Source organism: Pasteurella oralis (genome assembly GCF_042681465.1).
In the GTDB taxonomy this organism is placed as follows: Bacteria; Pseudomonadota; Gammaproteobacteria; order Enterobacterales; family Pasteurellaceae; genus Pasteurella; species Pasteurella oralis.
In genome coordinates, this window is record NZ_JBHUFP010000005.1 from 1 (window position 1) to 400,104 (window position 400,104).

General features: G+C 36.4%; 355 protein-coding genes, 6 tRNA genes, 3 other RNA genes, 2 pseudogenes and 2 riboswitches. Of the genes and pseudogenes, 166 read left to right on the forward strand and 200 right to left on the reverse strand.

What is annotated here, in order from left to right; translation table 11 throughout:
- On the forward strand, positions 1-360 hold a 360-nt coding region (locus tag ACFSAV_RS04045; protein WP_379096480.1), incomplete at its 5' end, for a hypothetical protein.
- A 138-nt stretch (positions 361-498) separates the two neighbouring features.
- Here the strand turns inward: ACFSAV_RS04045 and ssrA are convergent.
- The 32 genes from ssrA to ACFSAV_RS04205 form a co-directional block, all read right to left on the reverse strand.
- Positions 499-865, reverse strand: a transfer-messenger RNA (tmRNA) gene (gene ssrA / locus ACFSAV_RS04050).
- A 412-nt stretch (positions 866-1,277) separates the two neighbouring features.
- Positions 1,278-1,886, reverse strand: a complete 609-nt coding sequence (locus tag ACFSAV_RS04055) for a hypothetical protein (RefSeq protein ID WP_379096483.1) — start codon at positions 1,884-1,886, stop codon at positions 1,278-1,280.
- Between the two features lie 3 nt (positions 1,887-1,889).
- Positions 1,890-3,521 carry a phage tail protein gene (locus ACFSAV_RS04060; protein WP_379096486.1) on the reverse strand — a complete coding sequence of 544 codons (1,632 nt, stop codon included), beginning with the start codon at positions 3,519-3,521 and terminating at the stop codon, positions 1,890-1,892.
- A 33-nt stretch (positions 3,522-3,554) separates the two neighbouring features.
- Positions 3,555-4,124, reverse strand: a complete 570-nt coding sequence (locus ACFSAV_RS04065) for a phage tail protein (protein ID WP_379096489.1) — start codon at positions 4,122-4,124, stop codon at positions 3,555-3,557.
- Entirely contained in the window at positions 4,117-5,223 is a 1,107-nt protein-coding gene (locus ACFSAV_RS04070) for a baseplate assembly protein (protein ID WP_379097305.1), read from the reverse strand. Before ACFSAV_RS04070 ends, ACFSAV_RS04065 begins: the two co-directional genes overlap by 8 nt.
- Positions 5,223-5,588 carry a GPW/gp25 family protein gene (locus tag ACFSAV_RS04075; protein WP_379096492.1) on the reverse strand — a complete coding sequence of 122 codons (366 nt, stop codon included), beginning with the start codon at positions 5,586-5,588 and terminating at the stop codon, positions 5,223-5,225. The genes ACFSAV_RS04070 and ACFSAV_RS04075 overlap by 1 nt, the downstream gene beginning before the upstream one ends.
- A gap of 54 nt (positions 5,589-5,642) precedes the next feature.
- Positions 5,643-6,254, reverse strand: a complete 612-nt coding sequence (locus ACFSAV_RS04080) for a phage baseplate assembly protein V (protein ID WP_379096494.1) — start codon at positions 6,252-6,254, stop codon at positions 5,643-5,645.
- Positions 6,241-7,302 (reverse strand): phage late control D family protein, encoded by a 1,062-nt coding sequence (locus tag ACFSAV_RS04085; RefSeq protein WP_379096497.1) that lies wholly within the window; start codon positions 7,300-7,302, stop codon positions 6,241-6,243. The genes ACFSAV_RS04080 and ACFSAV_RS04085 overlap by 14 nt, the downstream gene beginning before the upstream one ends.
- On the reverse strand, positions 7,295-7,525 hold the full coding sequence (locus tag ACFSAV_RS04090; RefSeq protein WP_379096499.1) for a tail protein X: 231 nt from the start codon (positions 7,523-7,525) through the stop codon (positions 7,295-7,297). Before ACFSAV_RS04090 ends, ACFSAV_RS04085 begins: the two co-directional genes overlap by 8 nt.
- Complete coding sequence (locus tag ACFSAV_RS04095) at positions 7,506-8,450, reverse strand: phage tail protein (RefSeq protein ID WP_379096502.1); 945 nt, start codon at positions 8,448-8,450, stop codon at positions 7,506-7,508. Before ACFSAV_RS04095 ends, ACFSAV_RS04090 begins: the two co-directional genes overlap by 20 nt.
- Positions 8,450-10,858 (reverse strand): phage tail tape measure protein, encoded by a 2,409-nt coding sequence (locus ACFSAV_RS04100; protein ID WP_379096504.1) that lies wholly within the window; start codon positions 10,856-10,858, stop codon positions 8,450-8,452. Before ACFSAV_RS04100 ends, ACFSAV_RS04095 begins: the two co-directional genes overlap by 1 nt.
- A gap of 258 nt (positions 10,859-11,116) precedes the next feature.
- Positions 11,117-11,239, reverse strand: a complete 123-nt coding sequence (locus ACFSAV_RS04105; RefSeq protein WP_379096507.1) for a GpE family phage tail protein — start codon at positions 11,237-11,239, stop codon at positions 11,117-11,119.
- A 32-nt stretch (positions 11,240-11,271) separates the two neighbouring features.
- Positions 11,272-11,544: a phage tail assembly protein gene (locus tag ACFSAV_RS04110; protein WP_379096510.1), complete on the reverse strand. Its 273-nt coding sequence runs from the start codon at positions 11,542-11,544 to the stop codon at positions 11,272-11,274.
- An 88-nt stretch (positions 11,545-11,632) separates the two neighbouring features.
- Complete coding sequence (locus ACFSAV_RS04115) at positions 11,633-12,151, reverse strand: phage major tail tube protein (RefSeq protein ID WP_379096512.1); 519 nt, start codon at positions 12,149-12,151, stop codon at positions 11,633-11,635.
- A gap of 12 nt (positions 12,152-12,163) precedes the next feature.
- On the reverse strand, positions 12,164-13,549 hold the full coding sequence (locus ACFSAV_RS04120; protein ID WP_379096515.1) for a phage tail sheath family protein: 1,386 nt from the start codon (positions 13,547-13,549) through the stop codon (positions 12,164-12,166).
- Positions 13,550-13,558: 9 nt separating this feature from the next.
- Positions 13,559-14,065: a Gp37 family protein gene (locus tag ACFSAV_RS04125; RefSeq protein ID WP_379096518.1), complete on the reverse strand. Its 507-nt coding sequence runs from the start codon at positions 14,063-14,065 to the stop codon at positions 13,559-13,561.
- A 272-nt stretch (positions 14,066-14,337) separates the two neighbouring features.
- Positions 14,338-14,544 (reverse strand): hypothetical protein, encoded by a 207-nt coding sequence (locus ACFSAV_RS04130; protein WP_379096522.1) that lies wholly within the window; start codon positions 14,542-14,544, stop codon positions 14,338-14,340.
- 58 nt (positions 14,545-14,602) lie between these two features.
- Complete coding sequence (locus tag ACFSAV_RS04135; RefSeq protein ID WP_379096525.1) at positions 14,603-14,905, reverse strand: hypothetical protein; 303 nt, start codon at positions 14,903-14,905, stop codon at positions 14,603-14,605.
- Positions 14,902-15,210, reverse strand: coding sequence for a hypothetical protein (locus ACFSAV_RS04140; protein WP_379096528.1), 309 nt, complete (start codon positions 15,208-15,210; stop codon positions 14,902-14,904). The genes ACFSAV_RS04135 and ACFSAV_RS04140 overlap by 4 nt, the downstream gene beginning before the upstream one ends.
- Positions 15,207-15,338 carry a hypothetical protein gene (locus tag ACFSAV_RS04145; protein ID WP_379096531.1) on the reverse strand — a complete coding sequence of 44 codons (132 nt, stop codon included), beginning with the start codon at positions 15,336-15,338 and terminating at the stop codon, positions 15,207-15,209. Before ACFSAV_RS04145 ends, ACFSAV_RS04140 begins: the two co-directional genes overlap by 4 nt.
- Positions 15,328-15,588, reverse strand: a complete 261-nt coding sequence (locus tag ACFSAV_RS04150; protein WP_379096534.1) for a DUF2681 domain-containing protein — start codon at positions 15,586-15,588, stop codon at positions 15,328-15,330. The genes ACFSAV_RS04145 and ACFSAV_RS04150 overlap by 11 nt, the downstream gene beginning before the upstream one ends.
- Entirely contained in the window at positions 15,585-15,806 is a 222-nt protein-coding gene (locus tag ACFSAV_RS04155; protein WP_379096537.1) for a DUF2644 domain-containing protein, read from the reverse strand. Before ACFSAV_RS04155 ends, ACFSAV_RS04150 begins: the two co-directional genes overlap by 4 nt.
- Positions 15,807-15,841: 35 nt before the next feature.
- Positions 15,842-16,384 carry an N-acetylmuramoyl-L-alanine amidase gene (locus tag ACFSAV_RS04160; protein WP_379096540.1) on the reverse strand — a complete coding sequence of 181 codons (543 nt, stop codon included), beginning with the start codon at positions 16,382-16,384 and terminating at the stop codon, positions 15,842-15,844.
- A gap of 210 nt (positions 16,385-16,594) precedes the next feature.
- Positions 16,595-16,957, reverse strand: a complete 363-nt coding sequence (locus ACFSAV_RS04165; RefSeq protein WP_379096543.1) for a Mor transcription activator family protein — start codon at positions 16,955-16,957, stop codon at positions 16,595-16,597.
- Between the two features lie 126 nt (positions 16,958-17,083).
- Positions 17,084-17,617, reverse strand: a complete 534-nt coding sequence (locus ACFSAV_RS04170; RefSeq protein WP_379096546.1) for a gp16 family protein — start codon at positions 17,615-17,617, stop codon at positions 17,084-17,086.
- An 11-nt stretch (positions 17,618-17,628) separates the two neighbouring features.
- Complete coding sequence (locus tag ACFSAV_RS04175) at positions 17,629-17,853, reverse strand: hypothetical protein (protein ID WP_379096549.1); 225 nt, start codon at positions 17,851-17,853, stop codon at positions 17,629-17,631.
- The gene (locus tag ACFSAV_RS04180) at positions 17,850-18,053 is read right to left on the reverse strand and encodes an ANR family transcriptional regulator (RefSeq protein WP_379096552.1); all 204 of its coding nucleotides are present in this window, start codon (positions 18,051-18,053) and stop codon (positions 17,850-17,852) included. Before ACFSAV_RS04180 ends, ACFSAV_RS04175 begins: the two co-directional genes overlap by 4 nt.
- 60 nt (positions 18,054-18,113) lie before the next feature.
- Positions 18,114-18,734 (reverse strand): DUF3164 family protein, encoded by a 621-nt coding sequence (locus tag ACFSAV_RS04185; RefSeq protein WP_379096555.1) that lies wholly within the window; start codon positions 18,732-18,734, stop codon positions 18,114-18,116.
- Positions 18,715-18,957 carry a membrane lipoprotein lipid attachment site-containing protein gene (locus ACFSAV_RS04190; protein WP_379096558.1) on the reverse strand — a complete coding sequence of 81 codons (243 nt, stop codon included), beginning with the start codon at positions 18,955-18,957 and terminating at the stop codon, positions 18,715-18,717. The genes ACFSAV_RS04185 and ACFSAV_RS04190 overlap by 20 nt, the downstream gene beginning before the upstream one ends.
- A gap of 97 nt (positions 18,958-19,054) precedes the next feature.
- Entirely contained in the window at positions 19,055-19,975 is a 921-nt protein-coding gene (locus tag ACFSAV_RS04195) for an AAA family ATPase (RefSeq protein ID WP_379096561.1), read from the reverse strand.
- Positions 19,976-19,991: 16 nt separating this feature from the next.
- The gene (locus ACFSAV_RS04200; RefSeq protein WP_379096564.1) at positions 19,992-21,980 is read right to left on the reverse strand and encodes a transposase domain-containing protein; all 1,989 of its coding nucleotides are present in this window, start codon (positions 21,978-21,980) and stop codon (positions 19,992-19,994) included.
- A 43-nt stretch (positions 21,981-22,023) separates the two neighbouring features.
- The gene (locus ACFSAV_RS04205) at positions 22,024-22,293 is read right to left on the reverse strand and encodes a helix-turn-helix domain-containing protein (protein WP_379096567.1); all 270 of its coding nucleotides are present in this window, start codon (positions 22,291-22,293) and stop codon (positions 22,024-22,026) included.
- Positions 22,294-22,468: 175 nt separating this feature from the next.
- On the opposite strand from ACFSAV_RS04205, the pseudogene ACFSAV_RS04210 reads away from it, so the two are divergent.
- Positions 22,469-22,687: pseudogene (locus ACFSAV_RS04210) on the forward strand (helix-turn-helix domain-containing protein); the annotation flags it as partial.
- 899 nt (positions 22,688-23,586) lie between these two features.
- Here ACFSAV_RS04210 and ACFSAV_RS04215 read toward each other — a convergent pair.
- Complete coding sequence (locus ACFSAV_RS04215; RefSeq protein WP_379096570.1) at positions 23,587-24,495, reverse strand: LysO family transporter; 909 nt, start codon at positions 24,493-24,495, stop codon at positions 23,587-23,589.
- Positions 24,496-24,565: 70 nt separating this feature from the next.
- On the opposite strand from ACFSAV_RS04215, the gene ACFSAV_RS04220 reads away from it, so the two are divergent.
- The 9 genes from ACFSAV_RS04220 (at position 24,566) to ACFSAV_RS04260 (ending at position 34,852) form a co-directional block, all read left to right on the forward strand.
- Positions 24,566-26,128 carry a DUF2813 domain-containing protein gene (locus tag ACFSAV_RS04220; RefSeq protein WP_379096573.1) on the forward strand — a complete coding sequence of 521 codons (1,563 nt, stop codon included), beginning with the start codon at positions 24,566-24,568 and terminating at the stop codon, positions 26,126-26,128.
- Positions 26,129-26,208: 80 nt separating this feature from the next.
- Positions 26,209-27,285 carry a DNA polymerase IV gene (gene dinB, locus ACFSAV_RS04225; protein ID WP_379097308.1) on the forward strand — a complete coding sequence of 359 codons (1,077 nt, stop codon included), beginning with the start codon at positions 26,209-26,211 and terminating at the stop codon, positions 27,283-27,285.
- 87 nt (positions 27,286-27,372) lie between these two features.
- Positions 27,373-28,233 (forward strand): protease HtpX, encoded by an 861-nt coding sequence (gene htpX / locus ACFSAV_RS04230; protein WP_379096576.1) that lies wholly within the window; start codon positions 27,373-27,375, stop codon positions 28,231-28,233.
- 105 nt (positions 28,234-28,338) lie between these two features.
- Positions 28,339-28,875: an elongation factor P hydroxylase gene (locus ACFSAV_RS04235; protein WP_101775152.1), complete on the forward strand. Its 537-nt coding sequence runs from the start codon at positions 28,339-28,341 to the stop codon at positions 28,873-28,875.
- A 17-nt stretch (positions 28,876-28,892) separates the two neighbouring features.
- On the forward strand, positions 28,893-29,825 hold the full coding sequence (locus ACFSAV_RS04240; RefSeq protein WP_379096579.1) for an ABC transporter ATP-binding protein: 933 nt from the start codon (positions 28,893-28,895) through the stop codon (positions 29,823-29,825).
- Entirely contained in the window at positions 29,825-30,592 is a 768-nt protein-coding gene (locus ACFSAV_RS04245) for an ABC transporter permease (protein WP_167383027.1), read from the forward strand. The genes ACFSAV_RS04240 and ACFSAV_RS04245 overlap by 1 nt, the downstream gene beginning before the upstream one ends.
- Positions 30,593-30,765: 173 nt before the next feature.
- On the forward strand, positions 30,766-31,725 hold the full coding sequence (locus tag ACFSAV_RS04250) for a TAXI family TRAP transporter solute-binding subunit (protein WP_379096583.1): 960 nt from the start codon (positions 30,766-30,768) through the stop codon (positions 31,723-31,725).
- A 64-nt stretch (positions 31,726-31,789) separates the two neighbouring features.
- The gene (locus tag ACFSAV_RS04255; RefSeq protein ID WP_379096586.1) at positions 31,790-34,420 is read left to right on the forward strand and encodes a TRAP transporter permease; all 2,631 of its coding nucleotides are present in this window, start codon (positions 31,790-31,792) and stop codon (positions 34,418-34,420) included.
- A gap of 9 nt (positions 34,421-34,429) precedes the next feature.
- Positions 34,430-34,852, forward strand: a complete 423-nt coding sequence (locus ACFSAV_RS04260; RefSeq protein WP_101775147.1) for a universal stress protein — start codon at positions 34,430-34,432, stop codon at positions 34,850-34,852.
- Between the two features lie 67 nt (positions 34,853-34,919).
- On the opposite strand, the gene ppnN is transcribed toward ACFSAV_RS04260, so the two are convergent.
- The 3 genes from ppnN to ACFSAV_RS04275 all read right to left on the reverse strand — a co-directional run bounded on the left by ppnN (position 34,920) and on the right by ACFSAV_RS04275 (position 38,348).
- Positions 34,920-36,287, reverse strand: a complete 1,368-nt coding sequence (ppnN, locus tag ACFSAV_RS04265; protein ID WP_379096590.1) for a nucleotide 5'-monophosphate nucleosidase PpnN — start codon at positions 36,285-36,287, stop codon at positions 34,920-34,922.
- Between the two features lie 8 nt (positions 36,288-36,295).
- Positions 36,296-37,135: an NADPH-dependent 7-cyano-7-deazaguanine reductase QueF gene (queF, locus tag ACFSAV_RS04270; RefSeq protein WP_379096593.1), complete on the reverse strand. Its 840-nt coding sequence runs from the start codon at positions 37,133-37,135 to the stop codon at positions 36,296-36,298.
- A gap of 433 nt (positions 37,136-37,568) precedes the next feature.
- On the reverse strand, positions 37,569-38,348 hold the full coding sequence (locus ACFSAV_RS04275; RefSeq protein WP_379096596.1) for a Zn-ribbon-containing protein: 780 nt from the start codon (positions 38,346-38,348) through the stop codon (positions 37,569-37,571).
- 135 nt (positions 38,349-38,483) lie between these two features.
- Here ACFSAV_RS04275 and ACFSAV_RS04280 point away from each other — a divergent pair, with 135 nt between their 5' ends.
- The 4 genes from ACFSAV_RS04280 to cspD all read left to right on the forward strand — a co-directional run bounded on the left by ACFSAV_RS04280 (position 38,484) and on the right by cspD (position 40,148).
- On the forward strand, positions 38,484-38,795 hold the full coding sequence (locus ACFSAV_RS04280; RefSeq protein WP_379096599.1) for a YqcC family protein: 312 nt from the start codon (positions 38,484-38,486) through the stop codon (positions 38,793-38,795).
- Positions 38,796-38,798: 3 nt separating this feature from the next.
- Positions 38,799-39,530: a tRNA pseudouridine(65) synthase TruC gene (gene truC / locus ACFSAV_RS04285; protein ID WP_379096602.1), complete on the forward strand. Its 732-nt coding sequence runs from the start codon at positions 38,799-38,801 to the stop codon at positions 39,528-39,530.
- A gap of 41 nt (positions 39,531-39,571) precedes the next feature.
- A complete protein-coding gene (locus tag ACFSAV_RS04290; RefSeq protein WP_101775142.1) occupies positions 39,572-39,721 on the forward strand; it encodes a YoaH family protein in 150 nt (49 codons plus the stop codon).
- Between the two features lie 217 nt (positions 39,722-39,938).
- Positions 39,939-40,148 (forward strand): cold shock domain-containing protein CspD, encoded by a 210-nt coding sequence (gene cspD, locus ACFSAV_RS04295; protein ID WP_049214536.1) that lies wholly within the window; start codon positions 39,939-39,941, stop codon positions 40,146-40,148.
- Between the two features lie 77 nt (positions 40,149-40,225).
- Here cspD and matP read toward each other — a convergent pair whose 3' ends face one another.
- Positions 40,226-40,672 carry a macrodomain Ter protein MatP gene (gene matP / locus ACFSAV_RS04300; protein ID WP_379096606.1) on the reverse strand — a complete coding sequence of 149 codons (447 nt, stop codon included), beginning with the start codon at positions 40,670-40,672 and terminating at the stop codon, positions 40,226-40,228.
- A gap of 154 nt (positions 40,673-40,826) precedes the next feature.
- Between matP and ACFSAV_RS04305 the strand changes: the two genes are divergently transcribed.
- Both ACFSAV_RS04305 and fabA read left to right on the forward strand, forming a co-directional pair.
- Entirely contained in the window at positions 40,827-42,617 is a 1,791-nt protein-coding gene (locus tag ACFSAV_RS04305; RefSeq protein WP_379096609.1) for an AAA family ATPase, read from the forward strand.
- A gap of 117 nt (positions 42,618-42,734) precedes the next feature.
- A complete protein-coding gene (fabA, locus tag ACFSAV_RS04310; RefSeq protein WP_101775139.1) occupies positions 42,735-43,265 on the forward strand; it encodes a bifunctional 3-hydroxydecanoyl-ACP dehydratase/trans-2-decenoyl-ACP isomerase in 531 nt (176 codons plus the stop codon).
- Between the two features lie 70 nt (positions 43,266-43,335).
- Here fabA and ybaK read toward each other — a convergent pair whose 3' ends face one another.
- The gene (gene ybaK / locus ACFSAV_RS04315) at positions 43,336-43,812 is read right to left on the reverse strand and encodes a Cys-tRNA(Pro) deacylase (RefSeq protein WP_101775138.1); all 477 of its coding nucleotides are present in this window, start codon (positions 43,810-43,812) and stop codon (positions 43,336-43,338) included.
- A 56-nt stretch (positions 43,813-43,868) separates the two neighbouring features.
- Here ybaK and ACFSAV_RS04320 point away from each other — a divergent pair, with 56 nt between their 5' ends.
- Entirely contained in the window at positions 43,869-44,840 is a 972-nt protein-coding gene (locus ACFSAV_RS04320) for an oxidoreductase (protein WP_379096613.1), read from the forward strand.
- Between the two features lie 263 nt (positions 44,841-45,103).
- A complete protein-coding gene (gene pepT / locus ACFSAV_RS04325) occupies positions 45,104-46,339 on the forward strand; it encodes a peptidase T (RefSeq protein WP_379096616.1) in 1,236 nt (411 codons plus the stop codon).
- Between the two features lie 129 nt (positions 46,340-46,468).
- Here pepT and ACFSAV_RS04330 read toward each other — a convergent pair whose 3' ends face one another.
- Positions 46,469-47,218, reverse strand: coding sequence for a YdcF family protein (locus ACFSAV_RS04330; protein WP_379096619.1), 750 nt, complete (start codon positions 47,216-47,218; stop codon positions 46,469-46,471).
- A 117-nt stretch (positions 47,219-47,335) separates the two neighbouring features.
- On the opposite strand from ACFSAV_RS04330, the gene ACFSAV_RS04335 reads away from it, so the two are divergent.
- The 17 genes from ACFSAV_RS04335 to ACFSAV_RS04415 all read left to right on the forward strand — a co-directional run bounded on the left by ACFSAV_RS04335 (position 47,336) and on the right by ACFSAV_RS04415 (position 65,491).
- Positions 47,336-48,541 (forward strand): flippase, encoded by a 1,206-nt coding sequence (locus ACFSAV_RS04335; protein WP_379096621.1) that lies wholly within the window; start codon positions 47,336-47,338, stop codon positions 48,539-48,541.
- Positions 48,538-49,464 carry a CMP-N-acetylneuraminate:beta-galactoside alpha-2,3-sialyltransferase gene (gene lst / locus ACFSAV_RS04340; protein WP_379096624.1) on the forward strand — a complete coding sequence of 309 codons (927 nt, stop codon included), beginning with the start codon at positions 48,538-48,540 and terminating at the stop codon, positions 49,462-49,464. Before ACFSAV_RS04335 ends, lst begins: the two co-directional genes overlap by 4 nt.
- 1 nt (position 49,465) lies before the next feature.
- The gene (locus tag ACFSAV_RS04345) at positions 49,466-50,239 is read left to right on the forward strand and encodes a glycosyltransferase family 25 protein (RefSeq protein ID WP_379096627.1); all 774 of its coding nucleotides are present in this window, start codon (positions 49,466-49,468) and stop codon (positions 50,237-50,239) included.
- 19 nt (positions 50,240-50,258) lie between these two features.
- Positions 50,259-51,443, forward strand: a complete 1,185-nt coding sequence (locus ACFSAV_RS04350) for a hypothetical protein (RefSeq protein WP_379096630.1) — start codon at positions 50,259-50,261, stop codon at positions 51,441-51,443.
- A complete protein-coding gene (locus tag ACFSAV_RS04355) occupies positions 51,443-52,330 on the forward strand; it encodes a glycosyltransferase family 2 protein (RefSeq protein WP_379096633.1) in 888 nt (295 codons plus the stop codon). The genes ACFSAV_RS04350 and ACFSAV_RS04355 overlap by 1 nt, the downstream gene beginning before the upstream one ends.
- Positions 52,327-53,127: a glycosyltransferase family 2 protein gene (locus tag ACFSAV_RS04360; RefSeq protein ID WP_379096636.1), complete on the forward strand. Its 801-nt coding sequence runs from the start codon at positions 52,327-52,329 to the stop codon at positions 53,125-53,127. Before ACFSAV_RS04355 ends, ACFSAV_RS04360 begins: the two co-directional genes overlap by 4 nt.
- 10 nt (positions 53,128-53,137) lie before the next feature.
- Complete coding sequence (locus tag ACFSAV_RS04365; RefSeq protein ID WP_379096639.1) at positions 53,138-54,232, forward strand: lytic murein transglycosylase; 1,095 nt, start codon at positions 53,138-53,140, stop codon at positions 54,230-54,232.
- Positions 54,233-54,544: 312 nt separating this feature from the next.
- The gene (locus ACFSAV_RS04370; RefSeq protein WP_379096642.1) at positions 54,545-55,855 is read left to right on the forward strand and encodes an NCS2 family permease; all 1,311 of its coding nucleotides are present in this window, start codon (positions 54,545-54,547) and stop codon (positions 55,853-55,855) included.
- Position 55,856: 1 nt separating this feature from the next.
- Positions 55,857-56,213, forward strand: coding sequence for a DsrE/DsrF/TusD sulfur relay family protein (locus tag ACFSAV_RS04375; RefSeq protein WP_101775126.1), 357 nt, complete (start codon positions 55,857-55,859; stop codon positions 56,211-56,213).
- A gap of 66 nt (positions 56,214-56,279) precedes the next feature.
- Positions 56,280-59,951: an exodeoxyribonuclease V subunit beta gene (gene recB, locus ACFSAV_RS04380; RefSeq protein ID WP_379096646.1), complete on the forward strand. Its 3,672-nt coding sequence runs from the start codon at positions 56,280-56,282 to the stop codon at positions 59,949-59,951.
- Positions 59,951-61,927, forward strand: coding sequence for an exodeoxyribonuclease V subunit alpha (recD, locus tag ACFSAV_RS04385; RefSeq protein WP_379096649.1), 1,977 nt, complete (start codon positions 59,951-59,953; stop codon positions 61,925-61,927). The genes recB and recD overlap by 1 nt, the downstream gene beginning before the upstream one ends.
- Positions 61,928-61,963: 36 nt before the next feature.
- Entirely contained in the window at positions 61,964-62,611 is a 648-nt protein-coding gene (locus ACFSAV_RS04390; RefSeq protein WP_379096652.1) for a GrxB family glutaredoxin, read from the forward strand.
- Between the two features lie 89 nt (positions 62,612-62,700).
- Positions 62,701-63,045: a YegP family protein gene (locus ACFSAV_RS04395; RefSeq protein ID WP_101775122.1), complete on the forward strand. Its 345-nt coding sequence runs from the start codon at positions 62,701-62,703 to the stop codon at positions 63,043-63,045.
- A 281-nt stretch (positions 63,046-63,326) separates the two neighbouring features.
- Positions 63,327-63,755 carry a 50S ribosomal protein L13 gene (gene rplM, locus ACFSAV_RS04400; protein ID WP_379096655.1) on the forward strand — a complete coding sequence of 143 codons (429 nt, stop codon included), beginning with the start codon at positions 63,327-63,329 and terminating at the stop codon, positions 63,753-63,755.
- A 16-nt stretch (positions 63,756-63,771) separates the two neighbouring features.
- The gene (rpsI, locus tag ACFSAV_RS04405; RefSeq protein ID WP_101775121.1) at positions 63,772-64,164 is read left to right on the forward strand and encodes a 30S ribosomal protein S9; all 393 of its coding nucleotides are present in this window, start codon (positions 63,772-63,774) and stop codon (positions 64,162-64,164) included.
- Between the two features lie 202 nt (positions 64,165-64,366).
- Positions 64,367-65,005 (forward strand): stringent starvation protein SspA, encoded by a 639-nt coding sequence (gene sspA, locus ACFSAV_RS04410; RefSeq protein WP_101775120.1) that lies wholly within the window; start codon positions 64,367-64,369, stop codon positions 65,003-65,005.
- A gap of 6 nt (positions 65,006-65,011) precedes the next feature.
- Positions 65,012-65,491 carry a ClpXP protease specificity-enhancing factor gene (locus tag ACFSAV_RS04415; protein WP_379096658.1) on the forward strand — a complete coding sequence of 160 codons (480 nt, stop codon included), beginning with the start codon at positions 65,012-65,014 and terminating at the stop codon, positions 65,489-65,491.
- Between the two features lie 82 nt (positions 65,492-65,573).
- Here the strand turns inward: ACFSAV_RS04415 and ACFSAV_RS04420 are convergent, their stop codons facing one another.
- Entirely contained in the window at positions 65,574-66,119 is a 546-nt protein-coding gene (locus ACFSAV_RS04420) for a KdsC family phosphatase (RefSeq protein WP_379096661.1), read from the reverse strand.
- Entirely contained in the window at positions 66,119-67,054 is a 936-nt protein-coding gene (locus ACFSAV_RS04425) for a KpsF/GutQ family sugar-phosphate isomerase (protein WP_379096664.1), read from the reverse strand. Before ACFSAV_RS04425 ends, ACFSAV_RS04420 begins: the two co-directional genes overlap by 1 nt.
- Positions 67,055-67,197: 143 nt before the next feature.
- On the opposite strand from ACFSAV_RS04425, the gene rnpB reads away from it, so the two are divergent.
- Positions 67,198-67,577, forward strand: an RNA gene (gene rnpB / locus ACFSAV_RS04430) — RNase P RNA component class A.
- Positions 67,578-67,580: 3 nt separating this feature from the next.
- On the opposite strand, the gene ACFSAV_RS04435 is transcribed toward rnpB, so the two are convergent.
- From ACFSAV_RS04435 to ACFSAV_RS04450, 4 genes are all read right to left on the reverse strand, one after another.
- Positions 67,581-68,306, reverse strand: coding sequence for a copper homeostasis protein CutC (locus tag ACFSAV_RS04435; RefSeq protein ID WP_379096667.1), 726 nt, complete (start codon positions 68,304-68,306; stop codon positions 67,581-67,583).
- Positions 68,307-68,353: 47 nt separating this feature from the next.
- On the reverse strand, positions 68,354-69,721 hold the full coding sequence (gene tdeA / locus ACFSAV_RS04440) for a toxin/drug exporter TdeA (protein WP_379096670.1): 1,368 nt from the start codon (positions 69,719-69,721) through the stop codon (positions 68,354-68,356).
- Between the two features lie 73 nt (positions 69,722-69,794).
- A complete protein-coding gene (locus ACFSAV_RS04445) occupies positions 69,795-71,726 on the reverse strand; it encodes a MacB family efflux pump subunit (protein WP_379096673.1) in 1,932 nt (643 codons plus the stop codon).
- Positions 71,727-71,742: 16 nt separating this feature from the next.
- On the reverse strand, positions 71,743-72,906 hold the full coding sequence (locus ACFSAV_RS04450) for an efflux RND transporter periplasmic adaptor subunit (RefSeq protein WP_379096676.1): 1,164 nt from the start codon (positions 72,904-72,906) through the stop codon (positions 71,743-71,745).
- A gap of 227 nt (positions 72,907-73,133) precedes the next feature.
- Here ACFSAV_RS04450 and glnS point away from each other — a divergent pair, with 227 nt between their 5' ends.
- The 5 genes from glnS (at position 73,134) to ACFSAV_RS04475 (ending at position 78,663) form a co-directional block, all read left to right on the forward strand.
- Complete coding sequence (gene glnS / locus ACFSAV_RS04455; RefSeq protein WP_379096679.1) at positions 73,134-74,813, forward strand: glutamine--tRNA ligase; 1,680 nt, start codon at positions 73,134-73,136, stop codon at positions 74,811-74,813.
- 233 nt (positions 74,814-75,046) lie between these two features.
- The gene (locus ACFSAV_RS04460) at positions 75,047-76,492 is read left to right on the forward strand and encodes an alanine/glycine:cation symporter family protein (protein WP_379096682.1); all 1,446 of its coding nucleotides are present in this window, start codon (positions 75,047-75,049) and stop codon (positions 76,490-76,492) included.
- 106 nt (positions 76,493-76,598) lie between these two features.
- The gene (locus ACFSAV_RS04465) at positions 76,599-77,762 is read left to right on the forward strand and encodes a PstS family phosphate ABC transporter substrate-binding protein (protein WP_379096685.1); all 1,164 of its coding nucleotides are present in this window, start codon (positions 76,599-76,601) and stop codon (positions 77,760-77,762) included.
- 19 nt (positions 77,763-77,781) lie between these two features.
- Positions 77,782-78,096 (forward strand): hypothetical protein, encoded by a 315-nt coding sequence (locus tag ACFSAV_RS04470; RefSeq protein ID WP_379096688.1) that lies wholly within the window; start codon positions 77,782-77,784, stop codon positions 78,094-78,096.
- A gap of 27 nt (positions 78,097-78,123) precedes the next feature.
- A complete protein-coding gene (locus ACFSAV_RS04475; RefSeq protein ID WP_379096691.1) occupies positions 78,124-78,663 on the forward strand; it encodes an ATP-binding protein in 540 nt (179 codons plus the stop codon).
- Positions 78,664-78,770: 107 nt separating this feature from the next.
- Here the strand turns inward: ACFSAV_RS04475 and dxs are convergent, their stop codons facing one another.
- The 5 genes from dxs to ACFSAV_RS04500 form a co-directional block, all read right to left on the reverse strand.
- Positions 78,771-80,615: a 1-deoxy-D-xylulose-5-phosphate synthase gene (gene dxs, locus ACFSAV_RS04480; RefSeq protein ID WP_379096694.1), complete on the reverse strand. Its 1,845-nt coding sequence runs from the start codon at positions 80,613-80,615 to the stop codon at positions 78,771-78,773.
- Between the two features lie 64 nt (positions 80,616-80,679).
- Positions 80,680-81,567: a (2E,6E)-farnesyl diphosphate synthase gene (ispA, locus tag ACFSAV_RS04485; protein ID WP_379096697.1), complete on the reverse strand. Its 888-nt coding sequence runs from the start codon at positions 81,565-81,567 to the stop codon at positions 80,680-80,682.
- 16 nt (positions 81,568-81,583) lie between these two features.
- Positions 81,584-81,829, reverse strand: a complete 246-nt coding sequence (gene xseB, locus ACFSAV_RS04490; protein WP_379096700.1) for an exodeoxyribonuclease VII small subunit — start codon at positions 81,827-81,829, stop codon at positions 81,584-81,586.
- Positions 81,830-82,048: 219 nt separating this feature from the next.
- Positions 82,049-84,535: a trimethylamine-N-oxide reductase TorA gene (torA, locus tag ACFSAV_RS04495; protein ID WP_379096703.1), complete on the reverse strand. Its 2,487-nt coding sequence runs from the start codon at positions 84,533-84,535 to the stop codon at positions 82,049-82,051.
- Between the two features lie 21 nt (positions 84,536-84,556).
- A riboswitch (molybdenum cofactor riboswitch) is annotated at positions 84,557-84,693 on the reverse strand.
- Positions 84,693-85,808, reverse strand: a complete 1,116-nt coding sequence (locus ACFSAV_RS04500; RefSeq protein WP_379096706.1) for a NapC/NirT family cytochrome c — start codon at positions 85,806-85,808, stop codon at positions 84,693-84,695. It overlaps the preceding riboswitch by 1 nt.
- 307 nt (positions 85,809-86,115) lie before the next feature.
- Here ACFSAV_RS04500 and thiI point away from each other — a divergent pair, with 307 nt between their 5' ends.
- A complete protein-coding gene (thiI, locus tag ACFSAV_RS04505) occupies positions 86,116-87,561 on the forward strand; it encodes a tRNA uracil 4-sulfurtransferase ThiI (protein ID WP_379096709.1) in 1,446 nt (481 codons plus the stop codon).
- Positions 87,562-87,603: 42 nt separating this feature from the next.
- On the opposite strand, the gene ACFSAV_RS04510 is transcribed toward thiI, so the two are convergent.
- Positions 87,604-87,924, reverse strand: a complete 321-nt coding sequence (locus ACFSAV_RS04510) for an HI1450 family dsDNA-mimic protein (protein ID WP_379096712.1) — start codon at positions 87,922-87,924, stop codon at positions 87,604-87,606.
- Between the two features lie 222 nt (positions 87,925-88,146).
- Between ACFSAV_RS04510 and msrP the strand changes: the two genes are divergently transcribed.
- The 12 genes from msrP (at position 88,147) to ACFSAV_RS04565 (ending at position 104,506) form a co-directional block, all read left to right on the forward strand.
- Positions 88,147-89,103, forward strand: a complete 957-nt coding sequence (gene msrP, locus ACFSAV_RS04515) for a protein-methionine-sulfoxide reductase catalytic subunit MsrP (RefSeq protein ID WP_379096715.1) — start codon at positions 88,147-88,149, stop codon at positions 89,101-89,103.
- Positions 89,103-89,696 carry a protein-methionine-sulfoxide reductase heme-binding subunit MsrQ gene (locus ACFSAV_RS04520; protein WP_379096718.1) on the forward strand — a complete coding sequence of 198 codons (594 nt, stop codon included), beginning with the start codon at positions 89,103-89,105 and terminating at the stop codon, positions 89,694-89,696. Before msrP ends, ACFSAV_RS04520 begins: the two co-directional genes overlap by 1 nt.
- Before the next feature lie 91 nt (positions 89,697-89,787).
- The gene (locus ACFSAV_RS04525) at positions 89,788-90,240 is read left to right on the forward strand and encodes a YcgN family cysteine cluster protein (RefSeq protein ID WP_379096721.1); all 453 of its coding nucleotides are present in this window, start codon (positions 89,788-89,790) and stop codon (positions 90,238-90,240) included.
- Between the two features lie 224 nt (positions 90,241-90,464).
- The gene (locus ACFSAV_RS04530; protein WP_379096724.1) at positions 90,465-90,812 is read left to right on the forward strand and encodes a TM2 domain-containing protein; all 348 of its coding nucleotides are present in this window, start codon (positions 90,465-90,467) and stop codon (positions 90,810-90,812) included.
- A gap of 320 nt (positions 90,813-91,132) precedes the next feature.
- Positions 91,133-91,597, forward strand: a complete 465-nt coding sequence (locus ACFSAV_RS11760; RefSeq protein WP_465263144.1) for a type I restriction endonuclease — start codon at positions 91,133-91,135, stop codon at positions 91,595-91,597.
- 30 nt (positions 91,598-91,627) lie between these two features.
- On the forward strand, positions 91,628-92,281 hold the full coding sequence (locus ACFSAV_RS11765; RefSeq protein WP_465263145.1) for a hypothetical protein: 654 nt from the start codon (positions 91,628-91,630) through the stop codon (positions 92,279-92,281).
- Positions 92,282-92,598: 317 nt separating this feature from the next.
- Positions 92,599-94,689, forward strand: a complete 2,091-nt coding sequence (gene malQ, locus ACFSAV_RS04540; protein ID WP_379096726.1) for a 4-alpha-glucanotransferase — start codon at positions 92,599-92,601, stop codon at positions 94,687-94,689.
- A 29-nt stretch (positions 94,690-94,718) separates the two neighbouring features.
- Positions 94,719-96,911, forward strand: a complete 2,193-nt coding sequence (gene glgB, locus ACFSAV_RS04545; protein ID WP_101775094.1) for a 1,4-alpha-glucan branching protein GlgB — start codon at positions 94,719-94,721, stop codon at positions 96,909-96,911.
- A 33-nt stretch (positions 96,912-96,944) separates the two neighbouring features.
- Positions 96,945-98,936, forward strand: coding sequence for a glycogen debranching protein GlgX (gene glgX / locus ACFSAV_RS04550; RefSeq protein ID WP_379096730.1), 1,992 nt, complete (start codon positions 96,945-96,947; stop codon positions 98,934-98,936).
- 83 nt (positions 98,937-99,019) lie between these two features.
- Positions 99,020-100,327: a glucose-1-phosphate adenylyltransferase gene (glgC, locus tag ACFSAV_RS04555; RefSeq protein WP_379096733.1), complete on the forward strand. Its 1,308-nt coding sequence runs from the start codon at positions 99,020-99,022 to the stop codon at positions 100,325-100,327.
- Positions 100,328-100,479: 152 nt separating this feature from the next.
- Entirely contained in the window at positions 100,480-101,922 is a 1,443-nt protein-coding gene (gene glgA / locus ACFSAV_RS04560) for a glycogen synthase GlgA (protein WP_379096736.1), read from the forward strand.
- 127 nt (positions 101,923-102,049) lie between these two features.
- Entirely contained in the window at positions 102,050-104,506 is a 2,457-nt protein-coding gene (locus tag ACFSAV_RS04565) for a glycogen/starch/alpha-glucan phosphorylase (protein WP_379096739.1), read from the forward strand.
- 118 nt (positions 104,507-104,624) lie between these two features.
- On the opposite strand, the gene ACFSAV_RS04570 is transcribed toward ACFSAV_RS04565, so the two are convergent.
- From ACFSAV_RS04570 to argR, 5 genes are all read right to left on the reverse strand, one after another.
- Positions 104,625-105,656: an ABC transporter substrate-binding protein gene (locus ACFSAV_RS04570; RefSeq protein ID WP_379096742.1), complete on the reverse strand. Its 1,032-nt coding sequence runs from the start codon at positions 105,654-105,656 to the stop codon at positions 104,625-104,627.
- 218 nt (positions 105,657-105,874) lie between these two features.
- Positions 105,875-108,514 carry a phosphoenolpyruvate carboxylase gene (gene ppc / locus ACFSAV_RS04575; RefSeq protein WP_379096745.1) on the reverse strand — a complete coding sequence of 880 codons (2,640 nt, stop codon included), beginning with the start codon at positions 108,512-108,514 and terminating at the stop codon, positions 105,875-105,877.
- Positions 108,515-108,753: 239 nt separating this feature from the next.
- The gene (purR, locus tag ACFSAV_RS04580) at positions 108,754-109,758 is read right to left on the reverse strand and encodes an HTH-type transcriptional repressor PurR (RefSeq protein ID WP_379096748.1); all 1,005 of its coding nucleotides are present in this window, start codon (positions 109,756-109,758) and stop codon (positions 108,754-108,756) included.
- A 329-nt stretch (positions 109,759-110,087) separates the two neighbouring features.
- Positions 110,088-110,975, reverse strand: a complete 888-nt coding sequence (locus ACFSAV_RS04585) for a TIGR01777 family oxidoreductase (protein ID WP_379096751.1) — start codon at positions 110,973-110,975, stop codon at positions 110,088-110,090.
- Between the two features lie 28 nt (positions 110,976-111,003).
- Positions 111,004-111,471: a transcriptional regulator ArgR gene (gene argR, locus ACFSAV_RS04590; protein WP_379096754.1), complete on the reverse strand. Its 468-nt coding sequence runs from the start codon at positions 111,469-111,471 to the stop codon at positions 111,004-111,006.
- Positions 111,472-111,689: 218 nt separating this feature from the next.
- On the opposite strand from argR, the gene mdh reads away from it, so the two are divergent.
- The gene (mdh, locus tag ACFSAV_RS04595) at positions 111,690-112,625 is read left to right on the forward strand and encodes a malate dehydrogenase (protein ID WP_379096756.1); all 936 of its coding nucleotides are present in this window, start codon (positions 111,690-111,692) and stop codon (positions 112,623-112,625) included.
- A gap of 321 nt (positions 112,626-112,946) precedes the next feature.
- On the opposite strand, the gene argS is transcribed toward mdh, so the two are convergent.
- Positions 112,947-114,680 carry an arginine--tRNA ligase gene (gene argS / locus ACFSAV_RS04600; protein WP_379096759.1) on the reverse strand — a complete coding sequence of 578 codons (1,734 nt, stop codon included), beginning with the start codon at positions 114,678-114,680 and terminating at the stop codon, positions 112,947-112,949.
- A gap of 88 nt (positions 114,681-114,768) precedes the next feature.
- Between argS and ACFSAV_RS04605 the strand changes: the two genes are divergently transcribed.
- From ACFSAV_RS04605 to aroG, 13 genes are all read left to right on the forward strand, one after another.
- Positions 114,769-115,356 (forward strand): VOC family protein, encoded by a 588-nt coding sequence (locus ACFSAV_RS04605; protein ID WP_379096762.1) that lies wholly within the window; start codon positions 114,769-114,771, stop codon positions 115,354-115,356.
- A 5-nt stretch (positions 115,357-115,361) separates the two neighbouring features.
- Positions 115,362-115,673: a hypothetical protein gene (locus ACFSAV_RS04610; protein WP_101775082.1), complete on the forward strand. Its 312-nt coding sequence runs from the start codon at positions 115,362-115,364 to the stop codon at positions 115,671-115,673.
- A 23-nt stretch (positions 115,674-115,696) separates the two neighbouring features.
- Positions 115,697-116,161 (forward strand): outer membrane lipoprotein, encoded by a 465-nt coding sequence (locus tag ACFSAV_RS04615; RefSeq protein WP_101775081.1) that lies wholly within the window; start codon positions 115,697-115,699, stop codon positions 116,159-116,161.
- A gap of 167 nt (positions 116,162-116,328) precedes the next feature.
- Positions 116,329-117,411, forward strand: a complete 1,083-nt coding sequence (gene prfA / locus ACFSAV_RS04620; protein ID WP_379096766.1) for a peptide chain release factor 1 — start codon at positions 116,329-116,331, stop codon at positions 117,409-117,411.
- 67 nt (positions 117,412-117,478) lie between these two features.
- Positions 117,479-118,765, forward strand: coding sequence for a peptide chain release factor N(5)-glutamine methyltransferase (gene prmC, locus ACFSAV_RS04625; RefSeq protein ID WP_379097311.1), 1,287 nt, complete (start codon positions 117,479-117,481; stop codon positions 118,763-118,765).
- 3 nt (positions 118,766-118,768) lie between these two features.
- Positions 118,769-119,560 carry a SirB1 family protein gene (locus ACFSAV_RS04630; RefSeq protein ID WP_101775079.1) on the forward strand — a complete coding sequence of 264 codons (792 nt, stop codon included), beginning with the start codon at positions 118,769-118,771 and terminating at the stop codon, positions 119,558-119,560.
- A 13-nt stretch (positions 119,561-119,573) separates the two neighbouring features.
- On the forward strand, positions 119,574-120,428 hold the full coding sequence (gene kdsA, locus ACFSAV_RS04635; protein WP_379096769.1) for a 3-deoxy-8-phosphooctulonate synthase: 855 nt from the start codon (positions 119,574-119,576) through the stop codon (positions 120,426-120,428).
- A gap of 24 nt (positions 120,429-120,452) precedes the next feature.
- A complete protein-coding gene (locus ACFSAV_RS04640) occupies positions 120,453-121,493 on the forward strand; it encodes a tetratricopeptide repeat protein (RefSeq protein WP_379096772.1) in 1,041 nt (346 codons plus the stop codon).
- A 227-nt stretch (positions 121,494-121,720) separates the two neighbouring features.
- Positions 121,721-122,671, forward strand: coding sequence for a 2-hydroxyacid dehydrogenase (locus ACFSAV_RS04645; RefSeq protein WP_379096775.1), 951 nt, complete (start codon positions 121,721-121,723; stop codon positions 122,669-122,671).
- Between the two features lie 78 nt (positions 122,672-122,749).
- On the forward strand, positions 122,750-123,940 hold the full coding sequence (locus tag ACFSAV_RS04650; protein WP_379096777.1) for a lipoprotein-releasing ABC transporter permease subunit: 1,191 nt from the start codon (positions 122,750-122,752) through the stop codon (positions 123,938-123,940).
- Between the two features lie 16 nt (positions 123,941-123,956).
- Entirely contained in the window at positions 123,957-124,640 is a 684-nt protein-coding gene (lolD, locus tag ACFSAV_RS04655; protein WP_379097314.1) for a lipoprotein-releasing ABC transporter ATP-binding protein LolD, read from the forward strand.
- Positions 124,641-125,894, forward strand: coding sequence for a lipoprotein-releasing ABC transporter permease subunit LolE (gene lolE / locus ACFSAV_RS04660; RefSeq protein ID WP_379096780.1), 1,254 nt, complete (start codon positions 124,641-124,643; stop codon positions 125,892-125,894). It begins immediately after the preceding gene.
- A 109-nt stretch (positions 125,895-126,003) separates the two neighbouring features.
- The gene (gene aroG, locus ACFSAV_RS04665) at positions 126,004-127,089 is read left to right on the forward strand and encodes a 3-deoxy-7-phosphoheptulonate synthase AroG (protein WP_379096783.1); all 1,086 of its coding nucleotides are present in this window, start codon (positions 126,004-126,006) and stop codon (positions 127,087-127,089) included.
- A gap of 35 nt (positions 127,090-127,124) precedes the next feature.
- Here the strand turns inward: aroG and ACFSAV_RS04670 are convergent, their stop codons facing one another.
- On the reverse strand, positions 127,125-127,937 hold the full coding sequence (locus ACFSAV_RS04670) for a DNA ligase (protein WP_379096786.1): 813 nt from the start codon (positions 127,935-127,937) through the stop codon (positions 127,125-127,127).
- Positions 127,938-128,155: 218 nt separating this feature from the next.
- On the opposite strand from ACFSAV_RS04670, the gene codB reads away from it, so the two are divergent.
- The 5 genes from codB to folC all read left to right on the forward strand — a co-directional run bounded on the left by codB (position 128,156) and on the right by folC (position 133,908).
- Positions 128,156-129,382, forward strand: coding sequence for a cytosine permease (codB, locus tag ACFSAV_RS04675; RefSeq protein ID WP_101775072.1), 1,227 nt, complete (start codon positions 128,156-128,158; stop codon positions 129,380-129,382).
- Between the two features lie 9 nt (positions 129,383-129,391).
- Entirely contained in the window at positions 129,392-130,654 is a 1,263-nt protein-coding gene (locus ACFSAV_RS04680) for a cytosine deaminase (protein ID WP_379096789.1), read from the forward strand.
- Between the two features lie 139 nt (positions 130,655-130,793).
- The gene (truA, locus tag ACFSAV_RS04685) at positions 130,794-131,588 is read left to right on the forward strand and encodes a tRNA pseudouridine(38-40) synthase TruA (protein ID WP_379097317.1); all 795 of its coding nucleotides are present in this window, start codon (positions 130,794-130,796) and stop codon (positions 131,586-131,588) included.
- Positions 131,589-131,672: 84 nt separating this feature from the next.
- Entirely contained in the window at positions 131,673-132,587 is a 915-nt protein-coding gene (accD, locus tag ACFSAV_RS04690) for an acetyl-CoA carboxylase, carboxyltransferase subunit beta (protein WP_101775069.1), read from the forward strand.
- Positions 132,580-133,908, forward strand: coding sequence for a bifunctional tetrahydrofolate synthase/dihydrofolate synthase (gene folC, locus ACFSAV_RS04695; RefSeq protein WP_379096792.1), 1,329 nt, complete (start codon positions 132,580-132,582; stop codon positions 133,906-133,908). Before accD ends, folC begins: the two co-directional genes overlap by 8 nt.
- Before the next feature lie 46 nt (positions 133,909-133,954).
- Here the strand turns inward: folC and ACFSAV_RS04700 are convergent, their stop codons facing one another.
- Positions 133,955-134,599, reverse strand: coding sequence for a histidine phosphatase family protein (locus ACFSAV_RS04700; protein WP_379096795.1), 645 nt, complete (start codon positions 134,597-134,599; stop codon positions 133,955-133,957).
- Positions 134,600-134,701: 102 nt separating this feature from the next.
- Between ACFSAV_RS04700 and ACFSAV_RS04705 the strand changes: the two genes are divergently transcribed.
- The 6 genes from ACFSAV_RS04705 to ACFSAV_RS04730 all read left to right on the forward strand — a co-directional run bounded on the left by ACFSAV_RS04705 (position 134,702) and on the right by ACFSAV_RS04730 (position 140,525).
- Positions 134,702-135,364: a TIGR01621 family pseudouridine synthase gene (locus ACFSAV_RS04705; protein ID WP_379096798.1), complete on the forward strand. Its 663-nt coding sequence runs from the start codon at positions 134,702-134,704 to the stop codon at positions 135,362-135,364.
- Between the two features lie 36 nt (positions 135,365-135,400).
- Complete coding sequence (locus ACFSAV_RS04710; RefSeq protein WP_379096801.1) at positions 135,401-135,919, forward strand: ClbS/DfsB family four-helix bundle protein; 519 nt, start codon at positions 135,401-135,403, stop codon at positions 135,917-135,919.
- Between the two features lie 257 nt (positions 135,920-136,176).
- Complete coding sequence (gene pheS, locus ACFSAV_RS04715; RefSeq protein ID WP_379096803.1) at positions 136,177-137,160, forward strand: phenylalanine--tRNA ligase subunit alpha; 984 nt, start codon at positions 136,177-136,179, stop codon at positions 137,158-137,160.
- A gap of 112 nt (positions 137,161-137,272) precedes the next feature.
- Entirely contained in the window at positions 137,273-139,660 is a 2,388-nt protein-coding gene (gene pheT / locus ACFSAV_RS04720) for a phenylalanine--tRNA ligase subunit beta (RefSeq protein WP_379096806.1), read from the forward strand.
- Positions 139,661-139,663: 3 nt separating this feature from the next.
- Complete coding sequence (locus ACFSAV_RS04725) at positions 139,664-139,960, forward strand: integration host factor subunit alpha (RefSeq protein WP_101775062.1); 297 nt, start codon at positions 139,664-139,666, stop codon at positions 139,958-139,960.
- Between the two features lie 76 nt (positions 139,961-140,036).
- A complete protein-coding gene (locus ACFSAV_RS04730) occupies positions 140,037-140,525 on the forward strand; it encodes a C40 family peptidase (protein ID WP_101775061.1) in 489 nt (162 codons plus the stop codon).
- Positions 140,526-140,581: 56 nt separating this feature from the next.
- Here the strand turns inward: ACFSAV_RS04730 and ACFSAV_RS04735 are convergent, their stop codons facing one another.
- A complete protein-coding gene (locus tag ACFSAV_RS04735) occupies positions 140,582-141,514 on the reverse strand; it encodes a gluconeogenesis factor YvcK family protein (protein ID WP_379096810.1) in 933 nt (310 codons plus the stop codon).
- A 212-nt stretch (positions 141,515-141,726) separates the two neighbouring features.
- Positions 141,727-141,876: riboswitch (molybdenum cofactor riboswitch) on the forward strand.
- Here ACFSAV_RS04735 and moaA point away from each other — a divergent pair.
- Positions 141,865-142,878 carry a GTP 3',8-cyclase MoaA gene (moaA, locus tag ACFSAV_RS04740; RefSeq protein WP_379096813.1) on the forward strand — a complete coding sequence of 338 codons (1,014 nt, stop codon included), beginning with the start codon at positions 141,865-141,867 and terminating at the stop codon, positions 142,876-142,878. Its footprint overlaps the riboswitch before it by 12 nt.
- A gap of 109 nt (positions 142,879-142,987) precedes the next feature.
- Here the strand turns inward: moaA and ACFSAV_RS04745 are convergent, their stop codons facing one another.
- From ACFSAV_RS04745 to ACFSAV_RS04775, 7 genes are all read right to left on the reverse strand, one after another.
- Positions 142,988-143,767: a DeoR/GlpR family DNA-binding transcription regulator gene (locus ACFSAV_RS04745; protein ID WP_379096816.1), complete on the reverse strand. Its 780-nt coding sequence runs from the start codon at positions 143,765-143,767 to the stop codon at positions 142,988-142,990.
- 63 nt (positions 143,768-143,830) lie between these two features.
- Entirely contained in the window at positions 143,831-144,874 is a 1,044-nt protein-coding gene (gene gatD / locus ACFSAV_RS04750) for a galactitol-1-phosphate 5-dehydrogenase (RefSeq protein ID WP_379097320.1), read from the reverse strand.
- Between the two features lie 11 nt (positions 144,875-144,885).
- Positions 144,886-146,250 carry a PTS galactitol transporter subunit IIC gene (locus ACFSAV_RS04755; RefSeq protein ID WP_379096819.1) on the reverse strand — a complete coding sequence of 455 codons (1,365 nt, stop codon included), beginning with the start codon at positions 146,248-146,250 and terminating at the stop codon, positions 144,886-144,888.
- Between the two features lie 39 nt (positions 146,251-146,289).
- The gene (gene gatB, locus ACFSAV_RS04760) at positions 146,290-146,574 is read right to left on the reverse strand and encodes a PTS galactitol transporter subunit IIB (RefSeq protein WP_101775055.1); all 285 of its coding nucleotides are present in this window, start codon (positions 146,572-146,574) and stop codon (positions 146,290-146,292) included.
- Positions 146,575-146,587: 13 nt separating this feature from the next.
- Positions 146,588-147,034 (reverse strand): PTS galactitol transporter subunit IIA, encoded by a 447-nt coding sequence (gatA, locus tag ACFSAV_RS04765; protein ID WP_101775054.1) that lies wholly within the window; start codon positions 147,032-147,034, stop codon positions 146,588-146,590.
- A complete protein-coding gene (gene gatZ, locus ACFSAV_RS04770; RefSeq protein ID WP_101775053.1) occupies positions 147,031-148,302 on the reverse strand; it encodes a tagatose-bisphosphate aldolase subunit GatZ in 1,272 nt (423 codons plus the stop codon). Before gatZ ends, gatA begins: the two co-directional genes overlap by 4 nt.
- Positions 148,303-148,313: 11 nt before the next feature.
- Positions 148,314-149,261, reverse strand: a complete 948-nt coding sequence (locus ACFSAV_RS04775; RefSeq protein WP_379096823.1) for a tagatose 1,6-diphosphate aldolase — start codon at positions 149,259-149,261, stop codon at positions 148,314-148,316.
- Between the two features lie 319 nt (positions 149,262-149,580).
- Between ACFSAV_RS04775 and moaC the strand changes: the two genes are divergently transcribed.
- Genes moaC through moaE form a run of 3 tightly spaced genes read left to right on the forward strand, consistent with a single transcriptional unit; the run spans position 149,581 to position 150,769 of the window.
- Positions 149,581-150,057, forward strand: coding sequence for a cyclic pyranopterin monophosphate synthase MoaC (gene moaC, locus ACFSAV_RS04780; protein WP_379096826.1), 477 nt, complete (start codon positions 149,581-149,583; stop codon positions 150,055-150,057).
- Positions 150,058-150,070: 13 nt separating this feature from the next.
- A complete protein-coding gene (gene moaD / locus ACFSAV_RS04785; RefSeq protein ID WP_101775050.1) occupies positions 150,071-150,316 on the forward strand; it encodes a molybdopterin synthase sulfur carrier subunit in 246 nt (81 codons plus the stop codon).
- Positions 150,317-150,769, forward strand: coding sequence for a molybdopterin synthase catalytic subunit MoaE (gene moaE, locus ACFSAV_RS04790; RefSeq protein WP_379096829.1), 453 nt, complete (start codon positions 150,317-150,319; stop codon positions 150,767-150,769). It abuts the gene before it with no gap.
- Positions 150,770-150,832: 63 nt separating this feature from the next.
- Here the strand turns inward: moaE and ACFSAV_RS04795 are convergent, their stop codons facing one another.
- The 3 genes from ACFSAV_RS04795 to purE form a co-directional block, all read right to left on the reverse strand.
- Positions 150,833-152,023, reverse strand: a complete 1,191-nt coding sequence (locus ACFSAV_RS04795) for an amino acid aminotransferase (protein WP_379096832.1) — start codon at positions 152,021-152,023, stop codon at positions 150,833-150,835.
- Positions 152,024-152,165: 142 nt separating this feature from the next.
- A complete protein-coding gene (gene purK, locus ACFSAV_RS04800; RefSeq protein ID WP_379096835.1) occupies positions 152,166-153,254 on the reverse strand; it encodes a 5-(carboxyamino)imidazole ribonucleotide synthase in 1,089 nt (362 codons plus the stop codon).
- A gap of 67 nt (positions 153,255-153,321) precedes the next feature.
- Positions 153,322-153,822, reverse strand: a complete 501-nt coding sequence (purE, locus tag ACFSAV_RS04805) for a 5-(carboxyamino)imidazole ribonucleotide mutase (RefSeq protein WP_379096839.1) — start codon at positions 153,820-153,822, stop codon at positions 153,322-153,324.
- A gap of 157 nt (positions 153,823-153,979) precedes the next feature.
- Here purE and pepN point away from each other — a divergent pair, with 157 nt between their 5' ends.
- From pepN to rnm, 3 genes are all read left to right on the forward strand, one after another.
- Entirely contained in the window at positions 153,980-156,589 is a 2,610-nt protein-coding gene (gene pepN, locus ACFSAV_RS04810; protein WP_379096846.1) for an aminopeptidase N, read from the forward strand.
- A 184-nt stretch (positions 156,590-156,773) separates the two neighbouring features.
- Complete coding sequence (pyrD, locus tag ACFSAV_RS04815) at positions 156,774-157,793, forward strand: quinone-dependent dihydroorotate dehydrogenase (RefSeq protein ID WP_379096851.1); 1,020 nt, start codon at positions 156,774-156,776, stop codon at positions 157,791-157,793.
- Between the two features lie 83 nt (positions 157,794-157,876).
- Positions 157,877-158,701: an RNase RNM gene (rnm, locus tag ACFSAV_RS04820; RefSeq protein ID WP_379096854.1), complete on the forward strand. Its 825-nt coding sequence runs from the start codon at positions 157,877-157,879 to the stop codon at positions 158,699-158,701.
- Between the two features lie 132 nt (positions 158,702-158,833).
- Here the strand turns inward: rnm and ACFSAV_RS04825 are convergent, their stop codons facing one another.
- Positions 158,834-159,727 (reverse strand): LysR family transcriptional regulator, encoded by an 894-nt coding sequence (locus ACFSAV_RS04825; RefSeq protein ID WP_101775043.1) that lies wholly within the window; start codon positions 159,725-159,727, stop codon positions 158,834-158,836.
- Positions 159,728-159,822: 95 nt separating this feature from the next.
- On the opposite strand from ACFSAV_RS04825, the gene topA reads away from it, so the two are divergent.
- Entirely contained in the window at positions 159,823-162,429 is a 2,607-nt protein-coding gene (gene topA / locus ACFSAV_RS04830; protein ID WP_379096858.1) for a type I DNA topoisomerase, read from the forward strand.
- Positions 162,430-163,438: 1,009 nt separating this feature from the next.
- Here topA and sbcB read toward each other — a convergent pair.
- Together sbcB and ACFSAV_RS04840 are read right to left on the reverse strand one after the other, a co-directional pair.
- Positions 163,439-164,866, reverse strand: a complete 1,428-nt coding sequence (gene sbcB / locus ACFSAV_RS04835) for an exodeoxyribonuclease I (protein WP_379096861.1) — start codon at positions 164,864-164,866, stop codon at positions 163,439-163,441.
- 100 nt (positions 164,867-164,966) lie between these two features.
- On the reverse strand, positions 164,967-165,836 hold the full coding sequence (locus tag ACFSAV_RS04840) for an EamA/RhaT family transporter (protein ID WP_379096864.1): 870 nt from the start codon (positions 165,834-165,836) through the stop codon (positions 164,967-164,969).
- Between the two features lie 208 nt (positions 165,837-166,044).
- Between ACFSAV_RS04840 and ACFSAV_RS04845 the strand changes: the two genes are divergently transcribed.
- Positions 166,045-166,497, forward strand: a complete 453-nt coding sequence (locus tag ACFSAV_RS04845) for a DUF302 domain-containing protein (protein ID WP_379096867.1) — start codon at positions 166,045-166,047, stop codon at positions 166,495-166,497.
- Between the two features lie 75 nt (positions 166,498-166,572).
- Here the strand turns inward: ACFSAV_RS04845 and mukB are convergent, their stop codons facing one another.
- The 3 genes from mukB to mukF all read right to left on the reverse strand — a co-directional run bounded on the left by mukB (position 166,573) and on the right by mukF (position 173,275).
- On the reverse strand, positions 166,573-171,060 hold the full coding sequence (gene mukB, locus ACFSAV_RS04850; protein ID WP_379096870.1) for a chromosome partition protein MukB: 4,488 nt from the start codon (positions 171,058-171,060) through the stop codon (positions 166,573-166,575).
- Positions 171,060-171,785, reverse strand: coding sequence for a chromosome partition protein MukE (mukE, locus tag ACFSAV_RS04855; protein WP_379096873.1), 726 nt, complete (start codon positions 171,783-171,785; stop codon positions 171,060-171,062). The genes mukB and mukE overlap by 1 nt, the downstream gene beginning before the upstream one ends.
- 164 nt (positions 171,786-171,949) lie before the next feature.
- Positions 171,950-173,275 carry a chromosome partition protein MukF gene (gene mukF, locus ACFSAV_RS04860; protein WP_379096876.1) on the reverse strand — a complete coding sequence of 442 codons (1,326 nt, stop codon included), beginning with the start codon at positions 173,273-173,275 and terminating at the stop codon, positions 171,950-171,952.
- 317 nt (positions 173,276-173,592) lie between these two features.
- Between mukF and ttcA the strand changes: the two genes are divergently transcribed.
- The 4 genes from ttcA to uspE all read left to right on the forward strand — a co-directional run bounded on the left by ttcA (position 173,593) and on the right by uspE (position 177,226).
- Entirely contained in the window at positions 173,593-174,531 is a 939-nt protein-coding gene (gene ttcA, locus ACFSAV_RS04865; RefSeq protein ID WP_101775035.1) for a tRNA 2-thiocytidine(32) synthetase TtcA, read from the forward strand.
- A gap of 79 nt (positions 174,532-174,610) precedes the next feature.
- The gene (msrA, locus tag ACFSAV_RS04870) at positions 174,611-175,135 is read left to right on the forward strand and encodes a peptide-methionine (S)-S-oxide reductase MsrA (RefSeq protein WP_101775034.1); all 525 of its coding nucleotides are present in this window, start codon (positions 174,611-174,613) and stop codon (positions 175,133-175,135) included.
- 280 nt (positions 175,136-175,415) lie between these two features.
- Positions 175,416-176,174 (forward strand): FNR family transcription factor, encoded by a 759-nt coding sequence (locus ACFSAV_RS04875; RefSeq protein WP_101775033.1) that lies wholly within the window; start codon positions 175,416-175,418, stop codon positions 176,172-176,174.
- Positions 176,175-176,287: 113 nt separating this feature from the next.
- On the forward strand, positions 176,288-177,226 hold the full coding sequence (gene uspE / locus ACFSAV_RS04880) for a universal stress protein UspE (protein WP_379096881.1): 939 nt from the start codon (positions 176,288-176,290) through the stop codon (positions 177,224-177,226).
- Between the two features lie 81 nt (positions 177,227-177,307).
- Here the strand turns inward: uspE and ACFSAV_RS04885 are convergent, their stop codons facing one another.
- Together ACFSAV_RS04885 and sppA are read right to left on the reverse strand one after the other, a co-directional pair.
- A complete protein-coding gene (locus ACFSAV_RS04885; protein ID WP_379096884.1) occupies positions 177,308-177,682 on the reverse strand; it encodes a cytochrome b562 in 375 nt (124 codons plus the stop codon).
- Positions 177,683-177,764: 82 nt separating this feature from the next.
- Positions 177,765-179,642, reverse strand: coding sequence for a signal peptide peptidase SppA (sppA, locus tag ACFSAV_RS04890; RefSeq protein WP_379096887.1), 1,878 nt, complete (start codon positions 179,640-179,642; stop codon positions 177,765-177,767).
- Between the two features lie 122 nt (positions 179,643-179,764).
- Here sppA and ACFSAV_RS04895 point away from each other — a divergent pair, with 122 nt between their 5' ends.
- Positions 179,765-180,319 carry an NAD(P)H nitroreductase gene (locus tag ACFSAV_RS04895; protein ID WP_379096890.1) on the forward strand — a complete coding sequence of 185 codons (555 nt, stop codon included), beginning with the start codon at positions 179,765-179,767 and terminating at the stop codon, positions 180,317-180,319.
- A gap of 111 nt (positions 180,320-180,430) precedes the next feature.
- Here the strand turns inward: ACFSAV_RS04895 and thrS are convergent, their stop codons facing one another.
- Entirely contained in the window at positions 180,431-182,362 is a 1,932-nt protein-coding gene (gene thrS / locus ACFSAV_RS04900; RefSeq protein WP_379096893.1) for a threonine--tRNA ligase, read from the reverse strand.
- 348 nt (positions 182,363-182,710) lie between these two features.
- Here thrS and ACFSAV_RS04905 point away from each other — a divergent pair, with 348 nt between their 5' ends.
- On the forward strand, positions 182,711-184,306 hold the full coding sequence (locus tag ACFSAV_RS04905) for an ABC transporter substrate-binding protein (protein ID WP_379096896.1): 1,596 nt from the start codon (positions 182,711-182,713) through the stop codon (positions 184,304-184,306).
- 193 nt (positions 184,307-184,499) lie between these two features.
- Here the strand turns inward: ACFSAV_RS04905 and ACFSAV_RS04910 are convergent, their stop codons facing one another.
- Together ACFSAV_RS04910 and ACFSAV_RS04915 are read right to left on the reverse strand one after the other, a co-directional pair.
- On the reverse strand, positions 184,500-184,880 hold the full coding sequence (locus tag ACFSAV_RS04910) for a hypothetical protein (RefSeq protein WP_379096899.1): 381 nt from the start codon (positions 184,878-184,880) through the stop codon (positions 184,500-184,502).
- An 85-nt stretch (positions 184,881-184,965) separates the two neighbouring features.
- Positions 184,966-186,102 (reverse strand): hypothetical protein, encoded by a 1,137-nt coding sequence (locus tag ACFSAV_RS04915; RefSeq protein WP_379096902.1) that lies wholly within the window; start codon positions 186,100-186,102, stop codon positions 184,966-184,968.
- Between the two features lie 261 nt (positions 186,103-186,363).
- On the opposite strand from ACFSAV_RS04915, the gene ACFSAV_RS04920 reads away from it, so the two are divergent.
- Positions 186,364-187,230 carry a fructosamine kinase family protein gene (locus tag ACFSAV_RS04920; protein WP_379096905.1) on the forward strand — a complete coding sequence of 289 codons (867 nt, stop codon included), beginning with the start codon at positions 186,364-186,366 and terminating at the stop codon, positions 187,228-187,230.
- A 61-nt stretch (positions 187,231-187,291) separates the two neighbouring features.
- On the opposite strand, the gene ACFSAV_RS04925 is transcribed toward ACFSAV_RS04920, so the two are convergent.
- Positions 187,292-188,110, reverse strand: coding sequence for an OmpA family protein (locus ACFSAV_RS04925; protein WP_101775023.1), 819 nt, complete (start codon positions 188,108-188,110; stop codon positions 187,292-187,294).
- 246 nt (positions 188,111-188,356) lie between these two features.
- Entirely contained in the window at positions 188,357-189,415 is a 1,059-nt protein-coding gene (gene sohB / locus ACFSAV_RS04930) for a protease SohB (RefSeq protein ID WP_101775022.1), read from the reverse strand.
- Positions 189,416-189,598: 183 nt separating this feature from the next.
- Between sohB and ACFSAV_RS04935 the strand changes: the two genes are divergently transcribed.
- From ACFSAV_RS04935 to trpA, 9 genes are all read left to right on the forward strand, one after another.
- Positions 189,599-190,189 (forward strand): NAD(P)H-dependent oxidoreductase, encoded by a 591-nt coding sequence (locus tag ACFSAV_RS04935; RefSeq protein ID WP_379096909.1) that lies wholly within the window; start codon positions 189,599-189,601, stop codon positions 190,187-190,189.
- Positions 190,190-190,517: 328 nt separating this feature from the next.
- The gene (gene trpE / locus ACFSAV_RS04940) at positions 190,518-192,059 is read left to right on the forward strand and encodes an anthranilate synthase component I (RefSeq protein ID WP_379096912.1); all 1,542 of its coding nucleotides are present in this window, start codon (positions 190,518-190,520) and stop codon (positions 192,057-192,059) included.
- Positions 192,060-192,077: 18 nt separating this feature from the next.
- Positions 192,078-192,659 carry an aminodeoxychorismate/anthranilate synthase component II gene (locus ACFSAV_RS04945; RefSeq protein WP_379096915.1) on the forward strand — a complete coding sequence of 194 codons (582 nt, stop codon included), beginning with the start codon at positions 192,078-192,080 and terminating at the stop codon, positions 192,657-192,659.
- 392 nt (positions 192,660-193,051) lie between these two features.
- On the forward strand, positions 193,052-194,053 hold the full coding sequence (gene trpD / locus ACFSAV_RS04950; RefSeq protein WP_379096918.1) for an anthranilate phosphoribosyltransferase: 1,002 nt from the start codon (positions 193,052-193,054) through the stop codon (positions 194,051-194,053).
- Positions 194,054-194,092: 39 nt separating this feature from the next.
- Positions 194,093-194,701: a glutathione S-transferase gene (locus ACFSAV_RS04955; protein WP_379096921.1), complete on the forward strand. Its 609-nt coding sequence runs from the start codon at positions 194,093-194,095 to the stop codon at positions 194,699-194,701.
- 31 nt (positions 194,702-194,732) lie between these two features.
- Positions 194,733-196,154 (forward strand): bifunctional indole-3-glycerol-phosphate synthase TrpC/phosphoribosylanthranilate isomerase TrpF, encoded by a 1,422-nt coding sequence (trpCF, locus tag ACFSAV_RS04960; RefSeq protein ID WP_379096924.1) that lies wholly within the window; start codon positions 194,733-194,735, stop codon positions 196,152-196,154.
- Positions 196,155-196,213: 59 nt separating this feature from the next.
- A complete protein-coding gene (locus ACFSAV_RS04965) occupies positions 196,214-196,972 on the forward strand; it encodes an SDR family oxidoreductase (RefSeq protein ID WP_379096926.1) in 759 nt (252 codons plus the stop codon).
- 451 nt (positions 196,973-197,423) lie between these two features.
- Entirely contained in the window at positions 197,424-198,623 is a 1,200-nt protein-coding gene (gene trpB, locus ACFSAV_RS04970) for a tryptophan synthase subunit beta (protein WP_379096929.1), read from the forward strand.
- The gene (gene trpA, locus ACFSAV_RS04975) at positions 198,620-199,429 is read left to right on the forward strand and encodes a tryptophan synthase subunit alpha (RefSeq protein ID WP_379096932.1); all 810 of its coding nucleotides are present in this window, start codon (positions 198,620-198,622) and stop codon (positions 199,427-199,429) included. The genes trpB and trpA overlap by 4 nt, the downstream gene beginning before the upstream one ends.
- Before the next feature lie 44 nt (positions 199,430-199,473).
- On the opposite strand, the gene ACFSAV_RS04980 is transcribed toward trpA, so the two are convergent.
- Positions 199,474-201,699 carry a TonB-dependent hemoglobin/transferrin/lactoferrin family receptor gene (locus tag ACFSAV_RS04980; RefSeq protein ID WP_379096935.1) on the reverse strand — a complete coding sequence of 742 codons (2,226 nt, stop codon included), beginning with the start codon at positions 201,697-201,699 and terminating at the stop codon, positions 199,474-199,476.
- Positions 201,700-201,876: 177 nt separating this feature from the next.
- Between ACFSAV_RS04980 and can the strand changes: the two genes are divergently transcribed.
- Complete coding sequence (can, locus tag ACFSAV_RS04985) at positions 201,877-202,563, forward strand: carbonate dehydratase (protein WP_101775011.1); 687 nt, start codon at positions 201,877-201,879, stop codon at positions 202,561-202,563.
- A 55-nt stretch (positions 202,564-202,618) separates the two neighbouring features.
- Here the strand turns inward: can and ACFSAV_RS04990 are convergent, their stop codons facing one another.
- On the reverse strand, positions 202,619-204,766 hold the full coding sequence (locus tag ACFSAV_RS04990) for a fused MFS/spermidine synthase (RefSeq protein ID WP_379096938.1): 2,148 nt from the start codon (positions 204,764-204,766) through the stop codon (positions 202,619-202,621).
- A complete protein-coding gene (locus ACFSAV_RS04995; RefSeq protein WP_379096941.1) occupies positions 204,766-206,382 on the reverse strand; it encodes a phosphoethanolamine transferase in 1,617 nt (538 codons plus the stop codon). The genes ACFSAV_RS04990 and ACFSAV_RS04995 overlap by 1 nt, the downstream gene beginning before the upstream one ends.
- A 159-nt stretch (positions 206,383-206,541) precedes the next feature.
- Here ACFSAV_RS04995 and ACFSAV_RS05000 point away from each other — a divergent pair, with 159 nt between their 5' ends.
- From ACFSAV_RS05000 to cydC, 4 genes are all read left to right on the forward strand, one after another.
- Positions 206,542-207,399: a co-chaperone YbbN gene (locus ACFSAV_RS05000; RefSeq protein ID WP_101775008.1), complete on the forward strand. Its 858-nt coding sequence runs from the start codon at positions 206,542-206,544 to the stop codon at positions 207,397-207,399.
- Between the two features lie 85 nt (positions 207,400-207,484).
- Entirely contained in the window at positions 207,485-208,441 is a 957-nt protein-coding gene (trxB, locus tag ACFSAV_RS05005) for a thioredoxin-disulfide reductase (RefSeq protein ID WP_379096944.1), read from the forward strand.
- 589 nt (positions 208,442-209,030) lie between these two features.
- Positions 209,031-210,794 carry a heme ABC transporter permease/ATP-binding protein CydD gene (gene cydD, locus ACFSAV_RS05010; protein WP_101775006.1) on the forward strand — a complete coding sequence of 588 codons (1,764 nt, stop codon included), beginning with the start codon at positions 209,031-209,033 and terminating at the stop codon, positions 210,792-210,794.
- Entirely contained in the window at positions 210,794-212,533 is a 1,740-nt protein-coding gene (gene cydC / locus ACFSAV_RS05015) for a heme ABC transporter ATP-binding protein/permease CydC (RefSeq protein WP_379096947.1), read from the forward strand. The genes cydD and cydC overlap by 1 nt, the downstream gene beginning before the upstream one ends.
- Before the next feature lie 31 nt (positions 212,534-212,564).
- On the opposite strand, the gene ffs is transcribed toward cydC, so the two are convergent.
- Positions 212,565-212,663, reverse strand: an RNA gene (gene ffs, locus ACFSAV_RS05020) — signal recognition particle sRNA small type.
- Between the two features lie 285 nt (positions 212,664-212,948).
- Here ffs and tesB point away from each other — a divergent pair.
- On the forward strand, positions 212,949-213,821 hold the full coding sequence (gene tesB / locus ACFSAV_RS05025) for an acyl-CoA thioesterase II (protein ID WP_101775004.1): 873 nt from the start codon (positions 212,949-212,951) through the stop codon (positions 213,819-213,821).
- Between the two features lie 8 nt (positions 213,822-213,829).
- The gene (locus ACFSAV_RS05030) at positions 213,830-214,690 is read left to right on the forward strand and encodes a ferritin-like domain-containing protein (RefSeq protein WP_379096951.1); all 861 of its coding nucleotides are present in this window, start codon (positions 213,830-213,832) and stop codon (positions 214,688-214,690) included.
- A 99-nt stretch (positions 214,691-214,789) separates the two neighbouring features.
- Here the strand turns inward: ACFSAV_RS05030 and rlmM are convergent, their stop codons facing one another.
- The gene (rlmM, locus tag ACFSAV_RS05035; protein ID WP_379096954.1) at positions 214,790-215,887 is read right to left on the reverse strand and encodes a 23S rRNA (cytidine(2498)-2'-O)-methyltransferase RlmM; all 1,098 of its coding nucleotides are present in this window, start codon (positions 215,885-215,887) and stop codon (positions 214,790-214,792) included.
- On the reverse strand, positions 215,887-216,768 hold the full coding sequence (locus tag ACFSAV_RS05040; protein ID WP_101775002.1) for a transcriptional regulator GcvA: 882 nt from the start codon (positions 216,766-216,768) through the stop codon (positions 215,887-215,889). The genes rlmM and ACFSAV_RS05040 overlap by 1 nt, the downstream gene beginning before the upstream one ends.
- 465 nt (positions 216,769-217,233) lie before the next feature.
- On the opposite strand from ACFSAV_RS05040, the pseudogene ACFSAV_RS05045 reads away from it, so the two are divergent.
- The 3 genes and pseudogenes from ACFSAV_RS05045 to ACFSAV_RS05055 all read left to right on the forward strand — a co-directional run.
- Positions 217,234-218,265, forward strand: a pseudogene (locus ACFSAV_RS05045) (branched-chain amino acid aminotransferase); the annotation flags it as partial.
- Positions 218,266-218,438: 173 nt separating this feature from the next.
- Complete coding sequence (locus ACFSAV_RS05050) at positions 218,439-219,281, forward strand: patatin-like phospholipase family protein (RefSeq protein WP_379096957.1); 843 nt, start codon at positions 218,439-218,441, stop codon at positions 219,279-219,281.
- Between the two features lie 341 nt (positions 219,282-219,622).
- The gene (locus ACFSAV_RS05055) at positions 219,623-220,330 is read left to right on the forward strand and encodes an XRE family transcriptional regulator (RefSeq protein WP_379096960.1); all 708 of its coding nucleotides are present in this window, start codon (positions 219,623-219,625) and stop codon (positions 220,328-220,330) included.
- Positions 220,331-221,658: 1,328 nt separating this feature from the next.
- Here ACFSAV_RS05055 and rplY read toward each other — a convergent pair.
- Positions 221,659-221,943, reverse strand: coding sequence for a 50S ribosomal protein L25 (gene rplY / locus ACFSAV_RS05060; RefSeq protein WP_101775000.1), 285 nt, complete (start codon positions 221,941-221,943; stop codon positions 221,659-221,661).
- Between the two features lie 233 nt (positions 221,944-222,176).
- On the opposite strand from rplY, the gene ACFSAV_RS05065 reads away from it, so the two are divergent.
- Positions 222,177-222,788, forward strand: a complete 612-nt coding sequence (locus tag ACFSAV_RS05065; protein WP_379096965.1) for a DedA family protein — start codon at positions 222,177-222,179, stop codon at positions 222,786-222,788.
- 79 nt (positions 222,789-222,867) lie between these two features.
- Here the strand turns inward: ACFSAV_RS05065 and bioD are convergent, their stop codons facing one another.
- Together bioD and ACFSAV_RS05075 are read right to left on the reverse strand one after the other, a co-directional pair.
- Positions 222,868-223,602 carry a dethiobiotin synthase gene (bioD, locus tag ACFSAV_RS05070; RefSeq protein WP_379096968.1) on the reverse strand — a complete coding sequence of 245 codons (735 nt, stop codon included), beginning with the start codon at positions 223,600-223,602 and terminating at the stop codon, positions 222,868-222,870.
- A gap of 172 nt (positions 223,603-223,774) precedes the next feature.
- Positions 223,775-224,992: an ROK family protein gene (locus ACFSAV_RS05075; protein ID WP_379096971.1), complete on the reverse strand. Its 1,218-nt coding sequence runs from the start codon at positions 224,990-224,992 to the stop codon at positions 223,775-223,777.
- Positions 224,993-225,286: 294 nt separating this feature from the next.
- On the opposite strand from ACFSAV_RS05075, the gene asnS reads away from it, so the two are divergent.
- Both asnS and pbpC read left to right on the forward strand, forming a co-directional pair.
- A complete protein-coding gene (asnS, locus tag ACFSAV_RS05080; RefSeq protein ID WP_379096974.1) occupies positions 225,287-226,690 on the forward strand; it encodes an asparagine--tRNA ligase in 1,404 nt (467 codons plus the stop codon).
- Positions 226,691-226,757: 67 nt separating this feature from the next.
- Complete coding sequence (pbpC, locus tag ACFSAV_RS05085) at positions 226,758-229,106, forward strand: penicillin-binding protein 1C (protein ID WP_379096977.1); 2,349 nt, start codon at positions 226,758-226,760, stop codon at positions 229,104-229,106.
- Positions 229,107-229,161: 55 nt separating this feature from the next.
- Here the strand turns inward: pbpC and ACFSAV_RS05090 are convergent, their stop codons facing one another.
- From ACFSAV_RS05090 to rsmI, 3 genes are all read right to left on the reverse strand, one after another.
- A complete protein-coding gene (locus tag ACFSAV_RS05090) occupies positions 229,162-232,947 on the reverse strand; it encodes an nSTAND1 domain-containing NTPase (protein WP_379096980.1) in 3,786 nt (1,261 codons plus the stop codon).
- Positions 232,948-233,052: 105 nt separating this feature from the next.
- The gene (locus ACFSAV_RS05095) at positions 233,053-234,891 is read right to left on the reverse strand and encodes a hypothetical protein (protein ID WP_379096983.1); all 1,839 of its coding nucleotides are present in this window, start codon (positions 234,889-234,891) and stop codon (positions 233,053-233,055) included.
- A gap of 221 nt (positions 234,892-235,112) precedes the next feature.
- Positions 235,113-235,958 carry a 16S rRNA (cytidine(1402)-2'-O)-methyltransferase gene (gene rsmI / locus ACFSAV_RS05100; RefSeq protein ID WP_379096986.1) on the reverse strand — a complete coding sequence of 282 codons (846 nt, stop codon included), beginning with the start codon at positions 235,956-235,958 and terminating at the stop codon, positions 235,113-235,115.
- A 76-nt stretch (positions 235,959-236,034) separates the two neighbouring features.
- Between rsmI and ACFSAV_RS05105 the strand changes: the two genes are divergently transcribed.
- The 4 genes from ACFSAV_RS05105 (at position 236,035) to dolP (ending at position 239,355) form a co-directional block, all read left to right on the forward strand.
- Positions 236,035-237,753: a penicillin-binding protein activator gene (locus tag ACFSAV_RS05105; protein ID WP_379096988.1), complete on the forward strand. Its 1,719-nt coding sequence runs from the start codon at positions 236,035-236,037 to the stop codon at positions 237,751-237,753.
- A gap of 1 nt (position 237,754) precedes the next feature.
- Complete coding sequence (locus tag ACFSAV_RS05110; RefSeq protein ID WP_379096991.1) at positions 237,755-238,114, forward strand: YraN family protein; 360 nt, start codon at positions 237,755-237,757, stop codon at positions 238,112-238,114.
- Between the two features lie 5 nt (positions 238,115-238,119).
- Complete coding sequence (locus ACFSAV_RS05115) at positions 238,120-238,707, forward strand: D-sedoheptulose-7-phosphate isomerase (protein ID WP_379096994.1); 588 nt, start codon at positions 238,120-238,122, stop codon at positions 238,705-238,707.
- A 63-nt stretch (positions 238,708-238,770) separates the two neighbouring features.
- On the forward strand, positions 238,771-239,355 hold the full coding sequence (gene dolP / locus ACFSAV_RS05120) for a division/outer membrane stress-associated lipid-binding lipoprotein (RefSeq protein WP_379096997.1): 585 nt from the start codon (positions 238,771-238,773) through the stop codon (positions 239,353-239,355).
- A gap of 92 nt (positions 239,356-239,447) precedes the next feature.
- Here the strand turns inward: dolP and ACFSAV_RS05125 are convergent, their stop codons facing one another.
- Positions 239,448-240,065: a riboflavin synthase subunit alpha gene (locus ACFSAV_RS05125; RefSeq protein WP_101774987.1), complete on the reverse strand. Its 618-nt coding sequence runs from the start codon at positions 240,063-240,065 to the stop codon at positions 239,448-239,450.
- Positions 240,066-240,120: 55 nt separating this feature from the next.
- Between ACFSAV_RS05125 and ACFSAV_RS05130 the strand changes: the two genes are divergently transcribed.
- Together ACFSAV_RS05130 and ACFSAV_RS05135 are read left to right on the forward strand one after the other, a co-directional pair.
- Entirely contained in the window at positions 240,121-241,515 is a 1,395-nt protein-coding gene (locus tag ACFSAV_RS05130) for an MATE family efflux transporter (protein WP_101774986.1), read from the forward strand.
- Positions 241,515-242,564, forward strand: a complete 1,050-nt coding sequence (locus ACFSAV_RS05135) for a Gfo/Idh/MocA family oxidoreductase (protein ID WP_379097323.1) — start codon at positions 241,515-241,517, stop codon at positions 242,562-242,564. Before ACFSAV_RS05130 ends, ACFSAV_RS05135 begins: the two co-directional genes overlap by 1 nt.
- A gap of 139 nt (positions 242,565-242,703) precedes the next feature.
- Here the strand turns inward: ACFSAV_RS05135 and pyk are convergent, their stop codons facing one another.
- The gene (gene pyk, locus ACFSAV_RS05140; protein WP_379097002.1) at positions 242,704-244,143 is read right to left on the reverse strand and encodes a pyruvate kinase; all 1,440 of its coding nucleotides are present in this window, start codon (positions 244,141-244,143) and stop codon (positions 242,704-242,706) included.
- Between the two features lie 247 nt (positions 244,144-244,390).
- Here pyk and ACFSAV_RS05145 point away from each other — a divergent pair.
- Positions 244,391-244,467, forward strand: a tRNA-Val gene (locus tag ACFSAV_RS05145).
- 190 nt (positions 244,468-244,657) lie between these two features.
- A complete protein-coding gene (locus tag ACFSAV_RS05150; RefSeq protein ID WP_379097005.1) occupies positions 244,658-245,869 on the forward strand; it encodes a tyrosine-type recombinase/integrase in 1,212 nt (403 codons plus the stop codon).
- A gap of 174 nt (positions 245,870-246,043) precedes the next feature.
- Here the strand turns inward: ACFSAV_RS05150 and ACFSAV_RS05155 are convergent, their stop codons facing one another.
- From ACFSAV_RS05155 to ACFSAV_RS05250, 20 genes are all read right to left on the reverse strand, one after another.
- Positions 246,044-247,816, reverse strand: coding sequence for a DNA primase family protein (locus tag ACFSAV_RS05155; RefSeq protein WP_379097008.1), 1,773 nt, complete (start codon positions 247,814-247,816; stop codon positions 246,044-246,046).
- Positions 247,800-248,225: a hypothetical protein gene (locus tag ACFSAV_RS05160; protein WP_324007129.1), complete on the reverse strand. Its 426-nt coding sequence runs from the start codon at positions 248,223-248,225 to the stop codon at positions 247,800-247,802. The genes ACFSAV_RS05155 and ACFSAV_RS05160 overlap by 17 nt, the downstream gene beginning before the upstream one ends.
- Positions 248,226-248,230: 5 nt before the next feature.
- A complete protein-coding gene (locus ACFSAV_RS05165) occupies positions 248,231-248,551 on the reverse strand; it encodes a hypothetical protein (RefSeq protein WP_250037555.1) in 321 nt (106 codons plus the stop codon).
- A complete protein-coding gene (locus ACFSAV_RS05170; RefSeq protein WP_250037570.1) occupies positions 248,544-248,759 on the reverse strand; it encodes a hypothetical protein in 216 nt (71 codons plus the stop codon). Before ACFSAV_RS05170 ends, ACFSAV_RS05165 begins: the two co-directional genes overlap by 8 nt.
- On the reverse strand, positions 248,752-248,982 hold the full coding sequence (locus ACFSAV_RS05175; RefSeq protein ID WP_250037578.1) for a hypothetical protein: 231 nt from the start codon (positions 248,980-248,982) through the stop codon (positions 248,752-248,754). Before ACFSAV_RS05175 ends, ACFSAV_RS05170 begins: the two co-directional genes overlap by 8 nt.
- Entirely contained in the window at positions 248,975-249,964 is a 990-nt protein-coding gene (locus ACFSAV_RS05180) for a host cell division inhibitor Icd-like protein (protein ID WP_379097013.1), read from the reverse strand. Before ACFSAV_RS05180 ends, ACFSAV_RS05175 begins: the two co-directional genes overlap by 8 nt.
- 82 nt (positions 249,965-250,046) lie before the next feature.
- On the reverse strand, positions 250,047-250,370 hold the full coding sequence (locus ACFSAV_RS05185; protein ID WP_046333230.1) for a hypothetical protein: 324 nt from the start codon (positions 250,368-250,370) through the stop codon (positions 250,047-250,049).
- Positions 250,367-250,714 (reverse strand): hypothetical protein, encoded by a 348-nt coding sequence (locus ACFSAV_RS05190; RefSeq protein ID WP_324007127.1) that lies wholly within the window; start codon positions 250,712-250,714, stop codon positions 250,367-250,369. Before ACFSAV_RS05190 ends, ACFSAV_RS05185 begins: the two co-directional genes overlap by 4 nt.
- Entirely contained in the window at positions 250,714-250,920 is a 207-nt protein-coding gene (locus tag ACFSAV_RS05195; protein WP_324007126.1) for a helix-turn-helix transcriptional regulator, read from the reverse strand. Before ACFSAV_RS05195 ends, ACFSAV_RS05190 begins: the two co-directional genes overlap by 1 nt.
- A 178-nt stretch (positions 250,921-251,098) precedes the next feature.
- Positions 251,099-251,731, reverse strand: a complete 633-nt coding sequence (locus ACFSAV_RS05200) for a hypothetical protein (RefSeq protein WP_324007125.1) — start codon at positions 251,729-251,731, stop codon at positions 251,099-251,101.
- A gap of 3 nt (positions 251,732-251,734) precedes the next feature.
- Positions 251,735-252,583, reverse strand: coding sequence for an exonuclease domain-containing protein (locus ACFSAV_RS05205; RefSeq protein ID WP_324007124.1), 849 nt, complete (start codon positions 252,581-252,583; stop codon positions 251,735-251,737).
- A gap of 325 nt (positions 252,584-252,908) precedes the next feature.
- Complete coding sequence (locus ACFSAV_RS05210; RefSeq protein WP_231116299.1) at positions 252,909-253,367, reverse strand: HK97-gp10 family putative phage morphogenesis protein; 459 nt, start codon at positions 253,365-253,367, stop codon at positions 252,909-252,911.
- Positions 253,364-255,031 (reverse strand): terminase large subunit, encoded by a 1,668-nt coding sequence (locus ACFSAV_RS05215; RefSeq protein ID WP_076090651.1) that lies wholly within the window; start codon positions 255,029-255,031, stop codon positions 253,364-253,366. The genes ACFSAV_RS05210 and ACFSAV_RS05215 overlap by 4 nt, the downstream gene beginning before the upstream one ends.
- Entirely contained in the window at positions 255,031-255,399 is a 369-nt protein-coding gene (locus tag ACFSAV_RS05220) for a phage terminase small subunit P27 family (RefSeq protein ID WP_005737917.1), read from the reverse strand. Before ACFSAV_RS05220 ends, ACFSAV_RS05215 begins: the two co-directional genes overlap by 1 nt.
- A 127-nt stretch (positions 255,400-255,526) precedes the next feature.
- On the reverse strand, positions 255,527-255,883 hold the full coding sequence (locus ACFSAV_RS05225) for an HNH endonuclease (protein WP_250023477.1): 357 nt from the start codon (positions 255,881-255,883) through the stop codon (positions 255,527-255,529).
- Positions 255,884-255,891: 8 nt separating this feature from the next.
- Positions 255,892-256,218: a head-tail connector protein gene (locus ACFSAV_RS05230; RefSeq protein ID WP_099868491.1), complete on the reverse strand. Its 327-nt coding sequence runs from the start codon at positions 256,216-256,218 to the stop codon at positions 255,892-255,894.
- Positions 256,205-256,561 carry a phage head closure protein gene (locus ACFSAV_RS05235; protein ID WP_250023475.1) on the reverse strand — a complete coding sequence of 119 codons (357 nt, stop codon included), beginning with the start codon at positions 256,559-256,561 and terminating at the stop codon, positions 256,205-256,207. The genes ACFSAV_RS05230 and ACFSAV_RS05235 overlap by 14 nt, the downstream gene beginning before the upstream one ends.
- Positions 256,545-257,756, reverse strand: a complete 1,212-nt coding sequence (locus ACFSAV_RS05240; protein WP_250023473.1) for a phage portal protein — start codon at positions 257,754-257,756, stop codon at positions 256,545-256,547. Before ACFSAV_RS05240 ends, ACFSAV_RS05235 begins: the two co-directional genes overlap by 17 nt.
- Position 257,757: 1 nt before the next feature.
- Complete coding sequence (locus tag ACFSAV_RS05245; protein WP_250023471.1) at positions 257,758-258,318, reverse strand: HK97 family phage prohead protease; 561 nt, start codon at positions 258,316-258,318, stop codon at positions 257,758-257,760.
- Between the two features lie 51 nt (positions 258,319-258,369).
- Complete coding sequence (locus ACFSAV_RS05250) at positions 258,370-259,569, reverse strand: phage major capsid protein (protein WP_250023468.1); 1,200 nt, start codon at positions 259,567-259,569, stop codon at positions 258,370-258,372.
- 1,304 nt (positions 259,570-260,873) lie between these two features.
- On the opposite strand from ACFSAV_RS05250, the gene ACFSAV_RS05255 reads away from it, so the two are divergent.
- From ACFSAV_RS05255 to ACFSAV_RS05265, 3 genes are all read left to right on the forward strand, one after another.
- Positions 260,874-261,548 (forward strand): outer membrane beta-barrel protein, encoded by a 675-nt coding sequence (locus tag ACFSAV_RS05255; protein WP_379097024.1) that lies wholly within the window; start codon positions 260,874-260,876, stop codon positions 261,546-261,548.
- 71 nt (positions 261,549-261,619) lie between these two features.
- Positions 261,620-261,742: a hypothetical protein gene (locus tag ACFSAV_RS05260; protein ID WP_379097027.1), complete on the forward strand. Its 123-nt coding sequence runs from the start codon at positions 261,620-261,622 to the stop codon at positions 261,740-261,742.
- 940 nt (positions 261,743-262,682) lie between these two features.
- Positions 262,683-263,414: a hypothetical protein gene (locus ACFSAV_RS05265; protein ID WP_379097029.1), complete on the forward strand. Its 732-nt coding sequence runs from the start codon at positions 262,683-262,685 to the stop codon at positions 263,412-263,414.
- Between the two features lie 96 nt (positions 263,415-263,510).
- Here ACFSAV_RS05265 and ACFSAV_RS05270 read toward each other — a convergent pair whose 3' ends face one another.
- Positions 263,511-263,849, reverse strand: coding sequence for a carboxymuconolactone decarboxylase family protein (locus ACFSAV_RS05270; protein WP_101774925.1), 339 nt, complete (start codon positions 263,847-263,849; stop codon positions 263,511-263,513).
- Positions 263,850-264,139: 290 nt separating this feature from the next.
- On the opposite strand from ACFSAV_RS05270, the gene ACFSAV_RS05275 reads away from it, so the two are divergent.
- Complete coding sequence (locus tag ACFSAV_RS05275; protein WP_379097032.1) at positions 264,140-264,832, forward strand: DUF7424 family protein; 693 nt, start codon at positions 264,140-264,142, stop codon at positions 264,830-264,832.
- A gap of 68 nt (positions 264,833-264,900) precedes the next feature.
- Here ACFSAV_RS05275 and cspE read toward each other — a convergent pair whose 3' ends face one another.
- On the reverse strand, positions 264,901-265,110 hold the full coding sequence (gene cspE, locus ACFSAV_RS05280; protein ID WP_379097035.1) for a transcription antiterminator/RNA stability regulator CspE: 210 nt from the start codon (positions 265,108-265,110) through the stop codon (positions 264,901-264,903).
- Between the two features lie 359 nt (positions 265,111-265,469).
- Here cspE and tehB point away from each other — a divergent pair, with 359 nt between their 5' ends.
- Positions 265,470-266,330, forward strand: a complete 861-nt coding sequence (gene tehB, locus ACFSAV_RS05285) for an SAM-dependent methyltransferase TehB (protein ID WP_379097038.1) — start codon at positions 265,470-265,472, stop codon at positions 266,328-266,330.
- Between the two features lie 37 nt (positions 266,331-266,367).
- Here tehB and ACFSAV_RS05290 read toward each other — a convergent pair whose 3' ends face one another.
- Positions 266,368-267,450 (reverse strand): DUF7821 domain-containing protein, encoded by a 1,083-nt coding sequence (locus tag ACFSAV_RS05290; protein ID WP_379097041.1) that lies wholly within the window; start codon positions 267,448-267,450, stop codon positions 266,368-266,370.
- A gap of 158 nt (positions 267,451-267,608) precedes the next feature.
- A complete protein-coding gene (gene dapD, locus ACFSAV_RS05295) occupies positions 267,609-268,433 on the reverse strand; it encodes a 2,3,4,5-tetrahydropyridine-2,6-dicarboxylate N-succinyltransferase (protein ID WP_379097044.1) in 825 nt (274 codons plus the stop codon).
- 180 nt (positions 268,434-268,613) lie between these two features.
- On the opposite strand from dapD, the gene ACFSAV_RS05300 reads away from it, so the two are divergent.
- Positions 268,614-274,340 (forward strand): alpha-2-macroglobulin, encoded by a 5,727-nt coding sequence (locus tag ACFSAV_RS05300; protein ID WP_379097048.1) that lies wholly within the window; start codon positions 268,614-268,616, stop codon positions 274,338-274,340.
- Between the two features lie 115 nt (positions 274,341-274,455).
- Here ACFSAV_RS05300 and cysB read toward each other — a convergent pair whose 3' ends face one another.
- The 6 genes from cysB to ACFSAV_RS05330 all read right to left on the reverse strand — a co-directional run bounded on the left by cysB (position 274,456) and on the right by ACFSAV_RS05330 (position 282,363).
- A complete protein-coding gene (gene cysB / locus ACFSAV_RS05305) occupies positions 274,456-275,427 on the reverse strand; it encodes an HTH-type transcriptional regulator CysB (protein WP_379097051.1) in 972 nt (323 codons plus the stop codon).
- Between the two features lie 37 nt (positions 275,428-275,464).
- On the reverse strand, positions 275,465-276,499 hold the full coding sequence (gene rluB, locus ACFSAV_RS05310) for a 23S rRNA pseudouridine(2605) synthase RluB (protein ID WP_379097054.1): 1,035 nt from the start codon (positions 276,497-276,499) through the stop codon (positions 275,465-275,467).
- Between the two features lie 52 nt (positions 276,500-276,551).
- Positions 276,552-277,175 (reverse strand): L-threonylcarbamoyladenylate synthase, encoded by a 624-nt coding sequence (locus tag ACFSAV_RS05315; RefSeq protein WP_101774916.1) that lies wholly within the window; start codon positions 277,173-277,175, stop codon positions 276,552-276,554.
- Positions 277,176-277,427: 252 nt separating this feature from the next.
- Positions 277,428-279,824, reverse strand: coding sequence for a sialidase family protein (locus ACFSAV_RS05320; RefSeq protein ID WP_379097058.1), 2,397 nt, complete (start codon positions 279,822-279,824; stop codon positions 277,428-277,430).
- 347 nt (positions 279,825-280,171) lie between these two features.
- Entirely contained in the window at positions 280,172-281,296 is a 1,125-nt protein-coding gene (tyrA, locus tag ACFSAV_RS05325; protein ID WP_379097061.1) for a bifunctional chorismate mutase/prephenate dehydrogenase, read from the reverse strand.
- Positions 281,284-282,363: a 3-deoxy-7-phosphoheptulonate synthase gene (locus tag ACFSAV_RS05330; RefSeq protein ID WP_379097064.1), complete on the reverse strand. Its 1,080-nt coding sequence runs from the start codon at positions 282,361-282,363 to the stop codon at positions 281,284-281,286. The genes tyrA and ACFSAV_RS05330 overlap by 13 nt, the downstream gene beginning before the upstream one ends.
- Before the next feature lie 388 nt (positions 282,364-282,751).
- Between ACFSAV_RS05330 and ftnA (ACFSAV_RS05335) the strand changes: the two genes are divergently transcribed.
- On the forward strand, positions 282,752-283,237 hold the full coding sequence (gene ftnA / locus ACFSAV_RS05335; protein ID WP_101774912.1) for a non-heme ferritin: 486 nt from the start codon (positions 282,752-282,754) through the stop codon (positions 283,235-283,237).
- Between the two features lie 14 nt (positions 283,238-283,251).
- Complete coding sequence (gene ftnA / locus ACFSAV_RS05340) at positions 283,252-283,752, forward strand: non-heme ferritin (RefSeq protein WP_101774911.1); 501 nt, start codon at positions 283,252-283,254, stop codon at positions 283,750-283,752.
- A 562-nt stretch (positions 283,753-284,314) separates the two neighbouring features.
- Here ftnA (ACFSAV_RS05340) and ACFSAV_RS05345 read toward each other — a convergent pair.
- The 9 genes from ACFSAV_RS05345 to ACFSAV_RS05385 form a co-directional block, all read right to left on the reverse strand.
- A complete protein-coding gene (locus ACFSAV_RS05345; protein ID WP_379097068.1) occupies positions 284,315-285,115 on the reverse strand; it encodes a YadA C-terminal domain-containing protein in 801 nt (266 codons plus the stop codon).
- An 853-nt stretch (positions 285,116-285,968) separates the two neighbouring features.
- The gene (gene rplT, locus ACFSAV_RS05350; RefSeq protein ID WP_005722169.1) at positions 285,969-286,322 is read right to left on the reverse strand and encodes a 50S ribosomal protein L20; all 354 of its coding nucleotides are present in this window, start codon (positions 286,320-286,322) and stop codon (positions 285,969-285,971) included.
- An 84-nt stretch (positions 286,323-286,406) separates the two neighbouring features.
- Positions 286,407-286,604, reverse strand: a complete 198-nt coding sequence (rpmI, locus tag ACFSAV_RS05355) for a 50S ribosomal protein L35 (RefSeq protein ID WP_005596065.1) — start codon at positions 286,602-286,604, stop codon at positions 286,407-286,409.
- A 218-nt stretch (positions 286,605-286,822) separates the two neighbouring features.
- Positions 286,823-287,365, reverse strand: coding sequence for a translation initiation factor IF-3 (gene infC / locus ACFSAV_RS05360; protein ID WP_101774910.1), 543 nt, complete (start codon positions 287,363-287,365; stop codon positions 286,823-286,825).
- Positions 287,366-287,490: 125 nt separating this feature from the next.
- Positions 287,491-288,309 carry a D-hexose-6-phosphate mutarotase gene (locus tag ACFSAV_RS05365; RefSeq protein WP_379097071.1) on the reverse strand — a complete coding sequence of 273 codons (819 nt, stop codon included), beginning with the start codon at positions 288,307-288,309 and terminating at the stop codon, positions 287,491-287,493.
- A 15-nt stretch (positions 288,310-288,324) separates the two neighbouring features.
- Entirely contained in the window at positions 288,325-289,461 is a 1,137-nt protein-coding gene (locus ACFSAV_RS05370; RefSeq protein WP_379097073.1) for an anaerobic sulfatase maturase, read from the reverse strand.
- Between the two features lie 20 nt (positions 289,462-289,481).
- Positions 289,482-290,078 (reverse strand): Crp/Fnr family transcriptional regulator, encoded by a 597-nt coding sequence (locus ACFSAV_RS05375; RefSeq protein ID WP_379097076.1) that lies wholly within the window; start codon positions 290,076-290,078, stop codon positions 289,482-289,484.
- Between the two features lie 179 nt (positions 290,079-290,257).
- Entirely contained in the window at positions 290,258-291,703 is a 1,446-nt protein-coding gene (locus tag ACFSAV_RS05380) for a sulfatase-like hydrolase/transferase (protein ID WP_379097079.1), read from the reverse strand.
- Positions 291,703-293,382 carry a solute:sodium symporter family transporter gene (locus tag ACFSAV_RS05385; protein ID WP_379097082.1) on the reverse strand — a complete coding sequence of 560 codons (1,680 nt, stop codon included), beginning with the start codon at positions 293,380-293,382 and terminating at the stop codon, positions 291,703-291,705. Before ACFSAV_RS05385 ends, ACFSAV_RS05380 begins: the two co-directional genes overlap by 1 nt.
- A 226-nt stretch (positions 293,383-293,608) precedes the next feature.
- Between ACFSAV_RS05385 and ACFSAV_RS05390 the strand changes: the two genes are divergently transcribed.
- On the forward strand, positions 293,609-294,409 hold the full coding sequence (locus ACFSAV_RS05390) for a sulfite exporter TauE/SafE family protein (RefSeq protein ID WP_379097085.1): 801 nt from the start codon (positions 293,609-293,611) through the stop codon (positions 294,407-294,409).
- A gap of 232 nt (positions 294,410-294,641) precedes the next feature.
- On the opposite strand, the gene ACFSAV_RS05395 is transcribed toward ACFSAV_RS05390, so the two are convergent.
- The 8 genes from ACFSAV_RS05395 to folE all read right to left on the reverse strand — a co-directional run bounded on the left by ACFSAV_RS05395 (position 294,642) and on the right by folE (position 301,259).
- Entirely contained in the window at positions 294,642-295,442 is an 801-nt protein-coding gene (locus ACFSAV_RS05395; protein WP_379097088.1) for a LicD family protein, read from the reverse strand.
- A gap of 5 nt (positions 295,443-295,447) precedes the next feature.
- The gene (locus ACFSAV_RS05400; RefSeq protein ID WP_379097091.1) at positions 295,448-296,254 is read right to left on the reverse strand and encodes a LicD family protein; all 807 of its coding nucleotides are present in this window, start codon (positions 296,252-296,254) and stop codon (positions 295,448-295,450) included.
- Position 296,255: 1 nt separating this feature from the next.
- Entirely contained in the window at positions 296,256-296,951 is a 696-nt protein-coding gene (locus ACFSAV_RS05405; RefSeq protein ID WP_379097094.1) for an NTP transferase domain-containing protein, read from the reverse strand.
- Positions 296,948-297,862: a DMT family transporter gene (locus ACFSAV_RS05410; protein WP_379097097.1), complete on the reverse strand. Its 915-nt coding sequence runs from the start codon at positions 297,860-297,862 to the stop codon at positions 296,948-296,950. The genes ACFSAV_RS05405 and ACFSAV_RS05410 overlap by 4 nt, the downstream gene beginning before the upstream one ends.
- 3 nt (positions 297,863-297,865) lie before the next feature.
- A complete protein-coding gene (locus ACFSAV_RS05415) occupies positions 297,866-298,756 on the reverse strand; it encodes a phosphotransferase (protein ID WP_379097100.1) in 891 nt (296 codons plus the stop codon).
- Positions 298,757-298,768: 12 nt separating this feature from the next.
- Positions 298,769-299,539 carry a TIGR01619 family protein gene (locus ACFSAV_RS05420; protein WP_379097103.1) on the reverse strand — a complete coding sequence of 257 codons (771 nt, stop codon included), beginning with the start codon at positions 299,537-299,539 and terminating at the stop codon, positions 298,769-298,771.
- A 9-nt stretch (positions 299,540-299,548) separates the two neighbouring features.
- Positions 299,549-300,352: an exodeoxyribonuclease III gene (gene xthA / locus ACFSAV_RS05425; protein WP_379097106.1), complete on the reverse strand. Its 804-nt coding sequence runs from the start codon at positions 300,350-300,352 to the stop codon at positions 299,549-299,551.
- 250 nt (positions 300,353-300,602) lie between these two features.
- On the reverse strand, positions 300,603-301,259 hold the full coding sequence (gene folE, locus ACFSAV_RS05430; RefSeq protein ID WP_101774897.1) for a GTP cyclohydrolase I FolE: 657 nt from the start codon (positions 301,257-301,259) through the stop codon (positions 300,603-300,605).
- Between the two features lie 137 nt (positions 301,260-301,396).
- Between folE and moeA the strand changes: the two genes are divergently transcribed.
- Both moeA and moeB read left to right on the forward strand, forming a co-directional pair.
- Positions 301,397-302,620: a molybdopterin molybdotransferase MoeA gene (moeA, locus tag ACFSAV_RS05435; RefSeq protein WP_379097109.1), complete on the forward strand. Its 1,224-nt coding sequence runs from the start codon at positions 301,397-301,399 to the stop codon at positions 302,618-302,620.
- A 1-nt stretch (position 302,621) separates the two neighbouring features.
- A complete protein-coding gene (moeB, locus tag ACFSAV_RS05440; protein WP_101774895.1) occupies positions 302,622-303,344 on the forward strand; it encodes a molybdopterin-synthase adenylyltransferase MoeB in 723 nt (240 codons plus the stop codon).
- Positions 303,345-303,356: 12 nt separating this feature from the next.
- Here moeB and ACFSAV_RS05445 read toward each other — a convergent pair whose 3' ends face one another.
- The 4 genes from ACFSAV_RS05445 to yfbV form a co-directional block, all read right to left on the reverse strand.
- Positions 303,357-303,947: a UbiX family flavin prenyltransferase gene (locus ACFSAV_RS05445; RefSeq protein ID WP_379097112.1), complete on the reverse strand. Its 591-nt coding sequence runs from the start codon at positions 303,945-303,947 to the stop codon at positions 303,357-303,359.
- Between the two features lie 548 nt (positions 303,948-304,495).
- Entirely contained in the window at positions 304,496-306,010 is a 1,515-nt protein-coding gene (gene purF / locus ACFSAV_RS05450) for an amidophosphoribosyltransferase (protein ID WP_379097115.1), read from the reverse strand.
- Between the two features lie 13 nt (positions 306,011-306,023).
- Positions 306,024-306,515, reverse strand: a complete 492-nt coding sequence (locus tag ACFSAV_RS05455) for a CvpA family protein (RefSeq protein ID WP_379097118.1) — start codon at positions 306,513-306,515, stop codon at positions 306,024-306,026.
- Between the two features lie 138 nt (positions 306,516-306,653).
- Positions 306,654-307,097, reverse strand: a complete 444-nt coding sequence (gene yfbV, locus ACFSAV_RS05460) for a terminus macrodomain insulation protein YfbV (protein ID WP_379097121.1) — start codon at positions 307,095-307,097, stop codon at positions 306,654-306,656.
- 285 nt (positions 307,098-307,382) lie between these two features.
- Here yfbV and ACFSAV_RS05465 point away from each other — a divergent pair, with 285 nt between their 5' ends.
- On the forward strand, positions 307,383-308,585 hold the full coding sequence (locus tag ACFSAV_RS05465; RefSeq protein ID WP_379097124.1) for an acetate kinase: 1,203 nt from the start codon (positions 307,383-307,385) through the stop codon (positions 308,583-308,585).
- Between the two features lie 73 nt (positions 308,586-308,658).
- Positions 308,659-310,797: a phosphate acetyltransferase gene (gene pta / locus ACFSAV_RS05470; protein WP_379097127.1), complete on the forward strand. Its 2,139-nt coding sequence runs from the start codon at positions 308,659-308,661 to the stop codon at positions 310,795-310,797.
- Between the two features lie 71 nt (positions 310,798-310,868).
- Here the strand turns inward: pta and rnd are convergent, their stop codons facing one another.
- From rnd to ACFSAV_RS05495, 5 genes are all read right to left on the reverse strand, one after another.
- Positions 310,869-312,023 carry a ribonuclease D gene (gene rnd, locus ACFSAV_RS05475; protein ID WP_379097130.1) on the reverse strand — a complete coding sequence of 385 codons (1,155 nt, stop codon included), beginning with the start codon at positions 312,021-312,023 and terminating at the stop codon, positions 310,869-310,871.
- Positions 312,024-312,079: 56 nt separating this feature from the next.
- Positions 312,080-313,768 (reverse strand): long-chain-fatty-acid--CoA ligase FadD, encoded by a 1,689-nt coding sequence (gene fadD / locus ACFSAV_RS05480; RefSeq protein ID WP_379097133.1) that lies wholly within the window; start codon positions 313,766-313,768, stop codon positions 312,080-312,082.
- A 129-nt stretch (positions 313,769-313,897) separates the two neighbouring features.
- Positions 313,898-314,440 (reverse strand): Slp family lipoprotein, encoded by a 543-nt coding sequence (locus ACFSAV_RS05485; protein WP_379097136.1) that lies wholly within the window; start codon positions 314,438-314,440, stop codon positions 313,898-313,900.
- A gap of 34 nt (positions 314,441-314,474) precedes the next feature.
- Positions 314,475-315,194 carry a tRNA (adenosine(37)-N6)-threonylcarbamoyltransferase complex dimerization subunit type 1 TsaB gene (gene tsaB / locus ACFSAV_RS05490; protein WP_379097139.1) on the reverse strand — a complete coding sequence of 240 codons (720 nt, stop codon included), beginning with the start codon at positions 315,192-315,194 and terminating at the stop codon, positions 314,475-314,477.
- A 5-nt stretch (positions 315,195-315,199) separates the two neighbouring features.
- Positions 315,200-317,128, reverse strand: coding sequence for an ATP-dependent DNA helicase (locus ACFSAV_RS05495; RefSeq protein WP_379097142.1), 1,929 nt, complete (start codon positions 317,126-317,128; stop codon positions 315,200-315,202).
- 98 nt (positions 317,129-317,226) lie between these two features.
- Here ACFSAV_RS05495 and ACFSAV_RS05500 point away from each other — a divergent pair, with 98 nt between their 5' ends.
- A complete protein-coding gene (locus ACFSAV_RS05500) occupies positions 317,227-318,057 on the forward strand; it encodes a D-hexose-6-phosphate mutarotase (protein ID WP_379097145.1) in 831 nt (276 codons plus the stop codon).
- Positions 318,058-318,145: 88 nt separating this feature from the next.
- Here ACFSAV_RS05500 and ACFSAV_RS05505 read toward each other — a convergent pair whose 3' ends face one another.
- On the reverse strand, positions 318,146-319,105 hold the full coding sequence (locus ACFSAV_RS05505) for an AEC family transporter (protein WP_379097148.1): 960 nt from the start codon (positions 319,103-319,105) through the stop codon (positions 318,146-318,148).
- A 135-nt stretch (positions 319,106-319,240) separates the two neighbouring features.
- Between ACFSAV_RS05505 and yhbY the strand changes: the two genes are divergently transcribed.
- Positions 319,241-319,543 (forward strand): ribosome assembly RNA-binding protein YhbY, encoded by a 303-nt coding sequence (yhbY, locus tag ACFSAV_RS05510; protein ID WP_379097151.1) that lies wholly within the window; start codon positions 319,241-319,243, stop codon positions 319,541-319,543.
- 110 nt (positions 319,544-319,653) lie between these two features.
- Here yhbY and ACFSAV_RS05515 read toward each other — a convergent pair whose 3' ends face one another.
- Both ACFSAV_RS05515 and greA read right to left on the reverse strand, forming a co-directional pair.
- Complete coding sequence (locus ACFSAV_RS05515; RefSeq protein WP_379097154.1) at positions 319,654-327,930, reverse strand: YadA-like family protein; 8,277 nt, start codon at positions 327,928-327,930, stop codon at positions 319,654-319,656.
- Between the two features lie 411 nt (positions 327,931-328,341).
- Entirely contained in the window at positions 328,342-328,818 is a 477-nt protein-coding gene (greA, locus tag ACFSAV_RS05520) for a transcription elongation factor GreA (protein WP_101774879.1), read from the reverse strand.
- Positions 328,819-328,983: 165 nt separating this feature from the next.
- On the opposite strand from greA, the gene dacB reads away from it, so the two are divergent.
- From dacB to yfaE, 8 genes are all read left to right on the forward strand, one after another.
- A complete protein-coding gene (dacB, locus tag ACFSAV_RS05525) occupies positions 328,984-330,447 on the forward strand; it encodes a serine-type D-Ala-D-Ala carboxypeptidase (protein ID WP_101774878.1) in 1,464 nt (487 codons plus the stop codon).
- 1 nt (position 330,448) lies between these two features.
- Positions 330,449-331,237, forward strand: a complete 789-nt coding sequence (locus ACFSAV_RS05530; protein WP_379097158.1) for an MOSC domain-containing protein — start codon at positions 330,449-330,451, stop codon at positions 331,235-331,237.
- 454 nt (positions 331,238-331,691) lie between these two features.
- Entirely contained in the window at positions 331,692-333,962 is a 2,271-nt protein-coding gene (gene nrdA / locus ACFSAV_RS05535; RefSeq protein WP_101774876.1) for a class 1a ribonucleoside-diphosphate reductase subunit alpha, read from the forward strand.
- Between the two features lie 320 nt (positions 333,963-334,282).
- Entirely contained in the window at positions 334,283-335,791 is a 1,509-nt protein-coding gene (locus ACFSAV_RS05540; protein WP_379097161.1) for a sodium-dependent transporter, read from the forward strand.
- Positions 335,791-335,883, forward strand: a complete 93-nt coding sequence (locus ACFSAV_RS05545) for a methionine/alanine import family NSS transporter small subunit (protein ID WP_379097164.1) — start codon at positions 335,791-335,793, stop codon at positions 335,881-335,883. The genes ACFSAV_RS05540 and ACFSAV_RS05545 overlap by 1 nt, the downstream gene beginning before the upstream one ends.
- A gap of 281 nt (positions 335,884-336,164) precedes the next feature.
- A complete protein-coding gene (gene nrdB, locus ACFSAV_RS05550; RefSeq protein WP_101774873.1) occupies positions 336,165-337,295 on the forward strand; it encodes a class Ia ribonucleoside-diphosphate reductase subunit beta in 1,131 nt (376 codons plus the stop codon).
- A gap of 73 nt (positions 337,296-337,368) precedes the next feature.
- A complete protein-coding gene (locus tag ACFSAV_RS05555) occupies positions 337,369-337,941 on the forward strand; it encodes an RBBP9/YdeN family alpha/beta hydrolase (protein ID WP_379097167.1) in 573 nt (190 codons plus the stop codon).
- On the forward strand, positions 337,938-338,186 hold the full coding sequence (yfaE, locus tag ACFSAV_RS05560; RefSeq protein ID WP_101774871.1) for a class I ribonucleotide reductase maintenance protein YfaE: 249 nt from the start codon (positions 337,938-337,940) through the stop codon (positions 338,184-338,186). The genes ACFSAV_RS05555 and yfaE overlap by 4 nt, the downstream gene beginning before the upstream one ends.
- A gap of 214 nt (positions 338,187-338,400) precedes the next feature.
- Here the strand turns inward: yfaE and ACFSAV_RS05565 are convergent, their stop codons facing one another.
- The 3 genes from ACFSAV_RS05565 to ttrB are packed head-to-tail and all read right to left on the reverse strand — an operon-like array spanning position 338,401 to position 343,266.
- Positions 338,401-341,490 (reverse strand): tetrathionate reductase subunit A, encoded by a 3,090-nt coding sequence (locus ACFSAV_RS05565; protein ID WP_379097170.1) that lies wholly within the window; start codon positions 341,488-341,490, stop codon positions 338,401-338,403.
- The gene (nrfD, locus tag ACFSAV_RS05570; protein ID WP_379097173.1) at positions 341,483-342,532 is read right to left on the reverse strand and encodes an NrfD/PsrC family molybdoenzyme membrane anchor subunit; all 1,050 of its coding nucleotides are present in this window, start codon (positions 342,530-342,532) and stop codon (positions 341,483-341,485) included. The genes ACFSAV_RS05565 and nrfD overlap by 8 nt, the downstream gene beginning before the upstream one ends.
- The gene (ttrB, locus tag ACFSAV_RS05575) at positions 342,529-343,266 is read right to left on the reverse strand and encodes a tetrathionate reductase subunit TtrB (protein WP_379097176.1); all 738 of its coding nucleotides are present in this window, start codon (positions 343,264-343,266) and stop codon (positions 342,529-342,531) included. The genes nrfD and ttrB overlap by 4 nt, the downstream gene beginning before the upstream one ends.
- Positions 343,267-343,414: 148 nt before the next feature.
- Between ttrB and ACFSAV_RS05580 the strand changes: the two genes are divergently transcribed.
- Together ACFSAV_RS05580 and ACFSAV_RS05585 are read left to right on the forward strand one after the other, a co-directional pair.
- A complete protein-coding gene (locus tag ACFSAV_RS05580) occupies positions 343,415-345,133 on the forward strand; it encodes a sensor histidine kinase (RefSeq protein WP_379097178.1) in 1,719 nt (572 codons plus the stop codon).
- Positions 345,127-345,717 carry a response regulator gene (locus tag ACFSAV_RS05585; RefSeq protein WP_379097181.1) on the forward strand — a complete coding sequence of 197 codons (591 nt, stop codon included), beginning with the start codon at positions 345,127-345,129 and terminating at the stop codon, positions 345,715-345,717. The genes ACFSAV_RS05580 and ACFSAV_RS05585 overlap by 7 nt, the downstream gene beginning before the upstream one ends.
- A gap of 38 nt (positions 345,718-345,755) precedes the next feature.
- On the opposite strand, the gene dapB is transcribed toward ACFSAV_RS05585, so the two are convergent.
- From dapB to ribH, 6 genes are all read right to left on the reverse strand, one after another.
- On the reverse strand, positions 345,756-346,568 hold the full coding sequence (gene dapB / locus ACFSAV_RS05590) for a 4-hydroxy-tetrahydrodipicolinate reductase (protein ID WP_379097184.1): 813 nt from the start codon (positions 346,566-346,568) through the stop codon (positions 345,756-345,758).
- Between the two features lie 167 nt (positions 346,569-346,735).
- The gene (locus ACFSAV_RS05595) at positions 346,736-347,374 is read right to left on the reverse strand and encodes a homoserine/threonine efflux transporter (protein ID WP_379097187.1); all 639 of its coding nucleotides are present in this window, start codon (positions 347,372-347,374) and stop codon (positions 346,736-346,738) included.
- Between the two features lie 8 nt (positions 347,375-347,382).
- On the reverse strand, positions 347,383-347,865 hold the full coding sequence (locus ACFSAV_RS05600) for a phosphatidylglycerophosphatase A family protein (protein ID WP_379097190.1): 483 nt from the start codon (positions 347,863-347,865) through the stop codon (positions 347,383-347,385).
- 2 nt (positions 347,866-347,867) lie between these two features.
- On the reverse strand, positions 347,868-348,872 hold the full coding sequence (gene thiL, locus ACFSAV_RS05605; protein WP_379097193.1) for a thiamine-phosphate kinase: 1,005 nt from the start codon (positions 348,870-348,872) through the stop codon (positions 347,868-347,870).
- 19 nt (positions 348,873-348,891) lie between these two features.
- Entirely contained in the window at positions 348,892-349,326 is a 435-nt protein-coding gene (gene nusB, locus ACFSAV_RS05610; protein ID WP_379097196.1) for a transcription antitermination factor NusB, read from the reverse strand.
- A gap of 5 nt (positions 349,327-349,331) precedes the next feature.
- On the reverse strand, positions 349,332-349,805 hold the full coding sequence (gene ribH, locus ACFSAV_RS05615; protein ID WP_379097199.1) for a 6,7-dimethyl-8-ribityllumazine synthase: 474 nt from the start codon (positions 349,803-349,805) through the stop codon (positions 349,332-349,334).
- Between the two features lie 208 nt (positions 349,806-350,013).
- On the opposite strand from ribH, the gene ACFSAV_RS05620 reads away from it, so the two are divergent.
- Entirely contained in the window at positions 350,014-351,225 is a 1,212-nt protein-coding gene (locus tag ACFSAV_RS05620; RefSeq protein WP_379097201.1) for an aromatic amino acid transport family protein, read from the forward strand.
- A 254-nt stretch (positions 351,226-351,479) separates the two neighbouring features.
- Here ACFSAV_RS05620 and ACFSAV_RS05625 read toward each other — a convergent pair whose 3' ends face one another.
- Positions 351,480-352,163 (reverse strand): YidX family protein, encoded by a 684-nt coding sequence (locus tag ACFSAV_RS05625; protein ID WP_379097204.1) that lies wholly within the window; start codon positions 352,161-352,163, stop codon positions 351,480-351,482.
- Between the two features lie 633 nt (positions 352,164-352,796).
- Here ACFSAV_RS05625 and ACFSAV_RS05630 point away from each other — a divergent pair.
- On the forward strand, positions 352,797-354,176 hold the full coding sequence (locus tag ACFSAV_RS05630; protein WP_379097207.1) for a Do family serine endopeptidase: 1,380 nt from the start codon (positions 352,797-352,799) through the stop codon (positions 354,174-354,176).
- Between the two features lie 81 nt (positions 354,177-354,257).
- Here the strand turns inward: ACFSAV_RS05630 and ACFSAV_RS05635 are convergent, their stop codons facing one another.
- On the reverse strand, positions 354,258-355,688 hold the full coding sequence (locus tag ACFSAV_RS05635; RefSeq protein ID WP_379097210.1) for a YdgA family protein: 1,431 nt from the start codon (positions 355,686-355,688) through the stop codon (positions 354,258-354,260).
- Between the two features lie 324 nt (positions 355,689-356,012).
- Here ACFSAV_RS05635 and dnaK point away from each other — a divergent pair, with 324 nt between their 5' ends.
- The 4 genes from dnaK to dnaJ all read left to right on the forward strand — a co-directional run bounded on the left by dnaK (position 356,013) and on the right by dnaJ (position 361,081).
- A complete protein-coding gene (gene dnaK, locus ACFSAV_RS05640; RefSeq protein WP_379097213.1) occupies positions 356,013-357,917 on the forward strand; it encodes a molecular chaperone DnaK in 1,905 nt (634 codons plus the stop codon).
- A 123-nt stretch (positions 357,918-358,040) separates the two neighbouring features.
- Entirely contained in the window at positions 358,041-358,439 is a 399-nt protein-coding gene (locus tag ACFSAV_RS05645) for an effector binding domain-containing protein (RefSeq protein ID WP_379097216.1), read from the forward strand.
- A gap of 84 nt (positions 358,440-358,523) precedes the next feature.
- Positions 358,524-359,792 (forward strand): O-acetylhomoserine aminocarboxypropyltransferase/cysteine synthase family protein, encoded by a 1,269-nt coding sequence (locus ACFSAV_RS05650; protein WP_379097219.1) that lies wholly within the window; start codon positions 358,524-358,526, stop codon positions 359,790-359,792.
- A gap of 170 nt (positions 359,793-359,962) precedes the next feature.
- Entirely contained in the window at positions 359,963-361,081 is a 1,119-nt protein-coding gene (gene dnaJ, locus ACFSAV_RS05655; protein WP_379097222.1) for a molecular chaperone DnaJ, read from the forward strand.
- Between the two features lie 168 nt (positions 361,082-361,249).
- On the opposite strand, the gene modC is transcribed toward dnaJ, so the two are convergent.
- From modC to modA, 3 genes are all read right to left on the reverse strand, one after another.
- Positions 361,250-362,305: a molybdenum ABC transporter ATP-binding protein ModC gene (gene modC / locus ACFSAV_RS05660; protein WP_101774851.1), complete on the reverse strand. Its 1,056-nt coding sequence runs from the start codon at positions 362,303-362,305 to the stop codon at positions 361,250-361,252.
- Positions 362,292-362,981 (reverse strand): molybdate ABC transporter permease subunit, encoded by a 690-nt coding sequence (gene modB, locus ACFSAV_RS05665; protein ID WP_379097326.1) that lies wholly within the window; start codon positions 362,979-362,981, stop codon positions 362,292-362,294. Before modB ends, modC begins: the two co-directional genes overlap by 14 nt.
- Before the next feature lie 152 nt (positions 362,982-363,133).
- Positions 363,134-363,898: a molybdate ABC transporter substrate-binding protein gene (modA, locus tag ACFSAV_RS05670; RefSeq protein ID WP_379097224.1), complete on the reverse strand. Its 765-nt coding sequence runs from the start codon at positions 363,896-363,898 to the stop codon at positions 363,134-363,136.
- A 140-nt stretch (positions 363,899-364,038) separates the two neighbouring features.
- Between modA and ACFSAV_RS05675 the strand changes: the two genes are divergently transcribed.
- Positions 364,039-364,821 (forward strand): TOBE domain-containing protein, encoded by a 783-nt coding sequence (locus tag ACFSAV_RS05675; protein ID WP_379097227.1) that lies wholly within the window; start codon positions 364,039-364,041, stop codon positions 364,819-364,821.
- A gap of 37 nt (positions 364,822-364,858) precedes the next feature.
- Here the strand turns inward: ACFSAV_RS05675 and yfbR are convergent, their stop codons facing one another.
- The 8 genes from yfbR to pntA all read right to left on the reverse strand — a co-directional run bounded on the left by yfbR (position 364,859) and on the right by pntA (position 372,427).
- A complete protein-coding gene (gene yfbR / locus ACFSAV_RS05680) occupies positions 364,859-365,461 on the reverse strand; it encodes a 5'-deoxynucleotidase (RefSeq protein ID WP_101774848.1) in 603 nt (200 codons plus the stop codon).
- A 2-nt stretch (positions 365,462-365,463) separates the two neighbouring features.
- The gene (gene degS, locus ACFSAV_RS05685) at positions 365,464-366,492 is read right to left on the reverse strand and encodes an outer membrane-stress sensor serine endopeptidase DegS (protein ID WP_379097230.1); all 1,029 of its coding nucleotides are present in this window, start codon (positions 366,490-366,492) and stop codon (positions 365,464-365,466) included.
- The gene (ribD, locus tag ACFSAV_RS05690; protein WP_379097233.1) at positions 366,486-367,619 is read right to left on the reverse strand and encodes a bifunctional diaminohydroxyphosphoribosylaminopyrimidine deaminase/5-amino-6-(5-phosphoribosylamino)uracil reductase RibD; all 1,134 of its coding nucleotides are present in this window, start codon (positions 367,617-367,619) and stop codon (positions 366,486-366,488) included. Before ribD ends, degS begins: the two co-directional genes overlap by 7 nt.
- Positions 367,620-367,621: 2 nt before the next feature.
- A complete protein-coding gene (gene nrdR / locus ACFSAV_RS05695) occupies positions 367,622-368,071 on the reverse strand; it encodes a transcriptional regulator NrdR (RefSeq protein ID WP_379097236.1) in 450 nt (149 codons plus the stop codon).
- A 77-nt stretch (positions 368,072-368,148) separates the two neighbouring features.
- Positions 368,149-368,745 carry a DNA glycosylase gene (locus ACFSAV_RS05700; protein WP_379097239.1) on the reverse strand — a complete coding sequence of 199 codons (597 nt, stop codon included), beginning with the start codon at positions 368,743-368,745 and terminating at the stop codon, positions 368,149-368,151.
- The gene (locus ACFSAV_RS05705; protein WP_379097242.1) at positions 368,729-369,349 is read right to left on the reverse strand and encodes a hypothetical protein; all 621 of its coding nucleotides are present in this window, start codon (positions 369,347-369,349) and stop codon (positions 368,729-368,731) included. The genes ACFSAV_RS05700 and ACFSAV_RS05705 overlap by 17 nt, the downstream gene beginning before the upstream one ends.
- Positions 369,350-369,462: 113 nt before the next feature.
- Positions 369,463-370,887: a Re/Si-specific NAD(P)(+) transhydrogenase subunit beta gene (pntB, locus tag ACFSAV_RS05710; RefSeq protein WP_379097245.1), complete on the reverse strand. Its 1,425-nt coding sequence runs from the start codon at positions 370,885-370,887 to the stop codon at positions 369,463-369,465.
- 10 nt (positions 370,888-370,897) lie between these two features.
- Positions 370,898-372,427: a Re/Si-specific NAD(P)(+) transhydrogenase subunit alpha gene (gene pntA, locus ACFSAV_RS05715; RefSeq protein ID WP_379097248.1), complete on the reverse strand. Its 1,530-nt coding sequence runs from the start codon at positions 372,425-372,427 to the stop codon at positions 370,898-370,900.
- 383 nt (positions 372,428-372,810) lie between these two features.
- On the opposite strand from pntA, the gene sfsA reads away from it, so the two are divergent.
- Together sfsA and tyrS are read left to right on the forward strand one after the other, a co-directional pair.
- A complete protein-coding gene (gene sfsA / locus ACFSAV_RS05720) occupies positions 372,811-373,536 on the forward strand; it encodes a DNA/RNA nuclease SfsA (protein ID WP_379097251.1) in 726 nt (241 codons plus the stop codon).
- 249 nt (positions 373,537-373,785) lie between these two features.
- Positions 373,786-374,973 (forward strand): tyrosine--tRNA ligase, encoded by a 1,188-nt coding sequence (gene tyrS / locus ACFSAV_RS05725; RefSeq protein ID WP_379097254.1) that lies wholly within the window; start codon positions 373,786-373,788, stop codon positions 374,971-374,973.
- 181 nt (positions 374,974-375,154) lie between these two features.
- On the opposite strand, the gene truB is transcribed toward tyrS, so the two are convergent.
- Positions 375,155-376,075: a tRNA pseudouridine(55) synthase TruB gene (gene truB, locus ACFSAV_RS05730; RefSeq protein WP_379097257.1), complete on the reverse strand. Its 921-nt coding sequence runs from the start codon at positions 376,073-376,075 to the stop codon at positions 375,155-375,157.
- Positions 376,075-376,476 carry a 30S ribosome-binding factor RbfA gene (gene rbfA / locus ACFSAV_RS05735; RefSeq protein WP_101774837.1) on the reverse strand — a complete coding sequence of 134 codons (402 nt, stop codon included), beginning with the start codon at positions 376,474-376,476 and terminating at the stop codon, positions 376,075-376,077. The genes truB and rbfA overlap by 1 nt, the downstream gene beginning before the upstream one ends.
- Positions 376,477-376,665: 189 nt before the next feature.
- Here rbfA and ACFSAV_RS05740 point away from each other — a divergent pair, with 189 nt between their 5' ends.
- Positions 376,666-377,436 carry a hypothetical protein gene (locus ACFSAV_RS05740; protein WP_379097260.1) on the forward strand — a complete coding sequence of 257 codons (771 nt, stop codon included), beginning with the start codon at positions 376,666-376,668 and terminating at the stop codon, positions 377,434-377,436.
- Between the two features lie 161 nt (positions 377,437-377,597).
- Here ACFSAV_RS05740 and infB read toward each other — a convergent pair whose 3' ends face one another.
- From infB to ACFSAV_RS05785, 9 genes are all read right to left on the reverse strand, one after another.
- On the reverse strand, positions 377,598-380,093 hold the full coding sequence (gene infB, locus ACFSAV_RS05745; protein WP_379097263.1) for a translation initiation factor IF-2: 2,496 nt from the start codon (positions 380,091-380,093) through the stop codon (positions 377,598-377,600).
- A gap of 16 nt (positions 380,094-380,109) precedes the next feature.
- Positions 380,110-381,594, reverse strand: coding sequence for a transcription termination factor NusA (gene nusA, locus ACFSAV_RS05750; RefSeq protein ID WP_379097266.1), 1,485 nt, complete (start codon positions 381,592-381,594; stop codon positions 380,110-380,112).
- A 17-nt stretch (positions 381,595-381,611) separates the two neighbouring features.
- The gene (rimP, locus tag ACFSAV_RS05755; protein WP_101775160.1) at positions 381,612-382,067 is read right to left on the reverse strand and encodes a ribosome maturation factor RimP; all 456 of its coding nucleotides are present in this window, start codon (positions 382,065-382,067) and stop codon (positions 381,612-381,614) included.
- Positions 382,068-382,252: 185 nt separating this feature from the next.
- Positions 382,253-382,329: transfer RNA gene (locus ACFSAV_RS05760), tRNA-Met, on the reverse strand.
- A gap of 107 nt (positions 382,330-382,436) precedes the next feature.
- Positions 382,437-382,571 (reverse strand): hypothetical protein, encoded by a 135-nt coding sequence (locus ACFSAV_RS05765; RefSeq protein WP_379097329.1) that lies wholly within the window; start codon positions 382,569-382,571, stop codon positions 382,437-382,439.
- 1 nt (position 382,572) lies between these two features.
- Positions 382,573-383,316, reverse strand: coding sequence for a BUD32 family EKC/KEOPS complex subunit (locus ACFSAV_RS05770; protein ID WP_379097270.1), 744 nt, complete (start codon positions 383,314-383,316; stop codon positions 382,573-382,575).
- A gap of 72 nt (positions 383,317-383,388) precedes the next feature.
- On the reverse strand, positions 383,389-384,081 hold the full coding sequence (locus ACFSAV_RS05775) for a hypothetical protein (protein ID WP_101774832.1): 693 nt from the start codon (positions 384,079-384,081) through the stop codon (positions 383,389-383,391).
- Between the two features lie 159 nt (positions 384,082-384,240).
- The gene (gene nagK, locus ACFSAV_RS05780; RefSeq protein ID WP_379097273.1) at positions 384,241-385,158 is read right to left on the reverse strand and encodes an N-acetylglucosamine kinase; all 918 of its coding nucleotides are present in this window, start codon (positions 385,156-385,158) and stop codon (positions 384,241-384,243) included.
- 49 nt (positions 385,159-385,207) lie between these two features.
- Entirely contained in the window at positions 385,208-385,945 is a 738-nt protein-coding gene (locus ACFSAV_RS05785) for a phosphatase PAP2 family protein (RefSeq protein ID WP_379097276.1), read from the reverse strand.
- A gap of 63 nt (positions 385,946-386,008) precedes the next feature.
- Between ACFSAV_RS05785 and ribA the strand changes: the two genes are divergently transcribed.
- Positions 386,009-386,668 (forward strand): GTP cyclohydrolase II, encoded by a 660-nt coding sequence (ribA, locus tag ACFSAV_RS05790; RefSeq protein ID WP_101774829.1) that lies wholly within the window; start codon positions 386,009-386,011, stop codon positions 386,666-386,668.
- Positions 386,669-386,732: 64 nt separating this feature from the next.
- Here the strand turns inward: ribA and ACFSAV_RS05795 are convergent, their stop codons facing one another.
- Together ACFSAV_RS05795 and ACFSAV_RS05800 are read right to left on the reverse strand one after the other, a co-directional pair.
- Positions 386,733-388,313 (reverse strand): peptide ABC transporter substrate-binding protein, encoded by a 1,581-nt coding sequence (locus tag ACFSAV_RS05795; protein WP_379097280.1) that lies wholly within the window; start codon positions 388,311-388,313, stop codon positions 386,733-386,735.
- 57 nt (positions 388,314-388,370) lie between these two features.
- Positions 388,371-388,733 (reverse strand): YbaN family protein, encoded by a 363-nt coding sequence (locus ACFSAV_RS05800; RefSeq protein ID WP_101774827.1) that lies wholly within the window; start codon positions 388,731-388,733, stop codon positions 388,371-388,373.
- A gap of 119 nt (positions 388,734-388,852) precedes the next feature.
- Here ACFSAV_RS05800 and prlC point away from each other — a divergent pair, with 119 nt between their 5' ends.
- On the forward strand, positions 388,853-390,892 hold the full coding sequence (gene prlC / locus ACFSAV_RS05805; RefSeq protein ID WP_379097284.1) for an oligopeptidase A: 2,040 nt from the start codon (positions 388,853-388,855) through the stop codon (positions 390,890-390,892).
- 78 nt (positions 390,893-390,970) lie between these two features.
- On the opposite strand, the gene ACFSAV_RS05810 is transcribed toward prlC, so the two are convergent.
- From ACFSAV_RS05810 to gloB, 8 genes are all read right to left on the reverse strand, one after another.
- Positions 390,971-392,242 (reverse strand): NRAMP family divalent metal transporter, encoded by a 1,272-nt coding sequence (locus ACFSAV_RS05810; protein WP_101774825.1) that lies wholly within the window; start codon positions 392,240-392,242, stop codon positions 390,971-390,973.
- A 297-nt stretch (positions 392,243-392,539) separates the two neighbouring features.
- A tRNA-Gln gene (locus ACFSAV_RS05815) sits at positions 392,540-392,614 on the reverse strand.
- A 47-nt stretch (positions 392,615-392,661) separates the two neighbouring features.
- A tRNA-Gln gene (locus tag ACFSAV_RS05820) sits at positions 392,662-392,736 on the reverse strand.
- A gap of 30 nt (positions 392,737-392,766) precedes the next feature.
- A tRNA-Leu gene (locus ACFSAV_RS05825) sits at positions 392,767-392,851 on the reverse strand.
- A 5-nt stretch (positions 392,852-392,856) separates the two neighbouring features.
- Positions 392,857-392,933, reverse strand: a tRNA-Met gene (locus ACFSAV_RS05830).
- Positions 392,934-393,081: 148 nt separating this feature from the next.
- On the reverse strand, positions 393,082-394,305 hold the full coding sequence (locus tag ACFSAV_RS05835; RefSeq protein WP_379097287.1) for an ROK family protein: 1,224 nt from the start codon (positions 394,303-394,305) through the stop codon (positions 393,082-393,084).
- Between the two features lie 77 nt (positions 394,306-394,382).
- Positions 394,383-395,687: a glutamyl-tRNA reductase gene (gene hemA, locus ACFSAV_RS05840; protein WP_379097290.1), complete on the reverse strand. Its 1,305-nt coding sequence runs from the start codon at positions 395,685-395,687 to the stop codon at positions 394,383-394,385.
- A 149-nt stretch (positions 395,688-395,836) separates the two neighbouring features.
- Positions 395,837-396,538: a hydroxyacylglutathione hydrolase gene (gloB, locus tag ACFSAV_RS05845; RefSeq protein WP_379097293.1), complete on the reverse strand. Its 702-nt coding sequence runs from the start codon at positions 396,536-396,538 to the stop codon at positions 395,837-395,839.
- A 23-nt stretch (positions 396,539-396,561) separates the two neighbouring features.
- On the opposite strand from gloB, the gene ACFSAV_RS05850 reads away from it, so the two are divergent.
- From ACFSAV_RS05850 to ACFSAV_RS05860, 3 genes are all read left to right on the forward strand, one after another.
- Positions 396,562-397,278 carry a class I SAM-dependent methyltransferase gene (locus tag ACFSAV_RS05850; RefSeq protein ID WP_379097296.1) on the forward strand — a complete coding sequence of 239 codons (717 nt, stop codon included), beginning with the start codon at positions 396,562-396,564 and terminating at the stop codon, positions 397,276-397,278.
- Between the two features lie 79 nt (positions 397,279-397,357).
- Positions 397,358-399,118: a 30S ribosomal protein S12 methylthiotransferase accessory factor YcaO gene (gene ycaO, locus ACFSAV_RS05855; RefSeq protein ID WP_379097299.1), complete on the forward strand. Its 1,761-nt coding sequence runs from the start codon at positions 397,358-397,360 to the stop codon at positions 399,116-399,118.
- A gap of 122 nt (positions 399,119-399,240) precedes the next feature.
- A complete protein-coding gene (locus ACFSAV_RS05860) occupies positions 399,241-399,663 on the forward strand; it encodes a Z-ring associated ZapG family protein (protein WP_101774819.1) in 423 nt (140 codons plus the stop codon).
- A 32-nt stretch (positions 399,664-399,695) separates the two neighbouring features.
- On the opposite strand, the gene ACFSAV_RS05865 is transcribed toward ACFSAV_RS05860, so the two are convergent.
- Positions 399,696-399,845: an IS3 family transposase gene (locus ACFSAV_RS05865; protein WP_379097302.1), complete on the reverse strand. Its 150-nt coding sequence runs from the start codon at positions 399,843-399,845 to the stop codon at positions 399,696-399,698.
- Between the last annotated feature and the right edge of the window lie 259 nt (positions 399,846-400,104).

Below are 400,104 nucleotides of genomic sequence, written 5' to 3' on the forward strand. Positions count from 1 at the left end.
AGAGTACTTGTTGAGAGTGTGAATGTTGATAGAGATTTATTTATTATAGATGCACTATCTTCGGTATCTGGTCGATTATATGAATCGACAGAAACTCGTCATGGGGGTGGTAGTGATAGCGATCAACTTATATCAATAACTACATATAAACCTGGAACACGGAATATTCAAGCAAGAATAGTGACTGGGGAAGGGGTAATTGATACTTATCAACAATCGATTTCGATTCCAAAAAATGTAGAGTGTTCAATTGAAATTACGTATGAAACATTATCTGATACATCGACCGACTCTGATTCATTTACATTTATCTCTGTTGTTAAATCTAATGCCTCAAAATCAATTAAACAAGTAATATAAAAGGGCGTTTAGCCCTTTTTACTTTTCGCGGATCATATACGGATCATTTTTTGTTATATTTTAGTTGTACAGAGATATGATGTAAATTTATAACTTATTGATTTTAAATCTATAGTTATATCTCTGTTATATCTTTTTTGGTGGAGCTGGCGGGAGTTGAACCCGCGTCCGAAATTACTCTACCTTCAGTACTACACGTTTAGTCTAATCTTTAATTTCATTTACCCACTGCGGATAGACACGCGATAGATAAACTAGCTTGATTCAATTTAGCGTTTCGATCCTCAGGCGGCGGCATCCACGCGATCTCGTTTGGGTTTGACTCCTCTTGATCCCCGTCTTACGAGCGGAAGCTAGGGAGAGAAGGCGATGAGCAGGTTATTAAGCTGCTAAAGCGTATTGTTCGTCGTTTGCGACTATTTTTTTGCGGTTTATTTACGAGGCCTACCGCACCTCGACGTGCACCTTGGGCTTCGCTAATCCCGTCGAATCCAGAATCAGCCCCAAAAACTTGGCATAGTCTATCAAAGATGCCTTAGAAATAAAAGCATTTTTAAAAACCACTATGTTGTTGTACACCTGATGCAGCTAATTAAAATTAAGAAATAAAATCATTAGAATTGTGAAAGATGGGGAATAGGTGGTTTCGTAGTTTTAGTGATTAATTGGGATATGATTGCCTTTAAGTTTAAGTGTGTATAGTAAGTTAGTAAATAAAAAGTGGGGAAGTAACTCTTTATAGTTGGAATAAGATGTTGGGTATAAGGAATTTATCTTTTTATTTGCGACGATTAATGTGTTATTGAAAAATGAATGCCTGAGGAAGATTCAGGCATTAATGGATATTTACGATTTTTAACAGTGAGTTATGTGATGTGAATACCACTACACAATATTTTTGCTAAATTGTTTGTGTATTAAGCTGCTGCTAGTGAGTGCATCTTTGCAATAATATCATCATGAATTTGGTGTAATTCCTGTTCTGAGCATGCTTCATTTTTTAGTTCATATTTGCGCATACGTTGTACTGCAAGTTGTTCTTGTAAGGCGTGTAGGTTCTCCGCTTGCTTTAAAATTAACAGTGCAGCTGATTTATTATCAAGCCCAGCAACGGTTGCAAAGCTTGAGATATAAATACTCACATCACCAGTAAAGCCTGCTTCTTTAAAAGCAATGGCAGCAGATTCACGCTCTTTATACTCTTCTGAGAAGCGAGTCCATTTTGAGCTAATATTCGCAGCAGTATCATCAACATTATCAACAAGTGATAGAATAAATTCTCTTTTACGTTGAGCCTGTTTTTCTGCAGAAAGCACCCATTTACCGTTAACCAATTCATGATAAACAGAAGGTTGTGTGTCAATTAAAATCGGGTATCCTTGTTCGTCACTCGTTATCTGTTTGCCATTTGACTGCCCATCAATTAATTTCTCATAATATTCTTGTGTAATTTTATTCATATCATCTGTAATGACATGAAGCTCTTTTATATAAAAACCGTTTGTTTTTTTATCGTAAAAATACATTTCCTATCTCCCAATAGCGCGCCAAAATACAGTGATATTTCGGTCAGTATATTGGCGAATTGTCATTGAAGTATTTGTTAAAGTAGTTAAAACTGGGTCTTGAGTTAAACGCTTATCAGTCATGATTGCATATGACATAACAACATTTAATACCTTGTTTGGGAAAGCTATTGGGAAGTTAACTGGGGTATCTGTACTGCCCCCGCTTCCAGCATTAAGTAGAGCTTTTCCCCACTGCTCAATAAATCCATCAGGGCTTTTACGCCAGCCGTTTTCTTGCAACGCATGCTGATACGCATTTGCTACACCACTTTTAAAGTCTGTAATGTCAGTATGAGAATGCGTGTGAGTAACATCTGCTTTCTCTATTCTAACCTGTTGAATATCTTGTGCTAATTTACTAGCGTCTAGACTTCCAGCATTTTCTACAACCCCATAAGCTTTAATCCAGAATTGAACATCGTCGAAACTGTTTCTTGCTTTAATGCACAACTTTAATACGATAGATTTTGGTCTGTTCTCATCAGCTGTTGGGACGACTTGAGAAGCGTCAAATTTAAAACCTCGAGGCGTTTCTGCACCCCCATTTTGGTCTGTTGTCCAATATGTCCATTTTGCTTTGTTTGGTAGGATTGCACCTTTAAAGATTTCGTGATTTCTTGATGATTCGAATTCTAAAAACTGGTTACCGCTTCCTAGTGGACTTAAATCAATTTCACCAGTGATATTACGGATTGCGTCACTTTGAATTTGACCAACGCTCAAACCATTCCAAGCATTACGAATGAATCTGTCCTCAGCTAATGGCACATTTGAGATAGAACCGTATTTTAAAACCAGATGATCGTAAAGCTCAGGATAGCTTTGTTGTGTGACGACATTACGGATGCTATTAAAGGCAATCCAACCGTCTGGGATTTCGTCAAATGGAAAATAAACCGTCATACCTACATCTGAGTGATTCAGGTTCGGTAAGATGTCGCTATTACCATTAGCAACATATAAATCAGGATATGTGGCTTGATTAAATTTTCCACCGTTCGCTCTTAAAAAACCTCTTGGAGTAACATTTTTGGGAAATGCGACAACTGTACCCAGAGGGACACCTTTACCAGCTAATTCTTTGTTTAATTCATTAAGTGCGAACTCCGTTGCTGCTTTTGTTTTATCTGTGCCATTTGTTTTATGCGACAGTACTGTTTGCCCAGCAGTTACATCTGTTGCCCTTGTGGTCGCAATGTCGCGCACTTTTTTAATTGCATAACTCGTTGCAACAGTGTCAGAGCTTGTACTGTTATCGTTATTTGATTTTTTACTATTTGGGATATAGTTATTCAATGCACCTCTCACCTCTGTCACCAATGCTTTAATAATATTAATTGCTTTCGGCGTTGCTGCTTTATTTTCAGCATTTGAATCAGTGCTTGAGTCAAGTTGCACTAAGCCTCTTTGTGTTGTGCTTGCATCTTGCGCAAGGTAGCGTTTTTCAACTTCACTTTTAAGATATTGAGTACGATTAGCAAGTTGTTTTATCGGCTTATTGCTAATACCTTCTTCGCCACCATGAACGGGGTCATTTTCTTCAATACGATAAATTTCGCTTTCCCACTTTGTTGTTTCTTTTAAACCTGCCATTATTTAAACCCTCTTTAAATGTCTTTTAAATATTTATGCGGAACCATGATTGTATTGCCCATTGTAACGAGCTTGATTGTTGTAAAGTATGGGCGCAGCTTTATAGTCAAGTACGCCCAGAAGACAGCGTGCAGGCGTAAAATTACGTAAAATTTTATGGATTTCCAACGCTTGTTCGTTTGTTACCGGTTTGCTTAATTGAATGCCATAGTATGCCCATCTCTCATCTTGTGGAATTTGATTAACGAAAGTATTTGCGCTGTAATCACGATTTTTTAATCCTTCATCAATTTCCACTTCACCAAAGCCGAGTTGGCGAATGACTTCGCGTACTGACCAAGCTGTACCTTTGTGCCGATGTAGTTCGACGGATTTTTTGATCAATCCTTTTTTGGATTCTTGTGTGTGGGCTAAAAATAAACCATCATAGCCTGTTGCACTCCATTTTTCTGCTAACACTTCAATGAAACGATCATCGAGTAATTCCACTAGTGTGGTCATGATTGGTGACAACTTAAAGTGCGGTAGCTTTTTACCGAGTTCTGCCAGTGCTTTATACTTAGCATCTTTTTCGATGATATCTGGATACTGTAACTTAGCCATGTGTGCGCTCCGAATCGACTTCGACGTGAATCGCGGTACAATTTGCCCATTGGTTATCAGCGACAATAATTTTTTGTGGTGAATTGAGCGTGACATCATAAACCCCTTCAACACGTAATGCACTGATCAAGGCGGATGGTACAACATCTAGTCCTAGTTTTTTGGTTTTGTCAGAAAGATAAACTTTCAGTGCATCACGTGCTTTGCTTTTAATGATATCTTCACGATACCCCTCTAATAATTTAAGCGTAGCACTAATTTGATAATCATGTTGAATTGGTGCTTGTACTTCAACGGTGTCACATAACGGGCGGCGTTTTTCCGCGCTAACATATTGTTTAATATCATTGAGCAGGCGGCTATCAGGCATGCCTTCTTTCGTGAGTACAGTAATTCGTACTAAGCCACCTTTAGGCGTTGTCACATTGACATCCGCAATAGTTTGTGAAACAGCGCGGACATGGTAATCATAAGCAGCAATTGAGCCACAGGTTGAGAATGCTTCTGGGGCGGCTAAAATGCGCTTGCGATAATCATCATCACTTTCTTGTACTAAGCCGCCACTAGGTATATCAATATTACTCACAGTGACTTCAAGTGATGTTGCCAATGGGCTTTTTAAGGTTTTTACTCGCCCGATTTCCCAGTCGTTGCCGATAGTGCCAGTCAAATTAGCTTGAGCTTCAATTTCCACATAACTAATCAGCGAAGTAATGACGTCATCATTGAGTGTGATGAATTCGAGCTTGTCATCAACAGCTACTCTTGTTCCTTTAGGGATTAAAGTGGCTTCATGTGGGGCGGAAATAGTAAAACGTAAAATACAGCGTGCAGGTTTATCTTGTAAGCGATAGCAGCCCATCGGCTCACCGCATAAGTCTAGTGCTAAGCCTCGTGCAAACTGAGGAAAAGTATTTAGAAAGGCTTCATTAATTCCTTTACGTACTAATAATTCTCGGTAGGCGTAAGATTGAATAATTGAGCGCTCAATATGCGCAGGTTGCAGGGTTTTACCTGTGCGTTTTTCATAATCAGCAATAGTTTCTGCGAGAATCTGTTTGATATCTTCAGAAACAATTTTTACATCATTACGTTGCATCATGGGCGTATTTCCGTTGAATAGATTTCACGATAGACATCTTCTTTTAAAGACCAAAAAATAGTGAAGGAAAAGTGCGGTGCATTTCCGCTGACTTTTATCTCGTCCACATTAATGCGTTTTTCCCAGCGAGAAAGGGCAAAGGTAATTTCTCGCACAAAGTGAGGTACCGCGATATCTTCGGGTTGGTCAATATAATAAAAGTGATTAGAACCAAATTCTGGGCGTAAAATATCGCTCCCTTTGAGTGTGGATAGTATGTTAACTATACAAAGGTGAATATCGTCAATCCCCTGTGTGACGGCTTGATTATCCCGTGCAGGAGAGAGTTGCCAGTGGGTCGTTAAAAGTGTTTGTGTGTTCATGCCCTTGAGGATACAAGGGCAGAGGTGGTTTTGATTTTAAACTACTTTAAAGAATTATTTCGCTGTGCTGGTTTCTTTGCCATCGCCTTGTTCAATATGTTTGTGATGCTTCAGACTGATGTGATCGGCTTTAATATCACCTCCTTGCGTTTCAAGTGAACCATTAATTAGTGCGGTAGCACCATTGCCGCCGCCATAACCAGTCATACCTTGCATATAAGTTAATGCACCTTGAACCATAAGATTTCCTGTGGTTTCTGTTGTTGGACAATCTATGGTAACTTTTGATGGCGATTTTATCAGAATGTCACCAACGGCAGATACTTCAACATGACCAGAATTACGGTCATGTTTAATCACTGTGCCGTTACTGAATTTTTTCATCCAAATTGCAGGATTGCTTACTGGTGTTGGATCTTGCATATTGTAAATCGTTCCTAGTACACAACCACCTTCACCACGAGCATCAAGCAGAATAGCGACCAGTTCACCAACATCAGGTAGACAATAAAATTGATTGCCCCCCGCATTCGGTGTTAAATAGGAGAGCCAAGCCGTTTCTAAATTTTCAAGTGCAGGAAGGATACAGCGTACTTTGTGTAATTTGCCATCGACTTGGCTGACAATACCTTCTTGATAAGTTGCCATGAAATTATGGGTTTGCATATGTATTCTCCATTGCTTGAGTAACTAGATCATCTGCAATAAAGGCTAATAATCTCACTTCAATATTAGTCGTATAGCCTTGTTTACTAAGGGTGTGACGTGAAGACTTAATTAAATATTTACCAGAAAAAACGCCTAAATTACGTAACAAAATACTGTTGCCTGCGACTAATTTTGGATTACCAATGAGTGTAATATCACCAACTTGCTGATCTTCATTTTGTTGCGCTAATGCAGCCTCACCTCGTGCATTAATTTGTTCTTGGCTTTCGCCTCGCGTCACAATTTGTAAACTGTCTTCACTGGTTTTGGCAGATTGTGTAATGTCTTCTCGTTTGGCTTTTGCCTTTTGAGTTTGTTTCAGCACTCGCTTAGATTCACTATTGTAGCCACTGATATTGACTTCTTTCGCCGTATCTTTCAACTTATCGCGTAGACTCAGTGAGATGACATCTTGTTCTTCAATTGTCAGAATGGGAGGAGTCTGACTTAGCGTAGTCTTGGCCGTAAAAACCAGTTGTTCTCCAACCACTTTAAAGCTGTGGTGATATTCCTTACTAAGTTGTAGGAGGAACTGTAAATCACTTTCTTGATATTGCGTGATTCTTTTAATTGGAATTGCTTTAATTTCACCAACTACTTTGAGCTTAAGCCGATTCGCAACAGTTTCAACAATTTGTGCTAACGTGGTATTTTCGTAGGCATGGGGTTTGAGTGTACGTTGATTTGTTGACATTCCAGCACTTAAGGCTCGCAGCGTAATCGTGGCAGGCTGATATTGGTATTCCACTTCATCAATTTCAAATGCACCAATATCCACTAGTTGTGCTGCTTTATAACCAATGGCAGCATATAATTTATCGCCTTGGGTAGGGAACCACTGTCTAATCCATTTGCCATGAATATCTTCAAATCGCACAGTTAATTCATCACTTTGCCCTTCCAAATGATCGGTATAAGACATTTCAATTAAATGCGGTTCAATTTCAGCCGTAATATTGGTTTTTTCGTAAAATAACGAAAAATCAGGTTGTGGTACATTAGCCATTATTTCCCCTTAACCATGGTGGCATATCTTCATTGGTTGTTGGTTTGACTTGTAATACTGGGATAAAAACGGTAGCGCCAGTAGGGAGTGCTTCACAAAAGCTTATCTGTGGATTAGCATCGATAATTCGTGAATATTCTAAGGCATCACCATAATAGTAATAGGCAAGATTATCCCAACGCTCGCCTTGTTTTACCGTATGTTTAAGCAGGGTCTGTGTCATGTTCTTCTTCCTTACGGGTTAGTTCTTCATCTGCACGCAGGACAATCCAAGCAGTCATTTCCGCAACTCTTGGCGCAAGCATATCGATGGTTTCTGTCACATTTGTCATTGCGCTATTGACTGAAGGAAACCAATCTTGCCAATTTGTCCCTTCTGTACCTTGCTGGAAGCTAGTTTGCATGTCCGCTAAATTGGTTTGAATTTCCATAATGCCTTGACTAAATTCATTAACCACAGGAAGTACGGCGCTGATTTGAGCCAATAATTCACGCATTCCAGCCAGTTGATTAAATGGACCTAGCGCATGATTAACTTGGGCTAATGCTTGTGGTAAGTCAGCTAAAGCAGAGGTGCCATGTGCAAATTGTTTTATCACAGCTACGGTGTTTTGTACTTCATCAATAAGGCGTTTACCCTGGTTATAAAGATGAATCCCTTTATTCAAGATATCTTTGCTCTTGTTGATCCCCTCGAAGATCGTAGGCGGAAAAATGGAGCCAAGTAAGGCGTTGCTCCCTAAGTTGAGTGCTGCACCCAATTTTTCATCTTTCAGTTCACCTGCAAATTCTTTTAAACTCACATCTAACTCACGACAAAGTACATTGCCATATTTATCGGTGAACTTAGTGGTAGCATTAATATTAGTAATAACAAAGTTGCCTTTAAATTTACCTTGTCCCCAAATTAATGCTAAAGCTTGTTGTTTTGCTTTTGCATCTAATAACGCTTGATAGCGGCTTTCGACACCACCTATTTTATGATGGAGGCGTACGGCTAAGCTGAGATCAATTAGATTTTCTCCTGTTGCTTGTAAACGTGGTTTACCTTTTACCACTGTATGTTCAGCAAAATTTGCAGGTTGGCTTTCAGAAAAATCAGTGATATCAATTGGTTCAAGGGCAATAGTGCCTAACATTAAATACATTAGTATGCTCTCCGTGTTCGTTGTTCCATAACGCGTTCTAACATTTTTTCAAATTCGGTTAAGCTCATTTTTAATCCGTCTTTAATGTCATTTAATGCTTGGCTACTTGGGCTGACATTAATAATTGGATTAAAATGAATAGCCATCGTGTTGTTTTGCGCAAGTTCTGCTTGTTTTTGAGCGAAACTTGAACGTAGCGATTGATATTGTTTTTCTGGTGAAATACTGACCGCACTTGCCAGTTCATCACTCGCTCTCTCAACAAGATGCGTTGATTTATCAATACCAATGACCAGCCCTTGTACTGTATTTTCACCAAAGCCCATAAATACCCGACTTGGCGAGTTAATACTTAGTTTTTCAGCAAACCAGTTTTTGACACTTGTACCAAGCTCACTTACCGTTTCCTTTGCGCTATTCCAAGCATTGCTAATACCATTGACCAATCCATCAATAATATTTTTTCCTAAATTGGTAAACTCTGTAGGCAAATCAATACCAAAGTAATTTAAGACAGATTCAAAGATGGATTTGAATAATGACAACGGGCTAAAGGCGAGAATAGTATTACCAAGTTCTGAAAAATTACCATCAAATAAACCTTGAAGGCTTTCCCAAAAGCCGTTAAACCAGCTACTTATACCATCCCAAACTGCAGACCAAATCTCTTGTACGCTATTCCAAAGAGTTGAAACAAATTGGCAAGCACTTGCAAAAATGCCTTTAATACCTTCCCATAATTGTAAGAAAAAGCCTTTGATCGGTTCCCAATAGCGATAAATGAGATAAGCCGCAACGGCGATACCTGTAATTAATAGACCAATTGGATTGGTTAATAAGGCACGTCCAAGGAACAGGAAAGCGCGCATTGCAATGGCGGCTGCTTTGACAAGTTGACCAGAGAGTATGCCAGCTAAGGCTCGTATCCCCCTGCCAACTTTAAACATGTTGCGGATGAAACTTGCTGAAAATTGTTTGGCTAAAATTGTGCTTTTAGTAAAGGCACGTATAAAGCCTTGTGTCAGTTTACCGCCAATGAAATGAGTAAATTTCCCCAGTTTTTGTAATAGTGTAACGACTTTTTGACCAGCAGACCAAAATGACAGCAGTAGCATACTACTGGTTGCAATCACCGTTTTTAATACCAAGAAAGTTTCGACTACACCGACTAAAACGAAGCCTATTTGTAGAATTTGATCAATTACTTGAGGATTGGCGTTGACCCAATCAGTCATGCTATGAATGACAGGTATGAGCTTATCAATAAAGAGATTAATAGAAGGTAATAATCGAGTACCAATGGCAGTTCCCAACTCATCAAAGCTTTTTTGTAAAGTATGAATGTTGTTTTCTGTTGTATCAGTGGTCGCTGCAAATTCGCGTTGAATTGAGCCGATATAATGTAAATGACCATTGCCATCCACTTTTTCTAACAAGGCTAATTGATTTGCGTATTGTTCGCTATTTTTACTTAGTAACATCATGTTACTGGCTTGTTGGCTGCCAAATATATTGGTAAGAATCTCAAATTGTTCTGCGTCAGGTAATTGTCCGATTTTGTTGATGAAACCAGAGATTGCTTCTTGTGCATTATTATTCATTGCTTGTGCGAAAGATTCAGCACTCAATCCTAACTTTTGTAACGCTTGTGCATGCTCTCCCGCTTTTAATCGGCTAAAACCAACACTCATTTGCTTAATAATTTGCGAGGTATCTGTCGAGCTTTTACCTAGCGTTAAAAGCGTTGAACTAAGTGAAGCGATTTGGTTTTCCGTCAAACCAAGCAATTTTGCTTCCATGCTGATTTGGGTGAGCACATCGACGATATCGCTAGCATCTGAAGTTGTTTGATCAGCAAGGTAATTAATTGCATCACCTAATTGCCCGATTTCAGTGATTGGCTTACCTAAGACATTTGACAGTGTGATCATCGCTTTGCCTACTTCATTGGCATTTTTCTTAAAAGCAACCCCTAATTTGACCACACTTTCGGCATAATTTAATAGTTGTTCACGCGCAATGCCATCACCGCCACCTTGCGCAACAAGTGAAGCTATTTCTTTTTGGGTGACAGGCAGAATACGTGTCAGTTTAAGGAGATCTTGTTCCATTTCCTTAAACTGTTTTGGTGAATCAAACTGCACAACACGTTTTATTTCTGCCATTGCACTTTCAAATGCGATTGCAGGTTTAGCAAGGGCTGCGATTAAATTTGTTGTTTGAGTGGTGACTACTTTTAATGCATTAGCTGAAATTTCTGCATTTTTTCCTAATTTAATGAATTTTTCTGAGGCACTGGTGGTTTGGTCACGAAGTATGCTTAGATTACTTTGTAAATTTTTAATATTGCTAATGGCATCACTGACAGATGCATCAACAATTAAAGATATGGTGACACTCTTTGACATGGCTTATATTCCGCTTATGTATGTTAGTTAGAAGCAGGAATGTGATTAGACATTGGACGAGATAAACGGGTGTACCGCGTTATGTCTGATGTCTTGCTGTTAAATAATTCACATTGTCTGCCTTTCTTTTAGTTTTTTGTTTATTCAGATTGGTTGAATTTCGCTGTTGCTATGTTTGTATTATGTGTACATTCTGTTTAGTTTGATGTTGGCTAGTAGATAATAGATGGTTTGTTATAAAAAGTAGTAAAGCCACGTTTATAGCGTGGCTTTATTGTATCCTGCTTTGATTTGGCGGTTTGCCTGTTCTAACCAATTTGATAGTTCTTCAAGTGTCATTTGATCAATTTCACTGATGTTCCAACCATACCACCATGCCACATCCGCAATCATTGTATTAAGCTGTTCAATGCTTACTTTCCCTTTTGCATATCCATTAATGCATTTTGAATTTTGGCATAATCAACAATATCCATTGCATCAAAGTCTTCCGGGACTAAATCCGTTAATAATGAAAGCATGTAAATTTCTTTTTCTGCATCTGAACCATTGTAGTTACCCATTTGTTTGACATCTGATACTTTGGCGCGGCGGATTTTTAAGTCTTTGATCTCTTTTCCTTCACCATTTTTAATTGGGAAAGCAAGAGAAATGGTGCGGTAACTTTGTAGCTCTAATTTAGCCATAAAAAAACTCCTTAGTAGATTATTGTTGATTTCTACTCAGGAGTTTATTACTGCGAGATGTTAATTGATTTTAAACTGCTTTAAAGAATTATTGTCCTGTGTTTGTGCGGTATTTATTCAATACATCTTGTCCACTAACGCGTAAAATATTTGCAAAGGCATCATAAAATAAAATTTCTTTTCCGCCGACAGTTTGTTTAATGGAATGCACTTGGAAAGTATCTGCATGCTCAGTTGCTTCTTTGTTTTTCAAGCTACCACCTGTGGTTTTACTGAAGCTGACGTTCATGATCGTCACCATAGGTTCTTCAGCCATCAAGCCGCGTGCATCAAAAACTTGTAAGTTAGAACGTGCCATTAATTGGACATTTTTCATTGGGTTATAAGCTTTCGCACGTACTTCAGGGTAGAAACTATCCCAAGTCACTTCGCCTTCTAATGCCGCGATACCCGCTGGTAATTTAATGGTACCGACTAAGCCTAATGCTTTATGCTCAATTTGTTCAAATTCAATGTCTGGTAATTTGAATTCTTTGGCTTTGCCAAGTAATGAATTACCATCCATATAGACATTGGCATTTACAATTTGATTAATTGCCACACTCATTTATTGCTCCTTTTATTTCTGTGAAACTAAATTTGCCAAGTATTTACGGGTCATTACGCTGGTATTAGTAATGCGTTCTGCTGGTAGTTTTGGCGTGTAATCATAAGTTAATGGTACTTGACCTTTACTGAACGCATCGACTAAATCATAGTCATAATCTAGACTGACGCTGTAACCTACAATTGATGGTAATGCACGTAAATACGTGTCGACGGTTTCAGTTAAGCTATCAATTAATGCATCATCAATTGGGCGATCAATATATTGTAATTCTACACGGCGGATAGATTCATCGATTAAATCACCTGTGCGAAGTGCGGTTTCAAAATTAATGATATGTGTCACCGTTGGGTAATTGGATGAGCGATTGCCCCAAAGGCGGAAACCTGTACCAAAGCTATTGAAAATCGTGGTGATACCGACTGCATTTAAGCGATTGGTTTCGCTTTGAATATCATCAACACGTGCAGTTAATGGTAATTCCATACCGATGACACCGAGTAATTGATGGTTTGAAGTACTGTGCCAATAACCTTTCTCTACGTCCACTTTCATGCGAACGCCAGCGGCATGTACTGCTAAACTTTCTAATTCATTGTTTGATCCCATTGCGTAAGGGAAGAAATGACGTACGCGCTCACTTGACGCACTTGCATTGATTGTGCCATTTGGACCTCGTCCTTGAATTGCTTGCGCTAAACTGGTGCCTTTGGGTAATTGCACATAAGCGACTGCTTTTAATTGCTCCGCTAACGTACCTAAGGCTGCTGCGCAGCTGTCAGTTTTGTCAAATTCAGGACAAATTAAGATTTTGGCATCAGCACCATAAAGGTTGAAGCCGTCACGTAACAATTCAAAACCTTTACGTTTACCTGTTACATTATCAAAGCCACCTTTGATATCGTCTTCAGTCACTTTGCTTGGGTCTGCATAAGTGTAAGTAGCAGTTAAGTTCTCTTTTGATTTGGTTAAACGAATCTCACCTGTTTGCATATTAACTGTGTAGTCTTTATCAAGTTCTAGTACTGTACTATCAGATTTTAAAGTTAAACTTAACAAACCTTGTTTTTGTGTACGACCCATTAAGGTTGTTTGATCAAGAGTGATTGACTCGTCAGTGACATCAGTTTTATGTTTGGATACATCTAATACATTGACTACATATACTTGGCCTGCTGCGTAGCGGGCGAGGACATCAAATGCATCAGGCAGGGTAAAACCTTGATTTAAGATCGTGCCGAATTTGGCAAAATCTTTTTTGGTTTGACATAATGTGAGTTCATTTAATGCACCCATTGGGGCAGTGCCGACAATGCCGATAATTGCACCGTCAACAGTTTCTACTGCAACTGAGCCACCTGTGACTCGTTTTGTTTCAGTACCGTGATGGAAGGTCATTTTTTTCTCCTATATTTCGGTTGGTTTCGGTTTTAAATTTGGGTTTAGGGGGTGGTGTGGTTGGCGATAATGCACACTGGTTAACCGGGTTAAGTCTTTGCTTTGTTGCTGTTCGACTTGTAAGGTTTCTGTTTTAATTTGTAATTGATAGCGCCAAAGTGCATTTTCTTTTGCGATAAAAGTTTCGTTGATTATTGAACAAGCAAAACAATGCGTTGGACGAAATCCCACAATAGCAAGTCTGACTTTATCTAGCATGGCTAAAGCACCATCGTCATGGTATTGATGACGAGCAATCACTGTGAGATTGATGCTGAGAGTACGACGCTGTTGAAGCAGATCTGTTTTGTTGCTATCTTCAAATTCAGAGCCGACATATTGGATTAAAATAGCACCCGGCTCATCTTGTAACACATAATCCTCAACACTATCGGGGAAAAGCACGACTGCAAACGACTTAACTTGCGTTAAGAGATGCGTTTGAATGCTGTCTAAAATCGGTTGTGTTGCGCTCATTTTTTTACCAAAATTAAATGTTGTTTTAAGCTGATTTGCTGTGTTGAATAAGCGTAGAGTAGAAAAGTGAAAGGTAAAAAGATTTTAAAGTACTTTAAAGATTACAACAGGATTTAGGTAAGCGGTAAACGAAAGATAACATCGATAAGCACATTGGCTTTAAATGGCGTTTAAATCGCTCGCTGTACGTTTAAAATGTTGTGAATAATAGGATTGGCTGTTTTAGCACGCAGACGCGCTGACAGAATATCAGACGCGTTTTGCTTATTTTGTTAGCCTAGCTTTTGTTCCATTTCTTCCTCTAAAAGTGCGGTCACTTTTTGCAAAATTTTGTCATCAGTTACTGGGTTGCTGATAGCAATACCATTGTGGTGCAATCGATGCCTAAGAGCGCCATAGAGTGATTCGGGTTGTTGCAATTGAGTGACGATTTTGTTGATAGTCAGTGTTGCTTGCTTATCATTAAGTAGGATTTTCATCAAGTTACCTCTTTGTCATGTTTGCATGGCAAATGTAGGGCAAAGAATAGGTTATGTATTAAGCCCAATATTTTTCAGGACGTGCAATACCCGCTTGACAATCAATTGTGTATTCCACTATGTCTACGCCTAGACGATTAATATCTGCAAACCAAATACCATGTGGTTGTTTATCCAGATCGATTAATTTACGATCTTGTAAATATTCAAGTTGTTGACGTAACTCAAGCGCACTGACATCAGGATAAATACCATGCAGTACATCTAATAAAAATTGTTCGCTAGTCGCATAAGGCGCCGCCTTATGTAAAATGTTCAGTAATTGCCAGCGCATGCCTTCACGTCTTGCTTTTTGCATCATTTCATCACTCTTTTTTGATAAATATTGTCAATCTTTTCATATAACGCATCTAACTTTGCCTCTAAAATGGTTTGCCCACGAATGTAATCTTCACGCAACACATAATTATGCGGCAAGGCGACTTTCAGTTGGTTTAATTCTTTTTCCAGATCTTCTACTTTTTCATTCACACGTTGTTGATTATTATGTCTTTCACGTAATGAACTTTGAAATTGTGCCACTAGAATTTTGGCAAAACCAAAGCAACAGCCGAGAAAGGAAAGTAATAAGCCGACTAAATGCCAAAAATCTACATTAATTGTCATTCGTGCGTTTCCTCGTAGCAAATATGGCGATAAGTTTGATTATGGACTAGAATTTGACGTAAGGTTTCAGTGCTGTCTTGCATGCTAGCTTGGATAAGCGCAAAGCCAGCACAGCTACTATTCGTCACGTAGGTCGCCTTCGGTGTGCAAGCGCTTAATAAGGTGATCACGGTGAGTACGACGTGCATTTTCTTCATGTTGTTTTCTCGTTTGATGATGTTTAATTTGAGTTTCTACGACGGTTTTTTGAGTATGCAACTGTTCATTTTCTTTTAACAATGTTTCAATTCTGCGCTTGGCTTGTGTAAGGCGGAGCACTACATAGGCACAAAGTGCTAAGAAAAAGGTGATGCAAACGAGTACAATTTGTAAATTCATTCTTGCCCCCGACGATGTAATGCATTGGCAAATCCTTTTGTTGCAATTCCACCTCCACAAAAAATCGCGAAAATAGCAAATAAATCAGGTACATAACTACGGTCTAGATAGACACAAATAATTAGAATAATCGCCATTAATAGTGCGCCACCAAATTGGATTGTGCCTGTCGTTGATAGGCGTCCATTGTCATTTGTAATTAATTCCTTGAAGTGCATGAATACCTCACTAAACTGTGTATGTTAAATTATTGTTAGTGATCAAATAAGTGATCCACATTGATAATTTGTTCACTGTCCAACCAAGACCAAACATCAAAGCAAGGGCATTGTTTGAGCCATTCGTGTTGACTGATTACTCCATCACCATTATGGTCTGGGCTTAAATCGCGATGACCATAAATGTTGGCATCTGGATATTGTTGAGTCAGTTGTTGTAATACCTGATACAACGCGTGCCATTGTGCTGCGGTAAAACGACCATAATATTGTTCATCTCCTGAACCTATTCCGCCGACTAAACAGATTCCAATGCTGTGTTTGTTATGCCCACGCACATGTGCGCCTATTTCACCAATTTTGCGTCCAGTTTCAATCGAACCGTCACAATCAATAATAAAGTGGTAGCCAATGTGTTTAAGGTGGGGATTGAATGTTCGCGCTTGGAAACCGCGCTGATAGCCTTGTTTTTTATGCCAATGATCAATAATCATGGCAGCAGTTTGCTTGTCATTATGCAGTGCTTTGCCATTTTGTGTTGCAGAGCAATGAATAACAATTTTTTGAATTGGAAACATGACACACTCCTTTATTCACATGTTGTCTATAAAGGAGTTTAATAAAGTTATTTAAAGGTTGATTTTAAACTGGTTTAAAGAACCACAGGCAAGAGAGAAGTCGTTTTGTTGAGAAAAGAACAGTCACGACCACATGATATACTTTGACAATCTACCAATTTAGATGACACAGTTAGTAAATTATGTCGTGTTACATCTGAAATAAGCGCATTAGCCAAATAATTTAATTTGCCGTTTTGCCACTTCTTCTTTTGATACTCTTTTAACAATTTGATAGACCCATTGCATTGAAACATTGTATTTCTTTGCCAGATCGCGATGATTTGAGCCAGTAAATTCATTAAAAATTTTTCTATCACGCTCATTTAAGGTAAAGAGTAAATTGCGCGGAATATAAATGACTTCACCACCCCAGTTTTTTGCCATAGCTTGCGCAATTTCAATCCCTGTTTGTTTTGCTTTATCTTGTTCAATATCAATTTTTTTTAGTAGCTCGACTTCAATATGGCGCGCAAGATCGTTGAGAATTTCTGGCGCTTTTTGTTCAAAGCTTTCAATTAGTGTTTTATCCATAATGTTCCCCTAAACGCATGTTGACAGAAATTATATGTGTTAAATTTGGCAAAAGGTGAAAAATTTTTGTGCAGCTTTTAGCTAAGAAAGGATAATTGATTGAAAAACATGCTAAAAATGTACTTTTTATGGGTGAAAAATAGTTTGTTGATAACAACTGAGCACGGCATCATAAACCATATTTTTATCCAATAAACGCCCATGTTGCGCCAATTTTTCCAGCATGACCCGTTTATGCCAATTTTTTAAACTTTCTAATAAATGGCTTGCATGGGCATTATCTAAAGCATAAACCGTCATAAACCAGAGCGGATAGCTTTTTTTATTCAAAATTCGATGAACATAGCGATTCAGAGCTTGAATGCTGCCATCACGTAAGAAACCTTGCTGATACATGGTATGCCAGATCGCATAAATTTTTAAGCTGATTGTACTTTTTGCCCTTGTCTGGTTTAATCGAGTATTTTGTAAGTAGGCACTGGTATAAATCTTAGCGCCTTTGCGTTGTAATTCATAAATTACGCGATGCAGCTCAGGAACAGAGCAGAGTGTTGCACTTTTTTTATTGGTCAAACGTTTGAGCATGGCACGATAATCTTCATCTTGCATAGCAAGTTGTTTTTGTCCAATTTTAACTAATTGAATTAAGTGTTTTTTCATACAGAGCCTCTTTATCTTTCAATATCGCACGCGTTAGCAGGTATGCCAGTACAACAAGTGGATAAATTGAGCAAATTAAAGCGGTAGTTGAGCCGTTTTGCCTGTACCAAACTGTGTTTATAGCATTGGCTTGCTGTGTTTAAATTGCCTTCTATAATATATTCTTGCACTATCTCTAAATTCGCAAGCAATGCAGCCATTTCTTGAGCGAGCTGATCTTGGGTTGGTGTCATCATTTGGTATTCCCGACAAAAGGTTTAGTTAGCATGCGTTGACAAAATTCTGCGCGCTTGATGCACCAGTCTTGATTAAAAGGTTGTTTGGCGGAAATTGCGGCAACTTCCCAATGGCTGCGTGCTAATTCATACTTACCTGCCCGTTCAGCTTTTGCCGCGCGAGAACTGTAGTGTTGGAATCGGTTAAAATGAGTATTCATAGTTTTCCCTCTGCTTATTGAAAATGGAATATGATGTGTTTTTTTAGGTTTCACATGAGTTCAAACGCCTGCAATATCTAAAGTAATGGGCTCATATTGATCCGTATCACCTTGTCGTTCATAAATGCGCACATAGGCTTTAGAACTGACAACCTGTACGCTTTCACTAATCGCTTGCATCGCGTTTTGCCAACGTGGATCTTGGATATTGACTCGACGTAAGCTCAGAATGCGTGAAATGCTTAAATTTCCTTCTTTATCCACATTAAATGCTTGTTCAATCAGAGTTTTTAACTCTGGGCGAGAACCAATTGACCATTCATTCAAGCACTCATCAATCAAAACCTTCGCCGCTTGGATACGCTCATCAAATTGTAAATGTTCATTAATGGCACGTTGAATTTTATATTTACCATCATAGCTAAATAAGGTGATATTGCCCTTATTGCCTCCTAATTTGGCATTATACTTTTCTGCTGATAACTCAACGAAGGCTTGAATATCAGCGAAAATATGGGTTTTAAAGGCATTAATTGCCTTATTTAAGGTTTTCGCTTTGTCAATCCATTCCAAAACTAACGCGTCGCGTGCTTTATCGATGTCTTTGATCAATTCTTCTGGGGTTAAGGTGCCTTTGGCATTTTCCCAATAGGTTTTGTCTTCAATCACAAGTTTTGTCATTGTTTCTCTCCTTTTTCTGATTGGATAGGTTGGGGCATGGCATAACGCAGGTATAGGGTAAATAATCCGCATTGACTTTAGGCGTAATGCCTCTTTGTTCGCCATCTTGATACACTAAATACACCACACCATCGATACAAGTTTGTTCAATTGTAGTTTCAATATTTTGTTCACAACTACTCAGAGCGAAAAGTGCGGTCAGAATGAATAAAATTTTCTGCATGTCATTTCCTTAAGTTAATGGGAAAAGGCGAGTAGTCTTCAACTTGAACCCATTTTCTACAAATCTGTTATTGCATAACAGTGCTACTGTTTGTAATTTATTCATGTTTGCCCAGTAATTCCGTTCTAGCTTGGAGCAACAATTCAGCGCTAATCAATTTATTCGCACCTTTTGCCACCATGCCCGCTAAACGTAACGTTTGACTCAGTAAACGTAAACCACCGCTCGTTTCTGTCATGGCATACATGACTTTTAACACCTCTTCGTCATGATCCAACTGCCAAGCTTTAGCAACTGCTAGCGTATCGGCTTTTTTGGTTTTCTGAATCGAAGTATTTTTAGCAACCCGTGACCATAATCTGGCGTATTCATGGCTCGCTGCTATACCACCTTTCATACGGGTATAAACTTTGTCATTACCGACCAACACTAAACCAATATTGGCTTCCTCTTGAAGAATACGTAACTCTTCTAATGCTTCATAAGGTAAGTGATCTGCTTCATCAATGATTAACAAACCAGTGGTGCCTTTGATTTTTTTGCAAATCAGCCGCGCCAGTTTGCCTTTACGCTGCGGGGTATCATGCATACCCAACTCAAGAGCAATTTCATACAAGATTTCACTTAAACTCGCTCGTGCAGGACTAGCAGTGACTAGCCAACAATTTGCACGTTGCTGTGAAAACTGCTGAATTGCTTTGGTTTTACCTACACCCGAAGCGCCGTAAACTGTCGCTAAACAGTTAGCTATTTGCGCAAATTCTAAAGTTTTAAAAATTTGCTTGGCGGTGGTAGTCTCAATAAAACTAGGTGCCATGACAAATTCACGTGCTTGCGTGGCTTTTTTATGAAAAAATGCATTCAATTTACTTTCAATTTCACTTGTCACGCCTTTATATTTGCCATGGATATACGCACTCAATGCACCGGAATTGATGCCTGCTTCTTTGGCAATTTGGGCTTGGCTGACACCAGTGGTTACGCGATAGGTTTTTATTTTTTCGATTAGGCTTTCCATGTTTACCTCGTTTAAATCAATATTTCTGCTGTTTTAACTGTTCAACACCTTGATAAAAGTTTTTCTCAAATTCACTGACTTCTTCGTCTTCTTGTGTGATCACTTGGACTTTTCTGACCGCACTTTTTTCAGTGACTAACATTTCAATCACACTGGATGTTAGTTTTTGTTCTTCACGTACTTCAGGTTGAAATTGCGTGATTTCATTGATTTCCATCAATGCCATGTCTTGCGCAAGACGCTTAGTATTTTTGCTTATTCTGGTGCGCAGCCGCTTTTGTTCACGTGCGGCTTGAGTATCGTTAAAGGATTTCGCTTCACGACAAATAGCCTCTGCTAAAAAGGCACCATCTAAGCTGTAGACATAGACCTTTTGGTGCAATTGAGCAGGATCAAAACGCACGACGACATGCGAGTGTTGACAGCCGATTAATGACTCTGCCCAATATTGGTTTTTTTGACCAAAGAGTGAACCACCAGCATCCAAATAAAATTCCCCATTGCGTTTAATTTTGACTTTTTCACTAGTCAACATCAGCATTCTGAGTTGTTCAGGTGTGGCTTTACGAATGACTGCTTGTGCATAATCGCGAGCAAATACTTGCTCAAAGCTAAAAATTCCACGACATATTTCTGTATTTCGTCCTTCCTTTTGATTAAAGATTTCTACACCACGTGCCAATGCTTGTAAAAACACCTCATAATCTACGCCTGCTTTACCGCCGTTATAATTATCAGGTTTATCATAGATATTGGCTCCAGCATAAAAACCAGCTAACGCAGGATCTTTATCGACGAGTTCACCAACGCCGCCATGTGAAAACGCTCGTTCAATCGGCTTTGCTTGACCATGTCCTTTACCCGCAATCACACTGGTCCAGTGAAGCTCAATGCCCAATAATGGAATTAATCCTTTAGGATCGTCTTGTTTGACTTTAAAACGGTAGCGATTAGGTACACCACCTGTCATCCATTTATTGGCTGCTGCTCGCGTGTTATCAATCGTAATATGGCGTGGGATACCATACTTATAAATAACATCCAGTAAGGCATAACGAATACTGTCAGTGTTTTCACTTATATCACATCTGAAACCAAGAATTTTACGAGTACGAACATCTTGCCAAAACCATGTTTTAGGACGAACGATTTCACCATTTTTCCACTTAACAAAGACATTATGTTGATAACCATCTCCATTAAGCCACTCCATCACTTGAATATCCGATACTGAACGCTGTAGAGCAGGTACTAATTTACTTAATGCATGTTCACCTTCACGTTTCAGTACAATCACTTCATAAGGTACTTCTCGGTCAATTTTGCGTTGTACACTTTGACGACTTGGAATAATCCAACCTGCTTTTTTAGCGGCTCGCTTTAATCTTTCATAACAGGCTGCAATAGAAGGTTTTTCTGGGCGCAGATAATCAGTCAGGAAACTTTCCCAAGCTACTGAATCAAACGATGCTTTCTTTTTTTCGGTTTTTCCTGTGCGCTTTAATAATAGTGCGAGCCAATCAGAAGACGCAAATCCACGCACTTTGTAATACCAATTTTTCAATGAACCGAGTGAAATTTGCTGTGCAGCAGCCACAATATGCAATGCTTCCATTAATGGCACACCTGCATCAAGAAATTGCTGGAGTGTGCTTACCGCCAAATATTTTTGTTCTGCTTTGGCTTTTTGTATTTGACTGGCCTGATCAAACGGCTGCCAAAGACGGCTTGATAAATCTTGTTGCGTTTTGACTTTCGCTTCAGGTAACGTTTCATTTGTGGTAAGTGATTGTGCTAAACGAAAACGAATTTCTTTTTGGATCGCGACAGGAAGCGCAGTAAATACATATTCAACACCGCCACCACGACCTTCTCTTTTACGATAAGGCCAATTTTCACGTTTTGCTTTCTGTTGGACATTTTTATGAGCATGAGGCGCGGAGTTTAACTTAAACGATGCGATTTCGGCAGCTGAATAATGCGTTTTTATAATTATGTTATTCATAGACATTCTTTTCTCTTTTATTTAACTTAAAAGTTGTTTATCATCAGAAACGATCGCTTAAAGTTGGACGAAAATTTCGTCGTGCAAATCGACCAGCCCAAATAACCTCTGGTGCGACACCGATGGCATTGGCAATAATTCTCTCCATTTTAGGATAGGGTTTATCTAGCGCAGATTTGAGCGTGCTATAACTTAAATCGCATTCAAGCGCTAAAGATCTTAATGACCAGCCTCGTTTTTTGAGAGCTGCAATAATATCCGCACGATGCCAGTCAGTTGCTGCGGTTTTTTTATTTACGTTTAATACACCCATTTTTTATATCTCATCGATTGCCTTGATAGCTGTATTAAAACGTAAAACTTAAATATTTGCAAGCGTAAAAGTTAATTTTTTACTTAAATTTTTCTTTTAAGTTATTTTTAACAGCAAAATCAACATGTTTGGTTTTAGTTTTACGCAAAATTTGTGTAAAGGAAAATAGTAAAACATGAGCAAAGCAAAGATTTACGATCCTCATTTCTCTGACAGAATGAAATTGATTGCTGAAACAAAATTTGGCAATAATCACAGTGAATTTGCTAGGGCAGTAGGTGTTGCTATTACATCATTAAACCGATGGATAGCAGGTGAAGCCGATCCTTCTCGAAGTAATTTAATCAAAATAGCGGAAGTGAGTAATGTCAGCTTAGAATGGCTTGCAACGGGTAAATCTTTAAGTCAAGCACAAACACCAGATTTCAGTTCACGTCCATTAATAAATCATGACAAATTAATTCAAGTGATAGATGTATTAGAAAGCATATTACAAGAACAGGGTAGTGAACGAAGCACAACTCAACAACATAAAACAAAATTTACTCAAGAGGAAATCGCGCTTATTCAGTATTTCCGTCAATGCAGTCAAGAGCGAAAAAACACATTAAACTTACTGGCAGAAACATTAGCTAATCAGACTTTATTAGAACAAAAAGAGAACTCGCAGCCACTTGAGGATTATCAAGTAGCTTAAGCATTTTTTAAGGAAACCACATTTAGACAAATTTATCATTAAAATTTGTCTAACATATTGATAATATTTAAAATTTAAATTTATTAATACAAATTAAATTGCTTAAACACGATAATACTTAAATTGGCTAAATTATGTCAATGTCATAAATCCTATTTTGTGATACGCTCCTCAAAATTGATTTAAATATTACTCAAAACTTCAAATTTTAAATAACTTTAAAGACCACATCACATATTCATTTTTTTAAATGCTATCAAAATACTGTTAAAATAAAGTCCACTTCATTGAGTTATAAATAGAATATATTTTATTGCACTTTAAATAAAATTTAAGTCATTGAGTTATAAATAAAATCTATTTTATTATACTTTTGATAACATTATGTATTAGCTCATTGGACTTTGATATCCCAAGTTTTATTTATCTATATTTCTTATTTTTGCTGAGTCATTTCTATTTTTTAATTGCTCATTTCTTACTTTTATTTCTCAGGCTATGATGATCAACTTTTCCTATATCCCCATATAAATTCCCTTTTCATCACAGTTTTCTTCTATGACAATTAATTTCTTAATTTTTGTGGTTTTTTACACCTATAATGGGATAGAAGAAAAAAATACTAATAAAATAGGAGGAAGGATATTAGTGATAAATCCAAAGCTTATTGCGAGTGGGACAACTTCAATGCCACCTGATTTTTGAATTATAGGTAGAGTACAGTCTAATGCAGTTGCACCAGAGATACCCACTGCAGAAGAACGGTGATTGTGCATGAGAAATGGAATAGCAAATAAGCTGATAATTTCACGAGAAAGATCATTAAAAAAGGCGATACTACCAAAGATTGGTCCCCATGCATCATTGATAACAACGCTAGATAATGAATACCAACCAAAACCAGAAGCAATAGCCAATCCCTGTGTGATTGGTAATTGTAAAATGAGCGCTGCAATGGTCCCACCAAGCAATGATGTGAGAATAAAGATAATCCCTGTGATTAGTCCTCGTTCATTAAAAATGACTTCACGTAGTGAGATGCCATTGTTTCTTAATTGAATGCCTACAAAAAAGATCAGTAAAACGAGTACGTAAGTGCTAGCATCTTTCGGTAGTGTGATAAGTAAAGCCGTGTAATAGCCCACAATAAAGCCAATGAGTACCATTGAGCATAGTTTGCCAGAGTCCAATAATAATCTCCAACGCGAGGGTATTTCTTGTTTTAATATTTTTAATGGCTTTGGAAATAGACGATCATAAGTAATCAAACCAATTAAATTTAATGATTGGATAATTAGTGCAAATGTTGCAGCAGAAATAGCAATAATAGGTAATTTTTGTGCTAAGTTATCTAATTGACCAAGTGAAAAGCCCATAATGAATAAAATGATATAAAGTAGTATCATTACGATGCTATTGATTGATTTTAAGACAATAGTGTTATTGGTTTTTATTATATACCCAATAAAAAGCGGGCATAGCACAATGAGAAGTCCTTCATACATATTATGTCTTCCTTAAATAAAGTGAGCTTTTCCATTCTAGATTGGGTAAGAAAAAAAACAAGAGGTGTTTATGTATTTGCGGCAATTAGAGGTTGTTGGCTTTCGTGGAATTAATCGGTTATCTATGTATTTTCGACCTGATATGGTACTCATTGGTGAGAATATGTGGGGGAAATCAAGTTTACTTTCAGCGTTAAGTTTGATTTTTAATGCGGAGCAAGATTTGTATCAATTCACTTTAAATGATTTTCATATCCCTGTTGGACAATCACAATCTGTACGCCATTTGACTTTATTATTCACTTTTTGTGAAAGTGATAAAAATGAAGATAGTGCCGAATATAATCGACCTTATGTACAACATAATTTGTTTATTAATCATGCTGATGGTTATCAACGTCTATATTTACGTGTTGAGGGAGAAATAGACTCACAACAAAACGTACATACTGAATACTCATTTTTAGATGAAAATGGGAATACAGTTTGTGTTGAAAAGATTGAACAGTTAGTTTTCTCTTTAATTGCGCGCCATCCAGTTTATCGTTTCCGCGATGCTCGTTTAAATCGCTCTCATCATGCTTTCAATTTGGCAACATTAAAAGTTAAAAATGATCTACAAGATGAAATTCAGGCAGTTATGGCTTTATTGTGCTACTACTTCTTAAGTAATAAGAATGTGAGCGAGGTAATGCAAGATACAACGCTTCTTTGGCATAAAGCAAAGGCGCTCTGTTTAAAATTAAAGCAGGATGAAACACAGCGTTTGCGTAAAAAATTATTTTTTTCTTTAGCTTCATTATTTATTGAAAATAAACATATTCGTTTTGGTCGTTTTACTCGTCCAATTATTTTATTTGAAGATCCTGATGCAAGGCTACATCCACGTATGGTTGCGATTATGTGGGAGCTAGTGAGTTATTTGCCAGTGCAACGTATTACGACGACGAATTCGGTTGAGTTGATTTCGCAAGTCCAACTCAGTTCAATTTGTCGTTTAGTGCGTACATCAGAAAGAACGAAGAGTTTTCAACTTAGTCGTCGAGATTTAGGGAAAGAAGATTTTCGGCGTTTAAGTTTCCATATTCATCATAATCGTAGTTTAGCGCTTTTTTCTACGATGTGGGTGTTAGTAGAAGGAGAAACAGAAGTTTGGATTTTATCAGAGCTTGCTAAATTATTAGAGCTGAATTTGGATATGGAAGGTATTCGCATTGTTGAATTTGCACAAAGTGGATTAAAGCCATTGATTAAATATGCACGAGCGATGGGTATTGAGTGGTACGTATTAGTGGATGGTGATGATGCAGGTAGAAACTATCTTGATGTAGTAAAAAATATATTAGATGAAGAAACACCACTTGCAGAGAGAATAACAATGTTACCTAAACGTGATATTGAACATTTCTTTTATGTGAATGGGTTTGCTGATGTTTTCATTCGTCTTGCGCAATGGGAAACAACATCAAATTATTATCCTATGACAAAAGTAATTCAACGTGCAATTCAACGTACTTCTAAGCCTGATTTGGCTATTGCTTTGTCTAATGAGATCACAAAGCGTGGTAGTCAGTCTATCCCGTTAGTCTTTAAACGTTTATTTTCTAAAGTGCTAAGTTTGGCTCGTACATAACTGTTTATTTATACAGTTTTCTATGCTAAAGTGCGGTCAGATTTTCAAAAATTTTGACCGCACTTTTTCTTGCTACCATGATGCCAGTGACTCGTAAAATTATTCATATTGATATGGACTGCTTTTATGCGTCGATTGAGATACGTAATAATCCTAGTTTGATAGGAAAGCCTGTTGCTGTTGGTGGTTCTGTCGAAAATCGAGGTGTTTTAGCCACTTGTAGCTATGCTGCGCGCAAGTTTGGTTTACATAGCGCAATGCCAACGGCACAAGCTTTGAAACTATGTCCAAATTTAGTGCTTTTACCCGTGAATATGCCGCTATATAAACAGGTCTCTAAACAAATTCGACAAATTTTTCAGCGCTATACTGATCTCATTGAACCTCTTTCTTTAGATGAGGCTTATTTAGATGTGACAGATTGTGGCAAATGCTCAGGGTCTGCGACTTGGATTGCAACAGACATTCGGCAAGCAATTTTTACTGAACTCGGTTTAACGGCTTCTGCTGGTATCGCACCTTTGAAGTTTTTGGCTAAAATTGCTTCGGAGCAAAATAAGCCGAATGGTCAGTTTGTGATTAACCCTACAGAGGTGAATGAGTTTGTTGCAAATTTGTCATTAAACAAAATTCCCGGTGTCGGTAAAGTAACTTCTCAGCGTTTGTTAGAAATGGGATTGCAGACTTGTGCAGATATTCGCAAAATAGATAAGGTATTGTTATTGAACCAGTTCGGTAAAATGGGACAGCGTATTTGGGCATTTAGTCATGCGATAGATGAACGTAAAGTGGAACCTCATCGAATACTAAAATCAGTTAGTGTAGAAACAACCTTGCAACATAATATTAGCAATTTACCACAAGCTATTGCTGTACTAGAACAACTTTTTCCATCCTTGCTTCAGCGTATTAAACAGGTTTGCCCTGCTTTATCTTTAGTTGCTTTACATAAAATTGGGGTAAAACTGAAGTTTGCTGATTTTCAAGTGACTACGCTAGAAAAAACGGGGTTGGCATTGACTCAAATAAATTTTGAATCGCTATTAAAGCAAATTTGGCAGCGTACAGCAGGGAGAGAAATTCGTTTGATTGGTTTACACTTAAGCTTACCGAACGAAAAGAGAAACTCACAGGTAGAACAAATGAGTTTATGGTAAAATTTTAATACCCTCTCTTGCATTTAACAATTTTGCTACTATATTACAACACAGGCTATTTAACCTTAACGATAAGGATTTTTTATTATGATGCGAATTTTACTCTTTTTAGCGACAAACATGGCGGTTTTAGTCGTATTTAATATTATTTTGAGTTTAACGGGGATTCAAGCACAAGATGCCAGTGGTTTATTAATCATGGCTGCATTATTTGGTTTTTCAGGTTCTTTAATTTCGCTCTTTTTATCTAAAACCATGGCATTACGTTCAGTCGGTGCAGAGGTAATTAAAGAACCGCGTAATGAGGCTGAACGTTGGTTGGTCAATACTGTACGTTCACAGGCAGAACGTGCAAATTTACCTATGCCAGATGTCGCAATTTATCATTCAGAGGATGTCAATGCTTTTGCAACGGGAGCAAGTAAAAATAACGCTTTGGTTGCGGTGAGTACAGGGTTATTACGAGCAATGACTCGTGATGAAGCAGAAGCTGTCTTGGCACATGAAGTTGCCCATATCAAAAATGGTGATATGGTGACAATGACGTTGTTACAAGGTGTACTTAATACATTTGTGATTTTTGTTTCTCGTATGATTGCAAAAGCGGTATCGAGTAACCGCGATGGTGAAAGTAGCTCAGGTATTTATTTCTTAGTTGCGATGGTATTAGAAATTGTCTTTGGCTTTTTGGCAAGTATCATTGCAATGTGGTTCTCTCGTTACCGTGAATTCCGTGCAGATGCAGGATCAGCGGAATTAGTGGGTAAACAAAAAATGATCGCTGCATTACAACGCTTACAGCGTTTGCATGAGCCACAAGAATTAGAAGGACAACTCGCGGCATTTGCAATTAATGGCAAGCGTAGTAGTTTAGCGGCTTTGTTCATGAGCCATCCGCCATTAGAAAAGCGCATTGCGGCGTTACAACAATTAGATAGCTTGAAATAACGCTAGCAATTTTAAGCAGAAAGAGGCATTATGCCTCTTTTTTCATTTTCTCTTTTCTACCTAAGTGCGGTCAAATTTTACCGAGTTTTGGCTTTTGGAGTTTTAATGGAACATCAAATCAGCGATTTAATTCAGATTTTTAATCAGTGCTTTGAACAAGAATATAATACAAAATTAGTCAAAGGAGGCGATGAACCTCTTTATGTTCCCGCTAATGAGAATTGTCCTTATCATGCAATTTATTTTGCACATGGTTTTTATAGTAGTGGATTACATGAGATTGCACATTGGCTTGTCGCGGGTAAAGCGCGTCGCCAACTTGAAGATTTTGGTTATTGGTATGAACCGGATGGGCGTACAGCGCAGCAACAACGTTTGTTTGAACAAGTCGAAGTTAAGCCGCAAGCGATTGAATGGATTTTATCTATTGCGGCAGGATTTCGTTATTTTGCGAGTGTTGATAATTTGAATGGTGATCCTGGTGATACTTTACCTTTTAAGCAAGCAGTGTATGAACAAGTGAAAGTTTATGCAGAACAAGGGTTACCAAAACGGGCAGAAATTTTACGGAAAGCATTGGCGGCATTTTATGGCACTTCAGATAGTATTGACTTAAGTCTATTTGATATGACTCGAATTTAAATGATTAAGTAGGATGCATGTTAGCATTAGAAATTAAACAGTTAACTAAACAATATAAAAATGGAGTTACCGCCTTACATGGTATTGATTTAAAGGTCCAAGAAGGGGATTTTTATGCATTATTAGGGCATAACGGAGCAGGAAAATCGACGACTATTGGTATTATCAGCTCATTAGTTAATAAAACTAGCGGGCAAGTTAATGTCTTTGGTTATGATTTGGACCAACAGTTAAGTGAATTAAAGCAATGCATTGGCCTCGTTCCTCAAGAATTTAATTTTCATCAATTTGAACGTGTGATTGATATTTTAGTCAATCAAGCAGGTTACTACGGAATTGCTCGTTCAGAAGCCTTAAAGCGAGCAGAAATTTGGTTGAAAAAGCTCGATCTTTGGGAAAAACGTGCGCAGCAAGCTATTCGTTTATCAGGGGGGATGAAACGCCGTTTGATGATCGCACGGGCATTAATGCATAAGCCAAAATTATTGATTTTAGATGAACCAACTGCTGGTGTGGATATTGAATTACGTCGTGCTATGTGGACATTTTTACATGAGTTAAATCAACAAGGTACAACGATTATTTTAACGACCCATTATTTAGAAGAAGCTGAAATGTTATGTCGTAATATTGGTATTATTCAGCACGGTCGGTTGGTTGTTGATATGCCGATGAAAGCGTTGCTCGCGAAATTAGAAGCAGAAACTTTTGTTTTTGATTTAGCTGCCTATACTAAACTCCCTGTGATTGATGGATATCAAATTATTGATTTAAATGAAAATAATCTTGAAGTCGAAGTAAAACGAGAGCAAGGGCTAAATGAGTTATTTGCACAATTGTCTGCACAGAATATCAAAGTGTTAAGTATGCGAAATAAAGCGAATCGTTTAGAAGAATTATTTGTTTCAATGGCATTAAATAATCAGTTGGATAAAAAAGGTGGTGCATAATGACATTAGCTTGGGTTGCGTTTCAGACTATTGTCACGAAAGAAATTCGACGTTTTACACGTATTTGGGTGCAAACTTTAGTTCCGCCAGTGATTACCATGACCTTGTATTTTGTGATTTTTGGGCAACTAATTGGGAGTCGAATTGGTGACATGAATGGGTTTAGTTATATGCAGTTTATTGTGCCTGGCTTAATTATGATGTCTGCGTTAACGAATTCATTTGCCAATGTTGCTTCATCTTTTTACAGTACAAAATTTGCAAAAAATGTCGAGGAATTACTGATCTCGCCGACTTCGCCACATATTATCATTTTAGGCTATGTTGCAGGGGGTGTCGCACGTGGACTTTGTGTCGGTGTGCTTGTGACTATTGTGGCATCATTTTTTGTAACATTTGAAGTATATTCTTGGTTGATTGTGGCGATCATTTTGTTCATGACGACAGCAACCTTTGCGCTTGGTGGCTTAATTAACGCTGTTTTTGCCCGCTCTTTTGATGATATTAGTATTATTCCTACTTTTGTCTTAACGCCATTAACTTATCTGGGAGGTGTATTTTATTCAATCTCATTATTGCCTGAATTTTGGCAAAGTGTATCAAAATTGAATCCTATTGTTTATATGATTAATGGTTTTCGTTATGGCTTTTTAGGCACATCAGATATCAATATTGCTTATGCTTTCTTTGTCCTAATCGTCTTTATTATGAGTTTATATAGTATAGCTTATTATTTAATTAGTCGTGGTATTGGTTTGAGAAGTTAAAAAATTTGTTAAAAATCGACCGCACTTTCTCTATTTTCAGTGTAATGCTTAGCACAGATTTAGGCGAGCAAAAAATAAATTGTTGCAAAAACGTAAAATCTTTGCTATTTGTAAATCCGCTAATTGAAGTGCTCTTTTAAGCAAACCAACAACAAAATAAGGAAAATGACTCTATGAAAAAGTATCTAAAGCTTTCAATGACAGCAGCATTAATGCTTTCTTCAAGTGCAGTATTTGCTGCCGATAAAATTGTAACCATTGGTACTGGTGGTCAAACAGGTGTTTACTACGTCGTAGGACAGTCTGTCTGTCAATTAGTCAATCGTGATTCTGCGAAAACAGGGGTGAAATGTAATGCGCCTTCAACTGGTGGTTCTGTTGCTAACCTCAATTCAATTGCAAGTAATCAAATGGAATTAGGTATTGCACAGTCAGATTGGCAATATCATGCCTATAATGGTTCAAGCTCTTTTGAAGGCAAAAAAAATGATAAGTTAAGAGCTGTATTTTCTATTCATCCAGAGCCATTTACGTTAATGGCGCGTACTGATGCAAATATCAAAGGGTTTGATGACTTGAAAGGTAAGCGTGTTAATGTGGGTGATCCGGGTTCTGGTACACGTGCAACCATGAATGTTATTCTTGGTGCAAAAGGTTGGGATGCGTCAACTTTCAAAGTTGCCTCTGAACTAAAACCAGCAGAAATGGCATCTGTGATGTGCGATAACAACTTAGATGCTATTACCTATAACGTAGGTCACCCAAATGGTGCCTTAAAAGAAGCGGCTGCTTCTTGTGATGCACATTTAGTTTCAATTACAGGCCCTGAAATTGATAAACTTGTAGCAGATCACCCATATTATGCTAAAGCAACAATTCCAGGTGGTTTGTATAAAGGTAGTGAGAACCCAACAGATACTTTCGGTGTGTATGCGACTTTAGTCACTTCTTCTGATGTAGATGCTGATAGTGTTTATGCGATTGTTAAAGCGGTATTTGATAACTTTGAACGCTTCAAGCGTTTACACCCAGCGTTCTCAAACTTAAAAGAAGAGGAAATGATCAAAAATGCACTATCAGCGCCATTACATGATGGGGCAGTGCGTTACTATAAAGAAAGAGGTTGGTTGTAATTTTCTTATCTTAATATTGTTAAGGCAGGCAAGGTTCCTGCCTTTTTCCGTTTTTATTTTTTAGATGACGAGGAGTTTTAGCGTGTCAACAAAAAATATCGATTATGATGATTTACAAGATATTGTGGCATCAAGCGACACTGGAGGGCGTGATCCTGATGGATTTCCTAAAAAACTAATCGCTGGTGTTGCTATTTTGTGGTCATTATTTCAACTTTATTATGCCTCTCCTGCACCATTTTGGTTACAAGAGTTTTTACGTAATATTGGCTTAAATATCAATGTCGTATTTGATGATACCAAAGCCCGCTCAATTCATCTCGCATTTGCTTTATTTTTGGCTTATTTGTCTTATCCCGCTTTTAAATTTTCGCCTAAACATCGTATTCCGTTGGCAGATTGGGTATTTGCAACAATGGGCGCTTTTTTAGGCTCGTATTATTTGTTTTTCTATGATGGGTTAGTAACTCGTTTTGGAGCCCCGAACTTACAAGATATTATTGCTGGTTGCATAGGGATTGTTTTACTCCTTGAGGCTACTCGTCGTAGTTTAGGTTTACCCTTAGTGGTGATAGCTGTTGTTTTTTTAATTTATAACTATTTTGGGCAGTTTTTACCAAGTGATTGGATTATTAGTCACCGCACAGGCACGCTTTCTCATATTATTAATCAACAATGGATTACTACAGAAGGGGTGTTTGGTGTTGCATTAGGGGTATCAACAAAGTATGTGTTCTTATTTGTCTTATTTGGTGCACTGTTAGACAAAGCTGGTGCGGGTAACTATTTTATTAAAAGTGCTTTTGCGTATTTAGGACATTTACGTGGTGGACCTGCCAAAGCCGCTGTTGTTGCATCAGGTTTAACAGGGCTGATTTCAGGTTCTTCTATTGCAAATGTGGTCACAACAGGCACATTTACTATCCCAATGATGAAGCGAGTAGGATTTTCTGCTGAAAAAGCAGGGGCAGTTGAGGTAGCATCTTCGGTAAATGGGCAGATAATGCCTCCTGTCATGGGGGCAGCAGCATTCTTAATGATTGAATATGTCAATATGCCGTATAGTCAATTGATTACCCATGCTTTCTTACCTGCAGTTATTTCCTATATTGCGCTTGTTTATATTGTCCATTTAGAAGCTTGTAAAATGAATTTACAAGGTTTGCCAAGAACTGATGCGGCAAAACCATTTTTGACTACTTTAATTAGTGCGTTAAGAGCCTTTATTTCTCTATGCGTACTTTATTTCGTTGTCGAGTTGAGTTTAGGTTGGTTAAAAGCGGTTACACCAAATTATGCTTTCAGTATTGTCGTTACACTGTTAGCCGTAATCTATTTATTGCTATTACGTCGTGTAGCGCAGTTTCCTGATCTCGAAATTGATGATCCACATTCTCCAGTGGTGAAATTACCGTCGGTCAGACCAACAATCAATGCGGGCTTACACTTCTTATTACCTGTAGTGATTTTAATTTGGTGTTTGATGGTAGAGCGTTTATCTCCGGGATTATCGGCATTTTGGGGGGCATTATCCTTGATTGTCATTTTACTCACACAACGTCCATTACTTGCCTATTACAGAAAACAAACCACTTTTAAGCAAGAATTTAAGCTTGGTTGGAAAGATCTTATTGATGGCTTAGAAGCGGGTGCAAGAAATATGATCGGTATTGGTATTGCTACAGCAACAGCTGGGATTATCGTGGGAGTGGTATCATTAACTGGCTTTGGTGTTCAATTAGCAACGATCATTGAAACGCTTTCAATGGGTAATATTTTCTTAATGTTGCTTTTAGTTGCGGGCTTTAGCTTAATTCTTGGTATGGGATTACCTACTACAGCGAACTATATTGTAGTTTCTTCATTAATGGCAGTTGTGATTATTGAAGTAGGTCGTCAAAATGGCTTTATCGTACCGCTCATTGCTGTACATTTATTTGTTTTCTATTTCGGTATTATGGCAGATGTAACACCGCCAGTTGGACTGGCATCTTTTGCGGCTTCTGCTGTGTCGGGTGGCGATCCTATTAAGACAGGTTTAACTGCATTCTCATATAGTTTGCGTACAGCAATTTTGCCATTTTTATTCATCTTTAATACCGATTTATTATTAATTGATGTCGGCTGGGCAAAAGGGATTTTAGTCTTTATTACCGCAACAATTGGTATTCTCGCCTTTACTGCAGGCGCGATTGGTTATTTCTTCCGCCGTAATAAAGTATGGGAAAGTCTTGCATTGTTTATTTTAGCCTTTGCTTTATTTCGCCCAGGTTTCTTTATGGAACATATTTCGCCAACACAGCGTGCTTTTGAGCCAACACAATTAGTACAAGAAGTACAAAAAGCGACAGTAGGGGATAATTTGACTATTAAAGTTTCGGGTTTAAACCCTTATGGCAAAGAAATTGAATTTTATGCTCAATTACCAATATCAGAAGGGCAAACGGGTGAAGAACGTTTACAAAAGATGGGCTTAACCTTGTTTGAACAAGATAAACCTGAAGGTAAACAAGTGATTATTGATGCAGTAGAGATTGATTCTAGTGCAGCAAAAGCGGGTTTAAACTGGGATCAAGTGGTATTAGAAGGTACTGTTCCAGTGAAAGATGCATTAGCAAAAGAATGGTTATTTATTCCAACTTTACTATTATTATTGATGTTAGCGATGAATCAACGTCGTCGCCAACAAGCCTAAGGAAACATCATGTTTAAAAAAATCTTAATTACGGCAGATTTAGGGCATTTAGAGGATGCAGAGAAGGCAGTGAAAACGGCCTTAGAAATGACGAAACATAATCCAGATACTGTGTATCGGGTGATGAGCGTTGTACCGCCATTAGGTAGTAGTTTTGTTTCTTCCTTTTTACCTAAGAATTTCGATCAGGATGTGTTGACTGAAGCAAACAAAGCACTGCATGCTTTTACTAAAAAACATTTTCCAGAAGGGGCGAAAGTACAACATATTTTGGCACATGGTCCTGTGTATGAGGAAATTAACCGTATTGCAAAAGAGAAAAACATTGATTTGATTATTATGATGGCGGTACGTGATAACAAAGAAGGTTTAAGCTCAAATACAGTTAAAGTTGCGCGTTATAGCGATAAACCAATTTTGATTTTACGTTAAGCCGCAAGAAAAATAGCTTGTTAAAAAACAAGCTATTTTTTATATAAAGTGCGGTCTGTTTTTTTGATTATTTGACTAATTCGTAGCAAGGTTCGTAAGCATTACCATCAGGGAGTTTCATGCGATGTTGCACGATGAAATCTTGTAATACTTGATCAATTTTCTCTAACAGTTCTGGATCACCATGTAACTTGAAACGCCCTAATTCTTCAATTCGATCTTGTGTTTCTGGCTTAATGTTGCCCGCGACAATACCTGAAAATGCACGACGTAAATTGGCAATAAGATCCATTGTTGACTGATTACGATGTAAATCTAACGCCGCCATGTTTTCATGTGTTGGAATAAAGGGTTGTTGGAAATCAGTTGGAATTTTTAAAGACCAATTAAAGCCATAAGCATCACAAGTTTCATAGCGTTGCATTTTTACAGCGTGCATCGCTTGACTCATTTTACGTGCTACCATGACCGGATCATCAATAATAATTTCGTATAGCGCTTGCGCTTTTTCACCTAAGGTTTCACCAATAAAACGATCAATAGTCGCAAAATAGTCTGCACTTTCTTTTGGACCTGTCAAAATAAGTGGTAATGGCTGATTTTGATTTTCTTCAGCAAGCTTGATACCTAGAATATACAATAACTCTTCAAATGTGCCCGGTCCGCCAGGGAAAATCACAATACCATGCCCCATACGTACGAATGCTTCTAGGCGTTTCTCAATATCTGGCATGATGATTAATTCATTCACGATTGGATTTGGTGGCTCAGAAGCAATGATAGAAGGTTCAGTGATGCCGATAAAACGGCTGTTTTTATAACGTTGATTAGCATGACCAATCGCTGCTCCCTTCATTGGTGCTTCCATGACGCCAGGTCCACAACCTGTGATAATATTCAGTTCACGATAACCAAGTTCTGTGCCTACTGCACGGCAATATTGGTATTCAATTTGATTGATCGAATGCCCACCCCAGCACACGACGAGATTCGGGTGCTCACCAACAGGTAACGCTTTGGCATTACGCAGAATAGAAAAAACAAGATTTGTGATATGTTTACTGTCTTGAATATTATCTGGGTTTAAACGTTGACTCATTACATTCACAAATAAAATATCGCGTAATACGGCGAATAAATGATATTGAATGTTACGGATCATGCGTTCATCAACAAAAGCATCTTGCGGTGGGTTATGTAATTCAAGTGACACACCGCGTTCTCTTGCGACAAGTTGGATATCAAAATCAGGATATTTATTTAATAAAGCGCGGCTATCATCAGTCACGGCACCAGAATTTAATACAGCAAGTGAACAATTGCGATAAAGGCTATAAAGCGGGCTTTTGGCTTTTTTAGTCAGTAATTCAACTTCTAAGTGAGAAAGTTGATCCATACTACCGCGTGGGTTGACGTAATAGACATTTTTGCTCATAACATCTCCTATTGGCGAGCTAAACGTTGGTTTATTGGCACTGTTTCAAAGTTTGAACGGAATGGATTAATATCTAAACCACCTCGTCGAGTATAGCGTGCATATACTGTTAATTTTTCTGGTTGTGCAAACTGCATTAAGTCACAGAAAATACGCTCTACACATTGCTCATGAAATTCGTTGTGCTGGCGGAAAGAGATAATGTAACGTAATAGTTTTTCGCGATCAATTTGTTTACCTACATAGTGAATTTGTAAACTCCCCCAATCAGGCTGGTTAGTGATTAAACAATTTGATTTTAATAAATGGCTAACTAAGGTTTCTTCAACTATAACGTCATTGCAACAGTTTTCTAATACTGCTGCATCAAAGTCATAGTGAGTAATGGTAATATCTAATTCATCAATACATTCGCCACTGAATTGCGCGATATGCTCTTGATCATATTTCGCCAGTGGATGAAGCTGTACTTTCGCTGTTCCTTTCGCACAGTCTGTTAAATCTTGTTCTAAAGTACGTTGCACCACGAAAAATGAGTCAAAGGGAGTTTGATTAAAGCTGTTTAAATACAGCTTAAAGCTTTTAGATTCGATTAAGTTTTCACTTTGAAAATCAATTTCTATATCTGCAATTGCGACTTGCGGTACCCCTTTAGGGTTTAACCATGAAATTTCATAAGCAGTCCAAATATCCGCACCGTGAGTAAATGGTTGTATTTGGGTAATGCCTAAACTATCTCGATTTAATTGACGAGGTACTGCTTGCAGTAAAGTGCGGTCATAATTGCTGGAATATTGAGTTTGTTGTCCAAGTGTGAGTTTGTTTAGGCTATTGTGTTGATAGTGCATGTTGTTTTTTCCTTTTCAAATTTGAACTTACTTTTCTTTGCTTATGCAAAGAAAAGTAAGCAAAAGCAACACCCCTCGACTAAGTCTTTTTTCTCTCTTCATTAAAATTTTTTTCACGGTTAATTTTGTAACTTGCTTGCTATGCAAACTCAAACACTCAAAATTAATCTAAAAATTTTAACTATGTTTGGCGGCTTAAACGGGGCAATTTTTTATGCGTAATAATTTATTGTTGTGCGAAATTCATTAGAAATTGAGTAACTTTTAAGTTTTTTATTTTAATCTTCCCGTATAAAGTGCTTTATAGGAGCATGATATTTAGGAAAATCATACTAGCGTTGTACGAGTTGTAAAAACAGCTGCTTTTCGTAAAGAAAATACAAATAGTCACTTAACTAGCGATATTGTTTTATTTTGTACAAGCAAAAATAGCTTAATAATGCCATGATAAGTTAGATACTAAACGGCAATCATCACATTTAAAATAAAATAAGTCAAAAAGCAGGTTGTCTAGACGCCATGCTTTGTGGCAACTAGGGCAGCAGCGTTGTTGTTCTGTTTCTAAGTTTTCACCACCAATACGATATAAATAGTAATAAGTTGGGATGCCTGTGTGTTGTTCGATATCTTGGGCTAAATAGCGTCCATGTTTGGCTAATGTGCTCTTTATATCTGAGATTTCCATCAATGCTTGTTGTTCTAATACTGAGCCATTCATTTGTAATTGATCGCAAGCTTGCCAATTTTCTTGCCACTTAATCAGATCCATACTTAAGTGCGGTATGTTTTTGAGCTGTCTATACAAAGGGATAGGGCAGAGATCATCGCCGCTATGTAGTGGTGAACAGGATTGTAGATAGGTCGTATATAATACCTGCCAACTAGGTGTAGTTTGTGTACAAGTTTGATCAGAGTTAAGATCATCAGCGATGACATGAAAACTATCAAAAAACAGACCGCACTTTTGTGCCTTTTCAAGAGCTTTTTCTACTTCAAAATTATTAAATTCAGGTAATAAGCTGTGCTGTTCAGGGCAAATAACGCGTATTGCAAATCCTTGCTGTTGTTCTTGTTCTGCGACATAAACAGGGATTTCACGTCCAATAATTTGTCCATTGTAGCGCCATTGATCAATGATTTGATTAAGTAAATAAGTCGGGTTTTGTTCCGCTTCTGTTGCAACATAGTGAAAAAAAGTTTCGATGAGGTACATAGTCATTAAATGCTTTATCAGTTTTGTATACTATTTTAATTAATTTTACTTAAACTAGCTGCTCTTTTCTCTAGCAGTAGTGTAAATGGATAAAATCCCCTAAAATACTGCCTTATTTTTAGTAAGGGAACAACTATGCATCAACAAACTCAAATTTATTTACAACAATTGCAAGCAGTTATGCAGGAATTGGCATTGTGGCAAGCGACTCCTCCAGAGGAGAATGCTTTTTTGAGTGAGCAGCCTTTTGCATTAGATACGATGTCACCAACTGAATGGTTGCAATGGATTTTTATTCCAAGAATGCATGCATTGATAGAGCGTGGTGAAATGCTGCCAAGTAAAATTTCGATTACGCCTTATCTGGAAGAAGCGCTAAAAGACATGGCAGATTTAGATAAATTATTGCACCCGATCAGCGAAATTGAAACATTGTTACAAAAATAAAACATGCAATTAATCATTTTATATCAAGATGAATATATCGTCGTAGTAAATAAGCCAGCAGGTATGTTGGTTCATCGAAGTTGGTTAGATAGCTATGAAACGCAGTTTGTCATGCAGACATTGCGCGATCAAATAGGGCAGCATGTATATCCTATTCATCGTTTAGATCGTCCTACATCTGGTGTATTGTTATTTGCATTAAATAGTACAGTGGCTAATTTGCTTTGTTTACAATTTGAAAATAAGCAAGTTGAAAAGCGTTATTTAGCGATTGTACGGGGCTATTTAACTGGACAGGCACAGATTGACTATCCATTGAAAGTACAATTGGATAAAGTGGCGGATAAGTTTGCTCAAGCAGATAAAGCTGCACAACAGGCAGTGACTGATTATTTTGGACTATGTACAGTTGAAATGCCTTATGCGGTTAAAAAATATAATACTACACGTTATTCTTTAGTGCGTTTGGTCCCTCATACTGGACGGAAACATCAATTACGTCGTCACATGAAGCATATTTTTCATCCTATTTTAGGTGATACACAGTATGGTGATTTACATCAAAATCGAGCATTAACTGAACATACTGGCGTTCAGCGTTTGATGTTGCATGCAGAACGTTTGATTTTTACTCACCCAATCACCCAACAGCGACTTGATGTTCGTGCAAATTTAGATCAACAATGGCTCGATTTGATTAAAATTTTTGGTTGGAATTTAAATGCACTAAATTAAGTGCGGTCAATTTTTTGATAATTTTTTTATAGGTAAAAAGAATGTTAGATAATATTCTACTTAATTTAACTCATGAGCAACAACAAGTTGCAGTAGAAAAAATTCAAGCGCTGATGGCACAAGGAGTGAGTGCTGGTGAAGCAATTGCACTTGTTGCCCAAGAGTTGCGCGAAACATATTCAGCCGAATAAGGCAACGACTTAACTCATTATGATGACCTCGCTGAATTGAGTAAGCGCTTCCAAAAAGTAAAAATTTTGTGATCTCGGTTTGATTTTAAACTATTTTTAATTGCCAAAAAGAGAAAATTCGCCGAATATTTAGCTAAATCAAATTTGGGTGGTAAGACAAATTTGTCTTATTAAAATAAAAGTAGTTAAGGTCGTTCGACCATTAGAGGTTTTAATTATGGAAGTTGGTGTTGTTAAATGGTTCAATAATGCAAAAGGGTTTGGATTCATTTCTGCGGAAGGAACAGATGCAGACATTTTTGCACATTATTCAGTGATTGAGATGGATGGTTATCGCTCTTTAAAAGCGGGGCAAAAAGTCCAATTTGAAGTTGTTCATGGTGATAAAGGGTCACACGCAACGAAAATTATTCCAATTGTTGAATAATATATAATCTTCTTATTTACATTTAGTCAAAACATAAAAGACAAGGATTGCAGCCTTGTCTTTTCGTTTGTCTAAAATTATTTTAATAAATCTTTTAACCCTGCTTTCATGGCAGACATTTGACTTTCAAATTGCGCCTTGCTTTCACGTTCATCAATCATGTAAGTAATAGTTTCAGATAGGGTCATTTTCATTTTGCGTGAATAACGAGAAAGGCGCAACCAAACCGCATATTCTAAATCGATAGATTTTTTCTTAGTAGATTGTTTTTCACCATTAAAAAAACGTTTACGGCGCGCACGAATGGCTTGGTCTAACTTGATAATCAGCTGAGGTGATAAATGTTGAACAATCCATTCTTCGATTTGTTGTGGTTTATTTTGGTAGGAAATGAGTTGTTGGATTTTATCTTCACGTAAACTTTTCTCTTCATAGGCAGTAATGTTTTCACCTTCACGGTGTTTCTTGATTAAATACAACCATTTCCAATGTGCTTCTTGGTTTTCCAGTTTTTGATATTTCATTGTATTCTCTCATTTAAACGGATTAGTGACGTGGTAACTGTTGTCAATATACGCTGTTTCTGCCTTTTTTTCTAGCAGATTTTCACTATTTTAGGAAATATGCGATAATGCCAAATTCTGAAAAATAATGACTCAACATAACGAGAGAATACCTGTGAATCCATCCTTTTTAGCTGAAAAAGCGCTCTCATGGCAAGATTTACGCCCAACACTTCAATTAACTGAATTACCACATTCAACAACAGATTTTTTTGCGCTACAGCCTCGAGCAAGCGCGGCAATAACACAGTTCTTACGCAACCCTCAGCGCAATTTGTTAGTGCTGAAAGGGGATGAACAAGGAGAGTATCTCAGTTTATTAGAACAAGCAATTCAAGCGCAGCAAAGTGACGATACCCAGATTCGAGGCGTGCAATATTTAATACAACAAGGGGATTCTTTTTCGTTCCCTACTGTGGCAGTTGAAGCGGCACAATCTATTGTAGATAATTTTGCTGCGAAAAAATCAGTAGCTAGTGCATTATATGTTGATCAATTTCAACTCTTTGGTTCTTTACGTATACATCCTTCATCACGAGAAATTCAGCTCAATGCGGGGTTAGTACATCAAGTTAATGGTGGTGTGTTAGTTCTTGCGCTGGCGTCGTTAATCACACAATTTGATTTATGGTTACGTTTAAAACAAATTTTACTCACTCAACATTTTGATTGGTATTCAGCACATCCATTTAAAGATTTGCCATGTGATATACCGGGTTATCCTTTGAATTTAAAAGTGATTTTAGTTGGTAATCGAGAAGAACTAGCCACGTTAGCCTCCTTAGATGCTGATTTATATGATTTAGCCGATTATTCTGAAATTGAAAGTTATTACGCTGTTGAAAAAGCAGAAAATCGCTTGAAATGGGCAGAATATATACAATCCTTTGCTAACCAGCATCAATTACCACCGTTAAGTTTAGAGGGATTGAATAAGCTATATCAATTGTTAGTACGTGACAGCGAAGATCGCTGTTTCGTTTCTATTTCGCCTTTGAAATTAAAAGAAATTCTCACTAGCACTGCAATTTTAAGTCAAAAGCAAAACAATTCGTTATTAAATGCACAGGATTTTGAACACTTTTTTCAGCAAAAAGCATTACAACAAGGTTTCTTGCAAGAACAAACTTATGCAGATATTTTGCACGAGCAAGTCTATGTGGCAACAGAAGGGGAAATAGTTGGTCAAATTAATGGATTATCAGTCATTGAATATCCTGGCACGCCAATGGTGTTTGGTGAGCCATCTCGAATTAGTTGTATTGTGCAGTTTGGTGATGGCGAAGTTGTAGATGTTGAACGTAAAAGTGAACTTGCAGGTAATATTCATGGTAAAAGTATTATGATTGCAGAAGCCTGTTTAGCGCATGTTTTGCAATTGCCTTCCCAATTGCCATTTTCTGCGTCTTTAGTATTTGAACAGTCTTATGGGGAAATTGATGGTGATAGTGCCTCATTAGCCAGCTTTTGTGTATTAGCTAGTGCGTTATCAGATCAACCTTTACCTCAATCTATTGCTATCACTGGCGCCATTGATCAATTTGGCTTAGTGCATTCCGTTGGTGGAGTAAATGCCAAAATTGAAGGTTTTTTCTCAATTTGCGCTAGCCGTGGCTTAACTGGTGAGCAAGGGGTGATGGTACCCAGCGCGGTCATTCATCAGCTTAGTTTAAGTGAAGATGTCGTAAATGCAGTCAAAGATGGACAATTTTTTATTTATCCAGTAGAAGATGTGTATCAAGCCTGTGAAATTTTGTTTCAGCGCGATTTAGTGGAAGAAGAAAATCAACTTTATACTGAGCAAACATTGCCAATATCACGCTTAATTGCATGTCGTATAGAACAGCGAGTGGAACACCAGTGGCAAAAGAGTAGCATATTTGAATGGTTTTTCCGTCGGCGATAACTGATCCGATAAGTTAAGCGTACAAGTGTTAGCTATTTTTATTTAAGCCTAACTCTGTTAGAATGCATCCAAGCAGACTTTGCTTAGATATCCTAAAATTGAGGAGGATTAAAAATAATGAACAGTTGTACACCAAATAAAAAGAGTAGTTACAGCTACGAAGATTTACTTGCATCAGGACGTGGCGAATTATTTGGCGAAGACGGACCTCAACTTCCAGCTCCATCTATGTTAATGATGGATCGCGTAGTGGAAATGAAAGAGACTGGTGGTACTTTTGATAAAGGTTATATTGAAGCCGAGCTAGATATCAAACCAGATTTACCGTTTTTTGGCTGTCATTTTATTGGTGATCCTGTTATGCCGGGATGTTTGGGCTTAGATGCTATGTGGCAACTCGTCGGCTTCTATTTAGGTTGGATCGGTGGTAAAGGTAAAGGGCGTGCTTTAGGCGTTGGTGAAGTCAAATTTACGGGTCAAATTTTACCTACTGCTAAAAAAGTAATCTATCGTATCAATATGAAGCGCGTGATCAATCGCAAACTTGTCATGGGCATGGCTGACGGTGAAGTTGAGGTTGATGGTCGTATTATTTACACCGCAACTGACCTGAAAGTTGGATTGTTCCAAGATACTACCGCTTTTTAAGCAAAATTCAGATAAAACAGACCGCACTTTTTACATTACCAGCCTTTGTGCTGGTAATGTCATATTAAGACTAGTCATCGACAATATCTAAAAATTGAGCATTTAACAGTTGTGCCAAATCCTGTGGTGCTAATTCGACACTCAAGCCGCGCTTGCCGCCAGAAACAAAAATATGATCAAATTGTAAAGCGGATTTTGCAACGACAGTTTTTAGTCTTTTCTTTTGACCCAGTGGGCTAATGCCGCCGATCAAATAACCCGTACTTTTCTGAGCAAAATCTTTGTTTGCCATTTCTACTTTCTTAACATTAATTGCTTTGGCTGCTTTTTTTAAATTCAGCATATTAGCAGTAGGTAATACAAAACAAGCAAGCTTTTTCTGATCACCATTTTCTGCGACTAATAATGTTTTAAAGGACTGGTTTGGATCAATCCCGAGCTTCTCGGCAGCTTCATCGCCAAAATGTGTATTGTGAGGATCATGATCGTAACTATGTAACTTAAATGGGATCTTATGTTTTTTCAGTAAATCAATTGCCGGTGTCATTGTCTTTTCTTATTGTTCCAGTAAAATGAGCCAACTATTTTACAGCGGAGAGAAAAATGAGCGCAACTTTAAATATCGCGATTGCGGCTGAATTTGAATTAAGTGAAAAATTAGCGGAAGCTTTAGAACAAAGCCAGTTAGAGATTACACAATTATCTATCGTGGAAATTTATCCTTTTAGTGAAGAACAGGGCATTCGTTTTAACAATAAAAGTGTGGCGCAAGTTAAGCCTGAAGAAGTTGAATGGTCAGAATGGAATTACTTGTTCTTTGCAGGTGAGATTAGTCAAGTATCACATATTGCTAAGGCGGCGGAAACAGGTTGTATTGTCATTGATATGAAAGGCGTTTGTGCTGCGTTACAAGATGTACCAGTTGTTGTGCCAACGGTTAATGAGCAAAAATTAACTGAATTACGTCAATGTAATATTGTTGCTTTACCTGATCCGCAAGTCACACAACTTGCACTTGCAATAGCACAATTAGCGGCAAATAATCCGTTAAAACAAGTCATGGTAACTTCATTGTTGCCCGCATCTTATACAAATGCAGATAAAGTGAGTCAATTAGCAGGACAAACAGCACGTTTGTTAAATGGGATTCCCCTTGATGAAACAGAACAGCGTTTGGCTTTTGATGCTTTCCCTGTACTAACCTCAACTCTGGTTAATCAGACACGAAAAGTTTTTCCTCAGCTTGAAAATGTTGTTTTTCATACTATCCAAGTTCCCGTATTTTATGGCACAGGACAAATAGTTAGCGTGTTATCAGATTATCAATTAGATACGCAAGCTCAATTAGCATCTTGGTCACAACATGAACTGTTTGTATATCATGCAGAAAAAACCATGACCCCAGTGACAAACGGTGAAATGGAAGCGAGTGAAGCGCAAGTCAAGCTTCATCTTAGTACAGTAAATGAATTAGAAAATGGTATTCAATTTTGGTCTGTGGCAGATGAACAACGCTTCAATTTAGCATTGATGAGTGTGAAATTAGCTGAATTAGTCTATCAGCAGGGGTATTAAGAGAGCATGAACAGTGCGTTACATAAAAAGCTGTTGTTATAAGCCATAATAATTCATGTAATGACATAAAATGAACTGTTACTTTTCTTGGTTATATTCGCGTCTTTGTTATTGTCAACTAAAAACCACTTTCATTTTATAGAAAGTGGTTTTTTTACTTGAAAGTATGTCAGTCATTTATTAATGAAGTTGTTGCATGAATTATCGCAGGTGCGTTATTGTGTTGATGTGTTTATTTATAAGACTATAAAAGGAGAATAAGAATGGCAATGCAACAATTATTGATTGAAAATTTTTTTCGTTATCTTGCTATCAGTAGCCAAAGTTTAGCGAGTGCAACAACTGTACCAAGCTCGGATGGGCAGTGGAAATTGGCTAATTTATTAGCAAAAGAATTAAGCGCATTGGGACTATCAGACGTTGCGATTGATGAGCATGCGAATGTTACAGCCGTATTGAAAGGACGAGTCGCGAATGCTACACCGATTGGCTTTGTCGCGCATTTGGATACGGTAGATGTTTCTTTATCACCAGAAATTAAACCACAGATTTTAACCTTTAAAGGTGATAATTTATTGTTAAATCAGGAGAAGGATATTTGGTTCAATGTCGTTGAACATCCAGAAATATTGCCATATCTTAATCAAGATATTATTTTTAGTGATGGAACCAGCGTATTAGGCGCTGATAATAAAGCGGCGATTGCTAATCTGATGACCGCATTGGCATTGATTAAAACACAGGCTATCCCAACGGGTGATATTTATATTGCGTTTGTACCTGATGAAGAGATCGGTTTACGCGGCGCAAAATTATTAGATTTAAATAGATTTAAACCTGATTTTGCGTATACGATAGATTGTTGTGAATTAGGTGAAGTCGTTTATGAAAACTTCAATGCCGCTGCTGCTAAGATTATGATTCAAGGCGTGAGCGCGCATCCTATGTCTGCAAAAGGGGTATTAGTGAATCCAATTTTGGTAGCTCAAGATTTTATCAGTTTATTTGATCGTCAGCAGACACCAGAATGTACAGAAAATAAAGAGGGATATTGGTGGTTTAATGGTTTTTCTGCAAATCAACGTGCTGCCACATTAAATATTGCAATTCGAGATTTTGATAAAGCCCATTTTGAACAGCGTAAGCAGTTTATTGAAGAAGCAATCACAAAAATTCAGCAGCAATATCCACGTGCGCAGATACAATGTGAAATTAACGATATTTACGGAAATATTGCCAATACATTGACTGAGGATAGACGTTCTATTGATTTATTATTTGCAGGAATGCAGGAAATAAACATTGAGCCTAAAATTACACCAATGCGCGGAGGAACCGATGGCGCAGCGCTATCAGTAAAAGGGATTACCACACCAAATTATTTTACAGGGGCACATAATTTCCATTCAAACTTTGAATTTTTACCTCTTTCTAGTTTTGTAAAATCTTGTGAATTAACATTACAGATTATGCAAAAGGCGGCAATGTTATTAAAATAATTTAAATAAAAGTACGGCGTAACATAAGGTTTACGCCGTATTTTTAGGTCATCTTTAAAGTCTCATGATGTTATCTAGGATTCACAACAAAAGATAAGTTTCTTTTTGCTTAAAACAAAGAGACTGAATTTAATGTGCTTTTTCCTTCCAATAGCCAATCCATTCTTTTAATAACAGCATATTTTTATTGAGTGCTCCTGCTTGTGGGATAAAGTGCATAAAATTCAAACCGTAATTTGTGGGTGAAATGCCATGACCAACACTTGCGGGTAAAACATGAAAGCCTTGCTGTTCAAATAAGAGTTTCGCACGTTGCATATGCCATTGGTTTGTTACCAAAATAATATTATTTACATTCTCTGGTGCTAAAATTTGGCGGCTGAATTGTGAATTTTCTTTAGTGGTTTTTGCTTTATGCTCAAGCCATTTTGTTGGTACATGAAAGAATTCACTGAGTTCTCTAGCCATTACTTGCGCTTCAGATGTACCATTAGGGGCACTGCCTGTCACTAATAAAGGCAATTGAGTTTGTTTTTGTAAATAAGCAGCATAGCGTACGCGTTCTAATGGGATTGCACTGACAGTTAACTGATTAAATAGTTCTGCACTATCACGTAATCCACCACCTAATAATACGATTGCTTGTGCTTGTTGGTAATCATTTAAGGTTAAGTTATCTTCTACAACTAAATTATCTTCAAGTTTATGTGAAGTATAAGGCAAGCTAAAAATATACAAAATTGCTATGCCAAATAACGCGGATAAGCGGCTTAATGTTTTGTAATGAAAAAGTGAAAAGAAGAGTGATAATAACCATAAAATCAGTACATTAAATGGTGGAAGAATCATGGCTGTGATCAGCTTTGTCAGTTCAAACATATTAAGTAAAGATAAGTAAAAGGTGCTGTATTATTGATGATCTACACAGAGATGTCTATTGTTTAAAATTTGTTTATTGCTAAAATGGCGCCTTAATCCAGTCAACTTGAGTAAAGAATGAAAGCAATTAAAGACAGTGCGATTTACTTATTTGGTGAACTCATTTCAAAATCTGTCCCCTTTCTATTATTACCTTATTTATCACGTAAGCTAGGCGTTGAAGGCTTTGGTGAGCTTTCTTATTATCAAACTTATCTTACTTTATTCTTAATTATTGTTGGTTTAAGCCAAGAAGGTGCAATTGCACGTTTTTTCTATTTTTATGGAGGTAGATCGTTAAATTTAGTTTTAACAACAGGTTATGTTTACACCTTGTTTTCTGGCGGGATTATTTTACTCGGTTGTTTAATATGGCAGTCTGAAATTATGGCTTATCTTGCGATTTCTGCCATTTTTCAATCGTTTCTTTCCGTTCAATTAAGTGTGCGTCAATGTCAAAAACAAGCAGTAGCTTATTCAGTGATTCAATTGTTATTAGCCTTGATATCAGGATTAGTTACTGTGATTTTGTTGGAAGTATATGATCACGATTTAGTTGGAAAACGGATTTTAGCTATTTTATTGAGCCATCTTTTAGTTTTTGTTGTGGCGTATTTTTTCTATCAAAAAACAACAATACATAAAAAATTTAACTTTTCTCAACATAAAACCGCATTATTTTATTTACTTGGCTTTGGTGCACCATTGATTTTTCACAATGTGAGTTTGTTTTTGCGTGGACAATTAGATCGTATTTTTATTTATCACCAATTTAGTGAAGCGGAACTTGGTTTGTATGCGATGGGCGCGCAGATCGCGGCGGTTTTAATGATTGTTATTCAGGCAATTAATAAAGCTACGGTGCCTTATTTATTTGAAGGATTAAAGCAGCAGCGTATCAATGTGAAACACATTCACAAATGGGCAACTTATACTTTATTATTGGTGCCGATACCTGCATTAGTCATGTGGTTTATTCCAGAACAGTTTGTCGTTTGGTTATTAGGGGAGCAATTTGTTGGGACAAAGTATTACATCATTTTATTTTTAGTGTCGACAACATTGATCATCCCTTATCTCATTTTAGTGAATTACCTGTTCTATTACGCTAAAAATAAACTCATTTCGATTTGCTCTGTCTTAACAACAATAGTTTATGTGGTTAGTTTAGTCTGTCTGACGATGACGGAGATTCAATTTGTACCTTTTGCAAGTATTATTGGGGCGGTTACCATTCTACCTGTATTGTATGTAATGACCGCGAGAGTAGGAAAAGTGGGATGAATTTGATTATTTGTTGTACGCCGTTACAAGTATTGATTGCAGAAAAAATTATCGCTCAATTTCCCGAAACTGAGTTTTATGGCGTGATGCTTGCTACAGTCAGCAATAAAAAGTTTGATTTTTATCGTCAACGCTTAGCACAAAAGTGCGGTCCGTTTTTTACGATGATTCAACATAATGATCGCTTTAATTTATTAAAAGAGATTGTTTATTTAAAAAGTAAATTCTGTGGTAAAAAGTTCGATCAGGTTTTTGTCGCAAATATTAATGATTTACAGATTCGCTTTTTACTCAGTGCAATTAAGTTTAATCAATTGAATACGTTTGATGATGGCACGATTAATATTGTGAAAAACAGCATGTTTTATCAAGATGATCCCCCAACACTCAAACGAAAGTGTATAAATGTGTTGTTTGGTAATAAATATGGTATTCAGCAACTGAGAGCCTTATCACAACGTCATTACACTATTTATCATGGCTTTAAAAATATTGTTGATAATGTGGAGAATCTTAATTTAGTTGAACATTGTGATGTGCAGACAGTCGATACTGACTATATTAATGTGTTGTTAGGGCAACCCATTTTTTTAGATGATCAACGTAACATTGCGTTAGCTGAACAAGTGATTAAGCGTTTCAATATTCATTATTATTTACCTCATCCTCGTGAAAAATATCATTTAGAAAATGTGGAATATATTGAGACAGAATTGATTTTTGAGGATTACATTATTCAACAATGTAAAACTAAAAAGTATCGAATCTATACTTATTTTAGTAGCGCGATTATTAACATCATGAATAAAAGTGCCAATATTGATGTGGTGGCATTAAAAATTGCGACTGGAAATCCAGCTTATGATGCTTGTTATGATTTGTTTGATGAATTAGGTATCAATGTCATTGACATAAGAGAATAACATGAAAAAGTATTTAATTTCATTAGAGAAAGATCAACACCGTCGAGATCGCTTTTTTGCGCAATCAGATACACAGGATTTTGAGCTATTCTCAGCTATCAATACGATGAATGAAACTTGGCAGAAATTGACCGCACTTTTTGATGTCGAACGCTTTAAATTGCATTATGGGCGAGCGGTAACTAAAGGTGAAGTAGGTTGTACGTTAAGCCATCTTGGCGTTTATCAACAAATTGTGACAGATACACATATTACAGAAGAAGAATATTGTTTAATCTGTGAAGATGATGCGTTGCTGAATGCCGATTTTCGGCAAAATCTGACCGCACTTTTAGCACAAAAACCAACTTCACATATAATTTTAGTCGGGCAATCAAAGATCGCACAGTTTGATGATCTTGAACTTGAAATTAATTATCCAACCACCTTTTCATTCTGGCGTAAACGGATTGCCAATACCGATTTTTGTTATGCTTATCCTTATAAAAATTATTTTGCAGGTACTGTTGCTTATTTAATTAAGAAATCAGCGGCTAAAGCTTTGGTAGACCAAGTGCAACAACAGAAAGTGCCATTTTGGTTGGCGGATGATTTTATTTTATTTGGCACCGTCTTTCAGTTTGATATTGTGGTTATCCGTCCATTATTAGCGATTGAAAATCCTGAATTAGTCAGTAATTTGGAAACAGTACGGGGTTCTTTGTCGAATAACTTAGTGAAAAAAATGTTGAAATATCCATTGAAGAAGTTATTGGCTGTTTTGCGTAATTTTTAATCTCGGTTTAGGAAATTTTATGTCTACATTATTCAGTTTGTTTTACCTTTATGATCCTTGGTTATTTCATTTCTTGCGTATGGCATTTTGTGTTGGTGGAATAGCGTTAGTTTGGCTTGCTTATCGTTTATATCGTGAGCAATTCACACAGGGGATTGTAGTGCCTGTAGACAGCATTTTAGTGATTGTTGCATTAATTTTATTGAGCATCGTGCCTATCTTGATTAATGGCACCACAGAGCTTGGTGTAATTAAAATGTATATCAAAACCCTGATATTATTTGTTTTTGGTATCGGGATTTATAATTTGTTTTATTGCCATGCTGCAGGGAAAGCACAATTAATAAGTGACTTAAAAATCGGTATTGTTGTTCAAGCGGTAATCGGAATAGTGGCATTAATGGGCGTTTCGATTGCCGTTGATTTTGCGCTCTCAACCCATACGATTATGCCAAGATTCTATCATTCAGAACAGGAATATCGTTTATATAATTTTACTTCATCAGCATTCTTTCAGCTCAGTATTTTTTATTTAATGCTGTTGCATTTTTTACTGGCATATAATGCGAAAACCAATCAAATGCCTGCGCTTTTTTTGTTTTTGTTGTTATTTATTGGCTTAATTTCAGGCAGAACATTTTTTATGTTATCCGTGATTAGTATCGTGCTTTATTTTAAATGGCGTTATTTACCTGCTTTAATTGCTTTTGCTGGAATTGTGCTCTTTTTGGCTTTGAATTTTGCCGAGCATAAATATGTCGCTCATGCGTTAGAACCTGTGATCAATCTACTTTCACATCAAGATGTAAGCAAAATCAGTTCGTCAAGTGAAAATCTGATTAAAAATCATCTGTTCATTCCCACTCTCAAACAGTTTTTAATCGGTGATGGTCATTATTACACGGCGGAAAGTAAATATTATGGCGCGACAGACTCGGGTTTCCTGCGCCAAGTACTATATGGCGGTATAGTTTATTTAACCGCTTGTTTTGCATTTACAGCCTATTTTGTTAAGCGTGTTGCAGAGCATTGGTTTGAAGGAAGTTGGAAATTTATTTTATCCACATTATTTATTTTTAGTGTACTTCATATCAAAGCGGATACTTATGCTTTTCCTGGTATTATGTTGGTATTTGTAATGTTTTTATCGTTATTTGGTACAAAAGGGAAAACGGTTTGCTTGTTTAAGGTAAGGAGAGGGTAATGTTTAGTATTATTGTGCCTTCTTATAATCGTCAAGCAGAAATTCCGACGTTATTAGCGAGTTTAACTACACAGACTGTACATAATTTTGAAGTGATTATTATTGATGATCATTCAAGAGAGCCTATTGAAATAGAGAATCGCTATCCTTTTATCTGTAAAGTGATTCGTAATACACAAAATGTAGGTGCAGCAGAAAGCCGCAATATTGGAGCAAAGCAGGCGAGTTATGATTGGCTATTGTTTTTAGATGACGACGATCGTTTTATGGCTGAAAAATGTGCACTATTAGCAGAAACGATAGCTAAGAATCCTGCTGTTAATTTTATTTATCATCCTGCTAAATGTGTCATGGTCAATGAAGGGTTTTCTTATTTGACTCATCCTTACCGTGATATCACAATGCTCACTCTCGATAATATTTTATTAGCCAATAAAATTGGTGGTATGCCAATGATTGCGATCAAAAAGGATCTTTTTTTACAAGTAGGTGGTTTATCGGGTTATTTACGTTCACTAGAGGATTATGAGTTTTTATTAAAATTATTGTGTGAACCTACATTTACCCCTTGTTATGTTGAACAGGCTTTAACGATTTGTACTTTCCATACTCGGCGTTCAAGTGTGTCAACTAACATAAAATATACTGAACAAGCAATTGATGAAATTAGAGCACGTTATGTTAAAACAGATAGACATGCACGTCACTTTGAATTGAATGCACAGTATATGTTGGCATATCCCTATATAATGAATTTATCCCGCGTAGCAGCTAAATATTATTTCGCGATTTTTAAGAAAACATGCAATATTAAATATCTGATTATGGCTGGATTCACTTTGGTTTCGCCATCATTCGCAATCAATATGAAAAGGTTTGTATCATGAAATTTTCGGTTTTGATGTCTTTGTATGTGAAAGAAAATCCACAATATTTGCGAGAATGTTTTGTCAGTTTGCAGACTCAAACTTTACCTGCTACTGAAGTAGTGTTGGTGTTTGATGGACCAGTAACGACTGAATTAGACAATGTGGTGCAAGAATTTTTGACGTTGTTGCCCATTAAGTTAGTCAAATTACCCCAAAATCTTGGATTAGGTAAAGCCCTTAATGAGGGGCTATTACATTGTTCATATGATTGGGTTTTTCGTATGGATACAGATGATATTTGTGTGCCAACACGTTTTGAGCAGCAAATGGCGTATATTCAAACTCACTCTGATACGATTATTGTTGGCGGACAAATTGCTGAATTTGGACAAAGCATAAAAGACATTGTGAGTTATCGCCGCGTTCCAACTACACATGATGATATTGTAAAGTTTACTCAGCAACGTTGTCCATTTAATCATATGACAGTGGCTTATCAGAAAGAAGCAGTGTTAGCTTGTGGTGGTTATCAAGATTTACAAGAGGATTATTATCTGTGGATTAAAATGGTTGCCACAGGGAAAAAAGTTGCAAATTTAGCCGAAGTGTTAGTTTATGCTCGTGTGGGTAACGGAATGGTGGGACGGCGTCGAGGTCTTGCGCAAGCACAAGCAGAATGGCGTTTGTTTCAGTTAAAGCACCGTTTAAAACTGCAAAGCTTTATTTCTGGCTTGTTTACCTTTATATTACGTGCGTTACCACGTTTACTGCCAACTTCGTTGTTGCAGATTGTTTATCAATTTTTAAGAAAGTAGGAAAGCGATTGTGTTATTAAAATCTACATGTAAAGCCAGTATCTTACTGGCTTGTCTTATCTTTGCAGGCTGTTCAAGCAAACCAACCATACAACCTTTAACCCCAAGTGCACAATATGATAAAGCAAGAACGCTCAATAATTTTGATGATTATGTGGGCTTTTTGAAAAGTAAGGCTCGTGGTGAAGGCATCTCTGAACATACTTTAGCTCAACATAATGACATTCGTTATATTGAAAAAGCGATTGATTTAGATCGCCAACAGGCAGGACGTGTTAAAAAACGTGATCCAAATGAACCTGTACGCTTAAATCCACATGGTACTACTCACTATTTAAATCGTGTTTTAACCCAGCGTAAAGTGGATGTTGCAGTGACGCGTTATTGGCAGCAACAAGCACAATTAGAAAAAGCCAGTCAGCGCTTTGGAGTACAAAAAGAATATTTAATGTCTTTGTGGGGAATGGAAAGTAGTTTTGGTTATTACCAAGGTAATTATGATGTACTTTCTGTATTAGCTACTTTGGCATTTGAAGGACGACGTGAACATTTGTTTAGCCGTGAATTTATCGCAGCAATGAAAATGTTAGAACGCAACGATATTTCACGCCAAAAGATGCTAGGTTCATGGGCAGGAGCGATGGGACAAACTCAGTTTATGCCAAGTTCTTATTTACGTTATGCCGCAGATGGTAATCATGATGGTGAAAAAGATATTTGGCAAAATCATGATGATGTCTTTGCATCTATTGCTCGTTATTTAAGTACGGTAGGTTGGGATAAGCAATTGCCTTGGGGCATTGAAGTGAATTTAACACAACCATTATCTCTCGAACTTGCTGGTATTGAAGCATATAAGAAACGCTCATTACAAGATTGGCAAAAGTTAGGTGTGATGCTGAAATCATATTCAGTACAAAATCAAGAAAAATTGACCGCACTTTCTAACACAGATCTTTGGTTAGTGCGACCAGATCGTGAAGTGGGACGTGCTTTTTTAGTGTCTAACAATTATCGTACTTTGTTAGATTGGAATCGTTCAAACTATTTTGCGGTAAGTATTGGTATGTTTGCGGATCGCATTAAACAACAAATCGGTTTGTAATCCATTGTTTCACTGTCATTTTATGTTTAAGTGATTAAATATTGGTACAAGTGGCTAAGCTTGTACCTATTTTTTGGTTGTGATTGGTATTGGTTTAACTATCGCGTTTATAATTAGCGTCATGTTTGTTCGATGACCTTAATTTGAGTAAACGATTGCGTTTGTTGTTATATCTGGATTTTATCGCATTTTTTCACTTAAAAACGGTGCATCATAGGCATTCTTCTGTTAAAATCCACTGGAAAAACACCTCTCAAATTTTATACCTGTTTTTCATCATTTCTTATTTTTACTATAACCTTAGGAATAACAATGGAAAATCAATCTTTTCTACATCGTTTTTTTAAATTAACCGAGAAAAAAACCACACCTAAAACAGAAATTATCGCAGGTATTACTACTTTCTTTACTATGGTTTATATCGTGTTTGTTAATCCTTCGATTCTGGGGGATGCTGGTATGGATAAGCAAGTGGTGTTTGTAACAACTTGTTTAATTGCTGGCTTAGGTACTATTGCGATGGGATTATTCAGTAATTTACCTATCGCACTTGCGCCTGCGATGGGATTAAATGCGTTTTTTGCGTATGTCGTAGTGAGTAAATTAGGCTACTCTTGGCAGATTGGCATGGGGACGATCTTCTGGGGATCAGTCGGTTTACTTATTTTAACTATCTTTCAAATTCGCTACTGGCTCATGGCATCGATTCCGTTGGGCTTACGTGTAGGCATTGGGGCGGGCATCGGTTTATTTATTGCTTTAATTGGCTTTAAAAATATGGGGCTGGTCGTTGCAAATCCAGCAACGTTAGTCGCATTAGGCGAATTACATGATCCAAAAGTATTACTTGGCGTACTAGGCTTTTTTATTATCGTAGTATTAGCCGCACGTAATATTTATTCTGGCGTATTAGTTTCTATAGCTGTGGTTACTGCGCTGGCATTTTTTATTGATCCGAGCGTGGCATTTCATGGTGTCATTTCTATGCCACCAAGCTTAACCCCCGTTGTGGGTCAAGTAGATATTGCAGGTGCATTAGATACAGCATTATTAGGGATCATTTTTTCATTTTTACTAGTCAATTTATTTGATTCATCTGGCACATTATTAGGGGTAACAGATAAAGCGGGCATTAGCGATGAAAAAGGGCGCTTTCCCAAAATGAAACAAGCGCTTTATGTTGATAGTGTGAGCGCTGTTGCGGGTTCTTATATGGGGACCTCTGCAATCAGTACTTATATTGAAAGTGGGGCAGGGGTTTCTGTAGGAGGACGTACAGGTTTAACTGCCGTGACTGTTGGTATTTTATTCTTGTTAACGATTTTCTTTTCGCCATTAGCTAGTGTTGTACCAGCTTATGCAACAGCGGGTGCATTGGTTTATGTTGGAATTTTAATGGCATCCAGTTTAATTCGTGTCAAATGGGAAGATTTAACAGAAGCAACACCTGCCTTTATTACTGCCGCAATGATGCCATTTACTTATTCTATTACGGAAGGTATTGCTTTTGGTTTCATTAGCTATTGTATTATGAAGACTTGTACTGGTCGTATGAAAGAAGTTAATGCGCCAGTTTGGGTGGTTTCTTTCCTATTTATCGCAAAATTTGTTTGGGTAGGCTAATATGCAAAAAATTCTGTTTATTATTCATGCCGCACCCTATGGCAACGAAGCCTTTTTTAGTGCGTTACGTTTGGCATTACAATTACAAGATCAATATAAAAGTGCGGTCGATTTAAAGTTATTTTTGATGTCCGATGCTGTGACTGGTGGATTAGCTAAACAAAATCCAACAGAAGGTTATCACTTACAACAGGCGTTAGAAATTCTCACTGCACAGGGTGCACAGATAAAACTTTGTAAGACTTGCACACTTGCGCGTGGAATAACAGAATTGCCGTTAGCTGAGGGAGTCGAAATTGGCACATTGTCTGAATTGGCTGATTGGACCTTCGAGGCTGATAAAGTATTAAACTTTTAAGAGTAAAAGTGCGGTAAAATAGACCGCACTTTTTGTTAGATGCGAATACAGAGAAAAGATAAGACAATGGATACAGCTGTTCTTCTCAATCCGATCACAACACCACTTAATCAAGTTTGTCTCATTGAAGCGTCCGCAGGTACAGGTAAAACCTATACTATTGGTTCACTTTATTTACGTTTATTACTGCAAGCTGGAGAAGACTGTTTTTCTCGCCCATTAAGCGTACAAGAAATTTTAGTGGTTACTTTTACAGAGGCAGCGACAGAAGAATTAAAAGGACGTATTCGTGAACGTATTCATCAAGCAAAACAGGCGTTTATAGCTTATAAAACTGAGGGAGTGAGAGCGTTAGCACATGATCATTTTTTAGTGGAATTAATGCGTTCTATCCAAGATATTGATGCAGCGATACAACGTTTAAAGATGGCTGAACAAACGATGGATCTGGCCGCGATTTATACAATTCATGGTTTCTGCCGCCGTATGTTAATGCAATATGCTTTTAACTCAGGGATTCATTTTAATTTAGAATTAGTTAAAGACGAAAGTGAGTTATTAGAACGCTTATTCAACGATTTTTGGCGTGAACATTTTTACTTACAGCCTTTGGATATCGCCAATTATATTCACCAAGTACTCGTTTCACCTCAAGCTGTTTTAAAAAAGTTACGTAGCCATATATCACATCAGTTAGAGTTAGATATTAGTCAAAAAGCATGGTTGACAATGCCATTAGTAGATTTTTTACAACATCGTGTCTTACCTAAACAGCAGTTAGTACAACAATTAAAGCAGCAATGGTTAGATAATGAAACCGAATTACGCTCATTGATTTTGCATGAATTAGATAAAAATTATAAAAAAGGCGAAAAAAAATCTTTAAAACGCACTAATTTTAAAAAGAATTATGTGCCTAAATGGTTTGATAACATTCAGGCATGGGCAAACTCAGCATTGAGCACGCGGTTACCTGAAACGTTAACTAAATATTTTAGTCAGCAAGCTTTGCTGCATTATGCAGAAGAAGGCGCTGAACCCATTTCTCATCCCGTTTTTCAATTAGTTGATGAAGTGATCGCACATACTACAGAACAGGTAGTTGATCAGCAAGTAGTGCTATATCATTATTTATGTGGTGTGCAGCAAAAGTTGCTTGAGCATAAACTTAACCATGCTCAGAAAAATTTTGATGATTTATTACGCTTGTTGAAACAAGCACTTTATTCTGTTCAAGGTGAGGAGCTTGCGCAATTTATTCGCCTACAATATCCCTTTGCCATGATTGATGAATTTCAAGATACGGATGCTCAACAATATCAAATTTTCGCTAAGATCTATATTCACTCAATGCCTGTTGAAAATGGCTTTATTATGATTGGTGATCCTAAGCAAGCCATTTATAAATTTCGTGGTGCAGATATTTTTACTTACTTCAAAGCTGCGCAGCAAGCCGATGCTCATTTTACTTTAGGCACAAACTGGCGTTCTGAACAAAGCTTAGTAAAGAGTGTTAATACGTTGTTTCATTTTCAATCTGGTTTGCCTTTTGTATATCCACAAATTCAATTTCAACCTGTTTCTGCGCGTAATGATCAAGCTAAATTTATATTAAACGGTCAAATTGAACCTGCGTTACGTTGCTATATTGGTGATTTGGGGGAAAGTAAAAATACGCGGTTCAGTACGGCTCAAAAGCAGAAGCTCGCACAGATTTGTGCTATTTCAATTCAATATTGGTTGCAATATGCGCAAGAAAATAATGCAATTTTTGCTTCTGAACAAGCAACACAACCTTTAATGGCTGAGCGAATAGCCGTACTTGTGCGTAATTGGAGTGAAGCTGAGTTAGTGGCACAAGCACTACAACAATTAGGAATTGCTTCAGTCTATCTTTCCGATCGCAGTAACGTATTCGATTGTGATGAAGCTAAACAATTAGCTTTAATTTTAACCGCTTGTTTAAACCCATTTAGCGAGCGCCATATTTTAAATGCGATTGCGACTCGTATTTTTGCCTTAACAGCACGTGAAATGAGTGCGATTAAACAAGATGAACAACGTTGGAGCGAGCTAGTAGAACGTTTTGTTAATTATCAACATATTTGGCAAAAACAAGGGATTTTAGTCATGCTCCATCGACTTTTCTTAGATGAAAAGATCACAGAAAAGTTGCTTGCAAGTTTGGGAGGAGAACGTCAAGCGACAGATCTATTACATCTAGCGGAATTATTACAAGAGGCTAGTCGTTTAAATGAAAGTGCAGCAAGCTTGTTACGTTGGTTTGAAAAACAAATTCAAGGCGAAGATCGCCAAGATGGACAACAAATTCGCTTAGAGAGTGAGCGGCAGTTGGTTAAAATTGTGACTATTCATAAATCTAAAGGATTGGAATATGATCTCGTGTGGTTGCCATTTATTGCCGATTCATTAAAAGAGAATAAGCAGTTAATTCAAACGTATTATGACAGTATTGCGCAGCGTGTACTATGGGATGTTGAGCAGCAACATCAGGTAGAGATTGAGCAGGAACAACGCGCAGAAGAAATGCGTCTATTGTATGTGGCATTCACTCGAGCTAAGTACCAAATTGCATTAGCATTGCCAGAGTCTTTTTTACCGAGTTGGAATTGTCTGCAATACCTCTTTACGCAAGGTCAGATGGACCGTCGCGAAGAAGTGCGGTCAGTTTTGACCGAATTTCAGCAATGTATGATGAAGCAACAGGTGAATGTTGCTATTGATGATTTCACTACATTACAACCTGATGTTACATCACAAGTTATTTCACCTACAGAAACCTTGCATTGTGCTGAGTTTAATGGACAGATTGAGCAAAATTGGCAAGTGACCAGTTTTACTGCCATTAGCGCTCAACATGAGAGAACAAAACAATTTTATCTTGCTCAACAACAGGATGAAAAGGCATTGGCAATCACGTTGCTTTCTGAATTAAAAGATTATAGCTTAGAGCAAAACTATTCGCAGGATAGTTATTTGCAGAAAGCAATAGTAGAAGGATATGCAGCAGGCTATACCCCTTTTGATTTACCGGCGGGTGCTCAAATAGGTCAAGTGCTTCATCAATATTTTGAGCAAAATGCCTTCAATAAACCAATTGAATTAACAATGGTACATCAGCTCTGCCAGCAGTTACAGCTTGATCAGAAATGGTTTGTTCCATTACAAACATGGTTAACTCATATTTTAACAACGCCGTTGCTTGCAAACGAAAATCTTAAGCTTGCTGATTTAGCGCCACAGGATTGTTTAAAAGAAATGGAGTTTTATTTGCAATTAGCGCAACAATTTCAATCCAATAAATTTAATCAGCTATTACAAAAATATCAGGTGGTTTCTACACCACTGCAATTACAGGATTTGAAACAAAGTATTACAGGTATGCTACGTGGTTTTATTGACCTTGTTTTTCGCTATCAAGGGAAATATTACTTGTTAGATTATAAATCGAATAAATTAGGTAACACTTTGGCTGATTATGCACCAGAGCAGCTCAACAAAGTGATGGTAGAGCAACATTATGACTGGCAGTATTTATTTTATACCGTGGCACTCCATCGTTATTTAACCCAACGCGATCCTCATTATCGTTATCAGACACATTTTGGCGGCGTAATTTATACTTTTTTGCGAGGCATGAACGGAAAGGATAATCATGGCGTATATTTTAACAAGCCTCATGTAGGTCTTATCGAAGAATTAGAGGAGTTATTGTAATGCTTGCTATCTTAAACAAGTTAAAGCAGCAGCAATTGATTAGTGCTGGAGATTATTATTTCGCAAAATTGATTGCAGATAAACAACCTCAAGATTATGCTACTGAAGTTCAGAATTTAGCTATCTTATTGGCTGCCTTATGTAGTTACAACTATCAACAAGGGAATACTTGTTTATTTTTAGATCACCATCTTGAACAGAATTATTTTAATTTAGCTTACCGTACATCTGACTGTCATTATTTAGCAGAAATACAAGCAAAAATAGGTTTTATGCCTGTTGAACAGTGGCAGTCAGAACTTAAAAATCATATTGCATTTAGTACTAATCCGTTGGAACAGGTAGCTCCTTTAGTTTTTCAATTTAATGCGTTGTATTTTTATCGGATTTGGCAAGATGAATATCGGGTCGCAAACTACTTAAAGCGTGCAGTAAAACATCAAGCAGGTTCAGATCAAAGTGATTTGGTGCAAATTAAACAGACATTGGCAAAATATTTTCCTAGCACACAACAATGTAGTGAAATTAACTGGCAGAAAGTCGCAGTAGCGACGGCATTACGCCAAAATTTTTGCTTAATTACAGGCGGACCAGGCACAGGGAAAACGACAACAGTAGCGCGTTTATTACTTGTTCTACAAGAGTTACATTGTCACAAATTAAAGATTAAACTTGTTGCGCCAACAGGAAAGGCTGCTGCACGTTTAACTGAATCTATGCATAGTGCACTCGAAAATTTACAAACTCGAGAGAAAATTGTGATTACACCTGAATTGATGGCATCAATTCCAACAGCAGCACAAACACTGCATCGTTTATTAGGCATACGTTTTTTTGAAGAAACGCCACAATTTAATTTAAAAAATCCATTATACCTTGATGTCTTAGTTGTAGATGAAGCTTCAATGATTGATTTACCGTTGCTGACAAAATTATTACAAGCACTCAAAGTACAGACAAAATTGATTTTATTAGGGGATGAGAATCAACTTTCACCAGTAGAAGCAGGTGAAACCTTAGGAGAGCTAGGTCAATTTGCGCAAACGCCTTATAGTGCTGCATTAACGGATTATTTACAAGAAGTCGCGGATATTCAACTTGCGCATACTACACGATATCATCCTATTCGTGATCATCTGTGTCGTTTACATCACAGCCATCGTTTTTCAAGTCATTCTGGTATTGGACAGCTTGCACAAGCGATTAATCAAGGGGAAATTGAGTTAAGCTGGCAGTATTTAACTCAATTTGATGATGTTGAATTAATCGATTTTACTACTTTAACATCGTTAAAAGCGACTAATCCAATTGCTTATACACAAGCTTGTGTCGCTTTAGTCGTAAAAAGTGCGGTAGAAAAATATACTGATTATTTACTGGCAGTAAAACAAATGCAGCAGAGTAATTTAAAATTTACGGAACAGCAAGTAAGCCATATTTTTGCTTTGTTTAATGCTGTGCGTTTTTTGACGGCACTTCGTGTGGGCGAATTTGGTGTGGAGCAATTAAATCGAAAGATTGCACAACGTTTACAACAAAAAGGCTTATTGCATTTTAAATATGAGCGTGATTGGTATCTTGGCAAGCCTATTATGATTACACAAAATGACAGTCACATTGGGTTATATAATGGTGATATTGGCTTATTTTTAGGGGAAGGAAAAGTATGGTTTGAGCAAGGTAAAAATCACTATAAAACCGTATTAGCTAGCCGTGTGCCAAGTTATGAAACCGCTTTTGTGATGACAATACATAAATCACAAGGATCTGAATTTGCCCATACTTGTTTAGTCTTACCAACAGAACCTAATCCTATTTTATCGCGTGAATTAATTTATACCGGTATGACTAGAGCAAAACAAAAGCTCAGTATTTTTACGACCCAAGAAATTTGGAGAAATGCACTGAAAAATCCCGTAAAGCGACAAAGTGGATTAAGTAAATTGCTAGTTGAATTGTTTAAAAAATCCCATTAAAGTGCTTAAATTTGAATTTATCAATAGGAGAAAAATATGCAACTTTATGTTTATGATCATTGCCCTTATTGTGTTCGCGCTATGATGATTTTCGGCTTAAAAGAACTCGCTGTCAAAATTAACGTGTTATTAAATGATGATGAAGAAACGCCGATAGGCTTAGTAGGTAAAAAAGTGGTTCCTATTCTGATTAAAGAAGATGGCAGTGCGATGCCAGAAAGTTTAGACATTGTAAAATATGTTGATACGCATTATGGCGAACCTATTTTACAAGAAAACATTCGTCCCGAAATTGAGTCGGTTTTGAAAGAAATCACCAGCTATTCAAACTATTTATTAATGCCACGTTTTATTCAATTGAATGTACCAGAATTTGCCACACAAAGTGCCATTGAGTATTTCACTAAGAAGAAAACAGAATATGTAGGTGATTTCGCGCAACATTTGAGCAAGACAACAGAATATTTGACAAGATTACAACATGATTTGGATAAGTTGGACGCATTAGTCGTAGGTAAAGCTTCATTGAATCAATCTTTATCATTAGAAGATATTTTAGTATTCCCAATATTACGTAATTTAACTTGTGTAAAAGGTGTTAAATTCCCTGAAAAATTAGCGAATTATGTAAATCAAATGTCTAATTTAAGTAAAGTGAGTCTTTACACTAAACAAGCGCTTTAATTGGTTAAAATAGTTGCAATTTTTTACAAAAAAACTATGCTTGTGACTGAGCATTTTGTCTCAAAAAACATTAATCTAAGGAGAAAATTATGGCATTAGGTTGGTACGAACTTAAATTAGCAAAAGATGGTCAATTCATGTTCAATTTGAAAGCGGCAAATAGCCAAGTGATCTTAACTAGTGAGCTTTATCGTTCGCGTGCTGCTGCTGAAAATGGAATTGCATCTGTACAAAAAAATGGGTCAGACGAAAAGAATTTTGAAGTACGTGTTGCTAAAAACGATAAGCCATATTTCGTCTTAAAGGCAAAAAATCATCAAGAAATTGGTCGTAGCCAATATTATGCCTCTAACGTATCTGCGAAAAAAGGTATTGGTTCAGTGATGAAAAATGCAGCTACAACTGTTATTAAAGATCTCACGGTAGAAGCCTAATTTAGCGAGTGAAAAAATTTGCGAGTGTATTCACATTCGCAAATTTTTTGTCCGTTTTTTGTTCCATTATTTTTTTATTTTTTCTTTCCACTTCGTTTTATAAAAAATAGTCGCTTTTTCGTTCTTTCTTTTGTATAATCTCGCGACCCTGTGAATGTGTTGGATTTCCCACCACACATTATTTTATCGAGATCGCACTCGAAGGGGTGTCTGATTAAGATTCATGGTTGTGTTTAGTGATAAACACTGGGTATTAATAATATTATTTTGGTAATTAATTAATGAAAACTTTTGTAGCAAAACCAGAAACGGTTAAACGCGACTGGTATGTAGTAGATGCGACAGGTAAAACTTTAGGTCGTTTAGCGACTGAATTAGCAAGTCGCCTTCGTGGTAAACATAAAGCTGAATATACTCCACACGTTGATACAGGTGATTACATCATCGTTATTAATGCGGATAAAGTCGCTGTAACAGGTAACAAAGAAAGCGATAAAATTTACTACTGGCACACTGGCTATGTAGGCGGCATTAAACAAGCGACTTTCAAAGAAATGATCGCACGCCGTCCTGAAGCAGTGATTGAAATTGCGGTTAAAGGTATGTTGCCAAAAGGTCCATTAGGCCGCGCAATGTATCGTAAATTAAAAGTGTATGCAGGTTCAGAACATAACCATGCTGCACAACAACCACAAGTTTTAGATATTTAATCACGAGGTTTAGGATATGGCAGAGAATCAAAACTACGGCACAGGTCGCCGCAAAAGCTCTTCAGCTCGTGTATTCATCAAACCGGGCAGTGGTAAAATCACTATCAACCAACGTGAGTTAGACGTTTATTTCGGTCGCGAAACAGCGCGTATGATTGTTCGTCAACCTCTAGAATTGGTTGAAATGACTGAGAAATTAGACCTATATGTCACTGTTAAAGGTGGCGGTATTTCAGGTCAAGCGGGTGCAATCCGTCACGGTATCACTCGTGCATTAATCGAATATGATGAGAGCTTACGTTCTGTATTACGCGCAGCAGGTTTTGTTACCCGCGATGCACGTCAAGTTGAGCGTAAAAAAGTGGGTCTACGCAAAGCACGTCGTCGTCCACAATTCTCAAAACGTTAATTTTATATTTTACGTTTTATATTCAAATTGCAAGTCCTTTGGGGCTTGCAATTTTTTTGTCTAAAGAAAAATTTACGATAATCTTTGGAAATCATTATGTGATTTATGGTAGAATAAACGCCCATTTTTTATATGATATTATGCCGAAAATACGGCACAGTTTAATCGATTTTAATTCATTTTAGAGCTGTCGGAGGAATAGATGACAAGCGCTGCAAATAAACGTTCAATAATGACACTTTTTTCAGATAAAACAGATATTTATTGCCATCAAGTACGTATTGTATTAGCAGAAAAAGGTGTTGCTTATGAAACGGAAGTTGTAGATCCTCAAGTTGTATCAGAAGATTTAATGGAATTAAATCCGTATGGCACGTTGCCGACATTAGTTGATCGTGATTTAGTCTTATTTAATTCACGCATTATCATGGAATATCTTGATGAGCGTTTTCCACACCCACCATTAATGCCAGTTTATCCTGTGGCGCGTGGTAAAAGTCGTTTATTAATGTTACGTATTGAGCAAGATTGGTATCCTGCATTAGCAAAAGCAGAAAAAGGCACTGATACAGAGCGTGCAACTGCATTAAAACAGTTAAAAGAAGAAATTTTAGCGATTGCACCTATTTTTACTCAAATGCCTTATTTTATGAGTGAAGAATTTAGTTTAGTGGACTGTTATGTTGCGCCGTTATTATGGCGTATGCAGGAATTAGGTGTAGAGTTTAGTGGTGCTGGTAGTAAAGCAATTAAAGCTTATATGTCTCGTGTGTTTGAACGTGATTCATTTATGCAATCTTTAGGCGCTTCTGCACCCAAAAATTTAATGGATGAGAAATAATTTAACATGGAATACAAAGTATCCCCAAAACGCCCTTATTTATTACGTGCCTATTATGATTGGTTAGTCGACAATAATTTCACGCCTTATTTAGTGGTCGATGCTACTTATCGTGGTGTTAAAGTGCCTGTTGAATATGTGAAAGATGGCCAAATTGTGTTAAATTTATCTGTGAATGCAACAGGTAATTTACATTTAACGAATGATTTTATTCAGTTTAGCGCACGTTTTCGTGGTATGCCAGAGGATATTTATATTCCAATGGGTGCGGCTCTGGCTATTTATGCTCGTGAGAATGGCGATGGTGTGATGTTTGAGCCTGAAGCAATTTATGATGAGCTGGATAGGGTGAGTGTAGAACAACCCTTAAGTTTTGTTGAAGCTGTGGATAAAGCAACGATAGAAAGTAAAGCACATAAAAATGAGCATGAAGTAGAGAAGAAAACAGATAAAAAAGCGGCTTCTCATTTGAGAATTATAAAATGATTTGCTTTTAAGCATGGTTTAAAAGATAAAAAAGCACTATCTCATTTAGGAATAGTGCTTTTTTAGTATAAATAACAGTAAATTATTGTGTCATTTTTGCAACATTTTTGAGGAACCCTTGCGCACTGGTGTAAATTTCGCTTTTATTTTGTGCTGCAAGAATCATATCTGACATTTCTCTAAACGCGCCTTTTCCTCCAGCAAGATGTAATACATGATCTGCTTGCTGTTTCACGTAAATGGGCGCATCATTTACTGCGAAAGTTAAGCCACAAACAGCAAAGGCTGGTAAATCAACGCTATCATCACCAATATAGGCAGTTTGTGACGCTGAAACATTGGCTTGCCGCATTAATTCAACACAAGCACTTTCTTTTTCAAGTTTGCCTAAGAAGGATAATTTAATTCCTAAATCTGCAATACGTTTACGTAGAATTGGGGAATCTCGACCTGATAACACGGCCACTTGAATGCCTGATTCTATTAACATTTTAATGCCCAGTCCATCACGAACATGAAAGGTTTTAATTGCTTCACCATTCGCATCATAATGTAATGAGCCATCTGTTAGTACGCCATCAATATCAGTAATAACAAATTTAATTTGTTTTAATTTTTCCGTTAACATTAGCTTGAGAACTCCACTAAACCTACTACGTTATTTTCGTCATTAACAACGACTAAAGAATGGATTTTTTGTGCCTTCATAAAGTTTTCTGCATCTGATAAATAAGTATCTTGATGGGCTGTTTTGGGTTTCGATGTCATCAGATCTTGAGCATTTTTCTTTAATGTTTTCTCTCCGTTAGCGCTCAGCGCACGGCGAATATCCCCATCAGTGATGATACCTTTTAATTCACCTTGTTCCATGACAAGGGCAACCCCCATTCTGCCTTCATTCATAATTGTTAAACAATCAGCAAAAGAGGTTTGCATTGTAGTGATTGGAAGACGAGTTTGCATTTGATCTTTAACACGGCAGAGTAAGCGACGTCCTAAGCTACCACCAGGATGGAATTTAGCAAAATCAGCAGGTTGGAAATCTCTTGCTTTAATTAGTGAAACTGCGAGCGCATCACCTAATGCCATTGTCACTAGCACCGAAGTTGTTGGTGCGAGATTGTTAGGGCAAACTTCGCGTTCAACACTGATATCTAGTACATAATCAGCGTGTCTAGCAAGAGTAGAATGCAGATTTCCTGTTAATGCAATGATTTTATTGCCAAAGTTTTTTAGGCTTGGGATCAATTTGTTGACATCGTCTGTCTCGCCACTATAAGAAATCAACATGACAATATCAATTGGCTTAAGCATGCCTAAATCGCCATGAAATGCCTCAGTTGGATGTAAAAAGAAACTTGGTGTGCCTGTTGAAGCGAAGGTCGCAACCATTTTTTTACCGACTAAGCCTGATTTACCAATTCCACCGATCACCAAACGCCCTTCACAATGTAACAACAACTCTACGACATCAGTGAATTGTTTATCAAGTCGTTGGCTTAACCGAGCAAGTGCTTGTTCCTCTACAGCAAGCGTTTCTTGGGCAATTTTTAAGTAATCCATTTCGATTCCTTCAGTGACACGAAAAGTTGGTTAATTATAACATAAAGTCTGTTTTAAGTCGTAAAGTGAATAAAGTGCGGTCTATTTTTAGTAAATTTAATAATGCTGTATTTCTGTATGAAATTCCGTTATACTGCGCCACTTGAGTTGGTCAGGCAATCGCTGGTTTATTGAAGCCCTTAACCGTCTTATGACGACCTAGTGGGACAAGTAAACGAGAGGAAAGTCCGAGCTACATAGGGCAGAGTGCCAGATAACGTCTGGGAGGCGTGAGCCTACGACAAGTGCAACAGAGAGCAGACCGCCAGTTTTTAACTGGTAAGGGTGAAAGGGTGCGGTAAGAGCGCACCGCATGACTGGTAACAGTACATGGCAGGGTAAACTCCACTCGTAGCAAGACCAAATAGGAATCCAATGAGTGGCCCGTTCAGGATTCGGGTAGGTTGCTTGAGCGTGCGTGTGAACGTACGCCTAGAGGAATGATTGTCCACGACAGAACTCGGCTTATCGACCAACTCAACTTTTTTTAAAATAGTGCTTTGACTGCTTTAATTTTATTGAAGTCACTAATCCAAATTTTTTGATCATCTTCTGCATTTGCGCCCATTACTGCATCTGACTGCCATTTCATTTGGCTTAAGCGATAGCTTTTACCTGATAAATGTAATTCTTGTATCCCTGTGTTTTTAACTAACGTTTGCGCATTTTCTGCATTAACTCCTGCGCCAGCCATGATACTAATTCGATTATCGGCTTGTTCAACAAGCTGTTTAAGTAAGCCTTCTCCTTGCGGTGCAGTGTTTTTTTGACCAGAAGTAAGAACACGTTCACAACCCAGTGCAATAAGCTGTTCTAAACTGTCGAAAGGGTGATGGCACAAGTCAAAAGCACGATGAAAAGTAACACCTAAACCCTCTGCCGCATTTATCAGTGTTTCACAAATTTTTACATCAATTTCAGCTTGTGCTGTCAATGCGCCAATCACTACGCCTTTTGCACCAAGTGCTTTGACAATTTGAATATCTTCTACCATCATTTGTACTTCATAGCGGTTGAAAAGAAAATCACCTGCGCGAGGTCGAATCATGACATAACATGGAATTTTGCTAAAATTGACCGCACTTTTGATCAGTGAATATTGTGGTGTGACACCACCAATCGCCAAACAGCTGCATAATTCTAAACGATCAGCGCCAGCTTGTTCTGCACTGAGTGCTGATTCAATATTATCAATACAGACTTCAACTTTCATGATGTCTCCTTTTATATAATAAAAAAGAGGCACAATCGCCTCTTTCTTTATTTGGTTGAGTAATAACCTGCCATTGCACTATAAACCGCATTCTCTTGCTGAATTAATTGATATTTCGCATTTAAAATCGCAATTTGAGAATCGTTTTCTGTGTTTGCTGCACTTAACCAATCTCGCAATTGTGACACGCCAGCATCGTAACGATTTTTATAATATTGTGTAATGCGTTTATTATAAGTATAGGCTTTTTGTAAGTTAGCAAAATTAGCTTGTGACTGTTGATAAGCAAAATAGTTGGTATCAATTTCATTGAGTGCTGTAGTGATACTTTGCTCATAGTGTAACTTTGCTGTTTCATAGTTCGCTTCAGAAATTTTAACGTTCCATTTCACGGTATTCCAATTTAAGAAAGGCAAATTAATGCTGATTAGACCTGCGCCAATAGGCGTATGTAATGCATTATCCACTTTATTACCTACAGAGGATAAACTTGCACCTAAAGTAATTGTTGGGAACCAGCTTTTTTGCATTGCTTTAGCATCTTTAAAAGCACTGTTTAAACGATATTGCGCGCTTTTAATATCAGGGCGATTAGCAATGGTTGATACTGGAACATTGGTATTAATACTGATAGCTTTAACATTGAGAATACGTGGGAATGCCAGATTAAGCGTATCAGTTGGCTTTAAGTTAAGTAGATCGCGTAAAGTTTGTTCAGCAACTTTTCGTTGAGTTTGATAAGTTAATAATTGATTACGTGCTCTTAATACCGATTGTTGTGCCTGATCTGCACTGGCGCTATCAGTTACACCTAATTTAAAGCGGTTTTGCATGATTTGGCTAATCTGGTTGTAATATTTAATGCTACCTTCAGTTGCTTGAATAGCATCATTTAAAAAGGCAATTTGATAGTAAGTTATAATCACTGAATTAATTAATGCAAGTCGTGTTGCTTCGAGATCTTCAGCGGTGGCTTTGTATGCCCATTCGCCAGCAGAAGCCGCATCCGCTAGACGGCGCCATAAATCTAATGTGTAGCTGACATTTAATGATCCACTGTGAGTGATTCTCGAATTTTCACTATGTTCAATATTACGGCTAGCACTCGATTCAGTTTTTCCACTGAAAGTAGGGACTAGATTTGCGCCCAATAAATTAGCAGAATAGAGAGCTTTATTTACATTAATTGCAGCTTTAGCAAGATTTTTGTTATTTTCTAATGCTTGTTCGATCACTTTATTGAGTTGAGGATCGTTATATAGTCCCCACCAATTTTCTTGTACATTATATTGTTTAGTCAGTTGTTCATATTGTTGGAAATCTTGCTGTGCGGCTTGATAAGAATTGTCAATATTGACACAACCTACAAGGGTAGTTGAAAGTAGGATAAACGTCAGTTGATTTAGTTTTAACATTATTGTTGCCCTTTAAGTGAAAAAGTGCGGTCTGTTTTTACGCACTTTAGATTGAGTAAATTATAACAACTTTCTATTCTCTTGCTAAAGCATTAATTGGATTTAAACGAGCAGCATTTCGTGCTGGCATATAACCAAAAATAATGCCAATTAAACTAGCACATAGAACCGCTGTAATAATCGAAAATGTCGAAAAAATCATGCTAAAATTTGTTGTGAATTGGTTAAACACAAATCCAAATGCAAGGGAGAATCCAATACCAGTGATGCCGCCAATCAGGCAAATCAATACTGCCTCGATGAGAAATTGCTGCAAAATACTTGACTGCCTTGCACCAATCGCCATACGGACGCCAATTTCTTTAGTTCGTTCAGTGACGGAAACTAACATGATATTCATTACACCGATTCCGCCCACTACTAATGAAATCAATGCAATTGAAGAAATTAATAATTTCATGGTATTGGTTGTACTTTCAATGGTTTGTTTTATCGTATCGCTATTTATCACGAAGAAATCTTTTTTACCATGACGTACTGTTAATAGCTGAGTAAGATCTTTTTCAGCGACTTGAGTATTGATTTCATCTTTGATTTTTACTGTAATGGAATCAATTTTGGCATTACCTGAAATTTTATACATTGCTGTAGTATAAGGAAGCCAGATCGTTAAACTGCTATTATTACTACTCATTCCTGCTGGATTCGCTACACCAATAATGCGTAGTGGCTTTTTATTAATCATAATGATTTTGCCTAAAGGTGAGTGATTGTTAAAGACTTGACGTAGTGTATTTGAGTCAATGACTGCCACTTGTGTATTTTGTGCCACATCGTAAGACGTAAATAATTGACCTTGTAGTAAGTTGATGCCTTTGACATCAAAAAATTGTTCATTAACACCTTTTACCTGCGCAGTAAAATTTTGGTTACCATAAGTTAGACTGCCACTGACTGCGCTGTTTGGAGTCACACTTTCAGTATAACTTTGTTTGGCGAGTAGGTTAGCATCACTCACAGTTAAATTTTGCATACGTTCTGCTCGTCTGTCACCAAATCCGGTTCCGTTATAAATATCCATAGTATTCGTGCCAAGTGAACTAATATTTGATAGGATTTTTTGCTGTGAACCATTACCTAATGCGACTACTGAAACAACAGAAGTGATGCCAATAATAATGCCTAACATAGTGAGTAATGAACGTAATTTATGTGCCACAATTGCATTAACTGACATTTTAAATGATTCAATAAATTGATCTTTAATCAAAGTAAAGCGTGTTTTTTGTACTGTTGGCGTTGTTAATTTTTCAGCAACCCAATTGGATTTTTGTTGGTCTTGAATAATAACACCATCTTTAATTTCAATAATGCGATTGGCAAATTGAGCAATCTGTTGATCATGAGTGACCAGAATAATCGTATGGCCTTCATGATGTAGTTGTTGCAGAATTTCCATTACCCTTGTACCACTTTTTGAGTCTAATGCACCAGTGGGTTCATCGGCGAGGATAATTTCCCCACCATTCATTAAAGCGCGGGCAATACTGACTCGCTGTTGCTGCCCGCCAGATAATTGGTTAGGTTTATTGACTAACTTATCCTGTAAACCTAACTTTTCTAATAAATCTTTAGCACGTGTAAGGCGTGTCTTTTGGTCAATGCCAGCATAAATTGCAGGCAAGGCAACATTTTCTAAAGCAGTTAAAGTAGAAAGTAAATTATAACGCTGAAAAATAAAGCCAAATTTCTTTTGTCGTAAATCAGAGAGTGCATCTTTATCAAGGTAGCTGACTTCCTCATTTGCAATTTTATATGAACCAGAGCTGGCACTATCTAGACAGCCAATGATATTCATCAGAGTTGATTTACCAGAACCAGAGGCACCGATGATAGCAATGAAATCTCCTTTTTTAATCTCTAAATTGATATTTTTAAGCACTTGGGTACGATAGTCACCTTCACCAAAAAATTTATTGAGATCTTTGATTTGAATAATTTGCATAAAGTCGACCGCACTTTTAGAACATTCTTGCACGACGAATCGTGTTGCCTACTTGTTCGTCACTGGTGAGTTGCGAAGAAATTACTTTTTCACCTTCCTGTAATCCTGACAAAATTTGAGTATTGAGATCATCATTAAGACCAATAATGACCTCACGTTTTTCTACTTGATTGTCTTTGAGTACCTGAACAAATACTTTGTTACTTTCTGGTTTTAAAGTTGAGGTTGGGATAAACAGAGTGTCTTTTACCTCAGCAACTAAAATTTGAGTTTGTGCAGTCATACCAATACGCAGCTTATTATCTGGATTATCAACAAGTGCATTGGCATAAAAATAGACGGCTTTTGTATTAGCAACTGATTCTGAGTATTCATTATCAGTTAATGTTGTCATTGCAGGATCAATTGCATTGATGACTGTCATGTATTGAATTGTTGGCTCAGCTAACGTTGAAAAAATAATCGGCATACCAACGCTGACTTTCGTAATGTCACCTTCTGAAATTTCGGGTTTGATTTGCATTTTACTCACATCTGCCACTTGGATAATAGTTGGTGTCGTTTGGTTTGCATTAACTGTTTGTCCTTCAGAAACAGGGATAGAAATCACTGTACCAGTAATCGGTGATAGGATTTTGGTGTAGCCTAAATTGGTTATTGCTGTATTCACTTCAATTTCAGCTTGCTTAATTGCCGCTGTAATTTCTTGGATAGCAGCTTGTGCGACAGCAAAAGTATGCTTGGCATTATCCAATTCTGTCAGGCTAATTGCTTTTTGGCTATACAATTTTTTGCTGCGTTCGTAACTGGATTTAGCTATGTCATAAGCCACATTTTTCGCATTAAGTTGAGCTTGATAAGAGGTTAACTTGGCTTGTGCAGTATCTAAATGGTTATGTTGTGTTTGTGAGTCAATTTCTGCAATGAGATCGCCTTGTTTAATTTGTTGCCCAAGTTTGACATGTATTTTTTCTATTTTCCCAGATGCTTGTGCACCGACCTCAACACGTTGATAAGCTCTCAACGTACCAGTTGCAATAACGGATTTTTGTAGATCACCGCGTTTCACTGTTTCTGTAAGATAAGTGATTTGATTGTTTTGATTCGCATTAAATAAATAAAATCCGCCAATAAGAATCGTAATAATGATGGCGCCGCTAATCAGATACTTTTTATTCATTGTTGTTTCTCTAGAGTAGGGTAAGTTCCTTAAAAGATACAAATATTAGCTTAAGAAAATATGAAGCCATTACACTGAATGAACGTTCGTTCATTTTATCATTAAAACAAAAAATAGGAAGTACGAAATAAGAAGAAAACAGACCGCACTTTTGTATTCTGTAGGTAAACAAGGTAGAATAAACAACATTTTTCATAGCAAAATATTTATTGAAATTTGAGGTCAGAATGAGTAACCCAATTGAACGTGTAGAAATCACTGAAAACGCAGAAAAACGCCCCACTAATTTTATTCGTCAAATCATTGATGAAGATCTAGCTTCAGGTAAGCACCATAGCGTTCAAACACGTTTTCCGCCTGAGCCAAATGGTTATTTACACATTGGTCATGCCAAATCGATTTGTTTAAATTTTGGTATCGCTGAGGACTATCAGGGATTATGTAATTTACGTTTTGATGATACTAATCCTGTAAAAGAAGACGTGGAATATGTGGATTCAATTAAGCAGGATGTTGAGTGGTTAGGTTTTAAATGGGAAGGACAACCGCACTATGCGTCAGATTATTTTGACCAATTATATGGTTATGCTCTTGAGCTGATCAAAAAAGGTTTAGCCTATGTTGATGAGCTTTCGCCAGAAGAAATGCGTGAATACCGTGGCACATTAACTGAGCCAGGGAAAAATAGCCCATATCGCGATCGTTCAGTGGAAGAAAACTTAGCGCTGTTTGAAAAAATGAAAAATGGCGAAATTGAGGAAGGTAAAGCCAGTTTACGTGCCAAAATTGACATGGCATCACCGTTTATGGTTATGCGCGATCCTGTGTTATACCGTATTAAATTTGCAAGCCATCATCAAACGGGTGATAAATGGTGTATTTATCCAATGTATGATTTTACTCATTGTATTTCTGATGCAATTGAACGTATTACGCATTCTCTTTGCACGTTAGAATTCCAAGACAACCGTCGTTTATATGATTGGGTGTTAGACAATATTTCAATTGAACGCCCATTACCACATCAGTATGAGTTTTCACGTTTAAACTTGGAAGCAACCTTAACGTCTAAGCGTAAATTATTACAATTAGTAAATGAGGGGATTGTAGATGGCTGGAATGATCCACGCATGCCAACAATTTCAGGTTTACGTCGTCGTGGTTATACACCCGCTTCAATTCGTGAGTTTTGCCGTCGTATTGGCGTGACAAAACAGGAAAATACAGTTGAGCTGAGCGCATTAGAAGCTTGTATTCGTGAAGATTTGAACGAAAATGCACCACGAGCAATGGCAGTGATTAACCCGTTAAAAGTAGTCATTGAAAACTTTGGTGACAAAGAAATATTACAAGCTCCAAATCATCCTAATCGTGAGGAACTTGGGCAGCGCGAATTGCCATTTACTCGTGAAATTTATATTGATCAAGCCGATTTTCGTGAAGAAGCAAATAAGCAATATAAACGTCTTGTTTTAGGCAAAGAAGTACGTTTACGTAATGCTTATGTCATTAAAGCAGAACGTGTAGAAAAAGATGCTGATGGTAATATTGCTATAGTGTACTGTAGCTATGATCCTGATACGCTAGGTAAAAATCCTGCGGATGGACGTAAAGTCAAGGGCGTTATTCAGTGGGTATCCGCAGAAGATTATTTGCCTGCTGAATTCCGCCAATATAATCGTTTATTTACTGTCACAAATCCGGGAGCTGTGGAAGATATTCATGAAGTACTTAATCCAGATTCATTAGTGGTAAAACAGGGTGTTGTAGAGAAAAGCCTAATTAATGCGCAGCCAGAGCAAGCTTATCAATTTGAACGCGAAGGTTATTATTGTGCAGACAGTAAAGATAGTCGTCCTGAACATTTGGTCTTCAATTTAACTGTGAGTTTAAAAGAAGGATTTTAATTTTTCTTCTACTTAGCTTGATAAAGAGCGCAAAAATGCGCTCTTTTTTGTTTACTAAATAAGAGTAACTTTGGTGCTTAAAATAGATAATTTTTATTTAAACTTTCTATTTTTAGTTTTAATTTAATTAAATTGAGATTTTTTAGTTAGAAATAAAAAAATGCTCTATTCCATTTAATAAAGCGATTACAATAATCGACTTTGTGAAATTGCGTTGAATAAGGAAAAGATAAATGGAACTATTTTCTAGTTTTGTTGATTTCGTTGAACAGGCATTAGTATGGTTTGTAGAAAAGGTAGATGGACCATTATGGGATATTACCATTGTCACTTTATTGGGCGTAGGTTTATTTTTTACGATTACCACAGGTTTAGTACAACTTCGTTTATTGCCACGTAGCCTACGTGAAATGTGGTCTGGACGCAGCGCAGAAGGCAATTCATTAACACCGTTTCAAGCGTTTACTACTGGTTTAGCGAGTCGTGTTGGTGTTGGTAACATTGGTGGTGTGGCAACTGCAATTGCTATTGGTGGTGAAGGTGCCGTCTTTTGGATGTGGGTAACTGCCTTAATTGGCATGAGTAGTGCTTTTGCGGAATCTTCACTTGCGCAATTATTCAAAGTGAAAGAGCCTTGCGGATTATATCGTGGTGGACCTGCTTATTATATTACCAAAGGATTAAAAGCACCTTGGTTAGGTGTACTATTTGCAATAAGCTTAATTTTTACGTTTGGTTTTGCTTTTAATGCGGTACAAGCAAACGCTATTGTTGAAGCAACCCGTAATGCATGGCATTGGAAGTCAGAATATGTCGGGCTGCTATTAGTAGCAATTACTGCATTAATTATTTTTGGCGGCGTCAAACGCATTGGCGTAGTCAGTGCGAAATTAGTGCCTATGATGGCATTATTTTATTTAGTTATTGCACTTATCATTCTGACGATGAATATGACTGCAATACCGATGATCATTTCACGTATTGTTTCAAGCGCCTTTGATTTTAGTGCTATGGCAGGGGGCATGTTTGGTGCAATTTTCTCTAAAGCCATGTTAATGGGCGTAAAACGAGGTTTGTTTTCTAATGAAGCAGGGATGGGATCAGCACCAAACTCAGCAGCAACTGCGGATGTTAAACATCCAGCAAGCCAAGGGTTAATCCAAATGTTAGGCGTTTTTGTCGATACCATTATTGTATGTAGCTGTACTGCAATTATTATTTTATTATCCGATAACTACGGCAGTGAGTCTTTAAAAGGGATTTCATTAACTCAAAATGCGTTGCAATATCATGTAGGTGATTTTGGTCTGCATTTCTTAGCTTTTATCTTATTCTTATTTGCATATTCATCAATTATTGGTAACTACGCTTATGCAGAAAGCAATATTCGTTTCATTCGTAATAGACCTCTATTTGTTTTAATTTTCCGTTTAATTGTTTTGTTCTTCGTTTATTTCGGTGCAGTAAATCACGCGAATATTGTGTGGAATTTTGCTGATACCGTGATGGCGATTATGGCAATGATTAACCTCGTGGCTATTATTTTATTAGCACCAGTTGTTTGGCTAATTTTGAAAGATTACCAACGTCAAGTGAAGGTAGGACAAGAGCCTGTATTTAAAATTGAGGATCATCCTGAGCTATTAAAACGAGGTATTGATAAAGATATTTGGTCATAATCAATTATCACTAAAATAGCTTTAAATTTGACCGCACTTTTGGGAAGATTATATTATCTTAAAAGTGCGGTCTTTTTTTTAGTAATAATTGGGAGAGAAAACTATTATGGCTATTATTCTATGGTTAGGTGCTTTCTTTTTGATATTCGTTTTATTTATTATTTATTTTATCTTTGACTTTGCAGGTTATCGAACAAGTACTATTTTGCCTTCAATTATTGCTTTTTATGTGAGTTACGTGTGGCTTGTATTAACAGTGACACGCAAGCATTATAAAAAAAGATATCCTTTAATGATTATGTTTACTTCGATAGTTGCTTTTGTTGGTTACGTTCTCTATACACAAAATACGCGAGAGATTTTAGCCACAACTCCGAGAGTTTCGGTTAAAGTTGATCTATATAAATATCAGCCATTTAAACAAGGAAATCAACTGGTTACTTTAGATGCACCAAGCCAATTGAAGCTCAAACAGAATTTACCGCGATTAGATGGTGCAACGGCACTCTATCCAATCTATGCGGCTTTTGCACAGGCAGTTTATCCTGAACCTAAAACCGATGAGATGGCATTTCATTGCGAGAGTACGCAGGCGTTAGTTAAATGCAGTAAAACGAAAAATGCTTATCAAAATCTGATCGAAGGTAAAGTAGATATGATTTTTGCAGCAGGACCTTCTAAAGAGCAAGTGGAAATGGCGAAAGAAAAAGGTATTGAGTTTAAGTTAACCCCGATTGGTAAAGAAGCATTTGTATTTTTTGTTAATAGCCAAAATAAAGTAGACAATCTAAGCAAAGCACAACTTGTTGATATCTATTCAGGAAAAATTAAAAATTGGCGTGAGGTGGGCGGTGAAAACATGAAAATTCGTGCTTTTCAGCGACCTAAAAATTCTGGTAGCCAAACTACGCTTGAGAAGATCATGGGGGATGTGCCTCTGATGGCGCCTCCGACAAATGATGTTGCTGCTGGAATGGGAGGCATGATTGAAGTTGTCACTGAATATCGAAATTTTGATAATGGACTCGGTTATTCTTTCTTGTTTTTTGCCACTAAAATGGTTGAGGCAAAAGCAATTAAATTACTGACTATTGATGGCATTGCACCAAATAGACAAACGATTCTTTCAGGCGAATATCCCTATGCAAAAGAATTTTATGTTGTAACCACAGGTAATGAAAGCCCTGAAACGTTAGCTTTTTTAGCATGGATTCAATCAGAACAGGGCAAAGCAATTATTACGCAAACAGGTTATGTCGCCTTAGATTAAAAAATAGGAATGATATGCTATGAATGAAGAAAAGAAAGCGTTTATTCGTACATCCATTGTGGTATTTCTTTGGTTAGTTGCTTTGTTATTTATCTTTATTTCTCCTATAGTTATTGTGATCTTCTCATATCATATAGGTGACCCTAATATAGGATTATTCAGTTTTATCCTTTTCTATATTGCTTATGTCTGTTTTTTTGATGCCTTTATGAATAAGAAATCGGTAAAAGTACCCTTAGCAATATTAGCGGTTATCTTAATTGTTTATGGAAAATCTTTTGTTTCTTTGATTGTTATCTTTTATGAGATTTTGATAGAGTTCATAAACTCATAGCAGGGTAAATTAAGTATTTTTATAAAAATGCAAAAATTAATTATTATTCGAGGGCATTCGGGTTCAGGCAAAACAACCTTTGCATTAGAAAAAATCACTGAATTTCAACAGAGCTATCCAATGGGAATTGTGTTTCATATTGAGAATGATCACTTTTTGACAATAAATGGTATTTATCGATGGACAGTTGAGTGCTTTCAAATAGCAAAACAACAAGCACAGCTGAAATTGAATCAAGCGTTTGAGTTTTGCCAGCAACATAAAACACAAGATGTATTGATTGTTATCAGTAATGTAGGCGGCAATCTCAAAGAGATTGAACACATCATTGAAATAGCAGAGCAATATTATCTGCAAGTCAGTATTTATCGTTTACAAAATTTCTTTATCAATACACATCAAGTTGATCAACAGACGGTTTATGAAATGTATATTCATTTGTGTGAGAGTCCTATTGAGAATGAAATTTTACTTGAACCAATACAACCTATGACAGTAAAAGTACGGTCAGAAATTGAAAAATTATGGGACTTAAAAAGAAAAAACCGCTACACCAAGAAGATGTAGCGGGAGGTCTTAATATAAGAAAGTTAAAAAGACGACTGCATTTTGCAGTGCACTAGCATTATCTAAGACTGGCTATTTTTAAAATAGTTCATAAAAAGTTTTATTTTTTATAAAAAATTTTTTATTTGTCTTTCAATGCCATTTTCATCTAATTGTAAGTCAGCTAAAACCTCTTGTTGTGTGCCTTGTGGAATAAAGAAATCAGGTAAACCGAGTTGTAATAATTTTACGTGATATTGTTGTAAATTAAGCACTTCTGCAACGGCACTACCAGCACCACCTTGAATTGCATTTTCTTCTAAAGTAACTATCACATCATGAGTTTGTGCAATTTGCTTGATACGTTGTACATCAATTGGCTTAACAAAGCGCATATCAACCACAGTCGCATTCAGTTTTTCTGCCACATTTAAAGCTGTTGGTAATAATGTGCCGAAATTCAAAATAGCGACTTTTTCACCCTCACGAATTAATTTAGATTGTCCCAGTACTAATACTTGCAGCGGTTGTAGTTCGACACCAATAGCATTACCACGTGGATAGCGTACTGCGGCAGGTTGATTGAGTTTGTAGCCTGTATAAAGCATTTGACGACATTCATTTTCATCACTTGGTGTCATAATCACCATATTAGGAATGCAACGCATAAAGCTAATATCAAACGCACCTTGATGGGTTTGACCATCAGCTCCGACAACGCCTGCACGATCAATAGCAAATAATACAGGTAAGTTTTGGATTGCTACATCATGGATCACTTGATCATAAGCACGTTGTAAGAAAGTCGAGTAAATCGCGACAACGGGTTTATAACCACCAATTGCTAAACCCGCAGCAAAAGTAACCGCGTGTTGTTCAGCAATTGCAACGTCAAAATATTGTTCTGGAAAACGATTAGAAAATTCTACCATGCCTGAACCTTCACGCATTGCGGGAGTAATCCCAATTAATTTGGGATCTTGTGCAGCTATTTCACAGAGCCAATCACCAAAAATTTGCGAATAAGTCGGCTTAGTATTGGATTTAGGCAGTTGACCGCTTAAATGATCAAACTTTGGTACACCATGAAAGCCAATAGGATCTTTTTCTGCAGGTGCATAGCCTTTACCCTTTTTAGTCATAATATGTAAGAACTGAGGTCCTTTTAAAGAGCGCATATTCTTTAATGTGCTAATTAATTCTTCAATATTATGTCCGTCAATTGGTCCAATATAATTAAAGCCTAACTGTTCAAACATGGTACCAACTGGTGAAACAAAGCCTTTTACATGTTCTTCCGTTTTCTTAACAAACTCTTTAATTGGTGGCATGCCGGATAGGATTTTTTTACCGCCTTCACGGATGGAGGAATAAAATGAGCCTGTTAATAAGCGCGCCAAATGGTTGTTTAATGCACCGACATTTTCTGAAATAGACATTTCGTTGTCATTTAAAATGACTAACATATCAGCATGTGATGCCCCCGCATGATTCATTGCTTCAAATGCCATTCCAGCGGTGATCGCACCATCGCCTATGACACAGACCGTTTTTCGTCCCGCATTTTCGCGTTGTGCGGCAATAGCGATACCAAGCCCTGCGCTGATTGAAGTAGAAGAATGACCTACACTTAACACATCAAATTCACTTTCTTCACGCCATGGAAAAGGATGAATCCCATTTTTTTGACGGATAGTCGACATTTTTTCACGACGACCCGTTAAAATTTTATGTGGATAGGCTTGATGACCTACGTCCCAAATGAGTTGATCAAAGGGCGTTTTATAAACGTAGTGCAGGGCAACTGTTAGCTCTACTGTACCTAAGCCAGATGCTAAGTGTCCGCTACTTTGACTAACAGACTCTAATAAATATGCACGTAATTCCTGACAAACTTGAGGTAATTGCTCTTTGCTCAATAAGCGCAAATCTTCAGGCGAATTAATTAATGATAAAAGAGGATAATTTTGCATAATCGTTAGTCAATTCCAAAATAATGTAAAAACAGACCGCACTTTTGTTAGTTTATTGTGCGATTTAACTTTTTCTATTTACGACAAATTCCGCAATCGCACGCAGTGCCGCGGTATCAAAAGGTAAATTTTCTAGCTCACTAATAGCTGTTTGATAAAGTTGTTGTGCTTTTTGTTTTGCCCCAACCAAACCGAGTAATTTAGGATAAGTACTTTTATCCGCCATTAAATCTGACCCTATTGTCTTACCCGTAATTTCACTCTCGCCTTCAATATCTAAAATATCATCTTGTACTTGAAAAGCTAATCCAATTGCTTCTGCATAACGCTGTAATTGTTGTTCAAGTGCTTGATTAGCAAAATGTGATGAGCAAATTAACCCCATTTTTAATGCCGCAGAAAGTAATGCACCCGTTTTATTACGATGAATATATTCTAGTTCATCCAATGTAATTTGTTTCTGCTCAGAAATTAAATCTAAGCTTTGCCCTAAACACATACCTTGCATGCCAGCGGCTCGACTCAAGGTTTTTACTAAAGCGAGTTTTTGTTCAGCAGATAATAGTGGTGCTTGAGTTAAAATTTCAAAAGCAAAAGCTTGTAGTGCATCGCCTGCTAAAATAGCGCTTGCTTCATCAAAGGCAATATGACAAGTTGGTTGTCCCCGTCTTAAAGTATCATTATCCATCGCAGGTAAGTCATCATGCATTAATGAGTAAGCATGGATAGCTTCAAGTCCTGCGGCAGCATAATCTAATTGGTTAAGATCCGCACCTAACATGCGACCTGTGGTATAAACTAAAAATGGGCGAATACGTTTGCCACCTAACAAAACACCATAGCGCATGGCTTCTGCAAGAGGTGAAGGATGGGTATCTAAATTGAGTTGTTGGGTCAAAAAAGTATTAATACGTTGTTGTAATTGTGATAAGTCTTGTGAAAATTGATACATAACAGGCTCGTTTTATTTATTGTTCTGCTTGGTAATCCGTTAATTCTGCGTTTTCACTTTTTTGCAATAAAATTTGAATCCGTTGTTCCGCTTGCTGTAAACGCTCTTGTCCTAAATTGGCTAATTTGATGCCATTTTCAAACTCTTTGAGCGCTTCTTCTAATGGAAGTTCACCACTCTCTAAACGCGTTACAATGGTTTCCAACTGCTGTAAAGTTGTTTCAAAATCCAGTTCTGTTTTTACTGTCGGTTTTCTTGCCATTGTTGGTCCTTTGTCGTCGAAAGATTTAGGGCAGTTATTGTACTGTATTTTTTGATATATGTTAAAATTATTTAGTCTCTTTTCCGTGAATTTAGTTTCGATTTTTCCATGAGTATTTAGCTATTTTATACATAAAAAATATGTTAACAGTATGCTTTATAAGCACAAAAAGTGCGGTCGATTTGACCGCACTTTTTAGTTTCATTAGCTTAGGCTAATTTAAGCTTTTGCATGTTTAGGTTGTTTGAATACGGTGACTTCAGGTGCTTCGCCTGTAAATTTTTCTACTTGGATAATACACGTATTCGGTGAATTACCTTGAGCAAGTTTTGATGTGCCAATATCCATTGTTAGGACATTTGGACATCCATTTTTGCACAGTGGTTTTTCGCTCATACCTAAGTCTAATGGGTCATACCAAGCCCCTTCGCATAAACCAACAGTACCTTTGATGATATGATCTGTGACAACTGCGCCAGCAAGTACTTGACCACGCTGATTGAAAATACGAATAATATCGCCATCAGCAATACCACGAGCTTTAGCGTCTTCCGTGTGAATTAAGGCTGGCTCGCGATCTTGTACCACATATTTTTGACGTAATGAGGTATGGGCTAGTTGACTGTGTAGGCGATAATAAGGGTGTGGTGTGACCAATGCTAATGGATGTTCTGTTGTCACATTGCCTGCAAATTCTTCAGGTTCAAACCATGAAGGATAACCCCGACAGTCATCGTAATTCATCTTCGCAATGGTATCAGAGTAAATTTCAATTTTACCTGACGGTGTACCAAGCGGATTTAATAATGGATCTTCGCGGAATTCACCGTAACGTACCCATTTTTTTGCTTTTTCACTGGCATTAAAGGTAATTAGTTTGTTTTCTTCCCAGAACTTTTCAAATTTAGGCATTAAAACGCGATTTTTACGTGCAGCATCGAAAGCAGATTGATAGAAGTATTTTAACCAATCCATTTCACTTTTACCTTCAGTGAATTTATCTTCTACACCAGCACGTTTAGCAAGTTCAGCGAAGACATCATAATCATTGCGTGCTTCAAATTGTGGTTCAACCACTTGTTTCATTGGGAGAATATGCATCATGGAATAATCACCCGTCATCGTTAAGTCATTACGCTCATAACTGGTTGTGATTGGAAGCACAATATCTGCCATACGCGCAGTCGGCGTCCAGTTTATCTCATTGACAATGATGGTTTCTGGTTTTTGCCAAGCTTTAACGAGTGTATTGGTGTCTTGGTGGTGAACAAATGGATTACCACCTGCCCAGTAGATTAATTTAATATCTGGATAAGTGATTTCTGTACCATTATATTGGATTGTCTTGCCTGGATTGAGTAAAACGTCGGCAATACGCGCAAGTGGGAAACTCATTTTGGCGGATTTTGATAACCAAGACTGCCCCGTATTTGAGGTATCGTTATCTAATGTTGCTGACATTGAACCAATAACACCGCCTGTTGTGGTTGGAACGCCACCATTTGAATAATGATAACTAAAGCCAAAACCGCCACCCGGTAAACCAATTTGACCTAGCATGGAAGCCAAAGTCACCATCATCCAGTGTGTTTGTTCGCCATGACGTTGGCGTTGCATACCCCAACCACCCATTAACATCGTGCGTTTAGTAGAAAAATCATGAGCAAGCTGCTTAATTACATCAACCGGTACCCCACAAATTTTGCTTGCCCATTCAGCATCTTTTGCTTGTCCATCTACTTTGCCGAGTAAGTATTCTTCAAATTTCGCATAACCTGTTGTGTATTTTTTCAAGAAGGCTTTATCGTGTTTATCTTGAGTTACTAAAGTATGTGCAATCCCTAACATTAATGGCACATCAGTTGCGGTATTGGTTGGAATCCATTCCGCATTCAACATTTTACAGGTTTCGCTTTTGATTGGATCGATACAAATGATACGTTTGCCTGTTGCTTGATATTTTTTGAAATATTCAATTCCTTTTTGGTCAGTGGCTGTCCATGCGATACGCATTGTTGTGAGTGGGTTTGCTGACCAAAGCACAATAATATCAGTGCTTTCTAAGATAGTTTCCCAGCTGGTTTGCTGTTCATAGACTTCGATGGTACCCAGTACATGTGGCATGATGACTTGCGCCGCACCAGTAGAGTAGTCACCTTTGTGTCCAACAAATCCGCCTGTCGCATTTAAATAACGATGTAAAAGAGTGCGGCTTGAATGGAGTGAGCCTGAACTTTTCCAGCCATAAGAACCACCGAAGATATTTTCAAAGCCACCTTCACGACGGATGCGTTTGAACTCTTTGTCAATTAAATCTAATGCTTGATCCCAAGAGACGCGGACCCATTCATCGCAGCCGCGCATGGTTGTATCGCTTTTTCCAGGGTTAGCTAAATAACCTTTACGCACCATTGGATATTTAATGCGTGTTTCGCTATAAAGCTGATCTGGCACTACAGATTGCAATTCATTTTCGATAACAGGTGGAATGGCAGGACCCGATTTTACCGCTTTACCATTTTCAACGACGACACCTAAGGGACCCCAATGTGCCGCAGTGACGATGGTTTTACTTTCCGCAGCCATAGCATTTGGTGCAACAAGTGAACCAACTACACCACCGCTTAACGATGCACCAGCAATACCAAGAGAAGAATTCTTTAAAAATTCTCTACGTTTTACATTGACGTTGTTCTCTTTTTTCATATAAAGCCTCGCTTACTTCTATTAGTTAATGTTTTGACACCTTTCTAAAGATGAGTGGACAAGCAATTTCTCGGTTATCCATGGCATAAGCGAACTTATTGCTGGCTTGTTACCATATCTTTCGACTTAGGATCACAAGCTCGGAGTCAGGAATAAATTAATGTGCTGCACTAAGCATATCTTTACTATTACGTTGTAAGTAAATTGTGAGTGCTCTTACTTCTTCAGCCGTTAATGCAGTGCGATCTTTCATTGAATTAACGACACCAATCCATTGATTGGCTGTGAAGTGATCTGCTTCAATCACTGCATGACAGCCGCTACAATGAGTTTGATTCAGTTTATTGCCGATTTGATTAAGTGCGGTCAAGTTTGCAGTTAATTTGTCTTGTGGAATTGTGATACTAACAATCACTTCTTTCCATTCTGATTCAGTGATTTCATCTTGTATTGTGTTCAAAATAGTGACTTGTTGTTTTGCTTCCTCTTCTAATAACGCCAAAATGATTCGTTTGCCAAGCGCCATATAAATGATTGATTCAGCGCCTGCTTGTTGCCAACCTTGTAATTGAGCTGTTACTTTCTGCCCATCATTTTGCCAATCTATTAATGTGGCATAAGGCATAAGACGAACTTCGCCGCCATTCTCCGTTTGTGCAGTTGCAATAGATTGCACATAAAGTGGTTGGCTATTATTGTTAGTTAAGGTTGACTCAGTTTGATTGATTGGAGTGGTCTTGGTTTCTTCGGGGATTTCTGGTAGGAAATGGGCGATACCTTTGTGGCAATCAATACAAGTTTGCCCGTCTGATTTTGCTAATTCATGCATAGTTTGCGCTGATTTAGATTGTGCTGCAATTTCCATTGCCTCAAGGCTGTGACAACTATGACAGGTTTCTGAATGAGTCGCTTTCATCTCATCCCAAACTTTTTTTGCCATTTCATAGCGATGTTTTTCATACGCTTCTCGATCGGGAATTTTGCCTGTCACTTCGTACCATACGTCTTTTAATGCGAATACTTTTGCTTTGACATAATGCAGTCCACCTGGAGGAACATGACAATCAGCACAATTAGCCCGAATTCCTTTTTGATTTGAGAAATGCACACTGGTTTCCCATTCTTCTTGTGGAAAGCTCATCGAATGACAACTCACACAAAATTCAGGTGAGCTTGTTTTATGCATTACATATTGTGTTCCCAATAGGACACCGGCCCCAATTGCCATAAAAGCAATAGCGGTGAATGCTGCACGTTTTTTTGCTGTTGACATAAGTCACCCCAAATATAGTTATATAACTATCTATATAACAAAATAATATAAATACAATTAAATACTCACAAATAGTTAACTTATTTTAGGTGTGTTTCAGCATTTCTTTTTGATTGAAATCAAGAATGAGCTAAAAAATTAAGATCTGAGATAAAGTCGTTGAATTATTGGACGTTATTTATAACCTATTGCTATATAACTATTTTTATAGTGGATTTATTCTCTCTGATGAGTAGAAAGATTTTTATTCCTGAATTGATCTGCTAGAATGCACGACTTATAACTTAATGTGGACAATAAAGAGACTATGAAATTTATCATCAAACTTTTCCCTGAGATCATGATTAAAAGTGATTCTGTGCGTAAGCGCTTTATCAAAATTTTAACTGGGAATATTCGCAATGTATTAAATAAATATGATGACAGTGTAGCAGTCGTGAAACATTGGGACTACATCGAAGTACGTTCAAAAAATACTGAAAATCGACCGCACTTAATTGAATTATTAGAACGTATTCCAGGTATTCATCATTTTTTAGAAGTCGATGAAAAACCTTTTACAACAATTCACGATATTTTTGAGCAAACTTTACAAGATGTTGGTCCTAGCTTAGTGAATAAAACCTTTTGTGTGCGTGTTAAGCGTAAAGGTAAACATGAGTTTAGTTCATTGGATGTAGAACGTTATGTCGGTGGAGGCTTAAATCAACATATTGAAAGTGCCAAAGTGCAATTAAGTAAACCAGATGTGACGGTGCGAATCGACATTGAAAATGACAAAATGATGTTAATCAAAGCTCGCCATGATGGAATTGGCGGTTATCCAATTGGCACCCAAGAAGATGTATTATCGCTGATTTCTGGTGGTTTTGATTCAGGCGTATCAAGCTATATGCTGATTCGACGTGGTTGTCGAGTACATTACTGCTTCTTCAATTTAGGTGGCGCAGCACATGAAATTGGTGTAAAGCAAATGGCATATCATATTTGGCAACGCTATAGTGGCTCACATAAAGTGCGTTTTGTTGTGATTAATTTTGAAAATGTAGTCGGTGAAATCCTCGAAAAAGTAGATAACGGTCAAATGGGTGTTGTGTTAAAACGCATGATGGTGCGCGCAGCAAGTAAAGTGGCGGAGCGTTTTGGTATCCAAGCTATTGTAACAGGTGAAGCATTAGGGCAGGTTTCGAGCCAAACATTAACCAATTTGCGTCTGATTGACGAAGCAGCAAGTGCGTTAGTATTACGTCCATTAATAACACATGATAAAGAACAAATTATTGCAATGGCAAAAGAAATTGGTACAGATGATATTGCTAAATCAATGCCTGAATTTTGTGGAGTGATTTCAAAAAATCCAACAGTAAAAGCAATTAAAGCGAAGATTGAAGCAGAAGAAAGTCATTTTGATTTTGCGATATTAGAAAATGCGGTACAACATGCGCAATATTTAGATATTCGCCAAATTGCTGAACAAGCGGAGAAAGAAGTTGGAGAAGTTAATACTGTTTCAGTGTTAAATGCACAAGATATTATTTTAGATATCCGTAGTCCAGAAGAAGCGGATGAAAATCCGTTACAGTTGGCTAATGTCTTATTATTGCCATTCTATAAACTTTCTTCTCAATTTGCGCAATTAGATCAAAGTAAACATTATGCGTTATATTGTGAACGAGGGGTAATGAGCAAGCTACAAGCGTTATATTTAAAAGAACAAGGCTTTAGCAATGTCAAAGTTTTTAAAAAATCATAATAAAGAAGAGGAGCATTTAGCTCCTCTTTGTTTTTTCATCGATTATTTCTTCCAGATAACATGGAATTCCCGATTATCTTCACGGTGAGAGATTAGGAATTTAGCAAAAACATCGTCCATTTCATCCTGTTCATTAACTAAACCAATCCAGACCTCAGCATAAGCGTTCGGATCAATAAGCACACCAATTTCCATTTCCCAATCTTCTGCAGTTTCAACAAATTCCACTGCACCACGTTCTTCAAATTGGAGGTTAAATAGCATGATATCTGCGGGATCGAGATTTTCTGCTGCCATTTCAAGAAAAATATCATAAGCAATATCAATTGCTGCATCAGGTTCAAGTTTTGTTAGCTCGGTCATTTAAGGGTTTCCTATAACCTATATATCGTCAATATGGCGCTAATCATAGCATAACTCGCCTAAAACTCATGGAAAATTGACCGCACTTTTTCATCTTTCTTGCTATTTAATGCAAATTGATTGTAAGAAGTTGTAAAACTCTTCGTCTAAGTTAGTAGAATTTAATTTCAGTGCGAATACAAATAAAAATTATTCTTCATAATATCCATCGGAGGCAATATAATGCAAAAATTTACTGAAAATGATGTAACGCCTGAGCATATTTTTTTCCAACGTAGAAAAATTATTCAAGCGATGGGCGTGATGGGTGCCGCTTCATTACTGCCAAATATGGCTTCTGCTGCTGAAGAGGATTTACGTAAAACCTTAACTTTTACAAAAGATGACAATCCGCAATCGCTCGCATTAACACCTGAAAATAAAGTGATCGGGTATAACAATTTTTATGAGTTTGGAGTACCAAAAGAATCGCCAGCAAAATATGCTTCAGCGATGAAAACCGAGCCTTGGACTTTACGTATCGAAGGCGAAGTTGAAAAACCAATGACTTTCGATGTACATCAATTAATGAGCCAACTGCCTTTAGAAGAGCGTATTTATCGTTTTCGTTGTGTTGAAGCTTGGTCAATGGTGGTTCCATGGATTGGTTTTGAATTAAATAAGTTACTTGCTTTAGTTCAACCGACCAGCAATGCTAAGTATGTTGAATTTGAAACTTTATATGATCCTGAAAGTATGCCAGGACAGAAAAACAGCTTCTTTGGTGGGGGATTAATCTATCCTTATGTAGAAGGCTTAACAATTGAGGAAGCTATGAATCCGCTAACTTTATTATCAGTTGGGCTGTACGGTAAGACATTAGCTCCACAAAATGGTGCGCCAATTCGTTTAGTTGTGCCATGGAAATATGGATTTAAAAATATTAAGTCCATTGTCAAAATTACACTAAAATCTAAACAACCAAGAACAACATGGAATCATGCAGCGCCGCAAGAATATGGTTTTTATGCCAATGTAAATCCAAATGTTGATCATCCTCGTTGGTCTCAAGCAAGCGAACGTGTAATTGGTTCAGGCGGGTTATTTAGTGTGAAACGTCAACCTACATTGATGTTTAATGGTTATGAAGAGCAAGTTGCTCATTTATATAAAGATCTTGATTTAAGGAAGAATTTTTAATGCTTAAATTGCTCAGAGTTGTTATTCATTTATCTTGTGCAATCCCTTTTATTTGGTTGCACATTATTTTATTGACAGGAAATGAATCACAATTAGGCGCCGATCCCGTCAAAGAAATGCAACATTTCTTGGGTTTTACTGCGATAACTATTTTACTCGTGCTTTTTGTGTTAGGAATTGTATTCCGTTTATTAAAGCAGCCTCAGTTGCAGATACTACGACGCGCCTTAGGGCTATGGGCATGGTTTTATGTTGTTTTACATATTTATGCTTATTTTTCTTTAGAGTTGGGTAATGATGTTCATTTATTTTTACAAGAATTAATTCGCCGAGGTTATTTAATTGTAGGCGGCTTCTCTTTCTTGATCTTGACGTTGATGTCAGTAAGCTCGTTATCTTACCTTAAGAATAAGATGGGAAAGTGGTGGTTTTATTTGCATAAATTAGGCTACTATGCGTTACTATTAGGTGCAATTCATTATTATTGGTCAGTTAAAAATTTGACTTTTAGTTCAATGCTGTACTTAATTTTGTCAATACTCATTGTATTTTGGGAACTTTATGTGCTTTTTAAAGCAAAAAAGGTAAGTTAAAGTTTGGTTGACTAAAAGTCATTGATCTAGAAAATAAGTGCGGTAGAATACCGCACTTACTTTTTTTATGGCTTATTGAGTAAATTGTAGCATGTCAATTGACACACCAATTGAACCTGAATTTTGGAAACATAAAACTTTACTTGAAATGACTGAAGCAGAGTGGGAAGCGCTCTGTGATGGTTGTGGTAAATGTTGTTATCGTAAATTTATTGAAGGGCGAGGTAAGCGGAAAAAGTTATATTATACTCGTATTGCTTGTAATCTATTAGATTTAGAAACGGGTAAATGCTCTAATTATTTTCAACGTTTCAAACATGAGCCAGACTGTACAAAATTAACTAAAAAAAATCTTCCTGATTTTCATTGGCTTCCTACAACTTGTGCCTATCGATTGTTAAATGAAAATAAACCCTTATTTGATTGGCATCCATTGCTCTCTGGTGATCCTAATTCCGTCAAAAAAGCACAAATTCTGATTGAAAAAGGGATTCATGAAAAGGATGTGATTGATTGGTTTGAATTTGTAATTGCCCCAAATTAACGCGTTAAAAAAATAGTTTTTATTAATTATAAAAAGTATGAATTCGTACTCAAATTACCTATTTTATTTGTCTTCCCTAAACTCTATTTAATTTACTTTTGTTATTATTTGTTCATTATTTTTACATAATGTGATCTGTGACACAGACTAGGAACTGTATAATATTTAGAATAAATACTTCTAATTATATTATTAACAGCTATAAACAATAAGGATAATGACTTATGGAATCGAAACAATTTGCTGAATCTTATGTAATGACAAATGCAAGTAATTTCCCAAATGATAAAATCTTTCTTGTGAAAGAAAAATTGTCTACCTTACCTGAATCAAGACAAAGTTCTATTCAAGCCGTTGATTTAAAAAATCCGATGGTTGTCCTTTTGCTATCAATTTTTTTAGGTGGATTAAGTATCGATCGCTTTTATCTTGGTGATATAGGGCTTGGTATTTTAAAAATTATTACGGTTTTATTTTTTGGTGTAGGTTTAATTTGGGTATTGTTTGATATCTATTTTTGTTACAAAAAAGCTAAAGAACTTAACTTTAATAAAATTATGCTAATTTCATAGCATGCTTTGCTAAAAAACGTTTTTAGAATTTTGTCTATGATTTTAAGCCCTAAGACATCTCTCTTAGGGTTTTCTTTTTGAAAACATACAATAATAAGAGAATAAATCTTAATGTTAACTCAATGCTTTTCATTCTTAGATCTATCTAGGGTAAAGTCATTTTGCAAGAACAGAATAAATAAATTTGAGTCAGTAGATTCAGCATAGTCAGTAATAAATTTCAAAAGATAAAATAATAAAAAGAAATAATGTGATCTTGACCACAGACAAAAAAGAAAATGAAGCTTAAAATTTAATCTCTTTCAAAAAGGAGATTAATAATGGCTGATAGTATTTTTAGAGATAAGATTGAATCTCACTCACAACATATAATTAAAGTTGGGCAATATTGCACGACGGAAGAAACAACAAAACAAGCGCTGATTTTACCTCTCTTAGATATTTTAGGTTTTAGCCCTTATGATCCTACTAAAGTAAAAGCGGAGTATGGTGCTGATTTTAACGGTATTAAAAGTGGAGAGAGAGTCGATTATGCTTTATTTTGTCATGATGTACCTGTTATGTTTATTGAAGCTAAGTCTTGGGCTGAGAATTTAACTAATCACTCACCTCAACTATCTCGTTATTTCAATGCAACACCAGAAGTCGCTGTAGCTGCTGTAACTAATGGGCGGGAATGGCGCTTTTTCACTGATCTGGATGAAAAAAACATTATGGATAATACGCCATTTTTAAAGATAGATTTTGAAAATTTGGATTTATCTAAAATTGAACAATTAGCTTGATTTTGTCATGATTGCTTTCAACCAGAAGCATTGCGCACATTAGCAGAAGAAAGCGTTTATTTATCTGCATTTACTAGAACAATTAGTTCTAGTTTAAAAGAAATAGATCTTGAGTTTGTGCGTTATGTTGCAAGTAGATCAAATATTGGACGTCAATTGAATCAACGTTTTCTGGAGAGTATTAGTCCAATTGTTAAACAAGCCGTAGAAAAAGCAGTAAGTGCCATGGTTGTATATGGTTTATCCAGTAAGACTGAACCTGAAGAAAAATCTACTGAATTAGAAAAAGTCATTGATGAAACAGCTCCAATAGTTGATCCTGAAAATAGTAAAATCGTTACAACATATACTGAAAGATTATTACATGATTATGTGAGAATGATTTTAGGTGATGATGTTGATTTAATTGCTAAAGACACAGAAAGTTATTTTAGCCTTTTATTCCAAGGTAAAAGCAATAGATGGATATTACGTTATTATGACAATAAGCAGCATCCATCTATTTCAATACCAATAGAATTAACTGATGATCATAAAAAAGAAATTTCTCGTGTTGGATTAGTACTTTCTGGAACTCAGATTGTGATCGATAGACCAGAAAATATTTTACGATTAAGTGGAATTATTCGAGATTCACTAGAATTTTGTGCTAATGATGAGAATTTTAGTCGTAAAAAATCATGATTAGTATAAACCCCGTATGACAACGGGGTTTATTATTGAATGATAATTACATCGATATATTAATTTCGAACCCTGTCACATTTTATTTTTCGAACCAAATGATGATCCTTCAATAAAAATGAGATACATTGATTTTAACAAGAAAATCCGTACTCATTTTATGCTTTTTTCGAGATAGAAAAACGTAATCAAACCTTGTAAATACTGAAAATAAATTATTCTTGACCAAGATCACTAATTTAAACAAAAGTCGTTGCCTTTGTATGCGGCTTGGATAGAATAACTACTAATTATTAGTCTAGTTTAGGTAGTTGATAATGGATATGGCGTACTTAAGGCGGGAGGCAGAGAAGCAAGGTATTGCAAGCTCTCACTACGATATCGATGGCAATTTAATTTATGCTAGCTCAGAAACACTGGCGTATTTTACGGAACTATTAACTCGACCAACTAAACTAAATAAATCCGTAACTTATTATGATGATGTTGCTGTGTTTTTTGAACATGAATCTATTCAATATGATTTAACGCCTTTAAATTTATCCCAACAATCTTTAACCTATCAATTATCGAATGATTCTGGGCAAATTTTGCTTGAGCAATCTTTATTTTGTTCTCTGTTTATTGAATTGCCTACTTTAGAATATGGCTATTATCAATTAATTATCTCTAGCGCAGAAAAAAATTATCTTATTCGTTTACTTGTTTCGCCAAAAACTGTCTATCAGCCTCCTGTATTAGAACAAAAGAAAGTTTGGGGACTTAATGTACAACTTTATAGTTTACGTTCTCAACAAAACTGGGGGATTGGAGATTTTTCGGATTTGGCGTATTTGATCAAGCAAGTTAGTCAATATGGTGTTGATTTTATTGGGATCAATCCATTGCATTTAATGTATCCAGCGGTACCAGAGTGGGCGAGTCCATATAGTTCTTCCTCTAGACGCTGGCTAAATTCTATTTATTTAGCTGTCCATACATTACCTGAATTTAAATTATGTAAAACTGTACAAAATTGGTTTGTTTCTGAGGAAGTGCAAAGTGAGATTGAACAATTACGTTATGCAGAATTGGTTGATTATACTGCAGTAACAAATTTAAAACTCACTGCGCTTGAACAATTATTTGCTTTTTCAAAGCGAAGCAAATCAACGCATATTATGCAGCGTCGTCAAACATTCCAACAATTTATGAAGCAACAAGGCGAACCTTTATTGTTGCAGGGGTTGTTTAATGTACTTGATAGTCAATTTCATCAACATACGCCAACAGAACAGACCATCGGCTGGTTAGGTTGGTATCAGGAATGGCAGCAATTGAGCGTAACAAAACGCAAAGCTTTATTAAAACAACATCAAGATCAAGTTGAGTTTTATGCATGGTTACAATGGTTAACCACAGTGCAATTAAATGAAATTCAAGGCTTATGTCAAAGCCTTGGAATGGCACTTGGTATTTATGGTGATTTAGCAGTAAATAGCTCTCGTGGTAGTGTTGATGTCTGGTCTGATCCTGAACTTTATTTTGTTAATGCTTCAGTTGGAGCACCACCAGATCCTTTAGGTCCTATTGGGCAAAATTGGAATTTGCCACCTTATAATCCTGCTGTACTCAAAGCACGAGGGTTCCAGCCCTTTATTGATATGCTGCGTAGTAATATGCAGCACTTTGGTATTTTACGTATTGACCATGTGATGGGATTATTCCGTTTATGGCTAATTCCTGAAGGTAAAACTGCTGCTGATGGCGCTTATGTGCATTATCCATTTGATCAACTCATGGCTATTTTAGCGATTGAGAGCCAACGTAATCAATGCCTTATAGTTGGTGAAGATTTGGGGACAGTACCTGATGAAGTGCGGTCGAAATTAAATGAATTTCAGATTTTTTCTTATTTTGTATTGTATTTTGAACAACGAAATCGGGAATACCCTGCAGCAAATGCTTTTCCATTAAAAGCCTTTTCTACTATTGGTACACATGATGTGCCTTCTTTATCGAGCTTTTGGCATTGTGTGGACTTACAGTTATTTAATCAACTAGGGGTTTTAGAGGGTGAAGTTTTACAACAAAAATACGAACAACGAGTAGTTGATAAACAAGCGTTATTAGATACTTTACGTCGTGATAGCTATTTGCCCGCACATTATGAGGGTGATGCGCTTTCTATGGCCATGCATGCACATTTAAATTATGTGTTACATCAATATTTAGCCAATAGCTGTAGCCAACTTATTGGTGTGCAATTAGAAAATTTACTGAGTCAAGAAGTTTCATTTAATTTACCGGGAACGGATACAGAATATCCAAATTGGCGCAAAAAGCTAGCTTGTACATTAGAATCTATGTTTAATGATAATAATATCACGGCATTTTTAGCATCAGTTAACCAAGCACGTAAAGTATAAATCTATTAGAGTCGAATTGAGGATTTGTTATGGTTCAATTAGTTTCGCATTCAGTAATTAATCAATTTTTTGAAGGAACGCATGCCGATCCATTTTCTGTGCTAGGAATGCATGAGACAGAAAATGGTATTGAGATTCGAGCGTTATTACCCGATGCTCAACGTGTTATTGTGATTGATAACGAAACTCATAAAGAAGTATGTGAATTAGATTGTATAGATGAACGCGGCTTTTTTACGGGTATCGTACCGAAAACGAGAACTTTTTTTGCTTATCAATTACAAGTATTTTGGGGCGCAGAATCGCAAATTATTGAGGATCCTTATCGTTTCCATCCAATGTTGACTGACTTAGATAATTGGTTGCTTAGTGAAGGTTCGCATTTACGTCCTTATGAAGTATTAGGTGCACATTTTATGGAGTGTGATGGTGTATCAGGTGTGAATTTCCGTTTATGGGCACCAAATGCTAGACGAGTTTCTATCGTTGGCGATTTCAATTATTGGGATGGGCGTCGTCATCCAATGCGCTTTCATCAGAAGAGTGGTGTGTGGGAATTATTTTTACCAAAAGCTTCTTTGGGTCAGTTATATAAATACGAATTAATTGACTGCCACGGTCAGCTACGCTTAAAAGCCGATCCATACGCATTTAGTTCACAACTACGTCCTGATACTGCATCACAAATTAGTGCGTTGCCTGAGATGGTTGAGATGACTGAAAAACGCCGTAAAGCCAATCAGTTTGATCAACCGATTTCGATTTATGAAGTGCATTTAGGTTCATGGCGCCGCAATTTAGCAAATAATTTTTGGTTGGATTATGACCAGATTGCAGATGAACTAATTCCTTATGTAAAAGAAATGGGCTTTACTCATATTGAGTTTTTGCCGTTATCTGAATTTCCATTTGATGGTTCATGGGGCTATCAGCCTTTAGGCTTATATTCACCAACAAGTCGATTTGGTACAGCAGAAGGGTTTAAACGTTTAGTGGATAAAGCGCATGATGCTGGAATTAATGTCATTTTAGACTGGGTCCCAGGGCATTTTCCTAGTGATACACATGGCTTGGCTGCCTTTGATGGAACCGCTTTGTATGAACATGCTGACCCCAAAGAAGGTTATCATCAAGATTGGAATACTTTAATTTATAACTATGGTCGTAATGAAGTTCGTAACTTCTTATCAAGTAATGCGCTTTATTGGTTAGAACGTTTTGGTTTAGATGGTATTCGTGTAGATGCGGTGGCATCAATGATTTATCGTGATTATAGCCGTGCTGATGGTGAGTGGATTCCAAATCAATATGGTGGGCGTGAAAATTTAGAAGCGATTGAGTTTTTAAAACACACTAATTGGAAAATTGATTCGGAAGTGAATGGTGCAATTTCAATTGCTGAAGAGTCTACTTCTTTTGCTGGTGTGACTAAACCGAGTAAAGAGGGAGGGCTAGGATTCCATTTTAAATGGAATATGGGCTGGATGAACGACACATTATCCTACATGCAAAAAGATCCTGTTTATCGTCAATATCATCATGATCAAATGACATTTGGTATGGTGTATCAATACAGCGAAAATTTTGTGTTGCCTCTTTCTCATGATGAAGTAGTGCATGGTAAATCCTCGTTATTAGGCAAAATGCCGGGAGATGCATGGCAAAAATTTGCAAATTTACGTGCTTATTATGGCTATATGTGGGGCTATCCGGGTAAAAAATTATTGTTCATGGGAAATGAGTTTGCACAGGGGCGTGAATGGAACTATGAGCAAAGTTTAGATTGGTTTTTATTAGATAAAAATATTGGCGGTAGCTGGCATCAAGGTGTGCATCTTTTAGTTAAAGATTTGAACCATATTTATCAACAAAACGCAGCATTATTTGAATTGGATTACGATCCAGAAGGGTTTGATTGGTTAGTGGTTGATGATCGTCAAAACTCTATTTTTGCTTTCGAACGTCGTAGCAAGAATGGTGAACGTATTATTGTGGTGAGTAATTTCACACCTGTACCACGCCATGATTATCGCATCGGTGTAAATCTTGCGGGGCAATATGTGGAGATTTTGAATACCGACTCCGAATTTTATGAAGGCTCTAATGTAGGTAATTTTGGTACAGTGAGCAGTGAAGATGTAGCAAGTCATGAAAGAGCGCAATCTATTCGTATTTCTGTGCCACCATTGGCAACAATTTATTTGAAATATGAAGGTGAATAATCAGAAAGAACAATAAAGTAGTAACTAGTCGTAATGAATACAAAAAGAATTAAAACAGGAAAACCTTATCCTTTAGGATGTACAGCTCAAATAGAAGATGGTGTTAGTGGTCATAATTTTTCACTATTTTCGAGTGAGGCGAGTGCGGTAGAGCTATGTTTGTTTGATCAAGAAGGCAACGAAAGCAAATTTCAACTTACTCAAAAAACGGGGGATGTTTGGCATATTTGGTTAAGTGATGTGCCTTTAGGTACAGAATATGGTTATCGAATTTCGGGGAAAACAGACCGCACTTTAGCGAATCCAAATAAGTTAATGTTGGATCCTTATGCTAAAGTCGTTGTGGGTAAACCTGATTTAAGCAGTGCAGAGAAACGCGCTTGGTTTGATTTATCTGATTCACGCGATAATGCACATGTTGCACCTAAGGCGGTGATAATTGAAGACGATTTTGATTGGGAAAACGATCAATTATTACAAACTCCTTGGGCTAAGACAGTAATTTATGAATTGAATGTGAAAGGATTTACGCAGTTAAGAGAGGATTTGCCTGCACAGATTCGTGGTAGCTATGCTGCACTAGCACACCCAAATATGATTGCCTATTTGCAAGAATTAGGGGTCACTGCAATAGAATTGTTGCCAGTGAATTATCAGCTTGACGAAGTCCATTTGCAGGAAAAAGGATTGCATAATTATTGGGGATATAGCCCATTAGCAATGTTTGCGGTAGAGCCTAAATATTGGTCAAAACAAGCGGGTTCAAGCCCACTAACAGAGTTTAAGGCGATGGTGAAAGTGTTACACCAAGCAGGCATTGAGGTGATTTTAGATGTGGTTTTTAATCATAGCGTAGAATCAGAGCAGCATTTTCCGACTTTTAGTCAACGTGGTATTGATGATAAAGCTTACCATTGGCACGATGAGCAAGGGTATTATTGCAACTGGACGGGGTGTGGCAATACGATGAATTTATCCCATCCAATGACACGTCGCTGGGTGGTTGATTGTTTGCGCTATTGGGTAGAAGAGTGCCATGTTGATGGTTTTCGCTTTGATTTAGGCGCGGTATTAGGACGTGAAAATCAAGGTGGTTTCAATCCGCAAGCACAATTATTTGCCGATATTATTGCTGTACCCAGTTTACAACAATGTAAATTGATTTCAGAGCCTTGGGATATTGGTGATTTTGGTTATCAAGTTGGTAATTTCCCTGATTATTTTGCTGAATGGAATGATCGTTTTCGTGATGATATGACGCGTTTTTGGTTGTGGAAAAGTGGTGAAAATGGTGCCTTTGCTGAACGGTTGGCTGGATCGAGTGATATTTTTAAACGTGGTGAACGTAAACCCCATTGCTCGGTGAATTATATTACTGCACATGATGGTTTCACGTTACGTGATTTAGTGAGTTATAACCAAAAGCATAATTGGGCAAATGGCGAAGAAAACCGTGATGGTCGGAATGAAAATTATAGCTATAACCATGGTGTTGAAGGCATAGAAAATGTGCCAAGTGCAGTAGAAAATGCACGTATGTTAAGTACTATAAGTTTGTTGATGAGCCTTCTGTTATCAAATGGTACACCTATGTTATTAGCAGGAGATGAATTTGGTAATTCGCAATTTGGCAATAACAATGCTTATTGTCAAGACAATGAAATAACATGGCTAAAATGGCAATCTTTTAACCAGAGATTATTTGATTTAACTAAGCAAACGATTGCAATTCGAAAGCAAATTGCGAGTTTATACAATGATCTATGGTGGAGTCCAGATAATGTGCAATGGCTTAATGTAATGGGTAAACCAAAAAGCATTGATGATTGGCATAATCGAGAAATTAAAGCATTACAAGTGTTATTGGATAATCGTTGGTTATTCTTGATTAATAGTAAAGCAGAATTACAAACTTTTTTATTACCAGAAGGTGATTGGGAAGTTGTATATCATGCAGCAGGCACAACCATGCAGGATAATTTGGTTGAGGTGGGGGATATCGCTTTTTGTGTGTTGCAAAAATAAGTCGTCAGTAGAAATTGAAACAATAAATAAGGGTGGTTGATATTAGGTTGTGCAACATTGCCCATATAATAATGGAGGTCATTATGAATAGTAGTATTGCTAAATTACCTAATAAATATGAGCTAGTGAAAGAAACGCTCGTATTAATTCTTGCGGGCGGTCGTGGTTCACGCCTTTATGAATTAACTGACAAACGAGCGAAACCCGCACTATATTTTGGCGGAAATCGCCGAATTATTGATTTTGCTTTATCAAACTGCTTAAACTCGGGTCTAAACCGCATTGGAGTAGTGACACAATATGCGGCGCATTCTTTATTACGTCACTTACAAAATGGTTGGTCATTCTTACCTGCAGAACGTGGGGAATTTATTGATATGTTACCTGCTCGCCAGCAGATTGATGATTCGACTTGGTATCGTGGAACTGCAGATGCGGTTTATCAAAACATGGCGATTATTCGTGATCATTATTGTCCTAAATATGTGTTAATTTTGGCTGGTGATCATATTTATAAACAAGATTATAGCCAAATGCTATTAGATCATATTAATAGTGGTGCTAAATGTACGGTTGGTTGTATTGAAGTTGAACGTGAAAAAGCAACGGAATTTGGGGTGATGGCAGTGAATGAAAACCTCAAAGTGAAATCCTTCGTTGAAAAACCAAAAGATCCACCTGCTATGGTTGGTAAGACAAATACCTCGCTTGCTTCAATGGGAATTTATGTGTTTGATGCGGATTATTTATATGATGTGTTAGAACGTGAAGTGACCTCACCTTATACCTCACATGACTTTGGTAAAGATATTTTACCGAAAGCGTTAGAAGAAGGGGTCTTGTATGCACATCCATTTAGCCGTTCTTGTATGGGACGTAACACGGAAGGTGAAATTTACTGGCGTGATGTTGGAACATTAGATAGTTTTTGGCAATCGAATATTGATTTGGTGTGTGAAAATCCGCAGTTGGATATTTATGATCAAACTTGGCCAATTCGCGGTAATCCCGTGCAAACTTATCCCTCAAAATTCTTCTATAAGAAAGAAAATGCACGTCCAGTGGATAATTCATTAATTTCAGGTGGTTGTGTAATCACTGATGCGTCTATTAGTTATTCTGTTCTTTTTGATCGCATTAAAATTAATGAAGGTTCAGAAATCGATCATTGTGTTGTTTTACCACAAGTAACAATTGGTAAAAATTGTAAGTTAAAACGTTGTATTATTGACCGTCATTCAGTAATTCCTGATGGCATGGAAATCGGGGTTAATCTTGACTTAGATCGTCAACGTTTTAGAGTCAGTTCAGGCGGTGTGGTGCTGGTAACACCATCGATGCTTAAAAAGTTAAATGGTGAAAAAGTCGTTTCAGAGGCTCACTTAGATTAAAGTGCGGTCCGTTTTTTGAACGTTTTAGCCATTCAAACTGTAAGTTGAATGAAACGTAGGGCGAGCCTATGTGTTCGCCCTTTTATATTGAGATAAATCATTCAACTTAACTAGCAATATTTATACATATTTGACACTTTAAGGGTAACAAAATGAAAGTACTACATGCTTGCTCGGAATTATATCCTTTGCTGAAAACGGGTGGGTTAGCTGATGTGATGGGAGCATTGCCTTTTGCACAAAAAGAGATTGGTATTGATGCACGTATTGTCTTACCAGCTTATCCTGCGATTATGGCAGGAATTCCTTATACTGTCGTCGTCAGTGAATTTGATAACTTTGCTGGCCATATCGTTTTGCGTTATGGTGAATATAAAGGTGTTGGTGTCTATTTAATTGATGCACCACATTTATATCAGCGTGAAGGTAATCCATATCATGACCAATGGTATAACGATTATGCTGATAATTATAAACGTTTTGCCTTATTAGGTTGGGTTGCTGCCGAGTTGGCAACAGGGCTAGACAATTGGTGGCGTGCTGAAGTTGTACATGCTCATGATTGGCATGCGGGTTTAAGTAGCGCGTATTTATTTAATAAAGGACGTCCAGCTAAATCTGTTTTTACAATTCATAACCTCGCTTATCAAGGGCAGTTTGCTTATCATCATTTGTTTGAAATTGGTTTGCCTGCCAGCATGTTCCATGTAGAAGGGCTTGAGTTGTATGGGCAAATTTCTTATTTAAAAGCAGGATTATATTATTCTGATGCCGTTACCGCCGTAAGTCCAACCTATGCGCAAGAAATTACTACACCTGAATTCTCCTATGGCTTACAAGGTTTATTAAATACCTTAGCTCAACAAGGTCGTTTAGTGGGGATTTTAAATGGTGTTGATGAACAAATTTGGCACCCAAATAACGATAGTTATATTGAGCATCACTATAAATTAAAAGCCATGATGGGCAAACGTAAAAATAAAGAAGCATTACAAGCTTATTTCAATTTGCCACAAAATCCAGACGCTTTATTATTTGTGATGGTGACGCGTTTAACTGAGCAAAAGGGCGTGGACTTATTAATTGAAAGTGCTGATGAGATTGTCAAACAAGGCGGTCAATTAGCATTACTTGGTTCGGGTTCACCACACTTAGAAGCGGGTATTAAGTCTTTAGCTGAACGCTATCCGCAACATATTGCGGTTAAAATTGGTTACGATGAAGCATTATCACATTTAATGGTTGCTGGTGGTGATGTGATTTTAGTACCAAGCCGTTTTGAACCTTGTGGTTTAACTCAATTATATGGCTTGAAATATGGGACATTACCGTTAGTTCGTGCAACTGGTGGATTGGCGGATACAGTAGTCAATAGCTCAGCCGAAAATATTAAAGCACGTCTTGCAACTGGCTTTGTATTTGAACAAGCAAGTGGCGATGCATTACGTCAGGCATTAGCCAATGCCTTTGTATTATGGCAGAAACAGCGTTTGTGGTTTAGCGTGAGAACTGTAGCGATGGAACAAGACTTTAGCTGGCAAATTTCAGCTTCAGGGTATAAAAATTTATATGAGCGTATTTTATCCGCTTATTAAGAATAAATTTGTTTTACCTGAGATTTTTATTTATTGATGTTTTTTTATTAAAAAAATTGTTGCATTTTTGTTCAAAAGTGACTAAATTGCACCGTTTTTTAAAATAATTTAGGAGTATAACACAACTATGATCATGGATAACTTCGACTCGCCATTTTTATATAATCGTCCTGAGATTACCGTAGAGTCTTTGAAAAAAACCATTGTATCGAAACTTATCTTTTTAATCGGTCGTTCACCAAAAGAAGCCAGTCAACGTGATTGGTTGAACGCAACTTTATATGCGGTGCGTGATTTTGTGACTGAAGGGTGGATTACAACTGCACGCCAAGCGAGAAGTGAAGAAACGCGCCGAGTTTATTATTTATCAATGGAATTCTTAATTGGTCGTACCTTGTCTAATGCCATGCTGGCAGAAGGCGTGTACGATATTGCGAAACAAGCATTATCTGAACTCAATGTGAACCTTGAGGATGTATTAGAGAAAGAAGTCGATCCGGGGTTGGGTAATGGTGGATTAGGGCGTTTAGCTGCCTGTTTTATGGATTCTATCGCCACATTAGCGTTACCAGGTGTCGGTTATGGAATTCGTTATGAATATGGTATGTTCAAACAAGAAATCGAAGATGGTCATCAAGTGGAAAAACCAGATGCTTGGTTGGATAAGGGCGCGCCATGGGAATTTATTCGTCCTTCAAAACGCCATACGATTCGTTTCGGTGGTGGTATCCACTTTGAAGGTAAAAAATGTATTTGGACCAGCAAAGAAGAAGTTGTGGCGTTAGCTTATGACCAAATGATCCCAGGTTATGCGAATGACTCGGCAGCAACATTGCGTTTATGGGGCGCTTATGCAGGAGATCGTTTTGATTTAGCGGATTTTAACAAAGGTGACTATTTTGCGGCGGTACAAGATCGTACGTTAAGTAAAAATATTACTCGTGTTCTGTATCCAGATGATTCTACTTGGAGTGGTCGTGAATTACGTTTGCGTCAAGAATATTTCCTCGTTTCTGCATCATTACAAGATATTATTTATCGTCATAAACGTATCCATAATACGATGGAAAATTTTGCTGATAAAGTGGCTATCCACTTAAATGATACTCACCCTGCATTAGCTATTCCTGAGCTAATGGTGATTTTAATTGATGAAGAAGGGTATGAATGGAAGAAAGCATGGGATATCACGCGCCGAGTATTCTCTTATACCTGCCATACCTTAATGTCAGAAGCGCTAGAAACATGGCCTGTAGAAATGATGGCGCACATTTTACCGCGTCATTTACAAATGATTTTTGAAATTAACGATTACTTCCTTGAATACGTGCGTACCTATGTAACAACTGATGCTGATTTCATTCGTCGTGTGTCATTGATTGAAGAAGGGGATCATCGTAAAGTCCGTATGGGTTGGTTATCTGTGGTTGGTTCAAACAAGGTCAATGGTGTAGCAGCTATTCACTCTGATTTGATGGTCACTTCAACTTTTGCCGATTTTGCTCGCATTTATCCAGAACGCTTTACTAATGTAACAAATGGTATCACGCCTCGCCGTTGGATTGGTGTCGCGAATCCAGAATTGTCAGTATTGTTTGATAAATATATTGGTAAAGCGTGGCGTCGTGATCTTAGCCAATTAACTTTGTTAAAAGAGAAAATACAAGATCCTGAATTGAAAAAATCAGTCGCGCAAATTAAGTACAATAACAAAGTAAAATTAGCAAATTACATTAAAAATGAATTAGGCATTGAGGTCAGTGCAGATGCATTATTTGATGTTCAAGTAAAACGTATTCACGAATATAAACGTCAAATTTTAAATGTACTGCATATCATTGCACGTTATAACGCAATGATTGCTAACCCAGAAAAAGATTGGGTACCACGTGTGTTTATTCTTGCTGGTAAAGCCGCATCAGCTTATTACGCTGCCAAACAAACGATTAATTTGATTAATGATGTAGCGAATGTGATTAACAATGATGAACGCTTAAAAGGTCGTTTAAAAGTTGTTTTTATCCCTAATTATAGCGTGAGTTTAGCTGAGTTGATTATTCCAGCTGCGGATATTTCAGAACAAATTTCATTAGCGGGTACAGAAGCTTCAGGCACGAGTAACATGAAGTTTGCTCTTAATGGCGCGTTAACAATAGGTACCTTAGACGGTGCCAATGTTGAGATCTTAGATAATGTTGGTGCAGAACATATCTTTATCTTTGGTAATACAGTTGAACAAGTGGAAGCGTTACGTCGTCAAGGTTATCGCCCATTTGATTATTATCAGCGTGATGAAGAACTACGTCATGTTGTTGATCAAATTATTGCAGGTCATTTTTCACTAACAGATTCAAGCCGCTATCATCAATTACTACAGTCATTGCAGTATCATGATTATTATCAAGCATTTGCTGATTTCCGTAGTTATGTTGATATGCAACAACAAGTTGATGTGAAATATCAAGATCAAAATGCATGGATTGACAGTACATTACAAAATATTGTCAACATGAGTTACTTCTCTTCTGACCGTACTATTCTAGAATACGCAGAGAAAATCTGGAAAATTGAACCTATCAAATAAAGTTTAGTTTTTCCTCATTCAAATCAAAGTGCGGTTGAAATTTTTAAAATTTTGACCGCACTTTTTATTAGTAAAGCAGTGTTAAATGTGATATGAGTACAATCTGAACGCACTCATTCTATTGTGATAGACGTACTTCTTTTAGCCAACGTTCAATAATCCGTTTTGCTTCTTGACTAGAACCAAAGCGTTCAAAATCCAGATCAAATAAATTAAGCGTTGATAGTAAAATAGTATTTGCTGGTAATTCAGCATGTTTGTTGGCTGGAATTTGATAAGGAGCTTGCTGTATCCAATTTACCTCCTGTCCTTCTTTACTTAATACCCAATCGACGAATAATTTTGCGTTATCCAAGTTTCTGGCGCCTTTTATGATACTTAAACCACCTAAAGCATAGCTATCACCCTCGCAAACAGGTATTGTTTTGATTGGAGCTCCTTTCGCTTTTTCTTGTTCAAAGGTATGTAAAAAACCAATACTGACTGCTGTATCACCACGTGACAGATTTTGTGTTACGAGTCCAGTTTTGACATATTGTGAAATATTTTTATCTAATTTTTTTAAGAATTGAAAGGCGTTTTCTTCACCCCATAATTGAATTAAAGTCGCAATAAAACTATAAGCGGTGCCTGAACTTTGTGGGTCAGGTAGTTGTACTTCATCTTTAAGACGAGGATCGAGTAAATCTTGCCAGCATTTAGGTTCTTCGATACCTAATTTGTGCAGCTTTTCAGTATTAATGCCTAATCCTAAAATTAACATATAGCCAAAAGAAGTATAATCACCATATTTTTCAATGATATGTTGAAATTGTGGGCGTATTTCTGCTTGTTTAGGAGAACGGTAAGCTTCGAGTAAACCAAGAGTTCGAGCTTGTAAATGAGGCTCTAAAGTACCACCATACCATACATCTGCCTGAGGGTTATCTTTTTCGGCTTTAATTTTACCCAATGTGACTCCTGTACTGCTACGAACAAATTTTGTGTTAATTTGGTATTTGTCTGAAAAGCGTTTTACCATTTCTTCACAAGCACTATTCTGTAATGTACAGTAGAGCGTTAGATTACCTTTGGCATGTAAATAGGGAAGGGATAAAAATAGAGAAGTAAAGCAAATTGCTTTGCTGATCAAGGGACTACATTTTTTCATCATCTATTCCATTAGTTGTAAAACTGAACTATGTTTTGAACCTTACTTTTTTCAAAAAGCAAGGCATAATAACAAATTATCCTCCCAGATTCGACGAAAAATCGTCAGAATTTTACAAAGAATAGTAAGTATGGCTGTGAATTAGCATAAGCTAACAACAAATAAAAAGAGCAGTTTTTAGCTGCTCTTTATTGTTTTACTGCATATTAGGCGAAGTATTAACCTGTATTACGCATACCTGCAGCCACTCCCGTAATTGTGATCATTAATGCTTGTTCAACATCTGGGTTTGAATCATCAGGGCTAGCGCGTAAACGACGTAATAGCTCTACTTGTAATAGATTTAATGGATCAGTATAGACATTACGTAAGGCAATAGATTCAGCAATCCAAGGTAAATCAGACATTAGTTGATCTTCATGTGATAATGAAAGGACTGTTTGAATGTCTTGAACGAGTTGTTGACGTAATGCTTCACCAAGATACCAAAGCTCTGGTTTGACAAGATGCTGATCATAGTGTTCGGAAAGCCAAGTATCAGTTTTACTAAATACCATTTCTAACATACCTATCCGAGTCGAGAAAAATGGCCATGTTTTGCACATTTCTTCGATTAAATCACCATTCCCATTTTCAATTGCTTGGCGTAGTGCCGCACCTGCGCCTAACCAGGCTGGTAGCATTAAGCGATTTTGCATCCAAGCAAAAATCCATGGAATAGCACGTAGGCTTTCTACACCGCCATTAGGGTTGCGTTTTGCAGGACGAGAACCTAGTGGCAATTTAGACAGTTCTTGCTCTGGTGTTGCAGCACGGAAATAAGGAACAAAATCTTTTTCGCCTCGAACAATATTACGATAAATTTGGCATGATGAAACAGATAATTCATCCATTAACGCCCGCCATTGTCCCTTAGGTTCAGGTGGCGGTAGTAAGTTGGCCTCCAAAATTGCACTAGCATATAAATCAAGACTACCGATTGCGACAGCTGGTAGACCTAATTTGAAGCGGATCATTTCGCCTTGTTCAGTTACACGTAAGCCATTTTTGAGTGAACGCGGTGGTTGAGACAAAAGTGCGGCATGCGCAGGCGCACCGCCACGTCCGATTGTACCACCACGTCCATGGAATAATGTCAGCTCAATATTAAGATTTTCACAAAGATTCACTAAGGCTTCTTGCGAACGATATTGCGCCCAAGATGCAGCCATCATTCCTGCATCTTTCGCTGAATCAGAATAACCAATCATTACCATTTGTTTGTTATTAATGACACCGCGATACCAACCAATATTAAAGAGTTCTCTCATCACTTGTTCAGAGGCATCTAAATCCGCTAATGTTTCAAACAATGGTACAACAGGTAAATGGTAACGGACACCTGATTCTTTCAACAATAAATGGACAGCTAATACATCGGAAGCTGTTTTTGCCATTGAAATAATGTAACAAGAAATTACGCCTTTGGGTTGTTCTGCAATAACTTTACAGGTATCCAAAATTTCCTGTGTTTCTACTGAAGGTTGCCAATCACGTGGTAATAATGGACGGCGAGAACTTAATTCACGAATAAGAAAAGCCTGCTTGTCACTTTCACTCCATTGCGAATAATCACCTAAACCAATGTAACGTGTTATTTCAGCGACGGCATCAGTATGGCGCGTACTTTCTTGGCGAATATCTAATCGTGACAATGTCACACCAAAGCAGCGAATACGGCGTAGGCAATCAAGTAATAAGCCATTAGCGATAATACGCATACCACAAGCTTGTAAAGATTGGTAGCAATCATATAGCGGTTCCCATAATTGTGTGTCGTGCGTGATAATTTCATTTGCTGATGCGCGGGGCGGGCGACTGGCTAATAAATCATCATAATAAGCAAGTGTCATAGTTAATTTAGAACGTAACTCTTTTACAACGGTACGATAAGGTTCTAAATGATTACCATATTTAATTCGAAATTCATCGGTACATTTAACGACAGAAAGTTCATCTGCTAACGCTTGAATATCAGTAAGAAATAGGCTTGCTGCTTTCCAACGCGCTAATTGTAATACTTGGCGTGTTACAGCTGCTGTAACAAATGGATTACCATCGCGATCACCTCCCATCCATGAAGAGAAACGAATAGGATTCAACTCTACTGGAATGTTAAATCCAAAAAATTCGACCGCACTTGTGTTGAGTTGACGTAAAAACTCAGGAACTGCCTGCCACAAACTGTTTTCAATAACCGCAAACCCCCATTTGGCTTCTTCAAATGGGGTAGGGCGCTGCGTACGAATTTCATTGGTATGCCATGCTTGAGCGATAAGTTGCAATAGGCGGCGTTCAATGGTTTTACGTTCTTCTTCTGTTAAATCACTATGCTCCAATTTACTTAAACACTTATTAATTTCTACATGCTTATGCACTAATGAGCGGCGTGTAACTTCAGTTGGATGTGCAGTTAATACCAACTCAATTAAGAGTTTTTCAACCGTTGCCATGATTTTTTCTTGTGATATATTTTGCGCTTTTAAACGTTTGAAAAGTGCAGCAATAGAGCGATCTGATGCAACTTGATCATGGTGTTGACGTGAAACAGTTTGATATTGTTCAGCAATATTGGTGAGATTAAGAAATTGGCTAAAAGCACGTGCAACGGGAATGATATTATCATTTGAAATAGTTGCTAATGTTGCGAGTAATTCTTGGCGAGCTTTATCGTTTCCATTACGTGAATTACGTGATAAAACACGAATATTTTCAATTAGCTCAAGAATATCACTTCCTTGTGCGTCGCTGATTGTTTCACCAAGAAAACGTCCAAGCATACTGATATTATTACGCATAGTGGAGTACTGCTGAATCATAAATGACCTCTTTGAATAATTTTAAATGTCAATAAATGAAAAAAGACCTTAACTGGAGTAGATATAAACAAAAATGTGTTAAAAGATCAATGATAATTAATTCATAAAATGAAAAAATTAGGATTCGGCAAATAAGATTGGATTTATTTAATTTAATTGCTTTTTTATTAAATAATATTTAATAAATAGAGGAAATAATTAAAATCCTCACTTGTGGGCTAAATGAGGATTATTCAATTTTAGAGTAGTGATTTTACGGATTTACGTATGACTAATTCTGGATGCATTTCAATGATTTCACGCTGTTCTGATTTCTCATTAATTCGCTCAAATAATAAAGTCACTGCTCTTGCACCTAAACGTGATTTTGATTGGTGAATTGTAGTTAGAGGAGGAGAATAAAAACGCGAAGCGTGGATATTATCATAACCAATAATTGAAATATCTTCAGGTACAGCTAAGCCTTTTTCACCAATCGCCGAAATTGCGCCAAGTGCCATCACATCATTACAACAAAAGACGGCAGTAGGTAATTGAGGTTGCGCTAGAATTTTATTCATGCATTCATACCCATCTTCAGGTTCAAAGAAGCCTTCCATCACCCAATCTGGATTGATGGTTAAATTGGCTTCTGTCATTGCTTTAATAAAACCCTCATAGCGAGTTTTAGCGGTTGTTTTGGTCAGCTCCCCAGCAATAATCCCAATTTTGCTATGCCCTTGTTCAATCAGATGTTTTGTCGCGATATAACCACCTTCAAAGCTATGATCTTGAATAATATCAGTATGTTCATTATTCGGACCCCAATCCATCACAACCATAGGTAAAGAAGTGAAATTCGCCAATAAATCAAGTGAGTCTTGCGTATATTCTGCACACATCACTAAAATGCCATCGACACGTTTTTTGATCAGCATTTCAAGATGGTTTTTGATTTTTTCGACATTATTTTGTGTATTACATAAGAAGAGGGAATAACTTTGGCGGTAGCAATGTTCTTCTACAGCGTGGATAATTTCAGCAAAATAAGGCGCTTCGCTGCTAGTGACAATCATCCCAATAGATTTAGTAGTATTGACTTTTAGGCTGCGTGCAACGGCACTTGGTGAGTAATTTAATTTTTGAATAGCTTGTAAAACTAGTTTTTCCGTTTCTGCTGCAACAAAGCGAGTTTTATTGATAACATGCGAGACTGTTGTTGTTGAAACGCCAGCCATTTTTGCGACATCTTTAATTGTTGCCATAATTCTATTTCTCCATACAAATTCTATTTATTATAAGGATTGAAACTGAATTGGTTAAGCACTTGATTGAAAATATTTGTAAACGGTCACATTTTTAATTTTTAATCGCTGATTAGACTTCTATTTTAAGTACGTTTATTGTTAGAATAGCACCCAATTTGATGGATAGTGTAATTAATAAGTCGAGGTTAAAATGGGTGAGTTTGGTTATGCAATGATGACAGTTGCTTTATCGTTGGGAATGATCGTTGTGCTTGCAACATCAATTTTCTAAATAATATTGGATAAATTTCAAAAAAGCTGAGAATGATAAAATCATCTCAGCTTTTTTATTTTAGGATATCCTGTAATGCCTCTTTCAGTTTGGGATATTGAAAAATAAACCCTTCAGCTTGCAGCTTTGCAGGGACAACTTTTTGGCTATCAAGCAATAATTGTGCGCGTTCGCCAAGGAGGACATTAAGTATAAATGCAGGTACAGTGGCAAAATGAGGACGTGTAAGCAGTTTGCCCAAAGTACTATTGAATTCGCTATTGCGTATAGGGTGAGGCGCAACTAAATTAAAAGCACCAGCACATGTCATATTGTTAAGTAGAAAAGTAATACCCGCTATCATATCTTTTAGTGCAATCCAGCCCCAATATTGTTTGCCATTTCCTAATCGTCCGCCTAATCCTAGACGATAAATGGGTAACATTTTAGCTAAAGCTCCGCCTGTTTGTGCTAGTACAATCCCTGTGCGCAATAAACAGACACGCGTTTTGGCTTTTAATGCTTCTGCCTCCCATTGTTGGCAAAGGTAGCTTGGAAATCGTGTAGATGGCTCTGTTTGTTCGGTAATGATATGCTCTGCTTTATCGCCGTAATAACCTGTCGCAGAACCTGAAATAAAAGTATGGGGTGGTGCTGTACTGTTATTAATTAAAGTCACTAATTGACGTGTTAAATGGACGCGACTTTCTAATAAACGGCATTTTTGCTCAATTGTCCAACGGCGTGTAAAAATAGGTTCTCCTGCTAAATTAATTACCGCATCAAATTGATTTAAATCGCTATATTGTGTTAGTGAGGAAATAAGTTGTACTGTTGAGGGTAATTGGTCACGTGCCTTGTCTGGTGAACGAACTAATGCCGCAATTTGATGATGTTGTGCTAATAAATGAGAAACTAATGTTGAGCCAATTAATCCAGTTGCGCCAGTGATTAAAATTTGCATATTAATTTCCCATGTCAGTTTGTTTTCATCAAATGGATGTTTCAAATAATGCGCGAATGTTACCTATAAGATTGTCAATATTCGCAGCTAATGTTGGCGTGACAAAAATTGTGTCATCTCCTGCAATCGTACCAAGAATACCATCTGCTTTGCCAATTGAATCTAATAGACGTGCAATAAGTTGTGCAGCGCCAGGAGTGGTTTTGATGACGACAACAAAGTGATTGTGATCGATATCTAGTACCAGATTTTTCAGAGGGCTTTTGGTATTTGGCACGCTCAATTCGTTTGGTAAACAATACACCATTTCCATTCGAGTATTTCGTGTACGAACGGCACCGAATTTAGTCAACATTCGTGACACTTTAGATTGATTAATTTGGGTAAAACCAAGATCTTGTAATGCTTGCACGATTTCACTTTGGGAACCAAAGCGTTCTTGTGCTAACAAATCTTTAAAAGCATTTAATAAGTTATCTTGCTTTTCGTTATTCATGATCACTTTCCTTTTTCAATTCAATGCACTGATCTTGCATAAGTTTGCATAAATATGCAAATGAATTCCATGATATTGCCTTGTTTTTAGACAAAGTGCGGTCGGTTTTTACTGAAAATTTGAGTTAGATCGCACTATTGAATTTATCTGTTTGAATTTATATTAGGTTCATTCTAAAATCTTACGCATTTAGTTTATTAACCCATAAGGAGTAGCAAATGAAAGTTGCAGTTCTAGGTGCCGCAGGCGGTATTGGTCAGGCGTTAGCATTATTATTGAAATTACAATTACCAGCTGGTTCAGAGTTATCATTATATGATATTGCACCAGTTACACCTGGTGTTGCTGCGGATGTAAGCCACATTCCAACCGCAGTTAAAGTGCAAGGGTTTGCTGGTGAAGATCCAACTCCTGCATTGCAAGGCGCTAACATTGTTTTGATTTCTGCAGGGGTTGCGCGTAAACCAGGTATGGATCGTTCAGATTTATTTAATATCAACGCGGGTATCGTACGTAACTTAATTGAAAAGGTTGCTGCAGTTTGTCCAAAAGCTTGTGTTGGTATTATTACTAACCCAGTTAATACTACAGTTGCAATCGCAGCAGAAGTGTTGAAAAAAGCGGGTGTCTATGACAAACGTAAATTATTTGGCGTTACTACATTAGATATTATTCGTTCTGAAACCTTTGTTTCTGAATTAAAAAATTTAGAGCCAACTCGTACAACTGTCCCTGTAATTGGGGGGCACTCAGGCGTGACAATTCTACCATTATTGTCGCAAGTGCAATATGCTGAATGGAAAGAAGAGGAAATTGCACCATTAACAAAACGTATCCAAAATGCAGGTACGGAAGTCGTAGAAGCAAAAGCTGGCGGTGGTTCAGCAACATTATCGATGGCACAAGCAGCAGCACGTTTTGCGCTTTCTTTAGTAAAAGGCTTACAAGGTGAAAATGTTGTTGAATGTACATATGTAGAAGGTTGTGGAAAATATGCACGTTTCTTTGCTCAGCCAGTGCGTCTAGGTAAAGAAGGTGTTGAAGAAATTCTTCCAATTGGTCCATTAAGTGCGTTTGAGCAGCAAGCGCTTGATGCAATGTTAGAAACACTACGTGCGGATATCGAATTAGGTGAAAAATTCGTTAATCAATAAACCTTTCTAGCTTAATTGATAATTTAAGAGCATCAATATCCTTTGATGCTCTTTCTTTTTGTATGAAAGAGCGGTCAAAAAAATAAAAATTACAATAAAAAGCGTGAGTTAGTTCACATTATTTAAAATAACCATTTGTGGAATAAGGTTTATTTTTGTATTCTTAGCACAACTAAAAACAAGTGCTATAATAAATAGCCGACATATTTTGCTTTCCGAGTAGTGCCTTAAAACGAGGCACTTTTTTTTACCCTAGTGATAAGTAAGAAAAAAGCTGATGAAAACACCAGCTTTTAATTCAAATCCTGCTATTTTAGTAAATTACATTTTTTCAACAGTTTTAATTCCTAGTAAATCTAGACCTTGTTTTAAGGTTTTCTCTGTCAGCAATGCTAATTTTAAGCGGCTTAGTTTTACTTGCTCATTTTCATTATTCAAGATAGGGCAATGCTCATAGAAGGAAGAGAAGATACCCGCTAATTCATACAAATAAGTACATAAAATATGTGGTGTACCTTCTTTTGCAACGATTTGAACGGCTTCTTCAAACTGTAATAATTTAACGACTAATGCGCGCTCTTTTTCATCATTAATCATGACATTAGCTTGATGAAGATCTTGTTCAGTTAAATGACTACGATTAAAAATGGAACGAATACGCGTATAGGCATATTGCATATAAGGTGCAGTATTTCCTTCAAAGCTGAGCATATTATCCCAGTCGAATACATAATCTGTTGTTCGATTTTTCGATAAGTCTGCATATTTTACTGAACCAATTGCGACAGCTTCAATCACAGCTGCTTTTTCTGTTTCAGAGAGTGTATTATTTTTTTCATTAATTAATTGGCTAGCTCGTTCTACAGCTTCATCTAATAAATCTGCTAATTTTACGGTACCACCAGTACGTGTTTTAAATGGTTTACCATCTTTACCTAACATCATACCGAAGTTTTTATGTTCAAGTTGGAAGTGCTCTGGCACGTAGCCTGCTTTACGTGTGATTAGCCAAGCTTGTTGCATGTGTTGGCTTTGGCGAGTATCTGAGAATACTAAAGCGCGATCGGCTTTTAATATTTCATAACGGTATTTGGCTGCTGCAATATCTGTCGTTGTATAGAGAAAACCGCCGTCTTTTTTTTGTACGATAACCCCCATTGGCTCGCCATCTTTATTTTTGAACTCATCAAGATATACAACTAAAGCACCTTCATCTTCAACAGCTAAGCCTTGTTTTTGTAAATCTGCAACAATACTTGGTAGCATTGGATTGTATAAACTTTCACCCATGACATCTTTTTCGGTGAGTGTAACATTTAAGCGATTGTAGTTATGTTGATTTTGTTGCATTGTGATATCAACAAGCTTTTTCCACATACTATTACAATATTGATCACCACTTTGTAATTTAACGACATAACTACGTGCTTTTTCAGCAAATGTAGGGTCGTTATCATAATGTTCCTTTGCTGCGCGATAAAATGCTTCTAAATCGCTTAATTCCATTTCTGCCGCATTTTCATTTTCTATTTTTTCAAGATAGGCAATTAACATGCCAAATTGCGTTCCCCAATCACCAACGTGATTAGCACGAATAACCTTATTACCTAAAAACTCAAGTGTACGCACTACAGCGTCGCCAATGATGGTTGAACGTAAATGTCCAACATGCATTTCTTTTGCGACATTTGGGGATGAATAATCTGCAACAACAGTCTGTATTTCATCAGATTTGATTCCTAATTTTTCATCATTTAGTGCATGTTCTACGTTGGCAGCTAACCAATTTTTATCTAAGAAAATATTAATGAAACCAGGACCTGCAATTTCTACTTTGTCTGCAATATGTGCTAAGTCGAGTTGTGTAATGACTTTTTGAGCAAAATCACGTGGGTTTGTCCCCACTTTTTTGGCTGCTGCCATAATGCCATTGGCTTGATAGTCACCAAATTGTGCTTTGCTAGATTGACGGACAAGGGCATCACATTGTGTATCAGCACCAGCCAAAATCATCGCTTGCTTAATTTTGTGAGATAAAATAGATTGGATATTCACTGTATTTTTATACCTAAATTATGAATTAATAGAATAATCGGCTATGATACCGTTCTTTAGGCATTCAGAAAAGATACCGTGAGAAAAAATGACAACTTTTGAGCAAATACATCCCCTTTTCATCGAAGTTAATGACTTAACCAAGAGTTTTCCTTGCTTTGCACAACGAATTCAAGATTTAGCTCAGCTCATGAATTTAGCTTTAGAAGAATATGAAATTGATCACATTGCACTACGAGTAAACACAGATGAGAAAGCAAAATATTGGCTGACACACTTACTAAAGTACGGTACAATTTTGAATCATAATATTGTCAATGGACGTGTTATTTATTTGATTAAATTAGCGCGGCCCCTACGTTTAGCAGGACAGTTTATTGATATTATTGAATTACCATTTCCTAAAAATAAAATTTATCCTATTGAAGGCTGGGAACATATCGAAGTTGTTATGCCGTTTTTGCAGAATGAAACGACAGAAGAATGGATAAAACGTGTTAGTCTTTTATTTTTATGGAACCAACTGGATAATTTAAAAGTCAAAGTGAGTGAACCTAAAGTGGAAGGAGAACAACTACCAAATCCATCTATTGCAGTAAGTTTTGTGGATAATGCACAAAATCATACTTGCATTAAGGTTCATCCTTATAATATTAAAAAAATTATTGAGGTTTAGCAAAGATGAAAAAAACAACAGTTTTAGCATTGGCAACGGTATTAAGTTTGGGATTGGTTGCTTGTACGAAAAATCATAATGATCATTATTATGGTAATGGCTATCGTGCTGAAATTCTTTTCAGTGAATACAATGGTGAAAACTTATTGTTAACAGTTCGTAAAAATGACTGTGAAAATAAAGATGGTCCAGTTGAAACAATGCAGCTTTCTCATCAATATGATTCAACCCTTGTTGTAGGTGCTTGTGTACGTGTACTCGATAATAATGAAGGTTTGAAAAATATTTCCACTTTTAGTCCAAGATCGCCTATATAATGTTATTTCAAGGTAGGAGTTTTATGAAAAAAGTAACAGTCGCATTCGCTATTTTAATGAGCTTTGGTTTAGTTGGTTGCGCCAATACTGATATTTATAGCGGTAATGTATATGAAGGTAACCAAGCAAAAGAAACACGCTCAATTAGTTATGGCACTATCGTTTCTAGTCGTCCAGTAAAAATTCAAGCAGACAATCAGGGTGTGATTGGTACTGTTGGTGGTGGTGTACTTGGTGGTGTTGCAGGTTCTGGCATCGGTGGTGGTACAGGGCAAATGATTGCAACAACTGTTGGAGCAATTGCGGGTGCCGTTATTGGCAGTAAAGTTGAAGAAAAGGTCACACAAGTAGATTCTTTAGAACTAGTTATCAGAAAAGATAACGGGCAAGAAATAGTTGTTGTGCAAAAGTATGATGCAAGCTTAATGCCTGGTGCACGAGTGCGTATTGTTGGTGGTTCTCGAGTGAATGTATCTGTTATCAGATAAGAAGTTCTAATGTATTTTAAGAAAAAGGCTTTCAGTCGTTAACTGAAAGCCTTTTTGTTTGTGATTATCAGCGATTGATAAGAAGATTATTTATAGTTTCTTTTAAATACATGTTAGAATTGTCCGATTTTTTATTTCATTTTGTTAATTTATTATAAGGTTAATCAATGAAACCAACAATTATCAGTAAATTAGAAAGTTTGAAAGAACGTCATGAAGAACTTGAAGCATTATTAGGTGATGCCTCTGTTATCAGTGATCAAGAGAAATTTCGTGCTTATTCAAAAGAATATGCACAACTAGAAGATGTAGTGAAATGCTTTGCACGCTGGAATCAATTACATAGCAATATAGAAGAAGCACAATTATTGCTTGATGATCCAAGTATGAAAGAGATGGCACAAGAAGAGATTGAAGAATGCAACGCGGAAATTGAGCAAGTTGAGCAACATTTACAAATTCTTTTATTACCTAAAGATCCAAATGACGAATATAACTGTTATTTAGAAATTCGTGCGGGTACTGGGGGGGATGAGGCTGGTATTTTTGCTGGTGATTTATTCCGTATGTATAGCCGTTATGCGGAGAGTAAGCGTTGGCGTGTTGAAGTGTTAAGCGCAAATGAAAGTGAACAGGGTGGTTATAAAGAAGTTATTGTGAAAGTAAGCGGCGAAGGTGTTTATGGTCAGCTTAAATTTGAATCTGGTGGTCATCGTGTACAGCGTGTACCAAAAACAGAGTCGCAAGGGCGAATTCATACTTCAGCATGTACAGTAGCAGTAATGCCAGAGTTACCTGAATCAGAATTACCAGAAATTAATCCATCAGATTTACGTATTGATACTTATCGCTCATCGGGGGCAGGTGGTCAGCATGTTAATACTACTGATTCAGCTGTACGTATTACTCATATTCCAACGGGGATCGTTGTTGAATGCCAAGATGAACGTTCTCAGCATAAGAATAAAGCCAAAGCTTTGTCTGTACTAGCCTCACGCATTGTGCAAGCTGAAAAAGAACGCCAAGAGCAAGTACAGGCAGATACACGTCGTAATTTATTAGGTTCTGGTGACCGATCAGATAAAATTCGTACCTATAATTATCCTCAGGGACGTGTGACTGATCACCGTATTAACTTGACGGTGTACCGTTTAGATGAAGTGATGAACGGCAAAATTGATGAATTAATTCAACCAATTATTACTGAATATCAAGCCGATCAGTTGGCTGCATTATCTGAGCAAGCATGATGATATCCTCATGATTTTGATGTGAAAGATGGAACATAATCTAACTAAAAAATGGGCATTTGCTGTGATGCCCAATTATTTAGCTTGTCTAGTGATTGCTGGAAATAAAACAGCAACTTGTTCTGGTCATATTTTTTATACATTTTATGGACAAGAATTACCTCAATTAAACGATGAAGCGATCATTTTAGATCACAATAATAATCCTCTTGTTACGATTACAATAACTTCAGTTGAGCAATGCTCATTTGGACAAGTATCTGAAGCTTTTGCATTAGCAGAAGGAGAAGGGGATTATACACATTGGTATCAAAGTCACGAGCAGTTTTTTAATACACAACTTTTTACTCTAGACCAAGCATTATTAGCAGATTGTATTGGTGTGAAAGAAAAAAAAGTGACATCTGATTTCAAGGTAATTTGCGAACGATTTACTGTTGTTGACGTACAAGCAAAAAGTTATGCTGAGTGGTTAGCTTTTGCAGAGCAAGTGTTATTAGAAGCATTAGATTCTGATCCTTATTTAAATGTAAAATCTGATATTAATATTTTATTATCTTTTGTGACAGGGCGTAGTAAAGCAAGTATTATGGCTTTTTCAGAAACGTTTCTCACGCCAGATGAACTTATTCAGCTTGCAAAATTACTTGTCCGCCGCGCACAAGGTGAGCCAATTGCCTATATTCTTGGTGAAAAAGAATTTTGGTCATTACCATTGAAAGTGTCACGAGATACGTTAATTCCTCGTCCAGATACAGAAATTTTAGTAGAAAAAGCCCTTGAGCTGGCAAAATTACGCTTAAACCTACCGCACTTTACTGGTGAGCTTGCGATTTTAGATTTAGGTACAGGTACTGGTGCAATTGCGTTAGCATTAGCTTTCGAGTTAGCCCCTTTAGCACAAAAGTGCGGTGCAAATTTAAAAATTTTTGGTGTAGATCGTATTGCACAAGCGGTTGAATTAGCGAAACAAAATGCAGCGTTGAATCATTTGGACGTCACCTTTTTACAAAGTTCATGGTTTGCTGCACTCGATTTGCAGATGAAATTTGATGTGATTGTGAGTAATCCGCCTTATATTGATGAAAAGGACCCTCATTTGATGCAAGGCGATGTTCGTTTTGAGCCTTTATCTGCACTTGTTGCCGAAGAGCAAGGGTATGCAGATTTACGACATATTGTGACCCATGCCTCATGCTTTTTAAAGGCAGGAGGTTATTTATTATTAGAACATGGTTGGCAACAAGGACAAAAAGTGCAGTCAATTTTTAAAGAGAATCAGTGGCAAGATATAACAACTGTGCAAGATTATGCTGGTAATGATAGAGTGACTTTAGCTCGCTGGAGAGGTTAGAAAATGAAATATGTAAAAAAAGCACTTTATGATGAAATGCTGACCTTTTACCATACTACACTCAGAGATAGTGATAGCGTATTACGTGTTCGTGGACAAATTGGGCATTTAGTACGTGCTGCACGTAAGCAAATTCCGCCTGAAATGGAAACAAAAGCAAAAATTCACCTACTTTTACAATTATTCTATGGTGAATGGGGATTTCATTGTGATCCAAATTCTTATTTTCTTTCATCGAATTTATATTTAAATGATGTATTAGAAACTCGAACAGGTATGCCAGTTAGTCTGGGCGCAATTTTACTTTATATTGCAGATCGCCTAAATTTACCGCTATATCCGGTTAATTTCCCAACCCAATTAGTGCTGCGTGCTGAAGTGGATGGCGAAGTTGCATTTATTAACCCTTGGGATGGGCAATATATTCCGCTTGCACTATTACATAAATGGTATGAAGGAGCGATGGGATTTGGTCTAGAGCTTACACCAGCCGAATTAGCTATTGCAAATGTCGGGGATTTATTAGGGCGTTTTAGACAACTTGCCAAAAATGCATTAATTCGTGAGGAACGAAATGATGAGGCGTTATGCTATATTTCACATTTAATGCATTATTATCCTGATGATCCTTATGAAATACGTGACCGCGGTTTAGTGTTGGCACAAATGGGTTGTTATCATGTCGCCACAGAAGATTTTGAGTATTTTATTGATCAATGTCCTCAAGACCCGACTGCAGCATTACTTAAAAATCAGCTAGAAGAATTGAAACAAGATTCTTATCCTATTCATTAAGAAGGAAAACCAGATGCAAAATAAAATTGTTCGCTTAGATAATATTGAAATCGCTAATGACAAACCATTTGTTTTATTTGGTGGTATGAATGTTTTAGAAAGTCGAGATATGGCAATGCAAGTCTGTGAAGCTTATGTCAACGTGACAGAAAAGTTAGGTGTGCCTTATGTATTTAAAGCGTCCTTTGATAAAGCAAACCGTTCCTCAATTCATTCTTATCGTGGACCTGGGATGGAGCAAGGATTAAAAATTTTCCAAGAGTTGAAAGACACTTTTGGAGTCAAAGTGATCACAGATGTACATGAAATTTATCAATGCCAGCCTGTTGCAGAAGTAGTTGATATTATTCAATTGCCAGCTTTTTTAGCACGTCAAACGGATCTTGTTGCGGCAATGGCAAAAACTGGTGCAATAATTAATGTGAAAAAACCACAATTTTTAAGTCCGGGACAAATGGGCAATATTGTTGAGAAAATCGCAGAATGCGGTAATGATAAAGTGATTTTATGTGATCGTGGTTCAAATTTTGGTTATGACAACCTTGTGGTTGATATGCTGGGTTTTACTGTAATGAAAAAAGTATCGAAGGGCTGTCCTGTCATTTTTGATGTGACTCATTCTTTACAATGTCGTGATCCTTTTGGTGCCGCGTCAGGTGGTCGTCGTGATCAAGTAACTGAATTGGCACGTGCGGGAATGGCTATTGGTTTAGCAGGACTATTTTTAGAAGCACATCCAAATCCAAATCAAGCAAAATGCGATGGACCCTCTGCATTACCGCTTTCTGCGCTTGAAGGTTTTGTCGCGCAAATGAAAGCAATTGATGATTTAGTGAAAAGTTTCCCAGAGTTAGATACGTTAAATTAGTATTGGAATAAGAGGGGGATTGTAATGAAGGTATTGTATTTTTTAGTTTTCACAGGCGCAGTAACGCTTTTAATTTCTCCTATTGCTTATAGCGTTGATACAACAAAAACAGCACAACAGGTACAAACAACTGTACAGATTGAGCAAGGTGAGGCGCTTTATCAGCAAGGATTACAATATATCTATGGTTTAGGTAATGAATCAATCGATTTAGCAAAAGCAGCAACTTTTTTTGAACAAGCAAGAAAAGTGGGTAATGCAGATGCCATTGCAAGACTAGCAGATATGCAGTTAGAAAAGGATAATAAAACGGCTTATTTTCTTAGCTTAGAGGCAGAGGAAAAAGGAAGTGGCTTAGGTGCGCTTGTTTTAGGTGAAATGTATCATCACGGCTGGTATGTACCACAAGATGAAAGCTTAGCGGAACAGTATTTCAAGAAAGCGTTTGCAATTCTGCAAGCAGAAGTAAATGCGGGAAAGCACTATCATTTGAACGCGTTAGCTTATATGTATGATTTGGGGTATGGTGTAGCAGAAAATATTGATAAAGCAAAAGTACTGTATCGACAAGCTGCAAACTCAGGTAATGCAGTTTCAAAACGTAATTTAGCTGAACTTTATAAAATAGAGGTATTGACTGAAAAAAAACGTAAAGAAATGTTTCAGTTATTTTTGCAAGCTGCAGAAAAAAATGAAGTCGATTCTCAATATGAAGTGGGTGAATATTATGTAGAAAGTGGAGAGTTTGAAAAAGGTGTTTTTTGGTTAAAAAAAGCAGCTGAACAAGGGTTAGATAAGGCAAGATTATTGGTTGCGAATTTATCTCTAGCTGGATTAGGTACCGCAGTTGATGTGGATTTTGCACTCAGTGAATTTGAAGCATTAGAAGATTATTACACATTGGGTTATCTTTATGAGTTAGGTACAGGCGTGCCACAAGATTTAGCAAAAGCATTACATTACTACGAGCTTTTTTATGCTAAAAAACAAGATGATGATGAGTCGCGACAAGAAGAAGTATTAGAAAAAATAGCACAATTAAAAGAGCAGTTAGGTAAGAAGTAAATTGCTTATCGTAATTAGAGCCTCTCCAATGTGAGAGGTTTTTATGTGCGGAAAGAAAGTGCGGTCGATTTTGTAAAAATTTTGTTTTTCCATTTTATATATTCAAAGATGGGTCTTGTGAAGAGAACGAATTGAGTTAAAAATAATTTTATTCGGGCAATTTATAGTTTGCTATCTCAAATTAAATTGGACAAAATAGAAAACCATTGCAACAAAAGGAGTTACCAATGTTAAAAATAGTTTTTCTTGATAGTACAGCGATTCCTAAACATATTCCAATTCCTCGTCCAACTTTTGAACATCAATGGATTGAATATGAACATACTGCTGCTAACGAAGTGATTGAGCGTATGCAAGACGCTGAAATTGCAGTAACGAGTAAGGTCGTATTTAGCCGTCAGGTCATGCAACAATTACCAAAATTAAAGTTAATTGCAATTACTGCAACGGGGATAAATAACGTTGATTTAGTTGCTGCCAAAGAACTTGGTATTACGGTAAAAAATGTCACTGGTTATTCTGCAACAACCGTACCAGAGCATGTATTAGGGCTAATTTATGCATTAAAGCATAGTATTATGAGTTGGTATCGTGATCAGTTGTCAGCAAAATGGGCAGAGAGTAAACAATTTTGTTATTTTGATTATCCAATTACAGATGTCAAAGGTTCAACGTTAGGCATAGTTGGTAAAGGTTGTTTAGGGACAGAAGTAGGACACTTAGCCAGCGCAGTTGGGATGAAAGTACTTTATGCTGAACATAAAGATGCGGCGTCTTGTCGAGTGGGTTATACCCCTTTTGTAGAAGTTTTGAAACAGGCGGATATTGTTACTTTACATTGCCCTTTGACGGAAACAACCCAAAATTTAATTAATAAAGAAACGTTGGCTTTAATGAAAAAAGGCGCGTTCCTTATTAATACAGGGCGTGGCCCATTAGTTGATGAAAAAGCACTCGTTGAAGCGTTAGAAAACGGTCATTTAGGTGGCGCAGCATTGGATGTTCTAGTGAAAGAACCGCCTGAAAAAGAGAATCCGATTGTTCAAGCTGCAACCAAGTTGCCTAATTTAATCGTTACTCCACATATTGCTTGGGCATCAGACAGCGCAGTAACGACTTTGGTCAGCAAAGTAACACAGAATATTGAAGACTTTGTGAAGAATCAATTAAATACTTAATGAATAAATATCGTGGTGTTGTTGTATAGTGTTTATGCAATAATAGCACGATATTTTTATTGCTAATTTTTGGTAAACATGAAATTTTCTGTTCCTTTATTTATTGCCCTACGTTATTGGCGTGCTAAAAGTGCGGATCGTTTTGGGCGACTGGTGACTAATCTAGCTAGTATCGGCATTGTATTGGGGGTCATGGCATTAATCATTGTGTTATCTGTCATGAACGGGTTAGAGCGCCATCAAAAGCAGCAAGTACTTGCTGATATTCCACATGCCATTATCATGCCTGAAAACCAACGAATAAACTTAGAAGATAAGATGATCGCCTTACCTGATTTTGTGCAAAAAGCGGTTGCGATTAATCAAACTAATGTCATTTTACAAACAGCAAAAGGCGTAAGTGCAGGACAAGTGATTGGTGTTCAACAACTTTCTGATGATCCTTTATTGTCAGGATTGTTCAATGATGATTTTGAACAAGTGCTAGCACCCAATGAATTTAATTTAGTGATTGGCGCTCAATTAGCACAAAAGCTCCAATTGCATGTCGGTGATAAAGTGCGTTTAATGATTACTGAAAACAGCCAATATACACCTTTGGGGCGTGTTCCTGTTCAACGCTTATTTACAGTGAGTGATATTTATTATACGAGTGGAGAAGCATCTAATTATCAAGTTTTTGCTAATTTGACAGATATTGGACGCTTAATGCGTATTCAGCCAAAGCAGGCACAAGGTTATCGCTTGTTTTTGCAAGATCCATTCCAAATTGTTGAATTACCGCATTACTTTACGGAAAAACAGTGGAAAATTAATGATTGGCGGAATCAAAAAGGCGAGTTTTTCCAAGCAGTGCGCATGGAAAAAAATATGATGGGTTTATTGATTAGTTTAATTATTGTGGTTGCTGTTTCTAATATTATTACTTCATTAAGTTTAATGGTGGTAGACAAGCAAGGAGAAATCGCTATTTTACAAACACAGGGATTAAATAAACGTCAAGTGCGGTCAATTTTTATCTATCAAGGGTGCTTAGTGGGCTTTATAGGAACATTGATTGGAACGCTATTAGGCATATTAGTCACATTAAATTTAGATCGTATTGTTAATTTGATTAATCCTCAAGGTATTTATTTACCCACTGCATTAGAACCTGTGCAAATTGTAGTAATCATTGCTTTTGCATTATTGTTATCGTTACTATCCACTATTTATCCAGCCTATCGTGCAGCAAAAATTGAACCTGCAGAAGCATTACGTTATGAATAAAAGAGCGGCAAGCAAGATGAAACAACATTTATTACATTGTCAAAATATCGGTAAATTTTATCAAGAAGGTACAGTACAAACACAAGTATTAAAAGGGGTATCTTTTGCGATGGAGGCAGGAGAGCTTGTTGCTATTGTAGGAAGTTCGGGATCAGGTAAAAGTACGTTATTGCACACCTTAGGTGGTTTAGATCAACCAAGCAGTGGTGAAGTATTTATTAAAGGACAATCTTTACAGCGTGCTAATGCTAATCAATTGGCTCAGTTACGTAATCAATATCTTGGTTTTGTTTACCAATTTCATCATTTAATGGCAGATTTTACTGCATTAGAAAATGTCATGATGCCAATGTTAATCGGGCAACAAAATAAAACAGAAGCGAAAGATCGTGCAGAAAAAATGCTGAGTGCAGTTGGGTTAGCACATCGTATTTCACACCGTCCTTCAGCCTTGTCTGGTGGGGAACGGCAACGAGTAGCGATTGCTCGCTCTTTAGTTAATAACCCCGCTTTAGTATTGGCTGATGAGCCGACGGGAAATTTAGATCGTAAAACAACAGAAAGTATCTTTGACTTAATTCAACAGCTTAATAATGAAGAAAATATTGCTTTTTTGCTAGTAACTCATGATCTTAGCTTAGCAGAAAAACTAGCGCGTCGTTTAGTTATGCAAGATGGTGTATTAAGAGAGGCGTTATAAATGAATACTCCTTTTTTTATTAGTTGGCGCTATCAACGCAGTAAGCAGAAAAATCGGCTTGTTTCTTTGATTTCTACGTTTTCTAGTGTTGGTATTGCATTAGGTGTAGCTGTGTTAATTTTAGGCTTAAGCGCAATGAACGGTTTTGAGCGTGAGTTAAATAATCGTATTCTTGCGGTAGTACCTCATGCGGAAATTATAATTTATCCAAGTGAAAATGAGCCACAAGCAATTAATCAATGGTCATCTCTTGTGCAACGACTGGCGCAACATGAAGAAATTCTAGGTATTGCACCCTATATTAGTTTCACAGCATTAGTTGAAAATGGGACTAAGTTAAAAGTTGTACAAGTAAAAGGTGTTGATAAGATAGCACAAGATCAAGTCAGCGCATTAGGTAATTTTGTGTTAGATAATGCATGGCATGATTTTAGTCAGCAAAGTGGTTTAATTTTAGGGTATGGCATTGCGCGCGATCTTGAGGTTCAAATGGGGGATTGGGTGACCTTATTGATTTCGCAGCAAAGTAAAAATAACCAATTATCTCAACCTATTCGCCATCGTGTACAAGTCAGTGGCATTTTGCGTTTAGATGGTCAACTTGATCATAGCTACGCTTTGCTGCCTTTAGCGCAAGCACAAGCATTAATAGGTCTAACCCAAGAGCAAATTCACGGCGTTGAATTGAAAGTCAAACAACCATTTGAAGTTCAAGCGTTACAATATCCAATGTTGCAAGATTATCCTCAGACATTATATGCGCAATATTGGATCAGTAAATTTGGCTATATGTATCGTGATATTCAACTTATTCGTAGCGTGATGTATATTGCAATGGTATTAGTGATTAGTGTGGCTTGCTTTAATATTATTTCGACGTTGATTATGGCAGTGAAAGATAAGCAAGGCGATATTGCAATTATGCGCACTTTAGGTGCTAATAATCGTTTTATTAAACAAATTTTTGTGTGGTATGGCTTGCAAGCCGGCATGAAAGGGTGTTTAATTGGTATTTTTTTAGGCATAGTCCTCGCGTTAAATTTAACTCAACTTATTCAATGGATTGAATTTTTACTTGGCAGAAAATTATTATCTGATGGTATTTATTTTGTTGATTTTTTACCAAGTGAATTGCACTGGCAAGATGTGTTATTAGTATTAGTTTCTGCACTAATATTAAGTTTGATAGCAAGTCTTTATCCTGCCAATCGAGCAGCAAAATTACAGCCTGCTCAAGTTCTGAGTAGCCACTAGACTTGAAAAATATAAAAAAAGTGACCGCACTTTTAAGTGTATTTATTGTTTAAAATTTAGTTCTAACTGATTGAATCTATTTTATTTATAAGAAGTAAGCGAGAGCAAAATGACAGAATATAAGAACGAAATTCAGATTGAAAATGATGACACTCGTATTGATAAAATTGAACAAGTTTTACCCCCCGTTGCGTTATTAGAAAAATTCCCAGCAAGTAGAACTGCTGCACAAGTTGTAAAAGAAACTCGTAAAAAAGCACATGATATTATTCATCAAAAAGATGATCGTTTATTAGTTGTAATTGGTCCTTGCTCTATTCACGATCCTCGTTCTGCGCTTGAATATGCAAATCGTATTAAGGCAGTGCGTGAAAAATATAAAGATACTTTAGAAATAGTTATGCGAGTTTATTTTGAAAAACCACGTACTACAGTTGGTTGGAAAGGATTAATTAATGACCCACATTTAAATGGCACTTTTGCTTTAAATGACGGGTTGCGTATGGCGCGTAAATTATTATCTGATGTGAATGATTTGGGCGTGCCTGCAGCCGGTGAGTTTTTAGATATGATTACACCACAATATCTCGCTGATTTTATGAGTTGGGGAGCAATTGGGGCGAGAACAACTGAATCACAAGTACATCGCGAATTAGCTTCTGGCTTGTCATGTGCTGTTGGTTTTAAAAATGGAACGAATGGAGGAGTTAGAATTGCATTAGATGCTATTGGCGCCGCTGAAGCACCACATTATTTCCTATCAGTAACAAAATTTGGTCATTCTGCTATTGTTTCTACTCGCGGTAATGAAGATTGCCATATTATTTTACGTGGTGGGGATAAAGGTCCAAATTATAGTGCTGAAGATATTGCTGTCGTTTGTTCTGATATTGCAAAAAATGGACGTATTCCGCATGTCATGGTGGATTTTAGTCATGCGAATAGTAATAAACAGTTTAAAAAGCAGTTAGATGTTTGTCAGAGTGTTTGTGAACAGATTGCTAATGGTTCAACGCAAATTTTTGGTGTTATGATTGAAAGCCATCTTGTTGAAGGGCGTCAAGATCTTGTAGATGGTAAAGCATTAACTTATGGACAGAGTATTACTGATGCATGTATTGGTTGGGAAGATAGTGAGCATGCACTTGAGGCATTATCAAGTGCGGTCGCTTCTCGCCGACATTTGAAGCTGTAATTAAATAAAAACCACCTTCGATGAAGGTGGTTTTTTTACTCTTTGACTTGTTGACAATAAGTCGCGAATTTTGGTTTGCCATTTTTAGTTAAGCCACGATATTTGTAACGAATAAGAGAATTAATTGGTGGTGGATTAAGGCGATCATCTAAGCTAAAACCAGAACCAATTTTAAATTGTCCACGCTGGTTTTCACAGGTTAATGCACCAAAGTAATTAGCAAATTGTCCTTTGCCTTGGTGATGAGCAATCACTTTACATTCTTCTTGCTGTACGATCTTTAGCTTTAAAATTTGACTACTGTATTTTCGTCCATAAAGTGCAAGTGGATTGCGCAATACTATGCCTTCTCCCTGCCGCTGTTCAACTTGTTTTAGAAAAGTTTGAATGTGCTGGGTATTTTGGATTGGGATTTGAGTAATAATTTCAATATAAGGAGAAGGATGTTGATTGAGATATTGTCTTAATACCGCTAATCGTTCAAATAAGTTGCCTTGTGCGTTTGGGACATCAAAAACATATAGCTTTAATTTATGCCAACCGTTATCTTGCTGTGAGCGTACAATAGAAGAAATATGCTCGAATTGATTGCGTTGACTAAAGAGTTCACCATCAATAGCAAAAGGCGGAAAATGTTGTATGAAGTAATCTGGGACAGATAATATTATTCCTTGGCGTGTATAAAGTTGTTGCCCATCCCAATAACCGCGTATGCCATCTAATTTTTCACTCATTACCCATCCATTAACATTCTGATTTTTATATTCATTGACTAACATTAATTCTGGTGCTTTAGCATTTAAACTCAATGAAAACCATAATAGAGAACCAGATAACCAATAGCGCATATTTACTCCTTTATTATTTGATTTGAGAAGAATGAAAAGTGTAATGAGATTGGAGCTAGGAAAACCGATATCTTACTTATTTTTGTGATTCGGATCGTAGACATCAAAAAAAATTTATAAATAAAAAATCTTTTCATTTTTATGACGCAAACGTTTGCTTTTTTAGCGAGGCGGATTATAATGCAGCGATTTTTTTATTTTTTAGTAGGGAATGAATAATGAGCTTGGATAATTATAGTTTAAAGCCAGTGCCACAAAATGAACGTAAAGGAGGAATTGCACTAACATTTGTAATGCTTGGACTCACTTTCTTTTCTGCCAGTATGTGGACAGGGGGGACACTTGGCACATCATTAACTTATGATGATTTTTGGATGGCAATTTTAATTGGTAACTTAATGCTGGGTGTTTACACTTCTTGTTTAGGTTACATCGGTGCAAAGACAGGCTTAACTACCCATATTTTAGCGCGTTATTCGTTTGGAGTGAAAGGTTCTTGGTTACCTTCATTACTACTCGGTGGAACACAAGTTGGTTGGTTTGGTGTGGGTGTTGCGATGTTTGCTATCCCAGTAAATAAAGTCACTGGCATTGATGTAAATACACTCATCATTGTTTCTGGGGCATTAATGACAGTAACCGTTTATTTTGGTATTTCAGCATTAACTATTTTATCAGCAGTAGCGGTTCCTGCAATTGCAGTACTTGGTTCTTATTCTGTGTATTTGGCAGTGACTGATGCTGGTGGATTAGAGGTATTGAGAGCTATTGTACCAAAAGAAAGTATGTCATTACCAATGGCGATTACGTTAGTTATCGGATCATTTATTAGTGCGGGCAGTCTAACTGCAGATTTTGTTCGCTTTGGACGTGTACCGAAACAAGCGATTATTATCAGCATGATAGCTTTCTTTTTAGGTAATTCCTTAATGTTTATTTTTGGTGCAGCAGGAGCTTCAGTAAAAGGTATGGCTGATATTTCAGATGTAATGGTCGCGCAAGGGTTAATTTTGCCTGCGATTATTGTATTAGGTTTAAATATTTGGACAACGAATGATAATGCACTTTATGCCTCAGGTTTGGGTTTTGCCAATATTACAGGATTAAGCAGCCGTATTTTATCAATGGCAAATGGTGTGATAGGAACACTTGCAGCACTTTGGTTATATAACAATTTTGTAGGCTGGCTCACTTTCCTTTCTTCTGCAATTCCGCCAGTTGGTGGTGTCATTATTGCGGATTATGTTTTACGCCACAAAGCATATCAAAATTTCGATCAGGCAAAATTTGTTAATATTAATTGGATTGCAATTGCTGCTGTTGCAATTGGTGTTGCTTGTGGTAAATATTTACCTGGTATTATTCCTGTCAATGCTGTATTGGGTGGTGCTATCTCGTATTTAATACTTAATCCATTGTTTGCAAAAATGTTAGCAACAAAATAGGAGTCAGTTATGTTAATTAAAAATGTACATTTAGCAAATAAAGAAGGGCTTTGGCAAATTCTCATTGAACATGGCAAAATTATGCGTACTTGTTCTAATGATGAAATCGTAGCCTATGATGGTGATATTTTAGATGCAGAGCAAGGCATTGCTTATCCTCCTTTTGTTGAACCACATATCCATCTTGATGCAACACAAACTGCTGGTCAGCCAAATTGGAATCAGTCTGGTACCTTATTTGAAGGGATTGAACGTTGGGCTGAGCGTAAATCTATGTTAAGTCATGAAGATGTGAAAGCCCGTGCATGGAAAACGTTAAAATGGCAAATCGCAAATGGCGTACAATATGTGCGTACCCATGTGGATGTTTCCGATCCCACATTGACTGCACTTAAAGCTATGTTAGAAGTGAAACAAGAAGTTGCACCTTGGATTGATTTACAAATTGTGGCATTTCCACAAGAGGGCATTTTATCTTATCCAAATGGTGAAGCTTTACTTGATCAAGCAATGGCAATGGGCGCTGATGTGGTAGGCGGCATTCCACATTTTGAATTTACGCGTGAATATGGTGTGGAATCAATGCATATTGCATTTAATATTGCGCGTAAGTATGGCAAACAAATAGATATTCATTGTGATGAAATTGATGATGAGCAATCACGTTTTGTGGAAACTGTTGCGGCATTGGCACTGAAATATGAAATGGGCGATAAAGTCACTGCTAGCCATACTACTGCGATGCACTCTTATAATGGTGCTTATGCGTCACGTTTATTCCGGTTGTTAAAATTATCAGGCATTCATTTTGTGGCTAATCCACTCGTTAATATTCATTTGCAAGGACGCTTTGATACATACCCAAAACGTCGAGGGATTACTCGTGTAAAAGAAATGCTGAAAAACAATATCAATGTTTGTTTTGGACATGATGATGTATTCGATCCTTGGTATCCATTAGGTACCGCTAATATGCTACAAGTGCTCCACATGGGATTACATGTATGTCAATTAATGGGCTATGGGCAAATTAATGATGGTTTAAAGTTGGTCACGGATAATAGTGCAAAAGCACTCGGATTAACAGATTATGGCATTGAAGAAGGACATTCTGCTAACCTGATTATTTTACCTGCGCAAAATGGTTTTGACGCAGTAAGAAGACAGGTACCAACGCGTTATTCAATTCGTCAAGGTCAGATTATTGCAGAAACTAAACTTGCAGAAACTCAGATTTATTTGGATAACGCAGAGATAGTTACTTACGGTTAAATAAAATGTATTCGGTGTACTTAGACAAAAGCAAATTATTAAAAAAATGCTAAGTCAGTATTTTGTTATTTTATTGCTAGATGAATCTCATCTATAATACGCTATATAAAAATACATGAGTAGCAATAAAATAAACATGATGAAAGTCGCATTAGGTATTCAATATAACGGAAAAAATTATTTTGGTTGGCAACGACAGGAAAATGTCGCCAGTGTTCAACAAGAATTAGAAAAAGCGATTTCTTTTGTAGCAAATGAAAACTGTCATATTTTTTGTGCAGGAAGAACGGATTCTGGGGTTCATGCGACAGGACAAGTAGTTCATTTTGAAACAAATGCTAATCGTCCTGAAAAAGCATGGACTTTTGGTGTTAATGCGAATTTGCCTGATGATATTTCAGTGAGTTGGGCAAAAGTTGTTGATAATAGCTTTCATGCACGTTTTAGCGCGACAGCTCGCCGTTATCGCTATATTTTATATTGCCATAAATTACGTTCAGCAATTTTGTCTGAAGGTGTAGCACATTGTCATTTAGCACTTGATCATCAACTTATGCATGAAGCTGGTCAAGCGTTATTGGGTGAGAATGACTTTTCCTCTTTCCGAGCAGCACAATGCCAATCTCATACACCATTTCGTCATGTACAGCATTTACAGGTGATTCGTCGAGGGCATTATATTATTGTGGATATTCAAGCTAATGCCTTTGTCCATCATATGGTGCGTAATATTGTGGGGAGTCTAATAGAAGTCGGTGCTGGTCATCAGCCCGTAGAGTGGATAAGTTGGTTATTAGCACAAAAAGATCGTACTTTAGCCGCACCTACAGCAAAATCAGAAGGACTTTACTTGGTTAATGTAAGTTATCCTGAGCAGTTTAATTTACCACAAAATACATTAGGTCCGCTGTTTTTAGAAAATGAATTATGGTAGCCAGATCAGACCTTTATTTCTGGAATCTTAGCTTAAATTGTGGTGTAATACGTCGAATTTTCTCGTTAAATAAAAAGGGTTAAAATGAGCTGGATTGATCGAATTTTTAGCAAAAATACTTCTTCAACAGGTTCTCGTAAGTCCAATGTACCAGAAGGTGTTTGGACAAAATGTAGTGCTTGTGAACAAGTTTTATATCGTGATGAGTTAAAACGTCATTTAGAAGTGTGTCCAAAATGTGGTCATCATATGCGGATTGATGCAAGAGAACGTCTTTTGGCTTTGTTGGATAAAGATAGTGTACAAGAATTCGCAGCAGATTTAGAACCAAAAGACATTCTTAAGTTTAAAGATTTAAAGAAATATAAAGATCGTCTTTCTGCCGCACAAAAAGAAACGGGTGAAAAAGATGCATTAATTGTAATGCAGGGGACATTATACGGTATGCCTGTAGTAGCTGCTGCATCAAATTTTAGTTTTATGGGCGGCTCCATGGGGTCTGTCGTTGGTGCTAAATTTGTACAAGCAGCAGAAAAAGCTATTGAGCAAAATTGTCCGTTTGTGTGTTTTTCTGCTAGTGGTGGCGCACGTATGCAAGAAGCTTTGTTTTCATTAATGCAAATGGCAAAAACCAGTGCAGTATTAGCTCAAATGCGTGAACAGGGAGTCCCTTTTATTTCAGTGTTAACCGATCCAACTTTAGGTGGTGTATCTGCCAGTTTTGCTATGCTTGGTGATGTTAATATTGCCGAGCCAAAAGCATTAATTGGTTTTGCAGGCCCTCGTGTTATTGAGCAAACTGTACGCGAAAAATTGCCTGAAGGATTCCAGCGTAGTGAATTTTTATTAGAAAAAGGGGCGATTGATATGATCGTTAAGCGTGGTGAAATGCGCCAAACCTTAGCGAGTTTATTAAGTAAATTGATGAATAAGCCATCACCTTTTGTTGAACCTGAATTGATTGAAGAAATCGAAGAAAGTAAAACTGATAATGAATAATCCAATTTCATCATTAACAGCCACTTCGCCTCTAGCGGAGTGGCTTTATTATTTAGAAAATAGCCATTTTAAAGCAATTGATTTGGGACTTGAACGCGTTAAGTCTGTTGCAGCGCATTTAAATTTGTTAACACCTGCCCCTTTTGTGATTACAGTCGGTGGTACTAATGGTAAAGGGACAACTTGTCGTTTACTTGAAATGATGTTAATGAATGCAGGCTATAAAGTAGGCGTGTATTCTTCACCGCATTTAATTCGTTACAATGAACGAGTGCGTATTCAAAATCAAGAATTAGCCGATAATATACATACTCAATCCTTTGCGTTTATTGAGCAAAATAAGACGCAGTCTTTAACTTATTTTGAATTTAGTACGTTATCTGCATTGCATTTATTTAAACAAGCAAAATTAGATATTGTCATTTTAGAAGTGGGGTTAGGCGGGCGCTTAGATGCCACTAATATGGTTGATAGTCATATCGCTGTGATTACTAGTATTGATATTGATCATGTAGATTTCTTAGGTTCAGATCGAGAGCAAATTGGTTTTGAGAAAGCAGGTATTTTTCGTGCTAACAAAGCTGCTATTATTGGTGAATCTAACATTCCCCAAAAAGTGTTGAATCATGCTAACTCACTGGCGTGTCAGACTTCTTGTCGCGATATTGACTGGTTTTTTACTGCAGATTCTCACTGTTGGAATTGGACTGGACAAAAAATGCAGTTTGAAAATTTGCCCATTTGTCAAATTCCATTAGCTAATGCTGCGACAGCATTAGCGACAATTGAACAATTACCTTTTACAATTTCAGAAGCCGTAATTCGTCAATCTTTACAAGATGTAGAATTAACTGGACGTTTCCAAACAGTCAAACATATTGATTTGCAACAACTGGCGAAACACATTAATAAAGCTGTAGAAGTATTACCACGAGTGATTATTGATGTAGGGCATAATCCACATGCAGCTAATTATTTGGCAGAAAAATTGACTACACTTAAACAACAAGGCTGCGGTAAGATTTTTGCGGTGTGTGGTATATTAAAAGATAAAGATACACAAGGTATATTTAACCCGTTGTTAACTCTTATTGATCATTGGTATTGTGTCACTTTAACAGGTTACCGTGGTCAACGTGGCGAAGAACTTTTTGTGACGTTGCAACAAATCGCACAAGCCCAAGCAATGGCATTGTCAGCAGAGAGTCAGCCTTCAGTTGAGCATGGTGTAACACACGCATTACAGCAGGCGAGCCAGAAAGATACTGTACTGGTATTCGGTTCGTTCTATACTGTCGGTGAGTTTTTACAATTGCTGTAAAATCTCTTATTACTTTAAATAACACCCTTGATATTTTAAGGGTGTTTTATTTATTTAAATGTGTTACATCATTGTGGCTTTCAATCACAAATCTTCCTTGTTCATCACTATACTGCTGATAACTCACAATACTAATTGATGTATTCAATAATGCTGGGCTTTTACCAGCTTCGCGATGGTTTTGCCAAGTAGCACCATTAAACAAGCCTAATAATATGCGTAGCGTATGTCCATGGGATACAATCAAAATGTTTCCTTTAGAATGCACTTTAATAATGTCCCGTATCGCATTAAATGCCCGAATAGCGAGTTGTTGATATGTTTCACCGCCATTAGTTTGTGCTTTGTAATTAGCTGGGTCTTCACGCATTTGGTGATATTCTGTACAATCTTTTAATTGTGTAATAGATTGCCCTTCCCATAGACCAAAAGATTGTTCATTTAAGCCTTGATGCTGAAAAAGTGGCACGTTTCGATTGGCTAGGATATAAGTTGCCGTATCAATAGTGCGTTGTAAAGTGCTGGAATATGCAGCAATAAAAGGTGTATCAAATAATGCCTCTCCAGTTAATTTTGCGCCTTGAATACCACTATCAGTTAAAGGCGAATTGCCACTACCTTGAAATAAACCTTGCTCGTTCCATAATGTTTTGCCATGTCGGACTAAATAAAATCGGAGTGTTTTCATCAATATTCCTCTTTGCTAACAAGAAATTATAGCTAAAAATGAGATTCGCTCCATAAAATATTTGCTTATGCTATAATTTTATGATTTTCACTTGTGAGAGAAATTATGCCGTCTATTACGATTATTTATCAACATGCTGATTTTGTGGTTATTGATAAACCTTGTGGTATAAGTGTGCATAAAGATCAAGCAGAAATAGGTCTGACTACTCTTATTGCCCATCAGTTAAATGTACCTCAAGTTTGGTTAGTACATCGTTTAGACAAGGTCACTTCAGGATTATTAATTTTGGCACTAAATGCTCAAGCAGCACAAACATTATCACAATTATTTGCTCAACAGAGTATTCAGAAAACGTATTTAGCTTTATCCGTGGACAAGCCAAAGAAAAAACAAGGATTGATCATAGGAGATATGCAAAAAGCGCGTCGTGGTGCGTGGAAATTGTGTTCTACTAAAGAAAATCCTGCGATTACTCGATTTCATTCAATCAGTTGTGAGCCAAATTTACGTTTATTTATTTTACAACCTAAAACAGGCAAAACTCATCAATTACGTGTTGCAATGAAAAGTTTAGGTAGTCCGATTTTAGGTGATCAACTCTATGGTAAAAATTCACCAGAAATTGACCGCACTTACTTGCATGCTTATCGCTTACAATTTTGTTATCAAGGGCAACATATTGACATCCAATGTTTACCTATTTATGGTCAGATGTTTCAGAGAATTAATTTGATTCAATTAATCACAGAATTGAATATTAAATAACTCATGTTTTGAAATCAAATGATATAGGGGTTTATTATGCGCCATTATGCTAATAAAACAGAGCTAAAAAATGAAATCCAAAAAACTTATGAAAAATACATTTTAGCGTTTGAGGGAATTCCCGAAAATTTAAAAGATAAAGCATGTGAAAATGTTGATAGAACGCCTGCACAGAATTTAGCATATCAAGTGGGATGGACGACGTTATTATTAAAGTGGGAGAGCAATGAACGAGAAGGGTTAGATGTCAAGACTCCATCTGATGATTTTAAATGGAATCAACTTGGTGAACTTTATCAATGGTTTAATAGACAATATGCGTATTTATCGTTAGCAGAATTGAAATTGATGTTAGCTAACAATATTCAAGAATTGTACTTGATGATTGACACAATGGCTGATACTGCACTTTTTTTACCTCATCAAAGAAAATGGACCATTCAAGCTACAAAAACAGCTACATGGGCAGTATATCAATTTATTCATATCAATACAGTAGCCCCTTTTACGACGTTCAGAAGTAAAATAATAAAATGGAAAAAATGCTGTTTATAAATATGCAATACGATTAAGAACAGTTGCATTGAGTCACATTTCGTCTCTCTTATACTGCCTTCTCATTCATCATGTTATCTTTGCTAATCAAGCGTTTTATTTAAAATCTTATGGTTTTTTATTTAATACATAAAAAATTATCAAAAAAGATATTGCTTAAAACACAAAAAACACCAATAAATGCGTGATTTTTTAATCAGTTAATATTATCATTAATAGTATTTTTCACCGCATAATTGAATTTTTAGAGGACAGGTATGCAAAACCTAGAACAAATTACCGCGCAAGCATTGGATGCGATTGCTCGTGCGGAAGATGGCAAAGTATTAGATGCTATTCGTGTTGAATATTTTGGTAAAAAAGGACCATTTACTGCCTTAATGCAAGGGCTGAGAGATATTTCACCAGAAGAACGTCCAGCGGTAGGGCAAAAAATTAATGACGCCAAGCAAGTTGCACAAAATGCACTTAATGAAAAAAAAGCACAGCTTGAAGCCGCAGAGCTAAATGCCCAGTTAATAAAAGAAAAAATTGATGTAAGCTTGCCAGGGCGTAAAGTCGAAACAGGTGGACTACACCCTGTCACTATTACAATCGATCGTGTGACAAAATTCTTTTCTGAGTTGGGCTTTTCTGTCGAAAGCGGACCTGAAATTGAAAGTGACTATTACAATTTCGATGCATTAAATATTCCTAAACACCACCCAGCTCGTGCTGATCATGATACTTTCTGGTTTAACCCTGAATTATTGTTACGTACCCAAACTTCTGGAGTACAAATTCGTACCATGGAAAAAATGCAACCGCCAATTCGTATTATGGCGCCAGGACGTGTTTATCGTAACGACTATGATCAAACCCATACGCCAATGTTTCACCAGATTGAATTACTTTATGTTGATAAAAAAGCTAACTTTACAGAGTTAAAAGGCTTATTACATGATTTCTTACGCGCATTTTTTGAAGAAGATTTACAAGTTCGCTTCCGCCCATCATATTTTCCATTTACAGAACCTTCTGCGGAAGTGGATGTGATGGGAAAAAATGGTAAATGGTTAGAAGTCTTAGGCTGCGGCATGGTTCATCCAAATGTACTACGTAATGTAGGTATTGATCCAAATGAATATTCTGGTTTTGCGGTAGGCATGGGAGTGGAGCGTTTAACCATGCTTCGTTACAATGTCACAGATTTACGTTCATTCTTTGAAAACGACTTACGTTTCTTGAAGCAATTTAAATAAACTAGTTAGATGAAACCGCAGGGCAGACTCATCCGTTTGCCAATTAGAATTAACAGCAATTTTTAGGGCTTAATCAATAAAGCGCTTATAAAAAATAAAAAAGGTTAATAGCATGAAATTCAGTGAATTATGGGTGCGTGAGTGGGTTAATCCAGCAATTAGCACCGAACAGTTATGTGATCAAATCACGATGCTTGGTTTAGAAGTCGATGGCGTGGAAAAGGTAGCAGGTGATTTTACTGGTGTTGTAGTCGGTGAAGTTGTGGAATGTAGCCAACACCCTGATGCCGATAAATTACGTGTAACGAAAGTGAATGTGGGTGGGGAGCGTTTATTAGATATTGTTTGTGGTGCACCAAATTGTCGTCAGGGGTTAAAAGTGGCTTGTGCTACTGATGGTGCAATACTGCCAGGTGATTTCAAAATAAAGAAAACCAAATTACGTGGTCAACCTTCTGAAGGGATGTTGTGTTCATTTAGTGAATTAGGCATTGATGTTGATGCAAGTGGCATCATTGAATTACCACAAGATGCGCCAATTGGTATAAATTTACGGGAATACTTACAACTAGATGATAACAGTATTGAAATTAGCTTAACGCCAAACCGTGCAGATTGTTTAAGCATGGTAGGTATTGCCCGTGAAGTAGGAGTCATCAATAAACTTGCACTAAATGTACCGCACTTTACACCAATCCAACCGACTATTATGGATAAAGTGGCAATTGAGGTTTCAGCACCAGAAGCCTGTCCTCGTTATTTATTACGTGCAGTGAAAAATATCAATGTGAAAGCCCAATCACCAATATGGATGCAGGAAAAATTACGTCGTTGTGGTATTCGTTCAATTGATCCTGTGGTTGATATTACTAACTATATTTTGTTAGAACTTGGACAGCCAATGCACGCATTTGATGCAACTAAAGTCGCACAACCAGTACAAGTACGTATGGCAAAAGTAGGTGAAGAATTAGTATTGTTAGATGGCTCAACTGCAAAATTAAAAGATAATACGTTATTAATTGCAGATCAAAATGGTCCATTAGCAATGGCAGGTATTTTTGGTGGTGCAGTAAGTGGTGTTAATAGTGAAACAAAAGATATAATTTTAGAAGCGGCTTTCTTTGCGCCATTGGCAATTGCTGGTCGTGCAAGGCAATATGGATTACATACTGATTCTTCTCATCGTTTTGAGCGAGGTGTTGATTTTGAATTACCGCGTAAAGCAATGGAGAGAGCAACTGCGCTTCTAATAGAAATTTGTGGTGGTGAGGCTGGTGAAATTTGTGAAGTAACAAATCCTGCATATCTGCCAAAACTGAATCAAGTGAAATTACATCGTGAAAAATTAGATTCTTTATTAGGGCATTATATTGAAACTGAAATTGTTACAGACATTTTTGAACGTTTAGGCTTACAGGTCAGTTATGCCAATGATGTTTGGACTGTTACTTCTGCAAGTTGGCGTTTTGATATTGAAATTGAAGAAGATTTAATTGAAGAAGTAGCACGTATCTATGGCTATAACAGTATTCCAAATAATGCGCCATTAGCTCATTTACGTATGCGCGAACATAAAGAAGCTGATTTAGATTTAACTCGAATTAAAACCGCACTGGTTGACGCAGATTATCAAGAAGCGATTACTTATAGTTTCGTTGATCCAAAGATACAAGGCTTGTTACACCCTCAGCAAGACGCGTTTGTATTACCAAATCCAATTTCAGTGGAAATGTCAGCAATGCGCTTGTCCTTATTAAGTGGCTTATTAGGGGCGGTACAATATAACCAAAATCGTCAGCAAACTCGTGTACGTTTATTTGAAACGGGTTTACGTTTTATGCCAGATAGTAAAGCTGAATTCGGTATTCGCCAAGAATTTGTATTATCTGCAGTAATTACGGGAGCAAAAAAGGTAGAGCATTGGACTGGAAAATCAGAAAATGTCGATTTCTTTGATCTCAAGGGGGACTTAGAGAGCATTTTATCGCTTACTGGCACTAGTAATTTGGTTAAATTTATAGCAAAATCATATCCAGCATTACATCCTGGTCAATCAGCTGCGATTATGTTGAATGGTGAAGAGATTGGTTTTATTGGTACTCTTCATCCAAATGTAGCAAAACAGCTCGGTTTGAATGGTAAAGTAGTGGCGTTTGAAATTCTTTGGAGCGCAATTGCCACTCGTCATGTTGTTCAGGCAAAAGAAATTTCTCGTTTCCCTGCTAACCGACGTGATTTAGCGGTTGTTGTTGCCGATGATATTGCGGCAAGTGATATTCTAGATGCTTGTCGAACTGTTGCTGGTGAAAAATTAACACAAGTAAATTTATTTGATGTTTACCAAGGTAGTGGTGTTGCTGAAGGACATAAAAGTTTAGCGATTAGCTTGATTATCCAAGACAATGAAAAGACCCTTGAGGAAGATGATATCAACGCGGTGGTTTCTGTTGTATTATCTGAGTTAAAACAACGTTTTAATGCTTATTTGAGAGATTAAATTATGACACTGACCAAAGTAGAACTCGCAGACAACTTAATTGAGAAATTTAACTTAAATAAACGCGATGCAAAAGAATTAGTTGAACATTTTTTTGAAGAAATTCGCATTGCTTTAGAGGCTGGCGAAGATGTGAAGCTCTCTGGTTTTGGTAATTTTGAACTACGTGATAAAGCTTCTCGTCCAGGTAGAAATCCCAAAACAGGCGAAAGTGTACCCGTTTCTGCTCGCCGAGTTGTAGCTTTCAAACCTGGTCAGAAACTACGGGCTAGAGTAGAAAAGACGAAGCCTAAAAGCTAAAATTTTCTCAATTAAATGATATCCTAAGCTATCCATGGGAAACCTCGGATAGCTTTGGTTTTTATTAGGACATGAAATGAAAAATTGCTTAACCTCATTGATATTGCTCACTTTTGTGTGTGTATTGTCAGCTTGTAGTAGTTCAAATAAAACCACTGATAATATTCGTTATAAAGGTCAGTTAAATGATCCTATTATGGTCATTGCATTGTTGAGTGAACAGCAGAGGGAATGGGCTGGCACTCCTTACCGTTTGGGTGGACAAAGTCGAAAGGGAATTGATTGTTCTGGCTTTGTACAAAAGACATTTCTAGATCGTTTTAATATTGCGTTACCACGTATGACATCACAACAAGCTAAATATGGTAAATTAATTGCTAAGAGTGATATTCAAACAGGCGACTTGGTTTTTTTCAAAACAGGTCGAGGACCCAATGGCTATCATGTTGGTATTTATGTTAAAGATGATTTATTTTTACACGCTTCAACCAAAGGTGGCGTAATTTATTCTTCATTAAATAGCCCCTATTGGTCGAAGAAGTACTGGCAAGCAAGACGTATTTAAGCAACATTACGGTTCCTTAATTATTACACAAATGGGTATAGTGATTTAGGGTAGTCTTAAACAGATAATTCACCAATCAAATCATCAATGGCTTTTGATAATAAGGTGCGATCATGTCGATAACAGATATCATTAGCATGTAATGGACGAGCCATAACCTTGATGTTCAAATTTTCGCAAAAATCGACCGCACTTGTTGATACAATTACGCCATCAATAATTGCTTGACCTACTGTATGATGAATCCATTGTATGCGATCAGAAAGAGTGAGGTTTGCAGCAGGGCTGTGTTCTATGCCCAAATTATCAATGAAAATCTTTTTAGCACGACTTTGTTGTAAGGTGTCAATCACTTCAGGCAAAAGAATAGGTGGTAAAATACTTGTTAAAAAGCTACCCGGTCCAAATAATATAACTTCTGCTTGTTTTAGAGCTGCAATTGCTTCAGGGGTGGCTGGAACTAATGGTACAAGGAAAATCGATTTAGGCAATTCTGTTAGGTTATCTATACTCACTTCTCCAACAATACTAGCACCTGATTGTAATATAGCTGCAAGGTGAACTGAGCTTTCTGACATCGGGATAATATGTGATTTGACATGCAATAAATCGCGTACTAAATTAACTGCCTCAATTGGGCGAATATGCATATTTTCGAGTGCTTTAAGCATTAAGTTGCCTAAATTGTGACCTGCAAGCTCGCCGCTACCAGAAAAACGATATTCAAATAGTGCAGAAGCAGTACTTGGCTCTGTAATAATTTGATTTAAGCAATTACGCAAATCTCCCCAAGCAATACCGCCATGATTTAAACGAATACGACCTGTTGAGCCGCCATTATCAGTTGTTGTCACAATACCAGTTAAGCGCTCCTTCATAAAACTGAGTGCTGACATTAAACGTCCTAAACCATGGCCACCGCCAATAGCAACAATATGTTTAACGTGGTCTAAATTTTCATATTGAGTATAGCGAGTAAATTCTGGCATAGTGTTTTCCTTGAATTATTTTTGTAATAAAGACATTTATTTCCTAGTAAAGTTCTTTTTGTACACAGAATGGGGTAGGAAAAATAACGCTATGTATTTATTTATATAATTGATTTTAAAGAATTTTCTTATTTTATGCGTTAGATCATATTATTTGTTTGCAATCGCTTGAATATATCTCTTACAATACAAATTAAAAATTTAATGACTTAATTATCGCATAACTCCGAGCTTACTTAACCTACGTTTTAATAAAAAAATATGGTGGTAATGCCAATAGTATAAAAAATTATACTATTCAGGGATACGCTGGAAACGGTTTATCCTCTCATGTTTTAGAAAGGTGTGAAATGCAATCTATTCCAATTAAACACATCGGGCATGATCGTTTAGTCGATGCCTTTCAGCGACAATACTACTATTTACGCTTATCAATTACTGATATGTGTAATTTTCGTTGTAATTATTGCTTACCAAATGGCTACCAACCAGAGCCGAATAAACCAAGTTTTTTAACTCTTGATGAGATTCGTCGTGTCGTTAACAGTTTTGCTGCAATGGGAACGGAAAAAGTACGTATTACTGGTGGTGAACCGACGTTACGTAAAGATTTTCTCCCTATTGTTGAAACTATTGCGCGAATAGAAAGTATCAAACAAATTGCATTAACGACCAATGGATTTCGCATGGCAAAAGACGTTGAAAAATGGCGTGATGTAGGTGTGACTTCAATTAATGTCAGTGTTGATAGCCTTGATCCACGTATGTTTCATCGTATTACTGGTGTGAACAAGTTTGATGATGTGATTCGTGGGATTGAGCGAGCTTTTGATGTGGGTTATGCAAAAATTAAAGTCAATTCAGTGTTAATGAAGCAGCTTAATGACACAGAATTTACACAATTTTTGGCATGGATTAAAGATAAACCAATTCAAATGCGTTTTATTGAGTTAATGCAAACTGGCGAAATGGATCGCTTTTTCCATCAATATCATTTATCTGGACAGGTTTTAGCAGATAAATTATTGCAAACAGGTTGGGTGTTACAAACAAAAGGTATACTTGACGGTCCTGCAAAAGTATTTAAACATCCGGATTATCGAGGTGAAATTGGTTTAATCATGCCTTACGAAAAGCACTTCTGTGCAAGCTGTAACCGACTTAGAGTTTCTGCTAAAGGTAAACTCCATCTTTGCTTATTTGGTGAAGAAGGGGTAGACTTGCGAGATTTATTACAATCTGACGAACAACAGAGCCAGTTACAAGCGCGGCTTTATTCTGCATTACAAGGCAAACGTGAGCATCATTTCTTACACAGTGGTGATAGCGGAGTCCGTGCTAATTTAGCCAGTATTGGTGGCTAATTTCAAAATTTTCTAAATTTTGACCGCACTTTTTGTTCTTCTATACTATTTACGTGCCAAAATAAAAAAGTGCGAAAAATTAACCGCACTTTATCCATCAAGAATAAAATCAAGCAACATTTACTATAATATTTTGCTTCTCTAATTCCCGCTGAGTTTCTTCAGAGATTTGATCATCAGTAATTAATAAATCCACTTTATTAATTGGTAAAACAAGATTAAAACCACTACGATTAAATTTTGTAGAATCGACCACACAAACGACTTTTGTCGAAATATTTGCCATGATAGCACTGATTCCATAGCCTTCATTAAACGTTGTTAATCCAATATGAGGGTCAACACCATCAGCACCAACAAACATAATATCTGCTCGAATTCCTTTTAACGTATTTTCAGCAATACTACCGTGCATGGATCTTGTTTTGTGTCTTACATAGCCTCCACAAACGACCAACGTTATTTCTGGTGAATCAGAAAGTAGTGCGGCGGCAGGAAGATTATTTGTAATAACAGTAATATTCTTGATTCTAAGTAATTCTATCGCAATCATCATTGTCGTACTGCCACTATCAAGAATGATAGTATCTCCTTCCTTGATGAGGCTTACTGCGAGCTTTGCAATATGGGATTTTGGATCAGACGAAAGAGAATAACGATCATCTAGTTTAGTTTCTTCTTGTTCTGAGAATACTTGCTCTGTATGGAATTGTAGTAGACCTGCGCCACCATGGAAACGAACTAAACGTTTTTGTTCTTCTAAAATACGTAAATCGGCTCGAATGGATACTTCTGAAATATTAAAACGTTTTGCTAAATCAGTAACTACAACACTACCTTGTTCATGTAATAGTTCAAGTATTTCTTTTCTCCTTTCAAAAGTGTTCATAATTATTCCTTATAATAAATAAAAGCGTATGAAAGTTTCACACGCTTTTTATTATCTTCTCTTTTAATCGAATTTCAACATAATTTTTCCATTCATTGCGTTACCATCTAAACGCTTTACTTCTTCAATGAAATCTTCTAAATGGTTTATTGAGGCAATAAGTGGTTCAAATTGAATTTTTCCTTGTTGCACTAAGTTAACGGCTTGATTCCACTCTTCACCAGGCCATGGCTTAGAGTAATTCATCCAAGAACCTAAAATACAAAGTTCTCTACGCAAAATAAGCCCAAATACTTTTTGATTTAGGTTTAAATCATTGTGCAATGTGCCAATGAGCGCAACCTGTGCCTTAGGCCCCGAAATTTGAATAGCTAATTCAACAGTTTGTGGAACTCCTGCTGTTTCAAGAAGCAGTTGATCAAAACGATATGGCTCGAATTGTTGATAAATCTGTTCAGCATCTAATTCTGCTGAATTAAACACAAAATCAACACCTAATTCCTTAGCCAAATTGAGTTTATCTGGATTAATATCAATAATAGATACTGTTTTAGCGCCTAAAGCTTTTGCAGCTTGTGCAGCTAATAACCCGATTGTTCCTGCTCCGATGATAATAACATTTTTATTTTCACAGCCTTCTGCAAGGTGGATTGCATGAAGCCCTACAGTGATTGGTTCGATAAAGGTATTATGTAATGCAACCGAATCAGGCGAAACTTTTACTGCGTTAGCTTTGTTCATTTTAACGTATTCGGCATTTGCACCATTACAGCGCGAACCGATAAAACTGTAATTTTTACAAAGCGAGTAGAATCCTTTTTCACATTCAGGGCAATGGAAGCACGGAAGCAGAGGAGCGCAGACTACATAGTCTCCTTTATTTATTTCCGTCACGTTTTCACCAAAATCTTCTACTATTCCACAAAATTCATGACCTAATACAATAGGATAAAAATGAGTGCCATGATGAAATACACGTGGAATATCTGAGCCACATACTCCAGAATATTTAACTTTAACTAAGACATCATCAGGATGAGTTATGCTTGGTTTATCAATATCAGCAAGAATCAATTTGCGATTTTCTTGTACAACAGCGGCTTTCATCATAAAACTCCTTATTTTTCAACCGCACTTTGTGCTGCTCGGTCTGCTTGTTCACCAGCTTTTGCTCTGCGCCATGTCAAGAAGACACCAAGAGAATAAATGATTCCGATAACAACTAAACCAGCAATATTTTCCCAAGTTAATAATTGGATTAATAAATAGGTTACTGGTGAGCCACCTTGGTCCATAGAGGCTACTTGTTCGCCTGCTTTTAATGTACCCGCATTTGCAGCTAATTGTGTATTGAGCGCAATAGTTTGCGTGGCGATCCATAAAGTGATTGACATGATTATGGTACCTGAAATAAGTGTTCTAAATAGATTTCCTTGGTGTACTGCAACTGCCATTGCAACGAAGAAACCGATAGTAGCCAAATCACCGAATGGTAAAACTTGGTTTGTTGGTAACAGTACAGCAATTAAAATAGTCAGTGGAATAAAGATAAGGCTTGCAGATACAACTGATGTATGACCAAGTAGTAATGCAGGATCTAAACCAATTAGGAATTCTTCACCGCCAAATTTAGCTTGTAATTTCTTACGAGAGTGTCTAGCAATTGGTGTTAAACCATCCATAATCGGCTTAATTACTCGTGGCATTAGTAACATGATAGCGGCAGTTTTAATGGCAAGTTGTAATGTATCTTTAACAGAATAGCCTGCTAATACACCAATAACAATCCCCATAATAAAGCCTACGGTAACTGGTTCACCTAATGTTCCAAAACGTTTTTGTAAATCATCTGCGGAGAAATGAATTTTGTTTAAACCTGGGATTTTTTCAATTATAGTATCCACTAATACTGCGATTGGTCCTAAATAAGCAGAAGTACCATGTGGAATAGCAATTCCTTCTAATTCAAAGTAATTTCTTGTATCACGGCTAAACCAATCACCTAGTTTATAAGCAAATGCGGCATGAATAATCACACCTAAAATACCTAACCAATATGATCCTGTTGCAATATGTACCAATGCCCCAGTGAATGTCATATGCCAAATATTCCAAATATCCACATTAACGACACGGGTCATTTTTAATACAAGCATGATGATATTCGTAACAATAGCAATTGGAATTGCGATCAACGCAATTTGTGATGCCCATGTGATAGGTGAGGCACCAGGCCAACCAAGATCAATAACATTAAGTTTAATATCAAAAGTATGTGCCATTGCTTTAGCAGCAGGACCAATGCTATCTAACATTAAACCAATGACTAACCCAATTCCAACAAAACCAATACCGATTTGCAAACCAGCTTTGAAAGACTCTCCAAATTTCATCCCTAAAATTAATGAAAATAATATAATCAATACTGGTAGCATAACAGCAGGACCAAGATCTAAAATATATTGCATAACTTCAGTAAACATAGCTTACTCCTTATGAGTTGTTATACTACTAAGTGAAAATTAGTCTTTTAAAATATTGGTGATTTTTTCTTTTAATTCATCAATACCTACACCGGAAACAAATGGCATGCCATGAACTAATGGAATATCACCAAAATCTTGGGTGACTTTAGAAGTCGTACAAATTAAATCTACGCCATCAATATAACTGGCAATTTCGTTAATGCGGCATTGAACAAGTTCCAGTTCAATATCATTTTCTGCACATAGCTCTTTAATTTCTTCAGCAGCTAAAGTTGAAGTTGCAACAGCACCACCACAAGCAACAATGACTTTCTTTTTCATGTTCATCTCCTAATTAAAGCAAAAAGTTTTCTTTAATAATGCTTAATAAATCTTGCTTCGAAGATTTAATAAGCGTTTCAATAAATTCAGCATGTTGTAATTTGCCAAATAAATTACGTAGTAATGTAAGTTGTTCTCTAGGATCAGTTACAACCAATGCAATAATTAATTCAGCATCAACAGTACCATCTTCATCAGGACGGTTAAATTTCACCGTTTTTACTGGACGAATAAAATAGATTGCTGGTTGTAGTGCGTGTTCTGCATCACAATGGGGAATTGCAACAGCATGTTGTTCTAATGCAATACCTGTTGGAAATTCTAATTCGCGTTCAAAGATTGCTTTACGGTAACTTTCTTTCACTATTCCTTGGGCAATAAAAGTATCTGCAAGGTGATTAAGAGCATCATCGGTACCCATAAATTCAATATTCGTATTAATGAATAGTTTAGTGGTCATTCTACGCCTCCATAACAACCATAAGCATAATCTGTTAGGACTTGTTGAATTTTGTCTAAAATAAGTGCGGTAGGGGTTGCTTCAATTTTTTGCTGTACGACCTTACGATATTGTTCAGGTAAATATTGACTTAATAAACCTAAAGGAATTTTCTCTTTTAATAAATTATCAATGAGTTTTTCAACTGCTGAATTAATACGTTCATTTGGCCAATAATAACGAATTCGATCTGATAAACTAAAATAGAGATCAATCATGGCTTTTGAATGTTGTTCAGAATAGTATTTACTCCAATACTTGGGGTTATCCTGCATAACTTGATCAACAATATCAAGTAGATAACTTTTCTTCTCTGGTGAAATTAATCTATCTTCAATTTTAGCTAAAGCAAATAATGCTTCACGTAAAGCAAAAGTAAGAGCTGGCCCTACTTTTAAGATAGCGAAATGATCTTTGACTAAATTTCGATAAACCGCTGGCGTTTGATAATCTGTAGAATGGGCTTCGAAAATATAAGGAGTTTGTTCAATAAAATTTGATAGTTCTTTCGCAAACTCTGGTCGGTATAAAATGACATTAGAATGATCAAACTCCACTCCAGGTTGAACGACTAAACCAATAATGCGCTTAAAAGCATCTTGTAATCCGCGTTTTTCAAAGGCTATACGATGCGTTTCAATAGTCTCTTTTGCACTTTCCACAGTCGTAACTTCAACAGTTGAAATTGTATGAGATTCTCCTCCTGGAACTGGCACTTCTGTGCCAATAATATAAGTGATGTTAGTATATTGCTGTTGAGGAAGTGAAGTTTCAATGGCTAAACATAATTCAGCCGCTCGTTCTGCGATAGCCTCTGCTGTAAGAGGAGTCGGGTCATCAAAACAGGACATTGAAGCATCTAAATGGATTTTGCTAAAACCAGCTTTAGCATATTCAACAACTAACTCTTTTGCTTTTTCCATTGCAACTGCTGCGGGTTCATTTTGCCAACAATTTGGACCCAAATGATCTCCGCCTAAGATAATGCGCTGTTTAGGAAAACCTATTTTTTCAGCAATACTGTATACAAAATTTTTGAAATCAATTGGGCGCATGCCTGTATAGCCACCAAATTGATTAACTTGGTTGGATGTTGCTTCAATGAGAACATCATTTTGCGTATTTAAATCAAAATGTAAAGCGGCCTCAATTACTAAAGGATGAGCAGAACAAATAGATGTGATACCAACTAATTCATTGGCTTTATGTCTTTTCAACAATTTTTCCATTTTTATTCCCTCTATACTTTTACTGCGCTTGCTGTTTGACTTAATACTTGATTTAGCTCATTAATATTTTTAACGCCCTCTTGTTGCAACCATTTTTCTGCATCAGCTGAACCTGTTTGTTTAAATATATCAGCCGCACCTGCCCAAGTCGCTCGTCCACATAAGACGCCATTAAAAGTTGAATTAGCTTGTTTAGCAAACTCTAATGTTTCTTGGAATAGTTTTGGCGAAACGCCAGCACTTAAAAAAATAAATGGTAGGTGAGTTGCTTTACTTTGTTGTTGAAAATATTCTTTTGCTTCAAGCTGGCTATACACATATTCTTCCCCAAATCCTTGAACAAAATTCATGTCAACTGGGACTTCTACTTTTAATACATCAACATTGAAACGGGGAGCAGAAAATATTTTCATTGCTTCATTGACTTTTCTAGGTTTCAATTTCGAAAATTCTTTTTTATCCGAAACATTAGTATCATAAGTCAGAATTTCTAGAAAGAAAGGAATTTCCTCAGCAACACATTCTGAACCAACCCGTTCTACAAAAGTCTTTTTGATATTATTGATTTCATTACTTTCATCAACATCAAAATATAAAAGCAATTTAACAGCATCTGCACCTTTGTCTTTGAGGCTTTTCACTGATACATCATCAATTAAATCAGGTAAACGCCCAACTTTATTTTTATCATATCCAGTTTTCTCATAGGCCATGATTAGGCCACAATTTGAGTCTTTTAAATCCGCAGCTTGCCATCCATATTCAGGGTCTAGTAGAATTGCTGAGGCATAAGCAGTTAGGTTTTTTGAAACTAGCCCTTTGAAAGCTTGTAATTGCTCATTTGTGGCATGTTTACCCAACATCTTTTTTAGTGCACCACGTTGATCAATTGCTAGTGCACGGAATATTCTTTCTGTCCCATATAGCTTACTAAGTCTTTGCTGTTTCATATTTACCATTGTTTTCTCCTATATGATCACCTTTCGAAATATTTCGAAATAACAATAATGCTACTTTTCTTTTTGAAAAAGAACAAAAGTTTAAATTTGAGATATTGATCACAAAATATCGAAATAATTCAAAAGAATTCGAAATTTTTAGTTATAGGCAAAAGTATAGAAATAGCAATTGAGTGTTTGAATGAGTTTTTTGATATCCTTTTGTATGTTAGAATAGCTCCAATTTTATCTGTGTGGTTTGTACTTCTTTGCCTCCATTCTGGAGCAGATTTTCATAAGGATTTCTATATGCATCCAAATAATCATGTGATGGGTAACTATGACAACATTTACACATATTAATAGTCACGGCGAAGCCAACATGGTAGATGTGTCGACCAAACAAGAAACGATTCGTGAAGCACGAGCAGAAGCTTTAGTGACGATGTCACAAGAAACATTGACTATGATTATGTCTGGTCAACATCATAAAGGTGATGTGTTTGCTACAGCACGTATTGCTGGTATTCAAGCAGCAAAGCGGACTTGGGAGTTAATTCCGCTTTGCCACCCATTATTACTGTCAAAAGTCGAAGTCACACTCACACCATTAATGGATACCCATCAAGTTCGTATTGAAAGTCTTTGTAAACTGACTGGGAAAACTGGGGTTGAAATGGAAGCATTAACAGCAGCAAGTGTTGCAGCGTTGACGATTTATGATATGTGTAAAGCTGTACAAAAAGATATTGTGATTGAACAGGTGCGTTTATTAGAAAAACGTGGTGGTAAATCAGGGCACTTTATTGCGGAATAACAGGGAAAACCGAATGTTAAAAATATTGTTTTTTGCTCAGACTAGAGAACTAATTGGCATTGATGAAATTGAGTTACCTTCAACCTTTACTACAGCAGAAGAAGTGCGGGCATATTTATCTGAAAAAGGTGAACGTTGGGCATTAGCATTGGAAAAAGAGAAATTATTAGTGGCGATTAATCAAACTTTGATGTCATTAGACAGTCAAGTTCAATCTGGTGATGAAATTGCGTTTTTCCCACCTGTCACGGGAGGTTAAATGTGTGAGATTCAAATAGCAGTGCAAGAGCAAGAGTTTGACCAAAATGCGGCTTATCACTGGTTATCTGAGCAAAGCTCGGTAGGTGCAACAGTTATTTTTGTTGGAAAAGTGCGTGATTTAAATTTAGGTGATTCTGTTTCCAGTTTATATCTTGAACATTATCCAGCCATGACTGAAAAAGCGTTAAGCGAAATTGTAGAACAGGCTAAAGCTCGTTGGGATATTCAACGCATATCTGTGATCCATCGTGTTGGACAATTACATACTGGCGATGAAATTGTATTAGTTGGGGTCAGTTCTGCACATCGAGGCGATGCGTATCAAGCCAATGAGTTCATCATGGATTTTCTGAAAAGTAGAGCGCCTTTTTGGAAAAAAGAGCAGACCGATAAAGGGGAGCGTTGGATTGAAAGTCGTGACTCTGATCAAAAAGCATTAGCACGTTGGTAACAAAATTTTGAAAAAAGAACCGCACTTTTATTGTGCGGTTCTTTATTTTATAGTCTGCAATGTTTATAGAACTTTACCAATACTTTCACAGAGATAACGAATGTTATCTTCGGTAATTCCCGCCACATTGATACGGCCAGAACGCACTGCATAAATCGCAAATTCGTCTTTTAAACGATCCATTTGTTCTGGATTCAAACCACAGAATGAGAACATACCATTTTGATCAATAATGAAGCTAAAATCACGTTGTGCACCAAATTCTTTCAATAATTCCACAAATTGACTACGCATTTGTTTAATACGATCGCGCATTTCTGCTAATTCATCAGCCCATTCTGCACGTAACTTGTCATCATTCAACACGATAGACACTGTTGCTGCACCATGAGAGGCTGGGTTAGAGTAGAGAGTACGAATAATCGTTTTCACTTGTGTTAATGCCGTTGCAGCAATAGCTTCATTTTCCGCAACTAGCGTAAATGCACCAACACGTTCGCTATATAAACCAAAGTTTTTTGAATAAGAACTGGCGACTAATAGTTCTTTATGATTTTTAGCAAAGGTACGTAAACCAAAAGCATCTTCTTCTAAACCATTAGCAAAGCCTTGGTAAGCAAAGTCAAATAATGGTAACCAACCTTTCTCCGCTGACATCTCAGCAAGTTGTTGCCATTGTGCTGGTGTTGGATCAATTCCTGTTGGGTTATGACAACAGCCATGGAATAATACGACGTCACCTTCACCTGCGTTATTTAAATCAGCAATTAAATTATCCCAATCAAGACATTTATTTTCAGCATCATAATAACGATATTCACGAATTGTCATACCAACTGCATTAAAAATGGCGTTATGATTTGGCCAAGTTGGAGTACTAATCCAAACGTTTTGTGATTTCGTTTGGCGTTTAATAAACTCTGCCGCAATACGTAATGCGCCAGTCCCCCCTAAACTTTGCACCGTTTTAGCACGACCTTGCTTAACGACATCTGAATCAGTGCCAAATAACAATTCTTTCGTACGAGCATTGAATTCTGCGACACCATCAATAGCTAAATAATTTTTGGTCATTTCAAGATCAAATAAGCGTTTTTCAGCTTCTTTGACTGCACGCATAATTGGTGTATTGCCGTGCGCATCTTTATAAACACCAATACCAAGATTGATTTTATTATCGCGCGTTTCGGCTTTAAATGATTCACCTAAGCCTAAAATAGGATCAGCAGGTGCTGCGCTAATATTTTCAAACATAATTACATCCTTAATGTTGTGTTTAGTGATCAGTGAGCTAGTTATACTGTAGGAAATCAACATTAGCAAGCTCAGTTTAAAAAGATTCAATTTTTAATTCTATTTTTTAGAAAATATATTAAAAATTAAGTTATTAATTTAATTATTTTAGTTTTTTGAGTATCCAATTTAAACCAGAATTATAATCTGTAGGAAGTTCATTACCAAGTTTTTCTAAACTCATCAGCAATACATTTTTATCGGTATGAGCTAGATTAATATGACCAACTTTACGCCCCAGACGAACTTCTTTGCCATACCAGTGCAATTGAGCAAATGGTATATTTAACCAAGCTTGATTATGTTCAGTCCCAATTAAATTTACCATGACACTTGGCGCTAGCAGGCTAAGTTCAGGCGTTGGTAAATCAAGTAAAGCTCTTAAATGTAATTCAAATTGACTTATAGTGCAGCCTAATTGCGTCCAGTGTCCGCTGTTATGAACACGAGGCGCTAGCTCATTAATCAATAGTTGATCACCAACCACAAAGCATTCCATCGCCATTACACCAATATAATCAAGTTTATGCATAATTTTACTCAACATACTTTCTGCTTGAAGCTGCTGTTGTGATTGTTGTAGGGACTGTGTATCAACGATGCTATAACGTAAAATGCCATTTTGTTGTAAATTATGCGTAACAGGGTAGAAGCGCGTTTCTCCATTTCTAAATCTCGCCCCAACAAGAGAGATTTCGTAATCAAAAGGAATAAATTTCTCAACGATCGTTTCGTCATATAACTCATCGCTAATTATCGCTTGGTTTTCATGAGTAATTATCCATTGTCCGCGTCCGTCATACCCTCCCATGCGGCGCTTTACCACAACTTTTTCACCAATATCATTAAATACGTGTTGCCATTGTGTTGGTTGTACCAATAAACACCAAGGCGAGGTAGGCAAATTCAATTCATCAAGTAATGATTTTTGCAATAAACGATCAGCTAAACGTCCAAATACACTTTGATTTACAAATTTATCATGATGACCTAACATTTCTGTTAGCGGTGTTTTTTCCCAACGTTCAATTTCTGCTGTGATGATACTGTCCTGCGGCAAATCAAATATAGGCGCATCAAAAGCAAGTGGTTGTACATCAATATCTAAAGGCGCGCCAGCATAACGTAACATTCGACCTAATTGACCATTGCCTAAAACATAAACTGTTGGATATAAAGCACTTTTTTGCATATCAAAAAACCATTTTGGAAAGAAATTAAAAATAGACAGGGCGAACATTTGTCCGCCCTCAAATTATTTATGAAATACGGGGATCTGGATTATCTAATACCATATTGGTTTGATTTTCTCTAAATTGAGTCAAACGCGCTAAAAGTGCAGAATCAAATGCAGCTAAAATTTGAGCTGCAAGTAATCCCGCATTTGCTGCACCTGCAGGACCAATGGCAAGTGTACCAACAGGAATTCCCTTAGGCATTTGCACAATTGAATATAAGCTATCTACACCACTTAACATCGAACTTTTTACTGGTACACCAAGTACGGGAACTAATGTTTTAGCTGCAATCATACCTGGTAAATGGGCAGCCCCTCCAGCACCAGCAATAATCACTTTATAGCCTTTTTCTACGGCAGTTTCTGCAAAGCTAAATAATTTATCGGGAGTTCGATGTGCAGAAACGACTTCTACATGATAAGAGACTTGTAATTCATCAAGAATCATTGTGGCTTCTTGCATGGTTGACCAATCACTTTTTGACCCCATGACAATGGCTATTTGCGCAGTGCTATTTGACATTTTATTCCTTCATTTTATTCAATAATAAAAGCGTGCGTAGAATAGCATACAATAATGAATAAGCAAACGATTGCGAAAGTTTTTATTGATTGCAACTTCCTTTAGAAAATCATATCCTAAACACATTTTTGAGTCTTAAATAAGAATAGGTTGTTATATGCAAGCCAAAGCAAAATATAGAAAAGATTATCGTAAGCCCGATTTTACTGTAACCGACATTTTTCTTGACTTCCAACTTGATCCTAAAAAAACAATTGTCACCGCAATTAGTCAATATCAACGTCTGAATCCTGAAGCAACTAAATTACGTTTAGATGGGAATAGTTTTCAATTTTCTACGCTGAAATTAAATGGTAAAGATTTTAAACAATTTGAACAAGATGGTGAAAGTTTAACTCTGGATTTAAGCCAGTTAAATACTACAGATTTTGAAGTTGAAATTGTGACAATTTTAAATCCAGAAAAAAATACATCGCTACAAGGTTTATATCAATCAGGTGATGGAATTTGTACTCAGTGTGAAGCCGAAGGGTTTCGCCAAATCACTTATATGTTAGATCGTCCAGATGTGCTTGCACGTTATACAACGAAAATTACTGCAGAGAAAAGTAAATATCCCTATTTATTATCTAATGGTAATCGTATTGCAAGTGGCGATTTAGATGATGGACGCCATTGGGTAGAGTGGAATGATCCCTTTCCAAAACCAAGTTATTTATTCGCCTTAGTAGCAGGGGATTTTGATGTATTAACAGACAGTTTTATCACCAAAAGTGGGCGTAAAGTCGCATTAGAATTGTTCGTTGATCGTGGTAATTTAGATCGTGCTGATTGGGCAATGCAAAGTCTGAAGCGCTCAATGAAATGGGACGAAGAACGCTTTGGTTTAGAGTATGATTTAGACATTTATATGATCGTCGCAGTTGATTTCTTTAATATGGGTGCAATGGAAAATAAAGGTTTAAATATTTTTAACTCTAAATTTGTATTAGCTAATCCACAAACTGCAACAGATGAGGATTATTTAGCCATTGAAAGCGTTATTGCCCATGAATATTTTCACAATTGGACTGGCAATCGTATTACTTGCCGTGATTGGTTTCAGCTCAGTTTAAAAGAAGGTTTAACAGTATTTCGTGATCAAGAATTCACTTCAGATTTATGGTCACGTTCAGGCAAACGTATTGAAGATGTGCGTTTATTACGGACTGCTCAATTTGCAGAAGATGCCAGCCCAATGGCTCATCCAATTCGCCCAGATAAAGTGATTGAAATGAACAACTTTTATACAGTCACAGTATATGAAAAAGGCGCAGAGGTCATTCGTATGCTGCATACTTTATTAGGCGAACAGTTGTTCCAAAAAGGTATGCAGCTTTATGTGGCTGAAAATGATGGTAAAGCAGCAACCTGTGAAGATTTTGTTTCTGCAATGGAACGTGCCTCAGCACTTGACTTAACCCAATTTCGCCGTTGGTATAGTCAATCAGGTACGCCAGAATTGACGATTTCCGATAATTACGATGAACAAAGTGCGGTCTATTCTTTACATGTTTCACAAACAACACCACCTACTGCAGATCAAATGGAAAAAGTAGATTTACATATTCCGCTAAAAATCGCGTTGTATGATAAAGTAGGCAAGCCATTGGTATTAAAACACCATGATAACCTAGTCAATTCTGTGCTCAATGTGACACAAAGTGAACAAACTTTTGAGTTTACAGATATTCATACTAAACCTGTGCCTGCACTGTTGGGTGATTTTTCTGCCCCCGTCAAATTGCATTATGATTATAATGCTGCACAGTTAAGCACATTATTACGTCATGCTGAAAATCATTTTGTGCGTTGGGATGTTGCACAAATGCTTTATGCGGCTGAATTACGTCGTAATTTAACTCGCCATCAACAAGGTAAACCACTTGAATTTTCGGCAGACATTCTTGCTGAGTTATATCAAATATTAGAAAGCTATCAACAGAATGTTGAATTAACGACTTTAATTTTAACTCTGCCAAAAGTAACAGAGTTTGCAGAACTTTTTAAAACAATTGATCCTGAAGGAATCACTCTTGTTCGTGATTTCATGGTTCGCACTATAGCGGACAACTTGAAGCAATCATTCTTAAAAGTGTATAACGAAATTCGTTTAGATACTTATCGTGTAACTGCGGGCGATATTGCATTACGTGGTTTGCGTAACCTTTGTGTCAGTTATTTGGCTTATACTACTGTTGGCAATAGTGTAGTGAATAAACATTATACTTACGCTAATAATATGACAGATACGTTAGCTGCATTAAGTGCCGCAACGAAAGCACAGTTACCTTGTCGTGATAGCCTGCTAGTAGATTTTGAAAATCGATGGCAGCATGATGGTCTTGTAATGGACAAATGGTTTATGCTGCAAGCCACTCGCCCAGATGAAGATGTATTATTAAAAGTTATGCAACTAATGGATCATCCAAGTTTTAACTTTAATAATCCAAATCGCGTGCGTTCACTGGTTGGGAGTTTTGCGAACCAGAACGTAAAAGCATTCCATGCTATTGATGGTTCCGGCTATCGTTTTTTAACAGATATTTTAATTCGTTTAAATGAGAGCAATCCACAAGTTGCTTCTCGTTTAATTGAACCCTTGATTCGTTTTTCCCGCTATGATGGTCAACGTCAAACCTTAATGAAACGTGCATTAGAGCGTTTAAGTGAGGTTGAGAACCTGTCGCGTGATCTTTATGAGAAAATTGAAAAAGCATTACAGTAATTGAAAAAAGTGCGGTTAAAATTTTTAAAATTTCGACCGCACTTTTTTTATTCAAAACCTATTCTGACAATTCATTTCTCTCTTATTTGACTAAAATAACCAAATTTTCCATTACTTTTTTCCGTGTAAAAGCGTATAATTTTACACATTTTCACAGTTAAACTATCCAGAGAGATAAACGAGTATGTATTCATTAGTCCGCAAGGCACTTTTTTCCCTTGATGCTGAAAAAGCACATGATCTTACTATCCAAACACTAAAAGTCATTAGTAAATCACCATTACAGCCTATTTTAAAAAAATTGTTTGCTTGCCCAACGGGTACACCCAAAACAGTCATGGGGCTTCAATTTAACAATCCAATTGGATTAGCAGCTGGTGCTGATAAAAATGGTGATGCTATTGATGGGTTTGCGGCAATGGGATTTGGCTTTATAGAAGTCGGTACAGTAACGCCACTAGCACAAGAAGGTAATCCTAAACCACGACAGTTTCGTTTAATTGAAGCGCAAGGCATTATTAATCGTAATGGATTTAATAATTATGGTATCGATTATTTAATTGAGAATGTAAAACGTGCAAAGTATGAGGGTATTTTAGGGATTAATATTGGTAAAAATTCTTTTACTTCCGTCGAAAATAGCAAAGCAGATTACTTGTTTTGTTTAAACAAAGCTTATAACTATGCTGATTACATTACTATTAATATTTCTTCACCAAACTCGCCTGGGCTGCGCCAATTACAATATGGCGATGCACTCGATGATTTATTACAAGGTATCAAATTACGCCAGAATATCTTAGCAGAGCAATATAATAAATATGTCCCTATTGCAGTAAAAATTGCACCAGATTTAACGGAAGCGGAATTAATCCAAATTGCAGATACTCTACAACGTCACCAAATGGATGCCATAATTGCAACGAATACTACAATTTCAAGAGAATATGTGAGTGGACTTAAATACGCAGAACAACAAGGTGGGTTAAGTGGTAAGCCATTACAGTATAAAAGCACGCAAATCATTGCGCGATTACAGCAAGAACTAAAAGGAAATATCCCGATTATAGGTAGTGGCGGTATTGATAGCGTGCAAACTGCTCAACGAAAAATAAGTGCAGGTGCACAATTATTACAGCTTTATTCAGGATTAATTTATCATGGACCTAATTTAATAAAGCAATTAGTGCAGCATATTCAATAATGCGTTATTGCGTGAGAAAAAATAGGTGCAATACGTTGTACTGCACCTATTCTTTTTAAACTAATCTCCAATTCGGAAACAAAATGACTAAAATTTATGATCTTCATTGTCATAGTATTGCATCAGACGGCATATTATCACCTTCACAGCTTATACAGCGTGCAGCAGAAAAAGGCGTGAATGTATTGGCATTAACCGATCATGATACGCTTGCTGGTTTAATAGAAGCCAGACAACTTGCAACTCAGTTCGATATTGAATTAATTAGTGGAGTTGAAATATCAACTTTATGGGAAAATCGTACAATTCATATTGTTGGGTTAAATTTCACAGAAAATTCAACAGAAATGACCGCTCTTTTAACTCAACAAGCTGTTATCCGCTATCAAAGAGCCATCGAAATTGGAGAAAAATTAGCAAAAATTGGTGTTGAAAATGCATTTGAAGAAGCAAGGAAACTTGCAGCAGGGGAAGTTACGCGTGCTCATTATGCGCGTCTTTTAGTCCAAACAGGTAAAGTATCTAATGAAAATCAAGCATTTAAAAAATATCTTTCACAAGGTAAATCTTGTTATGTTAAAGCACAATGGTGTGATATTCCCACTGCAATTAAAGTAATTCACCAAACTGGTGGATTAGCTGTTCTAGCACATCCATTACGTTATACTATGACAACAAAATGGTTAAAAAAATTGATTGCTGATTTTAAACAATGGGGTGGTGATGCACTTGAAGTTGCAGGTTGTGGGCAAACCAAAGATCAACGTTTACTCTTAGCACGCTGGGCAAAAGAAAATACATTGTTGTGTTCTGTTGGTTCAGATTTCCACTTTCCTTGTGGCTGGATTGAATTGGGGAAATCATTACAACTCCCTGAAGATTGTATGCCAATTTGGCACTACTTCTAAAGTGCAGTCTCCTTTCTTATGCTAGACATATCTATAAATAAGCTTGAGTAAGTGAATAAATGATGTGGAATGCCTTTAAGTAACCAAAAGAATAATACAGATTAATTTTTAAAAGGCTCATATGAGCCTTTATTATTTTGCAGAACAGAGATGCAAAGCTTGAATAAATTCAATAAATGCTTTGGTTTTGGCGGGGAGATGGCGACGATGTGGATAAACAAGATGAATATCTAATTTTTGCTGTTGATATTCAGCCAAAATCTCAACTAATTCTCCTGTACGTAATTCATTTTCAACGAAAAAGTGGGGGGTATTAATAATACCTAAACCAGATTTAGCTAATTCAGTTAGAGTCAGTCCATTATTACACACCAATTTTGAGCGCATTTTTAAACGTTGTACTTGTTTACCATTATTAAATTCCCAATAAATTTGATTACCAACGGCTTTATATAAAAGGCAATCATGGCGCTGTAAATCTTCCGGTACTTTAGGTGTACCGTATTTTGCTAAATATTTTGGCGAAGCGACAAACAATGTAGATACTGAAGCAACTCGTTTAGCGACTAATGAGCTGTCTTGTAAGTAGCCAATCCGTAATGCGACATCATAGCTTTCTGCCACTAAATCTACCATGCGATCATTAAATTCAATATCAACATGTAAATTAGGATTGTCTTTAACAAACTTAGCCAAATTGGGAGTAATAAAAAGTAATCCAAAATCACGTGGAACAGAGATACTTAAGTTACCTTGTAAAGAAGTAGATAAATTACTAATACTAGATTCTGCATCCTCCAATTCAACCAAGATAGGTTGGCAATGTTGATAATAGATAAGTCCAGCTTCAGTCGGTGAAATTTTTCGTGTTGTACGTTGTAGTAAGCGTGTTTTAAGTTGTTCTTCCAGTTGTGCGACAAGTTTACTAGCCATTGCGACAGACATATTTTGTTGTGCGGCAGCCTGTGTAAAGCTTTGTGTTTCAACGACTTTACAGAAGATAGAAATCGCATTGAGTTTATCCATTTATATACCTTTTTTAAAAAAAGAGTTGACCTGACAGCAGATAGTTAGCAATATAGCGACTATTTTATATAAGTTTGAGTAAATTAGGTAATAGAATGAGTAAATCCTTGGTTATTGTGGAGTCGCCTGCAAAAGCAAAGACTATAAATAAATATCTTGGTAGTGATTATATTGTGAAATCAAGTGTGGGTCATATTCGTGACTTACCTACTATAGGTTCAAGCAATGGTGAAAAAGCAAAACCAATTTCCACCAAAGGATTAAGTGTAGAACAAAAATTAGCTATTAAACAAGAAAAAGATCGTAATGCATTAGTCAAGCGTATGGGAATTGACCCATATCACAACTGGCAAGCAAATTATCAAATTCTTCCTGGTAAAGAAAAAGTGGTTGCTGAACTGAAATCATTGGCTAAAAAAGCAGATCATATCTATCTTGCGACTGATTTGGATAGAGAAGGAGAGGCAATTGCATGGCATCTACGCGAAGTTATTGGCGGAGATGATAAACGTTTTAGCCGTGTTGTATTTAATGAAATTACTAAAAATGCAATTAAGCAAGCGTTTGAAAAACCAGAACAACTCAATTTAGATCGTGTTAACGCACAGCAAACTCGTCGTTTTTTAGATCGTGTAGTTGGCTTTATGGTATCACCACTACTTTGGAAAAAAGTAGCCCGCGGTTTATCTGCAGGTCGAGTACAATCGGTTGCAGTAAAACTTTTAGTTGAACGTGAGCGTGAAATCAAAGCATTCCAACCCGAAGAATATTGGGAAGTTTCTGCGATTACCAATACACAAGCCAATGAACAATTACAGTTAGATGTCGTTCAATTTAAAGGTAAAAAATTTGCACCTAAAAATGCAGAGCAAGCACAAAGTGCGGTCGATTTTTTACAAAAATCAGAATATATCGTTTCTGAATTAGAAACAAAACCAACTCAATCAAAAGCCAAAGCGCCTTTTATTACCTCAACACTACAACAAACTGCAAGTACACGTTTGGGCTTTGGTGTGAAAAAAACCATGATGTTAGCTCAACGTTTATATGAAGCAGGCTATATTACGTATATGCGTACTGATTCAACTAATTTAAGCCAAGATGCATTAAATATGGTACGTAATTATATTCAAAGCAATTACGGTGAATCTTATTTACCTGCTCAACCTAATTTCTATTCTAGCAAAGATAATGCACAAGAAGCTCATGAGGCAATTCGCCCTTCTGATATCAAAATATTCGCAGATGGGTTAGTGGGAATGGAAAAAGATGCTATACGTTTATACGACTTAATTTGGCGCCAATTTGTAGCTTGTCAGATGCCAGCAGCACAATATGACAGTACAACATTAACTGTGACAGCTGGAGATTACGAATTAAAAGCGAAAGGACGTATTCTTCGTTTTGATGGGTGGACAAAAGTGTTACCAGCTATAAATAAGAGTGCAGAAGATCAAGTATTGCCAAATGTTGCGTTGAATGCAAAATTAAGTTTAGATTCTGTAATGCCAACTCAACATTTTACGAAGCCGCCTGCACGTTTTAGCGAAGCTGCTTTAGTTAAAGAATTAGAAAAACGTGGTATTGGGCGTCCATCAACTTATGCGGCAATTATTTCAACAATTCAAGAACGAGGTTATGTACGTGTAGAAAATCGTCGTTTTTATGCAGAAAAAATGGGCGAAATTGTCACAGATCGTTTAAATCAATCATTTGCTGATTTAATGAACTATGATTTTACTGCTAATATGGAAGATGTATTAGACTTGATTGCAAATGGGCAGAAGAATTGGAAAACCGAATTAAATCAATTTTTTAAGGATTTTTCTGAGACATTAACTCAAGCTGAGTTAGATGAATTAGAAGGTGGAATGAAACCGAACAGTTTAGTACCAACAGATATTGATTGCCCAACTTGTGGTCGAAAAATGGCAATTCGTACGGCAAGTACAGGAGTATTTTTAGGTTGTACAGGGTATTCATTACCAGCGAAAGAGCGTTGTAAAACGACAATAAATCTTATTCCTGAAGCTGAACTATTGAATGTGTTAGATGAAGCCTCTGAAACTAAAGCTTTAATGGAACGTCAACGTTGCCCTAAATGTGGAACAGCAATGGACAGTTACGTCATTGATCCACAACGTAAAATTCATATTTGTGGTAACAATCCAAATTGTGATGGTTATTTATTAGAGCAAGGTAGTTTTAAAATTAAAGGCTATGATGGCCCAATTATTGAGTGTGATAAATGCGGTGCTGATATGCACTTAAAACTTGGTCGCTTTGGAAAATATATGGGATGTACTAATTGTGATAATACAAGAAAAATTTTGAAAAATGGGGAAGTTGCACCACCAAAAGAAGAACCAACACATTTTCCAGAGTTAAAATGTGACAAATCAGATGCTTATTTTGTATTGCGTGATGGTGCGAGTGGTGTATTTATGTCTGCACATAATTTCCCAAAATCACGTGAAACACGTGCGCCTAAAGTCGCAGAATTGGCTCAATATCGTGATCGACTGCCTGAAAAGTTACGTTATTTAGCTGATGCACCAAAACAGGATCCAGAAGGAAATGAAGCAATTATTCGTTTTAGCCGTAAAGAAAAGCGTCAATATGTAACATCAGAAAAAAATGGCAAAGCGACTAAATGGATAGTGGATTATTTAGATGGTCATTGGATTGAACGGAAAAAATAATTGAAAATAGAAAACACTTTTAAGTTAAATTAAAGGTGTTTTTCTTTTATATGGCTAAAAAAATGAAAATTAATTTTTATTTTACCAGCAGTAAATAAGAACCTTCCTTTATGGAGAATTTTAGTAAGAGGAACTAATCATTCATTTTAATTCACCACATTTCATTAAAAAGATACCAATTCCAAACCATTTTCTATGACATGAAGATGGTTTTCTTATTCATTATTTTGGGACAGTGTCACAGATATCCAAAACATATTTAAATTTTGAAATCTAGAAGATTTTATCTAATTAATTTTTTATATTTCACGTAGCGTTATCGAATATCATCAGTTCTTTGCCAAATCCTTTCATTTTTAACAATAAACAAATGGCTTATTTATTATATTTAATAAAAGAGTAATAACAAAATACCAAAATTTTTGAGAATTTAATCCTGTTTATAAATTTCATGAAACTAATTTGCTACTAATATTAGTTAAACATATTAATAGGATAGTTTTACGTTAGAGGTTACTTGTCACAATGGCATTTAATTTAACATAATATACATTATGCGAAATTAGTGACAAAGTAAGTGGAAACTACGAGTTAATAAAATCACAGACTTATGCACAAGTCACAAATACTACTTAAGCGAGATAAAATCATAATAGAAAGCACGCTGTCACAGCAAAATTAAGCTGTTATGCACTTGTAATTATGATTTGTAAAAGAAATTTAAATATGCGCTGAATTGAAAGAAATGAAAATGAAATAGAAAATTTAACTAATTAGGTGATCTGTTTTTACTTGGCTTAAGCTTATTAAGACAACTTGGCAACGCTACGTAAAAAATAGTATGCTTTCAGTTAGAATAATGTGCAGAAATGAAGAAATATAATTTATCGACTCTTTATAAATTATATCGTCTATTTTCTTTCAGTAAGAAGTGCTATGGATATTTTTTAATTTTATGTTTTTTTTAAAATTATGTCTTCTACATTAAGCTAGTGACAATGTCACTAGCTTATCTAAATAATTTTACACTATATTCATATACTTTTTGTAATAATGCCAATTTATGTGGATTTTCATGATGTTCTTCAACTAAACGTTGTAAACTTTGTTCAAACTGTATCGCATTTTTTTCAAGTTTCTTATGGCGATATTTTTGCCATTTAAGCTGCTCTGCTCGATTTAATGTACTAAAATAATGACGTGCACGATAATGAAATAATAATTCTGGAATACGTTTATCTTTAAAGCTTAAACCATGTTCAGCAAGTTTTTCTGGCGATAATGTACGTAAAATAGCCATATTATTTTTATCGTTGTAGTCAAAAAATCCATTATATAGTTCAGTTTCAACATTATCGCTTGGATCAAATTCGCGTTCTTGATTAAAAATATCGACTACTTTGTCACGAATCAGGCTATTTGATTTTAATTTCTGTAAATTTGCTAAACAAAATGCTCTATCTATACCTAAACGCTCAGCATTTTCTGGTAATAGAACCTTAGCTGGCGCTAAAATTGGACATTTATTGATATGAACTAATTTTAATGGCACAGGCAAGATTTCTTTTTCCAAAAGTTCTGCTTTTGGTGTATATAAATTTTGGCGTAATTCAACCGCATTTTTTGTTAATAAATCATCAATATTGACTGATAAGTCGCAAACAATAACTGCATTTTGATTAGTCGGATGCCAAGCAATTGGGATAACCCAAGTCGTATTACCTCGATAATTACCCAACATACCTGACACATGTACAAGTGGCGTCATATTGGCAACATCAATCAATGCTTCAATTTCTTTTTTACCACGATTTTCAAAGAAAAATTGAAATAATTTAGGTTGTTTTTGTTTGATTAATTTTGCCATTGCAATGGTCGCATACACATCTGCCATAGCATCATGCGCATTGCTATGTTCTATGCCATTCACCTTGGTTAATTTTTCTAAACGAAACGATGGCATTCCTTCATCATCATAAGCCCAATTAATGCCATCTGGACGCAATGCATAGCAAGCACGAACTAAATCGAGTAAATCCCAACGTGAATTACCGTTTTTCCAACTATATTCATAAGGATCAATAAAATTACGATAAAAAGTATAACGTGTCATTTCATCATCATAACGAATATTGTTATACCCCATTACGCACGTATTTGGACGGCTAAATTCCTGTAGAATTTGCTGTGCAAATTCAGGTTCAGCAATCCCCTTTTCATTACATTCTTGTGGCGTAATACCAGTGACTAACACTGCTTCAGGTGCAGGTAAATAATCATTGGTTTGTTTACAATACAGCATCACTGGTTTACCAATGATATTGAAATCTATATCAGTACGAATACCAGCAAACTGTGCGGGACGATCTAAAGCTGGATTGATGCCAAAACTTTCATAATCGTAAATAAAAAAGCTGAAATCACTTGTTGTGGACATAGCAAAGCTCAATTAAAAAATAAGATTTATTTTAACATAATCGAGAAAATTGCGAAAAAAGAAACCGCACTTTTGTGCGGCGTCTTTAGGAAGTCTAATTCTAATTAATAAACTGATCTAAGTAAAATAAACAGAAAATAGCACTAATGCCAATAACTATCCCTACTCCATTGATTTTACTTATTTTTTCTTTAAATACTAATGCTCCCGTAATTGTACCCAAACAAATCACACCGATATTCATACCTGCAAAAACTAATGTTGGATTATCACTAAAACTTTGGTGTGCTTTAATATAGAAAAGGATATTCATAAAGTTTAAACCACCAAGAATAATCCCGCCAATAAAACTCGGCACAGTAAACACTTCACGTTTAATTAATAAATAACCAAACATCACACAGGCAGCCAGCACAAAGGAAATAAATAAAGTCGCTGGAAATGCGCCACCACTTTTAGCCACTTGTTTGAACAGAATATCTATAATACCGTAGCCAAACCACACTAAAATAAGCCCTATCATGCCTCTAAGGTTACTTTCTGTATCTGTTGGTTTATTTAATAAACAGAATAATGCGATAAATGCCAAAATAATCCCAAGTAAGCGAGCTTGACTTAATTGTTCACCAAAAATGAAAAAGGCAGCTACAATTGGTAAAAATAAAGATAAACGTTGTGCTGCATCAGAACGAACAATACCAGCAAATTCAACAGCTTTTGACATAATGATAAAGACTGTCGGCAATAAAATCCCCAATGCAAAAAATACTGGCGCATTTTCACTTTGTACGACAAACTCGGTGAAACCCAATCCTTTAAAATCTGGTTTTAATAAAGAATAACTTAATCCAAGTGCTACAATGTAGTTAAAGGCAATAGCCTGTTGAATTACAATATTTTGCTTACGTGCTACTTTAAGTAACACCGAAACAGCCACACTGCAAAGTACAGCGATAATCAAATTATGCATTTTTGCTTTCCTTTAAAATTGTTGAGAGGTCAGATTATAATCTTTTTACTGAATAGAGCGAAATGATTAATAAAATGTATAGATAGATTATTGCAATTCTTGTTTTAATCTACTTTTCATATTTTTATATGAGAATAATTATCAGTTGAAATATGAATTTAAAATATTTTAGAATTGACGTCGATTTTAATCAATAACTGGAGAAAATATGAAATTCAAAACATTATTCTTAGCATTACCCTTAATGGCAGCTACATTTGTTGCTCAGGCAGACAATCCAGCAATAAAAACAGTAAAAAGTGAATATAGTGCAATCGAAACTGTCGAAAAAATTAAAAGTGCAGTAACTGAAAAAGGCATGAAAATCTTTACTGTCATTGATCATCAAGCTGCAGCAAAAGAAGCAGGATTAACTATGCCATTTGCAAGTGTCGTTGTCTTTGGTATGCCTAAAGTTGGTACTCCAATTATGTTAGCCACACCGACTATGGCAATTGATCTACCAATTAAAGCTTTAGTTTGGGAAGATAAACAAGGTGATGTTTTTGTCACGTTAAATGATACAGAGACCGTAGGCAAAAAACATGGTCTAAGCGAAGAAGTGTATAGCAAATTAAAAGGAGCTGAAAAACTCATTCCAAGCGTTGTAACTAAAAAGTAATTAATTTTTCTTACCATTGAAACAAAAGTGCGGTCAAAATTTTGAAAGTTTTGACCGCACTTTCTCTATGTTTTACTACTCTGTCGCGCCAAAACTACGTAAACCGACTACATGAACATGTTCTTGGCTACCTGCAATTTTGCGCACTAGTTTATAGGTAGTCCCCTTTTCAGGACTAATATTTTCAGGCGCTGCAATTAGAAGTTGCATATCTAGACGTTCGCACAATTCAAACAAGGTTGAAATAGATTTCGCATCTAAACGCGCAGCCTCGTCTAAGAATAATAGGCGACAAGGGATAATATCTTTACCACGAATACGGCACGATTCTTCTTCCCAGCTTTGTACAACCATTAATAGGATAGACATACCTGTACCTATGGCTTCACCCGTGGATAACGCGCCACTTTCTGCGCGTAACCAACCATCAGCACCGCGATACACTTCGACTTCAAGATCAAGATAATTACGATAATCAAGTAATTCTTCACCAATAGTTTGTGCAGTACGTTGCCCCATATCAATATGTGGATTTAAGCGTTGGTACAGTTTGGCAATGGCTTCTGAGAAGGTCATACGATTATCAGTAAACAGATCTTGATATTCATCTTGGCTACCAGATAACGCATCTAACAACATAGCGTGGGTATCACGGATATTGACCACTAAACGTACAGATTTCACCTGACCAAAAGCAATATTCTGTAAGCCTTGATTTAACATACGAATTCGATTTTGCTCACGCTGAATCGTCTTACGCATAATGTTTGCCACACTTTCAGAACTAATGGCTAATTTTTGTTCTCGACGTGTCAGCTCATCAGTTAAACGAGAAAGCTCAATTTCCATTTGTTCAATCGCATCAATTGGGTCATCTGTTTTAATAATGTCTTGACGAATACGCTCACGTAAATGTTGATACACTGCGATAAAGAAGCGCACTTTATTCTCAGGTTTGCGATTATCTTCTGACAAACGCAAGCTATCACGTAAATATTCATTATCTGCAACCGCAGTACGCAATGCGCCCAAAGCTTTATCTGACATTGAGCGCAATTCATCCGCAGATAAATACGCAAACTCACGACGAGTTAAGCGTTTTTCTACATCGCTACCACGTGATAAACGCATCACCACACACCAACTGACTTTTGCCGCCACCACTAATTCACGTTGTGTTTTGTAATCTCGTTCTGCTTTACGAATACGTGCACTCAAACTATTTGCTTCACTTTCAATAAGAGTGAGTTGTTTTTCGACTTGTGCGCGACGTGTACGATTAGTTGATAGTAATTGATGCAATTCATCACGACGCTGCCTTGCTCGCTCTTCTGCGCCATCATCAGCTCGAACACCGAGCTCACCCACTTCTTGGAGCAATTCTTGCAACATTTGGTTTTTATTATTAAACGATGTTTGTAGCTCAATATACACACGGTTGTAATTGCTAAACTGCGCTTGTTTTTGACGGAGCTGCTCACGTTGGAGATCACGTTGCTGCTGCATTTCTTCTAGTCTTGCACGTAATTGTTCATTTAATTCAGAGGTTTCTGACTGAACACGTTCCTCATAAGCAAAATGTGCTTTACGTTGAACTACATCAGCTAAAGCAAATAAACGCTGTTGCACCTGCTTTTGTTGAGAAATTGCTTGCTCATAATCCGTTTTTAAGCGCTCGTAATTTTCTGGATCACTTTGTAGAGTATTTGCAACAGGCTCCAAGTGTGACAATGTCACGCCATACTGACGAATAAATAACTCATCTTGCTCTGCAATGTCTAACTGCTCACGGCATTCTTCAATACGATCAAGTAAACTTTCATCTGCTAAAAGCGCTAATTGTGGCAGAATTTTATTCAACAATTGGACTTTTTCTTTTGCATTATCTAATTGAATCCGAAGTTGTTGCTCTGTTGTCGCAAAACCATTTAGCTCACGTTCAATATCATTACGCTGTTGGCTGATCTCAGCCATAAGTACTTCAGGATTTGGTTGGAATGCAAGCGCTAAGTGTAAACCGACAAATTGACTGAAATGTTCATGTAAACGTTGACATTTTTGCACATCAAATGCACGCTGCGCATACTGCTCTGCGATTTCATCACGTTGAACTTGTAATTCTTCTAAATATTTTTCACGTGCTGCGCGTCCAAATAATGGAATGTCAGGGAATTTTGAGTAACGTAATTCACGCTCTGACACTTGCACGACGACACCATGTGCCAATTCTTGTGCGGAAAGTACACTATCATCAAAAGCAGCAGGATCACCTTCAATTAAATATAAATCATCAGGACAATCTTCAAGCTGTTCTAACTGGCTTTTAACAATCGCTAAATCACGTACGACAATTGCGTGGCGTGCAGGTCCATACAATGCAGAGAAATAAGGCGCATCTTCAATAGGCACATCATCGTAAAGTTCTGACAGTAATACCCCACCAAAACGTTCTGCTAATACATTTAAGCGTGCATCTTCTGAGCCATCAGGTTGATTTAGACGTGAAATTTGTGTTTCTAACTGCTGACGCTTTTGTTCTAGCTGATCACGTTCAATCGTAAATTCACGCTCTTTCACTAATTGTGCTTGCATGAAGTTCATGACATCTTGGCTATCTACAAAATGTTGCCCACTTTGTTCCCGTAAACGTTCTAAAGCAGATTGTGCAGTTAACCAAGCTGGCGCTTTTTGTGCGTTTTCATTATAAAGTGCGGTCAATTGCTCACGTTTTTGACGGAGTGTTGAACGTTGCTCTACTTGTTCGGATAACTCAACACTGACATCGTCAAGTAAAGCTTCTTGTTCCGCATAATATTCTTCTAATTCTTCCGCACTTTCTAAGTTCAGCGCCGCTCGTTGATTAAAATCTTTTAATAAACGCACCGCACTTTGTTGTTGGGCATAACGTTGTTCAAGTTCATGTAATTTCGCTCGCAATTGAGGTGTTTGTTGAGCTTGTACCTTTTGGCGTGGATATTCACGCAATAATTCTTTGGCTTGCTCAAACGCAGCAGAACGTGGAATATCGCCAACCACTTTACATACTAATTGATAGGCTTTATCAAATTGAGTTTTAGCCGCCTCAGAAATTGACATTTTCTGTTCTAATTCAAGCACTTTTTCAGTCAAACTTTCGGCATGAGCGTCAAATTCATCATGATAAGCCTCAATATTTTTTACACTTAACTCTGCTAAGCCACACAATGTTTTCGCTTTTTCTAACGCTTGAATTGCTTGTTGGTACTGTAAGGCGCGAGTTTGTTGAGCATCTAGTGCTTGTTGATAATCTGCAAGTTGTGCACGCAGTTGATCCACTTCATGTTCTGTTTGCTCAACTTGTGCTTGCGTTTCTTCAAGTTGTTCTGTTGCTGTTTCAACTACTATTTTTTGTTCTTCTAAACGTTCTGTAATTTCCGCAACGTCTTCTTGATAACGTGAAATTTTTTCTTGATGACGTAACGCATTTAATACTAAATTCAAGTGGTCAACTGCACTTTGATGATCAATTTCCAGTGTTCTTTCACTTTCTAGTAAATCAGCTGATTCTCGACTTAATTCAATTAAACGTTGTTGTGAAAGATGTTGTTCTGCTTTCGCACGATACCAATCTTGACGAAAACCTACCGCACTTTCAATGTTCCCACGGCGTTCATTGGCATTGCGCATATAATCTGATGCCACATAATTCGTAGTTTCTGTAATCAAATGTTTGAATAAATCACGATCAGATTGAGTGACTTTAATTGCTTCTAAAGTCATACGGTTTTCACGTAACGCGCTTTCCATATCCTGAAATGCTTTACGTACACCTAAGTTTTCAGGCAATAAATAATCACGTAAAGAACGCGTAATTGCACTTGAGATTCCCCCATAGAGTGAAGCCTCAATCAATTTATAAAACTTGCTACGATCAGAAGAAGAACGAAGGCGTTTTGGGATAATGCCCAAATCAAACATCATGCCATGATAATCGGTAATAGAATGATATTGTTTGAACTGTGCGCCAGCTTGTTCAATTTTCTCTTTTAATTCATTTAATGAAAGCACACGCGCTTGGCGCTCACCAACAATTTCAGTAAAAACAGCGGTTGGATTTTGTGCTAGTGATAAACCTTGAATTGAGAAAGTTTTAATATCAACTTTCTTATCACGACCAGCCACTTGTTGTAGTCTGGCACCAACAATGATACGTTGATTACGTGAGTTAATGGTGTCTAATGCAGCGTAACACACCCCTGGACGCAATTTACCATGTAAACCTTTATCACGCGATCCACTAGTTGCTCCCGCTTCTGTGGTATTACGAAAATGTAAAAGCGTTAAATCAGGAATAAGTGCAGTAACAAATCCTGCCATTGTAGTTGATTTACCCGCACCATTCCCTCCTGAAAGCGTAGTCACGAGTTCATCTAAGTCAAATGTGCGTGCGAAAAAGCCATTCCAGTTAATCAAAGTTAATGAGCGGAATTTACCACGCGGTACATTATGTGGTTGGAGAGAGAGAGTTTGAGGGACAATAGTTTCCGCTTGTTCAATGTTTTCAAGTGCTAATTCTTCAGACATTATGCTTGTTCCTCATCATCTAATTCATCTTCAATTTCATCATTTTCCAATCCTGCATTAGCCTGTTTTTCTAGCACTAGTGATTCAGGTGTTGCGGCTTCTCCATCACGGATTAAACGTAACTGTGCTTCACGAGGATCATCACCAGAACGTACTTCCGCGCCAAAACGAAATACCGACTCAGAAATCGTGAATTTGCCACTATTTTGCTCACCTATAATATGAATCATACCTAAACGACGTAAACGATTAAGTGCAGCACGTACTTTCTCAGCTAATTTTTGTTTATCTAAATCAGAACCTGATGAACGTTGATTAACTGCTTTTAGTAGCTTATTTTCATCTGCCAAATTAAGTAATTCATCATATACTTCTTGCATAGAGAAAATGCCTTGCTGTGCTAAACGCTCAGGACTTAAATAGAGATAACACAGGACTTTTCCCACTAACATTTCCAGTTCTGTTAATACTGAACGTGCAATTAAGGTTGTTGCTTTAGGACGTAAATAGAAAAAACCTTCTGGTGCACGAATTAACTCGACATTATAACGGCGATAGAAATTATCAAGCTCACCTTGAAAATCCATGAGAAATGCATGGTTATCTAATTGATCAAGACTAATATGTCTACCAGCACGCAACTGACTATCCACAGCAGGAAATAATGGATTTGCAATCGCCGCAGCGAGTTTAGTTGAAATGAGATCTTGAAGATTGTCTGTCATTGTTTGTTCTCTATTTTGACTCTATCTAAATGAATAATTAGCAAGCGCTTTTTGATTTCCTTAATCGTAAGCAAACTGCTTTTAAATTCGGTTTTTTATCTATTTGAGGATAATTTCCAGTATTTTTTAATTCCTTCTATTTGGCAAATAAATGTATTTTTTCATCATTTATATTCATCTATTGGATGTGCCTGTACTTCTGCACCACGTTGGTTAATCGGCTCCCAATGTGGATAGATACCGCTTAAATCTTCTTTTGCTAACCCTAAACGCACTGCTTGGTCAACAATAATACGTGCCACATCAAAATGTTTTGTGACAGGGTAATTTTCTAACTGCTCTTTTAATACTAAACTTAAATTAATGGGGCGATTATGTTCACGGTAATCAATTAACAAGCCTTGCATATGTTCTACAATTTGATCATGCAAATCAGCTAAAGACTCATATTGCAATTCTTCTGGCAATTCACCTAATGCATCTTCTTCTCTTAATGTTAATTCTTCATCGCGCAAATCAATTAAACGTTCTGCTTGTGCCGTCCATAAAAACCAAGGATATTCAAAGTAATGATGAATTGAGTTACGTAAACGTTGAGAAAATACACGATTTTTATCCATATCAATCGCAGTACGAATAAACTTGTGCACATGGCGGTCATAGCCAATCCATAAATCAATCGCTTGTTGCCCCCAACTGATTATTCGATCCAATTTTGATTGTAAATCAGTAATTAATTGCTCTACGAAATATAAATTTTCCTGACCGATCACACAATCTTGAATACGTAATAATTGTGCTTGTAATTTATCACCTGCCGCATTAAGCGTATCTTGTAACTCACGTAAATTGCCTGAAGTTTCATCTAACAAATGTTCACAACTAGCAATAGCTGCTTGCCAATCTTTTGTTAAAAGCTCTGCGATTTCTTCTTTGATACTTTGTTGATTTTCATCCATAACTCGTTGGGATAAATCAATGCTATCAAAAATTTCTGCGACAGAATATTTTAGCGGAGCAAATACATTACGTCGCCAATGATGTTCATCTCCACCTTCTTCTGCCGCTTCGGAGGCACGTTGAATTTCATCTGCTACAATAGATAACTGCACAGAAAGGCGTAAAGCCGAAAACTCTCGTTGACGAATATAATAATCAGAAACACCAACACCTAGAGGTGTTAAGCGATAGATAGAAAGATCTTCAGTAAACTCACTACTAAAACGATTTAAAAAACGTTGTTTTACTAACTCATTAATTGCGTTATTAGCACGAGTCGCGACAGTTTCAGAAGATTGTTCAAATGCGTGAGAAATATGGCGAAAAATGTCGACTAAATCAGTTTCTAACATTTCGCCATCTAAACGTTCATTATTATAAATAGCAATGGCCAACAAAAACGCTAAACGTTCTGTAGATAAATTAAGGGAAAACTCACGTTCTCTTGCCCAAGAAACTAATTCAGGAATAGTTTGAGATGTTTCAAGCATTAAAAGGTCTCACAACTGGATAAATTTAAGCAAAAAATTGTTCTCAATTGTAGCAAAATTTTAATGAATTTTCAGTGAAGAAACGTATTTTTAAATAAAAAAAACTGTGACTAAAGCATTAGCCTGCTTTCAGGAGTGGATCTAAGCGATATAAAAGGCTTATGTAGGTTATCAAATTGATCACTTGTTTTCTTCTTATTATTCAACGAAACATATCAGAAATCTTACTTAAGCAATTAGGAAAAAATAATTTCTAATGGAAAAAATGCTGATTAAGCCTTACTATACGCAGATTTTAATCGTAAACAGAAAAAATGATGAACAATATAATGCAACAAGATAAAAAACAAACTTATAATTTCAATAAGTTACAGAAACGCTTACGCCGTAATGTAGGCAATGCCATTGCAGATTTTAATATGATTGAAGATGGTGATAAAGTGATGGTTTGTCTTTCTGGTGGCAAAGATAGCTATACATTACTTGATATTTTATTAAATCTTCGCCTTAATGCTCCAATTCATTTTGATATCGTTGCTGTCAATTTAGATCAAAAACAACCTGGTTTTCCAGAGCATATCCTACCAGAATATTTAACTAGTATTGGTGTAGAATATAAAATTGTCGAAGAAAATACTTATGGTATCGTGAAAGAGAAAATCCCTGAAGGAAAAACCACTTGCTCGCTTTGTTCACGTCTTAGACGCGGTATTTTATATCGCACTGCAACGGAATTAGGTGCAACAAAAATCGCATTAGGTCATCACCGTGATGATATGTTAGAAACGTTATTTTTAAATATGTTCTATGGTGGGAAATTAAAAAGTATGCCGCCGAAACTTATTAGTGATGATGGTAAACAAATTGTCATCCGCCCACTCGCTTACTGTAGAGAAAAAGACATTGAAAAATATGCAACAATAAAACAGTTTCCAATTATTCCTTGTAACCTATGTGGTTCTCAACCAAATTTACAGCGTCAAGTCGTCAAAGAAATGCTACAAAAATGGGATCGTCAATACCCAGGACGTATTGAAACCATGTTTAGTGCCATGCAAAATATCGTACCTTCTCACTTATGTGATGCGAGTCTCTTTGATTTTAGAAATATTAAGCGTGGTCAAATCTTAGAATACGTTGAAGGTGATATTGCTTTTGATAAACCTGATTTCTCTACTACTCCTATTATTCAAGCAGATGAAGAACAAGCGGATTTTGCAGAAAATGGTATGATTAGTTTTAGAGAAGTCCAATGAATTTAGCATTTTTGTGTAAGAATTATTCGTTCAACACGACAAAATAATAAATCAAAGAACATAAATTTAAGGAGGGATTATGCTTCAACAAGCAATTTTTGCAGGTGGGTGTTTTTGGTGTGTAGAAGCTGTGTTTAACCAAATTAAAGGGGTTGAAACAGCCACTTCAGGCTATATCAATGGCACAACGTTAAATCCAACTTACAAAGAGGTTTGCACTGGAGAAACAGGGCATGCGGAAGCAGTTAAAGTGGATTTTGACCCAGCAATAATTAATTATGAAAAGTTATTAGAGATTTTCTTTTCTATCCATAACCCAACCGAATTAAACCGTCAGGGAGCAGATATTGGTACACAATACCGTAGTGGTATTTATTATTTAGATGCTCAACAAAAAGCATTAGCAGAGAAAAAAGTGATTGAATTACAACCGCACTTTGCTGACAAAATTATAACTGAAATTATGCCTGCACAAACATTCTACGCAGCAGAAGATTATCATCAAGGTTATTTGTTGCAAAATCCACAAAATACTTATTGCAATTTAGTCGCGACACCAAAATTTTTAAAAGCGAAAGTCAAGTTTGCGGAAATTTGGAAATAAGCGATTAAGGAGAAAAGGCACATAAATGTGCCTTTTTATTATTAAACATTCTCAAAACTGAGCATACTTTTATATATATAAATAGGTTCGATAGAAAAATAAAAACAACAAAATTCCTAGCATAATCAATATTTGAATTAGACGTTTTTTGGTTAACTTTTCTGCTGCCATTTTTCTCTCTCTTGATGATATTTAGTACTTCTTAATTTTAACATTTGATGATATTATTTGAGATAGATCAATTTTATACTATTTTACTGTATTAATTAAGGTTTTATCTATGGACACTAAAATTGGGCGCAAAGTGCAATCTGGTGGATGTGCGATTCATTGTCAAGATTGTAGCATTAGTCAGCTCTGTATTCCTTTTACATTAAACGAACAAGAGCTTGATCAGCTTGATAATATCATTGAACGTAAAAAACCAATACAGAAATCTCAGGTTTTATTTAAAGCAGGAGATCAACTTACCTCTCTTTATGCAATTCGTTCTGGCACGATTAAAACTTATACAATTAGCGAAACGGGAGAAGAACAAATTACGTCTTTCCAATTACCCGGTGATTTAGTCGGTTTCGATGCAATTATGAACATGGAGCATCCAAGTTTTGCTCAAGCACTTGAAACTTCAATGGTATGTGAAATTCCTTTTGATATTTTAGATGATTTATCAGGCAAAATGCCTAAATTGCGCCAGCAAATTATGCGTCTAATGAGTAATGAAATTAAAAATGATCAAGAAATGATTTTATTATTATCAAAAATGAACGCCGAAGAGCGTTTAGCGGCTTTTATTTATAACTTATCCAGACGCTACTCTGCTCGCGGTTTTTCTGCACGTGAATTTCGTTTAACCATGACACGTGGTGATATCGGTAATTATCTAGGATTAACTGTTGAAACGATTAGCCGTTTATTAGGTCGGTTACAAAAAATGGGTATTCTATCTGTGCAAGGCAAATATATTACAATTAATGATATGGTGGCCTTAATTGAATTGTCAGGTACAACAAAAACCAATATCCGTATGGGCATCTAAAAAATCTAGTGCAATGAATAATTGCACTAGATCACCTTTTTCAATATCTTACCTTGTTATTTATTTAAATCTTTTCTATCCTATAGACAACCCAATCAGCAATGGAGGTTGTTATGAAGTTCAATAATATACTTGTCGTTTTAAATCCTGAAAATGAGAAACAGTATGCACTAGCACGTGCAGTTCGTTTAGCAAAGGAGCAAAAAAGCAGCCAAAAAGTGCATATTACCGTCTTCTTATCTGTTTATGATCTCTCTTATGAAATGTCAGCATTGCTTTCTTCTGAAGAACGAGAAGAAATGCATCAAGGCGTTATTGCACAAAGAACCCTCGCTATTCAACCTTATTTAGATAAATATGCTGATCCTAACATTGAATTTAAAGCTATTGTGGTATGGCACAGCAATGAAGCAGAAGCTATTACCCATGAAGTTGAACAAAATCAATATGATTTAGTAGTGAAATACACTAAAGAAGAAGAAAGTATTGCTTCGCTTATTTTCACGCCGATGGATTGGCAACTTTTACGTAAATGCCCTAAACCGTTATTAATGGTGAGAGATGGTGATTGGAAACACCAACGTCGTATTTTAATTGCTGTTAACGTTGCTGATGATGAAGAAAAAAATCATAAAGTGTTTAATGAACAACTCGTTTCTCTAGGTATTGATTTAGCAGATAATCTTGAGCGTGGTAATGTGCATTTAGTCACAGCTTATCCGCCGACGCCTGTTAATATGGCTATTGATTTACCCGAATTTAATAGCGGTGAATATGAGAAAAATATACGTGGTCAACATCTACTCAACATGAAGACATTACGCCAACAATTTGGTATTGATGATGATCATACCCACGTACGAGAAGGCTTTCCTGAAGAAGTGATTCCACAAGTTGCACAAGAATTAGAAGCAGAGTTAGTGGTTTTAGGTACTATCGGACGTACAGGTTTATCGGCTGCATTCTTAGGCAATACGGCGGAGCATGTCATTAATAAGCTCAGCTGTAACCTACTTGCAATTAAGCCTAACAAAACAGATTTAGATGACTAAAAGTGCGGTCAGTTTTGAGAGAATTTTATAAAAAACAGCCTGTTATTTAACAGGCTGTTGTATTACTTTTTAGTGAAAAACTTACTTATATTTTTTGTGATACTCATTACGAATATCAAAAAGTCTTTTCGCAGTTGTTTTTGCTGCGTCTAAATTGCCTTCTTGTGCAAGTTTATCTGCTTCATCAATCACAGCAATGAATTCTTTCATCCCTTCTTGATAGCCTTTAAAATCAGCATCATTATCAATACTTGATGGCTTCTTTTCAGCGGATTGAACAGCTAAATCACGTAATTCTTTTGCTGCTTTTTGAAATGTTGCTACATCATTTGCATTAGTCAATGCTGATGCTACGCCTTTCATTTGATTCATTTCAGCGCGCACATTCGCATTCGATACCGTTGCAACAGCTAAACCAATAATTGCAACGGAAAGTAATTGCTTTAATTTATTCATCTTATTTTCTCCCACAAATTGAAATAAAAAAATAACCAAACCATCAAAAGAATTTTCAATGGTTCGGCTATTCTAACTAATCTTATTTTATTGCGCTACAAGTTAAACAATATAAGTACTGTCCTTTAGGATCATTCATTTTGTTTAATAAACCTAATTGTTGTCGTACTTTATAATATTCATTTGGTACACCAACACTTTCTGATAAAGTCTGTTTTACAAACAATTGCATATTATGTTTCAAATCACGTAACAAACTACCAAACAAACTATCATCAGTTTCAACCATCCATTCCAGCGCAAATTTTTCAGGTTTTTCACTTTCTTCTAAAGCTTGATTAGCCAGTTCAGTTGCTTTTGCAACAGCAACATCAAAACTTCCTAACTCATCAACAAGTTTATGTTTTAATGCTTCTTCACCTAGCCAAATTCTGCCCTGCGCAAGGCTATCTACTTGTTCTTTAGATAATCCACGGCCTTGGCTAACCAATGATAAAAATTGATCATAACCATGCTCAATTTCAAGTTGGAATACATCATTAATTTCTGAAGATAATGCGCTAAAACTAGAAAGATTACTTAATGGAGAAGTAGATACACCATCAGCAGAAATTCCAACTTTTTTAATTGTTTTCTCAAACGTTGGAAACATTGCAAAAATACCAATTGAACCTGTAATTGTGTTTTTATCTGCCACAATATAATCTGCGGTACTTGAAATCCAATATCCACCAGAAGCCGCCACTGATCCCATTGATACGACTACTGGTTTGCCGGCTTGTTGTAAGTTATCCACTTCTTGGCGAATGATTTCAGAAGCAAAAGCACTACCACCAGGACTATTAACACGTAAAATAACAGCTTTTACTTCATCATCATAAAAAGCTTGACGTAATAAACGGGCAATACTGTCACCGCCAACTTCATGTTCATAGCTTTCCCCATCAATAATTGCACCTTCTACATTAACTACTGCAATTTTATGTTTTCCTTTTTCAAACATACGATCAGGTAAAGCCGATAAATAGTCGTCCAACTCAATTAACTTAGCATTCCCCTCCTCATCTTCACCAAATAGTTCGACTAATTTATCGTCTATTTCTAAGCGGCTCGCTAACCCAGTGACAAGTTTGCGTTGCTGAGTATAGGCTGTATTATTTCCTTTTAAAGCACGTAATTCCTTTACATAAGTTTTTGCATCAGGTAGTACTAAATTACGCTCAATTTGACGATTTTCGGCAACGACTTGTTTATAGTTATCCCACATTTTACTAAGCCATTGTGATAAATCTGCTTTAGCTTCAGGTGACATATCATCACGTAAAAATGGTTCTACTGCTGATTTATAAGTACCAACACGAAATACATTGGCAGTCGCATCTAACATATCCAGCATAGATTTGAAATATAAGTTTTCTTGACGTAATCCGGTAATTTCAACAGAACCAATTGGATTAATGAGAATATCATCAGCATAACTCGCTAATAGATATTGAGATTGACTAAAACGATCGGCAAAAGCAACAACTGGCTTATTTGTTGTTTTAAAAGTTTTAATTGCCTGCCCAACATATTCAATTGCTGGCAGATCGGCACCTTCAAAGAAATTTAAATCTAAAACTAGTCCTCGAATACGCTCATCTTTTGCTGCATTTTCAATGGCATATACTACATCAAAAGTTGAAATTTGACGAGGGACATGTTGATTATCAAGTTCTTTTAAGGCATTTTGCCAAGAAGTGTTATCTTCTCGATTATCCGCTAAATAGCCATCTAAATTGAGTAACAACGCCCCTTGATCACCATTTAGTATCGTATTTTGCGTTTTTGTTGTATTAGCAAAAATACCAACTAATGCCGCAAGTAATAAAACAAAACATAAGAAAACAATATTCATGACTAAATCACGAATAAAATTTAAAATACGCCAACAAAATGTCAGCACACGTAAAATTTGCATAAAACCTCATCAGTAGGAAGAGAAAAAATAGGTTGGGCTAACATACCACAAACTCGACTTGCAATAAACGTTCCAGCAAAAATATGCTAAAATCGACCGCACTTTGATATAAGGAGAATCTCATGGATGCGTTACAATTACTTATTAATCGTCGTTCAGAAAAAAAACTCACTGCACCTGCACCAAATAAAACTCAATTACAACTCATTTTTCAAGCTGCACTGAATGTACCAGATCATGGACGTTTACATCCTTATCGCTTTGTTGTTATCGAAGGAGACGCATTAAAAAAATTTGGTACGCTATTGAAAGAAACAGTATATGAATTTGAGCTTGGCAGTGAGAAATTTAAAAAAGCTGAAAATTTGGCACAAAGAGCACCGATGGTTATCGCCGTAATTGCAAAAATAAATAAGGAAACAAAAGTGCCAGCGTGGGAACAAATGCTTAGTGCCGCTTGTTCAACTTATGCGATTCAATTAGCTGCAAATGCACAAGGTTTTGCCAATGTTTGGATTACTGGAAAATGGGTGGATGGTAGCGCTTTGCGTAAAGCATTTCATTGCCAAAAAAATGATAAAGTGATTGCTTTATTAATGATAGGAACAGCAGAAGAAAAATTAGAAAGAGAGAAAAAAGTACAAGATATTAATGAATTTATTCACTACTTAGCATAGTAAACTTATTTTGCCTATCAACATTTTTATCTGATATGAATATGTTACACTTATAAAAAAATGCGGTTATTTCGACCGCACTTTCTGTATTTGACAAGCTCGAATAAATCATTATTCTTCGCCAAGTAATTTCAATTCACGTGATCTTACTTGTTTTTTCAGAATCTCTAAAAATTCCTCAATAGTGAATGTGCCTAAATCAGCACCTTTACGTGTACGTACAGCGACTTTACCCGCTTCAATTTCTTTATCACCACAAACCAGCATATAGGGTACGCGACGTAAAGTATGTTCACGAATTTTGAAACCAATTTTTTCGTTACGTAAATCAGATTTCACACGTAAACCCGCGTCAGATAAAGTTTTCACTACTTTTTGGACATATTCAGATTGTGAATCCGTAATGTTCATCACAACAGCTTGCGTTGGCGCTAGCCAAGCTGGGAAGAACCCCGCATACTCTTCTGTAATAATCCCAATAAAGCGCTCGATAGAACCTAAAATTGCACGGTGAATCATTACTGGTATACGACGATCATTATCTTCTGCTACATAAGACGCATTTAAACGCCCTGGTAATGCGAAGTCTAACTGAACTGTACCACATTGCCATTCACGATCTAAACAATCGCGCAGTGCAAATTCGATTTTCGGACCATAAAATGCGCCTTCTCCCTCTTGAATTTCATATTCCAGTCCATTGTGGGCTAATGCGGCGGCAAGACCTGCTTCTGCGCGATCCCACATTTCATCTGCACCAATTCGTTTTTCAGGGCGAGTTGATAATTTCACCTGAATATTTTGGAAACCAAAAGTGCCATAAATGTCATAAACCATCTTGATACAAGCAGTCACTTCACTTTCAATCTGATCTTCAGTACAGAAAATATGCGCATCATCTTGTGTGAAACCACGTACACGCATTAAACCATGTAATGAACCTGATGGTTCGTTACGGTGGCACGACCCAAATTCTGCCATACGAATTGGTAAATCACGGTAAGATTTTAATCCTTGATTAAAAATCTGTACGTGACCAGGACAGTTCATTGGCTTAATTGCATATTCACGGTTTTCTGATTGCGTGGTGAACATTAAATCACCATAATTTTGCCAATGACCTGTTTTTTCCCAAAGTACACGATCCATCATAAATGGACCTTTTACTTCTTGATAATCATATTGTTTTAATTTGGTACGGACGAAGGTTTCAAGTTCACGGAAAATTGTCCAACCATCATTATGCCAGAACACCATACCTGGTGCTTCTTCTTGCATATGATATAAATCTAACGCTTTACCAATTTTACGATGGTCACGTTTTGCCGCCTCTTCTAAACGTGTTAAATATTCACTTAATTGTTTTTTATCTGCCCATGCGGTACCGTAAATGCGTTGTAACATTTTATTTTTACTATCACCACGCCAGTATGCACCTGCAACTTTCATTAATTTAAAATGGTGGCAAAAGCGCATATTAGGCACATGTGGACCGCGACACATATCAATATATTCTTGGTGATGATAAAGTGCAGGTGTATCACAACGATCGATATTTTCATCTAAAATAGCCATTTTGTATGGCTCGCCACGAGCTTCAAAGGTGTCACGTGCTTCTTGCCAGCTGACCACTTTTTTCACCACATCATAATTGGTTTTCGCCAGCTCGAGCATACGTTTTTCTAACGCATCTAAATCTTCTTGGGTTAAAGAGCGGTCTAAATCCACATCGTAATAAAATCCATTATCAATAGTTGGACCAATTGCCATTTTGACATTTGGGAAAAGCTGCTTAATTGCATGCCCTAATAAATGTGCACAAGAGTGACGAATAATTTCTAATCCATCTTCCTCTTTTGCAGTAATGATCTCTAATTTGCTATCAGTTGTGATAACGTCACAAGCATCTTTACGCTCGCCATTTACGCGTCCAGCAATACAGGCTTTAGCAAGACCAGCACCAATGCTCGCCGCAACTTCCATCACAGAAACAGGTTGTTCAAATTGACGCTGTGAACCGTCAGGTAAAGTAATAATAGGCATAATGTTTCCTTTACAGTGGTAACCCATACGAGAGGTTACTTGTTTCTTGTTTTTACTCAAATTTGTTAAAAAATAAACCGCACTTTAGGCTCATTCCTACTCTGAATAAGACAAAAGCGCGGTCGAAAATTTTAGCATATTTAATTTTAGTTGGCGATTTAGATTTCAACAACACACATAAATTATCGATGAGTACAGATTGTTACTCATGCTATGACAGCTAAATGTTCACATTTATAGCAACAAGTTATAAATTAAAACCTGAAGTTCTTTTGTTAATCTGAGCAATTTATTTTAGTATAGTGATGTTACAAAATAAGATTTTAATTTTCACGACGAGGAGACGCCATGAAATTAACTACTACGCTTTCTTTAATTGCAGCTGGTTTGTTGGTGATTAACACGACACAGGCTGCAAACAAAACTTTTATCAACTGTGTTAGTCGTGCACCAAGTAGCTTTAGTCCAGCTTTAGTTATGGAAGGAATTTCTTATAATGCCAGTTCACAACAAGTCTATAACCGTCTAGTTGAGTTTAAACGTGGTTCCACAGATATTGAGCCTGCCCTCGCTGAAAGCTGGCAAGTTAGTGATGACGGCTTAACTTATACTTTTAATTTACGTAAAGGCATAAAATTTCATAGCACGAAAGACTATAAACCCACACGTGAATTTAATGCTGACGATGTCATTTTTTCTTTCCTGCGTCAATTAGATAAAGAGCATCCTTATCATGCAGTATCAAAAGGAACTTATCCTTATTTTAATGCAATGAAATTTCCTAAATTGCTAAAAGCAGTAGAAAAACTTGATGATTACACAATAAAAATTACCTTAAACAAACCTGACGCAACTTTCTTAGCTAGTTTAGGCATGGATTTCATTTCTATTTATTCTGCAGAATATGCAGATAAAATGATGAAAGCAGGTACACCTGAAAAAGTGGATACTACACCTATTGGAACAGGTCCTTTCATCTTTGCGGGATATCAACTAGAACAAAAAATTCGTTTCTTAGCTAACCCAAATTATTGGAAACCAAAGGCAGATATTGATCGCTTAATTTTTGATATTGTGCCTGATGCAGGAACACGTTATGCCAAATTACAATCTGGTGCTTGCGATATGATTGACTTCCCAAATATTGCAGATTTAGCCAAAATGAAAGCGGATCCTAAAATTCAGTTGATGTCAAAAGAAGGGTTAAACATTGCTTATATCGCATTTAATACTGAAAAAGCACCTTTTGATAATGTCAAAGTCCGTCAAGCATTGAACTATGCCACGGATAAACAAGCCATTATTGATGTGGTCTATCAAGGTGCCGGCGTCATCGCGAAAAATATTCTGCCGCCAACTATTTGGAGCTATAACGATGACGTACAGGACTACCCTTTTGATATTGAAAAGGCAAAACAGCTATTAGCTGAAGCAGGTTATCCAGATGGATTTGAAACCGAAATTTGGGTGCAACCAGTGGTGCGTGCCTCAAACCCGAACCCTCGTCGTATGGCAGAAGTCATTCAAAATGACTGGGCAAAAGCAGGTGTAAAAGCGAAATTAGTCAGTTATGAATGGGGAGATTATATTAAACGTACTAAAGCAGGCGAATTGACAGCTGGTACTTATGGTTGGTCGGGCGATAACGGTGACCCTGATAATTTTCTATCGCCATTATTGGGCAGTGAAAATATCGGTAATAGTAATTATGCACGTTGGAGTAATCCTGAGTTTGATGCGTTGTTAAGCCAAGCAATTAGCTTATCAAGCCAAGATGCACGCGCAGCGCTTTACAAACAAGCACAAATGATTGCCAAAGAACAAGCGCCTTGGATTACTATCGCCCACTCAATCACTAACACCGCCTTAAGCCCAAGAGTAAAAGATTATAAACAAAGCCCATTTGGTTATAGTTATTTTTATGGCACCAAATTAGCGGACTAGTCAAAACTTTTGGAAAAATGACCGCACTTTACTCTCATAAAGTGCGGTCTGTTTTTTAAGGAGGTTATTTGATTTTGAATGTCTGTTTAGCCGAGTATTTGGGTTTATTCCTTTGTACAACTTTTTGTTTTAATCAGTCATAATCGTGCATACAGAATATCAACTGAAAAAATAGCCTTAGTTGAGATATTTTTTATTCAGAATTTTGTTGTTCTTGTTCTGGTTTAGGTAGTATGAAATAAGCACTCACTAAAATAATAATGATGGCTGGTATGCCATGCATAATACCCAAAACGAAGAACCAAGCAGAAAAGAATACTTCTTCTATAGAAAATAAATATGCTAAGCTGATATACATAAAAATAAAATATAACAAAATAATTATTGTTTTATCTCGTTGAGTATATTTACGCCAACAACAAATTACACCTGTACATAAAGCGGGGATAATTTGGAAAATAAAATCTGTTGTACCTAAGTTACTTCCCGCGCCTAGCATATTTAAATATATCAATATAACAATGACTGCAATAACAGGAAAACCTAGTATTACTTTTTCATAAGGATATTTCATTTCTCTTCTCTCAGTAATTAATATGAATAATTAGTTTATCACAGTATCGATTTCCTCTTTTTAACATCTTTAACAACTTGATATCTTATTTTTCTTCATTGCGTATCACTGGCGATACAATATTAAACTGTAGCTTTTCTACTTCTTCTGGCAGTTGAAAAAGAACTTGAGACACATCACCAGTATAATAGCGCGTTATTTGCATATAACGTGTTTCCTCATCAACCTCTGGTGGGAAAGGTTGACGAGTTTGAAAAAATTTTCTGATTTCTTCTTCAGTTTTAATCTTATCCATATTAACTAAACGATAGACTTCTTTAAAAAGATTGGCTAATTGACGGTGATATGATCTTTCATCGTCCGTTAGTAAAGGATGAGAATTGGAACCAATGCTCATTAATGCTCGCCCATCTTGATAGACCCCATGCATGATAACTGAATCAACTATATTTTTAGGAAGACGGTATGTCACAGCATTACCCAGAATTTGAATCAGTTGAATCTCACCAAATTGAGTCATGATTTTATAGGGAATTTGTTGAACAGTATGCGACTGATATTGTTGTAAAGGCAAATCAATCGTAAAGGACACTTGTTTTAACGGTTGGTCGCTTTCAATCACAATTTGTTCATAAAAGCTGTCTTTTGTCGCATAAACAGATTGTTCAAGCTCGGACAAATGATGTTGTGACAACTCACCTTCCATATTTTTCTCGGCAAAAATTTTTTGTGGCGACAAATAATCAAAATTTGTTTCACGAGTACCATCCATCAATTCAATGTCAGTCGGTGTAAAAATGGGATGTAATTGAGTATTACGAGAAAAATAGTCAGGTTCGAGTCCAAGTAATTCAGCTAGCTTGTAGCTTTCTTTTGGAATATTAAAAAAATAATAGGGATATTTGTACCAAATATCGATCTGTCGTTGAGCAAAAAATTGGTCTAATTGACTATGCTCTATTTTGCTTTGAGTAGGAAGTTCAATAAAATTATGCTTATCTTTGGGATCAAACTTTTTTATTAGCTTTATGGGTTTAATTTCTATTGGTGTGAGTGAATCACTATTTGAAATTTGTTCCATATACTCGAAAGATGATTGCAGTTCCGCCAGTAAACGTTGCTTCTCAGCAATTTTTGCTTCAACGGATATAGACAGACATAATGATAAACACAAGACATAGCTCAATTTTCTAAAAACACGCATAACTTCTCCCCAAAACATAAAGTTCATTGCTTATATATACAACAAAAATGTCACTATAACACTCATTTATTGTGTCTATTTTAATTAATCTTCTTTTACTTTGATATCAATTGACACTAACAAAACCATCTTTTCTTTTTTTAGAAGAAAAAATACCTTTTTGACAACAAAAACACACTAAACTTACTATTAAAAGTAAAGAACTTTGATATCTATCACAGTAATTTTTTATTAATCTTTTACACTATAAATTGAATGTTCTCAATATCGGAGGGTGTTATGTGGAAACATGTTTCTCAAGTATTGGCAGATCAATTCGGTGCCTACTATTCAATTAAACATAAACAAAAAATTCATACTGGTGAAATGCATGAAGCTTGGATTATTGATGATGAAATCCAGCCTGTTTTTGTCAAAGTGAATGACAAAACCTTTCGTTCTATGTTCCGTGCTGAAGCCGATCAACTCACTCTCCTTGCCAAAACAGATACAATAAAAGTGCCTAATGTTTATACTGTAGGCTGTTCACATACGCATAGTTTCTTATTATTAGAAGCGCTGAATTTGAATAAAAATAATTCTGTACAAGCCATGGCTAAATTTGGTGAACAGCTTGCTAGATTACATCTCATTAGAGGCTCAGAAAATTACGGTTTAGATTTTGATACTTGGCTTGGTCCTGAATATCAACCAAATGAATGGAAAGATAATTGGGCAAAATTTTTTAGTGAGCAACGTATTGGCTGGCAGTTACAATTATGTCGTGAAAAACGATTAGATTTTGGTGATATTGATGTCATTGTTAATAAAGTTGCTGAATTACTCACAAAACACAAACCTGTACCCTCACTCCTGCATGGTAATTTATGGATTGAAAATTGTGCTAGTGTAAATGATGAAATTGTGACTTATGATCCTGCTTGTTATTGGGGAGATAGAGAATGTGACTTAGCATTTAGCGAGCTTTTTGAGCCTTTCCCAACGCAATTTTATCAAAATTATGACCGCACTTATCCGATTGAAGAGGGGTACAACGAACGTAAACTAATTTACCAACTCTATTATTTGCTCAATTTTAGCCATCGGTTTCACCAACATTATGTTGAGCTAACCAAAAAATTTATTCATGATTTATTAGCGAATTAGTTTGTTGCGCAAAAATAAAAGGCTCTTTATATGAAGAGCCTTGTATTGATTAATGAATTGATTATTTTCTATAAAGCGGCGCTGGACCTGTTGTGCCCGCTTCCATACCGTGTGCACTTTGTTTTAAAGTCGTACCTGAAGCTGTAATTTCTACGCGACGGTTAGGACGTAAACAATCTCTTAATTCTGCACCTTGTACACCATCACAAGCTTTCACTTGTTGTGCTTTACCATAACCGACTGCATGAATATTAGCATCAACACCTTGTTCAATTAAACGCGCTTTAACGCGATCTGCGCGACGTTGAGAAAGCTTTAAGTTATAAGCTTCTGAACCTAAACGATCAGTAAAACCAGCGACTTTTACTTCTTTAGCGGCAGAAGATTTTAATTGCGCAGCAACACTATCAACAACTTCTTTACCTTTTACCGTTAAAACATCTTTATTGAAATCAAATAAGAAATCACCACTTAAACTGAATGCAGAATTTCCATTACAACCATTTGGATACCAGAAGAAGCTTTGTGCATTCATGTTTTTATCAAATAATACTTTGTACTGGCAAACTTTATGTACGCCATTTTCACGATAATTAAATACGTAATCCCATTCACGAACACCATAAAGTCCTTCAGCAAAGTGTGGACGACCAATTAAATTATAAAGTTCATCTTTATTCATACCACGTTCAATCATACGAACATTATCCCAGTTTGGCCAAGAACCAAATTGGCTACCATCATGATTGAATACTGACTCATCAATTTTTGGCCAGACTAAATTATCTGATGTTCCTTCGTCAGTCACTTTACTTAAGTTACCACAAGCAACTAACGTTGTCGCAGCAACAGCGGTTAATAAAAAACGTGATAATTTCATATGTTTTACCTTAGTTCCTTTCATTGTTGAAAATTGTCATCTCATTAATCACAGCAATACTTTAGAGACTGACTCTCAATAAAAAAACAATTCTTGTATCTTTATTTTTAGCTAAACAATTTATGATATGAAAAATTGTTCAAAATTTGGCTTAATATAGTAAGTGGTATTCTTAGCAAAGTAAACCAATAAATACTTCATATTTCATAACATTTAGTCAAGTAATGTAAAGATGATTCAGTTCAGCTAAAGTAATGTACTGTTATTTCTTTTTAACCAACGTAATAACAAATTATCTGTGCTTTCTTCCGCTTGTTTTCCTATTTTTTGCAATAATGATTTTTTCACTGAATATTTGACTGAAAGTACTGTCTTTTCTTGCATAGCTTGCAAAATTAAATCATCACTTGTCGCAATTTCATCAACTAAATGTAGCAATAATGCCTGCTGTCCAAACCAATGTTCACCTGTCGCAATTTCATTAATCTCTAACTGCGGTCGATTTTGCGCCACAAATTGTTTAAACAATTGATGAGTTTCATCCAATTCTTGTTGGAATTTTTGTTTACCTTTTGCAGTATTTTCACCCAATACTGTCATTGTCCGTTTATATTCTCCTGCGGTCATAACATCCACATCCACATCGTGCTTTTTCAAAAAGCGGTGAATATTCGGAATTTGTGCTACTACGCCAACAGAGCCAATAATCGCAAAGGGTGCAGATACAATTTTATCGGCTACACAAGCCATCATATAACCACCACTTGCAGCTACTTTATCTACTGCTACCGTGAGCTTAATACCATGTTGTTTTAAACGCGTTAATTGTGAAGCAGCTAAGCCATAACCATGTACAACACCGCCAGGGCTTTCTAAACGTAAAAGTACTTCATCTTCTGGCTTTGCAACACCAATAATCGCACTAATTTCTTCACGTAATGCATTGGTATCTGATGCCATAATATCGCCATGAAAAGTTAAAACATAAAGGTGAGGCTTACGTTCCGCATCAATATCCTCCCCTTTTTTGCGTTTTTCTTTTTCTGCTTTCGCTTTTTCTTTATCCGCTTTTTTCTGCGCTTTTTCCACTTGTTTAAGTGCATCTTCACTTAAATGAAAATCGCGTAATTTCTTCGTATTTTCACTATAATCTTTTGATAAATCAGTGATAATTAATTCACCTTGCAGTTTAGATTTATGCTGTTTTAAGACAAAAATCATAACCCCAATACCCGCAATAACTAATAAAATTGTTAAAATTTCTAATATAAACACTGCATAACCTGCTGCAATTTCAGACCACATGTTTTTCTCCTTAAAATAAATGCTTAGTTATCATAACCAATTTAACTAAAAGTGCAATTCTGACTCAGATTTTTAACTTATCGTTGATAATCTTTTTCTTAAAATACCATTTATTTCATTCAGACAAGGCTTATAATAAAATGCTATTTTCAGCACTGTTTATTCAAAAGGAAGTATAATAAAATGAAAAAAGTTTTAGTTTTAAAATCAAGTATTTTGGCAGAAAATTCTCAAACTAATCAATTATCCGATTACTTTGTTTCTAAGTTAGCTCATGCTGAGGTTACGCAGCGTGATCTAGCACAACAACCACTCCCACATTTTGATAGTATCGCCGCAAATGCATTACGTGGACAACCTACTACACAACAAGAATTGGCATTATTATCCTTATCCGATCAATTAGTCAATGAACTTAAAGATACTGACATTGTAGTAATTAATGCACCAATGTATAACTTTAATATTCCAACACAGCTAAAAAGTTATTTTGATTTTATTGCACGCCCTCGTGTTACTTTCCAATATGGTTCAAATGGTCCTGAAGGACTAATAAAAGGAAAAAAAGCAATTGTGTTAGTCGCATTTGGTGGTTTACATCAAAATCGAACAACCGATTTAGTGACAGCTTATGTGAAAACAATGCTTGCTTTCGTTGGTATTACTGATGTGCAATTTATTTATGCAGAAGGCATTGGTTCAGGCGCACCAGCAATTGAAAAAGCACAAACTTTAGCCAAACAACAAATTGATCAAGTATTATCCTCTCTCTAATACAGGTTACGCTAAGATTGAGCATTTGAGGCAGACTTATTCGTCTGCCCTAGCAATCGTGTATCTCATTTGATTCTTAAACCATTTTCACCTCATTTCAATAAACAAAATCACTCAACATACACAAGCTCGTAATTAAAGTTTAATACAACAGATAAACATAATAGATTTCTCAATAAGCCTATTTTTTCCTTTAATCAGATTAAGAACATTTCCCTTTTGTCTATTTTTCAACCTATCCATTCATCAAACTACTCACTTAACTTGACAATTTAATTATGTACTAGTTTAATAGTTAAAAAATCAAAAAGCTGGAAGTTTATTTATTATGTCGTTATCCTTTATTCACACATTCACTAAGCAAATACCTTACTACAGTGATCCTACTTTGATATTTCATGCATTATGTCATGATAAAAAGAATACATTACTGCTAGAATCTGCTGAAATTACCAGCAAAAATAGCTTGAAAAGCTTACTGTTTATTGAACCAGCAGTGAAAATGACTTGTCATGGATTACAAGTTACATATCGTGCTAAAACGGCAAATGGAAAGGCAGTTTTAGCACAACTTAAAAATAAGTTACAGGGATTGGTTCAATGTTTAAGTAGCGCAGAAAATCAACTTATTATTGAATTTGCGCCATTAGATAAAAATCTTGATGAAGACAGTAAATTACAAGCAACTACTCTGTTTGATGGCTTGCGCACTATTACATCGCTTTATCAGCATAGCGACAATCCTATTTTACTAGCTGGTTTATTTGCTTATGATTTAGTTGCGAATTTTATCCCGATGGATAATATTCAATTAAAAGAAGATGGATTAAGTTGTCCGGATTATTGTTTCTATCTCGCAGAACAAGTATTAGTGCTCGATCATCAATTACAACAAGCTGAATTACATTCGTTCTGTTTTGATCCACAATACTTACCTCAATTGCAACAAAGTACGCTTGAAATTACACAAAAATTACGTGAAATTGAACCGCACTTAATACGTCATTCTGCCTCAACAGAAGTACAAACCAACTTAGATGATGAACAATTTAAAGTCATCATTCATGCATTGAAACAGCATATTTATCAAGGTGATGTGTTTCAAATTGTCCCGTCACGTCGTTTTTCATTAGCTTGTCCAAATACACTCGCAAGTTATCAGCAATTAAAGAAAAATAATCCCAGTCCCTATATGTTCTTTATGCAAGATGATGATTTTACTTTATTCGGAGCTTCACCAGAAAGTGCGCTGAAATACAATGCACATAATCGTCAATTGGAAATTTACCCAATTGCAGGATCACGTCCTCGTGGTTTTAATTCAGAGGGGCAAATTGATTTGGAGCTAGATGCACGTTTAGAACTTGAATTACGTTTAGATCAAAAAGAAGTAGCTGAACATTTAATGTTAGTCGATTTGGCTCGCAATGATGTGGCAAGAGTTTGTGAAAGTGGCTCACGTCAAGTCGCAGATTTAATGCAAGTGGATCGTTATTCACACATTATGCATTTAGTATCACGTGTTATCGGTAAATTACGACCAGAACTTGATGCATTACATGCCTATCAGGCTTGTATGAATATGGGAACATTAACTGGCGCACCCAAAATTAAAGCGATGCAGCTAATTTACCAATTTGAACAACAAAAACGTCATAGTTACGGTGGTGCGGTGGGTTATTTATCTTCACATGGTGATTTTGATACTTGTATTGTAATCCGTTCTGCTTTTGTGCAACAAGGGATTGCTTATATTCAAGCAGGTTGCGGCGAAGTTTTGGATTCTGATCCACAATTAGAAGCAGATGAAACCAGACATAAAGCCAAAGCTGTTATTAATGCTATTATTCAAACCAACACGCTAGCCTAATATCAATAAGGAAAACGCATGGCGACTATTTTATTTTTAGATAACTTTGATTCATTTACCTATAACTTAGTGGATCAATTTCGTCGTTTAGGCCATCACGTCCGCATTTACCGTAATGACTGTGACATTGATATCTTGGAACAAGCTGCATTGAGCCAACCTAATACTATTTTAGCGCTTTCGCCTGGTCCAGGTACGCCACGGCAAGCAGGCAATATGTTACCAGTCATTGAACGTGTCAAAAATAAAATACCTATTCTGGGAATTTGCTTAGGTCATCAAGCACTAATTGAAGCATTTGGCGGTAAAGTGATTCATGCGGGTGAGGTATTGCACGGTAAGGTGTCAAAAATTCAGCATGATGAACAAGCCATGTTTACTCTGCTGCCAAATCCAATGCCTGTTGCACGTTATCATTCCTTAATGGGGAGTCAGTTACCGACAGAATTGGTAATCAATGCGGATTACCATGGTATTGTGATGGCAATTCGTCACCGTAACTTGCCTATTTGTGGTTTTCAATTTCATCCTGAAAGCATTTTGACTGTACAAGGTAGTCAACTTTTAGCTCAAACAATTACTTGGTTATTAACGTATTAAATTCCGTCAAAATGGACCGCACTTCATTCTAAAGTGAGCGTTGATAATATCTCTGTTCGCTGGGACGGAGCTTGTATTTATGGTTAATGTAAATAAGTCACCCTGTCACATAAATTGAAATTGATTCATGGGGAAACACGCTACCCAAACCGATTAGTCAATAAACTCGTGGTAGCAAAATAAAAAGAGACATTTTTTCCTTACAATACAAATAGGATAACCTTTCCCAACTTTCTGAACTATCTCAATGATTAACTTTACGATAGCAACTTAACATATATTCAATATTCTCATTACACAAATAAAATTTTAAAAGCTTGACTTTATTCAATTGCACTAGTTTAATAGTTCAATGTGCGTTCTATAAGGAAGAAATCATGAAGGGAAAAATAATGCAAACAGAACTATTACTCCAACAACTTTTTGATAAAAAAACATTAAATCAGCCACAAACTGAAATGCTATTTACTGCAATTGTGCGCGGTCAATTAAGTAATGAACAACTGACAGCAGTATTAATTACATTCAAACTGCGTGGTGAAACTGTCGAGGAAATTAGTGGTGCAGTATCGGCACTACAAGCAAATGCACAACCTTTCCCAACCCCCGACTACCCGTTTGCAGATATTGTTGGCACTGGTGGTGATGGCACCAATACCATCAATATTTCTACTGCTTCAGCAATTGTAGCAGCCGCTTGTGGGCTTAAAGTGGCAAAACATGGTAACCGTAGTGTATCTAGCCAAACTGGTTCGAGTGACTTACTTACAGAGCTTGGTATTAATCTCACAATGAGTGCGAAACAAGCTCGTCAAGCCTTAGATGATATTGGGCTTTGTTTTCTCTTTGCCCCGCAATATCATTTGGGGTTCAAACATGCAATCCCCGTGCGCCAAGCATTAAAAACACGGACGATCTTTAATATTTTAGGTCCATTAATTAATCCCGCTAAACCGAAACGTCAGCTACTCGGTGTATATTCGCCTGATTTGATTCAACCTTATGCAGAAACAGTTGCCCGTTTGGAACATGAACATACGCTGATTGTACATGGAGAAGGGGTCGATGAAATTGCTTTACATGGCAGAACAGAAGTGGCAGAAGTACGGAATGGGAAAATTGAACGCTATTATTTGACACCACAAGATTTTGGTTTTCAGCCACAATCACTAGAAAAATTACGAGGCGGTAGTCCGCAGGAAAATGCACAAATAATTAGCGCACTTTTACAAGGCAAAGGTGAAGTAGCACATCGTCATGCTGTCGCGATGAATACAGCGATGCTAATGAAGCTTTTTGGTTATGCAGATTTAAAACAAAGTGCTGAACAGGTATTAGCTGTACTTGCTAGTGGAAAAGCATTTGAAATACTCACAAAATTAACGCAATATTGATACTTCATCTAACATTTCATTAACTATAGGACCACATTTATGTATCAATTATATGTTAATCCACCTTGTTCTTCTTGGTCACTACGCCCATGGATTTTATTAAAAACATTACATATTCCATTTGAGCAAAAAACAGTACGTTATTTAGATGATTTGAGTGAACAACGCCAACAATTTTTGGCGTTTTCACCAACATCTAAAATTCCAGTTCTGCATTATCAAGGACAGATTATTTGGGATAGTCTAGCTATTATCGAGTTTATTGCTGAGGATTATCCACAAGTATGGGCAGAAGATCGTACTGCACGTGCATGGTCACGTTCAGCTTGTGCAGAAATGCATTCTGGCTTTGAGCACTTACGTTCAATTTGCCATTATGATCCGATGAACCGAATCACATTAGCTGAAATTCCTCTCGCGCTACAGACAGAACTTAAACGAATTAATCAGTTATGGGAAGAAGGTCTAGATCGTTTTGGTGGAGACTATTTAGCGGGTAAACAATTTACGGCAGTAGATGCATTCTTTGTCCCAGTGGCAGGACGTATTGAAACCTATGGTTTACACCATTACTTTAGCGAAAGTGCATTAAATTATCAGAAACGCTTATTAGCTTTACCTAGCTTACAACAATGGCTGAATAGTTAGCTTCTAGAATTAATCATGAAAATAAATCACTATGCAAAACACACCAACAATTTTACAAAAAATAGTACAAGATAAAAGACAATGGGTAGCGGATAAACAAGCGCTGCTGCCATTATCTCAATTGCAACAAAACTTGACAAAAACTGACCGCTCTTTTTATCACGCAATACAACAAGGTAGCAAACAATCGCCTGCTTATATCTTAGAATGTAAAAAGGCTTCTCCTTCTAAAGGGTTAATTCGCGCTGATTTTAATTTGGCAGCAATCGCCGATGTGTATAAGCAATATGCTTCTGTGATTTCAGTATTGACAGATGAAAAATACTTTCAGGGTAATTTTACGCATTTGCAACAAGTACGTGCACGTGTAAGGCAGCCTGTGCTGTGTAAAGATTTCATCATATCGACCTATCAAGTTTATCTTGCCCGTTATCATCAAGCTGATGCGATTTTATTAATGTTATCTGTTATTGATGATGACACTTATCGTACTCTTGCAGATTTAGCCCATCAGTTAGGCATGGGTATATTAACGGAAACCAGCAATGAAGCCGAATTTGAACGTGCATTGACACTGAATGCTAAAGTCATCGGTGTAAATAATCGTAATTTGCATGATTTAAGTATTGATCTAAATCGGGTTGTCACACTGAGCTTAAAATATGCTGATAAAATTCCAACCGACTGCAAAATTATCAGTGAATCGGGCATCTATAACCATCAACAAATCTGTCAATTAAGTCATGTTGCGGATGGTTTTTTAATTGGTAGTAGCTTAATGAGCGAAACCGATTTAAACAATGCCGTACGTGCTATTCTTTTTGGTGAGAATAAAGTATGTGGATTAACACGTTCACAAGATGTCATCGAAGCTTATCAACAAGGGGCATTATATGGTGGATTGATTTTTGCTGAACAATCGAAACGCAGTGTCAGTCTACGCCAAGCGCAAGAACTGGTCACACAAGTACCATTACGTTTTGTTGGTGTTTTTCAGAATCAAGCTGTTGATTTTATCTGTAAAATGGCGAGCCAACTCACTTTATACGCCGTTCAGTTACACGGTAACGAAACGACTGAATTTATCACGACACTGCGCCAGCAACTCTCACCATCTTGTCAAATCTGGCAAGCCATCTCAGTGGATGTGACAACCCAAAGTGCGGTACAAATTGAAGAAAATTTGCATGTTGATCGTTATGTGTTTGATAGCAAAACTGCTCAACAACAAGGAGGAACTGGGATGTCATTTGATTGGACACGGCTACCCACACATTTGAAAGCTAAAATTATGCTAGCAGGCGGGATTAATCCGAATAATATCAAACAGGCTCTAGCACAAGGTTGTTTAGGTATTGATTTAAACTCCGGAATAGAACACACAGCAGGAATGAAATCAGCAGAAAAAATGAGCGCAGTTTTTTCACAAATTCGTCAATTTTGTTATGATTGAATATCTTATTATACTTGAAACAAAATTAATCTTATTTAACAAGTTACGCGAGGTGAAAAATGAAAAAAATTGCATTAGTCACAGGAGCCACAGCAGGTTTTGGTCGTGCTATTTGCCGTACACTTTTACAACACGGTTATCAAGTCATTGGTACAGGTAGGCGTGCTGCACGTTTACAAACATTACAACAAGAATTTGGTGATGATTTTTTACCACTTGCCTTTGACTTAAGTGATCGCAATGCCACTGAAACGGCAATACAAAGCTTACCTTTTCCATGGCAATCTATTGATCTATTGGTTAATAATGCGGGACTTGCCTTAGGTTTAGAAAGTGCAGATAAAGCGAATTTAGATGACTGGGCACAAATGATTAATACCAATACAATGGGATTAGTCACGATGACACGTTTAGTATTACCACAAATGGTGGCTCGTAATACTGGTCATATTATTAATTTAGGCTCAATTGCAGGGACTTATCCTTACCCAGGTGGTAATGTGTATGGTGCAACAAAAGCATTTGTTAAGCAATTTAGTTTAAATTTACGCGCTGATTTAGCAGGTACTGCGATTCGTGTGACGAATATTGAACCTGGTCTTTGTGGTGGCACAGAATTTTCTAATGTGCGCTTTAAAGGAGATGATGAACGTGCAGCAAAATTGTATGAAAACGTACAATTCGTTACAGCAGAAGATATTGCTAACATTGTATTATGGGCTAATCAACAGCCTGAACATGTCAATATTAATCGTATTGAAGTCATGCCAACCGCACAAAGTAGTGCCGCATTAAATGTTGCTAGAACAAGTAAATAACTATACTAAAACACACGACAATATTAACTAGGGCAAGCTAATTACAACTAAGCTGCCCTTTTTCATTTACGCAATTGCCCCTCTCTAAGCCTCGCTATTTTCTTACTTCTTTTAAAATGAACAGTGTAAAAAAACACATATTAACTTTACCTAAAATAAACACATAAAAAGTAATCAAGCAATTCATTAATGACATCAAATATAAGTGCATAGCACTACTAATGAGATGATAACCGTAAAATTCAACATACATAGATCATCACACTATGGCTTATTATTATCCCTTTTATATTCCTATAAGTAAGATAAAAAATGCTCATGTAAGGTTTTTCATAAAAACACTTGCTTTTTAAGCAATATACTAGTTTAATAGTTCATATTAAATTAATAAACTAAGCAAATATCACATATAAAAAATGAATAAATATTCTCTGATTTTAAAGGAATGATGATGTCTGAAACGTTACTTAACCCCTATTTTGGTGAATTTGGTGGAATGTATGTTCCCGAAATTTTAGTTCCAGTACTTAAATCGCTAGAACAAGCTTTTGTTGAAGCACAACAAGATCCCGTTTTTCAACAAGAATTTCATGATTTACTAAAAAATTATGCAGGGCGTCCTACTGCACTCACTTTATGTCGCAATTTGACAAAAGGCAGTAAAACTAAATTGTATTTAAAACGCGAAGATTTATTACATGGTGGAGCACATAAAACTAATCAAGTATTAGGGCAAATCTTGCTAGCTAAGCGGATGGGTAAAACACGCATTATTGCTGAAACGGGTGCTGGGCAACATGGTGTGGCAACGGCTCTGGCTTGTGCGATGCTAAATATCCCCTGTCAAATCTACATGGGTGCGAAAGATGTAGAACGTCAATCACCAAATGTTTTTCGCATGCGCTTAATGGGCGCGACAGTAACTGCAGTAACTAAAGGCTCTGCTTCATTGAAAGATGCTTGTTGTGAAGCAATGCGCGATTGGGCTGAAAATTATAGTAACACTCACTATTTACTTGGTACTGCGGCAGGACCACATCCATTTCCAACTATTGTACGTGAATTCCAAAAAATAATTGGTGAAGAAACGAAACAACAAATTTTAGCACGAGAAGGGCGTCTGCCTGATGCCGTCATTGCTGCCGTTGGTGGCGGTTCTAATGCAATTGGAATGTTTGCTGATTTTATTACTGAAAAAAATGTCCGTTTAATTGGGATTGAGCCTGCTGGTAAAGGTATTCATACAGGTAAGCATGGAGCACCATTACGCCATGGCACGACGGGAATTTATTTTGGAATGAAGGCACCTCTCATGCAAACAACAGATGGGCAAATTGAAGAATCCTATTCTATTTCAGCAGGATTAGATTTTCCTTCTGTTGGTCCCCAACATGCCCATTTACATGCAATAGGTCGTGCTGAGTATGAATCAATTACCGATGATGAAGCGTTATTTGCTTTTCAAGCTTTAGCTCGCTATGAAGGTATTATCCCTGCCTTAGAAAGCGCACATGCACTTGCTTACGCATTAAAACTTATCCAACAATATCCTAACAAACCACAATTGCTAGTTGTTAATCTATCAGGGCGTGGTGATAAAGATATTTTTACTGTAGACAAAATTTTAGCTGAAAAAGGAGCTTTCGTATGAGTCGTTTTAATAAGCTATTTCATCAACTAAAAACGCAAAACCAAGGCGCTTTCGTTCCTTTTGTCACCTTATGTGATCCTAACTTAGAACGTTCTTTTGAAATTATTTGCACATTAGTAGAAAACGGCGCAGATGCATTAGAATTAGGACTTCCTTTTTCTGATCCATTATTAGATGGTCCTGTTATTCAAGCAGCTAACAACCGTGCATTAACAGCGGGTTATAGTACAGAAGCAAGTTTTCAGCTTTTAGCACAAATACGCTCGAAATACCCTGAGATTCCGATGAGCTTATTGTTATGTGCTAACTTAGTTTATGCACAAACAATTGATGGTTTTTATCAACGTTGTGCCAATGTAGGTATTGATGCAGTACTTATCGCCGATCTTCCCTTGTTAGCTTGTGAAGAATTTATGCCATTTGCGAAAAAACATGGTATCCAACAAGTTTTTATTTGCCCACCAAATGCAGATCAAGAAACAATCCAACGAGTTGCTCAATCTTCACAAGGCTATACCTATCTCGTTTCTCGTGCTGGTATCACTAGCGCAGAAAATCAACAGGCTTCAACAAATTTGACTCATCTTGTCACTAGCCTTAAAAGCCATAATGCCCCACCTATCTTACAAGGTTTTGGTATTGCCCAGCCACAGCAAATTAAAGAGGCACTAGCAATGGGTGTTGATGGCGCAATATCGGGTTCTGCTATTGTAAAAATTATTGAGCAATATCTTGACGATCCAACAACCTGTTTAATCGCGCTAGCCAAATTTGTAAAAATAATGAAAAAAGCAACCGCACTTTGAGTTATATAAAAAGAAACCCCGATCAGAATAGATCGGGATTTCTATTAAAATTGTTGTGTAACACTAAATTTGACATTTCGTCCTAGACCAGAAGCAAGTTCACCTAAATATGGGTAATAGGCTTGATTAAATAAATTATCAACAGTTATTTTAAAATTTAACCCCTTAAGTCTTGAAGGACTCCAAGAAGCAAACACACCATGTAAACTGTATCCTTTTGAAGGCGGTAATGACCAGTATACTGCTTTAGGATCACCAGAAATTGGCGATCTATCTTGTCTTCTAACAAATTCAGCTCGCCACCCTGCAGTCAAGTGATAATTAGGTATATTAAAGCCTAACGTTGCAGTCGCTTTTCTTGGAGGGATTTCAGCAATCCATGTTTGTGTTTTACCCCATGGATTTCTTGGTGATGTATCACGTCTTCCTTTTACATAAGAATAAGTCAAGCTACCAAATAAATAGTCTGATTGATAATATGCCTCTAACTCCGCACCTTGAATAGTATAACCAGGTAAATTGCGGTAATTGCCAATAATCTTAGGACAAACACTATTATCAATATCTAACGCATTTTGTGCACAATTTACACCTCTCGTTTTGAAAATCTCATTTTTACCTCGGTTATAAAAATAAGTTGCTCGGAATTGTAATGAATCCTCTTTTAAAAGTGCATCTTCAACACTAAAAACGCCACCTACTCTTGTTTGGTTTATTGTTTCTTTATCTAGGTTTAACGAAGTTGCAGTGACCGCAGCTGTCGCATATTGTGTTTCATATTGTTCATCAACTACAGGCGCTCGCCAAGTATGACTAAAATGAGTAAATAAACTTAAATAAGTTGTCACATCGTAATTTAGTCCTAAATAATACGACCAATCACTATAGTTTTTCTGGCTATAATCATGTCCAGCTGACTTATCATTATAGAGAGGAGCAAGATTTTTTTGACCAATATTATTAATATGATCGTAACGTAACCCTGCGGTAAATAGAATATCGCGCCATTTCATTTGCTCTTGTAAATATAATGCTTGAGTGTACTGTCTACCAGAAGGCATATAAGAAGGCTGAAAATAACCATAATTATATTTAGGATTCTTTGCACCAGCTTTATGATATATCAATGTGTCTCTTTTACTTTTTACCCATTGCAAGCCAATTAATAACTCATGTTCTATATTATTCGTGGTAAAAGTACTCGTATTATTGACATCTATGTTTAAATCTGAATACGTAATCCAACTTTTATTACCTAGCGTTCCTAAAAAAGAAGAAGCCGCTTTCTTATGACGGGTGTCATTTTGTGTTGTCTTACTATAGCTCAATTGAGATGCCAAATTAATCCATGAATTATGTTCAGGAAAATAGCGGTACTGAACAGTATAACTTTCATCTTTTTGATCTCGATAAACAAGCTTTCTTTTCCACGCAATATCTAATCCATGTTTTTTTATTTCCTCCACAGTTGGTTTCGAAGAAATATCTCTTTTAGCTGCCCAAGGTTCCCAACCAGAATGAGAGCCATAAACACCAGAAAAAGTGAATAAATGAGCAGGCGAAATTGCCCAATTTGCTTTTATCAAAACACTTTTTTGATTGTTTTTAGAAAAAAGAATCTTACTTCTGTCTGGTCTGGTATAATTACCTGCGTTTCTTAATGAACCAAATAACAACAAATCAAAATTTCTTTGCTCATTTTGCAAAAATAATCCGCTACTATAGGTCTTCTGATTATTGTTGCTATTATTTCCATATTTAAATAAACCACCTATCTTCTGATCTTCCTTTAAAAAATCAGTCGCATTTTTAGTTTCAAATTTTACTGTACCTGCAAATCCACCATTACCATATCGCGGAGAATAGTTTCCTTTATCGACAGTAACTTTACTTAATAATTCTGGTTCAATAAAAACAGAGCCTTGTTGGTATTTCTCAAAACTTTTCGTAGCACCATCTAATTGAACTCGCACATCTTCGGCATCCCCCATTCCATTAATATTTAATGTTTGCCCTCCTGGACGAAATCCGCCAGCCATGTTAACACCAGGTAAAATATTAATTAAATCAGCTGCATTATCCGATTGTTGTTGATCAATATTTTTCTGCTTCAATACTGATCGACCAGCTGTTTTATTTACTTCATCAGATGCCACAATGATGGGTAATAATTGCTCTGTGGAAGAGTCTACATTTGCCAAAGCCACTTTGATGTAATTAATTGATAGAATCAATAAGATCAGATTTCCTTTTCTTAATTTCTTTCCCATTTTTTATCCCTTAATTGATAATGATAATTAATTTTATTTTAATAAGAGAGTGAATTTTAAAGAGATTGGAACAAAAGGCAAGATTTTTATTAACAATTTGTTTATCTTGAACATTTACCTCTTTTCAATTTGTAAGCTATACTAACGCCCTATTTTTGCTGTACAGGAAACATTTTAATGAAAAAAATTGAACAACTTTTTGCCAACAACTATAGCTGGGCTCTACGCATGAAAGAGGAAAATTCCTCTTATTTTAAAGAATTAGCAGATCATCAGACGCCTAGTTATCTTTGGATTGGCTGCTCGGATAGTCGTGTTCCTGCAGAAAAATTAACGAATTTAGGGCCTGGTGAATTATTTGTTCATCGTAATGTTGCAAATCAAGTTATTCACACAGATTTGAATTGTTTATCTGTGGTGCAATATGCAGTGGATGTATTAAATATTGAACATATTATTATTTGTGGACACACGAATTGTGGTGGCATCAAAGCAGCAATGGCAGACCAAGATTTGGGTTTAATTAATAATTGGTTACTGCATATCCGTGATATTTGGTATAAACACAGTCACCTACTTGGTAACCTTTCGCCAGAAAAACGTGCCGATATGCTGACACGTATTAATGTTGCAGAACAAGTCTATAACTTAGGTCGTTCTTCTATTATTAAATCTGCATGGAAAAATGGTAAAAAACTGTCTTTACATGGCTGGGTTTATGACGTAAATGATGGATTTTTAATTGATCAAGGTGTTATGGCAACGAGCCGAGAAACTTTAGAAATCTCCTATCGCAATGCAATTGCACGTTTATTAAAACTGAATGAAGATGAGATCTTACGAAAAGAGCATGAAGAAGCATGATAAAAAATTGCACCTGAAAACAGGTGCAATTTTTCATAAAATCACATTAAAAGAATTAATGAGTTAAAGATAAAATACCATACTTATATTCCGTAATCATATTTCTATCTGTGATCACTTCTAATGGTCTCTTAATTGATGAAAAATCAATATTTTCATAAGGAATTATTTGATCATTCAAAATAATTTTCGTCCCTAACTCAATTTGCCCAAGCGTAGAAAACACCTTTTTACCATCTTGCCAAGCAAGCCGCATCAGTGCATTAGAAACTTGTTGTTCCGTTAAATTAGTAATTGGTTTTAACGCACCTAATGCCATATTGGAGTACTTATAGGTATAAGGGTAAACTTGCTGAGTAGTAAATAATGTATCTGACGAGCCAGTCGTATTGAAATAAACAAAACCATCTTCATTTAAATGCCTTTTTGTTAATTCTAGAAAATCTTGGCTTAACAAATTTGTTGTATAGCTTCGCCAATGAAATGTTGTATTCATTAAGATAAAGTCAAATTTCGCGTCTTTGTTCTTCGTTAACCATCTGCGTCCATCGTCTGTCACAATATTTATTCTTTTATCTTTCAGAATTTTTGACATTTCAATGTAAGAATTAGCTAACTCAATGTATGCTGGATTTAACTCAACAACAGTGATTGATTCTAAATGAGACATTGCGGCTAGCACACTGACCCAAGAACCAGTACTTAATCCAATAACAAGTACATTTTTTGCTTGTGGTGCAATAGCAGATAATAGATAAGCACGATGAATTCCATTACTATTATGGTCAATATCAATATTTAGCATGCCATCATAGACATTACTACCAAAAACCAAGTGCTCGTTTTCTGTATTAGCATAAACTTGTATAAATCCATGCTTATTCTCAATAATATTTTCAATTAACAAATCTTCTTTTTGTGATAAGGCATAGATCATTTTTTCTGGTAAAAAAGTAAGTAAAATTGCGACAAAAGCAATAATCAAAGAAAATATTTTGAGCACACTTTGTTTAACACAAAAGTATGCAATTACAAAGGTGATTAAAATCACAATAAAATAAGTTTGCTGAGTACTAAAGACATCTAATAAATAAAAACCAATGAAAATCGGAGCTAAAGTACAGCCTAATACATTGGCAAAATAAACATTAGAAACTGCTGCACCTGTTTTTTTACCTTCAGAACCTAAGTGATGAACGATAGGAAAAATAATTCCACGTAGTAATGCCATTACGATAACAGCAACAATAAAAGCGATCGCCGTTGGAGTATAAATAATAGCGGCAATAGCAATAAAATCAAAACCTGCTGCTAGCATAAGTATTCTACCAATGTAATCAATACTTGCCTTACCTGACTGGCACACTTTTTTACCAATAAGAGAACCAAAGGCAATACCTAATAAAAATAAAGCAAGAATAATTGAAAAAGCTTGTGGAATAGAAGCTGAGTAAAAAGAAAATAATCTTATCCAAATAACTTCTAAACTTAAGCTCAAAAAGCCACCTACAAAAGATAAAACTATCGCTTTTCGAATAATATTATGATAAGAGTTACTTAATACTTCTTGTTTATCATTCTTATTAATCTCTAAACTCACATCATTGCCAGCATTACGATAAAGAAGAAAAACAGTGAACGCAATAAAGCAATTAGTTATGCCTGCAATATAAATAACTTGTTCTAACTCAAAATAACTAAATAAGAAAAAACCCGTCATAATACAGGCGCTGGAAGCACCTAACGTGTTTACAAAATATAACCAGCCAATATTATTTCCTATATTATCGATATAACGATTTAAATGCTGAGTTAATAAAGGCAGTGTGCTACCCATTAAAAACGTTGGAAACAATAACAATAAGAAATTGGCAAATGCAATAGTAGAAATATTTGAATATAAAAATAGACTCTTAATTAATTCAATTAATGTCGGACTAGTAAAACCAAATATACCAATGCCTAATTCAACTAAAGCAAAAATGAGCACTATTTTCTGTGGATATTTATCTGCAATTCGCCCTCCACAATATGCGCCGATACCGAGACCAGCCATAAACACGGCAATGATGATCGTAATCGACTCTAAATCAACTCCAAATGCAGTAAACAATAAACGCTGCCAAGCAATCTGATAAATCAATGCAGCAAATCCAGAAAGAAAAAAGATTGTTCTGATAATATTCAATTTCCTATTTTCCATTATTGTATCTCCTTAACTTCACTAATAAAATCATCTTCTAGCTCACTAAAGCTAATATTTTTTTCAAAATTAAAGACTTTAATCTCTTTATCATCTTCAGCAGAAAAGAAATCATAATTCTTATTCAATTCTTGTGTTGTAATATTTAACCATTGGCTAAAACCATACATAAAATTGAACGCACTTCGCTTTGTGTTGACCATTTTTCTCACTAAATCATCACTTGAAATTTTAACAAATGGCACTTCATAATTAGATTTAAACTTAGAATCATAATCTAAATTAAAATTTTCTTTACTTTCTTTTTCAATATGATTTAGGCCGTGATCCGAGAAGTAAATCAATGAATAGCTTTCATTTCTACTTTTTAATAACTCAATAGTATCACTAATTAATTTGTCTGTTTTTAAAATACTATTTACATAACACGACATTTTTTTATTAACAAATTCCAGTTTTTTCTCTTCTTCAGTAATACGTTGACAAAAATCTTGGTGTGAACCCATTAAATGTAAAACAAATAATCTTACTTTAGATGGAGAGTTATTTGCTTCTAACCGTTCACTCAATTTTTCAAGCAATTTAAAATCATCTTCATCTGCCGTATTGAATCCACCTTTCTTAGTAAAATAGAAGAAATCTGCACTTGCGCCAATTCGACTTGCAATCGTGTCATATTTACCAATACTGCCTTGATTAGATAGCCAGTTTGTTTCAATACCCGCTGCTTTTGCTAACGTAATAATGTTATAGCTATAATCTATTTTCTTATCTTTCTTAAAATAAAGTGACTTTAATAATGAATGATAGGTGGCTGGTGCTGCGGAAATATAACCACTATTAATATAACCTTTTGTTTGATCCAAAAATGGTGTTGTTGGCAATTGGAAACCATAGGTTGACAAATAGTCCCGACGAGCACTTTCTCCAATAATTAAAACATAATTCTGATATTCTGGAGATGCCATCAATACTTGCCAAGGCGGCATAACATAAGCCGCTGATTCTAATTCAGCCTTTTCAGTATAGTAATCTCGAATACTTTCATAAATGTTGACATAAAAAGAAATAATATTAATTGGGCTATTAGATAATGTCCATTTCACATCATCCTCTTCTTCAGAGGCTTTTTCTAAATAAAATTTGGTAGGTACAAATAGAAGTGAAAAACAAAACACACCAAATAATAGAATATACATTACTCTTTTTTTACTATCAAATGGAGAGCGGAGGTTATACTTTTTTAACCTTATTAAAATGACTGCAGATAACATATAAAAGACAGGAAACAACATCTGTGAAAAACTTATTTTCTGCATAAACTCGAGAGATTCCCCGGCATTAGTTTCCAAAAAAGCAGCAACAATGCCAGAATTCAAGGAACCATAATATTGAGATACTGGATAATACAATGATAGCGTAATAGTGATGAATAACACGACAAAAGAAAATAATCTCTCATTGTACGCATAAAGTAAGTAATAAAAGATGAAGACACCTAATACCGCATAATGTAAGCTTGGTTCTGGTGAAATAAGGATTGAAGCAATAGAAAATAATAATAACCAAATATAAAATAATCGTTTTTTTAAATAAAAAATAAACTTTTGAAACATGTTAATACAGCTAAAAAACCTAAAAGGACACATATTATACAACGAACAACCTTCATTGATAATATGAAAACAAAAAATTTTGTAAAAACGCATGCTACTCTACCAGCGATACCTTTGTTAGAATAGCGTTACCTCATATAGATAATTCAGGAAAAATAGATGATCAATTCTCAATATCTAATCGAAGTTACAGAGCAAAACTTAACCGAAACATTACAGCTTTCACAACAATCACCATTGGTTATGACGTTTTATGCTCCTAATCACCAAACTTCGTTAGAATTTACCGCACTTTTACAACGCTATGCAGAACAATATCAAGGTCAATTTGTATTAGCAAAAGTCAATTGTGAGAAAGAACAAATGATTGCTGCACAATTTCGTATTCAAGCCTTGCCAACAACTTATTTATTCAAAGCAGGTCAAGCATTAGATGCCTTCCAAGGAAATCTAGATGAACAAACCTTACAACAAAGACTGGCAGCGATCTTACCTAAGGAAGAAGAACTCAAATTTATGCAAGCTTTAGAGTTACTGGAGGCTGAAAATTATCAAGATGCGCTTCCTTTATTAAAAGAGGCATGGGAAATTTCGAATAAACGAAACAGTGATATTGCTTTATTGTATGCTGAAACATATATCGCAATAAAAAAAGTTGAACCAGCTCAAGAAATTTTGAACCAAATCCCATTACAAGATCGTGATAACCGCTGGCAAGGACTGCAAGCTCAAATTAATTTATTAATTCAAGCAGCAGATACACCTGAAATTCAACAATTACAGGCTGATTTTGCACAATCCCCCTCTGCTACACTTGCCTTAAAATTAGCAGTACAACTCCATCAAGCCAATCGTAATGAAGATGCGTTATCTTTACTATTTGGATTACTAAAACATGATCTCAATACAGAGAATGGTGAAGTGAAGCAACAATTTTTATCGATCTTATCTGCTCTTGGACAAAACGATCCTATTACAACGAAATACCGCCGTTTATTGTATTCCCTATTATATTAACAGGGAAATTATTAGTAATAGATTGAACATGGGAAACGTCTATAATAAAGTACAAAGTATTTTGAATATGTAAGGAGAGAAATACATGGATTCAATTAAACATAGTAAACTACTTATTTTAGGTTCAGGTCCAGCAGGCTATACTGCTGCTATTTATGCCGCTCGTGCAAATTTAAATCCAGTTTTAGTTACTGGTTTACAGCAAGGTGGTCAATTAACGACAACTACGGAAATTGAAAATTGGCCCGGTGATTTTGGTGATACAACAGGCCCAGAACTCATGCAACGTATGTTGCAACATGCGGAGAAATTTGAAACTGAAGTTGTTTTTGACCATATCAATAAAGTTGATCTGTCTTCTCGTCCATTTAAATTATACGGCGATGTACAGACTTTCAGTTGTGATGCGTTAATTATTGCAACAGGTGCTTCAGCTCGCTATCTTGGATTGCCATCCGAAGAAGCTTATAAAGGGCGTGGTGTTTCTGCTTGTGCAACTTGCGATGGTTTTTTCTACCGTAATAAACCCGTTGCTGTTATTGGTGGTGGTAATACTGCCGTGGAAGAAGCGCTATATTTGGCGAATATCGCCTCTGAAGTACACTTAATTCATCGCCGTGATAGTTTTCGTAGTGAAAAAATCCTTATCGATCGTTTAATGAAAAAAGTCGAAGAAGGCAAAATTATCCTCCATACTAACCGCACTTTAGATGAAGTATTAGGCGATAACATGGGAGTAACAGGTATCCGTCTAAAAGATACTCAATCTGACAAAACAGAAGATTTAATGTTGGAGGGTTTATTTATCGCTATTGGTCATGCGCCAAATACAGAAATTTTCGCTGGACAACTTGAACTCAATAATGGCTACATTGTAGTAAAATCTGGATTAGATGGTAATGCCACAGCTACTTCTGTTGAAGGTGTCTTCGCTGCTGGTGATGTCATGGATCATAATTATCGTCAAGCCATTACGTCTGCGGGAACAGGTTGTATGGCAGCACTTGATGCAGAACGATATTTAGATGCATTAGAGGCCTAAAAATGTTCATTTTGCGATACTACTCGCAAAATGAATATTACATTCCACGCTAGTACATAATATTTTTTATCGTGATGCTTTTGAACAAATTATGATAAACTACAGGTATCGCTGGTGTGGAATGTTTTTAAGTATCCAATAAAATAGAGAAAGTTTAGACTCAAGGGCAAAGAATCTAGATGATAGAGTGAAGATGCAATTTGTGCCTTACCAGTTGTAATATATGGCGAAAATAATATTAAATTTAAAGTTGGGAATTGTATTTTACTTTTAGTACTTGCCTATTGCATCTTTATTGTAACCCAGTTAATTCGGCAGCATAACTCTATATTATCAAAGGAGAAATAATATAGAATTGATGATTCTCTTATTATTCTTAAATGCATTAGCATTATTAATGCTTTTTGCAATTAGACGTATAATAACTAAAAATGAAGAATCTAATAAGTAAGGAGCCTCTTTGTTAAGAATCATTGAAATAGGATGTTCTACGTATATAAAAATAAAAATTTAAAACGAAATATAGGGACGCTAAAAGCGTCCTTCTCAGTTTACAATATGACTAATCAAGAACTTAACTTGTTATATTATGCAAAAAACACGTCAAAAATATTTACAAAAATGGCTTTGGTCACAACAAAAACCAATTAAAAAATTGCTAAATTTGAACATTCTGCTTGCTTCTATTTCATCCGTGATCTTAGTCATCAATACTTATTTTTTAGCGAGTTTATTACACCATTTGATTATGTTAGGTACTGAGCGTAGTACTCTGTCATTTTATTTCGTTGGTCTCATCATTGGCTTTATGCTTCGAGCTGTCATACTGTGGGTACGTGAGCAAATTGGCTTTAAGTGCGGTCGAATTTTACGTAATTCTATTCGCCAGCAAATCTTAGATAAAATTCATCAAGTTGGACCAGCCACAATCAATCAAAAGCCTGCTGGGAGTTGGGCAACAATTATGTTAGAACAAGTGGAAAACTTACATAATTATTACGCTCGCTATTTGCCACAACAGGCACTATCGGCAATTGTTCCTGTCGTGATTTTAATTGCAATATTCCCGCTTAATTGGGCAGCAGGTCTTGTTTTAATGATTACTGCACCACTTATTCCTATTTTTATGATTTTAGTAGGTATTGCCGCTGCAGACAGCAGTCAGAAAAATATGGCGACCCTAGCAAAATTAAGCGGTCAATTTTTAGATCGTCTACGCGGTCTAGAAACATTACGTTTATTTAATCGCACTGAACAGCAAACGAGACACATTGAAGAAAATACCGATGCATTTCGTGAAACAACAATGGATGTGCTAAAAATGGCATTCCTTTCCTCTGCAGTATTAGAGTTTTTCACTTCAATTTCTATTGCACTAATGGCTGTCTATTTTGGTTTTAGTTATTTAGGCGAGTTAAATTTTGGTACATATAATGCACCTTTAACCTTATTTGTCGGCTTTTTCTGTCTTATTTTGGCTCCTGAATTTTACCAACCACTGCGTGATCTCGGTACTTATTATCATGATCGTGCTGCCGGTATTGGCGCTGCTGATGTTATTGTGGAATTTTTAGAGGCAGAACACACAACGGCACAATCAGTTCACCAACAACCCTCAGAACTACAAAGTGCTGTTGATATTACCGCACAAAACTTAGTTGTACTTTCACCACAAGGTAAACCTTTAACTAAACCGTTAAACTTCTCTTTACCAGCTCAAAGCCATACGGCACTAGTCGGTCAAAGTGGTGCAGGAAAAAGCTCTTTAATCAATGCCATTCTGGGATTTTTAGCCTATGAAGGGAGCTTAAAGATCAATGGGATTGAGCTAAAACAAATGAATTTATCACAGTGGCGTAAACAAATTGCGTGGGTAGGGCAAAATCCATTGTTATTACAAGGCACCATCAAAGAAAATTTATTGTTAGGCGACATTGAAGCAAGTGAACATCAAATTGAACAAGCTTTAACACTCGCTCAAGCAAAAGAATTTACTGATACATTAGGTTTAAATAGTGAAATTAGAGATGGTGGCTTAGGTATTTCAGTCGGGCAAGCACAACGTCTCGCTATTGCGCGGGCCCTACTTCGTCAAGGTCATTTATTATTATTAGATGAACCTACTGCAAGTTTAGACGCACAATCCGAAAACTTAGTTTTACAAGCATTACAAAAAATGAGTCAACAGCAAACTACCTTGATGATTACTCACCGCGTTGAAGATCTCAAACAATGCGATGTTATCCTTGTTATGCAACAAGGAGAAATTATCCAGCAAGGTCATTTCGAACAATTAAAACATACAGGCTTCTTTGCTGAATTACTTACTCAACGAAAACAGGATGTAAACTAATGCGCGCGTTATTCCCTTTTTTACGTTTATTCAAACATGCTAAATTTACTCTGATTTTAGGGGTGATTTTAATGATTACAGGTTTAGCTGCGAGTATTGGCTTGCTAACGCTTTCAGGTTGGTTTTTAGCTGCAACAGCAATTGCAGGTATCGGTACATTATTTAACTTTTTCTACCCATCTTCAGGCGTGCGTGGTTTAGCGATTGGTCGAACAGTTGCCCGTTATTTCGAAAAAATTGTCACTCATGATGCCACTTTTCGTGTGCTAGCTAAATTACGTGTTCAAGTATTCAGTCGAATTATTCCATTAAGCCCCGCTGTTTTAAATCGCTACCGTAATAGTGATTTATTAAATCGTTTAGTCGCTGATGTTGATACGCTCGATAGTTTATACTTACGTTTAATTGCGCCTTTCATTAGTGCAATTATTGTTATAGCCATTATTACACTTGGTTTAAGTTTTATTCATATCTCACTCGCCTTATTTATGGGTACGACTTTGTTAGCATTTTTATTAATTATCCCAACCATTTTCTATCGCTTAGGCAGCAAATTTGGTAATAAATTGGTACAATCACGTGCTATTTATCGCACTCAATTTGTAGAGTTTATTCAAGCGCAGGCAGAATTATTACTCTTTAATGCAGAAAAAAAATTAAAAGAGAAGCTCAATCAAACAGAGCAAGATTGGCAACAGTACCAACAAAAAGAAGCTAACTTAGCAGGACTTTCCAGTGCAATTTTACTATTTGTTAATGGATTCATTCTTGCTGCAACACTCTGGATTGCTGCTGAAGCAGACTTAGGCACAGGCATGTATAAAGCTGCATTGATTGCTTTGTTTGCTTTTTCAGCCCTTGCTGCATTTGAAATATTAATGCCAATTGGTGCAGCCTTTTTACATATTGGTCAAGTGATTGCCTCTGCTAAACGCGTTAGTGAAATTATCGAACAATCTCCTTTAGTCAAGTTCGAAGGGATTGCTCAATTTAATGACTTTAATATAAAGACACAACCACTTATTCAAGCCAATGCGTTATTTTTCACCTATCCAGAGCGTGAAAACCCAGCATTAAATAACGTCAGCCTTACTATTGAACAGGGTAAAAAAGTAGCCATCCTCGGAAAAACAGGGAGTGGAAAATCTACATTATTACAATTATTAGTTCGTAACTATGATACTAATAAAGGATTATTATTACTCTCTGGTAGACCAATTGATCAGTATTCAGAACAAGCACTACGCCAACAAATATGTTTTTTAACTCAACGAGTTCATGTATTTAGCGATAGCTTACGCAACAATTTACAGATTGCAAATGCAATCAAAATTACTGATCAGAAAATGATTAATGTGTTACAACAAGTGGGTTTAAACAAATTACTTGAGCAAGAAGATGGATTAGATTTATGGCTTGGCGATGGCGGGCGCCCATTATCAGGTGGTGAGCAACGTCGTTTAGGGCTTGCTCGTGTATTGCTTAATGACGCGCCAATTTTATTGCTTGATGAACCAACAGAAGGGCTAGATCGAGAAACAGAACGAAAAATACTGCATTTAATCTTCACTCATGTGAAAAATAAGACGCTATTAATGGTTACTCATCGCCTTACTTTTATTGAACAATTCGATCAACTCTACATTATTGATGAAGCAAAATTGATTGAACAAGGTACTTATAATGAATTAATCCAACAAGAAAATAGTTATTTCCAAAAATTAGCAACTAGAATTTAGCACATATAATGAAGGGGACAATGAGGTGGAAATCTTCCCAGCTTGATCTCGGCACACAGTGATGCTGACTTTGGCTGCTTTCTTCCGAACCTGACCAGGTAAACCAGATACCATTGCGAGGAACCGAGAAGATTTCCATTGGATAACCACCAAATAATGCTTATCTGATGATTAGGTGGCGTATTATGCAATAAGATGCCTGATATTGCAAACGTTGATTTTTATTTCTATTTGATTGATTATTTTTTAAGTAAAATAACTTTCATTCTTGTTAAAAACAATTTTTGATTCCATAGTAATGCGCAAAGCAATAAATTTTTAAGCTAATTTATACTAACAATTTGTCTGAATTAATCTTAATTGATTTTACTATACCAAAACTATCAATCAAACTCACTCTTAATAAGGATGAGCCATGTCAAAGGTACTTAATAACTTAATTGAATTACTTAAACTAGAACGATTAGATGATTTTTTATTTCGAGGTAGCAGCGAAGATTTAGGATTACGCCAAGTTTTCGGTGGTCAAGTTGTCGCACAAGCATTATCAGCTGCTATTCAAGTTGCCCGCCAAGATCGTATTTTACATTCTTGTCACGCTTATTTTTTAGCACCTGGCGATAGCCAACATCCGATTATTTACGATGTAGAAACTTTACGCGAAGGACGCAATTTTACCGCATTACGTGTCAAAGCAATTCAACATAATGAACCAATCTGCCATATTACCGCTTCATTTCAAAATGAAGAAAAAGGTTTTGATCACCAAAGCCAAATGCCTGAAGTTGCACAGCCTGATGAGTTTATTGCAGAAAGTACTGTCATCCAAAAACTTGCACCTTATATTCCAGAACCGATTCGTGAAAAATTTACGGCAGAACGTCCTTTTGATATTCGTGCAAAATATATCAATAATCCATTTAGTGGCACAAAATTGCCACCAGAACAATTTGCTTGGGTAAAAGCGAATGGAAATGCACCATTAGATCAAAAAATACAACAATGTTTGCTCGCCTACTTCTCCGACTTTCATTGTTTATTAACTGCCCTCCATCCACATGAAAAAGGCTTTTTACAACCGGGTATGAAAGTCGCAACAATTGATCATTCAATTTGGTTTCATCGCACTTTTAATTTAAATGATTGGTTACTGTATGCAATTGAAAGTAACAACGCCTTTGCCGCCCGAGGCTTAGCGCGAGGACAAATTTTTGATCGCCAAGGCCGCCTAATTGCAACAACACAACAAGAAGGCTTAATTCGTTATACATTAGAAAAGAAAAAATAAGGAAAAAAATGACCGCACTTTGGCAAGCTATCACTACGGCATTGATCGAAACTGTACCAGAGAAAAAATGCGAGCTTGTTAACCAGCTCTATGATGATCTGTTACCCACTGTCAATTTAACTGAATTAGACGATTTTCCTATTGTCACACCGACGCAAGACATAGCAGGATTTCCGCATAAACCCGCGCTAGTTGCACCTAAAGATGTACCTAAACGTTCTTTTGCTACTAAAGAAGGTTACGCTGCAACACTACATGCCATCGCACATATTGAATTTAATGCGATTAATTTAGGCTTAGACGCTGCCTGGCGTTTTGGACGCTGTGCTCAACAGGAATTGGGAGCAGGAATGACATTCGTAAAAGATTGGTTACGAGTGGCACGCGAAGAAAGTACGCATTTTACCCTTCTTAACCAACATTTAAAATCTTTGGGTTACCAATATGGGGACTTTGAAGCACACGCAGGTCTATGGGAAATGTCACAAGCCACAGCTCATGACATTTGGGAACGTATGGCATTAGTGCCTCGCGTACTTGAAGCAAGAGGGTTAGATGCGACGCCTGTTCTACAGGACAAAATTCGTCAACGTAAAGATTTTGATGCTGTTGCAATTCTCGATGTGATTTTACATGATGAAATTGGTCATGTTTCAATTGGTAACCATTGGTATCATACACTTTCTACTAAACGTGGATTAGATGCTATGCAATGTTTTGGTGAACTGTTACGTAAATATCGTATTGTCATATTCAAAGGCGTGATTAATACCGATGCACGCCTACAAGCCGGTTTTACTCAATATGAACTTGATTGGATATATGAAATTGAACAAACACTAAAAAGCTATATTAAAGCAGAAAAATGATGCCAAGATAATGAAGGCAGATCAAATGTCTGCCTTTAATTATTGACGCTATTCGAACAGAAAACAGTTAAAACTTTGCCAAAATCGACCGCACTTTAATTAATGCGATCTTTTCACTGCAATATGTACTGTCACTTCTTCTCGATCATGATAAAGATGTTTCGCTTGAATTTGATAGCTCATACCTTGCTTCATTAGTTCATCCTCAAGGTATTGCAAACATTTCTGAACCTCAAGATAACGCTTTTTCATAGGTAATTTAAGATTAAAAATCGTTTCATGACACCAACCATTCACGAGCCATTTGGTAATCAAATTAGCAATACGGATTGGCTGCTCTACCATATCACAAACTAACCAATCTATTTTGCGACGTTTTGGCGGTTGGAATTTAAATCCATCCTCAGAGCAATGCTCAATACGCCCTGTTTCATGTAAACTTGTTGCCATTTTTCCGTGATCTACGGCATAAACAAATAAGCCTCGTTTAACTAGCTGATAAGTCCAACCGCCTGGACAGGCGCCTAAATCGACAGCATACATTGTTTCTTGTAATCGTACTGCTTCCTGCTTTTTAGGAATAAAAGTGAGAATTGCTTCCTCTAACTTTAACGTCGAACGACTTGGTGCATCTGCAGGAAATTTCAAACGCGGAATACCCATAAAATAAGCGGAGTGATTATGGTTATAAGAATAGCCAACATAACAACTTGTAGTATTAATAAAGAGGACATGTAAAGTCACACTAGCTGATTTACCAACATGAGCCACTAACCAGCCTTGTTTTTTCAGTGCTTGGCGTAGTGGTACAGTAAACTTGCGACAAAAGACAGAGAGTGCTTTTGCTTCATTAGTATCCGCTGTTTCAACAAAAATTTCATTACTTTGCTTTAAATTAATTTGAGCTGCGATCTGTTGATATTGTGCCACAATAGGCGAAATCCGATCTTGTGACGATAAATCAGTTAAAAGCTCGGAAACAACTAACATTTGACGCGCAAAAATCAATTGGTGGAAAGGTATCTCTCGTGCTAGGCGATCTGCATCGCCTGTCTGATAACATTCAAAAATTACATAACCACTATTTTCGACAACACGCGCAAAGCCAAAAACACCAAGTGCGGTCGCTTTTTCACTAATTTCAGCAGCGACTTCTTTTTCAAAACCAAGACGACAATAAAGGGCTAATTTATTCATTATTTTTGTTTCATTGTTTCAATGATCCAAGCTCGAAAAGCTTGAATACGTTCATCATTTACATCAAAGTGATTCACAACATAGAACGATTTTGGATCATGCAAATTTGTTGGTAAGACAATTTGTAAATGTCCATTATCAATTTCCTGCTGTGCTAAAATACGGTTCGCAAGTACTAAACCCTGCCCATGTATAGCCGCTTGTAATGCCATAAAAGTATGGCTAAATAGCGAGCCTTGCTGAATATTTAAATCATCCAGTTGCAAAGAACTTGCCATATTTTTCCAATTATCACGAGTATGAATATGAATTAAAGTGTGATTTTTTAAATCGTCTTTACTCTGTACGGGAATTTGGGCAAGTAATTTTGGTGAAGCGAGAATAAGGAGATTCTCTTCAACTAACTTTTCAACCTGCAAATTATCCCAGTTTCCTAGCCCATAATAAATAGCAATATCAATATCTTTGCTAAGTAATCCTTCATCCTGATCAACACCTTTTAAACGCACTTCAATATCAGGATAATGCTGGTTAAAATCGCTTAGATGCGGTACTAACCACTGAATACCAAATGTTTGTGGCACACTAATGGTCAGATGTTTATCATGTTTTTTTGCTAATAATTTATCAGTAGCTTCAGCAAGTCGATGTAGAATTTTTGTCACATCAGTAAAATAAGCCTGACCTAATTCTGTTAATTCCAGTGAACGATTCTTACGTTTAAACAATTCAATGCCTAAAAAATCTTCTAACAGTTTTATCTGGTGACTTACTGCAGCTTGTGTTACAAACAATTCTTCTGCTGCTTTTGTGAAGCTTAAATGCTTTGCAGCAGATTCAAATGCTTTCAATGAATTCAAGGGAGGCAAACGTTTACACATACGCTCTTCTCAATGTTAAATTTTTGATCTATAATATAAAAAATATCTTTCGCATTAATTTTTCTAATGCGTCATATAAAAAAATATTCGTTGTTCACTCTCAGGCTTCCTCTTACAATGCAACCATACTTAATGATTGGTAATTCCTTACTGGTTAAGAGTTTCGGACTTAAGTATGATGTTGTGTTTGCATATTGTTTGGGAAACCAAACAGAGTAACTTTTGAAGTTACTTATTTTCACTTCCTGTATATTTATTTTTAAACCCTTTTGGTTAGACACCGCTCAGTCGAGCGGTGTTTTTTTATCTGCTGATTTTAGCACAACCACCTGCTTATTGCTTGTTTTACTTCAAAATATTTTATCTTTCAGATTTTCTGTTTCAATCACTAAATTTTTTTCTCGCAAACATTTGCAAGCTATGAAGAATGGTGTAGATTAAAACTCATTCTCCAGACACAACAAAAAGGATATAACAATGACAAAAAATATTGATTGGCAAAATTTAGGCTTTGGCTATATCAAAACAGACTATCGCTACATTGCATATTGGAAAAATGGTAAATGGTCAAAAGGTGAGTTAACACAAGATAATACATTACACATCAGCGAAGGTTCAACCGCATTGCATTATGGTCAGCAATGCTTTGAAGGATTAAAAGCCTATCGCTGTAAAGATGGCTCAATTAACCTTTTCCGCCCAGATCAAAATGCACTGCGTATGCAACGCAGCTGTCAGCGTTTATTAATGCCTGAAGTACCGACTGAGATGTTTATTGATGCATGTAAACAAGTAGTCAAAGCAAATCAAGAATGGTTAGCACCTTATGGCACAGGCGCTACATTATATTTGCGTCCATTTATGATTGGTGTAGGCGATAACGTCGGTGTAAATCCTGCACCAGAATATATTTTCTCTATTTTCTGTTGCCCTGTGGGTGCTTACTTTAAAGGTGGTTTAAAACCAACTAATTTTTTAGTCTCAAATTATGACCGAGCAGCACCACAAGGGACAGGTGCAGCCAAAGTTGGAGGCAACTATGCCGCAAGCTTATACCCAGGTAAAGAGGCAAAAGCACATGGCTTTGGTGATTGTATTTATTTAGATCCAACTACACATACTAAAATTGAAGAAGTCGGTTCAGCAAATTTCTTTGGTATTACTCAGGACAATACATTTATTACTCCACTTTCCCCTTCTATTTTACCTAGCATTACTAAATACTCTCTTCTCTACCTAGCAAAAGAGCGTTTAGGTTTAGAAACCAAAGAAGGGGATGTCTATATTGATCAATTAGATCAATTTAAAGAAGCTGGAGCTTGTGGTACAGCAGCAGTAATCACACCTATTGGTGGTATTCAATATGGTGACAATTTCCATGTTTTCTATTCTGAAACTGAGGTGGGCGAAGTCACAACAAAACTCTATAACGAGCTTGTCGGTATTCAATTTGGTGATGTTGAAGCGCCCGAAGGCTGGATTGTGAAAGTTGACTAAGCAAACTTTTTTATTTTAAGTCACTTTAATTAACATGTTATAGTCACCTTAAGCTCAGATGCAACAATCTGAGCTTTATATTTCTAAACGTTTGATAGGACTTAACTCACTTTTAAAAACACAACAAAGTGCGGTCAATTTTTAGTAAATTTTACTTATAACAGGAAGAAAAAATGAGAATAGGTTTAGTTTTAGAAGGCGGTGCCATGCGCGGTATGTTTACTGCTGGTGTACTTGATGTATTTCTTGATGAAAAGATTCATATTGATGGTATTGTTGGCGTTTCCGCAGGTGTGTTATTTGGGGTTAATTTTCCATCAAAACAACGTGGACGAGCAATTCGATATAATAAAAAATATTTAAATGATAAACGTTATATGGGATTACATAGCCTATTATGTACTGGCAATATTGTAAATAAAGATTTTGCTTTTTATGAACTTCCTTTCAAATTAGATCCCTTTGACATTGAAATGTTCCTTGCTTCAAACATCGATTTTTATGCGACTCTCACTAATGTTGAAACAGGAGAAGCTGAATACATGAAGCTAGGTAATGTATTCGCAGAAATGGAGATATTAAGAGCCACATCGGCTATGCCTTTTGTTTCAAAAATGGTTGAAATTAATGGAAAGAAATATTTAGATGGTGGCATTGCAGACAGTATTCCATTAAAAAAATGCCAAGCATTAGGTTACGATAAAATTATCGTTATCCTTACTCGCCCGTTAGATTATCGTAAAAAACCAATGCCTTCTTGGATTTTTAAAGCTTTTTATAGCAAGTACCCTAATTTAGTGAAAAAACTGGCAAATCGCTATCAAGATTACAATGAACGTGTAGAAGAAATTATTCGTTTAAGTGAACACAATGACATTTTCGTCATCCGACCATCACAAACTTTACCAATAAATCGCATCGAAAAAGATCCTGCTAAAATTCAAGCAATGTATAATCTAGGTATTCAAGACGCTAAAAAAGAGATAGTAGCGCTCAAAGATTTTTTAATTAAATAAATTATTTATAAATTCTGTAATGACTACTTATTTTCATCTATAAATAAATTTAACATTACAGAATTACTCTTTATTATCAATAATTATATTTTCTAATATTACTACTCATTATGCATAGGCTACTCTTTTTAATACAGCTTATTTTACTAATAAAAAATAATATCACTATAAATCTAAATTTTGATAAATATTACTCATAATGTGTATTTCTTTTGCAATACAATCAGCTATAATGATTATAGCTAAGGCTATTGATAAGTGAATAAGCTTTATAGATTTAGTTGTTTGGAGTTTTAAAACTAACGTTTTACAATGGCATCTGTATAAATTTAGGAGAGCTTATGAATACATTAGCAAGCAGGTTGCAATCATCTAGAAAGAACGCTGGGTTTACACAAGTACAGCTAGCGAAGCTTGCAGGTGTATCACAAAATGCAATACAGAAAATTGAATCAGGGCAGACAAAAGAACCTAAAAATATTCTTGCCCTCGCAAAAGCGCTTGGAATAGAACCTGAGTGGCTACAATATGGAACAGGTAAACAAGCAAAAAGTGAAACTAGCAAAATTGAATCTAACGTGAAAGAAATAGGCTCATTTGAATTATGGGACTGTCATACCCCACTAAATGACGATGAAGTCGAAGTACCATTTTTAAAAGATATTCGTTTGGCAACAAGTAATGGATTTACGGACGATATAATGGATTACAATAATTTCAAATTACGATTTTCTAAAGCAATACTAAGACGACAAGGTGTTCAATTCGAAAATGCTGTATGTATTACAGCTGATGGTGATTCAATGGATCCCGTCATACCAGATGGTTCAACTGTAGGCATTGATATAGGAAATACCATCATTCGTGATGGCAAAATTTATGCAATTAATCATGGTGGTTTACTACGCATAAAAATCTTATATAAAATGCCAAATGAACAAGTTCGCATTAGAAGTTATAATATTGAATCGACACCAGAAGAAGTTGTTGATTTATCAGAAATTACTGTACTCGGTAAAGTATTTTGGTGGTCTGTATTATGTGATTAAACTTATGGCTATTTATTAGTAAAAATCCATCTTCAACGAAGGTGGATTTTATTAAGATCCTATAGATTTTAATATATTAATAGAAAAGATATCGATATTTCAGATAAGTCTGATAAGCAAAATAAAAAGCATGCTCTACTAGATTACCCAAAACAAAGCTTGAAAGTGCCTTTTACTTCTATGAATAACTCCTCAAGTTTAAGTCACTCGATTTTGAAAGAACGATTTATGGATTAAAAGCTCTCTCTATATCAATTTGAGATATACGAATAAGTCATACATAAAGTAAAAAGAGCAAAAAATTTGCTTCTGCTTTGTTTCCTAAACGGGTAAACCAAAACAAAGTTATTCATTTTCTTTAGTAAGCTAATACCTCACTTTTGAATAAAATAAGAGATAAATCTTTGCTACAATATGTAACGACTTGCAATGCATTTTTGCCCAAAAACAAAATTTAATACATGATATACTTTTTATCTAAAGCGAATTAAAAATAGTTGATCAAAACAATAAATTAGAAATAGCAACTACTCTATCGCGCAATGAAGAATGATAAGCAGTCTCTTTTTTGTGATACAGCTCACAAATCCACCAATCAACTCAAAATTTTTCAATTTTTTTTTGATTTAAAAACAACCATTTATAGCTCTAAAGAGGATTAATTTAAGATAAAATACAACTATAGCTATTTACAAAATAAAACTTTAGCTATATAATGTGCATGATGAAAAGAAATAAATACAATTATGTTGCCAAATAATAATATATTAAATACTACTCTTTTCATAAAAATTAGAAAAAATTAAACTAATTAAAACAACTTATTACATAAATAAGTTGTAATTTATGTATTTGTAAGAAAGTATTACTATATACAGTTGAACATTGAGCTACTATTTATACACAAATGAATTTAATTAACAGTAGATAATGGATTGTAATACTTGATTATTTCCGAATAAATGGAGTAAACAACTAGCAAGGAGGCTACTAAGTCTCCTTCAAAATCGATGGGGACTTTAGCTTAAACTTATTGGGTTAGATGATCATGTTGTTCAGCTCAAATAAGATATATTAGAGCTGAAACATCAATAAATATCTCACACAAAAAATAATGCATAAATCATTATGCAGCATATCAAATAAATAGAATACTTAAAATGAAAGTACCTAGAATCCGAATGATTTATCTATATAAAAAGCTCTTTTACTTAAAAAAATAAAAGAGCTTTTAGCATACACTAGATGGTCTGAACTTTTTATAACTTAGTTTATGTATATACATATAAAGTTACAAAGATTTCAGATCACCCTTTTAAATCAAAAAATTATACACGTTTAAAGTCAATGTGAACTAATTTTGGTTTAAATGGGTGGCGTTGCATTGCTTGTACTTTCACCGCAACTTCTTTACCATCAATAACTAAAGTGATCACTTCAGAATAAAATGAATCGTGAACTTGTGCATTGTTTAAATCATCATGATTTAAGATGATTGATACTGGTGCTTCACTGCCACCATAAACAATAGCAGGGATTTGACCATTATGACGCAGGCGGCGGCTCGCACCCTTACCTTGCGACTGACGAACTTCAGCGTTAAATTTAAACATTTGTACTATTCTCATTATTAGAATTAAAAGATAAAACCGCAGGCGACCCAACGATTTTCCATAAACTCGCTCAAAGGCTTGCTTTGAGAGGCAGGGATTATATTTGATTTGGGTGTACAAATCAAATATTAATCAGAGATTCTATTGAGTTTTTTAGCGACTTTATAAAAAAAACAAGGTAGAATAACAAACTGTTTTATGTAAGCTATCATAATTAATTGAGTGGTATATAAATGGATCTTCTAATCTCGTTTTTTTCTGACTATGGTTACTTTGCTGTATTATTCGTTCTAATTTTGTGCGGATTTGGTTTACCCATCCCTGAAGATATCACTCTCGTTTCTGGTGGCGTTATCGCAGGCTTATATCCAGATGATATCAATGTACATATCATGTTAGTAATCAGTATGTTTGGTGTATTAGCGGGCGACTCTTGTATGTATTGGTTAGGGCGTATCTATGGAGCCAAAATCCTTCGCTTTAGATTAATGCGTAAATTAATTACATTGAAAAGACTACGCTTAGTTCGCGATAAATTTGAAAAATATGGCAACCGTGTACTATTCACTGCTCGATTTTTACCTGGATTACGTGCTGTAATTTATATGGTTTCAGGCATTACACGTCGTGTTAGTTATACTCGTTTTGTACTAATTGATTTCTTTGCTGCAATTATTTCTGTTCCTGTTTGGGTATATTTAGGTTATTTCGGTGCCCAAAATCTAGATAAGTTACATCACCAAATTCAGCAAGGACAATTTTTTATTTATATCATTATCGCTGTTCTTGCTATTTTCTTATTGTGGAAATGGAAAAAAAGTAAAAACGCTAAAGTTGAACAATAATCATTATAAAGTGCGGTCAAAAATGAAAGTGTTTTGTTAATCATATAACAAGGCGCTTTTTTCTATCAGCAATAACATCTTAATCTACTAATATCGTCTCCATATAAGTCAAACGTTCAAGATTAGTAATATAGTGACCAAGCTCTTGTTCTTCTGGTTTGTATAAATAAGGAATTTGTCCTAAAAGCGGTGCATCAATTTTTTCACTTAATAGTTCAATAATCTCAGCATAATGCCCTAAACAAGGATTAATACGATTAGCAATCCAACCTAACAAAGGTAACCCTTTCTGCTGTATTGACTCCATCGTTAATAAAGCATGATTGATACAACCTTCTTTAATTCCCACAACAAGCACAACTGGCATTTTTTGTTCTTGTACCCAATCAGCAAAACGATAATGCTTATTTATTGGTGTCAGCCACCCATATGCACCTTCCACCAATACTGATTGATACTTTTTATTTAAATGTGACAAATCAGAATTCATTTTTTCCACATGAATACTTTTTCCTTCACGAGAAAAAATAGGCATACTATGCCTAAATGTATAGCTGTTCACCTCTTGATAATTAACCAACTCTTTTGTTGAATTGATTAAAGTTAGTACATCTGCATTATCTTCAAAACCATAATCACTTTCAGGCTCATTTTGATATTCTGTATCAGTATAGATATTATCTTCACGGCTAAATGCAACGGGCTTATAACCCACTATTTGAATACCTTTACTTTGCAACGCCTGTATTATTGCTCGACTTGCCACAGTTTTTCCTACATTAGTATCTGTGCCTGTCACAAAAAAACTGCTCATTGCCTATCCCCTTCTCCGATCTTTTATCTGTAAGATCTTAAAGGAATTCTTTTTTACAAATGTTGAGATAACACAACTTTTTATTAAATTGATGTCATTAATCCAAAGAATATGCACAAAAAAAGCACTGCCTTGATTTATATCAATAACAGCACTTAATCTTAAAAGAAATTTAATCTTTAATGAAATGCCCTAACAAACTGCCATCATAAATGCTTTGTTTAATTGCCGAAGCAGCTACAACAGGAGTATTCCATTCATATTTTCCCGTGATAACTTCTACTTTTGAATCAGCAATGGCTAAATTTGCTTTTAATATTCGATTGACTCGATTTAAGAAAATATCTTTTGAGAGTAAAAAGCTGGAACTTAACATGATTTTTTCTGAGGCAAATATACTGACTAAATTCATTAAGATATAAGCCAAACTATCTGCAATATGGAATAAAATTTGCTCTGCTTTTTTATCGCCTTTATTTGCCATTTCACATAAAAATGCTATTTTCTCGGAGCAATTAGATAATCCATTCTCGGGAAAATACTTATCGATAAGAGGATAAATCGCTTTATGTGTAATCTGGTTTTGCAATTGATAGCGTTCAACCTCATTTAAATGTGTGCTGATATCTTGTTGTAAACCACTTAATTTTGGCACGATCATTTTATTAATATGGCTTCGCGTTTGGCTCTTATGTAATAACAACTCACCTTTAGAAAGCACGCTAAAATTAATCACGTCGTCTAATTGTAAAAATAGTACATTGTCACAATTAATTACGCTGCCTAAAGTTGATTCTGCTAGTAACCAAGTTTGAAAATATTCAGTAATTAATACTGGTATTTTAAAATAAGGGGTGAAAAGTGTTTTTAAATTGATATCAAGCTTGGTCTCACCAAGCTTGATTAATCTATTTTTATGATCAAGTTCACCACCAACAGCGACAGAAAAAGTAATTAAATGGTTCAGTTCATCCTGCGTTTCAGTAAGAAACTGTTGTAAATAATCCACTAGCACTTGTTCTAGATTTTTTAAATCTTCTTGTTTTAAAGGATACACACTGTGTTTAATCGTGCCACCGTCAAGTTCACTTAAAATAATTTCAAACCGATTTTCAACCAGTGTTGCACACAAAGATTGCCAATAAAATGGTGATACACATAAGCCAATAGCTGGACGACCACGGCTTTCAGTATTTTGTACCGCTCGCTCAACAATCAGTTTTTCTTTAATAAGCTCACGTGTTAATGCCGTAATTGTTGCAGGCGCTAAGCGCGATAATTTTGATAAGTCAATACGAGAAATTTCTTCAAATTGTTCGACTAAACGGTAAATACGTCCAAGTTGTTTTAAACGTAGTGGCAATTTATCTTCTTTTCTAATTTTTGGCATAATTAATACTCAATTCCATAAGTGAATAAGGATAGGATTGCTATTGCAGTATGTCTAAGCAATACCTATTTTTACATTCTGTTGCATGTTAATGCGGAGGATTCTAATAAAAATAAGAAATAATAAATTGTTTACTTATACCAGTTATGGTAATAAAAACAAGCGGTTTAAATCAATAATGAGGCTTATTTCACAAAAACAAAACTTTTAATAGATTTTGGCAATTTGCATAAGTTAAGGTAAACTATATCGGTTTATTTCTTTACAAAACTTGTTGAAAACAGAGGTTTTTATATGACTAAAATTGCATCTATTGTTGATGTGTTACAAGGTAAAATTGCGATTGGCGAACAAGTGACTATCCGCGGTTGGATTCGTACTCGCCGTGATTCAAAAGCAGGGCTTTCTTTCTTATCCATTTACGACGGTTCTTGCTTCGATCCAATCCAAGCTATTGTTAATAATGATATTGAAAATTATACCTCTGAAGTCTTACGACTGACTACAGGTTGCTCTGTTATCGTCACTGGAACTGTAGTCGAATCGCCTGCTGAAGGTCAAGCAGTTGAGTTACAAGCAAGTAAAGTTGAAATTTCAGGTTGGGTCGAAGATCCTGAAACTTATCCAATGGCAGCTAAACGCCATTCTATTGAATATTTACGCGAAGTTGCCCATTTACGCCCACGTACAAATATTATTGGTGCAATTGCGCGCATTCGTCACTGTTTAGCGCAGGCTATTCATCGCTTCTTCCACGAACAAGGTTTCTATTGGGTTGCGACACCATTAATTACTGCGTCAGACACCGAAGGGGCAGGAGAAATGTTTCGCGTTTCTACTTTAGATTTAGAAAATTTACCGCGTAATGAGCAAGGTGCGGTCGATTTTTCGCAAGATTTCTTTGGTAAAGAATCATTCTTAACCGTTTCTGGTCAACTAAACGGTGAAACTTATGCTTGCGCATTAAGCAAAATCTATACCTTTGGTCCAACATTCCGCGCAGAAAACTCAAATACTACGCGCCATTTAGCTGAATTTTGGATGGTTGAGCCTGAAATTGCCTTTGCCACTTTAGCAGATAATGCAAAATTAGCCGAAGATATGTTGAAATATGTTTTCCGAGCTGTATTAGAAGAACGAAAAGATGACTTAAAATTCTTTGAAAAACATGTTGATAAAGATGTTATTAGCCGTTTAGAAAATTTCGTCAGCTCTGACTTTGCGCAAATTGATTATACTGATGCAATTGATGTGTTATTACAATCAGGTAAGAAATTTGAATTTCCAGTTTCTTGGGGGATCGATTTATCTTCTGAACATGAACGTTACCTTGCTGAAGAATATTTCAAATCCCCAGTGGTTGTGAAAAACTATCCAAAAGACATCAAAGCGTTTTATATGCGTTTAAATGATGATGGTAAAACTGTTGCAGCTATGGACGTTTTAGCCCCAGGAATTGGTGAAATTATTGGTGGTTCACAACGTGAAGAGCGTTTAGCTGTATTAGATCAACGTATGGTTGAAATGGGTCTAAATCCTGAAGATTACTGGTGGTATCGTGACTTACGTCGTTATGGTACAGTTCCACATTCAGGTTTTGGTTTAGGTTTTGAACGTTTAATTGTATATGTAACTGGTGTGCAAAATATTCGTGATGTGATTCCATTCCCACGCGCACCACGTAATGCAAACTTCTAATGAATTAATATCATTGAAATTATTTTCCCCTTATTGCAAGATAAGGGGAATTTTTTAGGTAAGTAAAATGAACGCTCTGAGTAAAAAAAGCATTTTTGTGTTATTTTCAACTGTACTTTTGCTGGGCTGCTTTATCGCTATCATTCGTTCCCTTCCCTACTCATCTCTGAAAGATCATTTTCCTTACTCTACTGCAGTATATGATGAGCACAACAATTTACTGCGTCTAACTACTGCCAAAGATGAACGTTATCGTTTATGGATCCCCCTTGAGCAAATTTCCCCCAAATTAGTCGATGCAGTTTTATTTCAAGAAGACGAATGGTTCTATTGGCATTTTGGTGTGAATCCCTACGGCTTAATACGTGGAGCATGGCAAACTTATGTTTTGCGCAATTCACCACAAGGCGGTTCTACGATAACTATGCAACTTGCTCGTGTTTTATGGCAGATTGATAGCCGTACATTATGGGGGAAAACTGAGCAAATATTGCGCGCTATTCAACTGGAAATTCGCTATTCTAAAAAAGAAATTCTCGAGGCTTACTTTAATTTTGCACCTTATGGTCGCAATATTGAAGGCGCAGGTACGGCAAGTCTGATTTATTTTAATAAAGCAAATAGTCAAATTAACTTAGCAGAAGCGATGACATTAGCTATTCTGCCCAAAAATCCGAATGCTTATATTCGCCAAAATAATGCTCAACTCAATCCCGCTTTATTCAAAGCACGTAATCAGCTTTATCAACGCTGGCTAGTAACCCATCCTGAAGATAAAAAATGGCAAACTGATTTCCAGCTCAATTATGCTTTACGCCCTTTAGAAAAATTGCCATTTTTTGCACCGCACTTTGTCGATCAATTGTTACAACAATATCCTGATAAATCTGAGCTTATTAGTACCTTAAACAGTCATCAACAACGCTTAGTTGAACGTATTACTCATCGTTATTTATCACAGCAACATCGACATGGTATTAATAATGCTTCAGTGTTATTAGTCGATAATGACACGATGGAAATTAAAGCGTTAGTTGGTTCAGGTAATTATTTCGAACAAGCTATTTCAGGTCAAATCAATGGCACTCTAGCTCGGCGTTCTTATGGGTCGACATTAAAACCATTCATTTATGCGCTCGCCTTTGATCAAGGGCTGGCCCATAGCCGAACTATTTTAAAAGATTTACCGACTACGTTTGCTGAGTATCAACCTGAAAATTACGAAGGCAATTTTTTAGGTCCTATTAGCGTGACGCAAGCATTGCTACAAAGTCGAAATATTCCAGCTATTGAGATGGCTAGTCGACTTTCACCTGATTTATATGATTTTTTACAGCAAGCAAATATCACATTAGCTAAAAACAAGTCACATTATGGTTTATCTTTAGTTTTAGGCGGAGCAGAGCTGAATGCTCAGCAATTAGCAAGTCTATATGCGATGTTGGCAAATCAAGGCGTATGGTCGCCGTTAAAATCACTTAAAGCAGAAAAATTACCGCTCAGCAAGCAATTATTAAGTAAAGAAAGTGCGGTAATGATTCATGATATTTTACGCCAAAATGTCCGTACAGATGTACAAAATAAATCAATTAAATCAAATTTGCCTCTTTATTGGAAAACAGGCACATCTAATGGTTTACGCGATGCATGGACGGCTGGCTACTTTGGACGATATACTTTGATTGTATGGCTTGGAAACTTCAATAATAAAAGTAATCCACATTTAGTTGGACGTAGTTTAGCTACACCTCTCTTTTTACAACTTGCAGATAGTATTATTGCTAATGAACCACAAATGCGTGACATTGTCACAGAGGGAACAAGTTTAAAAGAAGTGCTAGTCTGTCAAGCCGATGGTAATCTACCTAATCAATATTGCCAGCAACAAGTAAAGACCCTTTTTATTCCAGGTAAATCACCTATTACCGTTAGCCAACTTTACCAACCATTTACCGTATTAAAAAATACCGACATGTTGGCTTGCCAACCTTATTCAGGATCGGAAACAGAACAAAAAATCTATGAAATGTGGTCAAGTGATTTTCAACAATTATTTGCACAAGCAGGCGTTATGAAACGCAGCCCAATCATTAATCCCGCCTGCCCTTATGAACAGCAAAATCAAGCCTTACAATATTTATATCAAAATAATCCTCAAATCATTTCGCCTTTAGCAAATCGTGATTACTACGTTTCACACAATGAGCAAGAGGAACCATTAACACTTTCCGCTACAGTTACGGCTAATGTTGATAGCATATTTTGGTTTGTAGACAATGTCTTTATTAGCGAAGCCGCACCAAATCAGCCCGTCTTCTGGCAGCCTCAGTCAACTGGCAGCTATACTATTTCTGCCATCGACGATCAAGGCCGAGTTGGCTCAGTACAAATTAAAGTAAAAATCAAAACTTTTTAAAAACAGACCGCACTTCAGCAACTACTAGTATATGTTACATAGTAGTACGTATTACTCATTTCTTTTTTGTTACTGACTTCATTTCCCATATACCTTTTAGCATGCTATGTTGCATATTATGGAATGCACTCTGTTTTAGATCACCAAAATAATGTGAAATTTCTCCCAATTTTTGGTGTACTCTTGCCGTTCTATGAAACAAGCGATAATTCTCTGGCTGTGTTGTTAATAACACTTGTTCAAGTTCTAACGCTTGCTGGTAGTAATAACGGCTTTGTGTATAATTCTGCTGCAAATGTGCAAGGTCACCTAATTTCTCATAACCTCGCGCTAAATCGGCTTGTATACAAAGGTTGTTAGGAGAATTTAAATAAAGTTTATGCATAATTATAAAGCCTGCTTGGTAATGCTGAACTGCCTGAGCAAAATCACCTTCTGCTTGCGCAACCTCACCCAATTTATAATACAAAATGGCTAAAATACGCTGTATTTGCTGATTATTTGGTCTTTCTTCTGACAGCTGTTCAAAAATACCAAATGCTTGCTGATAGTAATCAGAAGCTTGCTCTATTCTATCCTGGCTAAGAGCAACACTACCTAACTTAGCATAAGACATACCTAAATGTCGTCGATTTTGGCGATGATTTGGATATTTATTACCTAACTTTTGAAAAATTATAAACGCTTCTTTGTAATGCAAAAGTGCTTGCTCAAATTGTTTCTGCGAACGAAAAATATTACCTATTTTTTCATATGAAGATGCTAAACTATGTTGAATTTGTAAATTATCAGGATCTTGAACAATCTGTTTTTTATCAATATTTAACACTCTTTGATAATACGATAATGCTTCTTTTTGTTTATTTTCAGCTAATTTAATATCTCCTAAATGCTTATAGGTCAAACTTAAATCTTGTAAAACTTGCTGGTTAGTTGGATCGCGTTCAACTAATTTTTCAATGATAGCAAGCTCTTGTTGGTAATAATTAAATGCTTGAATATATTGATGTTGGGTTTGCATTAAATTACCCAAATTATGATAAGAAAGGCTCAATTCCCTTTGTGTATCATAATTATTAGGCGTCTTTCGATAAATATCCTGATCGATACTAAAAGCATCTAGATAATAAGCTAAAGATTGCTCAAATTGATTCTTCAGCCGACTAATGTCACCTAATTTTTTATATATATTACTTAAACCACGTTGCACATCAAAACCTGATGGATTCTTTTTTGCCAATTTCTGCCTGATTTCAAAAGTAATTTGGTAATTTGCTTCCGCTTTATTTAAATCTTGTTGAATTTCAGCAAGATAGCCTAAGTTTTCATAAGCAATACCTAAATCATACTGAGCGTTTACATCATTTGGTGTTTTATTTACTAAATACTGAAATTCGTCAAATGCACGTTGATAATAAAAGCTTGCTTTATCAACATCCCCCAATTCTAGTGCGTGATTTCCCTGATTAACGTAAGCCATAGCAATTTGTCTTAACTCTTTATAATAAGAGTTCTGTTCTAAATTTTGGATAAGTTTTTCAATCTGTTGATAAACAACAGCTTGCTTTGTAGCAGGTACATATTGCTCTAGTACATTACGTACATCAAAGTTGAGAAAACGTACTGCAGTACCAATCTCACTTAATAACGTTTCTGATCTTTTTAACTCCATTTGATATTTCAAGGTTTGTTGCTCTGCTTCTTGTTTTTTCTCAAATGCAAAGCAGCCAACACCAATAGATAACACTAACAAGAGAGAAGAAATACCTAAACTCATTTTTACCCGTTTTAAAGCAAGTGATCTTGCCGTAATAAGTGCTCTGGCTTTTTTTAATTCATTGACTTGTTGCAACTGTTCTTGTTCACGACAACAATCTAAATATTCTCGTTGTACTGGTGTAATATAAGCTTTAAATTTTCCTTTCTCTAAGCGATCCATTTCTTGCAAACGACAACCGTTTAAACGTAACCATTCAGTATGTTTTTGAGTACGCAGCCAAACGACAGTTTCAGCCTGTAACATTTCTAACAAAAATAAATCTGCAATATCTTCTTTTAGCCAGTCCGAAAGTAAACGCCATTGACGCAAAATACTTTCATGAGCAAACTCAACTGTAATCCCCCGCTCAGTATTGTGTTTACGCTTATTATCTAAAAATTGCACATTATAATCTTTTGTCAATAAACGACTTTCAACTAAGCAATCAATAATTGGGCGTACATCTTCTGGAAAATCAGCATAATGAGCGACTTTACGGTGCGGTTGGTGTGTTTTTACATCAATACTGGCAAGATAAGGAATCACGGCTCGACGTAACAGCATAATACGCTCGTTATGGTTTTTAGGTAAACGAGGATCTTGCTGCGCTTTTGTTAATGCTTCATCAATAGCAATCGAAACAGCCCCTTGCAGTCCACCTAATCCTGAATGCTGTTGTGTATTTTCATCTTGAAAAGTCAAATATTCTTTTAGCTCTAGCTTTCCATCATGACCATAATCTAAATATAAACGTTCTAAAGTAAAGGCTAATAAAGGTAAAGCATCTTTACCTCCATCTTGTTCTAAATCTTTTAACAATCTGTCAGTTAATAGGGGATCAATCCAAAGTGGTTTTTGTGTTTTTTCTAAAAGCTTTGCTGGTCCTTCAATAATTTGCTGATAAGCACCTTTTGCAATAGGTGGTAAAGAAAACGGATATTGATCAATTCCTTCTAATTTTTCTGCAACCTGTAAAGAAGCGTACGCATCAGTACGAATAGTAGATAACACCATCACATCCAGTTCGTCACAATGAATTAGCTCTGCGATCAATTGTAAAAATTGATTTGTTTCTTCATTATAAGAAGTAAATAACTCTTCTGCCTGATCAACTGAAATAATTAAAGTAGGTAATTCTGAATTTTGCTGGAACTCTAATGAACCTCTTGCTTTTCTCAGAATACAAAGTAAAAACTCTTTTAAAGCAATACGTAATGTTGGTGTCATAACCATTGCTACAATCGATTGCTTAGTACGCCGAATATCAAGCATTTTACAAAGTTGAAACAATGCTTCAATTAGCCCTTTTTCACCACTTAATACTAATTGATTTGGACGAATAAGTGGCAAAACTAAAAATTGCTGTTGTAAACGTGCTAGTCGAGGCAAAATACCTGCACGTAAAAAAGAAGATTTTCCTGAACCAGAAGCTCCTTGTATTGCAACAAAACGTGTTTTCGTTGTTTTACGTAAACGTTGTAATTCCAACAGTAATGCTTTAATTGCGCCATCTCGCCCAAATAAAAGCCCAGCGTCTTCAAATTCAAGTGGCTTTAATCCTTTATACGGACTAGGCGGATTGTTATAACGTGATAAAGGTGGCCATTGGAAGAAATCTGGATGTAATCCCGCATAAGTTAAGCCCCGTTTTAAACTATTCAAGCCAATTTGACTAAAAGAGACCATGCTTGATTGACCAGATGGTAACAACACTGGAATATGTACTCTTGGATGACCTATCTCAAGATTTCCGATATTCCATTTATCTAAAATAGTATGTGGAATACGATGTTTAGGCGATTTAATGATTAAAGGAAAAATAGGTTTACTTAATGCCACAGCCATCTGATATTCAGAGAAACAATGTGAAGAGACAAGCCAATTATCAGAAATAAGTAATATCATACCTTCACATTCACTGATCGAATTACCCAGCTTTTTACGCCATTCTTCTCCAACTTGAATACCATTATTTGGATCTAAATCTAAAAATAAAGACCAACCTAGTTCACCTAGCCAATTATATAAAGCAATAGATTCAGCATTATCTACACTAGAATGGCTAATAAACAATTGAGTCATTGTTAAATTTCCTTATACAAAATGTAATATCCTATTAAATAGCACAAACAGTTATTTCGTTTTAAAGCTATATTATGAAATTAAATATATGAGCTAATATTAATATTAGCTAGCTTGTTTAAGCTTTTTGAGTTGATAGTGTTGCCGCACCATTGGTTGCGCCAAAATAAAAGGAATTAAACGCAACATACATTCATCTTTATGTTTTTCTAACTCAGAAATCTGCTCAAATGGAACTAAACTACAGTTCAGCTGTTGCCTTTCATCATTCTGTTTAGCATAAAGCCAGCCATCAGTTAAACGTTCTTGGTAAAAACGTTGATGTTCTAATCGTAGCAATGAGGTAAGATGTTGCTGAATTGCATAATGCAACTCTGCAATCAATAAATCTTGCGAACCACACTCTTTCTGGTGTACTAATTCAAAACCAAGTTCTCTTAATTTGATAAATAAATGATCAGCGGCACAGCGATTTGAATGGCGAAATCCTTCCTGTAAAGACTCACGCCAATCTTTGTTTGCTGAATCAATATGTTCTAAAAATGCACTAGCAAATTGAGGTCCAAATTCTACAGATTTTATTGAAGGAAAAGCACGGCTATGAACGGCTTGATAGGCCGTATGAATGATTAATGACAATACATCATGTGCTTCTTCATAAGGATAATTAATACTACTTTGAATCATCGAAAAGTAATAAATATCCTGATTTTCTACTTTATTAGCTTGAGCTACCAAATTTAACTTTTCTACATAAGCCAAATCTTTTTCAAATAAACAAGCTGTAAGATAAGCTGGTACTTGAAGTGCGGTCAAACTTTGACGAATTTTGTAACAAGCTTCCAATACCATGTAATCTATATCGTCTGTCACATAAATGTGATTAAATTCACCATATTTCGCTATTACATCAGTAAGTAAAGCTGGAGAAATATGTGTCTCACGACATACATAGTGATTTGCTTCTAATGGAAACCCACCGCCACCATAAATTTGTTTACGCTGATTTTCTTTCAATAGAAGCGGATTTTCCTGTAAAAACTGTTCATAAGCTTCAGGATGTTGACTAAAAATACTTAAATAAATCTGATGAATATTTAAATAGACGCAATTACGCATGATGTTCAAAATTAATTGACCGGTAAGCCGTGTAAAACCGACAATACCGATATGTAGTATACCATTAGTCGATAATGAACTTTCACGTAATGGGGGGCGTTTTTGTAAGAGTAAACGCGCCGCACTATGAATAGCATTCCCCCATACAATTTCCCCCTTCTCGCTACGATACTGTTCAAAAATGTGTTCTTGATTAGCAATACGTGATATCAATCGATTCGCTACATTAATCAACAAACGTGGTTTACTGTTAGTACGATTTAATAGTGGAATGATAGATTGTGCTAATGCAATATTTGTTTCATCCTGTAGGGCAACTAAATAAATCGTTTCTGCTGATTTTAAATTTAAACTATTTAGTTGCTCAAAAGATAACTCAGGTAAATGTAATAATTTATAATTCCGATCAGGTAACTCACCATAATAAGCTATCCCTTCTTTGGAAATATCAACAAACAGCTTTTTACCTGGACGATTGGCCAAAATACTTGAAACGAAAGCGAGTTTCGTTGTACTAAATACAACCATGTGTGGAGGAAACAGCTTTAAACTAAGAAATGTTATTTTTTGTCCAATCACTTGCACAAATAATTTGACTACAGCCCCAATTGTGAATAACGGCAAAGCAAAACGTGCTAATTCTATTTGCCAATTTGGTGCATGTTCTTCCCCATTAATAACAATCAATTTAATATTGCTATACAACGCATCTATAAATGAGAGATGCTGTTCACTATAACCCCATAAACCGAGACAGAAAAAAATACTCAAGAGGAAATAAATAGTATAGCCTTTATTTTGAGCTCTACGATGTAATTGATTCATCATATCCGTTTATTTTAAATTACTTTATATTGGAAATGAAAACTAGTGACTAATGAACTAAATGAGCACTAAGAAATACCCATATAAAAACTAGGGACGCGATTATAATCAAAAATAAGAATAAAAGACAAACAATTTATTAGTAGAAATAGATTTATTTAGTTAAATAAAAAAATGATCATATTCAATAACTAAATATGACCACTTTTATAGTTTAAAAACTAATCAAAATGGTTTAGTCCATATTCATATAAAAAATTCTTTTTACAATTATATAATTCTGCAACAATAGCTGCTGCTTTCTTTAATGGTAATTCTTGGCTAATTAATTTAAGGGCTTTAATCGCTTGAGGATTTATCTCCTCCACTGCCGTTTTTAATTTGCCTTCAATAACTAATACTATTTCACCTTTTATCCTATTCAAATCTTCTTGTAGCCATTGACGCAAATTAACAACATTATCACCAACAATAGTTTCCCAAGTTTTTGTTATTTCACGCGCCAACACTACATAACGCCCTGCACCAAAGACTTTTTCCATATCGGCTAACGTGTCTAAAATACGATGAGTAGATTCATAAAAAATCAAAGTGCGTTCTTCTTCGACTAAATTTTGCAATTTATCACATCTTGCTTTCGTTTTAGCGGGTAAAAAACCTTCAAAGCAAAATCGATCTGAAGCAATACCTGATGCACAAAGTGCAGTAATTGCGGCACAAGCACCAGGAAGCGGTACAACTTTAATTCCAGCTTGGCGGCATTGACGCACTAAGTGAAACCCTGGATCACTAATCAAAGGTGTACCCGCATCAGAAACCAATGCAATATGGCATCCTTGTTGCAACTTCTCTACTAAAAGATGCGCTTTTTGTTGTTCATTATGATCATGTAACGCAAAGAAAGGTTTTTTAATTCCATAATGACTCAACAACAAACCACTATGCCGAGTATCTTCAGCAGCAATTAAATCTACTTGAGAAAAGACGTCTAACGCTCGCTGTGTAATATCTTGTAAATTACCAATCGGCGTGGCGACAATATATAAAATTCCTGTTAAATTATTCATTTGAGACTTCTTTTATTTGCTTTTAATGAGTGAGATAAGTAAGATCGTTCTATTGTTGTTAACAAACGGAGTAATCATGACTATTCTATTACAACACATTAATTTAAAAAATCGATTAATGCCTTTTTTCTTTACTCTTTTTCTTGCCAGCTGTACCACATTATTTAATACTGGCTTAACAAGTGCCTTAAAAGGTGATGCCAATGCAAGCTCTGACTTTTATATGAATAAAATGTATCAGGCACAAAACGTTGAAGAACAACAAACCTATAAACTCTTAGCTGCACGTGTATTAATTACAGAAAATAAATTACCACAAGCACAAGCACTGCTCGCTGAATTAAAAGATTTAACTGATGAGCAATTATTAGATAAATCCATCATCGATGCGCATATTTCAGCCGTTAAACAACAAAATACAGTAGCTGAAAATCAATTGAAACTGATCAATGTAACAAAATTAAGTAGTTCACAAATGACGCGCTATTATGAGATTACCGCACGAATTGCAGAAAATCGTTATGATGCTATAGAAGCTGTTAAAGCCCGAATTAAAATAGATCAATATTTATCTGACATAGCACGCAAACAAGCAAATATTGACCGCACTTGGGCTTTATTACGTAATGCCAATCGTGGTGTCATTAACAATGCTTCTGCAGATGGTGATGTAGCATTAGGTGGTTGGCTAGCATTAACACGTGCATACAATGACAACCTAAATAGTCCAGCTCAGTTAAGTTATGCAATTCAACAATGGAAAACCGCATACCCAACTCATTCTGCTGCTTATTTATTCCCAACTGAATTACAAAGTTTATTTAACTTCCAACAAACGAATTTTTCACAAGTTGCCTTATTACTCCCGCTTAGCGGCAATGGTCAACTCATTGGAAATACGATTAAAGCTGGATTTGATGCCTCTAAAGATAATGCAGGCGCACAAGTGCAAATATTTGATACAATGACAATGCCTATTGAACAAATCCTTGATCAAGTAAAGCAAGCAGGTATTAAAACCGTTGTTGGTCCGTTATTAAAGCAAAATGTCGATACAATTTTAAATAACCCAAGCTTAGTACAAGGGCTAGATGTGCTTACTTTAAACTCAACTTCAAATGAACGTACTATTGGTCAATTATGTTATTACGGATTATCGCCTGAAGATGAAGCAGAATCCGCCGCAAATAAAATGTGGAAAGATGGTATTCGCATGCCATTAGTCTTTGTACCACAAAGCGATCTTGGTCGCCGTACTGCATCAGCATTTAATGTACGCTGGCAACAGCTCGCCGCAACTGATGCTAATATTAAATTCTATGCTCAAGCTGCAGATATCACTTATAGCCTAGAAAATGCGAATCAAAGCGCACAAGGAATCTACATTGTTGCTATGAGTGATCAACTAGCAGAAATTAAAACCAACATTGATAACAGCGGTAGCCAAACTAAATTATATGCTAGCTCACGTAGCAACTCTGCTAACAATGGTCCTGAATATCGCTTATTAATGGAAGGGTTACAATTTAGTGACATTCCATTCTTTAAAGATGTCACATCAGTACAATACAAAAAAATTGAAAAACTCACTAAAGGTGATTTTTCACTCATGCGTCTTTATGCAATGGGCGCTGATGCATGGTTGCTCATTAATCACTTTAATGAGCTACGCCAAGTACCAGGCTATAATATTGATGGTTTAACAGGTAAGTTAAGTGCTGGCTCAAACTGTAATATTGAACGTGACATGACTTGGTTCCAATACCAAAGCGGCGGCATCATCCCATTAAACTAAAATGTTCTCATTAAAGCGTCAACAAGGGGCGAGATTTGAATACCAAGCTCGCCTCTTTTTAGAATCTCAAGGTCTGCAATTTATTGCAGCTAATCAATCTTTCAAATGTGGCGAACTTGATTTAATTATGTTAGATCAACAAACTATTGTTTTTATTGAAGTCCGTCAACGCCAAAATTGCTGTTTTGGTTCCGCAATTGAAAGTGTTGATTGGCAGAAACAACAAAAATGGCTGAATGCAGCCAATTTATGGCTTGCTCAGCAAGATCGTAGTTTAGAAGATACTGATTGTCGTTTTGACCTTATTGCTTTCGGTAAAACTACACAAGATATTGAATGGATTATAAATTTTCTTGATTAAGCATTATGTTAGAAAAACTTAAAGATTTATACACTGAAAGTATTCAAACGCACATTTCGGCTTCTAGCTTATTACCCAATAATATTGCTCAGGCAACTCAACACATTGTAGATTGTCTCCTTCGAGGTAATAAAATTATTGCTTGTGCTAATGGTCGTTCTTATATTAACGCTCAATTGCTCGTTGCAAATTTACTTAATCGTTATGAATTAGCTCGTCCGAGCTTTCCTTCTACCTTATTGAGTCTTGATAATGCAATTAATGCAGCAATGATGCTGGACAATAATACTGATACTGCTTTTCAGCGCCAATTCAATGCCATCGCGCAAACAGGTGATATTCTTGTTGCCTTTTCTCCTTTAGCTCACAATGAGGATTTAATTACTAACGTGATTAATAGCGCAGTAAACAAAGGAATTATTGTTATTGTACTCACAGGCTCAGGTAATGATCATATTCAAGGCTTTTTAACTGAAAATGATCTTGAAATTTCTGTTCCTGCGGTAAAAGAAAGTCGAATTATTGAAAGCCATTGCTTCATTGTTAATCTTATTTGTGAGCTTATTGACCACACGTTATTTTCTCACTCATAGCTTGACAATAACGCTAATTTCAAGAACACTAAATGCAACTATGAATAATAAAGGAGAACTATCATGCACATGAAAACATTAAAAAAACTCTCTTTAATTTTAGGCGCAACTCTCTTGCTACAAGGTTGTGTTGCCGCAACAATTGCGGGTACAGCCGCAGTAGCAACTAAAGTAGCGACAGATCCAAGAACAGTTGGAACCCAAGTTGATGATGAAACTTTAGAAGAAAAAGTACGTATCGCAATTTATAAAGATGCACAAGTAAAATCTGAAGCCCGTATTAACATCGTTTCCTATAGTGGTCGTATCTTGTTAATCGGTCAAGCACCAAATGACAATGTAGCAGAAGTTGCAACTAGCTTGGCTAAAGGCGTTGAAGGTGTAAATGACGTCTATAATCAAATTCGCATTCAACCACAAATTACATTCGGACAAATTGCTAAAGATGGTTTCACGACAACAGAAATTAAATCCAAAATGTTAGTAGACTCACGTGTAAAATCAACTGATATCAAAGTAATCACCGAAAATGGCGAAGTATTCCTGATGGGAAATGTTACACAAGCTCAAGCAGATGCAGCAACTGATGTTGCTCGTAATGTTTCAGGTGTGAAAAAAGTAGTCAAAGTATTCAATTACTTAAATTAATCTATTCTTGCTTATATTAGGCTAACAGTTCAACAAAAAGTGCGGTCCAAATTTTGAAAATTTTGACCGCACTTTATTTTTACTGAAATCATCTATGACATGGTTTTAGAGCTTAAATAACGCTCTACGGTATCAACGATAGCTTGAGTCTGTGGATCTATCTCAATATTTACTTTATCCCCTAACTCACGTTGTCCGATTAAAGTACGCGTTAAAGTTTCTGGGATAAGATTAACACAGAACTGCTGCGCTTTTACTTTACCAATAGTTAAACTGATACCATCAATCGCAATAAATCCTTTGGTAAGAATATACTTCATCACCTCTACATTAGGCAACTCAAACCAAACTTGGTAATTATTTTCTGAAGCGATGATGTCTTTTACTTCCGCAGTGCAATACACATGTCCCGATAAAATATGCCCACCAATTTCAGCTCCCATTTGTATAGCTCGTTCAATATTAACAAAATCACCAACAACTAATTCGCCTAAATTTGTAATACGTAATGTTTCTGCCATTAAATCAAAACTTACCAGATCATGCTTAATTTCTGTCACAGTTAAACAAACGCCATTATTAGCAACTGAAGCACCTATTTCTAATCCTTTTAGCATTTCTTGTGGCATTTTCACAGTCTGTGTTCTAAAATTAGCCTTGTCTTGAATAGAAACAATTTTTGCAGTTCCCTGTACAATACCTGTAAACATAGTCATCTCTCTTTTAAACAAAATATCTAATTATTATAACAAACTCGGAATTTTTATGAAATTTATAGATTTTAATGCGTATCAAGTTGAAGCAAAAAAACTAATTTTAATTGCATTACCTATTCTTATGGCACAAGTTGCACAAAATTCAATGGGATTAGTTGATACAATTATGTCTGGACGTGTCAGCTCTGCTGATATGGCTGCAATCTCAGTTGGGGCTTCTATTTGGTTTCCTTTAGTCCTTTTTGGACATGGTTTATTGCTCGCCCTACCCCCTACTATTTCTTATCTCAATGGTTCAGGAAAACGTGATCAAATCGCTCATCAAGTTCGCCAAGGTATCTGGATCATTTTATTTAGTTGCTTACCTTTAGGTTTATTGATTTATTACAGCAACTTAGTATTTGACTACATGCAAGTTGAAGAACATCTAAAAAGTATCACGATCGGTTATTTACACGCGATGATATGGGGATTGCCTGCTTATTTACTGATGATAAATTTTCGTTGCTTAAATGATGGAATTGCTAAAACTAAACCCGCTATGGTCATTACGTTTCTTGGCTTAGGATTAAATATTCCTCTCAATTATATTTTTATTTATGGAAAGTTAGGTATTCCTGCATTCGGTGCCGTTGGTTGCGGTATTGCTACAGCTATCGTAAATTGGTTTATGTGTATTTTGATGATCCTCTATTGTAAAAATGCACGTAATCAACGTGATTTAAAAGTATTTGACAAGATTTTTGAAAAACCTGATTTCACTACTTTAAAAAAATTACTCAATTTAGGCTTCCCTATTGCTGTTGCACTTTTTTGTGAAGTCGCGTTATTTGCTTTAACTGCGTTATTACTCTCCCCACTAGGTACTGATATTGTTGCAAGTCACCAAATTGCATTAAATACCAGTTCATTTTTATTTATGTTACCAATGTCGTTAGGCATGGCTGCCACAATTCTAGTTGGTCAACGTCTAGGAGAAGGTTCAGCGGATAAAGCTAAAAAAGTATGTTATTCTGCATTAATTGTAGGTTTATTAATTGCAATGATCACAGCGACTATAACGGTAATTTTCCGTGTCGAAATAGCTAAAATCTTCGTCAAAGATGCTCAAGTTATAGCAATGGCGGGAACCTTATTACTACTTGCCGCGCTCTATCAATTCTCAGATACAGTACAAGTTGTTGCTGGTGGCGCATTACGTGGTTATAAAGATACCAAAGCGATTTTATATATTACATTATTTTGCTATTGGGTAGTTGGCATGCCTATTGGCTACACATTAGCACGTACTGATATTTTAATGCCTGCATTAGGCGCAGAAGGCTTTTGGATTGGTTTCGTTGTGAGCTTAACTATTGCTGCGGTTCTATTAATGCTTAGAATGTACAAAATTCACACTCAACCCGATAATCTTTTATTTACTCATTTAGAGAAGTTGAAATGATGGAAAAAATAATCAATGTCGCCATTGCAGGCTTTGGTATGTCTGCTAAAACATTTCATACACCATTTTTAGATCTCGATCCTCGCTTTCAAATAAAAAAAATATTTGAACGGACTAGTGAACTTGCAAAAATTGATTATCCTTATGTAGAAGTTGTGCATGATTTTGAATCATTATTAACGCCTGACATTGATCTTGTCATTATTACAACACCAAATCAAACACATTATCAGTTAGCCCAAAAAGCAATTCTAGCAAGTAAACATGTCATCGTTGAAAAACCACTGGCGATTACTGCACAAGAAGCAAAAGTACTAAATGAATTGGCTCACAAGCAAAATGTCATATTATCTGTTTATCAAAATCGTCGCTGGGATAATGGTGCATTAACGGTGAAAAAACTTATCGCAGATCATTTATTAGGTGATATTGTTGAGTATGAAATTCGATATGAACGTTTTAGCCCATATAAAAATAAGAAAGCATGGAAGGAAACAGGCGAATTAGGAACAGGATTAGTATATGATCTTGGTGTTCATCTTATTGATCACGTCATCGATTTATTTGGAATTCCGACCGCACTTTATGCCGATATTACGAAACAAAATTCTGAAAGTGGTAGTGACGATAGTTTTAGAATTACATTCTATTACTCAGATAAAAAAGTGACGATGTCTTCAACTAAATTTGCAAGAGAACAAGCGCCACACATCATCTTGCAAGGAAAATTAGGATCATATATAAAACCCAAGCTAGATAATCAAGAAGCACTTTTAATTGCAGGCATAAAACCTAAAGGAAATTGGAATCAAGAGATAGAACAAGATTGGGGAATTTTACACACAGAAATAAATGGTTCTGTGATACGTAAAAAAATTGAATCTGAACGAGGCAATTATCAAGCTTACTACGATAACATCTATGTCGCACTAACAAACTCTGCACAACTGATAGTAACAGCACAGCAAGCATACCAAGTATTATTGTTGATTGAAAAAGCCTACGAAAGTGCTCAAAAAGGTCAGAGAATAGCAATAAACTTAAATTAAAGTAGTAAAAGCGACCCTTGCAAAAATAAGGTTTTTAACACTAACAGCGAAAATCCGCTTTCAAAAAAGTAGATTTTAGTTGACAATAAAAAAACGGTGAGACAATTTTATCTGCACCGTTTTTTATAACACAATTTAATTACTCAACAACTAATGTACGGCAAGTATTTGTACCACTTGCTAATAATTCATCACCCTGTGTTAATAATACTAAATCACCAGCAACTAAAAAGCCTTTCTCTTTTAATAACTGGATCGCAGCGGCTGCACCTTTTGAATTACGACTCACTTCATCAAAATAAACTGGTGTGACACCACGATATAGCGCACAGAGATTTAATGCATCCTGATTACGTGATAGTGCAAAAATTGGTAAACCTGAACTAATACGTGACATAAGAAGCGCTGTACGACCAGTATGTGTCATTGCAATAATTGCCGCAACGCCTTTCATATGGTTTGCAGCATACATTGCAGATAACGCGACAGATTCTTCAATGGAATCAAATTGAACATTCATACGATGGCGAGATACATTAATACTTGGCATTTTTTCAGCACCTAAGCAAACTTTTGCCATTGTTGCAACCGTTTCTGCAGGATACTGCCCTGCTGCTGTTTCTGCTGAAAGCATTACTGCGTCTGTACCATCTAATACTGCATTAGCTACATCCATCACTTCTGCACGAGTTGGCATTGGGTTGCTAATCATTGATTCCATCATCTGTGTTGCAGTAATCACTACACGGTTTAATTGACGAGCACGACGAATTAATTTTTTCTGTACGCCAACAAGCTCAGGATCACCAATCTCAACACCTAAGTCACCACGAGCAACCATGATAACATCTGACGCAAGAATAATATCGTCCATTGCTTCAGTATCTACAACTGTTTCAGCTCGTTCTACTTTAGCAACAATTTTTGCATTTAATCCCGCTGCATTTGCTAACTCACGAGCATAATTTAAATCTGCACTTGAACGAGGGAAAGAAACTGCTAAATAATCGACACCGATTTTAGCCGCTAATAAAATATCGTTTTTATCTTTTTCAGTTAACGCATCAGCAGATAAACCACCACCTAACTTATTGATTCCTTTATTATTTGATAATGGACCACCAACAGTTACCTCAGTAAATACTTTTGCACCTTCAGTAGATAATACTTTTAACTGAACACGACCATCATCTAATAATAAAATATCACCCGGTACAACATCTTGTGGTAAAGTTTTATAATCTAAACCAACGCCTTCTTGCGTGCCCTCACCTTTAGGTAAGTCAGCATCAAGAACAAATTTATCACCAATATTTAAGAAAATTTTACCATCCTTGAAGGTAGAAACACGGATTTTAGGACCTTGTAAGTCACCTAAAATAGCAACTGTTTTACCCAGTTTCTTTGCAATCTCACGCACTTTTTCAGCTCGACCAATATGGTCCTCTGGTGTGCCATGAGAAAAGTTCATACGAACAACGTTAGCGCCAGCCATGATAATTTTTTCTAAGTTATTACCACGCTCTGTTGACGGTCCCATTGTACATACAATCTTCGTTCTTCTTAGTCTTCTAAACATTACCTACTCCGTAAATGATATAAGTTATAAAATATTGATCTTAGCTTTCTTTACATAAATCAAGATTGCAAGAAAAAACTGAGCAATATTATACGCTGAAAATAAAATTAGATCGAGATCGCAAATTGGAAATTCCCCGTTTTAGTTAAAGAGGAGATGATTATTTTTTTACCACTCAAAAAGCAAAATAGAAAAAATTCTTGTTTTATGTTTTAAAAGCTTATATGATAACCCCGATTTTCACGATGCGACTATAGCTCAGTTGGTTAGAGCACCACCTTGACATGGTGGGGGTCACTGGTTCGAGTCCAGCTAGTCGCACCATTTCCCCCTATCGCACTCCCTCATAACTCATCAAAAAGACTTATAAACACTAGATAAAACAGCATTTTTCTTATATTCTACCCCTCACAACTAAACGCCTTAAAACGTATTTAATCAGCTATTTTAGTAACTATCTTAGTAACTACGGCAAAAATACTATCTTTTCATAGTTACTATAAAGGGAATATTTATGGCCAGAACAACTAAACCGCTCACCAATACAGAAGTTGATAAAGCAAAAGCAAGAGATAAGCCTTATACCTTAACTGATGGTAACGGCTTATTCTTATTGATTATGCCTAGTGGAGTTAAAACTTGGCAATTTAACTACTATAGACCCATAACCAAAAAGAGAGCTAAATTTAGCTTAGGTGCTTATCCTAATTTAACCATTGCTCAAGCTCGTGCTAAACGTGAGGAATATAGAGCACTACTCGCACAAGGCATTGACCCACAGATTCACAAACAAGAACAAGAATTAAAACAACAAGCAGAAAACACCAATACGGTTTTAAACATTGCTCACCGCTGGAAAGAAAAAAGAGCCAAAGAAGTCGAACCTTTAACAATGGAGAAAAATTGGAAACGACTAGAAAACCATTTATTCCCAATTCTAGGGCATTATCCTATTGATCAAATTACCTCACCTATTTTAATTGATGCAGTAAAACCACTTAATGAACAAGGGTTCAACGATACACTTCATAGAATAATCAACCTTACCAATCAGATTTTAAATTACGCTGTCACTATTGGGATTTTGCCCTTTAATAGCTGTGTAAAAGCCTCTGATGCTTATCACAAAGAAGAACAAACAAACCATCCGGCTATCTCCTACAAAGAGTTAGCAACGCTACTAAAAGATTTTCAGGAATCAAATAGGGATTACTTAACAAAAGTATTATTCCGCTGGCAATTACTATCTATGGTAAGACCAGCGGAAGCAGTAAGTGTAGAATGGTCTGAAATTGATTTTGATAAAAAGTTATGGGTTATTCCAGCTATAAAAATGAAGAAAACGAGACAAGGACAATTTGATCACACTGTACCACTTTCTAGCCAAATGATAGCTATTCTCCAGGAATTAAAACCAATAACCGGAGAGTGTAAATATGTTTTCCCTCATTATAGCTTGCCTAATCGTTCTATGAGTAAGGAAACTATTACTAAAGCGTTGCGTGATATTGGTTACCAAGGTAAACAAGATTCGCATGGTTTGCGTTCTATCGGTAGAACCTATTTAGAAGATCAGAACGTGGATTTTAGATTAGCTGAAACTTGTTTAGCACATCGAGTAGGAGATAAAACGAGTCGAGCATATAACAGGGCTAAGTATATAGAATTAAGACGACCAGTGATGCAACTTTGGGGCGACTATGTAGAAAAATGCTCCCCTAAATAACAAATAAAGTATGCTGTGCGTAAAAATTTATAAAAATAGTGCTCACCTCTTCATAATCATCATTTTTATTTATAAATCAATTAATTATAGTGTGAATACATATTTTAAGTGGTCATAACAAGTGATCGCTTAAACAAGAAAAGGAGCTATCTAGCCCCTTTGTTTTCGGATTTTCTATCTCTTTATTACATCAGTGAAGAAATCATTAAAATTTCTAAAATGAATATTTGTTCTAACTCCCTCGCTATTTCTACGCTTTCTAAATGGATGCTCATTACTATGTTGTTTTATTGCCTGTTCAATACCTGCAACAAAACTATTTAAACCAAGTTCTTTTAAATTGTATGCTGCGGCATAAGCTAAATAAGCGGGGTAAAGGTGAGTTTGTATCCTATTATCTCCCATTGCTCGAGAACCAATATAAAGCCCGTCTAATGTTCTACTTGTAAAAAAGTAATTGAAGAATGCCGTTAAAACATCAGATTCCATTTTTACCGCTAATGCTTCTTTACTATTCATTTGATCATTAAGGGCTCTCTTCGCCTCTTCGGGTTGAGTAAAAGCATTTAACACTTTACGGATAATTCCACCCGCCTCTAACGTTACTTTATTGATAAAGTCTGGATCTTTCTTTTCATCAGGTACCACCCTTTGAAAATCAAAAATAACCCTTCTTCTATCAACACCTCCAGCACGTTCAGTAAACCGACAAGGCTCATTATTGATCAGCATAATTAAAGCTGTGATCTTGGTGAAAAATGGTTTTTTATGCTTTGGATTAACCCGCAATAAATCACCTCCACTAATTGCTTTTAGTCCACCACCCTCACCCGCATATTTTGATTGTTCAGGACAAAGAATGAGTGTTTTATTCTCAAAGCCTTCTAAGTCTTTCGCATTGTCAAAATCTTCTAGCTTGGCGGATATGGTATTTTGCTCACCCGCTAATAATGTCGCAATATGAGCAAAAACAGATTTACCGCTACCACCTTTCCCCGTTAACTCAAAGAAAAGTTGCCAGTTATAGCGATTGGTTAAGATCGCATAAAGTGCAGCTAAAATATTACGCTGTTTCTTTTCACAACCATTCGCCACAAAAGATAACCAATCATCAAAATGCGGGGTATTTTGGGCGTGTTCATCATAATCATGAGGAATATAAGACGTTAACCAGTGATTGCGGTTATGTGGCTCAAACGCTAGCGTATTGCGGTTTAATACACCATTGTTAAAGGCAATAAACTCATTAGCTTGATCGCCCATTCTTGGTAACTGTGCTTTTAATGTATTTAATAAACTATTGATAGTGCGATCACTATAACCTAGTTCATTTTTATCAAAAAAATGTACCGCTTTTTCTTCGATATCCTCTAGCTCTAGTTTATGCCAAGCCTGATTATCATAGTGGTAAATCTCACGACTACCACGCTGTAAAGCAAGATCTAGCCCTAACCACTGGGTAAAGGCTCTCGCTTTCTCATTGGTGCGATCGTTCTCCTTAATTTTTGGTGTGCTTTCTGTTGCTTTGCTAATGATTTCTGCCGTAGCACTATCATTTCTTAAACGTTCAATATATTGGCTTAAGTTTTCGACTGTCTGTCCAAGCATATCGCATAGCAAAACTATTTTCGCCTTGGTATTTTTGGCGATGTTTAAGCAAAGTGCGGTAATTTCGGCTTGAGAAAGCTCACCAAATTGAATGAATTTTATTGATTGTTGATCAATTGGGGCAATACGTACCTGATTGATTTCTTTAAGTTGTGTTTCCCCTAAAATCACTGGCTTTTGCTTTGAGTCATGTTGTAATGCTTGGCAAAGTAAAAGCCACTCGGTGCCCTTGCCTTTATTCCAAGCGTTCCAAGCACTTTCACCAACTAGAACAATCAAATCATTCATAAAATCTTTTGGTTGCTCTTTTAAGTGTGGTGCATTAATTAATTTGCTCATTCACTCCCTCCGTAGAAATGCCATTTTCTAATTCAGCAATGCGCATGGATATATTCTCTTGAAAATATAAAAAAGTATTAACAAGTGAATTGATCACACCATGTTTTAGTAAGCCATCTATAATTTCATCATGAGTAAGCACTTTTACCATTTCTTCGGGATCTAATGAGGGCGGTTTTGGTGCCATTTTGAGTAAATGTTTATTAATGGTGCCTAACTCATCATGGAGGATTTTTAACCCATTAAGTGATTCTAAAGGAAATTTGCTAAACTCTTCGGCTAATACATTAAGTGCCTCACCAAAATAAGGGTACTCTAAGCCTAGTTTTTGAGAAGCAATAGAAATAGCTTTGATTTCTATCGGATTACATTTTGAATAATCCATTGGTTTATCTAAATCTTTATTCATTGTTCTTACTCCCCTAGTCCATCTAAATTACTGATTCTGATTTCAGAATAAAGGTTTGTGCTTTTTAAATAGTCTGATACTTCACAAGCTTGAGCATAGGTAGGATATTCACCAGTAAAGGCAATTTCGCCTTGTTTATTAAAAACAGTGATTTCATAAGGGGAATGCTCTACTCTCAATGTTGAACCATAGACAAGCGGATCGTTATCCATTGCCTCACGTGCGATTTTTACGGCCTCTTGGTGTGTTTTCCCTGTGGCGATAATGAATGGTTGACCTTCTATGGTTTCATCTTCTCGATAAGTGATTACGCTGTATTTACGCATGTTCGCCCCCTTTGTTTTCTTTTAATCCTTTTGTGACTTCTTTCTTAATTGCTTTTAGTGCATCTGCAGTGCCTTTGAAATAACCATTGCGGATATAATCTTTCGCAAAACTTAAATAAAACTCTGTTTTCTCTACTGCTTTTGCTAACTGCTCAAAAGTAGGTTGGTATTCAGGTTTAAAAGGTTTAACGGTTTTTGCTTTACGCATGTTCGCCCCCTTTACTTAACATAAAGTCAATGCGTGATTGAATTTCATTTTGGCTTTTTTGTAGCAAGGTTTCCGTCGCATGTAGTAGCTGTTCTAGCTCGCTGTAATCTAGTTTTTCTAGCGCAGTGTAATTGCGTAGGACGTTGAGTAACACAATCGGCTGATTTAGGCGTTCTACTGCGTTTTGTAGTAAATCAAATTGGAAGGGTAAATCATTACGCATAAGTCACCTCCATAGCAGGAGTAAAAACAATAGGTGTGCGTGAACGAACCGCTAAAAGTGCGGTAGATTTTTGACTGGTTTTCATTGTGGGATTTCTCTTTTGTTTAGTTAGTAAAAGATTTCTGCCCTTAGTAGGGTGTGAAATGGTCTCAACTACCGCAAAAGATCGGCTCGCCTTATTCGTCCAATTGCTCGGCTTATTTCGGCGTATCAACCATTCCACAAATTCAGCTTTTTGAAAGGTGTGGGGATATGCCCCATTTCCTTTTGAAAGGTAAATTTGAGGTAAAAAAATACCGCTTGAATAACGGCTGCGGCTGCCGTCTTTTGTTGTAGTACCTTGAATACTACAACGATTCCCAACGATTGACAAGCCCTCCTCTGTCTTAACTGGGATTTTTCCAGCAAACACTAAAACATAATCACGGGCTAATTTTTTGCGTGCCTGTAATTCGCTTTCGGCTGGAATGCGGAGTTTATGAAGTTGATTAGATAGATCTGTGCGGAGAATACCTATAAAAATATAGGTAAACCCTGTATAATTAAGGTTAGCCATAGTCTTATCCTTAGTAAGATTGTTGGTTAGAGGCTTATTAGTGGTAACGACACTTCTAAGCCTCGTTGCTTTTTGATGTCTATTGCAATACAATTGGTTGACACTTGATAAACTATAACGAGGTGATGACCCCATGTCAACCACTTTTAAAACAAAAGGCAATAAACAAATAGCATTGAGAGTAGATCCACAACTTGAGAAGGCAATAAATAATGCTGTTTCCCAAGATGGTGATGCCTCGGTTTCAGCTTGGATAAAAAGAATAATCCGCAAAGAATTAGCATCGAGAGGCATAGAGCCTAAAGGTTGATTAATTGCTTTGTATTGATGGATAAATGATGTGATGTCATTGATATTATTTAGTAAGTTGATAAAATATATTTGATTTAATTTCATATTAAATCTGGCGATTTTACATTTAGGCATATTTGTAGAATCCTTTTAAATCTTTGTATTGAATATCAGCAAGTGATAAGGCTCGACCGCATATCGAGCCTTTTTTTATGACTTACTGCAATGTTATATTTGAGTCATCTAAATTAATGATTGGATTTTTTATTTCTAATGAATAAATAAGATCTAAATCTTGCTTTGTTACTAATAATGGAACATCGCAAGTGCTTTGCTTAAACGCCAAAATAGTAAGTAAAAGATCTAAGCAATCAATGCCATATTCATCACAGAAAAGTTTGTTTTTATCTAAGTTAAACTTTAAATAAAACACATCACTTTCTTCATCATAGGACATCTCAAAATTTGGATAGACTAATTTTTGTGTAATAATTAAAGGATGTTGGTTTACTTCCTCTATTAATCTTTCTTCTATAATCACTTGGTTTCTCCTAATAGGTTGATGGCTCTTTGAATATCATCATCACTAAATAATGGTTCATCTAAATAACGTTTATATTTCTCCTGTTGGAATTTCAGTTTTAAGTTATAAAGCCCAGCAAGTTTGCGGATTTGGTCGGCATCTTTCGGTAAGTAGCGGGTATAATGGCGACCCGCTGCGCTTTCCTCACGCACTCTCTCTAACTTCATATCCAAAGTACGTTCTAACTCGCTAACTTCATTGCGGGCATTAAGGAAATGAACTTCAAAATAAGATTCTTTTTCACTAATACCTAAATGAGGGTTACGCACTAATGCGAACAACACGGCCATTAAACGAGTCATTAAGCACCTCGCATTGCTTTTTGTTGTTCAATCCACGCATTTACTTCCTCTAAATCCCAGCGGATAAAGTTGTCTGAAAAACGGATTGGTTGAGGGAATTTACCAGCCTTAACCAGTAAATTAAGTTTGGTGCGACCAAAGCCAACAATTTTGGTGACTTCTTTGCCAGCGATGAGTTTTTGGGATAAGGTTTGAGCCTCGCTCATAAAAAATACTCCTCGTAAGTCATGAAATGTTTAGTTCTGTAACGTTACGAGGGGTATTTAAAGGGAATTTTGAAAGGTTGTAAAACGCATAAGTTGCTTATAAAAATACATAAGTTGCTTATAAAAGCACAAAAGCAACTTTTCATAGTTAATAAGTTGCTTTTGATCATAGCTTTAGCTATTTAGGTGGTTGGTGTGGTTTAATCCAACGGATTATTGTTTGTATAGTTTGCGTTAAATCTAACTTATCTTTAATTTGGTAAGCCATATTCTCTTGGGTAATTTCTGGGGCTTTTGCCCATAGTACTTTTGCTAACTCTTCAGCATCTAATTGCTTTGCTTTTTTTGATTTTTGTGATTTACCTTTTAGCTTGCGATCAATAGTAGGAGATACATCAGAAAGAATGCGAAGTTCTTTTATCTTTTGCTCAATCATAGTAGAGGTCATTTGAAAAATTTTAAGAAAAAAAATAGCTCGTTTCTTTCTAAGGGCTAATTCCTCTCTCATTAATTTGGAATCATCAAAAAGAATAAACTTTAAATCATTCTCCATTTTTTCTAATTGTTCATCTAGTATAACTTTAAATATTGTTTCTTGAAATTTTAAATAATTAAACAAGGTCATCTGATGGCTTGTATTATCAATTTCCCCATCAATAGCTGCACTTATAATATCTTCAGGGGAAAAATCTATTTTTTTTAAAGCTTCTATTGTTTTATTTGTAGCATCTTCAAAAATAGCAGAATCCTTTATCTCATCATCTAAAACCTCCATTATCTTTATCAATTTATTTAGAAGATCTATTTTCATAATTTACTCCTTTATTAACCTGATAAAATCATTTTCTGAAAGTAATTGAATAGGGTATCCTTTTTCTATTAGTTCCCTAGCCTTGATTTCTTTGCTACTAAGCTCTTTTCCATTGAGTTTTGTTAAATCTTGCTCACCAATAACAAGCAATGTTACTTTCTTACTTACGCCTGTTGCAACATTACAACCAGCTTGAGCCGCTAATTCTGCCGCTTTAGCTCTTGGTATCGATAATTCACCAGTGAATACTATCGTTTCACCGTATAACTCACCTTCAGGGTTTCCTTCTAATTTGCTGTGGGCTTTTTGGTAATTATCGAGATCAATCGGTTTTCTTACTCTTTCTAACCAAAAATCTAAATCTTGCTGACTATCTGTTAATGCTTTCTTTAGGATTTCACCAGCCACTAGCACATCATCTAACGCATCGTGGTGATTGCTTTGTTTAATTTTTAATGCACTTGCCATACTCGCCAATCCATAACCGTATTTAGCAAATTCTTGATTCCAAGAACGACGGACTACTCGCACAATATCCAGCCATTGATTTGATAATTCGGGGAAAATTCGAGTAAGCGAACTGCGATCAAATGCACCATAAGAACAAATTATATTATCCGCAAATTTTGCTTTGATTGTATCTGCCACATCTGAAAGTGTCGGGGCGTTCTTTACTGTTCTTTCATCTATACCGTGGATTGCCACATTCATATAGTGAAAATAGGTTTTAGGATTGATTAAGGTATGCCATTGGTCTGTGATTTGCCCATTTTTGTAGGTAACGAGTGCTATTTGGCAAATGCTAGTAATATTCGGATTTGCTGTTTCAATATCAACAATTACGTATTTCATAAATGCCCCTTTCGCATTTTCCCTTATGATAAGACCGCACCAACAAGATAAGGTTTCTTGCTTTCGGGAGCTACCCTAGGTGCGTTTGTTTTATTCTAACACTGAATAAAAACACAGTAAAATATTAAAAGGTATAGAAAATAGGTGATTATTTTTGTATAATTTTAATGCTACGATGTTTTGTAGTAGGGGAATAGCTAGACATTGCTTTACGTCAACTTCAGTAGATGATGTACCTGAATCGCTCCATGATTTAGCTATGTTGAGAACTCCTCTAAACGTTTTGAATTAAAGGCGGTATATACCGCCTTTTTCATTTCTGTATTTAGAGTTTTTTTAACTCTTGTATAAATCTTTCTTCTACAACTCTTGTTGCTTTTTCTATCCCTTTATTGCCACCTTTTTCCATATAATGGCGACCTGTCATTTTCTTTGTACCAAATTCGACCATCCACCAGTAAAACGGATCTCGTTTATCTCGGGTATTTTCCCCAATCCTTGCCATTCGTTGACCTTTAGGGCGCATGACTCCCACCACCGTATAACCACTTTTAGCGTTCTTTGCTATTCTTGTTTTAGAACGGATATTATTTTTTACTGTGCCTTTTTGTCTAAAATTAGTACTTACATTCATTACGGGAACAAGAGGCTTTATTGTTTCTTTTAAAGATTTTGCCCCCGCATTTAATGCGATTCTCATCGGTTTTTTAAGCTGTTTAGTAAACTTTTTCTCTAGGTTATCCATATCCTTTAAGACTTTATCTAACCCTAACATTTTTATCATAATTCCACTCCATTAAATTCTTCTAATACTCTCTGATGTTCTTCGGATAGCTCAAAAATCAGATCGCCATATTCAAGCTGATAAGTGCCAAATGACATTAAAAAGGCTATTGCTGGGTCAATCTTATTAGCTGCCTTTTTCTTGTTTGGCTTAATGTTGGCGTTGGCATCGGTTTCCATTACCACGTTGGATAATGCCCACGCTAAAATAGGATCGCCATTGTGTTCTATCACTTGGCGATTAATTAGCACTTCTGCGGATTTTGCCACAGGGCTAAAACGTTGATAAGTTTGCGGGAATGGCTCAACGTCTAAGCCCGCACTTTGTAACTGTGTTCTAAGGTGTGTGGCATTCCAAACATCAAAACCAATCATTTTGATATTAAAGCACTCGGCATCTTTTAAAATATCATCTCTGATTTTGTCATAATCAATACAATCGCCCTCGGTAATATGTAACCAACCTTGTTGCATCCATTGACGGTAAATCGCTCGGTTTTTGTTGGCCACATTATTAAGCTGATATTCAGGTAAGTAATGACGAGTAACTAACCGCACTTTTTGACCTTGCGGGAAAGTGTAACAAATACTAGTAAGGTCATTGGTTGAAGATAAATCTAAGCCCATATAACAATCCTGATGTAATAGGCTGCTTTCCTCATAATCCCGTTTACATAACGCCCAACTGCCTTCACTTAGCCAAGGGGTTGTACCTTGGCACCAAACATTAAAGCGTTTCGTTAACATTTCCACCCATTCGGACGGTATGCCACGAGCTTTTTTAATCGTATTCTCAAAATCAATTTGGGGAATAGATTGATTAATATTCGGGTTAGCCTTGATCCAAGTATCAGGATTATCTATTTCACTTTCATCGTCTAGCTCAAAAATCAAAATAAAAATGCTGTCGTTTTTCTCGTTACCTTCAAGAATTTGTGAGCAATAGTCATAATGCTGTTTACAAGCTGAAATGGTGTTACTTCCTGCGGTGGTAATCGCAAATAGAAGCCCTTCTGGTCTTGCCCCTTGTCCTAATTCTAATGCACTGTAAACGCTGTTATCTGCGTGTAAATGATATTCGTCCACTATCGCAAGACTTGGGTTTGTACCTTCAATCGTGGAAGATTTGGCGGCTAACGGTCGCATAAGGCTATTATTTTGCGGGTAAATGAGTTTATGCTGTTGAATTTGTACTCGTTTTCTTAAAGGTGGTGAAAGCAAACACATTTGGCGGGCATCATCAAACACAATACGAGCTTGATCACGGCTTACCGCTGCGGTGTAAATATCTTGCTGACCTTTTTCCATCACTAAAAACCAATTAGCCAAGACGGCAGCAACGGTAGATTTGGCGTTTTTTCTTGCCACTTGAATATAGGCGGAGCGGTATTTTCTAAGCCCTGTATCTGTATGCTTAAAACCTAGAATATTCGCAAATAAAAAGACTTGCCAATTACTCAAGATAATTGGTTTACCGCGTAAATGCCCCTTGACGTGCGGACATAATCGAGAGAAAGCTAAAAATTGATTAACGATTTTTTCATCAAAATAATAATCAGGATTGATTAAATCTTGAAAATATCGCTCAACGGCTAATTTCACCTTTTTACAAGCAATAATCTCACCGCTTTTTACTTTCTCTGCGTAGTCGTGCCAAATACTCATTACAATGTTAAAAGCTCATCTATGGCATCCACGCCCTCAATAGTGACGGGGTTCTTTTTACGGCTCACAGGATCGAACCCAAGCAACGTGGACATTTTAATCATCACTTTTTCGGCATCGGCTTTAGCTGAAAGGGCGGGATTGCGCGATTGTGTACCTTGGCTGTTGATAATAACAAAGCCATTTTTCGCTAAATCTGCTACAGAATGGCGCCAAATTGCGTAATTTTCGCAATAAATCTCAAGATTAGTGAGATCTTCGGGCATAATATCGCCACGCTCTGAAAGCTGTTTAATGCGGGCTTTCCATTGGCTTTTAGCAATATCATCCAAGAAATCAGGCGTTTTATAAGTTTTCTTTCTCGTCATTTGCTTTCCTTATTTTCTAAAAAATTGCCTTGCGTAAAAATTTGATTGGGGGGGCGGTTCTGACGGCTTGCGCATTTCTTTTCAAAATTCCCCCCCACCTCGTATGTTCCCCAAAATTGGGGAGCGTTCATTTCTTCACACCATAACCACGTTTATCTATCACTCTCGTTTTATAACTGTGGCAATCTCGGCATAAAGCTTGGTGATTGCTTTCAATCCAAAACAACGGATCGGCTTGTCCATTCTCAACGGGTTTAATATGGTCAATTACTGTGGCTGGCGTATATTTCCCTTGTGCTAAACACATCACACACAAAGGATGTTGTTTTAAATATTGGAACCTATACTTACTCCAGTTATGATCATAACCACGCTTGGATGCACTTACTCGGTTATCCTTTGGTTTATGCTCTTCACATCGTCCAGATTTCACCTTGTTTCTACAACCTGGAAAGGTACAACGCTTTAAGGGTTGATAGGGCATAACATTCCTTAGTAAACACAAGGCTCACGGTACACATCCCATAATGATTTAATGGTCATAGGTGCTGGATTTAAGTTAGCAACATCTGTTACCGCTTCTCGATTTGCGTAGAGGTAGGCGATATACATCAAGCATCCAACCTTAATTGATTGGTTGAAGGGAATAGTTTTATCTGTTACCTCATCGCTAAAGGTTTTACCAATATGGCGTTGTGCCACTTCTAAAGCGGTTTCCGCATAAGCTCTTAATAAGTCATCATCTAAATCAAACTCATCCGCTAGATTTAAATGCGCTTTGATTTCCTGTAACTTAATTAAGTTATTAATATCCACCATACGCCTCACCGTCTTTACACATAAGTTGTAGTTCTCTGTGTTCTTCTTTGCTGTCAATCACTGAATAAATATCGAAATATTTATCACCATATTTAATCCGCATTTTTCTCGTTACTTCAGGCATATAACGGATACGAATCCGTGTAATATTTTCACCTAACTGAAAAGGACCACTAAAATATTCTCTCCCTTGTAAAGGTTCGATACTGGCTCGCACCGTGGCAACATCTTCCCAATAAGGAGTACGATGCCCGTAGGTGTTGCTTTCTCTTTCTTTTTCATAATTACGCTTTTGTAAGGTAATTACTTTGTTATATCGCCCAGCTCTAATCATTCTCGCCATGTCCACCACCTTTTTTCACTTCTACGGTTTGTTTCCATGCTTGGCTAAATTCATCACCACCCACATAAGGCGCAAGCCCTTCACGTCTGCGGACTTCGTTAGGATTCATGATCCCCGCTTTGATCGCGGTATCGTAACTATTAAAGCGATCGTTTTGGCTTGTGCGTAACAAGTCGCTTGTATCAAACTCAATTAAATAGCGTTGTTTACTTTGACGGGTCACATCCACCATCAATGCATCTTTTAATTGCTGTTCAAAGTTAGTGAGCCACGGTCTTAAAGTTTGTGATAAAAACGCACGGCTTGCCTCGCTAAAATTCGAGTAAGTCGAGTTGGAGTAATCTTGTAAAAAGATTGGGCTAATGTTGTAGATACGGGCAATATCAGAAATGGTAAAGGTTCGACTGGCTAACCATTCGGCATCTTGGTTAGTCATGCCTAATTGCTTATATTCCATTGAGCCTTCAAGTACAGGCGTTTTACCCGCATTTTTTGCCCCTTTGTAACGCTCTAACGCTTTAATGGCTTTTTGTGCTTTTGCCTCGTCTAACCATTCGGAGGTTGTAATAAGTCCACTCGCCATCAAGCCATTTTTCATCACGGATGCACCGTGCTTTTGTTGGGCAATACCTAAGCCCACCGTTTCACGACAAATGGCAATCGGAGAGCGACCCATAAAGCCATCAAGTGATGAATGGCGTAAGTGTAAGATTTCATCCTGAAGGTAGTTTTTTACTTTGCTATTCAGATCGGTGATTTGATAAATGTAGTCACCTTTTGGATTTCTTAAAATATTCACCGCACTAGGTTGATAAGGAGTAAGGCTAATAGGTTGCCCCGTTTTATCCCATTCAATCACGGCATACGCATTACCCGTTAATAAACAATGGCGCATCATCGTATATTTAAACTGGTAAGGGGTTTGACTGCGGTTTGGCATTTCATTTAACAGAAAATCCACAGGATGATCAAAAACACGCTCCCGCCCATCTTGTTTTAACTGATATAAATAACAAGGCATAGCGGCAACCGCCTCAGCAATCACCGTAACGGCATTCATCACTGCGGGTAAACTTTCTGCGGTAGTCGGAGTAACAAACTCCCCCGCGCCTGTGTTTGCCACGCCCATATAAGAGAGTAACTCCTCAATGGTTAAGCTATTGCGCTGTTCTGTTTTCTTTTTAAATGGCCACATATTACAACTCCGCTAATTCAGTCCAACGATTTAAAAGTGCGGTCGTTTTTGGCTGTAATTTTGCTTTTGCCTGTGCCATTGAACGCTGGGCAATCTGTACGTTACTTTCAGGATATGCGGGAATACTGGTTACAGTAATTTCCACCAGCTCCGCATTAGTGACAATACGTTGACAAGGGGTAACATCAAAGTTCCAACTTTCAGCCTTCGCACGAAAACCAAAGGACATCCCTGTAATATCACCACGTTTTACACTGACTAATAAATCTTTGCCTAAACTGGTTTCAGGAGGGGTAAGTTCAAAGCGTAAGCCTATGCTATCCTCTTCAAGTTTTAAGGTGTTGGCTTGAGTTCGTCCCAATAACTTGGTGTAGTCATGCTCAAATAGCGCACGCACATCTGCACCGCTAGATAAAGTTTCACTAAATGCCCCTTGGGCAAATTGCTCAACAAACTCGCCCCACATTAATTCACTTGGGCTATTCCATTTCACCACATAACCAATAAGCTTTTCATTCTCTGCGCTAAGTTCTGATGAGCGGATTTCAAAATCTTTATTCATAGTGTACCTCTAACAAAAAAGGGCTAAATTAGCCCCCTTTTGTGTGTTTCATTAAGCTAGGGTTTCGATAAACTTAATCGCATTGCTATCGACTACACCACCACCTAAATATTTATCGGTGTGGACTTTATAAAAGCCTGGTTCAGTAAGATTATCTGGTCGAGTTCTTACGCCTGTTTCATGATCCACAATGAAGTAACCACGTTTAAAATCACCAAAGGCAATCACGGCTTTATTTGCCCCACTTGCTGGCATCGTTTCTAAGAAATACACAGGACGACCTAAAAGCGTAGAAGGGGCATCTACCGTTAACCCATCACGCCAAATAAAATCACCATTTTTGTTTTTCAGTTTTTGAAGTGCTGCGGCAATGGTTGAAGACATCACCCAAACGGCATTTTTACGGTATTTACTGTGTAAGGTATAGAAAAGATCGATAAGGGTATCGGCTATGATTTTATCCGCACTCGCAACTTCCATTTTTTGAAGTTCACCAAAAGTACGGGTTTTATCCGCTGTGGTTGAGCGGGTATATTGCAACAAGCCTTTTGCTTTTTTGCTACCATCACCAGAGGTTAAATCCGCCTCTTCGGTTTCGGTAAAGCTTTCACTAATTTCATCCGTTAACCAGCCTAGAATATCAATGGATGAAAAGTCCAAGATTTCTTGCGTAGTTTTTGGATAAGCATAAATTGGGTTTAACGCAATACTGACTTCATGTAACTTAGGTGCATTGGTCGCATTACGGGCTTGACCTTCATCACCATGAGCCACCACCGCACCACCAGCGGAAACAAGTTTTTTATACTCTTTCGCCCCTACAGGTAAGCGAACCACATTACAGATTTGACGCATCACGCTATCATCTGTTAAACGTTTCATCACTTCCTTATCAAGTTGAGGGATAACAGAATAACCGCCATCATCTTTTGCGGTAGTAGAAAGGGTATTTGTACGCAATTCACCTGTTTTAATGTAATGACGTAACTCATCATTACTTAATTGTGCCTTGCCACCTGTTTCCACTGGTTTCCCACCTTGTAAACCTAAACTGCGTTCTTCATCGGCTACAGTTTCGTAACGTTCGATTTCCTCGGACATTTGTTTTACCGAGTCTTTTAACTTGTCAAACTTACCGCTTTCCTCTTCAGTCAAAGAGCGGTTTTCTTTTTCAGCGTTTTCTAATAACGCACGCATTTCGGCAGCATGTTCTGCTTTTTTCTGGCGTAACTCTAATAATTTTTTAAACATGTAAAAATTCCTCTGATTTCATCTTAATTAAGACGGCTTATAATAAGCCCATATCACAATATAATCAGAAAAAAGAGTAAGTAAATATGCTAAAAATCAATAGTTTAGATACGTTTAGAAACGTTGAGTAAATAATTTTTGATTGATTATTTTTTAATCAGAAAAGAGAAGAAATAGAGATAAAATTAGACTTTGTGAATACTAATGAATACTTGTGAATACTTAAAAAAGAAGTATTCACTATATAAGATATTAATATATATAATATTTTTTATATTTGTGAATACTGTGAATACTTAAATATAAAATTAAAACTATAATTAAAAATATATTTCTTTTGATATGGTAAAAGCATTTAGTAACTATGATAGTAACTACGGCAATTTGTTTATTTAATAACATATTGATAATTAATTAGTTAATTCTAAAATTCGGGTTCAGCTAGTGCACCATTTCACTTTCCAAACTTATCCAAAACTCCCAATAAAATCAATAAGAAACTAATAAATCACAAAGTAATCTTTCCAAGATATCCCCCCCCCAGCCAACAATTTTGGTATTACTTTCTCTAAAAAATGAGCTTTTGAAATGTAATACTAAAATACGAAGGAAAGTATAGCAATAAAAGTTAAGAGTCGCTTACATATACATATCAAAACAAGGCAAATAGTTTTAAAACTCTATATATCACAAGTTAATCAAAAACAACCTACTTGAATAGAATAGAGAACGAATTAAAGGGGCTTATATTCAGTAGCAAAAAACTCTTGTGGATTATCGCCAAAACTAGCTGAATCTGTTTACTATGCAATTTATTTTATTAATTAATAATTATAAGTAGAAATAATATCTGAGGAATCAATACTATCATCCGTATTTTTTTGTAACTCGTAGGATAATATATTAACAAATTCAGCAACTTCCCTTGCCATTGTTGAGGTCAATATTTCTTTAATATTGAGAGCTAGCTTTCAAAATACCTCGAGCCATAACTAAAGTTATTTTTTATGTATTGCGGTGAATAAGCCTTGTAGATTGAGCAAAAGAAAAGAAACTAAGCCACGGTAATTAAGATCAAGTAAATAGAAGACACTAGGCAATTTCAAGTTGCTGAATATGTCAAGCCCCACTCTGACTACTATAATAAAACACATTTACAGGGAGCTAAGAGAAGTTAGCCTTAAGAAAAATGTTAGACAAGTGAGTTTTATTGATAATATACTCTTATCTCCTTGATAACTATAATCAAGGAACATGGATTCATCTGTGAAATTGTTATTATTACTATGCATGGAAGGTTTACTATGAAAATTAAATCATTAATATTAATCACATCTTCACTAATTCCTGCAATTACGGTTGCACAAACAAGTCAAACTAATTTCTATGTTAAAGCGGGTATTGATTTAACCTCTCGTTTTGAGACATTGAAAATACATAGCGGATTTGACGAGTCTTATCATCATTTTGCTAGAGGTTCAAAGAAAAATACGTTTTCACCAAGTATTTTTCTAGAAACAACATATAACATTCTTCCGCAAACAGAAGTTGGTTTAGGGGTAGGTTATATCAAGCGTAAAGGTTTTAATTATTATCATGAATATAATCTATTCAAAGAGGAATACAAAATAAACCGCTATTCTTCTATTCCTATCTACTTAACTTTTAAGCAAAACTTCTCGCTTAACCAAGATACAAAAATTTATTTTAAAAGCGACTTAGGTTATTCATTTAATAAAACACGTAAAACTTTATATAAAGCTAATAGCCCTCCATATAGAAATACTATTCATTTTAAAACTAAAGATGGTCTCTATTTAGGGTTGGGAGTAGGGATAGAATATAAATCTTTCTTAACTGAAATAGGCTATTATCATACCAATTCAGCGGTTACTTATGTTTCTAGGCATTATAAAACTAATGCTCATAGCTCATACAACAATGATGCATTACGTCTATCTATCGGCTTTAAATTCTAACAAGTAGTCCATTTACATAATCTAAAGCCGTTTAATAACGGCTTTTTTGTGCCTAAATTTGGAGAAACGCAATGAATTTACCTGATGAATTATTTCTTAGATATGATGAAATGCCTGTTTATCTTGAAAATCAAGCTAAAACAAAGATTAAAGAAATACAAAAACCAAGCAACAGTAACCAAAAAAGCTTATGAATTACTAAATCGATAGGTTCAATCACTTTATATTAATTAATAGTTCAAATACTATGTATCCAATAATTATTGTTTTTTATTTTTTGGACAGTTTTAGCATTTATACTTACTCATTATAGATTATTAAGCAAAAAAGACATTAAACCTTCAACAATGGGAAAAATTAGCAATGCCTAGAAAACCATTTATTTCCAATTCTAGGATATTATCTTATTGAAAATGACTTCCCCACCTTAATTGGAATTGTAAAACTACTCAATAAAGTATAAATAATGTACTCCGTAGAATCATAATCCTTGCTAATCAAATAGTAAGTTTGGTTTAAAAGTTTCTAACCTCAAATTAATCGTTCTGCTAATTTATATTTAGATTTTCTCTCTACTTTTTCACATTACTAGAAAGATATTAAAATCCTAAAAATAGCTATTTATTCTGACTTTCTCTCTCATTCTATTCCTTCGGAATGAATGTTAATTTTCATTTTATAGCACTTCTAATAGTAGTAAAGCTATTTAATCCAAATTCCTAAGCTACATGACTTCATATAAGCAAGGTAAAATGTGTTCTTATGCTATTTTACGATATTTCTAGTTTCAATATAAATCCCATCTAAAGTTCTATCGACAAAGAAATCATCAAAAAATTCTGTTTAAATATCAGGTTCCACCTTTATTGCTCATTCTTTGGGCTATTCATTTAATTCTTTAAATTGTTTTGTGTATCTTTAGACTGATGAAAAGTATTCAACACTTTATAGATACTACTGAGAATATGAAAATTGTATAAAAAATAAAAAAACAGCTTAATTAATGAATCAAAAAAGTGCATTTTGTCAACAATAAGATTTACTCTTAACCATTTAATAATTACAATGTGGAATAGTAGGCTTGTCTACTAACTTATTATTTTTATTTTTTATTACTACACATGGAACGTTATTATGAAAAATCAATCATTACTTGTAACAATATTGTCACTCATTCCAGTTTTTGCAACTGCTCAAACTGGTCAGTTTAATTTCTATGGTAAAGCTGGTATTGACCTGACATCTCGTTTTGATGCAATTGAAATAGCAGCCTTCGCTCAGGATAATAATAATGAACTTTTTACAAGTTCCCCTTCAAAGAAAAATACTTTTTCGGCTAGCATTTTCTTAGAAACAACATATAATCTTTTATCACAAACAGAACTTGGCTTTGGTATAGGTTATATCAAACGTAACGGTTTTAATTATCAACGAATCATTAAAGATAGGGAAAACGTTAAAATCAGAGAAACATACAAAGTAAATCGTTACTCTTCTATTCCTCTTTATTTAACGCTTAAACAAAACCATTCCCTCAATCAAGACACTAAATTTTATTTTAAAAGCGACTTAGGCTATTCATTAAATAAAACACCTAGTACAGTACATAATGAGTATAGGCTTGATAAAGGTATTAACGATCATCCTTATACAATTAATTTTAAAACTAAAAACGGTCTTTATTTGGGATTAGGCGTCGGAATTGAATATAAGTCTTTCTTAGCTGAGCTTGGATATTATCATACTAATTCAGCAGTTACTTATAATAATTACAAAAAAGTAGGTGTTAACAATCCTATAATGGAAGATGTACATCGTTCATATAATAATAACGCGCTACGCTTCTCTATTGGCTTGAAATTCTAAATAGAATAGATAGTTATACAATAAAAGCCTGTATATATTACAGGCTTTTATTTTTCATTACTAACTAAAAACCACTTTTTATGAAAGTGTTTTTTACTATTGCTGATCATTAAACGCTTCTAATGCACGCAATGAATAAGTGTATGCAGCTCCAGCATTCATCGCAATTGCGGTTGCAAGTGCCGCAGCAACTTCTTCTTCCGTTGCGCCTGCCTTCACTGCTTCGGCAGCATGTATACCAATACAGCTTTCGCAACGTGTCGTTACTGCAACAGCTAATGCAATTAATTCTCTTGTCTTTGCATCTAGCACGTTATTTTCTACAGCTGCAGTATTCAATGCCGCATAAGCCTGTAGCATTTTAGGATATTTTTGACCTAAAGCGCTAAAAGATTTTCTTACATGTGAAACATCATTTTTCCAATCTGCAAACATAAAAACTCCTTATAACTAAAATGAATTGCAATGGTATAGTATTTTCTCATTAAGGCTTTAGACCATAAATTTCATAAATATATCCCAATTCTCATTCAATTACTTTAGTTTTAATCTTATATTAATTTCCAATGATAAATTTTAGCCCACTAATTACTATTCTTTTTTGTTTGTTTTACATACAATTAGTGATTTCTACTATGTATAGTGCAGAATATATCTATTAAGCTATCAACACTAACAAGACATAAATAGATTAATTTTATATTACAACCCACTGGAGGAAATCTATGAAGAAGCTATTTTTATTAATCTGTTTAGTACTGAGTTTAACTGCCTGTAAGACAGAAATTGAAAAAGAAGTATCACTTAAATCTATTTTGAATGAACCTATAAACACGGAAATAGCAGTCTTAAATGTACAAATTGCCTCCTGTCACAGCCATGAAGATTCAAGAAAACCTTCAAAGGATTTAATGAAGACTCAACAAAAGATTCCTACTGTATTTACAAAAGCAAAATATAAAGAGTGTTTTTCGAAACAATTTGATTCTTTTGCCAGTTTTGAAATTCCTATTGATATAGGCAGACTCAAAAATGAATCTGACTTTCAAAATGATGTCAGTATATACAGTTATAAGAATCGCCAATTGAATGTAAGAACAAGCCCTCAATTGGCACAAAATATTCGTCGTTTTGTTAAAAATGAGTTTATCAATAATTTAGATTTTAATATGTTGATTACATTAAAAAATGATACGAAAGAAAGTCATTCATTTAATGTATATTCTGCTTATATAGATGATGAGCCTATCGCAATTGATCAGTTGACCTTAGATCCTAATACTGAAATTAAAATTAGACTTTCTAATACTTCGGCAGATAGTCTATGGGTATATGAAGATGGTGGAAAAACAACCGTATTAAGCTCTGCATTTGAGCTAGATAAGATACTAGATAAGCTTGATAATGCTTCAAAATAAGCAGGAATGGTATAAAAAATCCCCCAATTTTCATTGAGGGATTTTTTTATATTCTAAACAAGTATCAATTAAATAACTCGTACATCAATTGCTGATGGACCGCGTTGTGAATCTTGTACACTATACTCTACGCGATCACCTTCGTTTAGCGTTCTGTAATTAGAACCGATAATGCCTGAAAAATGAACAAATAAATCTTTACCACCATCTGCTGGCGTGATGAAGCCGAAACCTTTATCAGAATTGAACCATTTTACTGTGCCATTGAATTTAGACATATTGTCTTCCTCTTAATAAATTGAAATTAAAATTTAATGCTTGAAACAAGCGTAGTGCTAATAACTGCTACTTAAATAAAGATGAGTAAGAGTGCTTTTCAAGTAACAAATTTAACGCTTGTAAACGAGGAAGAACTGTACTAACTAACTTATATAAAGACGGGTCTAGCGAAATGCATTAGAACACGTTAATCTTATTAAAGCAAACAATATTTTAAATTATTTTTCCAATCTGATTTATCTCTCATATTGTGACTCTACCTATAAAGTCGCATTTTCCCTTGCTAGCATTGCATTCCTTAAACTTTTTTATTATCCTACTATTTGAGTCAACTATTAAAATAAATTAAGGGTAAATTATGAAAAACGAATTAATCTGTTATAAAAGAATGCCAGTTTGGACTGCAACCTCACTACCACAAATGTTTCAAGAAAAACATAACACTAAAGTTGGAACCTGGGGGAAATTAACAGTTCTAAAAGGTCAACTTAAATTTTATGTATTGTCGGAAGCAGGTGAAGTGATAAGTGAACATATCTTTACACCAACAAGTGAAATTCCGCTTGTTGAACCACAGCTTTGGCATAAAGTTGAACCACTTTCTGATGACTTAGAGTGCTATCTTGAATTTCACTGTAAAAAAGAAGATTACTTCAACAAAAAATACAACATGACAGCAACCCATTCTGAAGTGAAACATGCAGTAGAAATACTATCACCATGCAAAGTTTTAGATCTAGGTTGTGGTCAAGGTCGAAATTCCCTCTTTTTAAGCCTATTGGGTTACAATGTCACATCCTGGGATCACAATGAAAATAGTCTTAAATTTTTAGCAGACACCGCAGAAAAAGAAAATCTCCTAATTCAAACCGCACTGTATGATATTAACTCAGCCAATATTCAAGAAAATTATGATTTCATTCTTTCTACTGTCGTTTTTATGTTCTTAAACCCTGAACACATCCCACAAATTATTGAAAATATGCAAAATCATACGAATACTGGCGGTTATAATCTAATTGTTGCAGCAATGTCTACTGATGATGTGCCTTGCCCAATGCCTTTCTCTTTTACTTTCAAAGAAGGGGAATTAAAACAATATTATCAAGATTGGGAATTGGTTAAATACAATGAGGAAATGGGAGAATTACATAAAACCGATGAAAATGGTAATCGAATTAAAATGAAATTTGTCACCATGCTTGCTAAGAAAAAATAATACAACAACGCCCTGTTGTCAGGGCGTTTTACTTGCTTTAATCACCTAATTTACTGATTGGAAAATCTAAAATTTCTGCTAAGCTCAGTATGCTTTCTACATCTGTCTTTAGACAAGGTAAAAAGCAATAACTCTCCAAACGCGTTTCAATATCTAATAAACTATAATTTGATTCAGCTTCAAACTTTCTAGCAATATCATTAGGCTGTAAGCCATCTTCTTCCTCAAGTTCAAAAGGTTGTTCTAGATATTTAGCAAGATAATCAAACAACATATCATAATCCATTTGCCAATGATCTTCATAAGTAGAAGTTAAAAATTCACACAAAAGAAAACGGTAATTTAAGAAAGCGGGTTTAACTGTGCCATAAAAACCCTCATCTTTCACTTGTTGGATTAATTGTTTTTGTTGCTGTTGTATTTCTAACCAACGTGCTTTAAAACCGTCTATATCCTGAATTTGTGTTAATTGGCAGAACTGCTCTAAATACAGTGAATATGCTTCTAATGTTTTTTGTTGGTAAGTCGTATTCGATAAAGCGAAACCAGTCACTTCAATAGACAGCGTTTGGCATATCTGCCCAATAGCGCGTTCTAATAGTGACCAATACGTTTTATCTAATTGTGCTTCACTCTCTATGTCTAAGATACGTGCACACTTCATTTCTTTAAAAATGTCACCAAATGTATTTGGCACCACTAAAATTTTAAAGCGCTGCTTCCCTTCCCTATCAGTGTAAGGTGTGCAAAAGAAAGTGACTTGCTCATATTTAGCCTTTTTCGCTTTCAAATGTTCCTGAACTGGTGCAATACCAAAACTTATCATGATAAAACAATAACTATTCCCATCGACTAATTCTTCTTTTGGAATAGGTTCAATATTGGCTTTCCATAATAATTCTGCCAATGCGTCATAATGATCTGTATAACCTGCATCCGCTAAGGTAGCTGTAATCAGCTCTTTTTCGTCATCATCAACATCGACAAAATGCCCTGGATAATAATAGTAATCAACTAAAATATCTGTTTTAAATAGATTATTTGGTATCTCGACACTATAGCTTTCATTGTCTAAATATTCTTCAATTTTGACTAAAGCATTTAAGATATGCTCATACATAATTTACTCTCATCTAAAAAAATTACATTTATCAACGTAGCACAATTTATCAACATGTTAATCATGGATAAACGAACAAAAAACTGACCGCACTTTATTTCTTTCAAGATAAAGTGCGGGCAATTTTAATCAAGTTTTAAAAAAGTGAGCTAACAACACTATTCATCAATTGTGCGCAATAATTCGTTAATACCGACTTTCCCACGTGTTTTCTCATCCACTTTTTTCACGATTACAGCACAATATAAGCTATATTTGCCACATTTAGATGGAAGGCTACCTGACACCACGACAGACCCTGCTGGAACACGACCATAAGTAATTTCACCCGTTTCACGATCATAAATTTTCGTTGACTGACCAATGAATACGCCCATAGAAATCACAGAACCTTCTTCAACAATCACCCCTTCGACAATTTCAGAACGTGCACCGATAAAACAATTGTCTTCAATAATGGTTGGATTTGCTTGTAATGGTTCTAACACACCACCAATGCCTACACCACCTGACAAATGAACATTTTTACCAATTTGTGCACAAGACCCTACTGTTGCCCAAGTATCAACCATCGTGCCTTCATCAACGCGTGCGCCAATATTCACATAAGATGGCATTAATACTGTATTTTTTGCAATATAAGCGCCTTTGCGCACTGCGGCTGGCGGCACAACACGAAAACCTTCTTGTTGAAAACGTACCGCATCATAATCAGCAAATTTCATTGGCACTTTATCGTAATAATTAGTTTCTGCACCAGTAACTAATTCATTGTCATTAATACGGAATGATAATAAAACTGCTTTTTTTAACCATTGATGAGTGATCCATTCCCCATCAATTTTTTCTGCAACACGATATTTTCCACTATCTAAACCTTCAATAGCTTCTTCAATTGCAGCACGAGTTTGTGCATCAACTGTTTTAGGGGCAATTTCAGCACGTTTTTCAAAAGCCGCTTCAATGATATGTTGTAATGACATGTTATGTTCCTCAATGGATTAAAACTAAGGGTGATAGTTTTATCATATTTCGACTTAAAACTCACCTGTTAATTTACAAGGAAATGGTCGGTTCTTTATAAAAAACAATGATCAAAGATTGCTCAACGAAATACATTTCAGGTAGAATCAAATCATTTATATATTGCTAAGGATCTCTTTATGAATAAACGATATTTCTTTTCCCTATTCAGCCTATTAGCCATGATTTTTATGCTGACAAGCTGTGAAGACAATAAAAATGATGAAGCTAATCGCATTAACTTTGAAATCAGCCCAATAGAATTAACAAATTATTATGAGAACCCTAAAGAAGTATATCCACTAGTCATTTCTTTTTCTGGTCCTGCCGCTCCAATTACCGCTGTTAACAAAGAAGTGACTGAAGGAATCAGCATTGAACCTGCAATAAAAGGAAAATGGTTTTGGCATACTGATTCGATGCTCTCATTTAAACCTGAAAACGATTGGCCAGCTGAGCAAGAATACAAAATCAAAATTGATGAAAAAATTTTAAATCCAAAACAAACTTATGTAAAAGAACTAAAACAACCATTCACCGTTACTACCCCAAGTTTTTATGCGAGAATCGCACAACAACATTTTTATCAAGATCCAAATCAAGCACATATTCGCCATGCCATTGTTGGTGTTGCATTTTCACATCCCGTTGATCGACAAAAATTTGAAAAGGCTGTTCAAGTTACGCTAATCCGTGATAATAAGGATGATACACGACATGTTATTTCACCGTTGAAATTCAAAGTACGTTATGCCGAAAACGATCTTGTTGCTTGGATTAGTTCTGATAATGTGAGTTTAGCACAAACGAATAACCAATATATTGAGACTAAAATTGCACAAAATCTAACCGCACTTGTAGGTGGTAACCAGCTTGACGGAACACTATTCGCTAATGTAGAAGTCCCGACTAAATTTAGCCTTGATTATTCCTCCAACATTATCATTGCACAAAATGAAAAAAATGAAGCGGAACAAATCTTACGTTTAAACTTCAACCAACTTGTCAAAGGTAGCGATATTGCGCAAAATATTGCTGCCTTCCTTTTACCTGAAAAAACACCTGACAATAATACACACTGGCGTTATAACCAAATTAACCAAGACTTGCTAAATCAAGCACCAAAAGTTGCTTTAAAATTATTGCCAACACAAACTACTTATACCAATACACAGAGCTTCCAACTCGATATTCCAGAAAAGCGTTGTGTTTATCTGCAAGTTAACAATCATTTCAGTGCATTAGGCGGCTATCAATTTAAGAAACCACTAGGCGAATTTATCTGTGCACCAGAATATCCAAAACATGTTGGTTTTGTTGGCACAGGCGCAATACTCTCTTCAGCAGGAGAACAAAAACTCACCATAGGTTCACGTAATTTCAATGAAATCACTTTACAAGTTGGTCGTATTCAAGAGGAACAATTACGCCATCTAGTTTCACTCAATCAGGGAGATTTCCAAAATCCAGATTTAGGGCAATTAAAAATTGATCATATTGCGGATTTCATCACAAAAGTTTACAAAGTAAATAATAAGAAACCGCAACAAACCAACTATATTGGCGTTGATTTAGCAAACTTAATCAAAACAGATATACAATCCGCTGGGATATATTGGTTAAAAGTGAGTGGTGAGGATAAAAATTCCTCAACCCCATTCCGCGATACATCACAACGCTATGATTGGCGTAATGATGCAGATAATCAATTCACTGATTATCGTTTAATTGTGCTTACTGATTTAGGCATTATCGCTAAGAAAGCTGTTGATGGTTCACAAATGGTCTTTGTGCAATCTATCAGTACAGGGGAAGCAATTGAAGGAGCGTCTGTTTCTGTTATCAGCCGTAATGGTTCAATTATTAAAACGAGTTTCTCTGATGAAAATGGGGTTGTGCATTTCGCCTCATTAGATCATTTTAAACAAGAGCTGGCTCCAGTAATGTATTTAGTTTCGACAGAAAACCAGTTGTCTTTCTTGCCAATTGATAAGCATGATCGAAGTCTTGATTATTCTCGTTTTGATGTTGGTGGTATTTATACTGAACAAGATATGGCAAGTTTAAAAGCTTACTTATTTAATGATCGTGGCATCTATCGTCCAAATGAAACTATCCATACAGGAATTATCACGAAACCGCAAGATTGGCGAACAGAATTGAATAATGTGCCATTACAATTTCAGATTATCTCGCCAAGCGGTAGAACAATGTTTAAACAGACAGTTCGTTTAGATAAGAGCGGTCTAAATTCTGTCAATTTTGAACTACCCGACGTAGCTGAGACTGGCGAATGGTTTGCACAATTGCTGATTGGCGAACAACACAAGCAAAAAGAAATTGGTTCTATGACATTCCAAGTACAAGAGTTTCAGCCAGATAGCCTAAAAATTGCAACAACATTTAATCAAGTTGCAGCTGAAGGTTGGATCGGTCCTCGTGATCTCGTCGCAACTGTAAAACTGACTAATCTCTTTGGTACACCAGCTCAACAGCGTCGTGTCAACGCAGAGCTAACCTTGCATCCAGTATTACCTAAATTCAGTCAATATGAGGATTATCAATTCTTTGATAATCAACGTAACAAGTCAGCTATCTTGTATGAGACTACATTAGATGAACAGGCAACAGATAAAGATGGTAAAGCGATTTTCCCAATTGATTTAAGCCAATATGCTGAAAATACAGCACAAATGTTGTATTTCACTGCAGATGGTTTTGAGAATAATAGTGGGCGCGCTGTCTCTAGCGTAAAATCCGTTATGGTGTCAGCACAACCTTGGCTAATTGGATATAAAAGCCATGTGGATTTAGCTTATTTGAAACAAAACACTCCGCAACAAGTTCACTTAATCGCAGTTAACCCTGCATTAGAAAAAATTGCACTTGAAGGCTTGAAAGCCACTTTATTTGAGCGTCAATACCTTTCAGTGCTGACACAACAGCCTTCTGGTGCCTATAAATATGAGTCTAAATTAGTTGAAAACGAGGTTGAACAAACTTCAATTCAATTTGCTTCAACTGGTTTAGATTTTAGTCTAAATACGAAAAAAAGCGGTGATTTTGTTCTTGTATTAACCAATGAACATGAACAAGAAGTCAATCGTATTCACTATACGGTGATCGGGAATCAAAACCTGACTGTAGCAATGGATAAAAACACAGAATTGAAGCTACGCTTGAATAAAAAGCAATTCAAACCAAATGAGGAAATTGAAATTGCTATTCAGGCGCCTTACGCGGGCAGTGGCTTAATTACAATTGAACGTGATCGTGTTTATGCACATAAATGGTTTAAGGCTACCACGAATAGTTCTGTACAACGAATCAAGTTGCCAGCGAATTTCGAAGGTAATGGCTATATTAATGTACAGTTCTCGCGTGATATCCATTCTCATGATATTTTCACCAGCCCACTGAGTTACGGTGTTGTCCCTTTTACTGTCAATGTGGATAATCGTCGCTTAAAACTCGAATTAACAACACCAAAACATGTGAAATCAGGCGATACCGTTGAGTTTACATTAACTAGTAATAAGCCAAGCAAAGCGGTGATTTATGCAGTGAACGAAGGTATTTTACAAGTCGCAAACTATAAGTTTACTGACCCACTAAAATACTTCTTCCCGAAAAATGCATTACAAGTCCAAACTTCACAAATTCTGGATTTAATCCTGCCAGAGTTCAGTAAAGTCATGCAATTTGCACAAACTGGTGGGGATGCTGAAATTGATATGGAACTCGCCATGAAAAAAGCAATGGCGAATACCAACCCATTTAAACGTAAAGCAGATAAACCCGTCACCTATTGGTCTGGTATTGTCGATATTAATGGTGAAAAAACCGTGACTTATCAAGTACCGGAAGAATTTAATGGTAACTTAAAAGTAATGGCAATTGCAGTAAGCGATGAGGGCAATCAACTTGGTCATGTTGAAACTGCAACAGCCGTACGCAACGATTTAATCCTCTCGCCAACCGTACCATTGATCTTAACACCAGACGATCAAGCACAAGTCAGTGTCAATATTGCTAACAACACGACTCAGACTCAACAAGTGAAGGTAAAAGTTGATGCTGAACCACAAATCAATATTATTGATGAAGCAGAAAAAACTGTTGAAATTGCTCCTATGTCAGAAAGTACGGTCGATTTTATGATTAAAGCGACACAACAATTAGGCGCAAGTAATATTCGTTTTAGTGCCACTTATCAAAATGCACAACAGCAAACTATTGATGTAGTACGTAACATCAATCTTTCTGTACGTCCAATTATGCCAAAACAATTTGTCACACAACTTGGTAAAGTGGAAGCTGGAAAGCGAGTTAATAGTACACTGCCTGTTACTCTCTTCCCACAATATCGTGAGCAATCAGCCCTATTTTCACCAATTCCATTGGTGTTAACACAAGGTGTTTCAGCTTACTTAAATCAATATGATAATTATTGTACAGAGCAAATTATCAGTTCAGCAATACCAACTCTCTTGTTCACGCAAAATAAAGCTTATCAGCCATTATTAAATACATTGTCACTGGTCAGCCATCAACATTTACCACAAGCAAGCGAACAAGATATTCGTCAATCATTACAAAAAGTCTTCAAACTTTTACCAACTCGCCAAACGCAAGATGGTAGTTATGGTGTGTGGAATAATGTCAATCATGGCGAAATATTCCTTACAGCTTATGTTGCACATTTCTTAATTGAAGCGCAAGAACGTAATATCAAGCTACCACAAGCTTGGTTTGGTCAAAACGGCTTATTTAATAACACTGTCAGTGCATTAGAATATCAAAGTATTCCACAAGAAGAAGACGAGTTAGTTGATTTGCGCCAACGTGCCTATTCTGCCTATTTATTAACACGTTTAGGTCAAGTCCCCTCAAATGCACTCATGTCAATTCGTACTGAACTTGAACAAAATTTTAATAATAAAGACTGGCAAAGTGACATGTTAGCAGCATGGTTAGCCGCAGCTTATCAGATGCTAAAACAAGAAACAGAAGCTAATCAGCTCATTGAATCAGTTATAAAACAACTAACCAATGAACGTAACGAAAAATGGTTGTACCGCAGTTATAGTGATCCATTGATTCAAGATAGTTCAATGTTGTATGTTATTGCACGTCATTTCCCAATGCATTTGGCTAAAGTATCAGATAAAGTCTTAACGCGTATCGCGCAAGATCTTAATCAACAGCGTTATAACACATTGTCTTCTGCGATGGTGCTATTAGCGCTAGATGCTTATACACAACAGAACCAAACGGATATAACAGCATTACACATTCAACAAAATGAACAAGATATCAGTCAAAGTAATCCTCTTTTCCGTTTTGCTGATTTAATGGAAACACAAATGAATTTAGCTTTTGTGAATAATAGCACCCAGCCAGCATGGTTTGCTTTAACTCAGGTTGGTTATCCACAAAAAGCAGATGATAAAGCACTGGCTGATGGCTTAGAAATTTACCGTACTTATACTGATGAAAAAGGTCAACCACTAAACTCAGTCAGAATTGGTGATACCATTTATGCCACAATTAAAGTGCGGTCAATTTCTGACTATTTAACAGATGTGATTATTACGGATCTCTACCCTGCTGGCTTTGAAGTTATTTGGCAATCTGGCGTAGAAGAAGCTTCTGCTGATGGTTGGTATCCACAACATTCTGAAGTGCGTGAAGATCGTATTCTCAGTTATGGTGATGTAGAAGGTGAAATGAAAACCTTAAAATACCAACTTAAAGCGGTAAATATTGGCACCTTCCAAATTCCACCTGTTTATGCTGAAAGCATGTATGATCGCTCAATCAAAGCTTACTCTGCAAGTGAAGGGAAAATCCAAGTGATTAAATAATAACATTCAAGACAAAATGCCCACAGCGATCAATCTGTGGGCATTTTTTATCTATAATATCCAAAAAGAAATGGAGTTAATCCCTTTCTCTATTTTTTTGAAAATTGACGCCTACTTAACGAAAGGCTAATTCAATCCCTTCAAATAGCTTTTTCACAGCATCCTTATCACGTAGTCGTTCTGCTTTCTCAACCACATCACGCGTCAAATGAGGTGCAAAATACTGCATGAAATCATACATATATGTACGTAAAAAGGTACTGTGTTTAAATGCGATTTGCACCGCACTTGGCGCAAACAGATGATCACCTTTTAATGCCAATAAATCCGTATCGACTTCGGTATGTGCCATTGAGGCCATAATACCCACACCAAGCCCTAATCGAACATAGGTCTTTATAACATCAGCATCCGTCGCAGTAAAAACGATATTAGGTAAAATCCCAGCGCTATTAAAAGCATAATCTAAATCAGACACGCCAGTAAAACCAAAAGTGTAAGTGACTAAAGGATATTTTCCGACTTCTTCAATAGTTAAATTTTTACATTGTGCAAGTGGGTGATCATGTTTCACGATGACTGAACGATTCCACATGTAACAAGGCAATAAAACTACATCATCAAATAAATATTGCGCTTCTGTTGTAATGGCAATATCTACATCTCCAGATAAAAGTGCATCATAAATTTGGCTTGGTGAACCTTGATGAATATGTAAACTCACATCAGGATATTTTTTAGAAAAACGTTCAACCACAGGGGGTAAAACATATCGTGCTTGAGTATTGGTTGTGGCAATACGTAAAACCCCATGATTAGGCTGAGTATATTCATTAGCAACAGCTTTGATACTTTGCGTTTTAACTAATAATTCACGCGCGATTGTAACAATTTTTTGCCCTGCGGGCGTGAGTGATTTAATGTGCTTCCCATTACGTTCAAAGATTTCTAAACCAAGTTCATCTTCTAACAAACGAACTTGTTTACTAATACCAGGTTGTGAAGTAAACAGCGCATTCGCAGCTTCTGTCACATTCAAATTTTGATTAACAATTTCAACAATATAACGTAGTTGTTGTATTTTCATGCATTTGTCCTCTCACAGCACTTGCTCAGAAGAAAAATTATTTTTTATAACGCTTACTTAACTCTGTATAACGCTTCACAGCCTTGCGAATTTGTCCTGTTTTCGCTCGGCGACGAGGTTTTGTGACGTCAAGTTTCGTTTCCACCTCAGGTGGTAACCCAACTAACTCCCTTAGATAATTTACATTGATTAAGTCCATTTCTTCCCAACCGCCTCGAGGCAATGACTTCATTAATGAAATATTGCCATATCGAGTACGAATTAAACGGCTGACCTGTACACCTTGTGACTCCCATAAACGACGGACTTCACGATTACGTCCTTCCATAAGTGTCACATCAAACCATTGATTAATCCCTACACCACCAGCAAATTTGATTTCTTTAAAGTTTGCTGGACCATCTTCTAATTGCACGCCTTTTTTCAAGCGGTGCAACATAGCATCATCAACCTGTCCAAACACACGTACAGAATACTCTCGTTCAACTTCTCGACTTGGGTGCATTAAACGATTGGCTAGTTCACCATCAGTCGTAAATAACAATAAGCCTGACGTATTAATATCCAAACGCCCAACTGCGATCCAACGCGCTCCTGTTAAACGAGGTAAACGGTCAAAGACAGTAGCGCGTCCTTCTGGATCATGGCGAGTACAAAGTTCACCTTCTGGTTTGTAATACATCAATACACGACAGACTTCTTTTTGTGCTTGTTTTAAATTCACAATATGCCCATCAATACGCACCTTTACGCCAGAATGAACATTAATACGATCACCCAATGTGGCGATTTTACCGTCAACACTAACACGCTTCTCAACAATCATCGCTTCAATTTCACGACGCGATCCTTGACCTGCTCGTGCTAATACTTTCTGTAATTTCTCACCTTCTACATTCGCTTTTGAAACAAGGGACTTTGGTGTAGATTTTACTGCACTAACAGGTTTATCCTGCATACTAGCCGCTGGCTTGATGACATTAGAAACCACTTTTGGATTTGATGTATTTCTTTGTCCTTTTTTATCAAAGTGCGGTCGATTTTGACGAGAATTTGTTTTAGTAGATTTCATATTTCCTCTAAATTGTCGCTTTCACAAGCGTCTATACTTATAACTATATGCATTAAATAAAGGGGGTGATTGACCCACTGCCTTCACGCATAATGATTGGTGTATCTGTTGTTAAATCAACAACTGTTGTTGGCTCTTGTCCGAGGTACCCACCATGAATAATTAAATCCACCTGACGCTCTAAACGATCTCTAATTTCCTCTGGATCCGACTGTGTCATATATTCCTCACCAGGTAACATAAGCGAACAAGATAAAATTGGCTCACCTAATGCTTTTAGTAAATCTAACGCAATTTGATTGTCAGGCACTCGAATACCAATTGTCTTACGTTTGGAAGTCATCAAACGTCTTGGTAATTCTTTCGTTGCCGTTAGAATAAAAGTATAACGTCCTGGTGTATTATTTTTAATTAAACGATAAGCACTGTTATTCACCAGAGAGTAAGTGGATAGCTCAGATAAATCGCTACATACGAGTGTAAAATTATGCCCTTCTGGTAGCTGGCGAATTTTTACAATACGATCCATTGCATGTTTATCTCCAATCATACAACCAAGTGCATAACCAGAATCCGTCGGATAGACAATCACTCCACCATCACGCAAAATCTCAACAGCTTGATTGATCAATCTCACTTGTGGATTTTCTGGATGAATATAAAAAAATTGACTCATAACTCAAATATTTTTATCAAAAAATAATTCTTATTATACACTTTGTTGCATAAATCTTATAACGGTTTGATTGAAAAATAACAAAAAACCAAAAGAAATCAGCTTGATCAAAAGCACAACTCAATGCTAACTCTTGACTATTTAGCCAATAAAAATAAACCCACTTTAAATAAGTGGGTTTATTGGTACTATTAAGGACATTAAAGTCTACAATTTCTTAATCTGTAAAAACTGAAGCCATTAATTTTTTTATCACCAGTTATAACCCAAATTAATGCCTAAACTGACCTCAGAAGATTGTGAACCATATTTTTGTAACTTTAATTTAGTGCCAAGTGAAATACTATTTGCAAATTGTTTTTCAAGTCCTACATTGACACCATAAACAACACTGCTTGATTTAATTCTATGTTGGTTATCTTTGTAATTAGCTTGCGATAATGTAGCGCCATCTTTAACTAAAGCAACATTTGGTCTAATAGTCACTTTAATATCTGCTAAGTTATACGCGATATTTAGTCCCACATCACCAGCCATAACGAGGCGCTTATTCAATGCGACATCTTCATCAATTAATGTTTTAGATGATAAAGAAGCATAAGCACCAACTGACGGTGCTAACGTAAGATGATTATCAACTTTGAATTCGTGAGCATAGTTAATATAAAGATCCACATTATTGTTTCTTTCTATGAAGCCATCATGTTTAACTGTTCTATAGCGTAAGAACGCGGACAGTACATTCTCATCTTTGCGATATTTTGTTCTTACCCCCACTGCATTAGTTTTTCCGTCTTTTTTGTCATGTTCAAAAAATACACCTGCTTGTGTATTTCCACCTAAACTTGTGTTAACACCAATTGCTAACGACGGACTGTGCTTACTATTTTTGTTTACTGAATCATATTCAACAAAAACATTATTATAAGAACTATAGAGAATGTCCGTATCATAGGAATTCAATTTTTCAACATGTTTGACATAGTTAGAAAAATCCAATTTAGTATTTAGGGCTAAAAACGAATGACGCAACATACGCATCAAATCTTGTATACTTAAATAGTTCAGATAAGTTTCACTAGTATCACTAGTCAAGCTTCTCACTTCATTCACATCTCGATTAAATTGCTTGATTTTTGAAGGCAAGGCTCTAGTCATTGCGGCAGACTGTTTAGTCAATTCAGTAGCTTCATCTTTTAATCCTTTCATTTCACGGTTTAATACTACAGATTCAGAAACCGCATTATCATTTGCCCTTTGCATTTTGGCACTAAGCGTATCTTTTTGTCCTTTATTTAAATGTTCTAATGCCTTTATTTGCGCTACTTCAGTAGCAATTTCATCAGTCAATCCCCATTCGGTCGCTTTATCTTCAATAGTCTTCATATGCTCAGTTAAGTTTTTAACTGTAATATCACCATCATCCTCAAACGCAATAAATAAGTTGCCTTCTTTATAAGCTAAAGAAGAATAGCCCGCGCCAGCAGCATTACCAGACCCAGGTCTAATAATTGCAACTTCATATTTATGATCTGGATTCTTCGCATCTAACATCCATAAGGCTAAATTACCACGTGCATATCTATCATTCCCATTGCCATTCGGTTTCGAAACTAACAACACACGTTTCCCACTTGGTAATGTCACATAAATTGATGAACCTTGTGATGGCGCCGCTGTTGTTGTACTAAAACCATTAACAGGACTATATTCATGCCAAGTTTTACCTAAATCTTCTGTATAATAAGCCCATCTGGTTTTTTTCGTATTGTCTTCACGACCAGTCATGACTAATTTATCACCAATCTCAAATACCATGTTTTCTAACGAACTTTGGTTTGGCGCTAATGCATTCTCAATAGCAGGCATATCCCAAGTCTTGCCATTATCTTTTGAGTACATAATTGTAGTCGCAATCCCATTAATATGAGCTGTTTGAATTGGAAAAACTAAGGTACCATCTCGCATTACAATCCCAGAACCAACGCCACCTAGAAAACCAATTGTTGGATTATTTGGATCTTTTTTAACTTTTGAAAAAACATCTGCGTTTATAGTTTTGCTAAATTCACTGTTTTTTTGCCAAGTATAACCACCATCTGTTGATTTGTAGATCGTTGCCGCCCAAACATTATCATTAAAATACGATATTCTATCCTGATACCAATTTCTCGTTCCTGTTGCCCAAGTACCATGCATCACATATAAACTACCATCAATATTATTATGAAGTAATGTTGGATCCATCGCTCTACGCAAAGGGAATTTTGACTCATTAAAACTCCAAGCTGTTCTTTTTTGCCATGTATGCCCACCATCTTCTGAAATCACTACACCTGGATCGATACGATTTTGATCACTTGCCGTTTTCCATCTCAAGTCAAACATCACAACCATTTTGTTATCGTCAGTAATTGTCATTGCTGGAATTCGGCTATAAGGTAAATTAACAGTACCGCCTGCTTCCCCGTTTGGTCCAACACCAGGCCACGGTTGCCCTGGTTTATTTATAGTAAAGCCATCTCGTCCAGCTACTTTCGTCACATTCGTGAGATTTTCATGTAAGTCAGCTTTCCAAAAAGTGTTGGCTTGCACAGCAATAGAGGTAGAAACCGTTAATAGCGATAACAAGAATACACGGCTTTTCATTTCATTCTCCTTAGGTTAATTTTAATGATTGAAAGGTCAAAAAATGATTGATTTCAAGTATATAAATTGTGAACAAAAAAACAATTACAGGAAAATACTGCTTTTGAAGGGTATTATTCAATTATTGCCAGAGAAAAATGGAGTGAAATCATCATTTTAATAATAAAAATGGAGGTTTTTATATAAAAAAATATCTATTTAATAACCAATATTTTTTTCTTAATTGTGAACTAGATCAACTTTTGTACAACTTTGATATTGCTGAAGTCAGCCTAGAATTCATTTTATGGATAAAATACATACAAAAAAAGGCGGTTAATTTCCGCCTTTTTCACTTTGCTTTATATCTAAATTTGCCTGTAATCATTAGCTTGCTGTAACAACTGGCGGCTTTCTTTCAGAAATTGCTCAGAATAATCACCAAACCATTGTTTGACTTGATTAAAACTTTCAATAAACCCTTGTTTATCTCCATTAGCAAAAAAAGCTAAACTTTCTTCATAGCTTTGCTTTAAACTTTCAATAACAGTTAAATTTTCAGGTTTATCTAGGATAATATCAGCATAAAGAGCTGCATCTTGCGCGAATAAACGCCCTATCATCGCGAGCTCTAAACGGTAAATGGGCGAAGACAAAGCAAGTAAACTGGCTAATTGCACAGGTTGCTTAGATAAATGCAATCCATTAGCAAAAGTAGAAAAATGACGCAACGCCTGAACGTAAGTCATACTATGATCATGTTCAACTGCATCTACAGGATAAAATTTGGCGCCCCAAATTTGCATTTGTTCAATTAACCACTGATAGCGTTGCTCAAAACGCCCATCACAACGTACAATCACTTGTTTTGCCATGCTTGCAATATCAGGACCAAACATTGGATGTAAACCTAATACTGGACCTTTATGATAATCTAACATCGCAGCCAATGGTGCTCGTTTGACCGAAGTAAGATCAGCTAATAACATATTCTCTGTTAAAAATGGTGCTAAACGCTTGATAGTTTCTACTGTATTAGCAATAGGAACAGACACGATGACTACATTAGAATTTTTTAAAATATCGACCGCACTTTGCCAATCTTCCCGTTCTAAAACTTCAACAGAGTAACCCGATAAAGTAAAGTAATGTGCAAATAAGCTGCCTAATTTTCCCCTTCCTCCAACGATCACAATTTTTCTGATTGCAGGATTCACTTTCTTAAAGCCGAATTGATTTTCACTTGTATAAGACTCGCGCATTACACGTCGTAGGATATCTTCAATCAAGTCAGCAGAAATACCTAATGCTTCTGCCTCTAAGCGCCGAGCATGTAACATATCAGCTTCACGTTCTGGCACATAAATTGGTAATCCATGCTTATGCTTAACTTCACCAACTTGCTTCACCAAAGCTAACCGTTGTGCTAAAAGTTGTAGCAACCCACGATCGACTTGATCTATTTGTGTTCTTAATTCTTTTAAAGCATCCACTTATCCCGCCCTTTTATTTTTTTACTTAATGCTAAAGCCATATCGCGTAATAACGCTTCTGAGGTTTCCCAATCAATACAAGCATCCGTAATTGAAACACCATATTGCATTTCGCTAACAGGTTGTTCTGCACTTTGATTACCCGCATGCAAGTGACTTTCTAACATCAAGCCAATAATCGAACGATTACCCTCTACAATTTGCTGCACTGCATTTCGTGCAACTTTCGGTTGTAAGCGATAATCTTTATTCGAGTTACCATGGCTACAATCAATCATAATCGCTTGTTCTAACCCAGCTTGCTCTAATGCTTGTTCACATTGTGCGATAAATTCAGCTTCATAATTAGGCGTTTTACCACCACGTAAAATCACATGCCCATCTGGGTTACCCGCAGTATGTAATAAATTCACTTGACCTTGCTGATTAATACCAATAAAACTATGCCCCATTGAGGCGGCTTTCATTGCATTAATGGCTGTTGCCAAACTACCGTCTGTACCATTTTTAAAGCCGACTGCCATAGATAGACCTGAAGACATTTCACGATGAGTTTGTGATTCTGTCGTTCTTGCCCCAATCGCAGACCAACTAAATAGATCTGCCATATACTGAGGTGTAATGGGGTCAAGTGCTTCTGTAGCTAAAGGCAATCCCATTTCAGCAAGTTCTAACAGTAATTCTCGAGCAATATGTAAACCATGTTCTACATCAAAAGAACCATCAATTTTAGGATCATTAATTAATCCTTTCCAACCTACAGTGGTTCTTGGCTTTTCAAAATACACTCGCATAACAATATAGAGTTGATCTTTTAATTCATCGGAAAGTGCTTTTAGACGTGCGGCATACTCTAAAGCAGCGATTGGATCATGAATAGAACAAGGTCCAATCACCACTAATAAACGAGGATCTCTTTTATGGATGATATTGGCAATATCATGGCGTGATTGCTCTATCTGTGTACGAAGTGGCGCTAACAAAGGCAACTTTTCTTTTAGTTCACGAGGAGTAATGAGTACTTTTTCTCCAACAATATTCACGTTATGGATGCTATCTTTATTCATTTTTATTATCCTTGAAACATTAATTATGAAACAGACCAAATGATGTAAACTTTTTTATACATAAAATGTAACAAATAAATTACACTAAAATATCTTCAGATTCAATCATTAAATAGTGTTTTAATGAAAAATGCATATCTATCCTAACTAATTGTTTTGCAATTGTTAATATTTCCTACTATGACAATTGATAATCTCTTTCATTTACATATTCCAAATGAGAATGGTTTTTGTTAAATTTTCATTATAAATTAATAAGTTACAAAAAATTTCAGATAAAAATAACTTGCTTATTCTCAATAACGTCTATACAATGCCTGTATCATATAGATTAAATAATAATCTATTATTCATTATTTTTTAACATAGCAACGGAAAGGGGTTAGTTATGCTAAGCAAAGCAATTGCAGAAAAGCTAAACGAACAAATCAATTTGGAATTTTATTCTTCTAATGTTTATTTACAAATGAGCGCATGGTGCGCGCATAATGGTTATGAAGGTGCTGCGGCATTTCTTTTACGTCATGCTGACGAAGAAATGGAACATATGCAAAAATTGTTCAATTATGTCAGTGAAACAAGTGGGATGCCATTGTTAGGCAAAATTGAAGCACCTAAAAATGATTACAAAACATTAAAAGAAATTTTTGAGATCACCTTAGAGCATGAAAAATTTGTCACCTCAAAAATTAACGAACTTGTTGAAGTGACATTTGCAGATAAAGATTATTCTACTTTTAACTTCTTACAATGGTATGTCGCAGAACAACACGAAGAAGAAATGTTATTCAATAGTATTATTGATAAGTTCAACTTATTAGGCGAAGATGGTCGTTCGCTTTATTTTATTGATCGTGATTTAGCAACATTATAATTTAGGAGAAAAATATGTTATCGCAAAATGTTATTAATTTATTGAATGAACAAATGAACCTTGAGTTCTATTCTTCTAATTTATATTTACAAATGAGTGCTTGGTGTGAACAAAATGGTTTTGATGGCACAGCAAAATTCCTTGCTGCCCACGCAGCAGAAGAAATGCAACACATGCGTAAACTCTTTACTTATTTAAATGAAACTGGTGCATTAGCGATTATTGGCGAAATTGCAGCTCCAGCACACCAATATTCTTGCCTTAAAGAAGTACTTGAAATCACTTACAAACATGAAAAATTAATTACTGAAAAAATTAATGAATTAGTAGGTAAAACATTTGAAGAGAAAGACTATTCAGCGTTTAACTTCTTACAATGGTATGTGGCAGAACAACATGAAGAAGAAAAGCTCTTTAGCGGTATTTTGGATAAACTTAATTTACTTGGTGAAGATGGTAAAGGCTTATTCTTAATTGATAAAGATTTAGGTAATTTAGTTGCTAATACTCAGTAATTTTTACTATATGAGAGTGTTATAGCAGTAAGTTTCATTAGATAAAATGAAATAAATGTTAAAATGTTCAACAGGTTGGAATTTAGGTTCCAACCTTTTTTATAAACAAATCACTCATTCTTCCTCTGCTACTCATTAAATCCATCTTTGAAAAAGGATTTTCGTCATGTATAAATATTCATCTGAATTCATAAAAAATCATCTTTATTAATTAAAAATCTAAAGTAAGTTACCGTTTTTAGATTTTCCTTTCAGAATATTCGCATTATTTTTTATTCATTTTATCTTATTAAGAGGGGAAATAATTATTTTGTTAAAAAAAGATATATCGAAATGCATCTTGGAATATGATTAATATTTAATCATACAAAGGAAATAATAGCTCTCCAATAATATATAAAAAACCCACGTTAAAGTGGGTTTTCTTACAAAATATTCAATTAATAATTTACTACAAAGTTATAAATTAATCCATTAATTCTATAATAAATTACTCAAAGAATATTTTTTCTTCATTCAATCACGGATTCATAAGAAATTAATTTAAGTCATTTAAATATCATTAAAATTCGTAATTCACACCCACACTATAAGATAATGCTGAACCACCAACACTTTTTGAAAGTCCTGCTTTTGCTGCGATATTTTCATTAAAACGATAACCAGTACCGATTGCAATCGCGCTATTTGATTGATATCCACCGACAGCTGCAGTTAAACTGACTTTACCAACATTATAAGGCTGGAATAACCCATTTAATGCTGATTGTGTCGCAAGACCACGGCGCAAATTTTGATTTAAGCTATCTATACGAGCGTTTAATCTTTCATTTACAGCTTGAATTGCTTCACGATTAAGTGTAATTTTAGATTTATTATCTGCAATTGCTGTTTTGTTTGTTTCAATTGTAACCTTATTTTCTACAATTGCCATTTTATTTGATTCAATTGAAATTTTATTAGCTAAAATATTAGCTGAATTTTTTTCTACAGTGTCAATATTTGCTTTTTCAACCCATAATTTATTCGCAAAACGATAATTATTTTCTACAGTTTCAATGACTTCAGAAATATCCCTTGTATTTTTATTAATTTCATCATTTATCATATCAAATAAATAATATAGCCTTTTATTGCCATAATTATTGTATTTTACATGATATAAATCTTCAAAAAGCTTTGTATGTTCTATAGCTTTTTTGCGTAATTCTTCATTCTTTTCTCCTCCAGCTTTCCATTCATCCACAATAGATAAAGTTCTATCGTATACTTTTCCTGTTAGGCTTTTACTTTCGGACAACGCACTATTACTAATTAAACAAAGTGATACCGCTACTCCAACGGCAATTTTCGATAAATTCATTAAGTTTTTCTCCTTGATTTACTTATACTACTTTTATTTATCCAATGATTATTCCATTAGTCTATTTAATGAATCAGTATCCTACTGTTTCATTAAATACGGGACGAGATTCTATATAATTTCATCTTTAGTACAAGTATTTTTTCTATTTTTTATTTCATATGCATAAATATAAATCAGTGTAAAAATAAATCTATTTAGAGTTAATATAACAATTATTAAACAATAAAAAATCTTATTACAAAATAAAAAACAAACTTAATTTAAATACATTTTGATCTATTTTAGAATCAATAATAACCACTGCATTATTACTTATTAAATCAATATCATTATGACATAGAATTAATTTTAAACATTAAATATGTTTAACTTCGTATAAATATAAAACAATATATTGATATAATATATTCAACTTACATGTTCAATATCACAGTAAACTTTTTATAATCATTTAATAACTCATCATTATGAATATAGTCATAGGTATAAAAAAAACAAAAAACAACTATGGCTAGTTGATTATTAGTTGATCAAAGAAATATGCTGAAGGTTTACTCAAATAGATTTTGAATTACTGCTATCATCTCATTTTCCTTGTCGCTTTCATAAACAACAGAGAAGTCAGTATGGATAATTTTCGTATCACCGAAGGAAGATAGTATATAAATAGGCTAATCAATTTAGGAGGAATAGATCGAAAACTTTAGTGCGGTGGCACACTATAAGTGAATAAAAGTAACTTAGTCTTTTTCAAACAGATGACTCAAAATAGCCTCTTATATAAGTTACAATTGAGTGAAGCATAAAAAAGGACGCTATATAGCGTCCTAATTGATCTTCACTTTAAAAATTAAAGTGCAGATTTTGCTTTTTCTACTAATGCAGTAAAGGCCACCTTATCAAATACCGCAATATCAGCAAGGATCTTACGATCGATTTCAACTGAAGCTTTTTTCAAGCCATTGATAAATTTGCTGTAAGATAAACCATTTTGACGCGCCGCAGCATTGATACGAGCAATCCATAATTGACGGAATTGACGTTTACGTTGACGACGGTCACGATATGCATATTGACCAGCTTTAATTACTGCTTGGAACGCAACACGATAAACACGTGAACGAGCACCATAATAACCTTTAGCAGCCTTAAGAACTTTCTTATGGCGTGCTCTTGCAATAACACCACGTTTTACACGAGCCATTATTTAATCTCCTATTGTCTATTTATCTTTGGACATAAAATGTTATGTCCTTACTAAAAATTTACTATTCGTACGCTCAACGGTTTATGCGTATGGTAAGCACGCTACTACTAAAACTTGGTCAGCTTTCGCAACCATTGATTTATGACGTAAATGGCGTTTACGCTTAGTGGTCTTTTTAGTCAAAATATGACGTAAGTGAGATTGTTTACGTTTGAAACCGCCTGAAGCTGTTTTTTTGAAACGCTTCGCAGCACCACGTACTGTTTTAATTTTAGGCATAAGTTTTTATAACTCCGCATTGTTTAAATACTAATGGTATCTTCATCTTTTTACTTCCACTCAGCCAAGCCTCTTCAACTATGCAATTCGCACTTTCTCGTCAGCTCTCTTTGCGTCAGCCTCAAATCTGAAGACGCTACGTTAATAATTAGGCGAATTAAAGTGCGGTCAAAATTTTAGAAATTTCGACCGCACTTAATTACTTGAGCTTGCACTAATTATTTCTTTTTCGGGGCAAGTACCATGACTGCTTGACGACCTTCAAGTTTTCCCGGTGCAGATTCTACAACCGAGATGTCTGCTAGATCGTTTTTAACACGCTCTAACACCTCTAAGCCGATATCTTGGTGAGCCATTTCACGTCCGCGGAAACGAACAGTGATTTTAGCTTTGTCCCCATCTTCTAAAAAGCGAATCAGGCTGCGTAGTTTTACCTGATAGTCGCCTTCGTCTGTACCAGGACGGAATTTAATTTCCTTCACTTGTACAACTTTCTGTTTCTTCTTCTGCTCTTTTGCCGCTTTACCTTTTTCATAAAGGAACTTACCGTAATTCATAATGCGACACACTGGCGGCTCTGCATTTGGACTAATTTCAACGAGATCTAATTCGGCTTGTTCTGCCATTTCTAGTGCTTGTTGAATTGATACAATACCTGCTTGTTCGCCATCTTGGTCAATCAAACGAACTTCTTTCACTCGAATTTCATCATTAATGCGATTCGGACGATTAGCAACTGGTGCTTTTTTTACGGTCTTAATAGTCTTATTCCTCTATTAGTTTATACTACTTTCATCTGCTTGGCAGAAGAAGATTATTTGCTGTTCAAAAATGAACAAAAACGGACCGAATTCTACTGGATTTTAAAGATTTATGCAATAAAAACTCAGTGATTTTTGCTGGATAACACAACACTAAGACTTTCACCAAAACTCAAGGGTTGATAAATTCGTGCACTTTCTAAACAAATCATTTGTTGATAATCTTCAGCTTGCATTGCACTCATTTGATTTTGCCATGGATTCCATAACACGATTTCGCTGGCATGTTGATGTTCAATTTTAATTCGGCGTTCAAATTGCTCATCAACAATGTAATTTACATCCTCCTCTACACTATAAATACAATCAACATCTTGAGTAATCCGACGGGTAGAAGGTAAATCTTCTTGTTGCTGCGTAATCGCATTAAAACCATTCCGAGGTAAATTTTGAATTGTCACTTGCGCGATATTGCTCAATTTAAAATAGCTATGCAGTGCAGCTTGAGCGGGGTGTTGTGCATAATGTATTAACGTAATTTCACATTTATCGGTAAAGGACATGGTCGCTTTTGCTTCAAGTATATTCTGCGTATCAAATAATGCAAACTCTAACTTAACTTGCTTTGATGTGATGTCGTGATGGCTTAACTGCCATAAACGTAAACGTGCAGTACCATGAATGGGCTGCTTCGCCGCACCAAACCAAGGATAACAAATCGGCACACCACCGCGAATCGGGTTTTCTAAGATAAAAGGTTCAATATCACTTAACCAGAGAATATCTTGACTTTCGTTTTGTGGTCGCCAGCTTAATAATTGTGCACCTTGTAAAGCAATTTTGGCCTCTCCCACACGATGGCTTAATTCTAATACGGGAATTTCGTTGTAACGATATAAAGTCAATTCTGGGGTAAATTGTTTCATTTTGGTTATATTAATCATTTGTCACTCCTCCAATTATTGTCCCCTTGCAAACCGAATTTGATGACACATTTGTTGCATATCTTCAGCTGTTTGATGGAAAAAATAGCGGTAAGAGGCACATAAATAATTGTGCTTAAAAGATTCGCCCACTAACGACACAATGCGATGTTTAGGACAACCACCTTGACATAAAACTCTAAATTCACACTGCCGACAAATTTGGGTCAATTGAGTTTGCTTTGCCAAACCAAACTGGCGTTGTTGCGGTCGTTGTACTAATTCAGCTAAAGAAGTGTGATTTAAATTACCAATATGATATTCAGGGTAAACAAAGTGATCACAAGAGTACACATCACCATTCGCCTCTACGATTAATGATTTTCCACAAGTCGGTTGATGTATACAGCTAGTTGATGGATAACCTAACCATTGTCCAAGTAAATTATCAAATTCTAAAACAAAAATTCGCCCCACATCTTCTTTTTTCCATTCTCTAAAAACATCTACTAAAAAATGCCCATATCCCTCTGCAGGTACAGAAAAAGTTTGTATTTGTTGGACATCTTGTTCCACAATTGGAATAAATTGCATAAAAGTTGAACCAAGTTCTTTCAAAGCAAGATACGTTTCTTTTCCTTTATGCCAATTTTGATCGTTAATCACTGTTAATGTATTGAAATCAACTTGATATTGTTTCAGTAGCGCTAACGTCTGCACAACACGTTCAAAAGTTGGTTGTCCGTTACTAGTAATGCGGTAACGATTATGCACAGCACTTAGTCCATCTATAGATAATCCAATCAGAAATTGGTGTTGTTTGAAAAACTCAACCCATTGCCGATTTAATGCAATACCATTGGTTTGAAATGCATTAGTAATCGTTTTTCCATTCGCAAATTCTTGCTGAAAACGCACCGCACTTTTGAAAAAATCTAAGCCAAGTAAAGTAGGTTCCCCTCCTTGCCATGCAAACTCCACTCGATTACTAGCATGAGACTCAATATAATTTTTAATGTAATTTTTTAGTGTTTGCTGCGACATGAACGCAGTTTGTTTACCAAAGGTCTGTTCTTTGTCGAGGTAGAAACAATACTCACACTGAATATTACAATGAAAGCTACTTGGCTTTGCCATTAAATGAAAATTTGCTTTCCGCGAAAAGACTGACATCTGTTTTGTCCTTATACTCCTTATTTTCCTTTATGATTTGGCAAAAGATCAGTGAACAAGCCATTTTGTTTTAATGCTTTAGCAATACGAATTGCGGTTTCTGTTTCACAACCAGCATATTCTGCAATTTCACGATATGTCCAATTGTAATAAGGAAAATTAGTCGTTAAGAAACACAGGCTATCAATAACACGATCTAAAGTACGTAAATAAGCACTTTTTGCCAAACGTTGTTCTGCATCTCGTAATTCATTCGCTAAGGTTTGTAAAAGTAATTTACTCAGCTCAGCATTATGTAAAAAGAATTGATCAATATTTTCTGGCTTAATGCGGATAATCTCAGCTTCAATTAAGACTTTAGCATTACAATGATAGCGGCTATCTCCTAAACCAAATAGCGTACGAAAACCAAAATAATCACCTTGCCGATATAATCGCACTAAACTTTCTTTACCATTATCAAGGGTATGATATAAACCAACAAGTCCTTGTTTAACAAAATAAAACTCTTGTGCGATCTCACCTTGTTGATAAACCGTCATGCCTTTAGCTAACTGATGCAAATAAGTTAATTGGCAATGTTGTAACGCTGTGGGCAAAATTGGGGAATTATCCATACTTTTCCTTCTTATATTTATTGACTAAAAGTGCGGTAACTTTTTTTATTATTTTATGATGCGGTGTTTTTAAAATGATAAGTGAATAATAAATACAGAAAAGAGATTTAATATTCACTCTAACAACTTAGTTAAGCGAGTACAAAGTAGAAAGGCGAGCTAATTTCGCCTTTCTTATCTTAGATTTCATCAATGATACGATACACCCAGTTTTCTAATGGATCGCCTAATCGCTTCATTTCGACTCGCATTTCTTCGAGCATTTCTTTTTTGACGTTATGATAACGTTCATCATAGAATAAATTATGCATTTCCTCAGGATCATTGCGTACATCATACAACTCACAAATATCCGTTGCGTTAAATACTAATTTATAATCTTTGCGACGCCACATACGTTGCTCAAAATAAACAAAATGCCCTGCTAACTGTGCCAGAATACCTTTACGATCATTTTGTTGATGAGCACGTGTAATAGGTAATAAAGTTTCCCCCTCAAATTCACTTGGAATATCTTGCTGTGCAATATCATACACTGTTGAGGTTAAATCATGCAGATAGACTAAATTGTCATCAACTTGATTCACTCGATCAGATTTTGGATCTTTGACAATCATCGGGATATTATAGGTCGTATCAAACATGAACTCCCCTTTTTCTATCATACGATGAGCGCCCATTGCATCACCATGGTCCGCCGTTGCGACGAGGAAAGTACTCTCATATAAATTATGTTGCTCTAAGAAAGTAAATAATTCCCCAATGGCATCATCAATCAAGGTAATGTATCCCCAGAATTTCGTGATTACTTCTTTCCAATGATCTTCACTTGCTTCCCACATTCCCCACATTTTAGAAATTGTGCGGAAGTGACCCGGTTTTCCTTCAAGCGGTTTAAAAAAGCTTTCATCTAACACCACATCATCTTTACTGTACATCGAATAATAAGGTTCAGGGACAATACAAGGTGTATGTGGTCCCCAAAAGTTAATCCAAGTAAAGAATGGTTTCTTTTCATCTAACGATTCCTGAATATACTTCTTGGCTTCATCAATGATGAAATAAGGAATTGTTTGCTCTTTTGAACCAGATAAAAAACCACAAAGCTCTTGTACACGTAGATGAGGATTATCACCAAAATAAGCGTGGCTCACTTCTGGGATCTCAAAGCCTTTTTCTTCTAACCACACTTTATAACGATTAGAATGTGTTGGTGGTTGATTAAATACAAGATTTTTATAAACACCGCTGCCTGGATAACCGTAACCATCAAAGTTATGACCTTTAATACCATAATCTTCTGGCACTGATTTTGTTCCTACATGCCATTTCCCTACTACATAAGTATTATAGCCTGCTAATTTAGCGATATTTGGGGCTTGCTGGCTAATTTCACCAGTACCGCCTTTTTCACCATTTTTAATAATGCCATGTGAAGATGGCATCAAGCCAGTAAATAATGACGTACGTGCAGGTCCACAAACAGAAGCTGGCGTAAATGCATTATTAAAGCGAATACCATCTTGTGCTAAACGATCAATATTCGGTGTTTTAACAACTTGGTGCCCATAAGCACCAAGCATGTCCTTTCTCACTTGATCTAATAAAATGTAAATAATATTCATTATTTAGCCTCTTTTTTACGCATCACGAATAAGATGATTAATTGTAACACCGCATAAATGCCTAATACCAACAATGGTTGACCTGCTGGTGAAGCTAAGCCTAATGGTGATAATAAAGTATATAATGTGATTAAACCAAGAACTAAAGAGGCAACCGTAACAGGGGCATATTCCCAATTAGTTAAATCCACACCTTCTTTGTTTTCTTTGCTTTCTTCGTATGGTTCACGTTTGAAAAATTTACCTAACACAAGCATCACAATAACATCAAACACAAATAATGCGGCCATAACATAAACAAAGTTCACTTTAACTTTGAATACCCAGACGATTGAGAAATATAAAACAACGTGTAAAAGTAAGGCAATACGTGCAGCTAAACCTGAAACTGTTTTATTAAATAAGCCAACAGCAAATAATGCAACGATAGGAATATTGACAAAACCAGCAAAACGCTTAGTTAACAAGAAGATACCATCAGTACCAAACATAAGTAATGGACCAATGATCATTGTTAAAATCGCCATTACGGCAGATACTTTTTTCGCATGTAAAATCAGATCTTTATCTGACCAAGTTTTACTGCTGATTGATGGCAATAAATCTTTACAGTAAATTGTTGCAGCAGAGTTTAGGAAAGAGTTAAATGTACTTAAAATTGCACCAAATAATGCCGCGATGAAGAACCCTTGTAAGAACGTAGGTAATACTTTATTGACTAATGCCGGATAAGATGTATCAATTGGGTTTAAACCATCACCAAGAATATGGAAACTTAATAATCCTGGTAAATTCAGGATAACAGGCAAAGTTAATAGGAATAATGCAGCAATTAAGATACCTTTTTGACCTGATTTTAAATCTCTTGCACCTAATGCACGTTGTACAATTGCTTGGTTAGTCGTCCAGTAGAAGAAATTAACAATTAAAATACCTGTAAACATAGCTGGCCATGGTACAGCGTCTGTCGCACTACCAATTGCATTAAATTTCTCGACATGTGTCGTTGTAATAGTTTTAAAGCCTTCAGAAATACTACCATCACCTAAATGTGCTAAGGCAAAAATAGGAACTAATAGTGCACCAATCACTAAAATAACTGCATTTAGCGTATCAGATACTGCAACCGCTTTTAATCCACCAAAGATCGCATAAATCGCCCCAACAATACCAATTGCAATCACGGTATAAACAATTGATTGACCATAGGTAATACCAAATACGGTTTCTAAATTAAAAATTTTATTAAATGCAATCGCACCAGTATAAAGCGCAGTAGGAATAACAATGAATAGATAGAAGACTAAGAATAACGTTGACATGATTAAACGCGTTTGACGGTCAAAACGATTCTCAAAAAATTCTGGGATTGTGGTGTAACCATTTTTAATATATTTCGGTAACAAATAAAGTGCTAAGAAACACAATGGAATCACAGACTGTACTGTCCAAGCAATAATTGAAAAGTTACCTTTATAAGATACGGCATTAACACCAATTAATTGCTCTGTAGAAAGTGATGTCAATACCATTGAACAGCCAATCACTAGACCACTTAATCCTCGTCCAGCTAAGAAATATCCCTTAGATGTACTCAAATCATCATCTTTTGTCTTTTTCCATGAAATAAATGCCACAATACCTGTGACTATAAGAAAGCTGATTATTGTGATGAACATATTATTATCCCCTATATATTTAATCTAAACGAAAAAGCATCTAAATCAGATACATATTTAGCATAATACACAGGGAGACAAAAAATTATGATGATCATCATATAGTTGCCGTGAGATGGATCACAGATTAAATAAGAAATAAGAATTTTTTAAAAATATGAGCATGATCATAATGTACTGAATCAATCTTAGGACATAATACACAAAAATTACGAGGTTTTTTGTTATGGATTTACAACTGATCATCATCTTGATATTTTGTGGTATGCTCACAAACCTTATGTCTGCTATCTTTGGTATTGGCGGTGGCGTGCTAATGGTACCAATTCTCTACACTCTCTTTCCAGACTTTCCATTACAAATGGTTGCAGCTACATCACTCACTATTGTTATTGGTTCTGCATTAATTAATTTAACTTATTTTTATAAACAAAAAATTCAAATCAATATTAAATCAATGTTGTTATGGTCTTTAGGTATGATTATCGGTGTACAACTGGGTTTTGAAGCCAGTTTTTATCTACATGATAATATTATTATTGCTGTTTTTGTGACCACTCTCAGTCTACTCGCATTACGTACCATTTTGCATAAAGCTGTTGTTGATAATACGACTGTAACCAGCAATGATGGCTTAAAAGGCACAATTTTATGCTTATTTGGCGGTAGCGTTGCAGGTATGACAGGTATTGGTGGTGGTTCAATCATGGCACCATTAATTGGACAACTTCGTAGCGTAAAACCTTATCAAATCGCACCTTACACTAATTACATGATGGTTATTGGTGGCTTAGGCAGCCTTTATGGTTATTTATCTAAAACTCCACCATTTCATCTCGATTACGGCTGGCAAATAGGTTATGTTAATTTTTCAGTTGTTACGCTCGTTGTATTAAGTTCTTTTGCAACTAGCTTTTTATCAATGAAAATTCGCGGTATTCTCAAGCCTGATTTAGCGAGAAAACTACTTGGCTTTATTTTGCTAGTTATCGCTGCTTATATGTTAATCGTCCATTTGGGTAAATAACATCCAAAAATATCCCTAAAGTGCGGTCTCAATTTTTAAAATTTTACTTATATTGTGTACACTTTTACAGTGTAAATACAACTAAATATAAACAACAAATACCTCATACCTGAAGTAATATGCGATTTATCCAACTCATCAATCTATCAAACGTTTTAGAAAAATTAAGCTCTGTATAATACAGAGCTCAATATCTTTATTGTATCTATTGTAAAATCAGGTATACAAAATACTAATTCAAACGATAAGCTTCAAAAGTATGGTGAGGTTTTTGCTCATGCAACGGAGGAAGTTGCATATAATCACCATAATACATTGTTAAATGTTCATGATAACCATTCATCACAGGAAGTTTTTCTCCCTCAAAATCCAAATAGACTACATCAGAAAAATATTCTTTTAGCATGTATGATTTTTGCCATCCACCATAATCCGATAAAAATAATCCTATATAATCTGATTTATGAATAGGGTATTTTTCTCGAAATTGCTTTAAGTGTGCCATCATCTTGTTAAAAAAATAATGAGATAATTTAGAAAAAATGGCTCTCATAAAAGTATTTTCCCTCGCGTGATACCATCTTTTACGGCAAGAAGAAAACCTGAGTTTAAGACGGCGATGTCTTTTCATCGCGTTATAAATAATATATGAATCATTTGGTACACCATCCCAAATAAAAATATCAATAAAAATGCCTGTAGTTCTGCCTTTCGTATCAATCAAACGAGTTTCTTTATCAAAAATTTTTGTCATTTCTCCAGGTATCATACCATCAATACGCTCCGCAAGAGACAAATCATATTTAGCATGTTGTTGCTGTTCCCATGCTTGAACAAATCTCTCATATTCATCTCGACACATATACACATCAATGTCATCATCCCATGGAATAAACCCTTGATGACGTACAGCACCAATTAGCGTCCCTCCTCCCAAAGAGTACTTGATACCATGTGATAAGCAAATTTGATTAAAGTATTTTAAAATGTCTAACGCGATTAATTGATGTTCACGTAAAGTAATCTTTTGCATAAAACCTATATGTCTTCTAATAAATATACTTCTTTAATATGGTGCGGTATTCTTTGTTCTATTGGTGGAAGCTGCATATAATCACCATAGTACACAGTTAAATGTTGATGATAGCCTTTCATAACAGGATATTTATCGCCTTCAAAATCTAAATATATGACATCATTGAAATATTCTTTAGGCATATAGGCTTTTTTCCAATTATTATAATCAAATAATACCATTGCTATAGTATTTGCTTGTTTAATAGGATATCTTTTTTGAAATGAATAGATATGCTCCATCATCTTATTAAAAAAATAAGATTTAAGAACATCAATAATATGGCTAAATATTTTTGAGTTTTGATATTTTTTCTCTCTTTTTTCGATAGAAAAATAATGCGCTTTCAATCTTTTATGTTTCTTCATTATTGAAAAAATCGCTTTAGGATCATCAGGTACACCGTCCCAAACAAAAATATCAATAAAAATACCATAAACATCATCATTTGTTTCAACCAAATGTGTTTTTAAATCATAAATTTTTGTGGTTTCACCAACAGATACACCATCAATTCTCTCAGCTAATGACAATCTATATCTTTCATGATTTAAACTTTCCCAAGCTTGAATAAATTTTTCATATTCATCTCGACACATATATACATCAATATCGTCATCCCATGGAATAAAGCCTTGATGGCGTACTGCACCAATTAATGTACCACCACCTAATGAATATTTAATATTATGTTTAATACAAATTTTATTAAAGTATTTTAAAATATCTAAAGTGATCAATTGGTGTTCACGAAGTGTTATTGTTCTCATATTATTTACCAACTAAATTATTTAAAATGAAATTATATTGGATTAAGTTATCCATTTCATAGCCATCGGATATTGACAATTCAACTGTATTCACATCTAATTCAGATATTATTTCCATTGGAATATTATCCCAATATAATGCACTTTGGCTTAAAATATTAGGATGAAGATATTCCTTTAATTTTATTTTAATTTTATCGCTGTCACTTTTTGCCCAATATGAGATGCCTAATAAGCTCGGCAACGGCTCATTAGTCACATCTATTCTGATAATTTTTCCTTTACTATCTAAAATAGGGATCCATTCTTTGTCTTGACTTTCTGGTCTTTTTACAACAAAGTAGCAACTCATTTCAGGCTTATCCAAAAATATATTTCTAAATAAGACCACATCAGAATCAATAACATAGCTATCAGAAAATGCATTCTGTGCAGTAAAAAAAGAATAAATACTATTATAATCTTTATATTTTTCATTATATAAAAGACAACAGCCATATTTATCATGTAAATAGTCAAACTGGTCAGATAAATGCCCTGTCACAATATAAATATCATTTATATTAGCTTGTTTTAAATATTTAATCGTTCTTTCTATATTTGGGATTCCATCAATAGGCAATAATGCCTTGTGCGTATTTTTTGTAATATCTTTAAAACGGCTCCCCAAGCCTGCCGCTAATATAATTGCATTCATACATTTTCCCTTTTATCTTTTAATGTTAGTCCTGCACCTAACACAACACCGACAACAAGAAAAACCGTCGTCAGATCAATACTCGTATTATTTAATATAAAACCAATAAGGATAATCCAAAAACCATAAGTAATATTCAACATCATAGCTCTTATTGGTTTAATTAAATAAATTGCCTTATAATACAAGAAATAAGATGTCATTGAAGAAACAATAATTAAAAGGATAATAAGTGAGAATTGTTTATCTTTAAAAAATTCAATAAGACCAAAAAACTTCACATCAAAAGAACAAAGCAAAATAAAATAGCCAATACTGGAGCCAAGTTGTCTAAAAAAATAAGCAATAGAAGAGTTAATAGATTGCATGACATAAGATGAAATAACAATTTCGCCTCCCCAGCTTAAGGCGCAAACGATTGCCAAAAAAATACCTAAAAGTGAAAACTGAGACGTATTGGCATCTAATCCTAGTAAAATGGTGCAACCTATAGCCAAACATAATCCTAGTATGCCTAATTTAGTCATAGTGTCTTTTAAAAATAAAAATGCCAGAATTGCACCAAAAACAGGATAGGCCGAAGATATCGGTGCAGCATACCCGACACCAATATATTGAATAGCTTGTAAATAGCATAACATGCCAATAGGTCCACCAATAACGCCAGCGACAATACCTAAAAATACACGTTTATTCTTAAAATCATATTCCTTAAATAAATTCAATTTATAATGTGAAACAAAACAAAAAATAAATGCTGAGAACTCTATAACAAATAACAAAGATAATATGATTGTCAGAGAAGTCGTAAAAGGATAAGTTGTATTTAACATCTCATATAAAATACCTGCAATCCCCCATAATAACCCAGATAAAATGCCCCAAAGATAACCAGAATATTTCGTCGTCATTATTTACACCTCTTGGGCTTTCCAAGTTTTCATAAAAGCAATTGCTCTTTCAATACGATTCTTGCCGTAACCTTCAAAGAACTCTCCATTTTCTTCTTTCACGAGTGTCCAAACAAACCACAAAACATCCTGAGTAAATTGATAAAAAGCAATCTTTATTAATGCTTCTTCAATATCTTCTTGTTTCTTGAAATAACATTGTAAAAAGAAATCTTGTTCTGCTTTATTCAATCTCGCTTCTAAAAAGAACGCAGCAAGGTCAAACATAGGATCATTCATACCTGAATACTCCCAATCAATAAAATACACCTTTTCTCCTTTTAAAAGGATGTTTTCTGGGACTAAATCGTTATGGCAAGCAACAAGAGACGTTCTATTTTGAGCAAAATAGGTTTTAATCATTTGGAAAAAAGCCAATAATTCTGGCATGTTTTCACTATATTGATAAAAAGCATCTTTATTTTTAAGTAAATTGACATATTTATCAAATTCCTCAAAAACATTAAATCGATTAGCCAATTTAATTGGGGATTGATGAAGTAAATATAATTTTTCTGCAATAAGTTTCAAATTAGAAAATGTTTTAACGTTTTGATGATCTAGTGTACAACTTTCTGACAAATATTGAGTAATTTTAATGCCTGACTTTGCATCAAAAAAACAAGTTTCAACATTAAACCCAGCTTTAGACATTGCAATACTATTTACAGCCTCATTATCTCGGATAATTAAACTTTCAGTCATCGCCCCCGGAATTCTTACAACATAGCTGTCTTGTTGCGTACTGACAATATAATTTTTATTGGTCATCCCACCTAAAAAAGACACTTGTAATATCGATGAGATAGGCAGATCTAGTTTTTCCTTAATAATATTCTTTATTTTTTCCATCATAGATTATCGTATTTAATTTAACTGTTCTTTATTATGTAATGAATCACATTCCCAACCCACATACTCGCCATTAAATTGGGAAGCTATATTTTCAAATTCCTCAACATACTTAAAGATATCCGCGCTATCTAAACTGAGTTCTTGCTCTAACTTCACCACATAAAATGGTATTTCATCATCAATAATGACAGGTGTATTACTGTATTGCATTGAAATGAAATCCATATTTTGTAGGTTTACATGTTCCATAAAACGAAACATATTATTTTCATCTTCAAAATGAAAACCATGTTCAATCAAATAAGTATCAGCAAGATCGCGTCCATTTTGAACAAGTAAATCTAATACTTCTTCTGTTGCATTAATTTTCATTTCTAATGGAGATGGTAATAAAAAATCAAAATAAATATCCCAATTAGGATCATCTTGAATATTGATCTTCTCAATATTGTCAAACTGTTGTAGTACATCTAAAAAAGGCTCAACATACTCACAATAAAAATATAGCTGTGCTTTTCCTACCGAAAAAACATGTCCTGCATATAAAGTATTTGGTAAAGCGCACAACTGAGTCCATACTTTAAATACTTGCTCCATTAAATCCTGATAGGCTTCTGGAGCAGGCAATTGATTTTCATCAGCTTGATATGAAAACTGAAATTGTATGACTTTATGACTTGTTTCTGAGGGAAATTTTTTTAAAATTTCAAGATTAATTGAAAAGATGGCCAATTTATCATTTACCATTGAGCGATAATTTTGCCAACTTTGTTCTAATGTCATCATCTTACCTTATTTAAATACAGCCCACACAGGTGCATGGTCAGAAGGTTTATCCATTGCTCGAATATCTAATGCAATCCCCGTCTCAACACAGCGTGTAGCTAAAGCATGATTCGCAATAATATGATCAATACGCAGTCCGCGGTTATCATCAAATCCTTTAGAGCGGTAATCAAACCACGAAAACTTATCATTCACTTCTGGATTTAAATGACGGAAAGTATCAACTAAACCACAAGCGTATAAACGATTCATCCACTCTCTTTCTTCTGGTAAAAAAGAGCATTTTCCTGTACGTAGCCAACGCTTACGACTCTCTTCACCAATACCAATATCTAAATCTGTTGGGCTGATATTCATATCGCCCATAATAATAATCGGATTCTCTGCTGGGTGTTCTTTTTCTAAATATTGCTGTAAATCTGCATAAAATTTTTCTTTTGCAGGAAACTTAGTTTCATGATGGCGACTTTCACCTTGTGGGAAATAACCGTTTACTACGGTTAATAAACCAAAACCAGTTTCTAAATCGGCCATAATAATGCGCTTTTGAGCATCATCACCGTCAGTTGAGAAGCCCTTGCGTACTGCCCTTGGTTTTTCTTTTGTTAGCAATGCCACACCATAATGTCCTTTTTGCCCATGATGAAAAACGTGATAACCCAAATGTTCCACTAATTCATAAGGAAATGCTTCGTCAGCCACTTTGATCTCTTGTAATCCCAATACATCTGGCTGATGCTGTTCAATAACTGCCTCTAACTGGTGTGGTCTTGCTCTCAACCCATTGATATTAAAAGAGATAAATTTCATTGATATATTTCCTACTAATTGATGTATAAACATCACATTATACTTGTATCTAGAAGATTGCTAAAGCAGAAAAAAGTTCTTCTGCTACTTATCTCACATTTTTAACTAGATAAAATCCAATAAAGCTCTTTCTACTCTAGACATGACTAGAAATACTTTCATTTATCACTCGTGCTTGTAGCTCATACAACAAAGCCCCTTGCGATTAACTCAAGGGGCTTTAAGTGCGGTCTGTTTTAATAAAATTTTATTATTTATTAATGAGTGTTAAAAATTCTTTACGTGTTTCACGATCATCTAAGAATACGCCACCAAACGCCGACGTGACTGTGTAGCTATTCGTATCTTTAATGCCACGACATTTAACACAAAAATGCGTTGCTTTTACATATACAGCGACATCTTCCGTTTCTAAAATGGTTTGAAACGCTAATAAAATTTGCTCAGTTAAACGCTCTTGTACTTGCGGGCGTTGAGCAAAAAAAGACACAATGCGATTAATTTTCGATAAGCCTATCACCCATTTTTTAGGATAGTAGGCAACAGAGACTATTCCATCAATAGTGACAAAATGGTGTTCACAAGTACTGGTTAGCGTAATATCATTAACCAAGACCATTTCACTGACTTTCATTCGATTTTCAATGTTAGTAATTTTCGGGAAGTTAGCATAATCCATTCCACTAAAAATCTCATCAATAAACATTTTGGCTAAACGTACCGGCGTTTCTTCTAAACTATCATCGCATAAATCTAAACCAATTAATTTCATCACTTCACGCATGTGATTTTCAATCCCAACTCGACGTTCATCTTTATGTTGGACTGGCACTATCATTGGGGTTTCTATCCCTTTACTTAATAATGCATTACGGACTTTTTCTGCTTCTGGCGAAATCTTATTCATTTAACACTCCCGATAAATAATCCGCACATTCTAACAAACTCTTGCTTAATAATAAAATGAGAATAATCGCTATATGGTATGAAAAGTTTTTAGTATAAAATACATGACATCTCGAAATGCATTAAAGGATTCAAATTATGTTACCTCTTGAACAAGCGCTTGCTCAAATGTTAGAAATATTACCAGAGCCAACGCTGCAGAATGTTGAATTATGTTCATTAACGCAGGCTGCAAATCGTATTTGCGCTGAAGATATTATTTCTCCAATTAATGTCCCCTCATTTGATAATTCAGCAATGGATGGCTATGCCGTACGTCTAGCCGATTTAGCAAAATCACCAACTTTAGTAGTTGTGGGCAAATCATTTGCAGGTAATCCATTTAAACAAGCGTGGCCAGCATTAAGTGCGGTGCGTATCATGACGGGAGCAATGCTACCAGAAGGTGCAGATGCAGTTGTCATGCAAGAAGAAACTGTATTGAATGAGGACGGTACAGTGACCTTTATTGCAGAACGTATTAAACTTGGTCAGAATATTCGTAAAATTGGCGAAGATGTCAAGCAAGGAGATGTTGTACTCGCAAAAGGAGCTTTGTTAAATGCGATTTCTCTTCCTTTACTCGCTTCCCTAGGCATTTCACAAGTCAAAACCTTTCCTATATTAAAAGTGGCAATCTTATCGACGGGTGATGAGTTAGTACCTGTTGGTCAACCTTTACATGAAGGGCAAATTTATGATACCAATCGTTTTGCTGTTAAATTAATGCTTGAGAAGCTAAATTGTGAAGTATTAGATTTTGGTATTTTGCCTGATAATGAGCAAGAATTTGAACAAGCTTTTATTAAAGCACAACAACAAGCCGATTTAGTGATTACAAGTGGTGGGGTTTCTGTTGGGGAAGCCGATTTTACTAAAACCGTACTAGAAAAAGTGGGTCAAATCAATTTCTGGAAAATTGCAATGAAACCCGGTAAACCTTTCGCGTTTGGTAAATTAGAAAATGCGTGGTTCTGTGGTTTGCCGGGTAATCCTGTATCTGCACTTGCGACTTTTTATCAATTAGTCCAGCCTGTAATTGCAAAGCTCAATGGTCATAGCCAATGGCAAGCGCCACAACGTTTTTCCGCTATTGCAGCCACAAAAATAAAAAAAGTCCCAGGACGCTTAGATTTTCAACGTGGCTTTTATCAAGTCAATGAAAAAGGTGTAATTGAAGTACAACCTATTGGCTTTCAAGGTTCCCATTTATTCAGTTCATTTGTGAAAAGCAATTGCTTTATTGTGTTAGAACGCGAACGTGCGAATGTAGAAGCGGGCGAAACTGTGACCATTGAACCCTTTAACCATTTAATGAGCTAATATGACTGAACTTTCCTATCAAGAAGAGCTACGTTATAACCGTCAAATTATCTTAAAAGCCGTCGATTTTGATGGTCAAGAAAAGTTAAAACAAAGCAGAATGCTGATCGTGGGCTTAGGTGGTTTAGGTTGTGCTGCAAGCCAATACCTTGCGACCGCAGGTATTGGTCATTTAACACTTTTGGATTTTGATACAGTGTCACTTTCTAATTTACAGCGCCAAGTTTTACATGATGATAGCCGTTTAAATATGCCAAAAGTAGAATCAGCCAAACAGTCCTTACAACGTTTAAATCCACATATTCAAATTGACACAATTAATGCAAAGCTGACCTCTGTAGAACTGGCTGAAATCATACCGCACTTTGACGTAGTGCTAGATTGCACAGACAATGTAGAGATTCGCAACCAACTCGATACTTGTTGTCAACAAGCTAAAGTACCTTTAATTTCAGGTGCTGCCATTCGTATGGAAGGACAAGTTAGCGTATTTACTTATGAAGAAAATACACCAACTTATCGCCAATTAAGTCAGCTATTTGGTGAAAATGTATTAAGTTGTGTTGAAGCTGGTGTACTCGCACCAATTGTCGGTATTGTCGGTACCATTCAAGCGCTAGAAGCAATCAAAGTGCGGTTAAAAATTGGGAAAAATCTCTGTGGTCGATTATTAATGATTGATGGCTTAACTATGTCTATTCGTGAAATAAAACTGCCTGTTTAATACAGGCAATGCTTATCTCTTCTCTTTACTGCACCAACGTTGAAATAAATCTTGTTCTAATTCAATGCCAAATTGATCACATAAACGGTTCACACTTTGATCAACAATATCTTGTACTGTTTTTGGATGATGATAGAAAGCTGGCATTAATGGAGTAATTTGGGCGCCAATTTCTGCTGCCTGTGTCATTAAACGCAAATGCCCTAAATGTAATGGCGTCTCTCTCACACAAAGTACTAATGGCTTACGTTCTTTTAAACACACATCTGCTGCTCTGGTTATGAGATCATCTGTATAACTGTGTGCAATACCAGATAAGGTCTTAATTGAACAAGGCACAATAATCATGCCTAAAGTGCGGTAAGATCCTGAAGAAATCGCTGCTGCGATATCTCGAATATCATAATTCACATCTGCAAGTGCTTTAATCTGTTGAATACTGTAAGCAGTTTCCGCTGCAATTGTCTGTTTTGCTGCATTGCTAATGATCAAATGTGTTTCTATATGCACAAGAGGTTTTAATACCTCCAATAGGCGGATCGCGTAAATTGCACCAGAAGCGCCGGAAATAGCAATAATTAGCCGTTGTTTGTCATTTTTCATGATAACTAAGAGGGAACATATTGTAATATCAACGCAAGATTTTAGCATACTTCATATTTGATTACGTATTATTTCTACTCGTAGTATTTAAAAAATGAAAGATCTAATTTAACAACAACACGTAAAAAAGCTTATTTAAAACAAGTTAAATTGACTAAAATATCAAAAGAAAAAATAATAGATTAGACTTAGGTTATTTAAATTTAAATTTAAAATTAAAATTAAAAAATATACTCATGACACAAATAAATAGATGCACCAAAATCAATTAATGTTCATGATAGGCTGACTATTTATTTAACCACATGTATTACACCTCATTTTAAGCTAAATTTTAATCATGTAGGCGGTATAATAGAATTTAGTCATAAATAATATTGATCTAGATGGCAATATACTTTGCCATAAAATATTAGAAAAAATGAGCCACAAGCTTTTGTCTAGCGTAGACAGCTTTAAAACAAACTCATTAGTCCATTGAGAGATGTCATATCAAGAAGATGTGATAAAAATGAGGAGAGAGTTCTCCTCTATCAATCCAAAATTACTTATTTTTCATTATGCATTTCAAGATTAGCCGCGTCTTTTTCACGCATTTTCTTTGCTATATCATTACGTTGTTGTGCAATATTATCTAAATATTCAGGTGTAATATCACCTGTGACATAATACCCTGTAAATACTGAACAATCGAATTCTTCAATCGCCGGATTTTCTTGTTGCACAGAACTCGTTAATGCCTCTAAATCTTGGAAAATCAATTTATCCACACCAATTAATCTTGCAATTTCATCCACATCACGACCATAAGCAATCAGCTCATGTTTAGTTGGCATATCAATCCCATACACATTTGGATAGCGAATCTCAGGTGCTGCTGAAGCAAAATAAATTTTCTTCGCACCAGCAGCTTTTGCCATTTCGATGATTTGCTCAGAAGTTGTCCCTCTTACAATAGAATCATCTACTAATAAGACATTTTTATCTTTAAATTCAGAAGCAATAGTATTCAATTTACGGCGTACTGAACTCACACGTTGTGCCTGTCCTGGCATAATGAAAGTACGTCCAACATAACGATTTTTCACAAAACCTTGCCGATATGGTTTGTTCAATACACGAGCGATACGTAATGCAATATCATTAGAGGTTTCTGGTACGGGAATAACAACATCAATATCATCAACATCTTGCCATTCTCGCGCAATCTTTTCCCCTAAACGTTGTCCCATATGTACACGAGCAGCATAAACGGATACACCATCGATACAAGAATCTGGGCGCGCAAAATAAACATACTCAAAAATACAAGGCGTTAACTTCGGATTTTCAGCACATTGTGCCGAATGGATATCCCCATTAAACGTCACATAAACCGCTTCACCAGGCTGAATATCCCGCACAAATTCAAAGCCGACCGCATCTAATGCAATACTTTCCGAAGCAAACATATAATCTGTTTTACTCTTTTCTTCACGTTTGCCTAAGACTAGAGGACGAATACCGTTTGGATCACGAAATGCGACCATACCATGTCCAATGATCATTGCCACACAAGCATAAGCACCACGAATATCTTTGTGTGTCCGCTTAATTGCAGTAAAAATATCATCTGCATCTAATTGGTATTTTTCAAATTTATCAAGATGATTTGCTAAGATATTAAGCAATAATTCTGAATCAGAATTGGTATTCACATGACGACGTGCTAAATGAAATAATTTTTCTTTTAACTCGGCAGAATTGGTCAAATTACCATTGTGAACTAAAGTTAGACCATAAGGTGAATTGACATAGAAAGGTTGTGCTTCTGAAACACTAGAACTTCCAGCAGTAGGATAACGAACATGTCCAATGCCAGCATTACCTTGTAAACGCAACATATGTACTTGCTCAAATACATCGCTGACTAGACCATTAGCTTTACGTAAACGAAAGCGATTTTCATCATCTACCGTTACGATACCCGCGGCATCTTGTCCTCGATGTTGTAATAATGTTAACGCATCATAAATCAGTTGGTTAACAGGATTTTGGCTAACAATACCGACAATACCACACATTCGTGCTTATCCTCTATTTATTTAAAGTTGAGTTTATAAAACTAGAACCAGCTTGTAATTGTTGAAAAAACCATTCAACAATAAAACCAAAGTGCGGTATTAATTTTGACTCTTTCCACCAATCACTTTGGCTGAAATTCGTAAATGTATCCATAAAGAATAACAATGCCGCCACAATTAATACGCCTCGAAGTAATCCAAAACATGCACCAAGAACACGATCTGTACTTGTTAATCCCGTTTTATCCACTAACTCACCTAAAACATAATTCACAATCCCACCTACAATTAAGGTAGCAACGAATAGAATCGCAATTGCACTTCCATTACGTATATAAAGTGACTCGATTTGAGTTAAATAATTAGCGAGATAAGGATAAAAATGACTTGCTACAAGAAATGCAACAACCCAACTCACAAGTGACATGACCTCTCGGATAAATCCACGTAACAGACTGATAATAATCGAAAATGCAATAATAGCGATGATAATATAATCAATCATTGGCATATCTCTAAAAAACTCTCGAATTTTCGCCAGCGCTATTCTACAAAAAAAGAAAACGTTTGCGTAGTGAAAATTTCAAGAAAATTGAACATAAGTGAAAAAAGAAAAAGGCTTAAATAAAACGAGCAAGATAACTTATAATTCTTGCCAAAAAGCTTTATCTAGTTTTCGCTGCGCTTTTTTTAGCACATCAGCTAAATTCTGGTAGTTTGGTTGCTCTTTTACGATAGGCAAGACCTCGTTTGCTTGCTTTAATCGCTCACAAATTTCATAAAACCAGACCGCACTTTGTGGGGATAAAGGCGTAATAGAACGTTTACCTAACCAATACAAACCTTGCAATGGAATCAGCAATGCGAAAATTGCTGTTAACACGGCAATTGCTAATGCACTCATATCGGATTTCGCGTAAACTTGTTGCCATGTGACTGCAAACACGGCTAAAAATGGCATAAACTTTTGCGCAAAAGCCGTTGCTTTAATCACTCGATTTTCGGGAAAAATCATTCCTAGCTTACTTTCCAATGGCCAACTCTTTAAATAATGCTGACCTTTTTTAAAAAAAATAAAAAAACTCATTGTGCTATTGCATAGTACCTTTGTAATACGATAACAACATAAACATAACATAATTTAGTCAAATATTCAGCTCAATTTAACATCAACTTTTCTTTATTTTTGAACAATTGCAAAAAATGTTTAAGTTTTGATAATTTTTTTGATAAATGTCTAATTTTTATCTGTTATTGAATTTATTTTATTGTATGAAAGGTGTATTCTATAGCCATCAGATTTTCATCTGCCTATTCGCTCAATTATTGAGCGAATAATTTTTTTAACTTAAAATCAAATAATAGGTCTCTTATGTCTCAAAAATTAGTCCTAATCTTAAACTGTGGTAGTTCTTCATTAAAATTCTCAATTTTAGATCCACAAACTGGTGATGAAAAATTATCGGGATTAGCTGAAGCATTCCATTTAGACGATGCACGTATTAAATGGAAATTACACGGTGAAAAAGGTAACGCTGATTTAGGTGCAGGAGCTGCACACAGTGAAGCACTCAACTTTATTGTAAATAATATTTTCCCATTAGATCCATCATTGAAAGATGATATCGTTGCGATTGGTCACCGTATTGTTCACGGCGGTGAAAAATTCACTTCTTCTGTAGTGATTACAGATGAAGTTGTCCAAGGTATTAAAGACGCCGTCCAATTTGCCCCATTACATAACCCAGCACATCTCATTGGTATTGAAGAAGCATTCAAAATGTTCCCACATTTAAAAGATAAAAATGTGGCGGTATTTGATACTGCATTCCATCAAACAATGCCTGAGCAAGCTTATTTATACGCACTTCCATATTCTTTATATAAAGAACATGGTGTTCGCCGCTATGGTGCACATGGTACAAGCCATTTCTTTGTTAGCCAAGAAGCAGCAAACCGTTTAAATGTTCCAGCTGATCAAATCAATGTGATTACTTGCCATCTAGGTAATGGTGCTTCAATTGCAGCGATCCGTCATGGTAAATGTATTGACACGTCAATGGGTCTAACGCCATTAGAGGGCTTAGTCATGGGAACACGTTCTGGTGATCTTGATCCTGCAATTCTTTTCTATCTTCATGACAATCTTGGTTTATCTGTTAATGAAATTAATACATTATTAACGAAAAAATCAGGCTTATTAGGCTTAACAGAAGTCACTAGCGACTGCCGTTATGCCGAAGATAACTATGACAAAGAAGCAGCAGCAAAACGCGCATTAGACGTATTCTGTTACCGTTTAGCTAAATACATTGGTTCTTACATGGCAGTTATTGGTGAGCGTTTAGATGCAATCGTATTTACTGGTGGTATTGGTGAAAACTCATCTTTAGTACGTGAGTTGACATTAAATCACTTGAAACTCTTTGGATACCAAGTTGATGCAGAGAAGAACAAAGCCGCTCGCTTTGGTAACGAAGGTGTGATTACAGCAGACAATACACCTATTGCTATCGTTATTCCAACTAACGAAGAACTTGTTATTGCACAGGATACAGCTCGTCTTTGTATCTAAAATAGATCAATGAACTGCCGATTTATCGGCAGTTTCTTTTTGTTATAAACAATCCACAAATTTAAGGTTTATTATGTCACGTACAATTATCCTTATCCCAATTAGCGCTGGCGTTGGTTTAACAAGTGTGAGCTTAGGTTTAACTCACGCTTTAGAGCAAAAAGGGGCAAAAGTTGGTTTCATGAAACCAATTTCTCAACCAAACTCAGGCGAAGATACCATTGATCGTACTACATCAATTATCCGCACCAGTACAACAATTGAAACTGCCGAACCATTTATGTTAAGTGTGGCGGAATCACTAATTGGTCAAAACCAATCGGATGTTGTGTTAGAAAAAATCGTTGAAAACCATCAACAACTTGCCAAAAACAATGAAATTATTGTAGTAGAAGGTTTAATCCCAACACGTAAACATTCTTATGCCAATAGCATTAACTATGAAATTGCACAGGCACTTGATGCAGAAATTATCTTAGTTGCCGCACCAGCAACAGAAACCCCTGCAGAATTAAAAGAGCGTATTAAAGCGGCAGCTTCCCTCTTTGGTAGCAAAAATAATCCAAATTTATTAGGTGTAGTGATTAATAAATTTAACGCGCCAATTGATGAGTCTGGTCGTACTCGTCCTGATTTAGCTGAAATTTTTGATTCATTCCAACACACACAAAATCAAGTTTCTGAAATTTATCAACTCTTTGAAAAAAGTCCAATCAAGATTCTAGCTTGTATCCCTTGGAGTGCCGATCTCATCGCAACACGTGCCATTGATTTGGCTAAGCATTTAGGTGCTGCAATTATTCATGAAGGTGCAATTAGTGAGCGTCGTATCCGTGGCATTACTTTCTGTGCACGTAATTTAACCAATATGGTAGAACACTTCCGTGTAGGTAGTCTGTTAGTAACTTCTGCTGATCGCCCTGATGTGATTGTGGCAGCAGCATTAGCAGCAAGCAATGGCGTAGAAATTGCGGGTGTCCTTTTAACTGGTGGCTACAAAATTGATAGTCAAATTAAAAAATTGTGTCAACATGCAATTGAAAGTACAGGATTACCAATTTTCCGCGTTGAAGGTAACACATGGCAAACTGCGCTTGCCTTACAAAGTTTTAACTTAGAAGTGCCAGTTGATGATAAAGAGCGTATTGAAAAAATTAAAAACTATATCAGTGAACTCATTGATAGTGAATTTGTGGATTCACTTGCAGCAGTCTCATCTCGTTTACGCCGCCTATCACCACCTGCATTCCGTTTCCAATTAACTGAACTCGCACGCCAGGCGCAAAAACGTATTGTCCTGCCAGAAGGTGATGAACCTCGTACAGTAAAAGCAGCATCACTTTGTGCTGAACGTGGCATTGCAGAATGTGTATTATTAGCAAACCCAGAATCCGTGATGCGCGTGGCTGAAGCACAAGGTGTTCAATTAAGCAAAGGGATTACCATCATTGATCCAGCAACTGTACGGGAAAACTATGTTGCTCGCCTAGTTGAGCTACGTAAAAACAAAGGGATGACTGAAGATTCGGCACGTGAACAACTAGAAGATAACGTTGTACTTGGGACAATGATGTTAGAAGCCAATGAAGTGGATGGTCTGGTTTCTGGCGCAGTTCATACTACTGCAAATACCATTCGTCCACCAATGCAGATTATTAAAACGGCACCGGGCAATTCAATTGTCTCTTCTATCTTCTTCATGTTATTACCAGATCAAGTATTGGTTTATGGGGACTGTGCAGTCAACCCAGATCCAACTGCAGAACAATTAGCTGAAATTGCGATTCAATCTGCGGATTCAGCGAAAGCCTTTGGTATCGATCCAAAGGTGGCAATGATTTCTTACTCTACGGGTACCTCTGGTAGTGGGGCTGATGTTGAAAAAGTGAAAGAAGCAACACGCCTTGCGCAAGAAAAGCGTCCAGATTTAGTCATTGATGGTCCGTTACAATATGATGCGGCGGTTATGGAAGATGTTGCGCGTTCCAAAGCGCCTAACTCACCTGTTGCAGGTAAAGCAACTGTATTTATCTTCCCTGACTTGAATACAGGTAACACAACCTATAAAGCGGTACAACGTTCTGCAGACTTAGTGTCTATTGGACCGATGTTACAAGGCATGCGTAAACCAGTGAATGATTTATCACGTGGCGCATTAGTTGATGATATTGTGTATACTATTGCATTAACCGCAATCCAAGCCACACAATAATCTTCAAAATTTGCTAAAACAAACCGCACTTTGATTGCTCAAAGTGCGGTTACTTTTACCGTATTTTAAACCTATTCGTAATTTTTTAATGTTGCTAATAATGCTAAGCCAAACTCTCTACGCCAACCAATCAATAAATCTGGTAAGTTTTCTGTCGATTCATTCTCTAACCAACACCACTTAATTAAGCTTTCTAAACTGCGTTTACTTGCAATCACTTCTACAGCTAAACCTGGAGGGGGTAAAGATTTTAATTTCTCTTGTAATGCTTTCAATACCTTTTTATAACGCGGATCATCGACAATACGAATTATTTTTTCAGGATATTCTGTCGGATCAATTCGTTTCACTTGTGTCAGAATATGCAATAATTTCTTACCATGAATCCGTACTTCTTGTGTTGTTAAACCTAACTCTAATAATTCGGAAGTATGCTTTGGATTATGTTTTGCTAGTTGCCATAAATGCTCAGATCTCACAACAAAATTCAAAGCGAGATCTCTTTTCATCGCTTCTTCTTGCCGCCATTTTGCTAAGAGTTTAAGACGCATTAATTGTAATGCATCCAAGCGCCATCCATTTGGAATTGCTAAGTAAGCCAATTCAGGATCTTTACTTTTCTCTCTTTTCGCTAATAGTAGATCGCAGTCATTTTCTACTGCTTTTTGCCAAATAGTGTTAGCCAAATCTTGTTGCATACGTTGGTACAATGGTAACAAATACCAAACATCAGCTGCTGCATAGACTAATTGTTTATCAGAAAGCGGGCGAACAAGCCAATTTGTACGAGAAACACCCTTATCAATTTCTAAATGGAAATAATGCTGAATTAAGGTTGCTAAGCCAATAGAGTTAGCAAAGTTTAAAAAACTTGCCATGATTTGTGTATCTCGCATGGGTACTGGTAACTGATTAAAATAATGCAAGAAAACCTCTAAATCCTCACTACAAGCATGTAAAACTTTTAATACCCCTTTATTCGCTAATAACGCAACAAAAGGTGAAAAATCTTGAATCGCCATAGGATCGATTAAGCTAATTTGTTCACCATCATAAAGCTGAATTAAACCTAATTGGGGGTATAAAGTTCGGATACGAACAAACTCAGTATCTAATGCGATAACTGCTTTTTGTTGTGCAATATGGCAAACCTCTGTTAACGCGAGATCTGTAGTAATCACTTTAAAGTGCGGTTTATTTTTAATTTCTTTTATTTGACTGTTCATCTTAATACGACAAATTAGGGGCTTATCCTGCCCCCAATAAATTAAATGAATGAGAATTACTCAGCTGGGCGTTTTGCCAGCTCCTCATCACGTAACACTCGGCGTAAAATTTTACCAACATTACTTTTTGGTAACTCATCACGGAATTCGATATCTTTTGGAATCTTATAGCCTGTCAGATGTTGGCGGCAATGTTTACGTAGTTCGTCACGTGTTAAACTTTCATCTTTCTTCACCACAAAGATTTTAATCGTTTCGCCCGAAACTTCATTTGGCACACCTATCGCGACGACTTCTGATACTTTATAATTTAACATAACAACATCTTCAATTTCATTTGGATACACATTAAAACCTGAAACTAAAATCATGTCTTTTTTGCGATCAACGATACGCAAGTAATAGTCATTATCCATCACAACAATATCACCCGTAGCTAACCAACCATCTTGCAGCACTTCAGCTGTTGCTTCTGGGTGTTGCCAATAACCTTGCATCACTTGATCACCTTTCACCCATAATTCACCAGCTTCACCAAGCTCAGCTTCATGCCCATCTTCTTTAATGATGCGTACATCCGTATTAGGTACTGGCACACCGATACTACCATTATGCTTCACCATATTAATTGGACAAGCCGCAATCAGTGGCGAACATTCCGTCATTCCATAACCTTCAATAATGTTACAGCCCGTTGTATCATGCCAACGCGTTGCCACAGATTGTTGGATTGACATCCCTCCCCCTACAGAAAGTTTCAAAGAAGAGAAATTAATCTCTTTAAAATTTTCATTATTCAGTAAGGCATTAAATAAAGTATTCACCCCTGTAATTGCAACAAAACGATGTTTTTTTAATTCTTTAATAAAACCATCAATATCACGCGGATTAGTAATCAGTACTCCAGTAATACCAAGTTCAATAAACAATAAACAATTCACTGTCAATGCAAAAACATGATACAACGGCAGTGCAATAATGGCTTTACGCTCTTTTATACGATCACCTACAAAAGGCTCTGCAATCCAATTCGCTTGGAATAAATTCACGATAATATTCCCATGTGAAAGCATTGCGCCTTTTGCAACACCTGTCGTACCTCCCGTATATTGCAAGAAAGCTAAATCTTTGCGCTCAACTTGTGGGCGTACATACTGACGATATTTTCCCACACTGAGGACTTCACGAAATGTCACTGCATTTGGTAGCTTATATTTTGGTACTAGCTTCTTAATATACTTAACAACAAAATTGACTAAAGTCCGTTTACCAAATGAAAGTTGATCGCCCATACGAGTTAAAATCACATGTTTGACATCAGTATTAAATACAACTTTTTCTAATGTTGAAGCAAAATTTGATACGACAACAATCGCAGTGGCACCACTGTCTTTTAATTGATGTTCTAATTCGCGTGGCGTATAAAGAGGGTTTACATTGACAACAACCATGCCTGCACGTAATACACCAAATAATGCAATAGGATACTGCAATAAGTTTGGCATCATCAATGCAACACGATCACCACGTTTAAGTTTCAATTCATTTTGTAAATAAGCGGCAAAAGCTCGACTACGTTCTTCTAATTTACGAAAAGTTAATACTTGTCCCATATTGATATAAGCTGCACGGTCTGGATGTTGGCGAACAGCATTATCAAACATATCAAGGAGTGAATCATATTTCGACGTGTCTAACTCTCTTGGTGAACCTTCTGGATAATTTTTAAACCAAGGTTTTTCCATTTTATATCCTTATTTTTTAACAAAAATTGCTTGAAATTATAACTTAATCGTCACGGTGATGCTAAGTAAGAAATTTTATGACTGGTCTTACCAATAACACTCGTTCCGCTTACTCTCAATATATTTATTTTAATATAAACCATAACGCACTCGTGGTTCAGGTCGCCAAAATGGATATCCCCAACCACGACGGCGGCTTTCTCGCCAATCTGCCATTTCATCTGGGTCATAGTAATATTCTGGTACTAATTTCCATAGTTTGTAATGATTTGCCATAACAACAGGATAGGTATAATCTACTTGATCAATTTTACCAACTTCTTGTTTTTGTAATCGACCTTTTACTGTAATAAATTGCTCCTTCAAACTAGCAGGATCAATAAAACCATCAAGATAAGTAATAAAACGTCCATTAGTTTGTGCTGATAAATGTGGTTTAGCAGAAAGTGAAATGATCGGTAGACTTAAAATTTCTAATCTCATTTGTCCTTTTAATGCTGTTGCCGACAAAATTTTTCCACCTAAACGTACCTGTTTACATCGACAAGCATAATCTTGCTCAGTGATTGCCTCTAACTGTTGTATCGTGAATTGATCACGCTCAAGCCCTTTCGGCGCCATGATACAGCCTGTTAACAACACAGACATGAAAAGTGCGGTCAGTTTTTGCATAATTTACCTCCGTTACACTTACTCAATTCAAAATTTATTCACGTCCCGGTAATTTTTTCCAAGTCACTTCATTGCGTAAATAAATCGGTTCAATTTCTAATGCACTCATTGTTTGTTTTTGCTGCCACTTCAATAGGGCTAGAGATAACATATATTGTGCAGAAGGTAACACAATATCTGTTTCTCGCCCAACTACAATAGTGGCAAGTTGAGGATAGGCAGCCCATCCTGTTCCCACCGTTTTCCATTCCCCAGTCAATAGATCTAATTGTGCGGCAATACTCTCAGGACTTAGTACTTGTTCTGCACTGACAACTTGCCAATCTAAAAACTCGCCAAAATCTGACCGCACTTTTTGTGCTTTCAACTGTGAAAAATAAACTTCGTTCATACGTGCATCAATTGCACTCAACACCTGTTCTACACCAAGCTTCTCATATGCTGCTTGTGCCATTGCGGTCAAATTAGAAATCGGAATAACAGGTAAATCTGCACCTAAAGCCAAGCCTTGAGCAATACCTGCACCAACACGTACACCAGTAAAACTACCCGGTCCACGTCCAAAAACTAAGCCATCGACTTGTTTTAAACTAATGCCAGATTGCGCTAATAATGTATCTACCATAGGTAAAATACGTTGCGTATGAGTACGCTGCGCTAATTCATCTAAGCTTGTTTTTTCACCCTTATAAAGTAATGCAACTGAACAGGCTTCAGTTGAGGTATCTAATGCTAATAGCGTTAAATTATTCATTCTTATTATCCATCTTGAATTTTCATCAGAAATTGTACCACTTTGTTTAAATCACGGGTACGCGTTAAGTTAGGTAAGCTTTTTAAGAAGGTGGCACCATAAGCACGCATAACTAAACGGCTATCACAAATAATTACTGCACCACGATCAGTCACATCACGAATCAAACGTCCAACACCTTGTTTTAAACTAATCACCGCTTCAGGAATTTGAATATCATTAAAAGGATCGCCACCTTGTAAACGGCAGTCTTCAATTCGTGCTTTTAATAAAGGTTCATCTGGCGCTGTAAAAGGTAATTTATCAATAATCACTAAAGAAAGTGCATCACCACGGACATCAATGCCTTCCCAAAAACTGGAAGTTGCCACTAACACAGCATGTTGTTCAGAAACAAATTGGTCTAGTAATTGGGTTTTAGAGGTTTCGCCTTGTAGCAAAATCAACAAACTACTCTGTTCGCGAAAATACGCCGCTAAACCACGCATCATCATATAAGAAGTACAAAGTACAAAACAACGTCCTTTATTCGCTTCAATCACTGGTAATAGCATTTCACTCAGTTGCTTTAAAGTATGTGATTGATTCGTATTAGGTAAATAACGAGGCACACAAAGTAAAGATTGTTCTGGATAATTAAATGGGCTAGGTAAAATTTTCTGCTCAGCATGGCTAATTCCTAAACGCTGACAAAAATGCTCAAAAGTGCCACCAACTTCTAAAGTCGCAGAAGTGAAAATCCATGCACTTTCACGCTTTTGCATTTCTTCACCAAATTTATCTGCCACTGTTAACGGTGTAATGTGCAAGCCAAATTGACGACCGATTGTTTCATACCAATAACAATAACCAGTAATAGCCGTATCGGCTAAACGCTTTAGTTGGATTTTGACTGCTTCCAAGCGCTCGAAAATACTGTCCAACGTTTGTGAACGTCCTAAGGCTAACTTCACGACTTGTGATACAAAATCAATTTTTTCTTGCAGATGCTCAAAGCTATTTTTAACTGTGGGCTGTGCTAATAATTCACGCCAATTACCACGTAAATTACCTTCACCAAGCACTAAACGAAAATCTTGCACGGTTTTTAATAAATGATCAGAAGCTGTACCGAGCTGTGCCATATCTTTAATCTCAGTGCGATAAACCATATTGATATCTTTGCACAAATCAAATAATTGACGAGAGCTTATAGACTGACCAAAATATTGGCTAGCAATATCTGGTAATTGATGAGCTTCATCAAAAATAATTACTTCCGCTTGTGGAATTAACTCCCCAAAACCCGTTTCTTTTACCGCGAGATCAGCAAAAAAGAGATGATGATTCACTACTACTAAATCCGCATTTAACGCGCGCTTACGTGCAGACGCGACATAGCAATCACCATAATTGGGACAGTCAGTACCTAAACAGCTATCTGCCGTACTAGTGAGTTGTGACAAAATAGGACTGTCTTCCGCAAGTTCAATACATTCCGTCAGATCGCCTGTTTTAGTTGCATTATTCCACTGTCTTACTTTGGCTAAATCGGCTAATACTGTACGATCCCCTAATACCCCTTGCGCAATGACTTGATCTAAACGTTCTAGACACAAATAATTGGCACGTCCTTTTAATAAGGCGATTTTTCCTGTGTAATTCAGTGCGTTTTTAATGGCAGGTAGATCCCGTTTAAACAATTGATCTTGCAGATTTTTTGAACCAGTTGAAATAATGGTTTTTTTATTTGCCAATAATGCAGGTGCCAGATAAGCAAAGGTTTTGCCTGTACCAGTTCCAGCTTCCACAACTAATGCTTTCTTATTTTTAATTGCTTTTGCGACAGCACTTGCCATTTCCAATTGCTCTGCACGAGGACGAAAGCCTTGGATGCTTTGATCTAACGCCCCCTGTTCGGAAAAGACCTTGATTATTTGTTCAATATTCGCCATTATTTTTCAGATTTATATCAAAATTGTGGCATAGTGTAGCAGATTTTCCCCTATCACTAAATAACACACTGAATAAAAAAACAGTATTAAGAGGCTTTATGCAAAATCCAGTCCAACCCCAATTCATCAAACAAATTACGCCTGAACTTAGCCTGTACCAATATAATCAAATTCCAGTGATTAGCTTACAGCATCAAGTCGGTTCAGCACATATTTCATTACAAGGTGCCCATCTATTTAGCTGGAAACCTGCTGGCATTGAACAAGATGTCATCTGGCTAAGTGAAATTGAATCTTTTCAACAAGGTAATGCTATTCGTGGCGGTATTCCTATTTGCTATCCTTGGTTTGGACCCGTAAAATCACCTTCTCACGGTACTGCCCGTATTCGCTTATGGCAGCTCACTGATTATCAAATTGCTACCCAACAAGTGCGGTTAGAATTCGGTTTATTTAGTGAAGATCATCTTGTTGAAGCTAAAATGACGATGATTTTCAGCCAACAATGTGAAGTGATTTTCACACATTACGGTCAAGAAGCTGCACAAGTGGCACTACATAGCTATTTCAATATTGGTGATATTCACCAAGTTGAAGTACAAGGTTTACCAACCACAGCAGTCAGTAATATGACTAAACAACAAGAGACCGTTCCTTCTCCTCGCAAAATCAATGAAAATGTGGATTGCACATATCATATTCAAAATGCACAAACTACAATTGTAGATAATGCATTACAACGCACAATTGCAATTGCACATCATAATGCCTCCGATGTTGTGTTGTGGAATCCATGGCATAAAGCTACAAGTGGTATGAGTGAAACTGGCTATCAAACGATGGTTTGTGTGGAAACAGGACGTATTAGCCAGTGGTTAAAACAAGGAGAACAAGTATCTGCCATCTTAAAAGTGCGGTCTGTTTTATAAAAGTTTTAGAGGCTGACAATTCAGCCTCTTTTTAAATAGCCTGTTAGGCATTATTTCAAACTATCGTATCACAACAATATTGGTTACTTTAAACCCAGCCTAATTGCGACAAAATTAACAATCCAAATGAAGAGGTAACGATAGCACCTAAGGTTGTTAACGCAATGATATTTGCCGCACTGGTACCACTACCGCCCATACCACGTACCATCGCATAAGCAATTGTTGCCATAGGAGTAGCTGCCATTAAAAATAAAATCCCCATATTCATCCCTGATAAACCAAACAGTTTGCCAATGCAAACCATAAAAATTGGTGCAATGATCACACGACCAATGCTCCCCCAAATAACAGTACGAGAGCTACTGGCAATCCCTTTAAATTTAACACTGGCGCCAGCACAAATTAACGCTAATGGCAAAGTCATACTCGCAAGGTAATTACCTGTGGTTTGTAATGTTTTTGGAAATTGTAATTCAATTCCATTCACTATGTACCCGAGTACAATAGCTATAATCAACGGGTTTTTAACCACATTTTTAACAATCTCCCAAAAGCTGACTCGACCATCAGCAAAAGAACGACTTAATGTGATCACACCTAATACATTGAATAAAAAGATGGTTGCAGCCGCATAAATCGAAGCTGGTGCTAATCCTGCATCACCGTAAGCATTAATACATAACGCTAAACCTAAAATACCATTATTGCCACGATAGACACCTTGTACAAAAGTACCACGTTCTTGTTTTTCGGCAATAAACTTCGCTGCAATGAATTCTGCGATAAGAAAGAGTAACAATGTTCCTGTAAAACTCGCTGCTATTGGCAATAATTGCGAACGAAAATCTACTGGATTGCCAGTAATGTTCAAGAACAATAAAATGGGTAAAGTAATATTAAAAATAATTTTCGTCGCTTGTCCGGTAAATTTATCATCGACTATGCGTCGTCTTTGCAACACGATACCAAGCAATAACATCAATACTGTTGGCAGCGTGACGCTCATTGAAAACAAGAAAGAGGAAAGAAAATCGGTGTGATGCATATTGATATTACCTGTATTAGATCAAATCACTTTCTCTAAACGCTATTTACGGTTAGAATTGCGCAATCAAAATTTTGGTCATTATGCAAAATTTTGCCAAAAATGACCGCACTTTTTCTCTGATTAGGATAAATTATGTCGATTACATTATCTACTAAACAAAAGCAATTTTTAAAAGGTCTTGCCCATCACTTAAATCCAGTCGTCATGATCGGTAATAATGGTTTAACTGAAGGTGTATTAGCCGAAATTGATAACGCTTTAACGTATCATGAACTCATTAAAGTGAAAATTGCAGGCGCTGATCGTGAACTGAAACAATTGATTATTGATGCTATTGTACGTGAAACTAAGGCTTGTGCAGTACAAACTATTGGACACATTTTAGTGCTATATCGTCCAAGCCAAGAACCACAAATTCAGCTGCCACGTAAATAAGCAGAATAAATAACAGAAATAAAATGGCACTGATTGCCGTTTTATTTTGAAGCAAAAGAAAGGGGATTGAAAATTCAATCCCCTTTTTACTTTATTGCGTCAATGAGAAACTACCATTGATAGCCGATACTACCACCAAGGTTAACATCGCCGCGGCTATTGACACCACCACCCAATTTAATTGAGATCTTATTGTTGTCAGAGTTTCTTGCATAACCTACTGCAACCGCTGATTCGCTCTTATAATGTCCCACACCTAATGAAACAAGGCTCTTACCAGCTTCATTTGGACGTTGTAAGAAAGCAACTGCCGTTGCACCTGCAACCCCCGCACGAAGATCTTTATCTACTTTATTGATGTGATCACCGAGTTTATTAATAGCATTTGCATTATTTGTCACTTGCTGTTGAACTTTATGCAATTGGCTACCATTCACTGCTTGTTTGCTGGTTGCACTTACTTCACCATCAGCCACACCGTTAATCACGTTGTTACCCATGTTGATTGTTGCTCCTGTTTCTACAGTGAATTTTTCTCTAACTGTTACACCTTTCACATCAATATTGTCTTTCAGTTTGACACGAATCGTATCACCTGCCACTTCAGTTTCGATGTTTTTATCGTCACCTTTCACTTTCACCGTTGTGCCAAGCTTCGCTTTGTGTTCAGTACCGCTATCTGCCGCAAAGACTAAACCATCATTCATGGTCGCGACTTGCTCTTCTGTACCATCTGGTTTGGTATAAACGATACGTGTTTTGCTATTACCGTCTTTACCATCATTGCCATCTAAACCTTTCACGCTATCTTTCACGCCAATGATCGCATGCGCATTCTTACCATCCGCACCAGCAGGGCCAGTTAGACCAATCTTACCAACGCCATCTTTACCACTGATCGACACGGCATCATTGCCATCTTTGCCCACGATACTAATACCATCTTTACCATTCGCACCGTCTTTCGCATTGATGACTACAGCACCTTCACTCGGTTTACCATCCGCTCCTTTTGGACCAACAACCACGGAATCTTTCACATTAATGTTATCAGCAAGACCAAATGTGACATTATGCTTATCTGTAGTATTTGTTTTCGTGATCACAATATTGCCATCAGTATTGTTAAGATCCACTGTATTTCTTGGTTTTACATTCGATGAGTCATTACCATTTGCAGTTAAATGCCAGCCAGCTTCTGCTGTTTCTTTCACTGCATGTAACTGACTACCATTAACCGCATCTTTGCTGGTTGGAGAGATATCACCATCAGCAACGCCAGTCACTTTCTTATTACCAGCGTTAATGCCATTTGTTGTAAGACTAACATCGCCCGCAGTTAAACCAGTATTCGTTAATGCAACGTTATCACCTACTTTCACACCATCATTGTTCATGACAGTATTACCAGTTGTGACTGTTGTAAAACTTACATCGTCTTTTGTTGCCACAGTATAAGTCGTACTGCCATCAGGATTTGTTTTTGGAGTCACCTCCATATTTTTGCCCGCTTCAACTTTCGTGGTTGCTTTGGCAATACCTTTTTCTAACTGACTTACATTAACTGCATCAGTTGGAGCTGTACCTGCTGTTACATTAGTAATACGCCCATCATTTTCAAAAGTCACACCATCAGTTCCATCTTGCTTTTTAATAGTTAAACCTGTGGTATTACCATCTGCATCTTGTTTCGCAGCGATAGACATACCTTGTTTGCCCTCTTTTGCAAACTTAATCGCGGCATCTTGACCATCTTTGCCATTTACAACAAGACCAGAAAACTCAGGGCGTTCTTTCATCACAATCTCTAAGCCCGTACCATCTGCGTTGGTTTTCACACCTAAATTACTAGAAGAGACTTTAGTTGTGTCTGCTAAAGTAGTAGCGTCTACACCACCTTTAATGCTTAAGGTTTCATTCAGTTTACGGGTGACTTCTTTACCATCGTTACCGACAAACTTCATGCCATCATTTAAGGTTGCGACTTCTTCAGTGACAGGCTGACCATTTTTATCTTTAGTTTCATAAACAATACGTGTCTTAGTATCACCATCTTTACCATCAACACCTGGCTTACCTTCTTTCACGCTAATAGTCGCAGATTTGCCATCAGTACCGTCTTTACCACGTGGTCCAGTTAACCCAATAGAACCATCTTTACCGTTTAAGACAACACTTGCGCCATCTTTGCCGTTAACACCAAGAGAACCATCAACACCATTTGCACCATTTTTACCGTCTTTACCTAAAGTAATATCATTAGCTAAACTGATTTCTAATGCTTTATCATTACTATTAGGTACATCAATCACTTTTGTATTGATATTGCTATCGCCAGTAATCTGTGCTGTAGTACCTAGATCTTGCTTGAATTCATTACCTGCTTTATCTTTCAAGCCAAAACCACCATTGGTTGCGGAGGTTACATCATTAATTGCATTTTTCAGGTCACCAACGTTTACGCCATTAGTTAAAACATCACCAGTAGCATCTTTCAATTTAACATTAGCACCATTTTTATCTTTCAACCCACTATCAACATTAACAATTTGGTTACCGCCATTATCTAAACCTTTTTCAGTTAAGCTAACTGACTTATCGCCATTCGTAATAGTGACACCATCTTTATTAATTACAGTAGCATCTTTATTAGTTGGATTACCAAATGTCGCACTATCTAACCCAGCCAATGCTTTCGCTAAAGCGACAGTAATAGTATTACCTTGAATCTGAGTCATAATATTCTGACCCGCATCAAAGTTCGCCCAAGTGGTATTCGTTTCAGCCCCTTTCACATCAACACGAGTATTGAGTTTGGCGTTATGTACTGCTCCATCATTTGCACCAAATTTTAAGCCATCGTTTAATGTTGCTAACTCTTCAACTGTTGGTTGTCCACCCTGTGCCGCAGGAATTTCATAAGTAATACGAGTTTTATTCTTGGCTGGTGCGGTTGAATCATTTGGGCTACCAGCTAAATCAGCATTTCCCATACCAACCTTGATTTTCGCTGCTGGAGCTGTTCCACCTGCTTGATCTGGTTGACCCGTTAATGAAATAGTACCTTCACTACCATCAACCACAACTCGATCTGTGCCTTTATCATCTTTTAAAGTGACTTTACCCGCTTCGCCTTTTGCATTAGGCATATTAACATCAGGCGCTTTACCTAAAGTCAATTGATTCGCTAAGCTGACTTCAAGCGCTTTGGTACCATTTTGACCATCAATTACTTTGGTATTCACATTTGAATCACCCGTAATTTGTGCAGTTTCACCTAGATTTTGCTTAAAGATATTGCCATCTTTATCTTTTAAACCAAAACCGCCTAACGGGTTATTACCGCCATTCGGATTATTACCAGCAGTAATATTATCAATTGCCGTTTTTAAGTCACCAACATTCACACCATTGGTTTTAACTGCTTCAGCTAAAGATGTTGTTACACTACCATCAGTTTTGGTCAAACCACTCGCAACATTCTTGATTTGGTTATTACCATTATCTAAACCACTATCAGTTAAACTAACATCTGGCTTACCATTATTTTTGATAGTAATACCATCTTTATTAATGACAACTCCATCTTTATTTGTACTAGTTGGATCACCAAATTCAGCACTAGTTAAACCAGATAATGCTTTTGCTAGCGCAATAGTAATCGTATTGTTCTCAACTTTAGTCATGATATTTTTACCAAGATCAAATTGAGCCCAATCCGTATTCGCAACCGCACCTTTCACATCTACTTGCGTATTTAACTTCGCATTGTGAACTGTGCCAGCATTTGCACCAAATTTTAAACCATCGTTTAAAGTAGCAACTTCTTCATTACCATAAGTAATACGTGGTTTAGTTGTATTGGCAGTGCCATCTACAGCAGGAGATCCATTTTTAACGGTAATCGTTGCTGTCGCACCATCAGCGCCCGTTAAACCCACTGAACCGTTTGCACCATCAAGGACAACTTTATCTGTACCAGCTTGATTTTTCAGTGTTAATTTACCATCGGCTGCTGGGTTACCATTTTTAGCAGCTCCGCCAAGAGCAACTTGATTTTCTAAAGCGATCTCTAACTTCTTAGTACCACTTTCTGTCACGACTTTAGTTTTGACATTATCATCACCAGTGACTTTAATCGCTGTACCTAATTCTTGTTGAACAGTCTGACCATCTTCACCTGTTAAACCAAAACCAGCTGCTTTAAGATCTTTTAGCTGTTTTACATTCACAGCATCAGTATCAGCCTCACCCGCTTTTACATTGGTGATTTTATTATTACCATTGCTTAAACCAGTATCAGTGAGACTCACATTATCTTTACCATTATTAACAATGGTTACACCGTCTTTGTTAATAGTAGTTTTATCATTTCCAGTACCAAAGGTTGCTTCAGTTAAATTAGATAACGTTTTTGCTAATCTGATTTCCATTGAGTTACTATCAGTAACGATAACACCAATATTTTTATCCGTCTTAGCAGTCAATTTATTAGTATCTGTTTCTCCACCAGTAATATCAATAGCTTGGTTAGAACTACGAGATACAACATTAGCATCACCGTTTGGCTTGCCATCTTGGTTGGTTAAAGTGGAGTTATCGCCTGCAAAACGTAATGGGCGCGTTAAAGCAAATAACTGGCTACCATTAATCGCATCAGTACTCGCTTCTGTTACTAAACCTGCTGCCACATTTTGCACGCGGCGTTCTTTACCAACTGCACCTACAGTGACCACACCAACTGGTGTACCGCCTGCAAAACTATGACCTGATTTATTTAACCCATTTGCCATATCATTGTAAGCATTCATACCTGAGGTAGAATTACCTGCTACAACATAAGCAGATTCTGAACCTAGATAAACTGAGTTTTCTAGAGTTGCTGTTACTTTATTACCTAATACAAAATAATTTTCACCTTTTGTATTTAAAATATTATTTGCACCAATGACAGATGAATTAGTTAATGTAAATTCTTCTTGCGAATCAGGATCTGGTAACTGAGCAATACTGTTTCCATGACCATAAACAAATAATCCACTTAAATCTTTAGCCAATTTTTTATCACTGCTGATTTTGTTGTTATAACCTGTGACATAAATGTCTTTCAGATCATTAACTGGTGCTGCTGGCGGAGTACCTGGTACATGTGGCTTTTCTTCAATTGCACCAATAGTATTCTTATTCCCCACAATACGCGTATTTTCTTTCGCTTTGATTTCATTGCTATTACCGAAAATACCACTTTCTGCGGCAGTAATAGTGCCATTAGTATTACCTAACGAGTAAGTGCCTGAACCACTGACAATAGTTTTAACTTTTTTCGCTTCAGGAGTATCATCTTCTGAACCAGCATAACCAATACTACCTGAATTTTCGCCAGTTACTGTCTGATTAGTACCAAACGCAATAGAATTTAAGCCTTTTGCATGTGATTTTGTACCAAGTGCATAAGCATTTATACCTTCAGCTTTCGATTCAGTACCAATTGCTGTTGCAGATTCATTGCCTGATAAGGCTTGGCTACCAAACGCATTACCTTTTGCTGAGTTAGCGACCGCACGATCACCAATTGCATTTGCTTTTTCTGCTGAAGAGACCGCGTTATAACCAATCGCAATAGCACGATCCACATTCGCGCCCGGATCCTTGTCGGATGTTGCTGCTAAACTACCAATCGCAATGGAGTTATTACCATCAGTGGTTGTTCCCGCACCAATTGCAATACCATATTTCACATTTTTTGTTGGTTTGGTAACCGTAGTTTCGCTCTCTCTTGCAACGCCATCATCTAAGTCAGCACTACCTTTATAATAGGTTCCTAAACCAATAGAACCTTCACCATTCACTGTCGTATAGTTACCAATCGCGACACTACGCTCTGCTTTCGCTGCTGCATTTTGTCCAATTGCCATTGATAATTTCGCAGTTGCACCATCATTATCTCGGTTACCTGGGACTGGAGCGACACCTGCATCGTTCACGCTAAAATAATGCGCTTTATTTTTAGTGACAATTTGGTTTACTTGACCTAAGTTCACAGCATCAGTATCAAGCTCTGCTGGTGCCACATTAGAAATACGTGTTTTGTCTTTTAACGTAATTTTATTTTCCGCACCACTCGCTGGATTTGGTTTTAATGTATCATATTTAATTTCAGACGCTGTTGGAGCATGATTTAATGCATTAAATTGTGCTTGCAAATCACTTGTTACTTTTTCAGTGACTTTTTTCAGCTGTGCCACAGTGGCTGCATCTTGCTCATCCACACCATCTGCTACATTGACAAGACGGCGTAAAATATGCTGATCAGTAGCCCCATCTTGATGTCCTACAGAAACGACTAATGAAGATTTCTTGCCAGTTAAATATCCAGAACCATCTTTTGCTACAGCTTTCGACGTTGCACCTAATGCCACATTATTTGAATCCGCTGTAGAATTCGCACCAATCGCAACTGATTTATTACCTTCTGCTTTTGAAGTAATACCAATAGCAACAGCATCTAATCCCAAAGCTGTTGCTTCAGCACCTAATGCAGTAGAACGAGAAGCGGCTTTAGTTTGTGCCCCCACTACAGTTGATTTTTGTACAGCAGTCAATTGATCATATTTATTGGCTTCATGACCGATAGAAACGTTAGCCCCTGAAGTTTCCTCTGAATTCGTCAAATTTGTACCAGCATAAGTACCCAATGCAATGTTATGTTTACCAACAACATTTTTCCCTGAGTGCGCACCAATACCAATATTTAATTGCCCAATAACACCTTCGCCTGAATTTTCACCAATATTAATTTGCGAATGCTTAGTCCCTGTTGCATCAGCTTCTTGCCCTTTACCTGCATTTAAACCAATAGAAATGGTTCTATCTGGTAAAGCAGATGCTGATGAACCTAAAGCGATAGTATTACTTTGTAATGTTTTACTGTTACTACCAATTGCTACTGAATTTCCACCATCAGCTTTTGAGGTATTCCCCATTGCAATAGAAGATGCCCCCTTAGCTTCTGAAACTTTACCTAAAGCAAGTGCAGCTTCAGCAAGTGCTTTAGAAGTTGTTCCTACGGCTAAAGAATGTGCTGCTTTAGTTTCTGCGCCATCACCAATTGCAATTGATGAATCAGAATCTTTATTTGTTCTTGCCGCATTACCTAAGGCAATAGAATTATCACTGGCGATAGCTTGTGCGTTTGTACCTAATGCAATATTATTTTTAGCAATTTGTGTTTTGGCATCTTTATTTGACGTTATCGCATTTTTACCAATCGCAATACTACTTTCACCACGGCTTACCGCATTATCCCCAATTGCAACTGAACTTTCACCATCTTTAGGACCTAACACATATGATGATGCGCCATCATAAACCACATCACCATCTTGTTTAGAACCAACACGCGCATATTCACCAATCGCAATACCCTTATTTGCGGTTTTTACTGCATAAGATTTGTGACCAATAGCAATAGATTCTTTTGCATTAGCCGTGCTATCATGACCTGCTGCTACAGCACTTTGCCCTTCAGCCTTAGCTTTTGGTCCAATAGCGATAGAATCCTGTCCTTGTGCAACTGCATCATCAAGTGTTGATTTAGTGCGGAAATATTTGATACCTGTATAAGGTGTACCCTCAGTAACACCAATTGAGGCAACCAACGTACTTAATTTATCAAAAGCGGCTTTATCCGCTTTATCTGCTTTAAGTTGGTTTACTTCTGTTTGATTGGCTTTTTGATTAACTGTGCCAGTTAAAGTATCAACAACACTTTTATCCGCTTTAGTATTTTTTAAAGTATCGACTTCTGCTTTATCTGCTTTAGTATCAACTTTTGTTGTTAAAGCGTCTACCGTGCTTTGTGCAGCTTTAGCATCAACTTTTGTCGTTAAAGCATCTACTGCACTTTGTTCCGCTTTAGCATTAACTTTTGTCGTTAAATCATTGACTGTACTCTGTTCTGCTTTTGAACTTAGAGCATTATTCAAAGCTGTTTGATCAATCTTATCCTTTAAATCATCAGCAGTAGCAACTGTTTTACCACCCACAGTCAACGTAGTAGCAACAACATTACCTACAGTAACTATATTATTAAAGGTTGCTGTATTATTAAATGTAGCAGCGCCTGTAAAAGTAGAGGTACCATTAACTGTTAAATTATCTGCAGTAACATCCTGCGCCATGACAGAAGCTGGAGAGAAAGTTAAAAGTGAGAGTACAGCAATTGTACTTAGTTTAAACGAGCTTGGAATACTTGTATTGACTTGCGATTGTTGATTAGAAGGTATAACGCTATATGACTTTACTTTGCCTTTTGAAGTCGCTAGCTCTGATACCGCAATGAAAGTATTAGTTACATGACTCCATATAACTCGATAAACCTTATTCATAAAATGCCCCTTAGATAAATATAATGAAATAACGCAAAGATTTAAATGTTAGATAAATACACTCAACATTAGACTAATTAGATACCAATTAATAATGCACAAAATGCATGCAAATACTAAATCTATGTTATTGGAGCATTAATTTTTAATTAAGTAAATTGTTTGTATATTGATCAAAAAGGGAATACACATTAACCAATTGAAATATAAAGAAAAAAAATAATGTAAAATTAAGTAATATTGCTTTTAGAGAAAATTTACATAAGCAACATTATTTACATAACTGCATTTTTCTTTATTTATCAAATAGTTATTAAAAAGGTTTCTATACGCAATGCTTACGTATAATCATACGAAAAAGCCTGATTTCTATATAGAAATCAGGCTGTTAAAGGAGGATAGCAGCTCTACTTATAAATAGTTAACTTCGATAATCTCAAACTCGACCTTTCCACCCGGTGTTTGAATCGAAACAACATCATCTACTTCTTTTCCGACTAAACCACGAGCAATAGGCGAATTAACTGAAATTAATCCTGCTTTAATATTGGCTTCATCATCACCTACAATCTGGTAAGTCACTTCTTCTTCTGTATCAATATTGAATAAAATCACTGTCGCACCAAAGATCACTTTACCATTATTCGGTATTTTAGTGACATCAATAATTTGGCTATTTGCTAGCTTTCCTTCAATCTCTTGAATCCGTCCTTCACAGAATCCTTGTTGCTCACGGGCAGCATGATATTCCGCATTTTCTTTCAGATCACCATGCTCACGTGCTTCTGCAATCGCTTTAATAATTTCTGGGCGACGCGTATTCTTTAAGAAATCAAGTTCTTGCCTTAATTGCTCTGCTCCACGTATAGTCATCGGAATTTGTTTCATAATATGTTGTTCTTCCCTTTTTAGATAAAAACAAAACCACAACATTGTAGCCACAATGCCGCAGTTCAATTAAAAGTGATTGATTACGAGAAAAGGATTTACTCTCGAAGATTCAAATACTATTATTGTTCGTCTACAAAAAAATAGCAACTATTCGGACCAATTATGTATAAAGCACCCTCTTTTTCCACCGCACTTTTCTCAAAAGCACTGAAAAGTTCACTTTTCATGTTGGCGCTATTTTCTAGTAATCAGCTCGCTGCCAATGTCAATATGACGGACATTGCAGCACACCTACCTGAAGGTACCAATCTCGCCTTCATCGCTAAAAATTTAGAAAACGATCAGATAATTGTTGAACATAACGCAACAACTTTTATGTTGCCAGCCAGTACTCAAAAAGTACTGACTGCATTAACCGCGAAATTGGCGTTAGGGGATCAATTCCAATTTGAGACTAGTCTATTGACGAATGGTAAGATACAAAATAATGCGCTAACAGGCGACTTAATTATTCGTTTTACAGGTGATCCCGATCTAACCAGCGGACAACTGTATAACTTACTTACTCAGTTAAAAAAGCAGCAAATTACTAAAATTAAAGGTGATTTAATTTTAGATACTTCGGTATTCACCAGCCATGATCGTGGCTTAGGCTGGATCTGGAACGATTTAACGATGTGCTTTAATGCTCCACCAGCAGCAGTCAATATTGATAATAATTGTTTTTATGTAGAACTCGATGCAAACCAACCTGTGGGTGAACAAGCAAAAATTAATATTCCGGTGCAATATCCAGTACAAGTTTTTGGGCAAGTTTACATTGCGGGTCCAAAAGAAGCAGGCTACTGCCAACTTGATGCAGTCGTATTAGACAATAATCGTTATCAACTTAAAGGCTGTTTATCACGTAAAAGCAAACCGTTTGGCTTGAGCTTTGCTATTCAGGATCCGAATGCCTACGCGGCAGCCGTTATTCAAAGGAACTTAAAACGTCTGGGCATTGAATTTAATGGCAAAGTGAAACAACCTTATCAACAACAAAAAGGACAGCTACTTGCCCAACATTTATCAAAACCGCTCCCTGATTTAATCAAAAAAATGATGAAAAAATCTGATAACCAAATTGCAGATGCGTTATTTAGGACTATTGCCTATCACCATTATAAACGTCCCGCTTCTTTTCCATTAGCAAGCCAAGCCATGCGTCAAATCCTACAAAGCAAAACGGGAATTAAATTAGGTAACGTGATGATCGCCGATGGTTCTGGACTATCACGCCATAACTTGATTTCCGCTCAAACATTACTGCAAGTTTTAGATTATATTGCTAAAAATGAAACCGCACTGAATTTACTTGATACGTTCCCAATTGCAGGTGTAGACGGTACTTTACTGGGTAGAGGTTCGTTTATTAACGAACCACTAGTTAAAAACGTTACTGCTAAAACTGGCGCATTAAAAGGGGTCTATAATTTAGCTGGTTTTATGACCAATAAACAAGGTGAAAAAATCGCATTTGTCCAATTTATTAATGGCTATTCAACGGGTGATTTTGAACAAAAAACCAAACGTGCACCATTAGTACAATTCGAAAGCAGTATTTATAACGCAATTTATCAGGATTAATATGCAAGTTAAACAGCTTTACCTTTATCCAATTAAATCAACGCAAGCCTATCAAGTTGCTCAAGCTGTAGTCCAAGTGCAAGGGTTAAATTTTGATCGTGAATTTATGTTAACAGAAACAGATGGTAAATTTATAAGTGCACGAAAAGATCAAACACTCTATCATTTCTTTGCGTTGCCTATTCCTTTAGGACTACAAATCCAGCACCAAGACGGTGATATGCTCATAGTACGTTACTGTGATTTTCAACAGCAGTCTATTGCTGACGTCTGGGGTAGTCATTTTCCAGCTTGGGTTGCGAGTGAACAAATTAATCTGTGGTTTAGTGAAAAAATCGGACGAAAAGTCCAATTACGTTGGATTGGCGAGCAATCACAGCGATACACTAAACGCTTACCTGACGCGCCTGTTTCTTTCGCAGATGGCTATCCCCTTTTGCTAACCACTCTGGCTTCTTTTGCAGCAGTTCAAGCACAATGCCCTTCTCCAATCAAAATGCTGCAATTTCGCCCGAATATTGTAATTGATGCTGAACAACCCTTTATTGAGCAAACTTGGAAGAAAATCAAAATTGGCGATGTACTATTTTTCAATGTTAAGCCTTGTACACGCTGTATTTTAACGACTCGCGATCCTGATAGTAATACCATTGATGCTAAAATGGAGCCCTTTCGCACCTTAAAAAAGATCAATGTAAATGCAGAAGGTCAGCCTTTGTTTGGGATTAACCTTATCCCGCTCAATACAGGGATCATTCGCCTTAATGATAAAGTTGAAATCATTGAATAAATACAAGCGTTGGGTGCAATAAGGCACCCACGTTTTTTCTCAAATAACATCTAACTTAGTGATAATACAAGGCTACAGCCCTCATTTACATTTTTAACTTAACCCTAATGACCTCTTAAAACTCTGATCATTATTCTAAAATACCTTAAATAACATAAAATTAAGCATTAATGCCATGAAATAAACCAATTGCAAAATTTTGTCAAAATTGACCGCACTTTTAGTTGTCTTAAAAGTTATCAAAAGTAAAATTTGATCTAGCGCACAAATTTTAATGATTCAATTTTTTCAACTACTAAAAATTTTACTTATTTATAAATAAGTTATTCCATGTCAATAATTCAAGTGAAAATTTACTGCTTGAATTTTAGTTGCTAGCACATTATCTTGTATCCAACTTTTCAATATATAACTATATCTTGTGTTTTCACAACTCCAGCAATAGGTCAGCAACATGAATAAAGCATTGATGGTCACTAAGCGTGACGGACATCTTGAACCAATCGATCTTGATAAAATCCACCGTGTTATTACTTGGGCTGCAGAGGGACTAGATAATGTTTCAGTTTCTCAAGTCGAACTACGCTCACATATTCAATTTTATGAAGGTATTCGCACTTCCGACATTCACGAAACCATCATCAAAGCTGCCGCTGACTTAATTAGTAAAGAAAGCCCAGACTATCAATATTTAGCCGCTCGCTTAGCCGTATTCCATTTGCGTAAAAAAGCCTATGGTCATTTTGATCCGCCTCGCCTTTACGATCATGTTAAAAAATTAGTTCGTATGGGGAAATACGATCCTGCCTTGTTGACAGACTATACCCGCGAAGAATGGGATGAAATGGATAGTTATCTCGATCATTGGCGTGATATGACCTTCTCTTATGCGGCGGTCAAACAACTCGAAGGTAAATATTTAGTCCAAAACCGTGTAACAGGGGAAATCTATGAATCAGCACAATTCCTCTATTTATTAGTAGCTGCGAGTTTATTCTCTAAATATCCTCAAGAAACGCGTTTGGATTACATTCGTCGTTTTTATGATGCGACTTCAACGTTCAAAATCTCATTACCAACTCCAATTATGGCTGGTGTTCGCACGCCAACTCGCCAATTCAGTTCTTGTGTGTTAATTGAATGTGGTGATAGCCTTGATTCTATTAATGCAACAGCATCTGCGATTGTGAAATATGTTTCACAACGTGCGGGTATTGGCGTAAATGCAGGTGCAATTCGCGCGTTAGGCAGTCCAATTCGTGGCGGTGAAGCCTTCCACACTGGCTGTATTCCATTTTATAAATATTTCCAAACAGCCGTTAAATCTTGTTCGCAAGGCGGCGTGCGTGGTGGCGCAGCAACAGTTTACTATCCAATCTGGCATTTAGAAGTTGAAAGTTTATTAGTATTAAAAAATAACCGTGGTGTTGAAGATAACCGTGTTCGTCACATGGACTACGGCGTACAATTAAACAAATTGATGTATCAACGTTTAATTAAAGGCGGTGATATTACACTGTTTAGCCCATCTGATGTGCCAGGATTGTATGAAGCTTTCTTCGCTGATCAAGATAAATTTGAACAGCTTTACTTACAATATGAACAAGATCCGTCTATCCGCAAGCGCGCGGTAAAAGCCGTTGAGTTATTCTCACTGCTTATGCAAGAACGCGCTTCAACAGGACGAATTTATATTCAAAACGTGGATCACTGTAATACACATTCACCATTTGATCCGACAGTCGCGCCAGTGCGTCAGTCTAACTTATGTTTAGAAATTGCCTTACCAACGAAACCATTACAACATTTCCATGATGAGAATGGCGAAATCGCTTTATGTACATTGTCTGCGTTCAACTTAGGTAAACTAGATAATCTAGATGAATTAGAAGGACTTGCAGATCTTGCAGTACGTGCCTTAGATGCTTTGCTCGATTACCAAGATTATCCTATCCTTGCTGCGGAAAAAAGTTCACTTGCTCGTCGCTCATTAGGTATCGGTGTGATTAACTATGCTTATTACTTAGCGAAAAATGGTGTGCGCTATTCTGATGGTAGTGCTAATGACTTAACCCACCGCACTTTTGAGGCAATTCAATATTACCTGTTGAAGGCATCAATGAATTTAGCCAAAGAAATTGGTGCTTGTGAATACTTTAATGAAACCACTTATTCACAAGGTATTCTACCAATTGATACCTATAAAAAAGACATTGACAACTTAACTAAAGAACCATTGCATTATGACTGGGAAACTTTACGCAAAGAGATTCAAGAATTTGGTTTGCGTAACTCAACATTAACTGCGTTAATGCCTTCTGAAACGTCATCACAAATTTCTAACGCGACTAATGGTATTGAACCACCACGTGGTCATGTCAGTGTGAAAGCATCAAAAGATGGTATCCTTAAACAAGTTGTCCCTGAATACGAAACCTTAGGGGAAAACTATGAGTTATTATGGGATTTACCAAACAATGATGGCTATCTACATTTAGTCGGTATTATGCAAAAATTCGTTGACCAAGCGATTTCAGCCAACACGAACTACGATCCACAGCGCTTTGAAGATGGTAAAGTGCCAATGAAACGTTTATTAGGCGATTTATTAACCGCTTATAAATATGGCTTAAAAACCCTTTATTATCAAAATACACGTGATGGTGCAGATGATGGTCAGGAAGATATTGATGATGGCTGTTCAGGCGGTGCTTGTAAAATCTAATTGACGATAAAACAATCTAACCTACTGAAAGTGTGGTTCTTTTAATCAAAGGATCGCACTTTTTTAATTCTTTTTTGAACAACTTTTGTTAGTTTTTTCTTCTCTGATGAATATCTGATTCTAGATGTTAAATTTGTTTACATTTCATTTTCAACATTTAAATCCAATAAATCCATTTTCAACAAAATATTATTCCAGTATTATTCTATTTAATCGTCCAAATAAAGCATTTATCCCTATTGACTCAAGGCAATATTTCATTATATTTCTAAATCCTAACATTTTTTTAACTAAAACTAACAAAAACAAAGGTTGCAATTATGACAACATCATCTCAAAGTCGCGAAACGTTCTCTGGACGTAAAGCGTTTATTTTTGCGGCAATTGGTTCTGCCGTTGGATTAGGAAATATCTGGCGTTTTCCTTATGTGACTTATGAAAATGGCGGTGGTGCCTTTATCATCCCTTATTTAGTGGCGTTATTAACCGCAGGTATTCCACTGTTATTTTTAGATTATGCAATCGGTCATAAATATCGCGCCTCTCCTCCACTTGCTTTTCGTAAGTTAAATAAAAACTTTGAAACTTTTGGTTGGTGGCAAGTGATGATCAATGTCATTATCGGTATTTACTATGCCGTTATTCTTGGTTGGGCAGCCTCTTATACCTTCTTCTCATTAAATAGCGCATGGGGTGCTGATCCTGCCAGTTTCTTCTTTAAAGATTATTTACAAATGGCTGAAGGTGTATCAGTTAGCCTTGATTTCGTTGGTAGTATCGCTGGACCATTAATTGCCGTATGGTTTTTCATCTTAGTGATCTTAGCATTAGGGGTACAGAAAGGGATTGGTAAATCAGCCTCGTTCTTCATGCCATTATTAACTGTCATGTTCGTCATTTTAGTTATCACTGCACTTTTCTTACCGGGTGCGACAAAAGGCTTAGATGCGTTATTTACACCAGACTGGTCTAAATTATTAGAACCAACTGTTTGGGTTGCTGCTTATGGGCAAATTTTCTTCTCACTATCAATCTGCTTTGGGATTATGATCACTTACTCTTCTTATTTGAAAAAACAAAGTGATTTAACCGGTTCTGGTTTAGTGGTTGGTTTTGCGAATAGTAGTTTTGAATTGCTTGCTGGTATTGGGGTATTTGCCGCATTAGGTTTTATGGCAACAGCGGGCGGTAAAGAAGTCAGCGAAGTAGCAACATCAGGCATTGGCTTAGCCTTCATTGCTTTCCCAGCAATTATTGACCAAGCACCTTTTGGGGCGGTGATTGGCGTCTTATTCTTTGGTTCATTATTATTTGCTGGTATTACCTCTTTAATGTCAATCTTAGAAGTGATTATTTCCGCAGTACAAGATAAATTAAGATTGCGTCGTTCTATTGCCACGGCTGCAGTCTGTACCCCAATGGCATTGGTTTCAATCTTATTATTTGGTACAACAACAGGTCTACCTGTATTAGATGTATTAGATAAATTTGTTAACAGCTTTGGTATCGTTGCAGTAGGTTTAATGGTGATTTACGCTATCTTGATCAATGAATCCTTATCTGGTTTAGCAGCACATATTAACGAAACATCTTCTTTTAAAGTTGGCGTAGTATGGCGTGTATTAATTGGTACGGTTACTTCAACTGTTCTTGTCTATATGTTATTTACTGAAATCAATAAAGTCGCAACAGAAGGTTATGGCGGTTATCCAGATTGGTTTGTTAACACATTTGGTTGGGGAATGGCAATTGGTTTAGGGATAATTGCCTTCTTACTATCACGCTTACCTTGGAAATATTTAACTGATTCAACAAAAGGAGATAAATAATGAGCAGTAGCGCAATTATCATGATGTTAGTCGCATTGGCTATTATCTGGGGCGGCTTAATCATCTCTGTTTTGAGATTACCAAAAGAGTAAAAAAAAACAGACCGCACTTTTAATCAGCACCAATAATGGTGCTGATTTTTTCTGTCCCCACTATAACAACATTTTATACCTCTCTGTTAAACAACTCAGTCTATTTTATGATTAAAAACAATCAATTACGTTTTCTATCCGATTCAATTTAGCTTAAACAAATGAGAAATATTGTCATTTCGCTAGCTTAAATTTTATGACTTGGGTAAAATAGCCATCGTCTATTAATTTCATCAAAAGTGCGGTAAATTTTTACCTACTTTCATCATGGAGAAAACAAAATGGCTTATACAACATTTTCACAAAATAAGAACGATCAATTAAAAGAGCCAATGTTCTTTGGTCAAAACGTGAACGTTGCTCGTTATGACCAGCAAAAATACGAAACTTTTGAGAAATTGATCGAAAAACAACTTTCTTTCTTCTGGCGCCCTGAAGAAGTCGATGTTTCACAAGATCGCATTGATTATCAAGCATTACCAGAACATGAAAAGCACATTTTCATTAGTAATTTAAAATATCAAACTCTTTTAGATTCTATTCAAGGTCGTAGCCCAAACGTTGCATTATTACCCTTAGTTTCTATTCCAGAACTGGAAACTTGGATTGAAACTTGGACATTCTCTGAAACAATCCACTCTCGCTCATATACGCATATTATTCGTAATATCGTCAATGATCCTTCTGTGATTTTCGATGATATTGTGACCAACGAAGAAATCATCAAACGTGCTAAAGACATTTCGGCTTACTACGATGATTTAATCCGCGACTCCCAGCTTTATACACTCTATGGTGAAGGGACTTACACGGTTGATGGACAAGAATGTGTGGTGACATTACGCAATCTTAAAAAACAACTTTATCTCTGTTTAATGAGCGTAAACGCGCTTGAAGCAATTCGTTTCTATGTTTCTTTTGCTTGTTCCTTTGCTTTTGCAGAACGTAAATTAATGGAAGGTAATGCAAAAATCATAAAATTCATCGCACGTGACGAAGCGTTACACTTAACAGGTACCCAGCATATTCTGAATATTATGGCGTCAGGTCAAGATGATCCTGAAATGGCTGAAATCGTAGAAGAATGTAAACAAGAAGCTTATGATTTATTCGTGGCTGCTGCTGAGCAAGAAAAAGAATGGGCAGACTATTTATTTAAAGATGGTTCAATGATCGGCTTAAACCGCGATATTCTGGTTCAATATGTTGAATATATCACTAATATTCGTATGCAAGCTGTTGGCTTACCATTACCATTCCAAGCGCGTTCAAATCCTATCCCATGGATCAACGCATGGTTAGTCTCAGATAACGTGCAAGTTGCCCCACAAGAAGTGGAAGTGAGTTCTTACTTGGTAGGTCAAATTGACTCTAAAGTCGATACTAAAGATTTTGGTGATTTCGATCTCTAAAATTGACTAAAAACAGACCGCACTTTTCTCTATAAAACAAAAGTGCGGTCTTTATTTATCAGAAAACAAAGAGATGAAACAAGTTTATATTATTCATGGCTATACAGCCTCAGCAAACGCACATTGGTTCCCTTATTTAGCGCAACAACTCAGCAAAACGGATATTGCTTGTACCTGTCTTAATATGCCTAATCCAATGCAACCTGATACAGCAGAATGGCTTGCATATCTCAAGCAACAGTTACAATTAACTAAACAAACGGTTATTATTGGACATAGTCTAGGTTGTATTGCAGCACTCAACTTACTTCTCAGCCAACAACAGCCGATATTAAGTGGCATCTTTGTCTCTGGTTTTAATCAATCTATTCCACACTTAGCCGAACTCAATCCCTTCATTGACACTTATCAGGCTCTGTTAGCACAAAGCAAACTCAATCCAAGCCAATTGTTTCGCCAAACGCCTTGCACTATCGCGGCATACGATGATCATATTGTGCCACATCAGTATACTGAGACACTAGCAACAGCACTACAAGCTGATTATATTCGTTTACAAAGAGGAGGACATTTCCTCGATCGTGAAGGTTGGATAGAATTTCCTCTCGTATTACAACACATTCAAGCACGCTTTAAAAACGAATGAAAATTCATCTTATCCACAGTCAAATTACCCTTGAATACGATAACCAACTCTCTCTACTTTCTCATTTAGAGAACAATGGGATTTTTCATGAATACCAATGCCGTTCTGGCTATTGCGGTTCTTGTCGTGTCAAAATAAGAAAAGGCAAAGTATCTTATAAAGAACCGCCCCTTGCTTTTATTCAACCTAACGAAATTTTACTTTGTTGTTGCCAAGTCGAAGAAGATCTGGAAATTGAGATGTAGGTTGTCCCTCCTTGACAAAAGTCGAAAAAAATATACCGCATTTTATGTGTAATAATCTTAGCTAATACACTAGCAAATCTAACTCAAATAATTATCAGCGCGGGTCCAGCTATAAACCCATTGATGAATCATCATAAGCACTACATTGCAAACTCAAAAGGCAAGGCATTAAAAATATCTTGCCTTGCCCTTAATAAATTTAGCCTATTTTCTTTTAAGTGAGTTTTTGTAATTTGGCTGGAATTCCCTGTCTTACTGCCGAACCACACACCCAATCCACCCATGGAGAAACAATTTCTTTTGTGTTATCTAACAAACCTAAATCATTAATATTTACTCCACGTTTAATTTGTGGATGCCCTGCGATTTGCTTACCATCAATCATATAGCTTGTCGCTCCTAATTGTTTATGACCATAGCCATGCTCAATCGCAATAGTGCCTTTTATCACACCATCCATCACCACCAGTTGGACATTTTGTTTACCGCCCGGTGTCATCAACGCAACAAGATCACCATGCTGCAATCCCTGTTGTTTAGCATCTTGCTGGTTGATTGCCACAATGCCATCAGGCTTAATACTATGCAATCGTAATAACGGTGCAGTAATACTACTCATTAAATTTGATTTAAAAGAAATCAATTTAAATGGCCATTCTTTTGCTGGGTAATGACTTTCTAAACTGGAACCATCCGCAAACTGTGGTTCAAAATATTTTGGGCAACCATGATAATGCTGACCGGTTTGCGCATGTCTGGCCTTGGCTACCGTTTCGTTCCAAATTTGCAAACAATTTTTCCAACGTACTTGCATATTATCGTCTTGCCATGCGCTGTGATAAGGCGCAAAACGCCCCCCTTTACAATACACATTGGCGACTTTTAATACTTCTTCTGGTTTTAAGGTTTGTTGTAACTTAGGCATTAAACGTTGTACACCGGTCAACAACAAATCTTCCTCGCTCGCGTCATTCACTGGTGCTTTTCCATCATAAGCAATATTTGCTGCGGCGCGTAAAAAATAATCTTCACTACAATTAAGTGAATAACTATTTTTTTGTTTATCCGTAATCGCATTATCACCAAAACCCGGTAAATCCATTGCCTTTGCAATCGCAATAATAAAATTTTCCATGCAAACCACATCACCACTCGCAGTTTTCGTATTTTGTGATTGGATCACTGGCCAACGTGCAGTGCTGGTCTTTGTCGGTACGCCTGCCCATGGTGTACTAAATCCCCAGCTCTCAAAATTATGCGTATCTGGCACAATATAATCTGCCAATGCTGTGGTTTCATTCATAAATGCATCAACGGCGATAAACAAAGGTAAAATTTTTGGATCACGTAATTTGGTTTTAGCCACATGATGAATGCCTGTCATACCATAAATTGGATTACTCATATGACTAATCCAAGCTTTAAGCGAATAAGGATAACCTTGTAACGCAGACGTAATCATTTCAGACATTTGCCCACCCGCAAAAGGATACCATGACGCTTTAGCTGGATAAGGTGATACACCTTGTTCTACTTTGCGCTTAAATTCGCTTGATTTCTCATAGGCTTTTTTACTGCGTGCTAAGTTAGTTCCTTTTGGTTGCACCATGTCTGGGAAATTAGCTAAATCATAGCGCGGTCCACCACCAAAATCTTTGAACTTACCACCCGTCATGCTCATCCCACCTTTCTTGTTCATATTACCGACCATAGCATTCAGTAATAAAATTGCCCAAGCAGTGTAAAACCCTGTACCATGCATGGTGCCACCATGGGTAATCGCAGCAGCTCGATGACCATGTGAGGTAAATTCTTTGGCTAAATTGATGATCATGTCAGTCGGCACACCACAATGAACTGAATAGGTATCTATACTATGTTCAAAGCAAGATTGTTTAAATAATTGCATAGCTGACTTTGCTAAGACTTGTGAGCCATCTTTGAAAGTGAGCAAATCTTCTACAAAAATGACCGCACTTTCACAATCTTTAGCAGCAATAAATGTCCCTGTTTGCTGATCTTTAACCACAATATCGCCATCAACTGGCTTTTCAGGTACGGGCATATCAACAAGATCCTGTAAGCGAATAGCTTGTCCATAACGTTTATGCGTTGGATCCGCAATAAACAAATGTGTCGCATTACAAAAACTGACCTCACTCGCTTTTTGCATAGCTTCTTCACTCGGTATCGCTAAATAAGCTGCGTTATAACGTTCATGTTCAATAATCCAACGCAACATCCCTAAAGATAACGACAGATCTGTGCCTGGAATAATCGGTACCCAGCGATTTTGTTTTACCGCTCGGCTATTGGTTAGCTCTAAGCGTGGTGCAACCACGACATAATCAAAATTGTCTTCTGTACGTTGTTTGGCTAACTGTCGTGCTTGGCGCTTGAATGGATTACCCGCTTGAGCAGGCGATGTCCCCATGAACAGAATAAATTCAGCATGATCCCAATCTGGTTTAGCATGTGAATTATTCACTAGATCATTCATAAATGCGCCTGAACCTGCACGATAAGACAAACCACAAAATGAACCATGGGAAGCAAAGTTAATCGTACCAAAGCTATTATTAGCAAAACGTTTTAATAAGGGCTGACGTCCTTCTGGTCCAGCAAAAGTCACCATCAATTGATTCACTTTCGCGCCAAAATCTGGATTCTCGGCATCAACTGGCGTTTTCAAATCTCGAATCGCTTTTAGCCCTTCCACATGTCCTTCGCCAAACAGATCCCCACCATTCACGACTTCATCCACTAATTGCTCAAAGCTAATCGTTTTCCATTTACCTTCACCACGTTTTCCCACTCGCTTTAATGGCTGAGTAATACGATAAGGGCTATTAATACCTTCTAAAAAAGCTGCCCCTCGCGCACAAGCCGTTGAACGATGTGCTAGACCATTTTCGCCCGCCACACTGAGTTCTGCTTGCTGAATAGATTGATTAAAATCGAGATATTGATCTGCTGATAAAGGATGATATGGGTTGCCATTAATACGCAATACTTGATTTTTTTCTAAATCGACTCTTGCACGTAAACCACATAAGGTCCAACATCCCATACATTGAGTATTACATACCACTTGCTGGCTATTGCTAACGACTTGACCATTTTTAACCTGATATTCAGGTAATAATGCATTACCATTAATTTTATCTAAAGTCGCTTGCCCTGATGTGCCTTCAATTAAACCTGTTGCAATCTCTTTTACTTTTGGTGAATAACCCGTCACAAAGGCTGTTGCTGTGCCTAAGGCTAATCCGCCCTTTAATAAATTACGTCGTTGGTTATTCATATTTTCCCCCCGTAAAATCCATTTGCGATAAAGCTGAACGCAATAGTTGCCATAACAAGATGCCAATAAAAAGCCATAAACTAAATACCGATACAATGCCAATAGTACCGTCAATATGCCAAGTGAGATGATAAGGATTCATTAAAGCGTTATATTTCGCCACACTTTGCACTTGAATTAATAAAATCCAACGTACTAGCCAAGTAAAACACAATGCAACTAACAAACGAATAATGTTCAACAACAATGAATGTGGTAAATAAATTAGAATAGATAATGCCACTAAGCATATAACTGCCAACATTGGCATTGAACTAAAATGCCAAAGTTGAGTTAATTGAAATGCGGTCTGCTCTGACCAAGCATACAGACCGCCCAAAGTCCCTATAAAAATAATCAAACTCATCAAAATAAGATGAGAAAAGTAAGTTGGCATTGATTGCTGAGTAAAACACGCAATAAAAAAGCGACAAAGCAATAATGCCGTCGGGAATGCACTGAATAAAATCAATGGCATTAGCCCATAGTGATGCCATAAAGGACGTGCTTCGATAACAAACACTTCCATTGTGGTATACACTAAAATCAAACATGCCAATAACAACGAAAAGAACCGAAAAACATTCGTCCACATTGACAAGTTGAAATTTCCCCAATAAACAAAATGGCAAAATTTAGGCAGTTTGTATGAGGGAATCACTTGACGTAATAAACACCCCAAATAGCCTACAACTGCTAGCGTGAATAAAGGTAAAAAAATTGCGCCCCATGCCATCCATGACCATGGTGTCAAGTTTACATAAAAATGCATAATGCGGCTCGGCTGATGAAGATCCGCCGTTAATGCAATAGGAGCAACAATGGCACAGCTAAGTGCAATCGTAACGGCAATGAATTCATGATATTGGTTTTTCTCAACTCGATTGATTAATAGCCCAACAAATACACTGGAAACAGATAAACCAATAAAAAAGAAATAGCTCACAGCCCAAGGTAACCAAGCAATTGCTTGTGGTTCAACGAGGATTTCACGAATGATCATAAATTTGCCTCCTTACCTTGCCATAACATGGGTTGCCCTTGTACTTGATGAACAAAAGCTTCATCTAAACCTAAATAAAACACATGCGGAACCGTGCCTGAATCAGGTTTTAATACTTTCAACTCACTTTTATGTTCTACGACCATTTTACTGATCGTGCTATTGGGATCGTTTAAATCACCAATCACACGTGCTCCTCCTACACAACTTTCAACACAAGCAGGGAGCAGTCCAACTTCAAGACGATGAGTGCAGAATGTACATTTGTCCGCAGTTTTTGTTTCTTCATTAATAAAACGAGCATCATAAGGGCACGCCTGAACACAATAGGCACACCCAATACAACGTTCATTATTAATCACCACAATACCGTCTTTACGCTGATAAGTGGCTTGCACTGGGCAAACTGGCACACAAGGTGGGTTATCGCAGTGATTACATAATCGAGGTAATAACACATTATTGACCACTTGATTTTCATCAACCACCTCATATTGACGCACTGTTGTTCTAAACTCACCTATCGGTGTTGCATTCTCTATCCCGCAACTCACGGTACAAGATTGACAACCGATACAACGACGTAAATCCACCAACATTGCATAACGATGCGCGTCATTTCCTTCACGTCTAGCAGGTTGAAACTGACTTTCTGCCTGACTAAAAGGAATAAACGCCTGCCCCACACTTAACACAGATAAATTTTTTAGAAAAACTCGCTTACTCATTTCCATAGTGGTGTTCCTTTTAGTTATTATCATTCACTCAATTGAGTTATGACTTTTTTTAGCGTATTGTTAAGGAAGGTCAATGAAAAAACTATTGTGGTTTTCCACATAAAAAGTGAGTGAATTTGATTTCAATCAAGAAAAAGGAAGAAATGTGAAAAAGTGCGGTCAGTTTTTAAAAATTTTCATCTTACTCATCGGACTCTTACCCTGTCTCGCGTTTTCGCAGCAATGGAAAATTGGTATTTTGGCGCAACGTGGCGTCGCCCATACCCATGCGAAATGGCAACCTTGGATTGATTGGCTAAACCAACAATTTGAATCACAACATCAATTCTCGTTAGTCACCTTAGATTTAAACGATTTAATCGAAGAACAAGCACAAGGGGTTGATTTCGTTTTAACGAACCAAGCACAATTTTTCTACCTCAATAATAATCAAGTCAGTTGGCTAGTTACCTTAAGATCTCCGCGTCAAATTGAGCATGCCACAATGGGGCGTATTGGCAGTGCTATTTTAGTACGCCAAGATAGTCCATTTTATCAATTGACCGATCTAAAAAATAAAACATTAAGCGCAGTTGGTAGCAATGCATTTGGCGGATTCTTACTCGGATATAATGTCTTATATCAACATGGCTTAATTGAAAATAAAGATTTCCAATTAAAATATACTGGCTTTCCTGTAGATAATACTTTGCTTTTATTACAAGAGAAAAAAGTCGATGGTGCTATCGTACCAGCCTGTATTTTAGAAGATCTCGATCGCGAAGGTGTGATTAAACAAGAAGAATTTCGCTTACTCGCAGGCAAAGAAAATGCGTTAGGATGTTTAGCCAGCACTGAATTATTACCTAATTGGTCATTAGCCGCATTACCACAAGTCCCCGTAGATTTAACCTCTAAATTAGTCAGGCTTTTACTTAGCGAAATCCCAATGCACTTACCACAATGGACACCGCCTTATTCCACGTCACAAGCAGATACTCTCTTACGTAGCTTATACAAACATCCAAAACAAAACTTATGGCAAAATACTAAACATTGGTTTCAACAATATCGTGGTTGGATCATTTTTGGTAGTTTACTGCTGTTACTTAACTACCTTTGGATCAGTTTTCAAATTCACCGCAAAAGTAAAGCATTGCAAAAAGCCTATCAAGACATGCGCCAATATGAACAACAATTAGTCCAAGCTGACCGATTAAGTATTTTAGGCGAAATGAGTACCGGTATTGCTCACGAGATAAATCAGCCCCTTTCCGCCATTCGTATGTATGTTGAAGGTGTTAAATATCAACTGAATCAGCATCAAACGCAACAAAATACGATTGAAATTCTTGATAAGGTCCTATTACAAGTCGATCGTAGCGCAGAAATCATTCGTAATTTGATGAATTGGGCAAAAGGCAAAACAGACGACAAAACAGAATGTGTACAACTGCAAAAATTGTTGCAACGTATTATGAGTTTTATGACATTACAACATCATAAACAACCTCACATTTATTTAACTTGCCCTTCTTCGCTTCATATTGAAGTCAAAGTCACTATCCTAGAACAAGTGATTTGTAATTGCTTGCTTAATGCCTCACAAGCCAATGCCAGCGAAATTCAAATTGCAGTCAAACAGGAAGATGCCTTTATTTACATTCATATTCTAGATAATGGCTCAGGCTTTACACCTGCTGAATTGAAATTTCCTTTTGTCCCATTTAGAACCAGTAAAACAAATGGCTTGGGTTTGGGCTTAGTTTTATGTCAACGTTTAATTCGCTCAATTGAGGGCGAAATTTCTTTACGCAACCGTACAACACAATCTGGTGCGGAAGTGATTTTAAAATTACCAAATAAAAAGGGGGAAATATGTTAATTCATCTGGTTGATGATGATTTAACAGTACTAGATGCGGCTTGTTTTTTATTAGAACAGGCTGGTTATCAAGTACAAAGCTGGTCAAATAGCCAAGAATTTGTCGATAACGTGCCATTATTTGAACAAGGCATTGTGCTATTAGATATGAAAATGCCACAGTTAGATGGCCATCAAGTCCATCAATTTTTGCAACAAAAACGCAGTACACTTGCGGTTGTAATTATGACAGCACATGGTGATGTGCCAATGGCAGTGCAAGAATTAAAACAAGGTGCGGTGGATTTTTTACAAAAACCCGTGCAATTCAGTCAATTACAATCTGTATTAAAAATAGCTGCAGAAAAAACACAAGCAAGTTATGAACGCTATAAAATTCAAAGCTGCTATACCCTACTCAGTAGAAAAGAACTCGATATACTTGAATTATTAATTCAAGGTTGTATTAACCGGCAAATTGCAGAAACGTTAAATATTTCAGTACGTACAGTCGAAGTTCATCGTTCACACATTATGGAAAAAATGCAGGCGCAAACCATTGCAGAACTTATCTATAAAACGACACAACTTGAAAGTAAAAAATAAGGCAGCATTTACGCTGCCTTATCTCTCTATTTGATAAATTATAGATTATTTAAATCTAACACATCTGTCATATCAAATAATCCACTTTCTTTATTGGCAAGCCATGTAGCGGCGCGTACTGCGCCTTTTGCAAACGTCATGCGGCTAGTGGCTTTATGCGCAATTTCAACCCGTTCACCAATATCAGCAAACCAAACACTATGTTCACCAACAACATCACTCGCGCGAATAGTAGCAAAACCAATTTCATCACGTTTACGCTCACCTGTAATCCCTTCACGCGCAAACACGCCATGCGTTTTTAAATCACGCCCTAAGGTTTTTGCAATATGTTCTCCCATCGATAATGCCGTACCTGATGGTGCATCTACTTTGTGACGATGGTGTGCTTCGATAATTTCAATATCGCAATAATCGCCCATCACTTTGGCTGCTTTTTCTAAGAGTTTAAAGACTAAATTTACGCCTACACTAAAATTTGAAGCAAAAACAACTGCTGTTTTTTGTGCGGCTTGCCTAATCTGCGCCTTACCAGCCTCATCAAATCCTGTGGTTCCAATCACAATCTTCTTATGCTGTTCAACACAAAATTGCAGATGGTTTAATGTGCCTTCTGGACGTGTAAAATCAATTAATAAATCAAACTGATCTTTTTGACTGATAAGATCATCAGAAACCATAATGCCAAGCTGACCAATCCCCGCTAACTCGCCTGCATCTGTACCAATTAAAGACGAACCTCGACGTTCAAATGCCGCCCCTAAAGTTACGCCTTCCGCTTCTGACACTGCTTGAATTAGCTGACGTCCCATTCTGCCACCCGCACCTACTAAGGCTATCTTTAATGTCATATTCTTTCCTTCCTATCTAAGTTTAGCTGTTATCAATCTCACTCGATTTTCACATAAAACTTTTCTTTTTTCCACCGCACTTTTTCTTCTTTTCTCAAGCAAGAACGTAGTAATAAAAGCGTCTAACAATTGATCATGATCTATTAATTCATCATTTTTTATCTTATTTAAATGTTTAATAGATTCATTTCAATTAAACCGTTACAAACCAAATAAGCGCCAAAGAGTAGAAAAATGATTCCAGCCAGATTATCAATATAACGGCTATATGTGCTATAAAATTGCTTTGCTAAATTGCGTGAAAACAGAATTGAAACCATATAAAAATAAAGGAAAGTTTCAATCACAATGATAAAAAGTGCGGTCAAAATTTGCCAAATTTCAGTTAAATTAACCAACACTAACGACATGACGCTGGCAAAATAAATAATTGCTTTTGCATTAGACAGATTTATCAACAACCCTTTGATAATTTCTTTTGTAATCGTCGTATTTTTATTTAACTGTTGATCAGAAGGCTGCTCAAACACGACATTAGTCCGACTATTCACCATTAACCAACCTAAATAAGCTAAATAACCACCACCTAAGCACATGATTACCCCATGCAAAAGAGGGATAGTAGTAAATAAAAGCGCTAAACCGAGTATTGAAGCCAATGCCCAAAACAATACGCCTAACGTAATACCAATCACACCACAAACAGCATTACGCCGTGAGTTACTAGCGGCTAATCGGCTCACATAAAAGAAATCAGGACCTGGGGTGATCAAACCAAAAAAATGTACGATCATTAAGTTAAGCATGGTATTTCCTAACAGAAAAGGCGTAAAAGAAAAATGACTAAAATTGCATATATTGCAGCAAGCACATCATCTAACATAATACCAAAGCCACTTTCTAATTTATGATCAAAATAACGGATAGGATAAGGTTTCAAAATATCAAAAAAACGGAAAAGACCAAATGCCACCAAACACCAAAAAGGCGATAATACTGGTATTGCCAGTAAAACGAAAAAGATACCAACAATTTCATCCCACACGATTGCACCATGATCATGCACCCCCATGTCATCTGCCGTCTTTTGACACAGATAACAGCCAAGCCAAAAGCAAAGTACACTCAAAATAAAGAAAAAACTGTAGTTTAAATACTGTAATAAAAACCAACCTAATAAAAGTCCAACCACACTGCCCCATGTACCAGGTGCTGGACGGATTAAGCCAGAACCAAAGCCAACAGCTAAAAAATGGATAGGATTACGGAGATTAATGTGCTGCAGAGGTGATGTCATTTTTATTCATCCGAGTCAAAATGATCGAAGCCAGATTTAATATCCAATTCAATGGGTACGCCATTACGTTCAAATTTAATCCGTTTTTTATTTTGTGGACTAATTGCACGCACTTGTCCAACGCAAGTATATTCCACGCCAATATAGGCTAAAGCGCGTTCTAATTTTGCTTTATTACTATCAGGCACCGTAAAACATAACTCATAATCTTCACCACCTGTTAACGCAAATTCTTCTGCTTGTTGTAAGCCAACTATACTGACCAGGTGTGAGGAAAGTGGCAATTTATCCACATCAACTACTGCGCCACATTGGCTACGTTCAAGAATATGTCCCAAATCAGCAACAAAACCATCAGAAATATCAATTGCCGCATTAGCCAATGAAGAAACTGCTAATTCAAGCCCCAATAAAACGCGAGGTGTTGGACGAAGATGACGTCGGATTAAAAATTCTTGAGCAGAATTGACCGCACTTTTGCCCGATAATAACAATGACAAACCAGCAGCACTATCACCTAAAGTCCCTGATACATAAATCCAATCACCGACTTTTGCACTATGACGGCAAAGTGCTTTACCTTTCGCAATAATACCGTGGGCTGTTATGGTGATCGACAAAGGTCCTTTCGTTGTATCGCCGCCAATCAAATCGACATTGTAATGATCAAGCACATCAAAAAAACTCTGGCTAAATTCACTTAACCATTGTTCATTGACCTCAGGTAAGGTGAGTGCAAGCGAGAGCCAAGCTGGTTCTGCTCCCATAGCAGCAAGATCACTTAAATTAGTCGCCGCAGCTTTATAGGCTAAATCTGCTGGACTGATTGTTGGCAAAAAGTGAGTATTTTCTACCATTGTATCTGTTGTAATCACCAAACGCTGATTTTGTCGCAATTCAGTAATTGCACAATCATCGCCAATAGACACAATGACATCTTTACGGGCAGTTCGTTTTGATGAGGCAGTGAAATAACGTTGAATTAAATCAAATTCGCCATTACTCATAAATCACCTCTAATAATACTTATTTACGAGATAATGCAGGCGCAACTTTATCCAAAACACCATTGACATACTTATGGCTATCTTCCGCACCAAACACTTTCGCCACTTCAATTGCTTCATTGATTACAACTTTATATGGCACATCTAATTCAAATTTCAATTCATATACCGCAAGACGTAAAATCGCTTTTTCAATTGGGTCAAGTTCATTGATATCACGATCTAAATAAGGATTCATCGTTTCATCAACTAATTCTACATTTTCAGCGGTTTGACGAAATAGCTTACGAAAATAAGGCACATCGACACCTTTTAAATCTTGATCAGCCACAAAAGCCAATTCGATTTCAGCTGGTAAATTTTGCGATATATACCAAGAATATAAAGCTTGTACTGCACATTCTCTCGCCCGACGACGCGGAGACACTTTTTTTTCTACTTTTGGTTCTGTCATCTGAATTACGCCGCGTCAATTTGAGCTAGTAAATTTACCATTTCTAAAGCGACTAACGCTGCTTCAGCGCCTTTATTACCCGCTTTAGTACCTGCACGCTCAATAGCTTGTTCAATGTTTTCGGTGGTTAATACACCAAACGCAACAGGAATTTCCGCGCTCATCGCGACTTGTCCTAATCCGCTACTTGCTTCACCAGCCACATATTCAAAATGTGCTGTTCCACCACGAATAACCGTACCTAAAGCGACAATCGCATCATACTTTTTTGTTTCAGCTAAGCGACGAGCCACTAAAGGTAACTCATATGCACCTGGCGCACGAACTAAAGTAATATTCTCTTCTTTAACTTGACCAATGCGTTTTAATGCATCTAATGCACCTTCTAATAAGCTCTCATTAATAAAGCTATTAAAACGCGCAATCACGACTGAAATTTTCGCATTTGGTGCAGCTACTGTACCTTCTAACACTTTCATATTATTTCCTAATCTACAATTAATGGATAAAATCGGTTGCGAATTTTAACACAAAATTTTTATTCAATCAGTAGTTATATTTAGGCATTCATTAGCGAGTAATCAGCCTCTATCTGAACTAATCACTATTAATGTAAAAAAAATAGTGACATGACATTTTTTACGTTAGAATGATCGTTTCTTATTTATTCAAACATTGAGAGTTATTATGCAAAATAAAACCTTTGGAAGTGCGTTGTTAGTTGCAGGTACCACAATCGGTGCCGGTATGTTAGCTATGCCGCTGACATCAGCAGAAATGGGCTTTACCTATACATTAATTCTTTTATTTACCTTGTGGGGACTCCTTTCTTATAGTGCATTACTATTCGTTGAAGTCTATCAAAAAGCAGAAACCAAAAATGCTGGCATTGCCACATTAGCAGAACAATATTTCGGTTTACCGGGGCGCATTGTGGCAACTTTTGCACTTATTGTTTTTATGTACGCAATTTTATCTGCTTATGTCACAGGCGGAGGCTCATTACTAGCAGGAGTTCTACCTTTCTTAGGCGAACATGCGCAACCTATTTCAATTGTGTTATTTACGGTTGTACTAGGTGTATTTATTGTGATCAGTACTGGCGCAGTTGATATGCTAACTCGTTTATTATTTTCAGTAAAACTACTTGCTTTTGCCTTAGTCCTCATTATGATGCTGCCACTCGTTAGCAGTGATAATTTATTAGCGATGCCGCTTAAAGATTTCCTAATTATCTCGGCTAGTCCTGTTTTCTTTACCTCGTTTGGCTTTCATGTGATTATTCCAAGTATTAATAGTTATCTAAATGGTGATATCCGACGCTTACGTATTGCTATTATTATGGGTACGGCTATTCCATTAGTGGCTTATATTATTTGGCAAATGGCAACACATGGTGTATTCCCACAAACCCAATTTGTTGAAATATTAAACACTGATCCAACGCTAAATGGCTTGATTACGGCAACTTATCAAGCCACTGAAAGTACTCTAATTAGCTCTGCAATGCGTTTATTTTTTACTCTTGCATTAATTACTTCTTTCTTAGGTGTCGCACTTTCACTTTTTGATTGCTTATATGATTTACTCAAACGCGTAAACATCAAGACAAATCGTTTTTCTTTGGGTCTACTGACATTTTTACCACCGCTTATCTTTGCGCTGTTCTATCCTGAAGGTTTCGTTATGGCATTAGGATATGCAGGTCAAATGTTTACATTTTATGGTTTAGTTTTGCCTGTTGGGATGGCGTGGTGTGCAAGAAAACGTTACCCTGAATTACCATATCGAGTCATAGGTGGTAATATCACGTTATTAGGTGCATTAATACTCGGTATTCTCATTATGAATGTCCCTTTCTTAATCAAAGCTGGTTATTTACCGGCGGTTATTGGTTAAACTATTTTTTATAAATTGGATCCAGATTTTATTGGGCAAGCTTGTTTGGTTTGCCTCTTTTTTATTTGTCTATGCTAAGAAACCATTTTTAATGATATCACTAATGAACAAACGAGTTTTTTACTTGCAAAAACACATATTACGATCGCAGTAAATCCAACAGTTGACGGGCATAAAGAAAAGTGCGGTCAGTTTTTGTTGAGTTTTGTACAACTACCTAAGCAACTGACCGTGCGCTTTATTAAAATGTATGATTAATAATCAACGAATGGCAAGGTAATCAACAACACTGGTAATAATATGATATCCGTCGCCAAAGCCACTGGCGTTGCGGCAATTTTAGTTAATAATAATGAACCATCAATATTTGTTTCGGACTCCAATGTATTGATAGAAACAGGAAGTGTTGTTTCAAATTGATATTCGAGTTTAATATTTTCCGCTTTTTTATATATTTCACCCTCAAAATAATACTCTTTTGCATAAATTTCAGGCTTACTTGTTTTTCTAAAACCTAACTCTCTGACAATTTTAATCTCTCGTTCCGTTTTAGGCTGGTAATGAAGCCACAAAGAATCTGTAGAAAATCCCTTAGCGCTCTTCGTTAAATTGATGCGAATAGGCTTATTTGCTTTGGTATTAAAGGCTTTTGGTAATTTGGTATTAAGTAACGTTTGCAGCTGCTCAGTTTGTTTTGGGGAAATAAAATACCAATAGCTGTCGCCTATCATGACAATCTGTTGCTTGTCTTTCGTTCTACCAAAGGCGCGAATAGTATCTTTAGCAATTTCTTTCGCTTTAATGCCAGTAGAGATAATATCGCTTGAACCAGGAATAAAACTGCTGTTTTGCCCCCCAGCCCATAGCCCTGCTGTACAACCTGAAAGCGTAAAAAAAAGAGAAAAGGCGAAAATACGTAAAATGTGTTTGAATTTCATAAATTGCTCCTTAGTGAATAAAAGTAGCTATATAAAAATGGTCAGTTGAGTTTAAATGATGGAACATATTAAACCATATCTGACCGTCTCCCTAAAATTTTTGCTATTCAATTGACTTCTGAACGCTATATGACTTACTAAGCCTATAACCAATAAAGTATGTTAAATCGTTCACTTTGGCACGCAACAATCAAATAAAAAACAAATTATTTAATAGCTATCATGTCATTCATTTTATCTTGTTCAAACAAGCCCTTTGTAGAAAATCAATAGAATAAACCTCTGATTAAATTTGCAACGATGATAGCAAAATAGTTCTTAAAAAACTATGGGTTATTACATTATGATTCAACAGATAAATGAACAGACTATATACGTTAATTCACAAGCCGTTAGAAAGCCACCCACAATAGGGCTTTACTTGAAGATGAATATTTGTTCAACGCTTGAAAGTATTTTCTTTACAAATGAAAGATGTTAGTCCAAGTTATTCCAGTAAAATTGATGAAATTTTGTGAAAAATGAAAAATTTATTACAAACTCGAACATTTTTTTATTTTCTTTGTCTTATGACTTACTTAAACTGCTCTGTGCAATTTTAGTGTGTTTTAATTTTATTGGAGAAAATGAACAATGAAAAAAAGAAATTTTCTATTAACCAGCATTGCTCTCGGATTAAGCATTTTATCAACCCCAACGATCAGCCAAGCATCATTACCTGCCTATGTTGAAGGTCAACAAGTCCCTAGCCTAGCACCAATGTTAGAAAAAGTACTGCCTGCGGTGGTTTCAATTTCAGTCGAAGGCAAAGCAAAATCAAATGCCCCATCACAATTTCATGGTATTCCAGAAGAATTTAGATTTTTCTTTGGACCTGACATTTTCAACGATCGCGCGCCCCGTAACTTTCGTGGTATTGGATCTGGTGTAATTATTAACGCTGAAAAAGGTTATGTATTAACCAATAATCACGTTATTGATAGTGCAGATAAAATTACGGTTCAATTACAAGATGGACGCGAACTGAGTGCCAAAGTAATCGGTGCTGATGAATTATCGGATGTCGCACTTATTCAAATTGAAAAACCAAAAAATTTAATCGCACTAAAAATTGCAGATTCAGATAAATTACGTGTAGGTGATTTTACTGTTGCTATTGGTAACCCATTTGGTTTAGGTCAGACTGTCACTTCTGGTATTGTTTCTGCATTAGGGCGTTCAACAGGATCTGATAGCGGTACCTATGAAAACTATATTCAAACAGATGCGGCAGTCAATCGCGGTAACTCTGGTGGTCCATTAGTCAATTTACAGGGTGAATTAATTGGTATTAATACTGCAATTATTTCGCCAAGCGGGGGCAACGCTGGTATTGCTTTCGCAATTCCAAGTAACATGGCAAATAACCTCGTCCAACAAATTCTTGAATTTGGTGAAGTCCGTCGTGGAATGCTAGGCATCAAAGGTGGTGAATTAAATGCTGATTTAGCGAAAGCATTTGATATTGAAGCCCAACAAGGTGCTTTTATAAGTGAAGTTTTACCAAATTCTGCGGCTGAAAAAGCAGGCTTAAAAGCTGGCGATGTGATTATTGCCATGAATGGGCAAAAAATTTCAAGCTTCGCCGAAATGCGCGCTAAAATTGCGACTTCTGGTGCGGGCAAAGAAATTGAGCTCACTTATTTACGTGACGGTAAAAAACAAACTAGTAAAGTGACTTTGCAATCGGATGATCAAACACAAGCAGATGCAAGTAGCTTACTCCCTGCACTAACAGGGGCTGAAATGAGTAACTATGATGAAAAAGGTCTGAAAGGTGTTGCAATTACGCGCGTTGCGCCAAAATCTATCGCTGAACAGCGTGGTCTGAAAAAGGATGACATCATTGTTGGCGTAAATCGTCAAAAAGTAGAGAATTTAGGTCAATTACGCAAAATTTTGGATACAAAACCATCTGCAATTGCATTAAATATTGTCCGTGGTGAAAATAATTTCTACTTACTGATTCAATAACAATTAACAAAATGGGGATATGATGATATCCCCATTTTTTATGTGCTTGTATTTTACTTAAAATTGACCGCACTTTTACCTTTAATAGCTCATACCTAGGAAAAACAATACTACTGTCATTAAAATTTGTTCTTCTGGAATTGGCTGCCCATTTAATTTTAACGCTTTGTTCTCAAGCAACAAGCCTAACTTCACTGAGCTTTCTGAATCAACCAATACACCTTGTTGGATTGCTTCTTCAAACATTGCATTAACCGCTTGTTCTGCTGCGACTATTGCATCTTCTTTTGTTACACCATTCGCTTCTTCAACCATTGCAAAAAGCTTAGTTAATGCATTTTTATTCAAATCAACATTCACCGCTAACTGCTTAAACAGATCTAAGATTTTCCCTTGTTCAAGCATATCAAAATTACCACTTGCCATTTCAATAACAAGATCTGCTTTAAGATCACCCTCATCTGTGGTTAATTTTAATGGATCAAGTTGTAACAATGGCTGGTTTTGCAAAATTGTTTTCGCTAACGCTTGAATTTGTTCTTCTGGTAGCGGCTCATAATCAGCATTGTTATCAACAAGCATTAACAATTCATTGGTTGCTTTACCATCTAGGTGTTCAAGTTTGACTTTGGCGTCAAGATCGCCCACTGTTTTACCATTCACTAGCATTTCTGGCGCTTTAGCAACTAATTCATAGTTCACAAAAGTATTCTCTTTTTTAGTGCTTGCATCAAAAGACATATTTCTGTATTCTAAATTAAAATCTCGCATATCTCGTTCAGTAAGCGAAACACGGAAGCTATCAATCAATGCACTTTGTTTACCAACCGGAATTTGTTCCCATTCAGTACGTTGTAAATCGCTATCAATTTTAATCTTGTTTACTTCAATGATTGCTTTAGATGCATCTTCTGTATCATCAATCGCAAGTTTTAAGCCATCAATAATAGCTTGTGATTTACCAATCCCGTTCGCTGTTACTTTATCGAAATTTAATTCAATGCCTTTCCATACAATATCAGCATCACTCAGATCTAGTTTGATTGGTGCAATTCTTGCTTGTCCTGAGAAAGTAGAGTCATAACCAATTTTAATATGGCTTTCAAATGGATTTTTACCTTGTGCATAGTCAAACCATGCTTGTGTTTCTTCATTTTGAACAATACGATCATTACTTGACAATAAGGTTGGCAATAAATCGAATTTACTTACCCGATCTAAAGGGAATGGTCCATGATAAAGTGTGCCCTCAAATGGGATTGTAACTTGAGTATCAGGAAATGTTGCAACGAAATCATAAGTTACATTAGAACTAAAAATACCACGTTCAATTACCAAATTAGTAAATTTGACCTCAGAACCAGCAGAAGCAAGCCCTGCAAATCTAACATTAATTAAATCTAAACGCTCTTGCGCCTTTTCTTCAACAGCTTTACCTGTATACCATGCACTACCTGTCCAAACAGCGCCAAGCGCAACAATAACACCTAAAGCAACTAATGATTTTTTCATAAATAAATTTCCTAAATTAAAGGTGAGTCGAAAGTGGTTAATCTATCACAAATCATTATTGTATAGAATATATTCTTTATAGATTGTTCATTGATAAACTCTTTCGCATTTTTTTAGGTAAATAAAATAAATTTTACATCCTCCTCTTGAACTTTCACTTTTTAGCCTCATTTACTACAGTGCGAACAAACTCAACAAAATATGACCGCACTTTAAGTGAAACAATTAACATGAAAAATTTTTCTTTCCATCACTTGAAATGCAAAATTTCATCCTTATTTTGGAAGAGCAAATCGAATTAACGAATTTATTAGGAGAAACAAAATGGGAAAAATCATTGGTATTGACTTAGGTACAACAAACTCTTGTGTAGCAGTAATGGATGGTGGTACACCACGCGTTATTGAAAATGCAGAAGGTGATCGTACCACTCCGTCAATCATTGCATATACTCAAGATAATGAAACATTAGTAGGTCAACCAGCAAAACGTCAGGCTGTCACTAACCCGAAAAATACCGTATTTGCAATTAAACGTTTAATTGGTCGTCGCTTCCAAGATGAAGAAGTTCAACGCGATGTTAACATCATGCCATTTGAAATCGTAGCAGCTGATAACGGCGATGCTTGGGTTGGTGTAAAAGGCGAAAAAATGGCACCACCACAAATCTCTGCTGAAGTATTGAAAAAAATGAAGAAAACAGCAGAAGATTTCCTAGGTGAAACGGTTACTGAAGCTGTTATCACTGTACCTGCGTATTTCAATGATGCACAACGTCAAGCAACTAAAGATGCAGGTCGTATCGCTGGTTTAGAAGTAAAACGTATTATTAATGAACCAACGGCAGCGGCACTTGCCTATGGTTTAGATAAAGGTCAAGGTAATAAAACTATCGCCGTTTATGATTTAGGTGGTGGTACATTCGATTTATCTATCATCGAAATTGATGAAGTCGGTGGTGAGAAAACATTTGAAGTATTAGCAACTAACGGTGATACACACTTAGGTGGTGAAGATTTCGATAACCGCGTCATTAATTACTTAGTTGAAGAATTCAAAAAAGAACAAGGTGTTGACTTACGCAACGATCCATTAGCGATGCAACGTTTGAAAGAAGCAGGTGAAAAAGCCAAAATTGAACTTTCTTCTGCACAACAAACAGATGTTAATCTTCCATACATCACTGCAGATGCAACAGGTCCAAAACATTTAAACATTAAATTAACGCGTGCAAAATTAGAATCATTGGTTGAAGATTTAGTTGCTCGTTCACTAGAACCAGTCAAAGTTGCACTAGCAGACGCAGGTTTAAGCGTGTCACAAATTGATGATGTGATCCTTGTTGGTGGTCAAACTCGTATGCCACTAGTACAACAAAAAGTTGAAGCTTTCTTCGGTAAAGCACCACGTAAAGATGTGAACCCAGATGAAGCTGTTGCTATCGGTGCTGCAGTACAAGGTGGTGTATTAGCAGGTGATGTAAAAGACGTATTGTTATTAGATGTTACTCCACTTTCATTAGGTATCGAAACTATGGGCGGTGTGATGACCACTTTAATTGAGAAAAACACTACGATTCCAACTAAGAAATCGCAAGTATTCTCAACCGCAGAAGATAACCAAAGTGCGGTAACAATCCACGTCCTTCAAGGTGAACGTAAACGTGCGGCAGATAACAAATCTTTAGGTCAATTTAACCTAGAAGGTATCAATCCTGCACCACGTGGTATGCCACAAATTGAAGTCACTTTCGACATCGATGCAGATGGTATTATCCATGTATCAGCGAAAGATAAAGGGACAAACAAAGAGCAAAAAATCACAATCAAAGCTTCTTCTGGTTTAACAGATGAAGAAATTCAACAAATGGTTCGTGATGCAGAAGCAAACGCTGAAGCTGACCGTAAATTTGAAGAGTTAGTGCAAGCACGTAACCAAGCAGATCATTTAGTTCATAGCACTCGTAAGCAATTAAGCGAAGTGGGCGATAAATTATCTGCTGAGGATAAAGCACCAATCGAAAAAGCGGTAGCAGACTTAGAAGCTGCAGCGAAAGGTGAAGATAAAACGGAAATTGAAGCGAAAGTTCAAGCATTGATTCAAGTTTCTGAAAAGCTCATGCAAGCGGCTCAGCCACAGCCTGATGCGCAGCCGCAACAAGCACAAAGCGAAAAACCAAATGATGATGTGGTTGATGCTGAATTTGAAGAAGTGAAAGATAACAAATAATTTCACACTGATTAAAATCGAAGGGCGTAGCGATACGCCCTTTCGGTATATTAATTAATACGCTATTTTTCCTCACTTTATATTCGTAAAAGTAATGTGAGGAAAAATAAATGTGGAGAATGAATGTCCCTGATACTCTACCCTATCGCACAACAACGCCTTAATAACAAAATTGCAAATGATATTATTCCAATATCATGGCAAAACAATCTTGAATTATTACCACAAGATCAATACTGTTACGGTGTTTATTTTAATTATACAGCAGATTATCAAGCTGGCTATGATTTTGCGATTGCGACTGAAAAGGCAATAAAGACAAATTTCCCTGTTATTGAAATTGAAGATCTGAGTTTCTATGAAGTATTTCGTTGCAAAGCAGATGAAGTTTATCAAACTTGGCAGCTCATTTGGAAAAAAGAACAGCAAGGTTTGCTTAAACGTGCTTATCATGTGGATTTTGAAAGGTATGCACCTAATGGTGCAGTAGAGATTCATATTTCCGTTGTACCACATTGTTAAGCAAATACAGTGTGATCAAAATTTTGTCAAAACTGACCGCACTTTACGCCTCGAAACAATAACATCACCCAAAAGGAACACACAATGGAATTTGCAACGAAATGTCTTCATGCTGGTTATACTCCTAAAAATGGCGAACCACGTGTGCATCCAATAGTACAAAGCACAACGTTTACTTATGATTCAGCAGAAGAAATTGGCAAGCTATTTGATTTAAAAGCATCGGGCTATTTCTATTCTCGTCTTTCCAATCCTACCACCAATGCAGCGGAAGAAAAATTAGCTGCATTAGAAGGTGGTGTTGCAGCGATGTGTACTGCTTCGGGGCAAGCAGCAATTTTTTATGCCATGTTAAATATTCTTGAAGCAGGCGATCATTTCATTTCCTCTACTTATGTGTATGGTGGTACTTATAATCTATTTGCTCATACGTTGAAAAAAATGGGGATTGAAGTCACTTTTGTCGATCAAGATCTACCGCTGGAAGACTTAAAAAAAGCTATTCGTCCCAATACAAAAGCGGTATTTGCAGAAACTATTGCAAATCCGGCATTGCGCGTATTGGATATTGACAAATTTGCAGCTTTAGCAAAAGCAGCAGAGGTGCCATTATTAGTAGACAATACTTTTGCCACACCTTATTTCTGTCGCCCAATTGAATTTGGCGCTAATGTGATTATTCATAGTACATCTAAATACCTAGATGGGCATGCTATTGCACTCGGTGGTGCGATTATCGATTGTGGTAATTTTGATTGGGCTAATGGTAAATTTCCACAATTAAGCACACCAGATCAAACTTATCATGGGTTAGTCTATACCGAAACTTTTGGTTCCTCTGCTTATATAGTGAAAGCACGTGTACAATTAATGCGTGATTTAGGTGCCACACCAGCTCCACAAAATAGTTTTCTACTCAATATAGGGATGGAAACCTTAGCTGTGCGTATGCAACGTCATTATGAAAATGCACAAGCAGTGGCTGAGTTCTTGGAAAAACATCCACAAGTAGCTAAAGTAAGTTTCCCTGGTTTAATAAGTTCACAAGATTACACATTAAAACAAAAATATTTACCAAATGGTTTATGTGGTGTAATTTCTTTTGAAATTAAAGGTGGTAGAGAAACAGCAGCAAAATGGTTAAATGCATTGCAATTAGTTTCTCGTGAAGTCCATGTAGCAGATATTCGTACTTGTGCGTTACACCCAGCGACCTCAACACATCGCCAATTAGCAGAAACTGAATTAGAAAAAGTGGGTATTTCTGGCGGATTAATTCGTCTTTCATGTGGTATAGAAAGTATTAAAGATATTTTATCCGATTTAGAACAAGCATTTGCGGCAACTAATTAATATTAGGGCAGATTTTTTCTGCCCTCAATTAAAAGCAATAAGTTCATATTTTTTATCAAGAAATATTAGCTTATCTCTTTAAAAATCAGAAATAGCACATAAATTATTCCTGACAGATAACAAAATCCATTCGATTTAAAGTAGTAAAATAAACGGAAACAGTAAACATTATGGCAAAAAAAGATTATTACGAGGTTCTCGGTGTTGAACGTGGTGCAGATGAAAAAGAAATCAAGCGTGCCTATAAAAAATTGGCGATGAAGTACCATCCTGACCGTACGCAAGGCAACAAAGAACTCGAAGAAAAATTTAAAGAAATCCAAGAAGCTTATGAAGTATTAAGCGATAAGCAAAAACGCGCTAATTATGATCAATTCGGTCACGCTGCTTTTGAGCAAGGTGGCTTCGGTGGTGGCGGTTTTAGTGGTGCTGACTTCGGCGATATTTTCGGTGATATGTTTGGTGATATTTTTGGTGGTGGTCGTGGTCGCCAACGTGTCGTACGTGGTGATGATCTGCGCTATGATCTTGATATTAGCCTAGAAGAAGCCGTACGCGGTACCACTAAAGATATCCAAATTAATACACTTGCACATTGTGATAGTTGTGATGGTTCTGGTGCAGAAAAAGGCTCTAAAGTAGAAACTTGCCCAACTTGTCATGGTGCAGGTCGTATCCGTCGTCAACAAGGTTTCTTTGTTACAGAGCAATCTTGTCCGACTTGTCATGGCTCAGGGAAAAAAATCGAGAAGCCATGTAAATCTTGCCATGGCGATGGACGTGTTCATAAAAAGAAAAATCTTTCAGTCAAAATTCCAGCTGGGGTAGATACAGGTAACCAATTGCGTTTATCAGGTGAAGGCGCTGCAGGTGAAAATGGTGCACCAAATGGCGATTTATATGTGGTTATTCATGTACGCAATCACCATATTTTTGAGCGCGATGGCAATAATTTATACTGTGAAGTACCCGTGAGTTTTACGATGGCAGCATTAGGTGGAGAAATTGAAGTACCAACCTTAGATGGTCGTGTAAAACTTAAAATTCCAGCAGAAACGCAAACAGGGAAATTATTCCGTATGCGTGGTAAAGGTGTGACTTCAACACGTAGCAACTATGCAGGCGATTTAATCTGCAAAATCATTGTGGAAACACCTGTTAAACTAAACGAAGAACAAAAAGAATTATTGCGTAAATTAGAAGAAAGCCTAGAAGGTTCCAATCACAAGCCTAAATCATCAAGCTTCTTTGATGGTGTAAAAAACTTCTTTGATAATTTAGGTAAGTAAATGTCTCTAAAACAGACCGCACTTTACTTTTTTAGCAATAAAGTGCGGTCTGTTTTTTATGTATTTTTATTCTAAAGTAGCCGTAATACTCATATTATGTTAGCGAAAAGACCTCGAAATACCCTAAAGTAGAATCCCCTATTTACTTGTCTGGCTTTATGTTTTTGTTCAAACTACCGAAATCGCTTTTACTTGCGCAAATACGGTTTGTTCAAGCTGCAAGTCAAGTTCTTTAAATGCCCATTTACTAATCGTTGCCCAGATAATTTTATCGTCTAGTGCAATTTGCACATCCACTCGATTTTCACTTTGTACAATTTTACGCACTTTACCTTGCAAAATATTACGAATACTGGTTTTTTCTGGCATTAATAAACTGATCGAAACATCAGATCCTTTAATACAAATACGCATTTTTTCACTAATCGGACAGTCTTGGGCTTTAATCCAAATTTGCTGTTGTGCCAAAGCGAGTGCGGTCATTTGATAATCTGCATTATGCTGTGAAACGGGTAAAGAAAGTACCGCACTTTGCTCATCTTCTAATTTCCATGGTAAAAATAAAGGATTTTCCCAAATATTTTCTAATAAGTCATAAGCTCGAACTTTTCCTTCATCAAGTAACACTACTCGCTGCGCTAATCGTAATAATTCTTCTAGACTGTGTGTTACATATAAAATAGGGATTTGAATTTGTTTTGATAGCTTCTCAAGATAAGTCATTAATTCACGTTTACGAGGCAGATCTAACGCTGACAAAGGTTCATCCATCAACAAAATTTCAGGTTTGGTCAATAATGCACGTCCAATAGCAACACGCTGTTTTTCGCCACCAGATAAAGTGATCGGGTATCGTTTTAATAAATGCGCAATACCTAATAACTCAACAATATAATCAAACTCTTGCTGATCAAATTTTGCTACGCCATAAAGCAAATTACCCTTCACACTATAATGTGGAAATAAACGCGCATCTTGAAATACATAACCAATATGACGCTGATAAGCAGGTAAGCAAATATTGTTGACAGTATCCACTAATACACGCTGATTTAAAGAAATTTTTCCTTGATCAAGCTTAACTAAGCCGCTGACTAAATTAATTAAAGAAGATTTACCTGAACCAGATAAACCAAAGATAGCAGTAACGCCTTGCGCAGGAATAGCTAAATCAGCTTCAAGGACAAAATTACCCAATTGTTTTTTTACATTAATGTGTAACATTGCCTTGCCCCAATTTTTTCTGCATATTTTTCGCTAGCCATTCAGATAAAAGTAGCGAAATTAACGATAAAACTATCGCGAAAATACATAATCTTGCTGCCTGTTCTTCCGCCCCTGGTGTTTGAATGAAAGTATACATCGCCAGTGGAATTGTCTGCGTCTCTCCTGCAATATTTGATACAAAAGCAATTGTTGCCCCAAACTCACCTAATGAACGTGCGAAACCAAGTACAACACCCGCTAATACACCGGGTAACGAAAGCGGTAACGTAATTGTAAAAAAAACACGCCACGCTGATGCGCCTAAAGTTTGTGCTGCTTGCTCTAGTTTCACATCAATACTTTCGAGCGATAAGCGGATTGCACGTACCACTAAAGGAAATGCCACAACCGCAGCAGCTAATACAGCGCCATTCCAACTAAATGCAAAAGAAAAGCCAAACCAACTATATAGATACTTACCAATGAAACCATTTCGCCCCATTGCTACTAGCAATAAGTAGCCAATCACAACTGGTGGTAAAACTAAAGGTAAATGAATCACCCCACTGATCATAGATTTACCATAAAAGTTTTTACGTGCAAGCAGCCAAGCAATTAAAATTGCAAGAGGTAAACTCCATAAAATCGCATTCACAGAAACACTCAAGCTCAATTTAACTGCTTGAATTTCCATCGTACTTAGACCAAGAGCCATGAGAAGTTGAGTAAACAAGACCAATCCTTTAACGTCATTATCATTGAAATTTGCTCAAAATAGACCGCACTTTATACAGGTAAAAGAAGAGGGACGCGTAATTAGCGTCCCTGTTTATTGTATATGAAAAATTACTTCACGGCGAAACCATAATCTGCAAACACTTTTTTTGCTTCAGCAGATTCTAAGTATGTTAAGAAAGCACGACTGTCTGCATTATCATGGTCTTTCAACAAAGCAACTGGGTATTCAATCGCTTTATAAGAATCAGCTGGAAATACACCTACAATTTTTACACCTTTACTCACTTTACCATCAGTACTATACACAATACCTAAAGGCGCCTCCGTACGCTCAACTAAAGCTAATGCCGCACGCACATCTTTACCCCGTGCTAATTTTGTTTCAACTTTGTCCCAGAGCTTTAAATGAGTTAATGCTTCTTTTGCATACTGTCCAGCAGGAACATGATCAGGATCGCCAACAGATAAGAAATTATCTTTTAATTCAGCAACCCACTCTCCTTTCGCTACATCAACATCATTTAGCTTACTTGATTGTGGTGCAATCAAGACTAACTCATTACCAACTAATACTTTTTCTGTTTCTTTGATTGTCAATTCTTTCTCTGACAAATGTTTCATCCATTTTGTATTTGCAGAAACAAAAATATCTGCTGGCGCCCCTTGTTCAATTTGTTTTGCCAATGTTGATGAAGATGCAAATGAAAAAACCAGCTCTTGTTCTGGCTTAACTTTTTTATAGTCTTCCGCAATTTGATTTAACGCATTTGTCATTGATGCAGCAGCAAAAACAGTCACTTTAGCTTGTGCAGAAACAGAAAATACGAAACATGCTAGCACAAGTGAACTCGAGATTGTTTTTAATTTGAACATAGAAATCGCTCCATTTATTGATAAGAAAACATTATGTAAAAAATTATACAATGTTTTAACAAAGAAATACTATATAAAAAATAGACTTTCCTTTAAAATGTGAGAGATATCAAAGTTTGGCGCAGATACTGGAGAAAATGATGTTAAATACTGAAATTTTACTCACCATCAAATTACAACAACAACTTTTTGTTGATCCTAAACGAGTACGTTTATTAAAAGAAATTCAAAAATGTGGCTCCATTAATCAAGCCGCAAAAAATGCTAAAGTAAGTTATAAAAGTGCATGGGATCATTTAGCGGCGATGAACGATATTAGCCCTAAACCACTACTTGAGCGCAATGTTGGTGGTAAAAATGGTGGAGGAACAGAATTAACCGTCTACGCTCAACGTTTATTACAACTTTATGATTTATTGGAAAAAACACAAGAAAAAGCTTTTCATATTTTACAAGATGAAAGTTTACCGTTAGACAGCGTATTACATGCAACAGCAAGATTTTCATTACAAAGTAGTGCGCGTAATCAGTTCTTTGGCAAAATAGCGAATTTACGTCATGAAAATATTCATTGTTTTGTGGATATTGAAATCCAAGGTCTTCCACAGCATTTAACTGTTTCTATCACTGAAAAAAGCGTGGTGCGTTTGAAACTCGTTTTGGGTAAAGAAGTCATGATGATGATTAAAGCGCCATGGGTTAAAATTCAACGTCATGCACCAGCTGAAAATATGCTCAATATATTTCCTGCACAGGTCAAAGAGATTACTGACAAAGGAGAAATGGAAGAAATTATTTTAACTGTAGGTAAAGAAGATATTGAATTTTGTGCAACTTCAACTCAAACAAATCAAGTAAAAGTTAATGAACAAGTTTGGCTTTACATCGATCCCGAACAAATTATCTTAGCGACACTTTACTAAAAAATATTCAGGGCAGATGAAATAATCTGCCCTTTCTTTATAAAGCAATTTCATCAATAGACTTTCCAAAACTTGGAATAAATACTTGCATAAAATAATCCATTTCCTGGCTATACCATTGATTCATTAATTTTTCTAACCGCACTTTTGCAGCTTTAAACTCTTGATTGCCATTTTCAAGTTCAAATTGTGCTTTTATATAGGCGCAAATCAAGTCAGCTTGTTTTACAATATGTTTTTCTTCTGCTGAAATTGCTTGCGAATTGAGATAAAGAGCAAATTCTGACTGTAATGCTTCTGGTAATAAAGAAAGCAGATGGAATTCAGCCGCATTTTCAATTTGTTTATAAGCTTGTGTGATTTCCGCATTAAAATATTTAATTGGTGTCGGCAAATCACCAGTAAAAATTTCCGAAGTATCATGATACATGGCAATGACAGCAATTTTTTCAGGATTGACATTGCCTTGGTAAAACTTATTTTTGACCAGTGCCAAAGTATGCGCCACAAAAGCCACCTGTAAGCTATGCTCGGCTAAATTTTCTTTTTCAAGATTACGCATTAAAGACCAACGTTGAATTAATCTCAATCGATCTAAACATGCAAAAAAGTGGCTAGTTTGAATTTTGATTTCTGACATAGTTAATTAATTGGATACTCTTCTATCACTACAGGTAGCTCAATTTGTTTACCTAAGCGTAAAATGACAACATTCAATTTTGTATTTGGGCGGGTATTGCTAATAACGTGCATCATTTGTGCTGGTGAAATTGCCTCCACATCACCTACTTTCAAAATAATATCTCCTGCTTTCACACCTGCTTTGCCTGCTGGGCTATCTGGACTGACATTGGTAATCAAGATACCTTTCTCAATATTTACGCCTTGCCCATTGCTAAAGAAAATATCACTTTGTACTCCAAAATAACCTCGAATAACTCGTCCATCACGAATAATTTTTTTCATCACATCATTAGCCAGCTCAATTGGAATCGCAAAGTTTAACCCTTCTGCGATCTCATTAGAGGTTTTACCAATACTCAAGGTATTAATCCCAATTAACTCGCCTAATGAATTAATCAGTGCACCACCTGAATTACCGCGATTGACTGAAGCATCGGTTTGAATAAAGTTTTGACGCCCAACAGAATCACCCACAGCATTACGTCCAACCGCACTAATGATCCCCTGTGAAACACTTTGCCCTAAGTTATAAGGATTACCAATGGCTAAAGCAATATCACCAACATGTACTTGACGTTTGGGATTCTGCGGAATTGTGGATAAATTATCTGCCCGAATTTTTAATACAGCTAAATCAGTTAAACTATCTGAACCAATCAAACTTGCATCAAAAAGCTGCCCATTTTGCAGTGCTACAACAATTTGATCCGCATTTTGAATCACATGTTTATTTGTCAGGATATAACCATCTTTTGACATAATGACACCTGAACCTAAATTACCTACTTCAAGTTGATCCCGACTATTTGAGGAAAATGCACGATTATATACATTCACTACAGCTGGCGAAGCAATACGAACCGCTTCTTTAAAAGACATAGGTTCAGGTTGGAAAAAATTCAAATGATTCAAATTCGGCAGTGCAACTAAAATAAATAACGCACAGGCTAAACCAATTACTGCCGAACGAATAAGTTTTCTTAACATTTTGGCTCCATAACTATTGGATGATAAATGGATTTGATGTCATCACCAAGTCGCTCAATGGAATGTAATTTCCATAACGTCGCATCAGCAAGTTGAGTTAAATGTGGAAGTTTACACAACCCTCTTGCCTCATCACCAAGCAATTTGGGGGCAGTATAAATAATTAACTCATCCACTAAATTCTGTTCAATTAATGCCCCTGCCAAAGTCGCACCCGCTTCAATCCATACTGTATTTATTTGACGCTGACCTAATTCAAACATGAGATCTTGTAAATAATGTGATGTATCTGCTAGCAGAATCTGTTTACAGAAAACCGGATAATCTGCAAGATCTCGTGCTGTTTTGCTCACTAACCAAACTGGTGCATCAATCTTAAATAAACGTTTTGTCGATGTAACTTGGTGTTGTGAATCTAAAATCACACGTACTGGCTGACGTAAATTTTCTACTGAATAAGCTTGCTGAACTGGTTCAGGTAACTGTTCCCAGCGCACATTAAGCAAAGGATCGTCTGCAATCACTGTTTGGCTGGCAGATAAAATTGCCGATGCTTTAGCTCGCTCTACTTGTACATCAGCACGAGATAACGCGTTAGTAATCCACTTACTTTCGCCATTAGCTAGTGCCGTACGCCCGTCCAAGCTCATTGCCATTTTTAATTGCACAAAAGGTTTTCCTGTACGCATTCGCTTTAAAAAACCACGATTAAGCCATTCTGCTTTTTCTGCTAACAAACCGACCGCACTTTCAATGCCATTCTCAGCTAACATTTGCAAACCTTTGCCTGCAACCTGTGGATTTGGATCATGCATAGCACTAATTACTTTAACAACACCCGCTTCAATTAGCCCTTTCGCACAAGGTGGAGTACGTCCAAAATGAGAACAAGGCTCTAAAGTCACATAAGCAGTCGCACCACGTGCATTTTCACCCGCTTCTCGCAACGCCATCACTTCCGCATGTGGCTCTCCAGCCCTAAAATGAAAACCCTTTCCAACAATGCGTCCAGCTTTGACAAGAACACACCCCACAGAAGGATTAGGTGTGGTCGTAAATTGTCCTTGCTGCGCAAGATCTAATGCCATTTGCATAAACGCAACATCTTGTACGCTGAATTCGCTCATCTTTAATCTCTTAAATTCTCAATTTCTTTACTAAATTGTTTAATATCATCAAAACTTAAATAGACTGACGCAAAACGAATATAAGCGACTTTATCTAGTTTTTTTAATTCTTCCATCGCTAAAGTACCTACTAATTTACTTGGCACTTCACGCTCACCCGTTGCTCTTAAACGGTGCATAATATGACTAATCGCTTGTTCAACATCATCTGCACTGACTGGTCGTTTTTCTAAAGCATGTTGGATACCACGCCGTAATTTATCTTCATTAAAAGGTTCGCGAGTACCATCATTTTTAATAATTTTTGGTACGATTAATTCTGCGGTTTCAAAAGTAGTGAAACGTTCATGGCAATTTCCACACTCACGACGACGACGGACTTGATAACCATCAGACACCAAACGACTGTCAATCACTTTAGTTTCTTCTGTAGAACAAAAAGGGCAATGCATAGTGTCTCCTTGCAAAATAATCAGTAAAAATGAAGTTTATCTTAACAAAGTTTAGATTTATTGACGATGAATTCTTTTTACTCTTTAGCTAAGATCCCAGTTAATTCAAAGAAAGTGCGGTAGGCTTTTGTTTTATTTAGCAAACTCATTGGATAGGCTCTTGAGGTTGAAGGTAAACGGTACAAGTTTAATTCACGTCCTGCATAATAAAAAGTAATAAATTGATTGGTTTTAGGTGGTGTTATTTTTTCTGGTAACAAACTTAAAAGTGTTTCTGTTGCTTTACCACCAGTCGTAAATAGCCAGCGACAATTTGGGACTTGCGTTAAAGCCTGAGCCAGATCAACAGGCTCTACTACAGTTAAAAATTTATCAGACGCATTATCTTTTTCACGAATCGCAGTATGAATTGTGGAGCATAACCCAATCCCCCATTCGCGTAAAAAAGCTTCAATACGTATAGGATCAAATCGTTTTTCACCTTTCACTTGAAAATGGGCAGCATCATTAAAGAATACTAAACCATAAATCCGCCACATATCATTTTGAAAATTAGGATAATGAAAATGCATACACCGCTTGTCTTCTTTCGGCGGAAACGTCCCCATCATCATTACTTTGGCATGCGGTGGAAAAATAGGCGGAAATGGGTGGATTTCAATAGTTTTCATCATATTTCACTTTCAATATTTTTATTCGATCGTTCTTATTATTTATTTTGCCATAAATAGATTTATACTCGACATTTAATGTGATGCCATTCGCTAAAATAGCTAGTACTTGTCTTTGGCAAATTTCTCTTTTCATATACAACGCGTGATAAACATTATCCTCAAAATTCAGCTCTTCCTCAGGTTTTAACTTTAACAGCATTCTCTTGTATGTCATTAATATATCTTGATTATCCCATTCAGGATAAATAATCAATGGAATACTTTCTCCAGCGATAATTCCTTGATTCACAGAAATCATACCTTGTGGAAAAAATCGACAACCCTCATCAAAATTGAATCCATTATCACGAAAAATATTTCGTAATGTCATATATTCTTGTTGTGGAGAAAGATTATTTAACTCATATTCTTGTTTATGAGTAGAAATAGAAACTGACGTAATCAATGCGGGACCTAAACCTATATTTTTGACTAAGGCACCAAAATATAACTTGCCATCTGCATTAGGGAAAGCATATCTATCTGCAATGAATTTCAAATAAGGCTTTGCATTGGTTTCTTGTTGTTTCTGTAATGAATGACAAGAATATAGAGATATAATCATGGATAAAATAGCTATCCATGACGTTAAAGACAATGTTTTTAATTTTTTTATCACAACTTTCTCATAGATAAAAAAACCGCACTTCAAAAGTGCGGTCAATTTTCAACAAATTTTTATAATGCTTTCAAAATATCGTCTACGCGATCTTTCGCATCACCAAACAACATTTGTGTATTGTCTTTAAAGAACAATGGATTTTGTACACCAGCATAACCCGTATTCATTGAGCGTTTAAATACAATCACATTTTGTGCTTTCCATACTTCAAGTACCGGCATACCTGCGATTGGGCTGTTTGGATCATCCATCGCAGCAGGATTTACAGTATCATTTGCACCGATCACTAATACAGTATCAGTATCAGCAAAATCTTCATTGATTTCATCCATTTCTAACACAATATCGTAAGGGACTTTCGCTTCTGCAAGTAACACATTCATATGACCTGGTAAGCGACCTGCTACAGGATGAATACCAAACCGCACATTCACACCACGCTCACGCAGTTTTTGCGTAATTTCTGCCACAGGATACTGTGCTTGTGCAACTGCCATACCATATCCCGGTGTAATAATCACAGAACTTGAGTTTTTGAGTAATTCAGCCACTTCTTCTGCGGTAGTTTCACGGTGTTCACCTTGTTCTTCATCACTACTTACCACAGGATCGTTACCAAAACCACCCGCAATTACACTAATGAAAGAACGGTTCATGGCTTTACACATGATGTAAGACAGAATCGCACCAGATGACCCAACTAAGGCGCCAGTTACAATTAATAAATCATTACTTAACATAAAACCTGCCGCTGCTGCTGCCCAGCCTGAATAGGAGTTAAGCATAGACACCACGACTGGCATATCTGCCCCACCTATTGAAGCAACTAAATGCCAACCAAAAGCAAGCGCAATTGCGGTCATCAATAACACAGGGAAAATATTTTCTGGGCTATTTAAGAATGATGCCATCAATAATGCTGAAATAACTAACGCAGCTAAATTTAATTTATGGCGATGTGGTAAAGCCAATGCTTTAGAATCAATAATGCCACGTAATTTACCAAATGCGACCACAGAACCTGTAAAAGTGACAGCGCCAATAAAAATCCCAAGAAATACTTCTACATTATGGATATTACTTAACACTTTTTGCTCTGCTAAAAATGCCGCTTGTGCTGCAGCATCTAAATTTGCTGGCATTGCCGCTTCATAGTGTAAGCCATAACTGTTAAAACCAACTAACACTGCGGCTAAGCCGACAAAGCTGTGTAAAATTGCGACAAGCTCTGGCATTTCAGTCATTTCTACTTTTAGCGCTCGCTTAATACCAATCACGGCACCAATTACCATCGCGATTAAAATCCAGATAGTCCCTTTTGATTCTGGACCAAAAATTGTTGCGACTAAAGCAATTGCCATACCGACAATACCATACCAACAACCTGCTTTTGCAGTTTCATGTTTAGAAAGACCTGCTAAGCTCATAATGAAAAGTAATGCTGCAACGATATAAGCAGCTTGTACTAAACCTTCAGACATTGCTTACTCCTTAATCTTTTCTAAACATCGCAAGCATACGTTGTGTGACTTTAAAGCCACCGAAAATATTGATACTTGCTACTAAAATCGCGATAAATGCCAAAATGCTAATAAAGAAATTGCCCTGTGCAATCTGCAATAATGCTCCTACAATAATAATGCCTGAAATTGCATTAGTGACTGCCATTAATGGTGTATGTAGCGCATGGCTAACATTCCATACAACATAGTAGCCAACAACACAAGCAAGTACAAATACAGTGAAGTGCGATAAAAATGCAGCGGGTGCAACTGAAGCTAATGCCATAAACAAGAATGCTGCCACAGCCATTGCACCATATTTGATTCGAGGATCAGCAGGCTTCACTTCTTTTTTCTCAACAGGTGTCATTTTCGTTTGTTGTGCTTGTGCAGAAACTTGAATTGGCGGTGCAGGCCAAGTCACTTCACCATCACGAATAACTGTGACACCGCGTAACACAACATCTTCAAAATCAATATCAATGTTGCCATCTTTTTCTTTGCACAATAACTTCAATAAATTAACTAAGTTTGTCCCATAAAGCTGAGAAGACTGCGTTGGTAAGCGACTTGGTAAATCCGTGTAACCAATGATTTTCACTTGGTTCTCTGTCACCACCACTTCCCCCGCTTTCGACAGCTCACAGTTACCACCTGTAGCAGCTGCTAAATCCACAATCACTGATCCAGGCTTCATGGATGCCACCATTTCTTTGGTAATCAAACGGGGAGCTGGCTTACCTGGAATTAATGCCGTAGTAATAATAATATCGACTTCTTTGGCTTGTTCTGCATAAAGCGCCAGAGCACGACGATTAAATTCTTCTGACATGACTTTCGCATAGCCATCACCGCTACCACCTTCTTCTTGGAAATCAATTTCAAGGAAACTGGCGCCCATACTTTCTACTTGCTCTTTCACTTCAGGACGAGAGTCAAACGCACGTACAATTGCACCTAAACTATTTGCTGCACCGATAGCCGCTAAGCCCGCTACACCTGCACCAATCACAAGTACTTTTGCAGGGGGTACTTTACCTGCCGCTGTAATCTGACCAGTAAAGAAACTACCAAATTCATGCGCAGCTTCCACCACAGCACGATAACCTGCAATATTTGCCATTGAACTTAATGCATCTAAAGATTGTGCGCGAGAAATACGTGGCACCGCATCCATTGCTAATACATTAATTTTCTTGGCAGACAATTTTTCCATCAGTTCTGGATTTTGCGCAGGCCAAATAAAGCTGACTAATGTCGCACCTTCTTTAAGTAACGCAATTTCTGCATCCGTTGGCGCATTCACTTTAAAAACAATATCTGACTGCCAAACTTCTTCTACTGAACCAATTTTTGCGCCAGCTTCTGCAAATGCTTGATCTTCAAAACTCGCTTTAAAACCGGCATTATGCTCAACAATCACTTCAAAGCCGAGCTTTAAAATTTGCTGCACAGTTTTCGGCGTTGCCGCCACACGACTTTCATTATCAAGCAGTTCTCTAGGTACACCAATTAACATAATGTTTCCTTCAAATTGATTGATGATAAGTTCGAGTAAACACGTTACTCCCCTAAAAGATGACAAAAAGTCAAAACTGCTTCAATGTACCATTTATTGTTTTAAAGTTACAAAAGTTTTTATCAATTTCATATATGATTTAAAGTTATTTATTTAATCCCTCATAAAAATAGAAATTTTCTAAAATTATTTACTGACAATTTACTCATTTATACGGCAATTTTAAAATACTTAATTTATTCACAAAACGTTTATAAAACCCAGCGTACGTTTATTTGCTGATGATAAAAGCCTTCTTCGTTTTAAACCTATTTTTGCTTGCCAGAAAGTATAAAATTCCGCAATATAACAACACATTTTTCAATTAACATACAAGGATTTCTATGCAACTCCCTCCACTCCAATCAGCAATACTCATTCGTCGTTACAAACGTTTTCTTGCCGATGTACAACTGGATAATGGCGAGATACTCACGATCCATTGTGCAAATACTGGGGCGATGACTGGTTGCGGTGAAGCTGGTGATATTGTGTGGTACTCTCATTCTGATAGCCAAACCCGCAAATATCCACATTCATGGGAAATTACTCAGCTTAAAAATGGTAAAATGGTATGCATTAATACACATCGCTCTAATCAACTTACCTTTGAAGCATTACAAAATAAACAAATTAAGGAATTAGCTATGTATAACCAAATTTTGCCTGAAGTGAAATATGGTGAAGAAAATAGTCGCATTGATTTTTTATTAAAAGGTGACAATTTGCCTGATTGTTATGTTGAAGTGAAATCAGTCACATTAGTAAAAAATACAATAGGTATGTTTCCTGATGCCGTGACAACTCGTGGGCAAAAACATCTACGTGAATTAATGGCAATGAAAAAACAAGGACACCGTGCTGTTGTCTTTTTTGCCGGGCTGCATAATGGCTTTGATTGCTTTAAAGTGGCAGAACATATCGATCCTGAATATGACAAATTATTACATGAAGCTATTCATGAAGGTGTTGAAGTCTATGCTTATGCGGGGGAATTTAGTTTTGCAAAAGCACAACCAATAACACTTTCTCTTATAAATTCAGTGAGTTACATTGGCGACAAAAAATAATTTCAAATTTGAGAATAATTTTCATTAAAATCTATTGACTTTATTTTTGATAACAATTATCATTTACATCATTCAAACAACAATAGATAATCACTCCAACATTTGAACGCCTCCTCCCCCACAAAGAGGCGTTTTTTTTTATCTTCAAATTTCAAAAAACAGACCGCACTTTTCAAAGTAAATCGCTTTTCATTTGTTGAATAATCACTATAATGTAGTGTTTTAGCTCAAATAAAACAGGATACAGCAATGACGGATATCAATACAGCTCTCGCAGAACTGAAACGCGGTGTAGATGAAATTCTTTCAGAAACAGATTTAATTGAAAAATTAAAAGAGAATCGCCCTTTGCGCGTCAAGTTAGGTGCAGATCCAACAGCACCAGATATTCATCTTGGTCACACTGTAGTACTAAACAAATTACGTCAATTCCAGCAATTTGGGCATGAAGTTATCTTCTTAATCGGTGATTTTACTGGCATGGTTGGCGATCCTTCAGGTAAAAATAGTACTCGCCCACCATTAAGCCGTGAAGATGTGTTACGTAACGCAGAAACCTACAAGCAACAAATTTATAAAATTCTTGATCCTCAAAAGACGCGTATCGTATTTAATTCGAGTTGGTTAGGTGAACTTGGCACAGAAGGCATGATCCGTTTAGCTTCTAATTATACCGTCGCTCGCATGCTAGAACGTGATGATTTCAAAAAACGTTTTAGTCATAATCAACCTATCGCAATTCATGAATTCATTTATCCATTACTACAAGGTTATGACTCTGTCGCCTTAGAAGCTGATGTGGAATTAGGTGGAACAGATCAGAAATTCAATTTACTTGTAGGACGCGAGCTACAAAAATCTGCAGGTCAAAAACCTCAAGTGGCAATCACTCTACCATTATTAGTGGGTTTAGATGGTGAGAAAAAAATGTCTAAATCACTTGGTAACTATATCGGTGTCACAGAAGCACCAAACGAAATGTTTGGTAAAGTGATGTCAATTTCGGATGATTTAATGTGGGATTGGTACGACTTACTCTCTTTCCGTCCATTAACTGAAATTGTACAATTAAAAACAGAAGTCAAAAATGGTCGTAACCCTCGTGATGTCAAAGTGTTACTTGCTAAAGAAATCATTGCTCGTTTCCATTCAGAAGCTGACGCACAAGCCGCAGAGCAAGAATTTATTAACCGTTTCCAAAAAGGTGTAATGCCAGACGAAATGCCAGAGTTTACTTTCGAAGGTGAAATTGGTCTAGCGAATTTATTGAAAGAAGCAGGCTTAGTTGCCTCAACCTCAGAAGCAAATCGTATGGTTCAACAAGGTGGCGTTAAAATTGATGGTGAAAAAGTAGAAGATGCAAAATTAGTGATCACATCAAGTAGCGCAGTATATCAGGTGGGTAAACGCAAATTTGCACGAGTTACGGTTAAATAGCGTCTACGAAACTTTCAGAAAAGTGACCGCACTTTTCAAATCCGTTAAAACCAATAAAGACAGCCTTTCGCTGTCTTTATTATTTTGTGAGATGAAAGAAATGAGTGCGCTATTAAATCCTATCAAGAAGAAAAGCAGAATCTGCTTACTGTGTAATACTTTTAAATTTTAAAGCTGAGATTTAACTTTGACTAATTAACCGCTGGGGATGAATTACATTATTTTCATCTACAACAGCAACACCTAAGAATTGCTTTTGCTCTGACAATAAGCGCACTTGTCCGTAAATTTGCTCTACATTATCAAATTTTACTCGTTGCCCGAAACGAATTGATTGAGTTTGTTCTTTATTCAGCGCTAATGCAACTAGTTTTGAAACAGCACTATCTACTGGTAATAAATATTGGTCAAGTAACGCAAGATCTTGCTTTTCGGCTAATTCTTGTAAAGTCGCCCAATCCACCATCGCCGCAATAGGATAATCAGCAACAGCAGTACGACGTAATACCGTAACGTGCGCACCACAACCCAAATACTCGCCTAGATCATCGACTAAAGTACGAATGTAAGTCCCTTTAGAGCAATGCACTTCTAAAGTTAAATAAGGTGCATGATACTCAATAAAAGTCAATGCGAAGATAGTAATTGGACGCGCATCTCGTTCAACGGTAATCCCTGCTCGTGCATATTCATATAGCGGTTTTCCTTGATACTTTAATGCAGAAAACATTGTGGGTACTTGCATTGAATTGCCTCGAAAATGTGGTAAAGCTGCAAGAATATCTTGCTCTGTGACATTCACAGAACGCGTTTGAACTACTTGTCCTTCCGCATCAGAAGTATCTGTACGCTCACCTAACTTTGCAGTTACTTGATAGCGTTTATCTGCATCAAGTAAAAATTGAGAAAACTTTGTTGCCTCCCCCAAACAAATTGGCAACATACCTGTTGCCAATGGATCTAATGCTCCTGTATGTCCAGCTTTATTCGCTTGGAATAGACGCTTCACTTTTTGCATAATGTCATTTGAGCTCATTCCTTGCGGCTTATCAAGCAAAAATACACCATCAATATCACGCCCACGTTTACGAGGTCTCGACATTATTTTTCCTCTGATATTACATCATCATCAATATGACGTTCTTGATCTTGGCGCACTACATTTGTCACTAAATTTGACATACGCATACCTTCAATTAAAGAGCGGTCATAAATAAAACGAATTTCAGGCACAATACGTAAGCGCATAGCTTTACCAAGCAAGCTACGAATATAAGGCGAGGCTTTTTCTAGCACTTTCATACCTGATTCAATTGCTGATTCATCATGATCAAATAAAAATGTCACAAACACTTTCGCATATGCAAGGTCACTTGATACTTCAACATCAGAAACAGTTACCATACCAATACGAGGATCTTTCACCTCACGTTGTAAAATAATTGCAATTTCTTTTTGAATTTCTTGTGCAACCCGATCGCTACGCTTAAATTCTCTTGCCATTTCTTTTCCTTATTCTTTTTCTTTAAGGGCTGTATTTTGGCACAAATCATGTATTTTTAATACATATAACTGACTGTTCAAGGCAACTTTATTCGATTTTTTTATCAACTTTTTATCTCTTCATATAAGGATTGTTTATTTTCTTTAAAATGTTTATGGTGTTAGTGATTTGATCAATTAGGAGGCGTTATGCATTTTTTCAAAAATTATTTTCTACTTTTATTATCTGGTTTGTTGTTGGCTGGGTGTAAAGGAGGTTTCACGGAAGCATTATATGACAGTGATGAGAAATCTGAGACAGTACACATTGATGTAGAAAAAGATCATATTTACTTTTTTGGTTTAACACCAAATAAAAAAATTGCCGTGTTTGGTGAAAAATATCATTATCTCTTAGCAGAACAAAAACCGAAAGATAAACAGCTAATTGCTAAGTTAGTCAAATTACCTTTTAAACAACATATGTACTCACAAATGGGCATAGTTAATAGTACAAAAGTAAAACCAGACGAAATCACTACCGAGCTTTATTTAGCATTAGATATCAGTAAGCTGAGTAAAAAACATCTGAAAACTGCTACTGATCTAGGCTTTAAAAACCTTTCCTATAAAACGGCATTCTATAACATGACGAAACAATATAAACACAAAATTGATTTAGAAAAATTAAATCGAGAAAAGAAAATTTGGTATCGTGAAATTAATCTTGTTGGTCATCGTTATTTAGCAAAAGAAGGAGTGAATTATGTAGCAAAAAATCACTATCCATTTTCTGAAACTATAGAAATACATACTAATCTGGAATATTCCCCAGCTGAAAAAGGACCCAGTGTCACTACAATATTACTCACTCCATTTGCTGCAGTAGCTGATGTAGCTGTTGGTATTTTAGCCGTTCCAGCTTATATAGGCTTACAAGCAGCTTGTATCGGTCAAAACGATGGGTTCATTTGTCAATAAAGCGAAAAAGCAGGTTAGTACACCTGCTTTTTTCATCAGTTAGGTAAAAAAGTGCGGTGATTTTTAGAAAAGTTTTGACTCCATCCTCTCAATTACCTTGCTGACATAAACAAAAAGCGAACAGCTTTATGCTCCCCGCTTCTTTAGTTATCAGTGAGAAGTTAGATTGTACGTTTGATCTCAACTACTTCAAAGACTTCAATTTGGTCACCTACTTTCACGTCATTGTAGTTTTTCACGCCAATACCACATTCCATTCCGTTACGTACTTCTGCCACATCATCTTTAAAACGGCGTAGTGATTCAAGTTCACCTTCAAAGATCACCACATTATCACGTAATACACGAATTGGGTTGTTACGTTTCACAATACCTTCAGTGACCATGCAACCTGCAATTGCACCAAATTTCGGATGGCGGAACACATCACGTACTTCCGCAAGACCAATGATCTCTTGTTTAAATTCAGGTTGTAACATACCGCTCATTGCTGCTTTGATTTCATTCAATAGCTCATAAATAATTGAGTAATAACGTAAATCAATGCTTTCTGATTCAATAATACGACGCGCTGAAGCATCAGCACGTACGTTGAAACCAACAACGATTGCGTTTGAAGCTGCGGCTAAAGTCGCATCTGTTTCTGTAATACCACCAACACCAGAACCAACAACTTTCACTTTTACTTCATCAGTTGAAAGCTCGTGTAAGGATTGAACAATAGCCTCTACCGAACCCTGTACGTCAGCTTTCACAATTACATTCAATTCTGCTACATCGCCTTCCGCCATATTGGTAAACATATTTTCCAATTTCGCTTTTTGCTGACGCGCTAATTTCACTTCACGGAATTTGCCCTGACGATATAATGCCACTTCACGTGCTTTTTTCTCATCACGAACAACTGTTGCTTCATCACCTGCCGCTGGCACCCCTGAAAGACCTAACACTTCCACTGGAATTGATGGACCTGCACTAGCAACTTCTTTACCGTTTTCATTACGCATCGCACGTACACGACCATATTCAAATCCACAAAGTACAATATCGCCGCGATGTAAAGTCCCAGACTGAACAAGAATAGTTGCAACTGGACCACGTCCTTTATCAAGATAAGATTCAATCACAACACCTGTTGCCATTCCCTCTTTCACCGCTGTCAATTCAAGCACTTCTGATTGTAATAAGATCGCTTCAAGTAGCTCATCAACACCCGTCCCTTTTTTCGCTGAGACATAAACAAATTGTGTATCACCACCAAATTTCTCTGCCACAACCTCATGTTGTAATAATTCTGTTTCAACACGATCTGGATTAGCTTCGGGTTTATCAATCTTATTCACCGCAACAACAATTGGTACGCCTGCTGCTTTAGCATGTTGAATTGCCTCGATAGTTTGTGGCATCACGCCATCATCTGCTGCAACAACAAGTACAACGATATCCGTTGCTTTCGCACCACGTGCACGCATAGAAGTAAATGCAGCATGTCCCGGTGTATCTAAGAAAGTAATCATTTTACCATCAGTTTCTACATGGTATGCACCGATATGTTGTGTAATACCACCCGCTTCACCTGAAGCCACTTTGGCTTTACGAATATAATCAAGTAACGAGGTTTTACCATGGTCAACGTGACCCATAATAGTGACCACTGGTGCGCGAGTCACTAATTCCGCATCTACATCACGATCACTCATCACCGATTCTTCAAGTTCATTTTCTTTACGAATAATAACCTTATGTCCCATTTCCTCTGCAACAAGTTGTGCAGTTTCTTGGTCAATCACTTGGTTAATCGTTGCCATCGCGCCCATTTTCATCATTGTTTTAATGACTTCTGTCGCTTTTACTGCCATTTTATTCGCAAGTTCTGCAACAGTGATAGTTTCACCAATCACAACATCACGGTTAACGGCTTGAGCAGGCTTGGTAAAAGCTTGTTGTAATGCGCTACCTTTTTTCGCATTTTTACCTTTACCACCTTTACCCTCTTTTTGATTACGACGATTTGATTCACGCTCATTTTTTGAACTTTCATCTTCACGTCCGCCTTTTTTCGCTTTGACAACTTTGTTTTTGCCACCACGATTACGGCTTTCTTTACGGCGTTCCTCTTCGTCTTCTGCTTCACGTGCATAACTAGAAGTTAAATTATAATCCGCATAGTCTTCTGCGCTTGTTGACTCAAAATCATCATCACTTAACTCTGCATAGCGTTTTGCTTCTTCTGCTGCTTTACGCGCTTGTTCTTCTGCTTTCTGACGAGCCAATTCATCTGCTTTACGGCGTAACTCTGCTTCTTCCGCACGGCGTTTTTCTTTTTCCGTATCAACAGGTTTAGTTATAGTTTGCTGGGCTTTTTTAGTTTCTTCAGCTTTAACTTGTTTCGCTTTTTCAGCCTCTAAACGCGCTTTTTCTTCAGCTTCTTTCTTCGCTTTTTCTGCTGCAAGTCTTTCTGCCTCTTGAATCGCCTTTAACTTAGCTTCTTCTGCTTTTTTCGCTGCATCTGTTGGTACAGTGCGTTTTTTACGAACTTCAACCTGCACTTCTTTTGCCTTACCACCTGCGGTAGTACTCACCGTGGTTTTCGTTCTGCGCTGTAAGCTCAATTTCTTTGGGGCTGTCCCATCAGCTTTTTTAACATCTTCTGTCATATCTTCACTCCTCCCATTACTCACTGAACCAACAGATATTACGTGCAGCCATAATGAAATCTGCTGCCTGTTCCGCTGTTAAATCTTCAATATCAGCTAAATCATCAACACCTTGTTCTGCAAGTTCTTCTAGAGTAGTAATATTTTTCTCTGCTAATTTTAATGCGATATGACGATTCATCCCTTCTAAGTTAAGTAGACGCTCTTCAATATGAGCTTGCTTCAATGCTTCTTCTTCCGCTAATGCAGCAGCAGTAATTGCATCTTTTGCACGCGTTTGCAACTCTTCTACGAGATCTTCATCTTCTAAACCATCAATCGCGGTTAACTCACTTACGGAAATGTAAGCTAATTCTTCTAAAGTTGAGAAGCCTTCTTCAATCAAAATATGTGCAAACTCTTCATCAATTTCTAAGGCATTCATGAACAGTTTCAATACTTTATTATCTTCTGCTTGATGCTTCTCATCTAATTCATCTGTTGTCATCACGTTTAACGTCCAGCCAGTTAATTGAGTAGCTAAACGGACATTTTGACCATTACGCCCAATCGCTTGAGCAAGATTTGCTGATTCAACAGCAATATCCATTGAATGAGAATCTTCATCCACAACAATTGAACTCACATCAGCTGGTGCCATTGCGTTAATCACAAATTGTGCAGGATTATCATCCCAAAGCACGATATCTACACGCTCCCCCCCTAATTCATTCGTAATTGCTTGTACGCGTGCACCACGCATACCAACACAAGCACCAACAGGATCGATACGCTTATCATTACTTTTCACTGCAATCTTAGCGCGAGAACCAGGATCGCGTGCGGCATTTTTAATTTCAATTAATTCCTCACCAATTTCTGGTACTTCAATGCGAAATAATTCAATCAACATTTCAGGTTTGGCACGAGTCACAAATAATTGTGCCCCTTTACTTTCTGGGCTTACTTTATAAAGCACACCACGGACACGGTCACCTGGGCGGAAGTTTTCACGTGGTAGCATATCTTCACGTAAAATTACTGCTTCAGCTTGTTGACCTAAATCCAACACAATATTGTCACGGTTCACTTTCTTTACAGTTCCAGTCACAATTTCACCTTCCTGTGAACGGAACTGCTCAACAATTTTATTACGTTCCGCTTCACGAATCTTAGTGCTAATCACTTGGCGAGCAGTTTGCATGGTAATACGATCAAATGCCACAGATTCAATTTGATCTTCAATGTAATCACCTAACTGGATTGTTGGATCTTCAAACTGTGCAGCTTCTAACGTAATTTCTTTCGTTGGATTGGCGACTTCTTCTACCACTAACCAACGACGAAAAGTATCAAATTCACCCGTTTTAGGATTGATCACAACACGAACATCAATTTCTTGTTCATATTTTTTCTTGGTTGAAAGGGCTAATGCGCTTTCTAATGCCTCAAAAATTTTCTCACGTGGTAATAATTTTTCATTTGACACGGCTTCAGCAGCCAATAAAAGTTCTTTACTCATTGCTCTGTTCGCTCCCTTTAAAATTTAGGAATAATATTGGCTTTTTGAATATTGCCAAACACTAAAACTTGTTCCTGACCATCTACGATCATAGTTAACATATCGTTCTCAATTTTTGCTAATTTACCTTGCCATTTACGGCGATCTAACACTGGAATACGTAAATGTACAACAATATCTTGACCAATATAACGCTGATATTGTGCTAAGGTAAACAATACGCGATCTAATCCTGGTGACGATACTTCCAAGTTATACTTATCGCTGATTGGATCTTCTACATCAAGAATCGCACTCACTTGACGGCTGACGTTTGCACAATCTTCAACGGTTACGCCGCCTTCTTTATCAATATATAAACGCACTGTTAAATATTTACCAGAACGTTGGCATTCAATGCCCCAAAGTTCACAGCCTAAATCTTCAACCGACTCTTGTAATAATTCTTGTAACTTTTGTTCTAAACTTGCCAAAACAAAACCCTCATTAACTGTTCATGAAATTAAAACAATAGAATATTATCTTTTTCCTGTTGTTAATCTCAAATTTTAGACATAAAAAAAGGACTCGTTTGTCCAGTCCTTACATCAAAAAATCCTCATTCAGATATGAAAAAACCCCATCATTTTGGGGCTTCTTTACTGAACTGTCTGTAAAGTGGTTGCGGGGGCCGGATTTGAACCGACGACCTTCGGGTTATGAGCCCGACGAGCTACCAAGCTGCTCCACCCCGCGTCCGAAATATGGGCGTATTATAGAGATTTCAGCCAAAATAGCAAGTTTTAATTGTTAATTTTTTTGTATTTTTTCAAAAAATAGCACAAAATCGACCGCTCTTTTCGCTAAAAACGGACACCTGTACCAATACCGACACCAATACCTACCCCGCTATTTCCGCCACCTGCACTCACACTGCCACCAACAGCACAACCAGACATAACAAGACTGATTACGATCATCATAATACATTTTTTCATACTACTTTCCTTCTTTAAGTTGAGTGGACATATTTTCAAATAAGCGATAAATAGCAATTAAATCCGTTTTTGCAATTGGTTTAAATGGTAGCAAAAGATAATAAATAAAGCGATATTTTCGTAATGTTTCACACATTAAATGCCATACACTCACATTACCTAATTCAATGTAAAGTTGAATAATTTGCTGTACTTCTTGATTTGAAATCGTTTTCGAACGGCATACTCCATGTAAAAAAATTAATATATCACGTGCTTTATCCCAAGTAAGCTTCTGTTTACGATATACATGTGCTTCAAAATCGAGAAACTTCACTTTACCATCTCGCCATGTCATATCTCTCAATGCAGGGCGCCCATGAATTAAATCCTTTTGGTGTAAGGCGATCAATGCTTTTATGCAATCAGATAAAATTGTATGTTTTAAACTATCTAATACAGTAAGATCCTCTATCCAAGCAATTGCACTTCGACCTGCATCGTTTAGGACTAAAAAGTCCTTATCGTATAATATTAATTTAGGGACTGGCGCATTAACAGAAGCAAAATACTGTAAAGTTTGAATCTCTTTCTGAAAAGACATTTTCGGATGAGGCTTTAATAATTTCCAAATTCCATGAAGCTGTTCTGGCTGCTTTAACCAAAAATACTGCCCTTGATACTCAAACCGATAAATTCTTGTTCCTTTATGGTTTATGAGTAACTGTTTAACATATTCTTCAAAAGCAGTATCTGCCGCTGCCATTTTAATATTTTCCTTCTCTCAAACAAGAAAGTGCGGTTCTAATGAACCGCACTTTACATTGTAATAAACTACTTATTTTTTCATTAAACTCAATTTACTAATTTTATCGCCAGATAACTGACAATCCATCGTATAGTATTGCGTACCATTTAAACGTACTGTTGCTTTAATATTAGTTGCTGTGACAACTGCATTTTCAGGACTACGAAAAACACGATTAGTTTGTGCAACTTGTTGAATCTTGGCGATACATAAGTAATTTACTTTCGCATCAATTCCAGTGTTAATACGCCCTGCACTAACGTCAGCTTTATTATTCCCTAAAATTTTGAATAATTTTTTACTTTGCGTTAAGAGTGCACTTTGTTTCTCTGGACTTACATCAATTTTTTGACCTTTTACATTAACCGCTTTAATTAACTTCCCTGTATTATCAAATTGATAAACACCTGTTGTGTCTTGCGCAACCATTAACTTACCCGCTTGATAGAAAAATTTACTCACATTGCCATCTTTCTGGACGCGAATAAATTCTGGTTGGGAGCTTAAATAAGCGACATAACGTTCGTTATTATGTACATATTCAAATGTGCGCAATGTCGTTGCTTTTTGTTCCAAACTGACTAAATCAATGCCTAATGTTTGTATTGCTGCTTGTGCAGAAACAATACTTACATCGTGCGTACCTGTTTCTGATAAATGACTACAAGCAGATAACACTAATACAGAAGAGAATAAGACAGCTTTAGTAACATATTGACGCATAAAGTTTCCTTAACATATTCAGAAGAATGTTCTATTCTAACGAACTTTAATCAGTTTTTGAATAAAATTTCTACTTTTGCAAAATAAGATAAGTTTAAATAGAAGGAATATAAAAAATAACGAGGTATCATACCTCGTTATTTTTCTGCTATCACTCAGTTAAGATTTAGTTAAGAATAAAGCAGCAGCACCTCGCACACCACCAGAATCACCATATTTGGCCTTTTTAATTAATGGCACTTTGGCACTACGCAATAAATGAGCAGGTAATGCTTTTGGTAATGCTTCATAAAGGTAATCAAAATTAGACAATCCACCTCCAAATACAATCACATCAGGATCTAACATTGTAATAATGTTCGCAATAGATACTGCACAAAGCTCAACAAAAAGTGCTACAAATTTGACCGCACTTTCATCACCAGCATAGAAACGTTGAATGATCTCTTTTGCACTCAGTGCTTGACCTTGTAAATCACGATAAAGCATTTCAAAACCGCGCCCAGATAAATAAGTATCTAAACAAGCACGATTACCACAACCACAATCATAAATAGGCGCGTTATCCCAGCCTAACAGCTGTAATGCATGATAGTTTAATTGTGTATGCCCTACCTCACCCGCCATGCCAGTTTGTCCTGAATGGACTTTGCCATTAAAAATTAAACCACCACCAAAGCCAGTACCTAAAATCAAACCGAGCACACAAGGATATTGGGTATTCTCGTCATCCCATGCCTCAGAAAGCGCAAAACAATTCGCATCATTTTCAGCACGTACCTCACGACCAAGTCGCATGGACAGATCTTGTACGATTGGTTTATGATCTGCTGCACGAATATTGACAATTTCGGCGATACCCGTCGTTGGGTTAACAAACCCCGGAATACCTAATCCGACTGTACCTTTACAATTAAACATTTCATCTGCTTTCTGTACCAGAGAAACGATTGTATTTAACCACGCGTCATAACTTTCTTTTGGAGTTTCTACCCGTTCACTATGAAGTTTTTCTAGCTTTTCATTAAATACAGCAAGCTCTATTTTTGTACCGCCAATATCAAATCCGTATAACATTTTCACCTCACTATAAGAAATAATTTTAATTTTAACTATTCTTTTACTTTTATTTATTGATAAAAATCGCTTTTCTATGTAAAAACGTAAAAATTCCCCAGTGAACTAAAAAAGCAATTAATGTACTGACTAGTAAGTCTATTGGGTAGTGCATGCCAAAACGTAATCGACTAAATAGCATAAAAACAGCCCAAGTTGCGGTGGTTGCAATCAGTAATTTCGCACTCAAAGAGCGAACGCCTAATAACTGTACAAATCCAACAGCAAGCATTAACCAAGTGGCAGCAAAAATAGTATGACCAGAAGGAAATGCATAACCTACTTCTTTTTCATAGTGCCCTTTCAGCCAAGTAGGTATATCTGATTTAGATTGATAGAATTGATCAACAAATTGAGCACGCATTTCACGGTCTTGAGCATAAAAATGCTCAACTGTAATGCCTGTTTCTTCTGCCACATAAACGACGTAAGGACGCGGTTCTGAAAATAATGTTTTCAATCCACTTTTTATCCCCTGAGTTGAAATAACGGCAAATGCCATTACAACCACACCAAGTATCCATTGTTTTTTATTGTGAAATAAAGGAACAAATAATAATGCAAATACAGCACAAGTCATAATCGCGTAAGGTACGCTGCCTGTTTCGGTCAAAAAATAAAGCGGATAATCATATTCAGTCATTAAATCATTGTTATTCCATTGCCATGCAAAAATCCAAGCAAAAAAAGGGACAATACAAAGCAATAAGGTATATAATGACAATCTTTTTAACATATTAACGACCATAAAATTGAGAATCTGGAAGAACAATATTCTATCAGATAAAGTGTGAAAGAATAAGGATTGATTATGGCAAAAATTCAACGAGTTACCGAAGCCAATTTGCCAACAGAATTTGGCATATTTAAAATCGTCGGTTTTGAATTTCCAGACACCAAAAAGGAGCATGTTGCCCTCGTATTAGGTGATGTAGAGAACAGCAATGAGCCTGTCCTTGCACGTATTCATTCAGAATGTTTAACTGGTGATGCATTGCATAGTTTGAAATGTGATTGTGGCTTTCAATTAGCAGCGGCATTACGTCAAATCAGCCAAGAAGGACGCGGTGTTTTAATCTATCATCGTGAAGAAGGTCGTGGTATCGGGTTAATTAATAAAATCCGTGCTTATTCATTACAAGACAAAGGAATGGATACTATCGAAGCAAATCTCGCCCTTGGCTTTGCTGCGGATGAACGCAACTTTGACGTTTGTGCAGATATGTTTGATTTACTGGGTGTAAAAAAAGTACGTTTGTTAACTAATAACCCTAATAAAATCGAAACAATGAAAAAAGCGGGGATCAATATTGTTGAACGAGTAGCCTTGAATGTAGGAGAAAACCGCTATAATACGGAATATCTTGATACTAAAGCGAAAAAAATGGGGCATTTTATTGTCCATAACCAACAGAAACATTTACTAGAATGTCCGTATTGTTCGGAAGAAATTCCTACTAAACAAGATTAGAATGCTTTCGCCCACCTCAATAAGGTGGGCGAAACTTTCACAAAACTGACCGCACTTTCACTGGCTAATTACTACTCACTTTTCGATACAAATCTTTGCTATAAATCACACCAGTTGGGTTGTCTGTATGATAACCGACTATTGTCGAATGCATAAACATTGGTCGTGTATATTGAAAGATAGGTAATACCACATAATCCTGCTGTAACTGCTGGGCAATTTGCCCATACAACATTTGTCTTTCTGCTGTAGTTTGCGGTAGTAATGTTGCTTCTAATAACTTATCTACATCTGCATTACGATAAGCCGTCTTATTGTCAGGAGAATGGGAATAGAACTGATGTAAAAATGCAGAAGGCTCATTATAATCAGCACACCAACCAGAACGAATTAACTGAAAATCCCCTTTCGCTCGTTTTTCTAAAAGTTGCTGCCAAGATACTGGTTCAGAACTCACCCGAATCATATCCGATTGTGACCACATTCTAACCAAACGTTGTGCAATATTGCTGTGTAAACTTTCTTGATCATAGGTTAATTTTAACTGTAACGGGGATTTCTCTGTGATCCCATTTTGCTCAAGTAATTGTTCAACTACGACTGGCTCCCATGCTAAAGTGGATTCTAATTGCATAGAATGAGGTAAAAAATGTGTTGCTACCTGCATTTGCGGTAAAACATCTTGCACAATACGTCTGCTGGAAATCATTGAAACTAACGCTTTACGTACCGCACTTTTTTGTAAAAGTGGGTCATTTAAGTTGAATTCATAATAATAAGTACAAAGCTGAGGAAAATACTGTGTTCCTACTGGTACTTGTTTAGGTTCAAGCACAATATCCAAAGCAGAAACTGATTCAGAATACTCTAATTTTTGATAATCAACGAATTTAAATGATACTTTCTCGCTCGCCCAATAATAGGGATTTTTTTCTAAGTGAATCAAATTATCCTGCTGATTCACTAAACGATAAGCGCCATTACTAATAAATTGCGTTGCTTGATTTTGATAGCTTGGCAGTAATGCCACATGAGCCAGCATGGCAGGAAGATGTGGCGTTGCCTTATCAAGTTGAATACGTAGGATATTTTCGGCAATCGCCTCAACCCCCAGTTGTTGTACTGGCATGTTACCTGCAATAACCGCTTGGCTATTTGCTAAATTCAAAAAATTTAAATAGGATTTTAGCTGACTATGAGATTGCGCTAATGCTTGCCAACTTACCACAAAATCTTGCGCACTTAATACTTCTCCATTTGACCAACGAATATTATCACGCAACAGGAAAAACCAAGTTTTGTAATCCTCTGTTTGCCAACTTTGTGCCACAGCAGGTATAACATTCCCCATCACATCATAAGCCGTTAAGCCTTCCAATAAATCCTGTACAAATAAGCTTTGTTCCGCGTTACTGATCAAATGAGGATTGAGTAGTAAATCACTATACACACCGCGCGTTAATAATTCTCGCGTTGGCACTTTTTCAATAGATGTCAGCGAAGTTGTTGTTTTATGTTCAGATAAACCCGAAGGCGCAGGATCACAAGCGGATAGGCAAAAAATAAGTGAAAATAAGACCGCACTTTTTAAACAGAAAGTGCGGCTTATATGTGAAACAAAAGATAAACAAGAATCGCTAAACATTAACTCAATTCCAATAAAATAATGTGCATTATACAAACAATGCTTAGCGAATACCAATTATTGCTTAGCTGTTTTGATCCAAAAGAAAAAGAACCAATATTTAGTCAGTAAAACGAATACAATAATCGTGCGTCCAATTGTACTTGGTGTAAAATAAAAACCAATTGATAACATCACAGTTGCAAATAATAAAATCCAAAATTTGGATTTTTGGCTTAATGAACGATCTTCTTTAAATGATTTAAGATGATTATTATACAGTTTAGTTTGTACAAACCAGTTATGTAAGCGATCTGAACCTTTTGCGAAAAAGAATAATGTCAGTAACAAAAATGGGGTCGCAGGTAGCAATGGTAAAATAATCCCTAACACACCTAAACCGAGAAAAATAAAGCCTAATAAAATGTAAATTGGTTTCATAACTATCCTTTTGAATAAAAACGATTCTCAATTATCTACAATTTTTTCGCTTTTTCAAGCTAGATATTATAAAATTTTGCCCCATATAATAAAAATCACTTTTATTTGAAAGGAATATCATGACAAATCCATTACTCACTTTTGGCGGCTTACCGCCATTTTCACAAATCAAACCAGAACATATCCAACCCGCAGTTGAAAAGCTTATCCAAAACTGTCGCGAAAGTATTGAACAACTAGTCCAGCAACAACATTTCACTTGGGATAATTTTATTTTGCCATTAACCGAAATAAGTGATCTCTTTAGCAAAGCATGGTCACCTATTTCTCATCTCAACTCAGTAAAAAATAGTCCTGAATTACGTGAAGCTTATCAAGCTTGCTTACCATTATTATCAGAATATAGTACTTGGGTAGGACAACATAAAGGCTTATACCAAGCTTATCAGCAATTAAAAAACAGCCCTGAATTTGTGAATTATGAATTGGCACAAAAAAAAGCAATTGACAATGCATTACGTGATTTCAAACTTTCCGGTATTTCGTTACCCGCAGAAAAACAAAAACGTTATGGTGAAATATCTGCTCGCTTATCTGAATTAAGCTCGCAGTTTAGTAACAATGTACTTGATGCCACAATGGGTTGGGATAAAGTCATTGAAGATGTTGAACAATTAAAAGGCTTACCAGAATCTGCATTACAAGCCGCTCAACAATCGGCAGAAAATAAAGGCTTAACTGGCTACCGCTTTACATTAGAAATACCAAGTTATTTACCTGTCATGACGTATTGTGAGAATCGCGAATTACGTGAAGAAATGTACCGTGCATTTGTTACTCGCGCTTCTGAACAAGGTCCAAATGCAGGAAAATGGGATAACAGCGCGCTCATGGAAGAAATCTTAAACCTACGTGTCGAGCTAGCGAAGTTACTGGATTTCAATACCTATACAGAATTGTCTTTAGCGACAAAAATGGCTGAAAACCCACAGCAAGTTCTCAATTTTCTAGACAGTTTAGCGACTCGTTCTAAAGCACAAGGTGAGAAAGAATTAGCGGAGCTAGAAGCATTTTGTCGTACAGCATTTCATGTTGATACACTTGAAGCTTGGGATATTGCTTTTTACAGTGAAAAGCAAAAACAACATTTGTATTCAATTAATGATGAAGAACTCCGTCCTTATTTTCCTGAAAATCGAGTGATTAGTGGGTTATTTGAATTAATTAAACGTATTTTCAATATTCGCGCAGTTGAACGTTTTGATGTTGATACTTGGCATGAAGATGTACGCTTCTTTGATTTAATTGATGAAAAAGATCAACTGAGAGGCAGCTTCTACTTAGATTTATATGCACGTGAACATAAACGTGGTGGCGCATGGATGGATGACTGTATTGGTCGTCGTAAAAAAGCAGATGGGACAATTCAAACACCAGTTGCATATTTAACATGCAACTTTAATGCACCAGTTGGTGATAAACCTGCTTTATTCACTCACGACGAAGTCACCACACTGTTCCATGAATTTGGACATGGCATTCACCATATGCTCACACAAATTGATGTCGCAGATGTTGCAGGTATTAATGGTGTGCCTTGGGATGCAGTAGAGTTACCAAGTCAATTCTTAGAAAATTGGTGTTGGGAACCTGAAGCGCTTGATTTTATTTCTGGTCATTATGAAAGTGGCGAACCTTTACCAAAAGAAAAATTAGCTCAGTTATTAAAAGCGAAAAACTTCCAAGCTGCGATGTTTGTATTACGTCAATTAGAGTTTGGTTTATTTGATTTCCGCTTACATCATCATTTCGAACCGACTAAGCAAAATCAAATATTAGAAACATTAAAAGCAGTAAAAGAGAAAGTTGCTGTGATTAAAGGCGTTGATTGGGCACGTGCACCACATAGTTTCAGCCATATTTTTGCTGGCGGTTATGCTGCGGGCTATTATAGCTATTTATGGGCTGAAGTACTGTCAGCAGATGCATTTTCTCGTTTTGAAGAAGAAGGGATTTTTAATGCTGAAACAGGTCGCTCCTTCTTAAACGAAATTCTCAGTCGTGGGGGGGCGGAAGAACCAATGATCTTATTTAAACGTTTCCGTGGACGTGAACCACAATTAGATGCATTATTAAGACACAAAGGCATTGCTAACTAGCTTTGTTGAAAATAAACAAAAAAGTAACCGCACTTCAATCACTCAAAGTGCGGTTACTCTTATAAAATCTTATATTAGCTAATTTAACCAACCAGCTTGCTGAGCAATAAATAACAACGTAAATGAAGTGAGATACATTAACCCGATCAAAGATAACCAGAATAACCCACCTTTGACTTTATGCTCACCTTTTAATACAAGAGATAAATTTAAATAAGCAAACACTGGCGTTGAAACAAAAGAAGCAATCATCGCAAACTTCAACATCGGTCCAACTGCATTATTAAAATAGAAAATGATGGCTAAACCTGAAACGGCTGCTAATGTAATTGCAATATTCAAAAAGCTCGGACGGCTTTCTTGTTTACCTAAGATTAAACGTAAACTTTCAACATTAGTACGGGAATAACCATCGATTACTGTAATTGTCGTACCAAACATACACATAAAGGCAATAAATGCGATTAAGCCTCTCGCCCATTCACCAATAGTTAACGCATACATATTGATTAACTGAGCAATATATTTACCGCCAACCATTTGTACTGTTTCACTTGAACCATGTTGCACTAACGCTCCTAAAGCTAAAAAGACTAATGCTAACAATGCGGTACCAATATAACCTACATTAAAATCCCAAATACCATCTTGATAAGAGACTTTAGACATACGACGTTTTGCAATCACCCACATCGAGTTAATCGCCGAAATTTCAATTGGTGCAGGCATCCAACCCATTAAAGCAACAATAAAACCTAATGCAGCTAAATTCCATGGACTTGCGCTTACATAGTCTTCTGGTGCAATACCTTGAATGCCATTACGACTTAGTGCAATAACAACAGCTACCACCGTTGTAATCGTTAAGGCAATCATAATTAACTTAGATAAGCCATCTAATAAGCGATATTTACCCAATAATAAAATCAAAGTGCTCACACTAATCACAATTAAGCTTAATTTTGGCAGTGCTATCATTCCAGCAGGCAAAACAAACGTTAAAATAGCAGCACATAAAAGACCTACAGCTGCAGTATTAATGACTGTAGCAAACACATTCATTAAAAAGAAGATCCATAAATAAACTTTTCCTTTTTTCAAATAGCCTTGTAATAAAGTTTCACCCGTATCTAAAGTATATTGCACGCCAAAGCGGAAAAAAGGGTATTTAAAAAGATTAGCTAAAATAATAATAATCGCAAGTTGCCAACCATAAATAGCACCAGATTGAGTTGAGGCAATAAGATGAGAACCACCTACTGCAGCAGAAGCCATTAAAATACCGGGACCTAAAGCGGCTAATTTAGAATGCCAAGTTGATCTTTCTAATTGTTGAGTTGTTTCTGTCATAATAAGTTCCAAAAATAATCTTTCTTATTGATATAAACATTGTATATAACAATGTTTTAACAATATCTTATATTTATAATCAAGAGTCAACTGCACACAAATCAACCGCATATAGAATTTAAATCTAAATTCAATCAGCCTAGCAGAATAAAAAACCAATTTCAAAACTAGTAAGCCAGAAAGATATCATTGGATAAAATATCAGCTGATATAAAATAAATTTGAAAAAGTAACAAAATAATTTAAAAAATTAAATAAAAATGCATTTTTAATAAAAAAAATAGTGGACAGTGATGATGGCTGGGGTACTAGGATTCGAACCTAGGGATGCCGAGATCAAAACCCGGTGCCTTACCGCTTGGCGATACCCCAATTGAAATATCTTTGATTTGAATATTTAGAAGATTACCTTGATAGTATGGCTGGGGTACTAGGATTCGAACCTAGGAATGCCGAGATCAAAACCCGGTGCCTTACCGCTTGGCGATACCCCAACAACTATATTTGACTTGCAAGCTAATGAATGGTGCGGGACGAGGGACTTGAACCCACACACCTCGCGGCGCCAGAACCTAAATCTGGTGCGTCTACCAATTTCGCCAGTCCCGCAAATATGGTGGCTATGACGGGATTCGAACCTGTGACCCCAACATTATGAGTGTTGTGCTCTAACCAACTGAGCTACATAGCCATTTTCCTATTTGCATTCACCTCATCGGCTTTGCGGGGCTAATTATGCTGATATCACCCTCACTCGTCAACTCTTTTTTTTATAAAAATGAAAATTTTAACTTATTCGCATAGAGTTTGAACAAATCGTTCTAAAAACCGACCGCACTTTATTCAGATAACAATCGACGCAATAAGCTGCCATCTAACAAAGCACGCTTAATTAAGGCAAATGCGCCTATCACATCTTCATGTTTTAGCTCAGAAGCAACCAATGGTGTATTTTTCACAAATGCAGGTAAAGCATGACTATCCAACGAACGTTGAATTGCTGCAAACAAAATATTTTTCGCTTGTGTAATTTCTCCTGAAATCACTATTTTTTCAGGATTAAACATGTTAACACTCATAGCAAGTACACGCCCAATTTGTATACCAACATGTTCAATTAACTCGATAGCAGCAGCATCTTGTTTATTACTGGCTTTACAGATCGCTTCAATATCATGAGTATCTAAAGAAAGCCATTTACTTTGATAACCATCCTGTAATAGCTCATGCATTTTTTTCTCAATCGCTGTATTACTCACCACTGTTTCTAAACAACCAACGTTACCGCATAAGCAACGTTTACCTAACGGATCAACTTGAATATGACCTATTTCACCCACGTTATTTTTATAGCCTAGAAAAACTTCATGATTAATAACAATACCTGCTCCGACTCCACGATGAATGCGCAATAAAAGCGAATCATAACAATCCTGGGTCACACCAAAATAGTGCTCCGCTAAAGCTAAACTACGCACATCATGCCCAATAAACGTAGGTAAATTGAAATGTTGAGTCATTTTATTTGCTAAATCCCACGGCGCATTTAACTGTAAATGTGGCATGTATTCAATCATATTCGTTTTCACATCAACAAAACCAGGAACAGTAATCCCAATGGCGATAAATTCACTACCACGTTTTTGATTTTCTTCGATAAATGCTGTTAATTGTTGCAAAAGAAAAGCTTCTATACTTTCCACACTTTGATTCTCTGGCAAATCAAAAATATCTTTTTTCAAAAGTTTAGTGGAAAGATCCATAATAGCGAAGGTAGTATGCTTGCGTCCTAAACGAATTAAAATTGAACGAAATGCTTTATATTCAGCTACTATAGATGTTGCTCTACGTCCCCCTGTTGACTCTTGTTGTTCAACTTCTTTAATCAGGCCTCGAGCTAAAAGATGACGAGTAATTTTGGTTACACTTGCTGGCGCAAGTTGACTTAATTCAGAAATTTGAATACGAGAAATCGGTCCTTGTTGATCAATCAGTTTATAAACTACTGCACTATTCATTTGTTTCACTAAATCAACATTTGCTATTTGGTGATTTTCTCGCATGTTTTACCCCAATAAAAAAATAATCGACTTATTTTAGTGTGGATTAAGATAATTAGAAATAATTTTTGCAATACAATTTATTTTTGCTCAATTTTTAAAGTAGAAGAAAATAATGCTAATCCATTTGCGTTGCCAGTTTTGACCATAGAACTCATCACCTGAGTAGGTGAATGTAACAATTTATTTGTTAGCTTATGGCTAAGTTCTTGTAATACAGCTTCCGCATCTTCACCTTGTGCTAAAGCAGTTAACGACTTTTCTAATAACTGTTGGCGAATATCTTCAGCATTATCACGATATGAACGAATCAGATTCGAAAATTGATGTACTTTTAACCACTCAAAAAAATCTTCGCATTCTTGTTGAATAATTGACTTAGCCTGTTCTGCTGCTTTTTGTCTTTCAGTAAGATTACGTTGAATGATATGCTGTAAATCATCAACAGTATAATGATAAATACTTTCAAGTTGACCTACACTTTCTTCAATATCTCGTGGCACAGCAATATCTATTAATAACATCGGCAAATAACAACGCGCTTTTTGTGCTAATTTAACCATTTCTTGATTAATCAAAATATTAGGACTACCTGTTGAACTAATCACAATATCAGCTTGATTCAAACCATCTTGTAACTCAGAAAGTGAGAGAATCTGAATATTGTCAGTTGAGTCTAATTTTTCAACTAATTGCTGCGCGCGCGCCAAAGTGCGGTTCGCAATCATAATATTTTTCACACCATGACGTAGCAAATGACGACAAGCTAATTCTATCGTTTCCCCTGCACCGACTAAAAGCACATTCAATTGTCTTAATGACTCAAAAATTTGACGTGCTAAATTACAAGCAGCATAAGCAACAGAAACCGCACTCCCGCCAATATTAGTTTCCGTTCTAACTCGTTTAGCTGTTGAAAAAGTTTTCTGAAACAAGCGAGAAAGCTCGCTTGAAAGAGGCTGTGCTAGCTGTTGATAATATTGCTCACTTATTTGATAGGCTTGCTTCACTTGCCCTAAAATTTGTGGTTCACCTAAAATCAAAGAATCTAAACCACAAGCCACATGCATTAAATGTAAGGCGGCTTGTTGGTTCTGTTGTGAATAAATACAATTTGCTAACTCATTTAGTGGTAATTGATGTATATCAGCAAACCATTGTATACAATTATGAGCCCAATTTTGCGCTTGTTGTGGTGCAATGTGTTTATTATGTAAATAAACTTCAGTGCGGTTACAAGTTGATAAAATCACTGCACTATTCGCCAACTTATGTCGCTGAATCAGCTGTAATGCGTCAACACGCTTTTCATCAGAAAAAGCGACTTTTTCGCGCACAGCGACTGAAGCAGTTTTATGATTAATACCAAGAACGAGAATTGTCATAAATTACTTAAAAATGAACCGCACTAATAAAATGTGACGATAGGATGAACCCACAGAACAAATAAAATAAAACATTCATTTTAATCAATTGTTATCTGATGAGCAAACTTAACTACAACAATTTTGTTTGAATACTATATTTGAGTTAACTAAAACACATCTTTTGCTTGCCGCAAAGCAATAAATGAAGCTAAATCAGTAGTAATTAAAAATGGATTTATTTGTTTCTCTAATGCCAATGTTGTCGGCACACTTGGCAGGTTATCTCTTCTAAGCTGTTCAACTTTTTTAAGGTGATTGTGTAACATGAGCTTATCTTCTAGCACCGTTTCCGCAAAATACAAATTAGATAACGTATATTCATGCGCAGGGCAAACAATAGTCTGATCTGGTAGGCATTTTAAACGTTGTAACCCTTCAAACATCTGTTGATAATTACCTGTAAATACTCGACCACACCCTGCTGAAAATAAACTGTCCCCACAGAACAAATGTCCATCCACAAGATAACTCACATGCTGCTCAGTATGCCCTCCTGTATCAACCACTTGAATTTGATAATGTTTTGTTTCAATCAGATTATTAACAATAATTCGCGTGGCACCTTTTGAACCTGTTTCTTCAGGTCCCCAAATTTCAATATCAGGGTAGTGTTGTTTAAATTCCGCGGCTCCCGCAGTATGATCAGCATGGTGATGAGTTAATAAAACGGCTTCAACTTGTAATTGGTTACTTGTTAAAAATGATAATAAATTTTTTGTTTCTGGAATATCGATCACAATTACAGGTAAATCTTCTCGTCCATAAAGCCAAATATAGTTATCATTCAATGCAGGAATTGGCACTAACATAAATTATCCTCAAAGGTTTGATAATGCTGTGGAACGCAAAACATCCCAAAGCGATGACATTGCCATATAGCTGGCAACAACTTAATAATGGTGAACAATATTGTAATGTACTTACACAATATTTCTCTGCATGGTTTCCTAAAATTTTAGGCTATCAGTTGCTAAAATTAGGTGGCTTAAGCGCGGAAATCACATGTGATCTTTTTTTACCGCACCAAATTATTGTATCCCCACAAATGACAAATACACTAAAAAAACTTTCACAACAACAAAATACCTCGTTAATTCAAGCAGAATTAACTGCGCTCCCATTTATAGAAAACTCAATTGATGCTTGTCTTTTAGCTAACATACTAAACTTTAGCCAAGATCCTCACCAAATTTTACGTGAAGTTAATCGTGTACTAGCTGATGATGGATATCTTTTTTTATCCCTCTTTAATCCAATAAGCCCATTATTATTCAAACATTACTTGAATAAAAAAGCACATGACAAGCTCCTTGCTCGTCATTACTTACCTTGGCGTATCATAGATTGGTTAGCATTATTAAATTTTGATATTTTAGAATATCAATCTCTTATTCATAATGAAAAAACAAGTTGTTTCTCACATCTCATTACAATTATTGCACGCAAACGGGTTTATCCTCTCACTCTAAATCCTCAAAGAATGCGTTTTAATAAGCAACAGATTTTTGAACCAGTAAATGTGTTTAAAGAAACAGCATTGCGTAAATAAATGCAATTTGGCTTGCAGCACCAAACAAACTCCCCTATCATGCCGAACCTTTGAAATAATAAAAAATATTGAGATAACGATGTCCGAACAAACTTTTATTCTTGGCAAAGATGCCGCACTTGAAGACAGTATTAATAAATTTCAACAAAAATTGACCGCACTTGGCTTTAATATTGAAGCGGTTTCTTGGTTAAATCCAGTACCAAATGTTTGGTCAGTACACATCCGAGATAAAGACTGCCCACAATGCTTCACAAATGGTAAAGGTGCAAGCAAAAAAGCAGCACTTGCCTCTGCATTAGGCGAATATTTTGAACGTCTTTCAACCAACTATTTCTTTGCCGATTTTTACTTAGGTCAGGAAATCGCCAATGGTGATTTTGTGCATTATCCAAATGAAAAATGGTTTCCTATTGAAGATGAAGCATTATTACCAGCAGGTATTCTGAACAAAGATCTATTAGATTACTATGATCCCAATCAAGAATTAACACCAGAATTATTAGTTGATTTACAATCAAGTAATTACCAACGAGGTATTGTCACAATGCCTTATGTACGCCAATCAGATCAATCAACTGTCTATATCCCACAGAGTATTATTGCTAACTTATACGTATCTAATGGTATGTCTGCCGGCAACAGCAAGTTTGAAGCTCGAGTACAAGGTTTATCAGAAGTTTTTGAACGCTATATTAAAAATAAAATTATTGCTGAAGCAATTAGCCTACCGTTAATTCCCTCAGAAATCATAGCTAGTTTCCCATCAATCCAAGCTTCTATTCAAAAATTAGAACAAGAAGGCTTTCCAATTCTAGTTTATGATGCTTCGTTAGGCGGTAAATATCCTGTCATTTGCGTCATTTTATTAAATCCTAATAATGGTACTTGCTTCGCTTCATTTGGCGCACACCCTAACTTCCAAGTTGCCTTAGAACGTACGGTGACTGAGCTATTACAAGGGCGTAGCTTAAAAGATCTTGATGTATTTACTCCGCCTTCGTTTAACAATGAGGATGTTGCCGAACATGCCAACTTAGAAACACACTTCATCGATTCAAGTGGCTTAATTTCTTGGGATTTATTTAAACAAGACGCAGATTATTCATTTGTACATTGGGATTTCTCTGGTACGACAGAACAAGAATATAATAATTTGATATCAATTTTCCAAGTTGAACAAAAAGAAGTTTATATTATGGACTACAATCACTTGGATATTTATGCTTGCCGTATTATTGTGCCTGGCATCTCTGACATTTATCCAATTGATGACTTAATTTATGCTAACAATAATATGGGTATGAATTGGCGTGAGATCTTATTAGATCTACCTCATTTCCATCATCAACAAGATACTTATCAAGAGCTTTTAGCACAACTTGATGAACAAGGTATTGATGATGCAATCCGTGTACGTGAATTTATTGGTATCGTTGCACCAGCAAAATCAGGCTGGACAACATTACGTATTGGTGAGCTTAAATCAATGCTTCATTTAGCTACTGGTAATTTAGACGCTGCTCTCGACTGGGCAAATTGGACACTGAATATGAACAGTTCTGTCTTTACCATTGAACGCGCAAATTATTATCGTTGTTTAATTCATAGTATTGAATTGTTCCTTGATAATAACCGTGCACCAGAGCAATATCGCATGGTCTTTGAAAAAATGTACGGTCAAAATGCTGTTAATTTCGCTTGGATAGCAATCCAAGGAGGTAATCCTTTCTATGATTTACTTACCGACGATGAAAACCTAAAACAATTTCAAGCACATCAAAAACTATTACAAGCATACGAAAAACTACAAAAAGCAAAACGTGAAAACTGGCAATAATTTCCTCTTTAAAGGGCATCATTTGATGTCCTTTCTCATTGTTGTGATCCAGTGCAAAGAAATATTTTCTATTTAGTGATAATATACTAGCGTTATTTCATTCAACTATAAGGAGTAATCTTATGCAAAACTGGACACCAGAAATGTGGCAAACTGCTGGTATTGGTTTAATTATTGGTTTAGTAATTGGTTACTTATTTCTCCGTTTCACGAAAGACTCAGTGAAAAAACAAGTAAAAACAGAAGCAGAATTACAAAAAGTCAAAAATCAGCTAGATAGCCAAAAGCAACAACTTGAAAAACATTTTGCAGAAAGTGCTGAACTACTAAAAAATATTGCACAAGATTACCAAAAATTATATAAACATCTAGCAACATCTTCAACGCAATTATTACCAGAACTCACAAACAAGCAGCTTTTCTCACAAGAACTTATTACGAACACAACGACTGAAAAAGTTGATAATACAGATACAGATGAGCCACCTAGAGATTATTCTGAAGGCTCATCTGGCTTGTTAAAAAATGAAAAAGATAATAATTAATCTATATAAAATAATATGTAGTTTCCTAAAAATTAGAGCAAAGATTGACTGATTTGATCTGCCGCCAAAAAAATTAGACTGTTATATTTTAAGGACTGTTTCCGATATTTTCTCGGACCCAGTCCTTTTAATTGTACTCTCTCCTCATTGTAATAGCGAATATAATCGTACTGATTCGCCAATCATCCCAAAGATTCGTGTGTAATAACTCTAACCTTTAACCGTCTGAAAAAACTTTCTATTGCACTATTATCTAAGCAATTTCCTTTTCTCGACATATTTTGCCGTATTCTATTTTCTGCCCAAATACGTCGATAACCCAGTATTTGCTGCTCCCTACTCTTATACCTAACTTATCTTGCCACACTTTAACTTGCCCGACGTCACGACTAATAGCTTAACTAACTTCACAACTAAATAGCACTCTGTACCCCAAACACA

What these genes read in the sequence shown, in the direction of transcription:
- ACFSAV_RS05395 (WP_379097088.1), bottom strand. Translation starts at nt 295,442, where the DNA reads ATGCAAAAGATTACTTTACGTGAACATCAATTAATCGCGTTAGACATT.
- topA (WP_379096858.1), top strand. Translation starts at nt 159,823, where the DNA reads ATGAGTAAATCCTTGGTTATTGTGGAGTCGCCTGCAAAAGCAAAGACT.
- kdsA (WP_379096769.1), top strand. Translation starts at nt 119,574, where the DNA reads ATGCAAAATAAAATTGTTCGCTTAGATAATATTGAAATCGCTAATGAC.
- ACFSAV_RS04920 (WP_379096905.1), top strand. Translation starts at nt 186,364, where the DNA reads ATGTGGAAACATGTTTCTCAAGTATTGGCAGATCAATTCGGTGCCTAC.
- ACFSAV_RS04175 (WP_379096549.1), bottom strand. Translation starts at nt 17,853, where the DNA reads ATGATGACACCAACCCAAGATCAGCTCGCTCAAGAAATGGCTGCATTG.
- ACFSAV_RS04795 (WP_379096832.1), bottom strand. Translation starts at nt 152,023, where the DNA reads ATGTTTGAAAATATTAGCGCAGCACCTGCTGATCCTATTTTAGGCTTA.
- bioD (WP_379096968.1), bottom strand. Translation starts at nt 223,602, where the DNA reads ATGAGCAGTTTTTTTGTGACAGGCACAGATACTAATGTAGGAAAAACT.
- ACFSAV_RS04585 (WP_379096751.1), bottom strand. Translation starts at nt 110,975, where the DNA reads ATGCAAATTTTAATCACTGGCGCAACTGGATTAATTGGCTCAACATTA.
- thrS (WP_379096893.1), bottom strand. Translation starts at nt 182,362, where the DNA reads ATGCCTATTATTACTTTACCTGACGGTTCACAGCGTCAATTTGAACAA.
- ACFSAV_RS04905 (WP_379096896.1), top strand. Translation starts at nt 182,711, where the DNA reads ATGAAATTAACTACTACGCTTTCTTTAATTGCAGCTGGTTTGTTGGTG.
- ACFSAV_RS05765 (WP_379097329.1), bottom strand. Translation starts at nt 382,571, where the DNA reads ATGAAAAAATGTATTATGATGATCGTAATCAGTCTTGTTATGTCTGGT.
- ACFSAV_RS04205 (WP_379096567.1), bottom strand. Translation starts at nt 22,293, where the DNA reads ATGGGTGTATTAAACGTAAATAAAAAAACCGCAGCAACTGACTGGCAT.
- ACFSAV_RS04500 (WP_379096706.1), bottom strand. Translation starts at nt 85,808, where the DNA reads ATGTCAACAGCAAAAAAACGTGCAGCATTCACCGCTATTGCTTTTATG.
- ACFSAV_RS05095 (WP_379096983.1), bottom strand. Translation starts at nt 234,891, where the DNA reads ATGAATCAATTACATCGTAGAGCTCAAAATAAAGGCTATACTATTTAT.
- recD (WP_379096649.1), top strand. Translation starts at nt 59,951, where the DNA reads ATGCTTGCTATCTTAAACAAGTTAAAGCAGCAGCAATTGATTAGTGCT.
- trxB (WP_379096944.1), top strand. Translation starts at nt 207,485, where the DNA reads ATGGATTCAATTAAACATAGTAAACTACTTATTTTAGGTTCAGGTCCA.
- ACFSAV_RS04450 (WP_379096676.1), bottom strand. Translation starts at nt 72,906, where the DNA reads ATGAATAAAAAGTATCTGATTAGCGGCGCCATCATTATTACGATTCTT.
- rluB (WP_379097054.1), bottom strand. Translation starts at nt 276,499, where the DNA reads ATGAAATCTACTAAAACAAATTCTCGTCAAAATCGACCGCACTTTGAT.
- ACFSAV_RS05130 (WP_101774986.1), top strand. Translation starts at nt 240,121, where the DNA reads ATGAAATTTATAGATTTTAATGCGTATCAAGTTGAAGCAAAAAAACTA.
- dxs (WP_379096694.1), bottom strand. Translation starts at nt 80,615, where the DNA reads ATGCAAAATTATCCTCTTTTATCATTAATTAATTCGCCTGAAGATTTG.
- dapD (WP_379097044.1), bottom strand. Translation starts at nt 268,433, where the DNA reads ATGTCATTACAACATATCATTGAAGCGGCTTTTGAAAAACGTGCTGAA.
- ACFSAV_RS05175 (WP_250037578.1), bottom strand. Translation starts at nt 248,982, where the DNA reads ATGCGTAATGATTTACCCTTCCAATTTGATTTACTACAAAACGCAGTA.
- trpB (WP_379096929.1), top strand. Translation starts at nt 197,424, where the DNA reads ATGTCTGAAACGTTACTTAACCCCTATTTTGGTGAATTTGGTGGAATG.
- ACFSAV_RS05445 (WP_379097112.1), bottom strand. Translation starts at nt 303,947, where the DNA reads ATGAAAAATGACAAACAACGGCTAATTATTGCTATTTCCGGCGCTTCT.
- ACFSAV_RS05625 (WP_379097204.1), bottom strand. Translation starts at nt 352,163, where the DNA reads ATGAAATTCAAACACATTTTACGTATTTTCGCCTTTTCTCTTTTTTTT.
- ACFSAV_RS04680 (WP_379096789.1), top strand. Translation starts at nt 129,392, where the DNA reads ATGTTAATTAAAAATGTACATTTAGCAAATAAAGAAGGGCTTTGGCAA.
- ACFSAV_RS05860 (WP_101774819.1), top strand. Translation starts at nt 399,241, where the DNA reads ATGCAAAACTGGACACCAGAAATGTGGCAAACTGCTGGTATTGGTTTA.
- gatZ (WP_101775053.1), bottom strand. Translation starts at nt 148,302, where the DNA reads ATGGAAAAATTGTTGAAAAGACATAAAGCCAATGAATTAGTTGGTATC.
- mukF (WP_379096876.1), bottom strand. Translation starts at nt 173,275, where the DNA reads ATGCTTGAAACATCTCAAACTATTCCTGAATTAGTTTCTTGGGCAAGA.
- ACFSAV_RS04200 (WP_379096564.1), bottom strand. Translation starts at nt 21,980, where the DNA reads ATGAATAACATAATTATAAAAACGCATTATTCAGCTGCCGAAATCGCA.
- ACFSAV_RS04260 (WP_101775147.1), top strand. Translation starts at nt 34,430, where the DNA reads ATGTTTAAAAAAATCTTAATTACGGCAGATTTAGGGCATTTAGAGGAT.
- ACFSAV_RS05290 (WP_379097041.1), bottom strand. Translation starts at nt 267,450, where the DNA reads ATGTATGAGCATATCTTAAATGCTTTAGTCAAAATTGAAGAATATTTA.
- uspE (WP_379096881.1), top strand. Translation starts at nt 176,288, where the DNA reads ATGAAGTTCAATAATATACTTGTCGTTTTAAATCCTGAAAATGAGAAA.
- sfsA (WP_379097251.1), top strand. Translation starts at nt 372,811, where the DNA reads ATGCAACTCCCTCCACTCCAATCAGCAATACTCATTCGTCGTTACAAA.
- nrdB (WP_101774873.1), top strand. Translation starts at nt 336,165, where the DNA reads ATGGCTTATACAACATTTTCACAAAATAAGAACGATCAATTAAAAGAG.
- ACFSAV_RS05090 (WP_379096980.1), bottom strand. Translation starts at nt 232,947, where the DNA reads ATGACTCAATTGTTTATTAGCCATTCTAGTGTAGATAATGCTGAATCT.
- pheS (WP_379096803.1), top strand. Translation starts at nt 136,177, where the DNA reads ATGCAAAACCTAGAACAAATTACCGCGCAAGCATTGGATGCGATTGCT.
- ACFSAV_RS04990 (WP_379096938.1), bottom strand. Translation starts at nt 204,766, where the DNA reads ATGGAAAATAGGAAATTGAATATTATCAGAACAATCTTTTTTCTTTCT.
- ACFSAV_RS05375 (WP_379097076.1), bottom strand. Translation starts at nt 290,078, where the DNA reads ATGGATAATTCCCCAATTTTGCCCACAGCGTTACAACATTGCCAATTA.
- ACFSAV_RS05645 (WP_379097216.1), top strand. Translation starts at nt 358,041, where the DNA reads ATGTCCCTGATACTCTACCCTATCGCACAACAACGCCTTAATAACAAA.
- ACFSAV_RS05040 (WP_101775002.1), bottom strand. Translation starts at nt 216,768, where the DNA reads ATGTGTAAACGTTTGCCTCCCTTGAATTCATTGAAAGCATTTGAATCT.
- ACFSAV_RS04910 (WP_379096899.1), bottom strand. Translation starts at nt 184,880, where the DNA reads ATGAAATATCCTTATGAAAAAGTAATACTAGGTTTTCCTGTTATTGCA.
- ACFSAV_RS05620 (WP_379097201.1), top strand. Translation starts at nt 350,014, where the DNA reads ATGCAAAATAAAACCTTTGGAAGTGCGTTGTTAGTTGCAGGTACCACA.
- ACFSAV_RS04605 (WP_379096762.1), top strand. Translation starts at nt 114,769, where the DNA reads ATGACAACTTTTGAGCAAATACATCCCCTTTTCATCGAAGTTAATGAC.
- ftnA (WP_101774912.1), top strand. Translation starts at nt 282,752, where the DNA reads ATGCTAAGCAAAGCAATTGCAGAAAAGCTAAACGAACAAATCAATTTG.
- dolP (WP_379096997.1), top strand. Translation starts at nt 238,771, where the DNA reads ATGCACATGAAAACATTAAAAAAACTCTCTTTAATTTTAGGCGCAACT.
- ACFSAV_RS04615 (WP_101775081.1), top strand. Translation starts at nt 115,697, where the DNA reads ATGAAAAAAGTAACAGTCGCATTCGCTATTTTAATGAGCTTTGGTTTA.
- ACFSAV_RS04220 (WP_379096573.1), top strand. Translation starts at nt 24,566, where the DNA reads ATGTATTTGCGGCAATTAGAGGTTGTTGGCTTTCGTGGAATTAATCGG.
- ACFSAV_RS04935 (WP_379096909.1), top strand. Translation starts at nt 189,599, where the DNA reads ATGAAAAAAGTTTTAGTTTTAAAATCAAGTATTTTGGCAGAAAATTCT.
- ACFSAV_RS04945 (WP_379096915.1), top strand. Translation starts at nt 192,078, where the DNA reads ATGGCGACTATTTTATTTTTAGATAACTTTGATTCATTTACCTATAAC.
- ACFSAV_RS05180 (WP_379097013.1), bottom strand. Translation starts at nt 249,964, where the DNA reads ATGCCTAAATGTAAAATCGCCAGATTTAATATGAAATTAAATCAAATA.
- ACFSAV_RS04730 (WP_101775061.1), top strand. Translation starts at nt 140,037, where the DNA reads ATGAAAAATTGCTTAACCTCATTGATATTGCTCACTTTTGTGTGTGTA.
- modB (WP_379097326.1), bottom strand. Translation starts at nt 362,981, where the DNA reads ATGGAAATTCAAGCAGTTAAATTGAGCTTGAGTGTTTCTGTGAATGCG.
- ACFSAV_RS04095 (WP_379096502.1), bottom strand. Translation starts at nt 8,450, where the DNA reads ATGTATTTAATGTTAGGCACTATTGCCCTTGAACCAATTGATATCACT.
- ACFSAV_RS05255 (WP_379097024.1), top strand. Translation starts at nt 260,874, where the DNA reads ATGAAAATTAAATCATTAATATTAATCACATCTTCACTAATTCCTGCA.
- ACFSAV_RS04355 (WP_379096633.1), top strand. Translation starts at nt 51,443, where the DNA reads ATGTTTAGTATTATTGTGCCTTCTTATAATCGTCAAGCAGAAATTCCG.
- recB (WP_379096646.1), top strand. Translation starts at nt 56,280, where the DNA reads ATGGATACAGCTGTTCTTCTCAATCCGATCACAACACCACTTAATCAA.
- ACFSAV_RS05075 (WP_379096971.1), bottom strand. Translation starts at nt 224,992, where the DNA reads ATGCCAAAAATTAGAAAAGAAGATAAATTGCCACTACGTTTAAAACAA.
- ACFSAV_RS04320 (WP_379096613.1), top strand. Translation starts at nt 43,869, where the DNA reads ATGAGCGCAACTTTAAATATCGCGATTGCGGCTGAATTTGAATTAAGT.
- ACFSAV_RS05565 (WP_379097170.1), bottom strand. Translation starts at nt 341,490, where the DNA reads ATGAATAACCAACGACGTAATTTATTAAAGGGCGGATTAGCCTTAGGC.
- pheT (WP_379096806.1), top strand. Translation starts at nt 137,273, where the DNA reads ATGAAATTCAGTGAATTATGGGTGCGTGAGTGGGTTAATCCAGCAATT.
- ACFSAV_RS05300 (WP_379097048.1), top strand. Translation starts at nt 268,614, where the DNA reads ATGAATAAACGATATTTCTTTTCCCTATTCAGCCTATTAGCCATGATT.
- torA (WP_379096703.1), bottom strand. Translation starts at nt 84,535, where the DNA reads ATGAAAAAAGAGAACAACGTCAATGTAAAACGTAGAGAATTTTTAAAG.
- ACFSAV_RS05800 (WP_101774827.1), bottom strand. Translation starts at nt 388,733, where the DNA reads ATGAAACCAATTTACATTTTATTAGGCTTTATTTTTCTCGGTTTAGGT.
- infB (WP_379097263.1), bottom strand. Translation starts at nt 380,093, where the DNA reads ATGACAGAAGATGTTAAAAAAGCTGATGGGACAGCCCCAAAGAAATTG.
- ACFSAV_RS05595 (WP_379097187.1), bottom strand. Translation starts at nt 347,374, where the DNA reads ATGCTTAACTTAATGATCGTACATTTTTTTGGTTTGATCACCCCAGGT.
- ACFSAV_RS05785 (WP_379097276.1), bottom strand. Translation starts at nt 385,945, where the DNA reads ATGGTCGTTAATATGTTAAAAAGATTGTCATTATATACCTTATTGCTT.
- ribA (WP_101774829.1), top strand. Translation starts at nt 386,009, where the DNA reads ATGGCAAAAATTCAACGAGTTACCGAAGCCAATTTGCCAACAGAATTT.
- nusB (WP_379097196.1), bottom strand. Translation starts at nt 349,326, where the DNA reads ATGACAGAACCAAAAGTAGAAAAAAAAGTGTCTCCGCGTCGTCGGGCG.
- ACFSAV_RS04190 (WP_379096558.1), bottom strand. Translation starts at nt 18,957, where the DNA reads ATGCAGAAAATTTTATTCATTCTGACCGCACTTTTCGCTCTGAGTAGT.
- gloB (WP_379097293.1), bottom strand. Translation starts at nt 396,538, where the DNA reads ATGTTAGTGCCAATTCCTGCATTGAATGATAACTATATTTGGCTTTAT.
- thiL (WP_379097193.1), bottom strand. Translation starts at nt 348,872, where the DNA reads ATGAGTAATGGCGAATTTGATTTAATTCAACGTTATTTCACTGCCTCA.
- ACFSAV_RS05030 (WP_379096951.1), top strand. Translation starts at nt 213,830, where the DNA reads ATGACCGCACTTTGGCAAGCTATCACTACGGCATTGATCGAAACTGTA.
- greA (WP_101774879.1), bottom strand. Translation starts at nt 328,818, where the DNA reads ATGAAACAAATTCCGATGACTATACGTGGAGCAGAGCAATTAAGGCAA.
- pntA (WP_379097248.1), bottom strand. Translation starts at nt 372,427, where the DNA reads ATGTTAATTGGTGTACCTAGAGAACTGCTTGATAATGAAAGTCGTGTG.
- tesB (WP_101775004.1), top strand. Translation starts at nt 212,949, where the DNA reads ATGTCAAAGGTACTTAATAACTTAATTGAATTACTTAAACTAGAACGA.
- ACFSAV_RS05505 (WP_379097148.1), bottom strand. Translation starts at nt 319,105, where the DNA reads ATGCATCACACCGATTTTCTTTCCTCTTTCTTGTTTTCAATGAGCGTC.
- can (WP_101775011.1), top strand. Translation starts at nt 201,877, where the DNA reads ATGAAAAAAATTGAACAACTTTTTGCCAACAACTATAGCTGGGCTCTA.
- ACFSAV_RS04640 (WP_379096772.1), top strand. Translation starts at nt 120,453, where the DNA reads ATGAAGGTATTGTATTTTTTAGTTTTCACAGGCGCAGTAACGCTTTTA.
- ACFSAV_RS05225 (WP_250023477.1), bottom strand. Translation starts at nt 255,883, where the DNA reads ATGCCCTATCAACCCTTAAAGCGTTGTACCTTTCCAGGTTGTAGAAAC.
- matP (WP_379096606.1), bottom strand. Translation starts at nt 40,672, where the DNA reads ATGAAATATCAAAAACTGGAAAACCAAGAAGCACATTGGAAATGGTTG.
- ACFSAV_RS05265 (WP_379097029.1), top strand. Translation starts at nt 262,683, where the DNA reads ATGAAAAATCAATCATTACTTGTAACAATATTGTCACTCATTCCAGTT.
- ACFSAV_RS04705 (WP_379096798.1), top strand. Translation starts at nt 134,702, where the DNA reads ATGCCGTCTATTACGATTATTTATCAACATGCTGATTTTGTGGTTATT.
- ACFSAV_RS05125 (WP_101774987.1), bottom strand. Translation starts at nt 240,065, where the DNA reads ATGTTTACAGGTATTGTACAGGGAACTGCAAAAATTGTTTCTATTCAA.
- ACFSAV_RS05165 (WP_250037555.1), bottom strand. Translation starts at nt 248,551, where the DNA reads ATGCGTAAATACAGCGTAATCACTTATCGAGAAGATGAAACCATAGAA.
- trpA (WP_379096932.1), top strand. Translation starts at nt 198,620, where the DNA reads ATGAGTCGTTTTAATAAGCTATTTCATCAACTAAAAACGCAAAACCAA.
- moaC (WP_379096826.1), top strand. Translation starts at nt 149,581, where the DNA reads ATGACAACATTTACACATATTAATAGTCACGGCGAAGCCAACATGGTA.
- gatD (WP_379097320.1), bottom strand. Translation starts at nt 144,874, where the DNA reads ATGAAAGCCGCTGTTGTACAAGAAAATCGCAAATTGATTCTTGCTGAT.
- dinB (WP_379097308.1), top strand. Translation starts at nt 26,209, where the DNA reads ATGCCAGTGACTCGTAAAATTATTCATATTGATATGGACTGCTTTTAT.
- prmC (WP_379097311.1), top strand. Translation starts at nt 117,479, where the DNA reads ATGCCCAATTATTTAGCTTGTCTAGTGATTGCTGGAAATAAAACAGCA.
- ACFSAV_RS04710 (WP_379096801.1), top strand. Translation starts at nt 135,401, where the DNA reads ATGCGCCATTATGCTAATAAAACAGAGCTAAAAAATGAAATCCAAAAA.
- ACFSAV_RS04435 (WP_379096667.1), bottom strand. Translation starts at nt 68,306, where the DNA reads ATGAAAGTTGAAGTCTGTATTGATAATATTGAATCAGCACTCAGTGCA.
- ACFSAV_RS04445 (WP_379096673.1), bottom strand. Translation starts at nt 71,726, where the DNA reads ATGCAAATTATTCAAATCAAAGATCTCAATAAATTTTTTGGTGAAGGT.
- ACFSAV_RS05835 (WP_379097287.1), bottom strand. Translation starts at nt 394,305, where the DNA reads ATGCGAGAAAATCACCAAATAGCAAATGTTGATTTAGTGAAACAAATG.
- cysB (WP_379097051.1), bottom strand. Translation starts at nt 275,427, where the DNA reads ATGAAAATACAACAACTACGTTATATTGTTGAAATTGTTAATCAAAAT.
- ACFSAV_RS05210 (WP_231116299.1), bottom strand. Translation starts at nt 253,367, where the DNA reads ATGATAAAAATGTTAGGGTTAGATAAAGTCTTAAAGGATATGGATAAC.
- folC (WP_379096792.1), top strand. Translation starts at nt 132,580, where the DNA reads ATGAATAATCCAATTTCATCATTAACAGCCACTTCGCCTCTAGCGGAG.
- nrfD (WP_379097173.1), bottom strand. Translation starts at nt 342,532, where the DNA reads ATGATCATTCGTGAAATCCTCGTTGAACCACAAGCAATTGCTTGGTTA.
- ACFSAV_RS04390 (WP_379096652.1), top strand. Translation starts at nt 61,964, where the DNA reads ATGCAACTTTATGTTTATGATCATTGCCCTTATTGTGTTCGCGCTATG.
- nagK (WP_379097273.1), bottom strand. Translation starts at nt 385,158, where the DNA reads ATGTTATACGGATTTGATATTGGCGGTACAAAAATAGAGCTTGCTGTA.
- ACFSAV_RS04135 (WP_379096525.1), bottom strand. Translation starts at nt 14,905, where the DNA reads ATGATGCAAAAAGCAAGACGTGAAGGCATGCGCTGGCAATTACTGAAC.
- ACFSAV_RS04885 (WP_379096884.1), bottom strand. Translation starts at nt 177,682, where the DNA reads ATGAATAAATTAAAGCAATTACTTTCCGTTGCAATTATTGGTTTAGCT.
- ACFSAV_RS05530 (WP_379097158.1), top strand. Translation starts at nt 330,449, where the DNA reads ATGCAAGTTAAACAGCTTTACCTTTATCCAATTAAATCAACGCAAGCC.
- ACFSAV_RS04255 (WP_379096586.1), top strand. Translation starts at nt 31,790, where the DNA reads ATGACGAGGAGTTTTAGCGTGTCAACAAAAAATATCGATTATGATGAT.
- ACFSAV_RS04060 (WP_379096486.1), bottom strand. Translation starts at nt 3,521, where the DNA reads ATGGCAGGTTTAAAAGAAACAACAAAGTGGGAAAGCGAAATTTATCGT.
- trpD (WP_379096918.1), top strand. Translation starts at nt 193,052, where the DNA reads ATGCAAACAGAACTATTACTCCAACAACTTTTTGATAAAAAAACATTA.
- mdh (WP_379096756.1), top strand. Translation starts at nt 111,690, where the DNA reads ATGAAAGTTGCAGTTCTAGGTGCCGCAGGCGGTATTGGTCAGGCGTTA.
- ACFSAV_RS05000 (WP_101775008.1), top strand. Translation starts at nt 206,542, where the DNA reads ATGATCAATTCTCAATATCTAATCGAAGTTACAGAGCAAAACTTAACC.
- rsmI (WP_379096986.1), bottom strand. Translation starts at nt 235,958, where the DNA reads ATGAATAATTTAACAGGAATTTTATATATTGTCGCCACGCCGATTGGT.
- ACFSAV_RS05345 (WP_379097068.1), bottom strand. Translation starts at nt 285,115, where the DNA reads ATGAATTTATCGAAAATTGCCGTTGGAGTAGCGGTATCACTTTGTTTA.
- ACFSAV_RS05650 (WP_379097219.1), top strand. Translation starts at nt 358,524, where the DNA reads ATGGAATTTGCAACGAAATGTCTTCATGCTGGTTATACTCCTAAAAAT.
- nusA (WP_379097266.1), bottom strand. Translation starts at nt 381,594, where the DNA reads ATGAGTAAAGAACTTTTATTGGCTGCTGAAGCCGTGTCAAATGAAAAA.
- asnS (WP_379096974.1), top strand. Translation starts at nt 225,287, where the DNA reads ATGACTAAAATTGCATCTATTGTTGATGTGTTACAAGGTAAAATTGCG.
- sohB (WP_101775022.1), bottom strand. Translation starts at nt 189,415, where the DNA reads ATGTGGTCTGAAATTGCAGCAGGTTATGCAGTGTTTATATTAGAAATT.
- ACFSAV_RS05215 (WP_076090651.1), bottom strand. Translation starts at nt 255,031, where the DNA reads ATGAGTATTTGGCACGACTACGCAGAGAAAGTAAAAAGCGGTGAGATT.
- ACFSAV_RS04735 (WP_379096810.1), bottom strand. Translation starts at nt 141,514, where the DNA reads ATGCCAGAATTTACTCGCTATACTCAATATGAAAATTTAGACCACGTT.
- ttrB (WP_379097176.1), bottom strand. Translation starts at nt 343,266, where the DNA reads ATGGAAATGAGTAAGCGAGTTTTTCTAAAAAATTTATCTGTGTTAAGT.
- folE (WP_101774897.1), bottom strand. Translation starts at nt 301,259, where the DNA reads ATGAATAAGATTTCGCCAGAAGCAGAAAAAGTCCGTAATGCATTATTA.
- codB (WP_101775072.1), top strand. Translation starts at nt 128,156, where the DNA reads ATGAGCTTGGATAATTATAGTTTAAAGCCAGTGCCACAAAATGAACGT.
- ACFSAV_RS05380 (WP_379097079.1), bottom strand. Translation starts at nt 291,703, where the DNA reads ATGAATATTATTTACATTTTATTAGATCAAGTGAGAAAGGACATGCTT.
- ACFSAV_RS04070 (WP_379097305.1), bottom strand. Translation starts at nt 5,223, where the DNA reads ATGCAACGTAATGATGTAAAAATTGTTTCTGAAGATATCAAACAGATT.
- ACFSAV_RS05195 (WP_324007126.1), bottom strand. Translation starts at nt 250,920, where the DNA reads ATGAGCGAGGCTCAAACCTTATCCCAAAAACTCATCGCTGGCAAAGAA.
- htpX (WP_379096576.1), top strand. Translation starts at nt 27,373, where the DNA reads ATGATGCGAATTTTACTCTTTTTAGCGACAAACATGGCGGTTTTAGTC.
- ACFSAV_RS04185 (WP_379096555.1), bottom strand. Translation starts at nt 18,734, where the DNA reads ATGACAAAACTTGTGATTGAAGACAAAACCTATTGGGAAAATGCCAAA.
- ACFSAV_RS05270 (WP_101774925.1), bottom strand. Translation starts at nt 263,849, where the DNA reads ATGTTTGCAGATTGGAAAAATGATGTTTCACATGTAAGAAAATCTTTT.
- ACFSAV_RS05200 (WP_324007125.1), bottom strand. Translation starts at nt 251,731, where the DNA reads ATGAAAATAGATCTTCTAAATAAATTGATAAAGATAATGGAGGTTTTA.
- ACFSAV_RS04825 (WP_101775043.1), bottom strand. Translation starts at nt 159,727, where the DNA reads ATGGATAAACTCAATGCGATTTCTATCTTCTGTAAAGTCGTTGAAACA.
- moaE (WP_379096829.1), top strand. Translation starts at nt 150,317, where the DNA reads ATGTGTGAGATTCAAATAGCAGTGCAAGAGCAAGAGTTTGACCAAAAT.
- rplT (WP_005722169.1), bottom strand. Translation starts at nt 286,322, where the DNA reads ATGGCTCGTGTAAAACGTGGTGTTATTGCAAGAGCACGCCATAAGAAA.
- ACFSAV_RS04520 (WP_379096718.1), top strand. Translation starts at nt 89,103, where the DNA reads ATGCTTAAATTGCTCAGAGTTGTTATTCATTTATCTTGTGCAATCCCT.
- sspA (WP_101775120.1), top strand. Translation starts at nt 64,367, where the DNA reads ATGACAAGCGCTGCAAATAAACGTTCAATAATGACACTTTTTTCAGAT.
- mukB (WP_379096870.1), bottom strand. Translation starts at nt 171,060, where the DNA reads ATGTCTGAAGAATTAGCACTTGAAAACATTGAACAAGCGGAAACTATT.
- ACFSAV_RS05230 (WP_099868491.1), bottom strand. Translation starts at nt 256,218, where the DNA reads ATGGTGGATATTAATAACTTAATTAAGTTACAGGAAATCAAAGCGCAT.
- ACFSAV_RS04350 (WP_379096630.1), top strand. Translation starts at nt 50,259, where the DNA reads ATGTCTACATTATTCAGTTTGTTTTACCTTTATGATCCTTGGTTATTT.
- ACFSAV_RS04925 (WP_101775023.1), bottom strand. Translation starts at nt 188,110, where the DNA reads ATGAAATTATCACGTTTTTTATTAACCGCTGTTGCTGCGACAACGTTA.
- thiI (WP_379096709.1), top strand. Translation starts at nt 86,116, where the DNA reads ATGAAATTTATCATCAAACTTTTCCCTGAGATCATGATTAAAAGTGAT.
- malQ (WP_379096726.1), top strand. Translation starts at nt 92,599, where the DNA reads ATGGATATGGCGTACTTAAGGCGGGAGGCAGAGAAGCAAGGTATTGCA.
- rpsI (WP_101775121.1), top strand. Translation starts at nt 63,772, where the DNA reads ATGGCAGAGAATCAAAACTACGGCACAGGTCGCCGCAAAAGCTCTTCA.
- ACFSAV_RS04565 (WP_379096739.1), top strand. Translation starts at nt 102,050, where the DNA reads ATGATCATGGATAACTTCGACTCGCCATTTTTATATAATCGTCCTGAG.
- rlmM (WP_379096954.1), bottom strand. Translation starts at nt 215,887, where the DNA reads ATGAATAAATTAGCCCTTTATTGTCGTCTTGGTTTTGAAAAAGAAGTC.
- ACFSAV_RS04055 (WP_379096483.1), bottom strand. Translation starts at nt 1,886, where the DNA reads ATGTATTTTTACGATAAAAAAACAAACGGTTTTTATATAAAAGAGCTT.
- cspE (WP_379097035.1), bottom strand. Translation starts at nt 265,110, where the DNA reads ATGTCTAAATTCAATGGCACAGTAAAATGGTTCAATTCTGATAAAGGT.
- ribH (WP_379097199.1), bottom strand. Translation starts at nt 349,805, where the DNA reads ATGAAAGTGTTAGAAGGTACAGTAGCTGCACCAAATGCGAAAATTTCA.
- ACFSAV_RS05240 (WP_250023473.1), bottom strand. Translation starts at nt 257,756, where the DNA reads ATGTGGCCATTTAAAAAGAAAACAGAACAGCGCAATAGCTTAACCATT.
- ACFSAV_RS04275 (WP_379096596.1), bottom strand. Translation starts at nt 38,348, where the DNA reads ATGTACCTCATCGAAACTTTTTTTCACTATGTTGCAACAGAAGCGGAA.
- ACFSAV_RS05740 (WP_379097260.1), top strand. Translation starts at nt 376,666, where the DNA reads ATGCATTTTTTCAAAAATTATTTTCTACTTTTATTATCTGGTTTGTTG.
- tehB (WP_379097038.1), top strand. Translation starts at nt 265,470, where the DNA reads ATGAAAAACGAATTAATCTGTTATAAAAGAATGCCAGTTTGGACTGCA.
- yfbV (WP_379097121.1), bottom strand. Translation starts at nt 307,097, where the DNA reads ATGAGTTTTTTTATTTTTTTTAAAAAAGGTCAGCATTATTTAAAGAGT.
- ACFSAV_RS05220 (WP_005737917.1), bottom strand. Translation starts at nt 255,399, where the DNA reads ATGACGAGAAAGAAAACTTATAAAACGCCTGATTTCTTGGATGATATT.
- tyrS (WP_379097254.1), top strand. Translation starts at nt 373,786, where the DNA reads ATGACGGATATCAATACAGCTCTCGCAGAACTGAAACGCGGTGTAGAT.
- ACFSAV_RS05260 (WP_379097027.1), top strand. Translation starts at nt 261,620, where the DNA reads ATGAATTTACCTGATGAATTATTTCTTAGATATGATGAAATGCCTGTT.
- fadD (WP_379097133.1), bottom strand. Translation starts at nt 313,768, where the DNA reads ATGGAAAAACCTTGGTTTAAAAATTATCCAGAAGGTTCACCAAGAGAG.
- trpCF (WP_379096924.1), top strand. Translation starts at nt 194,733, where the DNA reads ATGCAAAACACACCAACAATTTTACAAAAAATAGTACAAGATAAAAGA.
- sbcB (WP_379096861.1), bottom strand. Translation starts at nt 164,866, where the DNA reads ATGTCCACAACAAGTGATTTCAGCTTTTTTATTTACGATTATGAAAGT.
- ACFSAV_RS05400 (WP_379097091.1), bottom strand. Translation starts at nt 296,254, where the DNA reads ATGAGAACAATAACACTTCGTGAACACCAATTGATCACTTTAGATATT.
- rplM (WP_379096655.1), top strand. Translation starts at nt 63,327, where the DNA reads ATGAAAACTTTTGTAGCAAAACCAGAAACGGTTAAACGCGACTGGTAT.
- purR (WP_379096748.1), bottom strand. Translation starts at nt 109,758, where the DNA reads ATGGCAACAATTAAAGATGTCGCAAAAATGGCTGGCGTTTCAACAACA.
- ACFSAV_RS05235 (WP_250023475.1), bottom strand. Translation starts at nt 256,561, where the DNA reads ATGGCGAGAATGATTAGAGCTGGGCGATATAACAAAGTAATTACCTTA.
- truA (WP_379097317.1), top strand. Translation starts at nt 130,794, where the DNA reads ATGAAAGTCGCATTAGGTATTCAATATAACGGAAAAAATTATTTTGGT.
- prlC (WP_379097284.1), top strand. Translation starts at nt 388,853, where the DNA reads ATGACAAATCCATTACTCACTTTTGGCGGCTTACCGCCATTTTCACAA.
- ACFSAV_RS05540 (WP_379097161.1), top strand. Translation starts at nt 334,283, where the DNA reads ATGACAACATCATCTCAAAGTCGCGAAACGTTCTCTGGACGTAAAGCG.
- glgX (WP_379096730.1), top strand. Translation starts at nt 96,945, where the DNA reads ATGAATACAAAAAGAATTAAAACAGGAAAACCTTATCCTTTAGGATGT.
- argR (WP_379096754.1), bottom strand. Translation starts at nt 111,471, where the DNA reads ATGAATAACGAAAAGCAAGATAACTTATTAAATGCTTTTAAAGATTTG.
- ACFSAV_RS04160 (WP_379096540.1), bottom strand. Translation starts at nt 16,384, where the DNA reads ATGTTTCCAATTCAAAAAATTGTTATTCATTGCTCTGCAACACAAAAT.
- yhbY (WP_379097151.1), top strand. Translation starts at nt 319,241, where the DNA reads ATGTCGATTACATTATCTACTAAACAAAAGCAATTTTTAAAAGGTCTT.
- ACFSAV_RS05545 (WP_379097164.1), top strand. Translation starts at nt 335,791, where the DNA reads ATGAGCAGTAGCGCAATTATCATGATGTTAGTCGCATTGGCTATTATC.
- ACFSAV_RS04170 (WP_379096546.1), bottom strand. Translation starts at nt 17,617, where the DNA reads ATGAAAAAACACTTAATTCAATTAGTTAAAATTGGACAAAAACAACTT.
- ACFSAV_RS05795 (WP_379097280.1), bottom strand. Translation starts at nt 388,313, where the DNA reads ATGTTTAGCGATTCTTGTTTATCTTTTGTTTCACATATAAGCCGCACT.
- ACFSAV_RS05150 (WP_379097005.1), top strand. Translation starts at nt 244,658, where the DNA reads ATGGCCAGAACAACTAAACCGCTCACCAATACAGAAGTTGATAAAGCA.
- aroG (WP_379096783.1), top strand. Translation starts at nt 126,004, where the DNA reads ATGACAGAATATAAGAACGAAATTCAGATTGAAAATGATGACACTCGT.
- ACFSAV_RS05250 (WP_250023468.1), bottom strand. Translation starts at nt 259,569, where the DNA reads ATGTTTAAAAAATTATTAGAGTTACGCCAGAAAAAAGCAGAACATGCT.
- ACFSAV_RS04425 (WP_379096664.1), bottom strand. Translation starts at nt 67,054, where the DNA reads ATGGATTACTTAAAAATTGCCCAAGAAACGCTTGCTGTAGAGGAACAA.
- ACFSAV_RS04280 (WP_379096599.1), top strand. Translation starts at nt 38,484, where the DNA reads ATGCATCAACAAACTCAAATTTATTTACAACAATTGCAAGCAGTTATG.
- ACFSAV_RS05155 (WP_379097008.1), bottom strand. Translation starts at nt 247,816, where the DNA reads ATGAGCAAATTAATTAATGCACCACACTTAAAAGAGCAACCAAAAGAT.
- ACFSAV_RS04360 (WP_379096636.1), top strand. Translation starts at nt 52,327, where the DNA reads ATGAAATTTTCGGTTTTGATGTCTTTGTATGTGAAAGAAAATCCACAA.
- ACFSAV_RS04250 (WP_379096583.1), top strand. Translation starts at nt 30,766, where the DNA reads ATGAAAAAGTATCTAAAGCTTTCAATGACAGCAGCATTAATGCTTTCT.
- ACFSAV_RS05365 (WP_379097071.1), bottom strand. Translation starts at nt 288,309, where the DNA reads ATGATTAATATAACCAAAATGAAACAATTTACCCCAGAATTGACTTTA.
- lst (WP_379096624.1), top strand. Translation starts at nt 48,538, where the DNA reads ATGAATTTGATTATTTGTTGTACGCCGTTACAAGTATTGATTGCAGAA.
- rplY (WP_101775000.1), bottom strand. Translation starts at nt 221,943, where the DNA reads ATGTTTAAATTTAACGCTGAAGTTCGTCAGTCGCAAGGTAAGGGTGCG.
- ACFSAV_RS05630 (WP_379097207.1), top strand. Translation starts at nt 352,797, where the DNA reads ATGAAAAAAAGAAATTTTCTATTAACCAGCATTGCTCTCGGATTAAGC.
- ACFSAV_RS05515 (WP_379097154.1), bottom strand. Translation starts at nt 327,930, where the DNA reads ATGAATAAGGTTTATCGAGTTATATGGAGTCATGTAACTAATACTTTC.
- ttcA (WP_101775035.1), top strand. Translation starts at nt 173,593, where the DNA reads ATGAACAATATAATGCAACAAGATAAAAAACAAACTTATAATTTCAAT.
- ACFSAV_RS04420 (WP_379096661.1), bottom strand. Translation starts at nt 66,119, where the DNA reads ATGTTAACGGAAAAATTAAAACAAATTAAATTTGTTATTACTGATATT.
- msrA (WP_101775034.1), top strand. Translation starts at nt 174,611, where the DNA reads ATGCTTCAACAAGCAATTTTTGCAGGTGGGTGTTTTTGGTGTGTAGAA.
- dnaK (WP_379097213.1), top strand. Translation starts at nt 356,013, where the DNA reads ATGGGAAAAATCATTGGTATTGACTTAGGTACAACAAACTCTTGTGTA.
- ACFSAV_RS04245 (WP_167383027.1), top strand. Translation starts at nt 29,825, where the DNA reads ATGACATTAGCTTGGGTTGCGTTTCAGACTATTGTCACGAAAGAAATT.
- pntB (WP_379097245.1), bottom strand. Translation starts at nt 370,887, where the DNA reads ATGTCTGAAGGTTTAGTACAAGCTGCTTATATCGTTGCAGCATTACTT.
- rnd (WP_379097130.1), bottom strand. Translation starts at nt 312,023, where the DNA reads ATGAACAGTCAAATAAAAGAAATTAAAAATAAACCGCACTTTAAAGTG.
- moeA (WP_379097109.1), top strand. Translation starts at nt 301,397, where the DNA reads ATGTTACCTCTTGAACAAGCGCTTGCTCAAATGTTAGAAATATTACCA.
- ACFSAV_RS05245 (WP_250023471.1), bottom strand. Translation starts at nt 258,318, where the DNA reads ATGAATAAAGATTTTGAAATCCGCTCATCAGAACTTAGCGCAGAGAAT.
- ACFSAV_RS04955 (WP_379096921.1), top strand. Translation starts at nt 194,093, where the DNA reads ATGTATCAATTATATGTTAATCCACCTTGTTCTTCTTGGTCACTACGC.
- ACFSAV_RS05465 (WP_379097124.1), top strand. Translation starts at nt 307,383, where the DNA reads ATGTCTCAAAAATTAGTCCTAATCTTAAACTGTGGTAGTTCTTCATTA.
- ACFSAV_RS04240 (WP_379096579.1), top strand. Translation starts at nt 28,893, where the DNA reads ATGTTAGCATTAGAAATTAAACAGTTAACTAAACAATATAAAAATGGA.
- degS (WP_379097230.1), bottom strand. Translation starts at nt 366,492, where the DNA reads ATGTTAAGAAAACTTATTCGTTCGGCAGTAATTGGTTTAGCCTGTGCG.
- lolE (WP_379096780.1), top strand. Translation starts at nt 124,641, where the DNA reads ATGAATACTCCTTTTTTTATTAGTTGGCGCTATCAACGCAGTAAGCAG.
- ACFSAV_RS04345 (WP_379096627.1), top strand. Translation starts at nt 49,466, where the DNA reads ATGAAAAAGTATTTAATTTCATTAGAGAAAGATCAACACCGTCGAGAT.
- tsaB (WP_379097139.1), bottom strand. Translation starts at nt 315,194, where the DNA reads ATGAATAATTTAACGCTATTAGCATTAGATACCTCAACTGAAGCCTGT.
- xthA (WP_379097106.1), bottom strand. Translation starts at nt 300,352, where the DNA reads ATGAAATTTATCTCTTTTAATATCAATGGGTTGAGAGCAAGACCACAC.
- gatA (WP_101775054.1), bottom strand. Translation starts at nt 147,034, where the DNA reads ATGACCACTAAACTATTCATTAATACGAATATTGAATTTATGGGTACC.
- ACFSAV_RS05190 (WP_324007127.1), bottom strand. Translation starts at nt 250,714, where the DNA reads ATGACTCGTTTAATGGCCGTGTTGTTCGCATTAGTGCGTAACCCTCAT.
- ACFSAV_RS04775 (WP_379096823.1), bottom strand. Translation starts at nt 149,261, where the DNA reads ATGGTAAATATGAAACAGCAAAGACTTAGTAAGCTATATGGGACAGAA.
- ACFSAV_RS04085 (WP_379096497.1), bottom strand. Translation starts at nt 7,302, where the DNA reads ATGGCTAATGTACCACAACCTGATTTTTCGTTATTTTACGAAAAAACC.
- ACFSAV_RS04875 (WP_101775033.1), top strand. Translation starts at nt 175,416, where the DNA reads ATGGACACTAAAATTGGGCGCAAAGTGCAATCTGGTGGATGTGCGATT.
- ACFSAV_RS05455 (WP_379097118.1), bottom strand. Translation starts at nt 306,515, where the DNA reads ATGATTGATTATATTATCATCGCTATTATTGCATTTTCGATTATTATC.
- ACFSAV_RS05850 (WP_379097296.1), top strand. Translation starts at nt 396,562, where the DNA reads ATGCTGTGGAACGCAAAACATCCCAAAGCGATGACATTGCCATATAGC.
- ACFSAV_RS04980 (WP_379096935.1), bottom strand. Translation starts at nt 201,699, where the DNA reads ATGGGAAAGAAATTAAGAAAAGGAAATCTGATCTTATTGATTCTATCA.
- ACFSAV_RS04465 (WP_379096685.1), top strand. Translation starts at nt 76,599, where the DNA reads ATGGCTATTATTCTATGGTTAGGTGCTTTCTTTTTGATATTCGTTTTA.
- ACFSAV_RS04510 (WP_379096712.1), bottom strand. Translation starts at nt 87,924, where the DNA reads ATGACCGAGCTAACAAAACTTGAACCTGATGCAGCAATTGATATTGCT.
- ACFSAV_RS04650 (WP_379096777.1), top strand. Translation starts at nt 122,750, where the DNA reads ATGAAATTTTCTGTTCCTTTATTTATTGCCCTACGTTATTGGCGTGCT.
- purE (WP_379096839.1), bottom strand. Translation starts at nt 153,822, where the DNA reads ATGTCAAATAGCACTGCGCAAATAGCCATTGTCATGGGGTCAAAAAGT.
- dapB (WP_379097184.1), bottom strand. Translation starts at nt 346,568, where the DNA reads ATGACATTAAAGATAGCCTTAGTAGGTGCGGGTGGCAGAATGGGACGT.
- ACFSAV_RS05055 (WP_379096960.1), top strand. Translation starts at nt 219,623, where the DNA reads ATGAATACATTAGCAAGCAGGTTGCAATCATCTAGAAAGAACGCTGGG.
- queF (WP_379096593.1), bottom strand. Translation starts at nt 37,135, where the DNA reads ATGCACTATCAACACAATAGCCTAAACAAACTCACACTTGGACAACAA.
- rnm (WP_379096854.1), top strand. Translation starts at nt 157,877, where the DNA reads ATGACTAAAATTTATGATCTTCATTGTCATAGTATTGCATCAGACGGC.
- glgA (WP_379096736.1), top strand. Translation starts at nt 100,480, where the DNA reads ATGAAAGTACTACATGCTTGCTCGGAATTATATCCTTTGCTGAAAACG.
- ACFSAV_RS05415 (WP_379097100.1), bottom strand. Translation starts at nt 298,756, where the DNA reads ATGATGGAAAAAATAAAGAATATTATTAAGGAAAAACTAGATCTGCCT.
- ACFSAV_RS04100 (WP_379096504.1), bottom strand. Translation starts at nt 10,858, where the DNA reads ATGTCAAAGAGTGTCACCATATCTTTAATTGTTGATGCATCTGTCAGT.
- accD (WP_101775069.1), top strand. Translation starts at nt 131,673, where the DNA reads ATGAGCTGGATTGATCGAATTTTTAGCAAAAATACTTCTTCAACAGGT.
- ACFSAV_RS05105 (WP_379096988.1), top strand. Translation starts at nt 236,035, where the DNA reads ATGACTATTCTATTACAACACATTAATTTAAAAAATCGATTAATGCCT.
- modC (WP_101774851.1), bottom strand. Translation starts at nt 362,305, where the DNA reads ATGTTACACATTAATGTAAAAAAACAATTGGGTAATTTTGTCCTTGAA.
- ACFSAV_RS05600 (WP_379097190.1), bottom strand. Translation starts at nt 347,865, where the DNA reads ATGACATCACCTCTGCAGCACATTAATCTCCGTAATCCTATCCATTTT.
- rpmI (WP_005596065.1), bottom strand. Translation starts at nt 286,604, where the DNA reads ATGCCTAAAATTAAAACAGTACGTGGTGCTGCGAAGCGTTTCAAAAAA.
- ACFSAV_RS04895 (WP_379096890.1), top strand. Translation starts at nt 179,765, where the DNA reads ATGGATGCGTTACAATTACTTATTAATCGTCGTTCAGAAAAAAAACTC.
- fabA (WP_101775139.1), top strand. Translation starts at nt 42,735, where the DNA reads ATGAACAGTTGTACACCAAATAAAAAGAGTAGTTACAGCTACGAAGAT.
- cydC (WP_379096947.1), top strand. Translation starts at nt 210,794, where the DNA reads ATGCGCGCGTTATTCCCTTTTTTACGTTTATTCAAACATGCTAAATTT.
- ACFSAV_RS05330 (WP_379097064.1), bottom strand. Translation starts at nt 282,363, where the DNA reads ATGAATAAAGATAGCATCCATAACGTGAATATTGTTGGAGAAAAAGTA.
- ACFSAV_RS05160 (WP_324007129.1), bottom strand. Translation starts at nt 248,225, where the DNA reads ATGAATAAAGATTTAGATAAACCAATGGATTATTCAAAATGTAATCCG.
- ACFSAV_RS04475 (WP_379096691.1), top strand. Translation starts at nt 78,124, where the DNA reads ATGCAAAAATTAATTATTATTCGAGGGCATTCGGGTTCAGGCAAAACA.
- ACFSAV_RS04460 (WP_379096682.1), top strand. Translation starts at nt 75,047, where the DNA reads ATGGAACTATTTTCTAGTTTTGTTGATTTCGTTGAACAGGCATTAGTA.
- ACFSAV_RS05700 (WP_379097239.1), bottom strand. Translation starts at nt 368,745, where the DNA reads ATGATGAAAACTATTGAAATCCACCCATTTCCGCCTATTTTTCCACCG.
- tdeA (WP_379096670.1), bottom strand. Translation starts at nt 69,721, where the DNA reads ATGTTAAAACTAAATCAACTGACGTTTATCCTACTTTCAACTACCCTT.
- ACFSAV_RS04155 (WP_379096537.1), bottom strand. Translation starts at nt 15,806, where the DNA reads ATGCACTTCAAGGAATTAATTACAAATGACAATGGACGCCTATCAACG.
- ACFSAV_RS05420 (WP_379097103.1), bottom strand. Translation starts at nt 299,539, where the DNA reads ATGACATTAGAACAAAGTTGGCAAAATTATCGCTCAATGGTAAATGAT.
- cspD (WP_049214536.1), top strand. Translation starts at nt 39,939, where the DNA reads ATGGAAGTTGGTGTTGTTAAATGGTTCAATAATGCAAAAGGGTTTGGA.
- modA (WP_379097224.1), bottom strand. Translation starts at nt 363,898, where the DNA reads ATGTTCAAATTAAAAACAATCTCGAGTTCACTTGTGCTAGCATGTTTC.
- rbfA (WP_101774837.1), bottom strand. Translation starts at nt 376,476, where the DNA reads ATGGCAAGAGAATTTAAGCGTAGCGATCGGGTTGCACAAGAAATTCAA.
- ACFSAV_RS05410 (WP_379097097.1), bottom strand. Translation starts at nt 297,862, where the DNA reads ATGACGACGAAATATTCTGGTTATCTTTGGGGCATTTTATCTGGGTTA.
- ACFSAV_RS05485 (WP_379097136.1), bottom strand. Translation starts at nt 314,440, where the DNA reads ATGCAAAAACTGACCGCACTTTTCATGTCTGTGTTGTTAACAGGCTGT.
- ACFSAV_RS04330 (WP_379096619.1), bottom strand. Translation starts at nt 47,218, where the DNA reads ATGTTTGAACTGACAAAGCTGATCACAGCCATGATTCTTCCACCATTT.
- ACFSAV_RS04725 (WP_101775062.1), top strand. Translation starts at nt 139,664, where the DNA reads ATGACACTGACCAAAGTAGAACTCGCAGACAACTTAATTGAGAAATTT.
- pyrD (WP_379096851.1), top strand. Translation starts at nt 156,774, where the DNA reads ATGTATTCATTAGTCCGCAAGGCACTTTTTTCCCTTGATGCTGAAAAA.
- trpE (WP_379096912.1), top strand. Translation starts at nt 190,518, where the DNA reads ATGTCGTTATCCTTTATTCACACATTCACTAAGCAAATACCTTACTAC.
- truC (WP_379096602.1), top strand. Translation starts at nt 38,799, where the DNA reads ATGCAATTAATCATTTTATATCAAGATGAATATATCGTCGTAGTAAAT.
- ACFSAV_RS05770 (WP_379097270.1), bottom strand. Translation starts at nt 383,316, where the DNA reads ATGGCAGCGGCAGATACTGCTTTTGAAGAATATGTTAAACAGTTACTC.
- ACFSAV_RS04080 (WP_379096494.1), bottom strand. Translation starts at nt 6,254, where the DNA reads ATGCAAACCCATAATTTCATGGCAACTTATCAAGAAGGTATTGTCAGC.
- sppA (WP_379096887.1), bottom strand. Translation starts at nt 179,642, where the DNA reads ATGCAAATTTTACGTGTGCTGACATTTTGTTGGCGTATTTTAAATTTT.
- ACFSAV_RS05135 (WP_379097323.1), top strand. Translation starts at nt 241,515, where the DNA reads ATGGAAAAAATAATCAATGTCGCCATTGCAGGCTTTGGTATGTCTGCT.
- ACFSAV_RS05050 (WP_379096957.1), top strand. Translation starts at nt 218,439, where the DNA reads ATGAGAATAGGTTTAGTTTTAGAAGGCGGTGCCATGCGCGGTATGTTT.
- ACFSAV_RS04525 (WP_379096721.1), top strand. Translation starts at nt 89,788, where the DNA reads ATGTCAATTGACACACCAATTGAACCTGAATTTTGGAAACATAAAACT.
- ACFSAV_RS04125 (WP_379096518.1), bottom strand. Translation starts at nt 14,065, where the DNA reads ATGAGCGCAACACAACCGATTTTAGACAGCATTCAAACGCATCTCTTA.
- pyk (WP_379097002.1), bottom strand. Translation starts at nt 244,143, where the DNA reads ATGTTTAGAAGACTAAGAAGAACGAAGATTGTATGTACAATGGGACCG.
- dnaJ (WP_379097222.1), top strand. Translation starts at nt 359,963, where the DNA reads ATGGCAAAAAAAGATTATTACGAGGTTCTCGGTGTTGAACGTGGTGCA.
- prfA (WP_379096766.1), top strand. Translation starts at nt 116,329, where the DNA reads ATGAAACCAACAATTATCAGTAAATTAGAAAGTTTGAAAGAACGTCAT.
- ACFSAV_RS04375 (WP_101775126.1), top strand. Translation starts at nt 55,857, where the DNA reads ATGCAAAAAATTCTGTTTATTATTCATGCCGCACCCTATGGCAACGAA.
- glnS (WP_379096679.1), top strand. Translation starts at nt 73,134, where the DNA reads ATGAGTAACCCAATTGAACGTGTAGAAATCACTGAAAACGCAGAAAAA.
- ACFSAV_RS05370 (WP_379097073.1), bottom strand. Translation starts at nt 289,461, where the DNA reads ATGTCAGTCTTTTCGCGGAAAGCAAATTTTCATTTAATGGCAAAGCCA.
- ACFSAV_RS05585 (WP_379097181.1), top strand. Translation starts at nt 345,127, where the DNA reads ATGTTAATTCATCTGGTTGATGATGATTTAACAGTACTAGATGCGGCT.
- ACFSAV_RS05065 (WP_379096965.1), top strand. Translation starts at nt 222,177, where the DNA reads ATGGATCTTCTAATCTCGTTTTTTTCTGACTATGGTTACTTTGCTGTA.
- ACFSAV_RS04215 (WP_379096570.1), bottom strand. Translation starts at nt 24,495, where the DNA reads ATGTATGAAGGACTTCTCATTGTGCTATGCCCGCTTTTTATTGGGTAT.
- ACFSAV_RS04965 (WP_379096926.1), top strand. Translation starts at nt 196,214, where the DNA reads ATGAAAAAAATTGCATTAGTCACAGGAGCCACAGCAGGTTTTGGTCGT.
- ACFSAV_RS04075 (WP_379096492.1), bottom strand. Translation starts at nt 5,588, where the DNA reads ATGAACACACAAACACTTTTAACGACCCACTGGCAACTCTCTCCTGCA.
- moeB (WP_101774895.1), top strand. Translation starts at nt 302,622, where the DNA reads ATGACTGAACTTTCCTATCAAGAAGAGCTACGTTATAACCGTCAAATT.
- ACFSAV_RS05635 (WP_379097210.1), bottom strand. Translation starts at nt 355,688, where the DNA reads ATGAAAAAATCATTAGTTGCTTTAGGTGTTATTGTTGCGCTTGGCGCT.
- ACFSAV_RS05705 (WP_379097242.1), bottom strand. Translation starts at nt 369,349, where the DNA reads ATGATTATATCTCTATATTCTTGTCATTCATTACAGAAACAACAAGAA.
- ACFSAV_RS04610 (WP_101775082.1), top strand. Translation starts at nt 115,362, where the DNA reads ATGAAAAAAACAACAGTTTTAGCATTGGCAACGGTATTAAGTTTGGGA.
- yfaE (WP_101774871.1), top strand. Translation starts at nt 337,938, where the DNA reads ATGAAAATTCATCTTATCCACAGTCAAATTACCCTTGAATACGATAAC.
- xseB (WP_379096700.1), bottom strand. Translation starts at nt 81,829, where the DNA reads ATGGCAAGAAAACCGACAGTAAAAACAGAACTGGATTTTGAAACAACT.
- nrdA (WP_101774876.1), top strand. Translation starts at nt 331,692, where the DNA reads ATGAATAAAGCATTGATGGTCACTAAGCGTGACGGACATCTTGAACCA.
- ACFSAV_RS04645 (WP_379096775.1), top strand. Translation starts at nt 121,721, where the DNA reads ATGTTAAAAATAGTTTTTCTTGATAGTACAGCGATTCCTAAACATATT.
- ACFSAV_RS04745 (WP_379096816.1), bottom strand. Translation starts at nt 143,767, where the DNA reads ATGAACACTTTTGAAAGGAGAAAAGAAATACTTGAACTATTACATGAA.
- ACFSAV_RS04755 (WP_379096819.1), bottom strand. Translation starts at nt 146,250, where the DNA reads ATGTTTACTGAAGTTATGCAATATATTTTAGATCTTGGTCCTGCTGTT.
- moaA (WP_379096813.1), top strand. Translation starts at nt 141,865, where the DNA reads ATGCAATCTATTCCAATTAAACACATCGGGCATGATCGTTTAGTCGAT.
- ACFSAV_RS04195 (WP_379096561.1), bottom strand. Translation starts at nt 19,975, where the DNA reads ATGGAAAGCCTAATCGAAAAAATAAAAACCTATCGCGTAACCACTGGT.
- ACFSAV_RS04530 (WP_379096724.1), top strand. Translation starts at nt 90,465, where the DNA reads ATGGAATCGAAACAATTTGCTGAATCTTATGTAATGACAAATGCAAGT.
- ACFSAV_RS05315 (WP_101774916.1), bottom strand. Translation starts at nt 277,175, where the DNA reads ATGAGTCAATTTTTTTATATTCATCCAGAAAATCCACAAGTGAGATTG.
- pepT (WP_379096616.1), top strand. Translation starts at nt 45,104, where the DNA reads ATGGCAATGCAACAATTATTGATTGAAAATTTTTTTCGTTATCTTGCT.
- ACFSAV_RS05810 (WP_101774825.1), bottom strand. Translation starts at nt 392,242, where the DNA reads ATGACAGAAACAACTCAACAATTAGAAAGATCAACTTGGCATTCTAAA.
- ACFSAV_RS04150 (WP_379096534.1), bottom strand. Translation starts at nt 15,588, where the DNA reads ATGAATTTACAAATTGTACTCGTTTGCATCACCTTTTTCTTAGCACTT.
- ACFSAV_RS05675 (WP_379097227.1), top strand. Translation starts at nt 364,039, where the DNA reads ATGTTAAATACTGAAATTTTACTCACCATCAAATTACAACAACAACTT.
- ACFSAV_RS04130 (WP_379096522.1), bottom strand. Translation starts at nt 14,544, where the DNA reads ATGAAAATCCTACTTAATGATAAGCAAGCAACACTGACTATCAACAAA.
- ACFSAV_RS05405 (WP_379097094.1), bottom strand. Translation starts at nt 296,951, where the DNA reads ATGAATGCAATTATATTAGCGGCAGGCTTGGGGAGCCGTTTTAAAGAT.
- ycaO (WP_379097299.1), top strand. Translation starts at nt 397,358, where the DNA reads ATGTCCGAACAAACTTTTATTCTTGGCAAAGATGCCGCACTTGAAGAC.
- ribD (WP_379097233.1), bottom strand. Translation starts at nt 367,619, where the DNA reads ATGAGCGAATTCAGCGTACAAGATGTTGCGTTTATGCAAATGGCATTA.
- gatB (WP_101775055.1), bottom strand. Translation starts at nt 146,574, where the DNA reads ATGAAAAAGAAAGTCATTGTTGCTTGTGGTGGTGCTGTTGCAACTTCA.
- msrP (WP_379096715.1), top strand. Translation starts at nt 88,147, where the DNA reads ATGCAAAAATTTACTGAAAATGATGTAACGCCTGAGCATATTTTTTTC.
- moaD (WP_101775050.1), top strand. Translation starts at nt 150,071, where the DNA reads ATGTTAAAAATATTGTTTTTTGCTCAGACTAGAGAACTAATTGGCATT.
- ACFSAV_RS04840 (WP_379096864.1), bottom strand. Translation starts at nt 165,836, where the DNA reads ATGCATAATTTGATTATCGCTGTACTTTGCAGTGTGGCTGTTTCGGTG.
- ACFSAV_RS05320 (WP_379097058.1), bottom strand. Translation starts at nt 279,824, where the DNA reads ATGAAAAGCCGTGTATTCTTGTTATCGCTATTAACGGTTTCTACCTCT.
- ACFSAV_RS04370 (WP_379096642.1), top strand. Translation starts at nt 54,545, where the DNA reads ATGGAAAATCAATCTTTTCTACATCGTTTTTTTAAATTAACCGAGAAA.
- pta (WP_379097127.1), top strand. Translation starts at nt 308,659, where the DNA reads ATGTCACGTACAATTATCCTTATCCCAATTAGCGCTGGCGTTGGTTTA.
- ACFSAV_RS04570 (WP_379096742.1), bottom strand. Translation starts at nt 105,656, where the DNA reads ATGAAAAAATGTAGTCCCTTGATCAGCAAAGCAATTTGCTTTACTTCT.
- ybaK (WP_101775138.1), bottom strand. Translation starts at nt 43,812, where the DNA reads ATGACACCGGCAATTGATTTACTGAAAAAACATAAGATCCCATTTAAG.
- ACFSAV_RS05110 (WP_379096991.1), top strand. Translation starts at nt 237,755, where the DNA reads ATGTTCTCATTAAAGCGTCAACAAGGGGCGAGATTTGAATACCAAGCT.
- ACFSAV_RS04630 (WP_101775079.1), top strand. Translation starts at nt 118,769, where the DNA reads ATGAAATATGTAAAAAAAGCACTTTATGATGAAATGCTGACCTTTTAC.
- ACFSAV_RS11760 (WP_465263144.1), top strand. Translation starts at nt 91,133, where the DNA reads ATGGCTGATAGTATTTTTAGAGATAAGATTGAATCTCACTCACAACAT.
- dacB (WP_101774878.1), top strand. Translation starts at nt 328,984, where the DNA reads ATGTATAAAGCACCCTCTTTTTCCACCGCACTTTTCTCAAAAGCACTG.
- purK (WP_379096835.1), bottom strand. Translation starts at nt 153,254, where the DNA reads ATGCAAAAAAGTGCTTTATATCCAACAGTTTATGTTTTAGGCAATGGT.
- ACFSAV_RS04290 (WP_101775142.1), top strand. Translation starts at nt 39,572, where the DNA reads ATGTTAGATAATATTCTACTTAATTTAACTCATGAGCAACAACAAGTT.
- ACFSAV_RS05390 (WP_379097085.1), top strand. Translation starts at nt 293,609, where the DNA reads ATGGATTTACAACTGATCATCATCTTGATATTTTGTGGTATGCTCACA.
- ACFSAV_RS04110 (WP_379096510.1), bottom strand. Translation starts at nt 11,544, where the DNA reads ATGGCTAAATTAGAGCTACAAAGTTACCGCACCATTTCTCTTGCTTTC.
- ACFSAV_RS05205 (WP_324007124.1), bottom strand. Translation starts at nt 252,583, where the DNA reads ATGAAATACGTAATTGTTGATATTGAAACAGCAAATCCGAATATTACT.
- truB (WP_379097257.1), bottom strand. Translation starts at nt 376,075, where the DNA reads ATGTCGAGACCTCGTAAACGTGGGCGTGATATTGATGGTGTATTTTTG.
- ACFSAV_RS04120 (WP_379096515.1), bottom strand. Translation starts at nt 13,549, where the DNA reads ATGACCTTCCATCACGGTACTGAAACAAAACGAGTCACAGGTGGCTCA.
- ppc (WP_379096745.1), bottom strand. Translation starts at nt 108,514, where the DNA reads ATGATTCAGCAGTACTCCACTATGCGTAATAATATCAGTATGCTTGGA.
- ACFSAV_RS04335 (WP_379096621.1), top strand. Translation starts at nt 47,336, where the DNA reads ATGAAAGCAATTAAAGACAGTGCGATTTACTTATTTGGTGAACTCATT.
- ACFSAV_RS04995 (WP_379096941.1), bottom strand. Translation starts at nt 206,382, where the DNA reads ATGTTTCAAAAGTTTATTTTTTATTTAAAAAAACGATTATTTTATATT.
- ftnA (WP_101774911.1), top strand. Translation starts at nt 283,252, where the DNA reads ATGTTATCGCAAAATGTTATTAATTTATTGAATGAACAAATGAACCTT.
- ACFSAV_RS05500 (WP_379097145.1), top strand. Translation starts at nt 317,227, where the DNA reads ATGCAAAATCCAGTCCAACCCCAATTCATCAAACAAATTACGCCTGAA.
- ACFSAV_RS04415 (WP_379096658.1), top strand. Translation starts at nt 65,012, where the DNA reads ATGGAATACAAAGTATCCCCAAAACGCCCTTATTTATTACGTGCCTAT.
- ispA (WP_379096697.1), bottom strand. Translation starts at nt 81,567, where the DNA reads ATGTATCAATTTTCACAAGACTTATCACAATTACAACAACGTATTAAT.
- ACFSAV_RS05115 (WP_379096994.1), top strand. Translation starts at nt 238,120, where the DNA reads ATGTTAGAAAAACTTAAAGATTTATACACTGAAAGTATTCAAACGCAC.
- ACFSAV_RS04915 (WP_379096902.1), bottom strand. Translation starts at nt 186,102, where the DNA reads ATGTTTTGGGGAGAAGTTATGCGTGTTTTTAGAAAATTGAGCTATGTC.
- ACFSAV_RS04115 (WP_379096512.1), bottom strand. Translation starts at nt 12,151, where the DNA reads ATGAGTGTGGCAATTAATCAAATTGTAAATGCCAATGTCTATATGGAT.
- pbpC (WP_379096977.1), top strand. Translation starts at nt 226,758, where the DNA reads ATGAACGCTCTGAGTAAAAAAAGCATTTTTGTGTTATTTTCAACTGTA.
- ACFSAV_RS04090 (WP_379096499.1), bottom strand. Translation starts at nt 7,525, where the DNA reads ATGACACAGACCCTGCTTAAACATACGGTAAAACAAGGCGAGCGTTGG.
- ACFSAV_RS04165 (WP_379096543.1), bottom strand. Translation starts at nt 16,957, where the DNA reads ATGGATAAAACACTAATTGAAAGCTTTGAACAAAAAGCGCCAGAAATT.
- glgC (WP_379096733.1), top strand. Translation starts at nt 99,020, where the DNA reads ATGAATAGTAGTATTGCTAAATTACCTAATAAATATGAGCTAGTGAAA.
- purF (WP_379097115.1), bottom strand. Translation starts at nt 306,010, where the DNA reads ATGTGTGGTATTGTCGGTATTGTTAGCCAAAATCCTGTTAACCAACTG.
- ACFSAV_RS05385 (WP_379097082.1), bottom strand. Translation starts at nt 293,382, where the DNA reads ATGTTCATCACAATAATCAGCTTTCTTATAGTCACAGGTATTGTGGCA.
- ACFSAV_RS05495 (WP_379097142.1), bottom strand. Translation starts at nt 317,128, where the DNA reads ATGGCGAATATTGAACAAATAATCAAGGTCTTTTCCGAACAGGGGGCG.
- ACFSAV_RS05775 (WP_101774832.1), bottom strand. Translation starts at nt 384,081, where the DNA reads ATGCGTCAATATGTTACTAAAGCTGTCTTATTCTCTTCTGTATTAGTG.
- ACFSAV_RS04140 (WP_379096528.1), bottom strand. Translation starts at nt 15,210, where the DNA reads ATGACAATTAATGTAGATTTTTGGCATTTAGTCGGCTTATTACTTTCC.
- ACFSAV_RS04470 (WP_379096688.1), top strand. Translation starts at nt 77,782, where the DNA reads ATGAATGAAGAAAAGAAAGCGTTTATTCGTACATCCATTGTGGTATTT.
- yfbR (WP_101774848.1), bottom strand. Translation starts at nt 365,461, where the DNA reads ATGTCAGAAATCAAAATTCAAACTAGCCACTTTTTTGCATGTTTAGAT.
- ACFSAV_RS04845 (WP_379096867.1), top strand. Translation starts at nt 166,045, where the DNA reads ATGAAATTCAAAACATTATTCTTAGCATTACCCTTAATGGCAGCTACA.
- ACFSAV_RS05275 (WP_379097032.1), top strand. Translation starts at nt 264,140, where the DNA reads ATGAAGAAGCTATTTTTATTAATCTGTTTAGTACTGAGTTTAACTGCC.
- mukE (WP_379096873.1), bottom strand. Translation starts at nt 171,785, where the DNA reads ATGACAGACAATCTTCAAGATCTCATTTCAACTAAACTCGCTGCGGCG.
- ACFSAV_RS04180 (WP_379096552.1), bottom strand. Translation starts at nt 18,053, where the DNA reads ATGAATACTCATTTTAACCGATTCCAACACTACAGTTCTCGCGCGGCA.
- nrdR (WP_379097236.1), bottom strand. Translation starts at nt 368,071, where the DNA reads ATGCATTGCCCTTTTTGTTCTACAGAAGAAACTAAAGTGATTGACAGT.
- pepN (WP_379096846.1), top strand. Translation starts at nt 153,980, where the DNA reads ATGCAAGCCAAAGCAAAATATAGAAAAGATTATCGTAAGCCCGATTTT.
- ACFSAV_RS04395 (WP_101775122.1), top strand. Translation starts at nt 62,701, where the DNA reads ATGGCATTAGGTTGGTACGAACTTAAATTAGCAAAAGATGGTCAATTC.
- ACFSAV_RS05170 (WP_250037570.1), bottom strand. Translation starts at nt 248,759, where the DNA reads ATGCGTAAAGCAAAAACCGTTAAACCTTTTAAACCTGAATACCAACCT.
- glgB (WP_101775094.1), top strand. Translation starts at nt 94,719, where the DNA reads ATGGTTCAATTAGTTTCGCATTCAGTAATTAATCAATTTTTTGAAGGA.
- ACFSAV_RS05555 (WP_379097167.1), top strand. Translation starts at nt 337,369, where the DNA reads ATGAAACAAGTTTATATTATTCATGGCTATACAGCCTCAGCAAACGCA.
- ACFSAV_RS04065 (WP_379096489.1), bottom strand. Translation starts at nt 4,124, where the DNA reads ATGGCTAAGTTACAGTATCCAGATATCATCGAAAAAGATGCTAAGTAT.
- lolD (WP_379097314.1), top strand. Translation starts at nt 123,957, where the DNA reads ATGAAACAACATTTATTACATTGTCAAAATATCGGTAAATTTTATCAA.
- hemA (WP_379097290.1), bottom strand. Translation starts at nt 395,687, where the DNA reads ATGACAATTCTCGTTCTTGGTATTAATCATAAAACTGCTTCAGTCGCT.
- ACFSAV_RS04670 (WP_379096786.1), bottom strand. Translation starts at nt 127,937, where the DNA reads ATGCGCTATTGGTTATCTGGTTCTCTATTATGGTTTTCATTGAGTTTA.
- ppnN (WP_379096590.1), bottom strand. Translation starts at nt 36,287, where the DNA reads ATGAGCAAAAATGTCTATTACGTCAACCCACGCGGTAGTATGGATCAA.
- ACFSAV_RS04235 (WP_101775152.1), top strand. Translation starts at nt 28,339, where the DNA reads ATGGAACATCAAATCAGCGATTTAATTCAGATTTTTAATCAGTGCTTT.
- cydD (WP_101775006.1), top strand. Translation starts at nt 209,031, where the DNA reads ATGCAAAAAACACGTCAAAAATATTTACAAAAATGGCTTTGGTCACAA.